The organism is Lysinibacillus fusiformis, assembly GCF_016925635.1.
Lineage (GTDB): Bacteria > Bacillota > Bacilli > Bacillales_A > Planococcaceae > Lysinibacillus > Lysinibacillus fusiformis_F.
Genome location: NZ_CP070490.1, coordinates 1,326,442 through 1,787,814 on the forward strand (window position 1 = coordinate 1,326,442; position 461,373 = coordinate 1,787,814).

A 461,373-nucleotide genomic window follows, 5' to 3' on the forward strand; every position below is an offset into this window, starting at 1 on the left:
GGGAGAGCGACAAATATTACCTAAACATACGAAAAGTACTCGAATCATTTTATTTTCCTCCTACAACAAAGCACTCAAAATCAATTTGATTCTGAGTGCCATTTGCTTTTATTTTACGGGAATACGTTTTTGTAATTCTTCTGTTAGAGCAACAAGCTCATGCTCAAGGTGTTGAGTAAACTGCTCACGACCTTCTTTGCCCTTACCTGTTACATAAAATGGCTCACCATAAATTAAATAGCCTTTGCCACGCTTCATCACATCACCAGCATTACGCGCACCAACGTAAGCAGCTGGAACGATTTGCGCCTTTGCCAATTGTGCAATGGTAATGGCTCCTTGCTTTAAATCCGTTCCTTCTGTGCTGCGTGTACCAGAGGGGAAAATCCCTACAATTTTACCTTCCTTCAATAACTGTGAAGGAATTTTAATCACGCTCGGCCCAGGATTATCACGGTCTACTGGAAAAGCATTTAAATGCTTAACAAGCCAGCCAAGCCCTTTCATTTCAAATAATTGCTTCTTTGCCATAAAGTGAATTTCACGAGGGTACATGGCTACACCAAGGTTTAAAATATCAACATAGCCTGTATGTGTACAAGCGATAATAAACCCGCCCTCTTTCGGCAAGTTTTCTTCTCCATATACACGAGCCTTTGAACCCATTAATTTTAATATTACTTTGACAACATTTGCTGCTAGTTTATACACTGTTACATTCCTACCTTATTCAATGTTTATTCCCATTGTAATCGAAAAGACCAGTATACTGCAATTGCAGGTGACCAACTTAACCCTTCCCTACTAACAGATCCACATCAATCGTAATTTCATTTAAGACAATGGCTGTTTCCTCTTTTTTATGCCAGCCCATTGGCGTCATCTCTAATAACGCAGGTACTAGTTCTTTTGCAAGCGGTAAAGTATAAGTTACACGTTCTACATTTACCTCCCGAAAGCTAGCTTGAAAACGAGCCACAATTTGTTCATTGGAGTAAGTTTCCTTGTTTGAATCTGCATATAATTGAGCACGCAGCTCCTGCAAATAGCCACTTTGCGGTACAACCTTTACAAGACAGCCATTCGGTGTAAGAAGTCGTTTAAACTCCTCATAATTTGCAGGCGATAAAATATTTAAAATCGCATCAAAGCTTGCTTTAGCAAATGGACTTTTAGCTAAATCACCTACACACCAAATTTGTTGTGGATAATGACGTGCGGCAGCCAAAATACCCTCCTTTGCTATGTCGATACCAATGCCAACACCATGATCTGTATCTTTCATAATGCGAGCTAAATGTGATCCCTCTCCACAACCAGTATCTAGCACCGTTTTTGCAGAGGTTATAAGCTCACCGATTCGCGCTTCTACAGCATCATAAATTCCACTATCAATAACAGCCTTGCGGGATTCAAAGAGACTCTTACTATATTTAGAAGCAGCGTTATGTGTCAGCATGTTGACATAGCCCTGCTTCGCAATATCAAAAGAATGATTAGAAGAACAAACCAATCTCCCCTGCTCATAGACATGCATTGATTGCTGACATATAGGACAAGCAAAAAGTGTGATATGTTGATCCATTAATGCTGCTCCTATAGCACGTTTAGATAATGCGCCCATTTCTATGCCTCCTTCTCGTCGTTCGGTGAAACGAGAGCATAACGCTCCCATTTACGGCTTTTCCATCTAAAGTATACGATAATTGCACGTACCCATTCATCTGCTGAAATCGCTAGCCAAATTCCAACCAAGCCCCAATCCAACACAAATACAAATAAATAGCCAAGCGGAAGACTCATGCAAACCATCGATAGAAAACCAATTTTCACAGGGAATCTGGCATCTCCAGAAGCACGTAAAGAGTTAATAACAACGATATTCATCGTGCGGCCAGTCTCTAGCAAAATACTTAGAGCTAACACGGACGCTCCAATCTTAATGACCTCTGGATTATCAGTAAAAACTTGCATGAGGGGCTTACGGAAAATCGTAACGACCGCGACCATAATAATCGTAAAAACAAATGCTGCACGAACACTTTTCCATAGCTGATGATACGCCTCATCTTTCTCTCCTGCACCTACATGACGACCAATAATAATGGCCGTTCCTGTACCAATGGCAATTGCAAATAAATACGTAAACATCGAAATATTCATAGCATACTGTCGTGCTGCTAGTGTTTCTGCGCCTAAGTAAGTCGCATAATATAAAAAGATGATCTGACAAAACTGATAAAGTACCTGCTCAAATGCAGATGGTAAACCAATGTTTAGTATTTTCCTTACATATTCCTTTGAATACTCAAAATAATATTGTAACTTCACGCGCACTTCCATTACCTGATATAGCAACCAGAAAAATACTAGTACAGCTAAAGCGCGGCTAATGACAGAGGAAATAGCCGCTCCTTTCACACCAAGCTCTGGTAAACCTAAATTCCCAAATATAAGACCGTAGTTTAGCACAACATGTAAGACGTTCATGCCAAATGATACGTACATAGTTTGTTTTGTCCAACCATGAACACGAATAATTGCAGCAAGTGCATTAATAATTGCCTGTAGGAAAATAAAACTCCCAATGATGACTAAGTAACTTTGTGCATAGTGGAGTACTTCTCCCTGCAAGTTCATCATCGTCATCAAATGTCTCGCAAAGAAGAAAAATAAAATACTCATTAAAAGTCCAACGACCAAATTCATTGTGACCGCTAACGCCGATATCTTCGCTGCTTCAAAAAAGCGTCTTGAACCTAAATACTGTGAAACAACAATAGATGCACCATTGCCCACTACTTCCAGTATCAAGATAGCTATATGGATATATTGATTGGCTGCACCTACTCCTGATACAGCATTATCTGATAAAGCACTGAGCATAAAAGTATCGGCTAGTCCCATCAACATAAATAGAAATACTTCTAAGAAGATAGGCCATGTTAAATGGAATAGACTTAACTTATTTGTCTCTTTAATTGTGTCTGCCAATACTTTCACTTCTCCTATATTTTCTTAAAAATCTATTGTATCTTATCACAAATTTTCAGACTGTAAAGAGGTTTATAGGAAGACAGCGCTTCCACGTAAAAAATCCCTTTCACTTAAGTGTGAAAGGGGCCATTTTAAATTAAGCAATAGGATTGCAATTGCTCTCGTTTTTCAATTGTTAGGCCAAACTCCTGCTCTAAAAACCCAGTCTTTGAACCATAACGGCGATCCATAGCTTCCAATGCTGCTTGTAAATAGTCTTCGCGAGCGGACATTAATGCATAAAATTGCTGTAGCTCTTGGTCATTATACTGATGCTGAATAGCCTGAGCCATTCTTTCTACCATTGGACGTAAATGTATATTCGTATCTAAATAGTCTTCCATAATCGTCTCCTCAGGGACATCTAAAGCTAGCAATATAAGGGCCCCTCCTATCCCTGTTCGGTCTTTTCCGACTGCACAATGATGAACAAGTCCTAAATTATCAGGGTTTTGAATAGTTAGCAATAACTCTTTAAATGAAGGATTATTAAACGGCATTTGTGCATAAAAATCCCGGAACATTTCAGGGCTCACTACTTTATAGAAATCTCTCCCCCCAGCATTTGTAGGCATTTCAAAAGAATGATTGCCCTTCGCTGGAATTTGAATATATTGAGCGTGTGAGAACACAGGGTTAGGATTATGATACGCCTCACTATTATCACGATAATCAAAAATGGTTTTAATCCCTAACGTTTCAAATAGCTCTTTATCCGCCAGTGTCATTTTCCCAAGAGCGGCTGAGCGGTAAAATAAACCGTTCTTTACCCTACGTCCATCACTTGTCTTATATCCACCCATGTCTCGGAAATTATAGACCGCCTCAAATGGAATCGCCTTTGTCTCTAATTGTTCCAATCACTACACCTCCTAAAATAATCGAGCATACTTACTTTTATTTTAAAGAACAAACTAAATTAATTCCAATTTTCACGCTAGGTAATAATTAAAACCACATCAAAAATGCTAGCTGAAAGGCTTACAGCTAGCATGGAAACATTTCTTATTTAAATAACTCTGGATATACAGCCTTCGCTACTAATTCTACAGCTTCACCAATACGTGGACCAGGTCGATTCGAGATATCTGTATCAAGAGATAATACCGCTTTGTTTTGAATAGCTGTCACAGTATTCCAACCATCACGCGCAAGAATTTCTCCTATTGGATCTTCTGTATAGTTTACTGTCGTTAAAATAACGTCTGGGTTTTTCGCAATCACATCTTCCTCAGAAACTTGCGCCCAACTATTCAATTCAGAAAAAACATTATTAACATTAGCTGCCTCTAGTATTTCTTGTTGGAAAGTGCTAGAGCCCGCTGTATAAATGTCTGGCTTAGGGCTAACCTCTAAATAAACATTTTTCGGCGTCTTTACGTCTTTCACCTTCGTTTGTACTTCAGCAATTTTCGCTTTAATCTCTTCGTTTAATTTATTTCCTTGATCAGCAACATCCATCACAGCAGCAATTTGTTCGATATCTCCATAAACATCATCGAAAGTAGTCGCAGATTGAATAACAAACACATTAATTCCTGCATCTTCAAGCGGCTTTAGTGCATCCTTATCACCGATTGTATAAGCAATGACAACATCTGGCTTTAACGCTAAAATTCGTTCACTGTTAAAATTCATAGTATCAGAGACACGTTCAATTTTTTGTGCTTCCTCTGGGTAAGTATCGTACTCAGTTGCCCCTACAATTTTATCGCCAACACCTAGAGCAAACAAGATTTCAGTATTACTTGGTTGTAATGATACAACTGTTTTTGGAACTTCATTAAACTCTATTTCAACACCACGGTCATCTGTCACTTTATAGCTTGTTTTCTCTGTGTGTTGTGTATCCTGTGAAGCATCTTTGTTTTTTGTATCTTCAGCAGTGCCACAGCCTGCTAATATCAGTGCAAGTAAGAGCACTGATAGCCATTGGAATTTAAATACTTTCTTCATTATTATTCTCCTTTTTCTTTTTCATTGGGTATGATTTACTAATAAACGGTATTTCAGCTATTCCTGCTTGCTGATTCATAAAAACAGCCATGACAAAACATACATTAGCTAATAAGCCAAGGTAATCGAAAAGAATAGCAGGAACCTCTCGTTCTTCTGATACTTTGTGTAAGGTACGATATGATTTTTTTGCTTCACTGCGGCAAAGATGTAAAGCAGCAGCGGCCTCAGTTCCTTGAGGTAAAACAAAACTTTGAATCTCTTCCTTCACATGACCAACGTAAAAGTCATAACGCTCACTTAACCAAGATAAATCCTCTTCAGTTACTGCTAGTTTTCCACGAACTGAGCCATTGACATGATAAGCCATAGGTAAAATAAGCATTAAATCCTCTGCAACAACTTGAATATCCTCTTTTTTTACTGCAGCTAATGCAACTCCTAGATGTGTTGTGAGGCTATCCGTTCGAATTTCAAAATCGACCGTTGAAGCTTTCTCACGCATAAATGGATAACAAGAATAACGTGCATCTTTTTTCACTTGCTGTCCCCCCTACTTTCTATAATGAAAAATTCTTACATGAAAGGCATAAAAAAAGCCGCTCCTTTTGCAAAGGAACGACAAAAATAACATAATGATCGCCATCAAACTCGACTTAGCCTATGTTTTTGCCGTATATCCTCCTAGCTTCCGAGAAGTTTTTATACGTTCAAATAAAGGTCGGTCTCCTGGCTTGTACAGTTCATTACATGAAACGAATGAGTTATAAAGAACCTTCCCATCTTCTTTGAGACAGTGGTAAATCTTTATAATGGCTGTACTTACAGTTGCGGAAACAGCTCCGGTTTTTCACCGGATTCCCGATTATGCTAACTAGCACCTTTATTCTGCAAGAATAATTCATTTGTAAAGCAGTTTATCATATATGTTTCAGAAAAAATAGTTGTGCTGCGCATGGATAACTTTATACATACAGCAATATTTCTACTATAAGAGAAAATTTAAAACCATTTTATAAGTTTTTACATTATTAAAAAAATTTATAGACTATAATAGTGTTTCAATTGCCTGTTCGATATCGAGCTGAGAATCCGTTGGCTCAAAGCGCGCGACAGTCTTACCACCAGCATCTACTAGAAACTTTGTAAAGTTCCAGCGAATATTACGACCATCTAAAAAGCTTGGGGCAAGTTGAACAATTGCTTCAGCAAGCATTTTCTCCTGCATACTTGCCTTACCAAATTCGCGAAAATCCGCTTCATGCTTTAAATAATTAAAGAGTGGATGTGTAGCCTCACCATTTACCTGTACAAGCTCAAAAATCGGGAATGTGACTCCATAGTTCACCTTGCAAAGATGCTTAGTTTCCTCCCCATCTTCAGGATTTTGATGACCAAATTGATCACAGGGGAAGCCAAGGACTACAAAATTTTCTTTCCCATATTTATCATACATTTTTTGTAAATCTTCAAATTGATATGTAAATCGGCATTGATTTGCCGTGTTAACAATTAACATTGTTTTTCCACGATATGTTTCCATCGATAAAATTTCACCATTAGGCTTCCGTACTAGATAATTATAAATGCTCATGCCATAACCCCTTATAGTTTTTCGTTTATTATAGTTGACTAGTCAACAGATCATCAAAGAATTTGCCCAAAAAAACACCATCTCGCTACTTTGAACGGATGGCTGACTTATACTTCTTTTTATATTTAGCATCTTGCTCTTCATTAATTAAACGATGGGCAATGTCTAATAATTTCGAGTCATTTGTTTGATCATATAGCTTTTTAAATGACATAATAATATCCTGTCGAATGAGAGATGGCTGCTTTTCATCTATACATGTTTGAAATCTTTTAGCTAGATATGACACAACCAGATCTCTTTGTACCTGTCCTGCTTGCCCAATTTTCCAAATTGCTTGTAATGCATGCCTTGCTGTGACGGATTGTTCGTCATAAGTCACAGCCCAAATCTTTAAGAAATCCTCCAATACCCTTTCTTCTGGATCACTTTTTGCAGCTAAAGCGCATAAAATTTGTGCAGCACGTGCACGAGAATATCCATTTTTGTATGTAAGTGCTTTTATTAGCTGTTCCCAAACTGCATATGTCCAATCTACGGGTTCCTGCATAATCTTCAATAATTCCTCGTAAGATTCATATTGAATATCGCGATCATGCTCTGTTAGATTATTAAAAAGTTGCAGAATCTCTTTTTCCATAATTTATCCCTACCTTTATTGTTTCAGAACGTAATAAAATTTGATTTATGGTACACTTAACTTAATTTTTTTCGCAAAGAAGGTGAGTTTATGAATAAATTTAATGCTAGGAAATTGATTTTTCGGTTGATTGTGATTTTATCCCTACTTATAGCTGCCTATTTTGTTATCCCTGTGTCTATGCCTTTAATATTCGCTGGGATTAGTGCATTTTTCTTAGAACCAATTGTCATGTTCTTTAAGCGGAAATGGAAAATGTCACGGAAAATAGCAGTTGCTTTTATTTACATAGTGAGTGTTATTGTTATATCTATTATTTGCTATCTTTCCATTACACAAATCATGACGCAAATAATTTTACTGTCTAAGCAAGCTCCCTATTATATTTCCAAGCTATCAGATATGTGGCTTCATATGCAAGAAAATATTTCTAAATACACAGAAGACTTTCCACCTGAAGTAAGTGCTTCGCTTCAAAAAACCACAATGGATTTCATTAAGAAAGTTGAAGAATTCTTTTTAAGCTTCTTTAATTATAGCAAAGTTTCAGCATTCTTTTCAGAGATTCCCAGCCTATTTATCAGTCTTCTCGTTTATATGATTGCTCTATTCCTATTTATGCTTGATTTGCCTAAGTTAAAGCAAATCACTTATAAATATTTAAAGCCAAATACGGCAAAAAAGATAAAAATTATTTTAAATCGCTTAAAAGATGCAACATTTGGCTATATGAAGGCGCACTTATTTGTAAGCTTTATCATTGGAGGCGTCACACTCATTGGACTGCTATTAATCCAACCGAAATATGCGGTAACGATGACGATTATTATCTGGTTAATAGATATTGTACCATTCCTAGGCTCCATCATTATTTTAGCGCCATGGGGGCTCTATCACCTTTTGATGGGAAACACATCTATAGCTGTAAAATTATTCATCTTAGCTGCTATTTTACTGATTATTCGTCGAGTAGTCGAGCCTAAATTAATGGGAGACCATATCGGTTTATCTACTTTGCCGACATTAATTGCCATGTTCATAGGCCTACAGTTATTTGGTATTATCGGTTTACTCGTTGGCCCATTTGTTATTATATTCTTTATTGCTTTAAAAGAGACAGGTGTCATCAAAGTAAATTTTAAAATTTGATAGCAATCTATCTTCAAAATCAACATAAAAAGGTCATCTTTGTATTTTTTTCTCTACAAAGATGACCTTTTCCGTATGTCAATCGTCTATATGATAGTGAGGCTTATTGAATACGACCAAAGCCTACTAAGTATTGATTCCACCAATCAAGTGATTCAATTACAACACCATTGTTTTGAGCATCGATCATCGTGTTGTTACCTAAATAAATACCTACGTGTGCTACACCTGAACCATAGCTGAAGAATACTAAATCTCCAACACGTGCTTCACTTGCTGAAACGCGTTGTGTTGCTAAATATTGTTGTGATGCTGTACGTGGTAAAGAAACACCTGCTTGTTTATAAGACCACTGTACAAGACCTGAACAGTCAAAACCTGTTGATGGGTTGCTACCACCCCAAACATATGGACGTCCTAAAAATTGTTTAGCTGTTGAAATGGCATCTCCTGAAGAGACAGTACCAGCTCCCGACCCAACAATAATTTTTTGTGGTTCGCCACCACCATTATTTTGAGTTGCTTGTACTACTGGTGTAGCTGCTTGAAGAGCACGTAAACGAGCTGCTTCTTCTTCAGCTGCTTTACGCTCTTCTTCTAAACGTTCTTCTTCTTGTTTCGTTGCAATTTCAGCTTTTAATGCAAGTGATTTCGCTTCGTTTTCAGCTTTCTTCACTTCCATTTCGCTTTCCTTTTGTTGAAGCTCTTGGAATTGTTTTTGAAGTTCTTTTTGTTTTTCATCTAATGTAGCTTTTTGTTGCTCTAAGCTTGCTTTATCCGCTTCCTGTTGATCCACTAATTCTTGGTCAGCATCCATTAATGTTTTTACCGCTACGACACGGTCCATTAAATCTGCAAAGCTTTTTGCTTCAAGAACTACGTTTAAATAAACACCTACAGTGTTGTCTTGTGCTTGGTATGCAGCCATACGTTCACTTAAAATTTTTGAACGTTGCTCGATGCGTTTTTGTGTTTCAACAATACTAGCATCCACTTCTTTAATATCAGCTTGTACTTGTTTAAATACCTTTACTTTTGCATCGATCTCTTGTTGTAATTTCGTTAGTTCTTCTTGTAATTTTTTAATTTGTGCATCTATCTCAGCCTTTTTCTCAATCATTTGTTGAGAAGTTTCTTCGGCTTGTACTTCTGTTGGTTGAATTGTATTAAATAATAAGCCGCCAGCTAGTGCCAATGCTAGCACCATCGACTTACGCCATTTGTTACGCTTAGTCACGTTACCTTCATTTCCCTTCATCTATCAATTTCGCTCTCGATATTCTATGTAATCACTTGAACGATTTCTATTTTAATCAAATGTTCTTATATTTATTTTAGCCTTTTAAAGTTTAGCATTTTCTACATAACTTTTATACTATTTCATGTCTATTTAATACATTAGTAAAACTCGAAATACTTCTGTAACATTCGCACTTAAACTACATTATTCTACAAAACACCATTTTCTTCTACACAAGGAGACTATTAGCTAATTCGACATTAGACCCAGCTAATAGTTTGTAATGGTTTTGTAATATTTCATGGTATCAAATAAAAAAGGTAGGGGAAAAATTCCCCTACCTACTGCTTCATTGACCTTAATGCTTGTATAGATAATCTCACTAACAAAATAGCACATAAAAATAAACCTAAATAAGCCGCTGTGTTCAAATATACCGCATAAGAATCATGGATAAATTGTGAAATAGCTAAGAGAGCGACAGATATAATACCAAAGGTTATCCCCACCAGCAGCAATACAAATCGAGAGAACAAATGTGTAATAAAACGGGCATTATGTTCATCCGAAAAAACATCATGATGTAAAATGATTTTTCCACTTTCAACCCGCTGAATGAGCTGATCGACTCTTCTAGGCATTTTACGTAAAGTCGGTATCAGCATGGATAATTCTTCTTGCAGACGCTCCTTAGTTGCCATCGGTTCTTTAAAAGGCTTTAGGAAAGAGGCACGCATATATGTAGCAGAAAAATCCTTTGCCTCTGTAAAAATATCAAAACGTGGATCAATTACCCGTAGTGTGCCATCTAGCGTCACTAAGGAGCGGAGAGCCAATCCCACCGCTGGGTAAAATGCAAGTCCAAAATCTCTTACCACTGTAAATAGCGCATGGATTAATTCTTCAGTAGGTATACGGTCAACATAGGAAATTTTCAGTAATATTTGATCGATTGCCTGCTCCATTCTTGCACGTTCTGCATGATCAGCATTTTCCACTAATAATGTTAAACCATCATATAAAACGCTTGAATCATTCAGCTGAATGCCCATCAAAAATAACTTCAAGCCTTCTTGCTGTGTTGCACCTAAGCGTCCTACTGCCCCAAAGTCAAGCAAGACTGGCGTGCCATCTGTTTCATCTATATGGATATTCCCTGGATGTGGGTCTGCATGAAAAATGCCTGAGAATAACATTTGCTCAAAAAATGAATACAGTACCGTTCTTGCAAACGACCTACGATCAATAGACAAACGATTGAACTCAGATGCCCCATCTGCCACACTTTGTCCGCGAATATACTCCATCACAATGATATTTTCATTACTGTAAGGCGTAAATATTTTAGGAATTCGAACCTTGTAATCACTTTTCGCTAGCGCATTCTTCACCTGTAGCGTATTACGTACTTCAATATCTAAATGAATCTCCTCACGTAGTCCATCTGCAAATCCACCAGCCAGCTCTCGAAAGCCTAATGATTCTGCCCAGGTCGATTTTGTGGATAGCCAATTAGCAAATTCCTCTAAAATTTCAAGATCATCGCGCATAATTCCCTTTACCTCTGGACGCAATAGCTTGACTACCACCTCTTCATAATTTTTAAGCCGCGCTTTATGCACCTGACCAATAGAAGCTGCTGCAATGGGCTCCATTTGAAATTGACTAAATATTTCGTCCGTGGATTGTGGAAGAGACCTCTCTAAAATTTGTTTCACTTGCTCCTCCGGTAAAGGCTTTACTCGGTGTTGAAGCCTTTCTAATTCATCAATAAAAATAGGTGAAAAAAGTTCTTTTCGTGTGGAGAGCACCTGGCCAAATTTGATAAAAATCCCACCACATTGTTCTAGTGTTGCTCGCAAAGCAATCGCAAGCTCTTTTTCATTTTCCCGTTGCCTCGCATATTTAATCGTTTGTACGACACCGTTTGTAACAGCAATTTTTAATACCTGACGCAGACGTTTCTGCTGTCGCCAATAGCTACGCAATCGCAATAATAAAGATTTTTGGCCGTTACGGCGATCTCCATTTGTAATGCCACTTGGGTCAAAAAGCTCAAATACCAAATAAAGCAACATCGAAATGAGTAGCATACTTCCAATCCAAATCAGTGTGCTTACCTCTGTAACTGTTTGCATCATCGTTTCTGACAAAAAATCTGTATGGCGCAGATAAGAATACCAGTAAACAAAAGAGGTTAATGTCACGCTAATAACGACTGAAAGCACTCTTCGCACAAAATTGATATTTGAGCCAATTAATCGTCCACTCACAATATAAATCAAACCCGATACTACAAGGATTTGGATTAAAAACTTCAAAAAGATCAACAGTGTCACCCCCTGTGCCATTTCCATTTCCTACTACCGCTAGTATAGCAAATTTGTGCACCAACTTTCTTTAACAAGGAACACCTCGGAAAATTTATTAAGTCTATACCTTGATAAAATACCTATAAGGGTATATTATTTATTTGTAGTATTAAAACTATATAATTCATTAGTATTTTGAAACAAAACCCTTATTTAATAGCTTTTAAATACCCCATTATGTATTTACTAAGAAAAGGAGTGTTTACAATTGAGTAAAAAATTTTTAGTAGTTGGTGGCGTTGCAGGTGGTGCCTCCACAGCAGCACGTATTCGCCGTCTCGATGAAAAGGCAGAAATTATTATGTTCGAAAAAGGGCCGAATGTTTCATTCTCTAATTGTTCTCTACCCTTCCATTTAAGCGGGATTGTTGAAAATAGCGACAAATTAATTTTAATGACACCTCAAGGCTTTCAAACAAAATACAATATCGAGGCTCGTGTTCAGCAAGAAGTTGTACACATTAATCGAAAGCAAAAAACCATCACCATTAAGGATTTAAAAACGAATAGAGATTATGAGGAAAGTTACGATACGTTAGTGCTATCCCCAGGAGCAAGTCCTATCGTTCCTGACTTAGAGGGCATTCATTCTAAGCACGTCTTTACCATTCGAAATGTGGTGGATATTGACCGTTTAAATCAATATCTACAAACAGATAATGTACAAGATATTGCAGTGATCGGTGGGGGCTTCATTGGTGTAGAGGTAGCGGAAAATTTGAAGCTAGCAGGCTATAATGTATCTCTAGTTGAATTCGGGCAACAAATTATGGCCCCTTTTGATTATGACATGGCTCAAATATTACACAAAGAAATGACTGATAAAGGAGTTCAAGTCATTGTCAATGACGGTCTTGCAAAAGTTGCACCAGATTATGTGGCGTTGAATTCGGGCAAACAATTGAAAGCACAAGCAGTTGTATTAGCAATTGGTGTTCGCCCTGAAATCCGCTTAGCTCAAGAGGCCGGGCTAACAATCGGTGAACTCGGAGGTATTCAAGTTGATGCTAATTACGTGACATCTGATTCTTCCATATACGCCGTTGGAGATGCGATTGAAGTTTTCCATCAGCTTACCCATAAACAGACGCGCCTCGCTTTAGCTGGTCCCGCTCAACGACAAGCACGTGCTGCAGCTAATCATATGTATAACATCCCTCAACACAACAAAGGAGTCATCGGATCTTCAAGTGTACAAATTTTCGACCTTGTATGTGCAACAACGGGTTTGAACGAAAAAACAGCCCTAGCAAATGGATTCCAGGCAAACAGTGTTTATTTGATAGCTCCTGACAAAGTAGGTTTAATGCCAAATAGTAATCCACTTCACTTCAAGCTTGTTTATGAAACACCAACTGGTAAAATCCTTGGAGCCCAAGCTATTGGTAAAGGTAATGCAGATAAACGGATTGATGTTATAGCTACCCTCATCACAATGGGCGGTACTTTAGAAGATTTGAAGGAACTAGAGTTAAGCTATTCTCCAATGTTTAGCACTGCTCGTGATATTGTCAATTTGGCAGCTCTTGTAGCTCAAAATCTATTACACGGACACTTCAAACAGGTAAAAGTTGATGAAGTAAGAAAACTCATTGAAAATCATGCCTACATCCTAGACGTACGCGAAAAGAATGAATTTGAATGTGGTCATCTTATCAATGCGCACAATATACCTTTAAGTGAACTTCGGGAAAGAATGAATGAGATACCGAAGGATCAACCAGTGTATGTACATTGCCGATCTGGTCAACGTAGCTATAATGCTGTCATGGCCCTTCAGAATAGCGGTTTTTCTAATGTCTTTAATGTAAGTGGATCATTCCTTGGCATTTGCTTATATGAATATTTTACAGATATCACAACGAACAGAGATAAAATTGTTACAGCTTATAATTTTAATTAAGCGAAAAGGGATGCCATTCACACAGCATCCCTTTTCGTTAATTTGTAGACAGTACTTTTTCCCAATCAATCGTACCATTTTTAATTTGTTCGCGTTTTTCTTTATTCATGATGTCATTTGGACGCCCGCCTTTTGGCCAGTCTTTTTCATGGTTTGCCCACTCTGGACGATCTTGCAATAAAATAAAGGCAGCTAAATCAGCAGCTTCTTGATCTGTTAAAGTCCCAACTGCACCTACTGGCATATTATTTTGAATATAACCAGCCATTTTTGACATACGTGCCATACCCGCTCCATCATTAAAGGAATTATCTCCCCATAAAGCTGGACCAGTATTGGCACCAGTACCAGCGCCATCAGCCGCATGACAGGCTATACATGACTGTGCATAAAGCTCCTCACCGTCGGCAACATTCGGAATCGGGACATTTTTCATATCACTAGTGCCTGCCCATTCACGTTTTGCGCCAATTGGAACGCCTTCAGAAATATACGCGAAATACGCTACCATAGCCTCCAGCTCATCACTATTCATTTCAAATTTTTTACCATTCATACTGCGAACCATACAGCCATTAATGCGCTCTTCTATTGTAACCACACCACCTGAGCGTCCAATGTATTGTGGATAATTTGCCATTACACCTACTAATGATGAGGCTTGCTCGTCATAGCCAGCACCTGCATGACAGCTTGTGCAGGATAGTTGGTTTCCTACATACTCATCTGCCGCAACATGCGTGTTATTAACAAGTTCATAGCCATATAATATTGCTTCTTTCATTGGACCATCTGGTACTTCATCAATACTCGGCGGAGCATAGACCACTGACTGAGCAGCTGCTGTTGTTGGTAATTGCGTTTGCACTGTCGCTTCTTTCTCACTCGCATTTGAATCAACTGAAATTTTGTCACTGACAAACGTCCCAACAAAAATGGCGCCTGCTAACAGTACTGTTCCTGCTACTCCCGCTACTATAGGTTTCATCTATAATACCCCCCTTTGTATTCTCACTTATATTTTAGCAACATAACAATTTATTGGATGTGATTTTTCTCACACTACAATAAAATAGAACCATTCAGATGATAAAAATGGTTAAATTATACATTTAATTTTGTTCTATAACACAGAAAACAAGACTTAATACCTCTTGTAGTATACATTTATTTCTAATCAAAAAATGTCGAGTACAAATATGCACTCGACATTTTTAAAGTTTTTATAGTTTACATTGGCCATCAGCACATGCCGATTCTCCATTACCATTTATCGTTACAGTTGGCTGAATACCAGCTATTTCAGCAGTTTGATGCAAAGTTCGCACAAACACTTCATTCGGCTCAGCACCTTTAATACCGTAACGATTTTCAAATACAAAGAACGGTACACTCCGCACGCCAAGTTGCTGTGCATCATAGCGATCCTTGTCTAGCTCTTCACTAAAATCAGTTGAAGCTAATATTCCCTCCGCAACTTCTCTAGCCAAATCCAATTGCACAATAACATTTAATAAAAATTCATCGTTATTTAAATCTTCACCATCTTTAAAATAACCAGCCATTAGTGCTTCAGTATAAGCGGCTGCTTTACCAAATTGCTGCGTCCACTTCGCTAAACGATGAGCCTTTTCTGTATGCGCTGTTGTCATCTTAGCAAAATCATACTGCAAACCAACTTCCGTTGCTCTCATAGCTATACCCTTGACCATATTTTCCACTTCTTCTAGCGCAACATCATATTTTTTAGCCATCGCCTCATAAAAGGATGGTGCATTCAATTTCGGTGTATCCAGGCCTATTTGAAATGCTTTATATTCTATTTCCACTTGTCCTGTATAGCCTGCAATGTCAATTGCCCGTTCAAGCTCTCGCTTACCAATATAACAATATGGACATGTAAAATCGGAAAAGACTTCAATTTTCATTACCATACCCCCTTATAATATATCCATCCAAATTTTAATAGCTGTTGCTAATATAAGAACGGCTAAAATAATTTGTAGGAATTTTGTATTTAACTTGCCCCCTACTTTCGCACCTAGAGGAGCCGCTATTAGACTAGATACAATTAGAATGAGGGCTGGATAATATTCAACTTGTCCTGTTATCAATTTCCCGACGGTACCTCCTATTGAGGAGATAAACGTAATAGCAAGGCTTGATGCAATGGTCATACGAGTGGGGATGCCTAAGACAACAAGCATGATTGGTACTAATAAAAATCCACCAGCTGCCCCCACAATCCCGGAACCGATACCCACAATGAAAGCTAATAGGACCGCCCATGGTTTATTAAATGTAACAGCCTGCATCGGTTGATCATCAATTTGCTTTTTCGGTATGAACATCATCACAGCTGCAATCAATGCAAGAATTCCATAGACAATGTTAATGCCAGACTCTGATAAAAATTTTGAACCGAAGCTACCTATAAAGCTTCCCGTTAATATGGCACTCCCCATATAAATAATAAGTGATTTATTTAAATACCCGCCTTTGCGATAGACCCAAACACCAGAAAGAGCAGCAAAAAGTACTTGAATCGCACTAATCCCTGACACTTCATGTGCCGAAAAGGCCGCAAAGCCTAGTAATGGTGGTATATATAGTAGCATTGGAAAATTGATGATGGCACCGCCAATACCTAACATCCCTGATACAAATGAACCGAGAAAACCAATAAGTAAAATGGTTAAGATCCATGCAATATCCATTTATTTTTCCTTCTTTCTGGCTGTATTCAACAAAAGGAAAGAAGGGTTGTTCTACTGTAATAGACAACCCTCAATCAGCTCTATGCTTTCTGAATGAAAAATGTAATGACACCAGCCTCTTCAGATTGATCTAAAATGATATGGCCTCCAGCTTTTGACCAAGCAGGAATATCCGCTAAAGCTCCTTTATCCGTCACCTGAACTTCTAAAACTTCCCCTGGCATTAGGGTATCTATTGCTTTTTTTGTCTTCACAATAGGCATTGGACATGAAAGGCCTTTTGCATCTAGTTGTAAACTTGATTTCATCATAATCTCCTTCGACTCGGCAAAGGTTGTAAGCGATTTTGCCGATTCTTCTTGTTTTATATCTTCATGAAGGATGAGCGCCTTCAATTCACGAAATTTACATGCAACAAGCATACATGCATACTCATTGCACTTTAGCATGCTTTATCGTACAGCACAGCGATTTGGTCCAATTTCCATCTCTGTTTGCTCATCTAACGCAGGTGTTATTTTCCCCATATTCACCTGACGGATTTCTTGATAAGCATTTGGTTGTGGAGGTAATTCATCTGTTACCACACGTCTAAATTCTCCTTCATTTTGAATATTTAAACCATGGTTTTGTACAAATAAATCCCCTAGTCGTTTCGCAACCGTTCCATCTTCATTCAGCTCATCAATAATCATAAAATGTGCTGGTAAGACAATAAGGTCATCAGACAATTCTCGATAACGCTTGTAAAGCGTTTCTCGTAAATCCCCAACCCAATCATCAGCAAGGCCAGCTAAATCAGGACGTCCGATTGAATCGATAAATAAAATATCTCCTGTTAATAAATATTTGCTGTCAACAACAAATGAAGTAGAGCCAATTGTATGGCCCGGAGAATAAATGGCTCCTACGTCTATTTTTGATGCTCCGATTTGAACATTTGTTCCATCAGCTAACGGAGTATATTGGAACACAACTTCCTCAGCGTCTTTAGGTGGCAAATAATAAGTTGCGCCTGTCATCTCTGCGATATGGCTACCACCCGAAATGTGATCAGCATGTAAATGTGTATCAAAAACATGTTTAATTTGGACGTTTTTATGCTCTGCAAAATTTATAAATACATCTATAAAACGTACAGCATCAATAATAGCTGCTTCACCTTCAGAAAGGACCATATAAGACAGACAGCCCTTTCCTAAACGAACAAATTGATAAAGCTCGCCTCCACCTGTTAAATCGCCAACTTTGATCGGCTCTAGATACTCACTCCAAGATTTCATACCTCCAGCTAAGTAAGCAACATCACGACCTGCTGTTGATAACATCTCAGCAATCATCAATGATGACCCCTCTTTAGCACAAACCACTAATACTTCTTTATCAGCTGGAATTTTCGGTAAAATAAACTCAATACCATCTAACAGTTCAAAATACGGTATATTTAAGTACTCAAAACGATGTCCATCAATTTTCCAATCTTCGAATGCATCCGCATTACGAACATCTAAAATAAACAACTCTTCATTGTGAATAACCTTTTTAGCTACTTGTGATGCGCTCCATTTTCGAATTGACATCTCTTTACCCCCATTGGTATTATTTTTATGTTTTTTATAGCGGAGAGGGGTGCCCTCTCCGCTTTTATAGGTAGGTCACTAGAATGTAAGTGACGGTGCTGCGTCTTTCGCAAATTCTAGGAATGTTACAGCTCCTCCCACTTCAATTCCCTCAATGAAATCTTCAGTGGTTAAACCCATTACATCCATCGTCATCTGGCAAGCAATAAATTTCACACCTAATTCTTGTGCCATCTCCACTAGTTGAGGAATAGCTGGCACGTTTGCTTTTGTAAAGCCTTCTGCATAATGTTCTGCTCCAGCTGGCATTGGTAATGCATGCATACCTTGCTTATGAATTAGATTCAGGCCTTCAAATGTAAAGAAGATAGCTACCTCTTTCTCAGAAGCTGCTGCAGCTGTTGCGATATTGAACACCTTGTACGCATCAAATAAACCACCGTTACTTGCAATGATTGCTACTTTGTTCGACATAATAAAATTCCTCCAATTTAAATGTTTTTTGTTAAATCGCCTGCCCAAGATGTCATACCTGGTAAGACGTTAAATACTTTCGTAAAACCACGTGTAGCCAGCTTTTGCGCAGCCATGTCACTGCGTTTTCCAGTACGGCAAATAACGTATATCTCCTGCTCTTTATCAAGCTCAGGAAGTCGTGCTTCCAGTTCGCCCATTGGTATCGATTTTGCTCCCGCAATATGCCCAAAAGCGAATTCCGCTTCCTCACGTACATCAAGAATTAATCCTTTACGACTTGTGATTTGCTCTAGATCAATTGTTTGTTCAAATGTCATTTCTTCTATTTGGTCATTTGTACATTTACGAATATAATGTTTCAGCACACCATTATCTTCTAAAGTACCAATATACTGATGACCTACAGTTTCAGCCCATGCTGCAATATCAGCTTTTGACCCTTTATCTGTCGCAGCTACTTCTAAAATTTGACCATCTACTAAATCAGTCATCGCTTTTTTTGTTTTCACAATCGGCATTGGGCAAGAAAGACCCTTGGCATCTAGCTGAAAATCCGCCTTCATACTTTCCACATCCTTCATATACCTACACAGGTATTATTTTATTCAAAAAAATATAGATATAATCTATAACTGTACTTTGCCCTCCCAAGCTAACATACCACCAGTCATGTTAGTTACATTAAAGCCATTACTTTCTAATATTTGAGTAGCCCGAGCACTTCGTCCGCCTGATCGACAAACCACAATATACGACTCCCTCTTATTTAATTCATGTAGCCGAAACTCTACTAAACCTAGCGGGATATGAAGAACGCCTGGAATGTGACCAGCCTCTACTTCATCTACCTCTCGCACATCAATAAGATTCAGCTTCCCTCCTTGCTCCATCGTTTGCTGCACTTCTTTGGCTGTAATTTCTTTCATTTTTTCTCCTCCTAGTATGCACTCATTCCACCACGAACATTGGAAACACGCTCAAAGCCCTGCTTTTTCAGTTGCTTACAAGCCTGACTACTTCGCATGCCACTCTGACAAATAACTATGATTTCTTTATCCTTTGGTAGTTTTTCAAAGCTCGATCCAAGCGGAACATTTTTAAATTGCGAGATATGCCGACCTTTATACTCAGCAGGCGTGCGTACATCGATAAATAGCTTATCCTTATCATTCAGCATATCTTTTAATTGGGCTGTAGAAATTGATTGAACGCCCTTCGCTGGCTTCATTCGCCAAAAGAAAAAGGCTGCGATAAGCGCAATAATAATCCATATTTCCATATGATCTGTCCTCCTTTTATACGATTATGGGTATATCCAAGTTATCGACTTTTCACAACCAAATCCATTGCCTCTTGGATAGCAGCATTCATTTTTTCAGCATTACCTTCAGCAGTCGATACACAATCCAGTAAATTTTCACTAACAATGACACCAATCGTCCGGTCAACAGCAGAACGCACGGCAGATAGCTGTGTAATCACATCTTTACAACTTTGACCTTCTTCCATCATGCGTAAAATACCACGCATTTGACCTTCCATACGCTTCACACGGTTTGCAGTGTTTGGACCATATGCCATTCTGTTACGCCCCCTTTCAGAACGATTGATTGGATTTCCTTACGAGATTCATATTATACCCCTATAGGTATATTGTCAATATGAAAGCTTCAAACTTTTTTATCGTGCTACAATTCCAGGGTACAATGTTCTCCCCATTGCGTTAACCCCGTCTATCTGCTTCCTTATTATTTCAACAAAAAAACCCTGCTACGAGTTATTACTCATAGCAGGGAGTTCATTTTTTATTTAGCTAATTGCATGGCTGGTCCAAAGAATTCATAGTGAATTTTTTCATCTTTCACGCCAATTTCCTGTAAATTTTTAATAACCGCTTCCATAAAGCCTACAGGGCCACATACATAAACATCTGCATTATCAGCTACTTTTTCAGCTAGTAATTCTTTTGTAATAAGCTTGTCTTCATCTGAGTATAAAGCTGTATATGATGCATTCGGTAATACGTTTACTTTCTCTTGAATGTCATCACTGAACGCTACAACCTTCTCATTACGAGCACATTGGATAAAGTTCACTTCATTCGCTGCATTATCATTTAAAGATTGCAACATACTGTTTAAAGGTGTTACACCGATACCGCCACTTACAAATGTAATTGGTGCAACCGTTTCTTCTAACACAAATAATCCAGCTGGAGCACTTACATCTACTAAATCTCCAACTTGTAAGTGATCGTGAATATAATTCGACACTTTACCATTTGGCGTATGATCGCTTTCACGTTTCACTGAAATACGATAGCCATCTTCTGCACTTGCTTGTGAAAGTGTATATTGACGGTTCATTAAATACTCTTCTCCTGGCACTTTCACTCGAATGGAGATGTATTGACCTGGTTCATAAGTTGGTAGAGGTGAACCATCTTCATTTACAAAATAAACAGAAGTTACTAAGTCACTTTCCACAACTTTTTTCGCCACTTTTAATGGTTTAAATAGACGCCATCCACCATTGTTCACAGTTTTTTGGTATAACTCTTCTTCTACTTGAATGAAAATATCTGCGATAACGCCATATGCCTCGGCCCATGCACCAATAATGTCATCAGTTGCTGCATCACCAAGTACTTCTTTAATCGCTTTTAATAAGTTTTCCCCAACGATTGGGTAATGTTCAGGTAGAATTCCTAAACTACGGTGTTTATGTGCAATAAGCATTACTGCTGGTAAAATTGCTTCTAAGTTTTCAATATGAACTGCTGCAGCATAAACAGTATTAGCTAGTGCTGTTTGCTGACGACCTTGCTCTTGGTTCGTGTGATTAAAAATATTCAGTAGTTCTGGATGAGCTTGAAACATATTTTTATAAAACGTCTTTGTGATTGCAACACCATGAACTTCTAATACAGGTACTGTTGCTTTAATGATTTGAATTGTTTCTTGTTTTAACATATCGCTTACCATCCTTTCGTGATTACAATATAACGCTTTCATTCTCTTAAAGCAATATCTAAAATACATCTTTAACAAAATAGACATATTTGATGCATTTTAAATACATCTTTAAAAATAGGTTGAAGATATTATACTTCAATGTAAAAATGCTATAATTATTTTGAATTATAGAAAGTAGGGTGTTCGGATGCGCTTAACTTTATACACGGACTACTCTCTGCGCACACTTATCTATTTAGGCGCAAAGGAAGATGGTCAATTATCAACTATTCAAGAGATCTCAGATGCTTATAATATATCGAAAAACCATTTAATGAAGGTGACACACCAGCTTGGGTTATTAGGTTACATTGAAACAATTCGTGGACGCGGTGGTGGTATTCGCCTTGCTATCGATCCAAAAACCATTACCATTGGTGAAATTGTGCGTCATACAGAAGAGGATTTTCATCTTGTAGAATGTTTCGATAAAGAAAATAACCTATGTAAAATAGCTCCAGAATGTCAATTAAAAGGTGTGCTGTATGAAGCTTTGCAAGCCTATTTGAACGTGTTAGATCAATACACCTTGGACGATTTCCTTCATTCTAAGGAAAAATTAATGGCTCTACTGCTCGGTAAATAAAAATACCCGCTCAACATTTGTTGAACGGGTATTTTTTTATGAAGTTGCTTATAATTGCTTTGCAAAGAAAATCATATCCAATGCACGAATACCATTTTCATAAATTGGTTCTGGGTAATGACTGAAGAAATCCTTTTCAATAGCCTCCATGCGAAAGCCTGCTTTTTGATAAAAGGCTATATTATCAATACTTGAGTTCGCCGTTCCAACCAACACCGTTTGATACCCATCCTTTTGGCATTTTTCAGTAAGTTGTCGCAATATCTCTTTGCCTATTCCCTTCCCTTGATACTTTGGTACAATAGCAATATTTTTCAATTCAATTGTAGTATCGGTTTGAGGAACGACTAATGCCACTCCCACCAGCATTTCTCCACAATTAATTTTATATAATGTACCCATATCTAAATATTTCCGAACCGCCACTTCACTTTCATCCGCTAATAAAAGCTGAGGTAAAAATGTCTCTCTGTTTCCTTCTACCTTCTCTAGTGATGTTCGATAACGGACATAATCTTCTCGTTCAAAAACATTTAACACACATGGTTGCTTTTCCTTCACTTCTAACCACGAATGCTCCTCAGGATAATCTTTTTCCACCCCTACTCGAGCAAAAGATAGCTTTTCTTGGGCTTTTTGTGAACGGATATTAACCTTTCGTGCTCCTGCAAAAACACGTGATAAGCCCAACTCAAAAAACGCAATATCTAAGATAGCCTTTTTTGCTTCAAGATTATAGCCCTTCCCCCAAAATTGATAGCCAAGCCAAGAGCCGATATGACAGCTCTTTTTATGATGGTCTATAAACATCAGAGATGTAACACCAATGACTTGCCCCTCCTCATTTAAAACCACACGAGGAACGGTTTTACCTTCGTCTTCATCTATACGTTCACGCTTAATAAAATGAATCGTGTCTTCTACCTTGCCAGCAGGTAAGCCAAGGGCATCACGAACCTGTGGCATAGAAGACAACGCATGCATAGCCTCGGCATATTTGATATCGTGTCTCACTAAAGTTACCGTCATCTTCTATTCTCCTTTATTTCTGTTAACAATACATTTTCTTTATTGTAAAGCTTACGAAAATCTTTTTCATCGATTGGAACATACATAAAATGTAATAATCTTTGTAGCTTTACAAACTACTTTAAATAAAGGCAACAAAAACTACATCAAAACGAGTTATAAAAAAGTTTACTTTATTAATGCTTTCATTATTCCTTTCAATAAAAAGATCAACTGTATTTTATGCATTACTCGCTTTGCAACATTTCATTATAAAACACTTATTGTAAAATATATAATTTTTTCCACAAAATTTTTGACATGGTATTTTTGTAATGTTATCACTTGTTGGAATTTAATTCAAAATTAAAAAGTAAACTGAAGAAGTATTTTGGTAAGTTAGCTTCTGTAGCCTAAGCTACAACTATTGTCGGTGGTGGATTATGCTAGTGCTCCTGAATTAGAAACAAATGCAATAGGAAATACATACGAGGTTCCTGCACCAGCTTTAGAAGAATCAATTAACTCAACAGATGAATTTAAAGTTACAGTTACTTTTGTACCTGTGGATGGAGAAGAGATAGGTATCCAACCTCGAGATGCTACACATGAAATATTTGTTGGTCAACCATTCAAAATGCAGGGTACCCACCATCTACTTTTATACGGAATGAATGCTATCGAACTTAAAGGGAATCTGGCTATTGGTAAAAATGTAGGTACAGCTCAAGTTAAAGCTTTTAAATCAGATGGATCTGTCCTTGGCGTTTATACTTTTGTAGTAATCAGATAATTTGAAATACTAGATGAGGCTGGGACAGAACTAGATTATATTGAAAAACAATAAAAATGGATATTAGCTTTTTCACTTTAAGAAGTTAAATATGCCTTCCTAAATCAAAAAAATGTTAGACCAATTATATCTTGGTCTAACATTTTTTCTTTTTGTCCCAGCCTCATTTTCTTACGATTAGTCAACTTTATTTAATGAATAATTTATATTTTTATGAGTGTGAAGTGGTGAGGGATATCCCTCATCACTTCACACTCATTTTTAGATACGCCAAAAAGACCTGACGATTTTTATTTTTTTCGAAAGGTCATTATGATATAGTTCTATGTAGGTGATTACGATTTCTGAGCTGGTAGTGCGGACTCATAATCGTAAAGAATGCCATGCGTCAGTAACTGAAATGTCACTTTCAGAAACTTATTGATGCAGGCGATGATCGCAACCTTATGAGGCTTCCTCTGAGGTTGCTTTTTTAATTTGTAGTAATAGTCCACAAAATGATTCGGTTTTCCTTTAGCCATAAGCATGGCGCACACCATAAAATATAAAATCTTTCGTAAATGTTTGTTTCCTCGTTTATTAATTCTGTCTCGATATTGCATATTCCCAGACTGGTACCGCATAATATCAATGCCTGCGTAAGCGTTCAGTTGTTTCGCATTTTGAAAGCGGTGGATGTCACCAATCTCTCCAATTAATCGGCACGCCGTTGAATCGCCAATTCCAGGAATCGATCGAAATACTAGATATTCTTTTCGTCCTTCCGACAATTCCACCATCTGTTTCACAAGCGTATCTTTCTTCTCTTGTAAATCCGCAATGCGAGCTGCGTAATCTCGTGCTTGATCACAACGAATATCTGTTGGTTTAATCGCGGGGTAACTATTTTCAGCTGCTTCTAATAATGTAATAGCTTTAGCCTCCGCACGCATTAGCGAGAGGTTTTTTCGCGTATTGGCCTTTAAACGATTTTTAATCATCGTTTTTGAATGGGCTTGTAAAAGTGCGGGGTGTGGATAGAGTTGTACAATATTTAAAAATAGTGCTGAACTCGGTGTAATCAGCTTTTCTAATTCTGGAAAACTCAGCTGTAAAATGGCATGCATTCTACTTTTGAGTAAAATGATTTCTTCATCAATTTCATCGTAGTAACGAGTCAGTGCACGCATCTGTTCATAATAATCGTCTTGTATGTACGTTATTTCGCGTTCCATTTTAAAATGAGTCTTCGCAAGTTCATGGGCATCACTAGTATCGGTTTTATGACGACGCATCGTTGCCATCTGTAAATTCGCTTCAAGTGGATTCATGCGGCAGTATGCGTAGCCGTAATCTTTGAAAAATGCTTCGATAGGTTTTGAATAGGTACCTGTTGCTTCAAATACGATAGCTGGTGCTTGTCCATCTTGTTTTGACATCTCTACTATTCGTTCGTGTAATCGCTCAAAATCACCGCGTGTATGAAGTAGCACACCTTCGAATTCACATTGGCGGTGACCATCATAAATCGCAACAGTACTTTTTCCTTTACTGACATCTAACGCAATAACATGTTTCATCTCATTCTTCTCCTTTTGACCAATCATAGAAGCCTTCACAGTACCTTATCGATTCCACTTTCTTATACACGATCTCTTGGACCCAACATACTAAACTGATTCATATAAGGGCATGAAGTTAGCCGGTTTAATATACGGACTCACAAATGGTCCCAGAGGCTGGTCGGCTTTTCTTCACTTCTACTATAAAAAAATAGTAGCACAAACCATGGCCTTGGTTTGTACTACTAATGTTAGTATGTTTATTTTTGTGAATTAATAGGTAGTGTAACCTCTAGTTCAGGAATATATTGAATCTTTGGTTCACCATTTTCATCCATTTGAAATGCACCCATTTCATTTTCATCAAAGAGGTATATATACGGCTTAAGGGTTATTGTTTTTGGAACAGATTCAAACGGGTTGTACCGAGAATCCGTAATCTTATCGCTTCCATTCGTAGCATGCCAACCATTACCACCAATTAATTTAAGTTTGCGACCTTGATCATCAAAAACATCTATACCCATCGTTAGTAAAGGTAGTGTGAAAGTTGAGTTATCCATTAAAACGAGTCTTGTAGTTATTCCTGTTGTTATTGGTGTCAGTTGAATCTGTTCAACAGTAAAATGTATATTATCGTATTTCCTACTTACATTAGGTTGTAAGGTCACATAGTCTTCAACTTTATTTTTCACAGGAATATCAATTTTCAAAGGATCTTCTATGCCAGTTATTGAAGTAAATAACGTCAAATTAAATTGTTCGGGGAAAGAAGCTCCTCCCTGATTACTCAAATCCGAAAACTCAATAATAGCAGAATCTTTATCTTTACCATTGTGTATCATAGGATGGACAGAATTAGAATCATTCGCAGCAAAAGAATCAACAGAATTACCATTTATAAACAATTCGATATCACTGATTTGTTCTATTAAATTTCTTTTTGAAAATTCACCTTCTGTTTGAAGACGTTCAATAGCAATTGAAACACGTGTACCGTCATACACTACTTCAGATACACTTAATGTAAAACCATCTTTAGTAACACTTGTATGAAGTTTCGTTGAAAGTCCTTTTTCATCAGCAGTTTTAAGACCTAAATCACCCGCAAGTTTAAAAATTGATGATAGTACTGGTACTTCCTTCATTGTTGCTGCCATCGTTGGTGAAATTAAGCCAGTGATAAATACCAGACTAAAAATCATTGCTGCAGAGGCTGTCATCATCATCACTCTTTGGCGCATTTTCTTATGGGTTCTAAAACTTTCTGGCTGCTTTGAGTTACGTTTATTTTCATATTTGTTCATAGTACGATTAACTAAATCAACTTCTATAGGTGTTTCTCGAATAAACCTTTCTATCTGATCTAACTCCTTATCCTCCAGTTTTGAACGAGTGTCCATAAATATCCCCTCCTAACATATTTTCCTTCATCAATTTTTTACGTAATCGTTCATACTTTTTTCTTACTGTGGCTGCTTTCATATCCATAATGGCAGCAATTTCATCAAAGCTATACTCCTCAATAGAATGAAGTAATAAAATCCTTTTTTCATCTACATGTAAGTTTTCCAATAGCCTATGTACCATTTCATCATATTCAGGTATCGGAACTTGCGTCTGCTTCACCTGTTCTTGCTTCAGATTTAGCCAAAATTTATAGCCCTTATTTTTGGCTTTTATGACATCAATACAATGATGGTGGGCAATTTTATAAAGCCATGCTGACAAGGAAACCGTATAAGAAAATTTATGAATATTTTCTAATCCCTTAATAAAAATATCTTGTGAAGCATCCTCCGCCTCCTCTTTGGTTCCTAGCATATAGTAACAATAAATATAAATTTGCTTTTGAAAACAACGAATGATTTCTGCATAGGCACGTGTGTCACCTGATTGAACTTGCTCCACAATGGATTGAATATCTATATCAGCCCGCTCTTTTGATTGATTTAGTGCAGTCAAAGTTGTTCCCCCCTTTCCAATCTATATAACTGAAATTAATAGAAGTTTGTGACACTAGAAAAGAAATTTTAAAAATATTATTTAGATCCTGAATGTCATCGGGTTACTTAGAGAAATCTTTTATTTCGTACCATCAAAGCTGTTTCTTCCCATCCTCGCCTATATAACTGAAATCAACAGCCATTTGTGACACATAAAAAATTTTTTTCACAAAAATAAAACGCTTAAGGGTATCCTAAGCGTTTAAGACTCACTATTTTATTTTGTAGCTTGTTATAAACCCTTTAATGATTGGGATCAATACACCTATCAATACAATGGGTAGGAACCACCAGCGTAATGAATTTACCTCACCAAGACCAATACGAACCATCTGAACCGATATAAAAGCAAATAAAATGAGACAGATATTTTTCACTTCATTTAGTATTTTTCTGCTATTCAAATAAAATGCTTTTACATTACTTTCATTTAAACGTACTGGATAATTATGCATATGAGGTGCTTTTTCTAGAAGGCCCATTACAATCCATAAAAACAAACCGATGAATGGAAGAATAAATAATTCAATTTTTGAACCCCAGCGATCAACCTCACCCATCCCATTAAAATGACCAGGTATTTCATCAGGCAACTTCCCCCAGGCCAATATAATATAAAAGATGGACAAAATAAATATACTACCACCAATATAGTCCCATATCTTTTCTGATTTTGTTTTAGGTAACTTTAAAATTGGCCTAAACATTTTCTCCACCCCTGTTTTTTTCCTTTACTGCTTCTACGTTATGACTACTATTAAAGTTTCAAAATTTATGAAAATTGACTTAATATTCAACATTCACCATTAACTATCCCTATTATTAGTAGCATTATAGCTATAAAATCTACTTTTTTTATTACTTCATATATTAATAATACCCATTTTCAAACTACTAATTACAGTAGAAATACTCATAATACTTTGTAAAATCCATATAATCTGATATAAATGATATATATACATATTTCATTATTTTGTAACATTTCTACTAATTACTGAGAAAGGATATTTCAACTATGCGATTTACTATCTACAAGAAATTATTACTCGGTTTTTTTATAGTTATTTTAGTACTCGTTACAACAATCGGCTTAAATATAAAACAGCTTGATTCTGTGAATAAGACCTATCGTACATTACTGGAGGAACAAACTACTAAATCTATAAGTATTCAGGAATTACGGGTGATTGCAAAACAGGAAATTGTCAGCATGCGTGGTTACCTACTACTTGGAGACAAACAAAATTTTCAAAGCAATCAAGCCTCACGCGAGGAATTTAAACAAAAATCAGAAGAATTAATGGCTACTTTGGATTCAGAAAAATCAATTAAGCTACTTGAAGCTATTAATAAAAGTGAGCAAAGTGTTCAACAATTTGCAGATCGTATGTTTGACTTAAAAGCTGCTGGAGAAACAGAAAAGTACGAAAAATTGGACAGCACTCAAGGACGCTTAATTATTAAACAATTCGACGAGCGTGTTGAAAACCTTTCTAATTATCAAAATGAGTATGTTGAAGGAAAAATGGCTGCTACATCAAGCCAAATTCAAGATATCAAACTCCAAATGATGCTACTTGGGGTCTTTGCTGTTGTCATAAGTCTGATAATTGCTATGGTGGTTGGTAGTCTAATGTCTCGCCCAATTAACGGCATGGCCAAGGCTGCGAAAAAAATAGCTGAGGGTGACTTAACAGCTGAACAAATTCGCATAAAGAATCGTGATGAAGTGGGTGATTTAGCGCTTGCTTTTAATCAAATGGCTGCAAATTTAAAGGATTTAATTACCAATGTACGCCAAAACACTGTACAAGTAAGTGGTTCTGCTGCTGAGTTAACAGCCAGTGCAGATCAAACTATACAGGCTACAGAGCAAATCACTTCTTCTATTCAAGAGGTTGCTAGTGGCTCAGAGGCTCAAGGGAAAAATGCAACTGAAAGCTCAGAAGCCATGAAAAACATGACCAAAGGTATACAACAATTAGCTTCTACTACTGCGGCTGTTTCTGAACTGGCAATCGAGACAAATTCAGAGGCTAAGAAAGGGAATGATTCTTTACATCGTGTAATATCTCAGATGACTACAATCAATACGGCTGTCTTAGAGTCAGCAAGTGTTGTTAAAAATTTAGACGGACATTCCATTGAAATTGGTAATATCATTGGCATTATTACCGATATTGCAGAACAAACAAATTTATTAGCACTTAATGCAGCAATTGAAGCAGCCCGTGCAGGCGATCACGGACGTGGCTTTGCAGTCGTTGCAGATGAAGTGAAAAAGCTAGCAGAGCAATCAAAAAAATCCGCTGAGCAAATCGCTACCTTGATTTCTGAAATACAGCAGGATACAAACCGTGCTGTAACGGTGATGGATACTGGTACTCAAGAGGTTCAAATTGGTATGCAAGTAGTGAAGGTAGCAGAAGAAGGTTTCTCTAAGATTGTGGAGCTTATTGAGCAAGTATCCATGCAAATTCAAGAAGCAACGACAGTGTCTGAGGAGATGTCCTCCAGTGCAGAGCAAATTTATGCTTCCTTTGATGAAATCGCAACTATTGCCCAAATGTCCTCATCTAATTTACAAAATGTTGCATCTGCTTCTGAAGAACAATTAGCTACTATCGAAGAAGTAGCAGCTTCAGCAGCAACACTTTCAAATATGGCAGAAGAGCTTCACACGCAAGTCTCTCGTTTTAAGGTAGAATAAAAAACTGCTCGTTTTCTTTAGGTTTATAGCCTCTAGAAAATGAGCAGTTTTTTCATGTTTTATGTATTTCTATTTGCTATGTTTCCGCTATACTTTTCGCCTAACATCTCAAGCATCTCAATAACAGCAGCTTCCTCACTCGCAACTTGTAAAGAGGCCTTTTCACGTACCTGATGCCCTCCTACACAAACACTTTCCTTAGCTTTCAAAAACATAGAAGCATCGTTTGCATCATTGCCAAAGGCGATAAACTCCCCTGCCTCAACACCCAATTTAGATAAGCCATTCCACTTGTCAATGCCATAAGGGCTTATATCCACAATATTTTCTGATGTATGCTCATATAGACAAACAAGAAGTTTTTGTAGCTCAGATAATACAGCATCAACATTCTCACCAGGAAATAAAACAACTTTTACTATGTCTCTAATATCCTGCAAGGCTACCTTTTTAGCTGCTTTTAAAGGATCTATATTTTGGTAAATCGGATGATCCTCACTACCTGTATAAGCATAATCCCAATGACTATCTACTAGGTATGGTAATTGAAAAGCTGTGATAACCTGGCGAATTGCGTCAGCTACTTCTGTAGTAAATGCTGTTACCTCAATTGTTTCACCATCACGAGCAATAAATGCGCCATTCCCACCTACCATTGGATATTTTCGCATCGATTCCGGTAATACAGGTAGTAGATCACGTATCGGTCTGGCTGAGGCAAAAATGACTTCATGTCCAAGCCGTCTACATGCCTCCAATGCATTAGTGATCTCTTCACTTAATGGCTTACCTTTAAAACAAATAGTACCATCTAAATCAAAGACAAATTTCATGATTTTCCTACCTTTCATATGCTAACTCACTTCATTATTATCTCACAGAAAATACATTTTTTAGTGCTTTCTTCTACACTTCACTAAATATCAAATATTTAATAAGATAGATATTACTTAAGACAGAATTAAATAAATTTTTAGAATATTATTGACAGGAAGTTAATATCCAAGTAATATTGCTTTCAACAACACATTGCAGGCCAAGATTGGAAATAGTAAAAGTGGTTGTGTACTTGTAGAGAGCCGATGGTTGGTGTAAATCGGTAGGCACACATTTTGAACTCGTCCATGAGCTACTCCCTGAACTTTTTAGTAAGGGATGTCGGTTTCCCCCGTTAACAGGATAGACAGTGATAGCTGTCGATAAGGGGACTTTTTCTATAAAGAGAAGGTCAATTAGAGTGGTACCGCGAGCATAAACTCGTCTCTATTTTTACATAGAGACGGGTTTTTTTATTTTTTAATGACTTATTGGCCTACGTGTAAATTTTAGATACTAATCACTAAAAAGGAGTGTTTGAAAATGGGAAGAAAAATTTGGGTGTTTGATACAACTTTACGTGATGGCGAACAGGTGCCTGGAGCAAAGCTAAATCTTTATGAAAAAGTAGAAATTGCACAGCAGCTGAAAAAATTGGGTGTGGATATTATCGAAGCTGGATTCCCTGCTTCTTCACAAGGTGATTTTGATGCTGTCAAAGCTGTAGCTGAAAAGGTTGGCAACACAAACGACATTATGATTACAGCATTAGCACGTGCTGTAAAAGCTGACATCGATGCTGTCTATAATGCTGTGAAATACGCTCAAAACCCGATGATTCACATGGTACTAGGAACATCTGATATCCATGTGGAGAAAAAATTCAGCAAGTCAAAAGACCAAATTTTACAAATTGGTGTGGATGCTGTGAAATACGCTAAAACATTATTACCACAAGTTCAATATTCCACAGAGGATGCATCTCGTTCTGACTTTGAATATCTTTGGAAAACGATTGAAGCTGTTATGAGAGCTGGCGCAACGATGATTAACGTTCCTGATACGGTAGGCTTTGCAGAACCAGAGGAATTTGGAGAGATGATTTTTAAATTAAATGACCGTATGAAAAACTTAGACGATAGCGTTCTTTTAAGTGTTCATTGTCACAATGATCTTGGAATGGCAACGGCTAATACGCTAGCTGCTATTAAAAATGGTGCAGATAAGGTAGAATGTACAATCAATGGTATCGGCGAACGCGCAGGTAATGCTGCATTAGAAGAAGTTGTCATGGCACTTAAAACTCGTAGCTCCGTATACAATGCCGAAACGCGTATTAATACAAAAGAAATTATGAATACTTCACGTCTTGTTTCTAGCTTTATGGGCTTAGATGTACAGGTCAATAAAGCCATTACAGGAGATAATGCATTTGCCCATTCTTCTGGTATTCACCAGGATGGTTTGTTAAAATCTCGTGATGCTTATGAAATCGTCCATCCTGAGGATGTAGGTCTTGATGATATGGAGCTAGTACTAACAGCTCGCTCTGGTCGCCATGCAGTGAAAAATGCTCTTGAAAAATTAGGGTTTACTAATCTTTCTACAGAGGAATTTGAAGGTATTTTTGAAGGATTCTTAAAGCTAGCCGATGCGAAGAAAGAAGTATATGATCACGACTTATACGTTATTGTTGAAAGCTATTATGAAAAACATGATGCCAATAATAAAAATGCTACACATTATAGTGAACAATTCTTTGATTTCGATGATCTACAAGTCGTCAGCAATACAAGCTTCCCTTCTGCAAGTGTTAAGGTTCGTAAAGGCGGCGAAATCTTTAAAGCTAGTGCAGTAGGCTCTGGCCCAATCGATGCCCTGTATTCAGCGATTGCAGAAATTACAAATATGGATGTAAAACTAGTGGAATATAATATCAATAGTGTTTCACGAGGCAAAGAGGCTTTAGGTAAAGTAAAAATCACGATTGAACACGAAGGCGAAAAGTATATTGCAAAAGCAGCGGATACAGATATTCTTAAGGCAAGTGCTCTAGCCTATATTAATGCGATCAATAGCATTGTAGTGACAAAATTAACACCTGTTATGAATTAAATGAAAATATAAAAGCAGTATGGCCCATGAGTCATACTGCTTTTTCAATCCTAGTGACTATCCCTAACTAATTTTTGGTATTCCTCATCAATTCGTTCAATATCAAGACGTTCAAACAATGGCGTCACCTCTTGAATTAATTGAGGCAGCTCTACTTGCTCATGCCACATCATTTCATTTATACCTACCATGTTTCTTACTTTCTTTGCTGAAAACGGTAAGAAGGGATGCAGCAGCTGCCCTAAATTCGCAATGATATAGACGCAAGTTGCTAATGTACGATTACATGCCTCTACGTTTTCTTTTACCTGTAGCCATGGCTGATGTTCATCAAAATAACGGTTAGCTCCGCGAATATACTCAAAAATGGACTCTAACGCCTGTTTGAAATGGCCACCTTCGATAAGAATACCCGCTTCATTAAACAATTGTACGGTTTGTTTTCGAATGTCGCTATCCACCTCAGCTTGTGGAACCCGACAAGCAAATGATTTTTCAATAAACTTCAATGTACGGTTTACAAAATTACCATAGGCTCCGAGTAGTTCACCATTATGGCTATAAATAAATTCCCGCCATGAAAAATCAGTATCACGATTTTCCGGCGCATTCATCGTTAAGAAGTAACGGATAGAGTCCGCATCATAACGACTTAAAATATAAGGAACCCATACAGCCCAATTCTGACTAGTAGATAATTTGCGTTTTTCTAATGTTAAATACTCATTTGATACAATATGGGTAGGTAATGCCTTAGATCCAATTCCCATTAAAATGGCTGGCCAAATAACTGTATGGAATGGAATATTATCCTTTCCATGTACATAGTATGAAATGGTCTCTTCATTCCATAAATCTTCAATGGCTATTTGATGCTCTTTTGCCCATTCTAAACTTGCTGTTAAGTACCCTGCTACAGCTTCAATCCATACATATATTTTTTTCCCTTCAAAACCTGGCACTGGAACATCTATGCCATTCGGTAAATCTCTTGTTACTGCTCGGTCAGGAACTCCTTCTGCCAAGTATCGCTCCGTCAACCCTAAAGCATTGTCTCGCCAGCGTTTCTCGGCTTTCGCTTGAGCTAAATAAGACTCCAATCTTCCTTGAAATTGACTAAAGGTAAAATAAAAGTGCTCCGTTTCCCGAATAACAGGTTCATTCCCGCAAATTTTGCAGCGCTTATCAATTAAATCCAATGGGTCTAAAATTTCTGAGCAGTTATCACATTGATCTCCCCTTGCTTTCGCTCCACAATTTGGACAGAGCCCCTCGACAAATCGATCTGGTAGGAATTGCTTATCCGTCTCACAGTAAGCCTGTTCAATTTTCTTTTTGTATAAAAAATTATTAGCCAGTAGCTGTAAAAAAAGGGCCTTAACGGATTCATGGTGGTGCTCCGCATCCGTTCTTGTGTACAAATCATAGGTAAATCCTAAATCATGAAAGCATCTAGTAAATTCATCATGATAGTGATTGGCAATAGCCTCTGTCGTTGTATTCTCTTGCGCGGCACGAATAGAGATAGGTGTACCATTACAATCACTACCTGATACATATAAAACCTGCTCACCCTTTTGTCGGTAATATCTAGCCAAAATATCACCTGGTAATAATGCGGCAACATGCCCTAAATGCAAAGAGCCATTTGCATACGGCCAAGCGCCTCCAATAACAATCGTCATTCTAAATTGCTCCCCTCACAGAAAAAATGGTAAAAAAAAATCGCCCTAATCAAATCTGATTAGGACGAGTATACCCGTGTTACCACCTATATTTACAAATAGCTCACACTATTTGCCTCTATCAGTACGTCTCCATTCAAAAAGAGAGATACTGCCGCTGTTGTAACGAGTGCCCATCTCGTCGTAATCTACTGGCTAAAAAGCTTTCGGTACGAAGCTCAAAGGTCATTTTCAAAAGGGTTCATTTACCTCATTTCCACCAACAGAGGCTCTCTACAAAATGTTAATCCAATTTACTTTTCCTTTTCAATGCTTTGTCTATAGGATTGGCACCATTTTACGCCTTCTTGTGAGGAAATGCAATGATTGTCGTTAAATCGTCCCTTTTTTGATACACTTTCGTGCGTTAATCTAATGTAACATTTACCAATGCAGTTAAATCATCGATTACTATATCTGCTTTTTCTAATTCCCTGTCTTGTGCAAAGTCAAAGCGTACACCTATCGATAGTAATTGATTATCCTGTGCAGCTTGGATATCCGAAGAACGATCTCCTACCACTGCTCCGTACTCAATTTTATTTTCATCTACAACTCTTTTGACCAGGTCTGATTTATGCCCACTTGCAATAGCTTGAATGCTGTAGATACCCTTTATGAAACGCTTCAACTGATAGGTTTCAACGATTGCTTGTAAATAGTCGACCTGTCCATTACTCGCTATGTATAACGGATAATTCTCTGACAATGTTGCAAGAGTTTGCTCAGCATGTGGATACAATGCACCCTTATGTCCACGTATTTGCTCAACCAGCTTTACATGGAATAATACATTGCTCTCTTCTCGTATCTCTAGCGTATGCATAGGACATAATGTTTCCCACACAACCGGTAAAGGAACCCCCATTATTTCTCGATATTTTTCTATCGGTGTTTCGCCCTGCCACAAGCCATTTGTCCGCAGCACATCAAATGTTGCATCGAGCGCAGGCTCTAAAATAAGATTAGTTTGAAATAATGTGCCATCCATATCAAAAATAAACGCTTTATTCATAGAATCACTCCTTGATTAATTATCAAAAAACGCCATATGCGGCTTTTCTTGCTTATAATAATCCAAACGATCTTGCAAAGTTCCTGTATGAAACTCAAATTTATGACCATCTGGGTCCGTAAAGTAAATCGATTTTTTGTCCTTCTCATCTCTTTGTCGACCTGCTAAAATATTGACCTTTAGTTGCACCAATTTGTCATACATCTTATCAAAGTCATCTTCAGCGATTGTGAAGGCAATATGCGTATAGGACTGATGGATGTCATTGCGCGGTATATCCTTCTCAACATTAAGAGCGAGCCACAGCCCATTTACATCAAAATAGGCTGTGCTGTTCCCCTTTACTAGCAACTTGGCATCGAATACTTTTTCATAAAATGTGATGGATTCCTCTAGATTAGATACTGAAAACAGTAAATGATTGATGTTTTGAATTGTCATAGCTGTGCTCCCAATGTTTATTTTTTCCCTTTTTTCATTCCCTTAGCTATTTGCTTCCACTTGCGTTGCTCCTCAAGTTTTGCCTGGGTATTTGCTTTGCGCTCCATGTAAGCCAATTCTCTTTGCAGCTTAAAATAGCTTTGTAGACGATATTGATCTAAGTCCCCATCTACAATAGCTTGCTGGACAGCACAATAAGGCTCTTTTTGATGCGTACAATCACGATAACGACAAGCTGTTGCTAGTTCCTCAATATCTTGAAAGCTTGAAGCTAAACTATCACCTTGATCCCACAATTGAAACTCACGCATCCCTGGCGTATCGATTAAACAGCCACCAGCAGGCAATACTACTAGCTCTCGATGGGTTGTTGTATGACGTCCCTTAGCATCGTCCTCACGAATACCTGCTACTTTCATCAGTACCTCCCCACATAAGGCATTTGTTAATGTGGATTTTCCTGCTCCTGAAGACCCCAATAATGCTCCAGTGACTCCCTCTGTGAATAACGACTGAATTTCCTTTAGACCTTCGCCGGATAGAGCACTCGTTACAAAAATATCTACACCAAAGGCTACAGACTCCACTTCTTGCACTAAGCTCGAAACATCCTCGCACAAATCTGCTTTTGTCAGGACAATAATAGGCTTTGCACCTGAATCCCAAGCGGCCACTAAATATCTCTCCAAACGTCGAATATTAAAATCAGCGTTCAAGCTCATAACAAGTAACACGATATCGACATTTGATGCGACAATCTGTTCTTGAATTTCCGTTCCTGCAACTTTACGTGAAAATACCGATTTTCGTTGCAATAGCTGATGAATAATTGCTCGTTCCTCACCGGGCATTTTCTCTACTAGCACCCAATCACCAACTGCTGGATAGTCCTCTCGAGCTAAAGACGTATACGCATAATGACCAGCAATTGTCGCCAGCCATTCTCCCTCTTCAGCTAACACGCGATAAGAATGCTTATGCTCTAAAGTAACCCTTGCAGGCACACAATTCTTTAATTTAGCCTGCTTTTTCATTTCTATCACTTGCTCTTCAAAATATGTTGTAAATCCTAATGTTGGTAAATTCAATTTATTTTCCTCCTAAACGTGCATATCAATGATGCCTCAGCGAAAAATTCTATGTCATCCGCAAGAGGCCATATCGCAATTTAGCATTTTTTAAACTACGATAAAAAAACCTTGTAGCTGCAATTCGGCAGTTACAAGGTTTCACAGGCACGTTTAAAAGATACACAAATACCCCGAGTTATAGCACGGCGTCACTTTGTATATTTTAGGCGTGTGAAATTGAACAAACCGAATTGCAGTTCGCTAATTACAGATCTATTCATCATGTCACATCACCTACTTTCCATTTAGTTGTTATCAATATAGCTAAATTTTCAGAAATTGTCAATTATAATATTATAAGCATTTATTCCAATCATCCACGCATACAATGAAAAAACCACTAAATGCGAGGAGATGTTGAGTTGCCTAAAATCATTTCAATTAGCACATATCAACCACCTTACACATTACAGCAAGAAAACGCAGAGGAACTAACGAAAGAGCTTTTCTATGCAAAAATTCCAAAACTAGAGCGCTACTTAAAGGTTTTTGAAAATGGTGGCATCGACACACGTCATTTTTGTGTGCCACCCGAATGGCATCGTACGAATCACTCCTTTGAAGAACGTAATAATTTATATATTGAGTTAGCTACACAATATAGTGTAAGTGTCATTCAATCATGTTTGAAAAATAATTCCTTTTTGTTCACACCTATTTCTTCTGAAGAAATTGATGCCATCATTTTTGTTAGTAGTACAGGAATTTCAACACCTAGCATTGATGCACGTGTTATGAACAAGCTTTCTTTTTCAGATCGACTTAAACGCATTCCTTTATGGGGACTTGGTTGTGCAGGAGGAGCTGCTGGTGTAAGTAGAGCCTATGATTTTTGCAAAGCCCATCCACAAGCAAAGGTGCTTGTCGTTTGTGTCGAGTTATGTAGCCTCACTTTTCAGCCAAATGATTTTTCTAAAAGCAATTTAATCGGTGCTTCCCTTTTTGCAGATGGTGCGGCATGTATACTTGTTTGTGGAGATAAAGTAGCTATCGAAACAAAAAGACCAACCCCTGATATTCTAGCTACAGGGTCAAAATGGATGCCAGATTCAGAAAATGTGATGGGTTGGGATGTGAAAAATAACGGGCTTCATGTTATTTTTCAAAAAAGTATTCCTTCTATTATTACCAATTGGCTCGGACCTTTCATTGAACAATTTTTAATGGATCAAGGACTGTATAGCGAGCAACTTACTCATTTCATTGCGCATCCTGGAGGAAAAAAGGTATTAAAGGCATATGAAGATACACTTTATTTATCTCCCCAAAAAACCGACATTTCTCGGGAAATATTGCGGCAACATGGCAATATGTCATCACCAACAGTGTTATATGTATTAGAGCAATTTATGTTACATGAAGGACAAGTGGAGGATACAGGCTTGCTCGTAGCTCTTGGCCCTGGTTTTTGTGCAGAAGCTGTATTATTAAACTGGAGGGAGTAACATGATCTTCTATCTTATTTTTACCCTTGTCGTTCTACAAAGATTGACAGAGGTTGTCATTGCTAAGCGCAATGAAAAATGGATGCTTTCACAAGGAGCCTATGAAGTAGGTGCTTCACACTATCCTTATATGGTTGCCATGCATATTAGCTTTTTTCTGTTTTTAATGGTGGAAATCACTACAAATAACAACGGAATCTCGCCCTTATTTCCATTATTTTTTATATTATTTATAGCCGTGCAGGCATTACGGATCTGGTGTATTCGTTCTTTAGGAACTTTTTGGAATACAAAAATTCTCATTTTACCTGATGCACAAGTTGTTCGTAAAGGGCCATATGAATATATGCGCCACCCTAATTATGCGGTAGTTTGTTTGGAAATCCTTTTACTACCTCTCATGTTTCAGGCTTACTTTACGGCATTTTGTTTTACATTATTAAATATTACAATGCTTTCTGTCCGAATACCTATAGAAGAAAAAGCATTACGAGATGCTACTAATTATAATCGTGTATTTCAAAAGAAGATTTCGGAGTCTTAACCGAAATCTTCTTTTCTTCTTTAATGCCATTCCCAGTTAAATGGGTCTTGTAGTCGCTCCCAAGGGACATGAAACTCTTCCTCTGTTAACAAACAGCTGTCCAACTGTTTAGTGATGCTTTCTCGATCTAGATCAATGCCAATAATAACAAGTTGTGTCATTCGATCTCCGTACTCTTCATCCCAATCTTCCAATACTTCAGAGCTTTGCTGGAATACATCCTGCTGCTGTGCTTGTGGTAGAGCTGCTACCCAATAAGACACGGGTTCAATTTTTGCAGATGCCCCCGCTTGTGATAATAATAGCGCAACATCCTGATGTCTTGCACTCCAAACAATCCCCTTCGCTCGCACTATTGAATCTGGCATGTGATCACACCACTCAACAAAGCGCATCGGATGGAACGGTCTTTTACGTTTATAGGTAAAGGAAGAGATCCCGTACTCCTCTGTCTCTGGGGTATGATTTTCATGACCAAGCTCCAACTCCTTTAACCAACCAGCTGATTCGGAGACACGTTCAAAGTCAAAGCGTCCTGTATTTAAAATTTCAAGTGGGTCGATAACACCATTTGTTGTACGTATTAGCTTCGCCTCAGGCTGTAATGCACGTAAAATACGCTCTAATCGCTCAAGTTCCTCTGCTGATACTAAATCGCACTTATTTAAAATAAGGACATCACAAAATTCAATTTGATCAATGAGCAGGTCCGCAACATCGCGCTCATCTAATTCACCAACCGCTTCCTTCCGTTCCAATAAGCTTTCTCCTGACTGAAAATCATGCCAAAAGCGGTGTGCATCTACGACAGTGACCATCGTATCTAATTGACAAAACTTTGTTAAATCAATGCCGAGCTCCTCATCTAAATAACTAAATGTTTGTGCAACTGGAATCGGCTCGCTAATCCCCGTCGATTCAATCAAAATATAATCAATATTACCTAGCTTCGCAAGGCGTTCCACCTCCTGCAATAAATCCTCTCGTAATGTACAGCAAATACAACCATTGGAAAGCTCCACAAACTTCTCTTCTGTACGCGATATACCACTACCATTTGCGATAAGCTCAGCATCAATATTAATTTCACTCATATCATTCACAATAACAGCGACACGTAAATCCTTTTTGTTTTGCAATACATGATTCATCATTGTTGTCTTACCAGAACCCAAATATCCACTCAATACCGTAACAGGAATTCTCTTTGTCATTATTACAACTCCTCAAATCGTAATCATTACTATTTACAATTCGTAATTAAATCATATAACTTTTGAAAATGCAAAGCTTTTTATTACTTGTAAAAATAAACTTGACAATATCCTGTGAGAAATATAATGTTTAAATCGTAATAATTACTATTTAAAAGGAGGTCCCTGAATGCGTGTACAAGTAACACTAGCCTGCACTGAAACAGGTGATAAAAACTATATTACGACTAAAAATAAACGCAATCATCCTGAAAGATTGGAGCTAAAAAAATACTCCCCTCGCCTGAAACGTGTAACCCTGCATAGAGAGACAAAGTAATGCTGCTGGAATAGGGGTCAAGATAAGATCTTCTGGAGCAGGGTTGTTCTGCTTTGGAGCGGGTTCGGTCTGCCTTGGAGCGGTGTCCTCTTCCTTTGGAGCGGGTTCGACCTGTTTTAGAGCGGTGTCCTCTTCTTTGTGAGCAGGTTCGACCTGTTTTAGAGCGGTGTCCTCTTCTTTGTGAGCGGGTTCGACCTGTTTTAGAGCGCCTTCCTCTTCTTTTGGAGCGGGTTCAGTCTGCTTTGGAGCACCTTCCTCTTCTTTTGGAGCGAGTTCGACCTGCTTTGGAGCGCCTTCCTCTTCTTTTGGAGCGGGGTCGGTCTGCCTTAGAGCACCTTCCTCTATTTCTTGAGCGGTTGTGGCCTTTTTAGGAGCGCCTTCCTCTACTATGGGAGCGGTTGGACCCTTCTTAGAAGCTTCCCTATCGAATCAACGAAAAAATGACTGTTTCAAAGGCATACTTTTGAAACAGTCATTATCAAATTTTCACAGCTAAACCTGCTTTCTATTGATTTCTAACGCTAGTTCATTCAATTTCTGATCTAATTCATCGAGCATGCGTAATCTAAAATCTATTTGCTCATCAATATGAACTCCTTGTTTCATTGATGTGCCGCTACCATCAGATTGATTTTTCAATACATCTAATTCATTTGACAATCTCTCTATTTCCAAATTTTTCATCTCTAACTCACTTAATAAATGTTGGTGAAGGCTGTCCGATTCTACTTTCTCACGATGATATTTTTCTAGTGTCTCTATAATATTCTCCATATGTTTATCTGCTGTAGCTGTATAGTCACTTAACTTTTTATCTATGCCTTCAATAATTGACCTATGATTTGTATCAATTGAAGCATCATTCGACGCATGAATTTTGTCCTTCAATGACTTATTTTCAGCTCGCAATTCTGCCAATTCCTTTAATAATGCCTCAATGGATTCAATTTGTTTTTTTCTTTGCGCTTCTCTCTTCTGAATTTCTTCATCGTAAGCTTGCAAGTCCTTGTCAAAGTCTCTCTTCAACTTTAATAGCTCCATAGAAAGATCTTTTCTAAGCCTTGTTAATTGTACATTCTCTCGTTCAAGTCGGAGTACTAAAGCGTAATAATCACTATCTCTCAGTTTTTTTACTTCGTTTTTATACTTAGCTAATTCAGCCCGTAAAAAAATAATCATTTGTTGGAGCTGTATTGGATCATTGTTTTTCACAATATCATTGTCCATCATCACACCCCCTAACCTGAATATCTTTTTAGTAAATCGACCACCTCTTCAAACTGCTCTTTGGTTTCCTCTAGTAATTCATCTAGCTGCTTCATCCACTTTCCTTCTAATTGTGGATTTTTTATTTGTTCAACTTGGCTCTTTTCACCTGAAACAAGGGAGGCAATTAAAAGCTGTAATGTACTTTTTTCAAGAAAGGCAAAGCTATTATCTTGTTCATTACGACGACTTAGCTGTTCCTTCACTAATTGCTGAATTACACTACCAAACTCTTGTTTTTCATTATCACCCATTGTCTTCCTCCTGTGTTTGGCCCATTCCATTTAGATTAATTGGATTTAAAACAACAACACCATCTGTGAGCTGATCGCAATATGTAAAACCCATAATCGTGCCTGAATATGATAAATTATGGGACCATTTTATTTGAAAATTGGTAAATGAAATGGTTTCATTCGGTTCGATTGTTGATTTTCCAACTGGTCTTAGCCAATACTCCTCTTTGCTTGATTTGTCATTAAATCGCTCCCACTGACTCTGCCCCTGTGTCTTAAAGTTGGGGGTGAAATTTTCATGAACATATCTCCCAGAGAAGTAAAACGGTGAATCCTTAGGTATTGTTATGCACAGAGATGGATTCGTAACGGCTGCACTACCAATATTACGAATATGATAGGAGCCTAAACATAAGCTCTCTTGCTCAGGATCATAAGAAATATTTAACGAAGTTGTAAAATAACTAATGAGGTTAATCCTATTCGGAATTGTCAGTTCCTCAACCAACCTTTTAATTTCATGAACATAGGCATTTGTTTGTTCCTTTAGTGCCTGTATCTTGTCTTCAATACGATCTGCCACTTTAAACCTCCTTGTTATTTCCATTAAAAAAAGAGAGGATTACCCTCTCTTCATAGTATGACTTTCTTCTTTTTGTTATCACAATTAACCAACAGTTGGGAAAATAACTGGGCATTGTTGTGGACGAACCGCAGTTGGACATGAGAATGGTAAGTCTGCTCTTGGTTCGCAGAAAGTTGCTAAAAATTCCACAGTAACTGGGAATGTAGATTGAATACTTTGACAAACAGCAACAGTAATTGTCAACGCAGAGAACGTGATTGTACCTGCTGCAGCACCTGTTCCAACACTAAGTGTTCCAGTTGTACAAACGAAGCAATCTAAATCTGTGTATAAAATTTCAACGTCTGTTCCCTTTGGTGCACATAATGTCACTTGCTCACAGCGAGAAACTGGAATATTATTGCTTGTGAAAACAGTACCATTAGGTAAAGTAACGACAATTGTTAGAATGAAGTTCTTTTGAACATTTAGATGTTGCAGACAAACAGTTGATCCATCAATAGAGAATTGGCGATTCTCACGGTTCAGAATCACAATTGGATTTGTAGTTGCTGGAATTACTCGACAAGTAACAATAGCACCTGTTAAGTCAGTAGTTGCTGTAACACCTGGGAATGTAATTGGTCCAGTAGGTGAAATATCAAACGACATTTCTTTTACAATCCAGTCGTATACCTTATCAACATTTATACAGATTAGTTCCTGCGCCTGGGATGGCATATGCTCTTGCATCCTTTTGACACCTCCATAAAATTTTTATCTTTCGTTTGTAGCATATGTTTTTCAGCTATAAGTGCATGGGCTAACAAATAGTTACATTGGATATTTATTAAAATCAATCAAGATTCGTTTTCATACACTTCCTTCATTAACGATAGGAATCAAAATGTTGAAAGAACCGTTATATTTGTAACAGAAAGTTAATATTTTTAATAAACTAATAATGGACTGAAAGGGGTGAACTACAATGGAAGAGTCAAAATTGTATACCACTCAAGAAATTGAAAATTTAAAGCAAAAAATTGAATCTTATAGAGAATCGTTAACCTCGTTAAAAATGGGGGAGTCAATTGAAGATTTCCTTTATATGAAGCAAGAGTTTGATGGACTAAAAACACAGATGGCCCTTTTAGAAGGGATTACCGAGACATTGGATACTAAACAAAATTCATATATAAAAGGATACGACGATCAAATTAAGGTTCTTTCAACACAGCTTGAGTCTTTGAATCAAACCATTGAAGGAATGAACCAAGAGATTTTATCAATTTTAAATAGATTATTGCCAGTTAAAGGAAATGATACAAAAACCGTACCTCCCTCCATTGACATGCCTGCTCAAGCTTATTCTAATCTTTTACCTAGACAACCTAGAATGACACAGACAGCAGATCAAACTACAATTACATCAGCACAACCTTCTTATAGACTACTACAAAGTGTGGCAGGTAAAGCCAAAAACCACCAACCAAATGTAAATATCGGGGGTCCCTCTCCTCAGAATGGTCTACCGGAAACTAAACCTGAAGAACGGCATTTTAATCAGCAATATTTCCAATCGATCAATACGCACCCTAGCCAAATATACAATGGTTTATACAGAAACACGACAGTTGAATCCACCTTCCATTTTAAAAATGCCATGGATGCAAAGGAAGTTCCAGTAAGTGTTTATGATCCATCTGTCGTACAGCCTGCTTCAAGCGAAGAAAACATCGAGAATGATACTTTACAATCTTCTATAGTTAATGAATCAGATAGCACTAAAACTGAAACATTAAATAATCCTATGGAGGTTGTGAAAATTGAGAATGAACATAACAATCTTGAGAATCCCATTGTAACGAATGACTCGATAGAACGAGTTATCTTGGAGCAACCTAGCGAGCCTGTTAGTCAAGACATTGAAGCAATAGCTAGTGAGCCTCTCAACCAAATCATTGCGGAAACAGTAGCAGAACCTGCAGATATAGATCACTCTCCTTCATTGGAAACAGAAAAATATGTTGAAGTGTATCATGCTGATGCAACCTATGAGGTTCATCCGTCCTTTGAAGAAGAGATCATGCAACTTGAACCTGTAAACAAGCCGATTGAGGAAGAACATAAAAAGGGAAAAAACTCATTTTTCGATTTCTTTAAAAGATGGAGTTAACATTATCTTAAACATCCACTATGCCAAAACATACATAGTGGATGTATTTATGTGTCAAATAAAAGCTGTCGTTAAGAAATCATTGAATTTATAGGTGAAATAGATAATTGCCCTTAACCCCTAATCTGAAATGAATAGAATAATGAAGAAAGGGGGTGTAAAAATGTGTTTGAATAACTCAATGTGTGGCTGTTCAGGTAACCGTCATGGTAACGGGGAGTGTACTGCACTGGGACCTTTTGTTGCAATTGACGCTGCATGTATTACTCCACCAGTAGCTACTGGTTCTATTATCCCATTCTCATCAGGAATAACTCCTGTTGCTTTAGTGTCTCTTGCTACTGGTTTAGTTGGTACTGTAAGTCTTGTTGGATTTGGTACATCTGTTCCAGGGGTTGCTCTTGCTGGCGTTAATATCGATTTAACATCTAGTCTTGCTACAGAAGCATTTACTGTTCCACGTCCAGGTACAATTACATCTATTTCTGCTACAATCTCAGCAACTGCTGCTTTAACTCTAACTGGAACAGCGACTGTCAGAGCACAAATTTACCGTGCAGTTTCAGGAAGCAACGTTTTCAGCCCAACTGGAGCATTTGTTGATTTAGCACCAGCTTTACCATTATTAGCATTAGCTGTAGGTACGATTGCAAGTGGTAGTGCAAACGTTTCAGTACCTGTAAGTACCGGTGATCGTTTACTAATGGTATTCTCTATGACTACTACAGGAGTTGCTGCTACACTTGCTGGTAACGCAAGTGCTGGTATTACTATCGTATAAAATAAACTTAAATAAAAAATGAAAACAAGTGATTTCCTCATTAGCAGAAATCACTTGTTTTTTCATAAAACATCCATATTTATTTAACCAAAGCATTCTGAATGTGTGCCAAATGATGCTTGCCATGCCATGCATAAAGGCCAATTGCATGCTCAAGAGTCGTCAGGCCTGAATCAGGATGATTAAAGGCTCTTTGTAATTGTTCATCCGATAAACTTGACAGTAAATAAACCCAACGTTCATGTAAGCTTTCAATCAAATTAAATGAAATTGCTACTGGCATTTCAGAATCTGGTAGCTGTGCCCATTCTGCCTCATTGTATGGCTTAATGGTTGGTACATCCTCTGTTAACGCTAGCTTAAAACGGATATAGCTATTCATATGACTATCAGCAATATGATGGACTAGCTGTGTCACGGTCCAGCCATTTTCACGGTAAGATTTTGCTAAGTCTTGCTCGCTTGCACCACTTAATGCCTCTGCAAGTTGTTTTGGTAACAAACGGATTTCATTAATCCACTCTAGTACTTGTTGTGAATTCATTTCTTTAGGAAATTGGAATTGTCCAATAGGATAACGTAAATCTCTCATATTGCTGACCTCCATTTTACTTTTTATATTACCAATTTAATATTTTTCTTGCTACAACCATGCACTGTAATTATCTATGTTCAATAGCTTTTCGTATTTTTATATACTTTCTGAATGGCGACTTCAGCATCTTGTGCATTTCAGAGAATATGAAAGCAATACACAATGTAAGCTTACATACGCACAACATACACCTCCTTTCCCAATACATATTCAAACAATCAAAAACCCTTATTTTATAATTTTAAATACTTACAAAATAAGGGTTTACTATTATTCCTGGATATCGTATATCAACGTATCAAAGTATTTTTCATTTGTATATAGTAGAATAGCCCATTCACCAGACTGAGGAATTTTCACATGAGAAGGTGTATGTGCATCTGCTCCATTAACAGGTCCTCCAAGTCCTATGCTCCAACCATCCACTAAAATCGGTTGTATGACTTTAGAGTCTCTATGGTATCCAATAACCGTTAATTCTGTATCTCGTACTTTATCTATTCCCCATAGATGCCACATCCATTTTTGTATGCTTAAACTTGGCATATCTGCGCCAATGACACCCGATTTATCAGCATTACCAATAATGCCTCTTTCACCAAATTTCTCTGCCTTATGCTCCCAATCAACTAATGCAAAATCATTTTCTTGTACAAAATTAGGTAGATCCTCTGGCATTGTAACATTTGCTTTATCTGTACAACCCACTAAAAATAATAGCAATATACATAAAAATACAACTCGTTTCATAACATCCCCCTTTCTTATGAAACGTTTGTTATAACCATATTGTTACAGATAATTCTGTAAATTATGGAACTATCATTTTATCGTACTCTTTACAATAGAAACTAATGACTTTAATGGATGGAGAATTTTAATCGCCGTGTGATCTTCAAATCGTTGTGCTGCATCCACCATCGATAGCTGGGCTACAGATAGAAATTTTTGCTCAGCTGATAAAGTATGTACAGTTCTTAAAATAGTCTCATCATAGGCTTCCTTTTTTCCCTGTATAATAAGCTCAAATGTATGGTCAATAATTTTTGCCTCTACATCTACTGATATTCCTCGTTGCTTAGCATATTGGTGAAGTCTTGCCATCGTTCCTTCAACAGTCGCTGGATTTGAGAAAAGAATTATTTGAGGCTGTTGCTTACTACATATACTTTCAAAATAGGGCTCATCAATCTTTATAATAGGGATCAGGGGATTAGAAAAAGTTTCTCCTTCTAATAAGGCAATGTAATTTGTACACGTTATTAAAATGGCATCCACATCACAGTTAATTATCCATTCAATTTGCTCCTTAACTTTACGTGCTAAACCATCACTACCTTTAGAGACGTGCTGTATAAAGCCAGGGTCTACAAAATGGAGTATCTCTATGTCTTCAGCGCTTTGAAAAGCGTGCTCTATGTATTCTATATTGGAATAATGAGCATGCAAGCAGCCAAGCTTTTTTCTCAATTAAACTCCTCCTAATTGGAAAGTTTCTTTTCCATTGTTGCTATTACTAGAGAGTTACCATTACAATTCTTCACCATTTCCTCTTTCGTTACAACATAATCTAATGAACGATATAACTCAATATTACGCGGAACACTCATACGTACTTTGCACTGACTAATTGTTATCCCCTTCGATAGTGCATTTTGTTCAAGCCAAGAAATTAGTGCCTTAGCTAAACCTTGTCCTTGTCTTTCTGGGATAACTGAAAGTCTAAAAAAATAAATCCCCTTTGTACTGAGTTTAAACCTTACCATGGCAACTGGCTGTTTATTGATATAGCCAATAAACGCTTGTTCACTTTGCTCCATTGCCTGCTCAATAGAATACACCGTTTCACTTAGTGCACTGGATGGTGGAGTAGCTTTTTCATATTCTTGAAACGCCTGTAGCATCAACTGATGTATTACTGGGGCATCCTTGCACTCTGCTAACACAATTTCCATCATAAAGCACCCCTAATCGTTTTTTATTCATAATAATGTATATTAAAACAAAAAGAAACCGTATTATTTCTAATACGGCCTACTACTTAGTATGTTTGTCTTTTATTTTTGCTTCCTTTTCAATATGCTTTCTCGCTATTTTCAAACGTTGGATATCCTTTTTCTTAAGAGGAATAATCTCTTCCTTCATCATCTTAATATACGAAATCATTAATAAAAGTAAAACTACTGTAAAAGGTAATGCAGCGATTAACGAGGCCGTTTGTAATGCTTCAAGACCCCCTGTGTACAATAAAACGCCTGAAATAGCTGCCATTAAAACACCCCATACTAACTTTGATAAAATTGTGGGATTTAAAGAACCTCTGGACGTCATGCTAGCCATAATAAATGTAGCTGAATCAGCAGAAGTGATTAAGAAAGTAAAAATTAACATTATGCCTATAACTGGGGCTAACAGTGATAATGGCAAATGTTCAAGCATTTGAAAAAGTGCAATTGTAACATCATTACTAACCGCTTCAGCTATATGTGCATTTTCATGTAAATCAAACCACATGGCAGTACCACCAAAGACTGCAATCCAAAAACAGGCAATAAGGGGTGGGATAATTAAAACCCCTATAATAAATTCTCGAATCGTTCTACCTCTAGATACACGAGCTATAAATGATCCTACAAACGGAGACCAAGCAATAGCCCAAGCCCAATAAAAAATAGTCCAATCTTTTACCCAAGTTCCCCCCACATATGGCTGCATTCGAAGGCTATACTGAATAAAATTTGAAATATAATCCCCTACCGCTAATGTAAAAGTTTCTAGAATGAATACTGTAGGGCCTGTTATAAATACAAAAAGCAACAGAACAATAGCAAGGCCCATATTAACATTACTTAAAATACGAATCCCTTTTTGAAGACCTGTCGTAGAAGAAAACATATAGCCTACAAACATAATGGCAATAATAGATATTTGTATAACAAATGTATTTGGCAAGCCAAAGACAAATTTCAATCCCCCATTTGTTTGTAGAACTCCGAGGCCAATAGACGTGGCTACACCCATAACTGTAGCAATAACTGCCAGAATATCAATCGTATTTTTGACTATACGATTAGAACCAGTGACTGGCTCTAAAGCTGTAGAGATTAATAAATTTCGTTTTTTATTAAATTGTACATAGGCCATGACCAATCCCATAATAGTATACACTGACCATTGGCTTATACCCCAATGAAAGAATGAATAGCCCATGGCAAGTCTTGCAGCATCTGTTGTTAAAGGTTCCGTAGAGCTAAAAGGTGGTGAAAAATAATGACTCATTGGCTCAGCTACTCCCCAGAAGACCAAACCGACACCAAGTCCAGCTGAAAAGAGCATGGAAATCCAAGTTAGAAAACTAAACTCAGGGCGACCATCTTCCGATCCAAGGCGAATGGTACCATATTTGCTAATGGCCAAGCCAAATAAAAAAATAACGATAATAAAGACTGACATTAAATAAAACCAGCCAAAATAATCCGTTGTCATATGAAATACGCTGTTTGCTACGTTCTTAAATTTTTCTGGTATCGTTGCTCCGATAATAACTAAGAGAGAAATTGCTCCACTAGAAATAAGAAATACTGGGTTTTTTAAAATTTTATTTTGCATACAGCGCCTCCATTTATCCCAGACAGATGACCAAATTTCCTTTATTATGCGTACAATTCAACTATTTTATTAATAAATAAAAAAGAAACCACATTATCAAAAGACAATGCGGTTTACCTATTATTGTGATGTATGCATAAAACGTATTGCCCTACTCATAACAGTTGGTACGATCGAAGCATGATTTTCGTTTAAAGCCTCATAAAAATCAACATTCATTATTTTTTCTAACACTGTCGCCATTTGTCGCGCATCATCCACCATAAAGGTTTCAAATTCACCTGCGCTCATAAACAATGTTTCGTTCATATCTTGATGCTCGTTCAGAAATACTGACGCACATTGCACTAGTTCATGTTCATTCCACCAAATGGAAGGACTAATAGCTAGGTAGCGTTGGAAGCTGGATTGATGATGAAATAGTTGCCAAAGTGCAAAATAACCTCCTAAGGAGTGTCCAAATAAAGCTTGTTGTGCTTTATTTACTGGATATTGTGCCTCAATCGTTGGCTTTAGCTCTTCTTCTATAAAGCCACTAAAATCTACTGCTCCTCCAAGCTTTTCATGACCTTTTCCTTTAAATCGTGCTGGATAAGTATATGTCTCTGCCGGCGCTGTAAAATCATAAAATCTTCTTTCACGCATATCATCGCCATGACCAATTCCAACAACGATAGCCGGAAGGACACCTGTTTTTGGTGCATTACGACTTTGTAGACGTACCGCTTCCTTTACAAGATTAAAATAAGATGAGCCATCAAGTACATACAAAACAGGGAAGCCATCTTGTGGTGCTTCCTCCTCTGGCACATAGATATTAATTGTGTACGTATAATTCGTCAATTTTGAAGTCATTTGTTGTGTAACGTAATCTACTTTAGCTGTATTCATTTAATATCCTCCTTCAAAATGTCGTAGCCATAGCATACAGGTGTATTTGTTACAGGATCTTCCATAATACGTGCATCAATATTAAATACTTTACGCATCACATCAGCACTTAAAATTTCCTGTGGAGTGCCAGTTTGCATAATAATACCCTTACGCATTGCAATAAGATGATCTGAATATCGGGCAGCATGGTTAATATCATGTAAAACCATCACTATTGTACAGTTGTGCTGCTCATTTAAACTTTTCACAATATCCAATACTTCTAGCTGATGTGCCATATCTAAATAAGTAGTAGGTTCATCCAACAGCAAAATATTTGTTTCTTGCGCTAAGGCCATAGCTAGCCAAACACGCTGACGCTGACCTCCTGAAAGCTGTGCAAGCTCCCTATTTCGGTATTCCATTGTATTGGTAACCGTTAACGCCCATTCAATCATTTCCTCATCCTTATTCGTTAAACGATTGACATTGTTTCGATGTGGGTAGCGGCCATACGCAATTAACTCCTCCACTTTCAATTGACCAGGAGCAACAGGTGTTTGAGATAATATTGCTAGCTTCTTGGCAATATCTTTCGTCGATAAATTTTGCATATTTTGCTCCTGCAAATAAACCGTACCTTGTTGTTTTTTTAAAATACGTCCTATTGTTTTAAGGAGAGTAGACTTACCACAACCATTCGGGCCAATGATTGTAGTCACTTTACCCTCTTCTATCGCTAAATTTAACCCTTCAAAGACACGTACCTGCTCATAACCAGAAGCCAAGTTTTCCATTCTAAATGCAGTTTGCACACCATTTCCTCCTATGCCTTAGATTTCACCAGTAAATACAAGAAATATGGAATCCCAATAATTGAAACGACAATTCCTACAGCCAGTTCCGATGGTGCAAAAACGGTTTTACCAATAAAATCAGCTAAAATTAACAGACCGGCACCAATTAACGCACTCACTGGCATAACATAACGGTGCTGAATACCAACAAGTTGCTTGGCAATGTGTGGGGCCATTAAACCTATGAAGCCAATACTCCCTGATACAGACACACAAGCACTGACAAGACCTACACTGGCTAATAACAGCTTCATTTTCTCCTTTTCAACCGCTATTCCTAAACTCGTGATGCTATCCTCTTCAAGCTGAAAATAATCGAGTAAATACGATTTTCTATGCACGTATATTCCTAAGATCAAGAGCCAAGGAAGCATCGTAAGCGCAAAGATCCAATTAGCATTATAAATAGAACCTGCCATCCAAATGGCCGCTGATTCAAAATCTTGTGCACTCATTTTTAAGGATAGAAACAAAGACAAAGCTCCAAATCCACTATTGATAGCAATACCTGTTAAGATTAATCGCTGCATATCCAGATGACCATTTTTTAAAGCAAATGAAAAAATCAAGACAGCTGCAATCGTTCCACCGATAAAACCGAATAATGGCATCATTAAAATTGACAGCCAGCTGCTCATATCAGCACTCACTAACTTTAATTGAAAGAAGAACATGAATATGACGACTGCTGCACCAGCCCCTGCATTAATCCCTAAAATACCTGGATCTGCTAGTCCATTACGTGTAATACCTTGTAATACAACTCCCGCCATACCTAAGCCAATGCCCACAAGTCCAGCAATGACAATCCGAGGTAAACGAAATTCAAAAATAACAAGATCAAACTTTGAATTTGACTCAATCCGCAATAATGTTTTGATGACATCCATTACAGACATATCAAAAACACCATTTGTAATATGTAAATAACTCGCAACTAAAATCAATAAAACAAGCATCGACATGGTTAAAAAGAATACACTTGAGGTTTTTTTACGCACGTTTTTCACCTCCGTGCTTACGAACTAAATATAAGAAGAATGGTACACCGACCAATGCGGTTAAGACACCAATTGGCGTTTCAAATGGATAATTGACAACGCGACTCAGGACATCACAAAGCGCTAAGAAGAAGGCACCGATGACAGCTGCACAAGGAATAATATAACGATAATCAACACCAACAAGGAAGCGTGTAATATGTGGTATGACTAACCCTACAAAGGCAATTTTTCCTACAAGTGCAACCGCTGTCCCTGTCAAACATACAACAGCTAGCATGCTAATAATTCGCACCGCTTTTGTTTTTTGTCCAAGTCCCATGGCAATATCTTCACCTAGCGAAGTAATGGTAATCGCTTTTGCAGATAGTAAAGCCAAGATCAATCCAGTTAGACCAAATGGAATCGAAAGGATAAGCATATCCATATCCACCATATGTACCTTTGTGTTATACCAAGCACTTACTGTTTGCGATACTTGGAAATACATCGCAATCGCAGTAGCAATACTACTTAAAAATGTACCAATGACGGTTCCAATTATGGCTAGCCTTACTGGTGATAAGCCATTGCGGATTAACGAGCCAAAACCAAAGACAATTCCTGCCCCTAATGCCGAGCCTAGCATCGATAATAAAATCATTTGATAATTAGGAAGCCCTGGGAAAAACACAATGGCTAATGTGATGACAAATGCAGAGCCATCATTGACACCCATTAATGAAGGGGAGGCTAAATAATTTCGTGTAATCCCCTGCATGACTGCACCAGCTACTGCTAAAAATGCTCCAACTAGCAATACTGCGGCAACTCTTGGAATACGGCCTGTCCGTATAATTTGATGATCAACATTGGACGGATCAAATGCTGTCATCGACTGCCACACTGTAAGGGCACTAATATCTTTTGTTCCATACATAACAGAAATAAGTGCCACAAGGGCAATAAGGAAAGGAGATACCGCTAATATTGAAAATGACACTATGTTTGTTTTTTTCAACTTTCACACCTTTTTCTTTATCCATTTCGTGGCACACAATATCAAACACTTAAGTGTATACCCTTTTAAAAACAACTGCTTGCAATGAAAAATACGGTATCTTACAAAAGGCCGGTAATAGCCCGGTGATACCACCAAATCTACTACCAGCCTGTTTATACTATTTAAGTAATTTTTCAGCTGCGGCATCTAAGAATTTCACCTTAGACCAAGCAGTACCACCTTGTGCTAATGGCTCAATTGTGTTGACGAAAACTTGATTATTTTGTGCTGCCTTTAAGCTAGTGAAAATTGGATTCTTTTGTAGTTCCTCTAACGCTTTTGGAGAATCCGTATTTTCTGATTCCTCAAATTGTAGGAAAATCGCATCTGGATTTACTTGTGCTAATGTTTCAAGTGATAATTCAGCTTGCGCTTTCGCTGTTGTTAAAACTTCTGGAACTGGTGCTCCTAAATCTTCATACAGTACAGGGTTTAAATAAACACCTGCTGGATAGATGTACATCACACCACCGCGAACACGAATGATTAATACTTGCTTATCTGCTAATTGCTCCTTGGTTTTCACCTGTGCATCAGCAACTTTTGCTTCATAGTCAGAGATGATTTTCTTTGCATCCTCTTCTTTACCAGCTAATTGTGCAAGCAATGTTAAATTTTCTTTCCAGTTTGTTGAAATATGTGAGTATGGAATCATTGTTTGAATTTTGTTCAGTTTTTCGGCCGTTTCTTCAGGGAATTTCGAAGTACCCACGATTACATCAGGATCCAAATTAAGAATGGCTTCTGCATTTGGCTCCATTTTATTTCCTACAAGTGTAGCTCCTTCAAAATCTGTTGCTAGATAGGCAGGAACTTTGCCACCTACTTCAAGAACACCTACTGGCTTAATACCAAGCATTGCAGCATCTTCCATTGATTCAAGACTTGCAGCGACAATGTTCTTTACTTCTGCTGGTAGCTCATATTGCTCACCTAAGTACGTAATTGTCTGTGTTGTTTTAGCTTGCTCTGTCTGTGATTCTGTTGCGCTTGTCTCTGCTGTATTAGCTGTTGACGTAGACTCCTCTGCTTTATCTGTTCCACATGCAGCCAGTGATAATGCTAATAGTGCTGGAGCACACATTTTAAAATATTTATTCATAGATATTCTCCCCTAACGAGCTCATATTGATAATGATAATCGTTTTCATATATATGTCAATATATAATTGATACTCATTATCATTTACGGATACTATCCTAACAAAGTGAAAAAAGATTGTGAATGGACGATTTCGAAAATGACATGGATTTTTGCCGATTTTACTAATAAAAAAACTGCTTCTTTTTTGTAAGAAACAGTTTTTACATATAGTTGGATTCCTCTATTTTCATCTTTCGATAGGCTGAAGGAGACAAACCTGTACATTTTTTAAATACTCTACTAAAATAAAAACAATCTACATATCCGACACATTCTGCTACTTCAGCTACTGGAATTACATCATATTCTAGCAAGTCTTTTGCGCGTCGTATACGATATTCCGTAATATAAGTGCTTGGATTCATGCCCGTATGCTGCTCAAATAAATAAGCAAAACGACGACGCTCAATGCCAAATTCCATCGAGATATTTGATACGGAGATTTGCTCTGCATAATGTTCATGTATATATTGTAATGCCTGCTCCATTAATTCGCTGGCACTATCCAAAACCTTCATTTTTGCCGCTACAAGAATATCTTCCAGCAAATTCATAAATAATGTCTTAGACTTAAATATAGCCATATTACCGGGATAGGAATGGCTTTCTATTAATTGCTGAACATGGCTAATAATTTGTGTGTTAAAACCTGTATTGATGAGAAAATGTTGCTCAGCTAGTGGAAAAAGAGCTATTTCCTCTGTAGGTAGTCGATAATGCACAACTGCATACTCCCACCCTTTGTGACCAGTCGCTCTCACTTCTATCGGCATTTGGGGTCCTGCATGGACGATCATTCCTAGCTCCATCATATAGGGCGTTCCATTAAAGCTAAAGATTGCACTACCTGCAAGTGGCACCACTAAACCACATTTTTCTGGCGCTGTTGTTCTACCAACATCCACTTCACCAGGCTTCATTTTTTTAATAAAAACATCTGTAAATTTTACAGAAGCATGTGCAAAGTAATCAATTAAATATTTGATATCCATATGCTAACTCCTATACATGTATAACATTCTGAATCTGTGAAAAATGATGTAAATCATGATTGATTAATCCTACAAAATAATCGACTACGGTCATCTCTGACTGCCCAATTTTAAACGACTGTTGCCATTGCTCATCTGTCCATCGCTGAATGGTCTGTAATAATTGACGTCTTGTGAAAATAAATTCATTCAATGTTTCCTCCATTGCTTGTTCACGACTTTTCTTAGCAGCCATCGTATTCAAATGTGCTACATCTGGCCCTTTCGGCAGACGCTCATCTGTAAGAAGAAAAGGAATTCGGTGATTTAGCACAAACTTATCCCATGGAGGAAGATGTCCAATTACCTCTGCAACTGACCATTTCCCAGGTTCAATGGGCATACGCCATTGTGCCTCAGATAACCCTCGTAAATTATCTATCCAATCTAAAGATTTTATATAGTGTTTAATGACATAGGTTTTATCTTGTTGCAATTGTTCCCCCTCTTTCTTTTTTTATTGAAGATGAATTTTCAATTCTGGCCAACATAAATGCCATTGTTTTTGCTGAATTCTTTGACGATAAATCGCATAGGCATCCTTATTTTCTAGGTAAAACGGTGTTGGCTCAACAATGCCTGCTCCTAAAAGATGAATACCATAGGGTGCTGTAATTTCTAGTATCCCATCTGATAACTTTACACCGATCGCTGTTGGTATTTCAGAAAAATGAGAAATGCCATCAATAGCCGATTTATACGGATTACTACCATTTAGCACATGCATCCGTGCTTGATTTTTCACGGACCAAGGCTCGTTTGGAGATACCTTTCTCAGTTCTTGCTCATACTGCTTCTCTACTGCTTCTGCTAAATTTTCTTTATCAAAATATATCACATCAATATCAGCAATTGGTGTTCTTTCCTCCTTATTATGAAGGTAATCCCATACCTTTGAGCGAATAATTCCTGCGCATATCCACCGATCTGGTAGTTGCAAGTTTTCTACTGTGGATAAAATGCTCATTATCCAGTCATCAGATGCTATTTAAGCTCTTCAACTCTTCCTCCGTTTGAAGCAATCTCATTCAGCCATCCCCCATTAATATAAATTAAATTTATAAATCACCAAAAATTATATATTAGATTTATACATTAACACCATTTACCCTAAAGCTAATAAAAGAAAGGGAGAAGATTATGAATAAAATGATCCTGCTGTTGTTATTTGTACTACTTAGCTTAATTGGACTTTTCTATGCAAACATTTCTTTAACACTCGTATGTATCGGAATGGTAGCTGCTTTTATCGGTACACTTGCGGGAGGTGGTGGACTCATTACACTTCCTGCCATGATGCTTGTCGGTATCCCGATTCAAACAAGTATTGCCACAAACAAATTTTCGACAGGCATTTCGTCTTTATCCAGTATTTTTTATCTACTCTATCAGAAGGAGTTACATCTCACATCTATCATTAAATATATAGCCCTTGCTATTGTTGGGGGGATTTGCGGCTCACTTTTAGCTGTTTCGCTGTCTGAGCAAACTATGAACTATATGGCCTGTGTACTACTCCTTTTGGCTTTAGTCGTAACTTTAAAAAATAAGGCGTGGACGGAAGTTTCTGATTCGCTAGAACATCAAGCACCTCATTTTTGGCAACCATTTATCATCGCCATGTATGATGGTGGTTTCGGCCCTGGCTCTTCGACATTTAGCATCTTACACTATCTACGTTCACATCATACTTACATAAAGGCTGTACAGCTCACTCGAGTACTCCTCTTCGGGAGCTGTACAGGTGCATTTATTGTGTTTTATCACACTGGCTTTATTCAATGGCACTATGCAATTGCTATGGCACTAGGCTCCATTATAGGCTCCCAATTAGGTCTCCTAGTGCTCCCCTACATTCCATTAAAAATAGCCAAAACACTACTAACAGTGATTATTATATTGTTGCTTGTTCAAGTTACATTGAAAATAATTTAATGACCACTACTCAAATGCTCATGAATTATCTTCCATTGATCGTTAACTAATGTAAAAATATTAGTCGCTCTACCGCTACCTGATACAAACTTTTCGTTATGATAGCCTTCATAGTGATATGTATAGAGACAGGTAGCCGTCTTTTCATCAACGGTTAACCATTTTACATCAGTAGCTGAATAAACCTCTTCTTTAATGACATTCCATGCATGCTTGAAATAAGCCTCAATCTCCTCTGTTGTTGTGCAAGTTTTATCAGAGAACCAATAAATTGCTTGTGGATGCAAAATAGCCTTTACTTGATTAAAATCATGGGTATTTGTTGCTTGGATATATTGTTCCAATGCTTGTTGATGTGTCATCTTCACTCCTCCTTTTTTAACAATATTATCCTATAATTAACTTCTTATAAATCACTAGTTCCTTAGCCCTTTCTGCTTTGACAGTAAATAGATGGCAGCTATAATTAAGAAAAAACCACAGACCTGAAGATTAGTTATTTTTTCATCCAATAGAATAGAAGATAAAATCATACTACTAATTGGCAATAAGCTAGTAAGTACACCTGCCCACGATGCTGAAATTACTGCAAGACCCTGTTGCATCAAAAGAAACGCTATGACGGTTACAACAATGCCGAAATACAATACTAATCCCCACTCTGCAGCTGAAATTTCTTCAAATTCAAAATATCTGCTTTCAGCTACAGCCAATGGGAAAAATAATATGACGCCAAATAAGCTAACCATAGTTGAGACTGTAAGAGCACTCATACGATAAGAAATTAACTTACCTATGATGATAAATAAAGATTCGCAAAATACTGCCCCTAAAATGAATAGATTTCCTAATAATGAAGTTGAATAATGGTTAGTAGCAGAATAGTTAGCAATGTTCATAAAGATAGCTCCCACTACGGCAAGAAGTATGCTAATACCCATATTCCTCGTTAATTTCTCCTTCAAAATAAAATAGGATAGGATTGCAGTGCAGACTGGCAGAGTACCAGTAATAATACCAGCTTCCATAGCAGTCGTTTTTGAAAGACCATGGAGCATTAATATATTAAATAAAAACACCCCTAATAACGCTTGTAAAAAAACCGCTACTAACTCTTTTCTGTTTAATGTTGAAAATCCCTCTATCTTTATCCACAAAGGAATTAAAATAATTGCAGCCACAAGAAATCTTAGTTCATTCGCTAAGAAAATTGGAAAGCTTTGAACAACCAACTTGCCCGCAACAACTGAACTACCAACGATACTCATTGCCACAAAAACTTTCCCGCTACTCCAGATCCATCTATTCATTCTTCTATACTACGCGTTCAATGGATTCATTAATAATATCGGTTACTGCTAAATATAGGTTTTCAGGGTGTTCAGCAATTCGGTGGCAAAGATATAAGTACCACTCATTTCCATACGTTAAATATACTCTACAACGATAATCTTTCCGTCTTAATTCATTGAGTAATGTAGGACGTACACCATAAAGCATCTCAACTTCAACATTTGAGTTATCAAGATATTGACGTCGCTCTAGCTCTTGAATAAGCATTTCATCATGTGTAGCGATTGATAACGGATGATTCGCATTTACTAATTGATCAACATACTCAAGATAACGCTTATTCAGTTCTTCTGATCTGATCATGGCTATATCGACAGACTCTTGAAAAGCCCCTTTAACAAGTCTTATTTTTCCTGGATATTGCATAAGTTCTTGTAAATCTACCTTTGTACGATAAAGATGAACTTGTAATGTAATTCCGATATTTGTAAAATCTGTTGCTATTTTTTTGTAAAGAGTAATAATATCACTAGTCTTTGAGGATTCTTCCATACTTATCATCAAAGTTATTCCATACTGTTGAGCTTTTTGTGTAAGCTCTTCAAGGTGCTTATAAGCAATCTCAGCATTAATAGAAAGACCTATATGAGATAAATCGAAAGATACTGTTTGCTTCAAAGATAAAATCCCCATGTCCTCAATTACTTGTAAAAGCTCATCCTTTGCTCTTTGACAATCCCTTAAATTGGTTGTATTTTCCCCAATATATTCAATGGAGATATTATAATTGTCATTAAGATAATTACGTGCAGCAGTGATGGCATCCTCTCTCTTTTCCCCTGTTACATACCTTTTTGCGGCTTTCCATAATAATGGGTAGAGCTCTGTCGATTGTTGCACCGCATATTTCAAGCGCTCGTCTCGTGCCGCGGCTTTTAAGGCTTGAATCACTAATTCTTCTGTTTTCTTCATATTTATTCCCCCTCTTCGGTATTGGTAAGTACTTTATCATGATAAAATTGGTAACTGTAGAACCACTTTAAAGTGATTTTAAAGGTACCACTTTCAAATCGGAGGTATGTAAAATGTTATGGATACCTATTGATCGAGCATTAGATATTCCTTTAAATCGTCAAATCTATCAGCAAATACGGGAAAAAATTTTAAGTGGACACCTTCAGGCAGGAGAAAAATTAGTATCCACACGAGAGCTTTCAGTAGAATTAAAAGTATCAAGAAATGTCATATTAGAAGCTTATGATCAGTTACTAGCCGAAGGATTTTTAATTGCACGAAGAGGAGCTGGTACATTTGTTGCAGAAGGGGCGTTGCTACCACAACAGGCCAAACCTTTTATTACAAATAAAGCAGGAGATTCAATAGTAGGGAAAGAAGTTATAAACTTACGCTCGGGTATTCCAGCACTCGACTTGTTTCCTCGTAAAACTTGGGCGAAGATAAGTCATCAACTTTGGCACGATAGTGAATCCTCCATATTGGGATACGGGGTTCCAGAGGGACGCATAGAATTAAGGCATACTCTTGCCCACTACTTATTAAGGACAAGGGGCGTTGAATGTCATCCAGAGCAAATTATTATTACATCTGGTGCGACACAGGCAATGATGCTTGTTTCAAGATTATTGCTGTCACCTAATGATCTTGCTATTATGGAAGATCCTATAACGAATGATATTCAAACTATCTTTAAAGCTTCTGGTGCTACCATTTATCCGATACCAGTAGATGAATTTGGGATGAAAACAAGTCTATTACCAGATAATATAGATCCTAAACTTGTCTTTCTAACTCCCTCTCATCAATTTCCTTTAGGAAGTACCTTACCTATTCAACGTAGAATTCAATTAATTGAGTATGCTAGAAAGAATCATTGCTTTTTAATTGAAGATGATTATGATAGTGAGTTTCGCTACGAAGGGCCACCTGTTAGCTCTTTACAGGGCCTAGACCCAGAGCTTGTTCTCTACATCGGTTCTTTTAGTAAAATTCTCTCTCCCGCATTAAGAATAGGATACATTATCCTACCAACACAGCTTACTGAAAAATGCCGCCAATTAAAATGGTTTACGGACTTACATACACCTTCCTTAGACCAGCTTATCCTTTCTCGCTTTATAGAGGAGGGCTATATGGAAAGACATATTACAAAAATGAAGAAGTTCTATAAAAGCCAACGTGATTTTCTGATTCAATGTTTACAATCCACTTTTTCACATAACATAAAGATATTCGGCTATTCTACAGGTATGCACTTAGTTGCAGAATTTGAGAAGATTGATTTTACACAAAACTTATTAGTGAAAATAGAGCAATTTGGTGTAAAGGTTTACCCAGTAGAGGATCATACAATTAAAAAGGGAAAATATAATAACAGATTGATTATTGGCTATGGTCATTTACAAAAGCATGAAATCGAACTAGGCATCACTAGACTTTTTCAAGCAATTTATCATTAGGAGGATGTCTGTGCTAGCTACTATTGAAAAACAATCAAATTACCATATTGCTACATTCAAACGACCATTACTATATTCAATAGATGCCGTTTGGGCCGCTATGACTAACAATGAAAACCTACAAAAATGGATGAGTAATTTAGAAATCATTGAGCTACGTAAGAACGGAAAAATACATTTTAATATGAATGATGGAACAGGTACCTTTGAGGAAATAACCATCACTGATTATGCTGAGAAAGAAGTACTAGAATTTGATTGGGGAACAGATACGGTGAGATTTGAACTATCTTCTACTGACGATGGTTCATTATTGGTAGTAGTGGAGACACTTCAAGAGCTGACAGAGCATACACCGAAGGATTTAGCAGGGTGGCATATATGCCTTGATATGTTAACAGATTTATTAAATAGCGTTGAACATCAATATTTCCCAATGGAAGAGTGGCAACAACGCTTCAGCGAATACAAAAAACTTCTGAATACTGTAAAGTAAATACTACAAAAAAATCCTAGAGCATCCGTTACTCTAGGATTTCGACTATTGATAAAATGCTGTAGCTATGGCTAGTGCTTTTAAAGGGTCTTTGATTGAATCGAGTGTGTAAACAAGCTTTTCATCCTGCCACACAATTAAATTACCTGATTGATAGACATCTAGCTGAGCCATACCATATTGCCTTGGGATAGGCAGCATGTGACTTTCTAAATACTTTACTGCCTGCTTAGCTAGCTTAATACCTGCATCAGGATTATCAGTTCGTGTATGGGTGGCAATTGCCCATCGCCCTTCATTCCAACCAGTCCATAATGAGCCGGCACCTGCATCTTGATAACCTTTTATATTGTAACCAAGCTCAACCTCTTGCCCACCATTTTGATTAAAATTATCAAATGCTATCTGTGTACTTGCACCTTCCATACTTTTATATTGCTTGACAAGCAATCTTCCAATAACAGTCGCTGACTTCTTTAATCGAATATCATTAATTGGCATATTCTCTTTGCTCTCATAAAAGATAACTTCAACCTGGTCGCCCTGTGTCCTTGTTGTAGCTGTTAAAAATGCACCCTCTGCAATAGGTAACGTTGTTGGCATTTTTATTGGTACATCAAAATGAATCTGCTCCTTTATTTGTTGAAGAGCTTCAGTTTGTACTTGAACAATATCACTTTCATCCATATTAGACTGTGTTACAGATGTATCGGTTTCATTCTCATGTTCTTGATCATTCTTATCCCGTTCAGCACAAGCACTTATGCTACAAATGCTTAACAATAAAAAGAGAAATACTGCCTTTTTCATCATGTTAACCCCCATTTCTCTCCATATTTTCCCCTGGAAAAGGTTAACTTAAACGTTTCAATTATCGAAGCTCATTGATCTGCTTCGTCAGCTCGTTAAACTTTTGGTCAAGCATTGCGTAGTCCTTATCTTTTGCTGTTAGAAAGCTTAGTTTGCCTAAAATCTCTTGCCTTTCCGTTTCTAGCTTTAAACGAAGTGCCGCTGTATCATCCACTTTTTCAGGTGTAACTTCTGTCCATTTTTTCTCGAGGTGCTGACTGTGAAGCTCCCAAACACTACTCGTAACTTTTTGTAGAAAGTATCGATCATGGGAGACGACAAGCAATGTCCCCTTATATTGGGCAAGTGTGTGCTCTAACTGCTCACGTGAAGGTAGGTCAAGATGATTTGTCGGCTCATCTAAAATAAGTACATTTTTATCCTCTAAAATATAGGCCATCAGCTTACACTTTACGCGCTCTCCCATACTCATTTTGCCTATGGCGGATGTCCAATGTGCCTGTGTAAATCCTAGATTCTTCATTAAGTTGCGGACTTTTCCACGCTCTTCAAATGTGTCTTGATAAAAATATTGCTCTGGTGTCTGATCAAGTGGTAAATCAAATACTTCCTGTGTCAGGTAACCAATGTTTGCAGCTGGTGATAGCCATACTTCACCCTCAGCTTCTAGCTTGCCTAAAAGTACTTTTAAAAAACTTGTTTTTCCACTGCCATTCTTTCCTGTAATGGCTATCTTATCTCCAAATTGAGCAGTAATATTAACACCGTTAAATAACGTGCGTTCACCAAATTTTAAAGATACGTGCTTGATTTCCAGTAAGCGCTTGCCAACTCGTTGATTCGTGCCTAAAGAAAAACGAATCTCTGCTTCTGGCTCCACCGCCTCCACTCTTGTCTTTGCAAGCTCTGCTTCTAATCGCTTTTTCTTAGATTTCACCTGCGAATCTAAACGTTTTGCTTTCACACGATGGTACTCCTTAAAGCCTTCCAGTTTTGTTGACTGAGCGTGGCCCTTTTGTGACCAAGACGTCAGTTCCGACATTTGAGCCTCAATCCGGTCAATGTTTTTTTGCTGCTTCTCGTAGGCACGTTGTTGTGTTAATCTTCGGTGCTCTCTTTCAGTCATATAGCTTGTATAATTGCCTTCATGTTCAATAAGACGCTTATCCTCAATAGACCAGATTTTTGTAGCAACCTTATCTAAAAAATAGCGATCATGTGATACCACGATGATCGTCCCCTTATAGTTTTGTACTTGTTTCATGAGAAATGCTGTACTTTGTTCATCTAAATGATTAGTGGGTTCATCAAGTAATAAAATTTGCGCATTCTGAGAAAAACCTTCTGCAAGACGCATTTTCAGCTTTTCTCCCCCACTTAACGCTGCAAATGACACATTGGGTACCTGCCATTTAGCCAGCAGATCAGCCTCTCTTGCGGATATTTCTAGTTTGTCAAAATGAGCTAGCTCCTGTTCAACAAATGAAATTTTTAAAGCCTGTGACTCCTGTATTGCTCCCTTAGTAGGCAATAATGCACCTCGAATCAATTGTAATAATGTTGATTTCCCAGCACCATTTCTCCCTATAATGCCGATGACCTCACCTTGTTTTACTGTGCCTGTCACATGTTCAAATAGTAATGTATCCTTTATTTCATAACGTATATCCTGTAATTTTAAAAGTTCCTTCATATTATCCATCCTCTCCAGTTGGAGGGACAAAAAAATCCCTCCAATTAATTTGGAAGGATTAGTCGCTACAATATCATACTCAAATAAGCTCCAAAATCTTTATGAAAACAATCTTTGGAGTAGCTAAATATCAGCAGCTGTTTGCTAATATAAAGCAATTCTTATGAAAAATGGGCAGACTAATCCTATTTTTGTTGTTCGTGAAATATAAAATTTCCTATACAAAAATTAAGATTAGTTATTCATTAGCCACCCATCTTCCCTTCATTTATCGTTACCGTCATTGTAACATCATTTTTTAAAAAATTAAACTCCCTAGTCTATCTAAAACATTCATAGGAGCGAATTTGATTTCTTGAAATGGTACGGAAATACCAGCCATATCTTCGACTCCATCGGAAGCCAGCAATGATTTCCCTTCCTACAGCTGTTGGGAAAAACCAAAAACTTCTACCACTATTCATCCAAATATACGTATTTCTAAACAAACAGGAACGTATACCACTTGATCCTACTCGCCAAGCTGGAATAGGTGGCGAAAAACCTGGCGGTGTGCTCATTGGCATTTGTCCTGCTGGAGGGGGTCCGAAATGACTTGGCCCAAATGACGTTGTTTCAAAATCATTATAATCTCCCCAACCAGGTCTTCTAAAATTATCTTCTCTAAATGGATTATTATACACACAAACCCTCCTTTTACATTATTCAATATATGTAAAAGGGCGATTAACCGTTGAGCCATTGCCCATTTATCGAAGGTAATCCATTTCCTATTACTGTATAATGGAAGGGATATTTTTCAAAAAGGAGTCCTTATGAAAAAATTATTGTTACCCTTACTAGCCATGCTTATCGCAGGGGGTATGTGGATGCTGCTTGCTAAAAATCCAGTATCTCCTTCCACTAGTATCCAAGCAAAACTTGCTGATGTGAAAGATTACAAATACTACTTAGATAAAGGCAATGATGCCATTGGCAAGAGCATGATGAAGTTAGATTTAGTGATTGTAGAACCAATTGAAATGCAACAGAAGTATATCGTCAATGCTCAAAAAAGCGGTACTTTAGTGTACGGCTATATAAATGCGATGGAGGCAGACAAATGGAATACAGCACTTTATCATCAATTGAAAGAAGAAGACTTTTATCGAGACAAACAGGGTGAAAAAATGTATTTTGCCGAATGGGACTCTTATTTAATGGATATGACTTCTACGCACTATCAAGACATTTTACTAGCAGAAATCAAGAAGCAAATTGTTCAGAAAGGCTTAGATGGCGTGTTTTTAGATACGGTCGGTAATATCAATTCTTATTTACCTGAAGATGAGCAAAAGTGGCAAAATGAAGCCATGTTATCTTTTATCCAACAAATCAAAAAACGTCATCCCGATTTATCTGTTGCTCAAAATTGGGGCTTTCAAACACTTGCCGATTATACAGCGCCCTATGTTGACTTTATTATGTGGGAGGATTTTTCTTATCCTGTGGTAGGAAAAGATGAATGGTCACTCGATATGATGCAAAAGCTTGTCCACATACGCAATAAATTTGGTACACAGGTGATGACAATTGGTTTTGAAGATGAATCAAAAAGCCGTGCTTTAGCTGAGAAGCATCACTTCAAATTCTTTTACAGTCCTGCTGGTTCTTACTATAATAGCTGGCAATAATCATAGCTTCCCCCTGACAAACAACTGTTTTTGGGGGATGTTTGTTTAAGAGCTCACCAGGGGTAGACTAAAAGAAATTCAGCTTGAGGTGATAGGATTGGATATGACGAAAATGTATGAAGAACAAAAACATAAGCATGAAAACCGCTTTCAGTATAAGCAGCGTAACATGTGGACAGGGATTTTATTCGGGCTTGGGATTGTGGCATTTATAGATGAGGTAATTTTTCACCAATTATTACATTGGCATCATTTCTATGATAAATCTACAGCTGCTGTTGGGTTAGTTTCAGATGGTTTATTTCATGCATTCAGCTTTTTTGCTACGATTGGATCTGCTTTTTTATTGGCTGACCTACATAGAAAACATGGATTTTGGCTAAAAAGATGGCTAGGCGGTATTTTTCTTGGAGCTGGTGTATTTCAGCTTTACGACGGAATCATACAACATAAATTCATGAACCTGCATCAAATTCGTTACAACGTTGAAATACTTCCCTATGATATCGTTTGGAACATACTAGCGGCTCTTTTCATTGTTATCGGTATTGTCTTATTACTACAAACAAATCAAAAAGGATGGTAGGAGGTGGCGCATCTTGCATGCTCATGAAGCTCATGCTCAAAACTTTCTCATCATGGTTCAGCTACTACTCGCTTTGCCATTTTTTATCGCTCTTATATTGTATATCCTCGCTGTTATTATTTCGAATCAACATAAAAAACAATGGCCTCATTTTCGTACTATCTGTTGGATTGTTGGGAATGTCTGTGCTCTTATTACATTAGTTGGCCCATTGGCTTCTCTTAGTCATATCCATTTTGACGCACATATGATAGGGCATTTATTGCTTGGCATGCTTGCCCCATTACTTATGGTATTAGCAGCACCCATAACACTACTGTTAAGAACCTTACCAGTGGACAACGCACGTACTCTTTCTCGGATATTAAAAAAACCGTATGTTTGTTTTATTCGTCATCCAATTATTGCATCTATTTTAAATGTAGGTGGCTTATGGTTACTCTATACAACATCACTCTTCAACTTGATGCATGAACATATACTACTGTATGTATTCATTCATCTTCACATTTTTCTAGCGGGTTATTTGTTCACCATTGCCTTTATTTATATTGATCCTGCCCCACATCCATACTCTTATGTCTTTCGATCCCTTACATTAGTAATAGCATTAGCAGCTCATGCCATATTGGCAAAATTTATTTTTGCAAATCCGCCTCATCATGTACCAACCTCAGAGGCAGAACTAGGTGCTAAGATCATGTACTACGGTGGAGATGCTATTGAAATCCTACTTGTGTATATTCTCTTCTATCAATGGTTTAAAAGCACAAGGAATGCTATCCACCCCAAGGCAGCTACTTCATCACGCTAATCTCGCCCTGTTGTTTAGAATAAATAGGATTGGATAATCCGCCAATCCTCTAGCTTTTCAGTGAAGGATTTAATGTTTTTTCCTGGTATTGGACTTGTTGATGGCATTTTTTTATAGGCTCGTCCATCTAAAAGCTCTAAGCCAATATGCTTTTTAAAAACCTCAAATGCTTTCGCTCCATTAAAAAGCACTAATTGGATAGTAGGATATTGTTCAAAAAGAATTTGAAAATCATTAGGCTTTTCATTGCGAATCGCTGCATCTAAGCTTCCTTCACGCTCACAAGTTGCAATCGTGTCCCAAAGACCGATTGCATTGCTTTTTAATAAGGCTATTCTCTCTGTATAATCATCTGGAATCGCTGTCTCTAATAACTCACCAATAATGGGCCAAAAGTGATTGCGTGGATTGCCATAATATTGCTGTTTCTCTAACGATTGTTTTCCTGGCATCGATCCAACAATTAACACCTTTGTTGCTGAATCTACGATTGGTAATAATACATTTTTTAATTCATTGGACACAACAATCACTCCTTTTCTCTATTGTAGCGGAAAATTCGAACCAACAAGTAAATCTTGGCTTGAAATGAACAAAGGATGGTGGCATGAATGATTTATTTTATATGACTGCACAATTTTGTAGCCTATACAGTAGCCTATCCAAGGTGGGAGGTCCCCCCCGTATAGAAATGGGCCATGTTGTTCGATTCCTTGAAGTTGTAAATTCGGTAAAAAATGAGTCTCCCATAAAGCTAAAAGTTCTTTATCTGAGTAGGATTGTATCCAAGGAGCTATCCACTTTTCTCCGTATAATTCCTTCACCGCATCTTCTGCTAATCCTTCTAAAATAAGAGAATCCAATAAAGTCATATCCTCTAAAGTTTTTCTTAATATGTGTATACGGCAAACATGGTTATATTCATGAGCTAGTAAAGCTTGAAGTTCCTGCTTTTCTAAATCACCAACAAATAAAAAAAGCGAATGAGGATAAGCGACACCATTTTTATTGGTCATCGTTTGCTGCTGAGTAATCGGAAAAATATAAATAGGTATTGATGGTCCATTCCATTTCCTCTGTAAGTATAGAAACTCCTGCTGTACGCAGTCCCACACATTGTGCTTCTTTAATTTTTCAACATCGACTTCCTCATGCGGTAAAAAAAGCCCCTGTTGCTGTAATGTATAGTGAATTTCTTCGGGAAGCCCATCTCGAAATAGATTGACTAAACGATCACAAAGAATCGAGCATTGTAAGCTAGTTAGCTCATCCTTTCTAGTGGATTTTCTGGCACTTATAAATTCATTTAACCACTTATCTGTTGACACAACAGCCATATCATCACCTCTTCACAGCATATGTCTTGAATAGACAATCGGCTAGTGATAAATGCATTAAATCGCATATATTAGCTTGTAATGACATCGAAAGGGGGGATATGTGTGAATCCAACTGATGCTTATAGTCTTTGCTGTAAATATCATGGTAAACGTGTTCGAATCTCGGATTCATCTGGTAAAGTACATGTTGGAGAAATCACAAGGGTAGATAGAAGACAGGTATGGATTCTACCTGATAGAAGATATAGTGGTTACGGTTTAGGATTTTGGGGATTTGGAGGGTATGGAGGAGAAGGTTTTGGCTATGGAATTGCTTTAGGAACAATTTTAGGTATTGCGCTAGCTCCAATTATTTTCTTCTAACTCAAACCTTTTATTTAAATGAAAAAGAAGCCATTTCAAACCTTGTTGAGATGGCTCATTTTTCATTATTGAACTTGCTCTTGTTGCTGTTTGCTTTCAATCAACTCGGATATTGTAACAAATGTGTAGCCTTGTTTTTTTAATGCAGGGATTATTTCTTCTAGTGCTTTAATTGTTTGTGTACGGTTTCCACCACCATCATGAAATAAAATAACATCTCCAGGCTTTGTCCCCTTCATCACCTTTTGCACAATCTTCTTTACACCTGGCTCTTTCCAATCTTGTGTATCCTGATGCCAAGACCACATCACAACCTTGTAACCGTCCTTAACAGCAGCATTAATCATAGCATCCGTGTAATTTCCACCAACGGGACGGAATAAAACTGGGGAAAAACCAGTAATACTATAAATCGTGTCATTTGTCTGTTGAAGCTCCTCATGCAATTTTTTGATGGAAATTTTAAATGGATGTGTATACGTATGATTTGCTAATTCATGGCCTTCTGTATAAGAACGTAAAACAAGCTCTGGATATTTTTCTGCATTTTTTCCAATAATAAAAAAGGTGGCTTTTGCATCATATTTTGCTAATAAATCAAGCACAGCCGCTGTGTATTTAGGATGTGGACCATCATCAAAGGTGAGTGCAACAATTTTATCCTCTGTATTGATATCCCAAACAACTTCACCTGTCTCCTCATAATAAGGACGACCTTTATCTGCGTATCCTTCCTGCACTAAAAATCCCGAGATGATTAAAAAGAAAACCATAAAAATGAATACATAAATACGTGTCATAGCATCACCTCCCAAGTCCGTAATCACAGAACTCCGTCAACTTACTATTTACGAATTGCAATGAAATATACTTGTATAGGACTGTCTGTTTTCTCCTTTTAATTATTTCAAGAAAATTTTAAGCATTATTTATAATTTTGAACATTATGTGAAAATCATTGAATAGTACTTTATTTTTTTCTTTATTGATGTAAAATAAAATCAACATTGATATATAACAGTTTTATAAAAAATAAAATGTTATGTAACACAACGAAAGGGATGACATATATGTGGGTTATTACAGTATTTGAAGAAAATACTTATCGCATGTTTGAGTATAGTTCTAAAAGTGAGGCAACAAATGCATTAAACAATTTTAAGCAAACAGCTTTGCTTTCTTATACAAGATAAAGAATAACGGAATCTATTCATCAGAGTAGATTCCTTTTTTGTTATAAATAAAGTGCCTTCCATGCTTCCACTAATCATCCATCCTATTCACTTTCATCCTTATACATCTAGCAACATGGTTAGTAATGATTTTTTTCATAAAAATGTCGAACACCTTGCTAGTTATCACCATATGTATATAGAGAAAAGGAGTGATTTCAATGGTGACAATTGAACCTATTATGATTAAAGGGCATTTCTTCACAGCAGTAGTTGTTCAATTACCTAAAACAACATTACTAACCATTTCTAATGATACAGGCTACATTATGTGTGGCGCTTTAGATGTAGGCCTATTAAATAGTCGCTTAGTTGATCGTAGAATTATTGCTGGTCGTGCAGTAGGCGTAAAAACGATTGATGAGCTATTAACAGCTCCATTAGAATCCGTAACATATGAAGCAGAGCAGCTTGGTATTACTGAAGGAATGACTGGCGTAGAGGCGCTTTTAAAAATGATCTAATTGGCTAGAAAAAAGCGTCAACTAGACGCTTTTCTTTTTGTCCACAAACCGATATTGAATAAGCAAATTCCCCATCTCCCATACTGTGGAACAAAGGGAGTTGTTGTTATGACTACGAGGCAACATTTTAAAATACACGTCATTTTACTTATTATCGTTTTAATTGTTTTCATCTGGTCTGTTATAAAACCATCCTCCTATTTAGATTGGCTAGCTGAAGTTAGTCCAGGAATTGTGGCAATAACAGTCGTTGTTTGTATCTATCATAAGTTCCGTTTCACCACATTTTCTTATATCATCATTGCTCTATTGTCGATCCTTACTTTTATAGGTGGGCATTATACCTATTCGGAAGTCCCTCTTTTTAATTGGATAAAAGAAGAATTTCATTTACAACGTAATCACTATGATCGCTTTGGCCATTTTTTAAAAGGTTTACTAGCCATCGTAATAAGGGAAATACTAATCAGGAAAACACCACTTGTAAAAGGAGCTTGGCTTACAGGTATTACAATCAGTATTCTGCTCGCAATTGCTGCTTTTTATGAAATCATTGAATGGTTAAGTACAAGAATCTCGAAGGGTAGTAAAGGAGCAAAGGATTTTTTAGGAATGCAAGGAGATCGATGGGATGCACAATGGGACATGTTTTTGGCCTTGCTCGGAACTATTTTAACTTTACTTTTATTCACAAAGCTCCATGACAAATTTTTAAAGAAACTAAACAAGTCATAAATGTTTTTGCATAGCATGATTATATAACCTATGAAAGGTGGTATTAGATGTACTATGCACAGGTCAATCAACAAGCACATCATCCATCACGTACTATGACTGTAACCGGGAATGGACAGGTAATGGCTACTCCTAGCTCTACACAAATACAAATTGAAGTCCAAACACAGGGCAACAATGTACAAGGTCCTCAACAGGAAAATGCGACGATTATGAATCAAGTTATACAATCACTCATTGCACTTGGTATTCCAAGAGATCAAATTCAAACTGCTAGTTATAGGATCACACCACTATATAATTTTGAAGATGGCAAACAAATTTTTAATGGCTATGAAGTAGTCAATGCGATTTCCGTCAACGTGGCGAATACCAATAATTTGGGCTTAATCATTGATACAGCTGTAGAAAATGGGGCCAATCGAATTGCCAACATTCAGTTCAAAATGGACCATACCGGTGCTTATTATCAGCAAGCATTAAGTTTAGCGCTACAGAATGCTCAATTGAAGGCGAAAACAATAGCAGAAACGATGCACCTGCCTTTGCAACCACTTCCTATAGAAATTGTGGAAGAGCAGGCTAACACACCGATACTTTATCGCTCTATGGCTGTTTCCTCGGGAGTTACGCCTATAGAACAGGGACAAATTGCAATTGATGCTACTGTTCGTGTAAAATTTCAATACTAAAGTTAGGAGCCTTCCACTAGTCAAATAGTGGAAGGCTCCTTAGTGTTGAAAAACAAAACAGTCAATTGAAAGGTAGAAATATTTAGCTTTCGGCTTGTATGGTGCTATCATTGGAGTGGCCTTTACCTTTGGCTTAATATTAGGAGGATTATTAGTTCATTGGAATCTATTTAACGGCGGTTGGCGAACTGTATTTTTTTTCAATGTTCCAATTGGCATGCTAGTACTCCTTTTGCTCCCTTTTATACCGGAGTCAACGGATAAGAAATCCAATCATATTGATTGGATGGGTTCAATTTTATTAATGGTTAGTATATTTCTACTTATTTATCCTTTATCCGAAGTCCAACAACAAGGATGGCAAACTTGGATTTTTAGCTGTCTACTGCTTTCATTTGTTGTACTTATTTTGTTCATTTATCTTGAGCGATTTAAGCAAAAACTTCAACAGTCACCTCTCGTAGACCTAAGTTTATTTAAGCATCGCCCTTTTGTATTTGGCATTTGTTCTGTGCTATCTATTTACTTAAGTATGTTTGCTTTTTTCTTTATCCTTAGTTACTTTTTACAATATGGTCTAAAGTATGATACAGGAGAAACGAGCTTAGTTTTTCTACCAATAGGAATTGGATTCTTTTTAACGTCCATTGTTTCTTCAAAAATTATTAATAAATATGGTTTTATTGTTTTAAAAATGGGTGCATTATGTATGAGTATGTGTACTTTTTTACTTGTCCTTTTCTTATGGATGAAGCAATATAATTTACTCAGAACGGATGCAATAATCCTTTTATTCGTCTATGGTCTTGGACTTGGTTTTGCTACAACACCTTTAGCAAATGCCATATTGGGTAACATTCCAAAGATTCATATGGGGGTTGCTGCTGGTCTATTTACAACCTTTATGTACTTAGCAAATTCCTTAGCAGTCGCAGGTATTAGTATAGTATTTTCTTATTATTTAGGAACAAGTTTAGAGAGTGCTTCTTTCTTAAATTATATTCATGCTTTCACTGTAAGTTTAATTGTCATTGGACTGTTTTCTATGATAGCCTATATAATTTTGTCACTTTATCATAAATTGATTTTAAAAATAAAAATAAAGCAACATTAAAATATACTATTTTGTATGACAAACTCTGAATTATTTCGAGCTTGTCATACATTTCTATTATTTCACATTCATTATTCCTGCCTTATTTTTTAACTCTACCCTATTTTCTGCTCCCCCAATTCTCCCCTCCATTGAGTCCTTAGTATTTTTTTCTATCTTTAATCCCTTTAATTTAACTGTGATATCTGATGATTCACTATTTGCTATCAGCATTAATAATTGCGGAGCAGTACGACTCTCGATATGCAGGATAAACTATTCCAACAGTATTATCGTGGAACAACAACAGATACTTCTTCAGAAGGCACTGGAGTAGGCATGGCAATTGTTTATAACCTTGTCCAAACACATAGAGGCACTATCGCCCTAGAAAGTGAACTTGCTAAAGGGGCTGCCTTCATTGTTACATTTCCGAAAAAATGGCAAAATCACCTCGTACACTATCGAGGTGATTTTTTATAACCTACGTTCACTTCTTTGATATTCCCCACTTCTTGTTTCTTTTCAACAACCCGCTCTTTCGACAACAAAAGAGCACAAAGAATAATGCATATCCCTATGAAATGTTGGATTAATAACGGTTCCTTCAACATCAAATATCCAAGTAGAACACCTACTATGGGAACAATATAATTACTAAAAGAGGCAAATAAAGCACCCTCACTTTTAATTAAAAGATTATAAAGCATATACACAATCCCTGCGTGGAAAATGCCTAATATAACAATGGAAACGATCTGAATCCCATCTATGCTTAATAGTAATGGTTGTTCAAGGATAAATGCCATTGGTAATAAAATCACGGTGGCAATTCCTAAAATATTTCTCATATGAACGATTGGTGAACCATCCTCTAACTTCTCCATTAAAATTAACGAAAATGCAAAGCTCAGTGCTGCTAATAGTAGCAGCACATTCCCTAGTACTGTGCCTGAACCACCCATCCCTTGTGTTGGCCAAGAAAGAATGATGATCCCCAAAAAGCCTAATAGAATGCTAACCGTTTGAAACGGACTAACTTTTTTGTTAAAGAAAAAAACAAAGAGGATTAATGTGATAATGGGGACCATTGCTATGAGCATAGACGCAATACTACTGGATACATATTTTTGACCTTGCGCAATGAGGACGAAGGGAATCACTACTTCAAAAATGGCAATCCCAATATATAATTTACTATTTGCTAAGTAGTTTTCTCTTTTCAAAAATAAGCTCATGATACTTAAGCAGATTGCACCGATTAAAGCTTTTAACAAAGATAAAGTAACAGCCCCCACATCATTCGTAACTAATGCTACGAAGAAAAATTGAGAGCCCCATATACAACTTATTAATAGCAAAAGGCTGTATTTTCTCATTGCACTACCTTCCTATGCCCAAAATAATTTGTTCCTATGACGCCAATAATGATGAGGATTCCACCAATAAAGTGATAAAGGTGAAAGACTTCCTGTAAAACCAAAACGCCTGCCAGTATTGTAATGAGCGTAGCAAAATTGCTAAAGACACTCATTTGGGAAGCTTCTAATTTAGATAACGCATAATTGGATAAATAGGACGTACCGAGCAAAGATAATAGCCCTAAATATAAAATCGCGATGACAAAATCAACATGTGTTAATGGCTGAAAAAATTCATTGATTGTACCATTCACCAGATGATTTCCAAGAGCCATTCCGTTAAAAATGACAAATCCGCATAGTGTCATCACATACGTTAAGGTCAGTAATGAATATTGCTTTGTAAGCCTTCTTGCAAACACGTTATAAAGCGACGCAGCAAGGGCTGAAAGTAAAATGAATCCACTGCCGACGACATTTCCTGTAGTCGCATTGGCTCCATTCATAATTAGCATGTAGATAACTCCAAGTACAGATAAACTAATGAAGACAAGCTGTCCACGAGTAGCTTTTTCCTTTAACAATAAACCTGCTAGTGCTAATGTAAAAATAGGAATCGTTGCTTGAATAATTCCAGCTTCAGAAGAGGAAATTCTAGCAAGCCCAAGCACTTGAAAAGTGAAAAAAACAATGGGATACAATATGGCTAACGGTAAAATTTTTAGTAAATCATATTTTTTTATTGTTAGCTTATTTTTCGTAAAGACCATTAAAATAACAATACCGATGAAGGCAAACGTAAAGCGATGGGCTAATGTATCAATTGGACTCGCCACTGTTAATGTAACTTTCACAAACATGAATGAAAGGCCAATGATAAATGCATACGAAATCGCTGCTATATAGGCTTTTCTTTTTTCTGACATACGATAATGCTCCTTCTCAAATCATTCCGGCCGGTATTGTTATCGTATTAAAAAGAGAACACATTGACGATATGAAAAAAACACATCTGTACCGATACAGATGTGCTGGAGGTTATATATGCTTAAATATGAATGGATTTATTCTCAGCTCCTGACTCAAATCCAAACAGGCTCTCTTCATGCAGGTGCAAAACTTCCTTCTATTCGCCAGTTATCACAACAATTTTCCTGTAGTAAGAGTACGATTTTAACATCTTTAAAAAAACTGGAGAATCAGCATCTTATCTATGCATCGCCTAAAAGTGGCTACTATGTTGTCGATCATCAGCTGCCCATCCAACCGAAAATGAAAAATTACATAGATTTTGCTACGTCATCACCCAGTTGGCATGCTTTTCCATACCAAGATTTTCAGCATTGTATTAACAAAGCCATCGACACATACCAAGCAGATTTATTTAGATATGGAACACCAAAAGGCCTACCTTCATTAATAGAGGAAGCAAAAAAATTATTAACAAGTTATCAACTGTTTACAAAGGAAGATAATATTTTCATTACTTCTGGCGTCCAGCAATCCTTGTCTTTGCTAAGTATTATGCCATTTCCAAATGGTCGCTCAACCATTTTAGTGGAACAACCTAGTTACCATTTATATATGGATTATTTAAAAACCTATGGAATACCAGCAATCGGCATCAAAAGAACAACGGATGGCATTGATTTACATGAATTAGAAAGCATTTTCAGCAAACATGACATAAAGTTTTTTTACACGATGCCGCGCCTGCACAATCCTCTAGGTACATCTTATAGCAAAAAGACAAAGGATCTAATCCGTAAACTTGCTTATCAATATAATGTTTACATTGTTGAAGATGATTATTTAGCGGATTTCGAGCAAAATTCGAAAATAGATCCCCTCTATACAGATGATACACAGCAGCATGTTATCTATTTAAAAAGCTTTTCTAAAATTATGTTTCCTGGCTTACGTATTGGACTTGCCGTTTTACCAAATGTTTTGATTAATACCTTTCAACAGTATAAAAATACCACTGATATTGATAGCTCCATGATTTCTCAGGCTGCATTAGAGCTTTACTTGAAAAGTGGCATGTTTGAGCGTTATCAAAAGAAAGTCAGTGAAGCTTATGCAAGCCGAGCGAATCAACTTCAGCAATCTATAGCAACTCATCTGGCAGAGTATTCATCCTCTAAGGAAATCTGTATGCATAGCCATATCGTTCTACCGAGGCAGGTGAATACTAATAAGCTTATTCAACATTTGGCACAACAAAATATTTTGCTGGATCCTATAAGCCGCAATTATTTAGATGTATTTTATCATGAACGTATTTTAAAAATAAATGTATCGAATGTAGAAGAATCCAAAATTGATGCTGGCATAAGGGAAATAGCGCTAGCCCTTCATAGCCCTAAACATCACTTCTAAAGAATAGCATTCATGAAATCTTATTGTAGCTCATATAATGAGACATCTTAAATGCTTCTATAAGGGGGATACAATGCAAGCTGAAAAATTACGATTAAGAAAAATTCAGCGTCTTGCTTATGAAATCATGGATGAGATGCACAAAGACAAAGACTGCATTGAATTGCACAAACTTATTCCAATCATCGATAATTTATCTCGCGCAATTGGTGATTTAACGGATTCCGTTGGTAAATACTCGTTAGATTATGTAGAAGAAAAAGTAAAAAATGCACATGCTCTTTTATTTAACAAAGAAAAGGTGGATATTTATTAATAAAGAAAGGGAAAAAGGGTAACCATATTTATGGCTACCCTTTTCATAGTGTTGAAAAACAATACCATCAATAGAATTTTTATGAAAGGTGAAAACAGATTTCCGTTGCAGGCTACTTGCTTTCCTGTGGGCGAGCGCCGAATCGCTTCCTCCGCTACCGCTCCGTGCAGGGTTTCGCCTGTCTCGCTATCCCACGGGAGTCAAGTAGCCCTCCACTCCAACCAATAAATATTTAACTTTTTAACAAAAGTTTTCAAATAAAGTGAAGGTTTTCACTACTCTTTATGAAGAGGTGTTGTCACGCATCACTTCTCCACATTGAAAATAAAGGGTCTAACCCCTAAGAATACAGTTATTGGGCTATTTGATTGCTATGCTAGTATGAAAAAAGTAAAGACATTTTGCAGAATGGTTGATTGGAGTGGAGCCAGCGTCACTCCTAGGGGATTGAGCGTCACAGAGGAGACCCTGGAGCGAACGGAAGTGAGTGAAGCGGCTCATCGGACGCCCCCTGGAAAGGACGCTGGCGGAACGGAAATCAACCCCTTCATCTTGCTAAAATATCTTTTTCTGCTAGTGACATGATCTTTTTTCAACAACATGAAAAGGGTAACCATATTTATGGCTACCCTTTTACATTAATGCGTTTCAGGTTCGAATGTTTTACAGTCTGTTTCTTCACTGTTGGAAGCATGTTGTCCCTTTTGGCTGACAACATAAATTTTTTCGGCTGTGCATTTGTTACCAGAATCCCAAAATGTGCAGTTATTGACTTCACAAAGAATTTCTTGTGCCATTGTCTCACACCTCCTCTTTGTTATCTTTAACAAATTCGAGGTAATCAATACGTAATTCAAAAAAGTCATCTCACGATTTAGTTAGTGCTGTCTGATTTACTCCATACTAAAGTCTAGATTAGTTGGATGATTCGATAAATGTTCTTGTGTAAGCATATTTGTAGAGGGTACCTTGTCGTCAACCTCCTCAAATCGAAAACCATCTGCCCATACCTTACCCGAACCAATTAATAACACACCAAAATAAATGGAGTCACCTTCTTCAGGTACGTCTAAGACAATAGAATAGTGATTCCATTCAGTAGAACCTGTCACAGAACGCTGATTCATATTATCAAATTGAATGGTATCACCCGTACCATTGTCAATACGCATCCATGCACCACACTTTGTAGCGTCTGCCGTCTTTAAATAGCATGACATTTTCAAGCGCTTTCCTTTATAGTTAGTTGCCTGAAAGCCCTGCATCATCGTACCGAATTGCCCCTGATTTGCTGATGCAGTTGTGGAATACAATACGCCTGAACGCTTCCCTGAATGAAACACCTTGTCATCTGTATGAAATTTATATAATTCTGGATTCGCTCCACTCAACATCCAACCTTTAACCTGTTCAACTGTTTCCATGTAATTTTCCTCCTCCAACATATTTAGTGATTGCATCAATTTTCGGTACTTCCCTGGTGGTACAGCATAAACTTCTTTAAAGGCTCTTGTAAAAGCTTCTTGTGATTGAAACTGAAGTGTAAATGCAATCTTTAATATCGATTCATTAGAGTACATCAAATAACTCGCAGCCATGGCTAGCCGGCGTATACGAATGTATTCACCAATCGTAACTCCCGTTTCTTGCTTAAAAATACGACTTAGATGGTACTTCGAATAGCCAGCAGTATTAGGAAGACATTCAAGTGAAATTTGTTCCATCAATTGCTCCTCGATATAGGCAATAGTTCTTTGTGTTGCCTGACTATACTCCATGTTACTCACCTCATCTTTATCATACTGGAGAAAGAAACAGATTTTTTGATGGAGGTTGCTAAATTTAACTCAATCAATTATTTTTGTTGGTGTTGCTTCCTGCACAACAATGAGACCATCATAAGCTTCCTCAGGCGTCATTTTAATGGTATACAGCATTTGTGTCAGCTTATACCATGGACGAAAATCATCCCCAATATTGCCCATTCTTTGCTTTTTGGAAAGAATATTCGCCAGCTCCTTCGATTGTTTGGCAGCTTCAAAATCCACATAAAAGATGTTGCTATCGATGTCACTAAAGGCATCCACTAAAGCATTATGATGCTCAATCGTGTATTCCTTTCGTTCACCAGACCCATTTTGTGCTTGGAATGTATTTTTCACAAAGTCTGTGCCAATTGCAAAATATTGATCTTTAAAATGCTCGTTTAAATATTGTCCCATTGATTGATAGCCTGCCATCGAAGCAGAAGTTTTCTCAATATGACCATTATGAGCAGACATTAATACTTTATTGTGACCTTGTGTTGCTTCGTACTCAACAATCCATCGTAAATTTTCAGCTAAATATTGATCCCGTAAATTCATGTAGTTACCATCATTTAAAAATAATTGTGTACGCTGTTTCATAATTTGTGCGTATTGTGCAGCAAAGGAGAAGTCATCCTTTGATGATTTTTTCTCATATATCGCTTTGTTTGATTGTAAATCGTTAATTATTGTATCAATCGTTCTATCCAGCTCTTTTAGCTGACTATTTGATAAATCTCTCATCGTTTTATTGGAAATATGCTCTAGCTCAGTCGTGAATTTCTGCGCATTGTCAGCATGTACCTTGGCGTAATAATCAAGCAACCCTTTTTTGCTGTAATCATAGCGTTGCATATCATTGCCATAAAAATAAATTTTATCTTGTTCATCGACTGTCTGATTATAGTCATGCATCCATTGCACAAACTCTACCATTTGTTCAGTTTTGTAGATGCCATAGTCTAACGCTTTTATAGCTTCCTCTGCTGTTCCAGCACCCTTTGTGATAAATTGATTAATCTGCTGGGCTCCACCAAAATCTCCTTCTAAGACAAAGACATGGACATTTTCATTTTTAATCATCGTCTCAAACAAATCTTTTTTTAACGTTTGAAATTCGATATTGCCATGTGTGGCTTCCCCAAATCCAATAATTTTCACATCGTCAGGAATATTGATTTCTTTTATTTTACTAGTATATTGCGAGGCATCTTTTACAACCTCACCTTCTCCACATCCTGCTAAAGCTACTAGCAGTACAGATGCAGTTAAAAATTGTAAGCTTCGTATCAACATTCTCATATCAATTCTCCTTTAAGGTGTTAAATGGCTTTGCGTTGGAAATAGTAATAACCTCCAAGGAAAAACAGGATGAATCCACCCCCTACAACTGTTAACAATTGCTCCCACGGCACAAAAAACACATCATCTGTTTTGCCACCTATATACATCATTGAAAACGGTTGAGCCCACGGATAATATGGACCAACACGTTCAGAATTCACCGCTAAAATAGAAGGTAACGTAAATATAACATTAACAGCAAACGGTGCAGCAAAGCTTTTAAACATAATGGACATCCATAATTGCAAGGCTACTAATGGTAATGTCGCTACCCAGCCTCCTACTATGCTTTTCCAAACAATTTCTATAGGAAAGGGATCTGTGTAACCCTTTACCATCCCAACAGCAAAGACAGAGCCTAAATACAATATCTGCATCGCCAAAACAAGCAGCATAACCAACACGTATTTGGCTACAAATACTTTCCCCCTTGTTACAGGCAGTGCTAAAAGCTGCTTCCATCCACCCGACTGATGTTCATACCTGCAAATGAGACTGGTAAAAACACCTGAAATAAGAGGTAAAAATAATAGAGCGTATGTTAAATTCATCGAAAACAGAGAAATATACCATTCATTGATTTCAATCCCCTGTATGTTGTCCTCTAAATTAGCTGATAGACCAATGAAAAGCCCGATCATGGGTCCTGCCAAAATAATCGGTACCATTTTTGATTTACGTAACTTAAACCACTCAGCTTGAAGTAAAGCAATCATTATTTCACGTCCCTTCTTGTAAAATCAATCATGCCGATTACATAGAGTAAAATACCAATTCCTACGCCTAATAAGACATTGATTATCGGCTCATTCCAATGGTTCATCAATGATGGCCATTTCCATATCATCCAATCAGGTAGAACATAGGAAGAATAGGCAAAAATCACCCCGAAAATGCCCACAGTTATAGGGATTCCTTGATTATGACTTACACTCGCAATCCACAATTGAAGAGCCAAGATAGGCAATGCTGCAAAAGCAGGGAAATAACTAAATTTAGCTAGCTCCATGTAAGGTACGGTATCACCTAATTTTAAAAACAGCCCAAAGCTCAACGTAAAAAGCATTAATAGCGTTGAAGCCAAAAATAGTAAGATAGCTAACAGCGTAAATTTCGACAAATACACGATTAATTTGGAAACAGGTAATGCGATGAGCTGCTTCCAAGCATTGGTTTCATTTTCAATGCTCGCCATGAATGATGTGAGAATGACAATGCCCAAGACAAGGGCAAGTGGTGTAAATGAATGCACGTTTAGTATGAAATAGCCCCAATCATCCTCACTTTGCTGTAAGAGATAATCCTTTCTTACTCCATAATTGACCATTTGCAGAGCAACCACGCCTAAAGGACCGATGAGCGTTAGAAGCCATAATCCTTTGCGCTTGATTTTTAAGAAATCAGCAGTTAACAGCTTTCCCATCATATCCCCTGCTCTCCCATCGTCATTTGCAGGAATATATCCTCCAATGAACGTTTCTCTTCCTCCACTCGGAATACTGATATACCTTCCTGAACAAGAACTTGGACAATATGGGCAACCTTTTCATCTGAGCATTCTTCTAAGAAAATCACACCATCTTGATAGTCTGCCTTAATGCCATTTGCCAATAAGGAACGCCATCCTTTTTCGCCATTGTTCACTTTAAAGGTAACCTTTGGTTGGGCAAATCGGCGCATCGCCTCAATAGAATCTTGAAAAATCAATTTGCCTTTAGAAACAATTCCTACTTGTGTAGCCATTTGATCAATCTCTGATAATAAATGGCTGGAAATAATAATGGTCATGCCATATTCCTCTGGTAATCTTTTAATTAAATTACGAATTTCTATAATCCCTGAAGGATCGAGACCATTCGTTGGTTCATCTAAAATAAGTAATTCAGGATGATGTAGTAAAGAAGCTGCAATACCAAGACGTTGCTTCATTCCTAGAGAAAAACCTTTTACCTTTTTGTTGGCAGCTTCCTTCAAACGAACAATTTCCAGAACTTCATCGATTCGAGATTTCGGTACACCTAGTATTTTTCTTAGTGCCTCCAGATTCTCATATGCCGTCAAGTGCGGATAATAGGAAGGGTTTTCTACTAATGAACCAACCTTCGCTAATATTTGGATGCGTTCCTTGGTAATATTCTTTTGAAAGATTTTAATTGTTCCCGAAGATGGCTTCATTAAACCAAGAAGCATTCGAATTGTAGTCGTTTTACCTGCCCCATTTGGGCCTAAAAATCCATATATTTCACCTTTACGTATTTGTAAGTTCAAATTTGATACAGCTTGCTCTTTCCCAAAGCTTTTTGATAAGTTTTGTGTTTGTACGATATATTCCAATGTCCTCACCTCTTTAACTATCATAAAAAGGGAAGTTTAAAAACAGGTATGGGCCAAGTTTAAATTTTGTTTAAAAAATATTTCTAACATAAAAAATTCTGCGAAGCATTTATTTCTCAAGCTTCGCAGAATTCTTTATGATGACTTTTGTGCCGGAGTGATCGGAATGGATGTCCCATTCTAGATGCATGCCCCTTATCATGACATCAACAATCGATAAGCCAATTCCCGCACCCTTTGCATTTGATTCATTTTTCATTCCTTGCCCATGATCCTCAATAATAAATGCTGTATAACTCTCCGTCGATACCGTTTTCACGCTTATATATTTCCCGCTATTCGCATGACGTAGTATATTTTGGAAAATATTATCAAATACTCGTCCTAACCATAATGGATCAACACGCCATTCAACTGGTTCAAATGCCTGCAGTTCAATATCGATGGTGAAACCTTCTCGCTCAAAAACTGGGTACCATGTCGTTAGGTGTTCCCGCACAAATCGAATCACATTGATGTCTTTCGGTTCAAATTTATATTTACTTGCCATAAGCAATGTGTAGGACATCAAATTTTCAATTAAAGCATCAATATTCACTATGGATGTTTCCATAGCCTTTAATGCCTGCTTCCCGTCCTCTGATAATGCCTCTTTACTAATTGAATAGGATTGTGCTCTTACTTTCGTTAAAGGTGTCCGTAAATCATGTGATAAATTAGCAATCAGTTCACGTCTTAGTTGCTCTTCTTTTTGTTGGCGTTGCTTGCTTTCTCGCAGCTCGCTGACCATTCTATTAAAACTGTGCTCCAGTTGACCAATTTCGTCTCTCTTTTTCACATGAATTTCAATAGGTAAACCATCTACATCACGTATCTCCATAGCTTCTTGGAGATGTAATAGTCTTTTGCGAATTCCCTTGAAAAACAAAAGCGAAACCACAATAAAAAATAGAATAACGGCAACAACGCCAAAAAATAAAAAGTTACCATAGTTATCGTAGACCTTAATAAGCGGAGGATTAAATGCTACTCTTGAAATCTCTAGTACAATAAAGCCATTTGACATATCATCGTCTAAGAAGGCTATAACAGTAAATGGATCGCCTCCATAGCGCTCTTTTATAAATTGGGTTGTATAGGCTGGTGTCCACTTTGCTGGCAACTGCTCCTTTACATTCAAAGTAGTCAGTAAGTTCCCCTCTTCACTTACCCAAAACATAGAAGCAGTAGGAAATTGCTCTTGCCACTTTTGAAAAAGCTGCGTAATAGTATCATCTGTCACATTGGTCATATTTTTAGCCTGAGCATGCCATTGCTTTTCAATATCACTTTCTACGAGAACTCCGCTGGAAAATTCCCCTGTCCCTGTTTTTGTAATGCCTAATACGAAAATAGCAACACCAAGATAGGAAATTTGAACAATGGATATGGCGAATAAAATAATGAGCATATATTTCGCTAATAATGATCGAAAAAATTTCATAGTTTCACCCTATAGCCAATTCCTCTGATTGTTTCAATAATCATGGGCTTTGCAGGATCTATTTCTATCTTTTCTCTTAAGTACCGTATATGCACCATCAGTGTTTTATCACCTTCTATATAGCTCTCACCCCAAACCCCCTCATAGAGTTGCTCCTTCGTTAAAATTTGATTTAGGTGGCGTATAAAATACTGCAATAAATAAAATTGTTTACCCGTCAAAGGAATTTCTTCTTCATTTATCGTATTGATAATTCTCATATCTTTCGTATAAATTTTAAGATGCTGCAATGCTAGTACATCATCATTTTTTTGATATCTTCTCAATAATACTTCCAGCCTTGCTACTAGCTCATCAGGGTGAAATGGCTTTGTTAAGTAATCATCAGCAAAATGTAGCCCTTCAATTTTATCTTCAACAGCCGTTCGTGCTGATAACATTAGAATTGGCAGGTCTTTATTTTCGCGTTTAATTCTTTTACCTATGGAGAAACCATCCAACCCAGGTAGCATCACATCCAATATAGCAATATCTTTTGTGTTAGTGTGTTGCTCAAGACCCTCCCCCGACTCTAGCCATGTCACATCATAACCTCGTTCAGTTAATTCCTTACTTACCCATTGTCCGATTTCTTTTTCATCTTCTATGTATAATATACGAATCAATGTTTATCCTCCTCGTTGATGACCTAAACCTATATTAAAATACCATATTTTTCATGATATCTTTAACTAAAACATAATTGCCATACATGGTTATTATATGGTAAATACTATTTGTTTTCTTAGAAAATTTGATAACGTAGATTTATTGAGTAGAAATAAAAAACGCAACTTTTAATAGCTTGTAAAAGTTGCGTTTTAGAGGTTGATATTATGCGTGATTTGATGGAGTGGATTTCGTAAACATATTACCGATATAGAAGAAAATAGCTGATGATACAATACCTGCTACGACAACAGATAACTGAGGCGCATATTCATTTACCGTTAATGCAACAAGCGCTCCTAAGCCCCAAGAGATGAATGATAAAGGCTGCCATTTTTTCGTCTCATCATTTTTTCTCTTTAAGACAAGCTGATCCATAATAATAATAGTAGCAATTGGAGGTACAATTAAGCCAAGTAGATTTAACCACGTTTGGAAGGCATTCCATATACCTGAAATTGCGACAATAATTCCGATTATACCAAGGACAATTGTTAGTGTTCTCATTTTACCACCAGTCATATGAGACCATCCTACAGCACCGTTGTACAAGCAATGTGTACAACCTACACCTAAATTTATAAATACAAAGAGTATAGCTAAAATGGAAAGAAACGGACCGGCATCAGCTAAGATCATAATAAAGTCTCCGCCAGTTGCTTCTGGCTGTAACACAATACCAGTTGCTACAATAATAGCTCCTATTACTTCTGCTAGAAATTTTGAAATAGGGAATGCTGTAAATGCGGCAAAGAATCCTTGTTTCCCGTTTTTTGCCCATCGTGTAAAATCGGCTGTCATTGTACCTGAGTCAGTAAAAGTGGCAAAGACCATTGTTACTGCTGCTCCAAAGGATAAAGCCCCTACACCTGCTATTGGTTGGAAATGAATAATATCAGAAGAACCATTTTTAAAGGCAATGACTACTGAGACAATCCCTAGAATGAGATACATGGGTGCTGCAATATAGCCTAAAATTGTGAGAGCTTTAATGCCAATAAAAGTGGCTCCAACATAAAGCACGCCACCTAAAATCGTCATAAATAATAAGTTGGCTCCAAATGAACGAAACATTGTATCGCCAGTAAGGCCTACCATTAATGCAAACCACCCAACTACAACGGTTGATAGTAATCCTGAAACTGCTAAATAGCCTAGTTGACCAAATGTTCTTTTTGCGGAAATAGCAAAGTTTTCTCCTGTATTCCCAGCCAGATAACTCAGTGCTCCAACAATAATGCACAATAACAGATTACCCGTTAGAATTGCTGCAACACCCATTTTAAATCCAAGCATTGCTGTCACAACACCACCAATAACAGCACTCGTTAATACTAGAGGAAAGCTATACCAAACCGCAGAAACAGAGGAGAAGCTTTTTCGATATTCTTTTGGTACAGCCGTGTGTTCAAACTCTGGATCTAGTCCTTGTTTTTGATCATTAGTTATCGTTGACATTGGTTTCACTCCAATTTTTTATGTATTTAAGAGAAAGCACTTAGTATTTCAATCATTTGGAGAACACTTTCCTTACCACTTAAACATCTTAGAACCCGTCTATTCCCTCATAACATTTATTAATTGATTTGATCACCCCTTCCCTACGTATGTTTCAGTACTTTATCCGCGGATAATAAAGCGCTTTCATTTTCTATTTTAAAGATTAGTCAAATTTTGTCGCTGTACAAACATTCCGAAATCTCATTAGATAATTTGGTATATATGCACAATTTTTTTAAGCTGAAAGTCAGAATTTAGACATAAATGAACATTATTTAAACAAAACAAAGTGTAGAAGCCCATTCAGGACTCACTACACTTTGCTTTTCACACTTGTTATTTTGCTCCTGCCTGTATAAGCATCTGACTCACTTCTTTAAAGCCACGAGACTGTGCGTGCCGAAGTGGTGTGATTCCCTTTGCATCAGCAATATTTACATCAGCACCATGCTCGATTAATAGCTGTATTGTTTCTTGATATCTTGGTCCACCGTCGCCGTAGTAGATTGCTTCCAACAATGCAGTCCAGCCTGGTTTATTGATGTGGTTCACATCTACGTCTGTATGCTCAAGAATCTCTCGAACATTCTCCACATAGCCATGTTCTGACGCAGGAATTAAGGCCGTCCCACCAAATCTATTTAAAATTGTAGTGTCTGCACCTGCTTCAATCGTTAACTTCAAAATTTCTAAATATCCTTCTGCTCCCGCATATAAAAAAGGACTATTTTCAATATTATCTTGCCTATTGATGTCTGCCCCATGTTCAATTAAAACCTTTACGATTTCCGGAAAATTTCTATAGGTTGCAAGCATCGCAGCCGTTCTTCCTTGTTCATCGGCAATATTTATGTCAATTCCCTTATTTAAAATCTCCGTTATTTGCATAACATTCCCCTGTGCCACTGCATTGAAGAATCGCTTTGTTATTTGGACTTTTTCAGATTCAGATAATCTATTAAAGCTTTCAGTCGCTAGAATTTGAGTGATTTCTTTCAAACCTCTTTTCTCAGCCTGTTGTAATGGCGTCCTACCCTCTAAATCGGCTATCCTCATATCCGCTCCATGGGCAAGTAAAACTTTTACTGTATCTTGCTGCTTTTCCCCAGCTTCACCTAGAACAATAGCTTCCATAAGCGCAGTCCAACCTAAATTATTAACATGATTCACATCTATTTTTGTTTGTTCCAAGAGGAATTTAACTATATCCACATAGCCATGCTCTGATGCAGGAATCAATGCTGTTCCTCCATAACGATTGGTCAGTGCTGGGTCTGCTCCCACATTATTTGTAAGTTTCAAAATATCTATGTAGCCTTCTGCACCTGCATACAAGAAAGGATTGTTCTGCATATCATCCTGAATATTAACATCCGCTCCAGCATCAATCAGAATCTTAGCCATTGCCACATCATTGTTATAGGTTGCAATCATGAGTGGTGTACGCCCTTTTGTATCTTGTATATTCAAGTCAATATCTTCTTGGGTGATTAGTTTATTGATCTTAGCCATATCTCCCTGCTCTACTGCTTGAAGTAGTTGATCACCCACTTCAGTATCATTATGATCGTTAGGAACACATGCTTGTAGCCATAAACCTATTGCTAAGCATGCAATAATCCATTTCTTCAACATGTAAATGTTCAGCTCCTATTTTAAATCATCCGCTTTTTGCTATTGTATTGAACTTTTATGTTGCAAACGGTCTTCATTCTTCATTCCTATTCGTTTCATAGCAATCGCACTACTAACGATTAACACGAGCGCACCAAATAAATAAGGTAAATTAATATGGACATCAAATAAATATCCTGCTAGCACTGGTCCAAAAATTTGACCGAGGCTCATATAAGCATTATTTAAACCTGCCACAAATCCCTGTTCATTCCCTGCTTCTTTCGACAATAGTGTATTAATGGTAGGACGCAAAATATTATTAAACGAAAAATAGAGCATGGTTATCACCATTACATAGAAAAAATTAGCTGATAGAAGCAAGAGTACAAGCGCTGAAGCCGAGAGAAGAAGCATACTGCTAATAATCCGCTTTTCTCCAAATCTACTCGTAAGCCAGCCTGTTAATAATAATTGAGTCACTGTTCCCCCTAAGGAACAAATCATAAATAAAATAGAAATCTGTCTAGTTGTAAATCCATATTTCTGTGTTACGACTAATGGATATGCTGTTTCAAAATGAGCTAATCCAAATGTCAGTGAAAACACCATAAATAGCAAAATAAAGTACGGTGATTTGATAGATTGAACAAGCTGTATAAAAATGTTTTCTTTCTTGAAAGTAGCTTCTATTTGTACACGAGCTTTTTGTGATTCGGGCAATATCACTAGACAGCTCATCGCAGCTACAAGACCAACAAGTGCCGAGGTAAAAAATGGCGCACGTATACCTAATTCTGCTAAAAGCCCTCCTAACCCTGGTCCAACAATAAATCCCGAAGACATGGATGCACCTAAAAAAGACATGGCTCTCGTTCTCTTTTCATCCGAGGTAATATCTACAATATAGGCCATAATAGACGGAACTAATGCCGCAGAACCCATCCCTCCAATAAACCGTGCCACGAGAAAAATAGTAAAATTGCTTGCAAGAGCGCCAATTAGATTGGATAAGGCAAACAATAATAAGCCAACGATAATCATTGGCTTACGACCATATCTATCAGCAATATTCCCAGCTATAGGAGAGAATAAAAATTGCGTTAAACCGAAAGCAGATACTAAGTAACCTGCTGCTTTACCACTTGCTCCAAATTCGATTAAAAGCTGAGGGAGAATAGGTATGACAAGTCCTGCACCAAGCATCGCAAGAAACATATAAACCAATAAAAGTGAAAATACTGTTTTAGTTTGCATTGATTTTTTCTCCTTCACGCTTAGGTGCATTGGTCTAATTTCTAGTGATAAAAAAGGAAAAGCTCTCCTTTTTTCTTTTCACTAACTATGCTAACATGGCTTTAACTATATGAAAAATATTAAAAAAATATATTTTACTTAGGTTTTACCTATAATAAGGGGTGTTTAGGATTTGGATATTCGACAGTTACGCTATTTTATTGCAATTGTGGAAGAAAAGAAGATTTCTGCCGCGGCAGAAAGGTTACATATTTCTCAGCCACCATTAAGCCAGCATTTAAAAACGATGGAGGAAGAGCTCGGTTCAAAATTGGTAGAAAGAAGCGGGAAATATTTCGAAGTAACTGAGGCGGGAAAGACCTTATATAAATATGCATTGCAGGTTGCTCAATTAATGAAAGAGGCAGAAGCAGAGGTTAAGGATGTTGGATTAGGCCTTCATGGACGATTGACATTAGGCATTAATACATTTTCAGTTGTTGAGCTGCCCCAATTGCTACAACAATTTCAACAACATTATCCAAAGGTGACCTATAAAATTCAACAAAACGAATCTTCTTATCTTTGTAAATTAGTAAGGGATCGTGTTGTAGAACTTGCCATCATTCGCTTACCTTTAGAATTAGATGATTTCTCTGTTCTTCATATGTACTCAGAACCATTTTACTTTATACAATCCAAGAAGTTCGACTTGTTAGAACACGATGTTTCTTTAGCTGAAATACAAAATTGGCCAATCCTTTTACCAAGCACAGAAGGGTTAGGCGTACATTATTCGATATTAGAAGCATTTTCTCGCTTCCAGTTGCAGTCCCATATTGTCGGAGAATGTTCAGATACGGCACTGTTAATGAACTTAATTGCTTCTGGCTTTAGCTCCTCTATCGTACCTGAAACCATTTTAAAGCAATATGAAGATTTACCACTTCATGCATACAAAATCCCATCAGCAGAATTATCCACTTCCGTAGGACTTGTATGGCTAAAGAATCATTACTTATCCAAAGCCGCTCAAAATTTTGTGGATTTAATGAGGGAGCACTATTGTTAACGGTTAATAAAAATGAGAGCAAACTAGAAACGTTAGTTTACTCTCTTTTCTTAGTGTTGAAAAACAAAACAGTCAATTGAAAGGTAGAAATGGATTTCCGTTGCAGGCTACTTGCTTTCCTGTGGGCGAGCGCCGAGCCGCTTCCGCTCCGTTTAAAGGCTCGCCTGTCTCGCTATCCCACGGGAGTCAAGTAGCCTTCCACTCCAACCCATAAATATTTAACTTTTTAGCAAAGGTTTTCAAATAAAGTGAAGGTGTTCACTACCCTTTATGAAGAGGTGTTGTCACGCATCACTTCCCCAATAAGAGCTTATCCCCTCTAAAGTATACAGATAATGGTTGATTGGAGTGGAGCCAGCGTCACTCCAAGGGGCTTTAGCGTCACAGAGGAGACCCTGGAGCGAACGTTAGTGAGTGAAGCGGCTCATCGGATGCCCCTGGAAAGGACGCTGGCGGAACGGAAATCAACCTCTCACCTTGCAAAGTTGCTTTTTCTGCCGTTGATATCATCTTTTTGAACAGTTATTGAATAATCAGCATATCATTCTCATCAAACTGCCACATGTCGCCATAGGCAACCTCCCAATAGTAGCCATTTGGATCTTGAAAATAGCCACTATAGCCACCCCAGAATACCGTTTCGGGCTCTTTAACAATTTTGGCTCCGGCCTTTTTTGCTAATGCAAAGACTCGATCCACTTCTTCTTTTGATTTACCATTATAGGCAAGAGTGATTCCGCCAAAGCCTTGACTAATTTCTGGTGGATTGGCTTCATTGATATCTTTGACCAAGCGTTCAATTGGAAATAACGATATTTTTGTTCCTCCATTATTAAAGAACATAACATCGGGATTCGTCTCCTCTCCGTATACCACTACTTCAAAGCCAAGCCCCTCTCGGTAAAAAGTTAAAGACTCCACCATATCTTTTACACCTAATGTGATTAAATTTAATCGATTCATCTTCCAATCCCCTTTTTAAAGTATTACTATTTAAATTCTCTATCGAACATACATTTCCTTTTATTACTCCAAGAAAAATATTCGTTTACTTCTGTCCAAATACTTTTTATAGACCACTCAATTTTTTTTACTAGTAGTTAAGACCAATCAGGTGTTTACATTTTTATTTAATAGCTTCATTAATAAATATTTTTATTCCTCTAATCATTGTCAGCTCACAAAAGTTACCTCTACGTTTCTATGACACAAAAAAGTACGTACTTTTTTTGAGGGTATGTTAGCAGCATAATGAGTAAGCAATCAAACAATCACAAAACATGGAGGACTAAAAATGATTACTCATTTACAAGATACAATCACTTTAAATAACGGCCTACAAATGCCTGGTATGGGTTTAGGGGTTTTTCAAGTAGAGAATGATGCTACTGCTGAAATGGTTAAAAACGCTATTGAGGTCGGCTATCGTAGTATTGATACTGCTGCTATTTATGGCAATGAAGTTGGTGTAGGGGAAGGTATTAAACAGGCACTAGCATCTACTGGCTTGCAGCGTGAAGACTTGTTTATAACATCAAAAGTCTGGAACGACGGATTAAGCTATGAAAAAACCATTACGGCATATGAGGAAAGCCTAGAAAAACTAGGATTGGACTATTTAGATCTTTACCTTATTCATTGGCCTGGTAAAGATAAGTATGCTGATTCTTGGAAAGCGTTAGAGGACTTATACGATCAAGGAAAGATCAAAGCAATTGGTGTATGTAACTTTACTGTTGCGCACTTAGAAAATTTACTTTCATTTGCTCGTGTTAAGCCTGTTGTGAATCAGGTGGAATTCCATCCACGCTTACAGCAAGCTGAGCTTCGTTCATTTTGTGGCATGCATGATATTCAGCTTGAGGCCTGGGCACCTTTAATGCAAGGTGGACTTCTTGAAGATGCAACAATTTCGAAAATCGCTGAAAAATATGGAAAATCGAATGCTCAAGTTATTTTGCGCTGGGATATACAAAATGGCGTAATCACGATTCCAAAATCAGTACGTAGAGAGCGTATGATGCAAAACGCGGATATCTTCGACTTTAGCCTAACTAACGAAGAAATGGCTTTGATCAATGAGATGAACCTAGAACAACGTGTTGGACCAAATCCAGATGAATTTGACTTTGCTTTATAAGCACTAAAAAGGGAAAAGAGACTGTCTAATATGTGACAGTCTCTTTCTCCCCTCATTATGATGTTTGCTGCATAGCGATATCTTCATCACGTTGTTTTAACAGTACATCTTCACCTTTATCCTGTAATAATTCAACATGCTTTTCGCCCCAAGTGCAAAGCATGTTCAGAATAGGTTCCATCCCTTGTCCATAGGGTGTTAATGAATATTCAACTTTTGGTGGTACTTGATTGAAGACCTTTCGATTGATTAATCCAGCCTGCTCCAGTTCCCTTAATTGACTAGTGAGCATTTTTTGTGAAATACCTGGTATCAATCGTCGAAATTCATTTGTTCGAATTTTACCATGGTGGTTTAAATGACAAAGAATAACTGGTTTCCATTTACCACCAATAACTTCTAGCGTAGCTTCAACACCAATATTATAAATTTTTTGCATCGTAAACCTCCTGTAATATTCAAAAGTAACTAAAAGTACTCTACATGTCTTTTTGGTATGTATGAATATTACTACACACAATAAAAAAAATCAAAGGAGTAGTCGTAGTATGTCAAAATCAAAAAAGCCAAATGCTAAACTAACCTTGCTAGCCCTTGCAATCAGTGCATTTGGTATAGGGTCAACTGAATTTATCAGCGTAGGGCTTCTACCATTAATTACAGATGATTTTGGTATCTCTCTCAGCACAGCTGGCTTAACCGTTTCTATATATGCACTAGGGGTAACTGTTGGGGCTCCATTATTAACAGCCTTAACATCTCGCCTTAGTCGAAAAATTGTATTATTGTTAGTCATGTCCATTTTTATAGTGGGGAATTTAGCAGTCGCTTTAGCACCTAATTTCGCTTTACTATTAATCGGACGCATTATTTCAGCATTAGCACATGGTGTGTTTATGTCCATCGCTTCTGTTATAGCAGCCGATGTAGTGGAACCAAATAGACGAGCAAGTGCTATTGCCTTTATGTTTACAGGCTTAACTTTGGCTACTGTAACAGGTGTTCCACTTGGTACATTTATTGGTCAAGTAACAGACTGGCGTATGTCATTCATCTTTATCGTTGTAATTGGAATCATCGGTTTAATTAGTAATGCGATTTTAGTACCTAGCCAATTATCAAAAGGCAATCTCATCTCTATTCGTGATATCGGCAAAGTATTAGGCAATATTCGTATGATCTTAATCCTGTTCATTACCGCAATTGGATACGGTGGTGCCTTTGTTGTCTACACATATGTTTCACCTATTTTAGAGCAATATATGGGGTATTCTCCTCATGCAGTAGTCATTATTTTAGTGGTCTATGGTATTTGCGTTGCGATCGGTAATACATTAGGTGGTTATTTTGCTAATCATAATCCGCTACGTTCGATCTTTATTATATTTGTAGGACTCGCCTTGGCCTTGCTTGGCATTGGCTTCACGCTCGAATCACCTATTATCGGATTAATCATGGTATTGGTAATGGGATTATTTATGTTTATGAATGTACCAGGATTGCAGCTATATGCTGTTCTACTGGCTGAAAAATATGTGCCATCAGCTATTTCTATGGCTTCTGCATTAAATATTTCCGCCTTCAACATTGGTATATTTTTAGGATCATATATTGGAGGCTTTATTATTCGCCATCAATCATTAGCACATACTCCCCTGTATGGATTTTTAATGGTTATGTTTGCAGCGATTGTTACATTATTATGGTTAATCTTCGATAATAAAAAACATTAGGAAGCCAAATTTCATTTTGTATAAAAAAGAAGTAGAGATTGTGTATTGTTTGTTGATATATTGTGTCCTATAATTTACTTGAATCAAACGAGAATGATTATCATTCTAGATTAAAATGATATTCTTATTGTTTTAGTAAATTTATAGGAGTGAATAGCAATGCGTAGAGGTCGATATTTTTCATTTGTAGTTTTATTTGCACTAATGTTCGTATTAAGTGCCTGTGGCTCAAATGAAGTAAAAGAGGATACAGCTAAAGAGGAACAATCAACTAAAGATACAAGAATTGTAGAAGATGAGTTTGGAAAAGTAGAAATCCCTACAAACCCACAGCGTGTAGCTGCTATCTATTTGGAAGATTATTTAACTGCCTTGGATGTAAAACCTGTAGTGCAATGGTATCACCCATCCTGGGGTAAACAAGACTATTTAGGATTAGATGCTCCTGAGTTCGACATTACTGGTAGTATAGAAACATTACTACAAGCTAAGCCTGATTTAATCATTGTAGATGGTGCAGCGGATAAGGCAAAGTATGAAGAATACTCGAAGATAGCGCCTACTTACCGCTTAAAAGAAGATATTCTACAAGATCCACGTGAAATTGTGAAAACTATAGCGGATGTTTTAAATATTCCGGATAAAGCAAAAGAAATGGTTGATCAATATGAGCAACGTGTAACCAATTTAAAAGCAGACTTAGATAAGTCTATTGGAGACGAAACAGTTGCTGTTGTACGTCTAAATGTAGCAGATAATACATTAGCGTTATTTGGCATTAAAAATCGCTATACTGGCTATATTTACACAGAGACAGGCTTAACACCACATCCATTAGCCCGTGACATGACAGAGTTCCACGAGATTTTATCTGAAGAGGCTATTCCAGAATTAGATGCGGATCATATCATCCTTTTCCCTTCAAACGGCTCTTGGGAGTCTGAAGAAAACCAAGAAGCAATTAAATGGTTAGATAGTACACTATGGAAAACACTACCTGCTGTAAAAAATGGGCATGTCTATATTGCTGATCGAACATATTGGCAATCAGGTGCCATCACAGCTAACTTGCTAAAGTATGATGATCTAGAGAAATGGTTCGTAAAATAATGTTCAAAAGAAAGCTCTTAAGAGGGCTTTCTTTGTGTTTTTCTTCAAATTCAACATAAAGGGGTGAATCACCAATGGGTAACTTAACACATGTTTATACGTTACAAAATATCTCTTATGCAATTCAATCATCAAACACGCAGTTGATTAGTAGTGATTTCTATACACTTTTCATCGTAATGAGTGGCAGTGGAAAGCTAGAAATAGATCATAACACTATACATCTTAGTGAAGAAAAGTGCATATTGATACCGCCCAATAACACGGTTAATATTTACATCCAAAGCAAGCACCTATGTTTTTATCAATTACAATTCAACATTGTCCATCTCAGTGATAATCAGACTATTTCTAACCATTTTACGCGTGTTAAAGAGCAACGTCTCCTCCCCGTTTCGCAATGTCACAGACTGCTAGAGGCCATTTATCAAAACCGCCTAGCGGAGGATGAGCACACGATTTTTGAGCAGCATGTGCACTTTCAAGAGCTGATGTTATTGCTCTTACATCAAGCTATACCCAAGCAGGTGCAAAAAAATGATCGCCAATCTGTTGAGCAGTCCATTAACCACTTGCATAAACATTTTGAAAAAGAGTGGACGGTTGAGCAGTTGGCCGAATTAGCCGATGTACCAAGATGGAATTATACGCGCATTTTCAAAGAGATTACGGGGCAAATCCCTCTTCACTATTTAAATAACATTCGTCTTGAAAAAGCTAAGCAATTATTAATGACGACAAATGATCGAGTATTTGAAATTAGTCAGTCTGTCGGATTTAATAATGAGTATTATTTCAATCGTCGTTTTAAAGAACAGGTCGGCATCTCTCCAGGGCAATATCGAAGAAATCAAAGCAGCAATCTACGTGTATTTGCACCATTTTTAGAAGATTTCTTTGTCGCCCTTGGGATTACGCCAATTGCTCAATTCAGTCATTCAAAATGGGGAAAACAAGACTATTTAGGTCTCCAAGAAGTGCCAGATATTGATGTACAAAATAGAGAAATGGATCAACTTCTTCACTATAAACCAACTCTAATTATGCTAGATTCTGGTGTAGAGCGTTGGGAATCCTTTCATCATTTAAGTGAAGTAGCCCCTGTCTGCCATATCTCACATCCTGGTGAGAACTGGCAATCTACTTTATTTAAAATTGCTGATTTAACAGGAAAAACTCCCTTGATGCAAGACGTGATCCTACAATATGAGGATAAGGTACAGCAAGCAAAGGGAATTCTTAGCAAATCCGTTTATGGGCAAAGTGTGGCATTTCTCCGTATTTCAGCCATTGGCATTACCCTATACGCTGGTCCTGAATGTGGCTATACGGGGCCCATTTTATATCGTGACTTAGGTTTAATGCCACATCCACTAGTATGGAGTATTCCGCACAATCAACGTAAAGCACAACTGACGTTTGATCAATTGCTGCAATTAGACGCAGATCACTTGTTTATTACATTTGATAAACAACATTCTATTTATGAAAATGAGGAACGTGCTATTTTAAAAACGCCCACTTGGAAAAACCTAGCCGCAGTTAAAAGTAAATGTGTCTATGAAGTAGACTTTTTAACATGGATGAATTATGGCATTTTATCACATAGTAAAAAAATTGATGATGTCTTGAATATCCTAGGCTAAACAAAAAGGAAGCCCACTATAGCTTCCTTTTTCAATGTTTTAGGACAAACTTGATACTGAAAGTAACACCGAAAGCCATTTGGCTACATAAGATAAGATATCAGCTATAGGATAGGAGGAATTACATTGTATTACAATCCTTATCCGTACTTTGTTCATCCCTATCATTATCCAACGTCGCCATCCGTCCATCAGCTTGCCGTAAGACCTATTCCTCAACATTTAGCAATGCCGACCACTAATCCCTTTCCACCTGTCGACACACATAAATTGAAAATTTCAGCTACACGGATAAAGGCGATGATGCAGCAAGCTCAATTACTTACGGATAAAATTGATAGCTCCCAACAATTTGCACATGATCTAATGAATGCTGCACAGCTTTCAAATAAAACAGAGGTTGATAGACTAATCACATCAACAGGCATCACGATGAAATTTGAAGCAAACTATACACCAGACAGTTTTAGAATACGTCTTATTGATCATGATTGTTGTGGAGTAACCTTAAACTTAAATTGGTGAAAAAACTTTAACCTTGTATCCCTAGTGAACTTGTAAACTATAAAAAACTATGCTAAAGTATTTGTATTGTTATTTCTGAAAATTCTTATATCACTTTTCTTATCAAGAGAGACGGAGGGATTGGCCCGATGAAGTCTCAGCAACCAGCTCAACAGTATGGTGCTAACTCCAATTGGCAAAATGATCCGCCTTGAAGATGAGAAGAAGAACTACCGTTGTTTTTGCAGGAGTCCTCTTCTATAAGGGGACTCCTTTTTATTTACCACTAATTTTAACAGAAAGCAGGGATATCAATGTCTAATGAACTTTTACAAGCATTGCAATTATTAAAATCAAAACAGTGGGTTGATTTAACACATACATTCGGCCCTAATTCACCACATTTTTTTATGTTTGAGGACGCTAAATTTGAAACATTATTTTCTCATGAGGATGGTTTTTTTGCCCAACAATTTACGTTCCCTGGTCAATATGGCACACATATCGATCCACCTATTCATTTTGTGCGAGACACTCGGTACTTAGAAGAATTAGAACTAAAAGAACTCGTTCTTCCCCTTGTCGTCATTGATAAATCACAAGAGGCTGCTAGCAACCATGACTTTTCATTAAGTGTTGAAGATATTCGTGATTTTGAAGCCCAGCATGGAGAAATTGAAGCAGGAACATTTGTAGCATTACGTACAGATTGGAGTAAGCGCTGGCCAGATAAGGAGGCATTCAGTAATAAGGATGCAGATGGACATAACCACATCCCTGGCTGGGGTTTAGAGGCTTTACAGTTTTTACTAAAAGAACGCAAGGTAAGCGCAATTGGTCATGAAACATTCGATACGGACTCTGCCGCTGATTTTCGTAAAAATAGCAAGCTAGATGGCGAATATTTCGTGCTTGAACAAGACACCTATCAAATTGAGTTAATGACTAATTTGGACAAGCTACCTGCGAAGGGCGCCATCATCTTCAATATCGTACCTAAGCCAGAAAAAGCATCAGGCTTCCCTGTGCGCTCATTTGCTATTTTGCCATAACATAAAAGTCGGTATAGCGTATACCGACTTTTATTTTTGTCCATTTCTTTTTTTGAATAAAAAGTAAGCAATAAGCATTCCTAGAATAAACAATAGGATGAGATAGATACTATAATGGGTTAAATAGTATCCAACAAATCGCCATTTCTCCCCAAGCATCTTTCCTAATGATATAAATGTGAACGTCCAAATAAATGCACCTGTATAGGCAAAAAGCGCAAACTTCCTATAAGGATAATTATTAATAGCTGCAATATATGCTGTCAAATGACGTACCCCAGGAATAAAATAGCCAATTAATAATAAGGTAGGTCCAATTTTTGTAAACATCTTTTTCGTAAAATCAATTTTTTGCTCTGTAATATGAATTTTAGGGCCATATTTCTGCAATAACGGTAAGCCAAAACGATAACCGATATAGTAGCTTAAAGTAATGCCTCCAACTGCACCAATCAGTGCACTGACTAAGGCAGGAATGTGTTCAAGACTTTCTCGGTAAACACTATAGCCTACATAAGTTAAAAAGACCTCATCAGGAAGTGGCAACCCAACAATGCCTCCAATTAGAATCACGATAATCCCAAAGTATCCGTAATGTTCAATTAGAGACTGCACGTGTTGTGCCATAAATCATCCCACCTAAAATTTATTAAAATCGACCTGCTATATAAGTTTCATGACAGTCTAACCTCAGCACTCTAAATGACTTGAAGTTGACGTAAAGCAAAATTGACACCGCCATCAGTAGATTTCTTTGTAACAAAATTGGCAGCACTTTTTAGAGCTGTGCTACCATTTCCCATGGCAATCCCTAACCCTACATACTCTAACATGTCAATATCATTATCCCCATCGCCAAAGGCAATGGCATTCTCAGGGCTAATATTAAAATAATCCAGTACCGCTTTAATAGCTAATGACTTCGAAACATCCTGCTGTAATACATTCACAATATAAGGATGCCATCGCTGCAAAAATATATTCGAAAATTGGCTAGCATATCTTTTTTCAGCCAGCTCATCTGCATACAGACACATGAGAAAAACCTCTTCATCTACAATTGTTTCATTTACAAGTGGAAAATCCCGTAAAGATAAAGTTTCTTGCATCGCTCTTAAAGCTACTGGACTTTGTATGCTATTCATGGACAGTTGCTCTGTAAAAAATGTTAGGCTATGCTGTTGTTCCTGCGCAAAAGCCTGTACATTTTGGACAATATCTTTAGCAATGGGTGTTTTATGTATGACAAGATCCTTATGTTTCACATAGGCTCCATTTGCTGTAATAAAGGTTTCAATCCCCAGCTCTTGTAACTCAGAGCACATGGATAAGGGTCTTCCGGTAGCCGCTACAAGATGGATTCCCTTGTCTTGCAATAGCTGAATAGCCTGTTTTGTACTTTCTTCCACACAGCCATCCTCGTAATTAATTAATGTGCCGTCTACATCAAAAAACACGATGTTATATTTCATTTTGAGTCCCCCTACATAAATAGTAATTTAGAACCACAAGAATCAAGTTTATTATTTCTTTTCCATGAAATATGTGAAAGTATTTTGACAAACTTTCAGCAAACTATATAACTTCCATTCGCAACACCGATAAAAACTATTACAAGCGTATTTATAATAATATTTAACTAATAAATCCATGAATATTTTTATTTTAATAATTCTAAAGGAGTATACCAAAGAACTCAAAATTGTTAAAATAAAAGATAATCACTTAAATACATTGAACGATAAATTCTTACGTATAAATAGAACAAAAGAAATAAAATTCTAGAGCACGCAAAGGAGTTGATTCTTATGGCATTTAACATTTACTACTATGAAAGTAGTGTAGATTGTAAATTTTGCAAAAAGCAGTTTACAACATATAAAGTTCGCCCTAATCGATATAAAATTATCGAAGAACAAACGGATTTCATGCCTGTTTATGATGGCCTAAACCCTTTGCTGTATGAAGTTGCCGTGTGTCCACATTGTGGCTATGCCTATCATAAATCTATGACACGGACATATGGACCTTTCATGCTACTCATTGATGAACTATACATTAAAGAGCTCCAGAAACCTATGGATATCTGTCAGGAACGTACAATTGATGATGCCATTATCAGTTTTAAGCTCGCCTATTTAGTATCCCGTGCATCAATGGAGGAAGCTCTTTTAATGGCGAATTTCGCTCTAAAAATTGCTTGGCTCTATCGATTAAAAAATGACGAAGAATCCGAAAAGCGCTACCTTTTTGCAGCTAGAGACTTTTATAGTAAATCCTTTGCCTCCAATCAAGAAGGTGGAGAGAGAATTCAGTTTTTACATGCTGAATTAAGCCTACGACTAGGTGACATTCCTGAAGCCAAAAAAGGATTTTCTCGCTTAATCGCTGATCGAAATGTTTCGGCGAAATATCGCAAGCTTGCACGTAATCGTTGGGAAAATTATAAATATGATGAACAACCTATAACAATTAATGAAATCATTAATTAATGGGACGAGGAGATGATTAGTTATGTTGCTATTTCAAAAGAAAATAGATGTGAGAGAAGAAGATATATTTTCAGAGTTACATCATTTTTTATTAAGAAAAAATAATCGCTACTTAACAAACGATGAAGTTGTCGCTTTAACAGGCGTATCATCCGAATTGCTTTACAAATGGGTAAAAGCAGGGAAATTAAAGAACTCCATTTTCCCTAATCTAGGAGCCCCTTGCGAACGATGTGGGCAGATTACACAAGCTAAAATTTGCGTAAGTTGCTCTTCCTCCATTGTTGGTACATTAAAACAAGAAGAAAAGGATCGTGCGTGGTTTAACCAAATTCAACGTAACCATGTAAGGGCAAGTACGTATCACTATAAATAGCATTCCTACATCTCCATCAATTGGAGGTGTTTTTCTTTTTATATAAGGAAATTTAAACTAAATTTAAACAAATATTCCCTTTACTTTAAACTTCGCTCCCTATAATTAGTATTACTATAAAGAAAAGGGCTGATAATGAATGAAGAAAGCTAGGAAGCATAAGGCTTTATTAAGTTTTGTACTGGCAAGTTTATTGACATTGAACGGAGTTGCTAGTGTCTCTGCCGCTGTTCCTACAACTGAGCAGGTTAATATTGAAAACGATTCTACAGTCAAACAAGCTAGGACTTCTAATGAAACATTACTTGATTGGAAAAAATGGGCGAATGATCATGCATACAGCTTGTCATCCATCCAGCCTGAAATGTTTAATGGACAAAAAATTCCCGCTAACAAATTTGAGGATTTAGAGATGTTAAAGCCCTTATTACACGATAAACGTATTGTCTTTTTAGGGGAAAGCTCGCATGGTGTGGCACAATTCAATCTCGCGAAAACACGTTTAATACAATTTTTACATCAGGAAATGGGCTATAATGTCCTTGCCTTTGAAAGTGGTATGGGCAATGTGATGAACGCTCAAGGACAAATTGACAAGCAAGCAGCTCTACAGACAATGAAAGATGCCATTTTCGGGGTTTGGTGGACAAAAGAAACTTTGCCTCTGTTTGACTATGCAAAATCAACTCAAGCAACAGAGCAACCTCTTGTACTTACTGGCTTTGATATTCAACAGCAAGGGCCATTTACGAACGGAGATTGGCTCCAAAACCCTAAGCTAGCTCAGCAATTCAGTGAAGCGGAGAAGCAACTTGCCGAATGGAGCTCAGGAAAAGATTTGAAAGGCTATCAGAAAGTAAAAGCTACTATAATGGATGTGTATAAACAGGTAAAATCACAAATTGAAACGAAAGAAAAAGAGTTACAGACAGCTTATCCAAATGAGCCTCATATTGTAAAATTGATGGATCGCACGCTAACAGATCGTATTCGGCTAGCGGACGAATATATAGAGTTAACGATTCAGTCCAACATCGACATTGAACAAAATATTATAGCATCCTTTTTACAAACTATGGAATGGCGAGATCAAGCGATGATGGAGAACTTACTTTGGTTAGCTGAAGAAGTTTACCCAACAGAAAAGTTTATTGTCTGGGCACATAACGATCATATTCGTAAGGCACAATCGGATGTAATGGGATCCCCTTACCCAGTTAAATTAATGGGAGAACGTTTACCTGATATGTATAAGAAATATAGCTATGTATTAGGTCTATACATGACAAGTGGAGAGACAGCAAATAATATGGGAGAACCTATGCCTGTTTTACCTCCTGTCAAAGGATCTATTGAGGATATTCTGTCTACAACAAATAAACCTTACACATTCATTGATTTGCGCAACCGTCAAAATGAGCGAGGCAACTCATGGATGTTTGAGCCTCGTTTAGCCTATAGTTGGGGTGTCATGCAAGAAAGCTTTGTTCCGCGCGACCAATACGATGGCATACTTTTAATAGATAAGGTCAATAAACCAACCTATATCAAATAACCTCTCTTACTAAACAAGAGCAAACTAGAGATCTAGTTTGCTCTTGTCATGCTGTTGAAAAAAGATGATGTCAACGGCAGAAAAAGCAACTTTACAAGGTGAGAGGTTGATTTCCGTTCCGCCAGCGTCCTTTCCAGGGGGCGTCCGAGGAGCCGCTTCACTCACTTCCGTTCGCTCCAGGGTCTCCTCTGTGACGCTAAATCCCCTAGGAGTGACGCTGGCTCCACTCCAATCAACCATTCTGCAAAGTGTCTTTACTTTTTTTCATAGTAGCATAGCGATCAAATCGCCCATTAACTGTATTCTTAGAGGGGATGAGCTCTTATTTTCAATGTGGAGAAGTGAAGCGTGACAAAACCTCTTCATAAAGAGTAGTGAACACCTTCACTTTATTTGAACACCTTTGCTAAAAAGTCAGTGGGTTGGAGTGGAAGGCTACTTGACTCCCGTGGGATAGCGAGACAGGCGAAGCCCTGCACGGAGCGGAGCGAAGGAAGCGATTCGGCGCTCGCCCACAGGAAAGCAAGTAGCCTGCAACGGAAATCCATTTCTACCTTTCAATTGACTGTTTTGTTTTAAGTACCCATCGATATAGAATCCCATTCTTCGCCTTGATACCCTATCATCCAAAATAAACCTCTACGTCTTTCCATCACAACACTTTCATTTAATGCTAAAGGAGTTGCTTGTCCATTGATGCGACTATCTACACAAGCCCAATGTAATCTGTAAATTTTATCCGCCTCATCTACTATTTCTTCCTTACTACGCAGTACCGTTTGATTATAAAATTGTTCAAATGTTTCGCAACGAGAAACAACCTGAATCGCATATTCACAATCACATACATCGTCAGGGAAAATTAGCTCTTCCACAAGTCCCAATGCCCAAATAAGTGTCCAATAGGCTTCATATTGCCATGATATATTGACAGCTTCTTGAGCACCAGGATGCTGAGCCTCAAGAAAGAATTTTTCATGCTCCGTTAAAAATTCATGCACCTCATATGTGTGTAGCATATTGGTAAAGAACTCTCTAGACTCCTCAATATCACCCTTCTGTGCTACATCACAAGCGAATTGAATAACAATCAACAGGGCAACCGCTCTTCTTGCAATATCCTCTTGGCTTTTAAATTGAAGATTTTCTACTGGTGGTAGCTGAGGAAGCGATGCCGCATAAGGTATGTTCTTCTCTTTTAAAAAGGCTATCGTTCTAATTTTTCGTGCCTCTCCCTGTGCTGATGTGACCTCTTGTGCATGTATCTTTCTTGTACAAGCATGTGGTTGAAAATCAGATGGACCCGATTCTCCATTAGGATAAACAATAACCATACCGTTCTGATCCAGCAAAGTACCATCTGATAGGAAACCAATACCTCCTATACTTGCTAATAATTTTATGAATAGCTGCATATGGCCGTCTGTCATCTCTTTGTCCATTTCAATTGCAATGACTGTATTAAGCACCGATATTTGAATCATTACACGTTCTTTTAGCTGTTCATCTTTAAATGGAATAGTATCATACAAGCCCATCATCCCAGGTATATTTTTTGCAAAATAATCCGGGTTCGTATCTTCAGCTAAAATGTTTATGGAACATCTATATTTATTAAATAAACTTCTTGATTTTAATAAATAGTCGTTATCGTTTTTTTCAATAGTAAAGCTTTTTGCTAATATATCAGATAGTTTATCCTTTATATCATCTGTATCATTTTTGGAAGCAAATATCGTAAAATGGTTCAATCTACTCTCCCCTTTGTAGCATATAGTATTTTATTATCCAATTTTCCAAACAATTAAGCGCTTGGCTAAACAGCTGTTTGTTTTTCCGTAGCACCTCATGTTCAACCCAATACGCCAGCAAAGGTCGCCATTTTTCTTCATCTATCATGGTTGTTGGCGTGATTCCCCGCTGTATCATCTGACAAATGGCTCGGATGGATGTTAGCCTTTCTACTTCACTCCCATTTAACCATTCGTATAATGTCTCTGCACTTGGCTGTGACTCTGCTAGAAGTGAATCCCAGCCATCAATCGGAAACGTGACATAGCACTTCATCCATTCTATGATGTTTGGATGATGGAAATGGCGTAATCTATGTAAGGCTGTATAGGCATCAATTCTATCTTTTTTGATATCCTGTAGGATGTATGATTGACCTTCATCAACTGGCAAACAATGTGCTGTTACATAATCACGCAGCGAATCTGGCATGTCACTCTGTACTTGCCAAAGTTCTCTCACCCAATTTTCGGCCTCACTCGGACATACCCTGACTAACACTTCGCTCCATGCTTTTTGATCTGAGAGAGATAGAGCTTGCTCTACTTTATGTTGAAGCACCTGAAACACCTGCACTCCATCAAAATGCAAAAATGCTTCCTGCACGCTTGTTTTTTTCGCGCCATGCATGGAAACATAATGAAGCAAAGATTCTAAGCTAGATTGTGCCTGCTGTAAATTAGAGCTTAAAAATTGTTCTAGCCATGTTAGCCATATTTGTGAGCTAGCCAACTCAACATCCAATCCATTCACACTACAAAATTGACGATGCTGGCCGCAGTCTACTCCGATACAGCCTAAAGCTGTCATATTCTCAACGTACGAATGAAAGCTGACAGCAAGCAGATCAAACTCATCTTCTTCATGACTCCAATACCAAAAGGTTTCGTCGTCAAGCTTAAGGAGAAGGGCATCTCCGTTACCTGCCGTAAAACATTGTAAATATTGCTGTTCATCTGATTCATCATCCCCTCCAAAGTAGGGGAAATCTAAGTCGTTTAAGCTCCAGCCAAACTCCCCATAAGGCGTATCAAGCAATTCAATAGGAAGTATCGCCTCATCAGGTAATGACCAATAAATACTTACTTGCTTTGAGCAATTTTGCAATAGTTGACGAAATCCATTAGGGATTTGTATACCAAGTCTTTCCTCTACCTGCTGTAACTCTTGCTCGGTTGCAACTGGTCGTAATTCAATCGGATGTACATAAGCTTCTTGTTGCTTCAATCGCTCTACTAAATGATGCCAACGCTCAACCCACATTGTCTCTAACCTCCATATAAGGCTCGTGTGATGTCATTCTTTTTATTTATCGTCAGGAAATCATTTACTGATTAGGATAACTTTAAACAGAACGACAAAATGCTATTATTTTACTGGCATCTAAACCTTCATATATGATAAATTACTCAGCTATATTCATTCTTTTCTATTACGCCATAATGAATTATTTTACTTTCTTTACTTCCATCATAATTTTGGTTACATACTCGTCCTCTCGATTTTTCATTACGGCATCATAAATGTATTCCTCGTATACATATTGGCCTAGCTCATAACCCTTTTCATGCATGAGATTAAATAACCGTGTGTAGGTCTCACCAAGTTTTGAAGAGGAGCCAACATGATAACCAATCACAAATTCACCCTCTATCGCCTTAAAATAAGGATGTCCTTCTCTTGGATGAGGCTGCTCAATATATAAATAACTATAGTTATCGTAATTTCCAGCTAACACTTGCTCTCTTCTTGTTATCCCTCCAATGGGATACCCCGTATCTAATTGAGAGCGATCCAATTCCTCAATAAAGTCAGATACAGCCTTCACAAACTGCTCTTCTGTAGAATTCTCGATATTTTTACTCAAATATAATGTATCTTCAGGAAAGTACTCAATCGTAATGTCCTTAAAATTTAGATGCAGTGCTTCCTCTGTCGTTTTGATTTTGACATCAATAATATTCTCAATCATTTCTAGTTCTCTACGTTTCTTCGCAACATGCTCTTTTTGTTGATGCATCAATTCTAAAAAATTTTCAGGTGATTTCTCTGCCATATACTGCTGAATATCCTTTAAAGACATCCCCACTGCCTTTAATAATTCAATAACACCGAAAAAATCATATTGAGCAAGTGAATAATACCTATAATCCTTACTATCCTTCATGATGGGAGATAATAAACCAATTTGATCATAATAAATAAGTGTCTGTTTATTTACCTTACATAATTTAGAAAATTCCCCAGTTGTAAAATATTTTACATTTTTATTAATCATTTTTTGAGTTTCCTCCCTTGACTATATAGTTACTATATACTTTAGATTGTACCTATTCAAAATAAAAATAGAAAGGTTTTGACATTATGTTCACGGAGATTCGTGACATTACAGCTTTTAACAAGAAAGAAATTTTAGCATTACGCATCGCTGACAATCAGCAACATTTTATTGAATCTACAGACCAATGCTTAGCAGAGGCGGAAATGGATCGACGTTTTACACCTTTAGGTCTGTATAAAGATAACACCGCTATAGGCTTCGCTATGTATGGCATATTCCCTCATAATGATTACAGTCAACGCGTATGGCTTGATCGCTATCTAATTGCAGAACAATACCAAGGACAAGGTTTGGGAAAACATTTTTTACAGCAGCTTATTCAATATTTAACAGTAAAGTTCAACTGTCTTCAGATATATTTAAGTGTTTATGACAATAATGCTGTAGCTATCCAATTGTATAAACAATTCGGTTTTATATTTAATGGTGAAATAGATGATAAAGGGGAAAAAGTAATGGTTTTGGAGGTGCATGCTTATGACAACCATTAATCCAATTGAAACAAGACCACTGAAACCATTATTTTTATCATACTTATTCCCCGCAATGATCGGGATGCTTTTGATGTCCATCAATATTTTGGTAGATGGCATTTTCGTTAGTCATGGCGTGGGACCTACAGCTTTAGCTGGAGTGAATATAGCCGTTCCTATTTTCTCCATTTTGCTTTCGATTTCTCTATGGATTGGTATGGGAGGGGCTACCCTTTTCTCGATTTCTTTAGGAGAGGGCAATAAGCAACGTGCTCACCAACTATTTACACTGTCATTCTCTACAATGCTAGTGGTTGTCATCACGATTATTGGATTCCTCGCGTTAAATTTAAAGGACATTTCTTATATATTTGGGGCGAGTGATGATACCTATCCTTATGTGCAGGAGTATTTACATGTTATTTTGCTCTTTGGGGTGTTTTACACAATTGAAAATCTTTTAAGTATTTTTATTCGAAATGATGGCAACCCAAAGTTAGCTATGCTGGGCTTAATTACAACGTCGGTTTTGAATATACTCTTAAATTATGTTTTTATCTTCGTACTAGATTATGGTGTGACTGGCTGTGCTTTAGCAACAGCAATAGCTACAATTATAGGTACATCTGTGCTATGTCTTCATTTTTTCCGTCCACAAGCTGAGTTAAAGTTTGTCACTTCCTTTTTGAATCTATCAGATCTAAAAAAAATGTTTGCTATAGGTTTACCTAGCTTTATTGTTGAAGCTTCTGTTGCTGTTATTGTTATTTTGTATAACGTTACCTTTTTACATTATCTAGGTGCAAATGGCGTTACAGCCTATGCAATGGTCAATTATATCCATACTGTCTTGCTGACTATTTTTCTTGGGGTTGGTATGGCCCTACAACCATTAGTTAGCTATCACCACGGGGCAAGGTTGCTAGAAAGATTAACAGCTTTACTAAAAATCGCCTTAGCTACTGCATTTATTTTAGGGTTAACGACTGCCCTTATAGCTCTTCTTTTCCCTTCACAATTAATGGCTTTATTCGGAGATAGCTCATTTGAAATTCGCAGTATGGCAGCACAAGGCTTTGTGCATTTCGCCATTGGCTATGTATTTTTAGGGATCAACATGGTGTTCGCAGAATTCTTTCAATCCATTGAAAAAATTCGTATTGCCACATCAATTATGTTACTACGTAGTATTATTTTATTTATCCCTACTCTCATCATACTACCTAAGGTACTTGGCTCACAGGCGATTTGGTGGACCTTCCCAGTAGCAGAAGGAATTACAGCCTTGCTTATTTACCTATACATTAGGAAAAATCCAAGAACCATTTCTTCTCCTGAACATGCTTAAAATAAAAGGGGGCCTCATCAGGGTCCCCTTTTATTTCCTAACAGCCATTTTTTAGTAAAACTACCACTATCGTCAGCAGTATCTAAACTTGTATGCTACATAAAGTACATCTTTAATTTGAAGGTTGCCTAGCAAAATTGCATTTTTAGTGTGCCTCTTCCTTCTTCAATAACTACTTCACCAACTGCTCCATTCACTAGAATTAATTGTGGGGGTACGTGTCCAATATCTACTTCATAGAAAACTGGTATTTTCATATCATCAAAGATATCTTGTAGTGCATCCGCTAATGTAAAGTCCCCTAGATTTTCATATAGTCCTGCTCTCCCGATTAGGACACCATTACATTTATTGAACCAACCATTATACTTTAATTGCCACAAAGCTCGGTAAATTTTTGCTGCATCCATACCAACACTTTCTAAATACCATATTGTTCCCTCTTCAGAACAATATTCGTTAATAAAGGATTGGACGTAATCGAAGGGTGTACCTATAAGAATTTGCAATGTATTTAAACAGCCACCTATCAACCTACCTGTCATACGATTACTAAACTCTTGGTTTAGAACTTTCCATTCGGTTGCATTGTCGAAATAGAATCCTGTAGCTGGATTTTTATAAACTTGCTCCCAGCTCGATTGAAAATAGTTAGAAGAGCTTTGAGTTATTGAATGACCAACCTTACATGAAATCACATCTATCCATTTAGAAGAAAGTTCATCCCATTGAGGTGCTGATAATTCAGTAAAATTCACCCCATGTGCGGATGCGTACCCCGTCATGGTTGTGTATACAAAAGATAAAGTACTAATATCTGAATACCCTAATATCCATTTGGGTCCCGCTTTTTTTAATTCGTCCCAATCGATTAAAGGTAATAACTCCATTAGAAAACTGCCTCCCCACGGTGGCATGACGACATCTATTCGCTCATCTAATAAATAGTCCATAAGTTCAGAGACTCGCTTTTCTTTTGTTGTACTTCTACCTTTAAGCTGCGTCCAGGTAGTATTTCCAATAATAACTTTCATTCCTCTTTGTATTAATTGTTTTTCAGCTTCTGTTATTAATAGATGAAGATGCTGTTCGACTCCACTAGAGGGTGCTGTCACGCCAATCGTAAGAGGCGTTTTTAAAGTAGGATATTGTATTTTCATTTACCATCTCTCCTTTATGCCTGCAAAAAATAATTGTTTTACAACAACAAGACGATTTTGGGTCTCTTAATTAGTTTTGCTATATCAGATTTAGAATGCATTTTAACTAAAAATACAGCTATGAAAGTTTCAACACTATTTCTGTCCTTCACACACAGAAATTTTTACCAATTATACTTGTGTTCAGAAAAAAAACCAACACAAAAATCTGTGCTGGTTAAATTTCTACTTTTGAATTTTCATATACTCATCACGCAACAGACTCATAATGATTTCATCAGAAAATGTATTATTCATAAACAAGGCCTGCCTCAAAACACCTTCTTTTTTAAAGCCGACCTTTTCATAGGATTTAATTGCTCTACTATTGTGTGAATATACCTGTAATTCTAAGCGATTCAGATTTAGCTCCTCAAATGTAAATCTTTGAGCAAGCCTAACTGCTTCTGAACCCATACCTCTGCCACAATTCTCTATATTATGTAAAGCTATACGGAACACTGCCTTTTTATTATCTAAATCAACCTCCATAATCGCCAAATCACCAATTACCTGATCATTATCAACTAAACAAATAGCAAAATCATAGCGAGAAGAATCTGCTTTAAAGCGTTTGATCGCCTCTTTGATTTGTTCCTTTGTTAAAATATTCCGTGTTCCTGTCATATACATGATTTCTTCATTTTGAAAGCATCTTATAATACTATCACTATCATCTTCACGTATTTCTCTTAAATAGACCTGTTGACCTTTTATCAATATAAACACCTCTTGTGCATTAAATAAGGAATCATCATATATGTAGATGATTCCTTTGTTTGGAACTATTCCATTTGTTTTTCAGTGTGTACCTTTACCGATTTCTTCGCAGGGTCTTCCGAGGAGGTTACACCTAGAATATCAAGCAGGAACATAAATAGTGGAATACCTATGATTAGTCCCCATACACCAAGGAAATGCTCAGAAAAGAGAATGACCATAAACGTATAGAAAATCGGTAAATCTGTTTTGGCAGACATAAGCTTTGGATTTAAGAAGTAAGCTTCAATGGCATGTAAAACCATGACAATAACTAAAATATAGACGATGTACATCAAGCCACCAATGCTATATGCGATAATACTTAATGGTATTAATGAGATGATAACTCCTGCGACTGGAACTAAGCCTAAAATAAAGAGCATAATCCCAAGGGCAATCAGATGTGGGAAGCCCATAATAGAAAGGGCAATTACTGATAACACACAGTTGACTGCAGCAATAATAAATTGTGCCTCAATTACTTTTCCAAATGAGCGGATGAATATTCTTGAGAAATAATGAAGTTCATCGTAAAGCGCACCAATTTTACTATCCTTAAACTTGGCTGTAAATTCAATAATACGATTCTTTTCTAACAAGATGAATAAACTTAATATTAGAGAAATCAAAATTTGCATAATGATTTTACCAATATTCGTAATATTTTTAAGAGTTAAATCCACACCTTGCTCTAAATATTTCCCCAGCTCTATTTTCTCAAAAGTTGGTGCTAAGTATCTCGCAATCTCATTGTCATCTGGATCGAGATTAAAGCTTGCAATGAGGTCGAAAAGCTGCGTGATTTGCTGGGTCACAATCGGTAAATATTTGTAAATGACTGCTACAATACCCGCAACAAGTAAAAGGTATAACGTTACCGTCACAGCTTTTTCATTCATCGGCGTATATTTTCTTATGCTTTTCGTAGTCTTCGTAGTAAGCTGGTTCATCAAATAAGTAATAATAAACGTAAGTAAAATTAGATTGATCATACTACGCATTAAATATAATGCAAGAGCAATCCCAACTAGAATAATAAAACGCTTAAATCCATTACTCCGAAAGAAATTATTCATTTATTCACTCCTTCTACAAAACGGCCTCGCTGCCTCTGCTACCTAGGGCTACACTATAAAATTGATTTATAACAATACGCATCATTCTTATGTAAAAATTTCCCTCTCATTTAATGAGTATAGCCATCTACCTTCAAAATAAGACGAAATTTATGTTTCTTTTAGAAGTGTCTGTATAAAACCTTAGGCGGGGGTGAAGTGAATTGTATGTCTTGTCAAATTAAAAAGTCGATACTTTTATCCTTTGTGAAAGCTTTACCAGCGTATTAGCCTAAATTCTATAAATCTATTATAACCCTTTAAACCCGCATATCCAATTTGTATGTTCTTTTATAATGGTATTTGTATAGAACTTTTATCAACTGTTACTTTATGCTATTTTGATTAAAGATATAAATTAAACAGAGACAAGGACTGATTCTATGAAAATTGCGAGAAACCCTCAGAACATTCATCCACCCGTTGCTCCTTATGTTCATCAAATTGAAGTGACTGACCCACAGAGATGGTTAACATTATCTGGACAAATCGGCATGTTGCCAGATGGAACTATACCTGAAGATGCAACAGCTCAATTGAAGGTGGCACTAGAAAATATTAAAAAAAATCTAGATAGTGCCGATATGGAGGTTCAAGATATCACAAAGCTCGTATTTTATTTAGTGGGAGATATGGATGCTAATCAACGAAAGGAAATGATCAGTGACTTTTTCGGGGAACATCTTCCATGCACAACATTAATGTATGTCGTTGCACTCGCTACGCCTGCTTTAAAGGTTGAGATTGATGCATGGGCTTGTAAGGAATTATAATATCATCCTATGTTTATAAAATAAATTTGTGCATTTCTTGCGTATTTTTTAATACCCCTTTAGCACTGCTAAAGGGGCATAACCTTATTATTTAAGCAATGTCAGCGTCGTTGCAATGGCATTATCAACAAATAAACGTTGTGGATGGGATTTCAGCATAACTGTTAAACCTATTAACGCAACAATTAATGCCTGTGCTAAAGATTTTGCATCCGTGTCTTCCTCTAACTCTCCTGATTGAATTCCTCGTTCAATTGTCTCCTGAAAAATTACTGATAGATAGAGTTGATGCTCTCTCGTCAAGATTTCGAACTTCTCGTCATGTGGCGCTAATTCAACCATTGTATTGATACAAAAGCAGCCATTACTAAGATCTTTCGTATATTCAGCAGTAATTACTTCTTCAAAAAATATAGAAAATGCCTGTTTTACTGAGGTATAACTTTGAAGTTTAGTGCGTATTTCGGACGCCCGTGATGTCGTATATCTACGAAGTGCCGCTTCAAATAGCTCCTTTTTATCACCAAAGGTTGAATAAATACTAGGACGCTGAATCCCCATTCTAGCTGTAAGATCACTTAAAGAAGTTGCTTCATATCCCTTCTCCCAAAATAACTGCATTGCTGCCTCTAACACTTTTGCCTCATCAAATTCACGAGTTCTTGCCATTATTGATACACCCCCATTAGAAAGAAATAGTAAGTTAATCACTATATTTTACAATACCAAACAGTATGTAATTATTTTATATGTGGCTCTTTTTATTGTCAATTTCATTTCATCAATCGATTTAAACAAAAAATAAATCCCAAATAAATCTTGACAAAACAAATATAGTTAAGATATATTTACCAATAATTATTTTGTACCGAACGGTATGTTATAATTACAATTCAATTAGGAAGGGAGGTTACCGTGTGGACAAAGCAAATGATGCACTTAATATAAATCAACCGTCTTCTATGCCCCGAGCTGTAACATTATTATTCGCTACAGCCTGCGGAATGTCTGTCGCCAATATTTATTTTGCTCAGCCGTTGCTAGATGAATTATCTAATGATTTTGCTATTGATCAATCGATTATTGGTTTGATTATTACTATCACGCAAATTTTTTATGGTCTAAGCTTACTACTTCTAGTACCACTTGGAGATTTACTAAACCAACGACGCTTGATTATTGGACAAATGCTATTATCCACCGTGGCTTTGTTTATAGTCGGTACTGCCTCCTATGTTGTAGTGCTATTCGTGGGTATGGCCTTAGTTGGTCTACTTGCAGTCGTGACTCAAACCCTTGTGGCGTTCGCTGCAACTATGGCTTCCTCTACAGAACGAGGTCGTGTCGTAGGCATTGTTACAAGTGGCATTGTCATTGGCATACTACTTGCTCGTACCTTTGCTGGGTTAGTAACAGACCTTGCAGGGTGGCGCTCTGTCTATCTAGTCTCCGCTGCTCTAATGCTTCTAATGGTTGGGATGTTTATAAAAGTGTTACCAAGGGGCGAGCGTGAAGTAAAATCACTATCCTATCTTAAGCTAATTCAATCCGTGTTCACGCTGTTTATTCAAGAACGAACATTACGTATCCGCTCCATTCTAGCTATGCTAATTTTTGCCGACTTCAGTATTTTATGGACGTCACTGGTGCTGCCACTTAGTGCACCACCATTAGCTCTATCACACACTGTAATTGGCGCTTTTGGTCTTGTTGGAGTGGCTGGTGCATTAGCTGCCGCACAGGCGGGGAAATTTGCTGACCAAGGCTATGGTCAAAGAACGACAGGTATTGCTTTAACGCTTTTACCTATCTCCTGGATATTTATCAATTATTTAGAAAAGTCGTTCTTGGCATTAATTATTGGGATTGTGTTGCTTGACTTGGCAGTGCAGGCGGTACATGTCACCAATCAGACGATGATTCTCCCATTGCGTACAGAAGCACGAAGTCGACTGACCGCAGGCTATATGGTGTTCTATTCGATTGGCAGTGCTAGCGGTTCAATCGCTTCAACTCAAATATATGCGCATTTTGGTTGGGGAGGAGTTTGCTTACTTGGCGCCTCGATTAGTACAATTGCTCTTCTTTTTTGGGCAACTACAAAACGATTTACAAATTCAATTGATTCGGAGAGATAACAAATGGAAATAGGAATTACTTCTTTCGTAGAAACAAAACCAGACGTTCACAGTGGTGAAGTAATTAGTCATGCACAGCGTTTACGTGAAGTTGTAGAAGAAATCATTCTTGCAGATCAAGTAGGATTGGATGTCTTTGGCATAGGCGAGCATCATCGAGAAGATTATGCCGCATCCTCTCCCGCAATGGTACTATCTGCCGCTGCTTCGCAAACGAAAAACATTCGACTCACAAGTGCAGTAACTGTCCTTTCTTCGGCTGATCCTGTACGTGTCTTTCAGGATTTTGCCACATTGGATGGACTATCAAATGGACGTGCAGAGATCATGGCAGGTCGTGGTTCCTTTATCGAATCCTTCCCCTTATTTGGCTACGATTTACATGATTATGATGAATTATTTGAGGAACATTTAGACTTACTACTCAAAATTCGTCAGTCTGAGAAAGTAGTTTGGGAAGGTAGACATCGACCAGCAATCAAACATTTAGGTGTGTATCCTAGACCGGTTCAAGAGTCTCTCCCAATCTGGGTGGCTAGTGGAGGAAATCAACAATCTGCTATGCGTGCTGGCCTTTTAGGATTACCCCTTATGCTAGCAATTATTGGGGGCAGCCCAATGCAATTTGCACCGATTGTACAGTTATATAAAAAGGCAGCGCTTCATGCAGGTCATGATTTATCAAAACTTCAAATAGGTTCTCATTCAATAGGTTTTGTTGGTCCGAATACGGAATGGGCAGCAAACACATTTTTCCCATCAACAATGGCTGGTATGAATAAATTAGGCAAGGAAAGAGGCTGGCCTTATTATGACCGTTCTAGTTATGATGCTGCAAGAAGCTTTGAAGGAGCATTATATGTTGGTGATCCAAATACAGTTGCTGAAAAAATTATTCATCTTCGTAAACATGTAGGAATTACACGGTTTATGCTATACGTGCCTTTAAGTACCATGCCACATGATCAAGTCATGCAAGCTATAGAACTACTTGGAACAGAAGTTGCTCCTCGTGTACGTGAGGAAGTCGCCAAATGGGAAGCTGAAATGGCTCTAGAAGGGAAGCCATTTCTTTAAGATTTTATTATTCAACAGGAGGAATTTATATGACCATTATTAACCGAGTCTTACCAGAATTAAGGCAGGCTTACTCAGAATTTCCTGGCTTTCGATTGGAGGAGGATTTAACTTGGAGTCGAAGTCTCTTGTCCAATCCACCTTCGAAAAAATCAGAACATGTAATTACGACCAACCGTATGATTCCTAGAGGTGACGGGAACGAAATGCTGGTTAAAATCTATGAACCAGCTAAACGGAAACAGGATAAACTTCCAGCTATGCTTTGGATTCACGGAGGCGGCTTTGTCATGGGACACCCTGATATGGATGATGTTTTATGTGAACGTTTTGTTGAGACAGCTAACTGCGTTGTCGTATCCATCGATTACCGACTAGCGCCTGAACATCCCTACCCAGCGGCTATTGAAGATTGTTATGCTGGATTAGTTTGGATGACTAATGAGGACCAATCACTTGGTATCGATGTCAAACGGGTGGCAATTGCTGGTGCAAGCGGTGGTGGAGGATTAACAGCAGCACTTGCATTAATGGTTCGTGATAAAGGAGGACCATCAATTATATTCCAGATGCCACTGTATCCGATGCTTGATAACCGAAATGTAACACCTTCCAGCTATGAGATTATTGATGATCATGCAACATGGTGTAGAACAAATAATTTGACTGCTTGGCGTTTGTACTTAGGAGAAGAAAAGGACATCAATGCCCTTTCTCCGTATGCGGTCCCTGCAAGGGCTGAAAACTTAGCAGGATTACCACCAACCTATATATGTATCGGCCAACTTGATTTATTTCGTGATGAAACCATTGATTATGTAACACGCCTTGCACAGGCAGGAGTCGATGTTGAATTCCACCTCTACCCTGGCAGTTACCATTGTTTTGAGGTCTTTGTGCCTGAAGCAAAAGTAAGTCAGCAGGCTATTCAGAACTATTTAGATGCCATGGCACGCGCACTCAATTTTTGATTAGCACTTCGGCTTCTAAAAAGATAAAAAATGCGAAAATGTTAGCTATCAACATTTTCGCATTAATTGTAAATCTATTGTGGACGTTCTACCTCAAAAATCCCGCCAACTTTAGCTTAGTTTGATCCCGCAAGCCTGCTTATTCAAGCTCACGCACTTTAATCGGGATTAATGTTCTTTCTAGTTGTTCACGATGCTGCTCGTACTGAGGTGGCAACATTAATTGGCTACCCATAGTCTCTGGTGTCTCGTCATGAGCAAATCCAGGAGGATCTGTAGCGATTTCAAATAAAATTTCGCCAGGTTCACGGAAATAAATTGCATTAAAATAATGACGATCCTTTACTTCCGTTACATGTTGTCCTTGATTCATCACATACTCTTGCCATTCTAAATGATCTGTATTGTCTTGAGCTCTCCACGCAATATGGTGAACCGTTCCTACACCCATTTGACCACGTTGACCTGCAATCGTTTTTAAATCCACTGTATTGCCGATTTCTGCACTAGATGTAAAACGCGTATAGTCACCTTCTGTCGCTACTTTTTCAAGACCCATTATCTCTGTTAAAACTTTTGCAGTTTCTTCTGGATGACTTGAGTATAGTGTAGCCCCACCAAAACCTTTAATAGCAACCTCTGGTGTCACTTCACCAAATGTCCATTCGTTGAACTCGCCTTCCGCACGTGCCACGAGTTCAATATGCAAACCATGTGGATCATCGAATTGAATGACTTGCTCACCAAAACGTTCAGCTTTTTGGAAAGGAACCGAGAATTTCGCTAAGCGATTAACCCAAAATGGCAGTGCCCCTTCTGGTACAACATACGTTGTAACGCCAACCTGACCATCACCAATACGTCCTTGATAAGCATTAGCCCAAGGGAAGAAAGTAATGATTGTTCCTGGTTTCCCACCTTTGTCACCGAAATATAAATGATATGTGCCAGGATCATCGAAGTTTACTGTTTGCTTTACTAAACGTAAGCCTAATACGCCTGCATAAAAATCAATATTCTCTTGTGGATGTCCTACGATCGCTGTGATATGGTGAATACCTGCTGTATGTTTCTTCATGTTAACAAGCCCTTTCATGACTATTTTTCTCACCTATACTGTGCCCAATTAATATCTACCTCAATCTGTAAATCTTAGCGAATTGTATATAACGCCTTAGACCATGGGATTAATTGATCTAACATTTGATTCACTGAATCCGTTTGAACATCTTTTGGTTTAAAGTCTGTTCCATTCTCAAAATCTGTGAATAAAGATAAGGCTGGGTGAACACGTACGTCTGCGATTAAAAGCTCTCCCATAATCCCACGTAGATGTTCCGCTGCACGAGCACCACCTACAGAGCCATAAGAAACGATTCCTGCAGCTTTGTTATTCCATTCAACACGTAAATAGTCTAGTGCATTTTTTAATGCCCCTGTAATGGAGTGGTTGTATTCTTGTACGATGAACACAAAACCATCTTGTTTAGCAATAATTTCTGACCAAGCTTGTGCGCCCGAAGCATCCTGCCCTGGCTCACCTAATAATGGCAATTTATAATCAGCAATATCAATCACTGTATAGTTTGCGTCACCGCGTTGATCTGCGATTTCCTTTACCCATTGTGCTACTTGAGGACTTACACGACCCTCACGAGTTGATCCAATAATAATACCGATATTTAATTCTGCCATTGTTTGTTCCTCCTCTTTTTTTGAGCTAAAAAATTTATTAAAAAACCCCATTATTATACCTCCTGACGAAGCTAAAGGTTCGAATTCATTTATCTTGAATTTATATATCTTGAATTCGAGATAATAATAACACGATATTTTTATAAACGTCAACAACTTTGTTTTTAAATTTAAAAAGGCAGAGAAAATTAATTCTCTGCCTTCCCTAAAAGCTTATAAACATGTGATGTTAAATAACGATATTGACTATCATCGGTATCTTGAAAAGCCTCTACTCTATTTGATTCAATGTCTTGGTAGTCGATTCGATATGGAGAAATCCTTTCTTTCTCCATTCATGACATTAGAAAAGTGCCAGCCCTCCTCGAGAAATGTCTTTCTAATTTTCTCCGCCAAGAATATCCTGCACAACTAATGAAGTGACGCTACATTGTCCTTTTGCAGGGTTGTCCACACATCATTTAGAACTCGATTGAATGGACCATAATTTTCTTAAAGCATTTAATACGTCTTTTTCCATGCTAAAATTCCTCTCAAACACTTTAAAATGGGACTTCATCCATTTTTATTGGCGTTGATTTTCCTACTACCCAATCATCTTTAATGGCACCATAGACAATACTATCTGTCACGGTACCATCTTCATTTTCCCAAGCATTTCTTAAATACCCTTCCTTCACAAAGCCAGCTTTACTAAAGCATTTTCGCATTCTGATATTATCAACTCTTGTATAGCCTTCAATGCGAATCTTCCCTCTTTCGCCAAACAGATATTCTTGTAGCCAATGAAGTGCTTTGACACCGTATCCTTTGCCTCGAACATTTGCATCTAAGCGCAGATCAAAAAGAGGGATCGTATCGTCTATATCATGAATAAAGATCACGCCAACTTTTTCTCCATCTTCAAGTATCCAATGTGTTTCACGATTGTTCTGATAATATCCCTCTGCATATGCGGTGCGAACAGCCTCTTCTTTTATGTATGGATTGGTGTGATACAACCATTTATTTTGCGTTAATAAATGAACTAAATCATCAATTTCTTCTTTAAATAATTTGATTTCCATAACTATCTCCTTCCTTTATATGTCCTCACATATATCTGAAAAAATAAAGTTAGTTTTTGTATGCGCATATGGCTGTAATGCATCAATAAACTGCTCTACATCAGGAAAAGATTGAAAATGCCCCTTTAATAAAAAACATGACTCACCTGAAATGCGATAACAGAAGTCTATATTTGTATAAACCTTCAGATGTTCTTTAAAGTCTGCATAGCGGTTATTTTTGATTGTCGCTTCTACAATAGCGTCAATTGGATAACCCAATGCATTTTTATTAATATCCAATGTATACCTCTTAATGACGTTCTGTTCCTCTAATTGCCGTATTCTTTCGCGAACTGCTGGTGCAGATAAGTGAACCCTTCTCCCTAGCTCGCTCATAGAAATTCGACTATCTTCTTTTAATTCTTTAAGTATCATTTCGTTAATGAAATCCATTTTGCAAATACCCCTTCTTTTTGAAGGAAAACAATCATATTTCCCTTCGAATTGATATGTTAACTTCGTTATGAACATTTTACACTAATTAATAGAAGGAGGAATGATTGATGACACTTATTCAATTATATGACAAGGGCTTAACACCCTTTCAACAATTATTAGGCTACAACAAGGCAATTCAGCTGCACTGGCAGCAGTTAGGAGACGTACTAGAAAAAGACGGGCATCTATCCGCTTCATTAAAAGAAGAGGTTCGAAAAACTTTAGCTCAAAAAAATGGCTGTCAGTATTGTCAGGCAAAAGGCAAGCCTGATCCCCAGAACTATGATGAGAAAACGGCAGTATGCACAGGTTTTGCAGAAGCATTCTTAGCTGCTAAGGGACACACCGCCCCCAATGTCACGGCTGTATTAAAGGATTATTTAACAGAAGCCGAGATTAGCGAGCTACTAGCATTTATTTGCTTCACGACAGCACAGCAATATTTTGGTGCTCTTATGCAATTAAAATAATAAGGAGCTAGGGGAGAAACCCTAGTTCCGATTCACAATTCAACATGCTATCCTTTTAAATCGATTTTATTAGCTATATCTATTATAAATTTCTTACTAAGCTCTTCTTTCATATTATTCTCAGCATCTACCATCACTTGCTCAATGAGACAGCCTTGATGATGGAAGGAATCTTCGTGATCAGAGGAACAACTAAATAATGAGGTTTGTCCTTCAATCGCATAAATCACCTCTAAAAACGAAATTTCTTGGGGGCGCTTAGAAATGCGGTAACCACCGTTAACACCTGGATTCGACTCAATTAAACCTGCCTTCACTAGCTTTGTTAATATTTTCGATAGATAGGTTGGAGATAATTTTTGTATTTCTGCTAAAGACTCGACACTCATTGATTTCCCTTTAGGATTGCGTGTTAAAAACACCATTGTATGTAAAGCATAGTTTGTTGCTTTTGAATACTTCATCATTCATCACCCTTCATTCAGGACCTTTACTATCTGCAATTAAAACACATTCTACCATAATTAAAGAAAAAAGATGATGTCAACGGCAGAAAAAGCAACTTTGCAAGGTGAGGGGTTGATTTCCGTTCCGCCAGCGTCCTTTCCAGGGGGCGTCCGAGGAGCCGCTTCACTCACTTACGTTCGCTCCAGGGCTCCTCTGTGACGCTGGCTCCACTCCAATCAACCATTCTGCAAAGTGTCTTTACTTTTTTTCATAATCAAATCGCCTATTATCTGTATTCTTAGAGGGGATAAGCTCTTATTTTCAGTGTGGAGAAGTGATGCGTGACAACACCTCTTCATAAAGAGTAGTGAGCACCTTCACTTTATTTGAAAACCTTTGCTAAAAAGTTAGTGGGTTGAAGTAGAAGGCTACTTGACTCCCGTGGGATAGCGAGACAGGCGAAACCCTGCGGAGCGGTAGCGGAGTAAGCGATTCGGCGCTCGCCCACAGGAAAGCAAGTAGCCTGTAACGGAAATCCATTTCTACCTTTCAATTGACTGTTTTGTTTTTCAACACTAAGAAAGCATGTTTTTGTATGAAAACATGCTTTCTTTTAGGATCTATTATTCATGCTGTCCATAGCCCGCTTCTTCAGCCATAGCGTCAGCCTTTGTCACATGAACAGTCCCAAATGGATGGTTTGGTGGCGCATAAATCGTGTAAAGCTTTAGTGGTTTATCCCCTGTGTTCGTAACATTATGCCATGTTCCTGCAGGCACCATGATAGCCGTATCTTCTGTGACATGTCTCTGATAGTTTAAATAATCTCTAGTTGGCCCCATTTGAGTTAATCCATGCCCCTCCTCAATACAAATGAATTGGTCGACGTGAGGGTGTACTTCTAAGCCAATATCTTCCCCAACATTGAGACTCATCACCGTTACTTGTAAGTTTGACCCTGTCCACAGTGCTGTACGATAATTTTTATTGCGCTTTGTAGCCTCTTCAATGTCGACAACGAATGGTCCTGGTCCAAAATCATTCTGGATATTACTTCTTGGCGTTCGTTCTACCTGATTTGGATAGGCCCAATAAACAGGTTGATAACCGTAATTATACGATTGATAATTACCGTAATAAGGGTGATACATTTATCTCAATCCTCTCATGCATGATAACGCTATAGTATGCAGTTGATTGAAAGAAGGTACTCATATGTAGTTTGCACTTTGAATTCTTAATTGAGTAATATTTAAATATAGACTGGAGGTAGTTGGCATGTATGCTAGATTAGCAGAAAAATTCGCAAGCACTACTGCGATTAAATGGTTTCCTGGACACGGTGCTGAAGATGATTGGATAGTAGAAGTTGAAGCAGAGTTAGGATTCAACTTACCACCATCCTATCGCTGGTGGTTAAAAAATTATGGTAATGGGCAGCTGAATGGTGGATCTATTCTCTCGATCGGTCACCCAGCATACAGAGACATCAATGATCACGATATTCTCTATATCCATCGTCTTAACTTGGCTGATGAAGATTGGTGTAAACAATATCCGAATAGATTAGATTTATTTGTTCCAGACGCTGACGAATTGTACTTCTTTGATCGATCGTCTAAAGATGAACTCAGCGAATTTCCTGTTATGTGCTATGACTTAATGAATGACATGATCTATGAATATGCCTCTTCCTTCTCAGAATTTCTTGAAAAATTGATTGATGAACGTAGTTAATAGCATGAGTTGCCTTATTTATGGAGGCAACTCACAACTCGGAAAATTCCTTTTTTAAACGCTTACGAAATTTATCATCTGTAAGAAATTTTAACTGAAAACTATTCATACTATTTGAGAGTTTAATCTGCTCTAGTGTATTTAAGTTATTAGCGAAAAAGGCTATTTCTGTTTTATTTCCATCTTTATCTTCTGCATAGGCTGCTAGTGTTAACACAAATGCAGTCGATCCTCCCTTTTGACCAGCATGTTTTAGCCATGTTTGATTTCTAGGATTCTGCATTAATTGCTCCAACACGGGATCTAAATATTTATGTACCTCTGGACTAAAGAAATTTTTATTATTCAATTTTTCTAAAATAGAGATGTAATCATTTGTTGTGGCCCTTATTAAACGGTCTGACCATATCCTTTGAAAATCCATATTGAGCATTTTTTGCGCTTTTGCTTTCTCCTCAATTGTCAAAGGATGCTCTATCCAATTCGCATGAATAGCCATTGCCCACTCACGATATTCAGCCATATCCATTTCTCGCATAGCCGTTAATGTTGCTTTTTTCGTTAAATTTTTTTCCGCCATCAAGTGGATGGGAATATGGAGTGCACTTACAATTGGATACAAAGGTTCATGATCCTCTACATTTAACTGAGTAAGCACATCATTAATTGTTTGAAAGCCGAGTACGTGCATTAAATATTCCGTATTTGCATTAGAGCTATAGGCAATCATGCCATTTGCGACTTGACTTAAAGGCACACGATCCGCCTCCTCAAGGTTTAACTGCGCTAACCATGCTTCATGTGCGCCGCCATCCGTTTTAGGGATATAAAATGCCTCTAACTCCTTTAGTGGGACCTGCTCTTGAGGATTAATGCTGCCATCTGCTGCTTGTTGAGCATAGGCGATGGCTACGATCATTTTAACCGTACTTGCTAATGGTAGCTGTTCCTTGGTGTTTAGCTCCACCCAATGTTGTTGATTATATTGAATGACAACGGAAATATTTTTATCCTCTTTATGTTCCTTCATAAATTGCACAATATATTCAGGATCGTCCCTCTTGATTTCTTTTTGAAACTTCCAAAAAATAATGCTACATACAAATCCTATACAAACCAAAATACTGCCAATCACCCAATACAGCTTTTTCATATTCATCCCTCCATCACTCGGCTGCTTCCAACAACAATTGCTGTAGTGCTGTAGACGACTGGTGATTTAATCGTAATGCTATTTCTGTGTTTATTTCTTCTGGCGGCATCACTTCTACAATTATGCATACGGAATCCCTTGTTTGATTCAAGGCGAATAGTCCTTCTTCATCAAGCTTTTTCATGGCTAGCTCCATTGCTGCTAGCCGTAATGCCAGTTCTTGCTGCCATGCTTCCCCTTCAAGAGTATAGATGTAAGGGCGCTTATTAAAGCACTGCTGAACATTCGAAAAATTTTCTTCTCCATAGCAATAAAAGGGAGAATCTGCATAAGACCATTTGATAAGGGATGCTCTTTCAGATATGTTACTGTTAGTTTGTTTAGCAGCTTGTCGTTCCAGCGCTTCCCATGACCAAGCTGAAACGCTCGGGGCATGCCCTTCTCCAGTGGTGCATAACGTGCAGTAATAATACCGTTCATCATTTTTAAAAAGATCCAGAAATGTTTTTCTCACAGCGCAAACTATTTCATCTGCCAATTGCTCGATGCTATCGATCTCTGACATATCTTACCTCCTTAATGAATTAGAGAAGCTCTTAAATTGCTAATCCCATTTTCTAAATATCCTTTGAGGCACGTTAATGTATAGACCCACCCCTCTTTTTGGCCCATCATTTTTGCCACGATTTCTGGGTCATGTACATTTAACCCTGATTCTACTACAGTAATAATTGTTTCACTTTGTGATTCTTCAAATGTGATGGTAACCATCGTCACTTCACCATGCTCTTCTCCCCATACAAACACAATTTTTTTATTCGTCTCCATTTCAAGAACGGTGATCACACCCTCTGCACGATACTCAGCATATTTAAGTGTGATTCTTTTACCCTCTCCCCATCTTTCAGAGCTGCTAGAAAACCAATAATGCCCGATTTCAGTAGGAGATATAATGGCTTCAAATACTTTATGGGCTGGCTGAATGATTTTTAATTTCGTCGTCACATCCGTATTTATCATCGTTCATCATCCTTTTCATATTGTCTATCTACACCTTCGCCAAAATTTTCCCTTAACCTTCCTTCCTAATAAAAATTCACTAAAAAGGGTGCGATTCTCCTAATGGAATCGCACCTTTTCACTTAATATATCTTTTTATTATCATCAGAGCGGTTCTTTAAAAATTACAGCACTATTTCCTCTCCAGTAAACTATTAGCTCATCTAATGGAAATAACCTATTTTAACCTTTGGAGAAATGGCTATTCCCTCACCATTATTGGCTATATGTTGTAGTAATGTATTTTTACCACTACCATTGTTACCCGTAAGCACAATTTTTTTACTAATGGGATTTGGAAGCTGACCTCATGTAATAGTACCTTCTCTTGAACGTTTAAAGTGAAGCTATAATATGTCAAGTTTCAAAAATTCTCTCTAAAGACACATTAATTACTGTCGATATATCACAAATGAACATCCAAAAAGTATACCATTTGGTGAAAACCTGATATAGTATGGAATTTAAGAAAAATAAAATTTGAATTGGTGGTGTTATGTGAATGAAGAAATACGTTATCGATATTTTAATGATTATGCTTGGATCACTGCTTTTTGCCCTAGCAGTTAACTTATTTGTTATTCCAAATGATTTAGGTGAGGGGGGCGTAACAGGCTTAACGATTATTGCTTATTATCTGTTCGGATGGTCGCCAAGTATTGTCAGCTTTGTTATGAATGCAGCTTTACTTATTGTTGGTTATAAATTTTTAAATAGACAAACAACAATCTACACAATCATTGCGGTCTCATTCCATTCTTTATTTTTACATTTAACAGAAACTTGGTCTATTTCCTCAGATGAAATTATCGTCAATACGATTTTTGGTGGCGTATTTGCTGGAGTTGGTATTGGCTTAATTATAAGAGTTGGTGGTACAACAGCAGGTTCTACGATTTTAGCTAGAATCACTAACAAATATCTAGGCTGGAGTATTAGCTATGGACTTTTATTCTTCGATTTAATTGTTGCTTTTTCGTCTTATTTTATCATTGGTGCGGAGGCTTTAATGCTAACGATTGTCATGCTATATGTTGGTACAAAGGTAATGGAGTTTGTTATTGAAGGGGTTAACCCTAAAAAGGCAGTTACCATTATCTCTAAGAAACCTGAAGACATTGCTGGACAAGTAACTGCTTATATGAACCGTGGAGTTACTGTTCTTTCAGGTCATGGCTATTATACAAAGGAACAAAAGGAAATTTTGTATATTGTTATTAGTAAGCAAGAAGTTGTAAAGCTCAAAAAAATCGTCAAAGAAGTCGACAAGGACGCCTTTATTGCCATTCATGATGTAAGGGACGTTTTCGGAGAAGGCTTTATTGAATTAGCAAAATCATAAGGCAGTCTAAAACACCTTTTGTCATTACTTACAAAAGGTGTTTTATGTTGTTGAAAAAGATGATGTCACTGGCAGAAAAATACCTTTTGGCAAGGCTAGGAGTTGATTTCCGTTTCTTTCATACTAACAGTAGGGAACACCTTCACTTTATTTGAAAACCTTGCTAAAAAGTTAACATTTTTATGGGTTGGAGTGGAAGGCTACTTGACTCCCGTGGGATCGCGAGACAGGCGAGTCCCCTGCAACGGAGATCCATTTTCACCTTTCACAAAAATGCTATTAATGGTTTTGTTTTTCTATCTACCTATTTCTATCAATCTGTAAGGAGCTTTCGATAATGCTGTCCAATAGTGCTGAATAGCTGATTCCCGCAGCAAGGGCACTTTTCGGTAGGAGGCTATTTTGTGTCATGCCGGGCAATGTATTAACCTCCAGCACATAAGGAACTCCATCCTTAATCAACATATCTACTCTAGCATAGACACTGCATCTTAAAGTCTTGTAACTGATCATCGCAGCTTTTGCCACACGATCATGAATCGCAAGTGGGAGTTCTACAGGTTCCTCTATTGTAGAAGCATCATCATATTTTGCCTGGTAGTCAAAAAACACTGCCGTATGTTTGATTGAAAGGACTGGCAATAGCTGCTCATTGAGGATTGGACATGTAATTTCGTCACCAATCAAATACTGCTCAATAATAATTTCGTTATCCCACTTAAATACCTCTGCGATAGCAGTCAATAAGGCACTCCGATCATGGACAATGTGGACACCTACACTAGAGCCACCAGCATTTGGTTTAACGACAAGCGGATAACCAATAAACTCTATATCCTGTAAGGGCAGCTCCTCTCCCTTTACGAGATGTATCCAATCTGGTGTTGCAACACCTTCATATCGAAGTATTTTTTTAGCCATATTTTTATCCATGCACAAACTACTTGCTAGAAGACCGCTTCCTGTATAAGGAATACCCAATGTTTCTAGCACCCCTTGAATCGTACCATCCTCTCCAAACTTACCATGAAGTGCTAACAAAGCCACATCAATGTCACGCACCTTGTCAATTATCTCTTTGTTATCATCTAATGTAATGGCAACAACTTCGTATTTTTGCTTATCTAATTGAGTGACCATTTCCTTACCTGTCATGATGGAAACCTGCTTTTCAGAGGAAGTACCACCCATAATTACGCCAACCTTCATTTTCTCAACTCCTCATATCGGTTTTTAATGTATCACCAATGATTTGAATACCACGAACAATATCGTCATCTGCTAAACGAGAGAAACCTAAACGAAATGTATTACTGCCTCTCCCGTTTGTATAAAATACATCTCCTGGATAAAACACCACGCCCTTGTCATAGCACTTCTCCAGCAGCAAACGTGCATCTACTTCCTCTTTTAGCTCTATAAAGAGGTGGAGTCCTCCATCCCCTGTTATCCTGCTAAAGGGAATGTATTGCATACAGGCTTGTCGAGCAAGCTCATATTTTTTCTTGTAAACAAATCGTGCTTTCTTCAGATATTTTTCAAAATAACCATCCTGTAAATATTGGTATAACACTGCCTGATCCAGTGTCGATGTATGAATCGTTCGAGCTCTTTTCATGCTTTCTAAGCTATCAATTAACGCCTTATCTGCTAAAATCCAACCAACACGTAAGCCAGGGAAAAGAATTTTAGAAAAGCTGCCAATATAGACAACGTTATTACCTATACCACTAAAAGCGATCAGTGGTGCCAAATGAGAGCTTGAATACCTCAATTCCTCATTAAAACCATCTTCTACAATGGGTATTTGATATTTGGAAAAAAGCTGAAAAATAGCATTCCTTTTCTCCGAGGAAGTGACTATTCCTGTTGGATTATGATAGGACGGGATGAGATAGGCAAAATCAAAATCCTTATCTGCTAACGTTTTTTCCACCTGATCCATATCAATCCCGTCATCTTTCATATCGACGCCATGTATGTCTAGCCCATGTAAACGGAAAAGCTTCAATGCTGCGTGATGTGTAGGGTTTTCACATAGTACACGCCCTGATTTTTTAGCTAAAGAGGACAATAAAATATCTAGCCCCTCTGTAAAACCATTTGTAATTAAAATATCTTTATTAGAAATGTCTACACCTTTCATCTCCATATAGCTAAGAAGATAGTCAATTAAAGGCTTATACCCCTTGGCATAGCCATAGTTCAAGACAATATCTCCTTCAATGGACATTCTTGTGAGAAACGCCCTTTTGAAATTTTCAACATCAAAAAGCTTTTCTTCTGGAGCAATACTAGTAAACGAAATCATGCCTTTTTGCCAGTGTATATCTTGCCGTATTAAATCAATTTCATCTGCTAATAAAGTTGTTTCATTTAGCCTTTGCTTCCAATCTATTTCAATAGAAGAGGCTTTCAATGTAGTAACCTTTCCGATAAAATGCCCTTTTCCCTTCACTGCATAGATGATGCCATCTAGCTCTAATTCGGCATATGCGTTCAGCACCGTATTCCTACTGACCGCTAATAACTTACTAAGTTCACGGGTAGATGGAAGCTTTTGATGTTCCAACAGATGCCCTTTGACAATCATGTCTTGAACATAATCCTTCAATTGTACATAAACTGGTCGTTCATCCATAAGCTTAAAATCACTAAACACTTCCTAACCCCCTTGCTTCATTTTTGCATAAACCATGATGACCAAAAAGGTCCACACATTATGTAATTTCCTGTTAGAGTGGTTGCTCTTTCTTCTATCATATTTCAATATGGTCATAAGCATAAAAAGAAAACTCCTCTTTTGAGAAATGTATCTTCAAAAGAGGAGATTTTTATTATTTTAAAATATTTTTCAGACCGTATTTCCTTTTTCATCAGGATATACTAAAGACACGACTACTCCAACAATTAAGCAAATAAAGAATGTCGCTGCCTTGGCTGACACAACGGCCTCCATAGGTGACAGGGACCATGCAATCGCACTAATAAAGCCTACAATAATTGTGGCAATGACCCCAATGCCTGAAACACGTTTCCAGAAAAAGATTAGAAGGATAACAACAGAAAATGTATTGCCAATCCCTGCCCATGCAAAGGATACTAAGCTATAAATCACTGAACCCGATTTGACTGAAATGATAATACCAACAATCCCACTAATAACAGCCACTAGACGCGAAAGGTGAACTAATTTTTTGCTGGAAATATTCCAACGCAATGTTTTATGAATGATGTCCTCACTTATCGATGTTGTGATTACTAACAATTGAGAAGAAGCCGTTGACATAATAGCTGCTAAAATACCAGCCACAATAATTCCTGCAATCCAAGGCGGTAAAATTTCAAATACCATATGTGGCAAGATCATTTCAGGGTCCTCAATAGAGCCTTGTTTATACAAAGTGGACGCAAAAATGGCAGATAAAAAGGCACCCACATAGACAATTAGTGTCCAAATAATCGCCATATTACGGCCAGTAATTCGCTCTTTTTCAGTCGTAATAGCCATAAAACGAGAGCTCAATTGAGGTTGTCCTCCAAGCCAGCCAAAGAACCATGATAAATTTGTAAATAACATCGCCCCTAAGGCAAGTCCATTTAAGCCTCCAACCCAACTATCTGCGCCATTGCCCATATGTGCAAGCTCTGTTGAAATGCTTAAACCTTGATGTTGAATTTCCATATAAGCTGCAATGGGTACAATAACGAACGAGATCAGCATTAAAAAACTTTGGATGGTATCTGTCCAAACAACAGACATAAATCCTCCCATACATGAATAGGCAATTATTATTGCTCCAATAATAATTGTTCCCCACGTAATGTTAAGTCCTGAGAATGAATAAATGGTTTTACCCATCCCGGAAAATTGAGCTGCTAAATAACAAACAAAGAATAACACCATTACTACAGAAGCTAACCAACGAATTATATCTGCGTGCTTTGGAAATTTAACCGCAATATAATCTGTTAGGCTATTCACCTTATATTTTTGTTGCTCTGTCATAAAGCGTTTTGATAAAAATAGCCATGATGCAACAACGCCTAAAAGCATGCCAGATAAAATCCAAATTCCAGACAGCCCAGCCACATAAATAAAGCCAATTGCCCCTAAAAACATATAGGCGGATTCACCAGTTGCACGTTCAGAAAAGGCTAACGCCCAGCCAGGTAGTTTATTTCCCCCTAGAAAGTAATCATTATGTGATAAATCTTTTTTACTGAAGTATATACCCACTCCTAGCATAGCAAGTAAATAGATAAATATTTCAACATAAACAATTGTATGCATATCCCCAAAGTCCTCCATCTGATTAATCTAAACAATCCCAATTGGTTTTATCAGATAATAGTTCGGGTTTTTTTAATTGTCAATAACTAATTTTGTAAAAAGGATGCAAAGTATTTCGATATTTCTACAAACTTTAAAGCCCCCGGAGAAAGATGAATACTGTGTTTGTGTGCAATTCCAACCTGTCTAATATATGCTTGATAAAATTTTTTTCTAATCAGCTTACTTGGTGCATGTAGTAAAAGGGAATTCGGCACAATGGAAATGCCTAAATTTTCATTGACCATTGTTAAAATAACTTGGTCAACCGATAGTTCATATACCACATTGGGATGGATTTTATGTTTAGCCAAAATCTTTGATACATCCCGATCAATCGTACGTTTAGGCATAATCCAGCGTTCATCCTGCAATTGCTCTAGATAAAGCGTCTCTTCATTCGCCAATGGATGCTCCTGTGCCATAATGCAAACAAGCTCATCATCAAAAATTGCATCAAATACAAGATGTTTAGAATTTGGCTGTACTAAAAAGCCAATATCTACTATGCCATTATGAAGCCAATCCTCGATTTGGTCATAGTCTCCCTCCATCAAACGAATTTGTAGGTCTGGATGATACTCTTCGAAGTACGCTAAAACCTTTGGTAATAATACCAATGAAACACTTGGTAGAATACCAACCGATAACGTACCCCCAATGAGATTTTTTAAATTTGCCACGGAGGTTTCAAGTTGCTGCTGTTGCTGCAATATTTTTGATATGTGTTCGTAAACTATTCTCCCCTCACTCGTTAAAACAATATTATTGCGGTTTCGAATAATTAGAGAAAGCCCTAATTCTGCCTCTAAATTACTAATCGTATGACTGATTGAAGACTGTGTGAGATTGAGCTTTAAGCCTGTTTCTGTAAAATTCCCTGTATCGATAAGTGTATGGAAAGCAATATATTGTGCTAATGTAGCCATGCTATTCTGCCCCTTTTATGATTTTTTTTCATATTTGATTGTGTAAATATTCATTTGATTTAAATTACTAGCCACCTCTATAATAAAAATAAAATCCAAGTAAATCAATATGATTTGTGATGAGGGGGCTCATAAAATGGCAGAGGAAAAATTAATGATGAAGGCTTTATCTATGGACATAATTACCGCAAAAATGTTTACAGAATTACATCTCTCCATTACAGAGCAATACGGAGAGCATGGTCGGGGTTTAGTACAAAAAGGGTTGGAGGCCTTTGGTTTAAAAGACGCTGAAACAATGGCAAAAAAGGCTACAGCAGAAGGCGAAAATCATACTTTCTTTGAATATTTACCATCAAGTGTCGAGGGTGAAGAGAAATTTGCGGATTTAACAACGTTCGCCCGTTTTTCCAAAATGTTTGCACAAATTGCCAAACCAGTTGTAGATGAATATGGAGAAGCTGGTGAACAAGTGATTATGCGGGCAGTAGAACGTTTTGGCCATAAGCGAGGCCAAGGTATTGCTCAACGTGCACGCACAAACGGCCTAGAAAATTCAGTAGAGCATTATTTAACAAACTATGATATGGGTCGTAGCGATTTATTTGAAATAGAAACCGTCTATAAAGAAAATGAGGTAGAACAAACGTTTACTCACTGCCCACTAGGTCAACAATGGGCAGATGATGATATGGGTAAATACGGCATTTTATATTGCAAAGTCATCGACCCCTCTATTGCCAAAGGGTACAATAAAAATCTAGAGGTGGTACATGATCAATTTGTTTTACGTGAAGGACAGTGCCACTTCCAATTCCAAATGAAAGAGTGATGTCATGATTAATGGAGTTAGGCTCGTACAGCATCTTCAAGACTTAAGTCAAATTGGTCGCAATGAAAAGACAGGTGGCATTAACCGCTTCTCGTTCACACCAGAAGAAAAGCAGGCCATTGAGTTAGTCACAACTTATATGGAACAAGCAGGAATGAATGTCACAATCGATGCAGTTGGAAACCTTATTGGTACATATGGTGAAGGAAATGAAACCATTATGCTGGGTTCTCACATCGATACAGTACCAGAGGGCGGCAAATATGATGGAGCATTAGGGGTGCTAGCAGCAATTGAAGTGGTACATTCTATGCATGAGCAACAGTTGCTACCCTCTAAAAAAATTCAAGTTGTCGCTTTTAAGGATGAGGAAGGAACGAGATTTGGCTTCGGGCTCCTTGGCAGTAGTGCAATGGCTGGTCTTTTAACGGAGGAGCAGTTACAGCATACAGATGAAGCTGGCATTTCCATTGAAGAAGCCATGAAGGATTTCGATTTATCACCTTATCCTTTAGTAAAAGTGCAGCGTAATGATATTAAAGCTTATTTAGAAATGCATATCGAGCAAGGAAAAGTGTTAGAAAATGAAGACCTACCAGTCGGTGTTGTCACAGGTATTGCAGCCCCCTTATGGCTAGAGGTAACCGTAACGGGTGTCAGTGAACATGCTGGTGCCACACCTATGCCGATTCGTCAGGATGCTCTAACTGCAGCAAGCGAAATGATTTTAGCTATTGAGCAACTATTAAACAAGACAACAGATTCCGTTGCAACGGTTGGTAAGCTAATGGTCTCTCCAAATGGGACAAACGTTATACCAGGTAAAGTCACGTTCTCGATTGATCTTCGTGATATTGACGAAAATAAAGTAAGCGCACTAGAACAAGAAATTATGCAACAGCTGCAACAAATTGCTGAACGAAGACATGTCTCATTGGCATCAAAAGTATTGCAGCGCATTAAGCCTGCAAAAACCGATGCCTTACTACAAAAGCAACTCACTACAAGTATTGAAAAGCAAGGTATACGACCTTATTCTCTCATAAGTGGTGCTGGGCATGACGCAATGAATATTGCTGAAATTGCCCCGATTGGGATGCTATTCGTTCGCTCAAAGGACGGCATTAGTCATAATCCATTAGAATACAGTTCAGATGAAGATATTGTTGTAGCAACTAATATTTTTTATGATACAGTTGTCGAACTTGCTAGATAGACTACTATATTATAGAAGAAAGCCATTCTCTATATTGTTGAGAATGGCTTTTATAGAAAGTCATTATTCTTCGCCTTAGCAATAATTGTTTGAATGAACGGTTCCTTTTTCTTGGTATAGGTTTGGCGATCATACTGAAAGTGATCAGCAAGCTGTTCTTTTAAGGTTTCATATTCATCCGCCGCTTGAGCATTTAATCGAAGATAATCTCGGAACAGGCATTTGTCAATCCATTCACTACAGTTATATTCACATATGTGTAAATGACATGTTCCTTGGCCCCATAGCCCTTTTCTAAAAAATCTTCTTTCCATTAGCTCCGGTTTAGGAACATATTCATACCCAATAATTTTTAAGGCCTCTATTAGTTCCGAGACTACTTCTATACTTGGGACGCCTAGAAGAATATCGATAATAGGCTTAGCCTTTAAACCTTTGATAGATGTGCTACCGATGTGCTCAATCCCTAATATTACATGGCCAATAACTTCTTGAATACTTCTTTTCTCATATAAAAATTGTTCTTCCCAATTCACATCATACTCTGACAATACCACTTCAATTTTTTTCAAGTGGTGCTCACCTCACTTTTTGGAATAAACCAACTATAAATAATGCGTATTTACCTTAAAATAGTAAACATAAACCCTGTCCAAAATTTAAAACCCTTATTTATCTTTTTTAGTTACAAGCATACCTCCTCTCTATCTATATAACTATACTCATTACTGTTTTGTAACATCAAAGAATTAAAATTAGAGAAAAAATGAAGCTAGTTCAATTTTAAAGCAAACTTAATAGATTTTTCCGTTTTCATCACAGTAAAATTCAATGGTAAATCTCTTCTCAAATTGAGCGTTATTTAATTCAAAAATCCCTTCTATTTGAATACTAAATGTTCGCCCGTCGTCAATTAAAGCTGTTTTATAGGAGGTTTGCTTCCACGTTCCTGATTGCGTTTTTATTAGTTTTGTAGAAACATTTTCAACAGAAGAAAACATTTGGCGTTTGCGAGATGCATTATATTGTGTTTCAAAATCCCCTGTTACCTCCACAGTTCTTAAAATATCAGGGAAGTACATATAGGTCTTTTTAGTTGTACTACCGTCTTCATTTGTAATTACAGGTTCTGGTGTAATCAGGTAATTATTAATTCTTTCTCGTTCTGTGGCTAAGTGTTGTTTCACCCAAGATTGAATGTTCTTTTCAAATTCTTCAGGTGAAATCCAATATTCATCTTCGAATTCTTCAATTGGTCCAACAGCAATGTTTAAACCTGACTTCAATTCCATCGCTTCTTCTATAATTTTTACATATTGCTTATAGTACTGCTTTTTCATTTCTTCTGTTAGCGGTGGAAGTGGTTCTCCAGATGTATCCTCTTGCTCATCAGGAATAGCTAGGGAAGAATCCGTTGGCGGGATATTTTTCTCCACATTTTGAATAGTAGGTATGAGACTGATTCCAATTAGGAGAACCGCAAATATTGAAACCATTAAAGGCTTCCATTGATATTTAGGTTTGTGAGATTGGTGTAATTTAGCCTGAATACTCGCTTTATCATTCTCTGATAGCTTAATAGATGTAGGTATAGATTTCTCAAGTTCATTTTTAATATTCATATTCTAAATCACCCTCCTCTATCGTTATTTTTGCTAATTTTCGTCCTCTGGCTAACCTTGTTTTTACGGTGTTAGGTGAGCATTTTAACACTTCAGCCATTTCTGCTATCGATAATTCAACATAATAATGCAGCCAAATCACTTCACGATATTTAGTGGGTAAAGAATTGACTAATTGCCCTATAGACTGATTTTGCTCTTGTTGTAAAATATCCAGTTCTAGGGAGTCTCGTTTTAGCCAGTTTTTCATTTTCTCCGTCACTTCAACTTTTTTATAATGCCAGCTTTTCAAATAATTTTTGCATTCATTTACGGCTATTCGATATAAATAGGTTTTAGCGGATGAACGTCCTCCAAAGACATCGATGCTTTTATAAAATTTAATAAAAACCTCTTGTACAAGATCCTCTGTCTTTTGTGGTTCTTTTACATATGTATAAATTAATCGCTTTAAATAATCTCCATGCTGATTCATTACTTCATAAAGCAATTTTTCTTTCTCATTAGGTGTCATAACGATCCTTCCCCTCTTATAACGTTAGACAAGGCTAGGAATGAACTGGTTTCATTTCAGGAAAAAGAATATCCTCTCTTTTAATATGATATAGTGTAATTATGGTTAATTTTTCTAAATAATTGAGAGGGGCTATAAAATGGGAGAAATTTTAACGATTACGAATTTAACGAAGAGTTATGGAAACAAGGAAATCTTGAAGGGGATTGACCTTCATGCAGCTAGAGGTGAAATCATCGGTTATATTGGCCCCAATGGCGCTGGTAAAAGTACAACTGTAAAACTTATTCTAGGCCTAGAAGGTGATTATGGCGGCGAAATTAAGCTCTTTGGGAAAAGCATAAGGCAAGACCAAATTGATTATAAACGGCGAATTGGTTACGTTCCTGAAATCGCTGATGTTTATGATAACTTAACAGGCTATGAATATTTAACCTTCATCGGGCAGCTATATGGATTAGAGCTAGAGGAGGCGGCTGACAAATCCAAATCGCTAATGGAACTGTTTGGAGTTGGTGAAGCGTACCATTCTAGAATTTCTTCCTATTCTAAGGGCATGCGTCAAAAACTACTAATTATTGCAAGCCTCATACATAATCCAGACCTGCTATTTTTAGATGAACCAATCAATGGCCTAGACGCAAACAGTGTCATGATTTTTAAAGAAATCCTAACGCAACTAGCTGCCAACGGAAAGACTATATTTTACTCATCTCACATTATGGATGTAGTTGAAAAAATCAGTAGCCGTATCATTCTGCTGTATGATGGAAAAATTGCAGCGGACGGAACATTTGCCCAATTACAAGCAGATAATACCGAAGGAACATTAGAAAGAATTTTTAACCAGTTAACAGGATTTCATGAACATCAGGAAATCGGAGAAAAATTTGTGTCCGTCGTTCGAGGAGGACGATTATGACAGATTTCAAAACGCTACAATTGCTTGATAAATTCCGATGGCTTTTTGTAAAAATGGGCATTGATTATGACATGATGAGAAGAATCCTCTATATAAAATTAACGATGGATGAACGGAAAGTACCAACCCTATTTAATCAGAACAAAAAGAAAGACAATCAAAAGTACGGTTATATTAAGTCTCTATGGATTTATGTGTTATTCGGTCTTATACTCATCCCGCTTATGGGATTTGGTCAAAATTTTCTATTTCAAATGAGCATTGCCTTTGCAATGATTATATTTCTGATTATGACTTCATTGATTTCTGATTTTTCTTCTGTGCTTTTAGATGTACGAGATAAAAGCATACTTTCAACTAAGCCTATTTCAGCTAAAACAATCAATGCAGCAAAATTTATGCATATTTTTATTTATTTATCCTATTTAACATTGGCCCTAACAGCCATCCCACTAATAGTCAGCCTTTTTACTCAAGGAATTGTGTTTTTTATTTTAACAGGTCTTGAGATTCTATTAATGAATTTATTTATAGTTGCCATCACAGCCATTTTATATATTGCCATTTTACGATTCTTCGATGGCGAAAAGCTGAAGGATATGATTAATTATGTACAAATCGCTTTATCTCTAATGCTGATGATTGGCTATCAAGTTCTTATTCGATCCTTTGAATTCGTCAATTTAGATATGGTAGTGTCGTTTCATTGGTGGAGCCTCTTCTTAATACCAATGTGGTTCGCTGCTCCTTATGAACTCATACTGCATGGTGACACATCCTTATTGACAGTCATTTATACCCTCTTAGCAGTGATTGTACCTATTATTTCGATTTGGATATATATCAAGCTCATACCAACCTTTGAACGCAATCTCCAAAAATTGCTAAGTACAAGTAAATCAAAAAAAGAAAAGAACAATCGATTAAAGTCGTTTTTATTAACCATTGTGTGCAGAACACACGAAGAACGAGCTTTCTATCGCTTCGCCACTCTGATGATGAAGCAAGAACGAGAGTTTAAGTTGAAGGTCTATCCATCTTTAGGTTTTTCATTTATTATCCCCTTTATTTTCATATTTACTTTTAGCAGGGGCGAAGAAGTCGATTATGCTAGTAGTATGGGCTATTTAAATATCTACTTTAGTATGATGATTATACCATCCGCGGTCCTTATGCTTGGTCACTCTGCTAAATATAAGGCTGCCTGGATTTATAAAACGCTCCCGATTAAAGACTATACAGATTTACAAAAAGGTAGCTTAAAGGCATTTTTAATCAATTTGTATATTCCGTTATTTTTAGTACTAAGTATAGTCTTTAGCTATATTTACGGTATTCGAATTATCCCTGATTTACTAGCTGTTTTGGTAACAAGCTGGTTGTATACCATCCTTTGTTTCGTCATGATGACAAACAAATTACCTTTTACCAAACCCTATGATGAAGTTAATGATGCACAAGGCTGGAAGATTCTTTTGTTATTGCTCCCTTTAGGTTTACTTGTAGGGCTGCACTATATAATAGCTAGTCAGATAACATACGGCTCTACTATATATTTCATTGTGTTTTTCTTCATCAACATCTTGATTTGGAAACTGGTTTTTAAATTGGAAAAATAACTAAAAAACGGCTCAAATCCTATTATAGAGTGGGATCAGCCGTTTTTTCCATGCTATGGCGTTTAAAAGGTAAATGCAACGATTTCTTCCTCACCACTTTTCATATCTTTTATTTTATACATATTTTGACTGACCTCGTTTTCTCCTAATACAATGACCTTTGGTGTGTTTTCACGATTGGCTTTTTCCATTGCCTTCTTCACTTTTTTCCCACTTAACTCAACTTCTACTTTATATTTTTCTCGCCGTAATACAGTTGCCAGCTTTAGTGCCTCCTTTTCTGTTCCCAGAGGAATAATATAAATATCCACACTAGGAGCGTTTTGATCTACTTTTCCCGAAAGCGCCAAAGCTGTATAGATGACATCTAACCCAAATGAAATACCAACAGTTGCATAGGTTTGATCTGTCTCTAAAAGGCCACCAATTGCATTGTCATAGCGTCCCCCGCTACCAATACTTGATCGGATTGTTCCATCAGCTAAAAAGATTTCATAAATTGTTCCTGTGTAAATTTCAAGTCCTCTCGCTAAAAATGGATTGAAAATACATTGCCCACTTATTCCAAGTGCCTCTATATAAGCTGTTAGTTCCGTTAATTCCTGTAAACCTTGTTGTAAAAAGTTGTTTTCGGTCGCATAGCCTTCAAAATACGCCATACTTATTTGAGGACGTTCATCTAAAAAACGCTTTATTTTATTAATGCTATTATCTAATAACCCCAATGCCTGCAATTCTGCGAGCATTGTTTTCTCGTCTATTTTTTCAATCTTATCTAAAATTAAAATAACTCGATTCATTTGATCCTGTTCAACCTCAAATAATTGCAGCAAACCAACTAAAAGCTTGCGATTATTATATTGGAGATTAATTTTAAGTTTAAGCTGATCAAAGGCATCTATCGCCATCATCATTAGCTCCGCCTCAGCAGCCTGTGATTCTACCCCAACAATATCTACATCACATTGTGTAAATTCGCGAAAACGACCAGCCTTGATGGGGCCATCTCGAAATACTTTGCCAATCTCATATCGTTTAAATGGCATAGCAATCGCTGGATTCATAGCTACAACCTTTGCAAATGGAATCGTTAAATCATAGCGTAACGCTAAATCCCGCTCGCCTCGATCTGTTAATGTATACATCTCCTGTAAAATCTCAGCACCACCAGCATATTTAGAAGCCATCAACTCTGTATAGTTAAGAATAGGTGTTTCTAACGGCTTGCAGCCATAGGATATAAATGTATCTTCTAACGTACGGCGTATCGCACGACGAGTAGCCTCCTGCTCTGGTAAATAATCTTGTGTTCCTCGAACATTCTGATAGTCCATTTTTTTCATCATAATCTCCTCCTCATTTTTTGAGCAATAAAAAAACCGTATAACGATAAAGCTTCAAATCAGCTTTATTTATACGATTACATGAGAAATAGTCTTCCTATTCAATATTAATAAGATAATAAAGATAGCAAGACTAGTGATGATGATGATGTTTTGTTGTGAATGATTGGACAAGAGTAATGACCATGTTTATTCCCCCTTTAATATTAAGGGTTACTATAAGACACACCAGATTAAATGTCAAACTTTTTCTAAAATTCATACAGTATTTTTTTCATTTTTTCTAGAGTAGCTAACATTTCAGCTAATTCTTCAGATGATAAATTAGCATGGTACTTTTCTGTAATCTGTTGATTAAAGGCTTCGATTTCCTGTTTATATAGTTGCCCCTTCTCACCCAATTCAACAGAAAATGCACGCTTATCCTCTTCATGCTGCCTTTTCATTATATAGCCATCCTGTTCAAGCTTAGCTAATTGCTGACTCACTGCACTTTTCGTAATAGCCATTTTATCTGCTAGTTCTGAAGGTGAACAGGACGGATGACGAATCACTAATGTTAAAAGAACATATTGCTGATTATTTAAGGAGTAATTAGTATAAGCCCTTTCCATTTTCTCAAGCATGATCCAAATATCTTCAATGGTTTGATTAATTTGCTCCGCTACCTTGTTATTCTTCATTTTTTTGAGTGTCACCTTTTTCTCGCCATTTTTTAGGATTTAGATAGCTTTTAAATTTGTTAGCTACCTCTTTTCCAACAAGTAAAGCACCAAGCCAAAATAAGATTTCAGCTACAATAATACTTCCTGGTATAATCCCAGCCTTTACTTTTGTAGGTATCGGTGTGAAAGGTGTAATGATTGGGATTAACCATAGTGAAAGAGAAAAGATAATAATGCCTAATCCAAGCTTATAAGCAAATGATTTTTGTGTTTTTTCGTTAGAGGTCATGTATCTTCTCCTGCGCATTAATTTATTTAAGTTAACTAAACTATATTATACATTTCTTTTTATGTAAAGCACTTTAATCTTTATAAGAAAACAAAAATCCCCATCTATTTGAATAGTGAAGAGTCAAATAGATAGGGTTATTAATGCTGTTATTTTCCAAATGTAAGGGGTATACGTAGCTCATCATTGGGCTTGTTAGTTAAATATTTAAAAATGAGAATTTCTAGCTCCTTCTTGTCAAAATTCTCATAAACATCCATTCTTTTATTATTTTCAAGAATGCCCATATATTCAGGCGTTCCATAGATTTTTTCTTTACCCTCTAAATAATAGGTTTGATTGACTCCAGCAAACCCTGGATCAGGGCTTAATGATTCCACATAAAGGTTATTGTCCTTCATATAATAAGTCCATGAAATTGAGTACCCTGCTATATTAGATGTTACACTTTGAGGCTTTGCTGATATGTTCGTTAATTGGATTGAATTGTCGTCTCCGTATAAACCTTCAACATGGTTCTTAGCAACGAAAGCTACAGGTTGATTTTCCAAAGAGGCTCCATTTAGTCCAGTTATTTCAAAGCGCAGCTCTGTTTCATTAGGATCTCCAACTTCACTCGAAATATACCCAGTCAATAAAGTTCCACCTACATCCAGTTGATAATCCATATAAGGAAAAGTTTCGTATTTTTCTTGAGTAAGAATCAATCGAACTTGGGTCGGTGTAACCGACATTTCATGAATTTTAGTTCCACCAGGCACGTTGTCAATTGGAATATCTAGTACTTTCTTAAATGACGTATTTTCCAGTTGTGTTTTAGAGAGATTTAGTTGCATATTCCAAGTGCTTTCTTTTGTTTCTAGTATGCGGTTATAAGAAATTTGGAATTTAGTTCCCTCCTCTTGTAAGGCTTCAGACTCGAATAGTTGCTGACTAAAATATTCTCCTTTCGCTCCCTGTCTTCCCATGAAAGATCTTTTCCCTGTTTCAATTGAATGATTCGTATTATTAATCGCCTCAATGAATATCCCTGTATTTCGGACTTTTAAATCTGTAAGTGTAACTGCCGTTTTAAGCAATATTTTACCTTCATCTTGTTCAAAAGATTGAATAGACACTGTGTCAACTCCATCCTTTTGAATAGGGAACACTTGCGTAGTCAAGTCATTTGGATTATAGTCGATAGAATATTTCTCATCGCTGATGAACTGAATATTCTCCATCATAAGCTCCACTTCTGTCATCTGTCCTTCAGCCACCCAATCCGTTTCAAAATAACCCTGAAAGGTACCAAGCTCCTCATTCCAAGAATGTGTATAATTCCCTTCAATAAAGTTACCCTTGGAATCTTTAAGTCCGGTAAGTTCAAAGCCAATATTCTCTCCATCCCAAGAGGCATCAGGTTTCAAACTATATAAAAGAAAGGTTCTGTTATCATCGATAAACGCCGTATGTACAGTGAGCGTAAATCCATCCTTCGTAACAGATTGTTCAATCGTCTGCCCTAAGCCCTGATCTAATGCAGACTGAATACCAGCTCTATAAGAAAGAATAGTTGACCAATCATAATTCAATGCTGCATAGACAGGGGTAGCCATTAGAGCGACAGCTAATCCTGCAACCAATACAAATCTCTTTCTTTTACGCGGTCGAAGTTCGATCGGTTCATCCACGATTTTTAGTTCATCCTGTTGGATACTGCTCCACATTTGTTCAAAATCAGGATACTTCATGTTATGGTCTGCCTTCATCTCTTTTTTCAATTTCTTTTCAATGCGTTCCAAACTGATTCTCTCCCTTCAACCATAGATTTTGATTTTGTTCTAGTTTTTTGCGCATAATTTTCAATGCCTTATGGAGTCTCGATTTCACTGTTCCCACCGGAATCTTTAGTGTTTCCGCAATTTCCACTAATGATAGCTCACCGATGTAGCGAAGGGTGACAACAGCCATTAACTTTTCTGGTAGCTGTCTGAGTAGTGCATCCCACTCCTCCTCTGCTGCCTTCTCCAATACAATGGTGTCTACAGATTTAACTGTTGCCGTAGTTTGCTCCTGCAGCAACTGTACCTGACTCACTTTTTTTAACTGAGCCTGCTTTCTTTTAAGCAAATTTAAGCATTGATTCATCGCAATTCGTAAAATCCAAGCACGTGTATGCTCTACACTTCTCCAATCCTGACGAAAGACGGTGACAAATACATCATGGCAGAGGTCTTCCGCATCTTGGGCGTTCCGTAGCATGTAATAACAGGTACGGTATACATCTTTGTTGTATGAATCGAATAATTCACGTTCTGTCAATTCAAGGCACTCCTTTCTAATTGTTCTACGTTATAAACAATTGACTACTAGAAAAGGTTCATTTTTTCAGAATTTCATGTACATACTTTTTAATCTAGTAATTATGTAAAAAAATCCAGTAAACACGTTCAAAATAAAAACAGATGGCAGTATAGAGGTCCATTATGGAACATCTAATCCATCTGTTTTTGCCTAGTGGAAAATAGTAAACAAATACTCAAGACACTATTGTTACATGCAGATTTTTTCGGTTTCCTTTAAAAGATCTCTTCTCGCTTAATTCCGAATCACTATTGATTCTTCTAAAAATCCAATTTTAAACTTCACCTTTTTTTCGTGCTGCCATTTCATCTTTCATTTCCTCTTTTAATGCTTCAATTGACTGTTTACGTCGCTTATTTTTTTCTTTTAGCCTGTTATTTTCTAGAGGATCTGCAAATTCCATACTAATTTCTGCTTCTTGAACTTTCTCTTCAGTATTTTTAACAATGTCACGCATGCGTTCAACATTATTGGATCGATCATCTGGTTTTCGGTGTCTTGAATTAGCCATGTTAACCTCCTCAAATTTTGACATAAGGTTATTTTGGAATCATTTTGTCATTATATGAGTGCTAACTTTTTCTAAAAAAACATCTTATAATAGCGGTCTATCCAATAATTCTAACTTTAATTAGAAACAATTAAGTTTCCCCATATAATAACCTGACATTGTATTCAAACAATCTCTTCCCTCAGACCTTCATAGGCCGATTTTGAATGCATAAATACAGATAAAACTAGGGCGATGAAAATAGCTATGACTCCAAATGCAATACATACCATTTGTAGTGAGAGCCATTCCGCTAGCAATCCTAAAGCTAACGTAAAGACAATCTGTAGCACGTTGATGACCATTGTGGAAATACTACCAAAACGGCCCATAATTTCTGTCGGTACACTTATTTGATAAAAGGTGCTGTATCCCGCATTACAAAATGACATACATATTCCTAATGCAATAAAGCTAATAATCGCCATTGTCACATTCGGTGAAGAGTAAAATAATGTGTAGGAAATTGTGGTCAAAAGCAGACCATAGACAATATATTGTCTAGTTGAAAACCTTTTAGCATAACGAGCAGCCATTGCTCCACCAATGATCGCCCCAATCCCAGCGATACTAACAATGATACCGTATAGACTATCTGACACTTGTAGCTTTTGTTTAATAAATGTAGCTTCCTGTGAGTCTAATGCAAAGGCAATCATCAATGCACCTTGAAAATATAGAAATACTTTGGCAAAGACTTGCTCTTTTTTAATATAAGCGTAGACAATACCATAATCCTCTTTTAGCATCTTCCAAGTAATGGGTTTCCGCTGCATTTCCTGATGATCTTCTACTGCTGGAAGCTTAAAAATCGAGAGCGCACAGATAAAGAACGTCAAGGCATTAAACCAAAATGCTACAGATACATTTGAAATGGCAATGATAAACCCAGCCAATGCTGGCCCAATTAAAAATGAGCCTGAGCTAAACATTCCTAATATTGCATTAAAGGATTGTTTATCTTCGTCTGGAATATATTTCGAAATATAATAGGTACTACTCGGCCCAAAAAAGCTACTTGTAATATTAGATAAAAATAATACGCAATAGATGAGCCAAATAGAAGACGTAAATGGTAACAATAAAATCAATATGCCACGAATGATATCACTATAGATCATTAATTTTTGTTTATTCGAGCGATCAATAATGGAGCCTGCAAAAAAGCTTGTTAAAATTCGAGCAATCGGTCCTACAATAAATATACTAGCCATAGCAGTAGGCGATTCTGTTAAATGCCAAACTAATAAATTGAGTGCAACTAGATTTACCCAATTTCCTAAATACGAGAAACCAAAGCCAAACAGAATGAGACGATACTTCCTAATAATGCGCATAAGTCTCCTTTCCATCACCTAAGAATGAATTATTGGTCTTTTTTTACATAAAAGTATTCCTTTAGATAATCATATCTAGCGATGAATATTGGTGCAACTAAAAATAGCAACCCAAAGCTAAGATCACAGCTTTGGGTTGCCTTTTTAATTAGTTGAATCTCGCTGAATTAATATCGGTTTAAAGCGATATAATTTTTGTTCATCAGCAAGATGTTCTTTTTTGATTTTTGCTAAGAGCAATGATGCCGCTTTCTGAGCCATTGGTAAAATGGGTTGTTGCAATGTTGTAATGGAAGGTGTTAAAAAATTTGCATATGGTACATCATCCACAGCGATTACTTGTACATCATTAGGCACATGTAAATTTCTTTTTTTAATATAAAGCATTAATTCTTCAAAAATACGATCATTTGCCGCAATGATTCCCTTTGGTGGTTGTTCCAATGTAAATAATTGATTGAATATCTCTGCCATCTCAGCTGGTTCACCATTTATTATATAGCGCTCATCAATGAACAGATTCCTGTTTCTGAGCGCTTGACGAAACCCTTCTAAGCGTTCGACACGAGGAGTAATCGGTAAGGCTAAAGAGGTAGTGATAATGGCTAATGGTTGTTTGCGGAACGTCTCTACTGCCGTATTCATGGCAGAAAAATTATCAAGCAACACAGCTGGAATATCTACTCCCTCAATAAAACGGTCAATAAAAACGATTGGCATTGCTTGTTGATGAAGCCTTATATAGAGATTTTTATTTTCTCCCGTTGGAAAAACGATTAAGCCATCTACCTGTTTTTCTAGTAAAGTTTCAATATGCTTTTTCTCTTTTTTAGGGTTATCCGCCGAGTTACATACAATCATATGGAAGCCCTCTTTATCGAACTCTGCTTCCAGTGCATTTATAATTTTCGTTGAAAAGTCATGGATAATATTCGCCACAATAATACCAATTGTAAAGGTAGATTTCTGTTTTAAGCTACGAGCCATTAAATTTGGACGATATTGCAATGCTTCAACAGCTTCTTCAATTTTCTTACGAGTGTCTGCACTCATATATTCATATCGCTTATTCAAATATTGCGATACTGTACTATTCGAAACATTTGCATATTGTGCAACATCGGCAATTGTTGTTTTTTTCACTAAAATCAATCTCCTACCTATAAATATGAAAACTCTCCTTGGTATTATGTAGCATAGCATACTTTACTGGTTAAATTAACTATTCAAATAGTTATACACTTGTTCAGGTAAATCAATGCCCTTATCCATTGTTTCTGCACTACGATTCTGTTCAATCTCACCAGGCACCTGTACTTGATCAAAATTGGGTGCTGTTGGCGCATCATGTAATTCATTAATCATTTGTGAAATATTTTCTTTGAATAGCTCGACGTCACCAAAAATATTTGGATCTAATACATATAAATATTGTCCAAGATTTCGTTTCTGTTCATAATCACCATACATTTTTGAAATGTGTGGACCAAAAGCTGCACTTGCTAAAATTCCAGAAAGAACATCTACTACAAGTGCCATCCCATATCCTTTTGGTCCTGCAAACGGTGTTAAAGATTTGACTTGGTGAGGATCTGTAGTTGGCGCCCCTTGTGCATCAACTCCCCACGAATTTGGGATTGTCTCGCCTTTTTCACGTGCATATAAAATTTTTCCGAGTGCTACATTGCTTGTTGCCATGTCCAAAATGATCGGTTTATCGTTGGTTGGAAAACCGTAAGCTATTGGATTCGTACCAAAGTAAGGCTCTTTTCCCCCAAAAGGAACGACTGCTGAGTCGGTTTGAGAGCACATAATAGCAATTAAATTTTCGCTCGTTGCTTGTTCAAGGAAATAGCCAAGCGCCCCACAATGGCTACTTTCTTGAATAATCGTTGTACATGAGCCATGTTCCTTAGCTATTTTAATCGTTTCATCCATCGCTTCCTTACAAATGACATGCCCAAAACCATTATCCCCTTTAAAAAGAAGGTGATTTGTGCCTCTTTTTTCTACTGAAAAATGGGGGTTTTTCGTTATGCCACCTGCCTTTAAACGTGTTATATAATGCTCCACACGCATAACACCGTGAGAACTGACACCACGTAAATCTGCATAAATCAAAACATCTGCTACTTGCGCTGCTGTTTCAGCGTCAACACCCTCAGCTGTGAATTTTCGAACAACGATTTCTTTTAATGCTGGTACAGAAATATTCATTGAAAACCCTCCCCATTACTTAAAATAGATTTGTGCTTTATTCGTGTTGTATTGTTTTGCCTCAAAGTAAGAAATCGCTTCATCGAATGCAATATTTTTCGTGACATAGCCTTGCTTTATAGCTCCTGACTGCATGTAGTTCATAACCGTCTCAAAGTCTTCTAACGTCGCATTACGGCTGCTTTTCAACGTTAATTCCTTGGAATGAAATTCAGGATCATTAAAAGTAATGGTCTTCTTCATTAAGCCAATAAACACTAATGTGCCACTATTTTCTACATACTGGAATGAAGATTCCATTGATTGTTGATTGCCAGTTGCATCAAAGACAACTGTAGGTAGTTCGCCATTAAATTTATCATGTAACTGGGCCATTACGTCATGACTACCAACAATCACGCCATCCGCTTCCGTCCATGCCTGTCCTTCTTTTAAACGTTCTTCGTTTAAGTCCATTAACACTGTTTTTGCGCCACGTAATTTAGCAAAACGAGCCGCTCCTAATCCAATTGGCCCTGCACCGATAACAAGTACCGTATCATTTGCTGTTAGTTCTGAACGACGTACTGCATGGGCACCAATAGCTAATGGTTCCACAATGGCTAATTGATCACCTGACACAGCATTATCAGTAATCACAATACTGTCATCAACTACGATATATTCGCCCATACCTCCATCCATATGTACACCTAATACTTTCAAGGATTTACAGCAGTTCGTTTGACCTCGACGGCATGCAACACACTCTCCACAATGGATGTATGGAATAACTGTTGCACGATCACCTACTTGAATGTCCTTCACTGCTTCACCGACTTCTTCTACGATAGCAGCTAGTTCATGACCTAACACACGTGGATAACTAAAGAATGGCTGTTCGCCTGCAAAAGCATGTGTGTCTGTTCCACACACGCCAATATGTGTGATTTTTAATAAAACATCATGACTTCCTTCAATACTCGGCTTGTCTACTTCACGTTCTACCATTTGAAATGGTTCATTAATTATTAATTGTCGCATGCTATTTCCTCCAATAAACTATTAATTGTGGATAATTGCTGAATAACCTTGGTTGCATCACACTGGAAATGTTGTTCGATGAATTGTTGCATTGGCTCTGTCTGACCTTGTTCAAAATGGTTATGGATTTCAGCTAGTTTTTCAATAACTTGATCCGATTCACGCATGGAAAAGCGTGTTGGATTCATTGCATACATCCCTAATGCTAAAGCTTGATAGTAAATTTCTGTTTCAGCATATGGAGCAATACGTGTTTGCCACTTGGATAACTCATTTAATTGAATATCATATAGCTGATGCTCAATAAATGGGTTTAAAAAACGTTCAAAGACATCTTGCTGATAGTGTTCATCTACTTGGAATCGTTGAGTAAAATCGTTTGTTACTTTTTCAATAAAGACTCGAACGCCTGCATGAGAAAATGCCTCTCTTACAGTTGTGTAGTTAAAAATCTTGCCGAATGCTGAAAGCAAAATATGACTACCATTTAAAATGGCGACTTTGCGTTTCCGATACATGTCTAAATCATCAAAGACAAAAGGGAAATCAAGACTTGTTGGCCAATGTTTAAATGGCTCTTTTTGATCAATTACAAATAAGAAATACGGTTCACAAACTGTGTAAAGGGCATCCTCCCCCTGATAATCTTGTGGATAACCTGTTACAATACGGTCTACAAGTGTATTACAAAAAGTTAAAGTAGCAAGCCATTCATTAAATGCTGTAGGCAAATTCCAGTCTTTAGCATGCTGTAGACAAATCGTTTTTAATGTAGAGCCATTCTGTTCTATTAATTCCAAAGGCACAATTGCCAATTGTTTTTTACCTTGAAAATGATTGTAATATTGTTCTAGAAAGACGGTTAACTTTGCTGCATAGCTTGTTGGACAGGCAGTAGGATAAGGAATATTTTCGTAATAAATTCCTGCCTCTGTTGTATTAGACACAATCATTTCTAATGTTTCTGACTGGGCATATTGTAAAAATGTATGCCAGTTCTCATACGGATGAATCGTATCTTGAATAATCTTAACAGTGGTTTCTTCTTCTATAACCTCACCATTTTTTAACCCACGTTCCATCACAGTGAATTGCAACTGTTGTTCTTCTAGCTGTTTGACTGTTTTTCCTCTTGCTGTTGCTGCGACTGAAACAATACTGCAAGGGACTTGTAGTTGTTCAACTGCTAGGTCAAAAAAGCCTCTAATAAAATTCCCATCACCTATTTGCATTATTTTAATAGGATGTTTCATGTCATTTCTCTCCTACATCGTCACGCCATCTTTAAAAATGGCGATTTCTTTGAATCCATATTTCTCATTATTTGTTTGTACTTCTCCTGAAGCTAGCGCTACTATATAATCCATAAATTCATCGACTAATACATCCATCGGCTTACCTTCCACTAACTGCCCTGCGTTAAAGTCAATCCAATTTTTTTTACGTTCATAAAGTGGTGTATTTGTTGAAATTTTGACTGTAGGTGTAGGTCCTCCAAACGGTGTTCCCCTACCTGTTGAGAAAAGGACGATTTGGCAGCCTGTTGAGGCAAGTGCTGTTGTTGATACAAGATCATTTCCTGGACCATTTAGTAAATGTAGCCCCTTTGTTGACATACGGTCGCCATAATCAAGCACCTCTTTTACCTCTTGGAATCCCCCTTTTTGAATACAGCCAAGTGACTTTTCTTCCAATGTTGTTATTCCACCCGCTTTGTTTCCCGGGGAGGGATTTTCATAGACAGGTTGATTATATTTAATAAAATACTGTTTAAAATTATTTACTAAATGCACAATATCCTCAAAAACAGAGGCATCTTTTGCACGTTCCATTAAAATCTGTTCAGCCCCAAACATTTCTGGAACTTCCGTTAACACTGTTGCACCACCTGCTGAGATCAATTGGTCAGAAAATACGCCAATCATCGGATTAGCTGTAATGCCAGAGAAACCATCACTACCGCCACATTTCAAACCAATTTTCAGCTCTGAAATAGGTAATGCTTGTCTTTCAAATGTCGTCACATAGTCAAAGGCTTTTTCAAGCAATAGTTGACCCTCTTCCATTTCATCTGCAGATTCTTGAACATTTAAAAAGGCTACGCGTTGTTCATCATAATGACCGATTGTTTTCTTAAACAGCTCAATATAATTGTTCTCACACCCTAGCCCTAATACAATCACTGCCCCTGCATTTGGGTGGTGAATTAAATTAGCTAATATTTTTTGTGTATACGTTAAATCATCACCGAGTTGTGAACAACCATATGGATGAGCGAAATGCTGTACACCATCAAAATTGTCAGCCTTCAATAATTGATTGCCCAACTTCGCCAGATTTTCAGCTACTTTGTTAATACATCCAACGGTATTAATAATCCAGATTTCATTTCGCACTCCAACCTGACCATCTTTTCTACGATAGCCCTTAAACGTGCGCTGTGCATGACGAGGCTCGGCTACAGGATGTGTTTTTGGATTAAATTCATAGCTTAATTCACCCGATAAATTGGTTTTCATGTTATGTGAGTGAACCCAGCTACCTGCTGAGATTTCTTCTGTCGCATGACCAATTGGAAAACCATATTTCATGATATGTGTATCTTTAGAAAGAGTTGTGATGGCAATCTTATGCCCACGTAGTACTTGTTGCTGTAAAGTTATTTCGGTCCCATCCAATGGAAGTAAAAAGCCTTGAGGAAGATCACTCAAGGCTATGGCTACATTGTCCATTGGATGAATTTTAATAACTGACTGATTGTTCATTTGAATCCATCCTTTCTATTTTTAAGCTATTTCTTTATGAACAATTGGTGTAACAAATTTAATAACTGCTAATGAAGCGATGACCGCTAAACCACCTGCAAGTAGGAAAGCCGCAGAGAACGTTCCTGTTCTGTCTACCAGGAAACCTGTTAAAGTTGGTCCAATAATACCTGCCGTGTTTGCAAGGAAGTGCATAAAGCCACCAACAGATCCAACATATTTAGATTCCACCACGTCATTGATGATTGCCCAGTAGATAGCACCTGTTAAATATAAGAAGAAAACAGAGGTAGCAACAAGCGCAACAGCACTAACTGTTGTTGTTACAATACCTGCACAGCCAATTGATACAGCTGCTAAGAATAAACATGTAACTAGAACGACTTTACGAGAGAATAAAACTCCCTTACGCATAAAGCGTTTATAAATGAAATCCGATACAATTCCACTCATTGCTAAACCTAAGAACCCTAAAATCCATGGAATAACCGTCACTATACTCATATCTTTTACAGCCATTCCACGAGCTTCTACTAGATAGCTTGGGAACCAAGTTAAGAAAAAGAATAGGATATAGTTATAGGCAAAGAACGAAAAGGCTGTAAATAATACAGTTGGTTGTTTTAAATAGTAAGATAGACCACGACTATGATTGATATCTTCTGCTGCAATCTCTAAGTTTGCCATTGATTCTACACTGTCTTCTTTGTTCGGCTTTTCTTTTACCACTTTAAACCATACAATTGCCCAAATAAATCCAAGGATCATAATCGCAATAAATGAATATTTCCAGCCATATGCTAATGCAATATAACCAACAATTGGACCTGCAATCGCACCACCAAGTGGTGTACCACTATTGGCTAGCCCTACTACCGAAGCACGCTTATCTGCAGGGAACCAGTTGTTCACCATTTTATTTATGGTTGATGACAATGGTCCTTCCGCCATACCAAATACAATTCGAACAATAATCAATGAAGCAAATCCAACGACTAATACCATTGCTCCACTGAATAAAGACCATACAATCATCGCTACAAATAGCGTTAACTTGGCACCAAATTTATCGGAAGCCATGCCACCTAAGAAGTTGAAAATGGCATACCCAACAGAGAAACTACTAAAGATAATCCCTAATTGTGTTGACGTTAGATGAATATCTTCTTGAATAAATGGTGCTGCAATTGATAATGCTGAACGGTCTAAATAGTTAATGACACCCGCTAAAAATAGCATGACAATAACAACCGTTTTGCCATCTCCAAAAATACCTTGTTGTTTCATATCATTCACCCCTAAATTTGAAATAGATCCCCTTTGTTAAACGCCTGAGTATGCCATAAATCCACCATCAACAGGAATCGTTACGCCAGTGACAAATGCTGAGTATGTATCATCAGCTAAAAATAATAATGTCCCTAATAAATCTTGTGGTTTTCCAAAACGTTTTTGTGGTGTAGCTGTAATGATTTTTTCTGAACGTGCTGTTAGTGAGCCATCTTCTGTCAGCAATAGATTACGGTTTTGTTCGGTAATAAAAAATCCAGGTGCAATGGCATTGACACGTAAGCCTGCTTCTGCAAAATGCACAGCCATCCATTGCGTAAAGTTATTAATCGCTGCCTTTGCCGCGCTATATGCAGGCACTTTTGTCATAGGAGCATAGGAGCTCATGGATGAAATATTGATTATCGTCCCCTTCGTTTTCAGCAATGCTTCGCCAAAAACTTGGGCAGCTAAAAATGTTCCTGTAAAATTATTCGAGAATACGCTTTCAAAACCGTTTGGCGTTAATTCAAAGAAATTTGGTGTAGTTGATTGTTCTTTATATACTTCATCAGCAGTAATGGCATCTGGATGATTGCCGCCCGCTCCATTAATCAGTACATCAATTTGACCATATTGCTGTAATATTGCTTGTCTCGCTGCTATTAATGACTCTTTATTTAAAACATCCACAGAAAAATTAATTGCTTCTCCGCCATTTTCTTTAATCGATTGGACGACTGCTTCACCTTTTTGCGCCGTACGATTTAAAATAGCAACTCGCATACCTTGCCTAGCCAATTCCTTCGCCATCTCTGAGCAAAGAACACCACTACCACCTGTTACAACAGCCACTTTATTTTGTAATGCTTGATGCACCTTACTCACCTACTTTTAAAATAACTTTACGTACTTCATTTGGGTTTTTTTCTATAAATTCAAAGGCTGCTTTTGCTTCATGTAATGAGAAAGTATGTGTAATTAATCCTTGATGCTGTAGCTTTCCAGCATCAACAAGCTTCACTACGTTTTCAAATTGGAATGTTTGTAAACGTGATCCTTTGATCGATAATTCCTTTTTTGTGATTGGTAGAGGGGCAAGCTCAATGGCTTCCTCTCCAAAGCTAAGGACTACCACTCTTCCAGCAACTGAAACAGCATCAATAGATTGCTTAAATGTTAGTGGAATACAGACCGCATCAATAGATACATTGACACCTACTCCATCTGTCCATTGATTAACAGCCTCTAATAAATCTTGTTCTTTTACATTGACAACTTCATCCGCACCAAGTTCTTTTGCGAATGAGAGCTTAGCTGGATCCAAATCAGAAATCATCACACGTGCATCCATTAATTTAGCCATCTTTAAAATACAAATGCCAATCGGCCCTGCTCCTTGAATCAAGAGTGTCTCACCAGCCTGTAATTCACCACGATATACTGCTTGTGCACCAATTGTATAGGGTTCGATTAAGACTGCCTCTTCTAAAGGAGTGTGGTCTGCTACTTTATGCAATTGCTTTTCAGCAACAACAAAGCGCTCACGCATACCGCCATCTTCATGAACACCAAAAACGGAAAGCTGTTCGCAGACATTTGGTTGTCCTTTACGGCAAGCATAGCACTCACCACAATAACGAATCGGTTCGACAACAACTTTGTCACCAGCTTTTAACCCTTGTACCTCTTGGCCAACCTCTAACACACGTCCAACAACTTCATGCCCAGGTACACGAGGCAATGTCGCTAATGGATTCGAGCCATGATAAATATGCATGTCTGAGCCACAAATACCAACATATTCTGTTTGAACTAGGACATCTGTTGACTCTGTTATCACTGGTTCTGCTACGTCAATTAAAGCCATTTCAAAAGGTTTGATTACTTGTAGTGCTTTCATACATGTCACCTATTTCTTTAGATTTTCATAAGCATTCCAAAGACCATTTAAATACATAATGCCAAGTGCTCGATCATATAAGCCGTAGCCTGGACGACATTGTTCTCCCCAAATATGACGACCATGATCTGGACGTACATAGCCTTCATAGTTTTGGTCATTTAATGTGCGTACAATATTTTTAATATCGATTGAACCATCCGAAGTAAAATGCGATGTTTCAAAGAAACTACCATTTTCCATAATCTTGACATTGCGGATATGGGCAAACGGAGCACGATATGCATATTTTTCAGCGATGGCTACCATATCATTTTGTGGGTCTGCTCCCATTGAACCTGAGCAGAACGTAAAACCATTCGCCATGGAATCAGAGATTTTAATTAATTTTTCATAGCTTTCTGCTCCTGTAATAATGCGCGGTAAGCCAAAGATAGAATACGGTGGATCATCTGGATGAATCGCCATTTGAATACCTGCTTCTTCTGCAACTGGTAAAATGGCTTGTAAGAAGTAAGCTAAGTTGTCCCAAAGTTTGGCTTCATCTACTTCTTTGTACTGCTCAAATAATTCTGAAAGGCGGGCTAATCGTTCTGGTTCCCATCCTGGAAGTGTTAAATCCGAAGAAGCGCTTACTTCATTCACCAGTTCTTGTGGATCTAAATTCATGACCTTTTCCTTATCAAAATAGAGAGCCGTTGAGCCATCTTCTAATGGATGGAATAAGTCTGTACGTGTCCAATCAAATACCGGCATGAAGTTATAGCAAATGACTTTGACACCCACTTCGCCTAGGTTGCGAATAGATTGTTTATAGTTTTCAATATATTGATCACGTGTCGGCAATCCTAATTTAATATCTTCATGGACATTGACGCTTTCTACAACATCTGTATGGAATCCAAAAGACTGTATATAATCAACTTCATCTTGAATGGCCTCTTTAGTCCATACTTCTCCTGCTGGTAAATGATGAAGTGCCCAAACAATTCCTTTTACATTCGGTATTTGTTTCACATCTTCTAATTTCACTGTATCATTGCCACGACCATACCATCTAAACGTCATATTCATACTTCATTACCTCCTAGTTTGATAGATTTTCAATATACGCTTTGGCACGTTCAACTACACCTGCGTATCCATCTTTTGCAAATGCTTTATTTAAATCACTACCAATCCCAACTGCAACTGCGCCTGCTTCTAACCACTCGTTCATATTAGCCAAGCCAACACCGCCTGTAGGCATAATTGTGATATGTGGCAGAGGCCCTTTAACGGTTTTAATAAAGTTTGGTTCAAATTGATTTCCTGGGAATAATTTAATAATGTCACTTCCACCTTCAAGTGCTGTCACCATCTCTGTAATGGTCATACAGCCTGGTAAATATGGTATGCTATAGCGATTGCAAAGCTTTGCAATTGCAGCGTTGTAGCTCGGACTAACAACAAACTTTGCACCATTTAAAATCGCGTGGCGTGCAGTTTCAACATCCAATACTGTCCCAGCTCCAATTATTGCATCGCTATGACGTAATGCTTTAAAGGTTTCTTCAACAAAAGGTGTTGTATACGTTATTTCAATTGCTCGAATGCCACCTGTAATTGCCCCTTTTGAAATTTCTGTCGCTTCTTCAGGTGAATTTCCGCGAATGACCGCTACAACTTTTGCATCTGACAACGCTTTCAAAATTTCGATTTTTTGCATTCCTGACAACTCCTAACGCTCAATTAGTTTTTCATCGCCGATAAATTGCCTTAATTCTTGCAAGGATGGGAGCCCTTCATTATCTCCTTTAATCGTTGCTACCAATGCTCCTGCCCCATTGGCCAAACGGAGGCGTTCTACGATATCATCACCATTTAAATAGCTATAGACATAGGCTGCATCAAATGCATCCCCTGCTCCAACTGTATCAATGGCACGAATGGAAAAGGCTTCTCGTTCATACTGTTCATTAGCTGTATAAACCGTGGCGCCTTGTTCGCCTTTTTTCACAATAATTTCATCTATTTTATAACTCTCTTGAACGTCTTTAACTGTACGCCCTTCAAATAAAAGTTCAAATTCATCCTGTCCTGTTAAAAGAAGATTGATAGATGGGTACACTTTTTCGTATACCGCTCGGGCATCTTCGATAGACCATAGTTTTAAACGTAAATTTGGATCAAAGGATATAGGAATATTTTTTACTTTGGCTAAAGCAATCAATTTCAATGCAACTTGAATGTTATGTTCACATACCGCTAAATACACGCCACTAATATGTAATAAGTCCACATCATCAAGTACTGACTCATCTATACGGTCTTCTGTCAGCTCAAGTAATGGTGATGGGTTGCGGTAATAAAACGATTTACCTGCACCGTCTTCCCGAATTTCCTTGAAGTAGATAGACGTTGGAATATGTGGTGTTCGTAAGACATGTGATACATCGATTCCTTCACCACGCGCAAAGTTATAAATTAACTTGCCAAATTCATCGTCTCCAATACAACTAATCCATTTTGCTTCCATATCTAAACGTGTAACACCTATCGCAAAATTTAATTCTGCACCACCCACAGCTCGCTCAAAGGAAGGAACGAAACGTAGAGGACCTGTCTTAGATGGATTAAAAACGACCATTGCATCCCCAATCGTTGCAATTCGTTTATTTCTCAATATTTTCATCCCCTTCACAAGTAAAACGTTTTAGTAAAACGTTTTACTAATACTAACATGATTTTTTTTTCGTTGCAACAATAATCCGATTATTTAGATTGTTAGCGTCAAATGATCATTATTGTCTTACATGCATAAAAAAACCTCGTAAAAGATAGAATTTAATCTATCCTTTTACGAGGGAAATTCATTATTATTGATAAAATGGCTTTACCTTGTAGCCGTTTTTCTCCAAATGATAGCGAATATTTTTATCGATTAAGAAGTGACCTGAACCAACAACAACAAAGTACTTACCTTCTTTTTCTTCCAATACATTCATGATTTTCTTTGCCATTTGTTCATCACGTAGACCAAATAGCATTTCATTAAATTCAGACGATGTACCTTCCATTGCTTGGAAGCTTTTTGCAAACTCTTCAACATTTCCTTGCTTCCAGCTTGTAAACCACTCTTGAAGAACTGCGGATTGATTCTCTTCAGATGGATTAATGATACTATCCAACACAGCGACTAATGACTGCTCCTGTGCCTCTGGTGATAATGCTTCAAACATATCAACCTGTGCTCTTGTACCTTCTAATTCAATCACTGGCTTTTGCTGCAACTGTGCATTCAATAAAAAGTATATATCAATACCGTGCATTGCCATCTCTTGTGGTGTCATACCAAAGGAATCGTCCATTGCAAGCATTGATAATGCACTAGAAAGCATCCACGGCTTTTGCACTGTCAGCTGGTCCATCGGAAGATCATAAAGCTTTGCCACTTGTTCAAGCTTCGCATATGTTTCTGGTGCAACAGCATCTTTCAATGTTGAGCCATCTGTATACATTGCTTTTTCTGAATAGTATTCAGGTGCTTCCGTATCCAAGATATTTGCCTCTACTAACAGCGCATCCGATTCATCGAACGCCGTTACTAGTTTTTTATCGAATGGATATAAGTCTGGTGTTCCTAGATGAATAGAACCTAATAAGTAGACAAGTGTATCCTCATCCTCTACTATCCAGGCTACCCCCTTAGATCCTTGCTCTGCAAGTGCATATGTACTCTGAATAAAACGGACAGCTAATAATACAGCCTGTTGAGTCGTTGCCTTTTTCTCTAACTGCAGTCCATTTGGAGAGCCTTGTAATATGTTATGCTCTTTCATAAATTGAACAGCATCTGTACCAACAGGTAAATCATAGCGCGCGACGATATTATACAAGCGCTTCACAATATCACCACGTGTGTTATCGTTTTTCACACTCACTGGTTTATATTGCTTATTTTCAGCTAACCCAAGAGAAGCAACTTTCTTTTCCGTTAAAGCTAGAAGTTCATTTACTTTATCCACTGAAATTTCTTGAAGGAAGCCATCAAAATACCATTCAGTTGAGTAAATTCCGTATTTTTCGCCCTCATTTAATGTTTCTATCGCCCATTCGCTAATCGATGGTACTAGGGGTGGTGTTTGCTCTTCTGCATGAATCACAGGTACAACTGTCGTCAGCATCAATGAGGCACCAAGCAACGCCGCACTCGTTCGTTTCATCATCTTTTTCATCAAATTCTTTTCTCTCCCTTTTCCTATTATATGTATCAGTATCGTTTGAAATTATACCATATAAAATCCAACTATTTTATACTTAAAAGTGAAAATATTGACAAGTATGTATTGGCATTAACCTATCTTGAAATAATTATGAAGAGGTTAAATTTAATAAAACGATGACAAATTATGATGTCATCGTCTTTATGTTGTTGAAAAAAGATGATGTCAACGGCAGAAAAAGCAACTTTGCAAGGTGAGGGGTTGATTTCCGTTCCGCCAGCGTCCTTTCCAGGGGGTGTCCGATGAGCCGCTTCACTCACTAGCGTCCGCTCCAGGGTCTCCTCTGTGACGCTAAATCCCCGAAGAGTAACGCTGGCTCCACTCCAATCAACCATGCTGCAAAGTATCTTTTCCTTATTTTTCATACTAGCGGTAGCGATCAAAATAGCCCCCTGATTTGTATTATTAAAAAAAGGATAGACTTTTATTTTCAATGTAGAGAAGTGATGAATGACAACACCTCTTCATAAAGAGTAGTGAAGACCTTCCCTTTATTCGAAAACCTTTGCTAAAAAGTCAGTGGATTGGAGTGGAAGGCTACTTGACTCCCGTGGGATAGCGAGACAGGCGAGCCCCTAAACGGAGCGGTAGCGGAGGAAGCGGCTCGGCGCTCGCCCACAGGAAAGCAAGTAGCCTGCAACGGAAATCCATTTCTACCTTTCAATTGACTATTTTGTTTTTCAACACTAAGAAGACGATGACAAATTATGCTGTCATCGTCTTTTTGTTTAATAGTATGAGGGATTATTGAACAAATTTAGGATCTAATATACCTAAACCACTACCTTCAAGTTCAAATTTCACTTTTGAAACTCCATCTAAATTAACATGAACCTTTACCTTATCTTTGATTGCTCCACTATCATAAACCAATTTACCATCTGCATAAATTTTCAAGAAACCTATTCCGAAAGAGTTAGCTGATAATTTTTTAATTGGTGCCAAATTGGTTTCAAATCCCTTGTAATTTCCATTGGCTAAGTATTCCACTGTATGGTCTTGAACAGCGCCTCCCCCATGATAACCACCAAGTTGATAGGACCGCTCGAACTTTTCACCTGTACTAATAACGATAGAACTTGGGTTATGGAAGAAGTGGTCTTCATCACCCCCAATAGGTTTTACATCTTTTAAAGAGGTAAATTGAGGAACATCACCAATATAAACCGATTTTGTTTTACCATCCCACGTTACCTTTTCACCTAAAGATTCCGCGACGAAACGCATTGGGACATAAATCGTGCCTTGATAATTAAATCCAGATTGACCTTCTGGTGGGACTTTTTCAACCTTATCTACATAGTAATTGATTGGATCCTGAAACACGCTGATCTTTTTCATGTCACTTGCTGCTTCCGTAGTGGAGAAGTACGTAAAAGTCAAACCTCCTAATATAAAAAACCCTAAGTAACTTGTTATGATAAATAGTTTTTTCACAAAATCACTCCTTAGAATAAACATAGATATATGTAATTATACCAGAAATTTCATATAAACTTTAAAGATTTTATACTAGGATATTTTTAAGCAAGCTTTTTTATCTAGTAAAATTATATTTTCTGTACTAGTTTATTTGTACGCTATTTGAATATTAATGGAAAAAAACTCGACCCATAGCTAATGGATCGAGCGATTTTATTTTTTCTGCTAGTCAAATAATTTTCTTCTTAAAAATAGATGGTAGCACCTCTAACAACCGTTCACGTGTGATAGGATCACAATGATTCCATGAAAAATCTACGAAATGAGTCTTACCGGGAGTTAACTCGGCTAAAGTGGCGATCTGTGGACAGTGAGTAATAGTTCGTAATTCTTGGGGAGAAGCCAAGATAAAATTACGTTCTCCAGCATAGTGATTTATTTGATGCTGCTGAATTTCTATCCATGCTTGTCCTTGCTCAATTAGGTGCATCACTTTGGGAGTCGGACGAAAGCCAAGCGATTCATACAAGCTGGCAGCCAATCCGGTCTGACACATAACATAAAATTTTGCACCAAACTTGAGATAAACAGTAGCCGTCTCTCCAGCAACATAAGCATCTGCTAATTGCCTACGTACTAGCCTTACTTTGTCTTCATATGTAGTAATCCACTTTTCCGCCGCTTTACTCCGTTCAACTAGTTTAGCGATATACCGTAACCGCTCGAACAGTCTATACTTCTTATCCAGTACAACAGTTGGAGCAAGCGCATCCAGTTCCTGCAAGTCTTGCGGATAATAGCTAAGCAATATGAACTCCGGCTGCAGCTGTGCTATTTTATCTGGATCTACCCAATCCCCGATACTATGAATATTTCGCAACTTATTGTGATAAACCACATTATCTCTCATGATAGAGATGGCTGCTCCTATAGGGGCTATGCCTAGAACGAGTAATTCCCCAAGTGTAAATTTTCCATCAGTCACAATACGTGTTGCACCTGTAGGAACAAGAACCTTTCTGCCCAGTGAATCGATAACTGTTCTTTCTGGCGTATGAAGATGAATATTTGCATATTCACGTGGGGTGCTTCCAGTTAATTTATGAAAGCACCGACTGAAATAGTATTCATCTTTAAACCCAATTTGTCGAGCTATTTTGCTCAATGGATCGGTGGTATGACGCAGAAGTTCTTTTGCCTGATTTATACGTAAATGAGTCAAATAATCAGTCGGCTTTTTGCCAGTCAACGTTTTAAACTTTTGACTATATTGCCATCTGACCATTCCAGCCATGTTAGCCAGTTGTTCTACTGTCAAGTCCTCATCATAATGCTGCTCTATGTACTGTACAGTTTTTTGAACCAATTGTATCTTTTCTTCGTTCAGCAACTGGTTAGCTTGCTCATCTAACTGGACCATCATAGCTAGTATCTGCTGAAGTCTACCTTGCATCAGCGCCATTTCTGATGTGGATAGAGAGGAGCAAAGTTGATTATTTATCCATGCTTCATTTCCTAATACTTGCTTGACTTGAGAAAATAACAGATTATAGGGATAACCACAAAGCAAGGGTGGATGGGCAACCCGGTTCAAAGTCATTCCTTCTACTTTAAAAGTTTCAAAGGTAAAACGCACAAACTGTGCCTCTTTGTTACTTGATTCTACAGTGTAGCTTTGTACAGGTAAAATTAGAATGCAGCTTCCTTGTCGTAGATCGATAGCCATTTTGTCTACATACAGCCGTATGTCATGACTGAGTGCTATCAATAATGTGCATAAATTTGTTTCATTACCATTTATTCCCTCATCGTAGCTACTGGCTGACATGATCTGATCAATTTGAAATCGATCATACTGTTGTAGCCTAATATATAGGGGTGCTAGATTCATAAGCAACTCTCCAACCATTGAAAATGATTCTCATTACCGTTATTGTAACATATAATGACCCTCTATCAACTATTGTTCGAGTATGTGCTATTTTAGAATACAAACGATTTAAAAAATTGCTTGGGCAAATACAATTTTTACTGTTTGTGCATCCATTTTGGTAACTTTTTATACAATTGCTCCAAAGCTAATAAATTATCTGTGTTCCATTCATTAGGAACAACATAAACATTTCCCTTTTTGACTGCAGGCAAAGTTCCCCATACTGGGCTTTGTAGCAGTCGATCAGCTTCTGCTTCACTTTCCTCATCCTCTTGTACAATTACAAACAAATGATCACCAGAAAACTCTGGAAGTACCTCTTCGGAAACCTCAAGGAAAGATACCCCTTCTACATCAATAATATTCTTCTGTACAGCTGGTGGGACAGCAAAACCGTTTTCTCCATATATAATGGCACCAAAGTTACGATCGCCCATAACATAAAGTATTTTACCTAACTGGTAGAATACTGTTGCGGTCTCCCCTTCTGCTAATTGAAGCTTATCAAACATTTCTTTAGACTGTGTTTCAAACTTAGCAATAATTTTCGTTACTTCTTCCTGTTTACTCAATATATTCCCCATCTCCTTTATACGTTCTGCATAAGGAAGAGCTGGGTTGAAGGGAATCGTAGTAGCGATTTTTGACAATTCTTCGTTAAGATTTGGATCCGCCTTGTAATAACCATTAATAATCAGATCAGGTTTTAAAGTCAGAATCGTCTCTAAGCTAGCAGGATTTCCAATATCAACGATGCCTTCAAGTTTATCTCCATAGTAACTAGCAGGATCTTGAGGAAGATTATTACCAACAAGGGGAATATCCATCGCTAAGAAATCACCCGTCGTCTGACCAATATAAACCACTCGTTTTGGATCTGCAGGTATTTCAACCTGTTCGCCTGTAATCGTTGTATATTGAACTGTTGTCTCACTTTCCTCTGCTTGCACATCAGATTGAGCTGTTTTCTCGTTTTCCTTTTCCTTCACATCAGATGCGTTGCCATTAGAACTGCATGCCGATAATATCAACATCAATAACAGGAGGAAACTCCCTCCCCATAGTATATTTCGCTTTTCACGATGTTTCTTCACAATTATTGCCCCTTTCCTTCTTTCTTTTAATTGAAAATGATTATCATTTACAGCATTATTATAGTTGGTATAAAAAGCGTAAACAATGGAAAAAACGCAACGATTTATTTGGATAAATGTCAATAGTTATCGCCCAAAAAAACATCTGATCACTTATTTCATTTATAAGCAAACAGATGTAAATTACTCATTTATTGAAATTAACCTAAAAAGCTTTATTATCTCCACTCAGCAATGTTGAAATTGACAGATGGGGAAATTAGTAAATTTATCATTACTAGAATTGTTCATTTCATATGTATAACATAGTCATTAGAAGACACTGTAAAACAACAATCCCTCCTATCACTTATGAATAATACAATACTAACAAAAGGTAAATGATAGTAATTCAAGTATACACACATTCCCCTACAACTTACGCAATTGATGGCAATTCGTATCGTTTGAAGAATCGCCTCGCTTCAGAATGTGAGTAAAATCATTGTGCTATACTGATTCTATCATTATTCAAAATGGAGGTAATTCAATGAATAAAGAAGATCCAATACGCGACCTTATTATCCAAACTTCTCTAAAATTATTTAATAAAAAAGGTTACAATCAAACATCTATTCAAGATATTATGAATGCCACAGCATTACCAAAGGGTGCCATTTATAGACGTTTTGAAAATAAAAATGACATTGCCATTGCTTCCTTCAAATATTCTATGAGTATTATTTGGCATCATTATTTTGAAGCAATAAAATCTAAATATACAGCGACAGATAAAATAATTGCTATGTTTGAAGTTTATCATGATGCTGTTCATACCCCTCCTGTAGACGGTGGTTGCCCACTACTGAATACTGCTATTGAAAGTGATGATGGATTCCCAGAGTTACATGAGATAGCTGCTAACACACATAATGAAACCCTACTTTTTTTACAATCAATTATTGAAGAAGGTATTCATTCAAAAGAATTCAACCAAAATATAAATTCTTATTCCCTAGCTTCTTTTTTATTCTCTACGTTAGAGGGTGCTGTGATGTCTAGTCGTTTAGCTTTAAATAATGATCATATAAATCACAGCATTGAACAAATAAAATACCTTTTACAGCAATACGCATCAAAGAGCCAAGAGGTTTAAAATATAATACCTCTTGGTTTTCACTAAAATGTAAGAATTATTTTGTTGAAATCAAATTTATTTGCATATAAGATATTCTTACGGACCGGACAGTCCGGTCCGTAAGAATATTAATGTTACTTAAAGGAGAGATGATGTTGGAAATTGCAATTTTACTTTACGACGGCATTACAGCTTTAGACGCTATTGGTCCATACGAAGTGTTTGCTGCTACACAGCAATGTCATGTGAAATTTGTTGCTAAAGATAAAGGACTGATTAAACTAGATTCAAAGATGGGCTATTTGCATGCAGACTATAGCTTTTCTGACATTAGTTCTACAGATATACTTGTTGTACCTGGCTGTAGTCCCCCTAACTACAAAAATCCAATGAATGATGAAATAACACTAAACTGGATTCGTAACATACACCAAACAACTAAGTGGACTACATCCGTTTGCAATGGTTCTCTTATTTTAAGTGCTGCTAGTCTATTAAATGGAATGAAAGCAACTAGTCACTGGGGTTCCTTTGACATCCTGCAATCGCTTGGAACTATTCCAACTGAAGAAAGAGTTGTTCGTCAAGATAAAATGGTAACGGCAGCTGGAGTCTCTTCTGGTATTGATATGGCTCTACAAATAGTTGCTTGGGAATTTAGTGACGGTCTTAGTAAAGGAGTTCAATTAATACTGGAATATGATCCACAGCCACCATTTGATACAGGTTCCGTAAGAAAAGCACCTCAACCTTTAGTTAGAGATATAAAAAAAATGCTTCAAGAGTTTTCTGAGAAAGAGCCTGATATGTAATTCAATAAGTAACTAAAAAAATCATATTTAAGGTGATGCTTACCTTAAATATGATTTTAAGAATATTTCTTAAGTAATATAGAACTTTATTATTTATAAATACTAGCTATATAGGACAATAAGGCTGGAAATACAATCCATATGAATAAAAAAAGACTATAATCGATAAATAACAAACATTATTTGCTCATCTATTCCATCAACATACTGAACTACTTCTTCATCTTCCAAGCTTTCCATATTATTATCCAAAAAGACCTTCCCATATAATAATTGGACCTGTTGATTAGTTCAAAGTTGCAGAAGGTTCAACAATGTTATTACAATTTGCCCAACACTTTCTTGAACCTTAGATCGAGCAGCAAGAGAGGTTCTTCAATAGCTTTGTGATACTCAGCATTAGCATGGGCATCTGCAAGCCAACGTGACATTTCTCCAAATGGTTTAAATCTGTTTTTTGAGTAGTCACTAACTTGGATGAATCCAACAGCTATATCCCTCTTGAATAGCATCAAACCCAGTGTGTAGCTCCAACATCCATTAATAAACGGCATAGTTGGCTTAATAAACATTCAACTTTTTTATAAAAAAGTTTGGTTATTCTATTTGATTTCTTCAGCCAGCTCCAAAATAATTCCTTCTGGTCCGCGAACATAGCATAATTTATAATCGTTTTCGTAGTTATAGATTTCACCAACAAGTTCTACGCCCTTCTTTGTCAATTTGCTAACAAGGGCTTCAATATCTTCAACATTGAAGGCAATATGCTGGATACCTAGAGTATTTGCTAAAGGATGCTGGATGCCTATTTCATTTGATGGTGCGTTAAACTTTACTAGTTCAATATTCGTCTCACCGTCTGGCGTTCGCAACATTACTATTTCTAGATTTGCGTCACTATCTGACGTTCGCAACTTTGCAACGTCCTCTTTAACATCTTGAAGCCCTATTACCCGCTCCATCCTTTTCACCCATTCACCTTCCACTTTTCCTTCCCCTAGCACCTCAAGGCCAAAGTCAAGAAAAAATGCTTTCGCTGCAGGAAGATCATTTACGATTATCCCCACATGATCAATCTTACGGATTTTCATATTTCATACCACCTTTCTCCTAATTTTAATCATTTCTTTTTGATTGCTGAATAGCTTTTACCCCCTATTCAACAAACTATCCACCATTGGCAAATATCTATAACTAACATGAACTAATAATCCTATTTCTTAATCTTTTTTATCGTATATTAGGATGGTCCTTTTTACGAACAAAAACGCTTTAAAGTGCCTTTTCTGAAACAACTCTATAAATCTTATAGCTGGCACCCCAATAGCAATACAAAAAAGAAGCCCATTAAAATAAGGCTTCTTCTACACTTATAAATAAAATTTTTTCGCTAGGTAACCCCATGTGCTATAGCTTTTAAAGGGGGAAGATCCCCAATACTACACAGACAATAATCATGACAATCGTAGAACCGAAAGCCCACTTTAAGAAGATACGTTGTAGCTTGCCGAAGTCCTCTCCAACCATACCTACCAATAAATACGTAGAGGGAACAAGCGGACTTAGTAGGTGTACTGGCATTCCTAAAAGAGAAGCTCTACCGATTAAGGCTGGGTCGATGCCATATACTGCTCCTGCCTTGGCAAGTAACGGCAGTACGCCATAGTAAAAAGCATCATTTGACATAAAGAATGTAAAAGGTGCGCTTAGGATGGCTGTCACAACAGCAAAATGAGAACCCATTTCATCTGGAATATAATGAATCACTGAGTTTGCCATCGCATCTACCATCGATGTACCTGAAAGAATGCCTGTAAATATCCCAGCTGCAAAAACCATCGAAACAACAGATAATGCATTGTCAGCATAATTCGCAACACGTTCTTTTTGATCTTTCAATTTTGGATAGTTTACAGTAATCGCAATCGCAAAACCAAGCATGAATAATGTAACAGGTGGTAATAACTCCATAATTAATGCTACTAAAAGAACGATTGTCAGAGCATAGTTAAAGATAATTAGTTTTGGACGTTTCAAATAGTCATCTTCGACTGTAGCAGCAGGCTGAGCTGCCGCTTCATAATCATATTCTATAATACCAATCCGCTTTCTTTCCTGTCTTCCGAACGTAAATGCCATGAACAGAACAAAGATAGCTCCGCCAATCATCGCGGGAATCACTGGTGTAAAAACCTCAGACATTTCCAGATTCAAAGCGGTCATAACCCTTGCAGTTGGTCCTCCCCAAGGTAGAAGGTTCATCACACCTGAAGCTGAAACGGCAATACCTGCTAATACAATTGGTCGCATGCCAATTCTTTTATATAGCGGTAGAAAGGCAGAAATAGTAATCATGTATGTTGTCGTGCCATCACCATCTAAAGAAATCAGAAGAGCTAATACCGCTGTTCCGATGGCAATTTTAACAGGATCACCCTTTACTAACCTAAGAATCGTTTTAATGATTGGATCAAAGACTCCAGCATCAATCAAAATACCAAAGAAAAGAATGGCAAATAAAATCATAATCCCTGTTGGAGCGACACTTTTAATCCCATCCAACATCATAGGACCCATCTCGCCTCCGAATCCGCCAATAACTGCAAACGTAATTGGAACTACAATTAATGCAATCATTGCTGTAAGACGGCCAGTCATAATCAAAATCATAAAGACTATTATCATTAAAAAGCCTAAAATTGCTAGCATAATACTCCCCCCAATTGCTCCTCAAAATTATTTATCAATTTGATAAATAATTAATTTTCCGAATATTACACCTAATAATAAAATAACAATGAGCAAATGTAATCGTTTACAAATTAATGTTTATTAATTTCTTTATAGCTATTTCGTACATTTTGTTCACGAAAAAGCATTCGATTCATGTACCGTCTACTTTAGATGTGCAAAAAAAAGAGGCTAACCTTGGACTATGTATTCTCTCTACCATCTGTATGAAACGGTAAAAAAGCAAACACATAGGTCTCAATAGTCAACCTAATAAAGCAAATATATTACTGTGCATAATAAGAATAAATCTACTTAGTAAATCTCCAATAATTTCTCATATTTCTTATTTTCTTCATCAAGAAATCTAGAGGTTTCACTACTGTTCATATAAAAATCTTCCCACATATATTTTTGCAAAATATGTTTCCATTCTTCGGTTTTGACCATTTTTGCAAATGTCATCTCCCAAAATTCGATTTCCTTTTTTGACATATTAGGAGGTCCCATAATACCGCGCCAATGTTTAAAAACTACCTCTATTCCTTCATCTGTCCATGTAGGAATTTCGGGGAGCTCCTTTAATCGTTTCTCTGATGAAATGACGAGCAATTGTACTTGATTCAAATCATAATATTTTTTAGCCTCGGATAAAGTCATCGTTGCCACATCTATTTGCTTTTTTAATAATGCCTCAACTACTTGTCCACTATTTTCATACACTAAAAAATCTAGTTTTTCAGGGCGTACTCCAGCCTGTTTACTCGCTAAAACAAAAGAAATTTGATCATCATTGCCTAATCTCGGGGAGACACCTATTTTATAGGCTTGGGGTGTTTCTTTCAGCTTTTCCATTAAACCTTTTGCACTTTTTATTTCTGAATCCTTCGAGACAATTACAACATCCCATTCTGTAGCCAAAGTGGCAATCGGTGTAAAATCTTTATAGGTTAACTTACTTTGCCCCAATAAATGATTGGTAATGAGTAGGCTTGAATTCATTGCTAGCACATGATCCTTTTGCTGTTTAGTATATTTCCACCCTAGCTCTCCACCCGCACCAATTTTATTCAGTATATGAATGTCCTCATCAATCAAGTTGTTACTCCGTAAAATGTCCCGTATGGCTCTTGCTGTTTTATCCCAACCTCCGCCAATAGAGCTTGGGGCAATGATTGTTACGGTATCTTTTATCGCTTCTTGCCCCTCATCTTGTGAACACCCCAAGCAAAGCATGACAACAAGCACGAAAATACTCATTATTTTTTTTCTCATTGTTCATTCCTTGTCCTTATTCTTGAGTCAACCTTTTTATTCTTTATAGTAATATTTCCTCTCAGGCCTTCCAACAACTCCATATTCATGTTTTGCCGTACAGACATCTATTGAAACGAGAAACTCTAAATACCTTCTTGCAGTTGTTCGAGATGCCCCAATTTGTTCACCCATTTCCTCAATGGAAATGCCGCTTTTCAGTTCTTTCATTACATTTGTCACTTTGTCCAAAGTATGACGATCTACACCTGAGGGTAAATCCTTTTGAGTTGCAGATGATTGATTAGCGACGCCAAAGTATCGATCAATCAATGTTTGATCCACCTCATCACGATGGCTTAGTAGCCGTTTCTTTTTTTTATATTCTTCAACGGCTTCCACAAATTTCTCCATTGTCACTGGCTTCAACAAATAGTTACTGACACCATATCTGACTGCCGTCTCAAGCATCGATTTTTCCGTTGCAGCAGTCACGATAATAATATCGATTGTTGGATAATGATCCCGTATCTTTGCTAATAAATTTGTTCCAAGATCATCAGGCATATAAATATCCAAAAAAAGCAAGTCAACTTCGTATTTCTCTAGTATGTCCATCGTTTCCTTTGCATTCAATGCTTTCTGGACGACCCTTACATCTGGTAGCTTTTGCAAAAACTGTTCTTGCACTTGTGCAATACGAAAATCATCTTCCGCAATGACAACCTTAATCATTGTTCCCTCTCCTTCTTTTATCTTGCTTTACTGGCATTTAGACAACCGACTTAGATGGGAGTAAACCCCCAATTTCAACATCAGTAGAACTATAGATAATCTCACTGAGTAAGTTTCATTTTTTCGGTAGGAATACCGTGAAAATGGCCCCACCATTTTTGTCATTTTTTACTTCTACTGTTCCACCTAAAGATTCTACAATTTGTTTAACATTAAATAATCCGTACCCTCTATTTTCTCCTTTAGATGAACTACGTAAATCAAATATAGAATCTAACATGTCTTCAGCAATTCCCTTGCCGTTATCTGCTACTTCAATAATGATGTCATTCCCAATTCCTGTAATTGAAAAATTCACCGTTCTCTCTTTTTGATCGGCTACGGCATCAAATGCATTATCAATAAGGTTTCCAATGATTGTAATGATATCCGTGATTTCAATGTGATTTGGTAAGATATCTACATAACTATCGGGATCAATTTCAAAGGCAATTTTCTTTTCCGATGCATTGCCCAGTTTCCCTAATAATATAGCTTGAACATTTATATCATGAATTTGATTGAATAGTATTTGGTTCTGGTGCTGATGATTAGCTGACTCTTTTTGAATAAATTCAAATGCATCCTGATATCTCTCTAGTTGGATTAACCCTGATAATAAATAAAGTTTATTAGAGTACTCATGCGTTTGCGCACGAAGTCCCTCTGAATATTCACGAACCTCTGTGATCGTATCAATAAGCTTTTTAAGCTCCGTTTTATCACGAAAACTCGAAACTACACCTACAATCTGTTCATTTTCGATGATTGGAATAAAATTGAAAATAAATACTTTATCATTAATTAATATCTCTACATTATGAATGGGCTTACCTTTCTGTAATACATGATCGATATTAATTGTTGGTGAGACATATTGGATATGTTGACCCATCAAGGATTCATCCATGAGGTTCAACATTGACCTTGCAGAATGATTGATTAAAGTTAAGAATCCATTTTGATCGACTGCAATGATTCCTTCCTTGACTGATAATAGAATGGCACTTCTTTCTCTATATAATGAGGAGATTTCATGCGGTTCCAGCCCCATCGTATCTTTTCTAATACTTTTGGTTAAAAAAATACCACCAATGATTCCTAAAATTAAAACAATCAGAGATGCAATGAGAATGGATTTAATTCGTTTGTAAATATTTTGATAGATGTCTTTTTCCGCGTATTCAACTGCTACAGTTCCAATTACACGAGTGTACTCTCCATTGTCTGCAATGATCGGAACCTTCCCTATTAAAACAGAACCACTCTCTCGTTCCACTTCAAAATTATTAGAACCGCCAAATATTAACCCATAATTATTTGTATGATCAAAATTCTTCTGACCAACTTGACTTGGGTCTTGATGCGAATAAATAATCTTCTCCCGATCTTCAATAATAATATTTTCTGCATTTACCTGATCTATTACTTGATCAGCAATTGGGCGAAAACGTAGCTCTAAATCACTTTTTTCAATGGATTCTTTCAGTTCTGGCATAAGCGAGATAGTCATAGCCGATTGCAATGCCAATTGTTTAACTTGAGTCCTAGCATCTACATATTGCAAATAAGCAAATATGCTGGCGAGAAGAAAAACAATAAAAAGAATTAACGTGCTAATTAGTCCCAATATTTTTGTTTGTAATGGAATCTTTTTTTTGTTCAATATACTTAACCCTTTTCAACTAGTGTAATTCATTATTATTAATTTTCACCCTACTTTTATTAAGAATATACCATTGTGCTTAACTAAAAGGATTAAATCCCTTTGTTGCTGCATTTAAGAGAATATAACAGACGCAGTTCATGGTAATTTGACTGTTATGATTGTTTTAATTAGAAAAATCTAAAGAACTTACTAAAATATCAGTGAAAAGCCTAGTTTGAATCCAGCTTAATTTCTTGATTATACTATAATTCAAAGGGATTTTTGAATTTATAAAAGCCTTCCACCTAAATCAGTAGAAGGTTTCATATAGAAAGATAACAATGTTTTATTTGAACTAACGCCCCTAATGATTAAAGTATACCTGATCACTAAATAGGTGCATTTATCTTTATCGAGCTAATTATACAAATCCCCTGATTTTTTCATGGAATTTTATGTTAAAATCATTGAGATGAATTGGTTTAATTAAGGAGGTAATACTTATCATATTTTGGTTTCGACACTTACCACAGATAGATATGGATTTATCAGATTGGACTCCTTTCATACAGAATAATTGGTATCGTAAACATTATATGAAGTTTGTCTATCTACTTCAGTTTATCATTTTTTTGATGCCCTTTTTCTTTGAAACACATTTCACTTATATTAATAATTTTTCTCTCATTATAATCGGTATTATAGTTTTCATCATTCATGAGTATATACATATTGTTACCATAAACAAAAAAGGCGATATTAGCTTAACTTTCAGTGGATTTTTTTGGCTAAATACCAACGCAGTCTTATCCAAATCGAGATTTTGGTTCTTTATGAGCTTACCCTTTATTGTATTATCAGTAATCCCTGCCACTATGGCCTTATATGTACCAAGTAATATCAAACCAATCATAGTATTTGTAAGCTGGATTAACGCAGTCATTTCCGCTTCAGATATCATTAATTCATTTTTAATTGCCATTAAACCGAAAAGCGCTGTTTTTTACAGAGGTTATTATAGAGTTAAATAGGGTTTATAGAGTTACTCATACAATCAAGGTATGTGACAACCTTGCACATACTCTTCAAACAAACCTGTTAGAACAGTATTATAACCTCATCACTAAAAGCTTAAAAAACTCAAACCTATCCATATATCTTAAGGTGAGTTTAAGATTTCTTATTCCCATATATTCGCTTTATTAGAAACCTCCCTTTTCATAGGGAGGTTTTTATACATTTCAACGTTCTGTAATGACTTGCCGCTTTTATGCTGCTGCAGTGATATTCCGTAGTATACTTTTATCACAACGAATTAAAGGAGTATAAAAATGCTTGATTCTAATCCTAATTGGCTGGCACATTGCACAGAAATAAAAGATTTAGCCAAATCATTATTTCAAAAATCAACGATACATCTTGATAGTGCGGCTCTGTTATTGATTACGGATGGCCAAACCACTCTATCCATTAATGGGCACAATGAACATATTGTATTTGGGCATTTAATTGCCCTTGATAGTGGTGCGGTTATCCAACTTACAAATACAAACCGTCTTGACTTTTCAGGCTATTTAATTAGCTTTGATCTGTATGATATAGAAATGAAATCAATCTGTAATTGGTCTATCGATACAATGAATGGTTACTCCATTCAACGAGTGCCTGAAACGGTCATCGCAGATATTCGCATGTCGCTCGCTAAAAACAGAGACCCTCTCCCTATCGCCATTAAACAATTTATTTTATACAGCTTGCTGAAGGAATTACAACAGGAGCGACCAACAGATGAATACACACTTGAGCAAAGAATTGAACAGACTGTCGTTTATATGCAAAATAAATATAATCAAATGATGACAAGAGATGAACTAGCAGCTATTGCTGGATACAGCCCATGGTATTATTCGAGAAAGTTCATTGAGTTATATGATAAAACACCGATCGCTTATTTAATTAGCTATCGTATTTTCCGTGCACAAGAAATGCTATTAACAACAGATGATTTATCACAAAACATCGCAAAGAAAGTTGGCTTTGATGATGTGCAAAACTTTAGTCGACAGTTTAAACGCATTGTTGGTCGCCCACCTAAGCAATTCAAAAAGACCATTGGTGATTATCGTGTTTGCTTTCTCTCACCTGCACACGCAGAAGTTGCGATTGCATTAGGTGTTGCACCTCATTGTGTTACTGTGACTAGCTCCCTAACGCCAACATATCAAAAGATGCTTTTTCATGAAGTTGGTACAACCATTTTAGAAATGCCACAATATGTGATTCAACAAGACACCATTGTCCAGCAACAACCCGATTTAATTATCGGTGTCGACTTAACGGAAGAGACCAAACAACACTTCCAAACGATCGCCCCTGTTATCACTGGGCTACCTTATGATTTAAAATCACTCATTCGTTATTTTGGTGAATTGTTTCATAAAGAGAAGGAAGCTATACAAATCATTCGGGAACTTGCGACACATGTAGAGGTTCTAAAAAATAAAATACAACAGCATATTGCAAAGGATGCTACTGTACTTTACTTACGGGTGGAGGAGTTGGGTTATCGCTATTTCGGTGAGTCTTCTAGTGACTCGGCTATCCTTTTATATCAGGAACTTGGCCTACAAATGCCTGACATATTGCGTGCAAATGAAAATAGTTTCAACACATGTTCTTTACAACAATTAGTGGCAGCCAATCCTACCTATTTGTTTATTGAAAAGCGCATAATGGATTATTATACTGCAGACCTTAGCTTAGCTACTCTACAAAAAAGTGAGCAATGGGCAACTTTAGATGCTGTGAAAAAGAAGCGTGTTTTTTATGTGGATACTGGTTTATGGATTAACAATTGCAGTGTATTTGGCAAAAGGAAAATTATGCAACAGATTGAACAATCAATTTTAGCTGTTTACCCTAAAACACAATAATCCAATTTTTAAGGCACTTTATGCTATATTAGACGCTCTCATTACCTGTTATTATTTGATAGTGATAATCATTATCAAATAAAAAAGGAGCTTTAATCAATGAAAAAAACGATGCAATATATACTTTTTATGTTAGTTGCTTTAACATTAGTGGCTTGCGCAAGCACTAACAAAGAGAGCGGAAATGAGGCAAAGGAGCAAGAAGAAAAAAGCGAGCCTACAACACGTGTTGTGAAAGATGCCTACGGTGATGTCACGATCCCTACCGAACCTAAAAATATGTTAGTCCTTAACTCTAACTATGCTGAAAACTTAATTGAAATTGGTGTAATGCCTCAAATGGTGACAGTCGTTGAAGAAATTGAACCTGCGTATCGCTTCAAATTATTCAATGACAACAATGTTAAAATCATTCCGACTGTGCAATATGAGGAGAATTTAGAAGTTATTCTTGAAGCAGCACCAGATGTCATTATTGCTCAAGGTGCAGCGATTGATGCTAAAAAATACGAAGCTTTAAGTAAAATTGCCCCTACTGTTGCTGTTGAAGCAGGCGTTGCAATAGATGAATATGTTCCTGTTCTTGGTGAACTGTTCAATAAAGAGAAAGAAGCTACACTTGCTCTCGAAAAATTTAGGAAAAAAATAGAAGAAACCAAAGAAAAGCTACAGAATGCTATAGGTGACGAAAAAATTCTCGTATTACGTGTAGAACAAAATCAATATCGTGTGCTAGGCACTGAAAAGGGTAGCCCTGGTAGTGACATGCTATACACACAACTTGGATTAAATATTCCAACTATGTTGAAAGATAATAATGAGTGGTTCACGCCTATTTCCTTAGAAGTTCTTCCTGAACTTGACGCAGATCATATTTTTGTCGAACAACGTCAAATGCAAAATTATAGTAGTGAACAATCCATGAAAGATTTAGAGAATAGCCCAATGTGGCAAGCTATGGATGCTGTGAAAGCAGGCAAGGTTTACCCATTAAAAACAGCAGATTATGTTGTAGGTGAAGGTCTAATTGGCTCTCCACTATTCCTTGATTATTTAGTTGAAAAGTTGGTGCCTTAAATGAAGCAAGAAATTTATGATGTAATTATTATCGGTGGTGGGCCAGCTGGCATGTATGCTGCCTTTTACAGTGGCATGCGTGAAATGAAAACAAAAATTATCGAAGTAAAACAGGAATTAGGAGGGTTTATGCGCACCTATCCTGAGAAGCTAGTCTGGGATGTTGGTGGCATTGAGCCTGTTCGCTGTGAAGATATTATTCACTCCTTAATCAAGCAAGCTATGACATTTAATCCGACAATCGTATTTGGTCAAGAAGTTGTTGGCATGGAAAAACGAGATGATGGCATTTTCGTCTTAACAGCTAAAACAGGCGAGAAGCATTATTCGAAAACGATTATTTTAGCTACAGGACGCGGTATCACACGCATTCAGAAATTAACAGTTGAAGGCGCTGACCGTTATGAACTAAACAACCTTCACTATACGGTAACGAACATCAATAGGTTTAAAGATAAACGTGTACTCATTTCTGGTGGAGGTGACTCAGCTGTAGATTGGGCTATTGAAATGGCTCCTATCGCCAAAGAAGTATACGTCGTTCATAGACGGGATGACTTTAGTGCCTTTGAATCGTCTGTAACACGCATGAAATCTATAGCAACAACCTATGTTCCTTATACGGTTTCGCGTTTACATGGCAATGGCAATAAAATCGAACATGTTACATTACAGCATGTTGATTCAAATGATACGACAAAGATTGAAGTAGACGAAGTACTTGTTAATCATGGGTTTGACCGACACTTTGGTGGCGCCATTATGGATTGGGGCTTAGCCACTGAAGAATGGGGCATTTCCGTTACACCAAAAATGTGCACAAGCATGTCAGGCATCTTTGGCGCAGGTGATATTGTAACGAATGAAGGGAAAATAAGACTGATAGCAGGCGCATTTAATGATGCTGTCCTTGCTGTCAATAGCGCCAAATTGTACATCGACCCTACTGAATCAAAAATGGCAGGCGTTTCTTCTCACAATGACCGCTTCGCTGAAAAAAACGAAGCGTTACAACAAAAGAATAAAGCTGTAGCTACACATAAGTGATTGGCTAATATCTTCCCCATTAGATAAACAAATCATCTGTTTATCTAATGGGTTTTTTATCTAAAACGTTGTACACATCCACTAGAAGGCACATCTTGAATTGTTAACTTATGGCTTATCAAGAGATTGTTGCCGCAGCCCAACCAGTTTGTTGTTGCGCAATAATAAAAAAAATCCTGCATAGTAAACACAGGATTTCTATTAATGTAATTATTTTTACAGATTTACAAGTCACATTGAGAATTAGATTTTCAAGCTGTGAAAGTTGAGTGAATAATAATTAGTAAATCAAGTATAACTCAGCATGCTTAGTATGTACCTTTTTGATGCTAAATCTAATCACATCGTTTTCTTCTTAAAAATATACGGCAATACCTCTAACAATCGTCCACGTGTAATGGGATCATCATAATTCCATGTAGCATCCATAAAGTGATTTTTACCAGGAGTTAACGTGGTGATAGTCGCAATCTGTGGACAATGAGTGGCTGTTTGCAATTCTTGTGGAGAAACCAAGATGAAATTATGATCTCCAACATAATGATTCATTTGATGCTGCTGAATTTCTATCCATGCTTGCCCTTTCTCGATTAAGTGCTTTACTTTGGCAGAGGGACGAAAACCAAGCGATTCATACAAGGTTGCAGCCAATCCGTTCTGGCCCATAATATAAAGTTTTTCACCTAACTTGAGATAAACAGTAGCCGTCTCCCCAGTAACATAAGCATCGGCTAATTCCCTACGTACCAATCTTACTTTGTCCTCATATGTAGTAATCCACTTTTCCGCCTCTTTACTACGTTCAACTAGTTTAGCGATATACCGTAACCGCTCAAATAATCTAAATTTACTGTTCAGTATAACAGTAGGAGCAATCGCATCCAGTTCCTGTAAATCCTGTGCTCGATAATTGCTAACCAATAATAACTCAGGCTGCAGTTCTGATATTTTTTCTGGATCTGCCCAATACCCGATATTATGGATATTTCGCAACTTATTGTGATAAATCACTTGATTTTTCATGATAGAGATGGCCGCTCCTAAAGGGGATATGCCTAGAACGAGTAATTCTCCAAGTGTGTCTGTTCCGGCAGTTACAATACGTGTTGCATCCTTAGGGACATGAATCTCTCTGCCAAGTGAATCAACAACTGTCTTTTGCTGATTATGAAGATGGATATTCGCATATTCACGCGGAGTGTTTCCAGTTAATTTATGAAAGCACCGGCTGAAATAAGATTCATCCTTAAACCCAATTTGCCGAGATATTTTTCTTAATGGCTCGGCAGAATTACACAGCAGCTCTTTAGCCTGATTTATACGTAAATGGGCCAAATAATCAGTTGGCTTTTTGCCAGTTAATATTTTAAACTGTTGACTATATTGCCATCTAACCATTCCCGCCATGTTAGCTAGTTGTTCTACTGTCAAGTCTTCATCATAATGCTGTTCCATATACTGTACAGTCTTTTGTATCATTTTTAGCTTTTCTTCGTTCTGAAAATGGGCAGGTTGCTGATCTAGCTGGGTCATCATACTTAGAATAAGCTGAAGTCTACTTTGCATCATAGCCATTTCTAATGCGGACAGTGAGGAACAGAACGGATTCCTCATCCATGCTTCATTCCCTAATACTCGCTTAACTTGAGAAAATAACAGTCTATAGGGATAACCACAAAGTAAGGGAGGATGTGCAATGGGATTTAAAGTCATTCCTTCTACTTTAAAGGTTTCAAAGGTAAACCGCACAAGCTGTGCCTCTTTGTTACTTGATTCCACAGTGTAACTCTGTACAGGGGAAATTAAAATGCAGCTCCCTTGTTGCAGATCGATTGCAATTTTGTCTATATATAGCCGTATGCCATGGCTATGTGCTATCAATAATGTGCATAAATTTGTTTCATTGTAGTTTATTTCCTCATTATGGCTAATCGCCGGCATCATTTGGTCAACTTGAAACCGATCATAATGTTGTAGCCTAATAAACAGCGACGCTAGATTCATAAGCAACCCTCCGACAAACGAAAATGATTCTCATTATCATTAATATAACATATAATGATCTACTTTCAAGTACAGCGGAGCTTTAATAGTTCAATCATGCATCATGCTGGAAAATTAACTGTTTAAAGAACTTAATGGGTAGTTACAATTTCTTACTGCCGTTGCATCCATTGTGGCAACTCTTCAAGCAATTGCCCCAAAGCTAACAAGTCATCTGTATTCCAATCGGCAGATGCAGTATACACATTTCCCTTTTGAACTGCAGGCAGAGTCCCCCATAGTCGGCTTTCTAGCATTCGATTAGCTTCTGTTTGACTTTCTTCATTATCGAGTATAAGTACAAACAAATGATCACCAGCATACTCTGGAAGCAACTCTTCTGAAATCGCAAGGAAAGTCTGCTCTTCATCAATAATATTCTCCTGTACAGCGGGTGGGATGACAAATCCTTGCTCTTCATAAATAATAGCACCAAGTGAACGATTGCCCATAACATAAAACGTTTTACCTAACTGTAAGAAAACTGTTGCTGTCTCCCCTTCTGCCAATTGAATCTTATCCCACATTTTTTGCGACTGTGCTTCAAATTTAGCTATCCACCCAGCTGCCTCCTCCTGTTGTCCAAAGATATTTCCAATCTCAATTATACGTTCTTTATAAGGAAGCGCTGAGTTGAACGGAACAGTAGGAGCAATTTTCGCAAATGCCTCACTTTGGTTTGAATCCCCCTTGTAATAACCATTAATTATCAAGTCGGGTTTTAAAGACAGAATCAACTCTAAATCACCAGGATTTCCAACATCAATTATTCCTTCCGTTTTACCTTCATAGAATTTACCGGTAGCATGGATAAGATTACTACCAATAATTGGAATATCCATCACCAAGAAATCGCCAAGCGTCGAACCCAAATAAACCACTCGTTTTGGATCTGCAGGTATTTCAACCTGTTCACCTGTAATTGTTGTATATTGAACAGTTGTCGCACTTTCCTCTTTTGACTCATCAGATTGAACTGTTTCCTGACTATCCTCTACCTTCTCATCAGACACGTTTCCATTAGAGCTGCTGCATGCCGATAATATCAACAGCAGGGATAACACCCCTGCCCATAATATAATTCGCTTTGCAAGTAATTTCTTCACACTTTGTTGCCCCTTTCCTTCTAATCCTTAATTGAAAATGATTATCATTTACAGCATTATTATAGCTTGTACAAAAAGGGGAAACAATAAAGAAAACGCAACTATTTAATTGAATAAATGTCAATAGCCACAGCGTTTGTATAGGAGTAATGGACGGGCCATCCGCACGATTATCACCTCCATAAATATTAAATGGGAAAGTATGAATCAATTAACGATATCAACCTTGATATGAGAACAAAACTAAAGAGCATGTTTTGAAAAAAGATTGATCAAAACATGCTCTTATTTAATGGGATTGATTAAATTTTTTATAAAAAAGTTCGATAATTTTTAAACCCTTGTTGCACTAAAGCACCCCATTAGCTCAATTAGTAATACATTATTTAACCAACGTTTGAAGACTTATTAACACGGGGGTATACACAATTAGTGGAATAAGCAAAATTACCGCACCAATTTTTTTATTCCCCTTTTGTAATAATAAAAGAGAAGTCAAGAAAAATAATGGATAAATAATAAAAGTAATTATTAATACACCATCAACTACTTGATACAGTTTTCCTGTAAATGCACTTATGAATGGGATTGATATCCATTCTAGTACGCTAAACATAATAACCAATATCCACAACCATTTAAGTGTCATCACGAATCACCCCTAAACTTTTGATTGCTCAAAAAGTAAAAGCTCATTTCCCACTTTGTCATCCATTATATTTCAATTTCTTTTATTAATTTTACCAAATATACCCGATTTTTATCTAATGAATCTGCATCATTAGTTAATATTTAAATAATCCTAGCTTACATTAGTTGCTCTTCGTATTTCAATATCCATACCTGTTTACCTAATTTAAATAAACTTTCTCTTCAATCACTCTCTTATAAAGTACGGGGGTTATTATTGTTTACTGAAGCGCTAGAATAATTTCAAACTGTAGAATTGTCCTTCATAATTAATCACTTCATAATACGTTGTTAAATCTAAATTAGTTAAAAGGAAAGAATCTTTTGCGACTAAATAATTATGAATCGATAAAGAGGCTTTATAATAATCCTTAAAAGTCTCTTCGTTTAAATTATTTTTATACGCTGAAAGTATATTTTCATATTCTTCAATAGTTTTCAATTGACTGATGAATTCATAATCTTTTTTAGCATATTTATTTTCTAGGTGATCTTCTAAAATTGCTTTCACATCACTTGTATATGCCAATAAATCGGCATATTTCTCAAGTGGTAACATTGGTTTGACGTTTATATTCCATATATCTTCTGAATAAAGAGAGTATTTGTCTTTTAATTGTGACGGAATCATTTTTTTATATTCTATGAAATCCTTCACATCTTCTTCGGAAACATCAAAAGTATTCACGATTGCAATTTCCAATCGTAAAATATTTTCTTTTTCCGTATCAATTATTTTGATCATTTCATTTAACAATTCTTTGTAACGAGTTAAATCTTTTTCTTCAGGTTCTGCTTTAAGCATAAGACCATATCCGCCATCTTTAAAAACTTTAGGTTCTAATTCAATTAACTCTAAATTCTTTTTGTTTAATTGAATCGCAGCGTCCTTTAAAGAAGCCTGATAATTTTGCAGTATTTTGTCATCGATCATGCTTAGATTGCTTAAATGTTGATAAATTCGTTTTATTTTTTGTATACGCTCTTCTTCTGTTAATACTTTAGCATTTTCAAAGACTGTTGTATTTTCAAAATTGTAACTCCCGTATCTTTTGTAATCCCAAACAAAATCAAGCAAACTGTTTCTTAAATTACTTAATTCCACGACTTCTTGATTTGTAACTGCTTCCTGAGAAAGTTCTGATTGTGTATCGGTTAACTCTTTCCCATCTTTTGTTTCGGTATCTGAACACCCTACAAGTAATGTAGCGCCTAAGCCACATAATACTAAAAATTTGCTTTTGAATTTCATGATTGTACCCCTTTTAAATATATAACGAAAAATATTTCTTCTTTCACTAGAAAATCGGTTAAGTATATATTGTATAAATTTGCGATGTATTCCTAGACCACCTATAAAGCAACATAGTAAAATCATTACTTTATAGCATTTTTCCGAAGTTTGTTGTTGTATTTTTATTAATCAACTTTCCTTTTCGTGGTAGGTATTTACTACATTTCCGTTCAAAGTCTATCATTCTTTTATTTTTTTCTCAACACCTTAATCTATCTTTAGGGCCTTGAAAAAAGTGCCAATCAGCCATAGTTGACTACCGCTTTATTCATTGTTGTTTAATGCTGAAACAAGCCAACTTTTATTATTCGCTTGCTATTCCCCTATGTAATAAAACTATTTCTTTTATTAATCTGCTTCGTTAGTTAAAGTACTTTTCTTCACAATCTCAGCATTCAATAATTATTATATTTTATTCAATTAAATGGCCCTTTTCATGAAAAAGGACACTCTCCTATTCAAGGAAAGCGCCCTTTAGATAGAATAACTAAACTTCATTTTGTGGCTTTTTCATGTGTTTCCAAACTTTCATTTGGGAATGTTTATTATGATTGTTTTGTATAGCTTATAAGTCCTTGTTGCACTAAAGTACCACGTTAGTTAATTAATAATATATTTTTTCACTAAATAATAGTAACAAAAAAATTATGCAACGCGTGCAACAACACAACCGACCATAATGAACCTGTCTTTTTATAGACAAAACCAAAAAGTAAACCTATTGCAAAAACATATATATGGGTCCCAGCTATAAAGAAATCATAGAATCCATCATTGTAAATCCAAATTGGGTAGTGAATGACCAAAAATAGTAAAGCAGTTACAATATTTGCTTTCCAAAAAGCCATTTTTTTATTGATTTCTTGTAAAATTAATCCCCTGAAAACAATTTCTTCGGCTAACCCTGCCATAAGAAAACCATTAAGGTAATCATCAATGGATAATGAAAATTGAAATGATTGCTGATTAATGATATATGTTTCAAAAGCAAAATATAAGCCAACTAACAGTGAAAGAACTACTCCCCAAAATAAACCTTTTTTAACATTAACGTTTACTCTTAAGTAGTCAAATGGGTTAGTATGTAAATAATATTTTATGTATAACCAAGTTGGAACAATCCATACGAACCCCTTAACCAACGCCTCTAATAATGGGGAGATTATTTCACCGAATGAATAAATGTAGTCAATTAACCATAATTCTTTAATTGTCCATACCAAATAAAATATGAGTAGAAACCCTATCATTGCTATTACATCATTATTTTTCACTTTACTTTCAACCCTTAATTGCGATTCCATTTCTACCTCCATTAATGTAGTTATTTCTATTTTTGAATATTTACCAAGATTGCATTTGGGAACGTTATTTAGGTTTATTATGTATATCTTATAAATCACTTTTTCCGGTAATTGCTGAAACCTAAACTTAGGCATCTCGTTTACGGAAAAATACAATAGCTACTGTAATAATAATCAGTGTCCATAACATTGAAACACCTGTCCCTTGCATTGGTGTAAGGACATTTATTTCATCAGAGGAAGGCGGCATAAACATATAATATCCTGCCGTATCCGGAAAATAATTTTTAATACTGGGTAAAAAATCTTTCAATAATGGACTGACAATGAAATAATGACCAAGCAGTACCACTAAAGCAGGAGTGGTTCGTCTGAGTAGAGCACCTATAGCTGCACTGAGAAGGGTGGTTAATGTTAGATAGCTGGTTGCACCTACTAAAGTTTTTATCATAGCGTCTATTTCAATCACTAATGCTGTGTCTTTCATCATAATAAAAGCATATAGTACACCTGATGCAGCAATAATAAACGCCATAGGAATGGTTACAATTGCCAAAGCTAAATGCTTCGTGAATAGTTGAAACCCTCGCCAAGGGATCGTAGTTAAAGTAGTTCGAATCTGTCCACCCGTATACTCTGAACAAGTAGCTAAGATACCTAGAATAATGAACCCTGCTTGAAGATATCCCATAGAAGCAAGTCCTATTTTCAGTATACTTTGCGTTCCTGCTGCCCCTTGTAGACCAGCAGAAGTAAAAGCTGCTGCTAAAACTAAATTTAGAATGAATGTCCCCATAAGAGTGAGCCATACCAATGGTAATGTAACTAATTTTTCCAGTTCAGCTCCAAGGATTAGTGTTATCTTTCTACTAGAAGAGACACTCATGATGTAACGTCCCTCCTATGGAATACAATGGCTGCGACAATGAAAAGAACAGCTACCCAAGCAAACATGATTAAACCACCTTTGAATGGGGTGTGAAAACTGTCGCTCGTAAACATAAACATATCAACGCCAGCCTTATCTGGTAAGTAAAACGCTAATTTTGTAACCTTAGCAAGGAGGTAAGAGACTGTAACAACTGATGAATTTATTATGAGCACAGCAAGCGGGATAATGCCATTCTTAGTTAGAACCGTAATCCCAAATGCTAAAAGAGCAGTAAATATCCAGTAACAAACCGCGCCGATCAGTCTAGATGCTTCAAATGCAGGGGCGTATTCACCAAGAATAAGATTTGTTGCTGACACAGTTGTTAGAATAGCAACAACGGAAAGCAGTATGCTGATCACTGTCACTGCACTTGCTTTTGCTAGCAAAAAGTGGAAACGGGATGAAACAACAGTTAAACTCGTTGTAATCTGATTCCCTCCACCAGATTCACTGCTCTCTGTCAAATACTCACTGCTGACAGCAAGCACACCAAGAATAATGACACCTTGTACACCAAGACCTAAACCAATATAGCCAACTTCCGATAGACGTGTGCTAACTCCAGCTATAATCTTCTCTTTTTGTGCTGTACTGTCCAAGGCAGCAATGACCGCTGGGGCAAATGCTCCAATAAGAAAGGCAAGCCAAATACTTGGCAGGGAGAACAATTTAGATAGTTCCGCGTTAAATGCTCTCATACAACATCACCTGCATTTTTAGATGTCAGGGCAAAAAAAGCTTCCTCCAGCGTGGAATGATTACCTATTACTTCTTTCAATGTTCCATTCGCAACGATTTTTCCATGATTAATAATCACCACATCATCAACAGTCTCTTCAAGCTCTCCCATTAGATGACTGGATAGTAACACCGTGTTTCCAGACTCAGCGCGTTCACGTAAAAATGTCCGAATCCAACGAATTCCTTCTGGGTCGAGCCCGTTTACAGGTTCATCTAAAACCAATATTTTTGGATCACCAAGTAGTGCAGCTGCCATTCCAAGTCTTCTTCCCATACCTAGGGAATAATTTCCAATTATTTTACCAGCTACATTCGTAAGACCTACTATTTCCAAAACTTCCTCGACACGTGAGCGAGATAATCCTGAGGCACGAGCAATCCAACGCAGATGTGCTCGTCCTGTTCGCATACGATGAGCTCCAAATCCATCAAGTGCGGCACCTACTGTTACTAGAGGATTATGTAATTCTGCGAATGGCTTTCCATTAATTAGTGCACTCCCTGAGGTGGCACGATCTAATCCAAGCAGGATGCGAAGTGTAGAACTTTTACCTGCCCCATTCGGACCTAAAAAACCGGTTACTCTACCTGGTCTAGCTTTAAAACTGATACCTGATAAGATTTCTTGAGTTCCGCGATGTTTGACTAAGTTATTTATCGTAAGCAACCACAACACTCCCTTTCTGTTATGGTTCTAATTATAAAAAAGCAAAGTTAAATCTCGGTTATCTTGCTGTTTACTTCTTGGTTAACTTTAGGTTAACTCTACCAATAGCTACTCTTGTACCATTTTCATTTGATGTAAAGTCAGCTTTCAGCTTCATTTTTTTTAACATATAATTTGAAGCCGATAAACCAATCCCCGCCCCACCCTCGTAGGAAGAGTTATCCATACCTGGACCTCTGTCTGCAACAATGATCAGTTCTTTTTCTACATCAACCACAATGTTTGTATATTCTCCCTCTGCTGCATGGCGAAGAATATTCTGAAATAAATTATCCAGAACTCGTGTCATCCATTTAGGATCTGCTTCCCAATAAAAAGTCTTCTCTGTTGGTAAATCAACATCTAACTGAATTTCTTTTTCTTCAAATGCAGGATACCACTCAGCGACAGATGCTCTTACTAATCGTACAATATCTGTTGAAGTGGGATGAAAAGGATGTTTCCCTGATGTAAGTAATGTATAGGAAAGTAAATCATCCATTAGATCTCCGACTCTTGTAATTGTATGGTTCATCTCTGCTAATGAGTCTTGCTCTTCAAAACTCATTGATTTTTTATTTAATCTGGTGATATGTCCTCTCAAAATGGTAAGTGGCGTTCGTAAGTCGTGAGATAAATTCGCAATGAGTCGATGGCGTAATAATTCCTCTTCATATTCTCGCTTGCGACTGTATTCAAGCTGCTGAATCATCCAATTAAAAGAACTTCCTAACTGGTCTATTTCATCCATACGATCCGTTTGAACAGATATTGATTTAGGAAATGAATTATTATTAGCTGAAAATGACATGACTTCCTGTAAGCGGGTGAGACGTTTACGAAGTCTCAAGAAGAACAGCCAAGAACTTACAACAAATGCGACAATAATAAAGCCAAACAAAAGTACGGTAAAGTAAAACAGATTTAACATATTCATTTCTATTTCATTGCTAACAGGAACGAACGCAGTGAAGAAAATAAGCACAAGAAGAGGAAAAAAGATAAATAGAAAATGGACTTTTAGAAAACGACGAAATAATGATCTATTCTGTTTCATAGTTTCACCCGATAGCCTATTCCCTTCAATGTTTCAATAATTTCTGGGGAATCTGGATGACGTTCCAACTTTTGACGCAATCGATGGATATGCACCAGTATTGTTTTATCACCAGTTATGTAAGTTTCGTTCCAAATCGCTTCATAAATTTGCTCTTTTGGTAACACTTGATTAGGGTGGCGTAAGAAATACATTAAAATTTGATGTTGTTTCCCTGTCAATATAATTTCTTCTCCTGTGTACTTGTCATATACCATTTGGACTTCTGGATCTACTTCAATATGATTTCCTAATGCAATTCGTTCGGAATGTATACCACCACTTCGACGGATTAATACTTCTAATCTTGCAACTAATTCATCCGTATGGAATGGTTTCGTTAAATAGTCATCAGCAAATTGTAAACCATCTACCTTATCATCTATTGATGTTCTGGCAGATAATAGCAATATCGGAACAGCAGGAGCTGCCTTTTTTAATCGTTTTCCCACAGTAAATCCGTCTAAACCGGGTAACATGATATCCAAGATAACTATTTCATGCTGATTTACTTCTTTTTCAGCTCCTTCGCCAGAAAGCAGCCACTGAACTGAAAATCCTCGCTGTTCCAATTCTCCTTTTACCCAACTGCCTATTTTCTCATTATCTTCAATATATAACACGCTTCTTTTCAAGTAACATTTCCCTCTCTAAATTTCAAATTTATCTTGCATCATTTACAGTAACAATTGGATGCTTTTGTGTGCCTTTGAAATTGCTTTCTATTTTTTTCTGAAAATTAATCTTGCATTCTTCATAATCTGTATCATTTTTAAAAAGTAATGAATCTGTATTTATAATCCAAGTTAATGATTCCATGTTCAACTTATATCTTTTTGTATCGCTCCAAAATTTTTTTCTCCCAATAGCCATTTTAGCATCAATAATTTTTTGTAACTTCATATCTAAAATTTCTACACTTTTCTTCATTCTAAGCCTAAAATCAGTCATAAATAATAATTCCCCTTTGCTTAATATTTTATTTGAATAAAGTGTATTCCCACCACTATTCTACCGAAAGTATGTATGGTAAAAAAAGTGAAGAAAAATAATTATATACTTCTATACAAAATATAAGTATGTTCATTATAAGTAGACTCTAGCTAAACAAGCTTGAATGTAGTAATACTAAGGTTTAGGATGTTTACTTTAAGTTGTTCAATTGTTACTTAGAATAGAGTTTGATTATGGATGTTTTATCAAGATTTGTTGTAGCTTTTGAATAAAGTTTGATAAAAGATAAGTTGCAAACGCTGATTTTATACAGAAAGAAACCAACTGTTTTGAAACAAAGTTTGATCAAAATAGTTGGTTCTTTATTTATCTAGTTTGGTCTTTATAATAAAGATTGTTTATTTCGGTATGCGAATCTTCAATTAAAGCACTACACTATATTGAATAACAACATTCTTTTAGAAAACAGCCTTATAAAAAGTTTATACATACGAAAGCCTAATGAAAACCCTTAGGGACCCCCAATTAAAATTGAACCGAGATAACCTTTAGGGCGGCGCTTAAATTGAAATTTTTTCTCCGAAAGCAAAAAGTCAAATTTCAAAATACCTATACTTACTAGACTGAAAAAGGCCATGATAATGGCTGTGGTCTTTTAATAAAGTTTGATAATTTATAAATAAATTTGATCGTTTATAATAAAGTTTGATAAAAAACCTGTATGGAATGCAGTTTTCTTATTCCACAATCGGGCCATATTATTGAATAACAATTTTTAAAGATGTATTACCAAACGACGCTTTGGGAACGTGTTTTTATTAAAACAAACAAAATTACCTTTCGACACAATAAGAGCATTCCTTTTCTATTTTAGTTACGAAGAACAGAAAAGTTTTGTGAAGATATAGCTAGCCCCCTTAGATAATGGTTGTCTTCACCATATTTTAATCTCTCCTATTACCCTTATACTTACATTAGTGCAATAATTATCAAAAAAATTCCTAATCTCTCCTGTATACTTAGTCTTGAGGTGAGCAGTTATGTATAGTGAAACCGTTCAAAAAATTGTGGATACATTAGAGGAGAACTTATTAACAACGTGGCAGTTGGAGCATTACGCAACAAAAATTGGCTATTCGAAATTTTATTTGACGCGTCAGTTTAAAAAAGAAACTGGTTTAACGATTGGCGAGTATATTCGAAAAAGACGTCTGGCCGTATCTGCTTTTCTATTGCTTCATACTGATTACACAATCCTTGATATTTCGTTCGAATGTCAATTTCAATCGCAAGAAGCTTTTACACGTGCATTTAAAGAGCTATACAGCATGCCACCCGGTAAATACCGCCATATGATGCGTTCTTTATACACAAAGGAGGAACAGGAAATGACAACAATAAACGAGGTAAAAGGTTGGTTATTAACGGGGACAAACCCATCTGCTTATACAATGAAAGCCGACCACGAAGTGTTTTATACAGGCTCAAAATCTGGTTATCTTGGCTCTACACGTCCTGCTGAGGAAGGGCTATTTGGTACGATGATGCAAGTATTTTCCTCTGAAAATTGGATTGGTAAGCGAATGAAAATGTCCTGCTTCATCAAAACAAAAGATGCAATGAAATGCGGGGCTTGGTGCCGAATTGATACAAAAAATGGTGATTTGGTGCAGTTTGATAATATGGACAATCGTTCTATCCATGGTACGACAGACTGGAATTATTACTCCATTGTGTTAGATGTACCTGAAGAAAGCGCCGCTATTAATTTTGGAATTTTACTTGTTGGTTCAGGTGAAGCATGGATTGATGGAATTGCCTTTGAGGAAGTGGACGATTCAGTACCATCCACTAATATAGCAGGCTATGCTGGTGAATTACCGTTAGAGCCAGTGAATTTAGGGTTTGATGATTTATGATGCTACTCGATATACTATTTGATATCTACATCAACATCTACATCAACATCCATACGTCGTTAGGCTATGGAACAAAGGAACATAAAATTGAGTCAAAGATGGGAAAAATCAAATCCGATCATCCACAAGCCTATGTAATCTACATGCAAAACCAAGCCCTATTCGAAACAGATGCAGAGCTAAGTAAAAAGGTTTTGGACTTAGATGTGAAAAACAAAATGGCGGTCAACAACACAGTCAATGAGATTTACGCACTTTTTGCGGTTGCAGCTTAACGGCAACTGGCCAGATTTATAACGTTAAGAAAAAGCGCCACCAAAGTGGGCGGTTTTATATACATTCAAATTCAAAATAACGTTCCCAAACGCAAGTTTTGGCGTACATTTAAAAGCCATCAATGTTGTTAAAACAACGTTTCGCGGCTTTTCTTATAAACATTATTTATACAGTTTTTTATACATGAAGCGTAAACACTTGATACACCAATATTTACACGATTATGGCTTAACGTTTAAATCGTGTATATTTCCTAAGATTGTAATCAGCACTTTTCTGGCGCTAACGGGGCAGTTTAATACAACAAGCATTCTTGTTAAGATTTGAATGGAAAATCACAGGAATCAATATTCGTATAATCGACTTACGAAATATCAAAACTAAAAAGAGTCAATCTACAAACATTTGTAGATTAACTCTGCCATTATGATTGAACAGTAACAATTTTAAAAAACAGCCATAATTTAAAAGTGCCTTCCTTTATACAATAGAGGAAGGCACTAGCTTTTTAAGCCTAAAATCAACTAATTTTATTTTATATACCAGCCCTACATAAATTAGCTACTAACTTAAATATACTAGGGTACAATTAAGTTGTGTACACACACAACAATTGAAGAGTTTCAATAAAGTTGTATACTAACAAATGTTCAAACCCGCATTCTTGTGTCTTTCTTATCTTTAAAATGACAATAAAGTCGTATACTTATTTTCATCAAATTAACTTATTTTGCAATAAACTGTTACAAAAAAGTTGTATACCAATACGAAAATTATGTACTTACATTATAGTTTAAATATGTTTCTTCACAGCTTTATTCTATAAGAATTTGTTATTATGGATAGTTACTAAATCCTCTATATATTTTAGTAATTTTTCTCGTTTCTCTATATTAATTCTAATATAGTTTTTAAGATTAGCTGCTTCAATAACCATATTTTTTGTTACAATCTCGTCTTTATATTTGGTATCCATAACAATTTTTATTCTTCTATGCCGAAAATCCTCAACCGTCTCTATATTCGAATTGATATACTTAGTAGTAAGTGGGTATTTTCCACTGAACAAACTATAACTTGCTTTGACATCAAGTAAATTTATTATCCCTGTCCTACTTTTCCTAACCAATCTCTTTAAATTTCCTTCATGTTCTGACCAACTATCTATTATTAATTTTGCTTTGCTTAGTAATTCTTTATCTCTCTCTAAGTAATCTATTTTTTCTCTATTACCAGTACTCCTCAAGTAAGGAGAATTGCGAATTAACCATTCTTTATCATATTGTAAAAGCCATCCGTATATTTTAGTATATGCTTTACCTAAGTCAGAGCGTGAATATTCTGGATTTTCTTTTCGGATTTTTAGAAATTCCTCTTTGTAGTACTCCGTTTTTAATTTTTGTTTGTTCATTAATCCTTCTTTGTTTTTTAATTGAACTGAAGAAAGATGCCCCCTATTCTTAATCCTTATTACTGTATCCCTAGATATATTTGCTAATTCCGCTATTTTGTTCAGTGTTAGATCTTGTTTAAGTAATTCATTAAAATTAAGTTCCCATACTCGGCCTCGCTTTACTATTCTTCTATGGAAATCCCTTATATCAAAAGGAGATTTTTCCCCTTCCTTAATTATGTACTCAAAACCGCAATTACACTTTATGATACCTTGAATTTTCCTATCTGAATTATTTACTCTAACATTCACATTTTTTATATTCTCTTTTAAATAATTCTTGCAAAACGGGTTCATACAAACCCAAGGTCCTTCACCAAAAGGTTTAAATGAGTTCTCCTTTTCAAAATAATTTTTGGCTGATCCACTTAATAATCTCATTAATAATAAGTGTCTTATCGGATGTAACGACCTATTTTCTTCAATATTTATTAAACTAGGAACCCAAGAAAACTTGTCACTTATCTTGAAAAATGAATCTAATAACTCTAGAAAATCTGTTGGATAATATTCAATTATTAACTTTTGTAAGTATTCTCTTCGCTTTTTAATGGGATATGCAAACCCTTTCTTACCTAATAAATCTACATATTTGCTAATATAATACTCTTCAGAAAACGATTTGTAATTCATTCTAATAATGTATTCAACGTCCTCTGCTAGATCGATCAAATATTTCATTAGTTCCTCACTATAGCTCCTAAGTGGTTCTCTAATATCTTCAATTGTTGGAATTAAATAATTTATAAAGCCCATCTCGGATATTTTTAACGAATACTCTAATAACGGAGTCTTATGCCTAGTACAAACAAAAATCCCTGGAATTTGATGAATCCTGTTCCAAAATCCTTCACCATTTGACTTAAGCTGTTCCTTTAAGCATTCTGCACAATAATATAAATATTTCTTGTTTTTTACATTGTATTTACTGTAACTAAATAAAAAAATATATAAATTTTTAAAATCACTTTTATAAATTTTCTCATTCCATTCTTCACTTTTAAAGGGTTTTACAAACGGTATCACTGTATGCTGGTTAATAAAATACTCTTTAGTAAATTCTTTCGAGAATATATTGATTTGGGATACTAAATGAGCGAGTCCCATTGGTAATTCTAAATTAATATTTACCTTCTTTCCAAATAGTTCTTTATTTGTATGTTTTCTACTCAAGTTACCTACATGAATGTGATAACGAGCTATTATACTGTAATATAGTTCATCTTCATATGGCGTTGGAAAATAACCTATCATATCCTTACTCCTCTTATTTATTACAATGTTTTTTCAGTAAAGCTTTTTTCATAAGTAAAAACGCTACCTAAAGTATATTTCAATTAGTAATGATGTCTGTCATCCCAAATCTGTTCCATAAGTTTGTCCATCCCATTTCCCTTAGTATTTTAAAAAGACTGCTAGCTTTCACTAACAGTCAATTAATTAAACTTTATAGAATTCTCCACATTAGACTTACCTATTTTACATTTGTATTAGGTATGTTGTTTTTCTTATCCCAAATAATATATATGGTGAATGCTATAGGTCCAGTTAAAAAAACACAAATCAACCATATTAAATAACATTGCTTACTAAACTTATTTTCCAGATATTCATGTGTAATATATGATAACATTAAGATAATTAATATATATACTCCCACTATAAATAACTGATTTAACAAAACATATCCCCCCAATTAGCAACATGTATTTGATTGATTGACAAGATTAATACTACATACGCCTGTTTCTGGTAATTCTAATTCAACACGTTTCGACGCTTCTTCATCTCCTGATAAATAAGCTGTTATTGAACGAACCTGTTCGTAGCCGGTTGCCATTAAAAATGTTGGTGCGCGTCCATAACTTTTAGCTCCGACTATATAGAAGTCCTTTTCAGGTTGGCGTAGTATTTCTTCACCATGCGCTCTGACTGTGCCACAACTATGCTCATTAGGATCAATTAGTGGCGCTAATGCTTGCACACTTTCTGTTGCTGTATCAATAGATAAACGCAGTTCATTGTTCATGGTAAAATCAGGTCGATTTCCTGCATTAACAATAAGTTCATCGAATCCTGTAAGTACTTTTTGTTCTCCATTAATAGTACCTACAATATGGATATTCTCTTCTTTTTTCACCTGTGAAATATAGAAAGGTGTTACTACCTCAATCTTTCCTGTATCTACTAATTCATGGATGCGAATACCGAGTGCGCCACGTGCTGCCAACGCATCTTTTTCCTCCCCGCCATAGGCTTCTTCTACAGATCTTTTACGCATAATCCACACAAGCTTTGTTGAAGGATTATCTTTTTGTAATTCAGCCAAAGCTAATAAGGTATTGATCGCTGAATGACCACCACCAATGACAGCAACCTTCTTATTTGCATATCTCTTAGGATTCGTATTTATATCTGGAATACCATACTCAATGTGATCTGCTAATACTTTCTCATTTTTCAGCCAAACACCTGTAGAATTTGCTGGGTTTGGGTTCCCCCATGTACCCGTTGCATCGATAACTGCTTTTGCCTCAATAATATCGATGTCATCCTCTTTTTCAACATATATATTAAAGAACTGATTTAATCGATTTTTTGATTTCATTTTATCATTTAATTGTCTTGAAATACCTACTACTTTTGAGTTCAATCGGATACTAGGTTTTATTTGTGTTAACTCTGCCAAAGGTTTTAAATAAAGATCAATTAACTCATGCCCTGTAGGTATTGTTTCTAAGTTAGGTTCTACCCAATCAGACCCCTCTAATAATGATTTAGCAGCTCTATTGATGTTATAACGCCATGGAGAAAATAATGTGACATGCCCCCAAGTACGAATATTGTGTGCTATTTCATTGCCAGCTTCAAGTAAAATAAATGACTGGTTTTGCTCTACTAAATGAGCAGCAGTAGCTAACCCGATAGGACCTGCACCAATTATGACAATCGGTAAATTCTTATTGGAATTATTAACAGTCTCTTGGACTTCAATGTCCTGAACAGGAGTACAACAAGATTGATTTTGATTGATTACTTTTAGTGTTTTCATATAAACTTCTCCTCTTTTTTCTTTATATAAGCATTCCCTTATATAAAATATATTTTTTACGTCTAGCAGTAAGCTAGACGTAATTTATTTAAGCTTTTGTGATAGTTATGAACACACTTCCATTTCACACATGATTTTATCAATTTCTTTTATAGCTTTTTCAAATTGCAACCATGTAGAAGTGCCGTAACGATCCATATCTCCTTTAAAGAAGAAATCAAAAGCAAACTCTTTAGCCTGTATCAATGTGTATTCTCTACTATTCATTATTAACTTTAAATAAGCGATAAAATAATCTTTAGTTAATTCGCTAGCATGGTTTACTGTCATTATTGCATCCTCCATTCAACGGATTGAATAATTGCTACGACAGACAGTATATTTAGGATCACTTGTTAGCAAGATGTCGGTGAGTATCCAACTAATACTAAACCTAGCTCACCATTCTCTTCTTCTGCATGGATCGTAACATCTGTTAATTGCGGTGCAATATCAGGATGAATTGCGACTTCGATACCTTCAATTGTTTGAATTGCATCTTCTTCTGCTGGTGCTTCTAAGCCTACACCTAAATTAACCCCACAGCAGCCTGCAATACCAAAGAAACGAAGCGTTTTAACCTCTGAATCAGCTAATACCTGTTCTAAATAATTTTTACCTTCTAGACTCATTTTCATTTGATTTTCTCTCCTTTTAATTCATGTAAGCCTTGTGTTCCAACCGGTGGCGTTTTTACCCATGGAATGGCCACAAATTGATTATTGCTGATGGATCTAACTTCTTTTAGCCATTTCGTTTCAGCTTGTTGTTTTTGAATTAATGTTGGACTTGTTGTATAGATAGATGAAAACGTTTGATTAACAACCCACCAATCAACAGATAATCCAGCACGGTGTAAATCTTCTTGTAAGCGCGAAGCTTCATAAACAGGTGTTGCTTCAGGAAGAGTTACAATGGCAACACTCGTATAAGAGGCATCACGCAACCTTGGTAACAGGTTAGAAACAGCTGGAGGAATATCCCCTTGTGAACGGCTTATTTCCCGATGATAAGCTTCTGTTGCGTCTAGTAAAAGCAACGTATGCCCTGTTGGTGCGGTATCAATAATAATGACTTCATCTTGATGATTTTCTACAACGTTAGCAAATGCTTTGAATACAGCTATTTCCTCTGTACAAGGAGAAGCCAAATCCTCTTTCACAAATGCTAAACCTTCCTCATTCATCGTTTCACTTGCCTTTGCAAGCACTTCTGCTTCATAGTTTGCCACTTCTGCTTTTGGATCAATACGACTGATCGTTAAATTATTAACGTTGTCATCTCCGAATGTCCAATCGAGGTGTGCGGCGGGATCTGTTGTAGTTAAATGTACATGAGTATCCTCTTCTGCTAATCGTAATGCAATATAAGAAGCCACAGTTGTTTTTCCAACCCCACCTTTCCCCATCGTAAAAATGAGTTTCGGTTTACGTTCTAAATAATCTGCAATCATTTCTTCTATCTCAGGAATCTTAGTTTCTTCATTTGATTCATCTGCATGTATAACTTCTTTGTCAGTCATCCATGCTTGCATACGCTCAATACTTGATAATGAGTACGGTACAAAAGGTAAGTAGAAATGCTCAAATTGATTTAGTTCTTCAGGAATTCTTGCTATTGCATCAGCTTGACGCGCAATGAAAGCCTCTTCGATATCATCAGTAGAATTGGCATTGCTCATATATCCATTAATTAGTAGAGTCTGATTTTGAATGCCTATTTCAAACAATTCGTGAGAAGCACGTGCAGCTTCCTTTAAAGGATTTTCTTCTGGGCGTGTCACTAACATTAACGTTGTTTGATTAGCATTCTTTAAACGTTCAACTGCCTCTTTATAGACTTCACGTTGTGGTTCTAGCCCTTTTAAAGGACCTAAACATGAAGTGCCAGTCGTGTTATCGTCTAGAAACGTAGACCATGCAGAAGGCAACTGTAATAATCGTAACGTATGCCCTGTAGGGGCTGTATCAAACACCACAGTGTCAAAATTCCCAATCACTGAAGTATCAGTCAATAGTGAAGCAAATTCATTAAAGGCAGCAATTTCTACTGTGCAAGCACCAGAAAGTTGTTCCTCCATATTTTGTAATACCACTTCAGGTAGTTTTCCACGGTACGGACCAACCATTTGCTCTTTGTAATGTTGTGCTGCCTGTTCAGGGTCCAAATTTATCGCAAATAAATTGTCTATGCCTTCAATTTTTGTTGGACTATTAGAAAGCGTTTGGCCAAAAATATCTTGTAAGTTGGATGCGGGGTCTGTACTAATTAAAAGTACCTTTTTCCCTTCCCTTGCAATGGCTATTGATAGGCTACAAGCAACCGATGTTTTCCCAACGCCCCCTTTCCCCGTGAAAAACAGGAATGGGGTGTCAGGGAAATGAATTCTTGTAAAGCGTTCCATCTTACGCATCTCCTTTTAGTGACAAGCGTACTTTTGGCTTTTGTAGTAATTCGTCTTCTGAAAGTCCTGACCACTGTGAAAATTGTTCATTTGTTGGATAGATTCCTTTGCAAAGTAATTCTCCATCCACAAACGTTGCAGGTAAGGCATCCATTCCTTCTGACACTAATAGTTGATTGATTGCTTCGTTTTCTACAAAAGCATTTGGCTCGTTTGTAAGATTAAATCTTTCAGCTTCTATGTTTGTTTTCTTTAAATTATTCATAATAAATGACATTCGCAATAATTCTGGGTCTATAGAAGGTCCACATAAGCCTGTAGAACAGCACATTGCTGGCTCATAGATATGAATTTTTTTCAATTTATTTCAGCTCCTCAGCTACAAATTGTTCAATGCGTTTACCAATTGCATCACGAACATTTTGGAATACAGCCCACTTCTCTTCATCAGTACCTGTCGCTTTCGCTGGATCTTCAAATCCCCAATGCTCACGACGAACGTGAGGAGGTGTCATTGGGCATTTATCAGCTGCATCCCCACATAAAGTGACAACTAATGTTGCATTGTTTAATGTCTCAAAATCAATTAAATCGGATGTATGATTTGAAATATCAACCCCTACCTCCGCCATCGCTTTAGTAGCATTCGGATTTACGCCATGTGCTTCAATACCAGCACTTTTAACTGTCCAATTGGTAGGTAGTAATTTCTTTGCCCATCCTTCAGCCATCTGACTTCGACATGAGTTTCCTGTACATAAGAAATAAAGTGTATTTGTCATAGTAATTGCTCCTTATAATTTAATGGTTTTAAAGTATTTTTTCTGCCAACGTAAGGCAACCCATACAAGTCCAATGAGGACTGGTACTTCCACTAGTGGTCCAATAACAGCGGCAAATGCCACGCCACTATGCAAGCCAAACACACCCACTGCAACAGCAATTGCTAACTCGAAGTTGTTGCTTGCAGCTGTAAAAGAAAGAGCTGCTGTGACAGGATAAGATGCACCTACTTTACGGGAAGAGAAGAATGACACAGCAAACATGATCACAAAGTAAATAAATAATGGAATAGCAATTCGCACTACATCAAGTGGCAGTTCTACTAATTGCTCACCCTTTAAAGCAAACATCAACACAATCGTGAACAGCAGTGCAATTAAAGTAAGTGGTGAAATTTTCGGTAAGAACTTTTCTTCATACCACTGTTTTCCTTTTGCTTTAATTCCTATCCATCGTGTGAGGAATCCTGCTGCAAATGGTATCCCTAAGTAAATTAGAACGCTCTTTGTAATCTCCCACATAGAAATGGATACATTGAAATTCTCTAAACCAAACCAACCAGGTAATACATTTAAGAAAAAGTAAGCAAAAATTGAATACGTCACAATTTGAAAAATGGAGTTAAAGGCAACTAAACCAGCTACATATTCACGATCTCCACGCGCTAAATCATTCCACACAATCACCATGGCAATACATCGAGCTAAGCCAATCATAATGAGTCCAGCCATATATTCTGGGTAATCTTGTAAGAAGATAATCGCTAAAAAGAACATGAGGAACGGGCCGAGTAACCAGTTTTGTAAAAGTGATAGTAAAAGCACTTTCCAATCCTTAAACACTCGCCACATTTCCTCATATTTCACTTTCGCTAATGGTGGGTACATCATGACAATTAACCCTATCGCAATCGGTATCGATGTTGTTCCAATTGACATAGATTCTAATGCTTCACCAATATTGGGCATTGTGATACTTAATACAACACCTATTCCCATTGCAACAAAAATCCATAGTGTAAGGTAACGATCTAGAAAAGAAAGCTGTTTGGTTAAAGATTCATTACTCATTTATATTTCCCCCTACATGACAGCAATCGGTTTCACAATTGCACCCCTTTAAAAGCTGAATCTGTTCTAAAATGCCCTTCATCAATGGGGTTTGCTCCTCCACTAATCGATAATGTTTCCAAGTCCCTACTTTTCGTTCCGTAATAATGCCTGCCTCCTTTAATTTTCGTAGATGCTGACTAACAGCTGGTTGTGATATGCCTAGCACATCCACAAAATCACATACACATACCTCCCCATTTTTCATGCATGCAAGTAATTTAATTCGATTTAAATCTGCAGCTGCTTTTAATTGTTTTTCTATTAGTGTATTTTCCATTTATTTATCTGCACTCCTTATATAATTATTTGCATACCTTTTTTAAAATTATTCCGGTAATAGATACCCAAAACATCTGTATATAACTATACACTTATGTTATGTTCTTTGAATTAGACATTCAAGAGACATTTACCCAATATTAAAAATTTTATGTCTTTTATTCAATTTCAATTCAATAAAATATTCTTTATATTCTTTATATTCTTTAAAATACTTATTGGCTATTCCTCTCCATCCAATCACTAACAGTAATTCCTTCTATATATCTTTCTACTTCAAGCGCAGCCATACATCCTGTACCAGCAGCTGTAATTGCTTGGCGGTATTTATTATCTTGTACGTCTCCACAAGCGAAGATCCCTGGAATATTTGTTTCTGTTGTACCCGGCTTAACCTTGATATATCCCATGTCATCTGTATTAATTAGTCCATTCAAAAAAGATGTATTTGGGGTATGACCAATAGCGATAAAGATTCCATCCGTTTGAATAACTTTTTCTTCATTCGTTTCATTATTTATCACTTTTAAACCAGTAACTCCATTTTCATTTGCCATTACTTCTGTTGGTGTCATATTAAGTTCCCAAGATATTTTGGAATTTTCTCTTGCCCTAATTTGCATGATTTTGGATGCACGTAGTTCATTTCTTCGATGTACTACAATTACTTCACTTGCAAACTTTGTTAAGTAATTCGCTTCTTCCATAGCTGAGTCGCCACCGCCAACAATAATAACTTTTTTGTTACGGAAAAAAAATCCATCGCATGTGGCACAAGTACTAACTCCTCTCCCTATGTTTTCTTTTTCTCCTGGTATGTTCAAAAGTTTTGCAGAAGCACCTGTAGAAACAATCATAGATTTAGTCTCAATTTCACCTAACCCTTGAACCTGTAATTGAATATATCCTTTTGAACAATCTATATTTGTTACCCACCCACGTTTAAATTTAGCACCAAAACGCTCGGCTTGTTTCCTCATATTATCCATTAATTCTGAACCTGATATTCCATTTATGAAACCTGGGAAGTTTTCAATATCTGTTGTTAAAGTCAGTTGTCCACCAGGTTGTTCTCCTTCAATTACAATTGGTTCCATATTTGCTCTTGCCAAATAAATAGCTGCAGTTAGTCCAGCTGGTCCTGTTCCTAAAACAACAGTTTTTTTCATAATTACCCTCCTAAATAGTCAAAAACATTAGTATATAACTATAATCTTATATTAAGCTTCGCTACATAATTTTGCAATAGTTATTTAGCCTGTTTAAAAAATTCTTTTTAGTGCTGCTTTCATTTCGGGTTTTAACTTAATATTAGAACGAGCGTTTCTTGCAATTTCTTCAGCTTCTTCAATGGTATTGGCTTTACTTAAAGTAATAAGTGTACCTACAGCCACAGCACCGGTACGATTACTTCCATGATTACAATGAAAATATATATTTTTCCCATCATTATAAGCATTTACAACTGTATTAATAGATTTTCTTACAGATGCATCTTGTTGAGTAAAATCATCAACAATAGGACAATGCAATCGAGTATTATTAAATTTCACATTGGGTGCTTCAGCTCTCAAATCAATTATTAAGTCTATTTTTTCGTTTTTCACGACACTTTCTACAGCATCAGCACTCCCAATATAAATTCGATCTTTAATCAATTCATCATAAGGTTTAGGCACCGTAATCACCTCTTTACTAATATCATTTCTTATCATGAGCTTTTAACTATAAATAAATACTATAAGTTAAAGTCAATTTATTTTATATAGACTGTTAATCAAATCATCATATTCCATTTGAAAAGCGTTCGCTAAGCGATGAATAAAAAACCTAGAAGGCTTTGTTTGATTTTTCTCGGTTTTTATAATGTAGTCTTCTGTTATTGCTGCCTGAATAGACAATTGCTTAACACTCATTCCTTTTTGTTGTCGAATGAATTGAATTAATTCTCCAAAATCTTCTTTTGGTTCATAGAATTGATTTTGATTTAAAGCTAAACTGTAATATCCACCTATATTCCCTTCCATAAATTTTAAAATAGCTATTTCAATTTCATCTCTAACCTTTCGAAAAGCATCAAGTATTTCTTCATCTGTACCATGAGCTTTTGTAGGATCCTCGAATGACCAATGTAAATGTGAAGAACGAGGTAACAAAATTGGACATCTTTCCTTTGCATCTCTACACAAAGTAATGACTATGTCTGCTTTATTTAATAATTTAAAGTCAACTACCTTTGATGATTGATTAGATATATCAATACCTTTTTCCTCCATCACTTGAAATACAATAGGATTAATTTCTTTCGCTTCTATGCCAGCACTTAGTATTTCAAATTTGTTTTTTAAATAGTGTTTTGCCAAACCTTCGGCCATTTGGCTTCTACATGAATTTCCAGTACAAAGAAAATAAATTATAGGTCCACTCATGATTTCACTCCTTATATAATTATTTACTTATATATTAATTGCATAATATATTGTTAGCAAGATATATATTGTTAACAATTTGTAAAAAATCAAGAGTACACCTAGTTATCTAAGTGTACTCTTCAAATGTTCATTAAAGCTATTTGCTTTAATCTTCTACTGATTCTAAATATCTATATAGTGTTGATTTACTTATTCCTGTTTCATTTTTAATATCCAGCAATGTAAAGTTACCCGCATAGTACATAGAGACAGCCTTTTGGATATTTTCATCTGGTTTTTTCGGTCTACCAATCACCTTACCTTGCTCTCTAGCATTTATTATCCCATTTTTTGCGGACTGTTTAGCTACGTCAGTTTGGAATCGTATATAATGCTCCATCATTTCTTGTAAAGCACAAGTTAAAGATTGATTACTACAGATATCCTCGCTTTTAAACTGAATAGATACCCCATCTTTTTTACATAATTTTATTAATTCATTTAGGTGTCGGGTTGTATCCGCTAAAACAAACATACGTTCAACAATAATTGTATCTCCTGGTTTCAATGCCATAAGCAACTCTTCTAATACAGTTCGTTTTTTGGGTTTGGCGTGTAACTCATGATAAATTTTATCGCACTCTTTAGGCATTGCTCTAATCTGTTTTTCACATGTTTCATCATCATATAAAGGTCGTATATAACCGTAAATCATCAATTTACCTCCAGTTCATGTCCCGAAAAGGTTCCCTTTTAGGAATATAGGTGTTATGATACTCATAGAATTTTAATAATAAAGGAGAATATCATGCAAAGTTTAAAACAACAATGGTTCGGAAACATCCGAGGCGATATATTGGCAGGAATCGTCGTTGCACTTGCTCTAATACCCGAGGCCATAGCTTTTTCTATCATCGCAGGTGTGGACCCTATGGTAGGGTTATATGCATCATTTTGCATCGCTGTTATTATAGCATTTGTCGGCGGTAGACCAGGTATGATTTCAGCTGCCACGGGTGCCATGGCTCTTCTAATGGTGCCTTTAGTAAAAGAATATGGACTTGATTATTTACTAGCGGCTACTATCTTAACAGGCATTATACAGATACTATTCGGCTTGTTCAAGGTAGCTAAGGTAATGAAATTTATTCCAAATGCTGTGATGATTGGTTTTGTTAACTCATTAGCTATTTTAATTTTTTTAGCACAAGTACCTCATTTTATCGGCATTTCTACAATGACATATGCTTTTGTGGCCGTTACCCTTTTACTTGTGTATACATTACCAAGGTTTATTAAGGTAATTCCAGCACCACTTATAGCAATTGTTGTATTAACAGCTGTAGCAATCTTTAGTGGAGTGGAATTAAGAACCATAGGAGATTTAGGGAACATTACAAAATCACTACCTACTTTTCTCATCCCTAATGTGCCTTTTACTTTTGAAACACTTCAAATAATTTTCCCCTATTCATTAGCATTAGCGATTGTCGGTCTACTTGAATCTTTATTAACTGCACAAATCGTAGATGATATGACAGGAACTGAAAGTGAGAAAAATAAAGAAGCAAGAGGACAAGGGATTGCTAACTTTATTAACGGGTTCTTTGGTGGCATGGCTGGTTGTGCAATGATAGGTCAATCTGTTATCAATGTGAAGTCTGGTGGTAGAGGGCGTTTATCTACCCTTGTAGCAGGATTATTCTTAATCTTTTTAATCATTGTGTTAGGCGACTTGGTTGTAAAGATTCCAATGCCTGTATTAGTAGGTATCATGATTATGGTAAGTATCGGTACTTTTGATTGGAGTTCTTTTAAATATTTAGTGAAGGCACCTCGAACTGATGCCATTGTTATGTTAGTTACGGTAATCATTGTTGTTTACACACATGATTTATCAAAAGGAGTTATTGCAGGCGTTATTTTAAGTGCAATTTTCTTTGTCGTAAAAATCTCAACATTGAAAGTATTAGAAAAGGGGAACATTTATATCGTAGAAGGGCAATTGTTTTTTGCATCTACGGATAACTTTATTAACTACTTTAAAAATGCTGAGTTTAGTTCTTCTAAGATCACGATAGATTTTTCAAATAGCCATATTTGGGATGATTCAGGTGTAGGTGCTTTGTTTAAAGTAAAAGATTTACTGCAAGAAAAAGGAGTTGTTATCGAAGTTACAGGACTAGATACAGCAAGTCAAAAAGTTATGGATCGATTAGACGGAATGTCATCATCTCATTAGAGGAGGAAAAGTATGTATAATCACATTTTATTAGCTGCAGATGGTTCAGAGAACGCCTTACGAGCAGCTAAAGAAGCTGTTAAAATCGCCTTAAATAATAAGGAATCGTTAATAGATATTGTCTACGTTGCAGACTTTGAAAAATCTAAATCTGATGTTTTACATGCGGGCTCTAGCGAAGCTTTACATTTTGAACGTCGTAAAAAGGTTCAAAACATTGAAAAGCTATTAACCGAAGCCAATCTTAATCATAAAGTAACAATATTACACGGAATACCAGGTCCAGAAATCGTTAAATATGCAAATAATTCAAAAGTTGATCTAGTTGTTATTGGCAGTCGTGGGCTGAATGGTCTACAGGAAATGGTACTCGGTAGTGTTAGTCATAAGGTAATGAAACGTGTTAACTGCCCTGCTTTAATAGTTAAATAAAAAGCAATATAGTTTAGTGACATCTCTAATGGATTAATAGTTGATTCTTTTAGTCATTTCAACAATCCCTTTGTTTTATATGAGGATTGTTGAAATGCTAAATAAAAGATTAAATTACTTCATACATAAAAAGAATAATCACGAAGATGGTGTACAACAAATATTCGATTTCGCCATTGCTTTATTTAATAATTCAATTGAACGTAAAACCGTATCTTTTTCAAAATCATTTAAGTGTGAAAAGACTTCATTTAAGTAATTGTTTATCATTTGATCAATTGTAGTGGCGGCAAATGTACCTTCAACGGTTAATGATAAAATGTACACTCTTTTATCTGATTGTAGAGAGTTTTTTTTGACAAGATTCATCTTAATAAGAGATTGAATCTGTCTACTAAATGTAGTAATATCCATTCCTATTGCCTCTGCTATTTGTTGCATAGAGGGGTTATTTTGTTTGTCTATCTCATATAGGATATGGCTCTGTATTGGCGTGATATCAATCGAGCCTACAGTACAACAAGTTTTATTTAGTAAAGCAAACTTTTGAGTTAAAACTTGAAAAAGTTCACGTTTATTATCCATTCAATCATCTCCTATTAAGACATATATATTATTTATTTGCAAAATGCCACTAAAATATATTTAACTTTGTTTGAAGATGTTTTTCCACCTTCAAAAGTTTTTACTTTTCAAGTGGTGAAGTAACTTTTTCACAACATACTCGGCATCTTCTCCCACACCTCTTAAAGTCGCAGATGCAAATGATCGTTGTCCTTCTAATCCCACAAAATATAATCCAGGGATACTGCTAATACCTGCCTTTTGTAAAGGCATTCCTTCCCTATCTAATGCACCAAGTAATTTCATATAGGGTAAATGTGGTCTGAATCCTGTAGCATAGATAATGGTATCTACAGGCTCCCTTTCTCCATCCGGCCAAATAACTCCATCTTGATAAAAAGAAGTAAACATTAAACGTTGTTCCGGATTCCCCTTACTAATTCGATCTTTATATCCTCCTGTATCATTCACGGCATTTGATCTGGGTGCCGTTTTTCCAAAGCGCCAGAAAGGAAAGGTATCAAAACCAATTATTTTCAACCAGTAATGTATATCCAAACCTAATAATCGTTGTTTTACAAATTTTATTGGTTGTCGTACTGAAAGAGTAGTTTTGCTAACTTCAGACAATTCAACAGCAATCTGCACAGCCGAATTTCCTCCTCCAACTACGATTACCCTTTGGTTGTGAAATGGCTTTGTATTTCGATACTCTGAAGAGTGAAGTGTTTTTCCTTGAAAAACTTCTCTTCCTTGAATGTTAGGAATAAAAGGATTATTAAATGAGCCTGTAGCATTTATGATTGTTCTAACTTGAAATTTATCGCCTGTGACAGTTCGAACAATAAAACCTATGTTATTTTTCTCAATCATATCTACTCTCTGATTAATTAAAACAGGTAATTGGAACTTTTTTTTATAATCTTGTAAGTATCGAATAACTTCATCCCTTTTCGGATAGAGATTCTGGTTTCCAGGAAACTTCATGCCGGGCATAGAGGAAAACCCTGCTGGAGAAAACAATTTAAGACTGTCATAATAATTTGGCCAAGAACCCCCGATCTGATTACTTTCTTCTAATATTAAAAATCGTAGACCTTTTTTCAGTAAATGATAGCCTGCTGCAAGTCCAGCCTGCCCTCCCCCAATAACGATTGTATCAAGAATCCCTTTCATTTTTTATCCCCCTTCATTATTTGCATTTTGCAAATATAAATTCATTAAAAATAATAGCTGTAATTAATAAAACTAAGTAAAACACAAAAATATTCTATCCTTAATAAATATATATAGCAATTTTATTTGCAATTTGCAACTATTATTCAAACTAATAATTATTATATTCAATAGCTAACCTCTAATTTAATGATCTACATTTCTTTTTCCATACATATCCAAAAAAATTAACTTTTTTCAAGCTTAGGCTTTTGCATATACTTTTCTGGTCAAAAATAATAAATTGCATTAAATAAATAAAACATTCAAATAACTGTTTGACTATTTGAATGTTTAAGTTTATTATAAAAACAATCAAATAATCGTTTGAACGTTTGAATGATAACTGGAGGAAAATATATGAAAGAAATATGTGAAATCACCTGTATTCATGAGGATAAAGTAAACTATGTTCAAGACAAGTTAAAAGAAAAAAAATCAATGGATGTTGCTAAAGTTTTTAAAGCACTTTCGGATGATACACGTGTAAAAATTGCCTATGCGCTAACACTAGAAGATGAATTATGTGTTTGCGATATCGCTAATATTATTGGGTCAACAACAGCAACTGCGTCGCACCATTTGCGTTTACTACGAAATTTAGGATTAGCTGAATATCGTAAAGAAGGGAAATTGGTTTATTACGCTATTCATGACCCATATTTTAAGAATTTAATCAGTGTTGCATTTGAAGAACATAAAGAAGGTGAAATTAATGACTGAGGAAAAACAGGTATTCCGCGTGAACGGTTTCTCTTGTGCCAACTGTGCAAGTAAATTTGAACGTAATGTAAAAGAAATACCTGGTGTTCAAGATGCAAAGGTGAACTTTGGGGCATCTAAAATATCAGTTACAGGCGATGCGACCGTGGAGGAGTTAGAAAAGGCTGGAGCTTTCGAAAACTTAAAAGTAACGCCAGAAAAACAAAAACGTGTTACTCCACCCCAAACAGATACTACCTATAGAATTGAAGGCTTCTCGTGTGCAAACTGTGCAGGTAAATTTGAACGTAATGTAAAAGAGCTTCCAGGGGTTCAAGATGCAAAAGTAAACTTCGGTGCTTCTAAAATTTCCGTAACTGGCGAAACAACTATTGCGGAACTTGAAAAAGCTGGAGCTTTTGAAAATTTAAAAGTATCAATGGATACACCTTCATACAGATCTAAAGCTCCATCTTCTGACAATAGTGAGGGGCAAGTTGAAAAGAAAGTACCATTTTACAAAAAACATAGCACACTTTTATACGCAAGCTTATTTATCGTATTCGGTTATCTATCTCAATACGTAAACGGTGAAGAAAATCTTATTACCTCCCTATTATTTATAGCTTCAATTGTAATCGGTGGTTTCAATCTATTCAAAGTTGGTTTCAAAAATTTAACTCGCTTTGATTTTGACATGAAAACATTAATGACGGTAGCTGTCATTGGTGCTGCATTTATAGGAGAATGGGCAGAAGCATCCATAGTTGTTATCCTATTCGCTATTAGTGAAGCTTTAGAGCGTTATTCAATGGATAAAGCACGTCAATCAATTCGCTCATTAATGGATATTGCACCAAAAGAAGCTTTAATTCGTCGAAATGGTCAAGAAATCATGGTACACGTAGATGATATAGAGATTGGCGATATTATGATTGTTATACCTGGGCAAAAAATTGCAATGGATGGCATCGTGGTTAGCGGTCTTTCTGCAGTCAACCAAGCAGCTATTACAGGGGAATCAGTACCAGTTTCAAAAACAGTAGATGATGAGGTATTCGCTGGAACACTAAATGAAGAGGGTTTATTAGAAGTTAAAATTACAAAATACGTTGAAGATACAACGATTTCAAAAATTATACATCTAGTTGAAGAAGCTCAAGGTGAACGCGCTCCTTCACAAGCATTTGTTGATAAATTTGCGAAATATTATACACCAATTATCATGGTCATTGCAGGGCTTGTAGTAATTGTTCCCCCACTGTTCTTCGATGGTAGTTGGGAAACTTGGGTTTATCAAGGTTTATCAGTACTTGTAGTTGGATGTCCATGTGCGCTTGTTATTTCAACACCAATTTCAATTGTTTCAGCTATAGGTAATGCTGCTAAAAAAGGGGTTTTAATTAAAGGTGGCATTTATTTAGAGGAAATGGGTTCGCTTAAGGCAATTGCTTTTGATAAAACAGGTACGCTTACAAAAGGTGTTCCAGTGGTTACAAACTTTGATGTAATGAATACCCAAAAAGATTCAAAAAAGATTCTAGCCATAATTACGGCTTTAGAATATCGATCTCAGCACCCTTTAGCTTCTGCGATTATTAAAAGAGCCGAAGAAGAAAATGTTTCATTCAAAAATATCAACGTTGATGCTTTCGCAGCCATTACTGGCAAAGGAATAAAAGGTGAAGTAGATGGTACTTTGTATTACATCGGTAGCCCAAAATTGTTCCAAGAGTTAAATGTACCTATTCCAGAGAATTTAGAAGGAAACATCCTTAAGTTACAAAATGAAGGCAAAACTGCCATGATATTAGGAACTGAAAAAGAGATTCAAGCAATCATTGCCGTAGCTGATGAGGTACGTGAATCTAGCCAAGAAATTATTGAGAAATTGCATAACATGGGTGTTAAGAAAACAATCATGTTAACTGGTGATAATAAAGGGACTGCGAATGCAATTGGTCATCATGTAGGGGTTTCTGAAATTCAAGCTGAATTAATGCCTGAAGACAAACTTTCCTATATAAAACAACTTCGAAAAGACTATGGCAATGTTGCGATGGTCGGTGATGGTGTCAACGATGCTCCTGCTTTAGCAGCTTCTACAGTCGGTATCGCCATGGGTGGTGCTGGTACAGACACTGCATTAGAGACTGCAGATGTTGCTTTAATGGCAGATGATCTACGGAAATTACCGTTTACAATAAAGCTAAGTCGTAAGGCCTTAAATATTATCAAGGCAAATATAGCATTTGCCATTTTAATTAAACTAGCTGCATTACTATTAGTTATTCCAGGTTGGCTAACACTTTGGATTGCCATTGTCTCAGATATGGGAGCAACATTGTTAGTAGCATTAAACAGCTTACGTTTAATGCGTGTTAAAGAATGAATTAACGCACTTTATTCAATAGATGGGCTTTTTATATGAAAGTCCATCTTTTTATTTCTAGTACTTTACTTTCTTAAAATAGCACTTAATTCATTATAGAAAGAAGAGATAAAAATGGAACTGGTAAATGTTTTTTCATTGATTCTGTTTGCTTTGTTTTTATTTTCCTATTCATTAAAGCTAGTTATTCTAAATAAGAAATCAGGGATAAAAGCAAATGTGTTAGGAAAAGGAAATAAGGGGACATCCGTCGATTCTTCCGAAATGTTTGTTAAAATTTCAACTTTCGTATGGGGAATTGCATGGCTTTTAGAGTCAATATTTGATAATTCGATTGATAATATTTTACCTAAACTATTCACCAATGAGGTTATGCATTACTTTGGATTAATGACAATTACCATTGGTTTACTGTTTTTTATTTTATCAATGATAACAATGAAAACCTCTTGGAGAGTTGGTATAGATAAAGAAACAAAAACCTCGCTAATCACCAATGGTTTATACAAATATAGTCGAAATCCTGCATTTGTTGGATTCAATTTAATGTTTATAGGTCTATTTTTGACATTCCCTAACTTAGTTACATTAATTATTTGTTTACTAAATATAGTTTCAATTCATAACCTTATTCTTCAAGAAGAAAAACACTTAGAGAATATGCTTAAAGTAGAATATCTCTCGTATAAGAATAAAACCCCACGATACTTATTTTTTAAATCTACATAAGTAAAGAAATTTTAAAGGTGAAACTAAAACAAAGCACAGACTCTTAATGGCTGTGCTTTGTTTCGTTGTTATCCATTATTCAACTATTATCTTTCCAAAATACATATTCATTCCACAATGAAACGTATATATACCCGGTTTTTCTGGTGTGAATTCGACCAAGTTATCACCTTTATCAAGATCTTTTTCTATTTGGAAATCCTCTATTATTAAGTATGATAAGCATCCACCTGAAAAACTCTTTTGAAAATGAAGTTGAACTGGGATTCCAGCTTTTACTTTTACATTCTCAGGTGTATATCCAAATGGCTCTACCATTATGACGGCTTCCTGATAACCGTCTTTTTGCTCTGCTTTTACTTCATTTATTTTTGTAGAAGAATCGTCTGAAACCGGAGTTGTATCACCCAAAAGATCTCTGAAGTAATGAGAAATGGGTTTAAAGAATACAACAGAAACAACTAATAATACGGCAATTACACAAAAAATAACTTTACTCCATTTATTTTTATTTGATATTACCGTTATTGTATCTGTTCCCTTAACTTCTTGTCTAATTAATTTCAATATAAGAATCATGACAATGATAAAAATTGCATCCACAAATATCATCATAACGACAGGATCTTGAGAAAAAACCATTACCCCCAACATTGCACCCATCATGCCGCCCATGATACCTGCTAATAGTCCATCTAATGAAGCCAATAAACTAAAGGGACGCCCAATAACATATCCAATTATCATGCCAAAAAGTACTGAGGAGATTACTGGGACAGTCATTTTCCCTACTAATATTACTCCTAATATGGTTCCTACTACTATGCTAGCCATCATAGAAACAGCCATTGCAATCATCATAGCAGTCATTTCTGATAAGAACGATTTGGCACGATAGGTAGAAAAAATGACGTAACCGGTTAACAAAAAAATAATACTAAAACTAAATATATATATCATAAACAAATTCCCTTCTATCCTATCCAAGCATTTAAAGTTTCGAATAATCCTGACAATATAAAGAAGATTGCAGAAATATTCCTTGATACATTATGGAATGAATACAAAGTCTTCTTCATTGGATTTAATAACCGTTCACTAATAGTCAGTAGTATCACATATAAAATGAGTGGCATTGCTGTTCCAATTGCAAAAAAAATGGGACCTATCAAATTAAATTCTCCATTTCCTGTCGGCAATAACAAGACAAAAAATAACCAAAACAACGTAGGACAGAATAAAAAACCCATAGCCAACCCAAAAGAAAGAGATGTATTTTTCAATTTCAATCCTTTTTGGACTTTTTGGAAGATACGTTGTGATGCAGAGGAATGTACTGAAATATTTCCAAGGAGAGCTAATCCAATTAGAATAAGAGTAAGGCCAAATAATTTACGGAAAAACATTGTTCCAATGAAAGGAATATCAGCAACTGTACTACCGATGAATACAGACATTATGCCTAACAATATGTACACTAAAGATTTGCCTGTAATATAACTCCCTACATTCAACCACCTTTTATTTTTTTCAGTCTCATATGTAATCAAAGCAACAGCAGTAGAATTAGATGTAAGTTGACATGGTGCAGTTGCCCCAACCAACCCTAATAAGAAAGCCTTCATTCCCCATACATCTAGTTTTAGTGCTAATGTATAAATTGGTTCTGCTACTAAATTGGCTAACTGACTTAACCACACATGTATCTGAAGAAGTACCTCATTCATTTAAATTCCCCTCTTCAACTGTTCTTACAGGACAATTTAAGGTGTTGAGGAAATGATTTCATTATTTCGGAAAATGTAAGGACTTTACCTCCGAATCCTTTTACAAAGTTCTCTGCATATTCTTTAGTCTCAAATACCAACACTTGTGGGTAACAACAACGAATATGGACAGTAGTGTCTAAAACAAACCAAGCTAGATGAGCGCTAATCGTTGTCCCTGTTAAAAAATCGGTACAAATTGCTTGTGCTACCTCATCACCTAACTGTCGATGCCGCAGTATTCCACAATGGCTGCAACAAGCATTTTCACGTTCTCCATTTAAAAGAATTATCCTGTAAACCAATCGATCATCACACTTACGATGACAATACACACACTCGTCTTCCTCAACACGATGTATAGATTGATCCCTTATAAGTGTAATCCCACCATATGTCTTCATAATAAGCCCTTCTTCAATCAGAGGTTTTATATCTCGATGTATTGTCATCTCTGATACCTCAAGTGTTTGACTTAATTCTGAGATTTTCAAATTGTGTCTATATAGAATCATGTCACGTATAAGTTGTTGTCTCTCTGAAAGCATAGTTTCCTCCTGAATGTTATAACTTAACAAGATATAACATCATTTTATTACAGCAATTAGAATAATCAATATAAACCTCGGGATATTTTGTTACATAGTTATGTCAATTATCTATAAAATCTTCTGTAGATGCTCCCCCCACATGAATATGAGAGGTTGCATAGTATGTATTGAACTAAAAAACAGAAGCACAGTAGTTTCAATTACTGTGCTTCTGTTGCTAAATAGAAGAATAAATATTGCTTTGATTACAAACTTGTTCACTGTTCAAGTTCTTCTAGTCAATATGATTTGCACAGCATGCAACGTCTTTTTCCAGACAAAAAGTCATCTCATTATGAGCATTGGTGGATGGTTAATGATAGTAATGGGTGTGCTACTCTATTTTGACATGATGACAAAAATTATTGCTTGGTTTACTCCCTTCTTTGGTGGATTCACAGGATTTTAATTTTTCGATTTCAAAGATGAACAACACCATTATGACTACAACAAAAAAAGCCGTGTTTTCAGCTATGAACACGGCTTTTTGGTATCATTCTTTATATCAGAATTTTTGCTTCGCACTTATTATCTGCCTTTTTATTTCTATCTCTAACCCAGAATAAAATCTTTCACTGATTCCTGCTTTTCGCATTATTTTCCAAACTTCAAGTTCTTCATCTTTTAATTGATCTATAGCCCAACTAATACGCCTCTTTTGAAAATTGGTCGTATTTTCTTTAACACTCTCAATATACTTCATCGTATTGGGCAGTTTATTTACTCTTTTTTCTAACAACGATTTATTATTAATCATTTTACCTATACTGCTTACGGTTATTCTAACTGGTTTTTCTTTAGCACTTATATCTTCCACTGCTTTTTTTACCATGCCCAAGATGTGAAGGTCTCTCTGTACCCAATCAACTCTTTTATTAGTAACCCTATTTACTTTAACAACTGGGGAATGTTCCTTTAACCATTCCTTATCATTTCTATAAATTCGCATATAAAGTGATGGGTCTTTTTTTCTAAGTTCTGTTCTTGATAATATGGGGTATTGGTTAATTAAATCAAGCCATTTTTGCTTCAAATCACTTTTAATATGATTTTCCTTGTTCATAGGCTTACTATTTCTTTGCTTAGAATACTTAATAATTGTTTTGGTGTCGACTTTTAATATTTTTGAGCATGCTTTATAACTCAACTGTTCTATTTCAACCAATTGATGGAGTTTGCTCAACCAAGTATCACCTAACATCTTAATACGCCCTATATTTGTTTTATCCTCTTCTGTTTTATCTGGCCCCTTACGAGAATAAACAAAGCCACAGGCACAGGAGAAGGTTCCTACCGGCCTTTTAGTATCATAGCAACGAGTAACCTTTAAATTAGTTATTACAGGCTGTAGAAAGTGTTCTGCCGCAGGATTCAAACATAGATATGGCTCTTCACCAAATGGACTATATCGTTTATTTGCATACTGTTCAATTGTATCAACCGATTCACCTAAAAAATAAATGAACAGTAAATGCCGTACAGGATGAAAAGACTTTCGATGTTTTCTTGTTATTGCCCTTAACCAACACTGTCCTTCTACACCACTTGGAAATGATTGCATCAATATTAAAAAATCGACCTTAAACTTCTTAATAAAGTCTTCTTCTAATCGCCTTTGGTCGATTGTGCCGTTTGATTTTACATACCCTTCGCGATCCAATAGGTAATGATAAATCTCTAATAAATTTAACTGATCAAATTTATAATCCTTTTGATTTAAGTTGCTACTTTCTACAGCAAAATGACGTAGCAAATCAAAGTTTACTTTTGAAACATCACTTTTATTGCCCTTCTCTAAACTGTTTTCAATGTTTGAATAAAAATACGAAGAGTTTCCTTGCCTAATTAAGATTGAACTGTCTACAAGCAAGACAGAATGCTTTAAACAAATAAATACACTTGGTAATTGGTGATATGTCCGCCAATATGTTTCTCCATTCACTTGAATATCTTCTTCAAAGCAGTTAGGACAATAGCGAAAATACATAGGCTCTTTTACTGTCCCAGCCATTTGACCTGTTGAATAATGCAAGGAAGTATTGCCACAGCCATATAACATTTTATTTCGAACACTCTGTTTTATTTCTTTTGAAGTAAAATTTGTATAGTAGTTATACAATGTATGATAATTTATCCATTCATCAATACTCGAATTTAAAAAAGGATTTACTTTTTCTAATAATATCTCTAAATCAGTAGGTAAATCAGGAATAATATATGCTTTCTTTTTTCCAAACAAATCTAAAGTTGAATGTTTATTACTTAAATTCCCTGAACGTTTATGGTATCTAGCCAACACACTATATAATAGTTCATCTTTATAAATTGAAGGAAAAAATGCTAACATCTATTTTATTTACACACCCTTACATTATTAAGTCATCTAAAGGATTTTTAATATATCCTTCTTCACATAATGCCTCATAAGCAGAGCGTTTATTCTTCTTTCCTATATCAACTATTGATTGAAGTTTATTTACTGAAATATTGCCTTTCGCTTCATTTTTCTTTTCTTTCTTTCCCTCAATGTATTGGAGTGATAGAGTCATTAGTTGTGGAATTGTTGACTCAGGTGAATTTTTCAGTGCATATTTAGCAGCGTTTTCAGCAATTTTTTCTGAAACATCTAAATTAATTAAGGATAGGATTAATTTTTCTAGTATTGGAAGTTCTTTATTTGTACGATCTTGTGCCATCTTTTCTTTTTTCGCCTGAACCCTGGCCTTAAGGTCTAATACTGGCAATCTATTTAGAATATAATCTTCAATATCCATTGGAACAATATCTTCGTATTTTGCAATGTCGCTTTGATTTCCGGATTTAAGAGCCTCCAACATAGGTTGAAGAAGTTTCAAATCTTCTTTCACTACCTTTTGTATAAGTTTAGGGGTTATTTTTTCAAGGCCAGAATTGATTGCCCTCGCTTGTGCGAGTAAATACAACTTAACAGCAACATCCACAATTCCTTGGCTCTCTTCGTAAATCGTGTTTAATAATTCTTCTGTCAGTTCCGTATATTCATTCGTCCACTGATAATCCCACATACTTGTGATTAATACTTCCCAATCATCATCTTGTTTCATTTGCTGCCATACCATGTCGCCTTGGCCACTGCTTCTACGTGCTTGTCTGAAATCCTTTTGTAATAATGCCTTGGCTTTCATGGTTCCAATAAACATTACTGGTACTCCTATTTCATTCACTAGCGTTACAAAAAAATTCATCATCATTTCTGATGCAGCACCTGATGCAGATAACGAGTGCTGAACCTCATCAATGATTAGAGCGCCTATTGAGTGTAAACGAGCGACTTGCCCCATACGAGTTACCATTGAACTAACTGAATTTGATGGCTTACCATACTTTTCAAAATAATTAGTACCTGTCAACGAATCAACTTTTTTGAAAAAGTCCATACAAAGAGTTTTTAATGATCCATCATGTGGACAATCCAATTTTAACCATACAATTTGAATCAAATTGATTGGATTTTGATGCAATATTACTTGCGGATAAAGAGATAGTACCCTTTCTATCGCAGATGTTTTACCTATTCCTGGATATCCCATTAAAGTGAAACTTGAAGCAGAAGAACGTATATCTGGCGGTAATCCAATTTCCTCTTTATTAACAAGCTTGTTGTGTAAATCAAGTAATGCTTGAACATGTTTTTTATGTAATGGATTTCGATTAACATATCCATACCTAATGAAACCTGAAAAACGCTGTTCTAGATTTAAGGTTTGATTTATAGGCTGATAAAATCTTGATAATCTTAGTAAAGCATGGTAACGATGATGACTTGATAAATTTCTTTCACTATTATGAAACATAGGTATAAAGCTAAGTTGATCAAACGCTTCTTCTTTAGAGAGTATCGGAGGTAACGCTTCAATAAGGGGATTCCCTTTATAATCAATTATTTCTTGTTCACGATACTCTGCCAATAGAACTTCAATACCACTCTCTAATTCAATTGTCTTCCCATTTTTCATTCCTTCTTCTTCCTTCTTTGCTTTTTAAATAATTCCATTATCGTAGATGTTTCAGTTTTTTCATCTTTCTGCTCAGAAGGTGCAAAAGAAATAATGTTTTTATCATTATCAATCTCAGTTACACCTATTTGAAATGCCTCATACTCTCTTCGTAAACTTTTTTCAACTTCCCGATTTTCTCTAATATTTTTTATTTTTTCCGTTTTAGTGATTTTATTATTTTCATCTTGATTTGGTGTCTTAATTGCCTCATCCACTATTCCTTCAATTTTAGAATAAAAATTAATTTCTTCTTGTAACAAACTATGACTTTCAATTTTATATGTGTTTTGTTCAATCATTAATAATTGTTCAATTTCTTCAAGTACTTTATTTTTGTATCTCTCCTGATGATCTAAAAGGAAGCAACTTTCAAAAAGTGATTTATCATTAATGTGCAGATAAATAATGTCCATGTTTCGAGGATCGTATGAAATATCAACTGTCCAACTTTTCTTTGTTCTAGCTTGTACAAACCAAGATTCCTTTATAGCTGTTTCACAGCTAAATAACCTATTTTTAAACTTTATTCCCTTTGAGGTTACTGTAGCTGTATCTCGTGGCAATAAGTAAAACTTTATAGTATTAGGATGTTCCTTCCTTAGCTTACCTGCTCTATTTTTAATGCCCCAATTCCAGAGTTTAAGAGGAGTCGGTTTTACATTTTCCCGTATCATCTGCTCATCTCTTAGATAATCCTTCATATAGTGATTTTTGTTATAAAATAAAACAAAATTGATTAGAATTTTTGTATATTGATCTATAGTTAACTTAGCTTCTAAACGATAATCACTAGCCCCACGTTCCCTAAAATCACTCTGTATGTAACCTGGTAAGAACGGCTTTATTTTACTTTGTGAAGTATCGAACAATTTTTCCACAATTCCCTTCCAATCTGGTCGAAAAGCAGGATTATTCTCCACTACCAAATCCAACCCTTCAATTAAACTATTCACGTTATATCCCTCCAACTCACCTCTATCCCCTAGAATAATTTCAGGAAGATGCGCAGATGGCCACATTTCATTTGAAATTTCTATACCATATCTACTGCAATATTCCTTTTTATCTGATGCTGCATTTGCTATTGCCATCATCATTCCTGCCCAAGAAGGACCTTCAAATCCGATATACATTCCTGTAATCATATGTGTATATACGTCCACCACAAAATATATAATTGGTTTACCTACAATATAATCAGAATTAAAACTAGATACCAGATACACATTACCAATAGTCGCATCTATTTGATATCGTGATCCTGGCCCCATGACTTCATAAGTTGAAGATCCTAATATTGCTCGATGATCTCGTTCAAATTTTTTCTCACCTTCTCGACTTACTATTTTTTGTTCAATACCAAATTCTTTGTTGTGCCAATATCTAAATTGTCTTAATGAAGGAATTTTATTTTCATCCTGTATTACTATATATTTTGTTCCGTTTTCGTAACGAACTTCATCTGCATAGAACTCCTTTATCATCATTTTATATGCGAATGACAATGAGTTTCTCTTGCTTGTAAAATAGTACCTTTTAATCGATTTACGAAATATTTCCCTTGTTTCATCGGTTACATTTATTCCTACACTGTTAGTGGTTCTAGGTTTTCCCCTTTTCAAAGTACCACTTTTTTTATTTCTTCCCTTACCTCCAGAGTTACTATAATCCGGAAGCAAACTATTCATAGTTTTTCCTCTCTGCCAGTACTTTCTCAAATATTTATAAGCAGTCATTTTTGTACATACTTTATTATTTACAAGTTCATTTATTAGCTGCCCACGTTCTTTTTTCTTATAAATTGAAGGTTCATCATTCACTAAGTTTTTGATAATTGCCCACGCTGTGTCTCTCTTTTGTTTCATTCCCTCAGGTAAATTAATGTGGTTAATTAGTATGTTTGTGTGATCAGATTCGAATTTGGAGTATGAATTTTCTATAAATCCTTGATGTATATCTTTAACTTTTAAAAGGAATGGTAAGGCATTGGAATCTTCTATATCAATTGCATATGTAACGATGTTACTTTCATCAATCCAAAGTAGACGATATACTTTATTACACGTCAAGTCTTTAATTAATTCATTAACTGATATTGTAATCAATGTTATCCTCCTTAGAAACATTCATAATAATTTGATCTAAAGTTAGATTGCTTGGGTTAATTTTCTTACTCATATCAATCGAAATATATTTTCGAGCTATAAAATGTTTTATATAACTTAAAGATGAGCCTGTTTCTAAGTTATAATCCTCATCAAATTTATTACAAACTACTAATAAACTCTCTTCGCTATCTTTTTTTAAAATCAATAAATGCAATAATAAAGTAGAATAGCTTATATCTTCTTCTGCTAAATAATAAGATTTATGTATCCATAGAATATTGTTTGCTAGTTGTTTAGGAATTTCCTTTTCAGTTATGACCCCCCAACTTATTCCTTGTATCTCCCAATACTCTCGTTCAATTTCAAACTTTTCAATTACTCGTTTATCTTCAAGTTGTTCACTTGGTTTTACAGTTCTAGCGATATATTTTCTTTCAGAGTTTTTTACTACTGTTATAAAGAAATCTGTTGTCATATCTATCGGTATACCTGAACTATTATCTTTAGAGTGCTTAATTCCTTTCTCTTCAGCTATACGAATAGTTGTTTCAACATTTAAAGGAAACTGTTCTCTTATGTCTACCACTGTATCTTCCCAATCTAATAAGAGAAAAAAGTCTCTTTCCAAGTTAGACAACAATTCATGCTGTCTCTTCGCGGTCCACCCTATTAATCGAGAAGCATTTCCTTGTGACGATATATCTTGTATTTTAATCCAAGGTATATAATTTGATAGTTCCCCTTGACCTCGTCCTTCTTTAATATAGTCATTTCTTTTTTTCTCAGACCAACCGTATTTCCTTTTAGACATGTAAAGCACCGCCTCGTCGACATAATTATGGTTCAAAAAAATAATTTCTAAAATTATTATAACTTTTTGACTTACTTGTAGTTTAATTTATTCCATTTTATAAAAGTATTTATATTACAATCGTTTACACATAAAAAACGTCCTTTAAAGAGTGGACGTTTGCTAATTTTAGTAAGAAAAATACTATACTTTCTTCGATTCACATTATGTTTTTAACAGCCCTTGATTATATACAATCCACTTCTCCAATTCTCTTTCTACCGCTCGATTTTGCCATTCAAACCAAATCCCAATACACTCACTACAATGACTGTCAACACCGATTTTATTATGCAAATCCTTACATGTAAAAATGGTCTTTTTACGACACTTATAACAGTAGATTTCAATCTCTTTATAAAATTCCATAAATATTACCTTTCATTTTATTTATATTCATTTCCATTAAAGGGACAAAAAATACATAAAATCATTAAGGTATTCTTTTGTATTAACTAAATAAAAATGTTGTTAAGTTGTTAAAAATTTCAATTGAAATTTTAGAAAAAAGATTGAGTATTTCTATAGGGTAGGTTATTTAATATGAACCACGACCAATAACCCTAGATATAAGAGTTATGTAATAGAAACCAATAAAAAAACCTCCATGGTATTTGGAGGTTTTAATAATCTATTTATATTTAATTTACTTCAACTTGCCCCATCATACCATTTTCTTCATGTTCAAGGACATGGCAGTGGAACATGTATATGCCCTTATTATTAAACTTCACTGCTAATTTAACTGTTTGACCAGCTTCAATTGAGACAGTATCCTTCCACCCTTTTAAATTTAAAGGAGGTTCTTGACCATCAATCGACACGATTTTAAATTGAGTGCCATGTATGTGGAAAGGATGTGTCATACCACCCATCATATCAGGTTTATTATAAATTTCCCAAATTTCAGTCTCACCCTGCTTTTGAGTGAAATCAATGCGATTCATATCAAACTGGTTTCCATTTATAGAAACCATTGTCCCCATACCAAATAGTTCAAGCTTCTTAGAAATTGGTAAATTTTTCTCTTCTTCAGTAACACTAAAATCATTTAATTTTTCTGAAATTTTACTTGTACTTGTAGTCTTTTGTTCAATTTTAAATGGTAAAAGGGTAGTACCTTCATCATTTATTAATGCTATATCAGTCTTGTCATCCATTTTTGAAAAGTCCACTATTACCTCTGCTCGCTCACCTGGTGTTAAGGTAATTTCTTTCATATCAGTTGGTTGATTTAAGAAACCACCATCAGTAGCAATTTGTTGGAATGTATCTCCGGTATTCAATTTAAAAGTATAATTACGAGCATTAGAACCGTTTAATAAACGAAGTCTTACTTTTTCTTTACCAACTGTAAGTTTAGGATTCAACGTACCATTAATTAATAAAGTATCTCCAATTGTACCATCTTCATTAAGGACTGCTTGATAATTTAATTGCTTTTCTTCAGTAAATTGTCTATCTTGGAATACTAATGGAAAATCATTCACACCATATTCATTTGGTACATTGATTTCTTGTGAGTTTTCATCATCTATATAAATTAAACCAGCTAAACCTTTATATACTTGCTCTGCTGTAGCACCTTCTGGATGTGGATGGAACCACAGCGTAGATGCTCCCTGATTAACTGTAAAATTTACATCTTCTGTTACACCTGGCTCTAGGACTTGATGTGGGCCGCCATCACCATTTCCAGGGATTTCTAATCCATGCCAGTGAAATGTTGTTGGTTCAGATAAATCATTTTTAGTTCTAAACGTTACCGTTTGATCTTTATTAATACGAATGATTGGCCCTAAAAAGGAACCATTATATCCATATGTCTCTGTTTTAGTTCCCTTAAAGATTTCTGTTGTTCCTTGTTGAGCAGTAATATCAACAATTCCATTTTTAGGTTCAATAATAGGTGGGAGCGCAAGCTCATTTTCCCCATTTGAATTATTTAATGCTAATGGATTGTTATGACTCGCATGACCATTTTCCATGCTACTATCTTTATTATCCATACCCTCCATGTTTTTCATTTCTTCATCACTCATATTGGAATGGTCCATACCAGACATATTAGAATGGTCCATATTTGAATTATTATTAGATTCCGAATTACCCGCACTACATCCTCCAATTATAATAGCGCCTACTAATAATGAAGTAATCAAAAGTTTAGATTTCATTATGTTTCCTCCTTTTATTCTTTACATAGGCACTATAACAAATAAATATGGAGAATTTATGGATTTGAAATTAAATGAGACAAATATTAACCACTCTATCTAAGAAAACTTTGAATAACTTTTTTTATTTCTTAACTTTCCAAATCAAAATGATAATTGAAATTAATAAGATACTTATTACAATTTTCCATATTAAATTTACTTGCATAAAACCATATACTGCACCTGCTTCAAAGATTAAAGCTGGTATTTTTCCAATCGTACTAGCAAGCGTAAATGTGCCTAAAGACACCTTAGAAAATGCACTAGTAAAAGTCACAAGACCTGATGACATAAAAGGTAAAATCCTTAAACTGACAATTATCCAAAATGCATCAGAACCTTCCAACTCCTTTAATTTTAAAAGTTTAGGGTGCAATACGAACGGTCTTTTCCATTTATTGATTCCTTTTCTATATAAAATAAAGCTAATAACTGCACCAATTGATTCACCGATAATAGAAATCAGCAAACCGTTGAATACTCCAAAAAACACAAGGTTAGTGGCTGTAACAAAAACACTTGGTAGTACACCTATAATACTAACCAAAGTATTTATCATTAAACTAACCAAAATTGCAAATAATCCAGATTGTTCTAGTAAATGAAGTAATTTTTCTTCCATGATTAAACGCTATCTTTTTTAACCTATTACTTGCATATAATGAACTATTGTTAATAAACAACAACTGCCTGTTCGCCTAATGCTTCATAACTATTAAAAAATGCTCCCTTATCCAATGTTATAATTCCCTTACGTGGATCCATTACTTCCACAGTAGTATCTCCCACAGATAATAGTACCATTGTATGTAAATTTTGATACATTTGATGGTATTCACCTGTTTCTTCAATAATCCATCCCCCTTTAACCTTTGGTGGTGAGAGGTCCAATGTTACCCATGTAATAACTGGTATTCCCTGTCTAATATAATTTGTTATTTCTTTTATTGTTCTTCCACTAATATTTTTTGCTTGTAAATCTAACTTTCTCTCTGTGATAAAATTATTAGCTGCTTTGACAATTGGTTCGGCAAAAACATATGTACCCGTTTCTAGATTACTTGGCTCGCCGCCATATGCTTGATTAGGATTTGGCCCATACTTTTTTTTCATTTTGTATTCAAAAGATTGTTTAGGTAAATAATTTTGATCCATTTCTAATTTAGATGTTTCTGCACCATAGTAATTAAGTACTGCTGTAAGAGTAGTTATTTCACACCCATTTGGTAGTTCAGGATTTTGTAGAATTACAGGTACTCCAAATCCTTTATTATGATTTACTGCATATGTTTGAACCAATATGGATTGTGTAGATGACGTATACGTAAATTTTTTTTCTGTTAAATACATCCCTGTTGTAAAATTGTCTGGACTCCCTACTTTTACTGTATAAGTTTCATTTGGTTGTAAATTATAAAATTCTGCCTCACCTTTATCCAAACTAATTGTTGAATCTATTTCTTTCCCTTCTTCATCGAGTAATTCCACATATAGATCATTAAGTGGATCTCCACTAAAATATTCAACTGTTAAAACTGCTATTTTATTTGAATTGATATTTTCGTTTGTACAACCCTTTAAAAAAACTACTAATACTCCCAAAGTGAAGATAATTCCTCTCTTTCTAATTTCCCACGCCTCCTCAGTTATTGTTATATTATTAAAAATGAATATAACGAATAATTATGGAGAAATTATGGATTAAAATTAAAGGATATTATAGAATTTCTAAAACTAAAAAAGATGTCCAATTTGTCAAAATTGACTCGTCGAACATCTTTAAGTATTTAATTTTTATGGAGAAGATAATTCACTTTCCGTTAGCCATTTATGATTTTTTATTTTTTCACCATTAGTAGAAGTGTAGTCAACCACATACACAGTAGTTTCTTCTGCGGAATCAATTTTTGCAGTTACCCCTTCCATACCCTCCATATGATTAGCATTTATAATAACCTGTGTTCCTGGTTCAAATGGCTCTGAACCAGCACCTTCTATTTCTTCTTGAATGACCCACTTATGATTTGTTACTCGATTTCCACCATTTGTAGGAGCGTAAGATATAGTATAGACTATTGTATCGTATGCCCCTACAATTGTTGCTTCAGCTCCATCCATGCCTTTCATGTGATCTGCATGAATTATTGCTTTTGTCCCAACTCCAAACTTAGGATTTTCAGCTTCTTTTAAACCTTCAGGAAGTTCATTTGAACTAGGATTCATTTCAGAATGGTCCATACCTTCCATATCTTTCTCGGCCATTTCATTTGTCTGCATTTCTTGTTGACTTTCTTTCTTATTTGTATTTCCTGTACATGCAGAAAGCATTAATGCAGCAACTATAGTAACAAGACTCATTATAATTTTTTTCTCCATCATAGTCCTCCTACTCGCAGGCTTGAATTTTTGTATTCCCAATCATCATAAATTTACTTTAGGGATATTTCATACGAGTTTTTCTTTATTTAGAATCACCAAGAAAATTTAATATATACATTTTAAAGATACCTTCCTTATTCATTTTTAAAACCTGGATTGTCAAAAATGTTGAAACAGCAAAAGGGGTAAGGAGCTTTTTTTAAATTAATTCATATAATGAGATTAACCAATTTTTTAAGGAGTAGATAACCATTGATAACGAAGCTTTTAAAACATTTTCTGATTCTCAATTATTAATTGAATCTATTGAAAAACTAGGTGATGAATTATTTGCATTAACTGTGGAAATTGCATTGAATGTCTTAAAGACTGTAAGTAGTGAAGATGGCCAATTTACAAGCGATTTTTCTTCGCCATCAAGTTACTTGCAACAACAGATAGATTATTTGATTTCTGAATTAAAAATGGTAAACGAAATTATACAAAGTAATGAAAACGAAGCAAAATAATATTTGTGATTGTATCCATATGCTTCAAAATTAATACCCTACTTTTATTTGAGACTAAACATTTTTTATTTCACCGTCATCTTATTTATCAAAAAATAGAGCTTATCTAAATATATAGATATACCTTATGCCCTGTTAATAATAACTGGGCATTTTCAAATAAGTATCATTGTATTTAATTTGACAACTCCATTTGTATATCAATTACAAAATCAAAGCTAATTACTTAATTATAAACTTGCCAACCATACCAAGCTCCTTATGTCCTGGAATAGTACAAACAAATTGATATTCTCCTGTATTAATGGGAGTAAAACTCATTTTTTCTGTATTTTTAGGCCCAACATGGAGATGAATCATATTCTCCTCCTTTTTGTGATGTACATGATTATTACTACTAATAGTATTTGATGTTGGTATTGTAACTTCAATATCATGTTCTATATTATCTTTATTAATTAATTCTAATGAAACCGGTTGATTCTTCTCCAAAATTACTTCAGAGGGCGAATACTTCATATTTTCTGTTTCTATAGAAATAATCTTAATCTCTTTCTTTTCTAATTTATTTTGAGCGTTCGAGTGTAGATTATGATCCACTAAAGAAGAGTCTTTAATAAAGTTTATTTGTTTTTCGGCAAAAGGAATGCCCCCAAAAAAGTAGAAGAGTATAAAAACCGAAAAGAAGAAGGGTGTTAAAAAGCCCATTTGACTTTGGAATGTTTTTTGACTTTTACTTGGAAGTAGCGCAAATAAAAAAATAGTGAAAATTGATAGCAACAGAAAAATTCTTATTAATACAATGGATTGCCCGCCATCCACCATTTCACCTAACATTGCCCCCATCATACCAGCCATTAAACCTGCCATTAAACCTTCTAACATAGGTAATAATCCAAAGTTGCAACCACTTAAAAAGCCAATGCTTGCACCGAGAATAATTGAAATAATCGTTGAGTAAAACAAGTTCCCTTGAAAGGTAACTCCAAAAAGTATTCCTAATGTTAGCCCTACATTCATACTAAAAAACATTGAAATAGTCATACCTTGCATAGGCTTAATAGTCTTTTTCATAATTCTTGAAACCATTATGACAATTAACAATAAAAACATTAGTGATACTAAGACAAACATTTGATAAAATCCCACATATCCATCCTTTAACAATTTAATTAGCCTGTCTAAAATACACACCGTATACCTTATATAGGTATGCTCGAAAGAGAGTATTTATTTTATTATTACTTGATTTAAGTTTTATTTATCTTCAAGTAACATCACCTAGTTATTATTGCAGTGAGATTACACCGAGTATATTAAGTCACCAATTTTAATATTCTGCACAAATCAGTAATATAAATGAAAAATTTAGTATCTCTATTCCATGCTATTCTTACTTTAATCAAAAAAGCGATTGCTTTTCGAAAGGAGTAAGTTTAGTGAAAAAGAGATGGTTACTACCGGTTTTTGCGTCATTTGTAATTTTTTCAGGAATAGGTATGAATGATGCTGAAGCAGCATCAGTTACTGATTTGACGAGTACAGCGAAAGATTATATAGGAGCTCCTTATAAATATGGTGGGAATGATATTAATACAGGTGTAGATTGTTCAGCATATACAAAGTTTATATTTTCTAAGTTAGGTATTTCTTTAGAGCGCACATCTAAAGACCAATATCAGCAAGGTACTTCTGTTTCTAAAGATAGTTTAAAAGCAGGTGACCTCGTATTTTTTAATACTTCAGGCAACGGCATATCTCACGTTGGAATATACATAGAGAATGGTAATTTTATATCAGCTACTCCAAGTTCGGGTGTTAGAATTGATAAATTAAACGATCCTTACTATTGGGGTTCTCGTTATATAGGTGCAAAACGTATTGCAAACTTTACTACAAATGAAATAGCTCAAGCAGAAGTTAAAGGTGAAGAGATAGACTTTTCCATTTATGCCTCACGTGGAGCAGTAGCCATACAGCTTGCTAAAGCTTTAGCATTAGATACAAGTGATACAAACTCAAGTTTCCCTGATGTTAAATCATCTTCTGAACAAGCTGGAGCTATAGTAGCACTAAAAAAACTTGGAATTTTTAATGGAGATAGTAATGGTAAATTTAACCCAAATTCACCGATTACTCGCGGTCAATTAGCAAAGGTTTTAGTTGAAGCATTTGATTTAGAACAACAAGGAGAACCAAAGAATTTTACAGATGTAACGAGTACTCATTGGGCCAAAAATTTTATAGCAGTTCTTTCATCAAATAAGATTACGCAAGGTAAAGGTGATGGCACATTTGGCGTAAACGACAAAGTAACATTAAATCAATTAAATATCTTTATAGAACGATTAACTCGATAAATTTTGTTCGAGGACTTAAATTAAAAATGGCGGCTCATTTATTCAGAGCCGCCATTATAACCTTCCCAGAACTTCTTAGAGTAAAACTAATTTATTAACTCTTCTTTTCCTATCCGTTTTAAAAATTTGAAAAACGTTTCTCGTTTTTTTCCATTCTGTGAATATACATTTATAATCTTTTCTATTTTATCGTACAATTCATCTGGTGTTAGATTCTCTTGCAACAAAGATCCCACCTCTGCATCTTTCCCTTTTGCTTTTCCTCCAACATATAAATTGTAATGGTCTTTAATTTTCATAATCCCTATATCACTTAACATTGGTTCACCGCAACCAACAGGGCAACCTGTGTATGCAACTTTAAGAGTGAATGGTACAGCTTTTCCTGCTATACGATTATTTATTTCTTTTGCTACTGGCATCCCCTCTTCTTCTTCTCCTTTGCAAAAATTACATGTTCTCAAACTCTTTACAAAGTTGCCAACTGGATAACAAGATAAATTAACACGGTTGAATTCTTCAATTATTTCTTCTTTTTTATTTTCCGGAATTTCTAGATAGAGTTGTTGGAAGGTTGTTAACTCAAGCTGTGCGTCGTCTTCCATATATTTGGTGATCGTTAAAAGTTGTTTAGAATTTAGTTTTGCCCCAAATTCTATTCCCCCATTAACGGCAATTTTAATTTTTTTATCTTCATTACTCATACCAATTTTCCTCCATACTTTCCCAAACAATTAATTTATTTTGCTCTTTACCTACCTAAGGATGGTTTATCTGATGAAAATAGTAAGTTAAATTATGTCAGTTAAACTATTGCGTATTTCTTTATAAGTAAACCCAATAGAGTAAAGTTTACAATTGAATTAAAGGGTTATTTATTATCTAATTTTACTCTTTGTAAGCGTAATGCATTTAAAACTACAGATACAGAACTAAATGCCATCGCCGCACCTGCTACCCATGGAGCAAGTAGACCTATTGCAGCAATAGGAATACCCAAAGTATTGTAGGCAAATGCCCAAAATAGGTTTTGCTTAATATTCCGCATTGTTTTTCGACTCATTAAAATAGCATCTGCAATACTATTTAAATCGCCACGAATTAACGTAATATCAGCAGCTTCCATGGCAACATCCGTTCCTGTACCAATGGCCATACCGATATTTGCTGTGGCCAATGCCGGAGCATCATTAATACCATCTCCCACCATCGCTACATTTTTCCCTTGTGCTTGTAGCTTTTTCACCTCGTCTGCTTTACCTTCAGGCAATACTTCAGCGATAACTTGATTCACGCCTACTTCTGTTCCTATCGCTTGAGCTGTACGTTCATTATCACCAGTCATCATAATGACTGTAATGCCCATATTCTGTAGTCGGTGGATTGCCTCTTTTGACGTATCTTTAACTGTATCAGCAACAGCTACTAAGCCTGCATACTGACCATTAATGGCAGCAAGCATTGCTGTTTTACCGTTTCGCTCTAACTGCTCCATTGTTGGTAAAATATTATCAATATTGATTCCGTATTGTTGCATTAATTTTCGTGTACCAATGACAACTCCTTGACCTGACACAGTTGCCTGCACACCATAACCTGGAATAGCCTCAAAAAATTGAACTTCTCCTAATGCTATGCCACGTTTTTCTATGCCCTGTACTATAGCTTCTGCTAACGGATGCTCTGACTGTTTTTCAGCAGCCCCAATTAATGATAAAAAACGAGCTTCCTCCTGCTCTGAATCTAAAAGAACGTCTGTAAGAACAGGCTTACCATGTGTTACTGTACCTGTTTTATCTACAACCACTGTATCAATACTTTGTGTTTGTTCTAAATGTTCTCCACCTTTAAATAAAATACCAAATTCAGCTGCACGACCTGAACCTGCCATTATGGAGGTTGGCGTTGCTAACCCAAGCGCACAAGGGCAAGCGATTACAAGTACTGCAATTAAGACCTCTAAAGCTGGTGTAAATTCTCCTGGGCGAACCCAAATGATCCAAACTAAAAATGTGACAATTGCAATGCCAACAACAATTGGTACAAAAACCCCCGAAATTTGATCTGCTAAGCGTTGAATTGGTGCTTTTGATCCTTGAGCATCCTCAACCACTTTAATGATTTGTGCTAACGCTGTGTCACGACCAACCTTTGTCGCTGTCATTTTAATAAATCCATTTTTATTAATCGTCGATCCAAATAATTGATCGCCTTGCTTTTTATCAACTGGTAAACTTTCACCTGTAAGCATTGATTCATCAACAGCTGTTGTTCCCTCTATTACCTCACCATCTACAGGTATCTTTTCACCTGGTTTCACTAGAATAACATCGCCAATGATAACTTCTTCTAAAGGAACCTCTTTTTCTACACCGTCACGTACAACAATAGCGGTTTTAGCTTGAAGTCCCATTAGTTTTTTTATGGCTTCAGATGAGCGTCCTTTTGCTTTGGCTTCAAATAATTTACCTAATAATATTAATGTAATTAATACAGCACTCGTTTCAAAATAAAGATTTGGACCATGATGCGACCCTATCGTCACAATCGCTTGATAAACACTATAGAAATAAGCTGCTGATGTCCCCATGACCACAAGTACGTCCATATTAGCACTACCATTACGTAAAGCTTTATATGCCCCTACATAGAATTGCTTACCAACAATAAATTGCACAGGAGTAGCCAATACCATTTGGATCCACGGATTCATTAGAAATTCTGGGACATATAAAAATGATGTAAAGGAAAAATGTCCAACCATCGTCCAAAGCAGCGGTAAAGAAAGAATAGCCGATAAAATAAATTTTCGTTGTTGCTGTTTAATGGCCTTTTCTCGATGGTCCACTGTTTCCTGTTCATCAGCCTTTTGATGAGCCCCATAGCCCAATTTCTCCACCTTCGCAATGATGTCTACGATTGACACTTCAGATGGATTAAACTCAATCATTGCTTTTTCCAGGGCTAAGTTAACATTGGCAGAAGAGATACCACTTAACTTATTTAACCCTTTTTCAATGCGAGTTGCACAAGCTGCACATGTCATACCTGTAATATCAAGTTCCGCCTTTTGTTTAACAACCCCATAACCAAGTGCTTCTATTTTTTTTTCGAAATCTTCTTCACTTAATTTTGCTGGATTGTACTTAATAGATGATTTTTCAAGCGCTAAATTAACAGTCGCTTGTTCCACACCATCCATTTTATTTAAACCTTTTTCTATACGAGTTGCACAAGCTGCACAGGTCATTCCTGTGATCTGAATGCTCGCTTCTTTTAATGTATTACTCATGATGCTGTTCACCTTCCTCATACCCAATAGGGGTATATATTTTTGAAAACAAGAGAGTGCATTTATGCACTCTCAAAAATATTATTTTACCTCATATCCCTGTTCTTCTATTGTTTCCTTAATTTTCTCAAGCGATACTTGGGATTCATTAAACGATACTTCAACTTGTGCATCTTTTAAATTCACGTTTACTTGATCAACACCTTCTAATTTCCCTAAACTTTTTTCAACAGTATTTACACAATGACCACATGACATTCCAGTTACCTTTAAGATTCTATTTTCCATAAAAATCCCTCTCTTTTGAAATATTTTTATAAAATGTAAAAGGGTATTAATAATTTTTTTATATTTCCTTTTAACTTTCGAATTGTGATTTTAACTTATATTGGCTTCATCACTTTTAATGCAGTTTATCATTATCAAACAAGCTTTCTTTAAACGATAAATTTGTAATTACATCATCACCGTAAATTATCAACCTCCTCTAAACACACATTCATGTTACCATACCCCAGTTAGGTATGTAAAGTGGTGTTTTAATTTACTATATGCGTCACTAATTATGCAGTATATGTTAAATATCACGTTTATTTAACATTCAAACACTGTGACTTAATTAAATTTTTTAGCAGTCCATCAAAAAACTCTGCTCCTAAATAAGCAGAGTTTAAAACATTTTCGCGTTAGAAGAATTACTTTTATTTATCATTGATTCTTCATTTATAAAATCAAATCTTCTACACAGCCATTTTTTTACATACTTCAGCGCATCGGTAACATGTTTCTGCACATTCTTGGCAATGTTTATGATGTTCATGTTTTTTACAAACATCACCACATGCCTGACAAATCTCAGCACATAATTGACAAATTTGCTTTACGAATGGACTACCAGACTGCATCGATTTAGCAGAAAATGCACAAATATCGGCACATTCTCTAAGGGTACGAATGCACTCCGCTAACATTTTAACATCATCTTCTTCTAGACATTCATGATAACATTTATTACATTCCTTCATACACTCTAGACAAGCTTTAATACATTCTTCATAGCTCATTTTCAATTTTAAATACCTCCTGTTAATTTAGTCTGTCTTATTATAACCACTCCTATTTACTATATACCCCATTCAATCATAACTAATCTTCCCTATTGATATTAAACGGGTCTTCGGAATATATAGTGGAATTACTTTCTTAATAGTTTAAAAACAACTGGTGTTTAAATCGGATTTTCTGGTGGGATGTTAGGATAATCAATAGTATTATATAAAAGTATCAATCACATACGAGTGATACTTTGGGAAAAAAATAAAATAGTCCAATTTACTTGACCGTGTACTATGGTACACGGTTTATAATATTCATGGGGTGAAATAAGATGATTTATCGCATTAGTGAGTTTGCAGATAAATGTGGAGTTAATAAAGAAACGATCAGATATTACGAGCGAAAAAATTTATTACAAGAACCTCACCGAACGGAAGCTGGTTATCGGATATATTCATATGATGACGTTAAGCGTGTTGGGTTTATTAAACGAATACAGGAACTTGGTTTTTCTTTAAGCGAGATTTATAAATTACTTGGTGTTGTAGATAAAGATGAAGTTCGTTGTCAAGATATGTTCGAATTTGTTTCTAAAAAACAAAAGGAAGTGCAAAAACAAATAGAGGATTTAAAACGAATTGAAACTATGTTAGACGACTTAAAACAACGATGTCCAGATGAAAAGCAATTACATTCGTGTCCAATAATAGAAACATTAACATGAGAGATTAATTAACGAAAGGAGCTTTTTTATGAATAAATTTAAGGTAAACATTTCAGGAATGACTTGTACGGGTTGTGAAAAACACGTAGAATCAGCACTTGAAAAGATAGGTGCTAAAAATATTGAGTCTAGTTATCGTCGTGGTGAAGCAGTATTTGAACTGCCCGATGATATTGAGGTTGAAAGTGCAATAAAGGCGATTGATGAAGCAAATTACCAAGCCGGAGAAATTGAAGAAGTATCATCACTAGAAAACGTGGCGTTAATTAATGAAGACAATTATGACCTTCTTATTATTGGTTCTGGTGCTGCTGCCTTTTCTTCGGCAATTAAAGCTATAGAATACGGTGCAAAAGTTGGAATGATTGAGCGTGGAACGGTTGGGGGAACCTGTGTGAATATTGGCTGTGTTCCGTCAAAAACTCTTCTTAGGGCAGGGGAAATCAATCATTTATCAAAAGACAATCCGTTTATAGGTTTACAAACATCCGCTGGAGAAGTGGATTTAGCTAGTTTAATCACGCAAAAGGATAAATTGGTGAGCGAACTTCGGAATCAAAAATATATGGATTTAATTGATGAATATAATTTTGATTTAATTAAAGGTGAAGCAAAATTCGTTGATGCTAGTACGGTTGAGGTCAATGGGGCAAAGTTATCTGCAAAACGCTTTTTAATTGCAACAGGTGCATCGCCTTCGTTGCCCCAAATTTCAGGACTTGAAAAAATGGACTATTTAACTAGTACAACACTTCTTGAGTTAAAGAAAATACCAAAACGATTAACTGTAATTGGTTCAGGATACATTGGAATGGAGCTTGGACAACTATTTCATCATTTAGGTTCAGAAATAACGCTTATGCAAAGAAGTGAGCGACTTTTAAAGGAGTATGATCCTGAGATTTCAGAGTCAGTTGAAAAAGCGTTAATTGAACAGGGTATAAACCTTGTCAAAGGGGCAACTTTTGAGCGTGTTGAACAAAGTGGAGAGATAAAAAGGGTTTACGTAACAGTAAATGGCAGTAGAGAAGTCATTGAATCAGATCAGTTACTTGTTGCCACTGGAAGAAAACCAAATACGGATTCTTTAAATTTAAGTGCAGCAGGTGTTGAAACTGGAAAAAATAATGAAATCCTGATCAATGATTTTGGTCAAACAAGTAATGAAAAGATTTATGCAGCAGGAGATGTGACTTTAGGACCACAATTTGTATATGTAGCAGCCTATGAAGGTGGAATTATTACTGATAATGCTATTGGTGGATTAAACAAAAAAATAGATTTATCGGTAGTTCCTGCTGTTACGTTTACGAATCCGACGGTTGCAACGGTTGGTTTAACAGAAGAACAAGCAAAAGAGAAAGGGTATGATGTGAAGACATCTGTATTACCTTTAGATGCTGTTCCAAGAGCAATTGTAAACCGTGAAACAACCGGTGTATTTAAACTAGTAGCAGATGCAGAAACACTAAAAGTATTAGGGGTTCATATTGTATCTGAGAATGCAGGAGATGTCATCTATGCAGCATCATTAGCTGTTAAATTTGGCTTAACGATAGAAGATTTAACAGAAACCCTAGCACCATATTTAACAATGGCTGAAGGGCTAAAATTAGCTGCACTTACGTTCGATAAAGATATTTCGAAATTATCTTGTTGTGCAGGCTAAGGGAACTTTTTTACAACTCCCTATTCAAGTGAACCAGCTAATGCTTTAAGGGATTTTCTAAGTGCATTTGTGGTCACAAAAATAATTTAACACTGATGATTTCGACATCAAATCTATAATTGATACCTTAACACCGCAGAGTAATAAAGGATGAATAATATGTCAGACTTATTATCCCTACCAGACATTAAAACAATAGAACCGCCACAAGAAAATGAAACCGATATGATGTTTAAAGTTGAAGCAGTCGGACCACCTGAACGTTGTCCTGAATGTGGTTTTGACAAGTTGTACAAACACAGTTCAAGAAATCAACTAATTATGGATTTGCCCATTCGTTTAAAGCGAGTGGGCTTACAATTGAACCGTAGACGATACAAGTGTCGTGAATGCGGATCTACCTTCTGGGAACGCCTAATATCTGTAGATGAAAAGCGTAGTATGACCAAAAGGCTTTTAAAGTCCATTCAAGAGCAATCCATGTCTAAGACCTTTGTAGAAGTCGCAGAAAGCGTTGGTGTTGACGAGAAAACCATTAGGAACGTTTTTAAGGACTATGTGGCACTCAAAGAACGTGAATACCAGTTTGAAACTCCTAAGTGGCTTGGGATAGACGAGATACATATTATCCGTAGACCTCGGCTTGTATTGACTAATATTGAACGCAGGACTATTTATGACATCAAGCCTAACCGTAACAAGGAAACAGTCATCCAACGTCTTTCAGAAATCAGTGACAGGACTTACATTGAGTACGTCACAATGGATATGTGGAAGCCCTACAAAGACGCAGTGAACACTATCCTTCCACACGCTAAAGTTGTCGTAGATAAGTTTCATGTAGTTAGAATGGCTAATCAAGCCTTAGATAACGTCAGAAAGTCTTTGAAAGCCCATATGAGCCAAAAAGAAAGACGTACCCTTATGCGTGAAAGGTTTATCCTTCTAAAGCGTAAACACGATCTAAATGAACGTGAATCATTCCTCTTAGATACTTGGTTAGGTAATCTTCCTGCTTTAAAAGAAGCCTATGAACTCAAAGAAGAGTTTTACTGGATATGGGATACTCCTGATCCAGATGAAGGTCATCTTCGTTATAGTCAATGGAGACACCGTTGTATGTCCAGCAACTCTAAAGACGCATATAAAGACCTCGTGAGAGCCGTAGACAACTGGCATGTCGAAATATTCAACTACTTTGATAAAAGGCTCACTAATGCTTATACGGAGTCAATTAACAGCATTATTAGGCAGGTAGAGCGAATGGGTAGAGGTTACTCGTTTGATGCCTTACGAGCCAAAATCCTTTTCAATGAGAAGCTCCATAAAAAGCGTAAGCCACGATTTAATTCAAGTGCTTTCAATAAAGCTATGTTATACGATACTTTCAATTGGTATGAAGTGAATGATCACGACATTACAGACAACTTTGGTGTCGATTTTTCCACACTTATTAAGAATTTGGAGAAGGGTGATTTATAAGCCCTTTTCCACCATAAAATCCGAATACCCTATTAAACTAAGAGAAGCTTCATGAGACCTATCATCATACTAATTATGATTCCCATTCCTATGATTGAATAACTAATTACTTTTAAGTCATCTTTTTTTTGCAATCGACAGTATTTTTTATAACTAACTTCTCCATTTGCGAACATAAGACCAAATTGATCAGGTTTAATTGAATAAAATACACCATTCTCGTCTTCTAAAATTAGTTTTGTTATAAGGTTCTCCCCGTTCGATTTTTGATTATGAGTATTGCTTCTCGAGCCTTCAATCCTCACCACTTTGTATATGGAGTTCCCCAAAATCTTTTCTGTTATATGAAAAGCTTGATCTTCTATAAAGTTGTTATTTATACACACTTATATCCCCCCTCTGTTCACTAAGCTTCTGATATACTATATGTAAAATTTAATATATAGTTTTAACTAATCAGGAAATTGGAATCTTTTTTTTACAATATAATAAAAATTCGTCAAATTATATTTGACGAATTTTTTGCTTCATCTTTACTTATTCGATTTTGAGCAATTGTGCATTTATTGCACATATAATCGTACTTAAGGACATGACAGCAGCTCCAATTGCAGGTGTAATAACAATACCTACACTATATAAAACGCCTGCAGCTAGTGGAATTGCAAGAATGTTATAACCAGCTGCCCACCCTAAATTTTGGACCATTTTTTTATGACTAGCTTTCGATAGCTTTAATGTATTCAGAATGTCCTCTGGATTGCTGTTTACCAGTACTACATCTGCAGTTTCAATGGCCACATCTGTGCCTGCACCGATCGCAATACCTAAATCTGATTCAGCCAGTGCAGGCGCATCATTAACACCGTCACCAACCATTGCAACTTTCGAATTTTCTTCTTTTAGTCCTTTCACCTTATTAGCTTTTTCATGGGGTAATACTTCAGCAATAACTTTCGTCATGCCTAGTTTTTCACCAACATATTTTGCTACACGCACGTTATCACCTGTCATCATAACGGTTTCAATACCTAAATCACTCAATTCTTTTATAACCTTATAAGAGGAATCCCTTATTATGTCTGCTAAAGCAATCATGCCTAAAAATACATTATCCTTTAATATAAAAATAACGGTTTTACCTTGTTGTGCAAGTTTTTCGTAAGTACTTTCATCGAAGCTAATATTTTTTTCTTTTAAAACATTTGGACTAACAATTGCAATTTCAGACCCGTTAACATTAGCCACTAACCCTTTACCTGTTAAATTTTTAAAACCTTTTACTTCAGATACTTTTATATTTTGCTTCTTACCCTCTTTTACAATTCCCTTTGCTATTGGATGTTCAGATTGAATTTCTACAGAGTAAGCAAGCTTTAATAATTCTTTTTCGCTAACCCCTGTAACTGGATGAATATCCGTTATACCAAAATTACCTTCAGTTAAGGTACCAGTTTTATCAAACACAATTCTATTGATTTTAAATGCGTTTTCAAATGAAGTACGATTCCTAATTAATAAACCCTTCTTAGCAGCAATAGATGTAGAACGTGATGTTACTAAAGGAGTAGCTAGACCTAAAGCATGAGGACAAGCAATTATTAAAACTGTCACCATTCTTTCTAATGCAAAATCAAAGTCATCTGTTGACCACCAATAAACCAGTGTGATAATACCTGCAACAATAGCGACATAGAATAACCATTTAGCGGCTGTATCAGCAAATCCTTGAGCTTTTGATTTAGTTTTTTCTGCATCGCTTACTAATTGGATTACTTGTGCAAGATAAGTGTCACTGCCTGTTTTACTAACATTTATTTTTAGTACACCCTCTCCATTAATTGAACCCCCAATGGCCTCCATACCTACCTTTTTTTCAATAGGAATTGATTCCCCAGTTAACATCGATTCATCAACTGTAGAGTGTCCTTCAAAAACTATTCCATCAATGGGAATTTTCTCGCCTGGTTTTACTAGTATTTGATCACCTGGTTTTAAATCTTCAACAGATACTTCAATAAGGTTGCCTGATGCATCTAACTTATGAGCTTCTTTAGGCATTAATTTAATTAACTCTTCTAATGCTTTTGAAGCACCCATTATTGATCTCATTTCGATCCAATGTCCAAGAAGCATAATAACAATTAAGGTTGCTAATTCAAAAAAGAAGTCACTTCCTTCAATGAAAAATGCTGTTAGTGAACTATAGACATAAGCTGTTACGATAGCAAGAGTAATTAATAGCATCATCCCAGGAGTTCTATTTTTCAATTCACTCCATGCTCCAAGTAAAAATGGTTTTCCTCCATAGAAAAAGACTATTGTTGAAAGTAAGAATAGTAATAATGTGTCACCAGCAAAATTTACTTTATATCCAAGAAGCATCTGAATCATCATGGATAAATATGATATTGGAATCGTTAATACTAAAGATACCCAAAACCTTTTCTTAAAATCAGAAATCGAATGACCATGGTGTTTGTTGTTACCCTCGCTTTGATTATGTTGATGATGATTGTGTTCATTATTTTTCTTATTGTTAGGGCTGTAATTTTCATGAACATCTTGCATATGATTTGTTATTGGTTCATGCGAAACATTATGATTGTGGATGTGGTCTCTTTTTTCTTTTCTCTCCATCAAATATCACTCCTCTAAATATAAATCAGATGTGTACTATTTTTTTAGTGAATGTTCCCTCATTTTTCTTGAATTCATTTCTCCTAGGTTTCCTAGAAAAAATATTTCTTATTTAATCTTAATTTACCCCAAAGTTATGCAAAAATTATGAATTGTAATTTGAATAAAATTATTATTTAACAAAAAAAGAATGAGGATAAAAATGTACCTCATTCTTTGTCTTAATTTATATTAATTTCTTCTTTCGAATAAACTTTAAATAGATGAATAGGACGAAAATAAACATTACGCTAAATTTTGTGTACACCGATGCATCCTGATTTAAATTCGAGTCCTCTGTGTCTTTATGAGTTACATTTTTATTTATTTTACTATTGGCATTTTCTAACTGAAAAGATGCGATAGTATCCTGATTTTGATTTAATAGCTCTAAATGACCCTTTCCAGAGATTCTTTGACTAACTGTTTCATGTTGTAAAACTATATAATCGAGTTTTTCTTTGGTCTTAAAGGACATTTCATCAATTTTATATATTTTTCCCATCGGAATATTCCTAGACTCAAAATTCTCAAATGCATAATCAAGAAGTTCTATTGTATCGTTATAGGCCATGTCTTCTGTTTGCGCTTTAAGCGTTACGACAATAACCGATATATCGTTTCTTGTTGCTGTTGTTATAAGAGTTATTCCTGATTCATCAACATATCCAGTCTTTCCACCCGTTATTCCTTCATAAGGTCGCTCTCTCATTAATTTATGATGACTATAAAGAGTAGTATCCCACGATTTGCCATCCCAATTAAGTTCCTTTAGACCAAAAATTTTACGAAACTCCTTATTTTGCATTGCGTATTTCGTAATTTTTGCTAAATCTTGTGCAGTAGTTTTATGATCTGGATCATATAGTCCATGGGGATTTACAAAGTTCGTATTTTGTATTCCAATATTCTCTAAATATTTATTTATACTAGTCGAAAACTGTTTTACAGACCCATCCAAATGCTCAGCAATAGCAATACCTGCATCATTACCAGAATTCACAAGTAAGCCTTGAATAAGCTTTCTTAGATTAACCTTTTCTCCTTCTTCTAAAAAAACCCTAGTTCCTTCAACTTCTCTAGCATTTTTACTAATTGTGACAATGTCTTCTAGGTTCCCTTTTTCAATTGCATATATTGCAGTTGCTATCTTTGTTAAGCTAGCAGGAGCCATCTTCTGATTTGGATTTTTTTCATATAAAATTCGCCCCGTTTTTTCATCTATTAATATAGCAGCTTCACTGCTAATCAAAGGAGATTCGACCTTCATTGCGCCATGAACTCTATAAACAAAATTTGAACCTAGTATTAAGAAGATTACTACTAAAATCGCAACCTTTTTTATTAAATGTGTTTCCATATTATTATTCTCCTCATAGTAATCTACACATGTATCTTAGAAAAAATATGTGGAGAAAATATGGAGAACAAGTTACGTAATCTAAACTTAACACTTGTAACAATAGTGATTTCTATTAATGTTTGAAAAGCAATGTACTTTTATTTGTTTCTAAATTATTTATATTTACATTCCCCAATAAGTAATTGTGTCAAAAATTCCAATAATAAAAAGAGTAACTCCGGCTATTTTTTGAATAAACCTACCTACTTTAATACTTTTCTTCATTACTAATCCCTTAATATCAAAGTACCATATAAAAAATAAGATGATGACAAGAGGTATTGATGTTGCCAATCCAAATATTGCAGGTAACACTAATCCATATGAAGTCGACATAACGGTTGGCATTAGCCATACAAAATAGAGTACAAACATTGTTGGACAGAATGCAATTGCAAAACTAGCTCCTAGAAAAAAGGAACCAATATAACCTTCTTTTAGTATAGTAGGAACGTTCTTTGAAATTCGATTTAATATTCTTAACTTTATTGTCCCCATTAACACAAGTCCGGTAAGTATTAATAGAGGACCAATCAATTTTCGGAAAACCGGAAAGAAATTAATTATTTTGTTTTCAAATGTTTGTCCAAATGCCCACGCCAACAAACCAATTGCACTATATACTATGACTTTACCCATAATAAACGAAACGATCTCTCTCCAATTACTACCTAATTGGATAGTACGATTACCATATAACGTAATAGCGCTAATATTTCCAGTCAGTTGACATGGAGCAAATGCACCTATCAACCCAAGGAGGATAGATATAATGATTGGGGAATGCTCATATGAATTTAAGAATACAGAAACTGGTTCACTTATGGTTTGACTAATTTGAGACATCAAATTATACATCTCAATCACCCTTCAATAACCTTATTTTATTTTTAATTCCCCTTCTGAAGCTAATTTATCCCACGATTCCCCTTCGTTCTTAGAAAGATAGAAGTTAAGATTATTTGTTACAAAAGTAATTTCTTCTCGATTAGTAGGATTAGAAGCGATATAAATAATTGGGTCTTGCATTATCTCGTTTGGGAGTTGTATATTTTTTTCTTCTTTACTATCCAATGAGAATGATCTAAGGGAAACAGAATTTGAGTCATAGTTTGTATAGTAACCCCCATTCTCATTTAAAGTTACGTATGTAACCATTTGAGTAGACTTAAGTAATTTAAAGTTAACTCCATAGTCATTCGAAACAAAGATTCCATCTTTACTACCAATTGCAACTATTTCTTTTTTGGAAGGGTGAGCTGATAAATTAGAAACAAACTCGGAATTAAAGCCATTCATAGCTGATTCAGTCCAAGACTTCCCTTCATCAATTGAATAATGCAATCCACCACTCATATTCTCTGTAGGTGTTTCATTAATGACATAGATTGTATTCGAATCATAACCAGCTGCAAGATAATGAAAATCAATTTCGCCGTAAAAGGCTAATTGTTCTAGATTTGCTCCTTCATCTGTACTTTTTATAACTCCTAAAGGGTTTTTAAGGTTTGAGCCTTCCTCAGGATGTCCACTTGAATAGAAGCCATCTTTGACCGCCTGAAAGCCCATATAGTCATGTTTTTGGCTGTTCGCTTCTTCCCAACCCTTTACACCATATTTATACAATCCTCTATGTGTTGCAATTACAAAATCACTTTTACCATTTATATATCCCAAACCATGTATATGTTCAATTTTTGGGTTATCCACTTCTTCAAATGAATAACTATCTTTTTCTTTTGAATTACAAGCACTTAAAACTAAAACAATAACTAATAGACCTAACCAAATTTTGTAATTTTTCATACTTTTCTCCTTTTAACTCCATTTATACCCTATTCCCCAAACCGTTTTAAGGAACTCATCGGTAGGAAAGTCAGATTTACTTAATTTTTCTCTTAGATTTCTTATATGTGAATCAACAGTCCGCGTATCTGTATCTGTTTCATATTCCCATGCAGCATGCAGTAATTCCTCTCTTGTAAATGTCTTAGAAGGTCGAGATATTAATGCTTTTATAATTAAAAATTCTTTTAAAGTAAGTTGCACACTTGAATTTTGGTAGTGTAGAGAATATGTTTCTTTATCTAAAACAAAATCTTTAAAAGTGATATTTTCATTATCCTTTTCAAATCCGACAATTCTACGCAAAACAGCATTGATTCTTGCTATTAACTCTCTTTCATCGAATGGCTTGGATATATAGTCATCTGCACCTAATAAAAGTCCCTTAGCTAAATCAGATTTATCAGCTCTTGCAGTTAGCATTATAATGGGTACTTTTGAAAATTCACGAATAGATTCACAAACATCCCATCCATCCATTTCAGGCATCATAACATCTAATAAAACGAGATCGATATTTTCTTTCTTAATTCTCTCTATTGCCTTTATTCCGCTCTTTTCTTTAATACAGGTATATCCATGTGGAATTAAAAATAATTCGACTAAATCGAGCATTCTTTCTTCATCATCCACAATCAAAATTGTCTGCATATTTAACCTCCATGTGTTATATGATCACCGTAAATGTACTTCCTTCTCCAAGTTTACTTTTGACTTCAATGGTACCATTGTGTGCTTCTACTAATTCCTTCACAACAGCAAGTCCAATTCCTGAACCACCATATGCACGAGAACGTGATTTCTCAACACGATATAGCTTCTCAAAAATGAAGTCAATTTCTTCTTGTGGAATGCCAATACCTGTATCAATAACCTCAATTCTTGTTTTCCCTTCATTTTTACAAGCCTTTAATGTTACCTCTGTATTTTCCTTTGAATATTTCAAAGCATTATCCAATAGGTTTATGACAATTTGCTCTAAACGTAATGGGTCAGCATATATTTGAAAATCTTCAGTGCAAACAAAGTTCAACTTAATATTCTTGAGATCATATGAAGGAGCAACAAGTTTACATATTGCTTCGAAAAAATATCGAGCAGAGAAAGATTCTTTCATGACAGTAAATGTGTTTTCGTCCATTCTAGCCAAGTCTAATAAATTTTTTACCAATTCCTTCATTCTATTGGACTCTTCAACAATAATTTCAAGATACTGTTCTCTTTGTTTCTTACTTAGACTCTCTCTCATCGCTACTTTTGAATATCCAATTAAATATGTCAACGGTGTACTTAATTCATGAGCCACTGACGCCAGAAATTCATTCCGGTCTGTTTTTAAACGTTCTAAATCATTGGCTAATTTCTGAATTGAACTTGCTAACTCACCAAGCTCGTTTTTACTTTTAATTGCAAGCTTTACATTAAACTCACCTTTGCTTAATTTCTCTGTTGCCTCTTTCATCCGTATTAAAGGTCTTGTTATAACTTTTGACAGAACCGCGTAAACAATAAAAAGTACAATAAAACTTGTAGCACCTGCCATACCAAAATGTTCAGTTAATTCATGAACCATCTTATTAAGAGAACCAGTACTTTGTAGCATTAAAACGTATCCAGATTGATTTGTATTTGAGATATAAGGATGCACACTCATAATATAAGGGGATTCTTTCCAGTTAGAAGTCAATAATTCATCTGTTTCTACGTCTACGTTCTTTATTAAAGAAACTATTTGTCCACTTAAAGATTCACTAATATCTGAACTACCAATGATATTTCCTTTATTATCGGTAATGATCACCGCACGATCTTTACTTTTTTCCATCAAAACGATATGTTTTATTGTAGTTTCAGAAAAATTTTCAATTAAAACATCTCTATGATTAGCACCATTCGCCAATAATGTATAATATTCTTCTTCAACTCTCGAATTAATTATATTTCGATGAAGATAAAACATAAGAAATAAATCCATTATTAGCACTACAATAAAAAAACACGATGCTAATTTTGTAGAGATTTTGTTCACTAATTTTTTCACCTCTCTTATTAGTCTAAAAAATTATTACTTAGTCTGGTAAAATTTGTTCCATGTAACTCTTTATATCCTGTTCTTTCATTTCTCCAGTGATTATTTTTTCTATTTTACCCTCTGAATTAATAAGAATAGTCGTTGGTAATGGATTTATATTATATGCTTCCATTACACTTTTGTTTTTGTCAATTAATACCGGAAAAGTTAAACCTTTTCGGTCAATATAATTTTGAACCACGAAGTCGGATTCTGCTATATTTATAGCTAATACCTGTATACCTTTTTCTTTATATTCCTTATAATATCTATCTATAATTGGGAATTCCCTTTCACAGGGTTTGCACCAAGTCCCCCAAAAGTTTAAAAAGACACCTTGTCCTTTGTATTCCTCCAAATTATGTTTATCACCATACATATCAACTAGAGTAAAATTTGGAGCATTATCCCCTATTTGTAATACTTCATTTTTTTCTTTAGTTAAAGTTGTATATACTGTAAATAATATTGCCCCAAATAATACAATTAATATAATTGAACGCATAAGAAATCGTCTCTTTTTTTTATCCATAATTAAGTTTGGTTCCTTCCCCTCTTATATGATATAAAACTAAAAGCCAGTAAATCCTCCAAAAATAGGTGTTAAAAACGCAATAATTTTAGTCATCATATCAAAGTACAATAAAACCCCCATCAGAATCATTATTGCACCACCTATTTTCATAAACAGTCCATTTTTTCTTTGAAGAAACTTCATTTTTCCAATAAATAAGGACATTATTAGGAAAGGTATAGAGAAACCTAGCACATAAAATAACATGTACAACATTCCTTGCCCGGGGTTAGACACTCCTAAAGCTATTACTCCGGCAAGAATTGGTCCAGTACAAGGTGTCCATCCAGCTGCAAAACCCATACCAATAAGTACTGAGCCAAAATATCCTTTGGGCCTTTTTTTAAAACTAATCTTTTTTTCCGATTGTAAAATATCGAATTTAAAGAAACCTAGAATAACTAATCCAAAAAAGACCATGAAAATTGCTCCAAATTGCCTTAGTAACTCTTTATACTGAATAAAAATCTTTCCGATAAAAGAAGTTGAGAAACCTAATGCCATAAAAATAATAGAAAAACCAAGTAAAAAAAGCAGGGTATGTATTAAAGACTTTCGTCTTAAGATCCCTTTCTCTTCTTTTAGTTCATTAAAGGATATTCCTGTTATATAAGATAGAAAAGCAGGATACAATGGTAATGAACAAGGTGATACAAATGATAATAATCCAGCCCCAAATGCAAGTATTAAATTTAATTGTTCTAACAAATACTCTCACGCAACCTTTCTACAGAACATTTAAAAATAAAGTATAGACTATAAATGTGGAGAATATATGCATATGTTGATACATATCAAAATTAAGAAGTTTATTTTTGATACCTTTCTACAACTCATTAATTAATAGCAATTTTTTTTTAAAAAAAGTTTTAATTCCTGCTCTAAGGATTATAATTCAACGGTAATAATGACAAAACAAAACCCTGGCACAGTAGACAATGTACCAAGGTTATTTTAATGTACCTACTTTATATATATATAGTTAGAAAAATGAAAGGTTTGAAAGCCATTTTGAAAAAACAAAAACCCTGATACAGCATCATACTGTATCAAGGTTTATCTTATTTATATACAATAATATAGTTAGAATCACTCATAGAAATTGTTTGAATATCCAGTATACAACTTTTTTGTCCAGTATAAGACTTTATTGTAAAGTATACAACTATTTTGTCTAGTATAGAACTTTATTGTAACTGAACAACAATAATTCTTCATATTCTATTCTTACTCAACAGTCACCGATTTAGCTAGGTTACGTGGTTTATCCACGTCACAGCGGCGATGTAGTGCAGCATAGTAGCTAATTAATTGTAGTGGTACTACAGAAACAAGTGGTGTTAGTAACTCGTTTACCTGTGGAATGACTAAACGATCACCATCTTCATCAATGCCAGCCATCGCGATAATACATGGATAGGCACCACGAGCTGCTACTTCTTTGACATTACCACGGATATTTAACCCTACTGATGCTTGTGTAACAAGCGCAAACACTGGTGTACCTTCTTCGATTAAGGCAATTGTTCCGTGCTTCAGTTCTCCACCAGCAAAGCCCTCTGCTTGGATGTAAGAGATTTCTTTCAGTTTTAAGGCACCTTCAAGGCTAACATAGAAGTCCATATTACGGCCAATGAAGAATGCATTGCGTGCGATTTTTAAGTAATCTTCCGCAATGTCTTCTAACACATCTTTTGAATCGATAATTGTTTGGATGCCATTAGCGGCAATTGCAAGCTCTTGTTTTAAATCAAATTCTAAGCCTTTGCCATTTGCCTTTGCCGTTACATAGGCTGCTAATGCAAGTACTGCTACTTGTGCAACATAGGCTTTTGTAGAAGCTACTGCAATCTCTGGACCTGCGTGTAATAACAATGTATGATCCGCTTCACGTGATAGCGTAGAGCCAGGTACATTTGTAATCGTTAATGTTGGATAGCCAAGCTCTTTAATTTTTACAAGTACTTGACGACTATCTGCTGTTTCACCTGATTGTGTAATGAAGATAAATAATGGTCTTTCTGAAAGTAATGGCATGTTGTAGCCGAATTCACTAGAAATATGAACTTCTACTGGGATACCCGCCATTTTTTCGAAATATTGTTTACCGATGAGACCGGCATGATAGCTTGTGCCCGCCGCAATAATATATAAACGATCTGCTGCTCGTAATGCTTCTAAAATCTCCGCATCGATTGTTAAATCGCCATTGTCCCCTTCATATGCCTGAATGATTTTACGAATAACTGTAGGCTGTTCATCCATTTCTTTTAACATATAGTGAGGATATGTCCCTTTTTCAATATCACTCATATCAAGCTCCGCCGTATAAGGCGCACGCTCTACTACAGTACCATCTAATTTTGTAATTTCCACACTTGCTTTGTGTACGATAACTACTTCTTTATCGTGAAGCTCTACGTATTGATCTGTTACCTGTAGCATCGCCATTGCATCTGACGCAACAACATTGAAACCTTCTCCAATCCCTACTAGAAGTGGTGATTTGTTTTTTGCTACAAAGATTGTATCTGCCGCTTCTGCATCTAATAGTGCCAGTGCATAAGAGCCATGTAATAGTGATAGCGTTTTACGGAAAGCGTCTGCTGTGCTTAGACCATCTTTCACAAATAACTCTACTAATTGCACAATAACCTCTGTATCTGTATCAGATTTCATTGGAATGCCTTTTAAATAGGTTTTTTGCAATAAATGATAGTTTTCAATAACCCCATTATGCACAAGTGTAAAGCGTCCTGATGCACTTTGATGTGGGTGGGCATTTAAACGGTTTGGCACACCATGTGTTGCCCATCGTGTATGACCGATACCAATTTTCGCTGCAATGTCTTCGTCTACTGCCTCACGTAAATCTGCAATACGCCCTTTTTCTTTGAAAACCGTTACGCCTTCCTCATTACGCACTGCAATACCCGCTGAGTCATAACCACGGTATTCAAGCTTTTCTAAACCTTTTAATAAAATTTCCTTTGCATCTGATTCACCAATATATCCTACAATTCCACACATAATTCTCGTCCTCCGATATTGTCAATTTAACGCAATGACAAACTAGGCCTCATCCTATCGAATTTTTTTGAATGGACAAGCAGTGCTTTATTTTAATAAAAAAATAAAGCACTCCTATACATGCAAGCTACTCACTCCACTCAGCCAACTGAATAGAGATTTTCGATATGTGAAGCTTCTTCTATTTATCTATTGCTTTTACTATACCTTCTCCATTTTCTGTACATTCAATCACTCAAATGCTTTCAAAATGAAAAATGACAATCGGGTATGTCGATTGGGAGGCATCCGCCGAATTTTCGATAAACCTCCACCTCGTCTGCTGAAGATCTTTTCGTCCGATTTCTTCAGCTCAGGCGCTATAATTGTTTTCCGATTTTGCGCTTTCTTTCCCTCCTTGGGCGCTCGTTAAAGGATAAGGTCGGACCTCATCTTCAACTTCTCCATCATACTCAATCATATGCTATCCGTCAAATTTTCGTTATAAAAAACACCTAGTCCCAATGCTTTTTCGTGACAAATATGTAGACAAAGTTATACTCATGTACTTTGATTAGCTTTGTACAGCTATATAATGTTATTCAATAGATCATACAAAAAAGACACAAGCAATTACGATGCTTGTGCCTATCCTTTATTTACTGTCTAATAATTTAACGATTTCTCTATTAAATGCTGGAAGATCGTCTGGCGTTCTACTTGTTACAAGCTGCTTTTGACAGACAAATACTTCTTCATCATGGAAGATTGCCCCTGCATTTTCTAAGTCTACTTGAATGGATTTATAGCCTGTGGCATCACGGCCATTTAATGTCTTTGCTGTAATAAGAAGTTGTGGTCCATGACAAATGGCAAAGGTAGGCTTCATTTCATCCATAAAGGACTTTGCAAATGCTACTACACGATCATCCGCACGTAATAGATCAGGAGAAAAACCACCAGGAATAAATAGCGCATCGTAATCAGTAGCTTTTACTTCATCAATGCCTTTATCAATTTTCACTGACTCTCCATGCTTGCCCTTAACTTCCTTGCCCGCTTCTGTATCAATTGTTACTAGCTGATGTCCAGCTGCTTCTAAAGCCTTTTTAGGGCTTGTAAACTCAATGTCCTCAAACATATCTGTTATAACTGTAGCAATTTTAGCCATATCAATAAAACACTCCTTGTTATTGTGACTCCTAATTACTGTTCCCCATCTCGCTTATTTAAAACATTCTTTTCAAACAAGTAAAACCCAATTTCCTATTTACGGAAATCGGGTTTTCTATATTGTTATTCTGTTAAGCCCATTTCTGCACGTACAACATCCGCAATACGCTCGACAAAACGCTCACAATCTGTTTCTGTTGCCGCTTCGACCATGACACGTACCAATGGCTCTGTACCTGAAGGACGTACTAAAACGCGACCATTTCCAGCCATTTCAGCTTCCACCTCTGAAATAACTGCAGCGACTTTCGCATTATCAGTTACAGCATGCTTATCTGTTACACGCACATTGACAAGACGCTGAGGGTAGATTTTCATTTCAGCTGCAAGTTCTGAAAGCTTTTTACCCGTCGCTTTCATAATGTTGACAAGCTGAATACCTGTCAGTAAGCCATCACCTGTTGTATTAAAATCTAGGAAGACGATATGCCCTGATTGCTCGCCACCTAAATTGTATTCATTGGCACGCATTTCTTCCACAACATAACGATCACCTACAGCTGTTTGTACACTTTGCATCCCGTTGTCAGCCACAGCTTTATAGAAGCCCATATTGCTCATTACTGTTGAAACAATCGTTTGCTTCTTCAATCGTCCTACAGCATTTAAATGCTTACCAATGATAAACATAATTTGGTCACCATCAACAATTTTCCCGTTTTCATCTACAGCAATTAAACGGTCACCATCGCCATCAAATGCTAAACCAACATCTGCATCTTTTTCGGTAACAAATTTAGCTAGTCCTTCTGGATGTGTTGAGCCTACACCAGCATTAATATTTAAGCCTGTTGGAGAAGCGCCCATTGTAGAAATGTCAGCTTCTAAATCAGCAAATAAATGTGTAGCTAATGATGAAGTTGCACCATGTGCACAATCAAGCGCTACATGAATACCATCAAATTCTTCATCCACTGTTTGCTTTAAGTATTGAATATATTTTTGACCACCTTCGAAATAGTCACTTACAGATCCTAAATCTGCTCCTATCGGACGTGGTAATGTGTCCTCTTGCGCATCAATTAACTCTTCAATTTCCGCTTCCTGGGCATCTGTTAGCTTAAAGCCATCAGGACCGAAAAATTTAATACCATTATCAGCAACTGGGTTATGTGAAGCTGAAATCATGACGCCTGCATCTGCGCTCATAATTCGAGTAAGATATGCCACACCTGGTGTTGAAATAATACCAAGACGCATTACCTCTACCCCAATTGATAAAAGTCCAGCCACAAGTGCACCTTCAAGCATCTCACCTGAAATACGTGTGTCACGACCAATTAAAACCTTTGGACGTTCAGTTGCATCCTTTGTTAAAACATAGCCACCTATACGTCCAAGTTTAAATGCAAATTCTGGTGTTAATTCACTATTCGCGACGCCACGGACGCCATCTGTTCCAAAATATTTACCCATTCTACTTATTCTCTCCTTCAATGCAAGACCGTGCCTAATGAGTTTCTATGAAGCATTAGACACTTGTCCGCTTACTTTTGGAAAAGTCTGCTTTTATTCATTCATTGGTAATTATTAATATTCCACTCTGTCAGTTTGTTTGATGAATCCTGAATTACTACTCAAGACAAACCTGGATTGGATTTTTGATTTAGAATCAAAATAAAATTATAGTCACATATTGTTTAAGAATCAATATCTTCCGATTCTTCGGTTGATGTATTTTTATCAGTTGTAGTGCTCTCATCTGTCACATCAGTTTCTTCAGTAGGAGGTGGCGTTTCCTCTGTAGAAGCTGGTGTTTTCTGTTGTTCTTCTTGCTCAACCTTTGTAATATCTGCATTCACTTTTATTTTCTTGTCAGATATTTTTGTCACACCATCTGGTAATTTTACATCAAATTCATAAGTTTTGGACTCAGTAATTTTTGACAGGTCCACTGTTATTGGAATAGCCGTTAAACTGTCAATAATTGATTTTCTACCATACACTTTAATCATTTTCGGTGTAAATGTTAATGAATTGATAATAATGTCTTCCGCCGCTTGCCCTGTTTCCTTGAGGACCACTGGGATCTCTCGACTGTACTCCCCTATATCTACTTGAACCTTCACAGTTGCAGGGTCAATAGTCACATCTAACTTATTTAAATCTCGATCTAATACTTTTACCGCTGCTTCCTGCGAGAATGATTGCTTTAAGCCTTGCTCCCCTGTAACAGTTGCTTTTACATAGCTAATGCTTTCAATAGCACTTTTTGCACCCGTTACATAAACAGTTGGTGGATTGGCTGTCATATCTTTTAATATATAACCTTCTTCGATTAGACGATTGTTCATTTCAGGGTCCACTCGGAACTCCTGCGTGACCTTTTCCTCAATATTTACATGGACGGTTGCAGGGTCTAATGTAACCTTTAACTTGTTTGAAATATTTTCGTATTGCAGTTTGACATCATGCTCTCCTAGCAATAAATTGCTTAAATCGGCAAATATAGAAAAATCCTTAGCCCCTTTTGCTTTTAAAACCAATGCCATTGGACCTTCTATCGTTACATCTACGGTTTCAGGTAAACCTGTCACAATAAGATTCTCATTATCATAATAAACATCTACTGGAACATCGCGAATGACATCCGTTTGTTCATTTGAGGTAGCTTTATTTAACGGTGATAACTCGGTACGAACTGAGAAAAAAAGCAAAAATGCCAAAAATAGCGCGATGATTCTTAATACCCAAGGGCTATCCATCATTTTATCCATTCTTTTTCCCCCTCCAAGTCAACTTAGAGGATGCATTTGATTCTTGTGCTGATCCGAACCACATTTTTCGTAATAATGTTTCGAACTCCTCTAGAGAAAGATTTCGATGGAGATTACCATTTAATGTTATGCTAATTGCCCCTGTTTCTTCTGATACAACAATGGTAATAGCATCTGTGACTTCACTTAAGCCAAGAGCAGCACGGTGGCGTGTCCCTAACTCTTTTGAAATAAATGGGCTTTCAGATAAAGGTAAATAACAAGCTGCTGCTGTCACTTTATCTTTTTGCATAATAACCGCCCCATCATGTAGCGGCGTATTTGGTATAAAAATATTTATCAGTAATTCTGATGAAATTTCAGCATTTAGCCCTATACCCGTTTCAATATATTCATTAAGACCTGTTTCTTTTTCAATGGAAATTAACGCACCTATTCGACGTTTAGCCATATAACTAACAGATTTCTTCATAGCCTCAATAAGCCTTGTTTGTTCTTCTTCTTCTTGACTAGATGAGCGTTGAAATAGCTTTCCTCGCCCAATTTGTTCTAAACCACGTCTGATTTCCGGTTGGAAAATGATAATAATCGCTAGGAAACCAAATTCAATAACTTGTTGAAGCATCCAGCCAAGTGTTTGTAACCCTAAAAGGTCTGTTGCAATTCGCGCAATAATAATGACGAATATTCCCTTAAGTAATTGGACAGCCTTCGTACCTTTAATGAGGGTTAAGACTTTATAAACAACGTACCAAACGAGCAGTACATCAATGAAGTTAATAACAATATTCACAGGCGTTAAATCTGTGAAATGTTCGATAATTTGCACGTGGCATCCCCCACTTTTCATTACGAATCCATACACATTCAAGTATATCACATTCTTAACAAATGTAACTTTTTTCAAATAAAAAGTCTACTCAGAAGAGTAGACCTTTCAGCCTCTCACGTGCACTATTTTTTAGGACGTATAGAGTGTTATTTAGTTTCTTCTTTTTCCTCAAATGTCATGGCTGTCTTTACAGAATTTTTAATCGTATACCATAACCATTCAAATACTTCGTCAATTTCTTCAATTCTCCCTGAAACTACCGCTGAAGATGCCATATATTGCCCGTTAATCACTGTGACGTTGCCATCAACTTCACCTTCAACAATCAAATCGCCATTTTTCACAACAATATCGCCTTTCACCACTTCTCCTTCAGGGACAATCACTGTTTGACCATCAACAACTAAATTAGGTTGCTTGGTTACTGAGAAATGCTGGTCATCCATGAAGCTACCCAATAATGTAGCACTCATGAATAAGCAAAATACTGCCGCTGCCACAAAGAACGGATGCCGGCGAATCCATTTTTGTATACCTACTCGACTTTTTGGTTTTGGTAAACGAGCCATCACTGCTGCTTCAAAATCCGGAGGCGCTGTAATATGGGAAGCACTCTTCACAAAGGCGATTGTTTCACTCAATTCTTGCATCAACTGTTTACAATCATTACATGTATGCAAGTGTTGTTTCAACTCTTGCTCATGCTCACGACAAATGTCACCGTCTAAATAATCATGCATATAGTCTATCATATGCTCTGGACAAGTATTCATGACGCTCCCCCTCCTACAGATTGTTTAATTGCTTACGTAATGCCTCACGTCCGCGGTGAATCCTCGTTTTCACCGTTCCAAGCGGCATATCTAAAATCTCGCTAATCTCTTGTAACGATAACTCTTCTATATATTTCAATACTATAACCGAACGGTATTTATCCGGCAATCGTCCAATTTCATATTGAATGCGATCTTGCAGCTCCATTTGTTCTAACTGCTCCTCTGGTAGCTGGTCGTCTGCTGCGATTTGCGAATACATATCAAGACCTTCTGTACCAGCTACTTCTGCATCTAAATAATAATCCGGTTTCTTTTTTCGAATACGGTCAATGCAGAGGTTTGTCGCTATGCGATAAAGCCACGTCGAAAACTTTCTTTTCTGATCAAATGTATGCAAGTTCATATAAGCACGTACAAAAGCTTCTTGAGCAATGTCTTCAGACTCTTGTTTGTTGCCTAACATTCGATAGCATACTTGGTACAGTTTGTGCTGATAGAGACTCACAATATCGGCAAATGCGTTTTGATCGCCTTTAAGCACTTGTTTTATTCTCTTATTTACTAACGCATCCATTGTGTTAACTTCTCCACCTTTACAACTGTCTTATACTATACGACGCACCGATAAGAAAAGTTTCGTTTTATTTCAATTATAGCAAAAGATTTTTATGCAATGTGGCAACAGGCAATTTTTTGTCAAATTTTCTTTAAACTAGTGTTTCCCCAAATAAAGATCCCATTAATGCAACAGCTACATTTGCTGTCGTATTCTTTTCATCTAAAATAGGATTTACTTCTACAAACTCTGCTGAAGTTACCATCCCTGATTCTTGTAACATTTCCATTGCTAAATGGCTTTCTCGGTACGTAATCCCTCCTGGAACTGGTGTACCAACTCCTGGCGTATAAAGTGGATCTAGTCCGTCTAGATCCAGTGATAAGTGTAAGCCATCAACATTTCGTTCCTTTAAATAAGTAAGTGCATCTTCCATCACACGTGTCATGCCAAGTCGGTCAATCTCATGCATTGTATATACTTTAATTCCTTGTTGACGAATCAATTCACGCTCTCCAGGGTCTACTGAACGAGCTCCAATAATAATAACGTTTTCTGGCTTAATTTTTGGCGCAAAGTTGCGAATTTGGACTAAACGCTCATGTCCTAGCCCAATACTAACTGCTAACGGCATTCCATGTATATTGCCTGAAGGTGTTGTTTCAGGTGTATTTAAATCTGCATGAGCGTCATACCAGATAACACCAAGATTTTTGTAATGCTCACCTAATCCAGCTAATGTTCCAATAGCAATACTATGATCTCCCCCAAATACGAGTGGGAACTTTTTCTGTTCTACTACTTCATGCACACTATTTGCTAAAGCAGTGCTAACGTCTACAACTTCCTCTAAATTAAGTAACTTTTCATCAACTGCTGCGTCTGCAAGCTTTTGACTAACACGAATATCCCCTTGATCTTGTACCTCGTGTCCGATAGCTTCTAAACGTTCAACAACACCTGCATAGCGAATAGCACTTGGTCCCATATCTACGCCACGGCGTGTTTGTCCATAATCTGTTGGTACTCCAATAATAGAAATATTAAGTTTATTCATGTTTTTATACCCCCTAAAAGTTATAAGACTATTGTAAAGCCTACATACCACTTGGCTCAACTCGACAGAAAATTGCATATTTATTCAATTGTAAATAGCATAAAAAAATCTCCTACTGTTTTCAGTAAGAGATTAGTTATCTGTAGTTAATATAACACTTTTGAATAATTTTTATTCTAAAAAAGTGAGCCATGAAGGACTCGAACCTTCGACCCTCTGATTAAAAGTCAGATGCTCTACCAACTGAGCTAATGGCTCATAAAAGAAAAAATGGCTGGGGTACTAGGATTCGAACCTAGGCATGACGGAATCAAAATCCGTTGCCTTACCGCTTGGCTATACCCCAATCATTTATAAAACTGGTGGAGGGGGACGGATTCGAACCGCCGAACCCTAAGGAGCGGATTTACAGTCCGCCGCGTTTAGCCACTTCGCTACCCCTCCGAAATAACACAATAAAAATGGTGGAGGATGACGGGCTCGAACCGCCGACCCTCTGCTTGTAAGGCAGATGCTCTCCCAGCTGAGCTAATCCTCCATAGAAACAGGTGTTATATCACAGTTTATTTTCTTTATAAAGCCTATGCTTTAAATGGTGACCCCTACGGGATTCGAACCCGTGTTACCGCCGTGAAAGGGCGGTGTCTTAACCACTTGACCAAGGGGCCATTATTATGTCTTAAACAAGACAAGAATTATAATAACATTTTTAATTCATAATTGCAATACTTTTTTCATAAATTATTTTATGTATTATAGTACCTAAAATAGGACAAAAAAATGGCTCCGAAGGCAGGACTCGAACCTGCGACAACCTGATTAACAGTCAGGTGCTACTACCAACTGAGCTACTTCGGAACAATGCTATTCACTTTGGTTTTAGACAACCTCTTAAGTACATTTATTATTATAGCAAGCATTATAAATAATGCAAGTCATTTTGTTATAATTTTTATATTTTTTTGTCGAAGTTTGCCTATATATCCATCTGAGAGCATAAATAGTTCTCTATTAAATCTAATATTTCTCTTTAACGTATTAAATATTGTTGCTGTATATTATTGTAATTGTTAAAATAAAAATAGTTTTAAGAATTTTCTATCAAATTTCCCAGGGGAGGAATGTTCAGATGGTATCAAACGATTTAATTGCACCTGAATTTTATAACATCACAGAGGAATTAGAAAAATTTTCGCAAGATAGTGATCGCCAAGCAATACGCTGGTTAAATACACAACAAGAAAGACGTACAGTGTCTTATGTGGAGCTCATTCAAAAAATGAATCAATACGCAAATGCTTTTACGGAGAAGGGGCTTCAAAAAGGCGATCGTGTATTAGTTATTATTCCTCGACTACCGGAAGCCTATTTCGTTTTTCTAGGCTGTTTAAAGGCTGGCATTGTACCTATCTCATGTTCAGAGATGCTACGTGCAAGCGATTTAGAATATCGGATGGAGCATTCTTCTGCTAGTGCAGTGATTGCCTATGAGGCATTTACTAGCGAAGTTGACCAAATTACTTCTTCTGTAGATACATTAAAAAATAAACTAGTCATCGGTGCTCCAAAAGGAGATTGGACTTCTCTAGATGACTTGGCAAGCACGCAGCCAGCTACATTTACAGCTGTAGCTACTAAACGAGATGATATGGCATTCCTTTCCTATACCTCTGGTACAACTGGTAAACCTAAAGGTGTTGTTCATTCACATGGTTGGGGGTATGCACATATTAGAACAGCGGCTTCAAAATGGCTTTGTGTACGTGAAGGCGATCTAGTGTGGGCAACAGCTGCTCCTGGTTGGCAAAAATGGATTTGGAGTCCTTTTTTATCAACAATCATGCTCGGTGCTACAGCATTCGTCTACCATGGGGGATTCGATGCAAAAACCTATCTTCAATTAATGCAAGATGAAAAAGTAAATGTCCTTTGTTGCACACCGACTGAATACAGAATTATGGCGAAAATCGATAATTTACAAGTCTATAATCTATCATCTCTCCGTAGTGCCGTTTCTGCTGGTGAACCTTTAAATCGCCCAGTGATCGAAACGTTTATGAATCATTTTGGACTCAAAGTACGTGATGGCTATGGACAGACAGAAAACACATTATTAATCGGTACACTCGAAAACACAGAATTACGTCCTGGATCCATGGGTGTTCCAACTCCAGGTAATATTGTACGTATTATCGACAATGAAGGTAACGAAGCACCAGTTGGCGAGGTTGGAGATATTGCAGTTCACAAATCCTCACCAGCTTTATTTAAAGAGTATTATAAAGAACCAGAACGCACACAAGCTGCATTCCGTGGTGATTGGTATATTACAGGTGATCAAGCAAAATGTGATGAAGACGGTTACTTCTGGTTTGAAGGTCGTGGAGATGACATTATTATTTCATCCGGTTATACGATCGGACCATTTGAAGTAGAAGATGCGTTAAACAAACATGAAGCTGTACAAGAGTGTGCAGTAGTAGCTGCTCCAGATGAAATTAGAGGGCATATTGTGAAGGCATTTGTTATCTTACGAGAGGGCTTCAAAGAGCGTGATGAAGAAGATTTAACAAAGGAGCTACAGGAGCATGTTAAAGCGTTAACTGCACCTTATAAATACCCTCGTAGTATCGTCTTTATTGAGGAGTTACCAAAAACGACATCAGGGAAAATTCGCCGTATCGAACTACGAGCTACGCCAGTTCAAACAAGTTAAATATCAAAAATAAGAAGGCACTCCATTGAGGATGCCTTCTTGTTTTATGCGTTTATAAATATTTCTTACCAGAAATCAGCTTAAATAAAAAAAAAGCCACTACTGAGTGTATCAGTAGCGACTTTTTGCGCCTAGCGACGTCCTACTCTCACAGGGGGAAGCCCCCAACTACCATCGGCGCTAAAGAGCTTAACTTCCGTGTTCGGTATGGGAACGGGTGTGACCTCTTTGCCATCATCACTAGACATGTATTAAATTGAAAGAATTATTCTTTCAAAACTGGATAAACGTGCATTGAATGGTTCAAACGTTTTGGTTAAGTCCTCGATCGATTAGTATTCGTCAGCTCCATGTGTCACCACACTTCCACCTCGAACCTATCTACCTCATCGTCTTTGAGGGATCTTACTTACTTGCGTAATGGGAAATCTCATCTTGAGGGGGGCTTCATGCTTAGATGCTTTCAGCACTTATCCCGTCCACACATAGCTACCCAGCGATGCCTTTGGCAAGACAACTGGTGCACCAGCGGTGTGTCCATCCCGGTCCTCTCGTACTAAGGACAGCTCCTCTCAAATTTCCTACGCCCACGACGGATAGGGACCGAACTGTCTCACGACGTTCTGAACCCAGCTCGCGTACCGCTTTAATGGGCGAACAGCCCAACCCTTGGGACCGACTACAGCCCCAGGATGCGATGAGCCGACATCGAGGTGCCAAACCTCCCCGTCGATGTGGACTCTTGGGGGAGATAAGCCTGTTATCCCCGGGGTAGCTTTTATCCGTTGAGCGATGGCCCTTCCATGCGGAACCACCGGATCACTAAGCCCGTCTTTCGACCCTGCTCGACTTGTAGGTCTCGCAGTCAAGCTCCCTTGTGCCTTTACACTCTACGAATGATTTCCAACCATTCTGAGGGAACCTTTGGGCGCCTCCGTTACCTTTTAGGAGGCGACCGCCCCAGTCAAACTGTCCGCCTGACACTGTCTCCTGCCCCGCTAAGGGGCATGGGTTAGAATTTCAATACAACCAGGGTAGTATCCCACCGACGCCTCCTTCGAAGCTGGCGCTCCGAGATCTCTGGCTCCTACCTATCCTGTACAAGTTGTACCAAAATTCAATATCAGGCTACAGTAAAGCTCCACGGGGTCTTTCCGTCCTGTCGCGGGTAACCTGCATCTTCACAGGTACTATAATTTCACCGAGTCTCTCGTTGAGACAGTGCCCAGATCGTTACGCCTTTCGTGCGGGTCGGAACTTACCCGACAAGGAATTTCGCTACCTTAGGACCGTTATAGTTACGGCCGCCGTTTACTGGGGCTTCAATTCGCAGCTTCGCTTGCGCTAACCACTCCTCTTAACCTTCCAGCACCGGGCAGGCGTCAGCCCCTATACGTCACCTTACGGTTTTGCAGAGACCTGTGTTTTTGCTAAACAGTCGCCTGGGCCTATTCACTGCGGCTCTCATGCGCTTGCACGCTCAAGAGCACCCCTTCTCCCGAAGTTACGGGGTCATTTTGCCGAGTTCCTTAACGAGAGTTCTCTCGCACACCTTAGGATTCTCTCCTCGACTACCTGTGTCGGTTTGCGGTACGGGCACCTCTCACCTCGATAGAGGCTTTTCTTGGCAGTGTGAAATCAGGAACTTCGTCCATACGGACTCGCCATCACAGCTCAACGTTACAGTGTGCGGATTTGCCTACACACACGCCTTACTGCTTGGACGCGCATATCCAACAGCGCGCTTACCCTATCCTACTGCGTCCCCCCATTTCTCAAACGGTGAGGAGGTGGTACAGGAATATCAACCTGTTGTCCATCGCCTACGCCTATCGGCCTCGGCTTAGGTCCCGACTAACCCTGAGCGGACGAGCCTTCCTCAGGAAACCTTAGTCATACGGTGGACGGGATTCTCACCCGTCTTTCGCTACTCATACCGGCATTCTCACTTCTAAGCGCTCCACCAGTCCTTCCGGTCTGACTTCAACGCACTTAGAACGCTCTCCTACCACTGACATCGTAGATGTCAATCCACAGCTTCGGTGAATCGTTTAGCCCCGATACATTTTCGGCGCAGCGTCACTCGACCAGTGAGCTATTACGCACTCTTTAAATGATGGCTGCTTCTAAGCCAACATCCTGGTTGTCTGTGCAACGCCACATCCTTTTCCACTTAACGATTACTTTGGGACCTTAGCTGGTGGTCTGGGCTGTTTCCCTTTTGACTACGGATCTTATCACTCGCAGTCTGACTCCCGTGTATAAATATCTGGCATTCGGAGTTTGTCTGAATTCGGTAAACCGGGATGGCCCCCTAGTCCAAACAGTGCTCTACCTCCAGTATTCTCATCACGAGGCTAGCCCTAAAGCTATTTCGGAGAGAACCAGCTATCTCCAAGTTCGATTGGAATTTCTCCGCTACCCACACCTCATCCCCGCACTTTTCAACGTGCGTGGGTTCGGGCCTCCAGTAAGTGTTACCTCACCTTCACCCTGGACATGGGTAGATCACCTGGTTTCGGGTCTACGACCACGTACTATTTCGCCCTATTCAGACTCGCTTTCGCTGCGGCTCCGCCTTCTAAAGCTTAACCTCGCACGTAATCGTAACTCGCCGGTTCATTCTACAAAAGGCACGCTATCACCCATTAACGGGCTCTAACTACTTGTAGGCACACGGTTTCAGGATCTCTTTCACTCCCCTTCCGGGGTGCTTTTCACCTTTCCCTCACGGTACTGGTTCACTATCGGTCACTAGGTAGTATTTAGCCTTGGGAGATGGTCCTCCCGGATTCCGACGGAATTTCACGTGTTCCGCCGTACTCAGGATCCACTCAGGAGGGAACGAACTTTCGACTACAGGGCTTTTACCTGCTCTGGCGGACCTTTCCAAGTCGCTTCATCTAACTCGCTCTTTTGTAACTCCGTATTGAGTGTCCTACAACCCCAAGAGGCAAGCCTCTTGGTTTGGGCTCTTCCCGTTTCGCTCGCCGCTACTCAGGGAATCGATTTTTCTTTCTCTTCCTCCAGGTACTTAGATGTTTCAGTTCCCTGGGTCTGCCTTCAAGACGCTATGTATTCACGTCAAGATACTACGCGATTAAACGTAGTGGGTTCCCCCATTCGGAAATCTCCGGATCAAAGCTCACTTACAGCTCCCCGAAGCATATCGGTGTTAGTGCCGTCCTTCTTCGGCTCCTAGTGCCAAGGCATTCGCCGTGCGCCCTTAATAACTTAACCAAGTTATTAAGCCTATAAAAAACTTAAAAAAATAAATGTGTTTGTTACAATTTCAATGTCGTTTTATCCAGTTTTCAAAGAACAAGTTTTGAAGTGTTTCATTCGAAAGAATGAACCTTCAAAACTGAACGCAAAACGTAATCTTACAAACCCAAGGTTTGTATTCCGAAATAATCCTTAGAAAGGAGGTGATCCAGCCGCACCTTCCGATACGGCTACCTTGTTACGACTTCACCCCAATCATCTATCCCACCTTCGGCGGCTGGCTCCAAAAGGTTACCTCACCGACTTCGGGTGTTACAAACTCTCGTGGTGTGACGGGCGGTGTGTACAAGGCCCGGGAACGTATTCACCGCGGCATGCTGATCCGCGATTACTAGCGATTCCGGCTTCATGTAGGCGAGTTGCAGCCTACAATCCGAACTGAGAACGACTTTATCGGATTAGCTCCCTCTCGCGAGTTGGCAACCGTTTGTATCGTCCATTGTAGCACGTGTGTAGCCCAGGTCATAAGGGGCATGATGATTTGACGTCATCCCCACCTTCCTCCGGTTTGTCACCGGCAGTCACCTTAGAGTGCCCAACTAAATGATGGCAACTAAGATCAAGGGTTGCGCTCGTTGCGGGACTTAACCCAACATCTCACGACACGAGCTGACGACAACCATGCACCACCTGTCACCGTTGCCCCCGAAGGGGAAACTATATCTCTACAGTGGTCAACGGGATGTCAAGACCTGGTAAGGTTCTTCGCGTTGCTTCGAATTAAACCACATGCTCCACCGCTTGTGCGGGCCCCCGTCAATTCCTTTGAGTTTCAGTCTTGCGACCGTACTCCCCAGGCGGAGTGCTTAATGCGTTAGCTGCAGCACTAAGGGGCGGAAACCCCCTAACACTTAGCACTCATCGTTTACGGCGTGGACTACCAGGGTATCTAATCCTGTTTGCTCCCCACGCTTTCGCGCCTCAGTGTCAGTTACAGACCAGATAGTCGCCTTCGCCACTGGTGTTCCTCCAAATCTCTACGCATTTCACCGCTACACTTGGAATTCCACTATCCTCTTCTGCACTCAAGTCTCCCAGTTTCCAATGACCCTCCACGGTTGAGCCGTGGGCTTTCACATCAGACTTAAGAAACCACCTGCGCGCGCTTTACGCCCAATAATTCCGGACAACGCTTGCCACCTACGTATTACCGCGGCTGCTGGCACGTAGTTAGCCGTGGCTTTCTAATAAGGTACCGTCAAGGTACAGCCAGTTACTACTGTACTTGTTCTTCCCTTACAACAGAGTTTTACGAACCGAAATCCTTCTTCACTCACGCGGCGTTGCTCCATCAGGCTTTCGCCCATTGTGGAAGATTCCCTACTGCTGCCTCCCGTAGGAGTCTGGGCCGTGTCTCAGTCCCAGTGTGGCCGATCACCCTCTCAGGTCGGCTACGCATCGTCGCCTTGGTGAGCCGTTACCTCACCAACTAGCTAATGCGCCGCGGGCCCATCCTATAGTGACAGCCGAAACCGTCTTTCAGTGTTTCACCATGAGGTGAAACAAGTTATTCGGTATTAGCCCCGGTTTCCCGGAGTTATCCCAAACTATAGGGTAGGTTGCCCACGTGTTACTCACCCGTCCGCCGCTAACGTCGAAGGAGCAAGCTCCTTCTCTGTTCGCTCGACTTGCATGTATTAGGCACGCCGCCAGCGTTCGTCCTGAGCCAGGATCAAACTCTCCATAAAAGAAATTTGATTAGCTCAAATTGTTTTGCTGGCATCAATTTTGATGTCCAAAATTTTTGTTTCGTTCACTCGCCGAAGCTAGCTACTTAAAACTTTATTGATTACGTTTTGCTTGTTCAGTTTTCAAGGTTCATGTTCTTTATTTCGTTGTCATCTCTTGGCGACTTATACATAATAACATCGATTATTCATGAAAGTCAACACTAAATCATAAGTTTTTTTAAAGAGATTCATTTTTTATTTTAAATTTTAGAAACGAGGTTATCATTATGGTCCGTAAAACGTTGATTTCACTGCTTTTAATCGTAACGCTCTTTGCTTTTCTCAAGCCTATAAATTCAACGATGATTTCTGTATTTAATATTGCGAATGCACCAGTAGTGGTCACAAAAGGACATTATGGCACATCTCTTATTGTAGAGATTTCTTTCTCTGATGACTCTCTATTAGAATGGCTTCAAACGGTGAAAGAGCCTTATCCGCTTCTACTTTTGGACGCTGACTGGATTAAACGTTCACCCGATCATTTAAAAATTATACAACAACGAAAATTGCCAACAGGGCTACTTGGTCCAGATGATTCAATAGAAAAACCCGTTGATATTACACTCATTCAAAAAGATATTGATACTTACGAAAAATATTTAAAAGAAAAGCCTTTATGGTTTGCTACCCGAAACCATCAATATTCACAGGATTTACAGAAATCTTTATTTCAACAACAAATGAATTTGCTGTCTCCTTCTCTTATTTGGCAAGGTGAGAAAACTCCTAAATTACAAAAAGGTGATTTTGTCTTTTTCCCACTCCATCAAAACAATCAAATATCCTTTAAAGAGCTTAACACGCTAATACAACAACATAAGTTTATGTCAGTTGAAGAAAATATATTTGGTTATAAAGTTCAAACTAAAAAAGCCCCATAAAAAAATTGCCTCCACCAAAGTGGGGCAATTTTTTTCTTATGCATTTTTAGCCTGTTCACGACGAGCTTTGCGGCGTGCTTCTAATTTTTGACGATCTTCATCGGATTTTGCATTATATTTAGGCAATACTAATAACTGATACGCGTTAACCGCCAATAATGGGAATAATAAAAGCGCAACATACTCATTAATATTTTCATCGCGACCCATCAATGCAATTGTCCATTCCAACGTTGTAATGACAATCATAAAGAATAGAGCCGAAATCATTACATGTTTTTTCCCCGTTAATTTTACTTTTTGAACAGCTGTTGCTATAGCACCGAAGATTAGAACAATTAATAATCCAACATAGAATAACCAGCTTTGCCCATCCTTCACACCAGGAATAAAGCGGAAGAAAATAATATCAAAAACCGTGATGGCAATTAATAATAGTTGTACCCAATTCCATAATGTCAGTGTTCTAAAAATATTTACACCTACTTGATGAAGTGTTAAATAAGCAAAAAAGCCAGCCTGTGCAATAACACTCATTGTAAACCCTAAGAAAACCATCCATAAAAGTCCTGCGAAGAATTCACCCCATTGACCGTTTGCTATGTATGGTTGGAAGAATTCCCAGCGAATAAATAAACTAAAAACTCCGTTGACTGCACCACCAACGAGCATTGCAAAGAAGAAAAACTTTGCCCAATTTCGTATCGTCACAACTAAAAGTCCCCCAATTTCTCAATATATCTGTCCTTATTTTATCAATGCCTTGTTAAAAAAGCTATTTCTCATCCTAACCAATACATAAAGTCCAGAGAAATGTGAACAATAATTGAAAGAGTCTATCTAGAGAAAGGACTGATTGTCGATGCGAAAATTCACCTTATTACTGATTCTAATGCTTTTTCTTGCTGCCTGTTCACAAGATAAAACCTCTACCATGTCCTATGATGAAATAAAAAAAATCATGATTGACTCTTTGCAAACAGAGGATGGTAAAAAGGCATTGCGACAGCTTTTGGAAGAGCCGAGTTTCCGTGAGCTTTTGATTTTAGAGCATGATGAAGTGAAAAAAGCTACCGAGGAAACTTTACTTTCCAAGGAAGCCGAAGACTTTTGGAAGAAAACCTTTGAAGATCCAAAGTTTAAAGAAACTGTTGCGAAAAGCATGCAAAAACAGCAACAGGATATTATGAAGAACTTAATAAAAGATCCGACTTTCCAAAAGGATATGGAGGCATTTTTCGGACAACCCGATATGCAAAAGCAGTTAGAAACTATCCTCAAATCATCCAATATGCGCAAGCAAATGGAGGAAGTCGTAAAGGAAACAATCGAAAGCCCTTTAATGCAATCTAAATGGCAGGAACTTATTAAAAAAAGTGGCGAAACAGGTTCATCAGGAAGTGGCGATAAAAAAGAAGCAAGTGGCGATAGTGGTGGCGGATCGGATAAGGAACAAAAAAGTACCGAGTAACCTTGGTCATGTAAAAACGGATTTCCCCAATAAATTGGTGGAAATCCGTTTTTTTATTATTTATTTAATTTATCAATGATTTTCGTCGCGATGTCTAAATATATTTGTCCTGTTGTATGTTTTTCAGCATATACAGAAGGAGCGAAATCTTCATCTGTCCAATCTGGTTGCCCAAGTGGGATTTGTCCAAGCAACTCTGTACGTAGTTCGTCAGCTAGCTTAGGTCCTCCTCCTTGCCCAAAGACAAATTCTCGGTCACCTGATTTAGATTCAAACCAAGCCATGTTTTCAATAACGCCTAAAATTTCATGGTCTGTTTGAAGCGCCATTGCCCCTGCACGAGCTGCAACAAATGCTGCTGTTGGATGTGGTGTTGTTACAACGATTTCTTTTGATGATGGTAGCATTTGATGGATATCTAATGCAACGTCACCTGTGCCTGGAGGTAAATCTAATAATAGATAGTCTAACTCACCCCACTCAACATCACGGAAGAACTGGTCTAATACTTTACCTAGCATTGGGCCACGCCATACGATCGGTGCGTTATTTTCCACAAAAAAGCCCATTGAAATCATTTTTACACCAAGGCGATCTACTGGGAAAATACGATTATCCACTACTTTAGGCATATCCGTCACACCCATCATATCGGGCACACTAAATCCATAAATATCTGCGTCGATTAAGCCGACTTTCTTTCCTAGACGTGCTAAAGCAACAGCTAAGTTAACTGATACTGTAGATTTACCAACTCCACCTTTACCAGAAGCAATTGAAATTACTTGTACTGTGCTGAGTGGAGACAAAATATCTTGTGCTTCTGACTCTGTTGCTGTGCCACGGAAGCTTTGTAATTTTTCTGTCGATAGTTCTTCAAAACGAATACCAACCGTATTTGCTCCCGCTTCTTTCAGCACCTCAACAACTTTCATTTGTAGCTGTAATTGCTCAGGTGTATTCAGTTTAGCAATCGCAATTTTTACACTGACATGATTTTTTTCTTCTTTTATTGCTACGTTCGTAATACCATCTGTTTCTGCAAGCGATTTATGTAAAAATGGATCTTGTAGTTGTCCTAGTATTTCTCGTACTTGTTGTTCAGTAATCACGACGAACACTCCCCTTATATTGTCTCGATATTAGTATATCATAATGATTTAATTTACGTTGTAGATGTTGCTCTACTCAATTTTAGCTAATAGATACTCTTCTATACCTTCAACTATGGCATCTGCCATTTTTTCTTGATAGTTCTTGTCAATTAATAATGCTCGTTCCTCATCATTACTAATGAAACCAGTCTCCACTAATGCTGCAGGTACTTCCACTTTCTTCAATAAATAAATTTGCTTAATAGACAATGCTTCGCGGTCTGTATTTTTTAAATTAGTGCGAATGGATTGTTGAATACTCTTGGCAAGAATCTCCCCATCAGCATGTCCTTCCTTATGGTAAAATACCTGTGCGCCACGCCATTTTGATTCAGGTATGGCATTAGCATGAATTGTTATAAATACATCAGGCTTTTCCTTTTCCACGATATCCTTTCTAAGGAAGATATCTTGCTTTTTTCGTTCTCTTAATGTTCCATATTTTTCTGATGGCGCATGCTCATCAATTACATCCCCATTTTTTGTTCGTGTCATTATAACCGTTGCGCCTTTTTTCTTTAATTGCTTCTCCACATGCTGAGCAATTGCAAGTGTAATATCCTTTTCAATCACTTCGCCCTTTGAAGCTCCTCCATCCTCACCACCATGCCCTGCATCAATGACAATTTTTATGCCACCAAGTGGGTCCGGTAAGAAGAAGTTACGGTCCGAAGCATTTGTTTCATATGCCACGACCACTATACTCATAAGCATAATTACTCCTAGTGCAAGCCAGCGCTTCACCCATATCCACCACCCTTTTACATTTAGTGTACGAAATTAGTGGATGAACTATGCCAGAAAGTAAAAAAAACTCCCAAGTCACAAACTTGAGAGTTTTAATTTCTTCTATATTAAGGGAGGAAGAACAAATTTATTGTATTGTAAATGTAGGGTTAAGTTCACCTTCATATGGCTCATGCTCTACAAATACAGTGATCTCATTACCATCTTTGTCTTTACCTGTTCGCTTATACGTGAACTTCTTATCATTGATTTCAGTAATTTCAAGAGCAACACCATACTTATTATCACCGATAGAAACATGGGCTCTTATTTTATTATCATGGATGACATCAAAGTAACCATAGTCCCCACGGCTCTCGCCTGTTTCAGGATTAAAGAACTCATATTTATTTGTATCTGCATCATATTTTGCAATACTGATGAAATTTGAATTGTACTCTGTTACATCATTACCCGCTTCATCTAACACAACAGTTCCATGCCATAGTGTGCCAGCTAAAATTTTGTCTCCGTCAACATCTGTCACAATATCACCTGTTGAAGCAACTAGCGTTTTATCTGAATCTGTAAATGCCAACTCTTTTTCTTTATATGGGATATGTTCCACAAATACTTCTACATCATTGCCAGCAGTATCTTTACCCATTCTTTTATAAGTAAAAATGCTATCGTTTAGCTCAGTAATCTCTACAACAGCTTGATAGTTTTTGGAATCAGAAATTAAAATTCTTTGTTTCCCATCGTTTGTGAAAAAAAACGTCCCTTTATCGTCACGGCTTTCACCCGTAGTAGCATCAAAGAATTCATAATGACCTGTCTCAGTATCGTATTTTGCTAAACCAATGAAGTTTGCGTTCGCCGCAGTTAAATCATTGTTATCTTTATCATAAACTTTTGTACCTTGCCAATTCGTACTACCTAGGATATTGGCCATTTCTTGTCCCTTCGTTAATTGATCCTTCACTGTATTTTCTGTTGCAGCACTTTCTGTTTTGACTTCCTCACTATTCGTAGCACTGCCTTTTGCAGGCTCCTTATCTTGACATGCTGCAAGTAATGCCACTGCTGCAACAGATACTATCAATAATTTTTTCATACCTACTTACCTCCATCGGTTAGTTTATATTTTTGAGTTACATCAAACCCATAATGACAAATCTCAAGTAAAATGAAAGGTTTGTTGTACCTTCTGAAACTTATATTAAAGTGGAATGTTAAACTCCCCCTAAATAATTTCTTAAAAAAACATAAACTTATACGAAAATATTTTTAATATATATTAAATCTGTACAGAAATAGTGATGTCTATGTAAAAAAGCTAATTATTATTTTCTAGATATACTTAATCGCAAACAAGTACCTCACCATTTTTTATTATATGAAAAAGCTATGCCTAGCATATTTTTTTAATATTACTCGTGCAATTCGCTACATGTTACCATATTTTTATAAACAAAAAGTCGGCTACAGTTCTATACCACTAGTAGACAACCCAAAGAAATGAAGGTGGAAAAATGAATGATCAATTGATACTTACAGCAGCAAACGGTGATACGGATAAAGTATTAGCACTTCTGCAAAATGGCATCAATATCAATACAACGGATCCGTATGGAAGAACCGCTGTCCTAGCTGCCACTTATCATAATCAGGTGGATACTGTGAAGGTACTCATCCAACATGGTGCTGATATTAATATAAGAGATAATAACCTTGAGAACGTACTTTTGCATGCAGGTGCATCGGGTTATTTAGAAATCGTTAAACTTGCCATAGCGGCAGGGGCAGATACAAAGCTGACTAATCGCTTTGGTGGAATTGCCATCATTCCCGCATCAGAACGTGGGCATGTGGAGGTAGTCCGTGAGCTACTTAATCACTCAGACATTCATGTCAATCACATTAACAATTTACATTGGACAGCTCTATTGGAGGCTGTCATATTAGGAAATGGTGGGGAGAAACATCAAGAAATTGTGCAGTTATTAGTGGATTATGGTGCTGATATGACTATTGGCGATCGAGATGGGGTCACACCATTACAGCATGCAAAAAAACTAGGTTTTTATGAAATTGAGCAGATTTTAAAACAAGCGGAATCTGAGCGCAGTTGTAATCGTTAACTTAAGGAGGGGTTCTAAAGCGTATTAAACTTGCTAAAATGCGCTGAGAGCGGGGGATTATAAACAGCACGCTGAGCATTCGAAATCTGAGCGTCAAGAAAAGAAGCACAGCATCAGTTTTACACTTCTGGGGAACATTACCCTATGTGTGCTGTGCTGTGGCTGAGTAGGGGTTAGGAAGAATTATTTATGCTAGCTCCTCTAAACTACGTGTGTCATTTGTACACCACGTGTTCTCAATCTATTCATTAACTATTCTGAAAAATTGGAGGTCCACTCTCCTCTCTTGATCCCATTGTAACTGCAGGATGTTCGTCATTTCCCGTAGCATGCAAGTGAGCGTAAATTCCATCGAGACTGATTAATTCATCATGGGTACCAACTTCGGCAATCCCCGTTCTATCAAGTACTACAATCTTATCGGCACGACGAATTGTGGACAAACGGTGGGCAATCACCAATGTCGTCCTCCCTTTAGCAATCTCATCAAGCGCTTGCTGAATCTCTTTTTCCGTCTTTGTATCCAAAGAAGAGGTCGCTTCATCCAAAATCAAAATGGGGGCATTGCGCAGTATCGCTCTGGCAATCGACAGCCGTTGTTTTTGTCCCCCTGACAGACGCACGCCACGCTCACCGATAATTGTGTCATACCCTTCGTCCATCTGTTCAATAAAACTATGGGCATTCGCTGCTTTTGCCGCCTCCAAAACTTGTTCATTCGTCGCATCTTTCCAACCATATGCAATATTGTCATACACTGTGCCATCAAACAAAAACGTATCCTGCAAAACCATCGAGATATTACTTCGTAGACTTTCCAACGTTACATCACGAAGATCAATGCCATCAATTTCGATTGAACCTTCTTGGGGATCATAAAAACGGTTGATTAAGCTAGCCAGCGTCGATTTACCTACACCCGTTGTACCAACTAAAGCAACGGACTGCCCAGGGGCAATCGTTAAATTAACATTCTCTATAATAGGTATCCCATCTTGATAGGCAAAAGAAACATTCTGAAAATCAATTTTTCCTGTTACTCGAGGTAGAACAATGGCATCTTTCTTTTCCTGAATATCCGATTGTTGATCTAAAACTTCAAACACGCGTTTGCAACCTGCACTCGCTTGCCCTGCTCTTTCTGCCAATGCAGAAAACGTCTTAACGGGGGTATAAAACAGCCCTAAGTAAGCAATAAAACCGATGATATCAGCAATGCTAATTTCCCCTGTTGCTACCAATCTACCGCCTACAATGACGACTAGAACGGTTCCAAGTGCTGTTACAAAGGCGAGTAAAGGATACGAAGTCTCATAGAGAAAGCGTGCTTTTAAATACGTGTTCGCTTGTTTTAATGATAATTGTGATATCCTACGCTGTTCTACATGCTGACGATTGAAAATCTGGATCTCTTTAATTCCAGATAAGTTCTCCTGCACTTTGCCCGATATTTCTCCACGTGCCTTAGCATTCTCTTTCCACATCGGCGATAGGCGCTTACTTTGCCAAATCGTAATTGCTAAAAGAAAAGGAATGGTAGTGAGGCTAAGCAAAGCCAGCTTGACATTGATCGTTAGTAGCAAAATTCCTACGCCAATAAAAGTCAATACATTGATCACAAACTCAGGAATGACATACGCCAAAAAGATCTCTGCCTCCATCGCGTCATTCACTACTCGACCAGTCAAATCACCCGTTCGGCTTTTATTAAAATAACGTAAACTCATTCGCTGAAACTTTCCGTAAAGCTTTGTCCTCAAATCCGATACATAATGCATACCCGCATAATGATTCAAATAGCCAGCCGCTGAAGTGGCGATTGCTTGTAAGGCGGTTGCCCCAAGCAAGGCAAGACCAATATACAGCGCACCAGTAGCAAAATTCTCGCTTCCCTCTGTCGCTAGACTAGTCAGTTCCCTTAACGCCCATGGCAAATAAAATCCGGATATTGTAGCTACAATTACACCCAGAAGCCCAAAACTTAGCTGTAACCAGTATCTTTTAGCACTATACAAAATACGCCACGCAATCTTCATACCACAAACACCCCTTCTTATTTATTATCGAACTTACCAATTTCTTCGCAAAAAAAATAACACCCCCTACCTGAGTAAAAAGTGCAATTATAGTCCACTGTGAAAAAACCGGCACCTCCACACTCCTGTATACTGTTACAACAATCCGCGTCGCTACTTGTGTTCCCGTTCATTCCGTATTTAATATTTTATTTGTATTTGACTATGCAGACGCCACATTTGATAACTCTATGTTACTCGTTAGTACTGTTGACATGCATGTCGATAATAAAGAAAGCAACAAACACATCGGCACCGCTAAAATCATTTTTACACCCAAAAAATACAGATAATCCTCCATTCCCTTTTAAATTGGACCAGTTTACTTAGTCCATCTTTTATTGGAGAATCACTGAGAATAACAATCAATATCAGTTACCATATTTCTGAAAAATATTTAGATTTAACATCCATCGCAAAAAAGTACAGGCTGATTGTTAAATGGATAGTGTCAGCTCAGATCATTCTTGAATATAAGGGTGACTGGCTTATTGCTAGCAACCATAAGAGCGGCAGAAGATCCTTTTTACATATTTATTTGTATGGAATAAGATATTCCTTTTAGTAAATGATTATCATAACTTTTTTATAAGTACTCAACATAGATTAAGGTCTTCATGTTTCTTTAGAATTTTGAATCTATATGATGAATAAATCACTTCTTAGCGATTGGAAAATGTGTCTAAGAAGACCATTCTGTATTAGAGATTTTTATCCTACGCTCCTAAAAATAAAAAAGACCCTTTCCACATAAGTGAAAAGAGTCTTGAAAAGCCGATATTAACGTTTTGAGAACTGAGGTGCACGACGAGCGCCGCGTAGACCTGGTTTTTTACGTTCTTTCATGCGTGAATCACGAGTAAGTAATCCAGCTGATTTTAATGCAGCACGGAAATCTGGGTCTACTTGAAGTAGAGCACGAGCGATACCGTGACGAACAGCACCAGCTTGACCAGTGTATCCACCACCGTTAACGTTTACGTGGATATCATAGCTTCCTGTAGTTTCAGTAGCTACTAATGGTTGTTTAATTACTTCGCGTAATGCAGCGAATGGTACGTATTCTTCGATTTCACGTTTGTTGATAACAATTTTACCTGTACCTGGTACTAAACGTACGCGAGCTACAGAGCTTTTACGGCGACCAGTGCCGATGTATTGAACTTGTGCCAAAGTAATATCCTCCTCTTAATTTATATTATCCGCGAAGCTCGTATGCTTCTGGTTTTTGTGCAGCATGTGGATGCTCTGTTCCAGTGTAAACATTAAGTTTAGTGAACATTTTACGACCTAAAGAGTTTTTAGGAAGCATTCCTTTAACTGCTAATTCGATCATTCTTGTTGGGTATTTATCTAACATTTCACCAGCAGTACGAGTTTTTAAACCACCCGCAAATTGAGTGTGGTGACGGTAAAGTTTACCCTCTAATTTGTTACCAGTTAAATGGATTTTGTCAGCGTTGATGATGATTACGTGATCACCTGTGTCAACGTTTGGTGTGAATGTTGGTTTATGTTTACCACGTAAGATTGCAGCTACTTCAGAAGCTAAACGTCCAAGAGTTTGGCCTTCTGCATCAACTACTAACCATTTACGGTCTACTTCGTGACCTTTAGCCATGAATGTTGTACGCATGTATATATCCTCCTAATCGATTCGATTACCGTTATTTTTCATTAGACTACACTATAAGTTTCGGGGCTTATTTGTGGTGGTAATGAAAATACCATCTGTTATCATATAATGAATGACTTTTAAAGTCAAGCAATTTCATTAAACACCTGGTGAAGTTGTTCAGAATTGTAGAACACCACTAATAGAACACTTTTTCTAAGTATAGACCTTGTGGTGGTGCGGTTTTTCCTGCCTTATCACGATCCCCTAAAGCAACTACCTGCGACACATTGTCGATCTTCCGTCGACCAATGCCAACCTCCCAAAGAGTACCTGCAATAATACGTACCATATTATATAAGAAGCCATTACCTTCAATCACCATATGTAGCTCCTCTCCATGCCATTCAAACTGCAGCATTGTTACTGTGCGTACTTTATCTTTCACGCTTGTATTCGCTGCACAAAAACAAGAAAAGTCATGTGTACCAATGATAGCCTTAGCAGCCTCTTGCATCGCCTCTACGTCGGGTTTAACTCCATTTGTCTCCACAGTGTAATATCTGCGGAATGGACTTTGAATAGGCTCACAAGACCAAATATAACGGTATCGCTTCCCAGTCACGCTGTAACGCGCATGAAAATCATGTGCCACTTCCTCTACCGATAATACGCGAATATCTCTTGGCAGTTGCACATTCAAAGCCTTACTATACTTTTCTGTTGGGATGGCGAGTGATGTATCAAAATGCAACGTTTGCCCTGTCGCATGAACTCTAGCATCTGTACGGCCACTTGCAGTTACCTTCACCTTTTCTCCCTTATGCATAATGGCTAGAACACGCTCAAGCTCAGCCTGCACTGTGCGCTCCCCTGGCTGTACTTGGTAGCCAGAAAAAAGCGTTCCATCATAGCTTATAATTACTTTTAATCGTCGCATAAAGCCTACTCCTTTAACTTCTATAGAAGAATAGCAATACGCCTATTGCTACTAATAATACAAGCGCAAATGTGTCCCCCATATCCCATTTTAGCCTACGGTATCTTGTACGCCCTTCTCCACCACGATAGCCTCTTACTTCCATCGCTGTTGCTAAATCCTCCGCTCGCTTAAAGGCGCTGACAAAGAGCGGGACAAGCAACGGCACTACTGCCTTTATACGGTCCTTAATTGGTCCAGATGATAAATCAGAGCCCCGTGCCATTTGAGCCTTCATAATCTTGTCCGTCTCATCCATTAAGGTTGGAATAAAGCGTAATGAGATGGACATCATTAAAGCTAATTCATGGACGGGTACTTTTATTGCTTTTAATGGATTCAACAGAACTTCAATACCATCTGTAATAGAAATAGGTGATGTCGTTAACGTTAAAATTGACGTCATAAATACTAATACTAGAAAACGGATTGAAATAAATATTCCCCGTTTAATCCCTTCATCATAAATCGTAATGAATTTTGATTCAAAAATAGGGACGCCTTCCTTCGTCATAAAAATATGGAGAAGGAATGTGAAGGCCATTAAAAAGAGCACAGGTTTGAGACCATTAATTAAAAAATACAGGCGAATGCGCGATACTAAGACAATCAGTAGCGTGAAAGCGAGTAGCATGGCATATGTCACCGTATTATTAGCCAAAAACACAATAATAATAAAGGCGAACACAAAGATTAGCTTTGACCGTGGATCAAGTTTATGCACAGGTGAATCACCCGGTAAGAAGCGGCCAAAGATCATTTTTTCCATCATGACTCCGCACGCTCCTCTCTAAGCGCTTGAGCAATTTCAGCAGCAAGCTCCTCCTCTGTCAAACAAACCTTAGACAAAGAACGACCCATCATATGCTCGATCTTTTGTTGAAAGCGGACAATACGTGGTGGCTCCAAACGGAATTTCTTTAAGGTATCAACATCTTTAAAAATAACTCGTGGTGTTCCACTTAAGACATTCTTTCCTTCATGCATGATCACAATATTATCTGCATATCGAGCTGCATCCTCCATACTATGGGTCACTAGAATGGTTGTAAGATGACGTTCTTGATGCAGCTGATAAAACATATCCATAATTTCTTTTTGACCTCGCGGATCAAGGCCTGCTGTTGGTTCATCTAATACAATAACCTCTGGATCCATCGCTAAAACACCCGCAATAGCTACTCGACGCATTTGACCGCCTGATAAATCGAATGGTGATTTATCCAGAACGTTATCAGGCAAGCCAACTAAGCTGACCAGTTCTCTTGCACGAGCTTCAGCTTCCTCCTCTGATATACCAAAGTTCATTGGACCAAACATAATATCCTTTAACACTGTCTCTTCAAATAATTGATGCTCCGGAAATTGAAAGACAATGCCGACCTTTTGTCGTACTGAATTTAAATCCTTCGCTTTTTTACCAGCCACAATTATGCGATCCCCAATATGTACTTCTCCTGAAGTAGGTCTTAGAAGTGCGTTAAAAAGCTGAAGAATCGTTGATTTTCCAGAACCAGTATGGCCAATAATCGCTTGATAAGTATGGGATGGGATGTCAAAATCTACATCGAATAATGCCCGTTTTTCAAAGGGAGTTCCTTTTGCATAGGCATAGCTTACTTGTTGAAGTTTGATGTCCATAAATCATTCACCAACTCTTCTTCTGTCATATGTTGTCCCATTAATGGAACACCTTCCTTTTGCAATAGCTTTGATAACTTTAAGGCAAATGGCAAATCCAGTCCAAATTCAACCAGCTTGTCCCCTAGTGCAAAGATTTCAGCAGGTGTGCCTTCTGCAAATTTCTTACCATCATTCATAAAAAGAACACGATCTGCTAACATTGCCTCTTCTAAATCATGTGTAATAGATAAAACTGTTAATCCTGTTTCCGCACGTAATGTTTGGACAGTTTGTAAAACCTCTGCACGTCCCTGAGGATCTAACATGGATGTCGCCTCATCTAAAATTAAAAGCTTTGGCTTTAATGCAAGTGCCCCAGCAATGGCAACACGCTGTTTCTGTCCACCAGATAAATGATGTGGCTCATGGTCTAAAAACTGACTCATTTTTACTTGGTCCAGTGCCGCATGTACACGCTTCACCATTTCTTCAAAGGGGATGCCGTTGTTTTCCAAAGCAAATGCAACATCATCCTGTACCGTTGCACCAACAAATTGATTGTCAGGATTTTGAAAAACCATTCCCATTAAGGAGCGGGATTCCCAAAGATTTTCTTCATTTAAGGGTTCTCGTAGTATTCGCACATCCCCCTGCTGAGGAAATAATAAACCATTCATCAGCTTAGCAATCGTGGACTTACCCGAACCATTATGTCCGACTATAGCTATCCATTCGCCTTCTTCAACAGCAAAGCTAACATTTTCAACAGCATTACGACTGTTTTGAATTTCTGGTGTATATGAAAAAGTCACATTATTTAAAGATAAAATTTCAGGCATATCTAGAACTCCTCTCTACGCTCAGCTCTACTAACTAACTTACACTTTTTTATGTATGAATTCTACTACAATCCGTATGTCGATAAAAGAAAAATACTACAATAACAACTCAAATTAATAATGGCTTATTAAATAACAAAATACCACCCATATATTAAAAAAAGCACCACAAATTGGCGCCATCTAATCTAATAAAAAAGCGCGCACCTCATTCGATAGAAATGCGCTAGTCGTTACATTTACAAGAAATACGGGTGCTCAAGCCCTTATTTCTCCTGAATGAGGTGCGGAGAGCTAAACGAGACGCCACACCCTTAAGTGTCCGCTCATCATAACGCTCAGCTTAATTATTTGTCGTATAAATCATTTATAAAGAAAGAGGGTGGTGATTCCCACCCTCTTCACCACAAGTTTTCTCTTATGATTAAACTAGTTCAATCACAACAACAGGTGCACCGTCACCACGACGAGGACCTACTTTAAGAATACGAGTGTAACCACCTTGACGCTCAGCATAACGTGGTGCAACATCATCAAATAACTTTTGAAGTGCAAATGATGTTGTTTCGTTACCTTCTGCATCAGTCGTTGTTACTAGTTCACGACGGATGAATGCAGCAGCTTGACGGCGTGCATGTAAATCTCCGCGTTTACCTAAAGTAATCATTTTTTCAACAGCTTTACGTACTTCTTTAGCGCGAGCCTCAGTAGTTTCGATGCGCTCGTTGATGATTAAATCAGTAGCTAAGTCACGTAACATCGCTTTACGTTGAGAACTTGTACGACCAAGTTTTCTGTAACCCATGGATGTTTCCCTCCTTTATAGAAAAAAATCTGATCTTGTTAGTTGTGTTTAAATCGCTTAGTCTTCTTTGCGTAATCCTAAACCAAGCTCTTCTAACTTCGCTTTTACTTCTTCTAATGACTTACGTCCAAGGTTACGAACTTTCATCATATCGTCTTCTGATTTATTCGCAAGTTCTAGTACTGTATTAATACCAGCGCGTTTTAAACAGTTATAAGAACGAACAGAAAGATCAAGTTCTTCGATAGTCATCTCTAAAACTTTTTCTTTTTGATCTTCTTCTTTTTCGACCATGATTTCAGCAGTTTGTGCCTCATCTGTCATGCCAACGAAGATGTTAAGATGCTCGGTTAAAATTTTTGCTCCGAGCGAAATCGCCTCTTTCGGACCGATGCTGCCATCTGTCCACACATCAAGAGAAAGTTTGTCGTAGTCAGAAGACTGACCTACACGAGTATTTTCCACTTGGAAATTGACGCGTGATACTGGAGTGTAAATAGAGTCGATCGGGATCACGCCGATAGGAAGATCCTCACGTTTGTTTTGATCAGCAGGAGTGTAACCACGGCCGCGTTGTGCATACATACGCATACGTAAATGACCGTTTTTAGCGATTGTTGCAATATATAGATCTGGGTTTAAAATTTCCACGTCACTGTCATGTGTAATGTCAGCAGCCGTAACTGTACCATCGCCTTTAACATCAATCTCAATAACTTTTTCTTCGTCAGAGTAGATTTTAAGAGCTAGTTTTTTCACGTTCAAAATGATTGAAGCTACATCTTCTACTACGCCTTCTACAGTTGAGAATTCGTGAAGAACACCATCAATTTGAATTGAAGTGACAGCAGCTCCTGGTAATGAAGACAGAAGGATACGACGTAAAGAATTACCCAAAGTGTTTCCATATCCGCGTTCAAGCGGTTCTACAACAAACTTTCCATATTTGGAATCTTCGCTGATCTCCACCGTTTCAATCTTTGGTTTTTCAATTTCGATCATTTTATTTACCCTCCTTCAAAACATCGAATGTATAGGTTCTTTCCATCATAGATTCGATCGTCAATGACGTATCGTTTATTATCTGCACAAGACAGTCTGTACAAAAAATGATGTTCTCATACAATATGAGACGCACCCATTACACGCGACGACGTTTTGGCGGACGGCAACCATTGTGAGGAACTGGAGTAACGTCTTTAATAGCAGTTACTTCTAAACCAGCAGCTTGAAGTGCACGAATAGCAGCTTCACGACCAGCACCAGGACCTTTAACAGTTACTTCCAACGTTTTCAGACCATGTTCAAGGGATGTTTTAGCAGCAGTTTCTGCAGCCATTTGAGCAGCGAATGGTGTAGATTTACGTGAACCACGGAAACCAAGAGCACCAGCACTTGACCAAGATACAGCGTTACCTTGCATATCTGTAATCGTTACGATTGTATTGTTAAATGTAGAACGAATGTGTGCGATACCAGATTCGATATTCTTTTTCACACGACGTTTACGAGTTTGTTGTTTACGAGCCATGTTAAGAAGGAACCTCCTTTACCAATTATTTTTTCTTGTTCGCAACTGTTTTACGAGGACCTTTACGCGTACGCGCATTGTTCTTCGTATTTTGACCACGAACAGGTAAGCCACGACGGTGACGGATACCACGGAATGAACCGATTTCCATCAGACGTTTAATATTTAATGAAGTTTCGCGACGTAAGTCACCTTCAAGTTTGTAAGAATCTAATTGTTCACGGATTTTGTTTAACTCATCTTCAGTTAAGTCGCGTACGCGTGTATCTTCTGAAATACCTGCATCAGCTAGTACTTTCTGAGCTGTAGTTTTACCAATACCGAAAATGTACGTTAATGAAATTACAACGCGTTTGTCGCGAGGAATATCAACACCAGCAATACGTGCCATGTACGTTGTGCACCTCCTTTAGAATTAACCTTGTTTTTGTTTATGTTTAGGATTTTCACAGATTACCATTACTTTACCGCGTCGGCGAATTACTTTACATTTTTCGCAGATCGGTTTCACAGATGGTCTCACTTTCATCTAACCTAACCTCCTTAGTAGTCCGGAGCGCAAAAGATTATTTAAAACGGTATGTGATACGACCGCGAGTTAAATCATAAGGAGATAACTCAATAGTAACCTTATCTCCAGGTAGAATACGGATAAAGTGCATACGAATCTTACCAGATACGTGTGCTAGAATCACATGTCCATTTTCTAATTCTACCTTAAACATCGCGTTTGGCAAAGTCTCAACAACTGTCCCTTCGACTTCAATTACATCATCTTTCGCCATCTACTCTGTCTCCTCTCTATATGCAAATTAAAGTTCTCATCGTTACATCAAACGGATATCTGCTGCAACTTTAGAAGCAACCTCGTTTCAACATATGTTTGGATTGTATGAGAGATGTTTGAAAGACGCTCGTCTGGTTTCGCTTCACACAATCCACGGAATATACAGAACCAGTAAGGGCACTGAATCTCCCATGTTTACACGAATACCGGAATGTCTTGGATGAGATATTCATACCCGTTACACAGATGCTTCCACGAAACCCATTATACTCCTCCAAAAGGTATGTTGCACTTTTAAGAAGAAATATATACCGGGCACAATATGCTTTTGCAACTCTCAAAAAAATTATGTTTCGTTGTTGCTCCCGCATGCCTCCCGCGGAAGCAGTACTCTGCGCCCGGAGCCGGGTATCAGCTGCGGCTGCCCTGTAATAGAGCATCAAGATCAGCAAACACTTTGTTAATATCTTGCTGTCCATCTATATTAGTTAACACACCTTTAGCTTGATAGAAATCAAGTAGAGGTTGTGCTTGTTTCATATTTACTTCCAGACGGTTCGCAACCGTTTCAGGATTATCATCTGCACGTGTATAAAGCTCGCCACCATCTTTATCACATTTCCCTTCCTCAGCAGGAGGATTGAAAATTAAATGATAGGATGTACCACAAGTTTTACAAATACGTCGACCTGAAAGGCGAGCAATTAACTCATCCTTTTCAACTTGAATGTTTAATGTATGCTCAATAGCTTTACCTAGATCAGCAAGAATGCTATCTAGTGCTTCAGCTTGAGGAACAGTACGTGGGAAACCATCTAATAAGAATCCTTTTTCACAATCAGGTTTAGCCAGTCGCTCACGAACAATACCAATCGTTACTTCATCAGGTACAAGTGCACCTTGATCCATAAACGATTTAGCTTGTAAGCCAAGTTCAGTACCTTCTTTAATTGCAGCACGGAACATATCGCCTGTAGAAATATGAGGAATTGCGTACTTCTCAACAATTTTATCTGCCTGCGTACCTTTACCAGCACCTGGCAGACCCATTAAAACGATATTCATTAGGAAATATTCCTCCCACAAAAGGTTTGCTGATTAAAGGAAACGATGGAACGTTCCCTAAAAACCAACATTATTTCATAAAGCCTTTGTAGTGACGTTTAACAAGTTGAGATTCTAGCTGCTTCATCGTTTCGAGCGCTACGCCGACTACGATAATAATACTAGTACCACCGATCTGCACTGAGGCAGGTAGATTCATAAAGTTTATGAATATAACCGGCATTACTGAAATAACAGTTAAGAAAATCGCGCCGACAAATGTCAGACGATATAACACGCTTGTTAAATACGTTTGAGTGTTTTCACCAGGACGAATACCTGGAATATAAGCACCTTGCTTTTTCAAGTTATCAGCCACATTTTCTGGATTCACTTGTACGAATGCATAGAAATATGTGAATGCGATGATTAATGCTACATAAATAATCATTCCAACAGGTTTTGTATGATCAAACGTGTTATTAATGAATGTTGTAACATTATTTTCACCGAAGAACGGAACTAACGTACGAGGTGTCATCAGAAACGCTGAAGCAAAGATTACAGGAATAACCCCTGCAGCATTTACTTTTAACGGTAAATGCGTTTGTTGACCACCAGTCTGTTGGTTACGTCCAGTAACTCGTTTTGCATATTGAATTGGAATTTTACGTAGTGCTTGTTGCACGTAGATAACTCCAATAACAACCGCAAGCAAAATTAAAACAAGTAGACCAAGGATAATTAGGTTGATAAATAATTTATCACCAGCACCCTCGATTTGTTGTGCATAGATTTGGTTGATACCTGTAGGTAATGCCGCAACGATACCTGCGAAAATTACAACAGAAATACCATTACCAACACCATGCGCAGTAATTTGATCAGCAAGCCATACTAGGAATGCTGTACCCGCTGTTAATACAATAGAAATTATAACATATGTTAAAACTCCTTCTTCCTTAATCAATGACCCGCCATACATTCTATTAAAACCGAATGACATTGCGAATGATTGAATGAAAGCAAGAATAATAGTAAAGTAGCGTGTAAATTGTGCAAGTTTACGTCTTCCGACTTCACCTTGCTTTGCCCATTCAGCAAACTTCGGTACTACGTCCATTTGCAATAACTGAACAATAATTGAGGCTGTGATGTAAGGCATAATCCCCATCGCAAAGATCGAGAAGTTCTTTAAAGCACCACCGCCAAAAGTATTGAGGAAACCAACGAGGTTAAACTCATCAGTTGCCTTTAATACATTAGCGTCAACGTTAGGTACTGGAATGAAAGTTCCAATACGAAAAACGATTAACATTAAAAGTGTGAAAATGATTTTATTTCTTATATCTCGAACACGCATAAAGTTAGAGATTGTCTGAAACATTAAATCACCTCAGTAGTTCCGCCGGCATTCTCGATTGCTTCTTTCGCTGAAGCTGAGAATTTATGAGCTTTGACAGTAAGCTTTTTATTAAGCGTTCCATTGCCTAGAACTTTAATTCCAGCTTTTTCATTGCTCACTAGACCAGTTTCAAGTAATAATGCAGCAGTTACCTCTGCACCGTCTTCGAAACGGTTTAAAGCATCTAGGTTAACGATAGCGTATTCTTTACGGTTAATGTTCGTAAAGCCACGTTTTGGTAAACGACGGAATAATGGGTTCTGACCGCCTTCAAAGCCTGGGCGTACACCGCCACCAGAACGAGCGTTTTGACCTTTATGACCTTTACCTGCTGTTTTACCGTTACCAGAACCGATACCACGACCAACGCGGTTGCGTTGCTTACGAGAACCTTCTGCTGGTTTTAACTCATGCAGTTTCATAGTGGGTGGCACCTCCTTGTTCAATAATTGGAAATTAAATTTCTTTTACAGTAACTAAGTGAGCTACTTTATCAAGCATGCCGCGAGTAGCTGCGTTATCAGCTTTCTCTACAGTTTGGTGTAATTTACGTAAACCTAAAGCTTCAACTGTTTTGCGTTGTGCAGGTTTAGTACCAATCACAGATTTAGTAAGGGTGATTTCTAATTTGTTAGCCATTATCTTTCCCCCCTTATCCTAATATTTCTTCCACTGATTTACCACGTAATTTAGCTACGTCCTCTACGCGTTTTAATTCAGTTAAACCTTGAACAGTTGCACGCACCATGTTGATTGGTGTGTTAGATCCAAGAGATTTTGAAAGAATATCAGTAATACCAGCAAGTTCTAGTACTGCACGTACTGGACCACCAGCGATAACCCCTGTACCAGGAGCAGCAGGTTTAATTAAGATTTCTCCTGCACCGAAGCGACCAAGCACTAAGTGTGGAGTTGTTCCACCAACACGTGGCACTTCTACTAAGTTTTTCTTCGCATCTTCAACAGCTTTACGGATAGCATCTGGAACCTCTTGAGCTTTACCAGTACCGAAACCTACATGACCGTTTCTATCGCCAACAACAACTAGTGCTGTGAAGCGGAAGCGACGTCCACCTTTAACAACTTTAGCAACACGGTTAATAGTAACTACGCGTTCTTCAAGTTCTCCAAGTTTGTTTGCGTCAATTCGACTCATGAAATGTGTCCCTCCTTCTTATTAAAATTCTAAACCATTCTCACGTGCAGCTTCAGCTAAAGCTTTTACGCGTCCATGATATAAGTAACCACCACGGTCAAAAACTACAGCAGTAATATTTTTTTCCGCAGCGCGTTTCGCGATTGTTTCACCGATTTTTGATGCAGTGTCAACATTGCTACCAGTACCTTCAAAACCTTTTTCTTGAGAAGATGCGCTAACAATTGTTACACCTGCTACGTCATCGATAAGTTGAGCGTAGATGTTCTTGTTAGAACGGAATACATTTAAGCGTGGACGCTCAGCAGTACCCGAAATTTTAGAACGAACTCGCGCATGACGTTTTTTACGAACTTGATTTTTATCCTGTTTCGTAATCACAAGGGTCACTCCTTTCTAATGCTTAGGCAGCATTATTTACCTGTTTTACCTTCTTTACGACGAACGTATTCGCCTTCGTAACGGATACCTTTACCTTTATATGGCTCTGGTGGACGAACGTCACGGATGTTAGATGCAAGAGCACCAACGCGCTCTTTGCTGATACCTTTAATGATGATTTTAGTGTTAGAAGGAACTTCAATTTCAAGACCATCTTCAGGTGTGAACTCTACTGGATGTGAATAACCTACGTTAAGTACAAGTTTTTTGCCTTGTAATTGCGCACGGTAACCAACACCGATAAGTTCTAAAGCTTTTTCGAAACCTGCAGAAACACCAGTAACCATGTTCGCTAGAAGCGCACGAGTAGTACCGTGGTTTGTGCGGTGTTCTTTTGATTCAGAAGGACGTGATACAGAGATTACGTTACCCTCTTGCTCAATTTTCATATCTTGGTGGAAAGAACGAACAAGTTCGCCTTTAGGACCTTTAACAGTAACAGTGTTGTCAGCTGCAACAGTAACAGTTACGTTAGCTGGTACCTCGATAATTTTTTTACCTACACGAGACATTTAGTTGCACCTCCATTCATTTATTGCTAATTACCAAACGTATGCTAGAACTTCGCCGCCAACTTGTTTAGCGCGAGCTTCTTTATCTGTTAATAAACCTTGTGAAGTTGACACTAAAGCGATACCAAGACCGTTCAGTACTTTAGGCACTTCATTTGTTTTAGCATATACACGTAAACCAGGTTTAGAAATACGTTTTAAGCCAGTGATAACACGCTCGTTATCTTTACCGTATTTTAAGAAGATACGGATAATACCTTGCTTGTTGTCTTCCACGTATTCTACGTCACGTACGAAACCTTCACGCTTTAAAATTTCAGCGATTTCTTTTTTCACGTTGGAAGCCGGTACTTCTAACTTCTCGTGACGAACCATGTTCGCATTACGAATGCGAGTAAGCATATCTGCAATCGGATCAGTCATTGTCATTACATTTACCTCCTTCCCAAATTAGGGGATTACCAGCTGGCTTTTTTCACGCCAGGAATTTGTCCCTTATATGCAAGTTCTCGGAAACAAATACGGCAAAGTTTAAATTTGCGATATACAGAGTGTGGACGGCCACAGCGTTCACAACGTGTATATTCTTGCACTTTAAACTTTTGCTTACGTTGTTGTTTAACGATCATAGATTTTTTAGCCACGTTTTCGCCCTCCTTGTTTAAATTACTTTTGGAACGGCATACCGAATTGTGTCAATAACTCGCGAGCTTCTTCGTCAGAGTTCGCTGTCGTTACGATCACGATGTCCATACCGCGTACTTTTGAAACTTTATCGTAATCGATTTCTGGGAAAATTAGTTGCTCTTTAACACCTAGAGTGTAGTTACCGCGACCATCGAATGCTTTTTTAGAAACACCACGGAAGTCACGTACACGAGGAAGTGAGATTGAGATTAATTTGTCCAAGAATTCATACATACGCTCACCGCGTAATGTAACTTTAGCACCGATTGGCATACCTTCACGTAAACGGAAACCTGCGATCGATTTTTTCGCTTTAGTTACAACTGGTTTTTGACCAGTGATAATTGTTAATTCTTCTACAGCTGCATCTAATGCTTTAGAGTTTTGAACAGCATCACCAACACCCATGTTGATAACGATTTTGTCAACTTTCGGCAATTGCATAACTGATTTATATCCAAATTTGCTCATAAGAGCAGGAGAAACTTCATTTAAATATTTTTCTTTTAGGCGGCTCATGTGTGTACCTCCCTTCTTTTATTTACTAATTAGTCGATTACTGCACCTGATTTTTTTGCAACACGAACTTTTTTACCGTTTTCGATTTTATAACCTACACGAGTCGGCTCGCCAGATTTAGGATCGATTAGCATTACGTTCGAAACGTGAATTGCAGCCTCTTGGCTTACAATCCCACCTTGTGGATTCAATTGGTTAGGTTTAACGTGCTTTTTCACGATATTTACACCTTCAACAAGAACGCGATCTTGTTTAGGGAAAGCAGCTAGGATTACTCCTTCTTTGCCTTTGTCCTTACCAGTGATAACCTTAACCTTGTCACCTTTTTTTACATGCATGCTGTCGCACCTCCTTGATTGGCACTATCATGAAATTAAAGAACTTCTGGAGCTAGAGAAACGATTTTCATGAAGTTGCTGTCACGTAATTCACGTGCAACAGGTCCGAAAATACGAGTTCCGCGTGGTGATTTATCATCACGAATAATTACACAAGCATTTTCATCAAATTTGATGTACGTTCCGTCTTTACGACGTACGCCTGATTTAGTACGAACGATAACAGCTTTAACAACGTCACCCTTCTTGACAACGCCACCTGGTGTTGCTTTCTTAACTGTACAAACAACGATATCACCGATGTTAGCAGTTTTACGGCCAGAGCCACCAAGCACTTTAATTGTAAGAACTTCACGTGCACCTGAGTTGTCAGCAACTTTCATACGACTTTCTTGTTGGATCACTTAGGTTACCTCCCTTCGGAAATGGTTGTTCCGAAATAGTTATTAAATAATAACCGCTTTTTCTACAACTTCAACTAGACGGAAACGTTTAGTAGCTGATAGCGGGCGAGTCTCCATGATACGTACGATATCACCGATTTTCGCTTGGTTTTGCTCATCATGAGCTTTAAACTTTTTAGAGTATTTTACACGTTTACCGTAAAGCTTGTGCTTTTTGTGAGTTTCAACTAAAACAGTAACAGTTTTGTCCATTTTATCTGAAACTACGCGGCCCGTGTAAACTTTGCGTTGATTACGCTCAGTCATACTTGAAAACCTCCTTTATCAGTTATTTGCACTGATTTCTCTTTCACGAATAACAGTTTTCATACGCGCGATTGCTTTACGCACTTCACGAATACGAGCTGTGTTTTCTAATTGACCAGTCGCCAATTGGAAGCGAAGGTTGAAAAGCTCTTCTTTCAGTGATTTCACTTTTAATTCAATTTCAGAAGTGGCAAGGTCACGGATTTCATTAGCTTTCATTAGATTCACCACCAGTTTCTTGACGTTTTACGATCTTACATTTAACAGGAAGCTTATGTGATGCTAAACGAAGTGCTTCACGTGCAATCTCTTCAGATACACCAGCAATTTCGAACATAATTTTTCCTGGTTTTACTACTGCTACCCAACCTTCAGGAGAACCTTTACCAGAACCCATGCGGACTTCTAGAGGTTTTTTAGTGTAAGGTTTGTGTGGGAAGATTTTAATCCAAACTTTACCGCCACGTTTCATGTAACGAGTCATCGCGATACGGGCAGATTCGATTTGACGGTTAGTAATCCAGCTAGCAGTTTGAGCTTGTAGGCCCCACTCGCCGAATGATACTTCTTTGCCGCCTTTCGCTTCGCCACGCATGTTGCCGCGGTGTTCACGACGGTATTTTACGCGTTTAGGCAATAACATATTATTTGCCTCCTTCCACAGATTTCTTCGTAGGAAGAACTTCACCACGGTAGATCCATACTTTAACGCCTAATTTACCGTAAGTAGTGTCAGCTTCTGCGTGTGCATAGTCAATGTCAGCACGTAGAGTATGAAGTGGAACAGTTCCTTCACTATAGTGTTCAGCACGCGCGATATCAGCGCCACCTAAACGACCAGATACTTGTGTTTTAATTCCTTTTGCACCAGCGCGGATTGTGCGTTGGATCGCTTGCTTTTGCGCACGACGGAATGATACACGGTTTTCTAATTGACGAGCGATGTTTTCAGCTACTAGACGAGCGTCAAGATCTGCACGTTTAATTTCAATGATGTTGATGTGTACACGTTTACCAGTTAACTCGCTAAGGTATTTACGAAGGTTTTCAACTTCCGTACCACCTTTACCGATTACCATACCTGGTTTCGCAGTGTGAATTGTAATGTTTACACGGTTTGCAGCACGTTCGATTTCTACTTTAGAAACAGAAGCGTCTTTAAGAGCCGTTTCAATATATTTACGCACTTTGATGTCTTCGTGAAGTAGAGTTGCATAGTCTTTTTCAGCGTACCATTTTGACTCCCAGTCACGAATAATACCAACGCGCAGTCCTATTGGATGTACTTTTTGACCCACGGATTAACCCTCCTTCTTCTCAGATACCACTAGAGTGATGTGGCTTGTGCGTTTGTTAATTGCGCTTGCACGTCCTTGCGCACGTGGACGGAAACGTTTTAAAGTTGGACCTTCATCAACGAACACTTCAGAAACTACTAAAGAGTTGATGTCAAGATCGTAGTTGTGCTCAGCATTAGCAACTGCAGATTTTAATACTTTCTCAACGACTGGAGACGCCGCTTTTGGAGTATGACGTAAAATTGCAACTGCTTCACCAACTTGCTTACCTCGGATTAAGTCTACAACTAGACGTACTTTGCGAGGAGCAATGCGTACTGTACGAGCGATAGCTTTAGCTTGTGTCATTAGGATTTACCTCCTCTCAAAATTAGCGTCTTGTTTTCTTGTCGTCTGCACCGTGACCTTTGTAAGTACGTGTCGGTGCGAACTCACCAAGTTTATGGCCTACCATATCTTCTGTTACGTATACAGGAACATGTTTACGTCCATCATATACAGCAATCGTTAAACCGATGAAGTTCGGGAAGATTGTAGAACGGCGTGACCAAGTTTTGATAACTTGTTTTTTCTCAGAAGCCTCTTGTACTTCCACTTTTTTCATTAAGTGGTCATCAACAAAAGGTCCTTTTTTCAAGCTGCGACCCATGTAGGAACCTCCCTCCGTGATTCCACCACGGCTCTCACATAGAACCGTAGTTTAACCACTTTATTTTTTACGACTACGGATGATAAATTTATCCGATTTGTTTTTCTTCTTACGAGTTTTGTAACCAAGTGCTGGTTTACCCCAAGGAGTCATTGGTGATTTACGTCCGATTGGAGAACGTCCTTCACCACCACCGTGTGGGTGATCGTTAGGGTTCATTACAGAACCACGAACTTCTGGGCGTTTACCTAACCAACGGCTACGACCTGCTTTACCGATGTGTACAAGTTCGTGTTGTTCGTTACCAACTTGACCGATTGTAGCGCGGCAAGTAGCTAACACTAAACGTACTTCACCAGATTGAAGACGAACGATTACGTACTTATCTTCACGACCAAGTACTTGAGCAGAAGTACCAGCTGAACGTACTAATTGTCCACCTTTACCAGGTTTTAACTCGATGTTATGGATTGTAGTACCCATTGGAATGTTTGCTAATGGTAATGCATTACCTACTTTAATATCAGCATCTGGACCAGAAACGATTGTTTGACCAACCTCTAGACCTTTTGGTGCTAAGATGTAAGCTTTTGCTCCATCAGCGTAGTTGATTAATGCGATATTCGCAGAACGGTTTGGATCATATTCAATAGTAGCAACTTTTGCCGGAATGCCATCTTTAACACGTTTGAAATCGATAACACGGTATTGCTTCTTATGACCACCACCATGATGACGAACAGTGATTTTACCTTGGTTGTTACGACCAGCTTTGCGTTTAGTTGGTTCAAGCAATGATTTCTCAGGCTTGTTAGTTGTAATTTCCGCAAAGTCTAATGACGTCATGTTACGACGACCATTAGAGGTAGGTTTATACTTTTTAATCGCCATTGTGTTTTCCCTCCTTCTTGAGTGTTCAAATCATAAATCCATTAAGGATTACACTTCGAATAATTCAATTTCTTTGCTATCAGCAGTTAATTTAACAATCGCTTTACGACGTTTGTTAGTGTAACCACCGTAACGGCCAACGCGCTTGAATTTACCTTTGTAGTTAAGAACGTTTACTTTCTCAACTTTTACGCCAAAGATTTCTTCTACAGCGTCTTTTACTTGAGTTTTGTTAGCGCGAGTGTCTACTTCGAAAGTATACTTTTTCTCTGCCATAAGTTCTGAAGAACGCTCAGTAATGACCGGACGTTTTAAAATATCACGTGCTTCCATTATCCAAGCACCTCCTCAACTTTTTCTACTGCAGATTTAGTGAATACAACTTTTTCATGACCTAATAGATCAAGAACGTTGATTCCATTTGCAGTTAAAACTGTTACACCTGGGATGTTACGAGCAGATAATGCTACGTTTTCATCTAGGTCAGCAGTTACGAATAAAGATTTTTTCTCTAAAGAAAGATCTTTAAGAATTTTTGTGAATTCTTTTGTTTTTGGTGCTGCTAGAGTTAGAGCATCAAGAACTAAGAAGTTTTGTTCTACTACTTTAGCTGATAAAGCAGATTTAAGAGCTAAGCGGCGAACTTTTTTAGGTAATTTATAAGAATAGCTACGTGGAGTAGGACCGAATACGATACCACCGCCGCGCCATTGTGGAGAACGGATAGAACCTTGACGAGCACGACCAGTTCCTTTTTGACGCCATGGTTTACGACCACCACCAGCAACCTCAGAACGGTTTTTAACCTTGTGATTACCTTGACGAAGAGAAGCACGTTGAGCTACTACTGCGTCGAATAATACTGCTTCATTTGGCTCGATTCCGAAGATCGCATCGTTTAATTCGATTTCACCAACTGAAGCACCTGTTTGACTAAGTACAGATACTTTTGTCATTCCTGTTTCCTCCTTTCCTTAAGTGATTACTTAGCTTTAATTGCAGATTTAACTGTAACTAGAGCTTTTTTAGAACCAGGAACATTACCTTTAACAAGTAGTAAGTTACGCTCCGCATCAACTTTCACGATTTCTAAGTTTTGGATTGTAACTACATTGCCACCCATTTGACCAGGTAATTTCTTTTGTTTGAATACGCGGTTCGGAGCAACTGGACCCATTGAACCAGGACGACGGTGGTAACGAGAACCGTGGGCCATAGGACCACGAGATTGTCCGTGGCGTTTAATTACACCTTGGAAACCTTTACCTTTAGTAACACCAGTTACATCAATTACATCGCCTTCTGCGAAAATTTCTACTTTGACTTCTTGACCAACTTCGTATTCTCCAACGTTCACGTTGCGGAATTCACGAATGAAGCGCTTAGGAGCAGTGTTCGCTTTTGCTACGTGACCTTGTTGAGGTTTGTTAGAAAGCTTAACGCGCTTGTCTTCGAAACCAACTTGAATTGCTTCGTAGCCGTCTGTTTCAACAGTTTTCTTTTGAAGAACTACGTTTGGCGTAGCTTCGATAACTGTTACCGGGATTAAATCGCCGTTTTCAGCGAAAACTTGTGTCATACCAATTTTTCTACCTAAGATTCCTTTAGCCATTTGTCACACCTCCTGTAAATTTTGAAAAGTTATATTATTTTTACCATTAAAGTTTGATTTCGATATCAACGCCAGATGGTAAATCAAGTTTCATTAACGCATCAACAGTTTGTGGTGTTGGGTTAACGATATCGATCAGACGTTTATGCGTACGCATTTCGAATTGTTCACGAGAATCTTTGTACTTGTGAACCGCACGAAGAATTGTGTACACAGACTTCTCAGTTGGAAGTGGAATCGGACCTGATACACTTGCACCTGAACGTTTTGCAGTTTCCACAATTTTCTCAGCAGACTGATCTAAAATACGGTGATCATACGCTTTTAAACGAATACGAATCTTTTGTTTTGCCATTATTTTCCCTCCTTCTCGCCTATTTTCTAGACATTCTCCACGAAAATTTTCCCACACACCGCCATGGCAAAGCGGCCGGGTGTGTCGGCAACCTCTCGTTTCATCGCAGTCAAAGACCAACATTCAACATTATATACAATAAAAAAAGAATAAGCAAGTCTTTTCGCTAAATTCTTTTAAATGTTGTAGATATTCTTAATACTACTACTTCTTCGCTTTATTAAGCCGTTTATTAGTATATAAAATTTCTCTACATATTGCAACACTAAAGGTTGTCATATCAACATTTTCGCACATTTCAAATAACTCAAAAAAAGAAAAGTAGTTTCTATCTTTATAGAAACCACCTCTTTATTATAGAAAGAACACACAGGCAATCCAGCCAAACAGGATTAGTGGTATGTTAATGAAGATAAATGTCGGAACACAGGTATCCCAAATATGATGATGCTGGCCGTCTACATTTAGCCCAGCTGTTGGTCCTAATGTAGAATCGGATGCTGGCGAACCCGCATCTCCTAAAGCACCCGCTGTACCGATTAAGCATAGAATCGCTAAAGGACTCATGTCTAAACCTTGTGCTAGCGGAACAAACAGCGTTGCAATGATAGGCACCGTTGCGAAAGATGAACCTATCCCCATCGTCACAACTAGTCCTATTACTAACATGATGAAGACAGCGAGACTTCTATTTCCTTCTAGTAAGGTGATCGAGCTTGTAATTAAGCTATCCACATCACCTGTTGCATTTATAACCGCTGCAAAACCATTTGCAGCAATCATAACAAAGCCAATAAAGGCCATCATCTTCATTCCTTCAGAAAGAATATCATCGGCTTCTTTCCATTTAAGTGCACCTGTAAAATACATAATCATAATACCTGCAAACGAACCCACAATCATTGAATCTGTTAACACTTGAGCGCATAGTGATACCACTAATGCAAGCGCCGTCGAAAACATCATAAATTTGCTGACATTTACATTTAAAGATTCCGTAACCACTTCACTATGCTTATAATGCCTTGGCTTGCGGTATACAACAAAGGCGATTATCAATCCAATTAGCATTCCGAATACAGGAATCCCCATTGCTGCAGGTACATCACGTGAAGATACGGCCATTCCTGCTTCTGACACTTGTGTAGCAACGATATCTTGAAAGATTGCTCCAAAACCAGCAGGTACAAAACTATAAGTACCAATTAAACCTACTGCAATTAACGTTGCAATTATACGTCGATCGACTTCTAACATATTTAAAATCTTTAAAATGGGCGGAATTAATAATGGAATGAAGGCAATATGAATAGGAATGACATTTTGAGATAAAATAGACATCACAAAAATAAGGAAAAATATTAATACCTTCACTAGACCTTTTCTATTACTTTCACCATTTAAAATCTTTAACATCCCAGCTATCATTAATTCGGGTATTCCTGTTTTGGCTATTGCTATCGCAAAGCCCCCAAGTAGGCCATAACTTAATGCAATGGTTGCCCCTGCCCCTAATCCTTCTGTAAATGATTGAACGGTTGACTCAATACCCATCCCACTTGTAAGACCACCTACAAAAGCGCCTAAAACTAAGGAAAGAACGACATTGATACGAAGTAAGCTTAATATTAACATAACGGCGACTGCCGCAATTACTGCATTCATTGTTACACTCTACTTTCATACACTAAATTACTAACATGTTAAACTTTATTATTCTGATAATTGAAAGTCAAGGCTTTTTGCAATTTCAATATTTTTGCACTAAAAAACAGTGTAATGTATTAACACCACACTGTTTTCGAATTTCTACTTATTTAATATTACAACGATTCACGTACAACTTTTTTATAATAACCTACCGAAAGAATCGCAAAAATCGTATATAAGGCTATATAACAGCACATTGCAATCCACAAGGGAGCTGTTAACTCTGTCCCGAATAAAAACCACCCTGACTTAACAGCAAAGTAGCTATGCAATAACCCAATAACTAATGGAACTCCGAAATTAAAGGCTTGCTTCATATAAATACCCTTCATGATATCTTTTTCGGCAAATCCAATCTTTCGGAGGATTGTATAAGAACCACGTTCTTCCTCTGCCTCAGACATTTGTTTAAAGTATAGAATACTACCTGTTGTCATTAAGAATGCTAATCCTAAAAATGCTGTTGTAAATATTGTAAGACCTAATGATTCAATATTGTCTTTACGTTTTCCTTCGTAGGATGATTGTGTATATTGCTGTGTTTTCCCCTTATCATCTACAGCCATAATAATGCCTGCATTTGATTGAATATATAATTTCTCTGCTGCTGCTATATCTTCATTCGATTTTAAAGTAATCGTCGTTTGATGATGCCAAGGATAAAGCGCTGCTTGCGTAGTTAAACTTTTAAACATATCATCTGTCACAACAAAGATAGGTCCTCCGCCCCCAGCCGTTACAATACCACTTATAACACTCTTATCATGAACATCAACGACATGAAATGTTTCTTCAAGTTCTCCTGCAGATACTACTAAATCATGATCTTTCTCTAACGGGAACATCTCGGCCATATAACCACCATAGTTTGTTAGGATAACCTCGTTGCCCGATAACTTGGCTTCTGGAACACTTTGCTGATAATCAGAAAGGGGAATGGTATAGATTGTCCCCTCCATCGTATATAAAGGGTTATCCTGCTGCTTTTTAGACATCAATTGACCTACAGAAGCAGTTACTCCCTGCAAACGATAGTCTATTTTATTATAGGCAATGTTATTTTCCTCTAACTTCTCTAAGAATGAATGCCCCTGCTCTTCAAGCAATATGAAATCACCAGGTACTTGGCTATATGCAGACGCCTCTGAGGAATAGTAGGCAATATAGGACAGCGTCGTCACACCTAGAGAAACGCCTGTTAACACGGTGATCAGCGTTAATGACTTTGCATTGCTCTTCATGCGGTGCATTATGGGTGTTAATGCTAATACATCTTGGATGGATAAATGCCCTTTTTTCTTTAAGCGAATAGTATTCATAATAAATGCTACAGAGAAACGAAAAACAAGGAATGTTCCACCTATTGTAGTAGCTAAAATAATAATCATATTAATAAATAAATTACCAGCAGATTCGATATCAAACAGCTTTGTAGACACATAGTAGCCATAAACAATCAGTATAAGACCCATAAAGCCAATAACCATCTGTAATGCACTAAAACGTCTCACACGCTCATCTGCTTGTTTTGCTGCGCTAAATAGTGATAACAATGAAACGCGATGAATCATCCAGGCCATCTGTATAAGAACGATGATCAATAAAATAGCAAATACAATCATCGACTGCTGTAAAGCTTGTGTACTAAAGGTCATGGTTACAAGAGCCTCTTTTTCAAGTACACGTAGCAAAATCATGGCAAACACACGAGAGCTAAAGAAGCCAGCCAACATACCTATAATAACGGCTCCAACAAATAAGAGGATGTTTTCAATCGCTAATAACCGCACGATTAGCCCCTTAGTCATACCAATCAATTGATACAAGCCTATTTCCTTACTTCGACGCTTCATAAATAAATGATTTGCATACAGAACGAAGAACAAAACGATAAAATAGAGAATATAAGTGGCTGCTTTAAATCCTGCCGCAGCTGTTCCACTCATTTGAACAGCAGCCCACACTTCAGAATTATTTTGCAATGTGACAAAAGAAAAATATAATGTAACACTAAAAATAAGTGCAAAGAAATACAGATAGTAGTGCTTCATATTTTTCTTCATACTTTGAAGCACTAGCTTACTAAGACTCATACCCGTCACCGCCTAGCACACTTTGTGTATGCATAATTTCTTGGAAAAAGGCCTGCCTTGTTTTATCGCCCTTATAAAGTTCACTATAGATAAGCCCATCCTTTAGAAATAAAACACGTGTACAGAAGCTTGCAGCTACAGCATCATGTGTAACCATCATAATTGTTGCCTCTTTTGTTTCATTAATATTTTGTAGATTTTGAAGAAGGGCTGTGGCTGATTTAGAATCTAATGCACCAGTGGGTTCGTCTGCAAATACCAATGATGGATTGGTAATAAGTGCGCGTGCAGCAGAGGTACGCTGCTTTTGTCCACCTGATATTTCGTTGGGGTATTTATTTAAAATTTCCGTGATTCCAAGCAAAGAAGTGAGCTCCTTCACTCGACTTTCCGCAACAGCTTTCGGTAACTTACTGATAGCTAATGGCAGAAGGATATTTTCCTTTACTGTGAGGGTATCTAGTAAGTTATAGTCTTGAAATATGAATCCCAACTGCTCTCGTCGGAAGTTTGCTAAAGCTTTTTCTTTCATACCACGTAAACTGTGACCGTTTATCTCAATAACACCTTCTGTCGCAAAGTCAATTGAGCATAAGACATTTAAAAGCGTGGTTTTACCTGAGCCAGAAGGGCCCATAATGCCTACAAATTCACCTTTATTCACTTCTAAATCAATACCCTTTAATACCTCTTGAGCCGTTGATTTTTTTCCGTACACTTTCTTTATTTTACGACCAATTAAAACTGTCACTTGATAATGCCCCTTTCTATAGTACAAGTGTACCCTGACACATCTAATCATTCGTGCGTTTTACATGACAATATAAAAAGGTAGGTGACAATTTCGTCATCTACCTGTTAGTTTGACATATTCATTTTGTAAGGGAAAACGTAGTGTAAATAATGAGCCTTCTCCAACATTCGATTGAACATAAATACGAACACCGATTTTTCGAGCTACATTAGATGCCAAATAAAGACCCATACCTGTAGATTGTGAGGATTCTCTTCCTGCTGTTCCCGTATATGATTTTTGAAAAATTCGAGGTAAATCCTCTAAAGGAATACCTAAACCTACATCTTTTATATGTAATAATGTCGCACCTGTTGGGTCATGTTCAGTAAAAATTGTGACCTCAGAATTTGCTGGACTATACTTTATGGCATTCGAGAGAATTTGTCGAACAATAAACGCTAGCCACTTGCCATCAGTCAGAACTGTCTCTGTAAGCTCAGCGACTTCAAAGCCAATGCCTTTTTCAATACACCAAGCCTGCATACCCCTAATTTCTTTATAGACAATCGGTTTCAGCTCAACCTCATTTAAATAGTTGTCCTTTTCAATAGAGGCTAATCTTGTTTGATGTAGCTGTTGATCGACTAAAAGATGTAGTCTCAGCCATTCATTCTCTAATTTTCGACGCAATGATATATCCTCAACATGCTCTAACAACAAATTAATAGTTGTTAAAGGGGCCTTTACTTCATGAACCCAAGCCAACAACTCATCTGAATACTCTTGTAGCAGCACTTTAGCTTGATTTAACTCCATGTTCTTCTCATAAAAGACACTTTCTATTTTTCGAAAGCTTGCTTCCTGAAAAGGAGTTAAAACGAGTCTATTTTTATGCGCTTCATCAAGGTGGTAGCCGTCCATATTTCCCAGGAAATCTTTTAATTTCCCAACTTCAGTGACATAACGCCAGATAAAAAAGAGCGTAAAACTAACAAGCAAACTAATGTTTACATACCATATTGAAATACTATTTAAACCAACATCTAAAGAAAATAGCACATTTAGAAGTGTAAAAATGAAAATGAAATAACCGATCCATGCAAAGCGTTCTCTTATAAATAATAATAGCATGTTTTTCACGTCCCCTGGCTGACTGCCATATATCCAAGTCCTTTTTTTGTTAGAATCACTTCGGGTAAACCAATATCCTCTAGTTTTGTACGTAATCGATTAACATTTACCGACAAAGTATTATCATTGACAAAACGTTCATCATCCCAAAGCTTTCTCATTAATTCGTCTCTTGAAACAATCTGATTAACCTGTTCTACTAAAATTCGTAAAATGAAAAGCTCATTTTTCGTTAAGGACGCAGTGGCCCCATCAAACATAATCTCACTTCTTGTATAATCAATAACAGCACTATTAAAACGTGTAACGTCCATTTTCTCTTCAACATAGTCGTAGGTTCTTCGTAAAATCGCCTGTGCTTTCGCAAGTAGCACTTCCATATGGAATGGCTTTTGTATAAAATCATCTGCTCCCATTTGCATAGCCATCACCATATCCATTGGATGGTCTCGAGAAGAGAGAAACAGGATGGGTACTTTGGATAAATGACGAATTTCTCGACACCAATGAAAGCCATCATAGGCAGGTAATTGAATATCAATCAGCACAAGATGTGGTTTCTCCTCTATAAAATCATCCATCACCTTTTGAAAGTTTTTTGGACCAACCACTTGTAATGACCATTGTGCAAAACGTTCTTGAATCATATTAAAAATTGATGGATCATCTTCAATGAGCAAGATTTTCATGTCCATATTCAATTCTCCTCTCCTTTATTTATCCTAGATGACATGCTAGCTATTATGTATACATACACTATTTAAAACCATTTAATTTCCCTTATTTTAACACAAAAAACCAATCTGTAAGCGTCCCTACAGATTGGTTTGAAAATTAGCGAAAGCTAAAATTATTTTTGGATAGAAGCAACTACGCCAGCGCCTACAGTACGGCCACCCTCACGGATAGAGAATTTAGTACCTTCTTCAAGAGCGATTGGAGCGATAAGTTCAACTGTCATTTCGATGTTATCACCAGGCATTACCATTTCAACGCCTTCTGGTAAGTTACAGATACCTGTTACGTCAGTTGTACGGAAGTAGAACTGAGGACGGTAGTTAGAGAAGAATGGAGTATGACGGCCACCCTCTTCTTTTGATAAAACGTAAACTTCAGCTTTGAAGTTAGTGTGTGGAGTAATTGAACCTGGTTTAGCTAATACTTGACCACGTTGGATTTCTTCACGAGCAACACCACGTAGTAAAGCACCGATGTTGTCACCAGCTTCAGCATAGTCTAATAATTTACGGAACATTTCTACACCAGTTACAGTAGTAGATTTTGCTTCTTCAGCGATACCGATGATTTCAACTACGTCACCAACTTTAACTTGACCACGTTCAACACGGCCAGTTGCAACTGTACCACGACCAGTGATAGAGAATACGTCCTCTACTGGCATCATGAATGGTTTGTCAGTTTGACGTTCTGGAGTTGGGATGTAAGAATCTACAGCGTCCATTAATTCAACGATTTTTTCTTCCCATTCTGGTTCACCTTCAAGAGCTTTAAGAGCAGAACCTTTAATTACAGGAATATCGTCACCTGGGAAGTCATATTCAGATAGTAGATCACGGATTTCCATTTCTACTAATTCTAATAATTCTTCGTCATCAACCATATCACATTTGTTCATGAATACTACTAAGTATGGAACACCTACTTGACGAGATAAAAGGATGTGCTCACGAGTTTGTGGCATTGGGCCATCAGCAGCAGATACTACTAAGATACCGCCGTCCATTTGTGCAGCACCAGTGATCATGTTTTTAACATAGTCAGCGTGTCCTGGGCAGTCAACGTGTGCATAGTGACGAGTTTCTGTTTCATATTCTACGTGAGAAGTGTTGATTGTGATACCACGCTCTTTTTCTTCTGGAGCGTTATCGATGTCAGCGTATGATTTAGCTGTACCACCCATTTTTTTAGAAAGAACTGTAGCGATTGCAGCAGTTAAAGTAGTTTTACCATGGTCAACGTGTCCGATTGTACCAATGTTAGCATGCGTTTTAGAACGGTCAAATTTTTCTTTAGCCATTAGAGATTGCCTCCTCAAAATTATATGTTTTATTTTTGAAATTTATAGAATGAATGCCGACAGAGAACGGGCCCATCCCCTATCCTGCAATCATAGCTTACAAATTAGTTATACTTTATGCAAGATGAAAATTCAATTATTCACCTTTATTTTTTTTGATGATTTCAGCAGCAATTGATTTTGGTACTTCTTCATAATGATCGAATGTCATTGAGAATACACCACGACCTTGTGTTGCAGAACGAAGTGTTGTTGCATAACCAAACATTTCTGCTAAAGGAACCATTGCACGAACAACTTGTGAGTTACCACGAGCATCCATACCCTCAACGCGTCCGCGACGAGAAGTAATGTTACCCATAATATCGCCAAGGTATTCTTCTGGAATTACAACTTCTACTTTCATCATTGGTTCTAAGATAACAGCGTCACATAGTTTCGAAGCTTCTTTAAGAGCCATAGATGCAGCAATTTTGAACGCCATCTCATTCGAGTCAACGTCATGGTAAGAACCGAATACTAATTTCGCTTTAATGTCGATTAGAGGGTAACCAGCTACTACACCGCGGTCAAGAGAGTCACGAAGACCTGCTTCAACTGCAGGGATGTATTCACGAGGTATTACACCACCAACGATAGCGTTTTCGAATTCAAATCCTTTACCTTCTTCATTTGGAGAGAACTCAATCGTTACGTCTCCGTATTGTCCACGACCACCAGATTGGCGAGTGAATTTACCTTGAACTTTTGCAGAGCTACGGAATGTTTCACGGTAAGATACCATTGGAGCACCTACGTTAGCTTCTACTTTAAATTCACGGCGCATACGGTCAACTAAGATATCAAGGTGAAGTTCACCCATACCTGAGATGATTGTTTGTCCAGTTTCTGTGTCAGTATGAGCACGGAAAGTTGGATCCTCTTCTTGAAGTTTTTGTAAAGCTTGACCCATTTTATCTTGGTCAGCTTTTGATTTTGGTTCTACAGAAAGAGAAATTACTGGCTCAGGGAACTCCATTGATTCAAGAATAACTAGGTTCTTCTCGTCACAAAGAGTATCACCAGTAGTAGTGTCTTTAAGACCTACTGCTGCTGCGATGTCCCCAGCAAATACTTTTGAAATCTCTTCACGAGAGTTAGCGTGCATTTGTAGGATACGACCTACACGCTCACGTTTACCTTTAGAAGAGTTTTGCACGTATGAACCTGAATCTAATGTTCCAGAGTACACACGGAAGAAAGTTAATTTACCTACGAATGGGTCAGTCATAACTTTGAATGCAAGAGCTGAGAATGGCTCTTCATCAGAAGATTTACGTTCTAACTCTTCGTCACCATCTACTGAAGTACCTTTGATTGCTGGTACATCAACTGGAGATGGTAAGTAATCGATAACAGCATTTAACATTGGACGTACGCCTTTGTGTTTGAATGCTGTACCACAGATTACTGGGTAGAATTCTACTGCGATTGTAGCACGACGGATTGCCGCTTTAAGTTCCGCAACAGTAATTTCTTCGCCTTCTAAATATTTTTCCATGATTTCTTCATCAACACTTGCAACAGCATCGATTAGTTTTTCACGGTATTCTTCAGCTTGTTCGCGGTATTCTTCAGGAATTTCTCCTTCAGTTACTGCTGTACCTTTTTCGTCGCCATAGAAAGTAGCTTTCATCTCAACTAGGTCGATGATTGCAGAGAACTGATCTTCAGCTCCGATAGGTAATTGGATAGGGTGAGCGTTTGCTTGTAAACGGTCATGTAGAGTTCCTACAGAATATAAGAAATCTGCTCCTGTTTTATCCATTTTATTAATGAATACAATACGTGGAACACCATAAGTTGTAGCTTGACGCCATACAGTTTCAGTTTGAGGCTCAACACCAGATTGAGCATCTAGTACTGTAACAGCACCGTCAAGTACGCGTAATGAACGTTCAACTTCTACAGTGAAGTCTACGTGTCCAGGAGTATCAATGATGTTTACACGGTGGCCTGCCCATTGGGCTGTTGTTGCAGCAGAAGTGATTGTAATACCACGTTCTTGCTCTTGCTCCATCCAGTCCATTTGAGAAGCGCCTTCATGAGTTTCACCGATTTTGTGAATCTTACCAGTGTAATAAAGGATACGCTCAGTTGTTGTTGTTTTACCAGCATCAATGTGAGCCATGATCCCAATATTACGAGTATTCTCAAGTGAGAATTCGCGTTTCATAGGAAATTTCTCCTTCCATATTGGGGTAAAGACTGTATAAGAGACCTTGTGTTAGCCTGTTAGCTAACACATAGGCTAAATTACCAACGGTAGTGAGCGAATGCTTTGTTCGCTTCTGCCATTTTGTGCATGTCTTCACGTTTCTTAACTGATGCACCAGTGTTGTTAGAAGCATCAAGAATTTCGTTAGCTAAACGTTCTTCCATAGTTTTTTCACCACGAAGACGAGAGTAGTTAACTAGGTAACGAAGACCTAAAGTTGTACGACGTTCTGGACGTACTTCAACCGGTACTTGGTAGTTAGAACCACCAACACGGCGAGCGCGAACTTCAAGAACTGGCATTACGTTATTTAGAGCAGCTTCGAATACTTCAATTGGATTTTCACCAGAACGTTCTTTAACAAGTTCGAACGCACCGTATAAAATCTTTTGAGAAGTACCTCTTTTACCATCAACCATCATTTTATTGATTAAACGAGTTACTAGTTTTGAACTATAAATTGGATCTGGTAACACGTCACGTTTGGAAACAGGACCTTTACGAGGCATGTGTTTTCCTCCTTTCGAATAGTTATCGATTATTTTATAAAGTTGGCCTTATCGTATTTGTCGATCAAATATCAAATCTGCTAGCAAGATTCGATATTTGTGACAATTAGTATGAGGCTTAGTATTAAATAACGTTATCTAACGTTAAATTATTTTTTTTCTTTAGGGCGTTTTGTTCCGTATTTAGAACGTGATTGTAAACGACCGTTTACACCAGCTGTATCAAGAGCTCCACGTACGATATGGTAACGAACACCCGCTAAGTCTTTTACGCGTCCGCCACGGATAAGAACAACACTGTGCTCTTGTAAGTTGTGGCCTTCACCTGGGATATAAGCTGTAACCTCAATTTGGTTAGTTAAACGTACACGAGCGTATTTACGTAACGCTGAGTTCGGTTTACGAGGTGTCATTGTACCAACACGAGTACAAACACCGCGTTTTTGTGGTGATTTAACATCAGTTAAAGATTTTTTAAATGAGTTATATCCTTTGTTTAACGCTGGTGATTTTGATTTCGTGATTTTAGATTGACGAGGCTTACGTACTAATTGGTTAATTGTAGGCATCGATATTTCCTCCCTTCATTTATTCCTTGTTAATACCACACATCCAGGTGGTTCATTTTTTGGGTAAAAACAAAGTCTTTGTGTTTAATACACAAAAACTACTCTACAGTAATTGCAACTACCGCAGCTCCAACATGGATTCCACAGGCCTTGCCCAGTTCCTTTTTTGACTCAACAAGAATAACTGGTATACCGATTTCTCTCGCGAAAGATATGGCCGAATCGGTTACCCAATTGTCTGCATCAAGTGCCACAAGAAGTTCTTTCACTGAACCGGCTTGCATTGCTTTTACTGCTTGCTTTGTACCTATGATTGTTTGACTAGCCCTTACTCTATCATAAGACATTTTCATATCCTCCGAAGTACAGACAGTTAACTATCAACCTTCAATATATTATCATTACTCATTTACACTGTCAACTAATATCTTTAAAAAGTCCGAAGAGACGGTGGAATTCCATCTCTTCGGTCCTATTTTAATGTCTATTCAGCAGAAACGCCTTCTGTGTCAAGCTCATCTTTTTCGATGCGGATTTGACGGTAACGTTGCATACCAGTACCCGCCGGAACAAGTTTACCGATAATTACGTTCTCTTTTAATCCAAGAAGCTCATCACGTTTACCCTTAATTGCTGCATCTGTTAATACACGTGTTGTTTCTTGGAACGATGCTGCAGATAAGAATGATTCTGTTTCAAGAGAAGCTTTTGTAATACCCAGGATAACAGGACGACAAGTTGCAGGATTTTTGCCACTCATGACAGCATCTGCGTTTGCCTCTGCAAATTGGTGGATATCTAGTAATGAACCTGGTAATAAATCTGTATCTCCAGCTTCAATTACACGTACTTTACGAAGCATTTGGCGGACCATTACCTCGATATGTTTATCACCAATTTCTACCCCTTGCATACGGTATACTTTTTGAACTTCTTTTAATAAATATTCTTGAACAGTTGAAACGTCTTTGACTTTTAACAATTGTTTTGGATCGATAGAACCCTCTGTTAAAACTTGACCACGTTCTACATTATCACCTTCGATAACTTTTAAACGTGCATTATAAGGTGCTTGATATTTACGAGTTTCTACGTCACCTTGAATAGTGATTTCTTTTAAGCCTTCACGAATTTCTGTGATATCTGAAACAGTACCTTCGATTTCTGAAATAACAGATTGACCTTTTGGATTACGTGCTTCAAAGATCTCTTGGATACGTGGAAGACCTTGTGTAATATCATCTCCGGCAACCCCACCTGTATGGAATGTACGCATTGTTAATTGTGTACCTGGTTCACCAATTGATTGAGCCGCAATAATACCAACTGCTTCCCCAACTTCAACCTTTTCACCTGTTGCCAAGTTCATGCCGTAACATTTTTTACATACGCCATGTTTTGTATTACATGTAAATGCTGAGCGGATTGTCACTTCTTCAATACCAGTCTCGATAATTACACGAGCGATATCTTGGTCAATTAAACCGTCTTTTGCAAGAATAACTTCACCAGTTTCAGGGTGGAAGATTGTTTTCTTCGTATGACGACCAACAATACGTTCATCTAGAGCCTCGATTAGTTCTGTGCCTTCCATTAATGCACCAATCGTTAAGCCACGGTCAGTACCACAGTCATCTTCACGGACAATAACATCCTGTGCAACGTCAACAAGACGACGCGTTAAGTAACCTGAATCGGCAGTTTTTAGGGCTGTATCGGCAAGACCTTTACGAGCACCGTGAGTTGAGATGAAGTACTCTAATACTGTTAAACCTTCACGGAATGAAGATTTGATTGGAAGTTCGATGATACGACCAGCCGGGTTGGCCATCAGACCACGCATACCAGCTAACTGAGTAAAGTTAGATGCGTTACCACGGGCACCTGAATCAGACATCATGAAAATTGGGTTTGTTTTCTCAAGTGACTTCATCAGTTTCGCTTGAATTTCATCTTTTGCAGCACTCCAGCTTGAGATTACACGATCATAGCGCTCATCCTCTGTAATGAAACCACGACGGAATTGTGCTTGAACTTTATCTACTTTCTCTTGAGCTTCTGCTAAAATTTCACCTTTATCAGGTAATACCACGATATCAGATACACCTACAGTAATACCCGCACGTGTTGAATATTTGAAACCTAGGTTTTTCATACGGTCAAGCATTTTAGATGTTTCAGTAATGTGGAAACGTTTAAATACTTCAGCAATGATATTTCCTAGGAATTTCTTACGGAATGGATTTACAACAGGGACTGATGCAAAGTATTTGCGCAATACAGCTGTACGTTGTGCATCAATTTTCCCTTTTTCATCTAAGTTATTATAAGCACTATCTGATTCAAGCTCTTTTAGTGTTTCTTCATCAATTGTTAACTTAGCGAAGTATTTTTCAGGTGTTACTTGCTCTAAGTTGAAATCAGTTGGCTCATTAATATAAGGGAATGATTTTGGCAAGATTTCATTAAAGATTACTTTACCAACAGTTGTTAATAAGAACATATTATTTTGTTCTTCCGTGAATGTTGGATTATTTAATGAACTTGCTTTAATCGCGATACGTGTATGCAAGTGTACATGACCTGTATCATATGCAATTAAAACTTCGTTTGGACCATAGAAAACAGTACCCTCACCACGTGCGTCTTCACGTTCAAGAGTTAAGTAGTAGTTTCCTAATACCATATCTTGAGAAGGTGTAACAACAGGTTTACCGTCTTTTGGATTCAGGATGTTTTGTGCAGCAAGCATTAGAAGACGAGCTTCTGCTTGAGCTTCTGCTGATAATGGTACGTGAACCGCCATTTGGTCACCATCGAAGTCAGCGTTGTAGGCTGTACATACTAATGGGTGAAGACGGATAGCACGACCTTCAACTAGTGTTGGTTCAAATGCTTGAATACCAAGACGGTGAAGCGTTGGTGCACGGTTTAATAATACTGGGTGCTCACGGATAACATCTTCTAAAACGTCCCATACATCGTTGTTTAAACGTTCGATTTTACGTTTAGCAGATTTAATGTTATGAGCAAGACCACGTTCTACTAATTCTTTCATAACGAATGGCTTAAATAACTCGATAGCCATTTCTTTTGGTAAACCACATTGGTACATTTTTAAGTTTGGACCTACTACGATAACGGAACGACCAGAATAGTCAACACGTTTACCAAGTAGATTTTGACGGAAACGACCTTGTTTACCTTTCAACATATGTGAAAGTGATTTTAATGGACGGTTACCAGGGCCTGTTACAGGACGTCCGCGACGACCATTATCGATTAATGCGTCAACAGCTTCTTGTAACATACGTTTTTCGTTTTGTACGATGATGCTTGGAGCACCTAAATCTAATAAACGTTTTAAACGGTTATTACGATTAATTACACGACGGTATAAATCGTTTAAATCTGAAGTCGCGAAACGACCACCATCTAATTGCACCATTGGACGAAGCTCTGGTGGAATAACAGGTAGTACATCCAGAATCATCCATTCAGGTGAGTTTCCTGAGTTACGGAAAGATTCAACAACTTCTAGACGTTTAATGGCACGAGTACGTCTTTGACCTTGAGCAGACTTTAACTCTTCTTTTAAAGATTGTGTTTCATCTTCTAGATCAATTTTGCCTAATAATTTTTTGATTGCTTCTGCACCCATTGATGCTTCGAATGTGTTTCCGAATTTTTCACGGTATGCACGGTATTCTTTTTCAGAAAGTAATTGTTTACTTTCTAAATTAGTAGCACCTGCATCAATCACAACGTATGAAGCGAAATAAATAACTTCTTCAAGGGCACGAGGTGACATATCTAAAATTAGACCCATACGGCTAGGAATACCTTTGAAGTACCAGATATGAGAAACTGGTGCTGCTAATTCGATATGTCCCATACGTTCACGACGAACTTTAGCGCGTGTTACTTCAACACCACAGCGGTCACAAACGACGCCTTTATAGCGTACACGTTTATATTTACCACAATGACATTCCCAATCCTTAGTTGGACCAAAGATACGTTCACAGAATAAACCATCTTTTTCTGGTTTTAATGTACGGTAGTTAATTGTTTCAGGCTTTTTAACCTCACCATATGACCAAGAACGAATCTTGTCAGGGGATGCTAAACCGATTTTCATATATTCAAATTCATTAACGTCTATCAAGGAGCCTACCTCCCTCTAGTATAGGTCTTTATAAAGACTCTTTTACGCAGCTCGATAATCGCTTGCAAAGAATTGTTTCTTTGGCAAAGGATTAGAAATAGAATGATTTATTAAAAGAAAAAGCCAGGCAGGGCGTTAAATCCTGCCCGGCTAATTTGAAAAATAAGTTTGACCTTATTCACGATTGTGAATTTGGGTTTCCATTATTCAAAAGACTCTACTGGCTCTTCTTCTGTATCTGGCTGTGGTGCAATGTTAAGTGCATCAGCTGGTTGAAGATCTTCTTCTTCGTCTAAATCGCGAAGCTCTACTTCTTCATCATTAACTGTTAACATCTTAACATCCATACCAAGAGATTGGAGTTCTTTAATCAATACTTTGAATGACTCAGGAACACCTGGCTCTGGTACACTTTCACCTTTAACGATGGCTTCATATGTTTTCACACGACCAACAACGTCATCGGATTTAACCGTTAGGATTTCTTGAAGTGTATATGCAGCACCGTATGCTTCAAGTGCCCATACTTCCATCTCACCAAAACGTTGTCCACCAAATTGCGCTTTACCACCAAGTGGTTGTTGCGTAACAAGTGAGTAAGGGCCAGTTGAACGCGCGTGAAGTTTATCATCAACCATGTGAGCAAGTTTGATCATGTACATGATCCCAACAGATACACGGTTATCAAATGGTTCACCAGAACGTCCATCATACAGGATTGTTTTACCATCACGGTTCATCCCTGCTTCTTCCATTGTTTCCCAAACGTCTTCTTCATTAGCTCCATCAAATACTGGTGTTGCCATATGAACGCCTAGGTAGCGAGAAGCCATACCTAAGTGTAACTCTAAAACTTGTCCGATATTCATACGAGAAGGTACACCAAGTGGATTTAACATGATATCAACAGGCGTGCCATCTGGCATGAACGGCATATCTTCTTCCGGTAAGATACGAGAGATAACCCCTTTGTTACCATGACGTCCGGCCATTTTGTCCCCAACACGTATTTTACGTTTTTGAACAATGTAAGCACGAACTAATTGGTTAACACCTGGTGGTAATTCATCGCCATCTTCACGGTTAAATACTTTCACATCAAGAATGATACCGCCAGCACCATGTGGTACACGTAATGATGTATCACGAACCTCACGAGCCTTTTCACCGAAGATTGCATGTAATAAACGCTCTTCAGCAGTTAATTCTGTAACCCCTTTAGGTGTTACTTTCCCTACAAGAATATCACCGTCACGTACTTCCGCACCAATGCGGATGATTCCACGTTCGTCTAGGTTACGAAGTGCATCTTCCCCAACGTTAGGAATATCACGAGTGATTTCTTCAGGCCCAAGCTTTGTATCACGAGACTCTGATTCATATTCTTCAATATGAACAGATGTATAGACATCGTCTTTTACAAGGCGCTCACTCATAATAACAGCATCCTCATAGTTAAAACCGTTCCAAGTCATGAATGCAACCAATACGTTACGTCCAAGAGCTAGTTCGCCTTTTTCCATTGATGGACCATCTGCTAATATATCACGAGGCTTCACACGTTCGCCAACTTTTACAAGTGGACGTTGGTTATATGAAGTACCTTGGTTTGAACGAATGAACTTTTGTAATTTATATTTTGTTAAATCGCCTTTAACCTCTTTGCCGTCTACAACTTCAATGCGGCGAACATGGATAGAACGAGCTTCAACATGCTCAACAATACCATCATACTTCGCTACTACAGCTGCACCTGAATCACGCGCATCAACATGTTCCATACCAGTACCAACGAATGGTGCTTCTGGGTTAAGAAGTGGAACTGCTTGACGTTGCATGTTGGCACCCATAAGTGCACGGTTCGAGTCATCGTTTTCTAAGAACGGGATACATGCAGTCGCTGCAGAGACTACTTGTTTAGGCGATACATCCATGTAGTCCATTTGCGCTTTATTGAATACAGTGTTATCCCCACGGAAACGACCTACAACTTCATCATTAGCAAAAGTACCATCTGGATTTAACGATGAATTTGCTTGTGCTACATAGTAGTTATCTTCTTCATCAGCTGTTAAATAATCAATTTGTTCAGTTACTCGACCTGTTTCGTGGTCAATACGACGATAAGGTGTCTCAATGAAACCAAATTTATTTACTTTGGCAAATGAAGATAATGAGTTGATTAAACCAATGTTTGGACCCTCTGGTGTCTCGATTGGACACATACGACCATAGTGAGAATAGTGAACGTCACGTACTTCGAAACCAGCACGCTCACGCGTTAAACCACCAGGACCTAATGCAGATAAACGACGTTTATGCGTTAACTCTGCTAATGGGTTTGTTTGGTCCATGAATTGTGATAATTGAGAGCTTCCGAAAAACTCTTTAATTGACGCAATCACTGGACGGATATTGATTAATTGTTGTGGTACGATTGCAGCTGTGTCGTTAATTGACATACGCTCACGTACTACACGTTCCATACGAGACAAACCAATACGGAATTGGTTTTGTAGTAACTCACCAACAGAACGTAGGCGACGGTTACCTAAATGGTCAATATCATCTGTTGCTCCTACTTGGTAAAGTAAGTTGAAGAAATAACTTACTGAAGATAAAACATCAGCAGGAGTAATATTCTTCACTTCTTCATCAATGTACGCATTACCAATGATATTAATTTCTTTTTGCGCTTCATCTTTTGGAGCATAAATCTTAATAGATTGGATGGTTACATCATCTTCAAGCACTCCACCGACTTGTGATAAAGTGCGGTAACCAATACCTTTTGATGAATCTTCTAGGTAAGGTAGGATTTTATCTAAAGTACGACGATCTAGTACAGTACCTTTTTCTACTAAAATTTCGCCTGTTTCTGGATCTACAAGCGTTTCAGCAATCGTTTGATTGAATAAACGATTTTTAATGTGAAGCTTTTTATTCATTTTGTAGCGACCAACATTCGCTAAATCATAACGTTTTGCATCGAAGAAACGAGAGTATAATAAACTTTTCGCACTTTCTACTGTTGGTGGCTCACCTGGACGTAAACGTTCGTAGATTTCTAAAAGTGCTTTTTCTGTACTTTCAGAGTTATCTTTTTCTAACGTATTACGTAAATACTCGTTATCACCGATAATATCGATAATTTCTTGGTCTGAACCGAAACCTAACGCACGTAGTAACACTGTTACTGGTAGCTTACGAGTACGATCAATTCGCACATAAACTACGTCTTTGGCATCAGTTTCATACTCTAGCCAAGCACCGCGGTTTGGAATTACTGTAGCTCCAAAACCTTTTTTACCGTTTTTATCAGTTTTATCATGGAAATACACACTTGGTGAACGAACTAATTGTGAAACGATAACACGTTCAGCACCGTTGATAATGAACGTACCTGTTTCTGTCATTAACGGGAAATCACCCATGAAGACATCTTGTTCTTTCACTTCGTCTGTTTCTTTGTTGTAAAGACGTACTTTCACACGTAATGGAGCTGCGTAAGTAACATCTCGCTCTTTACATTCATCAACATCATATTTAGGATCACCTAATGAATAATCGATGAATTCTAATGAAAGATTACCTGTAAAGTCCTCGATCGGCGAAATGTCACGGAACATTTCACGTAAACCTTCTTCAAGGAACCACTCGTAAGACGCCGTTTGAATCTCAATCAGATTTGGAAGCTCAAGCACCTCTTTAATACGCGCAAAGCTTCTACGCTGGCGGTGTTGTCCGTACTGAACTAGTTGACCTGTCAACTCATTCACCCCTCAATAAAGCGATATTAGGTCTTTGCAAATTCATACAAATAGTGTATGATTTCGAAAGACAAAAAGAAAACGAGTCTTCAAAAAGATCTCATTTTCGGTTAACTAAACTTATCTTGGCAAGTATACCCATATTAAAACATTTCTATACAAAAAGGGCATACGACCTCAAAATAATATTTTTGCATTGTATCATATTATCATAGCCGATTTGTCAAGTCAATAAATTATACATATTTCATTTATTTTTTTGCGCGTACTATCCAGTACCCTTTTTTCTTTTCTACAATATCGACTTCTGAAAACTTTTCTTCCAAGTAACTTACTGTCGATGGCGCTCCTTGTTTCTTCTGAATGACTATCCAAAGCTCACCCGAAGACACTAGTCGATCGTAAGCTCCATCGTAAAAGCGGAAAATCGTTTCCTTCCCCGCACGAATTGGTGGATTCGTTAAGATAGCTGCTGCTTCTACATCTTTATCAACCATCGATAGGCCGTCACTCACAAATATTCGCACATTTTGAACACCGTTCACTTGCGCATTTTTTTGCGAAAGCGCAACTGCACGTTCATTTATATCCATCATAAAAACGGTACGATCTGGATTAGTTTTGGCAATCGATAACCCTATCGGCCCATATCCACAACCTACATCAAAAATCGCACCATCAATATCAGGCATTTGAAAAGCGTCTATTAAAACACGGGATCCAAAATCTACTTCACTTTTACTAAATACACCTGCATCCGTTTCAAATGAAAACGTATGCCCTAGTAACTTGAATGTCCAGTGACGTGGTTTACTTTCAGTTTGAGGCTTACTTGTATAATAGTGATCTGACATTTTCACGCCTCCTCAGAATGAAGAAAAAAGCTCGCCAAAATGACGAGCTTTCCTTTTGTTAAAAAGTAACGCGAGATTACTTAACTTCTACAGATGCGCCAACTTCTTCAAGTTTAACTTTGATTGCTTCAGCTTCATCTTTAGAAACGCCTTCTTTAAGAGCTTTAGGAGCGTTATCTACTACTTCTTTAGCTTCTTTAAGACCTAAACCAGTGATTTCACGAACCACTTTGATTACTTTGATTTTTTCTGCACCAGCAGATGCTAATACTACGTCAAATTCTGTTTTTTCTTCAGCTGCAGCAGCACCGCCAGCAACTACTGCTACTGGAGCAGCAGCTGTTACACCGAATTCTTCTTCGATAGCTTTTACTAAATCGTTTAATTCAAGAACTGTCATAGCTTTGATAGCTTCTAAGATTTGCTCTTTATTCATTATAATTTCCTCCTAATTGGATAATGTTTTATTTTTTGCGGTCATGCCGCAGAAGTTTTAGTGCGTATTAAATTACGCGCCTTGTTCTTCTTTTTGTTCTGCAACAGCTTTTGTTGCAAGCGCGAAGTTACGCACTGGAGCTTGAAGTACAGATAAAAGCATAGAAAGTAGACCTTCGCGTGATGGAAGTTCTGCAAGTGCTTTAACATCTTCAACAGAAGAGATAGTACCTTCAATAATACCCGCTTTAATTTCTAAAGCTTCGTTTTTCTTAGCGAACTCATTGATGATTTTAGCAGGAGCTACAACATCTTCATTTGAGAACGCAATTGCGTTAGGACCAACTAATACTTCGTTGATTCCTTCAAGGCCAGCAGCTTCAGCAGCACGACGAGTTAAAGTGTTTTTGTAAACTTTGAACTCAACGCCAGCTTCACGAAGTTGTTTACGAAGCTCAGTTACTTGTGCAACATTAAGACCACGGTAATCCACAACTACTACAGAAGCAGCGCCTTGGAATTTTTCAGTAATCTCTTGAACTTGTACTTGTTTGTTTTCGATTGCTTTGCTCATGATGACACCTCCTATTAGAATGGGTCATTTATACCGACAAAAGAAAAGCCTCCGAGTCAAATAGACACAGAGGCTGAAAGTCATCATCTTTAAATAAGAATCTGAATTCCGATGTCCTCGGTAGGAACATTAAGTGACAAGTCACTCCTACTGTCTACGGTACAAATGGATAATTCACAACAGCAACTATAGTATCACGTATAGCCACTATCGTCAATACATATATATAAATTATTTTACTACTACGTTAGAAGCGTCAACTTTAATAGCTGGACCCATTGTAGTTGTAATATTTACAGATTTCATGTAAGTACCTTTAGCTGCAGCAGGTTTTGCTTTTTGCACTACGTCAAAAACAGCTAAGAAGTTTTCTACTAATTTTTCTGCTGAGAAAGAAACTTTACCGATAGGAGCGTGGATAATACCAGCTTTATCAGCACGGTATTCTACTTTACCAGCTTTGATTTCTTCGATAGCTTTTGTTACATCAAAAGTAACTGTACCAGTTTTAGGGTTTGGCATTAAACCTTTAGGTCCTAATACACGACCAAGTTTACCAACTTCGCCCATCATGTCAGGAGTTGCTACGATTACATCAAAGTCAAACCAACCTTGTTGGATTTTTTGGATGTATTCTGCATCGCCTACATAGTCAGCACCAGCTGCTTCAGCTTCTTTAAGTTTTTCACCTTTTGCGAATACTAATACGCGTTGAGTTTTACCAGTACCGTTTGGTAGCACTACTGCACCACGGATTTGTTGGTCGTTTTTACGAGTATCAATACCTAAACGGAAAGCAACTTCTACAGTAGCGTCGAAGTTTACTGTGCTAGTTTTTTGAGCAAGTTCGATTGCTTCTTGTGCATTGTATAGTGAGTTACGATCAATTAACTTTACTGCATCTTGCAGTTTTTTACCTTTTTTAGCCATTATATATTTCCTCCTTGATTGTGGTTATAGCGGATTTTACCTCCCACGAATAAAGGTTGCGTGTTCACAAAGAAACTTCGCAACCTTCCAAAAAACAAAACATCAAGTAAATGGGATTAGTCTTCGATAACAATACCCATGCTTCGTGCAGTACCTTCAACCATTAACATAGCAGCTTCCACTGAAGCAGCGTTAAGGTCTGGCATTTTAGTTTCAGCGATTTCGCGAACTTTATCACGTTTAACCGTTGCCACTTTTTTACGGTTTGGTTCACCAGATCCAGATTGGATACCAGCTGCTACTTTAAGTAGAACTGCTGCAGGTGGAGTTTTTGTAATGAAAGTGAAAGAACGATCTTCGAATACTGAAATTTCAACTGGAATAATAAGACCAGCTTGATCAGCAGTACGCGCATTGAATTCCTTACAGAATCCCATGATGTTCACACCCGCTTGACCTAATGCAGGACCAACCGGTGGAGCTGGGTTAGCTTTACCAGCAGGGATTTGAAGTTTTACAACTTTAATAACTTTTTTAGCCACGAGACACACCTCCTTAAGTCCGTGATGTGGTAATTGGGTTGCCCCTCCCACTCAATATCTGTCTGTCAGCTAATTGCCGATAACATTAAAATTATCATTACAGACGTCAAACAAAAGTATGACAGTCTGACCTATGAAATGATACCACTTTTAATTTTTTTAAGCAAGTAGTAATTAACAAAATCTGCGAAACATCTACCAATTAGCATGTAACATTCTATTGTTAGAACTATAACTTTTGAACTTGTTCGAAATCTAGTTCCATAATTGTTTCGCGTCCAAACATATCAACCGTCACTTTTATTTTGCCTTTTTCTGTGTCAATTTCTTCAACACGCCCTTGGAAATGAGCAAACGGCCCTTCTAATACTTCCACTGCTTCACCAACAGTAATATCCACTTCTACAACTTTATCAGTCATACCCATTTGTTGCAGTAGACGATCCGCTTCTTCTGGTAATAAAGGTGTTGGTTTTGCTCCTCCACCAGACGAACCGATAAAGCCCGTAACACCAGGCGTATTTCGAACTACATACCAAGAGTCATCTGTCATGATTAACTCTACTAACACATAACCAGGGAAAACTTTACGCATCATTGTACGTTTTTTCCCATCTTTCATTTCTGTTTCTTCATGCTCAGGAACAATCACACGGAAGATTTTATCTTGCATTCCCATTGTTTCTACACGTTTCTCTAGGTTTGCTTTTACACGGTTTTCATACCCTGAATACGTATGAACAACATACCAATTTTTCTCCATAACTACTAGGACTTCTCGTCCGTCCCTCCCTTACAAATAAAAGTGAAAATGAATCGCGATACGCTCAATGCATTTTTACTCTTTTCACAAACATCTCATTAGAAAAATATAGCTTTCGCTAATTGCTTGCGAAAGCTCGATGATATATACCGAAACTAGCATAGTCATCTATCGCTACTATCATACTCTCCTAGTAGTATTTATCATAATGAGGAGATTTACTGCTCTGCTCTTCACTCCACCCACTTCATCGATCCATTAGATGGCGTTTTCTGCTGAATGAAGATAAAACAAACGAAAAAACCCGTTATTGCAATGGACGGGCTATTTCAAAAATATGCTATTTACTAAATTATAAATCTAAGTACCAGCGGAATAATGATGAAATACCTAAGTCAACTAACACAAAAAATAAAGCCATAATGACAACAGTTGAAATTACAACGACTGTATATTTCGTCAGTTCTTTACTTTTCGGCCAGCTTGTTTTGCGCATTTCCGACATTACATCGCTGAAAAAGCCTTTGATCTTGCCCATTCTAGCTTAACCTCCGAATCAATCAAATCTGTCTATTTACATATCATTTTATAGCGTTTGTTTATGCATTGTATGTTCATTGCAATGCGAGCAAAATTTCTTTAATTCGAGACGTACAGTTGAGCCTTCTTTAGCTGGGAACGTGTAATTTCTCGAACCACATTTCTCGCAATTTAGCACGACTTTTTTTGCCATATAATCACCTTTTTCGGCACTTTGTCTTTTTAAGACTAACACCTATATTTGTCAATGTCAATAAAGGCCTATATGGACTAAGACATTTCCTCAAGCACTAAATGACGTTCTAATTTGCGCTTTACCCGCTGCAATGCATTATCAATAGATTTCACATGACGATTTAATTTAGCGGAAATTTCATGATAAGACTGACCGTCTAGATATAAGGCTAAAACTTGTAGCTCTAATTCACTTAAAATCTCACTCATCTTTTCTTCTAAATATCCAAACTCTTCTCTATGAATCATCAATTCTTCTGGATCATCCATAATAGCACCTGTTAGCACATCCATAAGCGTTCGATCTGACTCTTCGTCGAATATAGGCTTGTCCAAAGAGATATAGGAATTTAGAGGTATATGCTTTTGCCTAGTTGCTGTTTTAATAGCCGTGATAATCTGCCTTGTAATACATAGCTCTGCAAAAGCCCTGAAAGATGCAAGCTTATCTCCTTTAAAATCACGAATCGCTTTATATAAGCCTATCATGCCTTCCTGCACAATGTCTTCCTTATCTGCTCCAATTAAGAAATAGGATCTCGCCTTCGCTCTTACTAACAAACGGTATTTCGTAATTAAATAATCCAACGCATCTGTATTACCTTGATGCACCATTTCAATAAGCTCTTCATCATTGAATCGTTCAAAATCTTGTGTCACTTGTACAATGCTATTTTTAAACATGGTATCACCTCAGCCACAACAGATAATTAGAATCAGTATAACGGAATTGGAAAATATGCGTCAATCAATCATTTCATCCCTCGTCGCCATTTTTCAAAGGCGAGCGCAACATCTGGCTTTAATTCTATACGAGAAGGTGGCTTACTTTCTTGTTTTCGCTTCACATCATGCGTAATTTTATGTTGGATAATACTTGTATCAATTTCTAGCTCTCTAGCCGATTTCCTTAGAGCACCATTCCCAAATATAACACTTTGCTCTGCCATATCAGAGGTTGCTACATGAATTTGTACATTTCTAGCCTTTAATTCATGCGTCATTTTTTCAATACGTTCATCTGCTGTTTCATTTTTTCGTGTATAAATGACTTCTACATCATTTTCTATATAAGATTGCTCTACTCCTGGTACAAGGTGTGCGTCAAAAACAATAATTACGCGCCAACCCATTGCCGCTTTATATTCAGCCATGAGTTCTATCAACCTTCTTCGCGCATCTTCAAAATTCGTATCACGCAATGGCCGCAGCTCTTTCCAAGATCCAATCATATTATAGCCATCAACAAGCAAAATGTTTTTCATTGTTATTCAATCGCTTCTTGACGTTTACGATACACTTCGTACATTAAAAGAGCCGCTGCTACTGATGCGTTCAGTGATGTGACATGCCCAACCATTGGTAGGTGATATAAAAAATCGCATTTTTCTTTTAATAAACGACCCATTCCCTTGCCCTCGCTACCAATAATGATGGCTAATGGTAATGTTGCATCCATCTTTCGATAATCTGCAGATCCCTTCGCATCTGTACCCGCAATCCATACACCGCGTTCTTTTAATTCATCGATTGTTTGAGCAAGATTGTTTACACGTACAACGGGAACATGTTCAATCGCACCTGTAGATGCCTTTGCCACTACTGCTGTTAAACTCACTGATCGACGCTTAGGAATAATTATACCATGTGCTCCTATAGCATCAGCCGTTCTCATAATAGACCCTAGATTATGAGGGTCCTCTAACTCATCTAGGACTAAGAAAAAGGGATCTTCCTGTTTATTAGCTGCTGCTGCAAATAAGTCCTCAAGTTCAGCATACTCATATGCGGCAACAGAAGCAACGATTCCTTGGTGATTGGCACTTGATAATTGATCAACTTTCTTTTTTGGGACAAATTGAACTATAACACCACGTTCACGGGCTAAATCTAGCAGTTCATTGACACCCGATTTTTTTACTCCTTCTGCAATCCATACTTTATTCATATCGCGGCCTGAACGAAGTGCTTCTAACACTGGGTTTTTACCGGCAATAATTTCACCATTTTGTTCTGCCATTATTTAGACACTCCTTTTGATTCCTCGATTATTTGAATAGCATATGCAATGATTTCGTAGACGCGTTCTAGTTCATTTAATAAATATAAACTACCAAGCACCGCCTCAAAACCTGAGCTATTACGATAGGTTTGGACATCAGTATTTTTTGGTACAGAGCCGGATTTGGCATTGCGTCCACGGCGGAACACAGCCAATTCCTCCTCTGTTAAATAATTTTCATCCATCATGCGATGAACGATCATAGATTGCGCTTTTGCTGATACGTAGCGAGTTGCCTCTCGATGAAGTGTATTAGGTTTAACACGACCAGAGCGTAACAAATATTCTCGAATTTTTTGTTCCAATACAGCATCACCCATATAGGCTAACGCCAGCGCATTTAATTGTTTAACATCTTCATTGCGAAGTTTATCCAACTTAATTACCCTCGTTTCCATCTAGTTCCTTGTCGTGTATCTTCTAAAATGATACCTTGGGCTTGCAAATGGTCACGGATCTCATCAGAACGAGCAAAATCACGATTTTTACGTGCCTCCACGCGCTCTTGTAGCAATGCTTCAATTTCTTCGTCTAATAGTTCTTCTTCTTTTGCGAATTCAATACCTAGGACGTCACCTAGTACTTCAAAAGTTTCAATAAAGGTTTCTAATACCTTCTTGCAAGTATTGGCTTCATTTAAGTAAATATTAGCAATACGAGCTATTTCAAATAATACAGAAATCGCATTGGCTGTATTAAAGTCATCATCCATTGCCTCTTCAAACTGTGCTTTTTGTTCCGCAATTTTGCTAAGCCATTCTTCTGAATGGTCACCTAAGCTTACTGTAGTCGTAAGGCGATGTTTCACGTTGTTGTAAGCTGTACGAATGCGCTCTAAACCTGCAGCAGCAGCTTCTACTAAATCCTTCGCAAAGTTAATTGGATGGCGATAATGGACAGATAACATAAAGAAACGTAGTATCTGCGGGTCAATTTGTTTACGAATATCATTCACAAGAATGAAATTCCCAAGAGATTTGGACATCTTTTCATTATCTATATTAATATACCCGTTATGCATCCAATAACGAGCAAATGTCTTATTATTGTGTGCTTCTGATTGGGCAATTTCATTTTCGTGATGTGGGAAAGTTAAATCTTGCCCACCAGCATGAATATCAATAGTATCTCCTAAATGTTCACGAGCCATTACAGAACACTCAATGTGCCAACCTGGACGGCCATCTCCCCATGGGCTTTCCCAGAAAATCTCACCTGGCTTAGCCGCTTTCCATAAAGCAAAATCTAATGCATCATCTTTTTTCTCGCCTGCTTCAATACGAGCACCGATTTTTAAATCGTCAACTGATTGGTGTGATAATTTACCGTAGCCATCAAATTTACGAGTACGATAATACACATCTCCAGCAGACTCATAAGCATAGCCCTTATCAATTAACACTTGAATAAATTGAATGATATCGTCCATATGCTCTGTCACACGTGGATGAACATCTGCTTTTTTGCATCCTAGTGCCGTAACATCCTCAAAATAGGCTGCAATAAAGCGCTCTGTTAATTCATGCACTTCTTCACCTAGCTCATTTGCTGCTTTAATAATTTTATCGTCTACATCCGTAAAATTGGACACAAACTTTACATCATAGCCTTTATATTGAAAATAACGACGTACTGTATCATAAACAATTACAGGACGTGAGTTCCCAATATGGATATAGTTATAAACAGTTGGACCGCAGACATACATTTTCACCTTACCTTCTTCTAGCGGGACGAAGGTTTCTTTTTGTCTTGTTAATGAGTTAAAAATTTGAATACCCATTGTATTTCACTCTCCTTTTCTGATGAATAAAAAAGCGCCCCTATCACTCCTAAAAGGAATGACAGAGACGCTCGATTTGCGTGGTTCCACTCTGATTGAAGGAAAAATCCTTCCACTTTGGACATCCTTTAACGGGGACGACTCGATAAAGCCTACTATCGTTCAGCCTTATGCTCAAAGGTGCATTTCAGTTTTGCCTAGGCTCAGACCACTTTCAGCCGATGATGGTCCTCTCTTAAGAGCATGCGCTACTTACTTCTCCTTATCAACGCTTTTTCAATGTAAATACATTTTACAACGAAAGAATGAATTGTCAATAAATTTCTCTTTATTGCGCAAATTTTTCTACACGGTCAATTGCTTTCTCTTTACCAATTAAACAAATGGCGTTTGGCAGCTCTGGTCCATGTGTTTCACCTGTTGTCACAACACGGATTGGCATAAACAGATTTTTACCTTTATGGCCAGTTGTCTTTTGTACAGCTTTAATCGCAGCTTTTACCGCATCCGGTGTAAACTCTTCTAGTTCCTCCAATTGCGCTTTAAACGCTGCCATTACTTCTGGTACTTGCTCTCCTGCTAAAACCTCTTTCGCTTCTTCATCATATTCAATATGCTCGTTAAAGAATAGGCTAGATAATTCGACAATTTCTGCACCAAAGCTCATTTGGTCATGATAAAGTGCAATTAAATCCGTCGCCCATGCATGTTGCTCTGCAGTAAGTTCTTCAGGTAATAAGCCTGCTTTTTGTAAGTGAGGTAAAGATAATGCGACCACTTCTTCTAAAGATAGTTTTTTAATATATTGATTATTCATCCATGTTAGTTTTTGCTTATCGAACATAGACGGTGATTTAGAAAGACGTTTTTCATCAAAGATTTTAATAAATTCTTCTTTTGAGAAAATCTCCTCTTCCCCTTCTGGAGACCAACCAAGTAATGCAAAGAAGTTGAACATTGCTTCAGGAAGATAGCCTAAATCCTTATATTGCGTAACAAATTGAATAATCGATTCATCACGCTTAGATAGCTTTTTACGGTTTTCGTTAATAATTAATGTCATATGACCAAAGCGTGGATATTCCCAACCAAATGCATCAAAGATCATCATTTGCTTTGGTGTATTCGATAAATGCTCTTCACCACGGAAAACGTGAGAGATTTCCATAAAGTGATCGTCTAAAACAACTGCATAGTTGTATGTTGGAATACCATTTGCTTTTACAAGTACCCAATCACCAATATCTTTAGACTCAAATGTAACTTGTCCACGAACTAAGTCCTCAAATTCATATGTTACATTTTCTGGAATGCGCATACGGATTGTATATGGCTCACCCGCCGCTTCTTTCGCTGCGACTTCATCTGCTGATAAGTGGCGGCATGTACCATCATAAGTTGGAGCTGCTACACCTCTTGCTTTTTGTTCTTCACGAGATGCTTCAAGTTTTTCAGAGGAACAGAAACACTTGTAGGCTACACCTTGCTCTAATAGTTTTTCAGCGTGCTCTTTATAAATATCAAGACGTTCCATTTGACGATAAGGCGCATAAGGTCCACCAATATCAATGGACTCATCATATTCAATACCTAACCATTTTAGGTTATCTAGCTGAGATGCTTCTCCGCCCTCTACATTACGTTCAATATCCGTATCTTCAATACGTACAATGAATTTACCGTTATGATGTTTTGCATATAAATAATTGAATAATGCTGTACGCGCTCCACCGATATGTAAAAAACCTGTTGGAGATGGCGCGTAACGAACGCGAACTTCTTTCGTCATAATTAAAAGCCTCCTAAATTTTCGATCAAAAAATTGACTTTGTTCATTTTACCACTCTGTTACAGGAAATAAAAGCGGAGTTCATCCACATTTATTTCTTAATCAAAAGAATCGTGGCCATTGCCGCTATACCTTCCTCGCGACCTGTAAAGCCTAATCGTTCGGTTGTTGTTGCCTTAACATTTACTTGTGAAGGCTCTGCGTGTAATAATTCAGCAATGCGCTGTTGCATCTGTCCAATATAGGGTGCCATTTTAGGACGTTGCGCCATAATGGTACAATCCACATTACCTAGAGCATAACCCTTATCCTCAACAATTTTCCAAATGTACTCTAATAATTTTGCTGAATCTGCGTCCTTAAATGCAGGGTCTGTATCTGGAAAATGACGGCCAATATCCCCTTCTCCAATTGCTCCTAGAGCTGCATCTGTGACAGTGTGTAAAAGAACATCCGCATCAGAATGTCCTACTAGTCCTTTTTCATGCGGAATTGTAATGCCACCAATAATTAATGGACGCCCTTCTTCAAATGCATGTACGTCAAAACCTTGTCCAATTCGAAACATATTCATCTTCCTTTAATTAATATTTATCATTATCATATCAAAGTTTACCAAAGGGTGTTTGAAAAGCGCTTTAATAATTATCCTCCTCTAGCAGTAATGGGCAGTTTAGAAAGCTATACTCCCTAGACTGCCCAACATTTTTTAAATATGATACTCTATATTTTTCATTTGACTGTTGCTAATATTCGGTGATGGCTGTGAATTGTAAACACGTGAATAAGGGGGAACAGAATGTGTTAGCCAAATATTACTCCCTAAGACGGAATCGTGCCCAATCGTCGTCTCGCCCCCTAAAATCGTAGCACCAGCATAAATGACAACATTGTCAGCAATATTCGGATGACGCTTAATGCCCTTAATCGGATTACCGTTTTCATCTAACGGGAAGCTTAGTGCACCTAATGTTACACCTTGATAAATTTTCACATTCTTTCCAATAGTACAAGTTTCACCGATGACGACCCCTGTTCCGTGGTCAATAAAGAATGATTCTCCTATGGTAGCCCCCGGATGAATATCGATACCCGTTAATCGATGTGCGTATTCTGACATAATACGAGGTACAATTTGTACGCCCATCTCATATAGCTCATGTGCGATTCGGTGAATATAAACAGCCACAATAGATGGATAGCTTAGCAAAATTTCCTCTGTGGATAGAGCTGCTGGGTCACCATTATATGCCGCTTGAATATCTGTTTGTAACACTTGACGAATGGCAGGAAACCGATTAATCAAATTCATAACAATTTTGTCTGCTTGTTCACGGCAATACTTCTCGCAATTGGCAGGATCACTGTCCTCCATATTATAAAACAATACTTTTTCGATAATATCCCGTAAATCTATTGCTGTTTCTCGCAGCTTATTACTGCAAACTACGTTCACTCTTGTTTCATCAATAGGTCTTTTTGTATAAATGCCAGGAAACAGCACCTCATGGAAATTATCTATTATTTTTATAACCCGATCCCGTCCATCAAAGCCTATTGAGTTGTCAACGTCGATGTACTGTTTATTTATACTTGTTAATGAACCTGTAATTTCGGGAACCTTTTGATTTAACCATTCATTTAATGACACAATAAACACCCCTCACATCTTTTTCATCTATTCTATTACCTTATTAAACATATATCCACTATTTCATTACACGTAAGACGATCACATGGATAAAACCCAATTTATTTAAGCCACTCCCAACTTTTATCCACTTCCCACGCCTCCGTTTCTCATTCGACTATCCGTATATCATTATCGTACTTATATGAATTGACATATTTCGAAACAAAGAGGTAATTTTACGAATCACAACATATAAAAAGACTATTCATCCTTAACACTTTCGAATGAATAGCCTATATAAATAAAATTTCTTAAAGATTGAATGATTCACGCTTACGCAAGATTGCCTCACCAAATACTAGATCTTCTTGTGTCGTCATTTTTACATTTTCATAACTACTTTCTACGATGTGTACTTGGTGTCCAAGACGCTCCATTAGCATCGCCTCATCTGTCCCAAGAAAACCTACTTTTTCAGCTACGTCCTCCGCTTCCATAATTAACTCAAAGCGGAATGCTTGTGGTGTTTGCACCATCCATAGGCTTTCGCGATCAACCGTTTCCTCAATAATGCCATTCGTTGATACTTTTTTCATCGTGTCTTTCGCACGAACCCCTGCAATGGCTGCACCGTGATCATGCGCGTTCTGTACAAGCTTTGCAATGATATCATGCGTAATAAACGGACGTGCTGCATCATGGACAAGCACAATATCTACCTGTTGCATCTCTTTCATGCATGAATGAACTGAATGCTGACGCTCAGCCCCCCCATCAGGTAAACCCTTCACTTTCGTAATCTCAAACTGCTCTAGCAGCTTTTGAATATATGCACGTTCTTCTGGTTTAACGGCAAGCCAAATACCTGTGCAGGAGGGATCTTGTTGAAACACTTCTAGCGTGTGTATCAGAATAGGTTTCTCCAAAAGTTTTAAAAATAATTTATTTTGCCCTGCACCCATACGCTTCCCACTTCCTGCTGCAGGTAGAACTACTTCATATTGCATTTTCCCACATCCTAATCGTCCTTCGGCTTAGCAAATATCATACGACCTGCTGATGTTTGCAGCACACTAGTAACTGTAACTGTAATTGCCTGTCCGATATAACTACGACCACCTTCAACAACAATCATCGTTCCATCATCTAAATAGGCAACTCCCTGATTATGCTCTTTGCCATCCTTTATAACCACAACCTGCATATCTTCACCTGGTATGACCACAGGCTTCACTGCATTCGCTAAATCATTAATATTTAATACTTTTACATGATGGAGCTCACAGACTTTATTCAGGTTAAAATCATTCGTAACAATTTGTGTGTCGTTACCCATTTTTTTCGCAAGACGTACAAGCTTTAAATCTACCTCTTGTACATCTTCAAAATCCTCGTCCGTAATTTCAACTTTTGTCTTACGCTCATCTTGTAATTTTTTTAAAATATCTAAACCACGCCGACCTCTTGTGCGCTTTAATGTATCTGACGAATCAGCTATATGCTGAAGCTCTGTGAGCACAAATTGAGGTACAACTAGAACGCCTTCGATGAATCCTGTTTCAGAAATATCTGCGATGCGCCCATCAATAATGACACTTGTATCTAGCAATTTGTAGCTTCCACGAACTTCTTGAAGTTCAGCACCTTCAGCAGCTTTTTTCTTCGTATTGGTACTACGTAATGTAAAAAGCTGTATGAGCTCATCTCTTTTTCTAAAACCTAGACGGAACCCTAAATACCCTAATACAAATGACAGGATAATTGGAAGTACTTCCGTAATAACAGGGAATGGTACACTATCAATGGCAAAGCCTAAAAAGTAAGCGACAATCAACCCAATTATTAAACCAAACGTACCAAATAATAAATCTCCGATAGGAACCTTAAACAGCACTTCTTCCATCCAGCTAATGAGCCTTACAAAGTAATCGGAAAATGCAAAAGATAGTGTAAACAGTAAAAGTGCGCCTAGAGCTACTGATACATAAGGATTATCTAGCCAAGGATTAGATGATAAATGAAGCAATTCGTATAATGGCGGTAAGAAAACAAGGCCCAATGCTCCTCCAATCAGTAAAAACGCAATTTGAACAAATTTTTTCACAAGCTGTCACCTCCTAATTGTTAGTTAAGATTATACATAGTTTACGGTAGAAAATCTTTCATGAGCTCAGTCAAAATCTCATTATTTTTGATGTTGTGAAACAAGAATAGGTCAGTTAGACATAATTTTACAAACTTCTATTTTAGAACGTATAAAATGACAATCCTTTATCCCTTCATCAGCTATTATTTAGGACGATTATTCTTTTATTTGAGTTTCAATATTAGCATCAAAAAATGAAGGAAAATGCATGTCAGAATGGTATCCAACATGCACACTTTCTTTTACAACTCTCTAAAACAAGCATTTAATGCATCTTTTATCGTTTCTACGCCAAAAATTTCAATTCCCTGTGGAAATTCCCAGCCCCCAATATTCGAAGCTGGAATGAAAGCTCTTTTAAATCCAAGCTTCGCTGCTTCAATGACTCGCTGCTCTATACGTGACACTCGGCGGACTTCACCTGTCAGCCCTACCTCACCAATAAAACAATCGGTTGCACGCACTGCCTGATCCTTAAAACTAGATACAATGCTCGTCAACACCGCTAAATCTATTGCTGGCTCATCCAATTTGACACCACCAGCAACTTTAATATATGCGTCCTGAGCTTGTAGCATGAGGCCCATACGCTTTTCCAGTACAGCCATTAGCAATTGTACTCTGTTTTGATCGACACCCGTTGCCATACGTTTAGGATAGTTAAAGCTTGTAGGTGTAACTAAGGATTGAATTTCCACAAGGATTGGTCTTGTCCCCTCCATTGATGCAACAATAGTTGAACCCGCTGCACCCTGTGAACGCTCCTGTAAAAATAACTCTGAAGGGTTTAGAACTTCCTTTAAACCTCCTTGAAGCATCTCAAATATGGCAATTTCATTTGTAGAGCCAAAGCGGTTTTTTTGGCTTCGTAAAATACGATGATTATGATGTCTTTCCCCTTCAAAATACAGTACAGTATCAACCATATGCTCTAAAATACGAGGCCCAGCAATTTGCCCCTCTTTTGTTACATGCCCTACTAGAAAAATAGCAATGCCTTTTGTTTTAGCGATTCGCATAAGCTCTGCTGTACATTCACGAACCTGTGATACACTACCTGGTGCGCTTGTTACTTCTGGATGAAAGACCGTTTGAATGGAATCGACAATGACAAACTTAGGTTTGACTTCATCAATGGTTTGGTTTAAAAACTCTAGGTTCGTTTCGGAGTATATGTAAAGCTCTTGAGAAATCACCCCTAAACGCTCTGCTCGTAATTTAGTTTGACGAATGGATTCCTCTCCAGAAATATAAAGTACGCGATGCCCTTTATTCGAAAGTAATGCGGAAACTTGTAATAGTAATGTTGATTTTCCTATCCCAGGATCGCCCCCAATTAATACTAGAGAACCAGGCACAATACCACCACCCAATACACGATTGAGTTCGCCCATCTCCGTCGCTACACGGGATTCCTCAGTAGCTTCAACCTGGATAATCGGAATTGCCTTTTGGGTAACTGTAGCAGAATGTTGAAATGCTCCACGTGGACCTTTCGCAACCATCTCCACTTCTTCGACCATTTTATTCCACTCACCACATCCAGGGCATCTTCCCATCCATTTTGCAGATTCATAGCCACAGCCTGAACATACAAATTTCGTTTTTTTCTTTGCCAAATTGCTTTCACCTCGAATATTTGTTCTTATTCTTAATTGTACAGAAAAAAAGACAGCTTGGCACTTAAAGCCTCACTGTCTTTCCATGAAATTATTTAGAGATGGATACTCCCTCTTTTTTCTTTACAATAAATTCATTGTTTACATAATCAATGATAACCTGATTACCCTTCTCTACATTACCTTTTAGTAATTCTTCTGATAATCGATCCTCTACTTGCTTTTGTAATGCACGACGTAGTGGACGAGCACCATATTGAGGGTCATAACCTTCTTCAGCAATTTTTTCAAGTGCCGCATCTGTTAGCTCTAACGAAATATCTTGCTCTTTCAAGCGTTTTGTTAATGCATTGCCCATCATTGCAATGATTTCTTTTAAATGCTCTTTATCTAATGCGTGGAAGACAATCATTTCATCGATACGGTTTAAGAATTCTGGACGGAATGCCTTTTTCAATTCTTCTAACATCGTACCCTTCATGTCTTTATGCTTAGACTCTGCACCGCCTACATTGAAACCAAGGCTCTTTTGGTATTTTAATGCATCCGCACCAACGTTTGAAGTCATAATGACCACTGTATTACGGAAGTCTACTACACGTCCCTTAGAGTCTGTTAAACGACCATCTTCAAGCACTTGCAATAGAATATTGAATACATCAGGGTGTGCCTTTTCAATTTCATCTAATAAAACGACTGAATATGGCTTACGGCGAACTTTCTCTGTCAGTTGACCGCCATCATCGAAGCCTACATAGCCTGGAGGTGAACCTACTAAGCGAGAAGTCGAATGTTTTTCCATATACTCGGACATATCAACACGAATCATCGCATCCTCATCGCCAAACATTACTTCAGCAAGTGCTCTTGCAAGCTCTGTTTTACCAACACCTGTAGGTCCTAAGAAGATAAATGAACCAATTGGTCGTTTTGGATCTTTTAAGCCTGCTCTTGCACGACGTATTGCACGAGAAATGGCTTCTACCGCTTCACTTTGCCCTACTACACGTTTGTGTAACTCTTCTTCAAGCTGTAATAACTTCGAAGATTCTTCAGAAGCAATTTTAGCTACTGGGATTCCTGTCCACATTGATACAACTGCTGCTACATCATCCACAGTCACTTTAGATTCGGCTTTGCCTTGCTCTTCTTTCCAATTTTTTCGTGTAGCTTCAATTTCATCCTTCAGCTTTTGCTCAGTATCTCTTAGTGCTGCTGCCTTTTCAAATTCTTGACCTGATACAGCTGCATTTTTTTCAGAACGAACATTTTCAAGCTTATCCTCAAGTGCCTTTAAGTTCGGTGGCACTGCGAATGAACGTAAGCGTACTTTAGAACCTGCTTCATCGATTAAGTCAATCGCCTTATCGGGTAAGAAGCGGTCTGAAATATATCTATCACTCATTTTTGCCGCTGCTTCAATCGCTTCATCTGTTATTTTTACACGGTGATGTGCTTCATAACGATCACGTAAGCCTTGAATGATTAGAATAGCTTCTTCCACTGTCGGCTCATCCACTTGGATTGGTTGGAAACGACGCTCTAAAGCTGCATCCTTTTCAATATACTTGCGGTACTCATCAAGTGTTGTGGCACCAATACATTGAAGCTCGCCACGTGCTAAAGATGGTTTTAATATATTCGATGCATCAATCGCACCTTCAGCACCACCTGCACCAATTAATGTATGCAATTCGTCGATAAATAAAATGATGTTACCTGCTTGGCGAATTTCATCCATCACTTTTTTCAAACGGTCTTCAAATTCACCACGATATTTTGTACCTGCAACAACCGTACCCATATCTAGTGTCATGACACGTTTGTCACGAAGGATTTCTGGTACTTCATTATTGATAATTTGCTGTGCTAATCCTTCAGCAATCGCTGTTTTACCAACACCTGGCTCACCAATCAATACAGGGTTATTTTTCGTACGACGCGATAAAACCTCAATCACACGTGTAATTTCCTTGCTTCGCCCAATAACAGGATCTAATGTACCTTCACGTGCAATTTGTGTTAAATCACGTGCTAGGCTATCTAAAGTTGGTGTATTGGCAGCTTGAGCTGCTTGTTGACCAGATTGTGCATTATCGTTATTACCTAATAGCAATAATACTTGCTGACGAGCTTTATTTAAGCCGACTCCCGCATTGTTTAAAACGCGAGCTGCCACACCCTCGCCTTCACGTATAAGCGCCAATAATAAATGCTCTGTGCCGATATAGGAGTGACCTAATTTACGTGACTCATCAACAGACAGTTCAATTACTTTCTTAGCTCTTGGCGTATAGTGAACGATTGGACCGACATCTTCTTTGCCCTTACCAACTAATTCTTCAATTCCAGCTTCAATCATTTGAGGACTAATATCAATGGCTTCTAACGCTTTCGCAGCAATACCGCCGCCTTCACGTATAAGCCCTAATAGTATATGCTCTGTACCGATAGATTCGTGCTTCCAACGAATAGCCTCTTCCTGAGCAAGCTGTAATACTTTTTGCGCGCGTTGTGTAAAACGATTAAACATCATATAAATCCTCTCCTTTTTCCCCATTTATAGGCTTATTCGCATATTCTTGAGATAATGTCTCGCGAAGCATTTCCGCTCGTACACGATCTCGTTCAGCAGGTGGCAGTACCTCACCTGCATAGTGCTGTAAAAAACCTGGTTGCATACAAACAACACATTCATTTAAGGTTGTTGCTTGTATACCATCAATCATCTGTAAATCTACACCTAGACGAACATTAGATAGGCAAGTCGCGGCTTCCTCACTTGTCAAAATTCTCGCATGTGTAAGGGTGCCTAAAGCTCGATATACTCTATCTTCTAGAGCAAGCTCTGCCTTTTCCATTAATTTACCTCTTGCATGTCGTTCTTTTTGAATAATCTTTTCAGCGACACTTTGTATGTCTGCTAAAATATCTTCCTCTGTCTTTCCAAGTGTAATTTGGTTAGACACTTGATAAACATTCCCTAAATTTTCGCTTCCTTCACCATATATACCTCTTACAGTCATCCCTAAGCGTGTCATGGCATTTATAATTTGATTCATTTGCCCCGTTAGTGTAAGAGCGGGTAAATGCATCATGACGGACGCTCGTAGACCCGTACCAATATTCGTTGGACAACTTGTTAAATAACCAAAAGTATCTCGAAAAGCATACGGTAATACTTTCTCTAGGATACGATCAATCTTATTTGCTTGTTCATAGGCACTTTGAAGTTGAAAACTTGCTGTCATACATTGAATGCGTAAATGATCCTCTTCATTCACCATAATGCTAACGGATTCATCTTCAGAAAGTAGTATAGAACCCACTTGCTCTTTTTTAGCCAATTGCGGACTAATCAAATGCTTTTCTACAAGAATTTGACGCTGTAAAGGCGTTAAATCCTTTATAGCAAAATAAGCATAATCATTTTGAAGCGTTGGGCTATCGCTTACAGCATGTGTAACGGCCTGTTCCACCTGCAATGCCTCATTCTCTGAAAAGGCTAATGGAAAACGATACCCATCTAAATTTCGAGCAAGGCGTATCCGTGTGCTAATGACAATATCTGAGTAATCATCTTTGATATGCATCCAGGTTGGCGTCGCACGCTCTAAAAATGATTCAATCATCATGACACATCACCACCTTCAAATTGTAGATGTTTTTCTAGCTCTTTGACTTCATCACGTAGCTTCGCCGCTTCTTCAAATTGTTCTTCCTCTACGGCGGACTTCATACGCTTGCGGATATCCTCTATTTGCTTTTTAATAACATACACATTGCTGCGAGCACCAGGCATTTTACCAATGTGTTGTGGACCTGCCTGAATGCGATTAAAAAGCTTCGGCAAATGTTCACTAAATGTGTCATAACAGCTTGGGCACCCGAATTTTCCCTCTTTTAAAAATTGCTTATACGAAAATCCACATTGTGGGCATGTTTGCTGTTGTGGTTGTACCTGTTGTTTTTCCCCCACCTTTTGCCATGTAGGAGAGCCAAACCAGTTAGACAATAACTGTTGAATAGATACTGGCTCTTGTTTAAACTCTGCATGAAATGGATGGAATTGTGAGGCGCAGACGTCACAATAATGGTGCTCCACCTTTTGCCCACTTTGAACTTGTGTTACTGTAACTGTCGCATTACGTTGTTTACAATGTTCGCAAATCATTTCCATCACCTCACTATTTTTGCTGTTCATATTTAATTGTTGTCAGCATTGCTCGCAATATTTTTGATCGAATGACATCTCTTAATGGGAGATGCAAGTCGATCGTGGAGCGATCAATTGCTGCTAACATTAATTTCGCTTCTCGCTTTGAAATTACCTGCTCATCAATCAGTCGATAAACCAAATCTTCTGCCATCGTTTGTGATGCCCCACCTTCAATTTGCCTGAGAACATCGTCGATTAAATCAATCTGTGAATTCGCGCGGACACGTAAAATTCGAATGTATCCACCACCACCACGTTTGCTCTCAACAAGGTAACCCCGCTCGGCAGTAAATCTTGTATTAATGACATAATTTATTTGTGATGGTACACATTGAAATTTATCAGCGATTTCACTACGTTTAATTTCAATATGCCCTTCTCCACCTAATTCAAGTACTTGCTTTAAGTAACCTTCTATGATGTCTGATATATTACGCATTTTAGGAATACACCTCGCTTGCTTCACTGACTTTGACTATCTTTGACTTTCTTTGAGTATATTATACAAAACGCTTGAAAAAAATTGCAATGATTTCGCCCATAGAAAAGTGGAAAGTCTTGAAAATACCTTTTTAAGCGCCGAAAATAACACCTTTTCGATCATTTGTGTACGGTTTTATAATTTCCTCATATACCTAATGTACCCTTATTAGTCATAGAAAAAACGCAAGCATATGCAACTAGCATATACTTGCGTCTATGAAAATTATACCCAGCGACCAACAATTGGATAACGCCAAGGTTCATCAGACAATGCTTTTACAATACCGATAATCGGTACAACAAATAGCATAATGCCGAAAATGATTAAAAATGGTAATCCAATAAGGACGAAGCTTAAAACAACAGAGATAGCGATTAAAACGCCCATGACAATTTGGAATAGCAATGCTTGAATAGAAATTGCCTTAACTTCCTCATCCGAACTAATTAAAAAGAAAATAATGGGCACTAACCATGGCGCAAAAAATGCACTTGCGTGTATGATTACTTTAGACCATTTAGTCTCCATATATATCAACCCTTTCTTTGAACTTTATCTATGTTTTATGTACTACTATTTACGGAACTATACCCGCAATAGTTTCACATTAAAAAGGATTTTTAAAAATTTTTTTGAGAGGCTGTGATGAGAGATGGAATTTAACAACACATTAGCAAATGAATATGAAAAGGGGATTCGCCGTACGTTGCCAAGTTATGATGCCATGCTGCGTTTAATACAAACCTTTTATCATTCCAAACTTCCAGAAAATGCTAACATGTTAGTTGTGGGTGCAGGGAGTGGCAATGAAATTTTACAGCTTGCAGAAGGAAGACCACACTGGTCATTCACGGGCATTGATCCATCAGAATCCATGCTTAACATAGCTAAAGAGCGTTTGCTCGCTCTACCTAATAATATGTCATTCCATCAGGCTACAATACTCGATGCTCCGCTGCCCTCCACACAGTATGATGCAGCAAGCTGTATTCTCGTCTTGCATTTTATTCGGGATGATGAAGAAAAGCTGGTGACATTAAAAGAAATAGCAAAATATTTAAAACCTGGAGCACCATTTGTCCTTGTTGCAAAGTATGGTCAGCAAGGCTCTTTAGAAACAGAGCTACAATTTGATTTATGGCGTTCCTATTGGCTACAACATACTAGACTTTCTGTGTCTGATGTAGCAGAGATGGAGAAATCCATTCGCTCTCTTTCTTTTATGAGTGAAGAGGGTATTTTAACACTTTTACAAAGTGCAGGCTTTACAAAACCTTCTAGATTTTTTGCCACTACTTTGTTTGGTGGTTGGGTATGCTTTAAAGAGGAGCACTAACTATATTTTGTAGTAAATAATTTGAGGTGAAAACCGTGATAAGCACCATTGGCATTACAAAACAACAACAACTGTTAAAGGATTTTCCATTAGAAGAGATACATCAGCAAGAATTTGAATGGTATTGGGTTGATTTTAATTGTCCTACAGCCGATGAAGAATCATTGTTGGATACATTTTTTCACTTTCACCCTCTTGCTATTGAGGATTGCTTAATGAGATTACAGCGTCCGAAGCTCGACTTTTATGATGATTTTCATTTTTTTGTCATTCATCGAGTAAACGAAGAGACGTTAGCTGCGGAGGAGGTTAATATATTTGCCTCCAATAAATTTATCGTAACCTTCCATAAAAGTCCTGTCCCTGAAATAGATAAGGTGCAGAAGATGCTAGAAAACCAACCGAAGAATTGGGAGCGCGGTACCGTATACTTAACGTATCAAACCATTGATAAAATTGTTGATAGTTATTTTCCACTCGTTTACAAAATTGAAGATCATCTAAATGCATTAGAAGGTGAACTTACATACCAAAGCAACGTAAATGCCATGAAGATTGTCTTCGAGTTCCGTAGTGACTTGCTTGACTTAAGACGTACTATTTTACCAATGCGTGATCTTTTATATCGCGTTCTTAATTCTTACCGTTTCTCACTAAAGAAATCGGAAAGAGCTTATTTTGGAGATATCTATGACCATCTACTTAAGCTAACAGAGATGGTTGAATCCAATCGAGAGCTTACAGCGGATATGCGGGATAGTTATATGGCTATGAGTTCTAGTCGCATGAATGGTATTATGATGACTTTAACAATTGTCTCAACAATCTTTATCCCACTTACCTTCATTGCTGGTGTGTATGGGATGAATTTCGATAATATGCCGGAGCTTCATGGACAATATAGCTATTTTATTGTACTTGGGATTATGATTATTATCGTTATCTTTATGTTGGCCATCTTTAAACATAAGGGCTGGTTTAAACTATTTAAACCATAAAAAAGACTGCTCGTTTTGTTGCGCAAACGAGCAGTTTTTTCAATCTATTAATACGGTCCTCTGTCATCAATTTTATTATCGCCCTGCTGTGGAAATAAAAAGTAGGCTAGTACCCCTGATCCTAAAGATGCGCATACTGTAATTAATAATTGATCAACATCTGGTACCTCAGCATGATAGTTTCGTAGCATATAAACGGAACCAATGGCGACAATCACCATGACTGGAATAACAAATTTAAAACGTTTTTTCTCCATACCATCCCTCCTCCTATTCTTTTTACGTACAATTTTTCTATTACTAAACAGTTCGTATTTTACAGGTTTCCTATTTTAAATTCAAATCTACATCGCTTCACCATTTGGACTAACAATAAAGTAAAAAAATAAAGAAATAACCAATTTTTTAACCAAATATTCAGCAAATAATAGTAAAATAGATTTAATCCCATTTATTTATTAAGTTTACAAACCTAACAAATTCTAAAAGTGCTTATTTACTTACAATTTATTATGGATATTAAGAATGGAGCAAATAATAATGAGTTGGTTTTCAAAAAACAGTAGTTCTAGCTACTCAATTACATTAACACCTGAAAATTTTAAGAGCGGTGTACAATTAGATGTATTGAACCACCCCAATCTTCAAAAACAATTACAACTTTTAAATTTAACACTTGAAGATTTAGCCATCATTAAGCAACTACAGCCTTTAGCTAAAGACTTAATTCCTGAAATGGTGGAGAAATTTTATGTAGCCATTAGTTTGAGCCAAGATTTACTTGATATTATTAATAGAACATCACATATTGATCGTTTGAAGATTACGTTACATAAACATTTAAGTGACATTTTTGAAAGTCGTATTAATGATGCCTACATTGCTGAACGAAAAGCCATTGCTGAGGCCCACGTTCGAATTGGCTTGCAGTCAAAATGGTATATTGCCTCATTTCAGTCACTCACTACTACTTTCGCAAACTTTGTGAACGAAGTAGATATTTCCAAAACAGATGCTATTCGTGCTATAAATGCTTTTTGTAAAATCATTAACTTTGAGCAACAACTTGTGATTGAGGCATATGAAAAAGAGGAAGAACGTATTCGCTCAGCAGCTGATGCAACAAAAAATTCCCTTGTAACGACGATTCAAAGTACTGCAGAGGAGCTTAATGCCATTAGTGAAGAAACGGCCGCATCATTATTAGTGATTTCCTCGCAAACAGATGATATTGCTGTAGCGACCAAGCAAGGATTGAGCTTCGTAGCAGATACACAAGAAAAATCAAGACGGGGCCAACAGCAGTTGAAAGAACAAAATGATTTAATCCAAGTTATTTTGCAAAGTGTCAACGGTCTTGAGGTAACGATGAATCAATTACGTACCTCTTCTCAAAAAATTTCCGAAATCGTTGGGCTTGTTACAGGCATTGCTGATCAAACAAATCTATTAGCATTAAATGCTTCTATTGAGGCTGCTCGAGCTGGAGAACATGGGAAAGGTTTCGCGGTAGTAGCTGAGGAAGTGCGTAAACTTGCTGAGGAAACTAAAAACGCCGTACAAAATGTTTCTCACCTCATTAAGGAAACGGAAAGTAATATTACGACAATGGCTAATTCAGTTGTGAATGTCGATCAAAAAATTCAGCATAGTGTCAATACACAAGAAAGTTTATCCAAGTCATTTAATGATATTGCTGATGCAGTTTCTGGCATTCAACAACAATATGTAAATACATCAAGAGATATTTCAGCCATTTCTAATTTAATTACGGAATTATCGCAAGGGGCTACGCTAGTCTCCTCTTCTTCTGACTCACTCATTAATGTTGTCAATGAGCTAAATATGTAAAAAAAGGGAACTCATTTGGAGTTCCCTTTTTCCTTAATGCGGCAATGCACGTTTTTGTTTACGGTGCTCTCGTCTTGCTGGCCCAGTTTCAAATAAACGCTTTTCTTCATCTGTTTCAGGGTAAATCGAAGGAACTGGTACTGGTTTCCCTTCCTCATTTACTGCAACCATCGTGACAAATGATTCTGTCGTTAATTTTTCCTCGCCAGTCTCAATATTGCGAGAAACAACGCGAACATAAACCTCCATTGAAGAACGTCCTGTAGACGAAACAATACTCTCAATTTCAAGAATATCTCCTACATGTGCAGCGGATAAAAAATCAACCGAGTCAATAGAAGCTGTCACTACAAGACCTTTTGCGTGTTTCATTGCTGTAATAGCAGCAATTTCATCAATATAAGCTAACACTCTTCCACCGAAAATAGAATTGTGATTATTTGTATCTGGGGGTAATACGAGACGCGATTGAACCGTACGAGATTGGCTCATTGGTACAGCGTTGTTTGGCATAATTCTTGCAACTTCCCTTCTCATGATGTTCTTTCGTCATCGTATCGCAGAAAAAGAGCTGATGCAAATTTAGAACGATTTTTTCATCGAAATAAATTTCATGTCAGTCATTTCCTCTATTGCCCACTTAATTCCTTCACGTCCATAACCACTCATCTTTACACCACCATATGGCATGTTATCTACCCGGAATGTCGGAATATCATTAATAATGACAGCACCAGCTTGTAATTCATCTGCTGCATATAAAGCATCTGACAATATATTCGTGTAAATACCTGCATTTAGGCCAAGGTCCGACTCGTTTACTAGTCGAATTGCGTCGTCTAATGTTTCATATGAAACAATTGAGACGATTGGTGCGAATGTTTCCTGGCAGACAATTTTCATATCAGCTGTCACATTCGTCATAACTGTTGGTGTTAAAGTGCGTTCTGTAAATACGCCCCCAGTTGCAATCACGGCACCCTGTTGTTGTGCCTCCTCAATCCACTCTCTGATGCGTTCCACTTCGTTTGAATTAATCATGGCACTGACATCTGTAGTTTTATTTAATGGATCTCCAACTATAAGCTTTTCAGTTTCTGCAACAAATGCTTTAGTAAATTCATCAATAATGGAAGAATGCACATAAATACGTTGTAACGAAATGCATACTTGTCCAGCAAAGTTAAAAGCACCGCTTACACAACGACTGATAATTTTATTTATTGGCGTAGAGGGTTCGACAATTACTGCTGCATTGGAACCTAGCTCTAAAGTTACTTTACGTAAACCGACTTTTTCTTTGATTCTCAAACCAACTTTACCACTACCTGTAAACGTTACTTTTTTGACGTATGGATGTGTGACCAGTGTATCACTAAGCTCGCCTCCACTTCCTGTCACAATCTGCAATGCTCCATCTGGTAATCCTGCCTCACGGAAAATTTCAGCCATAACGATAGCACTTAGTGGTGTTTGTGTTGCTGGCTTTAATACAACCGTATTACCTACTGCAAATGCTGGACCTAACTTGTGTGCCACTAAATTGAATGGAAAATTAAATGGCGTAATGGCCGATATCACACCTAAGGGTTCCCTTTTTGTCCAGCCTATTCGATCCCCTGCTCCAGGGGCTGCATCCATTGGAACAGTCTCACCTTTTGACTGTTTAGCTCCCTCTGCTGCAAATTGATAGGTTGCGATTGTACGATCAATTTCCGCTAATCCTGCGACTAAAGGCTTTCCTGCCTCTAAGGTTAAAATCTCTGCAAGTTCTTCTTTTCGTTGTCGCATTCTATCAACAACTTTATATAATATTTCGGCACGTTCGTAGGCTGTTGTTTTTTTAAACGATTGGAATGCCTGCTGTGCACCTTCGATAGCTCTCTCTACATCTTGAATAGATGCTTTTGCTACATGAGCAATAACCTCACCGCTATATGGAGAAGCTAGCTCATAGCTTTCCTCTGCATCTTGCCACTGACCATTAATCCACAGTTTTGTTTCCTTCATCCTTCAAATGCACCTCCAAATAATTAAGTTCTTCTTTATTCTATCACGAAGAACTTGAACTAGATGCAATGGCGGCTGCACTAACCGCTGCGATCATTGCTGCTTGCTGTGCTTGAATTAATAACTCTATCGAAGACATAATGGTCATGGACAAAGATTTTTGCACCTTGGCCATATCATAAATAGCAATTTGTACAGCCATAAAGAGCACAAATTCATGATGCCATTTTAATAATTTCATGGCCTTTAATTCATGATATAAATCAATCATCCCTTGAAGTTGCGCTTTATTCAGATTAAGTATGGCTAAAAAGCCAAGTAAAGGATAATGCATGGCCTTGACTTTCACACTTTGCTTTTTGAGCGTATCACGAAGTGTTACAACATCTGGTACTAGCTGACCATCAAATTGTGGTGATAAAAATGTTAATACCTGTGAAAGCCATTGGAGCTCATTACCAGCATTAAAATTATATGTTCGTAGTTCTTTATAGTATCGATTCATTGTTTCCGCACGCAGCTCAACATCATCAGATGGACTACTTAATAATATTGCATAAGGAATGTCCTCATAAGATGTTAAAAATGGGTGATGTTTACGAATAGCATCAAATAAGGCTCTAGCTGCCTGTGCATGCGCCTTTTTATCGTTTTCATCCTCTGTCAAGAATTGTGCCCCGATATAGCTAAAATTGCCACTTCTGAATTTTGCTTTCTTTAAGATGCTCACGTTTGTTAGTATATTCTTTACTGCCTTTTCAGCATCATCTTGCTCCATCAAATTGGCAGCAATACTATACCCAACTGTTGTTCGTAAAGGAGACATCCATGAAGATTGCTTCTTCATTTCTTGTAAAACATTTTTATACTTCGCTGCATCAAAAGTTTTTCCTGACGCTACAAATGTACTAGCAATAGCTAAAACAATTTTACGGTCCACTGTCCATCCTGCAGCTTTTGATACATCCTCTACCGTAGTTGCAAATTCATTTTCAATCATCACATAATCCATAGTTAGCACACTCCTTTACTCGTTTTACGTTACATAATGTAAGAAAGATTCACCCTCTTTGTAACAATTAACATAAAAAGTAAACATAATTTAATGTATGTTACTTACTTTATTTGATTTAATAGAAAATATTAACAACCTAAAAAGGAGGCATTGCCGATGTTAGCAAAAACCACAAGAAAACTATTATTTGCTATGACCTTAAAGGATCGATTAAATCTATTCCTTTTTCTACGAAATTCATCGAAAAATATCGCTTTACATACTCTTTTTCATAAAAATTAATATCGAGGCTTCCAGAGGACACTTGAACTACCGAAACAATTATTGATCTCTCCTAAAAAATAGAAAGTCTTGTGTCCTAACGCTTCACTTTCCATACAAAAAACATTTCTGACTCAAGATAAAAAACAGCGGCAGAAAAACTTTGCCGCTGTACCAATACTTCGTTAAATTAACCCTAGCTCTTGTAACTCTTCTGATGTGAAGGCTCTTGACCTTGTTAGAAATCGTTTGCCTTCTACGCCCTCAAGTGAGAACATGCCACCTCTACCATCCACCACATCCAATATGATTTGTGTATGCTTCCAGTAATCATATTGATTTTTGTGCATGTAGAAGGAAGCACCACCAACCTCACCAAGGCACACATCCTGATCACCTATTAGCAAGTCGCCTTCTGGATAACACATTGGCGAGGAGCCATCACAGCATCCGCCCGATTGATGAAACATAACGGGCCCATGTTTCTCTTTTAATAGATCGATTAGTGCCAGCGCTTCTTCCGTTGCTAATACACGTTCAACCACGCTCATGCACCTCCCTACGATTTAGAAGAAACCAAGTTTGTTTTCACTGTAGCTCACTAATAAGTTTTTCGTTTGTTGGTAATGAGCTAGCATCATTTTATGATTTTCACGACCAACACCTGACATTTTGTAGCCACCGAATGCAGCATGTGCAGGATAAGCGTGGTAACAGTTTGTCCAAACACGGCCAGCTTGGATTTCGCGACCGAAGCGATATGCTGTATTAATATCTCTCGTCCAAACACCGGAACCTAATCCATATAATGTATCATTCGCAATTTCCAATGCTTCCTCTTTCGTTTTAAATGTTGTGACAGCAACAACTGGTCCGAAAATTTCTTCTTGGAATATACGCATTTTATTATGCCCTTTGAAAACAGTTGGTTTAATGTAGTAGCCATTTTCAAAGCCTTCACCTACATTATTTTTGTCTCCACCAATTAGACATTCTGCACCTTCTTGCTTACCAATATCTAAATAAGAAAGAATTTTTTCCATTTGCTCACTAGAAGCCTGTGCACCCATCATTGTGTTTGGATCAAGTGGGTTGCCAACTTTAATGGCTTCTACTCGTTGTAATACGCGTTCCATAAATTTATCGTAAATAGATTCCTGAACCAGTGCACGTGAAGGACATGTACATACTTCTCCTTGGTTTAGAGCAAATAGTACGAAGCCCTCAACAGCTTTATCTAAAAAGGCATCATCTTTATCCATAATATCTTCAAAGAAGATGTTCGGTGACTTACCACCCAATTCTAATGTTACTGGAATAAGGTTTTGAGAAGCATATTGCATAATTAAACGACCTGTCGTCGTCTCACCTGTAAAGGCAATCTTACCAATACGTGGATTTGATGCAAGCGGTTTCCCTGCTTCTAAGCCAAATCCATTCACAACATTAATGACACCTGAAGGTAGTAGGTCTTCTATTAATTCTAAAAGCACCATAATCGATGCTGGTGTTTGCTCTGCAGGTTTTAATACGACACAGTTTCCAGCTGCAAGTGCTGGTGCAAGCTTCCATACAGCCATTAATAATGGGAAGTTCCAAGGAATGATTTGACCAACTACACCAATTGGCTCATGGAAATGATAAGCAACTGTATCATTATCAATTTGGCTTACTGAGCCCTCTTGAGCACGTAATACCCCAGCAAAATAACGGAAATGATCAATTGCAAGAGGGATGTCTGCGTTTAATGTTTCGCGTACCGCTTTACCGTTATCCCATGTTTCGGCAACGGCTAGCTTTTCTAAATTTTGCTCGATACGGTCCGCAATTTTAAGTAAAATGTTTGCGCGTTCTGTCGGTGATGTTTTGCCCCATGCATCCTTAGCAGCATGTGCTGCATCTAATGCAAGTTCAATGTCCTCAGCTGTGGAACGTGCTACTTGTGTAAAAACTTGTCCAGTAACAGGAGTAACGTTATCAAAGTACTGACCCTTCACTGGGGGTGTCCATTCGCCACCAATATAATTATCATATTTCTCTTTGAATTGAACTACCGATCCTTCAGTGTTTGGAAATGCATAAACCATTTTACTTCTCCCCTTTACACAATTTAATGAGAACTATCTAGAAAAAACGTTATTTTATATCGGAATAACAATATTTTCATAGAAACCCTCTCATCTAATATATTGTCAGAAACATAAAATAATTTCAACTTTTTCAAAAACTTTTCCAACTAATTTATTTTTGCTAGAAAAGCTTCTAGCATTCACTGTAAGCATGGCGTTAAGGTATACTTAAAAATAATATAAAATATAGGAGAACATTATGCGTATTAATAAATATTTAAGTGAAACAGGCATCATATCTCGTCGTGGCGCTGATAAATGGATAGAAGAAGGAAAAGTAACGATTAATGGGGAACTGGCGACAGTTGGTAGTCAAGTTGAAGCAGGGGACATTGTTTGCGTTGATGGAAAAGAGGTAAAGAAAGAACAACAACTTGTTTACATTGCTCTAAATAAACCTGTTGGTATTACAAGTACAACAGAGCGACATATAAAAGGCAATGTGGTTGATTTTGTCAATCATCCCTTGCGTATTTTTCATATCGGACGTCTTGATAAGGAATCAGAGGGGTTATTGTTATTAACGAATGATGGCGATATCGTCAATAAAATTCTACGTGCTGAAAATCATCATGAAAAAGAATACATTGTTCAAGTTGACAAGCCTATAACGACACAATTTATCCAAAAAATGGGTAGTGGTGTCGATATTTTAGATACAACAACCTTACCATGCCATGTGGAAAGGATTTCAGATAAGGTGTTTAAAATCATTTTAGAGCAAGGCTTAAACCGCCAAATTCGCCGAATGTGTTCTGCACTAGGGTATTCCGTTAAGCGTCTACAACGTATTCGTATTATGAATATTAAGCTTGGTAACTTAAAGGTGGGGCAATGGCGTGATTTAACAGAGAAGGAACGAACAGAACTATTCAAACTACTTAATTACACACTCAAATAGGCATTCAAGAGGAGGGACGAGGACTATGATATCCATTCAAAGCACAGAGCAACTAACAGGAGTTCGAATTAGCGCCGATTATTGGGATTTAGATGAACTAATTAATGCTATTTATAAAGTAACTGGTGATGAAAATAAATACTATGATTATCAGGGTCCTCGACTACGTATTTTAAGCGTTTGCTATAAACTAAGACATGCTATGCTTGGCGAACATCACCTAGATTTTGTTAGTAATGGACTTAATAAAAGTGTTCTAACACAACATGAATTAATCTTTCCAAATAAGAATGTCTATTTTTCAACAGAAATTCTTTGGCCAGAAATTATCTTTAGTGCAATCGCATTAAATGATTTTATTGATCTGCACCAAAAATTAAACAATGCTTCTATGTGGAATCATGAAATAGCTATTATACGCAAATTTCAAGCGGCTATTGCTGATTGTTTGGAACAAGAGGTGAGTGAAGAAGATTATGTTGTGTTTTTAAGAATGTTACATGCCAAAAATCCATTTACCTTCCGTTTTGCAACACAATACGTGGATGTTCTGAATCTAGAATATATCGAATTAAGTAAAGAGGAACGTCAAGCACATTTAGCGGCATTTGCTGTACGATTAATGATAGAGGACCATGAATATGTAGCATTAAAATCCCACCTGATGGAAGCAGCTATTGCAACGAAACAAGCATTGCATGATATTCAAATTCAACTTAATTATCCTGAAGAAATATTATGGTGAATAAATCATGCCGTCTCAAAATAATTGAGACGGCTATTTTTCTATTCAATTGTTTTGTAGGCCATTTTACGAATGACTTCCTCGTGCTGAGGATAATCTGCTAAAAGCTCTTCCTGTGTAAACAATTCAAAGTCCTCAAAGTCAAAGCCTGGCGCCACCATACATCCAACTAAACTAAACGTATCAGACTCTTTCACCGACGAACCGAAAATTGTATGCTTTGGCACTGCAATTTGGGGTACTTCCCCTGCTTCTAAATTCAAACCAAGCTTCTTCGCTTCATATGTACCATCTGGGAAAATCATATGAACGGTTAGTGGGCTGCCTGCATGATAATACCATAGCTCGTCCGATTGCAAGCGATGTAGATGGGAAATATCTTGTGAGCGTAAGAGGAAATAAATACTTGTATAAATGGGCCTCTGAACATCTCTCACGGCTATATCGTCTGATGCACGAAATGATGAAATGTAATAGCCCCCTTCTGGATGTTCGGCTAACTTTAAATGTTCAATAAAATATTGTGCTGAATTCTTCAAAAAGCATCACTCCTTTTTTCAACCTTACCAAAAAGTAAAGTAGAAATGCTACCTCTGATTTTCTTTCATCATGCATGAAAAAAGTGATTTTAACGGAGGAAGGCGAGGGGTTGATTTCCGTTCCACCAGCGTCACTCCAATCAACCATGTGCAAAAGTGTCTTTTCCTTATCTTTCATACTAGCGGTAGTGAACAAAACTGCCCATTATTTGTAGGATAGACTCTTATTTTCAATATGTAGAAGTGATTCGTTACGACACCCCTCAATAAAATGAGTAGTAAGCACCTTTACTAAAAAGTTAGTGGGTTGGAGTGGAAGGCTACTTGACTTCCGTGGGATAGCAGGACAGACAAGCCTCTAAACGAAGCGGCTCGCCCACAGGAAAGCAAGTAGCCTGCAACGGCAATCCATTTCTACCTTTCAATTGACTGTTTTGTTTTTCAACACTAAAAGGGCATCTCATAAATGAGATGCCCTACCATTTTTATAATCCGCCTAAATAAGCTGCTTTTACTTGCTCGCTCTCTTGTAGCTCTTTTGCTGAACCAGATAGAACGATACGTCCCGTTTCAAGTACATATGCACGGTTAGCGACCGATAATGCCATATTAGCATTTTGCTCAACAAGTAATACGGTTGTTCCTTCTTTATTGACCTGCTCAATAATATTGAAGATATTTTTAACCATTAACGGTGCAAGACCCATCGAAGGTTCATCCATTAATAATAGCTTTGGTTTGGCCATTAAAGCACGACCCATCGCAAGCATCTGCTGTTCCCCACCAGACAATGTGCCTGACTGCTGTTTCCGACGCTCTAATAATCGTGGAAATAACTCGAAAACATGATCCATATCTTTTTTAATACCTGCTTTATCATTACGCAGATATGCTCCAAGCTCTAAGTTTTCTTCAACGGACATATTGGCAAAAACACGACGACCTTCTGGAACGTGGGATATCCCTGATTTCACAATAGTTTGTGCCGCTTTCCCAGCAATAGAGAAGCCCTCGTATTCAATAATGCCGCCTTTTGGCTTCAATAAACCTGACAATGTCTTTAAGAGCGTACTTTTTCCAGCACCGTTTGCTCCGATTAACGTTACAATTTCACCCTCGTTTACTTCTAAAGAGAGGCCCTTTAATGCTTGGATGTTGCCATAATAAACATCGATATTTTGTACTTTTAGCATTAGCCGATAACCTCCTCACCAAGGTACGCTTCTATTACCTTTGGATTGTTGCGAATTTCTTCTGGCGTCCCGTCAGCGATTAATTGTCCATGATCGAGTACATAAATGCGTTCACAAATTCCCATGACTAAGCTCATATCATGCTCGATCAGCAAAATTGTTAAGCCGAACTCTTTACGAATAAATGCAATTAACTCCATTAAATCGTGTGTTTCTTGTGGATTCATCCCTGCTGCTGGTTCATCCAATAGTAGTAGTTTTGGATTTGCCGCTAACGCACGAGCAATTTCTAAACGACGCTGCATCCCGTATGGCAAATTTTTTGCCAGCTCATCCTTATAGACATCTAAGCCAAAGATTTTTAAGAACTCAATTGATTGATTTTCCATTTCGGCCTCACCTTTGAAATGGTTTGGCAAACGAAAAATAGAAGACCACATTGAATGCTTAGCAAGAGAATGGTTGGCTACCTTCACATTGTCTAGTACAGATAGCTCTTTAAATAAGCGGATATTTTGGAATGTACGGCTGATCCCTTTCTGTGTAACCTGATAGGGTGCAAGTCCATTTATTTTCATACCATTAAAAGTAATTGTACCTTCCGTTGGTGTATATACCCCTGTTAACATATTAAAGCTCGTTGTTTTCCCAGCACCATTTGGTCCAATAAGTCCTACCAATTCGCCTTGGTTAAGGTACATATTAACACCCTGTACTGCCTTTAAACCGCCGAATTGAATACCCATGTTTTCAACATTGATAAGAAGGTTTCCAGTCATTATTTTGTACCTCCTTTTTTACCAAACTTAAATAATTGCGTGATTTCTTTCGTTCCCATCAAGCCTGTTGGACGATAAAGCATTACGATAATTAATACTAAACTGTAAATAATCATACGCGTTTCTGGGAAGTTTGCGAGATAAGTAGACACGAATGTTAAGAAAATCGCAGCAATCACTGAACCAGAAAGACTTCCTAAACCACCGAGTACAACGTAAATTAAAATATCAAATGATTTTAAGAAACCGAATGTTGTCGGTTGGATAATGTAAAAGTTATGTGCAAAAATAGCGCCAGCTAGACCAGCGAAGAAAGAACCGATAGCGAATGCAACAACTTTATAGTAAGTTGTGTTAATACCCATAGCATCCGCTGCTATTTCGTCTTCTCGAATGGAAATACACGCACGTCCATGTCGAGAATTTGTAAAGTTCGAGATGACTAGAATCGTTAACACTACGCCAAAGAATGCATATGTCCAGTTAGATAAATATTTAACTTGCATCCCTGCTGCGCCACCAACATAATCCGTATTTAAAAAGATAATACGAATAATCTCGGCAAACCCTAGTGTGGCAATCGCTAAATAATCCCCTTTTAAACGAAGCGTTGGAATCCCTACAATGAGACCAGCAACTGCTGCTGCTGCAGCCCCTAAAAGGATAGCCAATGGGAATGGCAGCATTAACTTTGTTGTAATAATAGCCGATACATATGCTCCAACTGCAAGGAACCCAGCATGCCCAATAGAGAATTGCCCAGTAACCCCAATAACAATATGCAAGCTGACAGCTAGCATGATGTTAATACACATCGTGATCAACATATTTTTATAGTACAAATCAATTACTTCCGTCGTAATCAATAATTGTACAACTGCATAGATGACTAGCGCTATTACGGCATAGCCCCAGAAAACTTTAGACTTTTTCATAAAACCGCTCACCTACACTTTCTCACGGGCATTTTTACCAAAGATACCCGATGGTCTGAAGATTAAGATTAAAATTAAGATAACGAATGCCGCTGCATCACGCCATAACGAGAAGCCAAGTGCACTTACTAAGGACTCTACAACACCTAGTAACATACCACCAACCATAGCGCCAGGGATGATACCAATACCACCAAGAACAGCTGCGATAAATGCTTTAACACCAGGAATAACACCCATTAATGGGTCAATTTTTGTATAATAAACACCGAAGATAACACCTGCTGCACCAGCTAAAGCTGAACCAATCGCAAACGTTGCAGAAATTGTATTGTCAACGTTAATACCCATTAGGCGAGCTGCATCTGCATCGTGGGAAACGGCACGCATTGCTTTACCGATTTTTGTCTTATGTACGATGAATTGTAAAAGAATCATCAGTACAACTGCGACTGATAAAATTAAGATGGATGTACTGCTGATTTGTACGCCAAAAATATCTAGTGATTTATTTTTGAAAACTTCAGGATAAGCTGCTGGTTGAGCCCCTCTGAAGAAAATCGTTGTATATTCGATTAATAGCGATACACCAATCGCTGTAATTAAAGCTGCGATACGTGTAGCATTTCGTAATCGTTTATAGGCAATACGTTCAATTAAAACACCAAAGATCGCACAAACTAACATCGCCAATAATAGTGCTGGGAAGAATCCAAGCTCCCATTTAGCAATTGCGTAAAAGCCAATAAATGACCCAATCATGAAGACATCACCATGAGCAAAGTTAATCAGCTTGATAATACCGTATACCATCGTATACCCTAGCGCTATTAACGCGTAGATACTTCCAAGTGAAATACCATTCACAAGTTGCTGTATCCATTCCATGCGCATTCACTCCTTTAAATTTTCTGAAAATTGAAAAATAAGTACATAGATCGATACTAATAGTTATGTTTTGCACTACGATTCTAGTTATCTAGCACACAAAAAAGGAAGGCGTGTTTACCCGCCTCCCCCTTGCTTACAAAACATTAAGGATTAACTTTAGAGTTGAACACTTGTTTACCGTCTTTAAATTCAAGAACTGTTGCTGTTTTAATTGGGTTATGATTTTCGTCAACTGAGAAAGTACCTGTTACTAAAGAAAGATCTTTTGTTGCAGCTAATTCATTTTTAATTGCTTCCCCATCCGTAGAGCCTGCACGTTTAATCGCATCCGCAATGTAGTAAATTGTGTCATAGCCAAGTGCGTTGAATGCGTCAGGCGCTTTGTCACCATTTGCAGCTTTAAATGCCTTTACGAAATCTTGAATTTTTTGATCTGGGTCTTCAGCAGAATAGTGGTTTGTGATGAATGTGTTATTCAATGCATCCGCGCCAGCTAATTCGATTAAAGTTGGAGAGTCCCAACCATCAGCCCCCATTAGAGGTACATCAATGCCCATTTCACGTGCTTGTTTAACAATCAAACCAACTTCTTCATAATATCCAGGGATAAAGATAAAGTCTGGATTTGCCGCTTTAATATTTGTTAATTGTGTACGGAAGTCTGTATCCTTCGCTACATAAGCTTCTTCTTTTACAACTTTTCCGCCACTCTTCGTAATCGTTTCTTTAAATGATTTTGCTAAACCTTTTGCATAGTCTGATGCATTATCTGCGAAAATAGCTACATTTTTCGCATCTAGCTCACCTGAAGCAAAATTAGCCGCTACAATCCCTTGGAATGGGTCAATAAAGCATGTACGGAAAGCATATTCATTAACACTGCCATCCTCGTTTACTGTGATATTTGGTGCTGTACCAGAACCAGTAACAATAGGAATTTTATTATCATTTGCAATTTGAACAGTTGCTACTGTATTACCTGAAGTTGCAGGTGCTAGCATTGCTACTACTTTATCCTGCGTTGCTAGTTTAATAGCAGCTGAAGTTGCTTCAGAGTTCTCTGATTTATTATCTACTTTAATCAGTTCAATTTTCTTACCATCAATACCGCCAGCATCATTAATTTCTTTTACAGCCAGCTCTGCACCTAGCCCAATAGAGGAACCATAAGATGCTACATTCCCTGAAAGTTCTAAGTTGGCACCAATTTTAATTGTATCGCCATCAGATGAACCTCCGCCTGATGATGAGCCTCCGCCAGAACTTGAATCGTCTCCGTTACCGCAACCAGCAAGAACACCAGCAAGTAATGAAGATGCTACTAAAAGTGAACCGAACTTCTTAAGCTTTTTGCTCTCTCTCATAATTAAATTCCCCCTGAAAATTTCTCAAATATTAGATATTTCTGATAATTATAAACAATTAAAATCATTTACTCAATAGCTAAAATAATTATTTATAACTATCTAAAAACAAAAGAAAAATATTATTCATATAAGCCTTTTTCATTGTAAAACATTCTTTATATTTAGTCTAGAGTGATTTTTCAGTATAATTAGTTATTTGTGAATTATCTTTTAATTCAAACCATAGACTAGTACAAAACTATCAGATGAAATTGTTTTTTCACAATAAAGTCTAGTTGATTTAAACACCCCCTCCATCTATTACGATTATTTCCCTGAAAATAATTATGAGAATAAGAGTAACAAATTGTTTATATCTGTACTGTAAATAGGAAAAAGCTTAGAGTGGGTTCCCCCATACTCTAAGCTTTTTTTAATTCAAACACACAAAGGCGCTCATTTATATTTGTTTCATTTTCTAAATGTACTTCATGAAGCAATTCAAATGGTGTTCCATGATGTAAAAATTGTAAATAATCGTAAGGCGGATAATATAAAATTATATGAATATCTCGCATTCGCTGCTCGTAGGATTTCCAAATATTATGAATGACTGAACGAAAAATGTGAATGGAAAAAGGATTAAAAAAGAAAAACACATTATCACGTGACTTTATTTCATAAGCTTCTGCTATTGTATGAATAAATTTGATGGGTGCATGTGCTCTCATTTTTTGAAGATAACTACGTTTATTTTCTTCTGCCTCTGCATAAAATCCTGCATCCATTTCTATCCCAACAGTTGGAATATGGAACTTATGGTGCACATAAATGGGAACTCGCCCTTTCCCGCACCCCATATCAATAAATACTGGATTGTCAGGCATCTCATACGCTGCGAATAATTGCTCCAACCCACTGTATGGCGTTGGCTCATAACGGTGATAGTGTGCAAGCTTAGGAAAACCATATTGCTCTCCCACCGTGTTAATGTGCAAATGTTTATCAAATTGCTGTTCATTCATATGAAAAGACCCCTCAGAAAAGAATGCTTTATTTTAACACGATAAAAAGCAAAAACCATACCCAAAGATATTGGATATGGTTATTTTTTAACGACCTCTGCGTTTAAATTTAACAACAAAGAGAAGTGCGAAAAGGAGTAGCACTAGGCATGTAATGGCTGTATACACCATATTTTTATCAATAACAGGTTCCTGATTGGCTGCTTCACCATTCGCACCCGGCATCCCCATTGGACCTCCGTTTCCATCTGGGCGTTGCATTTGTTCCCCATTTTGTCCTGTTCTCGGACCCTCGCCCTCTCTATTAAAAGGTGGGCTCTTTGATGGATCAAAGTCCTCTGGTAGCTGACTTGGATCAAAATCGTCTGGCATCGAATTCATTTCACCATTTTCATTTGGCATTGGCATACCCATATTGCCCTGAGAAGACGTAGATGCTTCCACTACAAGCTCCCCAGACAGTTGCTTTAATATAGATGCTGAGCGCTGTTTAGCAAATTCAGGCAAGCTTTTTTCACCTTCAACTGCTTCCAAAAACTGCTCCGTAGTAGAGAATTTAGTTGGATCTGCCTCCACATAGGTAGTTAATAGCACCGCTAAGTTTTTAGTAATAGATTGGACATAGTCTTCTGTTAAATAGGTTGTTGCTAGTTCTTCTAGATACCCTTCATATTTGGCACGGTATTCTTCATTAGCAAGTAATGCATTTAGGAGTGGCCGCTCCTCTAATGTTGTGCCAGAAACAGGGGTTGTCACACTAAAATTAATAGCACTATCAGCTAACAAGTCGCCAGACATGCCCATTCCCATGTTGAAGCCGCCACCTCGTTGTTGCATACCCCCATCACCTGCCTGAGCGGGTTGTCCATTGTTTTGTGCCACTGGTTTTTCCATATTAGTAGAAGCGTCAGCTGGATTTTCTCCGTTTCCTCCTGCTATTCTACCTCCTCCAGCCCCAAAGCCACCAAAGGACATGTTGTAATCCCAAGGAATAATAGAAAACACACCGTTCTGTTCATATAAATAATAGTTATGTTTCATATTCCCTTGATAACTATCTAAATTCACAAGAGCTGTGTTGACGGCAAAATAACGTAACATTTCATCAACATCAATATACTTTTCTATGTCTCCACCATTATTAATAGCATCTAGCATTTCAACCAACTTGGATTGATCAATATTACCTTCATTTGTTTTTAATCCGATGCCTGTATAGTCTTCGATATCGTCACTAATATATTTTAAATCGCTGCCTGTCCCATCTGGCTTAAATAAAAAGCCATCATTAGAGCCATAGTTATTAGCTAGGAATGTCTCATCCACTGCTTCTACTCCTAAGAACAAGCCTCGTTCCTCACCATTCACTGTGACATACATATAGGAGTGTGCCGGTGTTGGTAAACCCATTTGCTCCATCAATTTATAGGAGATGTACTCTCTCATTAATGTAGAATCACTATAATTATTGTTTAAATTTAATTTTTTCAAGCCATATAAGCTTTGTGTATCATCATAATAATCAAAATCGATTTTTAAACTATAGCGATCTGAGTCACTATTGACAACCGATCGTAATGATAGATTGCCCTTTGTACGGATAGCAACATTCTCAATTTTCTTGCCGTTTACTGTAATATCTGCCTGTTTTAATTCCTCAGCCGAAGCATTTTCGAGCATGTCAGCCCAATCTTCCTCAGCAATTTCAATATCAACTGTTGTTACTTTATTTTTATTAAATACTATATTCTCATAGGAGAACTCTGAATTTTTCGTTTCAATGCCTACATTCGGAAGTACAGCATATATCACGACAAAGAGAAGGAGTAAAATTGCCATGCACAGGTAGACAATTCGCGTTTTAATCATAGCCGTCACCTCTCATCGTAGTCCTTTTTGCTAATGAAGTCATTACGCTGTGAAATTCCCATCATAGCTCAGCATAATGGCTGATTTTACACCTGCTACCTTTGTTAGCTCATCCATCAATTTTGCATCATTTTGTTTTACACGAATTTCATAAGTAGTTTCGATTTCATTCTGTTGCATAATGGATTTGGATTTGAGAGCGAACTTTTTTGTTTGTGCAGCAATAATTCGCTCGATCTCAGCGTTTGCTAGCTCTTCTTCAAACTTTACAATCAATAAATAAGGGTTTTCTACTGTTATTTTATTAACGAATATTAGCAATACAAGTCCGATTAAAACAGCACCAATAATCACTAATGGGATAAAGCCAGCACCACATAAAATACCTGAAACAATTGCCCAGAAAATATAGACTAAATCCATTGGGTCCTTAATAGGTGTACGGAAACGTACAATGGATAAAGCACCAACCATACCAAGTGACAGCAGAACATTTGAACTGATTCCCATAATTACTAATGCTGTTGCCATTGTCATAATAAGTAATGAGATATTGAATGAATGTGAGTAAATGACACCATTAAAGGTTTTCTTATAAACAGCGTAAATGAAAAGCCCAATAAAAAACGCGACTACTAAACCAATAATGGAATCGATTAATGAAAATGAGGTTGTTTTTTCTAAAAAGTTGGATTTAAAAATATCACTAAATTTAATTGTATCCATTGTTCATTCTCCTTTATTATTAGCCGTACATACGACTAAGCTGATATTTTGAATAGGCCTCTGCACGAGTATCCACCGACTGTAGTAAATACTTGATGATGTCTGGCAGATATTCATCGTACTTTACCTCTAAGATCACAAGATTTGGCTCCAGTACATCCACCATCGGCAAGTTTTGATTAAACATATCAGTGTTGCGTAGACTTGATTGCACCTTACTATCAAACGTCACACGCACATTACCAAACGGATAGATATAGGCCTCTCGCTCATAATCCACTACCGTAGTAGGTCTTAGCTGGTTGTAATTCATCTCTTGATATAAATCTCGAATTAACCCTCGGCCATCATTCTCCATCCAGGATATCTCCCCGATACGCATTTTTTCATACTCAGCTTGAGATATTGCACATTTTGTTTTAAAGGTAACATTGTTACGTTTACTCTTCCGCTCCAGATTAATAACAGCACTAGACTTGCCGTATATGCGAACCCGATATTTGTCTCGATTGATAAAGCCCTCTTTTTTTTCATTTAGCACTTTATTGGAAAAATTATCGAAGTACGTACTACGTATCAAATATTTACCGTCTAAACCCGCATGCTTGTCCCGCTGCATAACATGCTGAAGCTTGGTTTTTAATAACGCATAATCTGGATAGGAGATCGCTTGTTTAATTTCTTGGCGACCGTTTGGATTAAATGAAGTAACGATTGGCATTTCATCACTCTCCCTACTTGTATTAGTGTCAAACCGACAAACCCTTATTGATGCTCGTCCCTTTGTTCATTTCTCGTCTACATCGTTTACTATAAAGGGCTTTTGTGTCAGGCAGATGTCAGCTTTACATATTCTTCATTTATCTTTTACAATACAAAGCAGATTTCTGAGAGACGGGTTAAACCATCAAAAAGGCTACCACGCTCTTATAGCGCAGTAGCCTTTTGCAGTACTAATTCAAAGTGTGTTCCAGAGGGATTGCTTTCGATTAATCGCAAATCGCCTCCGACAGATTGGGCCATCATTTTACTAAGTGGTAATCCTAAACCCAAGCCGCGAACAGTATATTTTTTATTTTCTCCTCTATAAAAGCGCTCAAAAATAAATGCCTGATCCTCTAGAGGGATACCATGACCTGTGTCCTTCACCCTCACCGACAGAGTTTCCCCTTGATCTATCAACGTCAAGGTGATGGTTCCTTTGTCCATCGCCTGTTTAGCATTGGTTAAAAGGTTTGTAATGATTTGTTGGACACGAACAATATCTACCTGTACCAGCATAGGTTGTTCTAACAAATGTAAATGAACTTTTACATGTTCCTCTTCCTGCATTACTTCCCACTGTGCCACCGCCTCTCGCAGTAGCTGATTAACATCTACGGACTCTATCTGCACGGGGATAGCATCGACAGCAAAATGATTAAAGGCAAGTAAGTCCCCAACCATTGTTTTCATTTTTGTCGTTTCAACCATAGCCATTTCAATGAATTCCATAGCATCCTGTCCCGTTACAACACCATCTCTTACCGCCTGTAATAAACCACTTATAGAGGTGACAGGTGTTTTCAACTCATGGGTGACACCCGCTAGTAATTCCGTTCGAGTTTTCTCCAACTGTTCTAATTTATTTGCCATATTTTTAAAGGAGGAAACAAGCTCATAGACCTCTTTTTCCTTACTATCTTGAGGCAAATCAATTGCATAATTGCCTTCCTGTACATGCTTGGCAGCCTCTGCTACTTGTTTAATGGGATGGGCCAACCGCTTTGACAAAAAGTAAATAGCGATCCAGCCTAATAAAGCTAACGCTCCTATTAATATGGCAAGCTGTCCATATGCTTGATTAACCCTTGTTAAATTCTCCTTCTTCTCCATCACCAGGGCCCAGCCCAATAACTCATTATTATTTTCTATCTTTCTTTTCACCACATATTCAGGTTCAAGTCCATCCTTTATTTCCTTAGTACCTTCTTTTCCATCCAACAAGCCAGCTACATTTTTGGCACTACCAGGTGGTACTGGACGGTTACTTGTCAGTATATTGCCCTCAGTATCTACAACGTACAAAATCGGATCGATCTCTTTCATATTAAAACGCTCTCGATCCCCTATAAAACCTGGAATACCCTTTATAGGTCCATTATTAGGATTTGTTGTATCCGTTAAACGATAGACCGTCTCGTCTGCTAAAAACTCCATCAATTCTAATCGATTTTCAAATGTTGTATGACGAATCCATGTTGCTGAGATTAACGAAATAATAGCTAAGCCTATGAAAAGTGTTAGTAAATAACGGCTCGTCCAATATTGGAGTAAGGATATACGCTTATTTTTTTGGAACACTTAGCTGATACCCCAATCCACGTAGTGTCTTTATTTCTCCTTCTGCCTCATCCCATTCTTTTAATGCCTTCCTAAGTCTCTTTATGGCTAAATCTACGGCACGATCACTACCTTCATACTCCCAGCCCCACACTTGATCTATAAGCTGATCACGGGTAAATGTTTGATTGGGATGGTCAGCTAAAAACATAAGCACCGATAAATCTCTTGGCGTTAATACAATCTCTTCTCCACCCAAAAATACTCTATGTGCTTTACAATCAATTGCTAGAGACCCATACCGCTTAATAACAGATGCATCTGGGCTGCCTTCAGCACGCCTTAAAACAGCCCTCACTCTTGCAACAACTTCATCTGCGATAAAAGGCTTGGCAATATAATCATCTGCTCCATGATCAAACCCCTCTAGACGGTAATTAACCTCTCCTAATGCTGTTAACATGATAACAGGGCAGATACTTCGTTCTCTTATTTCTTTTAAAATGGACCAACCATTTTTTTCAGGTAACATAATATCTAGCAACACTAGGTCTGGCTGTGTTTCACGAAACATGTCCAAGGCTTGGCCACCATTGAAACATTGTGTCACACTATAACCCACTTTTTGTAAATACACCTTTAAAACCTGGCTTATTGCATATTCATCCTCTATTACTAAAATGTTTGCCAAAGTCAATCACCTCGTTACTAGTTTGCTCTTATGTTCATTATAGCATCGGATTATGTCAGTTAAATGTCAGCCTATCCATAGTTCAAAAACTACTAGCAGAGAATATATAGAGGTCATCTATTGACAATGTCTTCCTAAGCCACTTATCATTGAGTGCGAATGATAATCAATGATAATTCATTCGAAAACCTAGTAAATGAAATTAAGGGGGGTAAAAGCATGATTATTGTAACGAATCGTATTCAGGTAAAACCCGGTTTTGCTGCGAGAATGGCACCAAATTTTACAAAGCCAGGTCCTCTGCAACAGTTTGAAGGCTTTCATAAAGTAGAGGTATTAATTTCAACCGATGATCCTACTTATGACGAAATGAGTGTTAATATGTATTGGGAATCTAAGGAGCATTTCCAAGCATGGCGTAATAGCGATGCATTTGCTGCAGCCCATCAACGTCCAAATTCAGGTTCTGAGGGAGAAAAAGCTGACAGTCCAATTATCGGCAGCAAAATAGTAGTGGCTGAATTAGCATCTTCTATCGAAGCTTTAAGTTAATGAACGACAATTAAATTACTTATACATTATCTTCTGATTCTATCTAAAAAGCCCTGCATGTTGAACAATCATGCAGGGTCTTTTTTCTTGGTATAAGAATCATTGACTAAATCAATATAAAAGAATGACTAATAGATAGCCCAGTACGGATAGACAGACTGAGCCAATTAAACCTGCAATAAATGCCTTTACACCTAGCTCCTTAAATGTTTTGATCTCAACATTTAATCCCAGACCGGCCATTGCCATAGCAATTAAAATATAAGCAATATTTACAAATGCTGCCGATACATTCGCTGGTATAATTCCTAAAGAATTGATAGCACTCATCGCTAAAAAGCCTAAAATAAACCACGGTATGATCGATAATGAAAACGCCTTTTTCTCTTCGCTTTTGTCCATTCTTCGATAGAAAATACCAATTATAATCGCTACAGGTACGAGCAGGGCAACACGTGTTAGTTTCACGATAACTGCTATATCAATTGCTTCATTTCCACCAGCAGAGGCAGCTGCAATCACATGAGCAATTTCATGTAATGTACCACCTGCGAAAATACCATACGCAGAAGGTGTTAAATCGATGATGGAATAGAGTACCGTATAAATAAGTGTAAATATAGTACCCAATAACGCAACAATCGCGGCTCCTACGGCGGTTTCCTTTTCATTTGCTTTAATTTGAGGTGCGATTGCCACTACTGCAGCAGCTCCACAAATGGCTGTCCCACAAGCCGTTAATATCCCTAGCTTCTGATCGACTTTAAATATTTTTGTTAGCCCATACACAACAATTAATGCAAATAGCAAATTAATGACTGCAATTATAAAAACGTTTGCTCCCGCATGATAAATATCTGCCAAATTTAAGCGCATGCCCAATAAAATAATACCGAAGCGTAATAGCTTCTTGCTGGAAAATCCAATACCTACTTGCCATGAATCCTGTACTTTAAATGTTGCTCGCCAAGCCATCCCTAAAATAATGGCAATAACCAACTGTCCCAATATCGAAAAGAAAGGAAATGTAGCAATATATTTCGCTACTAAAGCAATAAGGAGTGTTAACAATATTCCCTTCAAGAAATTTGGATTAAGGGTGGATTTTACTTTATTCTGTCTATTAACCATGTTGTTCACTTCTTTCTCCCTTGTTGATTATTACTTTAATAAAGAGCACACTATTAGTAAAATACATATATATAATCGTTATTATTAATATTTCTAATAATAGAGGTGGAGATATGCAATATGATGCTTTAAAAACATTCATCACACTGGTCGAGGTCAATAATTTTACGAAGACTTCTGAAATACTTCATATTTCACAGCCAAGTGTTAGCTTACACATTAAGAACCTAGAGCAAGAATTACAAACAACCTTATTTATTCGCTCACCAAAATCGGTGCAAATTACACCAACTGGTGAAATACTTTATAAACGAGCAAAGCAAATCATGGCTATCACAGAAGCTGCAAAAGAAGATATCGCTGCCTATCATCAAGAGGTTCAAGGTACACTAGTCATTGGTGCAAGCTTTACGATTGGTGAATATATATTGCCTCCAATCATAGCCAGCCTACAGCAACAATTCCCACAACTAGAACTTCAAATTATTATTGGCAATACAAAAGAAATCATTCAATATACAAAATTACTGCAAGTCGATATTGGTTTAATTGAAGGGCAGGCTCATGATAATGAACTCGTCATTAAGCCATTTATGCAAGATGAGCTATTTATTGTCAGTGCCAGTAATCATCCTCTTACAAAGCAACATTCTCTTACTGCTGATAAACTCCAGCAGCAAAGCTGGGTTGCGCGTGAAGAAGGCTCTGGAACACGTTATTATTTGGATCATTTATTCAGAGCAAATGGTCTGCAGATTCAATCGCTTTTGACCATTAGCAGTAATCAGGGAGTAAAGGAGAGTGTTATACAGGGACTTGGTCTTTCCTTATTGTCTGCCTGTGTTATAGAACGTGAATTAAAAAATGGGGATATGACCATTTTGCCCCTTGAAGGGCAGCACTTTATGCGAACATTTTCTTATCTTTGCTCACCAACGATAAAAAATAAGCGCAATGTCGACATATTGATTGATGTCTTAACTAAGAAAGCTTAGCTGACTTTTCTCGTCGCTAAGCTTTTTTTATCGTTCTTCTCGTATTGAAACGCTTATTTTCAATGATTTCGACAAATTTCGTCGCAGCTCTAGAAAGGGGCACTGACTTCAAATAACACATACCAATACTTCTTGCTGGAATACTTTCCATTAAAGTTAATTCATAAAGAAGACCTCGTTGAAGATAGTCCTTTGAAAATTCCTTTGTTACACATGCAATGCCGAGGTTACTACGAGCAAATTCTAGTACCAAATCATGTGAACCTAGCTCAAACTCTGGTTCTATATGAACCCCTCTTGCAAAGAGATAATCTTCCACATACTTCCGTGAATTTGATTTTTTCTCTAGAAAGATAAGCGGAAATTTCAAAAGATCCTCATAGCTTAAACTTTTAGATGAAAGTGTTTTATATTTTTCCCCACAGACAAAAATATCCTGAATATCTGTACATACCGTTAACTGTAATGTTGAATCTTCTATTGGAAAATTACAAAACCCTATATCTACCTCACCCGATTTAATAAAATTACATATTTCAGAGGTAGTACCATTTAGCATTTGCAATTTGATATTCGGATACATTGTGTGGAATGCTTCTAAATAGGGCATTAAAAAGAAGCGTGAAATAGTATCACCTACCCCTATTTTTAATTGCCCTGTTGTTAAATTTTTAAATTCAAGCAACTTTTCTTCACCAGCATCTAAAAGCCCTAAAGCTGAATTTGTATATTCAAAAAGAAGGCTTCCCTCTGTTGTTAATGTCACACCTTTAGGGGTTCTATTAAAAAGACGTGTACCAAGCTCATTTTCTAATTGCATCATAGCCTGACTAACAGCTGGCTGTGTCATATATAAATCTTTTGCTGCACTTGAAAAGCTATTATTTTTTGCTACAACACTAAAAACACGATATAAATCTAATTTCCCTATCATATAAGCACCTCTTATAGCTATTATATGAACTATTAATTTTACTTATATCATTAACGAGCCTTATAGTAAAATCATATGGATTTTATTTCACTTTACGCTAGATAGAATGAGGAGAGATTAAATTGGAACGTGTAATCGGTACAGTTGTAAGAGGTCTTCGTGGTCCTATTATTAACGAAGGCGATAAAATTGAACAAATCGTTGTAGATACAGTGTTAAATGCTGCAAAAATTGAAGGATATGCAATCGAGGATCGTGATATTGTGACAGTAACTGAATCTGTCGTGGCACGTGCACAAGGCAACTACGCAACGATTGATGATATCGCTGTAGATGTAGCGGCTAAGTTCGGTGATGATACGGTAGGCGTTATCTTCCCCATCTTAAGTCGAAACCGCTTCGCAAACTGTTTACGAGGTATTGCTAAAGGTGTAAAAAAGGTTGTATTAATGCTAAGCTACCCATCTGATGAAGTTGGTAATCACCTTGTAGATATTGATGAGCTCGATGTAAAAGGTATTAACCCATGGACGGATACACTAAATGAGGTTGAATTCCGCGAGCATTTTGGCTATAAAAAACACACATTTACTGGTGTAGATTATATTGAATACTATAAAGAGTTAATTGAAGCAGAAGGGGCTACGTGTGAGGTTATCTTCTCTAATAATCCAAAAACAATTTTAAATTACACAAAGAGTATCTTAACGTGTGATATTCATTCACGTTTCCGCACAAAACGTATTCTAACAGCGAACGGTGCAGAAAAAGTTTACAGCCTTGATAATATTTTAGCTGAATCTATTAATGGTTCTGGTTTCAATGCTGAGTATGGTCTTCTTGGCTCAAACAAAGCAACGGAGGATAGTGTTAAATTATTCCCGCATACTTGCCAACCAATTGTGGACGGTATCCAAGCAAAAATCAAAGAAGCTACAGGAAAAACAGTAGAAGTCATGATTTATGGTGACGGCGCATTCAAAGATCCTGTAGGTAAAATTTGGGAGCTTGCAGATCCTGTTGTTTCACCTGCATTCACAGCTGGATTACACGGAACACCGAACGAGGTTAAATTGAAATATTTAGCAGACAATGATTTCGCAGACCTTCGAGGCGAAGAATTGAAAGCTGCTATTTCTGAATACATTCAAAATAAAGATGAAGATTTAACAGGTCAAATGGCTGCACAAGGAACAACACCTCGTCGTTTAACAGACCTTATCGGTTCCCTATCTGACCTTACATCTGGTTCGGGCGACAAAGGAACACCTATGATTTACATTCAAGGTTACTTCGATAATTACACTAAATAAACAAATAAAAATGAACTCTCGTACTAATGAAGAGAGTTCATTTTTTTATGGTGAGGATAACAGGAATCGAACCCGTAATCCCTTTGAAAAGGGATATGCACTCCTTGCAACTACCTCGTAATATATGATTTTTGAATGCTTGCTATAGTATTACATTGTTCTCAGTCCCTTCTCTTCTTAATTGGTTATGATTTTAATTTATTTGGCATAATTTCTTCCTGTAGCCAATGCTCACTTGTTTGAACATGTTGCGGTCTCACAAATTTCCCTAAATTATATCGGAAATCATCGTAATGGAATGAGCCAGCATTTCGAATGACATACCCCTCTTGTTCACCATCAAAGATTGATTTACCAGTAAATGTACGTTTTATCTGTCCTTCGTCAAAAATTCCTCGGTATAAAACAGGCACTGTTTCTATACCTAATTCTGCTGCAAAGGCAACCGTCTCATCCCAGCTCAAGCATACACTTTCTTCATTCCAAATACTAAACAAGTAAAAGTAACTTGTTAACGCTTGATAGTAAATAGAATGCTTTGCATAAACATTTTCACCACATAGGCGCCAGCCATCTGGAATTCGATAAGCAAAGCTTGCATGGAATGTTTTCACCCAATTTCTCGAAGGATGATTTGCCGAATGAATACTTCTAGCATGCATATAGTCTCTGTAAAGTGTTGTACCTTCTCCATCCAACTTTTCAGTGACAACAACCTCTTTTCCAATAAAATGATTCACATTTCTAGCAACTTTATCGTCATGGGTATAGCCTCTGCTCCACGGTAAATGAAAACTTCTTGGGTATTTCATGAATTTCGTCATATTTTCACTTCCTTTTCCTATTGTTTATTTGGCAAATTGATCTGCCTCACGGAAAAAATAAAGCCTTGTTAATAAATCACCATCTAATAAATGATAAATTTGGCTTCCGCCTCTATCGCCCCCATACTGGATTAACATATGAAATTGCACTAAATGAACAACCTTTAATACAAATTCCTTTTCAAAGCCCAACTCTAATAGAAAATGGCAAACCAGTTGCGCAGATACATTTTCATGCCCAAAATAACCATAACGTTGTTGCAATGGTTTATATTTTTTGCAAAATGGTTTACCGACATCATGGAACAATGCGGCTATTTGAAGAGCAAGTTTATCGCTTTCCAAATAGTACTCATTCATATACGCATACACAAAATACGTATGCTGACATAGTAAATATTGATGGAATGGGTTTTCTTGATCGAATTGATAAATTTCTTTAAAAAGTGGGACTGCTTGAAGTGTTTGAAAAAGTTCATCATAAGTGGGGTTGCTTTGTATGAGTGAAATAAACTGTTGTCGAGAAATATCATAGGGACTTGATTCATGTACAATATGCACTTCATCAAACCCTTCTCCTACTGTCGGGAATTCTAAATGCTTTCTCATTTTTTCCATCACGATTAATGGTACATGCCGCTTCCGTTGCTGATTTCTGGCTACACAAATTGAATAAGGTGTATCAAAGTAATAACATACCTTTTGAGCTGTACTTGGTATTTTACGAAGTGCAAACATCCTGCGCTCCCATTCAATATTAGTAGCATCCACAATAACAGAAAACCCTTTTGCCACTAAGCTATTCAGACGCTCATATAATGTGCGAAAGACCACACGTGATTTCTGCTTAGTTGCGTCACCAAACAATTCCTGTCGTATAGCGTCACTAGAAAGAACAACTGCATTCTCCCTTTGGGCTAGTTGTTTCACAAATGTACTTTTTCCACTCCCCGGCAACCCTACTGTAAAGATCACCTTCATTATTTTCACCTCCCTTCAAGTTTCTATATCGTATTAAAAGAACAATCCTTTAGCTTAGATTTCTAGTAGTAAGAAAATGAAAAGACATGAGTCATGTTCCGTACTCATGCCTTCACATTATATGAGTTTTTAACTTACTAGATAAGGGCACTTATGGACACAGTGTCCGTGCTACATTTTCAAAGTAACGAACGCCATAAATAAGCGCTTCTTCATCAATTTTAAAACGAGGATGATGTAATGGGTACGCATCACCAAACTCTCTATTATGTACCCCTATAAATTGCATTGATGAAGGAACAGCTTCTGAAAAATCTGCGAAATCCTCGGTTCCGAATATTGGTTCAGGTAATTCCTTTACACCTGAGGCTCCTACAATCTCACTAGCTATATTACGGGATAATGCCGTTAATTCTTTATCGTTTGTCACAGAAGGGCAACCTAGCTCCCATTTAATATCTACTTTTGCATCGTGCATAGAAGCAATATTTGTAACTATTTTCTCTAAATATTTTCGTGCATCTACACGAATTTTAGCATCTAGCGAACGAATCGTTCCTCCAAGCTCTGCTGTATCTGCAATAATATTTAAAGCTGTTCCACAATGAAACTTTGCAACAGTTAAAACAGGAGCATGTGTACTTGGAACTTTGCGCGACACGATTGTTTGCAGAGCTACGACAATTTCTGAACCTATCATCAATGGATCTATGGCGACCTCTGGTGTAGATGCATGACCGCCTCGCCCATAAATTTTAATTTCAAAATCATCTGCTGCAGCAGTGAATTTACCATCTTTCATAGCAAATTGCCCTACTTCATAATCAGGACTTACATGTAGAGCAAAAGCGTAATCTACATTTTCTACAATTCCTAGTGAAACCAGCTGAGCAGCCCCTCCTGGAGTTACCTCTTCAGCATGCTGAAAAACAAAACGAATTTCTCCATTAAAATCGGTTCCACGCTCAGCCAATGCCTTTGCGGCACCAAGTAACATTGCTGGATGAGCATCATGACCACACGCATGCATAACTCCTGGATTCTTCGACTTAAAGGGTAAATCTGTTTCTTCTTCAATCGGTAAAGCATCAATATCGGCTCGAAGTAAAATCGTATGCCCTTTACCATCTGTTTTTGTCCCTTTTAAAAAGGCACATACACTTGTTTCTGTTAAACGCTTCACTTCTAAATGTGGAAACGTTATTAATTGATCATAAATGTATTGAGCTGTTTTATACTCTTGATGTGATAATTCAGGATGCATATGCAAATGTTGACGCCACTTAATAACCTGTTGTTTTAAATTTACTGTTTCAATCAATTTAAACACCCCTATTATATATTTTATTAAAACGGTCCATAGTTCATGAGATGAGCAATGACTAACAAACTAATCGCTAAGCCTGTCTGTATCAGAAAATAAGGAAATACCCACTTAACCCACTTTGAAAATGGAATGCCTGCTATTGCTAATCCCGCTAATAAAACGCCACTTGTAGGAATCACCATATTCGAGATACCATCGCCAAACTGGAAAGCCAATACTGCTGTTTGTCTAGTTACACCGATTAAATCTGCTAAAGGTGTCATTATCGGCATTGTTAACGCTGCTTGTCCACTCCCAGATGGTACTAAGAAATTTAAGCAAAGCTGAAGTAAAAACATTCCTACCGCGTTAATCGAAGCAGGGAGCACACTTACAGTATTCGAAACAAAATGAAGAATGGTATCAATTAATCCTCCATTTGTAGTAATCACCAGAATTGTTTGCGCAAATCCAATGATTAATGCTCCTTCCACCATATCTCGAGCACCAGAAATAAAACCTTCAGCCATTTTATTCGGACCAATTTTACAAATAATCGACATGATAATGCTACTTAGTAAAAAAACTCCGCCAATTTCACTTATATACCACTGAAATTTTATTACCCCTACAATCAATGCTACAAAATTCGCCAAAAGTACCAGTAATGCTAGCAAATGTCGTGGACTCATCTTAAAGTCCAAATCAATTTTAATGCTTTCTTCACGTTTAAACTTTCCGTAGATCCCTTTCGATGGATCACTCTTTACTTTTTTTGCATGTCTGTAAATATAAAGTACAGTCAAAATATAAAACACAATGAATACCACTATTCGATATGACATCCCTGAATACATTGGAAGCTCTGCAATGGTTTGGGCTACACCGATGTTAAAAGGATTTGTAATACCTGAGGTAAAGCCCGTTGCTAAGGTACCTAGCATTACGATGGCAAAGCCAGTAATCGCATCCATTCCAAGCGCCATCGTTAACGGGATAATTATAGCTATATATACAAGCGTATCTTCTGCGGAACCAATTAGTGTTCCTAAACTAGCAAATATTAAAACTAGAATAGGGATTAATACGTATTCTTGTTTTCCAAACTTTGAGGCCATAACCTTAATAAAAGAATCAATCGCCCCTGTCTTTTGCATAATCCCTAAAGCGCCACCGAATAAAAAGACGAATAAGATAATGGAAGCACCTTCAAGCATCCCCAAATGCACACTATTAAATATTTCAAGAAAACCAACAGGATTTGAACTAATATATTGAAAGGATTCTGGATCTACAACCATTCTTCCATTACTCTCGACTCTTTCATACTGACCTGCTGGTAATATATAGGTCAATAAAGACATAACTAAAATAATAATAAACATTAATACAAATGCATTAATTCCTTTTATGCGTGGTTCATCTATCTTTTTTTCTTGCTGCAGGTTTACCATAATTTTCTCCCCCTAACAATTATTTTCTTTAATCTTTGAACCGAGACATAGGGCAAAATATCAATGAATTACTTTCATAGGAACTCTAAATTTCCATTCAACGGAAAAACATTCCGATTAACGGAAACTTTATACAAAGAATAAAAAATAGAATTTAAAATGTCAATATTTTTTTGATAATTCCGTCAAATTATTTTTTAATAACTCAATAAATGATGAAAAACAAAAAATAATAATAATTTCTTCAAAAATAGGAATAATTTATGTGCTTTCTACATATAAAAAAGACTGCTCCACCTATTTGTGGACCAGCCTTTATCGTTATAATTCTATGTTCTTTATACTTTTATTATAGCATAAATTTACAATAATTTCTAGACTATACTTCTTTCCGAAGTAGATGTATGATAAATTTCCTGATTCAATCCCCCCATATCACCTGCGTTTAGATACTTTTCACTTTATTCAAAGGGTGGTTGGACAACCAGTTAAAAAAGTATCACAATTACCTTCTTCTCACCATCTATAGAGGTGAGGGTTACTGTCAAAGGAAGCGAATAACTATGGAGAGGAATGTGAGTAAACGTTGGAAAATCAAAAAGAATGGCTAGAAGAAAAGCATCACCTTGAGGATTCTTTACACATCATTGTTCACAAAATTAAAGAGTTACAGCACAAAGAAAAAGGCTTTAAAGAAAATGCTGTCGCCTTAAAGAAATCTTTTTGGAACGATGTTAGAGTCAATTTAGATACTGCTGAGGATGTCGACGAAACCTTTTTTGCAATTAAGCAACAGGCGGAGCTTTTATCTGACTCAGAGCTTGCACAGGAACGTGCAATTCGCAACGTGAAGGTGTATGAACGTTTACAACAGTCACCCTATTTTGCTCGTATTGACTTTTTACAAAATGGTCAACAAGACCCTTTAAAAATTTATATAGGTGTATCCACATTATTGGATAAACAGGATGAAAATATCGTCATTTTTGACTGGCGAGCACCTATATCAAGTATGTATTATGATTACACACCTGGCGATGCTTCCTACGAAACGTTAGGTGAAGAAATTCATGGAGAAATGCTGTTAAAACGGCAATTTATTATTAAAAATGGTCAACTACAATCCATGTTTAACACGGGCCTTACAATTGGTGATGACTTATTGCTTGATATTCTTGCACAAAATGCAAATGAGCATATTCGTAGTATTGTTGCAACAATTCAAGCAGAACAAAATAAGATTATTCGCCATGTAAATTCACGCTATCTTATCGTTGAGGGCGTTGCAGGTAGTGGCAAAACAGCTGTAGCCTTACAGCGGGTAGCCTATCTATTGTATCGTTATCGTGATGAAATGACTGCCGATCAAATTTTGCTAATTACACCTAATCAACTTTTTAATCAATATGTTCATTCAGTCTTACCTGATTTAGGTGAAGACAATATGCAGCAATTAACGTTTATAGAATATGCTGAAAAACGATTAGGTAGACAGTTTCAATTGGAATATCCTTATGAGCAACTTGAAAACCTGTTAACAGAAAAAGATAGTGCTCATTATCAAACAAAATTAAGCATCATTTCTTTTAAAGCGAGTCTTGCTTATAAACATTTGATGGATCAATATGTTGGTTATTTATCCAATAAAGATTTGTTATTTAAAAATATCGTTTTTCGTGGAGAACGAATTATTACTGCAAAAGAAATTAATGAATACTTCTATTCTTTTCCTTCCACCATGTCGATACCGGATCGCCTACAATTAGTAAAAGAATGGTTATTGCAACAACTAACAAAATTGGAAAAGGCCGAACGTACAAAGGAATGGGTAGAAGAAGCAACTGAGCTATTAGATAAAGAAGACTACTCCAAATCTTATAGTGAGCTTTTATATGAGGGACGCTATACTGAAAACTCATTTGATGATTTTGATCAAGAACGCTCTAAATTAGCGAGACAAATTGTCAAAAAACACTTTAAACCATTACGTAACTCCGTTAGCCAGTTAAAGTTTGTCCATATATTGGGTACGTATCGACAGCTCTTTGATTTGAATAGTTCTATTAACAAGGATTTACAGCACCTTATGCCAGACAATTGGGGGGATATTTGTCAGCAAACACTCCCTAATTTAGCAAAGCGTTTGATTGCCTACGAGGATGCTGCGCCATTTTTATACTTACAGGACAAAATTGAAGGACAGCAGACCAATAGGATGATCCGTCATGTATTAATTGATGAAGCACAAGACTATTCACCATTCCAACTGACGGTATTACAGCAGTTATTTCCAAAAGCACGTATGACCATTTTAGGTGATGGTCATCAAACGATTCACCCGCATACCTTTAATAATCCTTCCCTACTCGACCCTCAATTATATGGTGAGCAGGCAGAAAAAATGATTTTAACGAAAAGCTATCGTTCGACAAAGCAAATCATTCAACTCACTTCCAAAATTTTGAATGATGGTAGTGAGGTAGAAGCTTTTAACCGAACTGGCCCTGAACCATCGATTACTATCGTGCCAAATGAACTCGAATTAATGGATCAAATTATTCAAAACATCAACCATTTATCTACCAAATTTGAAACAATTGCTGTCATCTGTAAAACTGCAGCCGAATGCTCTGCTGTTTACAAGCAATTAAACAATCGAGTAGATATTCAATTGATCAACCATAATACGAAGCAATTTAAAAAGGGTATTTTATTACTTCCAGCTTATATGGCGAAGGGCATCGAATTTGATGCGGTAATCATCTATAATGCATCTGCCGCTAATTACTCAAGAGAAAGCGAACGGTACTATTTTTATACAGCCTGTACAAGAGCTATGCATGAATTGCACATTTATTCCATCAACAAATTAACCTATTTCCTTCAATAATAGGGACCAGGAGAATCTGTAAATAACAGATTCTCCTGTCATGTTGTTGAAAAAGGATCATGTCACTAGCAGAAAAAGACCTTTTAGCAAGATGAGGGGTTGATTTCCGTTCCGCCAGCGTCCTTTCCAGGGGGCGTCCGAGGAGCCGCTTCACTCACTTACGTTCGCTCCAGGGTCTCCTCTGTGACGCTCAATCCCCTTGGAGTGACGCTGGCTCCACTCCAATCAACCATTCTGCAAAAGTGTCTTTGCTTTATCTTTCATACTGGCCGTAGCGAACAAAATATCTCATTATTTGTATTATTAGAGAATCAATAGACTCTTATTTTCAATGTGGAGAAGTAATGCATGACAACACCGCTCTATAAAGAGTAGTGAACACCTTTACTAAAAAGAACCATTTTTATGTATTGAAGTGGAAGGCTACTTGACTCCCGTGGGATAGCGAGACAGGCGAAACCCTGCACGGAGCGATAGCGGAGGAAGCGATTCGGCGCTCGCCCACAGGAAAGCAAGTAGCCTGCAACGGAAATCCATTTCTACCTTTCAATTGACTGTTTTGTTTTTCAACACTAAGAACAGGAGAATCTGTAAATAACACATCCTCCTGTTCTCCATGCTGTCTTTATATATAGAACGTATAATCTTCTGGAATGACACGTTTTAAAAATTTCTTTGTGCGCTCTTCTTTTGGGCTGACGAAAATATCATGAGGGTTGCCTTCCTCTACGACAACTCCTCCATCCATGAAAATTACACGATTGGCTACATCTTTGGCAAAGCCCATTTCGTGTGTCACCACAAGCATTGTTGTACCTTCAGCAGCAATATTTTTCATAACCTGTAGAACCTCACCTACTAATTCAGGGTCGAGTGCGGACGTTGGTTCATCAAATAAAATAATATCAGGATTCAATGCTACTGCGCGTGCAATACCAACACGTTGCTGTTGACCCCCTGACAACTGACTTGGATAGGCATTATATTTTTCTGTTAAACCTACCTTATCAAGAGCCTTTTTACCAATTTCCACAGCCTGTGCCTTCGGAATTTTACGTCCAATGATTAACCCTTCCGTTACATTTTCTAATGCCGTTTTATTTGTGAATAGATTATAGTTTTGGAAGACAAATGCGACACGCTGGCGAATTGCATGTACGTCTTTTTTCTTTACATGTTGAAAATCAACTTGAATCTCTCCAAATGTCGCATGGCCTTGATCAGCCTTCTCTAAAAAATTGATACAACGTAATAATGTTGTTTTTCCTGAGCCACTGGGGCCTAAAATAACAACAACATCCCCTTTATCAATAGCTAAATCAACACCCTTTAAAATTTCATTGCCACCAAATGATTTATGAATATTTTTAATTTCTAACATGCTCGTTCACCCCTTAGGCATTTGCCATTTTGTATTTGCTTAAATATTTTTCATAGCGCTTAAACAAGTATTCAACCGTGCTACATAAAATTAAGTACACGATAAAGATATCCAGATAGGCTTCCACATAATTGTAGCCAACGTTTGCGGCTACTTTTGCCTTCAGCGTAATTTCAGGAAGCGACATTGCATAGCCTAGAGACGTAGCTTTAATGAGATTAACCGTAGCTGTACAAATATTTGGCAATGCCACTACTAATGCTTGTGGAATGATAATTCGAGTATATGCTTGGAATGTTGTCAATCCCACTGAGTGAGCTGCCTCTAATTGTCCCTTTTCAATCGTACTTAACGCAGAACGAAACACCTCTATTAAAATCGCTGTTGAACTGAATGCAAACACAATAAACGCATACCAAATTGGATTGATTTTATAAATATCATACGCAATATGATACTTTTCAAAAATCATTTTTAACATTAACGGTATACTGCTATAGATAATAAAAATTTGTATAATGATCGGCGTTCCTCGCACAAAAGAAACATATATTTTTGCTAGATGATGGACAACTGGAATTTTATTAATCCTAGTTAGTGCCAACAAAAATCCAAGTGGCAAAGCTATCGCCAAAGCAACAACTGTGACAAGGAGTGCGATAGGAACACCAGATAATGCTACGAAAAATGTTTCAAGTAAAAATTGATAATTCACATTCACGCCTCCTTAAGTTGTTTCTAAGGTCTTCTTACCCTTACCAAATACCTTTTCTAACATAGTAAATATTTTTTCTATAATAATAGATAGCACCCAATAAATAATAGCCAATGCAATATAAATTTCTAAAGCATGCGCATTGATGTTACTCGCAATAATTAAATTCGCCTTGCCTACAATATCAATTAAACCGATTGTATAAGCGAGCGCACCTTCTTGTAATAAAGCAATCATGCCATTGCCAAAGTTCGGCAAAGCTACGACCAGGGCCTGTGGAAAAATAATTCGACGATAGGCTTGGAACGGTGTTAGCCCAACACTAACAGCTGCTTCAAACTGCCCTTTTGGAATAGCTAAGTAGGCGGATCGTATCACCTCAGACATTATTGCTGCGAATTGTAAGGTGAATGTGACGACAACAAATATGGCCGTTTCAATTGAGTGGAGATTAAGACCAACATTTTCTGCTAATGCTGGGACCCCATAATAGACAAGAAATAATAAAACAATGGATGGTGTACAACGCATAATCGTTGTATACAGATTAGCGAATTTAATAAGCCACTTCACTGAAGATAGCTTAGCTGCCGCCAACAATAAGCCGAATAGGGTACCTAAGATAATGGAGGACCCTGCAACTAAGAACGTAATTTTTAAAAATGGCAATAACACTGGAATTGCGTTCCAAATGTAGGTTGCATCAAAATATTTATCCATTTCCTCACCAACTTTTGTTTTTATGAATAAAGACTGCTGAGCTTTACTGACTCAACAGCCTTATAATTCGTTCCGTTATAAACTAACGATTTACATTTTCCAGTACTTCAAATAAATCACGGCCATAGAATTTTGTACTTAATTCATTTGTTTTCTTTTGTTCTTTAACCTGAGCTATCGCTTTATCATAAGCGTCAGCAAATTCCTGCTCTTTTTTATTGAACAGTGGCCATGTTTTAATAACAGCAAATTCGTTATAGACAACGTCATCTTTTAGGTTATAATATGGGCCATCTTCTGCAAGTACTTGTTGTTTAAATGGTCCTTCAATCATGACACCACCATCAACACGACCTTCATTTACCCACTGCACTACATCGACTGTAAATGCGTCACCAGCCTCAAGTTTTACTTTATTATCGGGATTGGCCGTATTATACTCATCAATAATTGTATATTGAGCATTATTTGCAGCAATTGGTGCCAATGAATAGCCCTTTTTGGCAAAATCCGCTAATGTTTTCACACCTTCATCCTCTTTACGTAAAACTAGACCAGCGCTACTTAAACCTAAAAATTCCTTTGGGAAAATAAACTTCTCTGTACGCTCCTGCGTAAAGAATGCATTTTTAACCCCTACTTGATATTTCCCTTGCTCTACACCAATTAACAAATCATCACTTGTAGTACCTACATACTCAAATTGATAGTCAGGTAATAACTCATCTACTAATTTCATTACTTCGACATCATAACCTGTTGGATTACCATTATCGTCGATGTAACTAATAGGTTTTGACGCTTGATCGTAGGCAACCTTTACTGTACGAACCTTTTCACCATTACCTGAATCTTTATCTGCAGATTCTCCTGAATTACAACCTGTTAATAATGCTATAGATGCCAAACCAACCGCTGCAAATTGAAATATCTTATTCTTCTTCATATATCATTTCTCCTTATTTTTCACGTAATGTAATGATTAATTTTCAGTTAATTTCTGCTGTTCAATAGCGGCAGTCGCTAATTTAATAATCGTCATATCATCCATCGGTGGATTATGAAGTCCCGCACGAACGTTACGATAATAGCGTTGTAATGGATTGGATAGCTGCAAGCTTTTTGCCCCTACAACACGCATCGCTTTATCGACTATATCTATTGCCATGTTTGTGACAGTATGTTTCGCAACAGCCATTTCATTTGTTATTAATCCACGTCTAGCTGGATCATCGTAAGCCTCGGCCACTCCATATAAGACAAATCGTGCTTGATGGAGCTTTAATTCAATATCCCCTAAAAGCTGTTGTACATTTGGCAATGTACTTATTGGAGCATTCAAGCTATTCGGTTGATGATGATTGGCAAAATGGATAGCATAATCACGAGCAGCTTGTGCAATGCCTAAGTATGTTGCCGGGATATGAAGTATCCAGCCATTTATCTTGCCACCACTCGGGTGACTTGGTAACTCTACTAAATGCTCTGTTGCCACAATGACATCTTTTAACACAAGGTCATGGCTGCTTGTGCCCCGCATTGCAGACATTTCCCAATTCTCCTCAATGGATAGACCTACTGAATCCTTATGAATCAGGAAGAAACCAACTTGCTGCTTTTCTTCAATCCAAGCGGAAGTAAGGAAATAATCTAGCACTGGCGATGCAGTCGTAAAGATTTTGCGCCCATTTAATAACCAGCCATCTTTTGTAGAAATGGCATTTGTTCCTGGTCGCCCCCCTCGTGTTGGGCTACCTGTTGCTGCCTCACTGACAGCTCTATTAATCATGGCACCTCTCTTTATTTCTTCAGCGAACGCTGTTAATAGCTCATCAGTCCATAGCTTAGTTTCATATATTTCTCCGACAACGCCTAATGTCCATCCAAGGGAAAGAGAAGCATTCTCGTCATAGCTTGCTAGCGTTTCTTGTACAAGGACCATATCATAGACAGATAAGCCTTCTCCGCCATATTGTTTCGGTAAAGTGAGTTGTGGATAGCCTATTTGCAAAAGTAACCGATGTGCTTCAAACGGAAAACGAGATTGTTCATCTACCTCAACAGCCTCTGCCTTGATTGGCTCAGCAATAGTAGCTAGCTGATCTAACCAAAATCGTTGTCGCTCAGTTTTTACAAATAAATTCTTCAAATGAATCTCCTTCTTCCTAATATATATAAATCGTATAAATTTACTAAGAATTGATAATGAAAAAAAATCTCTGGCTACATAATGTAGTTGAGATACTATTTGGTACTGAATTTTCTGATTCGTTGACACTTATAATACTTTTCGCATTAGAAAATGTCAATGGGTGAAATTCAAGTTTTTTTGTAAGTTTAATATGTATTATAAAGTTTCAACTTTTATCTTTGATTTATGCACCAAGCTTTGCTTACAACATATGCTAAGACTAATGAAAGAGGTGCATAGATGACTAATAATATAAATTCTCCACAAAACGGTGGAATCATAACCCATTCGGCTCCACAGGTTATTCAAACTAAGTTTGGAGATATTAATGGTGATGGTTTTTTTGAAACCATTTTTTTAATGGGCACTAAACAGCCAGATAGTCCTTTATGGAGAAACCTAACACTGACTATTTTTTATGGGCAAACACGTCAAATGGAACAACTTCCACTGCAACAAAATATGGGCTATAATCCGACTATTTTTTTGGGCGATTTTACTGGTGATCATGTTGAGGACATTCTAGTTGTGTCTGATACAGGGGGTAGCGGTGGAATTGTTAATGGTGAGATTTTTTCCTCCATCAACAATCAAGTTCGTTCCATCTTTGATGCAGAGTCTTTTAATAACAAACTTAAATATAACGTCAATTATGTAGATCATTACAAGGCTGTTGTTCGGAGTTTCATTCCTGCTATAAAATACACAATCGATTTACAGTATAAAGGGGCTGATTACTTAGCAGAAATTTATAATCCAGACGGTACCTTAAAGCAACCGATTGAAGGCTGGGTAGATCCTTTTGGTGGACTATATCCTGTTGATTATGACCGAGATGGAACATATGAAATTTTAGGGTATCAAGAAATTGCAGGTAGATATCATGCTGATGGATTAGGCTATGTACAAAATATTTTAAAATGGAATGGCCATGAATTTATAATAGATCGGCAAACGGTTGGGATTTTTGGAGAGGATTTATCCTAGAGGTCAAATCTAAATACTAAATAAGATCAAAGCTGGAATCTGCTCATTTTCACTTAATAATCTAACAAAAAACAAGCAGATTCCGTTATTTACATTTATTTTTCAACTAAGGCAAAATAGTTATTTTCAGGGTCAGCAAAGTTAAAAACTCTACCCATTGGCATCATTACTAGGTCCCCTACTTTAATGCCCTTTGCCTGAAAATCTTGGTACATCTCTTCAATTTTATCAGCGTAAAACATAATAGAAGGTGTTCCTAAATTTAGCTCAGGCTGCATTTTAGCAATCATTTCTTTGTTATGAAGTACAAAGGATGTTTGAGCTTCCTTGGTTGGTGCAATTTCAATCCAGCGCATACCTGCCTTTTCCTGTTCAGAAATAACAACAAAACCTACTTTTTCTGTCCAAAACTTCACGGCCATATCTTGATCATTAACATATAGCATTACTTGTCCAATTTGATGAATCATGACTTCATTCCCTCCTCTTTTGAGCATTAGTATACATCAAAAAGTAGCTTTATATAGCTTCTATCGAATTCAATTTAGGGAACTTTCGAACAATTGACAATAATATATATTACTATCAAATAATTAATTCAAAGTACTTAACTTTTTCTTTATTTCTGATAGAATGAGTATTATTTACCTTCTAGGGAAAAGTATAGAATAAAAATATTATGTGAGGATAATACAATTGAAACAACTAAGTTTAAGAAAAAAGCTTATTTTTTCGTTTTTAGCCATGCTTCTCATCCCAACACTATTAATTGGAATAGTTTCTTACCAAAGTGCTGAACAGCAGATTTCAGAGGAACAACACGCAAGTGCAACTGAAAGTGTGCGTATTCTTAATTCCAATATTACAACTATGATTGAACCCAAGTTGAAAGATGTACAATATTTTTCACAAAAATTTAGTAAAGCCTACTTTCAAGATGATAGCAGTTTAGAACTTAAATCTTTATTAAGTGAATATGTAAATATGCACCCTGAAGTAGAGCTGATATACATTGGTACTGCTGAAGGCAAACTGTTTGACCAGCCTGTTCAAGAGTATCCTGATGGCTTCGACCCTCGGACAAGGCCTTGGTATAAGCAGGCTTTAGATAATAATGGAAAGACCTCAATTACTGCACCCTATGTTACACAATCTACAGGTGACATTGTCATTACAATCACTCAGGCTTTACCAGATGGTTCTGGGGTTTTAGGATTAGATCTAAATATTTCTACATTAAGTGATATTACGAATAATATACGTATTGGAGAAACGGGCTTCGCTTCTCTTTTAGATAGTAATAAAATTTACATTGCCCAGCCAGATAAAGCAAGTGGTACAGAGGCAACTGAAAGCTACATTACAAAAATTTATGAGCAAGAAAGCGGCACTGTCATTGAAAGAGACCGTCACTTACAATTTGTTACGAATGAGCTAACGGGTTGGAAGGTAATTGGTACAATGTTTACGGCGGAAGCTGCAAAAGCTGCTGCCTCCACATTGAATATAAATTTGATTATCATTGTTATTTCCATTGTCGTTGGCGTTATTTTTATGCTCTTCATGATAAAGTCTATTGTTAGCCCAATTAATCGACTGAAGCAAAGTGCGTTGAAAATTAGTGACGGTGATTTAACGGAGTTTATTGAAATTCATTCTAAAGATGAAATTGGTCAGCTTGGAGAAGCCTTTATCGCTATGAAAGTTAGCTTAAAAAAACTAATTCGTAATGTCGATCAAAGCTCACAACATGTCCAAACATCCGCTCAAAATCTATCTGCCAATGCAGAACAAAATATTGCTGCCTCAGAGCAAGTGGCGGATGCCATGCAACAAATGGCAATTAGTACAGAAAAACAAACAACAGGTATTGACCAGAATGCCATTTCAGTTGAAGAAATTGCTAAAGGCGTTGTAGAAGTTGCAGACAGTTCCATGCAGGTTTCTGATTTATCTAGCCATGCTATCCAATTGGCTGAAGAAGGCGGACAATCTGTCGAACAAACTGTGCAGCAAATGAATTCTATTCATGAGTCCGTTACGCAATCAGATACAATGATTAAAGCACTCTATGACCGCACGAAAGAGATCGGTTCCATTTTAGAAATGATTAGTGCTATTTCAGACCAAACAAATTTACTTGCTCTAAATGCGGCTATTGAAGCAGCTAGAGCAGGAGAACATGGCAAAGGCTTCTCAGTAGTGGCGGATGAAGTGCGCAAATTAGCAGAGCAATCTCATCAATCAGCAGAGCAAATTTCCGCGCTCATTACTACTATTCAGCAGGATACAGCAAAATCTGTACAGACCATGGTCAAAGCGTCGACAGATGTTCAAGACGGCTTACAATTGACAGAAGAAACGAGAAAGAAATTCGCGAGTATAATTGAAAGCCTACGAAACATCGCGCCGAAAATGGAGGATATTTCTGCATCAGCTCAAGAGATGTCAGCAGTGGTGGAAGAAGTCTCAGCAACTGCTATTGAACTATCAGATCACGCAAAATTAAATGCTGCTGCTACAGAAGAAGTTGCCGCTTCCACGGAACAAACCTTATCTTCAATGCAAGATATGGCTTCATCAGCCAAAACTCTACTTGATATGGCTGATGAATTGCAGGGCTATGTGAATCGTTTTAAATATTAATACTCTTCTAGATCTGAGTTCAAGTTAGTATTGAACTCAGATTTTTTAGTGTTGAAAAACAAAATAGTCAATTGAAAGGTAGAAATGGGTTTCAAACAAAGTGAAGGTGTTCACTACTCTTTATGAAGGGTTGTTGTCACGCATCCCTCTTCACATTGAAATTAAGAGCCTTTCCTCTCTCTGTACTACAGATAATGGCTATTTTGTTCACTGAAGCTAGTATGAAAGATAAGGAAAAGACACTTTTGCAGAATGGTTGATTGGAGTGGAGCCAGCGTCACTCCTTGGGATTTAGCGTCACAGAGTAGACCCTGGAGCGAGCGTAAGTGAGTGAAGCGGCTCATCGGACGCCCCCTGGAAAGGACGCTGGCGGAACGGAAATCAACCTCTCGCCTTGCAAAATTGCTTTATCTGTAGTTGACATCATCTTTTTTATTCAAAGGCAAATACAAAATAAGATATTTTTCTACAAATAATGCCGTAGCATAACTTGATTTTCCAGATTTTTCAGAAAATTGTGTTGATTATTATTCATTTTCCTCTTAGAATCAGATTAAACATTTGAACGACTTAGGAGACTACTAGTAATAAAACCAATCCAGTAATTAGTTGTATTACAATTGAATAATGTCGTTAAAGGAGGAAAACTATATGAAACGAATTAGTTTAAGAAAGAAACTCATCTTTGCATTTTTAGTCATACTTCTCATTCCCGCACTTTTAATCGGGTATACCTCCTTTAAAAGTACCAAAAACCAAATTTTAGAAGAGCAGCAAGCAAGCGCCAAGGAAAGTGTGCGGATGCTTAATAGTAATATTACCAATACAATTGCTCCTAGAGTTCATGATATCGAATATTTTGCCAAGAAAATAAATGAATCTTATTTACAAGATGATAAAAAAGCCGAATTGAAAACTCTTTTTCAGGAATATGTAAATACACATCCAGAAGTGGAGCTGCTATATATAGGGACTGCGGATGGTCGAATCATTGATGAACCCGTCCATGACTATGCAAGTGATTATGATCCTCGGAAACGACCTTGGTATATAGAAGCCCTTGATAATAAAGGTCAAGTATCCATCACTTCTCCCTATATCTCAAAATCAACAAATAACATTGTTGTTACAGTCATGCAAGCTCTTCCTGATGATTCGGGTGTAATTGCCATAGATTTAAATATCTCTCTTCTAAGTGCGCTGACAGATCAAACGCGTATTGGAGAAACTGGTTTTGCCTCTCTGTTAGATAATAATAAGCTCTACATTGCACAAAAGGGTAAGGAAAGTGGCTCAGAGGCAACAGAAGAATATGTTTCAAAGCTTTACGAAAAGCAAGAAGGTAGTATTACTGAAGGTGACCGTCATTTACGCTTTGAAACAAATGAAATCACAGGTTGGAAGATAATCGGTACAATGTTCATTGCGGAGGCTACTAATGCTGCTACCGCAACCTTTACTATTACATTACTCATTATTGGTATTTCTATTATTGTAGGAATTATCTTTATGCTCTCTATGATTAAATCTATTGTTAACCCTATTAAACAACTACAGCAGAGTGCTCTGAAAATTAGTGAGGGTGATTTGACGGAGTATATTGATATTCATACGAAAGATGAAATAGGACACCTTGCTGAAGCATTTATCTCAATGAAGGTTAGCTTAAAAAAGCTAATTCGCAATGTTGATCTAAGCTCACAACATGTTCAAACCTCTGCACAAGGTCTTTCAGCAAACGCCGAGCAAAATATTGCTGCATCTGAGCAGGTAACAGAGGCTATGCAACAGGTTGCTATTAGTACTGAAAAACAAACAACAGGAATCGATCAAAATGCTGTTTCTATTGAGGAGATTGCAAAGGGCGTTGTAGAGGTAGCAGATAGCGCACTACAAGTTTCAGACCTATCCAGCCAAGCCATCCAATTAGCGGAAGAAGGTAGTCAATCTGTTGAGCACACTGTTAATCAAATGGTTTCCATCCATGATTCTGTGGCTCAATCCGATATGATGATTAAATCCCTGTTTGATCGAACAAAAGAAATTGGCTCCATTATAGAAATCATTAGCGCTATTTCAGATCAAACGAATCTTCTTGCTCTTAATGCTGCTATTGAAGCAGCAAGAGCTGGTGAACATGGTAAAGGCTTTGCAGTTGTAGCAGATGAAGTGCGTAAATTAGCTGAACAATCTCATCAATCAGCAGAGCAAATTTCTACTCTTATTACAGGTATACAACAAGATACAGCTAAATCTGTACAAACGATGACGAAAGCTTCAGCAGACGTTCAACAAGGTTTACAGCTATCTGAGGACACGAAAAAGAAATTTACAAGTATCGTTGAGAGTCTTCGAGAAATGGCTCCGAAAATGGAAGATATATCAGCTTCTGCACAAGAAATGTCTGCCGTTGTAGAGGAAGTATCCGCAACTGCTATTGAACTGTCAGACCATGCAAAACTAAACGCAGCTGCATCTGAAGAAGTTGCCGCTTCAACGGAGCAAACATTATCCTCCATGCAGGAAATCGCCTCTTCTGCTAAAACATTACTTGATATGGCAGATGAATTACAAGGCTATGTAGATCGTTTTAATTACTAAATAAGAAAGCACGATGATACTTGGTTTAGCCCTATCATCGTGCTTTTTATCATGCTATTTAATTATTCATTTACCTCATGGCTAAATTGCCATTCAACGCCGAATTTATCTGTAAGTGAGCCGTAACATTTGCTCCAAAATGTTTCTTGAAGCTCCATTCTCACTTTACCACCATCTTTAAGCTTATCAAATGCTTGACGCATTTGCTCTTCATCATCGGATACAACAGCTAATGTGACATTATTCCCAGTGGAAAATGGCATGCCTGGAAATGTATCTGAGAACATAATTCTACTACCAAATACAGAAAGTCGTGTATGCATAACAAGATCTTTTGCTTCTTCTGGTAATGGATAATCTGGATTTTGTGGTGTCTCTCCAAACGTCATAATTTCAGCCTTGTCCGTATTAAAAACGTCTTCATAAAACGCTACTGCCTCTCGACAATTTCCATTAAAATTTAAATAAACCTCTACTGCCATTTCCAACACTCCTTTGTCATTTTTTGAAGCAATTCTATTGTACATGGATTACAAATCATAACACAAATTATAACTAGAATAATTCATCTTCAAACTAAGCTTGCTTCTCTACTTTTTAAATTTTTTATTTATTTTCGCAAAAGCTTTGACATTTACTCAAAAATCATGTAAATTACCAAATGGCGAACAATTTAAATTAAATCTTAAAAAATATTCGTATTTTAGGAGTGTATATAATGGATAACGTATTTGACTATGAGGATATTCAATTAATTCCCGCAAAATGTATTGTAGAAAGTCGTTCAGAATGTGATACTTCAGTTACTTTAGGTGGACACACATTTAAACTTCCAGTAGTACCTGCAAATATGCAAACAATTATCGATGAAAATCTAGCTAAGAAACTTGCTGAAAACGGTTACTTTTATATCATGCACCGTTTCCAACCAGAAACTCGTCGAAACTTTATTCAAGAGATGCAAGGAAATGGCTTAATTGCTTCTATCAGCGTTGGTGTAAAAGAAGAGGAATATACATTTATCGAAGAATTAGCAGCTGCTAATTTGGTACCTGATTTTATTACAATTGATATTGCACATGGTCATTCAAATGCTGTTATTCGTATGATTCAACATATTAAAAAGCATTTACCAAACAGCTTTGTCATTGCAGGTAACGTAGGGACACCTGAAGCGGTGCGTGAGCTTGAAAATGCTGGTGCAGACGCTACGAAAGTTGGGATTGGACCAGGTAAAGTATGTATTACTAAAATCAAAACAGGTTTTGGTACTGGTGGCTGGCAACTAGCTGCACTACGTTGGTGTGCAAAGGCTGCTACAAAACCAATCATTGCTGATGGTGGTATTCGTACACATGGCGATATTGCTAAATCTGTACGTTTTGGTGCTTCAATGGTAATGATCGGTTCATTATTTGCTGGTCATGAAGAATCACCTGGTGAAACAATCGAAGTCGAAGGTAGAACAGTGAAGGAATACTTCGGCTCTGCTTCTGAATTCCAAAAAGGCGAACGTAAAAACGTCGAAGGTAAGAAAATGTACGTTGAACATAAAGGTAGCATCAAAGATACATTAATCGAGATGCAACAAGATTTACAGTCATCTATTTCTTATGCTGGTGGCACAAAGCTAGAGGCTATTCGAAATGTTGATTATGTAATCGTGAAAAACTCTATTTTCAATGGAGATAAAGTGTACTAATTAGTGTATACCCGCTAACATCACCCCAATTAAGAGCTATTTACTCTTGATTGGGGTGATTTTTTGGAGACCTATCTCTTTTAATGTGATGAATTAAAATATGGTATTTATTTTCAGAATTTTCTATTTTATTAAAAAACTATATATTATAATAGAACTATATTGAAGTAATGAAGGGACGGAGGTTGTTTCTAATGAAGTCAGTACGTAATAAACTTGTTAGTCTTGCCATTATAGTTATTCTACTATCAACAGGACTAGTTGGAACCGTCAATTATATTGTGGTGAAAGGAGAACTCGATCAGGTAGGTCGAGATAGTCTTAAAAATGGCACACTTGGCATACTTGAATTAATTGCACAGTTAGACACTCAAGTTCAAAATGGGAAAATAACGCTAGAGGAAGCTCAGGAAAGTGCAAGAACACAGATTGTTGGTAAAAAAATTGAAGATAATAAACGATCCATCGATAATCCTGTCAAATATGGAGATAATTTTTATTTCTATGCTTTCCAAGATAGCGGTATGGTTGAAACCCATCCATCTCTTGAAGGACAAGATATTTCAGATTTACAAACAGGTGACGGACGCTATTTTGTAAGAGAAATGATTGAAGCAGCAAAAGCCGGAGGAGGATATGTACGTTATGATTGGGCTCTTCCCTCAAACCCTGAAATAGTTGCGCCTAAAATTACTTATGTGGAAATGGACAAGCATTGGGGTTGGATTATAGCAGCTGGTACATACGAAATGGACTTTAATGCAGGTACTAATAATGTTTTATATTACACACTGGGTATGACAATCCTTGCAACGATTATTGGTGTATCACTCTTCTGGTTCTTCTCTGGACGAATGACAACCTATATACGAAAAATTATGGTGATCACATCTGATATTGCTAAAGGCAAGCTAACTGGTGATGACATACCTGTTACTACAGAGGATGAACTAGGCATACTAGCTAGTAACGTGAATAATATGAAACATAGCTTGCATGAAATGGTCAACAACACAAAGGATAGTGCATCCCAAATGCGAGTTTCTTCAGAAATGCTGAGTGCCATTACAGAGGAAACTACTGCTTCTGCTGACGAAATTCATCAAGCAATCAATGACATCTCTAAAGGAGCCGTTGTACAAGCTGAAGAAGCAGAAATGGCCATTAGTAAAGTTGAAACTCTGTCCTCACTTATCTCAAATGCTACAGATAAATATGGTGAGATTACTGAAAATATGAATATCATTAATCAATCTCAAGAAAATGGTAGACAAAAAGTAGATGTATTACTGCAAAATTCAAGTGAATTTACACAAGTAATTGAGGAGTTACGTACAAATTTCTCAAGCTTGACGAGCCAAATGAAAGAAATTCATCAAGTGGTACAAACCATTACATCCATTTCTGAACAAACAAACCTATTAGCACTAAATGCAAGTATTGAGGCAGCACGTGCGGGAGAACATGGTAAAGGATTTGCTGTCGTAGCTGAGGAAGTCCGCCATTTATCAGAGGATACAAATGAAGCCACTAACCGTGTTAGAAATCTATTACAGCGTATTGAGGTTGATACTGCTAATTCAGATGCAAAAATGATACACACGCTCCAACTTTCACAAAATCAGGCAATGTCGATTACGGAAGTAAAGGGAGCCTTTACTTTCCTAGCAGATTCCATTCATGATATTACAAAGCACCTTGTTTCTCTAGACAAAGGAATGAATGACATGGCGGAAAATCGAATAGTTGTGATGAATGCTATTAATGAAATAGCAAGTGTCGCTACACAATCTGCCGCAGCTACTGAACAAATTAACGCCTCCATTGACGAACAGAAGTCAGCGGTGACGTCTATCATGCACTCCTCTATGGAGCTTCATACTGAGGCAGAGCGTATGTACGACTTAGTAGAACGCTTTACATGAAAAATACCATATAAAAAAGAATGCTACGCATATCCGTAGCATTCTTCTTAACATTATAGTTTGTTAATTACTGCGTGGATTGTTTCCTTAAGCTCTGCATCATGATCAGCAAGATCTACAAGGTTTCCTAGACGTTCACGTAATACAGGGCGCTCAATTACTAATTTTTCATCAAGTACTTGTACCAATAGCTCGATAATAAGACGATCACGAACATTTAACGCTTCTTCTAAACGTTCTGGTGTAATTTTCGCATCAGTTTTTGCAGCTTTTGCCATTTTAAAAACCCCTTTTATATTTTATATTCATGCACATCTATTTTAGCATACCACTAAATTATTTTGAAAACTTTCTTTCATTAAAATATACCAAAACTTTACAAAAACTAAAGAAAAGATTTACGGCTAATTGTTATATTTATATCATAATACTCTACTACTCAACCATAGGATGATGTATTTACTAAAATCGATTGGAGGAATTGGATGAATCAAAAAAATACGACTTATTTACAGCTCATTAAAGCTGTGCCAAAATCTCTACAGCTATTTCTCAATGTTTGCCTTGTACTATTAGCACTGATTCTTTCTTTTTTGTTATTTAAGGAGCTAATTGAATTTCTTAAAATATTACTATTTGCTAAGGAAGATGGTGATTATAAACTATTCCTTGCCAATATTCTTATTTTCTTTTTATATTTTGAATTCATCACAATGATTATTAAATATTTCAAGGAGGACTACCATTTTCCACTCCGATACTTTATTTATATCGGTATCACAGCGATGATTCGATTAATTATTGTGGAGCATGACCACCCTCTAAATACTCTAATCTATTCATTAATTATCCTAATTCTAATCATAAGCTACTTTATTATTAATATCACACCACTTGAAAGACCAACACGTTCATCCATTCTCATCAAAAAAGATTAAAAGCTCTCACTACCATTCTAAAATGCCGATATACATGTAGGCTTTTCAAACACATAGAAAAATTGCTGTAAAGCCTGTAAATATTGATTATCACTAACCTGTATTCGACTAAGCATAAATAGCTCTTGGACCGTTACTACACCCATTACCAGTGATGAAAGCTCAGCCACATCTAACGTGACTTCAACGTCATAGCTACCACTTTCTATTATTTTAATTGTGCCGTTAACAGCTTCAACAATGAGTTGCTGATTATTTTTAGCAAGTAACGAATCCGTAACATTCAACTTAAATGTCAAGGTGACACCGTTAAAATTGCGTGTTCTTAGCTCTTCAAAAAAGCCTTTCACATTAATAATACGGTACATTAGTCCAACCCCAGACACAGCACTTGCGTGGTAGACACTTGGAATCAAATGATTTGTCCCATTTCTTACATCCCCTAAAAAGAAATGTACATTTTCTTCTTGTGTATTCCATTCAATTCGGTTTACCTGGTCTGCTTGACTGTTTAAAAATGTACTAAGCTCTAACAAAGCCTCAGGAGTCTCGTAGATCCACTCTTTAATCACCAAATTATTTAGCATAAAATTACTCTCGCTTTGCTTATTAAAAGAAAAAACAATATAGCCCTGTACTGTACCCTCCTGTTCCATTGCAATCACATAGTTGTTTGGATTATTAAAAATAAAGGATAGCTCCGGTTGTGTTTTAAAAAACATCCCATGTTTTTTAGCTACTACTCTGTTGTAGCAATCTATTAGCTGTTGCTGATCTGCAACTGTCAAATATTTTAGGTGCTTTTTGGTTGGCCCTTTAGGGAAGCTTAAAGGCTCTACCAAGTATTGATAGATTTTCGGTCCATAGCCAAAACCCATTTTCTTATAAAAGTCTGGTCTAAACGGATACAAAGCCACAAAATGAATATCTTTTTCTAAAAAGATGTTAAAGAAATGTTGGATTAATTCTTTTGCAACCTTCTCTTTTTTATATAATAAGTCAACTGCAACAAGCCCTACCCCACCGATTGGTAGCATTGTAGAGAACAGGTTCATTTGAAAGTCATGTAGTCGCATACCGCCAATGAGCTTGTCATCTTCCCATAGTCCATAATAATGAAGAGATTCATCATTGCTTTGATTTTGCATAAAGTGCTTTGTCAGCTGATCTTTTGTTGTGTGTGCCCCATCCATTCTTCCTGGATAGGCTCCTACAACGATATTCACAAAGGATACAAAATCTTGTTCTTTTACTAATTTCTCTACAACTCTCATCATGTCCCCTCCATTTTCACATTGTTGCATGTTATTTATGAATTTTTATACCCCATAATAACATATATTACCACGACAAAATAATGAGTACTGAAAATGAGTAAAGGAGGAAAATGTATGACTTTAATTGATTCTTATATTCACGAAGTGTCTAAAAGGCTACAAAAAAATAAACGTGAGAAAATCAAGGTTGAACTAAAAGCTACAATTGAGGATATGTTGCCAGAGCAATATTCAGAATCCGAGGTGAAGGAAGTACTCAAGAAACTTGGAAGCCCTGTAGAGGTTGCTGCAAGCTATCAGGATACTCCCCGTTTTTTAATTGGTCCAGAGATTTTTGATCAATATACAAGAACCATCAAGCTAGTTATTCCTTGGGCAATTCTCATTACGATCATTGTTCAAGTAATAGAGAAAATGGTGCTCTATTCGGGAGAAGAAGCACTTCTCACAGCCATTATTACAGCCTTTGTGGGAATCATTGTTGCCATTATTGCTGTATTATTTCACGTATTGTTTTGGGTTACGGTTATTTTTATCATTAAGGAACGCTCTGGTGCTGAAAAGATTTCCCTACCCATTTTGAAAGATACCAAGCAATGGTCACCTGATGATTTAGTACAGATTAAAAAGATTCCCAAAGATAAAATCATTACTTTAAGTGACACAATTTTTAGCCTTCTAGGAATCATTATTTTTTCTTTTGTTTATTGGAATGCCTATCGTCTTTTAGGTATTTATACAACAAATGACAACGGGAGCTTGAAATTTGTTATGCCAATCTTTAATCAAAATATTTTACAATCGTTTGTTCCTGTAGTCTTACTATGTATTATCCTTAGTCTCACTTTAACTTTTTTAAAATGGCGTGCGGGTCAGTGGACAGTGCCTATCGCCATCACTAATGCACTACTTCAAAGTGTAGGAACGATCGTGTTTATTTTAATGGCGATGCACCAAGATTTTATTCATAGTGCCTCCATTCCATACATGGCTGCTATCCTAGAAACAACATCAGCTAAGGTTGCCTTTACTATAGATAAAATCCTACTATTTAGTATAATTATTGCTGTTTTAGCAAATGCATTTGATATCTATCAAGGATTTAAAAAAGCGAGAGTATAAAATCCCCCTATTGAAATCGCTAAAATACCTTTATTCTCTGATGTTTTGTATAATGATAAAGTTGAAAGTATTTTTATATACATGAAAATAATCTGCACAATTCAATCAGAGTAAGGGGAAATTACTATGACCATTCTTCTAGTAGATGACAATCAAGTCAATTTATTTGTCATTGAAAAAATACTAAAAAATGCAGGTTATGATAACTGTGTTTCTCTTTCATCTGCTTATGAGCTATTTGATTATTTACAATTAGATGCACCCAATCCGACAGGAAATTCAGTAGATTTAATTTTGTTAGACATTATGATGCCGGAAATAGATGGTATTGAGGCCTGCAAACGTATTAAGCAAAATGAGAGATTGAAAGATATTCAAATCATATTTGTCACAGCACTCGAGGATAAAAATAAACTGGCAGAAGCCCTAGATATCGGTGGCGTAGATTATATTACAAAACCAATTAATAAAACAGAGTTACTTGCCAGAATGCGTGTTGCCTTACGTTTAAAAGCGGAATTAGACTGGCACACACAGCATGAAAAGAAAATACAATATGAACTAGATTTAGCCACCCATGTACAAAGAAGTCTTCTTAGTCCACCATTAAATGAGAAGGACATCCGTATTGAGGTTTCCTATTTACCCTCCTCTAATTTAGCAGGGGATATGTATTATTGGTATAAAATAGACGATCATCGTTATGCCATCATACTATTGGATATGATGGGTCACGGTATATCTGCAGCGCTTGTTTGTATGTTCATCTCCTCTGTTCTAAGAGAGGCGGTTAAGCAATTGATCGAACCCGAGCTTGTCATCAAGGAACTGAATCGTTATATGACACTATTGCAAGATGGTAAAGAGAATAATCTTTATTATTTTACAGCGATTTATTTAATCATTGATACAGAGCACAAAACAGTCGAATACATAAATGCTGGCCATCCTTCTGGCTATGCACTAATCGATGAAAAAACATGTATTCCATTAGATCAGGGTAGCTGTGCAGTCGGCTTCTTCGATGAAATTAAAGTGAAAAAGCAATATATTCATTATGAGCATGATATTCAGATTGTGTTATTTACTGACGGTGTACTAGAGGCAATGGGACCTTGTGAAATAGAATCCGAAAAGCATTTGCAAACGCTAACATCCTCCAAGTGGGATTATTCGCAATGCCTAATCGATAACCTATTACCTAAGGATAAACAAGAAAATCAGCCTGATGATATGTGTGTATTAATGATTCAAGCTAGCACTACTTCTCTATAAATAAAAAAGCAGAGGCTATCAGTTATAGATAGCCTCTTATGTTGTTGAAAAAGATCATGTCACTAGCAAAAAAAAGACCTTTTAGCAAGGTGAGGGGTTGATTTCCGTTCCACCAGCGTCCTTTCCAGGGGGCGTCCGATGAGCCGCTTCACTCACTTCCGTTCGCTCCAGGGTCTCCTCTGTGACGCTAAATCCCCTAGGAGTGACGCTGGCTCCACTCCAATCAACCATTCTGCAAAAGTGGCTTTTCCTTATCTTTCATACTAGCTAGCCGTAGTAATCAAATTAGCCCATGATTTGTATAATTAGATAGGCTCTTATTTTCAATGTGTAATGACAACACCCCTTCATAAAGAGTAGTGAAGACCTTCACTTTATTTGAAAACCTTTGATAAAAAGTTAATATTTTGTAGGTTGGAGTGGAGGGCTACTTGACTCCCGTGGGATAGCGAGACAGGCAAAACTCTAAACGGAGCGGTAGCGGAGGAAGCGATTCGGCGCTCGCCCACAGGAAAGTAAGTAGCCTGCAACGGAAACCATTTTCACCTTTCACAAAAATTCTATTGATGGTTTTGTTTTTCAACACTATGAGAGGCTATCAATTAAAGATAGCCTCTTACTCGTTAATACATTTTTTGATAAATTCTTTCGTTGCCTGCAATTTCACTATATTTTGAAATGACCTCTTCAAATCGCAATGTTTCTTTATCCCCTAAGCATAAAAATCCTTCGTCACTTAGACTTTCATAAAACAATTGATGTACCTGACTCTGCAGCTTAGGTGAAAAATAAATAAGAACATTTCTGCACAGGACGACATGAAATTCATTAAATGAATGATCTGTTACTAAATTATGTTGAGCAAAAATAATATTTTTCAATAATGTTGGATGGAAGTAAGCATATTGATAATCTGTTTGATAGTATTCTGAAAAAGCATGGGCACCTCCAGCCAGCATATAGTTTTTCGTATATGCCTGCATTTTATGAATTGGAAAAGCACCTTTCTTAGCCTTTTCTAATACTTGCTCATTCATATCTGTTGCATAAATAACAGCTCTCTCTATAAGCCCCTCTTCCTGCAGCAAGATGGCCATAGAATATACTTCTTCACCTGTCGCACACCCTGCATGCCAAATACGGATTTCTGGATATTCTCGCAAAACTGGGATGACCGTTTCACGAAAAGCTTTAAAAAAGCTAGGGTTACGAAACATCTCCGTTACATTTATCGAAAAATCATTCAATAGCTGCTCTAAAAATTCTTTATCATGAATGACCTTTTCCTGTACGCGAGAAATCGTTGGAATGTTATTGATCCCCATTCTATTGTAGATTCTACGCGAAATGGATGAACGATTATATTGACGAAAATCATAACCAGATAAACGATAAATAGCCTCTAGTAACAAATCAATTTCTAAATTTGTCTGCTTATTTAATTGTATATTTTGCTCCAAAGGCTGAAATTGTTCCATGTTCATTAACTCCCCTTAGAAACCAACCATACTCTTAAAACTGATATTAATTGATCTAAATTTAATGGCTTACTAATATAATCAGATGCACCTGCCTGCAATGATTTATCACGATCATTTTTCATCGCCTTAGCAGTCAATGCAATGATCGGCAAATCAATACGCTTCATTTGCTGACGAATTATAGTCATCGCTTCATAGCCATCCATATTAGGCATCATGATATCCATCAGAACAAGATCAATATCAGGATTAGCTTGCAAGACCTCTAAACATTCTAGCCCATCTTTGGCAACTAGAATATGCATACCTCTTTTTTCTAATGCTGTTTTCAACGCATAAATATTACGGTTATCATCATCAACGATTAAGATATTCTTCCCTTGGAAAACCTCTACCTCTTGTTGAAGGGCTTCTTCCATTGCTTGTGGTTGCTCTGTTGCTTCTTCCTCTTTCACCGTCGTAGCAGCCACTTCGTTCATGGCAAGCTTTTGGCAATGCTCCTCTTCGATTCCATTTGGTAGACTTGGAATTGTTAACCTAAAGCTACTACCTTGTCCTTCAGCGCTTTGCAACGTAATCCAGCCACCAAGTAATTTGGCAAACTCCTTACAAATAGAAAGTCCAAGGCCTGTTCCACCATATTTTCGAACTGTAGCTCCATCTGCTTGCTGGAATGATTCAAAAATCAGCTGATGTTTGTCTTTTGGAATACCTATTCCTGTGTCTGAAACAGTAATTTCTAGCCAATCTGTACTTATATCCTGCATATTGTTTGTTAGTTGTTGTGGTGTAAGCTGGTTAATATCTAATGTGACAGATCCATGCTCAGTAAATTTAAAGGCATTAGATAATAAATTCTTTAAGATTTGCTGGAATCTCTTTTCATCTGTATAGAATATATCTACTACATGATCTGCCTTTGAAATATGGAATGCTAAGTTTTTCTTCATCGCAACTGGTGCAAAGGTATGTTCAATTTGCACAGGTACTTCGCTCATATTGACTTCATTAAAAATAATATCAAGCTTTCCAGCCTCGACTTTAGATAAATCTAAAATGTCATTGATTAGAGCAAGCAAGTCCTCCCCTGAAGAATGAATAACTTTAGCAAATTCTGCTTCCTCGTCTGTTAGGTTGTGTTGGCTATTTTCTGCTAGCATCTCTGATAAGATTAATATGCTATTTAAAGGTGTTCTTAATTCATGTGACATATTAGCTAAAAATTCGGATTTGTAATTGGAGTTAAGAATAAGTTGCTCTGCACTTTCTTCTAATTCCTTCTTCGCCTTCTCTAGCTCTCTTGATTTAGACTCAGCCTCTTTCGTGCGCTCTTCAAGCTGCTCATTAATCATTGTCAGCTCTTCCGTCTGCATTTGTAATTCTTCTGATTGTGTCTGAAGCTCTTCTGATTGAACCTGTAATTCCTCTGTCATTGCTCTCGATTCATTTAATAGACGAACAATTTCCATACGCCCTAAAACGCTATTCACTGTTAGTCCAAAGGTTTCAGTGACTTGTCTAACTAATTCTTGCTGTAACTTACTGAATTTAGCCATTGTTGCTATTTCAACAACCGCTATGACTTCATTTTCAAAAATAATAGGGATCAATAAAATATTTTGTGGTCTTATTTCACCTATTCCTGTACTAATTAAACGATAGTCTTTTGGAATATTATCATAGAATAACACTCTTTTTTCTAATGCACATTGACCGATTAATCCCTGTCCTATTTTAAAGCTCTCCATGCCAACACCATCATCCATGTCAGCAAAAGCAGCCTTTTTCACAAATTGTACTTGGTTCTCTGTTACTTCTCGAACATAGAATGCGCCAAGGGATGCTTGTGTTTTCTGCGCTACTTCTGACAGGAAGGTTTCCGCCAATTTTGTAATTGCTGAAATGCCTTGATAATTTGTCACGATTTCAGCAACATTACTTTGTAGCCATTCTCTCTTTTCCACTGACTCTAAAAGATTATTCGTTGCATCAGCAAGTTCATTCACTTCATCATTAGTATTCACATGGATTCTTCTCTTGAAATCACCTTTTGTAGCGGCTATTTCCTGAATCGTTTGTGTTACTTCCGTTATCGTTTTTACTATCGAACGGGATATCCCACTAGCTATTGCAATGGCTATTGTAGACACTAAAATTAAGATCCCAAATAAACCACTTGTTAATTTATTATTTTGTTTGTCTAACTGACTTGCCTTTGCCTGTGTATAAGCATTTTCAGTGGCGCGGAATGAATCAAATAATTTGCGCATTTTCTCCATATCTTGACGACCATTATCTACTTTAAAAAATTCATTTAATGCTTCTACATTATTATCCTTTTTATATTGAATAGTTGGTTCGCCTGCAGTGGCAATCCAATGTTCAATTGTTTCCTCTATCTCTTTTAGTTTGTCCTGCTGATTTGGTTTATCTTTCATTTGTTGATAGAGATCATTAAAATCTATTTTCCAATTCTCAGCTGCATTATCATAGGGTTCCAAATAACTTTGCTTACCCGTAATGATGAAAGCACGCTGACTCGATTCCATATCCAATATATATTTTTCAATTTCGTTCGTTAAAGATAGAACATTGGAATCGTACTTAATAATATAATTTCTTTCCTTTTGCAGAGATGTAATTTGATTATTTAATATGACAACCGTCGCAAGTAAGCAAAGAATGATTACGATATAACCTAATGTAATCTTTGAGCGTATACCCAATTTCAATCTATTTAACATTTGGTTTTCCTACCTTTACCTTTCTTGAACTCTATTATTATTACTAGTATACATGCAAAAATAACTGATTAGCTCTTCTTTTAGGACTCGTAACAAGAAATTTTGCTTATTTTGTATTAATAAGTCTATGCATTTTTCATATACATTTTATATTGAACTATTTCTAATTAAGGAGAGAAAACATGTGGATATTATCGTAAGGCCAGGAGATTCACTTTGGCATTTCAGTGAAGTGTTTAAAATACCTCTTCAACTCATTTTAGATTCCAATGAAAATATAAATCCCCAATTTTTAAGAGTTGGACAACGCGTTCGGATTCCTGGTTTTGTGACCAACAACTATCAAATTAAACAAGGGGACTCTTTTTGGCGGATTGCCCAGAGTCGAAACCTTCCCCTAGTCGCCCTATTACTCGTTAATCCTGGTCTCAATCCAAATCGCTTACAAATCGGTCAAATGATTCGCATACCTCAACGGATTACATGGCGTTTAGTTGAAGGTAAGCAAAATTACACGTATACCCATATGATGAATGATCTCAGAAAGCTCCTTGATGCCTATCCTTTTCTTCATAGTTCAAACATTGGCAGTTCCGTTTTAGGGAAAGAGCTACCTGAGCTGACAATGGGCCATGGTGCAAAACGTGTTCACTATAATGGCTCCTTCCATGCGAATGAATGGATTACTACACCTATTATTCTAACATTTTTAAATGACTATTTGCTCGCTCTCACCAATCAAAGTAGTATTCGTGGTATTTCTCCATTCTCTCTTTATCAGCAAGCATTCCTTTCCATCGTACCAATGGTGAATCCTGATGGGGTTGATTTAGTGATACAAGGCCCACCAAATGATGAAGCGTTAAGAAATCAACTGATTGCATGGAATAATGCTAGCGCTGATTTTTCTGGCTGGAAAGCAAACATTCATGGAATTGATTTAAATGACCAATTTCCTGCAGAATGGGAGCTTGAAAGTGCCCGTAATCCAAAAACACCAGGGCCAAGAGATTATGGAGGTGAAAGACCATTATCTGAACCTGAAGCCATTGCAATGGCTGATTTGACCAAGCAACGTGATTTTTCTAGAGTATTAGCCTTTCACACACAGGGACGCGTCATATATTGGGGCTTTGAAAATCTAGAGCCCCCCGAATCAGAGGTTCTTGTCAATGAATTTAGTAGAGTAAGTGGTTATGAGCCCGTTCAATCTGCTGGAAGCTATGCTGGCTATAAGGATTGGTTTATCCAGGATTGGCGTAGACCTGGCTTCACTGTTGAGTTAGGCAGTGGCACAAACCCTTTACCAGTCAGTCAGTTTGATGACATTTACGAGGAATCTTTAGGGATTTTTCTTGCTGCGTTGTATATGTAAAAAGAGTAATCAAACTCCATTCACTAAGAAACGGTCCTTTTGGGCTTTTCTGCGAATGGAGTTTTTTTATAGGAAGGTCTCGTCATGGCTAAAAAAGTGAAATAAATTACTTTGACAGACAGAGTAATGTTTGTTACTATTACTCTGTCAGATAGAGCAATAAATTAAAGTAGGTGACTTATGGTTCGCAGTGATATTATCCGAGGACATTTGGATTCGATTATTTTACGGCTAATTTCAGAAAAAGACCGTTATGGCTACGAAATTTCTCAGGAAATAAGTCTCCGTACAAACAATCGGTTTCAAATCAAGGAAGCAACTTTGTATGCTGTTTTTCAACGTCTCGAAAAAAAGGAAATTATTGAAGCCTATTATGGAGATGTCTCACACGGAGGCAAAAGAAAGTATTACCGTATTACCTCATTAGGTAAAGCCTATTTAAATGAGCTAGTGAAAGAATGGTCGGAAGTAAAAGAAATAATCGATTTATTTATGGAGGGCTTAGAATGAAAAGAATAAAAAACCATATTGATGAGCTTTTTAAAGACATTCCTCGTAATAACGAAACGGAAATGGTTAAACAAGAAATCATTGAAAATCTCGAAGAAAAAGTATTTTATTTGATGGATCAAGGGAAAGAACAAGAAGATGCCATCAATAAAGCCATCGTAGAATTTGGAGATATTGAAGACTTAAAGCAAGAATTAGGTGTTAAAGAGCCAGCAAAGAAAAGCATGGCTAAATTAAATCTAGAATTTTCAATTTGGGGTAGTGGCTTAATCATTGCATTTTTTATTTTTATTAATCTTTATTACACACCACATACAATTTGGGCAATCTATCCGATTTTCGCCATTCTTTGGTGGCCTTTATCTATGTACTTTGTGTGGTCCCGCAAGAAATGGGGTGAATAAACATGAGGAACTTTATTAACTTTTCTATAGCTGGGAGCTTGATGACAATGATTTTTTTAGGGATTGTTAATTATACGACATCTCCTCAAACAATGTGGTTTATATACCCATGCTTATTGCTACTACTATGGCCAATTACTTTATTCTTTATGGCTAAAAAATTGTATAAACAATACTCAATCGTTTGTAGTGCCTTAATTATTGCGTTTCTTATAGTTGAAAATTATTTATACGCACCGAATCATTTATGGTTTGTCTATGCTATTTATCCAATTATCTGGTGGCCAATTCTAATGTACTTAGATGAAAAGGCTAAAACGTTAAAAACAGCACTAATTGGCTGTGCTTCTACAATCATCTATTACACTATACTGAATATCATTGTATCTCCTCAATATCCTTGGGCAATTTATCCTGCATTTTTAGTGATATGGTGGCCTCTAGCTTTATATCACGCACAACGAAAAACCTTTGTAGCATTCTCCGTTACAGCTACTATACTAATTAGTATCTTTTTCATTACAGTTAACGTTGTTTCTTCACCAGATGTTATATGGGCAATCTACCCTATTTTTGTTACGCTATGGTGGCCTCTAAGTATGTACTTTTATGTGTATAAAAGAAGAATGTATCATACTACTTTTATGAAACGCATGTAAAGAAGGTATTCTATGAAAACTTTAAAAAATATCTTGTCTTAATCATGAGCACCTGTATTTCCAACATGGACATCATTTGTTTAATTGCTATATAATTTACTTATTAAATATTTTAACGGACGTGATTATATGGCAGAAAGTCTAAACAATGTAGAAATTATTATGAAAGAAATGCTAGAAATACAGCAGAAGTCAAAAATGTTTGTAGATCTTTTATCTGAAGGGGAAGCGTTATCACAAAACCAATTAATATTGCTTCTGCAACTAAAAATAAATGATGGGATGAAGGCAACAGAAATTGCTGATTTCTTTAGTGTAACCCCCGGAGCTGTAACTTCCATGTGCGATAAATTGGAAAAGCTAGAGCTAATTCAACGAATTAGAGAAAATAATGATCGACGTGTGGTCATCATGGCTTTAACAAATACTGGTGACATGAAAGTCCAAGAAATCTTTTTAAAGTTTTCTCAGGATAAACTGATAGACATGGCCAAAATCTTACGTGAAGTAAACCAATTAATGAATAAAATTCTTTAGGATTTCAACAAATTGAAATCCTTTTTTTATTGCTCAACTTTTAGGCAATGCTTTTGTTCTTGACAAATGGAAGTTACATATAATTTAATTAATATATATTTTAATAATTAAAATATATATTAATTAAATTATAATGAGGTGAATTTTTTGTTTCAAAAACTCCGTACCCTAACACAAACGAATGGCTCTATTAAACATTTGGATGCTGGTTATGAACAATTAAATATTCGAGGAGCTGTATCGCTACATCAAGAAGTACACTTAAAAAAAGTGTCCACACATGGTCATAGCTCCTTTTATTATCCAGTTACTGCGCAGGTATTTAACAGCACTGGCTCGTGTGCGTTAAAGGATTATTGTGAAATCGAAGAACTGACAAATGCCGGTAATATTAAAATACGTAATGGTCTAATCCAAAAAATCAATAGTTCTGGAAAACTAATGGTTGAGGGGGAATTACAAAGCGAGCAATTTGACGCTATAGGAATAGTGAAGGCTGCGGAAATAATCGCTCATCATTTTCATTTGAAGTTATCAGGAGAAAGTGAAATTGGCAGGTTAATGGCTGAAAATGTGATAATCGAAAAGGATAAGATGACGCTTCTTCCATTATTTAAGAAAATGTTACGTTGTCACACGGTAAGCGGTAAACACCTACAATTCTCTAATACAAAGGCTGAGTTTGTGGAAGGTGAAGTGGTACAAGTAGGGGAAAATTGTGTAATCGGGACACTTTCCTACACAGATGATTATTCGATTGCTTCAAGTGCAAAGGTGCATCACATTATACGGAGGGAAAAAGAGTGACACTCCTAAAAATGCTAAAGGCTTTTTTTTGCTTATTAGCTTTAGTGGTATTATCTGTACTTTATGTTGGATTACTTTTCAGTGCTGGCTTATCCATAATCGCTGGCTTTTTACGAACTTTCGGACTAGAACAAATTAAAATGGGCCTCTGGTATGGCGTAGATCTTCCAGTTATGTTCAGCATTCCCTTCTCACTATTAATAGCTCTACTGCTGTTCTTTTGTGCCACATATATTAAACGTTCTATAGTTTTTTGTTTATCAAACCTTCGAATATAGAGCAATAAAAGAAGTAAGCATATTTTGGGGCGGAATATGCTTACTCTCAACAACTTTAAATTAAATTTATTACAAGTACACATAAAATATTGAACAGCATGAAGGATCATTTTATTAGCTGATTCACATTTTTATCAGCACGGCTAAAGCTCCCCCTCAAGAAAATGGATAAGGTATATTTCTGGTCTAGCAAGAAATTCTTTAAAACTACATAAATCAGCATATTCCTCATGCTCTACATCATAGCACCCCACTTGCCCCTCTCCTTTTGGATTCCAGACTATTTGCAAATCAGAATAATTGTCGATATTTGCGGAAAGAAGAAGGAGCTTTCGACGACCCAACTTCATCTCAATTGTATCGGTTAGTTTAAAAAAATCGATATAGTGAATGCCATAGTCATTTGGTGCAAGTTCGAGATGCAATCGATCGTCTGTCAGAAAATTCACCAATTCATCTGGTAATTTGTATTTTTTTAATGCCTCTTTTTTGTTCTCTAAAGTATGAAATTCAATAGGTTCTAGAGCCTTCAAATAATTTGCTAGTTCCATATTTTTCATACCTACTGCAATTGTATAAGCCCTCTCCCCATCTTTCTCCGCTAAAGTGACAGTTGCACCTCGTTCAATCAAGTATTTCACCATAGCGATATTACCCATTCGTGTTGCAATTGTTAATGGTGTTGCCTCATAGGGATAGACCATGTCAGGCTTTTGATAATTAATATCTACTCCGTGATCAAGTAAATAAGTGACAGTTTTCCTGTCAAAATTCGACACAGCCTGACGTAATACAACTCCCCCATGCAGCTTTATATCAAGTCCCAATTCATGAATAAGTGGGATATTTCTTTTATTGCCATAGTAAGCCTGAGAGTAGGCCCCAGATCCAACTTGATTACAGCCATCTAATCTTGCCCCTTGTTCAACAAGGTAACGTACGATAGTTTCCTTACAATATCGAACAGCTCTTAAAAAAGCAGGATTTTTTTCCACATTTAAATTGACCCCAGATTCAACTAATAATTTTACTACCTCAAATCTTTGTGCAATCAATGCTAAATCCAACGGGCTTAATGATGTATGCGGACTTAAACGTATCTCTTCTTCAATATTCCAGCCTTTATCCCTCGCAGCCTGCAAAGCAGTAATATTGCCAGTATAGATATGCATTGCAAGCTCTGGTAGTTCTTGAAATGTTCCAATATCTTGTAGCTTAATCATCTATAGATGGGCTCCCTTCTAACATTTATAAAAAGTATAGAAAACAACCACTTACAAAACAATGGGACATAGAGCTATAGTGTCATAAAATACAAGGCAAGATTTATATTAATTTTGACGGTTCTTTTATTAAAAAGAACACAACTGGATTAAAAATTTCCCAGGAAAGGATATATTCTAATTAAAAAGAGCTCTCAATCTGAGTAGAAGATGATGTCAACGGCAGAAAAAGTAACTTTGCAAGGTGAGAGGTTGATTTCCGTTCCGCCAGCGTCCTTTCCAGGGGGCGTCCGATGAGCCGCTTCACTCACTTACGTTCGCTCCAGGGTCTCATCTGTGACGCTAATCCCCTAGGAGTGACGCTGGCTCCACTCCAATCAACCATTCTGAAAATGTCTTTCATACTAGTAGTAGTGAACAAAATAGCCCATTATTTGTATGATTCGAGAAAGGATAGGATCTTATTATCAATATGGAGTGACAACACCCCTCACTTTATTTGAGAACCTTTTCTAAAAGGAAACATTTTTGCGAGTTGGAGTGGTAGGCTACTTGACCATAGCCGTGTCCTTAGTGATTTCCTTTATTCGTTGGTTCATATTTCTCTTATCAAGGTATAGATAAGTACACTTGATAAAGGAGGTCCAGCAAAATGAAACCAGAAAATATTCAATTACTTGCGCCACTTTTTCAGATACTTGGGAAAAATGAAGTAAAAGAGGTGGGTAGATTATCGGGTTTTATTCAACGCGAGCGTTCGTTTAGTGCGGCACAATTTTTACACTTTCTGTTTTTGAAAAAGAGTGAGATTATCAGTGATTCGCTTGAAACGCTTTGTACGGACTTGGCGGAGCAGGATATATTTATGACGAAATCGGCTCTTAATAAACGCTTTGATGAACGGGCTGTTACTTTTTTGGAAACCATTTTTGGACGATTATTCAAAACGCAGCTTCAACTCGCCTTCTCCAAGCTAACGGGATACACATTTACTCGAATACGTATTTTAGATAGCACAACGATCAAATTGCCAGATGCCTATCAGGGAAATTTTCAGGGTGTCCATTGTTCGTCTGTTAAAGTGCAAGTGGAGTTTGATTATTTAACCCAACAGCTACTTTATTTTGATTTAATGAACGGACGTGATGCCGATAATCCAGCAGGAATGACGCGATTACCTTTGATTCAGGAGAGAGAACTGGTTCTACAGGATTTAGGCTATTTTCAATTCGATTTTTTTAAAAAGGTGCACGCAAAAGGTGCTTTCTATATCACAAAAACGAAAAAAGATACGCAATTGTTTGTCGAAGTAAGTCATCCACCTCGTCATCCAAATGGGAAATTGATTGAAAGTCGCCGTTACAAACAAATTCATTTAGAAGAAATCGCATTAGATATGGTACGTGGCGAATACAAAGAGTGGTCCCAATTATTTGTAGGACGACACGAAAAAATGCCTGCACGTTGTATTCTCTATCGCCTCTCAGAGGAACAGAAAAAAGAGCTACACAAGCGGGAAAAAAGAAGACGTCAAAAGAAACAAGGGCAAGTCCATAAAAATGAAGTAGAACAAATACCTGGAGTGGTCATCTATTTAACAAATGTACCAGAGGATATGCCAGCAAGTGAAATTCATGAACTTTACCGATTACGCTGGCAAATCGAGCTCTTATTTAAAACATGGAAATCAGATTTAGAAGTCGATAAGGTGAAGAAGGTGAAGATTGAACGATGGTTATGTCATTTCTATCTTCAAAGTATTGTGCTTTTATTGACTGAAATGATCATGGGAATGATGAGAAATGATCTATGGGTGACAAGAAAACGGAGGATTAGTGAAAGAAAGACGGTCCGGTTGATTGCGAAACAAATAAATCGACTTTTAAAAAGTATGTGGCATTCGAAAAAACAGCTATATGTCTATTTCGATACGCTCACCCGAAACGTTTCGTCATTTTGCCTAAAGTGTAAAAAACGCAAAACTTCTTAAAAGTCGATGTAAACCCAATATTTGGATGGATAATTTGTATAGTTTATTTAGTGAGGCCATTTTTCCCTCACTCCTTGTGTAATACCCATTTTAAACAGAAGATAAACACACGAAAATCTGGCGTAGGATGTCTGATGTTTTCTTAAGGACACGGCTATGGCTACTTGACTCCCGTGGGATAGCGAGACAAGCCTCTCAACGGAGCGATAGCGGAGGTCGCCCATAGGAAAGCAAGTAGCCTGCAACGGAAATCCATTTTCACCTTTCAATTGACTGTTTTGTTTTTCAACATTAAAAAAGCTCTCAATCTGAGTAGATTGAGAGCTCTTTCTTAAACGCTTACATGACTTACTTTTATTTTAAGCCAAGTGCTTTATCTGTTGTTGCATGTAATTCTTTTAGAAGCTCTGGGTTTTCTGCTAATGATAAACCATAAGATGGAATCATTTCTTTAATTTTTGGTTCCCACTCCTTGATATGTTGAGGGAAACATTTATTAAGAACCTCAAGCATAACATGTACAGCAGTAGATGCACCTGGTGAAGCTCCAAGTAAAGCTGCAATCGAGCCATCAGAAGCACTTACAACTTCTGTACCGAATTGAAGTGTTCCTTTACCGCCAGCTTCTGTATCTTTAATAACTTGTACACGTTGACCAGCTACGGTAATATCCCAATCATCGCTCTTCGCATTTGGAATGAACTCACGTAGTTCTTCCATACGTTGTTCTTTTGAAAGCATAAGTTGTTGGATTAAATATTTTGTTAATCCCATTTCTTTTACGCCTGCCGCTAATAATGTTGTGATATTATGCGGTTTTACTGAAGCAAATAAATCCATATTTGAACCTGTTTTTAAGAACTTCGGTGAGAAACCTGCGAATGGTCCAAATAGTAATGATTTTTTATTATCAATATAACGAGTATCAAGATGCGGAACTGACATTGGTGGAGCACCAACTTTTGCTTTTCCGTACACTTTTGCATGATGTTGTTCAGCCACTTCTGGATTATTACATTGTAAGAATAAACCGCTAATTGGGAATCCACCAATATGTTTCCCTTCAGGAATACCTGATTTTTGTAGTAATTCTAGGCTTCCTCCACCAGCTCCAAGGAAGACAAATTTTGCTGAATGATATTCCATTTTACAGCCGTCTAAATCATGCACACGTACTTCCCATGTACCATCACTAGCTTGTTTTAAACTTTCAACACTATGATTGTAGTTAACATCAACATCTTTTGCTTTTAAGTGGTCAATTAACATACGTGTTAAAGCACCAAAGTTAACATCTGTACCAGTGTCAATTTTCGTTGCAGCAATGTCTTCACCAGCAGGACGATTTTCCATAATAAGTGGAATCCATTTTTTTAGTGTTTCAGGGTCATTAGAAAATTCCATTCCTTCAAATAAAGGATTTTTTGTCATCGTTTCATGACGTTTCTTTAGAAACTCAACATTTTCTTTCCCTTGTACTAAACTCATATGTGGTAAAGGCATAATGAAGTCTTGTGGATTATTGATCAGCTTATTGTTTACAAGATACGACCAGAATTGTCTTGAAACATGGAACTGTTCATTAACATTAATCGCTTTTTTGATATCGATTGATCCGTCTTTTTTCTCTGATGTGTAGTTCAGCTCACATAATGCAGCATGTCCAGTTCCCGCATTGTTTAATTCGTGAGAACTTTCTTCGCCTGCTTTTTCAAGCTTTTCAAACACTGTAATTTTCCAATCTGGTGCTAATTCTTTGAGTAATGTTCCCAAAGTTGCACTCATGATTCCGGCACCAATTAAGATAACATCTGATTTAATTTGTCTGTTACTCATTTTTACCTTCCTTATATATTAAGATTTGCAGAAAGGATGTAAGCACTCCCACTTTAGAAGTACTGTAGCCATGGAGCAACCTTGGAGCACACCATTTCTGTATCAATTATTACCTTATTGCAGTTTATCACAATTAGTTCAAGAATAAAATATCAACTATTTATATGAGAGTTATCAGCTTTTTTCGAGCCTTTCCATTCATAATTCAAGCAAAAAAATCACTTTTTGTTCTAAATAAAAATTGAATAATTTAAGCTTAATGGAATAATCGGCCTAAAAATGGTTGACATTTTCATAAAAAATAGGTTCTTTTTATTATTATATCTGTATAATAACATAAAATATGTAGCTCGTCTTGTTTCTGAACTAACTTCCATCCTTCAAGCTTAACTATCGATTGCACTTTTTACATACCATCCATCTATATGAAAACCGCCCATTTGTATTAACACATAATCCACTAATGCTTCATATCGTGCCATCATCTTTTCAGCATGGTCCTCTTGCATTGCTCTCATAAAAATTTCTTTAAAGTCAGCATCTGGAAAAGCCGACTTACTATATTTTTGCAGGTATATTGGATCTTCCAGATAGGCATGGATTTGATAGAAGGGTATCGTTTCTAGATTTAAAAACTGACAGTACGCTAAAAACAAAATGGCTAATGAGTGATGGTAGGTAAAGGAAAAGTCCTTTCTCTCTTGCTCATAACAATCCTTTAAATTGTCTAGTGCATCCCATAATTCATATTTTTTTATTTCTAAGAGCGTTTTATTCATTTGTTTATAGTTTTCTTTGAGGCGCTCTTCTGCTTCAAATTTCAAATCTTTTATTATTCCAGTATAATCAAATAAAATTCTACCTGTTTTAAATTGCACCATCGACATGGTTCTTCGTTTTTTAAAATCATCTTGGAAATATCCCCGAATTTGACCTGGTGGATTCGCAAAGTATTCAATTAAAAAGCCATCTATAACACGATTGCCCCTTTCCCTCCACTCCACATTATTTGCCAAAATAATATGGACATCGATATCAGAGCGTTTAGAAGGATTTCCAGTAACATAGCTCCCACAAACGAGTGCTCCTACAACTTCCTCTTTGTCTTGCCAATCTTTTAAGAATGTTTCTAAGGCTATTGTCCATTTTTCCATCAATCATTCACTTCCTTTTTCTTCTACAATACTATTCAAAAAATAGAAAATCTGTTTTACTTTCCACGTCATTATTCAATTTCTTTCACGGTTAATTTCTTTTGGTTAATTTCATAAGTAACTAACACATTTTTAATAATCGCTGTGTCATCATAGGAAAGGCTAGCTTCAAATTCTATCGTTGCATTTCCCTTCCATTTAAGATGATCCACATAGCTATAGTTTTCATGATCTGTTCGAATCCAAGTATCTAAACCTTGTTCAGCACCATATTTAACCCTAGAAGATTCAACTAACTCTGGACTTACCATACGCTCTTCCACGTTGATTACTTCGACAAATTCGCTTTTATTAGAATTGGTGACAATGGCGACTAACTTTTGATCAGGTGAAGGGATTATTTTTTTAATATACATAGAGGGGCTGGAGAAGCTGGAATACGCCTCTAGCACATCATCTTTTATCCGCCAAAGAACATTTTGGCTTCCGTAGTCAGAGTAATTATTGAATAAAGTAAAAAAGATACTCCCATCTGCTAATTTATATACATACTGACTTTTAAAGCTTCCTGATAAAATATCTACTGCAAAAATAGCCGCATTCGCAATTTTTTCGTTATCACTTTGTATAAAGGGCTGAATAGCCTTTAACGCCTTACTTCTAAACTTTTCATTATTATAGCTCTCGATCAATCTATTGATTGCAATATAGATATACTCCTCTTTGTCGCTATCTAGCGCTTTTAGAAATTTCTCTGCATCATACTCTGTAGCCGGCATTAATTCCATATCCTCTGCCGATAAATAACGAATATAAAGCTCATTATTTTGATGTTTATAGTAAGCTGCTGCTATTGTGGCAGTAGAAACGGAGCTTACGATCATCATACTTATTACCACAGCCAGCCATTTTTTAGAAAAACTTTTTTTCTTTACATCATGTTTGGCAGCTTCAATTAACTCTTCCTCTATTAATCCAAACTCTCGATATAGCTCCTCTTTTTTCATATCTGTATCCCCTCGCTTTCCAAATAAAATCTTAGTTTATTACGTGTCCTAAATAAGTTGGATTTTACTTTACTACTACTCATTTGAAAGTGTAAAGAGAGATCTTTAATAGAATAGGAGTACCAATATCTCAGAATAAAAATATTTCTAGATTGTTCATCTAGGGTGTATAAAAATTGGCTAATGTATTGTGCAACTTCACCAGCTTCATAGGATGTTTCTACTGTGTGAGAGGAAGCTAGACATTCTTCCAGCTCTGCGAGAATCATCTCAAATTCATTACTTCTCTTTTTTGCTGTATTATAGCTGTGCTTATCTAGCGCAATATTACGGATGATTCTCCCTAAAAAAATAGATAGTTTTCTTGGTATTTGTGGTGGGATTGTATTCCATGCAGCTAGGTAGGCATCATTTTCACATTCTTCAACATCCCTCAAATTTGACAAGATTTTTCTCGCAATTACTCTACAGTATGCTCCATATTTCTCCCTTGTTTCCAAAATAGCCTGCTGTGAGCGTTGTATATATAAAGCAACTATTTTTTCATCGTCCATTTGCTTTTTCTCCTTTTATGTACTCTTACTTATAAAGTAGATAATCCAAACAATTGGTTGCATGTAATGAAAAATTTCTTTAAAAAACCTTCCTTAATAAAAAAACCGTCCTTCTTATAAGGTACGGTTCTCAACATATTAAAATAAACCAGCTAAAAATGTTTGCATAGATGTTGGTAATAGCTGAAAGAATAAGCCCTCATATTTAATATCGAGTACACCTGCAATGACAACGATAACAAAAATTAATAATAGAAAGATTTTCTTATTTTTAGAAATCCAATTCAATAGATTCCACTCCTCTGACGTAATAGTAAGCATGTTAAGTATAGATGGATTGGGATGAAATAGCATCCCTATTAACTGCCTGTCACCTAATTTTACAATGCTACATAAACTAAAATGATACGCTACAAAAGAGAAATATGTAAGAAAGGAATGGCTATGGTCAATTTTAAATCTTTTCGAGGTGTCATCACTCAAATCAGTGATTTTCCTGTAGGGCAAAACGGGGATAAGAACGGTTGTTATAAAATGATGACCTTAGAAGATGGTGCTGGCGGGGTTGTCAATTTTATTATTTCTCCCTCCACCTATTTTGTTAATCGTGAAATTGTTACAACGGGTGAATGGGTAACAGGATATTATGATGGAGATGCACCTGTTCCAATGATTTACCCACCTCAATATCGTGCTTTAATTATTGTTAAAGATAACAACTATCAAAATGTAAAGGTAGATTTTTTTAATCATCAATTGCTAAGTAGTGATGGACAATTACAATTAAACCTTTCCCCCACTACGGTTATCTCACTTAAAAATGGGCAGCCTTTTTCCAATAATCCTGCAAATCGAAACCTCATTGTCATTTATGGCCCTTCCACTAGGAGTATTCCTGCCCAAACCACACCGTACGAAATCATAGTTTGGTGTTAACCTCATCATTGAAATGAGCAACGGCTTAAACCTCACTATGAGAATTTAAGCCGTTTTTATCTGTTATTACTTATTCAAATCGTCTTTCATTTCATGTAATTGCTGTTTAATTTGCTCTAGGCTTTCTTTATTTTGCTGCACAATATCCAAATGTTCACCATATTGCTCTGCATTGAAACGTGCATTTTCAGCATGCTTAATTTGATTGAAAGCATGTTCTAGCGCTATTTCCTCTGGATGTGATTTAGCATGCTTCAATAAACGATCTGCCTTTAGCACGGAGTTACTAAACAATGTACTAGGATGATCTTGCTTCCAACTTGTATCGGAGTGCTTAGCCAATGTATACATCTTCCCTTCTTAAAAAGTTTTCATTGTTCTAGATGTAGTATTATGAAATGCCCCGAAAATATGTATGGAAGAAAATAACGCCAAGTTACAAAACACAATATTTCCCAGGCTATAATCAAAGAACTAAGGCTACTGCCTTAGTTCTCCCCTCAATGTAATGAATAGTTGTCAAATATAAATTAGTGCCAGGCAGTCCTCTCACTGGCTGGTTGCTTGCTACCGGTTTTTCCTTGTGTTTCAGCAAAGTTGTTGATTTGTGCTGAAGCTGAATCAAGCTCAAACTCAGCACCAAACTCCTCACGATGAAGTTTCTGACGCTGTTGGTTTGTTTTATTTGCACTTCTCGTACCATTTGTTGTTTTGTTACGATTTGTATTCATATTTGACATAACCATCCTCCATCGATTATTTGAAAAGCTTTAAAACTGTTTATGTGTTTTAGGAACTTTTCATTCTAAAGTTTGTCCAATGAGAAAAAAACAATGTGCATTATTTTTTTTATTTAGCTAAGTATAGTGTTGAGGCTTTTTCAATTTCTAATTGTTCGTAAGTCGCTTGCAATCTTATTTTCTTTCTGACTATAATACTTGTATACAAGTATACTCAAAACTAAAAAAGGTGATATTATGAGCGAATCTAAGGACTATTTATATCCACAAAAATGGCTTTCTAAGGCGTCAACAGGAGATCGCGTAGCATATGAACTTAGAATGCGCATTATTTCAGGCTTAATTGAAAGCGGTACCATTCTTTCTGAAAACAAACTGGCAGCTGATTTTGAAGTAAGTCGTTCACCCATTCGTGAAGCCTTAAGAATATTAGCTTCTGAAAATATCATTCGATTAGAAAAAATGGGTGCTGTTGTCATCGGTTTATCAGAAAAGGAAATAGAAGAAATTTATGATGTTCGTTTGCTGATTGAAACATTCGTGTTTGAACGTCTAATTAAAATGGATACAACGAACTTAGCAATGGAGCTTAGCAAAACATTAGAAATGATGAAGGTTGCCATTAAATATAGTGATGCGGACGAATTTTCTTACCAGGATGTTATGTTCCACGAGGCTATCATTCGCTCCATTGGACATTCCTATATCACAATGATTTGGAATAATTTAAAACCAGTAATGGAAGGCTTGATTTTGCTATCTATGCGCATGCGCTTTAAAGAAAAATATGAGGATTTCACTCGAATTGTGAAAAATCATGAACTATATATTGATGCGATTAGAGCCAAAGACCGAGAACTCATGATTAAATCCTTACATGAAAATTTTGATGATGTTCAAGGCAAAGTAGAAGATCTATGGCGTTCACAGCAAATGCTATCTAAAGGGGTTGAGCAACAAGATGACTAACTATATGTTAGGTGTTGATATAGGGACTACTAGCACAAAGGCCGTATTATTTAGTGAACACGGAAAGGTTATTCAACAAGAAAATATCGGGTATCCCTTATATACCCCTGATATTTCGACAGCTGAACAAAATCCAGAAGAAATCTTTCAAGCTGTACTGCAAGCCATTACCAGTATTATGAAAGTCCATTCCGACAAACCATTACTATTTGTTTCCTTTAGTAGTGCTATGCATAGTGTTATCGCTGTAGATGAAAATGACCAACCGTTAACACCTGTCATCACTTGGGCGGATAATCGTAGTGAAGCATGGGCACATAAAATTAAAGATGAATGGAATGGACATGAAGTTTATAAAAGAACGGGTACACCTATACATCCAATGTCCCCATTAAGCAAAATCACTTGGCTGGTGAATGAGCATCCCGAAATCGCTCATAAAGCAAAGAAATATATCGGTATTAAGGAATATATCTTTAAAAAATTCTTTGACCAATATGTTGTGGATTATTCATTAGCTTCCTGTATGGGTATGATGAACCTCCACACATTGGATTGGGACGAGGAAGCTTTAACCATTGCAGGTATTTCAAGAGCACAATTATCGACACTCGTACCAACAACTAAGTTATTTTCTAACTGCAATGTCCATTTAGCTAAACAAATTGGCATTGACCCACAAACACCTTTTGTCATTGGCGCAAGTGATGGCGTGCTTTCCAATTTAGGGGTGAATGCCATTAGAGAAGGTGAGATTGCCGTTACAATTGGGACAAGCGGTGCAATCCGTACGATAATTGATAAACCCAAAACAGATGTGAAGGGTAGAATTTTCTGTTATGCCTTAACAGAAAACCATTGGGTCATTGGTGGACCAGTAAACAATGGTGGTATGGTATTACGCTGGATTCGTGATGAGTTTGCCTCTTCTGAGATTGAAACAGCTAAAAGACTGGGTATTGATCCATATGAAGTGTTAACGAAAATCGCTGAACGTGTTAGACCTGGTGCTGATGGACTGCTATTCCATCCTTATCTATCAGGTGAACGTGCGCCTTTATGGAATCCAGATGTGCGCGGTTCATTTTTTGGTTTAACCATGTCTCATAAAAAAGAACATATGATACGAGCTGCCCTCGAAGGGGTTATCTACAATTTATATACTGTCTATTTAGCCTTACTCGAATGTATGGAAAGCCCTGTCACTCGTATTCAAGCAACAGGTGGTTTTTCACGCTCTGAGATTTGGAGACAAATGATGGCTGATATTTTTGAATCGGAAGTGGTAGTCCCTGAAAGCTATGAAAGCTCCTGTCTTGGTGCTTGTATTTTAGGCTTATATGCTATGGGAAAAATCTATTCCTTTGACGTTGTCGCTGATATGGTTGGTGACACTTATAAGCATACACCAATCGAAGAGGCGGCCAAAGAATATAGACAGCTACTCCCAATTTTCATTCGTTTATCTAGAGTGTTAGCAGATGACTATGCGTCAATTGCTCAGTATCAAAGGAGCTTAATTAAGCCTGACTAAAGAGGAGGAGAATACATGCCATTAGTTATTGTAGGTATTGGTATTATTGCGCTATTAATTTTAATAATGGGCTTTAAATTAAATACGTTTATCTCATTAATCATTGTTTCATTCGGTGTCGCACTAGCCCTCGGTATGCCTTTAGATGTTATTGTCAAAACAATTGAAGCTGGATTAGGCGGCACGCTGGGTCACTTAGCTTTAATATTTGGACTTGGTGCCATGCTAGGTAAGTTAATTGCGGATTCTGGTGGTGCACAGCGCATTGCCATGACCCTTGTGAATAAATTTGGGGAAAAGAACATCCAATGGGCTGTAGTAGCCGCATCCTTTATTATCGGTATCGCTCTTTTCTTTGAAGTAGGACTTGTGCTATTAATCCCTATTGTCTTTGCCATTTCAAGACAATTAAAAGTTTCTATTTTATATTTAGGAATTCCGATGACAGCAGCATTATCAGTCACACATGGATTTCTGCCACCTCATCCGGGGCCTACCGTCATCGCTGGTGAATTTGGGGCAAACATTGGTGAAGTATTGCTTTATGGCTTTATCATCGCCATTCCAACTGTCATTTTAGCAGGACCATTATTTACAAAATTGGCGCAAAAGTTAGTGCCTGAATCATTCAACAAAACTGGAAATATTGCCTCTCTAGGTGAACAAAAAACATTTGAACTAGAGGACACACCAAGTTTTGGTATAAGTGTTTTCACTGCATTACTACCCGTTATTTTAATGTCCATTGCTACTATTGTTACACTGTTACAAAAAACAGTTGGCTTTGAAGATAATGGCTTCTTAGCAGGTATCCGCTTTATCGGCGAAGCTGGTACAGCCATGCTAATCTCTTTATTAGTTGCTGTCTATACAATGGGAATCGCAAGGAAAATTCCTATTAAGCAAGTAATGGAATCATGTACAACAGCAATCTCGCATATTGGTATGATGCTCTTAATAATTGGTGGCGGTGGCGCCTTCAAACAGGTATTAATCGATGGTGGTGTTGGTGATTATGTAGCTGAACTCTTCCAAGGCACTACCTTATCGCCAATTTTACTAGCATGGATTATTGCCGCTATATTACGTATTTCATTAGGGTCTGCTACAGTTGCTGCTTTAACAACAGCAGGGCTAGTCATTCCAATGTTAGGTCAAAGTGATGTGAATCTTGCCTTGGTCGTACTGGCAACAGGTGCAGGAAGTTTAATTGCTTCCCATGTCAATGATGCTGGTTTCTGGATGTTTAAAGAATATTTTGGGTTAAGCATGAAGGAAACATTCGCTACTTGGACCTTGCTAGAAACAATTGTATCTGTGGCTGGTTTAGGGTTTATTTTATTACTTAGTTTATTTGTTTAAAAAATGTTAAAAAGGAGCAAGCACAATGTTAAATACAATAGGCGTTATTGGGTTAGGTGTTATGGGCAGTAATATCGCTTTAAACATGGCTAATAAGGGCGAGCAAGTAGCCGTTTATAATTACACACGAGATTTAACCGACAAGCTTCTACAAAAAGTCGAAGGACAGGCGCTTACTCCTTACTATGAAATTGAAGAGTTTGTACAAGCTTTAGAAAAACCGAGAAAGATTTTTTTAATGGTTACAGCTGGTAAAGCCATTGATTCAGTTATTCAATCAGTAGTGCCTTTCCTTGAAGAGGGCGATGTGATTATGGATGGCGGTAACTCTCATTATAAAGATACAGAGCGTAGATACGATGAACTAAAAGCTTTAGGAATCGGTTATTTAGGGATTGGTATTTCTGGTGGTGAAGTAGGCGCATTGACAGGGCCATCTATCATGCCTGGTGGCGATCAGGAGGTCTATGACAAAGTAGCACCTATTCTGACAAAGATTGCAGCACAAGTGAATGATACACCATGCTGTACGTATATAGGTCCTAAAGGCGCAGGTCACTTCGTCAAAATGGTACACAATGGAATCGAATATGCCGATATGCAACTCATTGCGGAAGCCTATACGTTTTTAAGAAAAAATGTAGGATTATCCGTTGAAGAAATTGCTACTATCTTTGAAACATGGAATCAAGGCGAATTGAAAAGCTATTTAATCGAAATAACAGCTGAAATTTTACGGAAAAAAGATGAGGTAACAGGATTACCGCTGATTGATATGATTCTTGATAAAGCTGGTCAAAAAGGGACTGGGAAATGGACAAGCCTGCAATCCATAGATAATGGAATTCCTACATCAATTATTACGGAGGCCTTATTCGCCCGCTATATTTCATCATTAAAAGAGGAACGAATTCGAGCAGAGGCAATACTATCTGTACCAAATTACAATCAGCAAAATCTAGAGAAGGATGTCTGGATTGAATACGTTCGCCAAGCCTTATACATGGGGAAAATCTGTGCTTATGCGCAAGGATTTACACAATATAAAATGACATCTGAGCTTTATGAATGGCATTTACCACTAAAAGATATTGCATTAATTTTCCGTAGTGGTTGTATTATTCGAGCAGAATTTTTAAATGTTATTAGTGAAGCCTATCAAAAGCAACCTTCACTAGATAATTTATTAATTGATCCATACTTTGCAGAAAAGACGAAGGATTATCAAAATGGATTAAGAAAAATAGTTTGTGAAGGCATCCAAGCAGGAAATGCATTCCCTTGCTTAAGTGCTTCTCTCACATATTACGATAGTTATCGAACAGGTTCATCTAATGCTAATATGTTACAGGCACAACGTGATTATTTCGGTGCGCATACGTATGAGCGAATTGATGCAGAAGGTGTTTTCCATACAAATTGGTAAGTAAAAAGCTAAAATATACATCATTCCCTCAATGATTGTATATTTTAGCTTTTTTATTCTAGATAAACATGTACTCGATTACGTCCTGCTTGTTTTGCCGCATACAATGCTTTATCCGCATTGTTTAAAAGCTGATACAATGTCTCTTGTCCTGTTGTACCTTCAGCTACACCACAGCTAATGGTAGCACGAATTGCTCCCTCCGTAGTCATAAGCGGTTGGGATTCTACGCTATTGCAGAGCAAATTAGCTAATGCTTGTCCCTCTGATAATGTATGGTCCTTGAGCGCAAGAACAAATTCCTCACCGCCATACCGTGCAAACAGTTCTCCTTTTTTCAATACACTCTGACAAACCTTTACGACATGAACTAGTAATTGATCACCAATAGCATGCCCATACGTATCATTGACGTTTTTAAAATGATCGATGTCCATTAAAATGACAGTAAAAGCCGATGATGCTTCTCCTGCCTCGCTGTAAGCTTGATTACATTGTTGGAAAAAGGCTCGACGATTATTGATTTGTGTAAGTTCATCATAATAAGCCTGTTGTTCTAATTGTCTTTGTAGCTCCTTTAACTCTGTAATATCAGTGAAAATGAGTAATAATCCCTTACCATGATTAACATGCTGTAGTTCTGTAATGCGCACTTGATAAGTATGATTCGAAAGCACAATCTCGATGTCTTGCGTATTCACCGCTGCCTCCAATGTAAAGGGCATCGTTTGCCCAGTTACTTCAAGCCATGCTTTCCTAATGTCCCTACCAATCATGGATCTGGTTAGCTGAGGGAATACCTTGCTGCAGGCTTGGTTAAACTCTATTAATCGTTCAGATTCATCTAACACAATAACCCCATCATTGATACTATGAAATATTGCATCCTTGGCAACAGGCATCACCCTAAATAACCGTGAGGAATTAATAGACCATAAATACAAAAATGAAGAAGCCCATAATACCATAGGAACAGGATCAACCCCTTGAGGTGTTAAGCCCAATAAATAGATGAATGCTGTTATCATAGGAATAAGTTGACCACACATGAGGGCAATTAATTGTTGCCGATAGGCCTTAGTAGTCTCTTTCCAATGGATTAATACTAATAAAAAAGATACGAACATACAGCCAAAAGTAAACATGCCATGAATGATATACCATATGCCAATTTCCTGATAAACATATGGCGTCCCTAATACAGGATCTATTTCAAATACTCTATAATGAAAATGGTGAATGTCATTTGTAGCAACCATAATTAAGCTAATAAAAGGGATGGCAAGAAGGGCCATTATCTTTTTCCTTGTTAGACGAAAACCCAGGTATTGCATGATAAACAATAATCCGAGAGGCGTTGAAAAAGCCATACCTACATATTGGATGGCTGTCCAAACCTTGATGGTGCCCAATGTTGTAGCGATTAAACCAAAAGCAGAGGCAAAACAATATACCGCAATTAATGCGGTATAACTAATAAACAATTGAGCAATTTTTGTATAATTGTAGCGTTGTAGAAATACGTATAAACATAAATACAAATTTAGTACACCTGATGTACAGCTAAGAGTAATGAAAGCAGTCAATTGCGAATTCATGTCTATGTACCTCTTTAAATTTTTAATTTTAATGTAGCATACATATAAAATTTTGTGGATTTATTTATTGATTAAATTGCATCTAAAAGTGAATTTTTAAGGAGTAACGAATATGATCAATAAGGACAACGCAGAAATCATTTTCTTTTCTGATTCAGTTGAAAATCTAACCCACCCTTTTTATAATAAACAAATCGTTTTTACAGGCGCACTTTCCACCATGACACGTTCCGAAGCCGCCAAACAAGTAAAAGCTTATGGAGGGTATTTACAGGGAGCTGTTACACAGCAAACGGATTTCGTCATTCTTGGTGATAAACGTCGCGGTATAAGCGCCAAGCAGCATAAAGCCGAGCAGCTAATGAGTCAGGGGCAAGACATTCAAATCTTGATAGAAGATGATTTTTTATGGCTTATTTCGATACCAAGGGAAATTGACAAGTAAAAAGAGTATGTAAGGTTGTTCTTCTTACATACTCTTTTCATATTTTTACTTTATCGGAACAACAATAGGCTTCAATGTATACGGCTCTTTTATCGGTTCTAATGCTCCTGTACTATCCTTAATTTTGTATACACCTACTACAGGGGTGATCATAATCGAGGTAGCTTGTTCATCAAAGTTGTTTGCAACAATACGAGGGAAATTTCCACGCCCTTTAAAATCAGTATTATGACTAGTTCCTCTAAAATGAATGACATTATAATCATTCCCTAAATCATCTGTCACAATATAGTCAATAAGAACTCCTCGCCAAGCTTCATTTTCTTTTTCCACCAAAACTTCTTCGGAAAGATAAAATGTTGTAGAGATAGGTGTTTTCGTTATTTTAAAAGCTTCAATTTTTATACCTTCCCCTTCTGTTTTCATACTATCCTTTTCCACCTTTATTGTTTCACTTTCAAGCTTCTCTAAAGTAAATTCAAATGCCCAGTCGCCTGCTACTGAATTATTTACATTATTTAAATCAACAATTTGATTTCCTTGAAAATTAATGTGAACTTCCTCGGGCTTTGAGCCTCTAATGAGTTCAAAAATATACAATACTGCATACTCATTGCTGTTTATCTTTTGAACCAAATAATTTGTTGAATAGCCGTCATATCGATACCTATTACCAAATTCCTCAGCAGTTAGTTCACGATTCTCACCATATAATACTGGCCTTTCTCCTAAATCCTTTTCACTTTTAATAGTGTAAGCAATCGTAATATTTTCGCCATCATATACAGCATCTGTAACGGTGACTTCAACTTCATTACTTTCTTGGCTCACTCCAACACTTGTAGAATAGTGATCATAATTGTTAAATACATACCTTTCATCATCAATAAACAATTCGAATATATTTCCGATAAACGGTAAATTTGCAGCAAATGTAGGAAATGTATAACCAAGTGTCATACTGAACGCAATAAAAAAAGTAGCTGCAACAATAAAATTTTTAATGAATTGCCTTTTCTTTTTGACCATCATGACATTTCTTTTAACTCTCTCTTTTTCAACCGTGCTCACTTCCATCGGCTCTATATTGATATCAAGATTTAAATCATTAAATTGTTTATATAGCTTTTTCATGTCATACTTCCCCCCAAACGAATTTGCTGTAATCGTTTTTTCCCACGATATAATCGATTATCGATAGCAGCTTTTGTTAAACCACAATGGATAGCAATTTCTTCGTTTTTCATATTTAAAAAGTATTTCATCGTAAAAATATCTCGGTCTAACTGCTCTAATTGCTTCATCATTATGAGCAATTCCTCCGTCGTTGTCTTGATTAAGTATTCCTCTTCAGCCGATATTGCGGCTTCACCTGTTTCATTTAGCTCATAAAAATATGGCGTTTTAGACAACCTTCTTTGTTGTGAAATGGCTTTAAACTTTGCTATCGTGCAAATCCATCTTCTAAAATCCTCTTTATCGCCTCTAAATTGTTTAGCATTTTCATAAGCCCCTAGAAATGTATCACTAATACATTCCTCTATTATTTGAGGATCATTATAGGATTTTAGAGCATTATAAATAATCGCTTTGACAATCCCCATATATTCATCAATGACATATTGAAGTGCTTCTTCCCGTTTTTTCTTAAGATGTTTTATAAAATTTTCATCTGTTACCCTCATGCAAACACCCTTTCTTCCACCAACATAAAGGATCCTTTATATAAAACATCGCTCAATCTTAAATTTCTTCTCATATTACGCAAAAATATTTATAATTTCAATTTTTTAACAAATATAAAAGGCTAAATCTCAATTGATTTAGCCTTTCTAATGTTTATATTAAGTTTTGGATTTTAGCAAATAGCATTGAGACACAAACTACTTGTTTACCTGAGGTGCTGGATAATCAAAGCCTTTTGTATCCACTTCTACCTTTTTCATTTGCTGATCTTCTAGTGGTTTATTTGTGGCGTCTCTCTCAACCGCAACAATGGCATCGACTGTTTCCATCCCCTCGATCACCTTCCCAAAAGCAGCATATTTCCCATCAAGATGTGATGCTTCCTTTACCATAATGAAAAATTGTGAGCCTGCTGAGTTTGGATCATCTGAACGGGCCATCGAAATAACACCACGTTCATGCTTCATATTATTTTCAAATCCGTTTAAAGAAAACTCACCATTAATCGTATAATCAGGTCCTCCAGTACCATTTCCCGTAGGATCTCCACCCTGAATCATAAAATCAGGAATAACACGGTGGAAAATAAGGCCATCATAGAATCCATCTTTTACTAAAGCAATAAAGTTAGCTACTGTATTCGGTGCTACAGTAGGCTCTAATTCAATAACAATTTTTTCATCATTGCTCATCGTAATCGTCACAATTGGATTTTCCTTTACCTTTGACGCATAATCCACTGCTTCTTGCGTTTCCTTAGCCGTGTTACTCTCTGTTTTATCACTATCCTTAGCTGTACCACAGCCTGTCAAAACAACAATAATGGCAAGTAGTGATAGCATAAAATACAAACCTTTATTACGTGCGAACATATCCTTTTCAACTCCTCTTGTTAAACATCAATTCATTATAAAACTATCCAATCTTTAGGACAAATCTAAGAGAGACAATGACAGGATATTCCTATCATCGTCTCTACTTTTTATTTCTACTCTATTAAAGTGGTATGTTGCAAAATGACAATATTCTCTGCTTACACATTTGGAATTTAGTTGTTTTATAAATGTGCATGACCTCAATAAATGATAATCCCTTTGTCTAAAACAGATTGATTTTGTACCTGATTTCCTAAAATATATAGCTTTTTTAAGTTAGGTAAATTCACTAATGGCTCTACATTTGAAATGGCGTTATTTTCTAAATGAAGCACCTCTATTTGTTGCCAATTTCCCAAGAAATTTAACGATTGTAGTGAACTATCTTGTAACGTGAAAGAACGCAAATTTGAAAAGCCAGCAAAGTAAGGCATGATCTTATCCACTTCTTGTACCCAATTGTCATTATCAATTTGAATCGAGACATCCTTCAAAGTTAAATGCTCTAGCACGTTGTTCGTAAATGGTTTACTATTCACTTGAAAATTACATTCATAACAGTTTAACGTTTTTACGTGCTGTAAATTGAATAAGTCATTGGTTTCTTCATAAAAGAGGGTCTCATTTAAATTGATTGTTTGCAAATCTGGTAGGTCATTTAATGAACGAATACCTTTAAGAATGCCATACTCCATGACTGTAAGCTGTTCTAACTGTGGATATTTCAATAATTCTGCACCATTCAATTGGGATTCCGAACCGCTTATAGAAACCGTCAAATCTCTTAAAGCTGGTGCCTCTAACTTTGGTAAAAACGAACTCTTTAGTTCTGCTTTTTTCAAATGGGGTACTACAATCGATGACATATCACCATGATAACCAGTTAACGATAACTCCGTCAGTGACGTTAGACTGTTCACAATATCCAATAATTCCACTTGACCAGGAGAGGCTAATCGTAGCTTTGTTAAAGATGACATATTTCTAAGCCTATCTAAATTGATTATATTCATGGATTCAAGATCTAAAGATTGTAGTTTAGGCATGTTTTGTATAAAATCAAGCGTTTTTAAATTTCTTACTGATGTAAGCTTCAATTCTTGTAATTGAGTCAGTGAGTAAAGTGGGCTAAAATCTGTAGCTTCACTAATGTCTATTGCTAACGACTCTAAATTAGTAAATGTAGACAGCCACTTTAAATCATTGATTGAGTTTAAGGACAGTGATTTCAGTGGTAATTTATTTAGAATCTGAAAATCTGTCACCTCTTCAGTCACATAAGATAGTTCAAGTGATTGAAGATTAGGAAACTCTAATAATAAAGCAAGTTCATCATTACTTCTAATTTGGATAGAGAGCTCTTTAACATTTGACTTATCACTAAAATATTCTGCAATTTTACTAAATGATTCATTAAAGCTACCTGTATAACTTTTTAAGTTTTTAAGATGTTGGAAGCTTACCTTTTCACTTTGTGATATTTCATAATCATTCATGAGCTTTAAAACCGTTAGTCCAGTAAAGGCCTCAAAGTCCTTTTGTTGGATTTCTTGCGTATTTAATATCTTATCCATAATGATATACGTAGAAATTTTAGCTTCCTTATTTGTAAAAGGATCTTCTAGACTATAATCAAAATGCCATTGTTCGTCAGAATAGTAGGCAGCCAAATATCGAATACTTGCCATCTCTTCTTTTGCTGGCATCGCCCCACCTTTATCAAAAATATCTTTTAAAAAGAACAGAAGAACTTCACTTTCAGGCATTGTTCGAACAGATATTTCTTCACGGTTTCCATGCTCTGTTTGATTACTGCTTAAAAGGAAATACCCAAGGAATACGCACATCATGATAATTGGTAGCAGAAGGAGCAGCTTTAAATTTGTTTTTGGACGGGATGTTGTATTAGGAGAAGCTGTCCCATAATAATTATTAATCGTTTGATCTACATAATAAACTTTATTCTCTTTTAACATGATTTCAGTATCACAAAAAGGACATTTGAATGTTTGCTCTTCTTTATATTCAATTTTCCCATTACAATTTGGACAATTTAATTTAATAAATTCCACTGGCAGCCCTCCCAACTCTATTTTCCATTAAGCTTAGTTGTCTAAAAAATAAATGTCAATATTTATGAAATATAGGCAAACTACCTGAGACTAAATCCGCAGTGCAGAGCCAGATTTTTCAAATTCTAACTTATTATATTTTTTCCTCTAATCTAAGAGAACCTAAGTCTAAATACGATTATGCATTTCCATCCTTAAGCTAAGCCAATTAACTATGTAGAAATAATGTAAATATGATATCTTTTTGCAAGGTAGTATTTTGGAAAGAGAGGATATTTATCAATGAATCAAAATAATTTCTGGCTTGATTTACCACGGCCATTTTTCATTTTAGCTCCTATGGAGGATGTGACAGATGTTGTATTTCGTCATGTCATTCAGGAGGCAGGGAGACCTGATGTATTTTTTACGGAATTCACCAATACGACGAGCTATTGTCATCCAGATGGCTTAGATAATGTACGTAACCGCTTAGCTTTCACAGAAGATGAGCAACCCATTGTTGCACATATTTGGGGAGACAACCCTGAACATTTTCGTCAAATGAGTATTGGTATGAAGGAATTAGGTTTTAAGGGAATTGATATTAATATGGGCTGCCCAGTTGATAATGTAGCAGAAAGAGGTAAAGGAGCTGGCTTAATTCTTCACCCTGAACTAGCCGCAGATATTATTCAAGCAGCCAAAGCAGGTGGATTACCAGTTAGTGTTAAAACAAGACTTGGCTTTACGGATGTAGCAGAATGGCGTGAGTGGCTTACCCATATTTTAAAACAGAATATCGCCAATCTTTCTATTCATCTCCGTACACGGGAAGAAATGAGCAAGGTCGCTGCACATTGGGAATTAATTGCAGATATCAAAAAACTACGTGATGAAGTTGCTCCTCAAACATTACTGACAATCAACGGTGATATTCCTGATCGTTTAACAGGTCTAAAACTAGTTGAGCAATACGGTATCGATGGTGTAATGATTGGACGCGGTGTGTTTTCAAACCCATTTGCCTTTGAAAAGGAACCTAAAGAGCATAGCGCCAAAGAATACCTTAACTTACTGTACTTACACCTTGATCTTCATGACCACTATGCCAAGGAATTCGAAACGCGTTCATTTAAAGCATTACAGCGTTTCTTTAAAATATATGTACGTGGCTTCAAAGGGGCTAGTCAATTGAGAGTTCAATTACTGAACGCAAATTCTACTGATGAAGTCCGTGAATTACTAGCTGCGTATATTACTCTCGAACTAACGGAGTAAATCTTTATTATAAGTTGCGATAAATAAAGAGGAGATTGGCTATAGCCAATCTCCCATGTTGTTAAAAAAAGATGATGTCAACGGCAGAAAAAGCAACTTTGCAAGGTGAGGGGTTGATTTCCGTTCCGCCAGCGTCCTTTCCAGGGGGCGTTCGATGAGCCGCTTCACTCACTTCCGTTCGCTCCAGGGTCTCCTCTGTGACGCTAAATCCCCTAGGAGTGACGCTGGCTCCACTCCAATCAACCATTCTGCAAAAGTGGCTTTTCCTTATCTTTCATACTAGCTAGCCGTAGTAATCAAATTAGCCTATTATTTGTATGATTAGAGAAAGGATAGACTCTTAATTTCATTGCGAAGAAGTGATGAGTGTCAAAAGCCCTCCATAAAATGGGTAGTGAAGACCTTCACTTTATTTGAAAACCTTTGCTAAAAAGTTAACATTTTGTAGGTTGGAGTGGAGGGCTACTTGACCATAGCCGTGTCCTTAAGAAAACATCAGACATCCTACGCCAGATTTTCGTGTGTTTATCTTCTGTTTAAAATGGGTATTACACAAGGAGTGAGGGAAAAATGGCCTCACTAAATAAACTATACAAATTATCCATCCAAATATTGGGTTTACATCGACTTTTAAGAAGTTTTGCGTTTTTTACACTTTAGGCAAAATGACGAAACGTTTCGGGTGAGCGTATCGAAATAGACATATAGCTGTTTTTTCGAATGCCACATACTTTTTAAAAGTCGATTTATTTGTTTTGCAATCAACCGGACCGTCTTTCTTTCACTAATCCTCCGTTTTCTTGTCACCCATAGATCATTTCTCATCATTCCCATGATCATTTCAGTCAATAAAAGCACAATACTTTGAAGATAGAAATGACATAACCATCGTTCAATCTTCACCTTCTTCACCTTATCGACTTCTAAATCTGATTTCCATGTTTTAAATAAGAGCTCGATTTGCCAGCGTAATCGGTAAAGTTCATGAATTTCACTTGCTGGCATATCCTCTGGTACATTTGTTAAATAGATGACCACTCCAGGTATTTGTTCTACTTCATTTTTATGGACTTGCCCTTGTTTCTTTTGACGTCTTCTTTTTTCCCGCTTGTGTAGCTCTTTTTTCTGTTCCTCTGAGAGGCGATAGAGAATACAACGTGCAGGCATTTTTTCGTGTCGTCCTACAAATAATTGGGACCACTCTTTGTATTCGCCACGTACCATATCTAATGCGATTTCTTCTAAATGAATTTGTTTGTAACGGCGACTTTCAATCAATTTCCCATTTGGATGACGAGGTGGATGACTTACTTCGACAAACAATTGCGTATCTTTTTTCGTTTTTGTGATATAGAAAGCACCTTTTGCGTGCACCTTTTTAAAAAAATCGAATTGAAAATAGCCTAAATCCTGTAGAACCAGTTCTCTCTCCTGAATCAAAGGTAATCGCGTCATTCCTGCTGGATTATCGGCATCACGTCCGTTCATTAAATCAAAATAAAGTAGCTGTTGGGTTAAATAATCAAACTCCACTTGCACTTTAACAGACGAACAATGGACACCCTGAAAATTTCCCTGATAGGCATCTGGCAATTTGATCGTTGTGCTATCTAAAATACGTATTCGAGTAAATGTGTATCCCGTTAGCTTGGGGAAGGCGAGTTGAAGCTGCGTTTTGAATAATCGTCCAAAAATGGTTTCCAAAAAAGTAACAGCCCGTTCATCAAAGCGTTTATTAAGAGCCGATTTCGTCATAAATATATCCTGCTCCGCCAAGTCCGTACAAAGCGTTTCAAGCGAATCACTGATAATCTCACTCTTTTTCAAAAACAGAAAGTGTAAAAATTGTGCCGCACTAAACGAACGCTCGCGTTGAATAAAACCCGATAATCTACCCACCTCTTTTACTTCATTTTTCCCAAGTATCTGAAAAAGTGGCGCAAGTAATTGAATATTTTCTGGTTTCATTTTGCTGGACCTCCTTTATCAAGTGTACTTATCTATACCTTGATAAGAGAAATATGAACCAACGAATAAAGGAAATCACTAAGGACACGGCTATGGCTACTTGACTCCCGTGGGATAGCGAGACAGGCGAGCCACTAAACGGAGCGGGAGCGGAGGAAGCGGCTCGGCGCTCGCCCACAGGAAAGCAAGTAGCCTGCAACGGAAACCATTTTCACCTTTCACAAAAATTCTATTGATGGTTTTGTTTTTCAACACTAAGGGAGATTGGCTATAGCCAATCTCCCTTTTATTTGCTTTTACTTGTAATCATTTATTGGGCCTTTATCCATTAGAACTTCTACCATATTAGAAGACCCCATCTTCAGTTTAGGTCTACGTTCTGAATTCGGTTCACTATAAAGCTCTAATGGACTGATAATCACGCCATCCGGAGTATTATGAAGTATTCCAGGCACACAGGAATAAATTCTATCATTATTATTGGCATTTTTAGCGAAAATAGTAACGGAGGTTCCATTATGATTATCTATACTCATGGACACCTTATATCTGTAGAATGAGCCTGTGCCATTTGATTGAGCGGAGTAAACGACAGGAACAACTGCTAGAACATTATTATTTAGTCTCAATTTGATTACTTCAGTTTTCGTGGATCCACCAGCTCTCCCAACATCCCCCATGTGTTCGACTACTCCATTGCCAAAACTCCTCAGTGGAGGTGTTTTTTTCGCCCCAAACATAGCTACATCGATCTGCTGACCATCCTTTGTATAGACTAAAGCATATATATCGTAGTCAGTACCAGTTTTCCAAGATACCGTAGCAGTAATTTCAGGCGTTTTATCAATGATAACTGGCTTTTGACCTTTGGTAAGACTGACATTCCCCTTTACCTTTTCAAGATTTATCGGTGACAACATGGTTTGTCTATTTGTATTTTCCTGAACAGTTAGTGATTTATCAGGTTCTCTCGGTGTTTGTTTTTTTATAGTTGTAGATTCAGAAAGCTTGTTTTGTTCATCAGGTTCAACTTCAACACCGTAATTTTCACATAACCCCTCTAACCCAGAATCAAATCCACGCCAAATAGATCTCACCTTTGTCTGACTATTCCTTAGATATAATTCTAATACTACTATTCCATTCTCATTTGCGAACTTAGATGGCGCTAAATCGATAACAGTGCTATCAGTACATATCTCTGCCTTTAAATTTTTCACATTTGAAAAACCTCGGCTATTATCTTCTGTAAGTGTTATTGCTATTTTAGTAATACCTTCAGGAATTTTACTCATGTCAAAATTCATTTTATGTATTTTTATATTCCCTACATTCTCAGATGGTATCAGGGTAGCTGCACCAGATATGCTAGTTGGTTGATTATAAAATATAATTCCGTTATCTCCTTGTACCTTGTTTGCATCCGTTAAAAGAAATGCAGTTAACGAAATATCGACCAAATTAGACATTTCGTAGCTAATAGTAACACTACCTTTTTGGGAACTTATAACTGTATTTTCTCCCATCTGAAGGAATTGAATCATGTGAATCCCCCTTTTCCCCTTATTATTTATACACATCAAACAATTTTAAAGTTAATCTTCCAATAGAAAATTCGAGTAATATTTACAAAATCCTTCTTAAGGGGAATCGTTGGAAACAAATACTGACAACATATAAGGAAAACCAATCTAATTTCTCATAAAAACATTTTATGCTATGATGTTTAAATTGTGTCTACTAAGTAACACAGTTACATTCATCTAAGAAAGAGGTATTTATGCATCATACACAGTTATCCAAGCGACATTGGTTACTTATCTTAACACTAGCATTATTAACATTTGTTCTTGGGACAAGCGAATTTGTTATTGTCGGGATCTTAACTGATATTTCTTCAAGCCTTCATATGACAAATGCAAAAGCAGGCACACTCGTTTCTGCGTTTGCTATTACATTTGCCATCGCCACACCACTCGTGATGTCAGCAACAAGCCATTTTCCAAAGCGTAAATGGATGCTGTTTTTGATAGGTTCCTTCATTGCATTAAATGCTCTGTGCGTAATTTCAACGAGCTATAGTATGCTCCTTATACTTCGGGTTATGACAGCGATTGTAACAGGCGTATTGATCTCTCTAGCTATGATTGTTGCGAGCGAAACCATGCCGACTAACAAACGCGGCCTTGCTATATCATTCGTTTTCGGTGGTTTTACACTGGCAAATGTAGTTGGCGTACCCATTGGAATTGTTATCGCCGAATGGTACGGCTGGAATGCCACTTTTATGTTAACCACTCTTCTCGGAGGGTTGGCGTTTGCGGCATCTTTTTTTGTCTTACCTACTCGACTCAGCCAAGTACGAAGCTCGATACGCGATCAATTTTCTTTACTAATCCAGCCACGAATTTTAATTGCCTTTTTCATTCCTGCACTTGGGTTTGGTGCAACCTATGCAGTCTTTACGTACCTTGTTCCAATTTTAAAGGGGATGGGTGCACCAAATAATTCTATTAGTTTAATCTTATTCGGTTACGGGTTTCTTTCGATTTTCAGCAACATTCTTGCCAGTAAAATTGCCAGTCACAATGCCATAGGTCGACTTCGGTTTGTTTTTCTCGTCCAAGCAATTGTACTGACAACTTTATTTTGGACGACAAATCATTTTATTTTAGGACTAGCAAACATCGGATTAATGTCACTAATGGCCATCCTCTTAACAACATCTACTCAGCTTTATTTAATAGATTTGGCCGAAATTTATAAACCAGATGCTAAAGGACTCGCTGCTTCTCTTATGCCAGTGGCAAGTAACGTAGGCATCGCTTTTGGGTCTGCATTAGGCGGAATTGTGTATCATCAAGGAAATTTGATGAATGTCACTTGGGTCGGTGGTATAGTTGCCGTCTGTGCCAGTCTGCTAACTTTTTTTAGTTATCATTTAGATCATAAACAAAAGAAAATGGCATAAAAAATGCACTTTAGTAAGAATATAAATCAAACAGACCCATTCGCATAAAGTGAATGGGCCTGTTATTAAAACAATTACTTGTGATACGAATCTTCATAATAAGGAAGGCTATTTCAAAGAATTATCCTGAAATGAGATGTTTTTCTTTCATTGGTCCAACTTTATTTAAAATGATTGCACCAACCATTTGAATAATCGTCTTCACAATAATTTGCCCCAAAATAGCGGCAGGTACCGCTTCCCATGGCAATATATTGGCGCCAAGTGGACTTAAGCCGATTACTACGAAAATTGCAGAATCTAGAAAGCCTCCAACAATTCCACTGTAGAACACACGCCAAGCCATTGGTAATTTTAATCGAGTATAGATTTCTGTATCAGCCGTTTCAGCGACAATAAACGATAGCGCTGATGCTACTACAATCAAAAGTGTATCTCCCAGTAGGAATGATACCACTGCTGATAAAATTAAAGCTGTAATAATAAATAAATACGTTTTTGCTCTACCATATTTATTTTGTACTAGGTCACGAAAAATAAAGGTCACCCCAATTAAAAGTGTCCCCATTGGAACAATAAACATACCAAAGTGCAATGGTGCAAATGCTGCCGTTACCACATTAGCGATAACAATAGATAATAAATAAAATAATACGCTCATACTATTACTCCTCAAGTAAATTTAAAAGCTTTTTTGTAATGGCACACTATACACCTCTTTTATTCCCCCAAACAAGGGCATGTAACTGTGGCAGTACTTTAACATCTCTTAATTCTTCATCCTTCATTACTCTATCAATCAGCGCATGATATTTATCCAATAAATGCATAATTAATTGTGAATTATCAGTTGTCGTAAGATCATCATTGCCGACTTGAAGATAAAAAGGAATCATTGGATATCGATGGTGAATTTGTTTAGCATAATCGTAATCCTCTTGATTAAAAACGACTATTTTGAGGGATACATGGTGATTGCTGTTTCGATCTTTAAGTTTTTCAAAGATATAAGAAAGCACCGAATAGTCTGTGGTCATTCCAGAACTAGGTGGCTTTGGTGAAATTGTCAGCTCATCAACCTCATACATCCATTTCTGCCACCTACTCCCCTGTGTCTCCACCCCGATTTTTATGCCATTTCCTTTTAAAATGGCAATGAGCTCTGCTAAATGCGGATTGAGTGCAGGATTGCCTCCTGAAATCGTGACAAATGAAAAACCATTGCCCCCCAGACGTTTCAACTCAGACCAAATCTCTTCCGCTGTCATTTGGACAATAAGATGCTTTCCACTGCCATCCCACGTAAACGATGAATCACACCAAGAACAGGAGTAATCACATCCAGCAGTTCTCACAAACATGGTCTTCTGGCCAACGACCATTCCCTCACCTTGAATTGTCGGTCCAAAGATTTCGATCACAGGTATCTTACTCAACTTCCATCCACTCCCGTCTCGCTTCTGCATAGCTTGTCGGAGTTTCATAAAGTTTAATAAACTCTACACGCGCACCGTTATATCCTTCATCAAGCAAGGCCACTGTCAACTTTTCGTAAATCCACACAACTATATTCTCTGCCGTCGTATTCATAGGTGGAAGTGTTTCATTTAAATAACGGTGATCTAAATGAATCTCTATTTTTTGTTTCCATATTTCTTTTATATCGCCAAAATCAATCAGCAAACCACGTTCATCTGTGTAGCCACTCAGCCCTAATACTACACGATAGGTATGACCGTGCAGATTTTTACATTTCCCTTCATAATCATGTAAATGATGAGCAGCATCGAAGGTAAATTCCTTGCTTACGAGAACACGCTTTGCATGATAGTTCAATTGATTTTTTTGAATATCCACATCAATTTTTTGGAGTCTCTCGACGATTTTAAAATCTGACATGCTTTAAGACTCCTTCCTATAACGCAAATACTCATCAAGTCCTTTTTTTCGTAGTTTACATGCTGGGCATTCACCGCAACCATCAGCTATGACACCGTTATAGCAAGTCAACGTTCTTTCTCGAACAAAATCCAATGCCCCGAACTGATCAGCAAGCTCCCATGTCTGTGCCTTATTCAGCCACATCAACGGTGTATCAATTACAAAAGAATCATCCATCGATAAATTTAACGTTACATTCAAGGATTTAATAAAAACATCTCGGCAATCTGGATATCCGCTAAAATCTGTTTCACAAACGCCAGTCACGATATGCTTAGCTCCTATTTGACTCGCTAAAACACCTGCAAATGAAAGAAAGAGAAGATTTCGACCAGGAACAAAAGTCGATGGCAGCTCACCATTATCTCCGTCTTCTACTTTAATATCTTGTCGTGTCAAAGCATTCGGAGCAAGCTGGTTCAGGAGTGACATATCAAGCATATGATGCCTGATTCCAAGTTCACTCGCTATCTCTTTTGCACATTCTATTTCAAGACGATGCCTTTGACCATAATCAAAAGTGACTGCCTCAACCTCTTCAAAACGTTCTTTTGCCCAAAACAAACAAGTTGTACTGTCCTGACCTCCACTAAATACAACAATTGCTTTTTCCTGCTTCATCTATAAAACTCCCTTATATCAAAAAAACAGCACTCTAAGAAAAAGTGCTGCTTTCTTCTTAGTTTTTTAAAGAGGGTAGCTAAAAACCTCTTTCTTGATTGAACTATTCAAATCTTCATTTATCGATTATCAATTTTTTCTGGATTAAGATCGTGGTTCATTAAACGATATTTGGCGATTTCTTCATATTTCGTTCCTGGCTTCCCATAGTTACACCATGGATCGATCGAGATACCCCCACGTGGAGTAAATTTCCCCCAAACCTCAATATATCGTGGATCAAGCAATGCAATTAAATCATTCATAATGATATTGACGCAATCTTCATGGAAATCGCCGTGATTTCTAAAACTGAATAAATACAATTTTAGTGATTTACTCTCAACAATTTTTTTATCCGGGATATACGAGATGTACATCGTGGCAAAATCCGGCTGATTTGTCAGCGGGCATAAACTAGTGAACTCGGGACAATTAAACTTAACGAAATAATCTCGATTGGCATGTAGATTATCCACTGCCTCTAATACCTCAGGTGCATAATCATAGGAATACTTTGTACCTTGATTACCTAATAGGGTTAAATCCTTTAATCCTTCTTCATGACTTCTGCCAGACATAAAAAAACCTCCTTGTAAAAATGTTTCCCAACACTTTTCAAGAGAGGCATCACCAATCAGTCTATTAAAACATAAGTAAAACATAAAAAAGCCACGTCCGATATGGACATGGCATATTGTCATGTTTCCATAGTTTTTTATAGAGGGTATCAGCTATGAACCTCTCCCGTTCTAGTCCGGGCATTCTTTTCTTCAATATCGTACAAAAAATAGTACAGCACGTCAAATACATTTTTTTATAAAATCTTACCCTATGGAATACGACTTACAAGCAATATGAAAACTGCACTTAGACTAGTCACGAAGAACTGTATCATAATAAAGTGTGGTTTTAATGAAAATAGAAAAATGTTTCCGAAATTCTTGAATCATTTAAACTAAAGATTTCCACTTATCCTGCTAACCATTTGTTAGTAGCACCCCGATTTATAATCGCTCTAAATCCTGATATTCTTTCATATAAGGACCATCCTCTGCAACATATGAATGATACAATGCCTTTACTGCAAAATTTTTCTCTAAACCCATTTCAGATTTTAGCTTTTTTAATTCATCATGCAATGTTCGATGTTCATTGATTAGCTTTAGCATAATTGATTTATTATATTTCATTATATTCATCCTTTTTGTCTATAACTTGAGGAATTACAACTTTAAAATAGTTTGGAACTACAAAATACTTGAGCATCGGAAGCTGTTCTAGTATTTTGGAAAGCCTCTCTGTTTTTTTTACTGTCGAAAAGAAGAATAAACCTCATTTAGATACATTACGGTGAACCTAATCATAAGTAAAGGTAGTTTTTAAAAAAACAGGCACATTTGTATGAAGCAAATGTAACCGATCTGATTTGTATTGATTAACTGCAATTTATATAAACATTTTTCCCAAAAACACCCTAAATATCACAAAGATTAAACGTAAACTATATATATATTTAATACTTTAAGTGCCATTATTTATGTAGCATGCATTCGAGACAAACGGAGTGCTGTGTGTCACTCATAAGGAAGTAATAGTTAGGAGCCGCATCTATCTGTGTATTGAATGTGGTAGCTGAACGGGTCGAACTAAAGAAGTGAGGCTATTTGGATCCCCTGCAAAATCATGGAAAATATCTTCGAAGCATGACGCCACATTGATAAGTGGGTATAAGGAAAAGACTATGACAAAATATGTTTTAATCTTTTTCTTAATGCATATTTGAAAAGAGAAACTATAACCGTAGATAGAGGATTAAAAAAAAGCAACTCGAACCTTGGAGAATTAAAAGCTAGAGGAGTATCCTCAGAGGTTATGGGGGATGTCTATTAGTTAACGCAAGAAGCAGTCACACTACCTGGTGGTAGCGCCACAGGATCAAATAAACTTCTTTTTGAGTATATTATATTCATTCATATGTAGCTAAGTATTCGAAGATTTAGGATGCTGTCACTCCCTGTAAATTGCTGAATGCTCAAAAGTTCCTTAGGAAAATCCATAAACTTTTACAAAAAATTCAGACTCAAATTAAAACCTAAGCTATTTTAATGCAACGCTAGTGTCTTGATATAAATGAACAATAGGTAACATTAATTCTTCGGGATGTTTATAAAAGGCCATACAAAAATGCCCCCAATTAGATAAGATGAATTTTTTATTTGTCTACCTAATTGGGAGCATATCAATATTAGCTGTCTGTTTTTCTTAATACGTATTATTAAAACAATAATTACTTTTTAAACAGTTATTTATAGTAGAATTAATAATAACGTTATTGTAAGAAATGGAGTGAATAAATTTGGGAAGGGAAGAAAAGAAAAGACAAACTAAATTAGCTATAACAAACGCCGCTTTCAAATTATTTTCAGAAAATGGATATGAGTCGACAAAGGTTGAAGATATTGTGAAATTAGTTGGAGTTTCTAAGGGAACTTTTTTTAATTATTTTCCTACAAAAGAGGCAGTCATAGAAGATTTCGAAAGAATTTCAATCTATTCGGAAGCTGAAAAATTAATGAATATCACAAGTCCAGTTGTGCCTAAACTACTCTCTTCGTTAATTAATATCGTACATAATTTAAACTATACAAGGTCATTAAGAAGAGCAACTTTAATGGCAACTCTCTCAAGTGCTAATAATTTAAATAATCACATAGATAATATGAATAATCTTCGTGCTTTATTGATACCAATTTTTAAACATGGACAAGAAACGGGGGAATTTACACAAAAATTACCCCCTGAAACACTGGCAGACTTAACTATTCAAATGTTTATTGGTGTATTAACCCACTGGTGTCTTGGTGGAGGCGAAGATGATCTTATTACACAACTTATGATGAGTTTTGATGTTTTCTTTAAAGGAATATCTTCATAAAGATCCTGTTGATATCCAAAGTAATCCTGCGAGAATAGCCTGGGTTATAAAAACTCGCAGGTATGTTGTCAAAGAGAGAATTGGAGACAAGCAGAGAACTAATATATACTCTTCTTATTAAATTTATCGACTAAACTTTGAGAACGTCTATGATTTGTACCAGAGAATAGTAGACTAATAACCGGTAATTTTCGAATAATAAAATACGATATTAAATGGCTAAATACAATCCCCAATAGTGATGCTAATACAAATTTTATATAGCCTGAAACAGGTACACTAATTAAAATATATTGAATTCCAATTAAAACCGGAATATGAATTATATAAACACAAAAGGAATTTTTGGCTAGAATCTCCATCCATTTTGATTCTCTATTTAATTTACGTTGAAATAATTCAATTAAACCAATTGAAAGTCCTGTACATAAAAAGGTCTCATAGATTGCATAAATAAGTGAACTACTATCCCATCCACCCCTTGAATGTGGTACAAACCCAATAACATTTAAAACAATTAATAAAACCCCTATAAATAACCATAAATTACCAACACTTTTAGGGATATGATAAATCCAGTTACTATTAGCAGCTGTTATTCCTAAAACTACAAATGCTAAATATTGAGGAAAGTGTGCATACTCCATTTGGATAAAACCTAGTACACCAATCCATTCATCAATCGAATAACTTGTTCGAACTAAAAAAGTAATTAACGATACGATAATAACAAATATAAAAATATGTTTATGTGTTGGGGAAATTGAAATTTTTGGTAAATTAATATTTTTAAAAAGATTCATTAATAATAGATATATCAGTGAATAAATAAGAAGATGTTCAATAAACCAAAGATGGCCAAAATTTAGGTCTGGCCAAGATGGTCCTGCCCAATTTAATGGTTTTTCACCAAATCCTAAATAAATATTTTTATAGTATTCATATAACGATAGGTTAGGGTAACCACGAAATTCATTATAATAAAAGTACATTATTAAAGGAATTATTACTATAAATCCAAATAATAAAGGTATACCAATTCTCTTCAACCGATCTTTCAAAAAACCTATATTCCCTTTGTGTTTATACGCAAGAGGAATAAAATAAGCAGAAAGAAAAAAATAAAGACTCATATTAAAGGCAGAGTTTATCCCAAAAAAAACGCCCAAGTCAGAATCGACACCCAAATCTCGTACATACCAAAAACCATTTGCCCCACCATAAGGTTGACCTGCATGGTGGACAATTACAGTGCAAGAAAGAAACACTTTTAAAAAATCCATAAAATGAATACGTGTATTAGACAACTCACATTTCCCCTTTTTGGAAATAACTACTAAACTATTTATAATACTTTTTAGACTCACGGTCAATATTTATCTTATTATATTATTGATTAAATTTTAGAATATTTATTTTACAATTATTATTTATGACTACGGGTCAATTTATATATGGTTAATTATGTTGAAGTTCACTTTAATATAAAATGTTTAGTGCAAAATAAAAAAGGAGCAGACTGTAACTGGAAATTCTAGCAGTTATGGGTCCTTTAAAACGTAAAAAAATATCATTGTCCGTACCCTTCTATTCTACTAACCTTCTAATTGGCAAAAAAGTCACTCGCTTTTATTGTTATTTATTAAATTGTAATAACTTATATTCTCCGCAAAACTGAACTTTTTATTTAAATGAATTTAATTTAGGATTATTAGTGCCCCCTCATTATACAGCTGCAAACAATGTACCTTTCTCTATTAATTATGAAGCAAAATAAATCACTAATCATATCATTATCAATATGATTAGTGATTTATTCAAAAACCGCACTTATTTATGATATGGTTCTCCGTGATGTGGCTAAGTGAGGTCTTATTCCTCAAAGAAATCCAAATCAACTTTTTTTGTAACAAAAACTTCCTCGTTACTCACTCCTACATTATATTTAAACATCAGGTCCGTTAATTGCTCTCCATCAATAAGGATCACTCTTTTATCAATAGAGTTAGCATATTGAATGGCACCTTTAGAAAATTTTGCAGTAGTAATAAAAATACCTTTTGAGGCTTGCTTTCCTACAAGGCTACCCACAAAAGTTTGAATATCTGGACGAGATACTGTAGCATCCTTTTTCCATCTTTTAGCTTGAAGATAAATCATATCTAACCCTAAAACATCTTCTTTTATAATACCATCTATACCTTCATCATTCGTTTTTCCAATAGCTCTTCCAGCGTCTTTAACAGACCCTCCATATCCCATAGCTACCATTAAATCTACAATTAATCTTTCAAAAAAGCTTGGTGAGCAACTAAGTATTTTTTCTAACAATAAATCTTGAAGCTCATTTTTCAGAATAGTATAGTTTTCTCCGATTAGTTCCAATGGTGTCTTATCTTCTATATTTTCAGGTATTGTATCTGGGCTATTATCTGACCCCTTATTAATAAACTCATTAAAACTCGGATATCTTTAAGAATTTTCTATCTATTCTAGTTATACTGGAATCATTAAGAACTTTTAATCCCTCATCTGTAATTTGAAAAACTGCTCGTTTTACACCTTTTATTAATCCTGCTTTTTTCAAATAAGTTCTTGCCCAACCTACTCGATTAACTAATAATGTTTGCTTACCACTAGGCAGTATTTCAGCAACATCTTCCTCAGTCAATTTAAAATGGGTGGCTAATATAATATATAAATCTTGTAAATTATACTCTTTTCTATCTTCTAATTGTTTTAAAAACGGATACATAAAATCCTGATAGCCTGGAACCGCCATAAAAATACCTCCCATACTTAACTATTCTAAGTATAACAAAATATGTTAATATTTTTATAGAAGGAATAATAATTAGGGGGGTAAGTCTCTATGACAATAAGTGAATTAGGTAGTGAACTTAAAAGGATGTACCATTCAGCACCCGAAAACGAAAAAGTTACATTCATTCATCTTTTTGGAATAAAATACGGTTCCACTTTACTTAAGAATAAATATAGTGCTGGAGAAATTATAAAAGCTTCTGGGTTAAATGATTCATATAAAACGGAAGTACAAAAGGGGATTAAATTGTCTAAGTATGTCTCATATACTGAGTAATTAAATTGCTACTAAAATAGAAAGGGAGTGGAAGGCTCATCTATAGACAAGTCTTCTGCTCCTTATTTTAATTCTCCATTTATTTATCTTTAGGAGTTGAAGGAGCAAGTGTAGTTCGCTCCCTTCATTTTTAATTATAGTATCTCTAACCCTGTAATATAGAACTCACCATCAATTAATTCTATTGTATATTTGCTATTTTGTTGCACATCTTTAATTCCCTTTTCAGGATTGTCTATTGTGTAATGCTCCTCTAAACTTACTTCGTACCTATGCTCTACAACTTGCTCCATCGAAATAATGGAGTAATCAATCAATTGAATATCTATACCCTGTTTATTTATAGACTCCATATAACTAACTTGCTCTTGATAGAATGGAGAAGATGAATGTATATAGTTTATAAGCTGTAACACCTGCTCTGTTGTATAAACCTCTAGGTAGGCGGAAATTAAATAACTTATCTGCTCTCTTGCTGATTCTGTTGTGTTAAATGCACCTAAAACAGGTACTGTATCTAAATCAGCTTGAACACTCTGTGTGTCATCTAACTTACTTTCATTATCATTAACATCATCATTATGGCGTTTCATTTCCTCGACAGGCTCTTCGTAAAAAGTAATATTATCATCTTCCTCAACAAGATGAGTACCGTAGGTTGCATCTGTTTCTGATTCCTTTTCATTTCCACAAGCAACAAGCATTAAAGTTAACATAACTAAAGTGACAATTTTCTTCATAAAAAGCTCTCCTATTTATTAGATATATACACTGTCCAGCATTAAAATTACAATACCCAACTATTAACGTAATGGTAATAAATTACTTAAAAGTTATGCTATCCTTATTTACAAATTGTCTTATTTTTTATTATCTTCCTAACCCAACTATAAGAATAATCATATTTTCTTGCTAATTCTTTAGCATTTGTACCATCGTATTCCTTTACTATTTGTTCATATAAATACTGTTCAGATAATAATCTTTTCGGAAAGGTTACATATTGACCAGCAAAATAGCTATGTACCAACAAGGTATTTTGATGCCCAATCAATTCTATAAACTCCTTATATGCCCCATTAAAACATGAACTATCCAACCTACTCGTATCCATTGTTATCTCCTTTCTCTTTTTTGTTGTTATAAATATGACATTTTTAAATGTGACAAGCACTTTGACTATCTAATGGCTTTTCACAATAAAAATCCACTTTGTTTTTACCTATAGTTCCATTAAAACGAATAACTCTAAATCGCCACTAAAACAGAAAAAGGAGTAGAAGAAATGTCCTCGGACATTTCTCCCACTCCTAGTTGTAACTCTTCCAATACTTCATCATTTAGCTTGATTTGGATGCTTTCAATTTCCCGACTTTCATCAATAGTGATTTGATGAATCAATAAATGCAATAATCTTTTTCTTTGCTCCCTTGTCAATGCTTGTGTAAAAGCTTGATGGAAATTCCTCATGATCGCACGGATTTTTTCATAGGTGACTTCACTCGACACTGTCGATTGCATTTGTGCTTGAAGTGGCTCCATTTGTGCTTTCAGATTGGTCATGGTTTCTTCTATACTTCGTGATTTTCGTTGGAACACCTCTTTGGAAATCACTTCATCTGTAAAAGCATCTAACAATTTGACTGACTTTTTCTTATAGCGCTCTAACTCCTGTAGGTATTGCTCATATTCTCGCTGTAAAGGGGCAACTAACGATTGTTGCTTTGTATTAATGTTATCCACTAATTTTTTCGTCAAATGCTCGCTTTTCATTAATGCTTCCAGTTTATTCAACACATAATCATCCGCATATTCAGTACGTACTGCATTGGAACGACAAGCAACTGTTCCTTTATTCTTCCATGCACCACAAACATAATACTCTAGGACACGTTTCACACCAGATTTTGTTCGATTTGTTGTACGTCCTATCACCATTCCTGCACCACACTGTGGACAGCGCATAATACCTGTGAGGGGAAACACACCCTCATGAATTCGATTGGGTTTACAGGAACGCTCTTTGTAAACCTTTTGCGCTATTTTCCATGTTTCCTCGGAAATAATGGATGGATGCTCACCTTTCACAATGATTGGATTCGGATTGATATTGTTACGACGCTTTTCATTCCAATCTCTTCGAACATTATAGCGAATATAGCCAGCATATACGGGATTTGTTACGATAGTTTTAATTGCATTCAATGAAAAGGTCTTATTCTTTTTTGTTCGATATCCATCCTGATTTATTTTATTGGCAATAGCCTTATAACCATGACCTGTTGTATACATTTGAAAAATTAAGCGTATAATCTTTGCCTCTTGCTCATTAATTTGTAAACCTGTCTGTTTTCGCTTTTTGTTCTCACTATCTTTTTCTACCACATCGTAGCCCATTACCTGGCCACCATTCCATTGTCCATCCTTGGCACGAGCAATCATTCCCATTTTGACATTTTCGGCTATGTTGTTACGTTCATACTCAGCAATAGCAGCCATCATCTGAAAATGCAATTTTCCTGTAGGTGTTTCTGTTTCATACTTCTCTGTATAAGAACGAAATGCTATGTTTTTGCTATTGAGTTGTTCGACAATGTTCATCAAGTCTAAACTTTTACGAGCGAGACGATTCATCTTCCAAACAAGCACTATATCAAATTTCTTCTGTTCTGCATCAGCTAGTAATCTCTTAATAGCTGGTCGTCCTGTAATGTTTTTCCCACTAATCCCCCGATCTACATATTCATCATAGACACCATAGCCCTCCTTCTCACAAAACTCTTTGAGCACACGTATTTGTTCATCAATACTATATCCTTCCTCAGCCTGCTCTGTCGTTGAAACACGAGCATAAATTGCTACTTTTTTAGGACTCACTTGTTGGCTCATCTTCTTTTTCATCTCCTTGATTAGTCATATAGTTTTGGCACATTTCTGCAATAATGAGTAGTACTTCATTAGTTGATTCCATCATCATGCACTCCTTGTGAACAATTTTCTGAAATAGTTTTCTCGGTAATACTCATTGATAATATATATTTATAATCATTTTTCAATCCGAACTAAAATTCCCAGTTTCCCAAAAATTTTTTCAAGAGTGAACTTCCAAAAAACAAGACCAACTCAACTAAAAAAATATCTATCTCTCACATCAAAAAAAGTGGGAAATCGGGAAAAAAAAGATAATTGTACAAATCAACACTCTAAGAAATGAATATCGAATGCACTCTTCAAAATAAAAGGGAATTCGGGACGTTTCAAGTCAACAGATGTATCGCATCACTCATCACATCTTCGTCTAAGTGAATGTATGTTTTGGTTACAACACGATAATCTTTATGACCTAAAAGCTCTGCAACAGTTGGTACGTTCACGCCTTTTTTAACAAGGTTAGTAGCAAAACTATGTCTGAATGTATGGCATGTAATCCTTTGACTCCACGCTAACTTTTTCACTGTAAGAGCAATTATTTTATTCACATAAGCTGCCGAAATAGAAAATAAAAAAGTATCCAATTGCTTTTGTGTCGTATCTAAGGAACTAATATGAACCATTAAGCGTTTTTTCAGTTCTTCATGTAAAGGTAACTTGCGTACATGTTTCCCCTTACCATTACGAATAATTAGCTGATTACGCTGGAAATCTATATCCGAGATTATTAGCCCTAGGCACTCATTAATTCGTATGCCAGTGTACATCAGTGTGTAAAGTATGTTCTTTACAAGTGGATGGGTCACAGCATCTATAAAGACCGCTAACTCTTCCTCTGAAAGAACCCCAACTTTTCTTTCAATGATGTCCTCTTTTGCTACAGATTCAAAAGGGTTTGTAGACACATGCTTTTCTTGTACAAGGTATGCAAAAAAACTTCGTAGTGCGTATATTTTTACATTTATTGTAGCCCCTGTATTCCGTTTTACCTCTTTTAAGTGTTGAAGATACTTACAACTAACGGTTTTGTCTACCTTTTGAAAAGTACTAATACCGAATTTATGCTTTAAAAAAGCTATAAACTGCTTACATGTATTCAAATAACTTCGTATAGTTTCATTACTTTTTCTTTGATGCAAAAGATACAATTGGTATTGTTGTATTAATTCCATTACATTCTTTTCTCCTAAACACCCTATTTTGTAAAACATCACATCATTCATCTTCAAGCATTTCCTCAATCTCTTTTTGAGTATCTCTTTTTCTATTCACTAAAGAGCTTAATTTGCTATCTTTATTGATAGGCTTAGGTTTAGGTGTAGCCTCAGTAGTATTACTTAAAGAACTTAATAATTCTTTATCTAATTTCAAGATCACAAGGGTTGCTCGTTCCTCGCCATTTAATTTGCGTTTTCGAGTATGTTTACCTTGTTCAGCATTAAGGTATCCATTAGATTTTAGTTGTTTCATAACCGTATCAAAACTTGAGAATCCCTGCGCCTTAAGCTCCGTTTCTAAAGTTGATTTAAGAATTCCTACTTCAAGATACGTATCTTTCGTTTTAATTGTTCCATAATATTCAAGACCCTCATGGCTTTGACCGTCTCGCTCAAACCTCACATGATGACGAACTACAAATTGCTTAATGACATCTATTGCTTTTGCATCTAATGTTCGAGTACCAGCCGTTTCTGCATCATTTTCGAGTACAAATTGAAATAATGCTTCTAAATTTACATTCAATTGATATTGTTTAAAACATTGATTAAATAATTCTGCTGTCAACAGAATAATGGCATACTTTTCTGCTAGTCTTCCTGAGAACTCATCTTTCACTATGAAATTCTCTTCGAACTCCTTTTTCCATTTTGTATACTTTTGTAGAATGTCTTCTTTTTGTTGAGCATGTGCTAAGAGAAATTTCACAAAAAATACACCTGAATGCCCATAATGTTCACTAACGCCTACTTTTAATGCTTGTGCATGGTCTGCTGATTCTGTCCATGTTTTATTTACAAATTCAGGTAATCGAACAGTAATACCATTATTTTTTGCTGACTTTTCAGTTAACTTATGTTCAGCAGTAGAAATAATTGTAGTATTCCAAGTTGCTTGTTCCTTCATTTCCGACTCTTTTGTTAATCGTGATTTGTCCTGTCCTTCAGCTAACTGATAAATAATAGTGGTAAAATCACCCTGCGTTTTTGAGCTAGCTTCATCCAGTGTAATTGGAACGCCAAAGTTATCTGCAACTAGCTTTAGTTGTGCATTCCCCGTACTATTCCAATTTCTAATCAATCCATTATGGTCTGGTTTTCCAAACGAAGAGACAGCAATACGTGTAGATGTGGTTTTCCCTGTAGACGACTCCCCAGCAATATGCACCATTAAGACTTCCATTGGAGACCACATAGCTAATAAAGCATTCACTGGTGCTGAAAAACCAAGTATCATTGCAAATTCCAATGGTGTTTTTCCTTGTACCTCTGCCTTCATTAAATCTATCCATCCCTCTAATGTTCCAGAAGGTTTTATATCTAAAAATCCATTGTATTGAGATATCTGTTTACTAGCTGTAATGAAGTGGTAATGCTTAAAAGCGAGATTACCTGCTTCATCTTGTTCCCAACCAATAGTGTTATGAGAATAATCAATAGACTCACGCATATCGTCTTCGAGCATAGATAAAAAACTAATAATATGACCTACTTTTAGGATAGGGACATCTACGCCAAATTCTGTTAACGCTTGAAGCTTTTTATCTGCAAACATACTTCTAGGAATAGTAATTTTATGATATCGCTGCAAATAATGGTAAATTAATTCCAGTTTAACTTGATTGGTTTCCTTATCCACAACAATTCTGTTTAACCAAATCAGACGGCAAACATATTCGTTGGAAACTTCTCCATCATCATTTTTTTTGAGGAGATACAGACAGTTATTCTTCACGATAAATTTGCGAATAGTTAATTCTTTCCTAAATTGATTTAAAATTGGATTTTCCTTATCAATCAAAGTTGCTTTCATTCTTGTAGATACCATTCCGATTTACTCCTTTTAAGTAAATTTATGTGGCGGATGAGCTAAGATTGTTGTAACAGTCTTAGCTCTCTTTATGTTTATTGCGTTATTACAACATATGTCTTGCCCTGACAAATTCTTTTTTCTGCGAACCCAATACTCATAGATGAGCGTTCCTCAAAATTCAATTTCCAAAGTTGTGTCAATTGGTTTACACAATTAGAGCTATATACGATGGATTGGTTATGCCCCTTTAATACATGTGCAGATTGGTCAGCAATATCACAAGGCGTTAAAATTAGCATTTTTAACTCTTTATTAATAGCTAATGTAATGACATCTGGATTTTCCAATATAGCAAGAACCTTTTTAGATAGGGTCACTCGTTTACCACTTTCACTATTCACTATATTTAGTGCTGCTGAAGTTCTTTCTGATTGAACAAACTCTACACCCTCAAGGAAATTTTCATCCCCCATTTCATTTCCAAATTCTTCTTCAAACATATCCATCTTACTTTGATTGTCTGGTAATCTCTCTTCTAATTCCTCATCCAAAAATTGTTTCGTTTCTTTTTTTAAAGTTCCTAACTTTCTAGGCAAGGGCTTCTTAATCATGTTAAAATCACTCCATTCATTGAATTAAGATCTGAATTTCCTTCAGGTCGAAGAGTTAAATTCTTAATGGTTTTTGTAATTCAAATCTTGAAAGTAATAGTACCAAATTCCGATTAAGTTTGCTGAGCATATAGATATACACAAAAAGTATTTTTATCTCACTTTCATTTAAAAACGGTTTAAAAAATCATTTTTTTATCATTTTATGTTTTCTCGGGAAAGTACGAAACACTTATCTATAATCAGCAATGCTTGGGAAGGTACGATTCTCCTTTACTCCCGAGGACACCGTTTTTACATATATTACAAAAAATAAATTACTTAATGCTTATTTTCACTTATTCAATCAACGTTGATGAGAAATACGTTATATTTAATAAACGGTTTAATTCTAATTACTCCTATGTACCTTTATAGTTATTCGCAAAAAAAGAATAATGTTCATAGTGAACATTACTCTTCTACTATTTCCAGCATCATTACAATTTATCTTTTAAAATTACCTCAACGAGGATGACTGAAAAAATCCCTATACATGTACCGACCACAAAATAATACAAATTACTTCTCCTCTCTTTGTTTGCGACTTAGCATCACTAAAATGGATATTCCAAAAAATACTCCTTGCTTGAATAATTCAATTGTATATTGATTTTTCTTTTTACAATCAGCCATCCTCTCACCTTCTTTCAGTAAAATCTAACTCATAAAAATAAGCCTAGTGTATAACATACATAGACTCTGCTCTGAAACATCTATTAAAATTTTTAAATTACATAAAATTAGATGAAAACTTGTTTCTTAATACAAAGTTATTTCTCTTTCAGGAGTTAAAATTTGGAACTAATTTATCATTTACTAGCCAAACTTCATATAAACTTTCACTTCCTGTTTCTATTAGCATTAATGTAAAGTAGTTCCCTTCTACATCTGTATAGTTGGCACTATGACAGAGAATTGGTGCTGGTACAAAGGCAATCATATAAGGTGGTACAAGTTCCTCATCTATTTCCTCATGAGTAAAGCTCATTGTTTCATAGCCTACTTCATGAAGTGGGATTTTCTTTCCTAGTTTTCTCTCCAATACTTCTGTCAATCGTTGGATTGCTTCCACTTTCAATAACCTCCTTATTTTTATGAACATAAAAAGCCCTAACATCCATTTCAGATGTTAGAGCCTATTTATCATTTAAAGCTTTATTCCTTTTCAAAATAACCACTCTCCTTCATTGAAACATAGCTATCATCACCCAGCACAATATGGTCGAGCATATCAACTCCAACAACTAAACCTGCCTCTACTAAACGTTTGGTAACAGCAATATCCTCTTGGCTTGGTGTTGGGTCGCCTGATGGATGTGGATGACAGCAGATGATGGAAGCAGCATTGCTTAAGATAGCTGTTTTCAGCACTTCTCTAGGATGAACGATGGAGAGATTCAAGCTTCCTATGTGTGCAATCGTGATGTTTGTTGGCTGATTTTTCACATCAAGACACATGACTACAAAATACTCTCGATCTACCTCGCCTAAAAAGTTCTTGAACAATTCGTAGCAATCTTGTGGACTACGAATGCGACGATTTTTGTACAACATGCTTGCTTCTTTCACTAATTTAACAGATACGATGTCTATTCGTTTTGATGGTTGCATATGTTTTCCTCCTAAAAGTAATCGTAGAAATAATATATGTTCATATTTTTAATTGAATCGTTTAGTTATCTTGTTTTACAGGTGGAATTTCATAAGGAACTAACTTCCATTCATTTTTCACCGCTGGATAAAGAGGATGAAAGCCACGTCTCCCTTTAGGGCATTCTATTTGGAGAATATTTGCCTTCTTATCAAGTAAAATAGCCACAATCATATTCAGTCGCTTTTGAGCTTCTTTGTTCGTTTCAATTCCTGTCCCAACTGCAATAATGACATCATCTACCTTTGTAACTTCTTCTTGAACACACTTCAAATTTTCAGTAGCAGATTCGTTTGTATCCTCGCCTTCAAGAGACGGAAATAAATTCATAATAATAACTGAACCGTAATCTAATTTAGCAAGATTGTTAATGACATACATCGTTGTTTGGTCTTGAACTATTTCATCTGTCTGACCTGCATTTTTCATCAAGATAAGTGCTTTTCTCTTATTCTTGTCCCACTCTTTCCTAACAACATACTTATTTTTCATTTCGTCATCAAAAGTGACCTCAGTTTTAATTATACTTTTAATTATTTTCAATGTTTTGCGCTCCTTGGAATCGAAAAAACTCAAATACCTTTTCTGGTATTTGAGTCTGATTATAGTTTATTATAATATTTTCAATCTATCTCCAAAGTCAGTTGCTTTGGTGATGATGAATATTGAATTTTCTTTAATTTATTTTCACTTATTTTTACATCTTTAGATATATACAAAGCCTCTATAGTCTGTTCTGGATTTCCTGTTAATGTTGATTGTGAAGATGTGCCTGCATTTAAGTTAATTCTTCTTAAATTTAAATAATCAGGCAAAGAGCTCCCATATATTTTATTACCTGTACTTCCATCAAATGAAATTATATATGGAATATTTCTTTCATTTAGGTCTTCTAAAGCTTCAATAAATTTCTCAAAATCTAATCCTCGAATATAGCGTTTACTTGAACCTTTTGTACCTTGATAAGGTGGGTCCATATATATTAAATCAGAATTTTGGGTATCTCTTAATACCTCGACATAATCTAAACTAGTTACTGTAATTTTTTTTTGCAATAACGCTGCATAACCTTGAATATCGTTAGCCATTTTATTCGGATTTTTGCCCTTTCTCCTATTATCAGGACCTTGATTAAACTCTCCCCTTTCATTATATCTTACAGCATTTTTAACACACCTAGCTAACAGATATAATAACATTTCTGGTTCATGAGTATTATTAAACTCGCTTCTAATAAAATTATAGTGCTCTTTTGAATCTCCTTCTAACTGACCATTCCAAATATACTCATATCTTCGGATTACCTCATTTGGATTGGATGCCATTTTACTTAATAATTTAGCCAAAGGCTCATTAATATCATTCAACCAATAATGATTACCTATTTTTTGATCCGCACATGCTATTGAAATAGCGGCTGAACCTGCAAATGGCTCTACAATTCGTTCAACATTATTGGGGATACATTCTAAAATATACTTTGCCAAGTTCCTTTTACTACCTTGATAAGGAATTGGGTGTGGAATTGCCATGAAAACCTCTCCTTTAATTAGTCTAAATTATATCATGCACTTAACTAACGCTCAAAGCTTAAACAGCTACTATTTGAATGGTATTATTATCTATATAGGATGAGGGGGAATATTCTTGGAAGAATCATTAGATTACTATATCAATAGAGAAATACCAAATGAAATCGAAGAATTAATAAAACAACTTAAAAGTAAACGTGCATTAATTGTTGTTAATCACATAAAAGAACATGGCTATGTTACTAATGAAGATTTACTTGATGTTTACGGTTATGGTCATGGACCTAGAGCGGTAAAAGATGCTAAAGACCGAGGAATTCCAATTAAAACTTTATCTATTAAATCTCCAAAAACAGGTCGAACTATAGCTGCATATGTTTTTGATGATATTACTAAGATAAGAAATGGTATTTTAGAAGGTAGAAAACCCTTAGATAAAAGGATTAAAGAAGAACTTTCTGAAATTCATGGTGAAAAATGTTATATCTGTACAGAGCCTTACGAAATTAGGTATCTGCAAGCAGACCATAAAATTCCTTACGATGTTGTTGGTGAAAATTCCTCATACGAATATGAGTTAGATAAATATATGCTTCTTTGTCGTTCTTGCAATAGAGCAAAAAGTTGGTCGTGTGAATATTGTGAAAACTTTTTGAACTCGAAAGATGAGAATATTTGTAAATCATGCTATTGGGCTTCTCCTGATTCATATAATCATATTGCAATGAAAAATGAAAAAAGGTTAGAATTGGTATTCTCAGACAACGAAATAGCTGTTTATGAAATTTTCGCTTATCAAGCTAAACGAAATAATATATCCATTCCTGAATTAATAAAAGAAATTTTAAAAAGGTCAGTAGAATAAACTCTACTGACCTTAATACCCTATCTAAATGATGCTACTAAATATATTTATTTTATAAGCTTATTTACTTCCTCTAATAATATTTTACTTCTTTGTTCTATAAAATCTTCATATGTTAAATCAAAAGTATCACTTGGACAAATTGCAGATTCTAATACCACATCTGGTTTTTCAATTAACTTTTTATACTCTTTTGGATCTAAATCCTTTATTTGATTATTATCAGATTTTGATAAGAAGCAGAAATTAGCTAATTTATTAATATCAGACTTATCAACCCCTAATCTTTCCAAATGTTTTTGAGGGAAGATATGATGAAACTCTGTTTTATATCCTACTCTTAATTTTCTTTGCAAATCTATTGGACTTCCCGAAATAAAAGATTTTGGATTTTGATTAGCTAGTAATGCTATAAATACTTTTGTTGTAATAGTATTTACATTGAACTTATTATCGAAGTATTCGGAATTAAATTTGTATTTGAAGTTGAACACATTTGCATTTTCATCTTCTCTTAACTTTTCCATATCTTCTATATCTTTAGGAATTTTGGTATCAATTGCATTGGAATAGTGTTTTGAAAATCCTACTTTCCAAAACCATTTTACCAACTTTTCACGTTGCTTATTTGTATAGGAATCTCCCATTGCTCTATGTGTAGCAAAAAATTTAGTCAATGGAATTAACATAGAGGGATAAGGTAAATATTTTATATTGAATACTTTTAATTCATCTTTTAAAAATTGAATACTAGATTTAATTCCATTTTCTATCTCTGAAAATTTTTCCCTAACATCTTGCCCATTTAAATCTATGATAGAGTCTGTACTAGATTTATTAAGTAATACACTTGTACAACATTTTAGCAACAAATCAACATGTGATGAGTTATTACCGTCTAAACCAAATTCCTCTAATTCATCAGCTAGTTCTGTAAATTTCTCTTGTAATACAAAATCCTCACTCCAACTCCATGCAGCTAATAACTGATAGTGGTCTAAATCCGTTCCCGCTGTATTTACCCTTTCAAATACCATAGAAACTAATTTCATATCATCTGTTTTCATTTTCTCTACAGGAATAACCTTAGTAGATAATTTTCTCATTACTTTATCTAATTTATCAGCCTTTTCATCTGTCAGCTCTCTAGTAGCTCTTCGATATTCAACTGAGTCCATTATTTTATATACGGGAAAATATCGTTCTAAGTTTACCTCTTCTTCCTTTAAAGGTATAAACAAACTTTTAGTATCTTCTAGGGACCCTTCCATATCAAAATAAATATCAATCCACTCTGGATTTTCAGCTGCTAAAATATCTCTATTAAATAGAGCACATAAAGAAGTTAGTCTTTGTTGCCCATCTAAAACATATTGATAAGTTTGCATTCCATTTAATTCAGGAGAATCAAAACTCCCCACTTTTTTATCATATTTTAAGAGGTTTGAGGTTTCCCAGAATAATACATTACCGATAGGAAAGCCTTTATATAAACTGTCATATAACAAACCTACTTGTTCGGCAGTCCAAACAAATCCTCGTTGAAATGCTGGAATTCTTACGGTTCCCTTTTTTACCTGGCTATATAAATCTTCAATTGTAATATTACTTTGTTCCAAAATAAACCCCACCTTCCATGTTAAATTATAACATATGAAGGCTTTGAATTTTATTATAAATTCCTAACTATGTTACTATTTAGGAATTCAACAATATTGAAAAACCTCACTTACTTATGATACGGTTCACCCTTCATAATCCTAAAACTACGATAAATCTGCTCGACTAGCACGAGCTTCATGAGCTGGTGAGGAAGTGTCATCTTACCAAAAGATTGCTGCTCATCTGCACGCTTTAACACATCATCATGCAGACCGAGGGAGCCGCCGATGACGAAGGCGATTTTGCTTTTGCCGTAGGTCATGAGAGATTCGATATCAGCTGCCATTTGTTCGGAGGTTTTCATTTTGCCGTTGATGGCTAGGGCGATTACGTAGGCATCTGGACTGATTTTCGCTAGGATGCGTTCTCCCTCTTTTTTCTTGACGATGTCCATTTCAGCTTCACTTAGTTGTTCAGGTGCCTTTTCGTCTGGCACTTCAATCAAATCCATTTTTGCATAGCCGCCAAGACGTTTTACGTACTCATCGATCCCCATTTTTAAGTACTTTTCTTTTAGTTTGCCGACTGATACAATCGTTATATTCACACGTTATCCACCTTTACAATTCATTTACAAACAAATTATCCACAAAAGTTATCAACATATCCACATGTCACTTCTATATATTGTGTAAAGTTATTTACTTGATACAATATATTCTGCTGGCTGTTCACAGTAGCTACACTTTGTGGATAACTTTTCACCCTCTTCGATTTTATCCATAATTGGGAACACTTTTTGCTCTGCTACAAACATGTCTAAAGCGTGATTTATATGGCTTTCACAGCTGTATTTTTCCATTTTTTGATGTCTCCTTATTTTCCGAAATTTCCACAAACTTATTCACAAATCAGTCTATGTTATCCACAATCTATTGTAACAAAGGAATGGCATGTATGGAAGAAGCGCCTTTTACTCACGATTTCCTGTGTAGTATTAGTATTCACAATTTTCTAGTTATCCACAATATTTCATAAAAGTATTTTCTCCATCCTCACAAAAAAGCGATGGAGATTGATTAAATCTCCACCGCTCTTCATATTCTTTACATTGTATTACCGTTTGTTAATGTTAGTGATAGTTCGACTAATTTACCTTGACGGTAAACTTTTAACGTTAATTTATCACCAATTTTTTTGTCATTATATAAATGTTTGCGTAAATCAATAGTTGTTTCGATTTTTTGACCATCCATTTCAACAATAACATCATATTGTTGGACTCCTGCTTTTGATGCTGCTGAGTTATTGATTACATCTGTTACCACAACACCCGTTGTCACTTCCGTAGGTAATTTTAATGTTTGTTGCTGATAGAATGATGGCACATCTGTTAAATCTGCTAAAGAAACTCCCATTGTTGGACGTTCCATTTTACCGTTTTTCTCTAATTCCTCAATAATTGGAATAGCTGAGTTAATAGGAATAGAGAAACCTAAACCTTCAACAGAGGATTCAGCAATTTTCATGGAGTTAATCCCTACTAATTCCCCAGCTAAGTTCACTAGTGCTCCACCACTATTCCCTGGGTTAATTGCTGCATCTGTTTGTAATACTTCTTGTTGCCAGTCTTCTGTCCCATCACCATTTAAGTCTACTGGTACAGAACGGTCTTTACCAGAAACAACACCTTTTGTAACAGAGCCATAGAAATCTAAGCCAAGTGGATTACCGATTGCTATAACTGTTTCGCCTTGTTTTAGCACATCAGAGTTACCGAAAGTTGCTACTGTTTTTACATTCTTTGAGCTTATTGAAATAACAGCAAGGTCTGTCCAAACGTCTAGACCTACTAATTGTGCAGGTTCTTTTGTTCCATCCGGCATTGTGACCTCTAACTGTTTTGCCCCTTCAATAACGTGGTTATTTGTGACAATAAAGGCTTTGTCACCTTCGATTTTATAAATAACACCTGATCCGCTTCCTGCCTCTTTTGTTGTCGTTGATGATGGACTCCAAAAGCCTCCGCTTGTGACTTCTTGAATGTTTGTGATGCCAACAACTGCGGGTGAGGCTTTATCAACTGCTGTTGTCACATCTGTCGTTATTTCTGTTGCTACTTGATTAATTGTTGGGTTATTTTTCTCTATATTACTTGATGTTGTCCCAGGCATTTGGTTGACAAGTCCCGGTAGCATAAGCCATACAAGTAAAGCACCTATAATGACGCCAATCAGACCACTAAAGAAATAGCCGCCTTTTCCTCCGCCACCTTTCTTTTTAAGACGCTTAGTCTGCATTTCTTGCTCCTCACGCTCTAGTCTTTCTTGAAGAGGTGATTTCGGTACTTCATCATTTTTTAAGAAATCACTGTTTTTATCATCATCTTGGAAATAGCTCATGTTCTTCATCCTTTCCTTTGATTGCTATTTGTTAATTGTTACCCTAATCTTACGATTCAAACATTAAAATCAGATGAAAAACAAATAAAATGGGCATAAAAATAGCTGCCCAATGCATTTTTTTAAATGCATTGAACAGCTTCAAGTTTTGCCTAAATAGCTTATGATTAAACTGTGACTAATTTTGTTGGTTCTTCTGCATCCGTATCATAAAGATGAACATGCTCACCAACAAGGATGCCACAAGATTGCAAAGTTTGTGCGACACTCATACGTGCTAGCTCTTTCATATTATTATCTTTACTTAAATGTGAAAGATAAATATTGGTCGTCTTATCAAATACAACCTCACTCATAGCGATCGCTGCATCCTCATTAGACACATGTCCTACATCGCTTAAAATACGACGTTTAATAGACCAAGGATAACGTCCCATTTGAAGCATATTGACATCATGATTACTTTCAAAGACAAAAGAATCTGCGCCGCGGATAATTCCTTTCATACGATCACTAACATAGCCAGTATCTGTAATAATGACTAGCTTGCGATCATTTTCATGAAAAGTGTAGAACATTGGATCTGCTGCATCGTGTGAAACGGCAAAGGATTCAACAGCTAAAGAACCAAAATGCTTCACTGTATCCATTTCAAATTCAAAACGTTGCTCAACAGGAATGTCACCAACAAGCCCGTCCATCGCCTGCCACGTTTTGGCGTTTGCGTAAATTGGTACATGATATTTTCGTGCCAGTACACCAATTCCTTTAATATGATCACTGTGCTCATGTGTAACAAAGATACCACTGAGTTGCTTCATATTACGGTCGATTTTTGTAAAGAGTTGCTCCATCTTTTTCCCACTAAGACCCGCATCGACGATAAAAGCATGATCGTCATTCTCTACATAAATCGAATTCCCTGTACTGCCACTTGCTAAAACACTAAATCGCATTATTCAACTCCCCAGTCTTCTTCTTCGCTCTCTTGCTTGTCCTCCTGGATTTCGATGACTTTTCCTTCTACTGCATTCACAAAGTACTCCTCTTTTGTCCCATCAGATAATTTCACTTGAACTTCCCATGTTGGCACCAATACCTGTGTACGTGTCAATTTAACAAGCGTTGAGTAACCTAGTTTCATTTGTGTAATGCGCGAGTCTGGCTTGAGCGGTCCTTTTGCATACAAAGTTTGAATAATTTGAAGTGGTGGAATAACTGTTTCCTGCTGTTCCATTTCTTCAATATTATCAATCATTGTTTGTTCATACATTGTTACTTCGTTATTTGCATTCCATTTGATTTTTAATGAACCGCTATAATAGAACATTCGGTTGTTTGTCTTTTGGAAAAAAATCGCTACTCGTTCTTCGCGATCTACTTTCCATAAAGCATAAGATGCTCCTTCAATAATGTTTGCAAGGGCAAAATCTGTAAAGCTTGCATCATCGCTCACATTACGTAATTTAATAGGCCTCATAAAAATAACCCGTGCCTTTGTATTATTATCATCCTTAAATTTAATTTGTTGGTTGTTATTACTAAATTCAGCTGGTGTGAATTTATGCACTTGAGCTGTCATATACGAAGCAGATTCAATATTATTTGGTAATGTGCCATATGTAATATTGTCATCTTTTAAACGAGCTTCTATTGTTCTTTCACCAGGTACCTCAATATCTTTCGCTTCATTATAGCGATTGACATAAAGTGAATACAAGAAGATGTTAAGTATTAAAAAAACGAATATAAAAATAGATTTTGTTCTATTCCAATCCATTTTTAACACCTCCTAATACTTCAGGAGTCAGTTTAGTCCAACTACCATTACGAATAACAAACCAGCAAGGTTCGAATATAAATATATTCTGTTCTTGATTTTGTGTTAAATAATAGCCCAAGACAATTTCATCAATATCAGACAAAGGAATACTGTTGGCGCTTTTTAATCTCTCTGCGATCTCCGCACCAGATGCTAATTCTTTAATTTCTTTCTCTAATGATATATCCATATCCAATGAGAAGTATGGACGCTTATAATGGAAAATTCGACTATCTCCCCAAATCGTTGTCATTCGTGTAATGACATGATTGCTATAGACAGGGAAACCTTGCAGATACATTTGATAATCTATTTGATTTTTATTGGTATTGGATGAAGCATAGCGGAAATCTGCCGTAAATCCTCCATGCTCATTAATAAATTCAAAGCTATCCTTTAAAAGCTTGGATGGCTCGACTCTAATACTACTTTCTGCAGCCGGATATACATAGTTTAATGATTTAAGATTTGTTTCCAAGGTCATTAAAGACATACCATCTGTATATTTTTCAGAGGATGCACTTTCAACATTACGCTGCACAATATTTGGATCTGGGAATAACACATTTTTAAATAATTCTGGTGTAATATCCTCAATAAAGTACGTATATTTTACAGATTCAATATTACTGTTTGCCAGATAAAGAGATGTATAGCCCTCTCTCTCTACTTCTTTAAAAACCTCATATTTTTTTGCAGGCTCAATGACTTCCTGTATAAATTGATTCATGTTTGGCACACTGACACGTGAGCGGAATAATGATTGGTTATTGCCACTAATGTAATACAACATTAATTCTTTGCTATTATAATTACTCCAATCTATAATCATACGATTGAACGTTGTTTCTGGTAATTCCTTATCAGTAAACTGAAAAGTCGTGTTAAAAGCTGAAAAGGGAATCTCTCCGGTAAAAAAGATAGTCATCCGATGATCTGCACCAATAATTTGATTCACATAGTTTGCAGAAAGATTGTTGTTTACAGGCACTAAATCTAAAACATTCCAGCCTTTAAATACTTTCATCATATCTTTCATAGCTGCGTTAGAAACCGTACCTGTAAACTCTTCTTCAGAACGGAAAATAGCCTTGTATGGGCGAATAATATCCTCCATATCCTTTTGCGGCTTAATTAAAATTTCCTCTCCCTCTGTTTTTTCAATGTATTTATAATCAGGTGTATAAGTCCAAATTAAAAAGGTTAAGATCACACTCAGCATGACAAGTAGAAATAATACAACAGATTTAACCGGCTCTATATATTTCATTCCCACTCACCTGCCTCACCAAATTCATCTGCATCATATGGTAATGTGAAGAAAATTGTTGTACCCTGTCCTTCTTCACTTTCAGCCCAAATCTTACCACCATGTGCTTCAATCATTTCCCGCGCAATAGCTAATCCCAAACCTGTTCCTCCCATAGAACGAGCACGAGCACGATCCACACGATAGAAGCGATCAAAAATACGACCAACGTTTTCTTTAGGAATACCCATGCCATCATCTGAAATCATGACCTTCAGCATGTCCTCTTGTCCAGTAAAGCCAAAGCGAATATTCCCACCATCTGGTGAATATTTAATAGCATTCGAAATGATATTATCAATGACTTGTGTGACCTTATCCGTATCAATTTCTACATAAAAGGATGTTTCAGGGAATAATCGTTCAAACTGAACTTTGTCAGACTTAGACATTTCAAATCGATCAATAATACGGTTAAAGAATGAATTAAATAAGACAATATCTTTATTCAACTCATAATCTGAACTATCCATTCTAGATAACTGCAATAAATCATTCACTAGACGAATCATACGCTCTGTTTCGGTTTGCGTTACATTTAAAAATGTAGGAGCAATATTTTCATCTTTCCATGCCCCATCTGCTAGTGCCTCTAAATAACTGCGCATTGTTGTTAATGGCGTTCTTAACTCATGTGATACATTCGATACAAATTCCCTACGATCCATTTCAATCTTTTCTTGCTCTGTTATATCGTGCAATACTGTAATCAGACCATTAATAAAGCCCGTCTCTTTTTGAATAACAGAGAAATTAGCACGAAGTATATAGGGTGCATCCGATGTACTGAAGTTTAAATTGACTGCATCATTCATATGGATTAAGTCTTCAAAGCTATATTCCTGATCAATCCCCAATACGGAGGCGATAGGACGCCCTAATGTAATATCTCTTGAAATATGCAGTAATTCTAGTGCAGGGTCATTGATTAGAATAATACGTCCCTTACGATCTGTTGCAATAACGCCATCTGTCATATTACTCAGAACTGAATCTAGCTTACGGCGTTCAGCTTCTGTGGTCGATTGTGCTTCCTGTAAACGGTTGGTTAGATGATTAAAGGTGACGGCTAGCTGTCCGATTTCATCTGTACCATATACACGCACTTTCCGAGAATAGTTCCCCTTAGCCATTGCCTGAGCCTGCTTTCGCATATCAGCAATTGGCTGTGTAATCGTTCGTGCCACAAGAATACCTAAAAAGATGGTAATGACCAAGGACATTGCCGTACCACCAAGGAAAATCTGATTGATATCATTCATTTGTTCAAAAACGGATTCAATATTGGCTTCAATATAAAGTACACCAATGATTTCATCGTCTGGTCCTGCACCAGCACGAATGGGGTTCGCTAATACCCACACACGATTTCTCGTTTTATTGTCCAGCTTAATAATATCAAATAGTGTTTCAGCAGATATTGCTCGACGTACAAGATCCGTATTAGAGCGTTGGCCAATTAAATTTTGATTTTCAAGCTCAGATGTTGCAAGTATTCTTTGTCTATCATCAATAACACGGATTTCTAAAATATCACCATTCGAAACATCCCTTAAACCAGTAGAAAACTCCATAACAATTGACTTTAGGCTTTCCTCTAGTTTAGGCATGCTTTCATCGCGTTCCTTTAAAATTTCTTCACGAAGACTATATTGCATCAAGTCAACTCGCTGAAAAATGGAATCTTGGAAGTTGCTCTTCAAATTTCGTTCTAATTCACGAGCGAAATAGATACCGATAATTTGTAAAGCAAGTAATATTAATAAAATATAAATCAGTACTAGTTTGACATGAATCGATTTAAAGAAGCTCACTTTCTGCATTCCTATTACTCCTGTTCAGGATTTCGTAAATAATAACCTACACCACGTCGTGTGACAATCCAAGCAGGATGACTAGGATTATCCTCAATTTTTTCACGTAAACGGCGAATGGTTACATCAACAGTTCGTACGTCACCAAAGTAATCATAGCCCCATACTGTTTGTAGTAAGTGCTCTCGTGTCATTACTTGTCCAATATGTTTCCCTAAATAATGGAGTAACTCAAATTCGCGATGTGTCAGTTCAATTGCCTCATCACGCTTCATTACTAAATAAGCATCTGGTTGAATAACAAGCGATCCTACGACAATCTCATTCGACTCTTCCTCAGCCTCTTCTGCTGCTGGAGCGACCACTTGTAAACGGCGCATATTGGCCTTCACACGCGCAATCAGCTCTCGTGTACTAAATGGCTTTGTGACATAATCATCTGCACCCATCTCTAACCCTAATACTTTATCAATCTCAGAGCCTTTAGCTGTTAGCATAATAATCGGGAAGTCGTATTTTTTACGTACCTCTCTACAAACTTCCATTCCGTCACGCTTTGGCAGCATAATATCTAAAAGCATTAAATCTGGTTGCTCTTCCTCTACTTTCTTTAATGCCTCATCACCATCATAGGCACAAATAACTTTATAGCCTTCTTTTATTAAATTAAATTGCAAAATATCTGCGATTGGTTTCTCATCGTCAACAACTAAAATTGTTTTGTTCATACATTCTCTCCCTTTCGCTTTTTATCTATTCTTAAACAATGTGTATTGGTAAATTCACTACTCTTAACTCTATCATGCTTTCGCATTCTATGCATTAATCGATATTCGATCCTTCTAATACTGTGACATAAAGCGATGTATTTCAACAATTATTTCTCGGGAAATAATAGAAAAAGACAGTCCATTATTTGGACTGCCTTCTATTCAACATGTTTATCGGCCTACATAAGATAACGGATTTTCTAATGAACCGTTCTTTTCAACTTCAAAATGCAAATGTGTACCTGTCGAATTTCCAGTGGAACCCATAATACCGATCACAGAACCTTTTTCCACTACTTGTCCTACTTCAACATTGATTGAAGATAGATGTCCATAAAGTGTTGTAAAACCATTATTGTGATTAATAACAATGCGATTACCATAGGTGCCAGAAGTGCCAGCTGCAACAACTACACCATTATCAGCAGCTAAAATATTATAGTTACTTGGTCGAGCGATATCAATACCACGATGGAAGGCTCCCCAACGTTCACCCATACCACTTGAAATATAGCCCCCGACTGCTGGCCATGCAAATTCACCAGTTCCACGTGAAGAAATAACCTTTGTACCGACTACTTCAATTTCATCTACTGGTTGTTGAAGGATTTTTTCCTCTAAGGCAACTTTTGATGTCTGCGTACCATTTTCAGATGTTAATGCATAGGTTGTTTCTTTTTTTCCATTAACACCTTCTTGCTTGATGACCTTTTCGCCTTTATACATTGTAGGATCTTCTTCGACTACTTTTTTAAACGGAATGATATCCGCAACTTTCTTTTCCTTTTTTACTTCAAGTGTTACAAACGGCTTTGCCACAGTAACATTTAATTCTTGTCCAATTTGTAAAACTGTATCCACTGTAATATCAGAATTCAGAGCTAACAGTTCGCTTGTTGTTAAATTATGTTTTTTAGCAACCGACCCTAACACATCTCCAGATTGAATTTTATACGTTTCCTGCTCAAGATAGCCTGTCATTAAATATTTCACGGCTTGCTCAGGTGATACAATATCAGTTGGTGTAACTTTTTGTGATAATCCTGAAACTCCTTGTTTAAAAGAAACATCTAGAAGTCGGGACTCACCATTCTGTAATTCTGGTAGATTATTATTAGATTGTTGGTTTTTAGATAATTTCTCTAATTCTTGCTGAGAAACATATTGTAGCTTTAACATTTGAACCGTTTTTTCATAAGCTTCCGTATTCTTTAATGATACTACCGGTTTATGATTTACTAATAATGTAAAGGCATCAGATTTAGCTACTAAAGATTGCTTAAGTTTTGATAATGTTTCTGCATCTTTTGTTTCATTTGTAAATACTTGTTCTGGGATTATTTTAACAGCTGAGCTAGCATCAATGGATAAACCTTTGAATTGCTGACTTGCTACTTTTTCTTTTGATGCAATAATTTCTTGAATCGCTTTCTCATCAGACACTGCACCAATATATTCATTCCCCACATAAACGTGGTAAATTTTATTTAAGTTTTCTTTGTTATATTCCTTAGCAAATCCCATATTAATCGTTAGACTTGTCATTAAAACTACAATGATTGAAGCCTTTTTAAAAGAAGAAAAATTGTAGGTGAATCTATTGTTTTCTTCTTTTCTATTCCAAAACGAATTCATCAATAAAGCCCCTTCCAACTTTACCCTACTGTAGGATGATTTACCCACAAGGATTTTTTGCACCCCTATAATGTACCATAAAGAAAATGACGTTTGAACGATTTCGCTCTTTTGTAATGTAAATGTATTATTTATCTACTTATTGTTACATAGAATATATTTTATATAGTTTATAAATACTGTATTTTTATTCATATACTGGTTCTTAAAATACAATTTAAAAAATATCATGGGTATACTATTCTTTAATTTTTTTCAAGTGAATTTGGGCTTAACACTTTTTACTTTTTTAATATTCCGATAAAATGTATATAGAAGGTACACTATTTGATTGGAGCGATTAAATTGAGTGATTCACAAACCTCTGAGAACACAGCAAAAATGTTGAGACCTCAGAAAAATAGCATGCGGAAAGTTTTTGCAAGAATTGTTATGGTGTCGCTAGGTGCGATTATAATGGCATTGGGCTTAGAATTGTTTTTAGTACCTAACCACATTATGGATGGTGGAATCGTAGGTGTTTCCATTATCACATCTCATTTATTAAATTTACCCCTTGGTATTTTCATCTTCATTTTAAACTTACCTTTTATTTTTTTAGGCTATAAACAAATTGGTAAAACCTTCGCACTGTCGACAGGTCTAGGTATTACCGTACTCTCGTTCGCAACACTTGCCTTACATACTATCCATCCATTTACGGAAGACACATTATTGGCAACAGTTTTTGGAGGAATGATTTTAGGAGTTGGTGTCGGTATTGTCATTCGTTATGGAGGTTCATTGGATGGAACTGAAATATTAGCTATTTTATTTAATAGCAAGACACCTTTTTCAGTTGGAGAAATCATTATGTTCTTCAATGTCATTATTTTTACGGTGGCAGGTTTTATTTTTAATTGGGAACAAGCCATGTACTCCATCATTGCATACTATATTGCCTATAAAATGATTGATATTGTTATTCAAGGATTGGAAGAATCGAAATCTGTTTATATCATAAGTGATGACATTGATGAAATTGGACAAACTATTATGGATCGACTTGGTCGTGGCGTTACTTTCCTTCACGGAGAGGGAGCTTATACGGGGAATGACAAGAAAGTCATATTTACCGTTATTACTCGTTTAGAAGAGTCTAAATTGAAAACAATCGTCGCTGAAATAGATGACAATGCGTTTCTAGCCATCGGTAATATCGCCGAGGTAAAAGGTGGTCGCTTTAAGAAGAAGGATATTCACTAAAAAAGGGCATGCCGCATTTGGCACGCCCTTTTCATTTTATTTCATTATGCTTCCCAAACGTCCACTAACACGTTTGTTTGCTCACGTGCAGGTCCAACAGAGAAAGTAGCAATTTGAATGCCCGTTAGTTCGCTAATACGCTCCACATAGCGGCGTGCATTTTCAGGTAGCTCTTCTAAAGTTCGGCAGCTTGTTACATCCTCTGACCAGCCTGGAAGCTCTTCATAAATCGGTTCACATTGTTCAATAATATGAAGATTTGCTGGATATTCTGTAATTGTTTCACCTTTATAGTTATATGCTGTACAAATTTTTACTGTTTCTAAACCAGATAAAACATCGATAGAGTTAAGGGCAAGATGAGTAATGCCACTTACACGGCGTGAGTGACGAACAACGACTGTGTCGAACCAGCCTACACGACGTGGACGACCAGTTGTTGTACCGTATTCGCGACCTACCTCGCGAATTTGTTGACCCACTTCATCAAATAACTCTGTTGGGAAAGGACCATCTCCTACACGAGATGTATAGGCTTTGGATACACCTATAACACTTGTCACGCGTGATGGACCAACACCAGCGCCAATCGCTACTCCTCCTGCAACTGGATTTGAAGATGTTACATATGGATACGTACCTTGATCGACATCAAGTAAAATTCCTTGTGCACCTTCGAATAGCACTTTACCGCCTTCATCAAGGACATCATTTAAGATTTTAGATGTATCTGCGACATATTTTGCAATTTCTTGTCCATAACCATAGTATTCCTCGAAAATTTCTTCGAATGTTACGCCTTCAACTTCATAGAATTTCTCAAATAATTTATTTTTAATGGCTAAATTATGACGTAGTTTTTCTTCAAAGATTTCCTTATCAAGTAAGTCAGCCATACGAATCCCAATACGTGCTACTTTATCTTGATAACAAGGTCCAATTCCTTTACAAGTTGTGCCGATTTTATTGTCTCCACGACTTTCTTCATCAGCTATATCTTGTTTAATATGATAAGGCAAAATAACATGTGCACGATTAGAAATACGTAGATTATCTGTATTAATACCGCGCTCTTGTAAACCTTTAAGCTCCGTTACCAGTGATTTTGGATTCACAACTAATCCATTACCAATTACTGAAGTTTTTTCTTTATAGAAGATCCCTGATGGAATTAAATGTAATTTATAAGTTTCACCATCAATTTTAATGGTATGTCCTGCATTATCTCCACCGGCAAAACGAGCGATGGCATCGGCTTTGTGCGAAAGGAAATCTGTAATTTTACCTTTTCCTTCGTCTCCCCACTGTGTTCCTACAACTACTACTGATGTCATAATCAGCACCTCCGTTAGATACCTTTGTATCTCAAATTTCAAGCCTCAATTATTGTAACAATGATAGAAACAACTCGTCAATAAAAAATAGTGAAAAAACACGAACATAAAATCAAAAAATCTGATTCAACGTTCGTGTTTAATAACAGAATGGTATGAATATTATCGAACATTCAGATTAATTCATTCTAAGGGTAATATTTCATTACGGATAGGCAACTTATCTGAATGACGAATAACATGACTAATCACGTGGCGGTGGTGGTGGCATTTGTGACCAATCCACATTAATGAATTTATTGAATTCTTTTTTAAAGGCCAATGTAACGGTTCCTGTTGGACCATTACGTTGTTTCGCAATGATGATTTCGATCATATTTTTATTCTCAGATTCTTTATCGTAATAATCATCACGGTATAAAAACGCAACAATATCAGCATCTTGCTCAATACTTCCCGATTCACGTAAGTCACTCATCATTGGCCGTTTATCTTGTCGCTGCTCAACTCCACGAGATAACTGTGATAAAGCAATAACAGGTACCTTTAATTCACGGGCTAATCCCTTTAAGGAACGTGAAATCTCTGATACCTCTTGCTGACGGTTTTCTCCTGGCTTGCCACTACCCTGAATCAACTGTAAATAATCGATTAAGATCATTCCTAGTCCATTTTCCTGTGCTAAACGACGACATTTTGCACGAATTTCATTGATACGTACACCAGGTGTATCATCAATAAAAATCCCTGAATTCGATAAACTACCCATTGCCATAGTTAGTTTACCCCAATCTTCTGTAGTTAAAGCACCTGTACGTAAAACTTGTGCATCTATATTTCCCTCTGCACAAAGCATACGCATTACCAGTTGCTCTGCACCCATCTCTAAAGAAAAGATTGCTACATTTTCACGTGCTTGTACGGCAACACTTTGCGCAACATTCAATGCAAAGGCCGTTTTCCCTACAGATGGACGTGCAGCAACAATGATTAAGTCGTTGCGCTGAAAGCCAGCAGTAATGTTATCTAAATCACGGAAGCCAGTTGGTATACCCGTTACTTCTCCCTTTTGTGATTGAAGTTGCTCAATATTATCGAAAGTTTCCACTAGCACATCTTTAACATGCTTAAAGTCTCCTGCATTCTTACGATTGGCAACCTCCATCATTTTCTTCTCTGCCTCACCTAATAATGCCTCTACTTCGTCTTCACGCGTATAGCCGTCCTCGACGATTTTCGTAGCGACCCGAATCAATCGACGTAAGAGGGCCTTTTCCTCAACGATTTTGGCATAATGGGCGACATTGGCAGCTGTAGGGACAGCATTGGCGAGCTCTAGTAAATAAGAAAGCCCGCCAACGTCCTCAATCTCTTTTTTAGCTGATAATTCTTCAGTAACTGTTACAACATCTATCGCTTTTCCTTGATCACTCAAGCGCAACATCGTTTCGAAAATTTTCTTATGGGCATTTAAATAAAAATCATCTGCCAATAAAATTTCTGATGCTGTTATTAATGCTTGTGGCTCAAGGAAGATAGCACCGATAACCGATTGTTCCGCCTCCCGGTTATGCGGTGGAACGCGGTCCATCATCGGTTCACTCATGGATCGTCGCTCCTTATTCTTCCGTTACATGTACTTTTAACGTTGCTGATACTTCATGATGTAGTTTTACAGGAACATTTGTAAAGCCAAGTGAACGAATTCCATCAGGTAAAGTCATTTTACGTTTATCAATTTTAATGCCATGCACCTTTTGTAATGCATCAGCAATTTGCTTTGTAGATACTGAGCCAAATAAGCGGCCACCTTCACCTGATTTTGCTTTTAGCTCAACTGTTAGTGCTTCTACTTTTTCCTTCAATGCTTGTGCTTCAGCTAATTCAGCAGCTGCATTTTTGGCCTCTAATTTTTTTTGCCCATCTAATTGGCTTAAAGCTTGCGCATTTGCTTCCGCTGCATAGCCATTCTTAATTAGGAAATTTTGTGCATAGCCATCAGCTACGTTTTTAATTTCACCTTTTTTTCCTTTTCCTTTAACGTCTTTTAAAAATACTACTTTCATTAGTCAGAACTCCCTTCAAAGACCTCATTTATGGCCTCTTCTAAATGTTTTTTCACACCATCAATGGATTTAGCATCTATTTGGCAGGCAGCATTTGTTAAATGTCCACCTCCGCCGAGCCTCTCCATAATTAGCTGTACATTGACCTCGCCAAGTGAGCGTGCACTTATACCAATTTTTCCATCTGCCCGATGCGCAATGACAAAGGATGCACTAACATCCTTCATCGTTAGTAATATATCTGCTGTTTGCGCAATTAAGACAGAGTCATACACTTTTGATTCTTCACCTACAGCAACAGCTACTCCAGGTTTTACGAACTTAACTGTTTGCACAATTTTGGAGCGCTCTATATATGTGTCCACGTCCTCCTTTAAGAGACGTTGGACCAACACTGTATCTGCACCATTTGTTCGTAAATAAGAAGCAGCTTCAAATGTACGTGCTCCTGTTCGAAGTGTAAAGCTTTTGGTATCAACAATAATACCTGCCAGCAATGCAGTAGCTTCTAGCATATTGATCTTTGCACGCTTCGGCTGATATTCTAGTAACTCTGTCACTAGCTCAGCTGTGGACGACGCATATGGCTCCATATAAACAAGTGTAGGATTTTCGATAAAGTCCTCACTTCGACGATGATGGTCGATTACAACCACCTTTTCAGCTAATTTCAATAGGTGTGCATCAATTACTAAATTCGGTTTATGTGTATCAACAATAACGAGCAACGATTTCTCAGTCATTTTACCAGCGGCTTCCTCTGGTGTAAGGAAATTTTCATAGAAATCTGATTTACTCTCTATTTCATTCATTAATCGTGTAACGCTACCATTTAATTCATCAAAATTGATGATGACATAGCCCTTTACATCATTCATTTGAGCCATTTTCCGTACACCTACAGACGCACCAATGGAGTCCATGTCAGGATTTTTATGTCCCATAACAAACACTTGGTCACTGTCTTGAATTAAATCGCGTAATGCATGTGAAATAACGCGCGCTCTAACACGTGTACGTTTTTCAACTGGATTTGTTTTTCCACCATAGAATTTAAGTTTTCCAGTAGGTTGCTTTATTGCCACTTGGTCACCACCCCGTCCTAAAACAAGATCTAGACTTGATTGTGCCAACTCACCAAGCTCAACTAATGAGGATGATCCAGCTCCTACCCCAATACTTAATGTTAACGATAAATTCTTTTGAGCTGTTTTTTCACGAATGGTATCTAAAATAGCAAATTTTTTCTTTTCCAGCTCCGTTAAAATGGATTCATTTAATACTGCTAGGAAACGATCGGATGATATTCGTTTGACAAACACACCATGCTCCGCAGCCCATTCATTGACAATTGAAGTAACCATTGTGTTAGTTAAACTACGTGGTTGATCGTCCATGGCTTGCGTGATTTCATCGTAATTATCGACAAACAATATAGCGATTACTGTACGGTCTGCAAAGTATTGCTTTTCAATGGCAATCTGTTCAGTTATATCAAAGAAATACAGTAGTCGTTCCTCTTTTTTATAATAAACCCGATATTTCCGATCACGTAATGTAATCGTAGCCTCATTTGTTTCCTCGGTCTTCATTAACACGTAGATATCATCGGATATATTGACAATACCTTCACCCACTAATGATTCCACATTAAGGATACCTTGCATATATGGATTAGACCATTCTATTTCATATTGCTCATTAACCAGAAGTATCCCGATCGGCATTTCAAGCAATGCCTCTTCCCCTACTTTTTTCATACGGAAGGAAATAGATTCAATATGCTTTTCCGTTTCCTCATAAGCTATCTTTTCTACCTTCCATGTGTAGGTCATCAGTAAAACAAAACCTACACCATAACCGATACCTATCCCGATATTCCAAATACATAGAAGCACGAACGTCACAGTTCCAAATATGGAAAGAACAAAAAGCGGATAGCGAATTGGTCGTTTTCTAAAAGTCCCCATTACAATCAGCCCCTTATTCTTTAGTCTTCCCCTTTACAAGTGAACGTACGTCAAAACCTAAATCAACAATACCGAGTAAGATCATGAAGGATGATAAAGGAATTGCTAACAAAGTAGCTACCCATTTAACACCGTTTGGCATCCCTTTTTTAGAAATAAAATAATGGATAAAAGATATTCCTTGTAGAATGAGTAACAACCATAAAATATAAGAAACATTTAATACAATGATATCTAGCGTAGAACCAGCCTCTGGACGCATGAATAAATTAATGCATAAAACAATCATGTAATACCATAAAATAGAGCGTGGTAATCTCATATTTTGGAATGGAGCAAATTTAGGAACATCTACTCCTAGTCGTTTTAGAGCTGGTAAATTTACTGTAATGATAATAAATGCAGCAAAAAATGCTGAGATTGTTATCGTTGCAGGCATAGTCAGTTCAATTGTTTTAAACATCGCCTCAAGCTGTTCTGGATTTATGGCTACTTGACCTGTTACATTCTTTGCAAATTCATTAGATTGCTCATAATTTTTACGCGCCATCTCTAAACTCATGTTAATGAAGTCAATTCCTGAAAGCTTTACATAGGCAATATAAACAATTGCCATCGAGATAAGATTAGCAATCCCCATGGACATAAATAAATAAAGCTTACTCTTCTTCAGATAAATGGCGTTACCCATAACGACACCTAATAACCCTAAAATAAAGGCAAATGGCAGCATGGATATTCCACTCGTTATAGTGGTTAGGATACAGCCTACTATTGCTACGAGTATTGATGTGGAACGCTTGTAATTTGCGCTATACCAAGCAATCGGTAGCGGAGCGAATAATAAAGCTACTATAAAGATGAATGGTACATATGCAGAAATTAACATTAAAATTGTAAAAAGTGCAACCATCATTGAGCCTTGTACAAGCGCTTTTGTTTGATTATTCGGCATTGAAAACCTTCCTTTTTTTCAGTCAAACTTACTACCCTTTATTGTACCATTTTTTCATAGTATTGAACAAAAATCACTTAGATCACTATGTACATTGTCATTATTTTTTCAATTTTAATTCAGACTTTTACCTAAGTGGTTGGTAATTTCCTTTTTAACCATAACAAAAAACCAGCATACCCGATACGAATATCGTAATATGCTGGTTTTTAAAATTGATGTAAGGTCAATTACCTTAACCTCATCAATCTTATTTATCTTCTGCTACGAATGGAAGTAATCCCATAATACGAGATACTTTGATAGCTGAAGTTAATTTACGTTGGTACTTTGCACTTGTGCCAGTTACGCGACGTGGTAAAATTTTACCGCGTTCAGAGATGAATTTTTTTAATAAATCTACATCTTTATAGTCGATATGCGTAATATTGTTTGAAGTGAAGTAGCAAACTTTACGGCGTTTGCGGCCTCCGCGACGTGGTGCCATAGTGTGTCTCCTCCTTATCTTTTTTTATCTTTTAGAAGCATTAGAATGGAAGATCATCCTCTGATACTTCTATTGGTCCTTTGCTATTCGCAAATGGATCCTCATCTACACGTGTATAATTCGGCTGATTCATAGGTGGTTGATTTTGCTGATAAGCATCGCCGCCATAGGAACCCTGCCCTGGCATAGCGCCACCAAACTGTTGTTGTGGTTGACCACCGCCATATGACGGTTGGTTATTACCGTAAGTTTGTCCACCACCATATTGAGGAGCAGGAGCACCGCTACCATTACGGGGTTCTAAAAACTGTACGCTATCCGCCACGACATCTGTTGTGTATACTCGCTTACCGTCTTGTCCTTCATAACTGCCTGTCTGGATACGACCTTCTACCCCAATTAAACTTCCTTTTCGCATGAAGTTCGCTAGGTTTTCAGCCTGTTTTCGCCAGGCAACACAGCTAATGAAATCAGCTTCGCGTTCACCTTGTTGATTTGAGAATGCACGGTTTACAGCTACTGTAAATCTTGTAGACGCAACTCCATTCGGTGTATAACGTAGCTCAGGATCTTTTGTTAGTCTTCCAACTAATACGACACGGTTTATCATCAGAATACAACCTCCTTTTCAGCATTTTGTAAAAATTTAATAATTAAGCTTCTTGGCGAACTGCAATGTGGCGAATGATGTCTTCGCTGATGTTAGCAAGACGTGTATACTCGTTGATTGCATCTGAAGTAGCGTTTACTTTTACGATTTGGTAGTAACCTTCGCGGAAGTCTTGAATTTCATAAGCTAAGCGGCGTTTGCCCCACTCTTTTGATTCGATGACTTCTGCACCGTTAGAAGTTAAGATTTCGTTGAAACGTTCAACTAAAGCTTTCTTCGCTTCGTCTTCAATGTTCGGACGTACGATGTACATTAATTCGTATTTTCTCATCTGTTTACACCTCCTTATGGACTTAGGCTCTCCTATTTAAGGGAGCAAGGAGCAAGTAATTAATTATTACTCACATCAATGAATTGTAACATATAGGTACATGTCTTTCAAGTCACAAACTAATAATTCATTATATAATAACAGTATATTTCAATTATCTATGAAAGGAGTGCCTTCATGTTCACCAATGATGAGGAACCTATCGTTATCGAATTAGATTTAAAAAAATTAATGATCGACAATTTTGTCATTACAAGTGGTCTTGTCATATTATTTATAGCTATTCAATATATTTGCTTTAAAGATTTTCATTTTTCTTTTTGGAATATGGTTGGTAGCACAGCACTATTTGTCGTACTGTATATAATTTTTATTATCCTACATGAGGCTTTTCATTTAATTGGCTTTATGATTTTTGGCAAAGTGCCCTATAAAGCTTTGAAATATGGCGTAAATTTAGAGTTGGGCATTGCCTATGCAACTACTGAGCAACCTCTCTACAATCATGCTATGAAAAAGGCTCTATTACTGCCATTCTGGACAACTGGTGTACTCCCAACTATCATTGGGTTTTATCTTAACAGCACCGTTTTAATCTTGATAGGGGCGGTGTTAATAGCCGGTGCCGTAGGTGATTTTGCCATGTATAAAGAACTACGGAAATATCCGAGAAATGCTATCGTACAGGATGATCCCAAAT

453 protein-coding genes, 6 tRNA genes, 3 rRNA genes, 7 pseudogenes, 4 riboswitches and 4 other annotated features (2 of these 477 cut by a window edge) are annotated in these 461,373 nt (G+C 36.9%); of the genes and pseudogenes, 110 read left to right on the forward strand and 359 right to left on the reverse strand.

Translation table 11 applies throughout. The features are described from left to right. The 9 genes from JTI58_RS06570 to JTI58_RS06610 all read right to left on the reverse strand — a co-directional run. Positions 1 to 48 carry the 5' end (the start) of a low molecular weight protein-tyrosine-phosphatase gene (locus JTI58_RS06570; RefSeq protein WP_205445962.1) on the reverse strand. Its footprint begins 414 nt before the window's first position, so the window shows 48 of its 462 coding nt (coding positions 1-48); its start codon is at positions 46 to 48; the stop codon falls past the left edge of the window. A gap of 60 nt (positions 49 to 108) precedes the next feature. Beyond that, a complete protein-coding gene (locus JTI58_RS06575; protein WP_205445963.1) occupies positions 109 to 711 on the reverse strand; it encodes a lysophospholipid acyltransferase family protein in 603 nt (200 codons plus the stop codon). 79 nt (positions 712 to 790) lie between these two features. After that, positions 791 to 1,624, reverse strand: coding sequence for a putative RNA methyltransferase (locus JTI58_RS06580; RefSeq protein ID WP_205445964.1), 834 nt, complete (start codon positions 1,622 to 1,624; stop codon positions 791 to 793). Between the two features lie 2 nt (positions 1,625 to 1,626). Next, positions 1,627 to 2,994 carry an MATE family efflux transporter gene (locus JTI58_RS06585; RefSeq protein ID WP_205445965.1) on the reverse strand — a complete coding sequence of 456 codons (1,368 nt, stop codon included), beginning with the start codon at positions 2,992 to 2,994 and terminating at the stop codon, positions 1,627 to 1,629. A gap of 134 nt (positions 2,995 to 3,128) precedes the next feature. Continuing rightward, positions 3,129 to 3,896: a tyrosine-protein phosphatase gene (locus JTI58_RS06590; protein WP_205445966.1), complete on the reverse strand. Its 768-nt coding sequence runs from the start codon at positions 3,894 to 3,896 to the stop codon at positions 3,129 to 3,131. Positions 3,897 to 4,041: 145 nt separating this feature from the next. After that, positions 4,042 to 4,992: an ABC transporter substrate-binding protein gene (locus JTI58_RS06595; protein ID WP_205445967.1), complete on the reverse strand. Its 951-nt coding sequence runs from the start codon at positions 4,990 to 4,992 to the stop codon at positions 4,042 to 4,044. After that, complete coding sequence (locus tag JTI58_RS06600; protein WP_205445968.1) at positions 4,976 to 5,533, reverse strand: hypothetical protein; 558 nt, start codon at positions 5,531 to 5,533, stop codon at positions 4,976 to 4,978. The genes JTI58_RS06595 and JTI58_RS06600 overlap by 17 nt, the downstream gene beginning before the upstream one ends. A 161-nt stretch (positions 5,534 to 5,694) precedes the next feature. Then, a riboswitch (cobalamin riboswitch) is annotated at positions 5,695 to 5,892 on the reverse strand. 148 nt (positions 5,893 to 6,040) lie between these two features. Then, positions 6,041 to 6,586, reverse strand: coding sequence for a glutathione peroxidase (locus JTI58_RS06605; protein WP_205445969.1), 546 nt, complete (start codon positions 6,584 to 6,586; stop codon positions 6,041 to 6,043). A gap of 85 nt (positions 6,587 to 6,671) precedes the next feature. Further along, a complete protein-coding gene (locus JTI58_RS06610) occupies positions 6,672 to 7,226 on the reverse strand; it encodes a hypothetical protein (protein WP_205445970.1) in 555 nt (184 codons plus the stop codon). A gap of 90 nt (positions 7,227 to 7,316) precedes the next feature. Here JTI58_RS06610 and ytvI point away from each other — a divergent pair, with 90 nt between their 5' ends. After that, positions 7,317 to 8,375 carry a sporulation integral membrane protein YtvI gene (ytvI, locus tag JTI58_RS06615; protein ID WP_205445971.1) on the forward strand — a complete coding sequence of 353 codons (1,059 nt, stop codon included), beginning with the start codon at positions 7,317 to 7,319 and terminating at the stop codon, positions 8,373 to 8,375. Between the two features lie 103 nt (positions 8,376 to 8,478). Here ytvI and JTI58_RS06620 read toward each other — a convergent pair whose 3' ends face one another. Beyond that, positions 8,479 to 9,633 carry a C40 family peptidase gene (locus JTI58_RS06620; RefSeq protein ID WP_205445972.1) on the reverse strand — a complete coding sequence of 385 codons (1,155 nt, stop codon included), beginning with the start codon at positions 9,631 to 9,633 and terminating at the stop codon, positions 8,479 to 8,481. Between the two features lie 323 nt (positions 9,634 to 9,956). Continuing rightward, complete coding sequence (locus tag JTI58_RS06625; protein ID WP_205447168.1) at positions 9,957 to 11,945, reverse strand: ABC1 kinase family protein; 1,989 nt, start codon at positions 11,943 to 11,945, stop codon at positions 9,957 to 9,959. 250 nt (positions 11,946 to 12,195) lie between these two features. Here JTI58_RS06625 and JTI58_RS06630 point away from each other — a divergent pair, with 250 nt between their 5' ends. Next, positions 12,196 to 13,890, forward strand: a complete 1,695-nt coding sequence (locus JTI58_RS06630) for an FAD-dependent oxidoreductase (protein WP_205445973.1) — start codon at positions 12,196 to 12,198, stop codon at positions 13,888 to 13,890. 37 nt (positions 13,891 to 13,927) lie between these two features. Here JTI58_RS06630 and JTI58_RS06635 read toward each other — a convergent pair whose 3' ends face one another. The 11 genes from JTI58_RS06635 to hmpA all read right to left on the reverse strand — a co-directional run bounded on the left by JTI58_RS06635 (position 13,928) and on the right by hmpA (position 21,636). Further along, positions 13,928 to 14,878 carry a c-type cytochrome gene (locus JTI58_RS06635; RefSeq protein WP_205445974.1) on the reverse strand — a complete coding sequence of 317 codons (951 nt, stop codon included), beginning with the start codon at positions 14,876 to 14,878 and terminating at the stop codon, positions 13,928 to 13,930. Between the two features lie 235 nt (positions 14,879 to 15,113). Beyond that, positions 15,114 to 15,818, reverse strand: a complete 705-nt coding sequence (locus JTI58_RS06640) for a DsbA family oxidoreductase (protein WP_205445975.1) — start codon at positions 15,816 to 15,818, stop codon at positions 15,114 to 15,116. A 12-nt stretch (positions 15,819 to 15,830) separates the two neighbouring features. Continuing rightward, positions 15,831 to 16,607 (reverse strand): sulfite exporter TauE/SafE family protein, encoded by a 777-nt coding sequence (locus JTI58_RS06645; RefSeq protein WP_205445976.1) that lies wholly within the window; start codon positions 16,605 to 16,607, stop codon positions 15,831 to 15,833. Positions 16,608 to 16,687: 80 nt separating this feature from the next. Continuing rightward, entirely contained in the window at positions 16,688 to 16,915 is a 228-nt protein-coding gene (locus JTI58_RS06650; protein ID WP_431844407.1) for a sulfurtransferase TusA family protein, read from the reverse strand. 144 nt (positions 16,916 to 17,059) lie between these two features. Next, positions 17,060 to 18,187: an MBL fold metallo-hydrolase gene (locus tag JTI58_RS06655; protein WP_205445977.1), complete on the reverse strand. Its 1,128-nt coding sequence runs from the start codon at positions 18,185 to 18,187 to the stop codon at positions 17,060 to 17,062. 78 nt (positions 18,188 to 18,265) lie between these two features. Then, a complete protein-coding gene (locus JTI58_RS06660; protein ID WP_048394137.1) occupies positions 18,266 to 18,661 on the reverse strand; it encodes a DsrE/DsrF/DrsH-like family protein in 396 nt (131 codons plus the stop codon). 17 nt (positions 18,662 to 18,678) lie between these two features. Next, positions 18,679 to 19,227 carry a sulfurtransferase TusA family protein gene (locus tag JTI58_RS06665; protein ID WP_243456340.1) on the reverse strand — a complete coding sequence of 183 codons (549 nt, stop codon included), beginning with the start codon at positions 19,225 to 19,227 and terminating at the stop codon, positions 18,679 to 18,681. Between the two features lie 63 nt (positions 19,228 to 19,290). Continuing rightward, positions 19,291 to 19,590 (reverse strand): rhodanese-like domain-containing protein, encoded by a 300-nt coding sequence (locus tag JTI58_RS06670; RefSeq protein ID WP_205445979.1) that lies wholly within the window; start codon positions 19,588 to 19,590, stop codon positions 19,291 to 19,293. Between the two features lie 11 nt (positions 19,591 to 19,601). Further along, positions 19,602 to 19,943: a rhodanese-like domain-containing protein gene (locus tag JTI58_RS06675; protein WP_205445980.1), complete on the reverse strand. Its 342-nt coding sequence runs from the start codon at positions 19,941 to 19,943 to the stop codon at positions 19,602 to 19,604. Between the two features lie 41 nt (positions 19,944 to 19,984). Further along, positions 19,985 to 20,245, reverse strand: a complete 261-nt coding sequence (locus tag JTI58_RS06680; RefSeq protein WP_016992895.1) for a metal-sensitive transcriptional regulator — start codon at positions 20,243 to 20,245, stop codon at positions 19,985 to 19,987. Positions 20,246 to 20,469: 224 nt separating this feature from the next. Beyond that, positions 20,470 to 21,636 carry an NO-inducible flavohemoprotein gene (hmpA, locus tag JTI58_RS06685; protein ID WP_205445981.1) on the reverse strand — a complete coding sequence of 389 codons (1,167 nt, stop codon included), beginning with the start codon at positions 21,634 to 21,636 and terminating at the stop codon, positions 20,470 to 20,472. Positions 21,637 to 21,826: 190 nt separating this feature from the next. On the opposite strand from hmpA, the gene JTI58_RS06690 reads away from it, so the two are divergent. Beyond that, the gene (locus JTI58_RS06690; RefSeq protein WP_004231845.1) at positions 21,827 to 22,264 is read left to right on the forward strand and encodes an Rrf2 family transcriptional regulator; all 438 of its coding nucleotides are present in this window, start codon (positions 21,827 to 21,829) and stop codon (positions 22,262 to 22,264) included. Positions 22,265 to 22,312: 48 nt separating this feature from the next. Here the strand turns inward: JTI58_RS06690 and JTI58_RS06695 are convergent, their stop codons facing one another. Further along, positions 22,313 to 23,293: a GNAT family N-acetyltransferase gene (locus tag JTI58_RS06695; protein WP_205445982.1), complete on the reverse strand. Its 981-nt coding sequence runs from the start codon at positions 23,291 to 23,293 to the stop codon at positions 22,313 to 22,315. Positions 23,294 to 23,699: 406 nt separating this feature from the next. Here JTI58_RS06695 and JTI58_RS06700 point away from each other — a divergent pair, with 406 nt between their 5' ends. After that, positions 23,700 to 24,065 (forward strand): BLB8/JUQZ-1 family protein, encoded by a 366-nt coding sequence (locus JTI58_RS06700; RefSeq protein ID WP_205445983.1) that lies wholly within the window; start codon positions 23,700 to 23,702, stop codon positions 24,063 to 24,065. Between the two features lie 335 nt (positions 24,066 to 24,400). On the opposite strand, the gene JTI58_RS06705 is transcribed toward JTI58_RS06700, so the two are convergent. The 4 genes from JTI58_RS06705 to JTI58_RS06720 all read right to left on the reverse strand — a co-directional run bounded on the left by JTI58_RS06705 (position 24,401) and on the right by JTI58_RS06720 (position 28,319). Continuing rightward, the gene (locus JTI58_RS06705; RefSeq protein ID WP_205444362.1) at positions 24,401 to 25,624 is read right to left on the reverse strand and encodes an IS110 family RNA-guided transposase; all 1,224 of its coding nucleotides are present in this window, start codon (positions 25,622 to 25,624) and stop codon (positions 24,401 to 24,403) included. A 242-nt stretch (positions 25,625 to 25,866) separates the two neighbouring features. Further along, positions 25,867 to 27,009: a DUF4179 domain-containing protein gene (locus tag JTI58_RS06710; protein ID WP_205445984.1), complete on the reverse strand. Its 1,143-nt coding sequence runs from the start codon at positions 27,007 to 27,009 to the stop codon at positions 25,867 to 25,869. Continuing rightward, positions 26,981 to 27,571 carry an RNA polymerase sigma factor gene (locus JTI58_RS06715; protein WP_205445985.1) on the reverse strand — a complete coding sequence of 197 codons (591 nt, stop codon included), beginning with the start codon at positions 27,569 to 27,571 and terminating at the stop codon, positions 26,981 to 26,983. The genes JTI58_RS06710 and JTI58_RS06715 overlap by 29 nt, the downstream gene beginning before the upstream one ends. A 253-nt stretch (positions 27,572 to 27,824) precedes the next feature. After that, positions 27,825 to 28,319 carry a DUF1648 domain-containing protein gene (locus JTI58_RS06720; RefSeq protein WP_205445986.1) on the reverse strand — a complete coding sequence of 165 codons (495 nt, stop codon included), beginning with the start codon at positions 28,317 to 28,319 and terminating at the stop codon, positions 27,825 to 27,827. 311 nt (positions 28,320 to 28,630) lie between these two features. Between JTI58_RS06720 and JTI58_RS06725 the strand changes: the two genes are divergently transcribed. Beyond that, a complete protein-coding gene (locus tag JTI58_RS06725) occupies positions 28,631 to 30,325 on the forward strand; it encodes a methyl-accepting chemotaxis protein (RefSeq protein ID WP_205445987.1) in 1,695 nt (564 codons plus the stop codon). Positions 30,326 to 30,384: 59 nt separating this feature from the next. On the opposite strand, the gene JTI58_RS06730 is transcribed toward JTI58_RS06725, so the two are convergent. Further along, positions 30,385 to 31,158, reverse strand: a complete 774-nt coding sequence (locus tag JTI58_RS06730; RefSeq protein ID WP_243456342.1) for an HAD-IIB family hydrolase — start codon at positions 31,156 to 31,158, stop codon at positions 30,385 to 30,387. Between the two features lie 196 nt (positions 31,159 to 31,354). After that, positions 31,355 to 31,593: a binding site (T-box leader), on the forward strand. A gap of 91 nt (positions 31,594 to 31,684) precedes the next feature. Between JTI58_RS06730 and JTI58_RS06735 the strand changes: the two genes are divergently transcribed. Next, a complete protein-coding gene (locus tag JTI58_RS06735; protein ID WP_205445989.1) occupies positions 31,685 to 33,256 on the forward strand; it encodes a 2-isopropylmalate synthase in 1,572 nt (523 codons plus the stop codon). 50 nt (positions 33,257 to 33,306) lie between these two features. On the opposite strand, the gene metG is transcribed toward JTI58_RS06735, so the two are convergent. The 4 genes from metG to rsgA form a co-directional block, all read right to left on the reverse strand. Beyond that, positions 33,307 to 34,941: a methionine--tRNA ligase gene (gene metG / locus JTI58_RS06740; protein WP_205445990.1), complete on the reverse strand. Its 1,635-nt coding sequence runs from the start codon at positions 34,939 to 34,941 to the stop codon at positions 33,307 to 33,309. A gap of 57 nt (positions 34,942 to 34,998) precedes the next feature. Next, positions 34,999 to 35,260: a binding site (T-box leader), on the reverse strand. Between the two features lie 87 nt (positions 35,261 to 35,347). After that, positions 35,348 to 35,995, reverse strand: a complete 648-nt coding sequence (locus JTI58_RS06745; RefSeq protein ID WP_205445991.1) for an HAD hydrolase-like protein — start codon at positions 35,993 to 35,995, stop codon at positions 35,348 to 35,350. Between the two features lie 15 nt (positions 35,996 to 36,010). Continuing rightward, positions 36,011 to 36,436, reverse strand: a complete 426-nt coding sequence (gene fosM / locus JTI58_RS06750) for a FosM family fosfomycin resistance protein (RefSeq protein WP_205445992.1) — start codon at positions 36,434 to 36,436, stop codon at positions 36,011 to 36,013. A gap of 17 nt (positions 36,437 to 36,453) precedes the next feature. Further along, the gene (gene rsgA, locus JTI58_RS06755; RefSeq protein ID WP_205445993.1) at positions 36,454 to 37,524 is read right to left on the reverse strand and encodes a ribosome small subunit-dependent GTPase A; all 1,071 of its coding nucleotides are present in this window, start codon (positions 37,522 to 37,524) and stop codon (positions 36,454 to 36,456) included. A 404-nt stretch (positions 37,525 to 37,928) separates the two neighbouring features. Here rsgA and JTI58_RS06760 point away from each other — a divergent pair, with 404 nt between their 5' ends. Then, on the forward strand, positions 37,929 to 39,011 hold the full coding sequence (locus JTI58_RS06760) for a type III polyketide synthase (protein WP_205445994.1): 1,083 nt from the start codon (positions 37,929 to 37,931) through the stop codon (positions 39,009 to 39,011). A 1-nt stretch (position 39,012) separates the two neighbouring features. Next, positions 39,013 to 39,555, forward strand: coding sequence for an isoprenylcysteine carboxyl methyltransferase family protein (locus tag JTI58_RS06765; protein ID WP_205445995.1), 543 nt, complete (start codon positions 39,013 to 39,015; stop codon positions 39,553 to 39,555). 20 nt (positions 39,556 to 39,575) lie between these two features. On the opposite strand, the gene JTI58_RS06770 is transcribed toward JTI58_RS06765, so the two are convergent. After that, positions 39,576 to 40,769, reverse strand: coding sequence for a GTP-binding protein (locus JTI58_RS06770; RefSeq protein ID WP_205445996.1), 1,194 nt, complete (start codon positions 40,767 to 40,769; stop codon positions 39,576 to 39,578). Positions 40,770 to 40,938: 169 nt separating this feature from the next. On the opposite strand from JTI58_RS06770, the gene rpmG (JTI58_RS06775) reads away from it, so the two are divergent. After that, positions 40,939 to 41,088, forward strand: coding sequence for a 50S ribosomal protein L33 (gene rpmG / locus JTI58_RS06775; protein WP_205445997.1), 150 nt, complete (start codon positions 40,939 to 40,941; stop codon positions 41,086 to 41,088). 492 nt (positions 41,089 to 41,580) lie between these two features. On the opposite strand, the gene JTI58_RS06780 is transcribed toward rpmG (JTI58_RS06775), so the two are convergent. The 4 genes from JTI58_RS06780 to JTI58_RS06795 all read right to left on the reverse strand — a co-directional run bounded on the left by JTI58_RS06780 (position 41,581) and on the right by JTI58_RS06795 (position 43,908). Then, positions 41,581 to 42,315 (reverse strand): hypothetical protein, encoded by a 735-nt coding sequence (locus JTI58_RS06780; protein WP_205445998.1) that lies wholly within the window; start codon positions 42,313 to 42,315, stop codon positions 41,581 to 41,583. A gap of 11 nt (positions 42,316 to 42,326) precedes the next feature. Beyond that, positions 42,327 to 42,608: a hypothetical protein gene (locus tag JTI58_RS06785; RefSeq protein WP_205445999.1), complete on the reverse strand. Its 282-nt coding sequence runs from the start codon at positions 42,606 to 42,608 to the stop codon at positions 42,327 to 42,329. Continuing rightward, positions 42,601 to 43,173 carry a hypothetical protein gene (locus JTI58_RS06790; RefSeq protein ID WP_205446000.1) on the reverse strand — a complete coding sequence of 191 codons (573 nt, stop codon included), beginning with the start codon at positions 43,171 to 43,173 and terminating at the stop codon, positions 42,601 to 42,603. The genes JTI58_RS06785 and JTI58_RS06790 overlap by 8 nt, the downstream gene beginning before the upstream one ends. A gap of 84 nt (positions 43,174 to 43,257) precedes the next feature. Then, positions 43,258 to 43,908, reverse strand: a complete 651-nt coding sequence (locus JTI58_RS06795) for a BMQ_0737 family morphogenetic spore coat protein (protein WP_004231775.1) — start codon at positions 43,906 to 43,908, stop codon at positions 43,258 to 43,260. A 235-nt stretch (positions 43,909 to 44,143) separates the two neighbouring features. On the opposite strand from JTI58_RS06795, the gene JTI58_RS06800 reads away from it, so the two are divergent. Both JTI58_RS06800 and JTI58_RS06805 read left to right on the forward strand, forming a co-directional pair. Continuing rightward, positions 44,144 to 45,331 carry a hypothetical protein gene (locus JTI58_RS06800; protein ID WP_205446001.1) on the forward strand — a complete coding sequence of 396 codons (1,188 nt, stop codon included), beginning with the start codon at positions 44,144 to 44,146 and terminating at the stop codon, positions 45,329 to 45,331. Between the two features lie 163 nt (positions 45,332 to 45,494). Then, the gene (locus JTI58_RS06805; protein ID WP_205446002.1) at positions 45,495 to 46,112 is read left to right on the forward strand and encodes an exosporium glycoprotein BclB-related protein; all 618 of its coding nucleotides are present in this window, start codon (positions 45,495 to 45,497) and stop codon (positions 46,110 to 46,112) included. A 79-nt stretch (positions 46,113 to 46,191) separates the two neighbouring features. Here the strand turns inward: JTI58_RS06805 and JTI58_RS06810 are convergent, their stop codons facing one another. The 13 genes from JTI58_RS06810 to JTI58_RS06870 all read right to left on the reverse strand — a co-directional run bounded on the left by JTI58_RS06810 (position 46,192) and on the right by JTI58_RS06870 (position 57,231). Then, the gene (locus JTI58_RS06810) at positions 46,192 to 46,704 is read right to left on the reverse strand and encodes a YfiT family bacillithiol transferase (protein ID WP_004231770.1); all 513 of its coding nucleotides are present in this window, start codon (positions 46,702 to 46,704) and stop codon (positions 46,192 to 46,194) included. A 273-nt stretch (positions 46,705 to 46,977) separates the two neighbouring features. After that, on the reverse strand, positions 46,978 to 47,457 hold the full coding sequence (locus tag JTI58_RS06815) for a DUF4871 domain-containing protein (RefSeq protein WP_205446003.1): 480 nt from the start codon (positions 47,455 to 47,457) through the stop codon (positions 46,978 to 46,980). Between the two features lie 72 nt (positions 47,458 to 47,529). Beyond that, on the reverse strand, positions 47,530 to 48,177 hold the full coding sequence (locus JTI58_RS06820; RefSeq protein WP_205446004.1) for a hypothetical protein: 648 nt from the start codon (positions 48,175 to 48,177) through the stop codon (positions 47,530 to 47,532). An 11-nt stretch (positions 48,178 to 48,188) separates the two neighbouring features. After that, on the reverse strand, positions 48,189 to 48,665 hold the full coding sequence (locus JTI58_RS06825; RefSeq protein WP_431844396.1) for a GNAT family N-acetyltransferase: 477 nt from the start codon (positions 48,663 to 48,665) through the stop codon (positions 48,189 to 48,191). A gap of 79 nt (positions 48,666 to 48,744) precedes the next feature. After that, entirely contained in the window at positions 48,745 to 50,316 is a 1,572-nt protein-coding gene (locus JTI58_RS06830) for a BCCT family transporter (RefSeq protein ID WP_205446005.1), read from the reverse strand. Positions 50,317 to 50,436: 120 nt separating this feature from the next. Continuing rightward, positions 50,437 to 51,207: an alpha/beta hydrolase gene (locus JTI58_RS06835; RefSeq protein WP_205446006.1), complete on the reverse strand. Its 771-nt coding sequence runs from the start codon at positions 51,205 to 51,207 to the stop codon at positions 50,437 to 50,439. Then, positions 51,204 to 51,986, reverse strand: a complete 783-nt coding sequence (locus JTI58_RS06840) for an ABC transporter ATP-binding protein (protein WP_205447174.1) — start codon at positions 51,984 to 51,986, stop codon at positions 51,204 to 51,206. Before JTI58_RS06840 ends, JTI58_RS06835 begins: the two co-directional genes overlap by 4 nt. 29 nt (positions 51,987 to 52,015) lie before the next feature. Continuing rightward, entirely contained in the window at positions 52,016 to 53,047 is a 1,032-nt protein-coding gene (locus tag JTI58_RS06845; protein ID WP_431844397.1) for a FecCD family ABC transporter permease, read from the reverse strand. Then, a complete protein-coding gene (locus JTI58_RS06850) occupies positions 53,040 to 54,047 on the reverse strand; it encodes a FecCD family ABC transporter permease (protein ID WP_205446007.1) in 1,008 nt (335 codons plus the stop codon). Before JTI58_RS06850 ends, JTI58_RS06845 begins: the two co-directional genes overlap by 8 nt. A gap of 160 nt (positions 54,048 to 54,207) precedes the next feature. Continuing rightward, on the reverse strand, positions 54,208 to 55,191 hold the full coding sequence (locus JTI58_RS06855; RefSeq protein WP_205446008.1) for an ABC transporter substrate-binding protein: 984 nt from the start codon (positions 55,189 to 55,191) through the stop codon (positions 54,208 to 54,210). 203 nt (positions 55,192 to 55,394) lie between these two features. Beyond that, the gene (locus tag JTI58_RS06860; RefSeq protein ID WP_205446009.1) at positions 55,395 to 56,225 is read right to left on the reverse strand and encodes a helix-turn-helix domain-containing protein; all 831 of its coding nucleotides are present in this window, start codon (positions 56,223 to 56,225) and stop codon (positions 55,395 to 55,397) included. 10 nt (positions 56,226 to 56,235) lie between these two features. Then, the gene (locus JTI58_RS06865; protein ID WP_205446010.1) at positions 56,236 to 56,700 is read right to left on the reverse strand and encodes a DinB family protein; all 465 of its coding nucleotides are present in this window, start codon (positions 56,698 to 56,700) and stop codon (positions 56,236 to 56,238) included. A 21-nt stretch (positions 56,701 to 56,721) separates the two neighbouring features. After that, positions 56,722 to 57,231, reverse strand: a complete 510-nt coding sequence (locus tag JTI58_RS06870; protein WP_243456344.1) for a nucleotidyltransferase family protein — start codon at positions 57,229 to 57,231, stop codon at positions 56,722 to 56,724. A gap of 173 nt (positions 57,232 to 57,404) precedes the next feature. On the opposite strand from JTI58_RS06870, the gene JTI58_RS06875 reads away from it, so the two are divergent. After that, positions 57,405 to 58,199: a sulfite exporter TauE/SafE family protein gene (locus JTI58_RS06875; protein WP_205446011.1), complete on the forward strand. Its 795-nt coding sequence runs from the start codon at positions 57,405 to 57,407 to the stop codon at positions 58,197 to 58,199. Here JTI58_RS06875 and JTI58_RS06880 read toward each other — a convergent pair. The 3 genes from JTI58_RS06880 to JTI58_RS06890 are packed head-to-tail and all read right to left on the reverse strand — an operon-like array spanning position 58,196 to position 60,464. Further along, entirely contained in the window at positions 58,196 to 58,561 is a 366-nt protein-coding gene (locus tag JTI58_RS06880) for a YybH family protein (RefSeq protein WP_016993074.1), read from the reverse strand. The two genes, JTI58_RS06875 and JTI58_RS06880, sit on opposite strands and share 4 nt — an antisense overlap. Positions 58,562 to 58,615: 54 nt before the next feature. Beyond that, the gene (locus tag JTI58_RS06885) at positions 58,616 to 59,467 is read right to left on the reverse strand and encodes a DMT family transporter (RefSeq protein ID WP_243456406.1); all 852 of its coding nucleotides are present in this window, start codon (positions 59,465 to 59,467) and stop codon (positions 58,616 to 58,618) included. Between the two features lie 46 nt (positions 59,468 to 59,513). After that, positions 59,514 to 60,464, reverse strand: a complete 951-nt coding sequence (locus JTI58_RS06890) for a proline dehydrogenase family protein (RefSeq protein WP_205446013.1) — start codon at positions 60,462 to 60,464, stop codon at positions 59,514 to 59,516. 113 nt (positions 60,465 to 60,577) lie between these two features. Between JTI58_RS06890 and JTI58_RS06895 the strand changes: the two genes are divergently transcribed. Continuing rightward, on the forward strand, positions 60,578 to 61,969 hold the full coding sequence (locus JTI58_RS06895; protein WP_205446014.1) for a MocR-like pyridoxine biosynthesis transcription factor PdxR: 1,392 nt from the start codon (positions 60,578 to 60,580) through the stop codon (positions 61,967 to 61,969). 4 nt (positions 61,970 to 61,973) lie between these two features. Beyond that, the gene (locus JTI58_RS06900) at positions 61,974 to 62,465 is read left to right on the forward strand and encodes an SRPBCC family protein (RefSeq protein WP_243456346.1); all 492 of its coding nucleotides are present in this window, start codon (positions 61,974 to 61,976) and stop codon (positions 62,463 to 62,465) included. A 45-nt stretch (positions 62,466 to 62,510) separates the two neighbouring features. On the opposite strand, the gene JTI58_RS06905 is transcribed toward JTI58_RS06900, so the two are convergent. The 3 genes from JTI58_RS06905 to JTI58_RS06915 all read right to left on the reverse strand — a co-directional run bounded on the left by JTI58_RS06905 (position 62,511) and on the right by JTI58_RS06915 (position 65,651). Next, positions 62,511 to 63,275 (reverse strand): hypothetical protein, encoded by a 765-nt coding sequence (locus JTI58_RS06905; protein ID WP_205446016.1) that lies wholly within the window; start codon positions 63,273 to 63,275, stop codon positions 62,511 to 62,513. A gap of 61 nt (positions 63,276 to 63,336) precedes the next feature. Then, positions 63,337 to 64,968, reverse strand: a complete 1,632-nt coding sequence (gene abc-f / locus JTI58_RS06910) for a ribosomal protection-like ABC-F family protein (RefSeq protein ID WP_205446017.1) — start codon at positions 64,966 to 64,968, stop codon at positions 63,337 to 63,339. A gap of 320 nt (positions 64,969 to 65,288) precedes the next feature. Next, a complete protein-coding gene (locus tag JTI58_RS06915) occupies positions 65,289 to 65,651 on the reverse strand; it encodes a hypothetical protein (protein WP_131520959.1) in 363 nt (120 codons plus the stop codon). Positions 65,652 to 65,783: 132 nt separating this feature from the next. On the opposite strand from JTI58_RS06915, the gene JTI58_RS06920 reads away from it, so the two are divergent. From JTI58_RS06920 to JTI58_RS06930, 3 genes are all read left to right on the forward strand, one after another. Further along, a complete protein-coding gene (locus tag JTI58_RS06920; RefSeq protein ID WP_205446018.1) occupies positions 65,784 to 66,641 on the forward strand; it encodes an endo alpha-1,4 polygalactosaminidase in 858 nt (285 codons plus the stop codon). A 103-nt stretch (positions 66,642 to 66,744) separates the two neighbouring features. After that, entirely contained in the window at positions 66,745 to 67,227 is a 483-nt protein-coding gene (locus tag JTI58_RS06925) for a DUF2243 domain-containing protein (protein WP_243456348.1), read from the forward strand. A gap of 13 nt (positions 67,228 to 67,240) precedes the next feature. Then, positions 67,241 to 68,041, forward strand: a complete 801-nt coding sequence (locus JTI58_RS06930; RefSeq protein WP_205446019.1) for a cytochrome c oxidase assembly protein — start codon at positions 67,241 to 67,243, stop codon at positions 68,039 to 68,041. 14 nt (positions 68,042 to 68,055) lie between these two features. Here JTI58_RS06930 and JTI58_RS06935 read toward each other — a convergent pair whose 3' ends face one another. Next, a complete protein-coding gene (locus JTI58_RS06935; RefSeq protein WP_205446020.1) occupies positions 68,056 to 68,565 on the reverse strand; it encodes a DNA-deoxyinosine glycosylase in 510 nt (169 codons plus the stop codon). An 18-nt stretch (positions 68,566 to 68,583) separates the two neighbouring features. Then, positions 68,584 to 69,378, reverse strand: a complete 795-nt coding sequence (locus JTI58_RS06940) for a DUF2268 domain-containing putative Zn-dependent protease (protein ID WP_205446021.1) — start codon at positions 69,376 to 69,378, stop codon at positions 68,584 to 68,586. Positions 69,379 to 69,483: 105 nt separating this feature from the next. On the opposite strand from JTI58_RS06940, the gene JTI58_RS06945 reads away from it, so the two are divergent. Then, positions 69,484 to 69,744, forward strand: a complete 261-nt coding sequence (locus JTI58_RS06945) for a hypothetical protein (protein ID WP_205446022.1) — start codon at positions 69,484 to 69,486, stop codon at positions 69,742 to 69,744. Between the two features lie 65 nt (positions 69,745 to 69,809). On the opposite strand, the gene JTI58_RS06950 is transcribed toward JTI58_RS06945, so the two are convergent. Further along, complete coding sequence (locus JTI58_RS06950) at positions 69,810 to 70,544, reverse strand: polysaccharide deacetylase family protein (protein ID WP_205446023.1); 735 nt, start codon at positions 70,542 to 70,544, stop codon at positions 69,810 to 69,812. 270 nt (positions 70,545 to 70,814) lie between these two features. On the opposite strand from JTI58_RS06950, the gene JTI58_RS25055 reads away from it, so the two are divergent. The 6 genes from JTI58_RS25055 to JTI58_RS06975 all read left to right on the forward strand — a co-directional run bounded on the left by JTI58_RS25055 (position 70,815) and on the right by JTI58_RS06975 (position 74,443). Next, the gene (locus tag JTI58_RS25055) at positions 70,815 to 70,937 is read left to right on the forward strand and encodes a hypothetical protein (RefSeq protein WP_279381314.1); all 123 of its coding nucleotides are present in this window, start codon (positions 70,815 to 70,817) and stop codon (positions 70,935 to 70,937) included. A gap of 200 nt (positions 70,938 to 71,137) precedes the next feature. Next, entirely contained in the window at positions 71,138 to 71,440 is a 303-nt protein-coding gene (locus JTI58_RS06955) for a YunC family protein (protein WP_205446024.1), read from the forward strand. A gap of 108 nt (positions 71,441 to 71,548) precedes the next feature. Next, positions 71,549 to 72,175: a DUF2238 domain-containing protein gene (locus tag JTI58_RS06960; RefSeq protein WP_205446025.1), complete on the forward strand. Its 627-nt coding sequence runs from the start codon at positions 71,549 to 71,551 to the stop codon at positions 72,173 to 72,175. 47 nt (positions 72,176 to 72,222) lie between these two features. Further along, entirely contained in the window at positions 72,223 to 72,867 is a 645-nt protein-coding gene (locus tag JTI58_RS06965; RefSeq protein ID WP_205446026.1) for an SIMPL domain-containing protein, read from the forward strand. A gap of 94 nt (positions 72,868 to 72,961) precedes the next feature. Further along, on the forward strand, positions 72,962 to 73,981 hold the full coding sequence (locus JTI58_RS06970) for an MFS transporter (protein WP_279381315.1): 1,020 nt from the start codon (positions 72,962 to 72,964) through the stop codon (positions 73,979 to 73,981). Positions 73,982 to 74,224: 243 nt separating this feature from the next. Continuing rightward, entirely contained in the window at positions 74,225 to 74,443 is a 219-nt protein-coding gene (locus JTI58_RS06975; protein WP_205446028.1) for an ATP-binding protein, read from the forward strand. Here the strand turns inward: JTI58_RS06975 and JTI58_RS06980 are convergent. Further along, a complete protein-coding gene (locus JTI58_RS06980) occupies positions 74,422 to 75,339 on the reverse strand; it encodes a DMT family transporter (protein WP_205446029.1) in 918 nt (305 codons plus the stop codon). The genes JTI58_RS06975 and JTI58_RS06980 overlap by 22 nt on opposite strands. Beyond that, positions 75,336 to 76,247: a DMT family transporter gene (locus tag JTI58_RS06985; RefSeq protein ID WP_205446030.1), complete on the reverse strand. Its 912-nt coding sequence runs from the start codon at positions 76,245 to 76,247 to the stop codon at positions 75,336 to 75,338. The genes JTI58_RS06980 and JTI58_RS06985 overlap by 4 nt, the downstream gene beginning before the upstream one ends. Positions 76,248 to 76,365: 118 nt before the next feature. Between JTI58_RS06985 and JTI58_RS06990 the strand changes: the two genes are divergently transcribed. Continuing rightward, complete coding sequence (locus JTI58_RS06990; protein ID WP_205446031.1) at positions 76,366 to 77,703, forward strand: aminotransferase-like domain-containing protein; 1,338 nt, start codon at positions 76,366 to 76,368, stop codon at positions 77,701 to 77,703. A gap of 73 nt (positions 77,704 to 77,776) precedes the next feature. Next, a complete protein-coding gene (locus JTI58_RS06995) occupies positions 77,777 to 78,019 on the forward strand; it encodes a group-specific protein (protein WP_205446032.1) in 243 nt (80 codons plus the stop codon). A gap of 638 nt (positions 78,020 to 78,657) precedes the next feature. Here JTI58_RS06995 and JTI58_RS07000 read toward each other — a convergent pair. The 11 genes from JTI58_RS07000 to JTI58_RS07050 form a co-directional block, all read right to left on the reverse strand. Next, on the reverse strand, positions 78,658 to 78,816 hold the full coding sequence (locus tag JTI58_RS07000) for a DUF1540 domain-containing protein (RefSeq protein ID WP_004231699.1): 159 nt from the start codon (positions 78,814 to 78,816) through the stop codon (positions 78,658 to 78,660). Positions 78,817 to 78,912: 96 nt separating this feature from the next. Beyond that, positions 78,913 to 79,797: a helix-turn-helix transcriptional regulator gene (locus tag JTI58_RS07005; protein WP_205446033.1), complete on the reverse strand. Its 885-nt coding sequence runs from the start codon at positions 79,795 to 79,797 to the stop codon at positions 78,913 to 78,915. A 69-nt stretch (positions 79,798 to 79,866) separates the two neighbouring features. Continuing rightward, entirely contained in the window at positions 79,867 to 81,123 is a 1,257-nt protein-coding gene (locus tag JTI58_RS07010) for an erythromycin esterase family protein (protein ID WP_431844408.1), read from the reverse strand. Between the two features lie 26 nt (positions 81,124 to 81,149). Further along, entirely contained in the window at positions 81,150 to 81,887 is a 738-nt protein-coding gene (locus tag JTI58_RS07015; RefSeq protein ID WP_205446035.1) for an ABC transporter permease, read from the reverse strand. Then, positions 81,887 to 82,597 carry an ABC transporter permease gene (locus JTI58_RS07020; protein ID WP_205446036.1) on the reverse strand — a complete coding sequence of 237 codons (711 nt, stop codon included), beginning with the start codon at positions 82,595 to 82,597 and terminating at the stop codon, positions 81,887 to 81,889. The genes JTI58_RS07015 and JTI58_RS07020 overlap by 1 nt, the downstream gene beginning before the upstream one ends. Continuing rightward, positions 82,594 to 83,505: an ABC transporter ATP-binding protein gene (locus JTI58_RS07025; protein WP_205446037.1), complete on the reverse strand. Its 912-nt coding sequence runs from the start codon at positions 83,503 to 83,505 to the stop codon at positions 82,594 to 82,596. The genes JTI58_RS07020 and JTI58_RS07025 overlap by 4 nt, the downstream gene beginning before the upstream one ends. Before the next feature lie 109 nt (positions 83,506 to 83,614). Continuing rightward, positions 83,615 to 84,988: a sensor histidine kinase gene (locus JTI58_RS07030; RefSeq protein ID WP_205446038.1), complete on the reverse strand. Its 1,374-nt coding sequence runs from the start codon at positions 84,986 to 84,988 to the stop codon at positions 83,615 to 83,617. Next, a complete protein-coding gene (locus JTI58_RS07035; protein WP_205446039.1) occupies positions 84,985 to 85,653 on the reverse strand; it encodes a response regulator transcription factor in 669 nt (222 codons plus the stop codon). The genes JTI58_RS07030 and JTI58_RS07035 overlap by 4 nt, the downstream gene beginning before the upstream one ends. Positions 85,654 to 85,861: 208 nt before the next feature. Next, a complete protein-coding gene (locus JTI58_RS07040; protein WP_205446040.1) occupies positions 85,862 to 87,154 on the reverse strand; it encodes a cytosine permease in 1,293 nt (430 codons plus the stop codon). 378 nt (positions 87,155 to 87,532) lie between these two features. Continuing rightward, a complete protein-coding gene (locus JTI58_RS25205) occupies positions 87,533 to 88,831 on the reverse strand; it encodes an ankyrin repeat domain-containing protein (RefSeq protein ID WP_205446041.1) in 1,299 nt (432 codons plus the stop codon). A 39-nt stretch (positions 88,832 to 88,870) separates the two neighbouring features. Further along, positions 88,871 to 90,067 carry an MFS transporter gene (locus JTI58_RS07050; protein WP_205446042.1) on the reverse strand — a complete coding sequence of 399 codons (1,197 nt, stop codon included), beginning with the start codon at positions 90,065 to 90,067 and terminating at the stop codon, positions 88,871 to 88,873. Between the two features lie 172 nt (positions 90,068 to 90,239). On the opposite strand from JTI58_RS07050, the gene JTI58_RS07055 reads away from it, so the two are divergent. Then, entirely contained in the window at positions 90,240 to 91,118 is an 879-nt protein-coding gene (locus JTI58_RS07055; RefSeq protein ID WP_205446043.1) for a LysR family transcriptional regulator, read from the forward strand. 522 nt (positions 91,119 to 91,640) lie between these two features. On the opposite strand, the gene JTI58_RS07060 is transcribed toward JTI58_RS07055, so the two are convergent. Continuing rightward, a complete protein-coding gene (locus JTI58_RS07060) occupies positions 91,641 to 92,081 on the reverse strand; it encodes a VOC family protein (protein ID WP_205446044.1) in 441 nt (146 codons plus the stop codon). Positions 92,082 to 92,412: 331 nt separating this feature from the next. Between JTI58_RS07060 and JTI58_RS07065 the strand changes: the two genes are divergently transcribed. After that, positions 92,413 to 93,258: an aldo/keto reductase gene (locus JTI58_RS07065; protein WP_205446045.1), complete on the forward strand. Its 846-nt coding sequence runs from the start codon at positions 92,413 to 92,415 to the stop codon at positions 93,256 to 93,258. 55 nt (positions 93,259 to 93,313) lie between these two features. Here JTI58_RS07065 and JTI58_RS07070 read toward each other — a convergent pair whose 3' ends face one another. Further along, entirely contained in the window at positions 93,314 to 93,697 is a 384-nt protein-coding gene (locus JTI58_RS07070) for a winged helix-turn-helix transcriptional regulator (RefSeq protein WP_205446046.1), read from the reverse strand. Between the two features lie 109 nt (positions 93,698 to 93,806). Between JTI58_RS07070 and JTI58_RS07075 the strand changes: the two genes are divergently transcribed. From JTI58_RS07075 to JTI58_RS07095, 5 genes are all read left to right on the forward strand, one after another. After that, positions 93,807 to 94,991: an MFS transporter gene (locus tag JTI58_RS07075; protein WP_205446047.1), complete on the forward strand. Its 1,185-nt coding sequence runs from the start codon at positions 93,807 to 93,809 to the stop codon at positions 94,989 to 94,991. A 159-nt stretch (positions 94,992 to 95,150) separates the two neighbouring features. Then, positions 95,151 to 96,101, forward strand: a complete 951-nt coding sequence (locus tag JTI58_RS07080; RefSeq protein WP_205446048.1) for an ABC transporter substrate-binding protein — start codon at positions 95,151 to 95,153, stop codon at positions 96,099 to 96,101. 74 nt (positions 96,102 to 96,175) lie between these two features. Beyond that, complete coding sequence (locus tag JTI58_RS07085) at positions 96,176 to 97,747, forward strand: helix-turn-helix domain-containing protein (RefSeq protein ID WP_205446049.1); 1,572 nt, start codon at positions 96,176 to 96,178, stop codon at positions 97,745 to 97,747. A 126-nt stretch (positions 97,748 to 97,873) separates the two neighbouring features. Continuing rightward, positions 97,874 to 98,272 carry a YuzC family spore coat inner layer protein gene (locus JTI58_RS07090; RefSeq protein ID WP_205446050.1) on the forward strand — a complete coding sequence of 133 codons (399 nt, stop codon included), beginning with the start codon at positions 97,874 to 97,876 and terminating at the stop codon, positions 98,270 to 98,272. 96 nt (positions 98,273 to 98,368) lie between these two features. After that, positions 98,369 to 98,475, forward strand: a riboswitch (SAM riboswitch). 90 nt (positions 98,476 to 98,565) lie between these two features. Further along, on the forward strand, positions 98,566 to 99,303 hold the full coding sequence (locus JTI58_RS07095) for a cyclase family protein (protein ID WP_205446051.1): 738 nt from the start codon (positions 98,566 to 98,568) through the stop codon (positions 99,301 to 99,303). A 30-nt stretch (positions 99,304 to 99,333) separates the two neighbouring features. Here JTI58_RS07095 and JTI58_RS07100 read toward each other — a convergent pair whose 3' ends face one another. Continuing rightward, positions 99,334 to 99,930: a DedA family protein gene (locus JTI58_RS07100; protein ID WP_205446052.1), complete on the reverse strand. Its 597-nt coding sequence runs from the start codon at positions 99,928 to 99,930 to the stop codon at positions 99,334 to 99,336. Positions 99,931 to 100,001: 71 nt separating this feature from the next. Beyond that, entirely contained in the window at positions 100,002 to 100,775 is a 774-nt protein-coding gene (locus JTI58_RS07105; RefSeq protein WP_205446053.1) for a Cof-type HAD-IIB family hydrolase, read from the reverse strand. A gap of 336 nt (positions 100,776 to 101,111) precedes the next feature. Between JTI58_RS07105 and JTI58_RS07110 the strand changes: the two genes are divergently transcribed. From JTI58_RS07110 to JTI58_RS07120, 3 genes are all read left to right on the forward strand, one after another. After that, positions 101,112 to 101,795, forward strand: a complete 684-nt coding sequence (locus JTI58_RS07110) for a DUF2225 domain-containing protein (RefSeq protein WP_205446054.1) — start codon at positions 101,112 to 101,114, stop codon at positions 101,793 to 101,795. Between the two features lie 22 nt (positions 101,796 to 101,817). Then, entirely contained in the window at positions 101,818 to 102,171 is a 354-nt protein-coding gene (locus tag JTI58_RS07115) for a hypothetical protein (RefSeq protein ID WP_205446055.1), read from the forward strand. Between the two features lie 139 nt (positions 102,172 to 102,310). After that, positions 102,311 to 103,726, forward strand: a complete 1,416-nt coding sequence (locus JTI58_RS07120; RefSeq protein ID WP_205446056.1) for an erythromycin esterase family protein — start codon at positions 102,311 to 102,313, stop codon at positions 103,724 to 103,726. Between the two features lie 575 nt (positions 103,727 to 104,301). Here JTI58_RS07120 and JTI58_RS07125 read toward each other — a convergent pair. From JTI58_RS07125 to JTI58_RS07135, 3 genes are all read right to left on the reverse strand, one after another. Then, positions 104,302 to 105,477 (reverse strand): DUF4272 domain-containing protein, encoded by a 1,176-nt coding sequence (locus JTI58_RS07125; protein WP_205446057.1) that lies wholly within the window; start codon positions 105,475 to 105,477, stop codon positions 104,302 to 104,304. A 1-nt stretch (position 105,478) separates the two neighbouring features. Next, the gene (locus JTI58_RS07130; protein WP_205446058.1) at positions 105,479 to 106,780 is read right to left on the reverse strand and encodes an SMI1/KNR4 family protein; all 1,302 of its coding nucleotides are present in this window, start codon (positions 106,778 to 106,780) and stop codon (positions 105,479 to 105,481) included. A gap of 184 nt (positions 106,781 to 106,964) precedes the next feature. Further along, positions 106,965 to 107,795, reverse strand: a complete 831-nt coding sequence (locus JTI58_RS07135) for a MerR family transcriptional regulator (RefSeq protein WP_205446059.1) — start codon at positions 107,793 to 107,795, stop codon at positions 106,965 to 106,967. An 86-nt stretch (positions 107,796 to 107,881) separates the two neighbouring features. On the opposite strand from JTI58_RS07135, the gene JTI58_RS07140 reads away from it, so the two are divergent. Together JTI58_RS07140 and JTI58_RS07145 are read left to right on the forward strand one after the other, a co-directional pair. Beyond that, complete coding sequence (locus JTI58_RS07140) at positions 107,882 to 108,349, forward strand: GNAT family N-acetyltransferase (RefSeq protein ID WP_205446060.1); 468 nt, start codon at positions 107,882 to 107,884, stop codon at positions 108,347 to 108,349. Then, the gene (locus JTI58_RS07145; RefSeq protein ID WP_205446061.1) at positions 108,336 to 109,679 is read left to right on the forward strand and encodes an MATE family efflux transporter; all 1,344 of its coding nucleotides are present in this window, start codon (positions 108,336 to 108,338) and stop codon (positions 109,677 to 109,679) included. The genes JTI58_RS07140 and JTI58_RS07145 overlap by 14 nt, the downstream gene beginning before the upstream one ends. Before the next feature lie 128 nt (positions 109,680 to 109,807). Here the strand turns inward: JTI58_RS07145 and JTI58_RS07150 are convergent, their stop codons facing one another. From JTI58_RS07150 to JTI58_RS07160, 3 genes are all read right to left on the reverse strand, one after another. Beyond that, positions 109,808 to 110,839 carry a S66 family peptidase gene (locus JTI58_RS07150; protein WP_205446062.1) on the reverse strand — a complete coding sequence of 344 codons (1,032 nt, stop codon included), beginning with the start codon at positions 110,837 to 110,839 and terminating at the stop codon, positions 109,808 to 109,810. Between the two features lie 225 nt (positions 110,840 to 111,064). Continuing rightward, positions 111,065 to 111,598 carry a GNAT family N-acetyltransferase gene (locus JTI58_RS07155; RefSeq protein WP_048394011.1) on the reverse strand — a complete coding sequence of 178 codons (534 nt, stop codon included), beginning with the start codon at positions 111,596 to 111,598 and terminating at the stop codon, positions 111,065 to 111,067. Positions 111,599 to 111,663: 65 nt separating this feature from the next. After that, the gene (locus JTI58_RS07160) at positions 111,664 to 112,716 is read right to left on the reverse strand and encodes an AI-2E family transporter (protein ID WP_205446063.1); all 1,053 of its coding nucleotides are present in this window, start codon (positions 112,714 to 112,716) and stop codon (positions 111,664 to 111,666) included. Between the two features lie 422 nt (positions 112,717 to 113,138). On the opposite strand from JTI58_RS07160, the gene JTI58_RS07165 reads away from it, so the two are divergent. Then, positions 113,139 to 113,528 carry a RidA family protein gene (locus JTI58_RS07165; protein WP_205446064.1) on the forward strand — a complete coding sequence of 130 codons (390 nt, stop codon included), beginning with the start codon at positions 113,139 to 113,141 and terminating at the stop codon, positions 113,526 to 113,528. A gap of 87 nt (positions 113,529 to 113,615) precedes the next feature. On the opposite strand, the gene JTI58_RS07170 is transcribed toward JTI58_RS07165, so the two are convergent. Then, a complete protein-coding gene (locus tag JTI58_RS07170; RefSeq protein ID WP_205446065.1) occupies positions 113,616 to 114,197 on the reverse strand; it encodes a TetR/AcrR family transcriptional regulator in 582 nt (193 codons plus the stop codon). A gap of 293 nt (positions 114,198 to 114,490) precedes the next feature. Here JTI58_RS07170 and JTI58_RS07175 point away from each other — a divergent pair, with 293 nt between their 5' ends. Genes JTI58_RS07175 through JTI58_RS07185 form a run of 3 tightly spaced genes read left to right on the forward strand, consistent with a single transcriptional unit; the run spans position 114,491 to position 117,714 of the window. Continuing rightward, positions 114,491 to 115,666: an MFS transporter gene (locus tag JTI58_RS07175; protein ID WP_205447178.1), complete on the forward strand. Its 1,176-nt coding sequence runs from the start codon at positions 114,491 to 114,493 to the stop codon at positions 115,664 to 115,666. Between the two features lie 3 nt (positions 115,667 to 115,669). Beyond that, complete coding sequence (locus tag JTI58_RS07180) at positions 115,670 to 116,743, forward strand: LLM class flavin-dependent oxidoreductase (protein WP_205446066.1); 1,074 nt, start codon at positions 115,670 to 115,672, stop codon at positions 116,741 to 116,743. A 29-nt stretch (positions 116,744 to 116,772) separates the two neighbouring features. After that, positions 116,773 to 117,714 (forward strand): alpha/beta hydrolase, encoded by a 942-nt coding sequence (locus JTI58_RS07185; protein WP_205446067.1) that lies wholly within the window; start codon positions 116,773 to 116,775, stop codon positions 117,712 to 117,714. Positions 117,715 to 117,853: 139 nt separating this feature from the next. On the opposite strand, the gene JTI58_RS07190 is transcribed toward JTI58_RS07185, so the two are convergent. The 5 genes and pseudogenes from JTI58_RS07190 to JTI58_RS07205 form a co-directional block, all read right to left on the reverse strand. Then, positions 117,854 to 118,792: a ring-cleaving dioxygenase gene (locus JTI58_RS07190; protein ID WP_205446068.1), complete on the reverse strand. Its 939-nt coding sequence runs from the start codon at positions 118,790 to 118,792 to the stop codon at positions 117,854 to 117,856. Positions 118,793 to 118,866: 74 nt separating this feature from the next. Further along, positions 118,867 to 119,460 carry an NADPH-dependent FMN reductase gene (locus JTI58_RS07195; protein ID WP_205446069.1) on the reverse strand — a complete coding sequence of 198 codons (594 nt, stop codon included), beginning with the start codon at positions 119,458 to 119,460 and terminating at the stop codon, positions 118,867 to 118,869. Positions 119,461 to 119,597: 137 nt separating this feature from the next. Beyond that, positions 119,598 to 119,929: pseudogene (locus tag JTI58_RS24825) on the reverse strand (YunG family protein). 22 nt (positions 119,930 to 119,951) lie between these two features. Beyond that, entirely contained in the window at positions 119,952 to 120,476 is a 525-nt protein-coding gene (locus JTI58_RS07200; protein ID WP_205446070.1) for a GNAT family N-acetyltransferase, read from the reverse strand. A gap of 15 nt (positions 120,477 to 120,491) precedes the next feature. After that, complete coding sequence (locus tag JTI58_RS07205; RefSeq protein ID WP_205446071.1) at positions 120,492 to 120,911, reverse strand: Lrp/AsnC family transcriptional regulator; 420 nt, start codon at positions 120,909 to 120,911, stop codon at positions 120,492 to 120,494. A gap of 110 nt (positions 120,912 to 121,021) precedes the next feature. On the opposite strand from JTI58_RS07205, the gene JTI58_RS07210 reads away from it, so the two are divergent. Then, on the forward strand, positions 121,022 to 121,426 hold the full coding sequence (locus JTI58_RS07210; RefSeq protein ID WP_205446072.1) for a carboxymuconolactone decarboxylase family protein: 405 nt from the start codon (positions 121,022 to 121,024) through the stop codon (positions 121,424 to 121,426). Between the two features lie 47 nt (positions 121,427 to 121,473). Here the strand turns inward: JTI58_RS07210 and JTI58_RS07215 are convergent, their stop codons facing one another. Together JTI58_RS07215 and JTI58_RS07220 are read right to left on the reverse strand one after the other, a co-directional pair. Next, entirely contained in the window at positions 121,474 to 121,893 is a 420-nt protein-coding gene (locus JTI58_RS07215) for an Rrf2 family transcriptional regulator (protein WP_205446073.1), read from the reverse strand. Between the two features lie 603 nt (positions 121,894 to 122,496). Further along, complete coding sequence (locus tag JTI58_RS07220) at positions 122,497 to 123,024, reverse strand: cupin domain-containing protein (protein ID WP_205446074.1); 528 nt, start codon at positions 123,022 to 123,024, stop codon at positions 122,497 to 122,499. A gap of 127 nt (positions 123,025 to 123,151) precedes the next feature. On the opposite strand from JTI58_RS07220, the gene JTI58_RS07225 reads away from it, so the two are divergent. Further along, a complete protein-coding gene (locus tag JTI58_RS07225) occupies positions 123,152 to 123,610 on the forward strand; it encodes an SMI1/KNR4 family protein (protein WP_205446075.1) in 459 nt (152 codons plus the stop codon). Between the two features lie 31 nt (positions 123,611 to 123,641). Here JTI58_RS07225 and JTI58_RS07230 read toward each other — a convergent pair whose 3' ends face one another. The 4 genes and pseudogenes from JTI58_RS07230 to JTI58_RS25130 form a co-directional block, all read right to left on the reverse strand. Beyond that, the gene (locus JTI58_RS07230) at positions 123,642 to 124,763 is read right to left on the reverse strand and encodes a serine hydrolase (RefSeq protein WP_205446076.1); all 1,122 of its coding nucleotides are present in this window, start codon (positions 124,761 to 124,763) and stop codon (positions 123,642 to 123,644) included. Between the two features lie 13 nt (positions 124,764 to 124,776). Then, entirely contained in the window at positions 124,777 to 125,328 is a 552-nt protein-coding gene (locus JTI58_RS07235) for a DUF4303 domain-containing protein (RefSeq protein ID WP_205446077.1), read from the reverse strand. Positions 125,329 to 125,339: 11 nt separating this feature from the next. Further along, positions 125,340 to 125,783, reverse strand: a complete 444-nt coding sequence (locus JTI58_RS07240; protein WP_205446078.1) for an SRPBCC domain-containing protein — start codon at positions 125,781 to 125,783, stop codon at positions 125,340 to 125,342. Positions 125,784 to 125,992: 209 nt separating this feature from the next. After that, positions 125,993 to 126,132: pseudogene (locus tag JTI58_RS25130) on the reverse strand (ATP-binding cassette domain-containing protein); the annotation flags it as partial. Positions 126,133 to 126,324: 192 nt separating this feature from the next. Here JTI58_RS25130 and JTI58_RS07245 point away from each other — a divergent pair. Then, positions 126,325 to 127,164: a YitT family protein gene (locus JTI58_RS07245; RefSeq protein WP_036079667.1), complete on the forward strand. Its 840-nt coding sequence runs from the start codon at positions 126,325 to 126,327 to the stop codon at positions 127,162 to 127,164. A 300-nt stretch (positions 127,165 to 127,464) separates the two neighbouring features. Here JTI58_RS07245 and JTI58_RS07250 read toward each other — a convergent pair whose 3' ends face one another. From JTI58_RS07250 to JTI58_RS07265, 4 genes are all read right to left on the reverse strand, one after another. Beyond that, entirely contained in the window at positions 127,465 to 128,373 is a 909-nt protein-coding gene (locus JTI58_RS07250; protein ID WP_205446079.1) for a D-alanine--D-alanine ligase, read from the reverse strand. A 4-nt stretch (positions 128,374 to 128,377) separates the two neighbouring features. Further along, entirely contained in the window at positions 128,378 to 129,826 is a 1,449-nt protein-coding gene (locus tag JTI58_RS07255; protein ID WP_205446080.1) for a MocR-like pyridoxine biosynthesis transcription factor PdxR, read from the reverse strand. Positions 129,827 to 130,018: 192 nt separating this feature from the next. Next, entirely contained in the window at positions 130,019 to 131,458 is a 1,440-nt protein-coding gene (locus tag JTI58_RS07260) for a sodium/proline symporter (RefSeq protein ID WP_205446081.1), read from the reverse strand. 86 nt (positions 131,459 to 131,544) lie between these two features. Continuing rightward, entirely contained in the window at positions 131,545 to 132,426 is an 882-nt protein-coding gene (locus JTI58_RS07265; RefSeq protein WP_205446082.1) for a LysR family transcriptional regulator, read from the reverse strand. A gap of 136 nt (positions 132,427 to 132,562) precedes the next feature. On the opposite strand from JTI58_RS07265, the gene JTI58_RS07270 reads away from it, so the two are divergent. Both JTI58_RS07270 and JTI58_RS07275 read left to right on the forward strand, forming a co-directional pair. Continuing rightward, on the forward strand, positions 132,563 to 133,258 hold the full coding sequence (locus tag JTI58_RS07270; RefSeq protein ID WP_205446083.1) for an L-2-amino-thiazoline-4-carboxylic acid hydrolase: 696 nt from the start codon (positions 132,563 to 132,565) through the stop codon (positions 133,256 to 133,258). Between the two features lie 4 nt (positions 133,259 to 133,262). Beyond that, positions 133,263 to 134,474 carry a Zn-dependent hydrolase gene (locus JTI58_RS07275; RefSeq protein WP_205446084.1) on the forward strand — a complete coding sequence of 404 codons (1,212 nt, stop codon included), beginning with the start codon at positions 133,263 to 133,265 and terminating at the stop codon, positions 134,472 to 134,474. Positions 134,475 to 134,524: 50 nt separating this feature from the next. Here JTI58_RS07275 and JTI58_RS07280 read toward each other — a convergent pair whose 3' ends face one another. The 3 genes from JTI58_RS07280 to JTI58_RS07290 form a co-directional block, all read right to left on the reverse strand. After that, positions 134,525 to 135,046 (reverse strand): GrpB family protein, encoded by a 522-nt coding sequence (locus JTI58_RS07280; protein WP_205446085.1) that lies wholly within the window; start codon positions 135,044 to 135,046, stop codon positions 134,525 to 134,527. Between the two features lie 222 nt (positions 135,047 to 135,268). Further along, entirely contained in the window at positions 135,269 to 136,096 is an 828-nt protein-coding gene (locus tag JTI58_RS07285) for a hypothetical protein (protein ID WP_205446086.1), read from the reverse strand. After that, positions 136,086 to 136,610, reverse strand: a complete 525-nt coding sequence (locus JTI58_RS07290) for a sigma-70 family RNA polymerase sigma factor (RefSeq protein WP_205446087.1) — start codon at positions 136,608 to 136,610, stop codon at positions 136,086 to 136,088. Before JTI58_RS07290 ends, JTI58_RS07285 begins: the two co-directional genes overlap by 11 nt. A gap of 139 nt (positions 136,611 to 136,749) precedes the next feature. Here JTI58_RS07290 and JTI58_RS07295 point away from each other — a divergent pair, with 139 nt between their 5' ends. Beyond that, the gene (locus JTI58_RS07295; RefSeq protein WP_205446088.1) at positions 136,750 to 137,532 is read left to right on the forward strand and encodes an ABC transporter ATP-binding protein; all 783 of its coding nucleotides are present in this window, start codon (positions 136,750 to 136,752) and stop codon (positions 137,530 to 137,532) included. Further along, positions 137,529 to 139,151, forward strand: a complete 1,623-nt coding sequence (locus JTI58_RS07300; RefSeq protein WP_205446089.1) for a hypothetical protein — start codon at positions 137,529 to 137,531, stop codon at positions 139,149 to 139,151. The genes JTI58_RS07295 and JTI58_RS07300 overlap by 4 nt, the downstream gene beginning before the upstream one ends. 62 nt (positions 139,152 to 139,213) lie before the next feature. On the opposite strand, the gene JTI58_RS07305 is transcribed toward JTI58_RS07300, so the two are convergent. The 22 genes from JTI58_RS07305 to JTI58_RS07410 all read right to left on the reverse strand — a co-directional run bounded on the left by JTI58_RS07305 (position 139,214) and on the right by JTI58_RS07410 (position 163,572). Further along, a complete protein-coding gene (locus JTI58_RS07305) occupies positions 139,214 to 140,494 on the reverse strand; it encodes a histidine--tRNA ligase (RefSeq protein WP_205447180.1) in 1,281 nt (426 codons plus the stop codon). 251 nt (positions 140,495 to 140,745) lie between these two features. After that, positions 140,746 to 141,177 (reverse strand): MarR family winged helix-turn-helix transcriptional regulator, encoded by a 432-nt coding sequence (locus JTI58_RS07310; protein ID WP_205446090.1) that lies wholly within the window; start codon positions 141,175 to 141,177, stop codon positions 140,746 to 140,748. Further along, the gene (locus JTI58_RS07315; protein ID WP_205446091.1) at positions 141,167 to 141,448 is read right to left on the reverse strand and encodes a transporter suffix domain-containing protein; all 282 of its coding nucleotides are present in this window, start codon (positions 141,446 to 141,448) and stop codon (positions 141,167 to 141,169) included. Before JTI58_RS07315 ends, JTI58_RS07310 begins: the two co-directional genes overlap by 11 nt. Positions 141,449 to 141,597: 149 nt before the next feature. After that, entirely contained in the window at positions 141,598 to 143,232 is a 1,635-nt protein-coding gene (locus JTI58_RS07320) for a DUF4179 domain-containing protein (protein ID WP_205446092.1), read from the reverse strand. Then, entirely contained in the window at positions 143,219 to 143,752 is a 534-nt protein-coding gene (locus tag JTI58_RS07325) for an RNA polymerase sigma factor (RefSeq protein WP_205446093.1), read from the reverse strand. The genes JTI58_RS07320 and JTI58_RS07325 overlap by 14 nt, the downstream gene beginning before the upstream one ends. A 316-nt stretch (positions 143,753 to 144,068) precedes the next feature. Beyond that, positions 144,069 to 144,305, reverse strand: a complete 237-nt coding sequence (locus tag JTI58_RS07330; protein ID WP_205446094.1) for a small acid-soluble spore protein Tlp — start codon at positions 144,303 to 144,305, stop codon at positions 144,069 to 144,071. A 164-nt stretch (positions 144,306 to 144,469) separates the two neighbouring features. Continuing rightward, the gene (locus tag JTI58_RS07335; protein ID WP_205446095.1) at positions 144,470 to 145,681 is read right to left on the reverse strand and encodes an MFS transporter; all 1,212 of its coding nucleotides are present in this window, start codon (positions 145,679 to 145,681) and stop codon (positions 144,470 to 144,472) included. Positions 145,682 to 145,825: 144 nt separating this feature from the next. After that, a complete protein-coding gene (locus tag JTI58_RS07340) occupies positions 145,826 to 146,824 on the reverse strand; it encodes a LacI family DNA-binding transcriptional regulator (RefSeq protein WP_205446096.1) in 999 nt (332 codons plus the stop codon). 75 nt (positions 146,825 to 146,899) lie between these two features. After that, a complete protein-coding gene (gene allD / locus JTI58_RS07345) occupies positions 146,900 to 147,898 on the reverse strand; it encodes an ureidoglycolate dehydrogenase (protein ID WP_205446097.1) in 999 nt (332 codons plus the stop codon). A gap of 15 nt (positions 147,899 to 147,913) precedes the next feature. Further along, positions 147,914 to 148,921 carry a zinc-binding alcohol dehydrogenase family protein gene (locus JTI58_RS07350; protein WP_205446098.1) on the reverse strand — a complete coding sequence of 336 codons (1,008 nt, stop codon included), beginning with the start codon at positions 148,919 to 148,921 and terminating at the stop codon, positions 147,914 to 147,916. Next, on the reverse strand, positions 148,909 to 150,174 hold the full coding sequence (locus JTI58_RS07355; RefSeq protein ID WP_205446099.1) for a mannitol dehydrogenase family protein: 1,266 nt from the start codon (positions 150,172 to 150,174) through the stop codon (positions 148,909 to 148,911). Before JTI58_RS07355 ends, JTI58_RS07350 begins: the two co-directional genes overlap by 13 nt. 12 nt (positions 150,175 to 150,186) lie before the next feature. Next, positions 150,187 to 151,686, reverse strand: coding sequence for a UxaA family hydrolase (locus JTI58_RS07360; protein ID WP_205446100.1), 1,500 nt, complete (start codon positions 151,684 to 151,686; stop codon positions 150,187 to 150,189). 21 nt (positions 151,687 to 151,707) lie between these two features. Further along, positions 151,708 to 152,973 carry an MFS transporter gene (locus tag JTI58_RS07365; protein WP_205446101.1) on the reverse strand — a complete coding sequence of 422 codons (1,266 nt, stop codon included), beginning with the start codon at positions 152,971 to 152,973 and terminating at the stop codon, positions 151,708 to 151,710. A gap of 36 nt (positions 152,974 to 153,009) precedes the next feature. Further along, entirely contained in the window at positions 153,010 to 153,843 is an 834-nt protein-coding gene (locus tag JTI58_RS07370; RefSeq protein WP_205446102.1) for an SDR family oxidoreductase, read from the reverse strand. Further along, positions 153,836 to 154,858, reverse strand: coding sequence for a zinc-binding alcohol dehydrogenase family protein (locus JTI58_RS07375; RefSeq protein WP_205446103.1), 1,023 nt, complete (start codon positions 154,856 to 154,858; stop codon positions 153,836 to 153,838). Before JTI58_RS07375 ends, JTI58_RS07370 begins: the two co-directional genes overlap by 8 nt. A 9-nt stretch (positions 154,859 to 154,867) precedes the next feature. Then, the gene (uxuA, locus tag JTI58_RS07380; RefSeq protein ID WP_205446104.1) at positions 154,868 to 155,932 is read right to left on the reverse strand and encodes a mannonate dehydratase; all 1,065 of its coding nucleotides are present in this window, start codon (positions 155,930 to 155,932) and stop codon (positions 154,868 to 154,870) included. 13 nt (positions 155,933 to 155,945) lie between these two features. Then, positions 155,946 to 156,566 (reverse strand): bifunctional 2-keto-4-hydroxyglutarate aldolase/2-keto-3-deoxy-6-phosphogluconate aldolase, encoded by a 621-nt coding sequence (locus JTI58_RS07385; RefSeq protein WP_205446105.1) that lies wholly within the window; start codon positions 156,564 to 156,566, stop codon positions 155,946 to 155,948. 12 nt (positions 156,567 to 156,578) lie between these two features. Further along, positions 156,579 to 157,532 (reverse strand): sugar kinase, encoded by a 954-nt coding sequence (locus tag JTI58_RS07390; protein ID WP_205446106.1) that lies wholly within the window; start codon positions 157,530 to 157,532, stop codon positions 156,579 to 156,581. Positions 157,533 to 157,716: 184 nt separating this feature from the next. Beyond that, entirely contained in the window at positions 157,717 to 159,075 is a 1,359-nt protein-coding gene (locus JTI58_RS07395) for a TraB/GumN family protein (RefSeq protein ID WP_243456408.1), read from the reverse strand. Positions 159,076 to 159,867: 792 nt separating this feature from the next. Then, positions 159,868 to 160,560: a stalk domain-containing protein gene (locus JTI58_RS07400; protein ID WP_205446108.1), complete on the reverse strand. Its 693-nt coding sequence runs from the start codon at positions 160,558 to 160,560 to the stop codon at positions 159,868 to 159,870. Positions 160,561 to 160,774: 214 nt separating this feature from the next. Beyond that, positions 160,775 to 162,436, reverse strand: a complete 1,662-nt coding sequence (locus JTI58_RS07405; RefSeq protein WP_205446109.1) for an AraC family transcriptional regulator — start codon at positions 162,434 to 162,436, stop codon at positions 160,775 to 160,777. Positions 162,437 to 162,573: 137 nt separating this feature from the next. Beyond that, complete coding sequence (locus JTI58_RS07410; protein WP_205446110.1) at positions 162,574 to 163,572, reverse strand: ABC transporter substrate-binding protein; 999 nt, start codon at positions 163,570 to 163,572, stop codon at positions 162,574 to 162,576. Between the two features lie 529 nt (positions 163,573 to 164,101). On the opposite strand from JTI58_RS07410, the gene JTI58_RS07415 reads away from it, so the two are divergent. Both JTI58_RS07415 and JTI58_RS07420 read left to right on the forward strand, forming a co-directional pair. Beyond that, positions 164,102 to 164,707, forward strand: a complete 606-nt coding sequence (locus JTI58_RS07415; protein ID WP_205446111.1) for a TetR/AcrR family transcriptional regulator — start codon at positions 164,102 to 164,104, stop codon at positions 164,705 to 164,707. Between the two features lie 137 nt (positions 164,708 to 164,844). After that, the gene (locus JTI58_RS07420) at positions 164,845 to 165,501 is read left to right on the forward strand and encodes a DJ-1/PfpI family protein (RefSeq protein WP_205447182.1); all 657 of its coding nucleotides are present in this window, start codon (positions 164,845 to 164,847) and stop codon (positions 165,499 to 165,501) included. 602 nt (positions 165,502 to 166,103) lie between these two features. Here the strand turns inward: JTI58_RS07420 and JTI58_RS07425 are convergent. The 5 genes from JTI58_RS07425 to JTI58_RS07445 form a co-directional block, all read right to left on the reverse strand. Continuing rightward, positions 166,104 to 166,592, reverse strand: a complete 489-nt coding sequence (locus JTI58_RS07425) for a VOC family protein (protein WP_205446112.1) — start codon at positions 166,590 to 166,592, stop codon at positions 166,104 to 166,106. 325 nt (positions 166,593 to 166,917) lie between these two features. After that, positions 166,918 to 168,210 carry a CitMHS family transporter gene (locus JTI58_RS07430; RefSeq protein ID WP_205446113.1) on the reverse strand — a complete coding sequence of 431 codons (1,293 nt, stop codon included), beginning with the start codon at positions 168,208 to 168,210 and terminating at the stop codon, positions 166,918 to 166,920. A gap of 336 nt (positions 168,211 to 168,546) precedes the next feature. Then, entirely contained in the window at positions 168,547 to 169,491 is a 945-nt protein-coding gene (locus tag JTI58_RS07435; protein ID WP_243456350.1) for a tripartite tricarboxylate transporter substrate binding protein, read from the reverse strand. A 51-nt stretch (positions 169,492 to 169,542) separates the two neighbouring features. Then, on the reverse strand, positions 169,543 to 170,220 hold the full coding sequence (locus JTI58_RS07440; RefSeq protein ID WP_205446114.1) for a response regulator: 678 nt from the start codon (positions 170,218 to 170,220) through the stop codon (positions 169,543 to 169,545). Positions 170,221 to 170,335: 115 nt separating this feature from the next. After that, positions 170,336 to 171,928 carry an ATP-binding protein gene (locus JTI58_RS07445; RefSeq protein ID WP_205447186.1) on the reverse strand — a complete coding sequence of 531 codons (1,593 nt, stop codon included), beginning with the start codon at positions 171,926 to 171,928 and terminating at the stop codon, positions 170,336 to 170,338. Positions 171,929 to 172,404: 476 nt separating this feature from the next. Between JTI58_RS07445 and JTI58_RS07450 the strand changes: the two genes are divergently transcribed. From JTI58_RS07450 to JTI58_RS07465, 4 genes are all read left to right on the forward strand, one after another. After that, positions 172,405 to 172,938, forward strand: a complete 534-nt coding sequence (locus JTI58_RS07450) for a DUF3267 domain-containing protein (RefSeq protein ID WP_243456409.1) — start codon at positions 172,405 to 172,407, stop codon at positions 172,936 to 172,938. A 300-nt stretch (positions 172,939 to 173,238) separates the two neighbouring features. Then, positions 173,239 to 174,840 carry an AraC family transcriptional regulator gene (locus JTI58_RS07455; RefSeq protein WP_205446116.1) on the forward strand — a complete coding sequence of 534 codons (1,602 nt, stop codon included), beginning with the start codon at positions 173,239 to 173,241 and terminating at the stop codon, positions 174,838 to 174,840. Positions 174,841 to 174,939: 99 nt separating this feature from the next. After that, positions 174,940 to 175,917, forward strand: coding sequence for an ABC transporter substrate-binding protein (locus JTI58_RS07460; protein ID WP_205446117.1), 978 nt, complete (start codon positions 174,940 to 174,942; stop codon positions 175,915 to 175,917). After that, positions 175,918 to 176,964, forward strand: coding sequence for an NAD(P)/FAD-dependent oxidoreductase (locus JTI58_RS07465; RefSeq protein WP_205446118.1), 1,047 nt, complete (start codon positions 175,918 to 175,920; stop codon positions 176,962 to 176,964). A gap of 339 nt (positions 176,965 to 177,303) precedes the next feature. On the opposite strand, the gene JTI58_RS07470 is transcribed toward JTI58_RS07465, so the two are convergent. The 11 genes from JTI58_RS07470 to JTI58_RS07520 all read right to left on the reverse strand — a co-directional run bounded on the left by JTI58_RS07470 (position 177,304) and on the right by JTI58_RS07520 (position 187,829). Next, positions 177,304 to 178,968 (reverse strand): AraC family transcriptional regulator, encoded by a 1,665-nt coding sequence (locus JTI58_RS07470; protein WP_205446119.1) that lies wholly within the window; start codon positions 178,966 to 178,968, stop codon positions 177,304 to 177,306. Between the two features lie 152 nt (positions 178,969 to 179,120). Continuing rightward, positions 179,121 to 180,113, reverse strand: a complete 993-nt coding sequence (locus JTI58_RS07475; RefSeq protein ID WP_205446120.1) for an ABC transporter substrate-binding protein — start codon at positions 180,111 to 180,113, stop codon at positions 179,121 to 179,123. A gap of 382 nt (positions 180,114 to 180,495) precedes the next feature. Further along, positions 180,496 to 180,762: a hypothetical protein gene (locus tag JTI58_RS07480; protein ID WP_205446121.1), complete on the reverse strand. Its 267-nt coding sequence runs from the start codon at positions 180,760 to 180,762 to the stop codon at positions 180,496 to 180,498. Positions 180,763 to 181,035: 273 nt separating this feature from the next. Next, positions 181,036 to 182,055 carry a hypothetical protein gene (locus JTI58_RS07485; protein WP_205446122.1) on the reverse strand — a complete coding sequence of 340 codons (1,020 nt, stop codon included), beginning with the start codon at positions 182,053 to 182,055 and terminating at the stop codon, positions 181,036 to 181,038. A gap of 665 nt (positions 182,056 to 182,720) precedes the next feature. Further along, the gene (locus tag JTI58_RS07490; protein ID WP_205446123.1) at positions 182,721 to 183,401 is read right to left on the reverse strand and encodes a CPBP family intramembrane glutamic endopeptidase; all 681 of its coding nucleotides are present in this window, start codon (positions 183,399 to 183,401) and stop codon (positions 182,721 to 182,723) included. Between the two features lie 127 nt (positions 183,402 to 183,528). Beyond that, positions 183,529 to 184,287: an ABC transporter permease gene (locus JTI58_RS07495; protein WP_205446124.1), complete on the reverse strand. Its 759-nt coding sequence runs from the start codon at positions 184,285 to 184,287 to the stop codon at positions 183,529 to 183,531. Then, positions 184,284 to 185,033 carry an ABC transporter permease gene (locus JTI58_RS07500; protein WP_205446125.1) on the reverse strand — a complete coding sequence of 250 codons (750 nt, stop codon included), beginning with the start codon at positions 185,031 to 185,033 and terminating at the stop codon, positions 184,284 to 184,286. The genes JTI58_RS07495 and JTI58_RS07500 overlap by 4 nt, the downstream gene beginning before the upstream one ends. Next, a complete protein-coding gene (locus tag JTI58_RS07505; RefSeq protein ID WP_205446126.1) occupies positions 185,030 to 185,743 on the reverse strand; it encodes an ABC transporter ATP-binding protein in 714 nt (237 codons plus the stop codon). The genes JTI58_RS07500 and JTI58_RS07505 overlap by 4 nt, the downstream gene beginning before the upstream one ends. A gap of 70 nt (positions 185,744 to 185,813) precedes the next feature. Next, positions 185,814 to 186,839, reverse strand: coding sequence for a sensor histidine kinase (locus tag JTI58_RS07510; RefSeq protein WP_205446127.1), 1,026 nt, complete (start codon positions 186,837 to 186,839; stop codon positions 185,814 to 185,816). Then, entirely contained in the window at positions 186,836 to 187,513 is a 678-nt protein-coding gene (locus JTI58_RS07515) for a response regulator transcription factor (RefSeq protein WP_205446128.1), read from the reverse strand. Before JTI58_RS07515 ends, JTI58_RS07510 begins: the two co-directional genes overlap by 4 nt. Positions 187,514 to 187,541: 28 nt before the next feature. Further along, on the reverse strand, positions 187,542 to 187,829 hold the full coding sequence (locus tag JTI58_RS07520) for a hypothetical protein (RefSeq protein ID WP_205446129.1): 288 nt from the start codon (positions 187,827 to 187,829) through the stop codon (positions 187,542 to 187,544). A 1,043-nt stretch (positions 187,830 to 188,872) separates the two neighbouring features. Here JTI58_RS07520 and JTI58_RS07525 point away from each other — a divergent pair. After that, positions 188,873 to 189,751, forward strand: a complete 879-nt coding sequence (locus JTI58_RS07525) for a helix-turn-helix transcriptional regulator (protein WP_205446130.1) — start codon at positions 188,873 to 188,875, stop codon at positions 189,749 to 189,751. Beyond that, positions 189,748 to 190,026, forward strand: coding sequence for a hypothetical protein (locus tag JTI58_RS07530; protein WP_205446131.1), 279 nt, complete (start codon positions 189,748 to 189,750; stop codon positions 190,024 to 190,026). The genes JTI58_RS07525 and JTI58_RS07530 overlap by 4 nt, the downstream gene beginning before the upstream one ends. Positions 190,027 to 190,847: 821 nt before the next feature. Here JTI58_RS07530 and JTI58_RS07535 read toward each other — a convergent pair. The 13 genes and pseudogenes from JTI58_RS07535 to JTI58_RS07595 all read right to left on the reverse strand — a co-directional run bounded on the left by JTI58_RS07535 (position 190,848) and on the right by JTI58_RS07595 (position 202,275). Further along, complete coding sequence (locus tag JTI58_RS07535) at positions 190,848 to 192,734, reverse strand: TnsD family Tn7-like transposition protein (RefSeq protein ID WP_009370511.1); 1,887 nt, start codon at positions 192,732 to 192,734, stop codon at positions 190,848 to 190,850. A 442-nt stretch (positions 192,735 to 193,176) separates the two neighbouring features. Next, positions 193,177 to 194,532, reverse strand: a complete 1,356-nt coding sequence (locus tag JTI58_RS07540; protein WP_009370513.1) for an FAD-dependent oxidoreductase — start codon at positions 194,530 to 194,532, stop codon at positions 193,177 to 193,179. Between the two features lie 105 nt (positions 194,533 to 194,637). After that, positions 194,638 to 194,862 carry a hypothetical protein gene (locus JTI58_RS07545; RefSeq protein ID WP_009370514.1) on the reverse strand — a complete coding sequence of 75 codons (225 nt, stop codon included), beginning with the start codon at positions 194,860 to 194,862 and terminating at the stop codon, positions 194,638 to 194,640. A 65-nt stretch (positions 194,863 to 194,927) separates the two neighbouring features. Continuing rightward, positions 194,928 to 195,209, reverse strand: a complete 282-nt coding sequence (locus JTI58_RS07550; protein WP_009370515.1) for a HesB-like domain-containing protein — start codon at positions 195,207 to 195,209, stop codon at positions 194,928 to 194,930. Next, positions 195,206 to 196,975 carry an arsenical pump-driving ATPase gene (arsA, locus tag JTI58_RS07555; protein WP_009370516.1) on the reverse strand — a complete coding sequence of 590 codons (1,770 nt, stop codon included), beginning with the start codon at positions 196,973 to 196,975 and terminating at the stop codon, positions 195,206 to 195,208. Before arsA ends, JTI58_RS07550 begins: the two co-directional genes overlap by 4 nt. Position 196,976: 1 nt before the next feature. Then, positions 196,977 to 197,336 (reverse strand): arsenite efflux transporter metallochaperone ArsD, encoded by a 360-nt coding sequence (gene arsD, locus JTI58_RS07560; RefSeq protein WP_009370518.1) that lies wholly within the window; start codon positions 197,334 to 197,336, stop codon positions 196,977 to 196,979. Position 197,337: 1 nt separating this feature from the next. Next, positions 197,338 to 197,757 carry an arsenate reductase (thioredoxin) gene (gene arsC / locus JTI58_RS07565; protein ID WP_016993624.1) on the reverse strand — a complete coding sequence of 140 codons (420 nt, stop codon included), beginning with the start codon at positions 197,755 to 197,757 and terminating at the stop codon, positions 197,338 to 197,340. A gap of 12 nt (positions 197,758 to 197,769) precedes the next feature. Beyond that, positions 197,770 to 198,828, reverse strand: a complete 1,059-nt coding sequence (gene arsB / locus JTI58_RS07570) for an ACR3 family arsenite efflux transporter (RefSeq protein WP_205446132.1) — start codon at positions 198,826 to 198,828, stop codon at positions 197,770 to 197,772. Beyond that, positions 198,821 to 199,147: an ArsR/SmtB family transcription factor gene (locus JTI58_RS07575; RefSeq protein WP_205446133.1), complete on the reverse strand. Its 327-nt coding sequence runs from the start codon at positions 199,145 to 199,147 to the stop codon at positions 198,821 to 198,823. Before JTI58_RS07575 ends, arsB begins: the two co-directional genes overlap by 8 nt. A gap of 217 nt (positions 199,148 to 199,364) precedes the next feature. Next, positions 199,365 to 200,318: a thioredoxin-disulfide reductase gene (gene trxB / locus JTI58_RS07580; protein WP_205446134.1), complete on the reverse strand. Its 954-nt coding sequence runs from the start codon at positions 200,316 to 200,318 to the stop codon at positions 199,365 to 199,367. Between the two features lie 93 nt (positions 200,319 to 200,411). Further along, entirely contained in the window at positions 200,412 to 200,828 is a 417-nt protein-coding gene (locus tag JTI58_RS07585) for a protein-tyrosine phosphatase family protein (protein ID WP_243456353.1), read from the reverse strand. 342 nt (positions 200,829 to 201,170) lie between these two features. Then, positions 201,171 to 201,578: pseudogene (gene arsC / locus JTI58_RS24830) on the reverse strand (arsenate reductase (thioredoxin)); the annotation flags it as partial. Positions 201,579 to 201,726: 148 nt separating this feature from the next. Then, positions 201,727 to 202,275: a recombinase family protein gene (locus JTI58_RS07595; protein ID WP_205446137.1), complete on the reverse strand. Its 549-nt coding sequence runs from the start codon at positions 202,273 to 202,275 to the stop codon at positions 201,727 to 201,729. Between the two features lie 93 nt (positions 202,276 to 202,368). On the opposite strand from JTI58_RS07595, the gene JTI58_RS07600 reads away from it, so the two are divergent. After that, complete coding sequence (locus JTI58_RS07600) at positions 202,369 to 203,802, forward strand: SulP family inorganic anion transporter (protein ID WP_431844398.1); 1,434 nt, start codon at positions 202,369 to 202,371, stop codon at positions 203,800 to 203,802. Positions 203,803 to 203,814: 12 nt separating this feature from the next. Further along, positions 203,815 to 204,234, forward strand: coding sequence for a universal stress protein (locus JTI58_RS07605; protein WP_205446138.1), 420 nt, complete (start codon positions 203,815 to 203,817; stop codon positions 204,232 to 204,234). A gap of 138 nt (positions 204,235 to 204,372) precedes the next feature. On the opposite strand, the gene JTI58_RS07610 is transcribed toward JTI58_RS07605, so the two are convergent. Continuing rightward, entirely contained in the window at positions 204,373 to 204,819 is a 447-nt protein-coding gene (locus JTI58_RS07610) for a MarR family winged helix-turn-helix transcriptional regulator (RefSeq protein ID WP_205446139.1), read from the reverse strand. 90 nt (positions 204,820 to 204,909) lie between these two features. Next, positions 204,910 to 205,974: an NAD(P)-binding domain-containing protein gene (locus JTI58_RS07615; protein WP_205446140.1), complete on the reverse strand. Its 1,065-nt coding sequence runs from the start codon at positions 205,972 to 205,974 to the stop codon at positions 204,910 to 204,912. Positions 205,975 to 206,373: 399 nt separating this feature from the next. Here JTI58_RS07615 and JTI58_RS07620 point away from each other — a divergent pair, with 399 nt between their 5' ends. The 3 genes from JTI58_RS07620 (at position 206,374) to JTI58_RS07630 (ending at position 209,836) form a co-directional block, all read left to right on the forward strand. Then, a complete protein-coding gene (locus JTI58_RS07620; RefSeq protein ID WP_009374036.1) occupies positions 206,374 to 206,736 on the forward strand; it encodes an ArsR/SmtB family transcription factor in 363 nt (120 codons plus the stop codon). Then, positions 206,729 to 209,107 (forward strand): heavy metal translocating P-type ATPase, encoded by a 2,379-nt coding sequence (locus JTI58_RS07625; protein WP_009374038.1) that lies wholly within the window; start codon positions 206,729 to 206,731, stop codon positions 209,105 to 209,107. Before JTI58_RS07620 ends, JTI58_RS07625 begins: the two co-directional genes overlap by 8 nt. Before the next feature lie 114 nt (positions 209,108 to 209,221). Then, complete coding sequence (locus tag JTI58_RS07630) at positions 209,222 to 209,836, forward strand: methyltransferase family protein (protein WP_009374040.1); 615 nt, start codon at positions 209,222 to 209,224, stop codon at positions 209,834 to 209,836. Between the two features lie 75 nt (positions 209,837 to 209,911). Here the strand turns inward: JTI58_RS07630 and JTI58_RS24835 are convergent, their stop codons facing one another. The 3 genes from JTI58_RS24835 to JTI58_RS07645 are packed head-to-tail and all read right to left on the reverse strand — an operon-like array spanning position 209,912 to position 212,150. Next, positions 209,912 to 210,796: a cupredoxin domain-containing protein gene (locus JTI58_RS24835; RefSeq protein WP_009374041.1), complete on the reverse strand. Its 885-nt coding sequence runs from the start codon at positions 210,794 to 210,796 to the stop codon at positions 209,912 to 209,914. A 14-nt stretch (positions 210,797 to 210,810) separates the two neighbouring features. Next, positions 210,811 to 211,563 carry an urease accessory protein UreH domain-containing protein gene (locus JTI58_RS07640; RefSeq protein ID WP_009374042.1) on the reverse strand — a complete coding sequence of 251 codons (753 nt, stop codon included), beginning with the start codon at positions 211,561 to 211,563 and terminating at the stop codon, positions 210,811 to 210,813. Positions 211,564 to 211,577: 14 nt separating this feature from the next. Then, positions 211,578 to 212,150, reverse strand: coding sequence for a DeoR family transcriptional regulator (locus tag JTI58_RS07645; RefSeq protein WP_009374044.1), 573 nt, complete (start codon positions 212,148 to 212,150; stop codon positions 211,578 to 211,580). Between the two features lie 337 nt (positions 212,151 to 212,487). On the opposite strand from JTI58_RS07645, the pseudogene JTI58_RS24840 reads away from it, so the two are divergent. Then, positions 212,488 to 212,601: pseudogene (locus JTI58_RS24840) on the forward strand (cytochrome c biogenesis protein CcdA); the annotation flags it as partial. A gap of 96 nt (positions 212,602 to 212,697) precedes the next feature. On the opposite strand, the gene JTI58_RS07650 reads toward JTI58_RS24840, so the two are convergent. From JTI58_RS07650 to JTI58_RS07690, 9 genes are all read right to left on the reverse strand, one after another. Further along, on the reverse strand, positions 212,698 to 214,539 hold the full coding sequence (locus tag JTI58_RS07650; protein WP_036079778.1) for a TnsD family Tn7-like transposition protein: 1,842 nt from the start codon (positions 214,537 to 214,539) through the stop codon (positions 212,698 to 212,700). A 19-nt stretch (positions 214,540 to 214,558) separates the two neighbouring features. Then, the gene (locus JTI58_RS07655; protein WP_036079781.1) at positions 214,559 to 216,187 is read right to left on the reverse strand and encodes an ATP-binding protein; all 1,629 of its coding nucleotides are present in this window, start codon (positions 216,185 to 216,187) and stop codon (positions 214,559 to 214,561) included. Next, entirely contained in the window at positions 216,184 to 218,334 is a 2,151-nt protein-coding gene (locus tag JTI58_RS07660) for a TnsB C-terminal domain-containing protein (RefSeq protein ID WP_009374050.1), read from the reverse strand. The genes JTI58_RS07655 and JTI58_RS07660 overlap by 4 nt, the downstream gene beginning before the upstream one ends. After that, the gene (locus JTI58_RS07665) at positions 218,315 to 219,148 is read right to left on the reverse strand and encodes a heteromeric transposase endonuclease subunit TnsA (RefSeq protein WP_009374053.1); all 834 of its coding nucleotides are present in this window, start codon (positions 219,146 to 219,148) and stop codon (positions 218,315 to 218,317) included. Before JTI58_RS07665 ends, JTI58_RS07660 begins: the two co-directional genes overlap by 20 nt. Before the next feature lie 680 nt (positions 219,149 to 219,828). Further along, positions 219,829 to 221,364: a multicopper oxidase family protein gene (locus tag JTI58_RS07670; RefSeq protein WP_205446141.1), complete on the reverse strand. Its 1,536-nt coding sequence runs from the start codon at positions 221,362 to 221,364 to the stop codon at positions 219,829 to 219,831. A 124-nt stretch (positions 221,365 to 221,488) separates the two neighbouring features. Then, positions 221,489 to 222,028 (reverse strand): TVP38/TMEM64 family protein, encoded by a 540-nt coding sequence (locus JTI58_RS07675; protein ID WP_009374061.1) that lies wholly within the window; start codon positions 222,026 to 222,028, stop codon positions 221,489 to 221,491. A gap of 50 nt (positions 222,029 to 222,078) precedes the next feature. Beyond that, positions 222,079 to 223,008 (reverse strand): C39 family peptidase, encoded by a 930-nt coding sequence (locus JTI58_RS07680; protein ID WP_009374070.1) that lies wholly within the window; start codon positions 223,006 to 223,008, stop codon positions 222,079 to 222,081. Between the two features lie 192 nt (positions 223,009 to 223,200). Continuing rightward, the gene (locus JTI58_RS07685) at positions 223,201 to 223,782 is read right to left on the reverse strand and encodes a YdhK family protein (protein WP_009374071.1); all 582 of its coding nucleotides are present in this window, start codon (positions 223,780 to 223,782) and stop codon (positions 223,201 to 223,203) included. A 734-nt stretch (positions 223,783 to 224,516) separates the two neighbouring features. Then, positions 224,517 to 225,368, reverse strand: a complete 852-nt coding sequence (locus tag JTI58_RS07690) for a cupredoxin domain-containing protein (RefSeq protein ID WP_157798149.1) — start codon at positions 225,366 to 225,368, stop codon at positions 224,517 to 224,519. Between the two features lie 365 nt (positions 225,369 to 225,733). Here JTI58_RS07690 and JTI58_RS07695 point away from each other — a divergent pair, with 365 nt between their 5' ends. Next, on the forward strand, positions 225,734 to 226,654 hold the full coding sequence (locus tag JTI58_RS07695; RefSeq protein WP_009374075.1) for a C40 family peptidase: 921 nt from the start codon (positions 225,734 to 225,736) through the stop codon (positions 226,652 to 226,654). Positions 226,655 to 226,740: 86 nt separating this feature from the next. On the opposite strand, the gene JTI58_RS07700 is transcribed toward JTI58_RS07695, so the two are convergent. The 4 genes from JTI58_RS07700 to JTI58_RS07715 form a co-directional block, all read right to left on the reverse strand. After that, positions 226,741 to 227,358, reverse strand: a complete 618-nt coding sequence (locus JTI58_RS07700; protein ID WP_009374077.1) for an NAD(P)/FAD-dependent oxidoreductase — start codon at positions 227,356 to 227,358, stop codon at positions 226,741 to 226,743. 167 nt (positions 227,359 to 227,525) lie between these two features. Continuing rightward, positions 227,526 to 229,946 carry a heavy metal translocating P-type ATPase gene (locus tag JTI58_RS07705; RefSeq protein ID WP_009374078.1) on the reverse strand — a complete coding sequence of 807 codons (2,421 nt, stop codon included), beginning with the start codon at positions 229,944 to 229,946 and terminating at the stop codon, positions 227,526 to 227,528. Positions 229,947 to 230,027: 81 nt separating this feature from the next. Beyond that, on the reverse strand, positions 230,028 to 230,234 hold the full coding sequence (gene copZ / locus JTI58_RS07710) for a copper chaperone CopZ (RefSeq protein ID WP_009374080.1): 207 nt from the start codon (positions 230,232 to 230,234) through the stop codon (positions 230,028 to 230,030). Positions 230,235 to 230,686: 452 nt separating this feature from the next. Next, positions 230,687 to 231,016, reverse strand: coding sequence for a four-helix bundle copper-binding protein (locus JTI58_RS07715; RefSeq protein ID WP_009374082.1), 330 nt, complete (start codon positions 231,014 to 231,016; stop codon positions 230,687 to 230,689). A 317-nt stretch (positions 231,017 to 231,333) separates the two neighbouring features. Between JTI58_RS07715 and merR the strand changes: the two genes are divergently transcribed. From merR to JTI58_RS07730, 3 genes are all read left to right on the forward strand, one after another. Next, complete coding sequence (merR, locus tag JTI58_RS07720; RefSeq protein WP_001863748.1) at positions 231,334 to 231,726, forward strand: mercury resistance transcriptional regulator MerR; 393 nt, start codon at positions 231,334 to 231,336, stop codon at positions 231,724 to 231,726. Positions 231,727 to 231,754: 28 nt separating this feature from the next. Next, complete coding sequence (gene merA, locus JTI58_RS07725; protein WP_002440486.1) at positions 231,755 to 233,395, forward strand: mercury(II) reductase; 1,641 nt, start codon at positions 231,755 to 231,757, stop codon at positions 233,393 to 233,395. Between the two features lie 159 nt (positions 233,396 to 233,554). After that, on the forward strand, positions 233,555 to 234,877 hold the full coding sequence (locus JTI58_RS07730) for an ISL3 family transposase (RefSeq protein WP_009374086.1): 1,323 nt from the start codon (positions 233,555 to 233,557) through the stop codon (positions 234,875 to 234,877). A 537-nt stretch (positions 234,878 to 235,414) separates the two neighbouring features. Here the strand turns inward: JTI58_RS07730 and JTI58_RS07735 are convergent. From JTI58_RS07735 to JTI58_RS07840, 22 genes are all read right to left on the reverse strand, one after another. Next, a complete protein-coding gene (locus JTI58_RS07735) occupies positions 235,415 to 237,517 on the reverse strand; it encodes a copper-translocating P-type ATPase (RefSeq protein ID WP_009374088.1) in 2,103 nt (700 codons plus the stop codon). A 226-nt stretch (positions 237,518 to 237,743) separates the two neighbouring features. Further along, positions 237,744 to 238,916, reverse strand: coding sequence for a D-alanyl-D-alanine carboxypeptidase family protein (locus JTI58_RS07740; protein ID WP_009374089.1), 1,173 nt, complete (start codon positions 238,914 to 238,916; stop codon positions 237,744 to 237,746). A 165-nt stretch (positions 238,917 to 239,081) separates the two neighbouring features. Next, the gene (locus JTI58_RS07745; RefSeq protein WP_009374090.1) at positions 239,082 to 239,816 is read right to left on the reverse strand and encodes an urease accessory protein UreH domain-containing protein; all 735 of its coding nucleotides are present in this window, start codon (positions 239,814 to 239,816) and stop codon (positions 239,082 to 239,084) included. Positions 239,817 to 239,837: 21 nt separating this feature from the next. After that, the gene (locus tag JTI58_RS07750; RefSeq protein WP_009374091.1) at positions 239,838 to 240,764 is read right to left on the reverse strand and encodes a F510_1955 family glycosylhydrolase; all 927 of its coding nucleotides are present in this window, start codon (positions 240,762 to 240,764) and stop codon (positions 239,838 to 239,840) included. Positions 240,765 to 240,776: 12 nt separating this feature from the next. After that, entirely contained in the window at positions 240,777 to 241,454 is a 678-nt protein-coding gene (locus tag JTI58_RS07755) for a response regulator transcription factor (protein ID WP_009374092.1), read from the reverse strand. A 16-nt stretch (positions 241,455 to 241,470) separates the two neighbouring features. After that, a complete protein-coding gene (locus tag JTI58_RS07760; RefSeq protein WP_009374093.1) occupies positions 241,471 to 242,832 on the reverse strand; it encodes a sensor histidine kinase in 1,362 nt (453 codons plus the stop codon). 40 nt (positions 242,833 to 242,872) lie between these two features. After that, complete coding sequence (gene resA, locus JTI58_RS07765; protein WP_036075026.1) at positions 242,873 to 243,406, reverse strand: thiol-disulfide oxidoreductase ResA; 534 nt, start codon at positions 243,404 to 243,406, stop codon at positions 242,873 to 242,875. Between the two features lie 39 nt (positions 243,407 to 243,445). Next, positions 243,446 to 244,156, reverse strand: a complete 711-nt coding sequence (locus tag JTI58_RS07770; protein WP_009374095.1) for a cytochrome c biogenesis CcdA family protein — start codon at positions 244,154 to 244,156, stop codon at positions 243,446 to 243,448. Positions 244,157 to 244,675: 519 nt separating this feature from the next. Further along, a complete protein-coding gene (gene glmS, locus JTI58_RS07775) occupies positions 244,676 to 246,478 on the reverse strand; it encodes a glutamine--fructose-6-phosphate transaminase (isomerizing) (RefSeq protein ID WP_205446142.1) in 1,803 nt (600 codons plus the stop codon). A gap of 634 nt (positions 246,479 to 247,112) precedes the next feature. Beyond that, positions 247,113 to 247,628, reverse strand: a complete 516-nt coding sequence (locus tag JTI58_RS07780; RefSeq protein WP_205446143.1) for a type 1 glutamine amidotransferase domain-containing protein — start codon at positions 247,626 to 247,628, stop codon at positions 247,113 to 247,115. A gap of 125 nt (positions 247,629 to 247,753) precedes the next feature. Then, positions 247,754 to 249,106 carry a phosphoglucosamine mutase gene (glmM, locus tag JTI58_RS07785; protein WP_205446144.1) on the reverse strand — a complete coding sequence of 451 codons (1,353 nt, stop codon included), beginning with the start codon at positions 249,104 to 249,106 and terminating at the stop codon, positions 247,754 to 247,756. 224 nt (positions 249,107 to 249,330) lie between these two features. Next, complete coding sequence (locus JTI58_RS07790) at positions 249,331 to 250,407, reverse strand: CdaR family protein (protein ID WP_205446145.1); 1,077 nt, start codon at positions 250,405 to 250,407, stop codon at positions 249,331 to 249,333. Continuing rightward, a complete protein-coding gene (cdaA, locus tag JTI58_RS07795) occupies positions 250,400 to 251,236 on the reverse strand; it encodes a diadenylate cyclase CdaA (RefSeq protein WP_016995289.1) in 837 nt (278 codons plus the stop codon). Before cdaA ends, JTI58_RS07790 begins: the two co-directional genes overlap by 8 nt. A 149-nt stretch (positions 251,237 to 251,385) precedes the next feature. Then, entirely contained in the window at positions 251,386 to 252,012 is a 627-nt protein-coding gene (locus JTI58_RS07800) for an anti-sigma factor family protein (protein ID WP_205446146.1), read from the reverse strand. Positions 252,013 to 252,025: 13 nt separating this feature from the next. Beyond that, complete coding sequence (sigW, locus tag JTI58_RS07805) at positions 252,026 to 252,589, reverse strand: RNA polymerase sigma factor SigW (protein ID WP_004225410.1); 564 nt, start codon at positions 252,587 to 252,589, stop codon at positions 252,026 to 252,028. Positions 252,590 to 252,722: 133 nt separating this feature from the next. Further along, positions 252,723 to 253,628: an arginase gene (gene rocF, locus JTI58_RS07810; protein ID WP_205446147.1), complete on the reverse strand. Its 906-nt coding sequence runs from the start codon at positions 253,626 to 253,628 to the stop codon at positions 252,723 to 252,725. A gap of 185 nt (positions 253,629 to 253,813) precedes the next feature. Then, positions 253,814 to 253,886, reverse strand: a tRNA-Lys gene (locus JTI58_RS07815). Between the two features lie 13 nt (positions 253,887 to 253,899). Next, a tRNA-Gln gene (locus JTI58_RS07820) sits at positions 253,900 to 253,974 on the reverse strand. A gap of 14 nt (positions 253,975 to 253,988) precedes the next feature. Then, positions 253,989 to 254,072 (reverse strand) — tRNA-Tyr (locus JTI58_RS07825). An 18-nt stretch (positions 254,073 to 254,090) separates the two neighbouring features. Beyond that, positions 254,091 to 254,166, reverse strand: a tRNA-Val gene (locus tag JTI58_RS07830). Positions 254,167 to 254,221: 55 nt separating this feature from the next. Further along, positions 254,222 to 254,296, reverse strand: a tRNA-Glu gene (locus tag JTI58_RS07835). 113 nt (positions 254,297 to 254,409) lie between these two features. Next, a tRNA-Asn gene (locus tag JTI58_RS07840) sits at positions 254,410 to 254,486 on the reverse strand. A gap of 271 nt (positions 254,487 to 254,757) precedes the next feature. On the opposite strand from JTI58_RS07840, the gene mbcS reads away from it, so the two are divergent. Beyond that, positions 254,758 to 256,344, forward strand: a complete 1,587-nt coding sequence (gene mbcS, locus JTI58_RS07845; protein WP_205446148.1) for an acyl-CoA synthetase MbcS — start codon at positions 254,758 to 254,760, stop codon at positions 256,342 to 256,344. Between the two features lie 129 nt (positions 256,345 to 256,473). Here the strand turns inward: mbcS and rrf are convergent. The 3 genes from rrf to JTI58_RS07860 form a co-directional block, all read right to left on the reverse strand. Further along, a 5S ribosomal RNA gene (gene rrf, locus JTI58_RS07850) occupies positions 256,474 to 256,589 on the reverse strand. A gap of 67 nt (positions 256,590 to 256,656) precedes the next feature. Further along, positions 256,657 to 259,584: ribosomal RNA gene (locus JTI58_RS07855) — 23S ribosomal RNA — on the reverse strand. A gap of 181 nt (positions 259,585 to 259,765) precedes the next feature. Then, positions 259,766 to 261,317, reverse strand: a 16S ribosomal RNA gene (locus tag JTI58_RS07860). The 16S, 23S and 5S rRNA genes sit together here, the layout of an rRNA operon. 269 nt (positions 261,318 to 261,586) lie before the next feature. Between JTI58_RS07860 and JTI58_RS07865 the strand changes: the two genes are divergently transcribed. Beyond that, complete coding sequence (locus JTI58_RS07865) at positions 261,587 to 262,243, forward strand: hypothetical protein (protein ID WP_243456355.1); 657 nt, start codon at positions 261,587 to 261,589, stop codon at positions 262,241 to 262,243. A gap of 36 nt (positions 262,244 to 262,279) precedes the next feature. Here JTI58_RS07865 and JTI58_RS07870 read toward each other — a convergent pair whose 3' ends face one another. After that, a complete protein-coding gene (locus tag JTI58_RS07870; RefSeq protein ID WP_205446149.1) occupies positions 262,280 to 262,954 on the reverse strand; it encodes a KinB-signaling pathway activation protein in 675 nt (224 codons plus the stop codon). Positions 262,955 to 263,105: 151 nt separating this feature from the next. Between JTI58_RS07870 and gerD the strand changes: the two genes are divergently transcribed. Beyond that, the gene (gene gerD, locus JTI58_RS07875) at positions 263,106 to 263,714 is read left to right on the forward strand and encodes a spore germination lipoprotein GerD (protein WP_205446150.1); all 609 of its coding nucleotides are present in this window, start codon (positions 263,106 to 263,108) and stop codon (positions 263,712 to 263,714) included. 56 nt (positions 263,715 to 263,770) lie between these two features. On the opposite strand, the gene JTI58_RS07880 is transcribed toward gerD, so the two are convergent. From JTI58_RS07880 to JTI58_RS07890, 3 genes and pseudogenes are all read right to left on the reverse strand, one after another. Then, entirely contained in the window at positions 263,771 to 264,826 is a 1,056-nt protein-coding gene (locus JTI58_RS07880; RefSeq protein WP_205446151.1) for a P-loop NTPase, read from the reverse strand. 72 nt (positions 264,827 to 264,898) lie between these two features. Further along, positions 264,899 to 265,612, reverse strand: coding sequence for an N-acetylmuramoyl-L-alanine amidase (locus JTI58_RS07885; protein ID WP_205446152.1), 714 nt, complete (start codon positions 265,610 to 265,612; stop codon positions 264,899 to 264,901). A 130-nt stretch (positions 265,613 to 265,742) separates the two neighbouring features. Continuing rightward, positions 265,743 to 266,570 (reverse strand): annotated as a pseudogene (locus JTI58_RS07890) (DUF4822 domain-containing protein); the annotation flags it as partial. 559 nt (positions 266,571 to 267,129) lie between these two features. On the opposite strand from JTI58_RS07890, the gene JTI58_RS07895 reads away from it, so the two are divergent. Then, positions 267,130 to 267,738, forward strand: a complete 609-nt coding sequence (locus JTI58_RS07895) for an ankyrin repeat domain-containing protein (RefSeq protein ID WP_205446154.1) — start codon at positions 267,130 to 267,132, stop codon at positions 267,736 to 267,738. Positions 267,739 to 267,986: 248 nt separating this feature from the next. Here the strand turns inward: JTI58_RS07895 and JTI58_RS07900 are convergent, their stop codons facing one another. The 73 genes and pseudogenes from JTI58_RS07900 to JTI58_RS08260 form a co-directional block, all read right to left on the reverse strand. Next, positions 267,987 to 269,774, reverse strand: coding sequence for an ABC transporter ATP-binding protein (locus JTI58_RS07900; RefSeq protein ID WP_205446155.1), 1,788 nt, complete (start codon positions 269,772 to 269,774; stop codon positions 267,987 to 267,989). Positions 269,775 to 270,593: 819 nt separating this feature from the next. Continuing rightward, positions 270,594 to 270,986: a 30S ribosomal protein S9 gene (gene rpsI, locus JTI58_RS07905; RefSeq protein WP_004233744.1), complete on the reverse strand. Its 393-nt coding sequence runs from the start codon at positions 270,984 to 270,986 to the stop codon at positions 270,594 to 270,596. 25 nt (positions 270,987 to 271,011) lie between these two features. After that, positions 271,012 to 271,449 carry a 50S ribosomal protein L13 gene (gene rplM, locus JTI58_RS07910; protein ID WP_004233742.1) on the reverse strand — a complete coding sequence of 146 codons (438 nt, stop codon included), beginning with the start codon at positions 271,447 to 271,449 and terminating at the stop codon, positions 271,012 to 271,014. A gap of 178 nt (positions 271,450 to 271,627) precedes the next feature. Then, positions 271,628 to 272,368, reverse strand: a complete 741-nt coding sequence (gene truA / locus JTI58_RS07915; protein WP_205446156.1) for a tRNA pseudouridine(38-40) synthase TruA — start codon at positions 272,366 to 272,368, stop codon at positions 271,628 to 271,630. Positions 272,369 to 272,381: 13 nt separating this feature from the next. Then, positions 272,382 to 273,179 carry an energy-coupling factor transporter transmembrane component T family protein gene (locus JTI58_RS07920; RefSeq protein WP_205446157.1) on the reverse strand — a complete coding sequence of 266 codons (798 nt, stop codon included), beginning with the start codon at positions 273,177 to 273,179 and terminating at the stop codon, positions 272,382 to 272,384. Further along, a complete protein-coding gene (locus JTI58_RS07925) occupies positions 273,176 to 274,048 on the reverse strand; it encodes an energy-coupling factor ABC transporter ATP-binding protein (protein ID WP_205446158.1) in 873 nt (290 codons plus the stop codon). The genes JTI58_RS07920 and JTI58_RS07925 overlap by 4 nt, the downstream gene beginning before the upstream one ends. Beyond that, entirely contained in the window at positions 274,024 to 274,869 is an 846-nt protein-coding gene (locus tag JTI58_RS07930; RefSeq protein WP_205446159.1) for an energy-coupling factor ABC transporter ATP-binding protein, read from the reverse strand. The genes JTI58_RS07925 and JTI58_RS07930 overlap by 25 nt, the downstream gene beginning before the upstream one ends. A 424-nt stretch (positions 274,870 to 275,293) precedes the next feature. Further along, complete coding sequence (gene rplQ / locus JTI58_RS07935; protein WP_012296051.1) at positions 275,294 to 275,674, reverse strand: 50S ribosomal protein L17; 381 nt, start codon at positions 275,672 to 275,674, stop codon at positions 275,294 to 275,296. A 57-nt stretch (positions 275,675 to 275,731) separates the two neighbouring features. Continuing rightward, the gene (locus tag JTI58_RS07940; protein ID WP_004233733.1) at positions 275,732 to 276,676 is read right to left on the reverse strand and encodes a DNA-directed RNA polymerase subunit alpha; all 945 of its coding nucleotides are present in this window, start codon (positions 276,674 to 276,676) and stop codon (positions 275,732 to 275,734) included. Between the two features lie 139 nt (positions 276,677 to 276,815). Further along, positions 276,816 to 277,205 carry a 30S ribosomal protein S11 gene (gene rpsK / locus JTI58_RS07945; RefSeq protein WP_004233731.1) on the reverse strand — a complete coding sequence of 130 codons (390 nt, stop codon included), beginning with the start codon at positions 277,203 to 277,205 and terminating at the stop codon, positions 276,816 to 276,818. A 25-nt stretch (positions 277,206 to 277,230) separates the two neighbouring features. Continuing rightward, the gene (rpsM, locus tag JTI58_RS07950) at positions 277,231 to 277,596 is read right to left on the reverse strand and encodes a 30S ribosomal protein S13 (RefSeq protein ID WP_004233729.1); all 366 of its coding nucleotides are present in this window, start codon (positions 277,594 to 277,596) and stop codon (positions 277,231 to 277,233) included. A gap of 24 nt (positions 277,597 to 277,620) precedes the next feature. Continuing rightward, positions 277,621 to 277,734 carry a 50S ribosomal protein L36 gene (rpmJ, locus tag JTI58_RS07955; protein WP_000868344.1) on the reverse strand — a complete coding sequence of 38 codons (114 nt, stop codon included), beginning with the start codon at positions 277,732 to 277,734 and terminating at the stop codon, positions 277,621 to 277,623. Positions 277,735 to 277,771: 37 nt separating this feature from the next. Beyond that, positions 277,772 to 277,990, reverse strand: coding sequence for a translation initiation factor IF-1 (gene infA / locus JTI58_RS07960; protein WP_004233690.1), 219 nt, complete (start codon positions 277,988 to 277,990; stop codon positions 277,772 to 277,774). A gap of 86 nt (positions 277,991 to 278,076) precedes the next feature. Beyond that, a pseudogene (locus JTI58_RS07965) lies at positions 278,077 to 278,154 on the reverse strand (type I methionyl aminopeptidase); the annotation flags it as partial. A gap of 249 nt (positions 278,155 to 278,403) precedes the next feature. Beyond that, entirely contained in the window at positions 278,404 to 279,057 is a 654-nt protein-coding gene (locus JTI58_RS07970) for an adenylate kinase (RefSeq protein ID WP_016992655.1), read from the reverse strand. Positions 279,058 to 279,127: 70 nt separating this feature from the next. Then, positions 279,128 to 280,423 (reverse strand): preprotein translocase subunit SecY, encoded by a 1,296-nt coding sequence (gene secY / locus JTI58_RS07975; protein WP_004233672.1) that lies wholly within the window; start codon positions 280,421 to 280,423, stop codon positions 279,128 to 279,130. Continuing rightward, positions 280,423 to 280,863, reverse strand: coding sequence for a 50S ribosomal protein L15 (rplO, locus tag JTI58_RS07980; protein ID WP_004233670.1), 441 nt, complete (start codon positions 280,861 to 280,863; stop codon positions 280,423 to 280,425). The genes secY and rplO overlap by 1 nt, the downstream gene beginning before the upstream one ends. 34 nt (positions 280,864 to 280,897) lie before the next feature. Further along, the gene (gene rpmD, locus JTI58_RS07985; protein ID WP_004233668.1) at positions 280,898 to 281,080 is read right to left on the reverse strand and encodes a 50S ribosomal protein L30; all 183 of its coding nucleotides are present in this window, start codon (positions 281,078 to 281,080) and stop codon (positions 280,898 to 280,900) included. Between the two features lie 13 nt (positions 281,081 to 281,093). Then, positions 281,094 to 281,597, reverse strand: a complete 504-nt coding sequence (gene rpsE, locus JTI58_RS07990) for a 30S ribosomal protein S5 (protein WP_008181711.1) — start codon at positions 281,595 to 281,597, stop codon at positions 281,094 to 281,096. A gap of 21 nt (positions 281,598 to 281,618) precedes the next feature. Beyond that, positions 281,619 to 281,978 (reverse strand): 50S ribosomal protein L18, encoded by a 360-nt coding sequence (rplR, locus tag JTI58_RS07995; RefSeq protein ID WP_205446160.1) that lies wholly within the window; start codon positions 281,976 to 281,978, stop codon positions 281,619 to 281,621. Positions 281,979 to 282,010: 32 nt separating this feature from the next. Beyond that, positions 282,011 to 282,550, reverse strand: coding sequence for a 50S ribosomal protein L6 (rplF, locus tag JTI58_RS08000; protein WP_008181715.1), 540 nt, complete (start codon positions 282,548 to 282,550; stop codon positions 282,011 to 282,013). Between the two features lie 30 nt (positions 282,551 to 282,580). Continuing rightward, positions 282,581 to 282,979 (reverse strand): 30S ribosomal protein S8, encoded by a 399-nt coding sequence (rpsH, locus tag JTI58_RS08005; RefSeq protein WP_008181717.1) that lies wholly within the window; start codon positions 282,977 to 282,979, stop codon positions 282,581 to 282,583. A 29-nt stretch (positions 282,980 to 283,008) separates the two neighbouring features. Then, entirely contained in the window at positions 283,009 to 283,194 is a 186-nt protein-coding gene (locus tag JTI58_RS08010; protein WP_004233656.1) for a type Z 30S ribosomal protein S14, read from the reverse strand. A gap of 22 nt (positions 283,195 to 283,216) precedes the next feature. Continuing rightward, on the reverse strand, positions 283,217 to 283,756 hold the full coding sequence (gene rplE, locus JTI58_RS08015) for a 50S ribosomal protein L5 (RefSeq protein ID WP_008181719.1): 540 nt from the start codon (positions 283,754 to 283,756) through the stop codon (positions 283,217 to 283,219). A 29-nt stretch (positions 283,757 to 283,785) separates the two neighbouring features. Then, positions 283,786 to 284,094: a 50S ribosomal protein L24 gene (rplX, locus tag JTI58_RS08020; protein ID WP_004233652.1), complete on the reverse strand. Its 309-nt coding sequence runs from the start codon at positions 284,092 to 284,094 to the stop codon at positions 283,786 to 283,788. A gap of 35 nt (positions 284,095 to 284,129) precedes the next feature. Next, positions 284,130 to 284,498: a 50S ribosomal protein L14 gene (gene rplN / locus JTI58_RS08025; protein WP_004233650.1), complete on the reverse strand. Its 369-nt coding sequence runs from the start codon at positions 284,496 to 284,498 to the stop codon at positions 284,130 to 284,132. A 42-nt stretch (positions 284,499 to 284,540) separates the two neighbouring features. Next, positions 284,541 to 284,804 (reverse strand): 30S ribosomal protein S17, encoded by a 264-nt coding sequence (gene rpsQ / locus JTI58_RS08030; RefSeq protein ID WP_008181723.1) that lies wholly within the window; start codon positions 284,802 to 284,804, stop codon positions 284,541 to 284,543. A gap of 18 nt (positions 284,805 to 284,822) precedes the next feature. After that, a complete protein-coding gene (gene rpmC, locus JTI58_RS08035; RefSeq protein WP_004233646.1) occupies positions 284,823 to 285,023 on the reverse strand; it encodes a 50S ribosomal protein L29 in 201 nt (66 codons plus the stop codon). Further along, the gene (gene rplP, locus JTI58_RS08040; RefSeq protein ID WP_025116437.1) at positions 285,013 to 285,447 is read right to left on the reverse strand and encodes a 50S ribosomal protein L16; all 435 of its coding nucleotides are present in this window, start codon (positions 285,445 to 285,447) and stop codon (positions 285,013 to 285,015) included. The genes rpmC and rplP overlap by 11 nt, the downstream gene beginning before the upstream one ends. Before the next feature lies 1 nt (position 285,448). Beyond that, a complete protein-coding gene (gene rpsC / locus JTI58_RS08045; protein ID WP_025116438.1) occupies positions 285,449 to 286,102 on the reverse strand; it encodes a 30S ribosomal protein S3 in 654 nt (217 codons plus the stop codon). Between the two features lie 3 nt (positions 286,103 to 286,105). Then, on the reverse strand, positions 286,106 to 286,450 hold the full coding sequence (gene rplV / locus JTI58_RS08050; RefSeq protein WP_004233639.1) for a 50S ribosomal protein L22: 345 nt from the start codon (positions 286,448 to 286,450) through the stop codon (positions 286,106 to 286,108). 22 nt (positions 286,451 to 286,472) lie between these two features. Next, positions 286,473 to 286,751: a 30S ribosomal protein S19 gene (gene rpsS, locus JTI58_RS08055; protein WP_008181911.1), complete on the reverse strand. Its 279-nt coding sequence runs from the start codon at positions 286,749 to 286,751 to the stop codon at positions 286,473 to 286,475. A 60-nt stretch (positions 286,752 to 286,811) separates the two neighbouring features. Then, on the reverse strand, positions 286,812 to 287,642 hold the full coding sequence (gene rplB, locus JTI58_RS08060; protein WP_036124661.1) for a 50S ribosomal protein L2: 831 nt from the start codon (positions 287,640 to 287,642) through the stop codon (positions 286,812 to 286,814). Between the two features lie 48 nt (positions 287,643 to 287,690). Then, positions 287,691 to 287,975 carry a 50S ribosomal protein L23 gene (rplW, locus tag JTI58_RS08065; protein WP_036124663.1) on the reverse strand — a complete coding sequence of 95 codons (285 nt, stop codon included), beginning with the start codon at positions 287,973 to 287,975 and terminating at the stop codon, positions 287,691 to 287,693. After that, positions 287,975 to 288,598, reverse strand: coding sequence for a 50S ribosomal protein L4 (gene rplD, locus JTI58_RS08070; RefSeq protein ID WP_012296062.1), 624 nt, complete (start codon positions 288,596 to 288,598; stop codon positions 287,975 to 287,977). Before rplD ends, rplW begins: the two co-directional genes overlap by 1 nt. A 26-nt stretch (positions 288,599 to 288,624) precedes the next feature. Then, positions 288,625 to 289,254 (reverse strand): 50S ribosomal protein L3, encoded by a 630-nt coding sequence (rplC, locus tag JTI58_RS08075; RefSeq protein ID WP_205446161.1) that lies wholly within the window; start codon positions 289,252 to 289,254, stop codon positions 288,625 to 288,627. A 46-nt stretch (positions 289,255 to 289,300) separates the two neighbouring features. Beyond that, positions 289,301 to 289,609, reverse strand: coding sequence for a 30S ribosomal protein S10 (gene rpsJ, locus JTI58_RS08080; RefSeq protein ID WP_004233624.1), 309 nt, complete (start codon positions 289,607 to 289,609; stop codon positions 289,301 to 289,303). Positions 289,610 to 289,963: 354 nt separating this feature from the next. Next, complete coding sequence (locus JTI58_RS08085; protein WP_205446162.1) at positions 289,964 to 291,274, reverse strand: Na+/H+ antiporter family protein; 1,311 nt, start codon at positions 291,272 to 291,274, stop codon at positions 289,964 to 289,966. A 158-nt stretch (positions 291,275 to 291,432) separates the two neighbouring features. Continuing rightward, positions 291,433 to 293,412: an FtsX-like permease family protein gene (locus JTI58_RS08090; protein WP_205446163.1), complete on the reverse strand. Its 1,980-nt coding sequence runs from the start codon at positions 293,410 to 293,412 to the stop codon at positions 291,433 to 291,435. Beyond that, entirely contained in the window at positions 293,402 to 294,163 is a 762-nt protein-coding gene (locus tag JTI58_RS08095; RefSeq protein ID WP_016995265.1) for an ABC transporter ATP-binding protein, read from the reverse strand. Before JTI58_RS08095 ends, JTI58_RS08090 begins: the two co-directional genes overlap by 11 nt. A gap of 96 nt (positions 294,164 to 294,259) precedes the next feature. Next, positions 294,260 to 295,279 (reverse strand): sensor histidine kinase, encoded by a 1,020-nt coding sequence (locus JTI58_RS08100; protein WP_205446164.1) that lies wholly within the window; start codon positions 295,277 to 295,279, stop codon positions 294,260 to 294,262. A gap of 5 nt (positions 295,280 to 295,284) precedes the next feature. Further along, positions 295,285 to 295,974: a response regulator gene (locus JTI58_RS08105; RefSeq protein WP_279381316.1), complete on the reverse strand. Its 690-nt coding sequence runs from the start codon at positions 295,972 to 295,974 to the stop codon at positions 295,285 to 295,287. A gap of 155 nt (positions 295,975 to 296,129) precedes the next feature. Next, positions 296,130 to 297,317 (reverse strand): elongation factor Tu, encoded by a 1,188-nt coding sequence (gene tuf, locus JTI58_RS08110; RefSeq protein WP_004233614.1) that lies wholly within the window; start codon positions 297,315 to 297,317, stop codon positions 296,130 to 296,132. A gap of 136 nt (positions 297,318 to 297,453) precedes the next feature. Continuing rightward, positions 297,454 to 299,532, reverse strand: a complete 2,079-nt coding sequence (gene fusA / locus JTI58_RS08115; RefSeq protein WP_205446165.1) for an elongation factor G — start codon at positions 299,530 to 299,532, stop codon at positions 297,454 to 297,456. Between the two features lie 80 nt (positions 299,533 to 299,612). After that, the gene (rpsG, locus tag JTI58_RS08120) at positions 299,613 to 300,083 is read right to left on the reverse strand and encodes a 30S ribosomal protein S7 (RefSeq protein ID WP_155593039.1); all 471 of its coding nucleotides are present in this window, start codon (positions 300,081 to 300,083) and stop codon (positions 299,613 to 299,615) included. Positions 300,084 to 300,232: 149 nt separating this feature from the next. After that, positions 300,233 to 300,652: a 30S ribosomal protein S12 gene (rpsL, locus tag JTI58_RS08125; protein WP_010860613.1), complete on the reverse strand. Its 420-nt coding sequence runs from the start codon at positions 300,650 to 300,652 to the stop codon at positions 300,233 to 300,235. Positions 300,653 to 300,750: 98 nt separating this feature from the next. Then, positions 300,751 to 300,999 carry a ribosomal L7Ae/L30e/S12e/Gadd45 family protein gene (locus tag JTI58_RS08130; protein ID WP_205446166.1) on the reverse strand — a complete coding sequence of 83 codons (249 nt, stop codon included), beginning with the start codon at positions 300,997 to 300,999 and terminating at the stop codon, positions 300,751 to 300,753. A gap of 137 nt (positions 301,000 to 301,136) precedes the next feature. Beyond that, positions 301,137 to 304,820: a DNA-directed RNA polymerase subunit beta' gene (rpoC, locus tag JTI58_RS08135; protein ID WP_205446167.1), complete on the reverse strand. Its 3,684-nt coding sequence runs from the start codon at positions 304,818 to 304,820 to the stop codon at positions 301,137 to 301,139. A 203-nt stretch (positions 304,821 to 305,023) separates the two neighbouring features. Then, positions 305,024 to 308,599, reverse strand: coding sequence for a DNA-directed RNA polymerase subunit beta (gene rpoB / locus JTI58_RS08140; protein ID WP_205446168.1), 3,576 nt, complete (start codon positions 308,597 to 308,599; stop codon positions 305,024 to 305,026). 242 nt (positions 308,600 to 308,841) lie between these two features. Next, complete coding sequence (locus JTI58_RS08145; protein ID WP_205446169.1) at positions 308,842 to 309,444, reverse strand: class I SAM-dependent methyltransferase; 603 nt, start codon at positions 309,442 to 309,444, stop codon at positions 308,842 to 308,844. A gap of 76 nt (positions 309,445 to 309,520) precedes the next feature. Further along, on the reverse strand, positions 309,521 to 309,880 hold the full coding sequence (gene rplL, locus JTI58_RS08150) for a 50S ribosomal protein L7/L12 (protein WP_205446170.1): 360 nt from the start codon (positions 309,878 to 309,880) through the stop codon (positions 309,521 to 309,523). Positions 309,881 to 309,952: 72 nt separating this feature from the next. After that, the gene (gene rplJ, locus JTI58_RS08155; RefSeq protein WP_103119000.1) at positions 309,953 to 310,453 is read right to left on the reverse strand and encodes a 50S ribosomal protein L10; all 501 of its coding nucleotides are present in this window, start codon (positions 310,451 to 310,453) and stop codon (positions 309,953 to 309,955) included. Positions 310,454 to 310,485: 32 nt separating this feature from the next. After that, positions 310,486 to 310,631, reverse strand: a sequence feature (ribosomal protein L10 leader region). Between the two features lie 53 nt (positions 310,632 to 310,684). After that, positions 310,685 to 311,383: a 50S ribosomal protein L1 gene (gene rplA, locus JTI58_RS08160; RefSeq protein WP_205446171.1), complete on the reverse strand. Its 699-nt coding sequence runs from the start codon at positions 311,381 to 311,383 to the stop codon at positions 310,685 to 310,687. 116 nt (positions 311,384 to 311,499) lie between these two features. Further along, positions 311,500 to 311,925, reverse strand: coding sequence for a 50S ribosomal protein L11 (gene rplK / locus JTI58_RS08165; protein WP_004233593.1), 426 nt, complete (start codon positions 311,923 to 311,925; stop codon positions 311,500 to 311,502). 229 nt (positions 311,926 to 312,154) lie between these two features. Continuing rightward, positions 312,155 to 312,688 (reverse strand): transcription termination/antitermination protein NusG, encoded by a 534-nt coding sequence (gene nusG, locus JTI58_RS08170; RefSeq protein WP_004233590.1) that lies wholly within the window; start codon positions 312,686 to 312,688, stop codon positions 312,155 to 312,157. Positions 312,689 to 313,040: 352 nt separating this feature from the next. Then, a complete protein-coding gene (gene secE, locus JTI58_RS08175; protein WP_205446172.1) occupies positions 313,041 to 313,226 on the reverse strand; it encodes a preprotein translocase subunit SecE in 186 nt (61 codons plus the stop codon). Between the two features lie 48 nt (positions 313,227 to 313,274). Beyond that, positions 313,275 to 313,421: a 50S ribosomal protein L33 gene (gene rpmG / locus JTI58_RS08180; RefSeq protein WP_004233588.1), complete on the reverse strand. Its 147-nt coding sequence runs from the start codon at positions 313,419 to 313,421 to the stop codon at positions 313,275 to 313,277. Between the two features lie 77 nt (positions 313,422 to 313,498). After that, complete coding sequence (gene sigH / locus JTI58_RS08185) at positions 313,499 to 314,146, reverse strand: RNA polymerase sporulation sigma factor SigH (protein ID WP_004233587.1); 648 nt, start codon at positions 314,144 to 314,146, stop codon at positions 313,499 to 313,501. 68 nt (positions 314,147 to 314,214) lie between these two features. Continuing rightward, on the reverse strand, positions 314,215 to 314,727 hold the full coding sequence (locus tag JTI58_RS08190; protein ID WP_205446173.1) for an NYN domain-containing protein: 513 nt from the start codon (positions 314,725 to 314,727) through the stop codon (positions 314,215 to 314,217). Between the two features lie 2 nt (positions 314,728 to 314,729). Continuing rightward, entirely contained in the window at positions 314,730 to 315,482 is a 753-nt protein-coding gene (gene rlmB, locus JTI58_RS08195) for a 23S rRNA (guanosine(2251)-2'-O)-methyltransferase RlmB (RefSeq protein WP_205446174.1), read from the reverse strand. Beyond that, positions 315,482 to 315,922: a Mini-ribonuclease 3 gene (locus JTI58_RS08200; protein ID WP_205446175.1), complete on the reverse strand. Its 441-nt coding sequence runs from the start codon at positions 315,920 to 315,922 to the stop codon at positions 315,482 to 315,484. Before JTI58_RS08200 ends, rlmB begins: the two co-directional genes overlap by 1 nt. Further along, positions 315,907 to 317,307 carry a cysteine--tRNA ligase gene (gene cysS / locus JTI58_RS08205; protein WP_205446176.1) on the reverse strand — a complete coding sequence of 467 codons (1,401 nt, stop codon included), beginning with the start codon at positions 317,305 to 317,307 and terminating at the stop codon, positions 315,907 to 315,909. The genes JTI58_RS08200 and cysS overlap by 16 nt, the downstream gene beginning before the upstream one ends. Positions 317,308 to 317,367: 60 nt before the next feature. Continuing rightward, positions 317,368 to 317,585 (reverse strand) — a binding site (T-box leader). Positions 317,586 to 317,635: 50 nt separating this feature from the next. Next, positions 317,636 to 319,096, reverse strand: a complete 1,461-nt coding sequence (gene gltX, locus JTI58_RS08210; protein WP_205446177.1) for a glutamate--tRNA ligase — start codon at positions 319,094 to 319,096, stop codon at positions 317,636 to 317,638. A gap of 91 nt (positions 319,097 to 319,187) precedes the next feature. Beyond that, positions 319,188 to 319,664, reverse strand: coding sequence for a 2-C-methyl-D-erythritol 2,4-cyclodiphosphate synthase (gene ispF / locus JTI58_RS08215; protein ID WP_205446178.1), 477 nt, complete (start codon positions 319,662 to 319,664; stop codon positions 319,188 to 319,190). 141 nt (positions 319,665 to 319,805) lie between these two features. Continuing rightward, positions 319,806 to 320,747 (reverse strand): serine O-acetyltransferase EpsC, encoded by a 942-nt coding sequence (epsC, locus tag JTI58_RS08220; protein ID WP_205446179.1) that lies wholly within the window; start codon positions 320,745 to 320,747, stop codon positions 319,806 to 319,808. A 293-nt stretch (positions 320,748 to 321,040) separates the two neighbouring features. Further along, positions 321,041 to 321,736 carry a 2-C-methyl-D-erythritol 4-phosphate cytidylyltransferase gene (gene ispD / locus JTI58_RS08225; RefSeq protein WP_205446180.1) on the reverse strand — a complete coding sequence of 232 codons (696 nt, stop codon included), beginning with the start codon at positions 321,734 to 321,736 and terminating at the stop codon, positions 321,041 to 321,043. A gap of 11 nt (positions 321,737 to 321,747) precedes the next feature. Next, on the reverse strand, positions 321,748 to 322,833 hold the full coding sequence (locus JTI58_RS08230) for a PIN/TRAM domain-containing protein (protein ID WP_205446181.1): 1,086 nt from the start codon (positions 322,831 to 322,833) through the stop codon (positions 321,748 to 321,750). Between the two features lie 284 nt (positions 322,834 to 323,117). Further along, on the reverse strand, positions 323,118 to 324,494 hold the full coding sequence (radA, locus tag JTI58_RS08235; RefSeq protein ID WP_205446183.1) for a DNA repair protein RadA: 1,377 nt from the start codon (positions 324,492 to 324,494) through the stop codon (positions 323,118 to 323,120). 91 nt (positions 324,495 to 324,585) lie between these two features. Beyond that, on the reverse strand, positions 324,586 to 327,030 hold the full coding sequence (locus JTI58_RS08240; RefSeq protein WP_205446185.1) for an ATP-dependent Clp protease ATP-binding subunit: 2,445 nt from the start codon (positions 327,028 to 327,030) through the stop codon (positions 324,586 to 324,588). Then, entirely contained in the window at positions 327,020 to 328,129 is a 1,110-nt protein-coding gene (locus JTI58_RS08245) for a protein-arginine kinase McsB (RefSeq protein WP_205446186.1), read from the reverse strand. Before JTI58_RS08245 ends, JTI58_RS08240 begins: the two co-directional genes overlap by 11 nt. Continuing rightward, a complete protein-coding gene (locus JTI58_RS08250; protein ID WP_205446188.1) occupies positions 328,126 to 328,668 on the reverse strand; it encodes a UvrB/UvrC motif-containing protein in 543 nt (180 codons plus the stop codon). Before JTI58_RS08250 ends, JTI58_RS08245 begins: the two co-directional genes overlap by 4 nt. 13 nt (positions 328,669 to 328,681) lie before the next feature. Continuing rightward, positions 328,682 to 329,152, reverse strand: a complete 471-nt coding sequence (locus tag JTI58_RS08255) for a CtsR family transcriptional regulator (protein ID WP_004233573.1) — start codon at positions 329,150 to 329,152, stop codon at positions 328,682 to 328,684. A 267-nt stretch (positions 329,153 to 329,419) separates the two neighbouring features. Further along, positions 329,420 to 329,725 carry a DUF4870 domain-containing protein gene (locus JTI58_RS08260; RefSeq protein ID WP_016992147.1) on the reverse strand — a complete coding sequence of 102 codons (306 nt, stop codon included), beginning with the start codon at positions 329,723 to 329,725 and terminating at the stop codon, positions 329,420 to 329,422. Positions 329,726 to 329,849: 124 nt separating this feature from the next. Between JTI58_RS08260 and JTI58_RS08265 the strand changes: the two genes are divergently transcribed. Continuing rightward, a complete protein-coding gene (locus JTI58_RS08265) occupies positions 329,850 to 330,533 on the forward strand; it encodes a class I SAM-dependent methyltransferase (protein ID WP_205446191.1) in 684 nt (227 codons plus the stop codon). Between the two features lie 35 nt (positions 330,534 to 330,568). Further along, positions 330,569 to 331,531 (forward strand): magnesium/cobalt transporter CorA, encoded by a 963-nt coding sequence (gene corA, locus JTI58_RS08270; protein WP_205446192.1) that lies wholly within the window; start codon positions 330,569 to 330,571, stop codon positions 331,529 to 331,531. A gap of 47 nt (positions 331,532 to 331,578) precedes the next feature. Here corA and JTI58_RS08275 read toward each other — a convergent pair whose 3' ends face one another. Continuing rightward, entirely contained in the window at positions 331,579 to 331,788 is a 210-nt protein-coding gene (locus tag JTI58_RS08275) for a hypothetical protein (protein WP_205446193.1), read from the reverse strand. A 283-nt stretch (positions 331,789 to 332,071) separates the two neighbouring features. On the opposite strand from JTI58_RS08275, the pseudogene JTI58_RS25210 reads away from it, so the two are divergent. Together JTI58_RS25210 and JTI58_RS25215 are read left to right on the forward strand one after the other, a co-directional pair. Continuing rightward, positions 332,072 to 332,617, forward strand: a pseudogene (locus JTI58_RS25210) (protoglobin domain-containing protein); the annotation flags it as partial. Positions 332,618 to 332,737: 120 nt separating this feature from the next. Continuing rightward, positions 332,738 to 333,382 carry a methyl-accepting chemotaxis protein gene (locus tag JTI58_RS25215; protein ID WP_243456411.1) on the forward strand — a complete coding sequence of 215 codons (645 nt, stop codon included), beginning with the start codon at positions 332,738 to 332,740 and terminating at the stop codon, positions 333,380 to 333,382. Between the two features lie 33 nt (positions 333,383 to 333,415). Here the strand turns inward: JTI58_RS25215 and JTI58_RS08285 are convergent, their stop codons facing one another. The 3 genes from JTI58_RS08285 to JTI58_RS08295 form a co-directional block, all read right to left on the reverse strand. Beyond that, entirely contained in the window at positions 333,416 to 333,895 is a 480-nt protein-coding gene (locus tag JTI58_RS08285; protein ID WP_004233566.1) for an acyl-CoA thioesterase, read from the reverse strand. A 69-nt stretch (positions 333,896 to 333,964) separates the two neighbouring features. Then, positions 333,965 to 335,392, reverse strand: coding sequence for an aldehyde dehydrogenase family protein (locus JTI58_RS08290; RefSeq protein ID WP_205446195.1), 1,428 nt, complete (start codon positions 335,390 to 335,392; stop codon positions 333,965 to 333,967). A gap of 43 nt (positions 335,393 to 335,435) precedes the next feature. Further along, positions 335,436 to 336,404 carry a DUF4003 family protein gene (locus JTI58_RS08295; protein WP_205446196.1) on the reverse strand — a complete coding sequence of 323 codons (969 nt, stop codon included), beginning with the start codon at positions 336,402 to 336,404 and terminating at the stop codon, positions 335,436 to 335,438. A gap of 159 nt (positions 336,405 to 336,563) precedes the next feature. Here JTI58_RS08295 and JTI58_RS25065 point away from each other — a divergent pair, with 159 nt between their 5' ends. Next, positions 336,564 to 336,689 carry a hypothetical protein gene (locus JTI58_RS25065; RefSeq protein ID WP_279381318.1) on the forward strand — a complete coding sequence of 42 codons (126 nt, stop codon included), beginning with the start codon at positions 336,564 to 336,566 and terminating at the stop codon, positions 336,687 to 336,689. A gap of 164 nt (positions 336,690 to 336,853) precedes the next feature. On the opposite strand, the gene JTI58_RS08300 is transcribed toward JTI58_RS25065, so the two are convergent. Both JTI58_RS08300 and adh read right to left on the reverse strand, forming a co-directional pair. Beyond that, on the reverse strand, positions 336,854 to 337,213 hold the full coding sequence (locus JTI58_RS08300) for a DUF779 domain-containing protein (RefSeq protein WP_205446197.1): 360 nt from the start codon (positions 337,211 to 337,213) through the stop codon (positions 336,854 to 336,856). A gap of 21 nt (positions 337,214 to 337,234) precedes the next feature. Beyond that, entirely contained in the window at positions 337,235 to 338,755 is a 1,521-nt protein-coding gene (adh, locus tag JTI58_RS08305) for an aldehyde dehydrogenase (protein ID WP_205446198.1), read from the reverse strand. A 241-nt stretch (positions 338,756 to 338,996) separates the two neighbouring features. Here adh and rluF point away from each other — a divergent pair, with 241 nt between their 5' ends. Further along, positions 338,997 to 339,698: a 23S rRNA pseudouridine(2604) synthase RluF gene (gene rluF, locus JTI58_RS08310; protein WP_205446199.1), complete on the forward strand. Its 702-nt coding sequence runs from the start codon at positions 338,997 to 338,999 to the stop codon at positions 339,696 to 339,698. A 25-nt stretch (positions 339,699 to 339,723) separates the two neighbouring features. Beyond that, positions 339,724 to 340,443 (forward strand): DUF6904 family protein, encoded by a 720-nt coding sequence (locus tag JTI58_RS08315; RefSeq protein WP_205446200.1) that lies wholly within the window; start codon positions 339,724 to 339,726, stop codon positions 340,441 to 340,443. A gap of 41 nt (positions 340,444 to 340,484) precedes the next feature. Here JTI58_RS08315 and JTI58_RS08320 read toward each other — a convergent pair whose 3' ends face one another. The 12 genes from JTI58_RS08320 to JTI58_RS08375 all read right to left on the reverse strand — a co-directional run bounded on the left by JTI58_RS08320 (position 340,485) and on the right by JTI58_RS08375 (position 352,759). Further along, positions 340,485 to 340,982, reverse strand: a complete 498-nt coding sequence (locus tag JTI58_RS08320; protein ID WP_205446201.1) for a cupin domain-containing protein — start codon at positions 340,980 to 340,982, stop codon at positions 340,485 to 340,487. Positions 340,983 to 341,467: 485 nt separating this feature from the next. Next, positions 341,468 to 342,175 (reverse strand): ABC transporter ATP-binding protein, encoded by a 708-nt coding sequence (locus tag JTI58_RS08325; RefSeq protein ID WP_004233555.1) that lies wholly within the window; start codon positions 342,173 to 342,175, stop codon positions 341,468 to 341,470. Next, positions 342,175 to 342,954 (reverse strand): ABC transporter ATP-binding protein, encoded by a 780-nt coding sequence (locus tag JTI58_RS08330; protein WP_205446202.1) that lies wholly within the window; start codon positions 342,952 to 342,954, stop codon positions 342,175 to 342,177. Before JTI58_RS08330 ends, JTI58_RS08325 begins: the two co-directional genes overlap by 1 nt. Then, positions 342,954 to 343,889: a branched-chain amino acid ABC transporter permease gene (locus JTI58_RS08335; protein ID WP_205446203.1), complete on the reverse strand. Its 936-nt coding sequence runs from the start codon at positions 343,887 to 343,889 to the stop codon at positions 342,954 to 342,956. The genes JTI58_RS08330 and JTI58_RS08335 overlap by 1 nt, the downstream gene beginning before the upstream one ends. A gap of 12 nt (positions 343,890 to 343,901) precedes the next feature. Continuing rightward, the gene (locus JTI58_RS08340) at positions 343,902 to 344,777 is read right to left on the reverse strand and encodes a branched-chain amino acid ABC transporter permease (RefSeq protein WP_016992164.1); all 876 of its coding nucleotides are present in this window, start codon (positions 344,775 to 344,777) and stop codon (positions 343,902 to 343,904) included. 146 nt (positions 344,778 to 344,923) lie between these two features. Further along, positions 344,924 to 346,144 (reverse strand): ABC transporter substrate-binding protein, encoded by a 1,221-nt coding sequence (locus JTI58_RS08345; protein WP_016992165.1) that lies wholly within the window; start codon positions 346,142 to 346,144, stop codon positions 344,924 to 344,926. A gap of 404 nt (positions 346,145 to 346,548) precedes the next feature. Next, complete coding sequence (locus JTI58_RS08350) at positions 346,549 to 347,151, reverse strand: class I SAM-dependent methyltransferase (RefSeq protein ID WP_205446204.1); 603 nt, start codon at positions 347,149 to 347,151, stop codon at positions 346,549 to 346,551. Positions 347,152 to 347,238: 87 nt separating this feature from the next. After that, positions 347,239 to 349,020 carry a CotH kinase family protein gene (locus JTI58_RS08355; protein ID WP_205446205.1) on the reverse strand — a complete coding sequence of 594 codons (1,782 nt, stop codon included), beginning with the start codon at positions 349,018 to 349,020 and terminating at the stop codon, positions 347,239 to 347,241. Between the two features lie 42 nt (positions 349,021 to 349,062). Next, positions 349,063 to 349,746 carry a DUF4956 domain-containing protein gene (locus JTI58_RS08360; protein WP_131521792.1) on the reverse strand — a complete coding sequence of 228 codons (684 nt, stop codon included), beginning with the start codon at positions 349,744 to 349,746 and terminating at the stop codon, positions 349,063 to 349,065. Positions 349,747 to 349,765: 19 nt separating this feature from the next. Then, positions 349,766 to 350,467, reverse strand: coding sequence for a polyphosphate polymerase domain-containing protein (locus JTI58_RS08365; protein WP_205446206.1), 702 nt, complete (start codon positions 350,465 to 350,467; stop codon positions 349,766 to 349,768). A gap of 206 nt (positions 350,468 to 350,673) precedes the next feature. After that, positions 350,674 to 352,089, reverse strand: coding sequence for a sensor histidine kinase (locus JTI58_RS08370; RefSeq protein ID WP_205446207.1), 1,416 nt, complete (start codon positions 352,087 to 352,089; stop codon positions 350,674 to 350,676). Then, positions 352,073 to 352,759 (reverse strand): response regulator transcription factor, encoded by a 687-nt coding sequence (locus tag JTI58_RS08375; RefSeq protein WP_205446208.1) that lies wholly within the window; start codon positions 352,757 to 352,759, stop codon positions 352,073 to 352,075. Before JTI58_RS08375 ends, JTI58_RS08370 begins: the two co-directional genes overlap by 17 nt. 219 nt (positions 352,760 to 352,978) lie before the next feature. Between JTI58_RS08375 and JTI58_RS08380 the strand changes: the two genes are divergently transcribed. After that, positions 352,979 to 353,311 (forward strand): heme oxygenase, encoded by a 333-nt coding sequence (locus JTI58_RS08380; RefSeq protein ID WP_205446209.1) that lies wholly within the window; start codon positions 352,979 to 352,981, stop codon positions 353,309 to 353,311. Positions 353,312 to 353,422: 111 nt separating this feature from the next. Here the strand turns inward: JTI58_RS08380 and JTI58_RS08385 are convergent, their stop codons facing one another. Then, on the reverse strand, positions 353,423 to 354,442 hold the full coding sequence (locus JTI58_RS08385) for a YeiH family protein (protein ID WP_205446210.1): 1,020 nt from the start codon (positions 354,440 to 354,442) through the stop codon (positions 353,423 to 353,425). Between the two features lie 113 nt (positions 354,443 to 354,555). On the opposite strand from JTI58_RS08385, the gene JTI58_RS08390 reads away from it, so the two are divergent. Next, positions 354,556 to 355,437 carry a LysR family transcriptional regulator gene (locus JTI58_RS08390; RefSeq protein WP_205446211.1) on the forward strand — a complete coding sequence of 294 codons (882 nt, stop codon included), beginning with the start codon at positions 354,556 to 354,558 and terminating at the stop codon, positions 355,435 to 355,437. Positions 355,438 to 355,453: 16 nt separating this feature from the next. On the opposite strand, the gene JTI58_RS08395 is transcribed toward JTI58_RS08390, so the two are convergent. Continuing rightward, positions 355,454 to 356,371 carry a LysR family transcriptional regulator gene (locus JTI58_RS08395; RefSeq protein WP_205446212.1) on the reverse strand — a complete coding sequence of 306 codons (918 nt, stop codon included), beginning with the start codon at positions 356,369 to 356,371 and terminating at the stop codon, positions 355,454 to 355,456. A 122-nt stretch (positions 356,372 to 356,493) separates the two neighbouring features. On the opposite strand from JTI58_RS08395, the gene JTI58_RS08400 reads away from it, so the two are divergent. Continuing rightward, on the forward strand, positions 356,494 to 357,684 hold the full coding sequence (locus tag JTI58_RS08400; protein WP_205446213.1) for a coenzyme F420-0:L-glutamate ligase: 1,191 nt from the start codon (positions 356,494 to 356,496) through the stop codon (positions 357,682 to 357,684). 185 nt (positions 357,685 to 357,869) lie between these two features. Here the strand turns inward: JTI58_RS08400 and JTI58_RS08405 are convergent, their stop codons facing one another. The 4 genes from JTI58_RS08405 to JTI58_RS08420 form a co-directional block, all read right to left on the reverse strand. After that, the gene (locus JTI58_RS08405) at positions 357,870 to 358,508 is read right to left on the reverse strand and encodes an RNA ligase family protein (RefSeq protein ID WP_205446214.1); all 639 of its coding nucleotides are present in this window, start codon (positions 358,506 to 358,508) and stop codon (positions 357,870 to 357,872) included. A gap of 24 nt (positions 358,509 to 358,532) precedes the next feature. Continuing rightward, positions 358,533 to 359,489 (reverse strand): AAA family ATPase, encoded by a 957-nt coding sequence (locus tag JTI58_RS08410; protein ID WP_205446215.1) that lies wholly within the window; start codon positions 359,487 to 359,489, stop codon positions 358,533 to 358,535. Positions 359,490 to 359,640: 151 nt separating this feature from the next. Next, the gene (locus tag JTI58_RS08415) at positions 359,641 to 360,819 is read right to left on the reverse strand and encodes a M20 metallopeptidase family protein (protein WP_347709113.1); all 1,179 of its coding nucleotides are present in this window, start codon (positions 360,817 to 360,819) and stop codon (positions 359,641 to 359,643) included. A gap of 17 nt (positions 360,820 to 360,836) precedes the next feature. Beyond that, complete coding sequence (locus JTI58_RS08420; protein WP_205446217.1) at positions 360,837 to 362,249, reverse strand: YfcC family protein; 1,413 nt, start codon at positions 362,247 to 362,249, stop codon at positions 360,837 to 360,839. Positions 362,250 to 362,835: 586 nt separating this feature from the next. On the opposite strand from JTI58_RS08420, the gene helD reads away from it, so the two are divergent. Then, on the forward strand, positions 362,836 to 365,139 hold the full coding sequence (helD, locus tag JTI58_RS08425; protein ID WP_205446218.1) for an RNA polymerase recycling motor HelD: 2,304 nt from the start codon (positions 362,836 to 362,838) through the stop codon (positions 365,137 to 365,139). A 625-nt stretch (positions 365,140 to 365,764) separates the two neighbouring features. Here the strand turns inward: helD and JTI58_RS08430 are convergent. The 5 genes from JTI58_RS08430 to JTI58_RS08450 all read right to left on the reverse strand — a co-directional run bounded on the left by JTI58_RS08430 (position 365,765) and on the right by JTI58_RS08450 (position 370,104). Next, positions 365,765 to 366,520: an amino acid ABC transporter ATP-binding protein gene (locus JTI58_RS08430; RefSeq protein WP_205446219.1), complete on the reverse strand. Its 756-nt coding sequence runs from the start codon at positions 366,518 to 366,520 to the stop codon at positions 365,765 to 365,767. A gap of 13 nt (positions 366,521 to 366,533) precedes the next feature. Further along, complete coding sequence (locus JTI58_RS08435; RefSeq protein ID WP_205446220.1) at positions 366,534 to 367,235, reverse strand: amino acid ABC transporter permease; 702 nt, start codon at positions 367,233 to 367,235, stop codon at positions 366,534 to 366,536. Between the two features lie 12 nt (positions 367,236 to 367,247). Further along, positions 367,248 to 367,955 (reverse strand): amino acid ABC transporter permease, encoded by a 708-nt coding sequence (locus JTI58_RS08440; protein WP_205446221.1) that lies wholly within the window; start codon positions 367,953 to 367,955, stop codon positions 367,248 to 367,250. An 82-nt stretch (positions 367,956 to 368,037) separates the two neighbouring features. Further along, entirely contained in the window at positions 368,038 to 368,901 is an 864-nt protein-coding gene (locus JTI58_RS08445) for a transporter substrate-binding domain-containing protein (RefSeq protein ID WP_205446222.1), read from the reverse strand. Between the two features lie 36 nt (positions 368,902 to 368,937). Next, positions 368,938 to 370,104 (reverse strand): acyl-CoA dehydrogenase family protein, encoded by a 1,167-nt coding sequence (locus JTI58_RS08450; protein WP_205446223.1) that lies wholly within the window; start codon positions 370,102 to 370,104, stop codon positions 368,938 to 368,940. Between the two features lie 282 nt (positions 370,105 to 370,386). Here JTI58_RS08450 and JTI58_RS08455 point away from each other — a divergent pair, with 282 nt between their 5' ends. Continuing rightward, positions 370,387 to 371,133 (forward strand): YybI family spore inner coat protein, encoded by a 747-nt coding sequence (locus JTI58_RS08455; RefSeq protein WP_205446224.1) that lies wholly within the window; start codon positions 370,387 to 370,389, stop codon positions 371,131 to 371,133. Positions 371,134 to 371,228: 95 nt separating this feature from the next. Here the strand turns inward: JTI58_RS08455 and JTI58_RS08460 are convergent, their stop codons facing one another. Then, a complete protein-coding gene (locus JTI58_RS08460) occupies positions 371,229 to 371,603 on the reverse strand; it encodes a VOC family protein (RefSeq protein ID WP_205446225.1) in 375 nt (124 codons plus the stop codon). 226 nt (positions 371,604 to 371,829) lie between these two features. Here JTI58_RS08460 and JTI58_RS08465 point away from each other — a divergent pair, with 226 nt between their 5' ends. Next, a complete protein-coding gene (locus tag JTI58_RS08465; RefSeq protein ID WP_205446226.1) occupies positions 371,830 to 373,779 on the forward strand; it encodes a methyl-accepting chemotaxis protein in 1,950 nt (649 codons plus the stop codon). 651 nt (positions 373,780 to 374,430) lie between these two features. Then, positions 374,431 to 376,380 carry a methyl-accepting chemotaxis protein gene (locus JTI58_RS08470; RefSeq protein ID WP_205446227.1) on the forward strand — a complete coding sequence of 650 codons (1,950 nt, stop codon included), beginning with the start codon at positions 374,431 to 374,433 and terminating at the stop codon, positions 376,378 to 376,380. A gap of 62 nt (positions 376,381 to 376,442) precedes the next feature. Here the strand turns inward: JTI58_RS08470 and JTI58_RS08475 are convergent, their stop codons facing one another. Further along, entirely contained in the window at positions 376,443 to 376,862 is a 420-nt protein-coding gene (locus JTI58_RS08475; RefSeq protein WP_205446228.1) for a VOC family protein, read from the reverse strand. Between the two features lie 236 nt (positions 376,863 to 377,098). Between JTI58_RS08475 and guaC the strand changes: the two genes are divergently transcribed. Further along, positions 377,099 to 378,082: a GMP reductase gene (gene guaC / locus JTI58_RS08480; RefSeq protein ID WP_205446229.1), complete on the forward strand. Its 984-nt coding sequence runs from the start codon at positions 377,099 to 377,101 to the stop codon at positions 378,080 to 378,082. 194 nt (positions 378,083 to 378,276) lie between these two features. Then, the gene (locus JTI58_RS08485) at positions 378,277 to 380,007 is read left to right on the forward strand and encodes a methyl-accepting chemotaxis protein (RefSeq protein WP_205446230.1); all 1,731 of its coding nucleotides are present in this window, start codon (positions 378,277 to 378,279) and stop codon (positions 380,005 to 380,007) included. Positions 380,008 to 380,060: 53 nt separating this feature from the next. Here JTI58_RS08485 and JTI58_RS08490 read toward each other — a convergent pair whose 3' ends face one another. Continuing rightward, positions 380,061 to 380,285 (reverse strand): hypothetical protein, encoded by a 225-nt coding sequence (locus JTI58_RS08490; protein WP_004233486.1) that lies wholly within the window; start codon positions 380,283 to 380,285, stop codon positions 380,061 to 380,063. Between the two features lie 207 nt (positions 380,286 to 380,492). On the opposite strand from JTI58_RS08490, the gene psiE reads away from it, so the two are divergent. Continuing rightward, complete coding sequence (gene psiE / locus JTI58_RS08495; RefSeq protein ID WP_205446231.1) at positions 380,493 to 380,945, forward strand: phosphate-starvation-inducible protein PsiE; 453 nt, start codon at positions 380,493 to 380,495, stop codon at positions 380,943 to 380,945. 17 nt (positions 380,946 to 380,962) lie between these two features. Here psiE and JTI58_RS08500 read toward each other — a convergent pair whose 3' ends face one another. Next, complete coding sequence (locus tag JTI58_RS08500) at positions 380,963 to 382,222, reverse strand: GNAT family N-acetyltransferase (RefSeq protein WP_243456359.1); 1,260 nt, start codon at positions 382,220 to 382,222, stop codon at positions 380,963 to 380,965. 114 nt (positions 382,223 to 382,336) lie between these two features. On the opposite strand from JTI58_RS08500, the gene JTI58_RS08505 reads away from it, so the two are divergent. Both JTI58_RS08505 and JTI58_RS08510 read left to right on the forward strand, forming a co-directional pair. Beyond that, positions 382,337 to 383,344: an HAAS signaling domain-containing protein gene (locus tag JTI58_RS08505; protein WP_205446232.1), complete on the forward strand. Its 1,008-nt coding sequence runs from the start codon at positions 382,337 to 382,339 to the stop codon at positions 383,342 to 383,344. 126 nt (positions 383,345 to 383,470) lie between these two features. Further along, positions 383,471 to 384,619, forward strand: coding sequence for a SpoIIE family protein phosphatase (locus tag JTI58_RS08510; RefSeq protein ID WP_205446233.1), 1,149 nt, complete (start codon positions 383,471 to 383,473; stop codon positions 384,617 to 384,619). Positions 384,620 to 385,242: 623 nt separating this feature from the next. On the opposite strand, the gene JTI58_RS08515 is transcribed toward JTI58_RS08510, so the two are convergent. Together JTI58_RS08515 and JTI58_RS08520 are read right to left on the reverse strand one after the other, a co-directional pair. After that, a complete protein-coding gene (locus tag JTI58_RS08515; RefSeq protein ID WP_205446234.1) occupies positions 385,243 to 386,097 on the reverse strand; it encodes a CheR family methyltransferase in 855 nt (284 codons plus the stop codon). Positions 386,098 to 386,102: 5 nt separating this feature from the next. Next, positions 386,103 to 388,844: an ATP-binding protein gene (locus JTI58_RS08520; protein WP_205446235.1), complete on the reverse strand. Its 2,742-nt coding sequence runs from the start codon at positions 388,842 to 388,844 to the stop codon at positions 386,103 to 386,105. 184 nt (positions 388,845 to 389,028) lie between these two features. Here JTI58_RS08520 and JTI58_RS08525 point away from each other — a divergent pair, with 184 nt between their 5' ends. From JTI58_RS08525 to JTI58_RS08550, 6 genes are all read left to right on the forward strand, one after another. Beyond that, positions 389,029 to 390,219, forward strand: coding sequence for a M14 family metallopeptidase (locus JTI58_RS08525; protein ID WP_205446236.1), 1,191 nt, complete (start codon positions 389,029 to 389,031; stop codon positions 390,217 to 390,219). 180 nt (positions 390,220 to 390,399) lie between these two features. After that, positions 390,400 to 390,729 (forward strand): PadR family transcriptional regulator, encoded by a 330-nt coding sequence (locus JTI58_RS08530; protein WP_004233468.1) that lies wholly within the window; start codon positions 390,400 to 390,402, stop codon positions 390,727 to 390,729. Then, positions 390,726 to 391,133, forward strand: coding sequence for a permease prefix domain 1-containing protein (locus tag JTI58_RS08535; RefSeq protein WP_205446237.1), 408 nt, complete (start codon positions 390,726 to 390,728; stop codon positions 391,131 to 391,133). The genes JTI58_RS08530 and JTI58_RS08535 overlap by 4 nt, the downstream gene beginning before the upstream one ends. 2 nt (positions 391,134 to 391,135) lie before the next feature. Beyond that, positions 391,136 to 391,792 (forward strand): hypothetical protein, encoded by a 657-nt coding sequence (locus JTI58_RS08540; RefSeq protein ID WP_205446238.1) that lies wholly within the window; start codon positions 391,136 to 391,138, stop codon positions 391,790 to 391,792. Positions 391,793 to 391,921: 129 nt separating this feature from the next. Next, a complete protein-coding gene (locus JTI58_RS08545; protein ID WP_205446239.1) occupies positions 391,922 to 392,329 on the forward strand; it encodes a MarR family winged helix-turn-helix transcriptional regulator in 408 nt (135 codons plus the stop codon). 138 nt (positions 392,330 to 392,467) lie between these two features. Continuing rightward, entirely contained in the window at positions 392,468 to 393,136 is a 669-nt protein-coding gene (locus JTI58_RS08550; protein WP_243456361.1) for a hypothetical protein, read from the forward strand. Positions 393,137 to 393,557: 421 nt separating this feature from the next. Here JTI58_RS08550 and JTI58_RS08555 read toward each other — a convergent pair whose 3' ends face one another. Next, entirely contained in the window at positions 393,558 to 394,637 is a 1,080-nt protein-coding gene (locus JTI58_RS08555) for an ankyrin repeat domain-containing protein (protein WP_205446241.1), read from the reverse strand. Between the two features lie 652 nt (positions 394,638 to 395,289). Between JTI58_RS08555 and JTI58_RS08560 the strand changes: the two genes are divergently transcribed. Beyond that, positions 395,290 to 396,627 carry an IS4 family transposase gene (locus JTI58_RS08560; RefSeq protein ID WP_205446242.1) on the forward strand — a complete coding sequence of 446 codons (1,338 nt, stop codon included), beginning with the start codon at positions 395,290 to 395,292 and terminating at the stop codon, positions 396,625 to 396,627. Positions 396,628 to 396,981: 354 nt separating this feature from the next. Here the strand turns inward: JTI58_RS08560 and JTI58_RS08565 are convergent, their stop codons facing one another. From JTI58_RS08565 to JTI58_RS08585, 5 genes are all read right to left on the reverse strand, one after another. Further along, positions 396,982 to 398,463: a malate:quinone oxidoreductase gene (locus JTI58_RS08565; protein WP_205446243.1), complete on the reverse strand. Its 1,482-nt coding sequence runs from the start codon at positions 398,461 to 398,463 to the stop codon at positions 396,982 to 396,984. A 386-nt stretch (positions 398,464 to 398,849) separates the two neighbouring features. Next, positions 398,850 to 399,617 carry a nucleotidyltransferase domain-containing protein gene (locus JTI58_RS08570; protein WP_205446244.1) on the reverse strand — a complete coding sequence of 256 codons (768 nt, stop codon included), beginning with the start codon at positions 399,615 to 399,617 and terminating at the stop codon, positions 398,850 to 398,852. 71 nt (positions 399,618 to 399,688) lie between these two features. Next, complete coding sequence (locus tag JTI58_RS08575) at positions 399,689 to 400,624, reverse strand: hypothetical protein (RefSeq protein WP_205446245.1); 936 nt, start codon at positions 400,622 to 400,624, stop codon at positions 399,689 to 399,691. Continuing rightward, positions 400,621 to 401,178: an RNA polymerase sigma factor gene (locus JTI58_RS08580; protein ID WP_205446246.1), complete on the reverse strand. Its 558-nt coding sequence runs from the start codon at positions 401,176 to 401,178 to the stop codon at positions 400,621 to 400,623. Before JTI58_RS08580 ends, JTI58_RS08575 begins: the two co-directional genes overlap by 4 nt. 138 nt (positions 401,179 to 401,316) lie before the next feature. Beyond that, positions 401,317 to 401,466, reverse strand: a complete 150-nt coding sequence (locus JTI58_RS08585) for a hypothetical protein (protein WP_243456363.1) — start codon at positions 401,464 to 401,466, stop codon at positions 401,317 to 401,319. A gap of 156 nt (positions 401,467 to 401,622) precedes the next feature. On the opposite strand from JTI58_RS08585, the gene JTI58_RS08590 reads away from it, so the two are divergent. Continuing rightward, on the forward strand, positions 401,623 to 402,114 hold the full coding sequence (locus JTI58_RS08590) for a hypothetical protein (RefSeq protein WP_205446247.1): 492 nt from the start codon (positions 401,623 to 401,625) through the stop codon (positions 402,112 to 402,114). Positions 402,115 to 402,180: 66 nt separating this feature from the next. On the opposite strand, the gene JTI58_RS08595 is transcribed toward JTI58_RS08590, so the two are convergent. Next, a complete protein-coding gene (locus JTI58_RS08595) occupies positions 402,181 to 402,456 on the reverse strand; it encodes a hypothetical protein (RefSeq protein WP_205446248.1) in 276 nt (91 codons plus the stop codon). 188 nt (positions 402,457 to 402,644) lie between these two features. Next, on the reverse strand, positions 402,645 to 402,854 hold the full coding sequence (locus JTI58_RS08600; protein WP_205446249.1) for a hypothetical protein: 210 nt from the start codon (positions 402,852 to 402,854) through the stop codon (positions 402,645 to 402,647). 237 nt (positions 402,855 to 403,091) lie between these two features. Here JTI58_RS08600 and JTI58_RS08605 point away from each other — a divergent pair, with 237 nt between their 5' ends. From JTI58_RS08605 to gnd, 4 genes are read left to right on the forward strand one after another with little or no spacing between them, the layout of a single operon-like run. Further along, positions 403,092 to 403,823, forward strand: a complete 732-nt coding sequence (locus tag JTI58_RS08605; protein WP_205446250.1) for a GntR family transcriptional regulator — start codon at positions 403,092 to 403,094, stop codon at positions 403,821 to 403,823. Further along, on the forward strand, positions 403,816 to 405,357 hold the full coding sequence (gene gntK, locus JTI58_RS08610; RefSeq protein WP_205446251.1) for a gluconokinase: 1,542 nt from the start codon (positions 403,816 to 403,818) through the stop codon (positions 405,355 to 405,357). Before JTI58_RS08605 ends, gntK begins: the two co-directional genes overlap by 8 nt. 15 nt (positions 405,358 to 405,372) lie before the next feature. After that, positions 405,373 to 406,719 (forward strand): GntP family permease, encoded by a 1,347-nt coding sequence (locus JTI58_RS08615; RefSeq protein ID WP_205446252.1) that lies wholly within the window; start codon positions 405,373 to 405,375, stop codon positions 406,717 to 406,719. A gap of 25 nt (positions 406,720 to 406,744) precedes the next feature. Continuing rightward, positions 406,745 to 408,145 carry a decarboxylating NADP(+)-dependent phosphogluconate dehydrogenase gene (gene gnd / locus JTI58_RS08620; protein ID WP_205446253.1) on the forward strand — a complete coding sequence of 467 codons (1,401 nt, stop codon included), beginning with the start codon at positions 406,745 to 406,747 and terminating at the stop codon, positions 408,143 to 408,145. Positions 408,146 to 408,198: 53 nt separating this feature from the next. Here gnd and JTI58_RS08625 read toward each other — a convergent pair whose 3' ends face one another. Then, positions 408,199 to 409,743, reverse strand: a complete 1,545-nt coding sequence (locus tag JTI58_RS08625; RefSeq protein ID WP_205446254.1) for a histidine kinase N-terminal 7TM domain-containing diguanylate cyclase — start codon at positions 409,741 to 409,743, stop codon at positions 408,199 to 408,201. Positions 409,744 to 409,855: 112 nt separating this feature from the next. Between JTI58_RS08625 and JTI58_RS08630 the strand changes: the two genes are divergently transcribed. Beyond that, positions 409,856 to 410,188: a BRCT domain-containing protein gene (locus tag JTI58_RS08630; protein WP_205446255.1), complete on the forward strand. Its 333-nt coding sequence runs from the start codon at positions 409,856 to 409,858 to the stop codon at positions 410,186 to 410,188. Positions 410,189 to 410,233: 45 nt separating this feature from the next. Here the strand turns inward: JTI58_RS08630 and JTI58_RS08635 are convergent, their stop codons facing one another. The 4 genes from JTI58_RS08635 to JTI58_RS08650 form a co-directional block, all read right to left on the reverse strand. After that, on the reverse strand, positions 410,234 to 411,322 hold the full coding sequence (locus tag JTI58_RS08635; RefSeq protein ID WP_205446256.1) for a DUF4179 domain-containing protein: 1,089 nt from the start codon (positions 411,320 to 411,322) through the stop codon (positions 410,234 to 410,236). Then, positions 411,319 to 411,873, reverse strand: a complete 555-nt coding sequence (locus tag JTI58_RS08640; RefSeq protein ID WP_205446257.1) for a sigma-70 family RNA polymerase sigma factor — start codon at positions 411,871 to 411,873, stop codon at positions 411,319 to 411,321. Before JTI58_RS08640 ends, JTI58_RS08635 begins: the two co-directional genes overlap by 4 nt. A 198-nt stretch (positions 411,874 to 412,071) precedes the next feature. After that, positions 412,072 to 412,746, reverse strand: a complete 675-nt coding sequence (locus JTI58_RS08645) for a peptidylprolyl isomerase (protein ID WP_205446258.1) — start codon at positions 412,744 to 412,746, stop codon at positions 412,072 to 412,074. 203 nt (positions 412,747 to 412,949) lie between these two features. Further along, positions 412,950 to 414,821: a leucine-rich repeat domain-containing protein gene (locus tag JTI58_RS08650; protein WP_205446259.1), complete on the reverse strand. Its 1,872-nt coding sequence runs from the start codon at positions 414,819 to 414,821 to the stop codon at positions 412,950 to 412,952. A 282-nt stretch (positions 414,822 to 415,103) separates the two neighbouring features. Here JTI58_RS08650 and JTI58_RS08655 point away from each other — a divergent pair, with 282 nt between their 5' ends. Then, positions 415,104 to 416,081, forward strand: a complete 978-nt coding sequence (locus tag JTI58_RS08655) for a tRNA dihydrouridine synthase (RefSeq protein ID WP_205446260.1) — start codon at positions 415,104 to 415,106, stop codon at positions 416,079 to 416,081. 630 nt (positions 416,082 to 416,711) lie between these two features. Here JTI58_RS08655 and JTI58_RS08660 read toward each other — a convergent pair. After that, a complete protein-coding gene (locus tag JTI58_RS08660; protein ID WP_205442175.1) occupies positions 416,712 to 418,049 on the reverse strand; it encodes an IS4 family transposase in 1,338 nt (445 codons plus the stop codon). Between the two features lie 296 nt (positions 418,050 to 418,345). Beyond that, on the reverse strand, positions 418,346 to 419,593 hold the full coding sequence (locus JTI58_RS08665) for a TerD family protein (RefSeq protein WP_205446261.1): 1,248 nt from the start codon (positions 419,591 to 419,593) through the stop codon (positions 418,346 to 418,348). A gap of 236 nt (positions 419,594 to 419,829) precedes the next feature. Between JTI58_RS08665 and JTI58_RS08670 the strand changes: the two genes are divergently transcribed. Continuing rightward, complete coding sequence (locus JTI58_RS08670; protein WP_205446262.1) at positions 419,830 to 421,020, forward strand: MFS transporter; 1,191 nt, start codon at positions 419,830 to 419,832, stop codon at positions 421,018 to 421,020. A 121-nt stretch (positions 421,021 to 421,141) separates the two neighbouring features. Here JTI58_RS08670 and JTI58_RS08675 read toward each other — a convergent pair whose 3' ends face one another. From JTI58_RS08675 to JTI58_RS08700, 6 genes are all read right to left on the reverse strand, one after another. After that, positions 421,142 to 421,681 (reverse strand): VUT family protein, encoded by a 540-nt coding sequence (locus JTI58_RS08675; RefSeq protein ID WP_205446263.1) that lies wholly within the window; start codon positions 421,679 to 421,681, stop codon positions 421,142 to 421,144. A 46-nt stretch (positions 421,682 to 421,727) separates the two neighbouring features. Continuing rightward, a complete protein-coding gene (queE, locus tag JTI58_RS08680) occupies positions 421,728 to 422,456 on the reverse strand; it encodes a 7-carboxy-7-deazaguanine synthase QueE (RefSeq protein ID WP_205446264.1) in 729 nt (242 codons plus the stop codon). Next, positions 422,449 to 422,919 carry a 6-carboxytetrahydropterin synthase QueD gene (queD, locus tag JTI58_RS08685; RefSeq protein WP_205446265.1) on the reverse strand — a complete coding sequence of 157 codons (471 nt, stop codon included), beginning with the start codon at positions 422,917 to 422,919 and terminating at the stop codon, positions 422,449 to 422,451. Before queD ends, queE begins: the two co-directional genes overlap by 8 nt. 3 nt (positions 422,920 to 422,922) lie before the next feature. Then, the gene (gene queC / locus JTI58_RS08690; RefSeq protein ID WP_205446266.1) at positions 422,923 to 423,582 is read right to left on the reverse strand and encodes a 7-cyano-7-deazaguanine synthase QueC; all 660 of its coding nucleotides are present in this window, start codon (positions 423,580 to 423,582) and stop codon (positions 422,923 to 422,925) included. A 52-nt stretch (positions 423,583 to 423,634) separates the two neighbouring features. Beyond that, positions 423,635 to 423,678: riboswitch (PreQ1 riboswitch) on the reverse strand. A 23-nt stretch (positions 423,679 to 423,701) separates the two neighbouring features. Continuing rightward, entirely contained in the window at positions 423,702 to 424,202 is a 501-nt protein-coding gene (queF, locus tag JTI58_RS08695; protein WP_205446267.1) for a preQ(1) synthase, read from the reverse strand. Positions 424,203 to 424,325: 123 nt separating this feature from the next. Continuing rightward, positions 424,326 to 424,372: riboswitch (PreQ1 riboswitch) on the reverse strand. A gap of 256 nt (positions 424,373 to 424,628) precedes the next feature. Beyond that, the gene (locus JTI58_RS08700) at positions 424,629 to 424,814 is read right to left on the reverse strand and encodes a hypothetical protein (RefSeq protein WP_205446268.1); all 186 of its coding nucleotides are present in this window, start codon (positions 424,812 to 424,814) and stop codon (positions 424,629 to 424,631) included. Between the two features lie 1,166 nt (positions 424,815 to 425,980). Between JTI58_RS08700 and JTI58_RS08705 the strand changes: the two genes are divergently transcribed. Beyond that, positions 425,981 to 426,559 (forward strand): TetR/AcrR family transcriptional regulator, encoded by a 579-nt coding sequence (locus JTI58_RS08705; protein ID WP_205446269.1) that lies wholly within the window; start codon positions 425,981 to 425,983, stop codon positions 426,557 to 426,559. A gap of 98 nt (positions 426,560 to 426,657) precedes the next feature. Here JTI58_RS08705 and JTI58_RS08710 read toward each other — a convergent pair whose 3' ends face one another. The 3 genes from JTI58_RS08710 to JTI58_RS25140 form a co-directional block, all read right to left on the reverse strand. After that, positions 426,658 to 427,866, reverse strand: a complete 1,209-nt coding sequence (locus JTI58_RS08710) for an acyltransferase family protein (RefSeq protein WP_205446270.1) — start codon at positions 427,864 to 427,866, stop codon at positions 426,658 to 426,660. 565 nt (positions 427,867 to 428,431) lie between these two features. Continuing rightward, complete coding sequence (locus tag JTI58_RS25135) at positions 428,432 to 428,944, reverse strand: restriction endonuclease (RefSeq protein WP_347709114.1); 513 nt, start codon at positions 428,942 to 428,944, stop codon at positions 428,432 to 428,434. Between the two features lie 70 nt (positions 428,945 to 429,014). Next, positions 429,015 to 429,341, reverse strand: coding sequence for a winged helix-turn-helix domain-containing protein (locus JTI58_RS25140; RefSeq protein WP_347709115.1), 327 nt, complete (start codon positions 429,339 to 429,341; stop codon positions 429,015 to 429,017). Between the two features lie 90 nt (positions 429,342 to 429,431). On the opposite strand from JTI58_RS25140, the gene JTI58_RS08720 reads away from it, so the two are divergent. Continuing rightward, positions 429,432 to 429,659: an HTH-like domain-containing protein gene (locus JTI58_RS08720; RefSeq protein WP_205446271.1), complete on the forward strand. Its 228-nt coding sequence runs from the start codon at positions 429,432 to 429,434 to the stop codon at positions 429,657 to 429,659. 134 nt (positions 429,660 to 429,793) lie between these two features. Here JTI58_RS08720 and JTI58_RS08725 read toward each other — a convergent pair whose 3' ends face one another. From JTI58_RS08725 to JTI58_RS08770, 10 genes are all read right to left on the reverse strand, one after another. Further along, positions 429,794 to 430,399, reverse strand: coding sequence for a TcaA NTF2-like domain-containing protein (locus tag JTI58_RS08725; protein ID WP_205446272.1), 606 nt, complete (start codon positions 430,397 to 430,399; stop codon positions 429,794 to 429,796). Positions 430,400 to 430,503: 104 nt separating this feature from the next. Then, a complete protein-coding gene (locus JTI58_RS08730) occupies positions 430,504 to 430,773 on the reverse strand; it encodes a Mor transcription activator family protein (protein ID WP_205446273.1) in 270 nt (89 codons plus the stop codon). Between the two features lie 134 nt (positions 430,774 to 430,907). Then, entirely contained in the window at positions 430,908 to 432,548 is a 1,641-nt protein-coding gene (locus JTI58_RS08735) for a recombinase family protein (protein ID WP_205446274.1), read from the reverse strand. A 368-nt stretch (positions 432,549 to 432,916) separates the two neighbouring features. Beyond that, positions 432,917 to 433,762, reverse strand: coding sequence for a tyrosine-type recombinase/integrase (locus tag JTI58_RS08740; protein ID WP_205446275.1), 846 nt, complete (start codon positions 433,760 to 433,762; stop codon positions 432,917 to 432,919). 43 nt (positions 433,763 to 433,805) lie between these two features. After that, positions 433,806 to 435,635: a DUF927 domain-containing protein gene (locus JTI58_RS08745; protein WP_205446276.1), complete on the reverse strand. Its 1,830-nt coding sequence runs from the start codon at positions 435,633 to 435,635 to the stop codon at positions 433,806 to 433,808. A gap of 77 nt (positions 435,636 to 435,712) precedes the next feature. Next, positions 435,713 to 436,231 carry a hypothetical protein gene (locus JTI58_RS08750; protein WP_205446277.1) on the reverse strand — a complete coding sequence of 173 codons (519 nt, stop codon included), beginning with the start codon at positions 436,229 to 436,231 and terminating at the stop codon, positions 435,713 to 435,715. An 823-nt stretch (positions 436,232 to 437,054) separates the two neighbouring features. Beyond that, complete coding sequence (locus JTI58_RS08755) at positions 437,055 to 437,345, reverse strand: hypothetical protein (protein ID WP_205446278.1); 291 nt, start codon at positions 437,343 to 437,345, stop codon at positions 437,055 to 437,057. Between the two features lie 83 nt (positions 437,346 to 437,428). Then, positions 437,429 to 437,884 carry a JAB domain-containing protein gene (locus JTI58_RS08760; protein WP_205446279.1) on the reverse strand — a complete coding sequence of 152 codons (456 nt, stop codon included), beginning with the start codon at positions 437,882 to 437,884 and terminating at the stop codon, positions 437,429 to 437,431. Between the two features lie 61 nt (positions 437,885 to 437,945). Then, entirely contained in the window at positions 437,946 to 438,467 is a 522-nt protein-coding gene (locus JTI58_RS08765) for a DUF1643 domain-containing protein (protein ID WP_205446280.1), read from the reverse strand. Positions 438,468 to 438,547: 80 nt separating this feature from the next. Next, positions 438,548 to 439,456: a Dam family site-specific DNA-(adenine-N6)-methyltransferase gene (locus JTI58_RS08770; RefSeq protein ID WP_205446281.1), complete on the reverse strand. Its 909-nt coding sequence runs from the start codon at positions 439,454 to 439,456 to the stop codon at positions 438,548 to 438,550. Positions 439,457 to 439,571: 115 nt separating this feature from the next. On the opposite strand from JTI58_RS08770, the gene JTI58_RS08775 reads away from it, so the two are divergent. Next, positions 439,572 to 440,321 carry an HNH endonuclease gene (locus JTI58_RS08775; RefSeq protein ID WP_205446282.1) on the forward strand — a complete coding sequence of 250 codons (750 nt, stop codon included), beginning with the start codon at positions 439,572 to 439,574 and terminating at the stop codon, positions 440,319 to 440,321. Between the two features lie 47 nt (positions 440,322 to 440,368). On the opposite strand, the gene JTI58_RS08780 is transcribed toward JTI58_RS08775, so the two are convergent. The 10 genes from JTI58_RS08780 to JTI58_RS08825 all read right to left on the reverse strand — a co-directional run bounded on the left by JTI58_RS08780 (position 440,369) and on the right by JTI58_RS08825 (position 451,675). Beyond that, positions 440,369 to 441,940, reverse strand: coding sequence for a DUF262 domain-containing protein (locus tag JTI58_RS08780; protein WP_205446283.1), 1,572 nt, complete (start codon positions 441,938 to 441,940; stop codon positions 440,369 to 440,371). A gap of 110 nt (positions 441,941 to 442,050) precedes the next feature. After that, entirely contained in the window at positions 442,051 to 442,530 is a 480-nt protein-coding gene (gene rlmH / locus JTI58_RS08785) for a 23S rRNA (pseudouridine(1915)-N(3))-methyltransferase RlmH (RefSeq protein WP_205446284.1), read from the reverse strand. Between the two features lie 90 nt (positions 442,531 to 442,620). Then, positions 442,621 to 442,785, reverse strand: a complete 165-nt coding sequence (locus JTI58_RS08790; protein WP_205446285.1) for a CxxH/CxxC protein — start codon at positions 442,783 to 442,785, stop codon at positions 442,621 to 442,623. A 244-nt stretch (positions 442,786 to 443,029) separates the two neighbouring features. After that, a complete protein-coding gene (locus tag JTI58_RS08795; RefSeq protein ID WP_243456365.1) occupies positions 443,030 to 444,325 on the reverse strand; it encodes a S1C family serine protease in 1,296 nt (431 codons plus the stop codon). A 167-nt stretch (positions 444,326 to 444,492) separates the two neighbouring features. Continuing rightward, positions 444,493 to 445,281 (reverse strand): MBL fold metallo-hydrolase, encoded by a 789-nt coding sequence (locus JTI58_RS08800; protein WP_205446286.1) that lies wholly within the window; start codon positions 445,279 to 445,281, stop codon positions 444,493 to 444,495. Then, positions 445,281 to 446,105, reverse strand: a complete 825-nt coding sequence (locus JTI58_RS08805; protein ID WP_205446287.1) for a two-component system regulatory protein YycI — start codon at positions 446,103 to 446,105, stop codon at positions 445,281 to 445,283. The genes JTI58_RS08800 and JTI58_RS08805 overlap by 1 nt, the downstream gene beginning before the upstream one ends. Beyond that, the gene (locus tag JTI58_RS08810; RefSeq protein WP_205446288.1) at positions 446,092 to 447,417 is read right to left on the reverse strand and encodes a YycH family regulatory protein; all 1,326 of its coding nucleotides are present in this window, start codon (positions 447,415 to 447,417) and stop codon (positions 446,092 to 446,094) included. Before JTI58_RS08810 ends, JTI58_RS08805 begins: the two co-directional genes overlap by 14 nt. Further along, entirely contained in the window at positions 447,414 to 449,279 is a 1,866-nt protein-coding gene (walK, locus tag JTI58_RS08815) for a cell wall metabolism sensor histidine kinase WalK (protein ID WP_205446289.1), read from the reverse strand. Before walK ends, JTI58_RS08810 begins: the two co-directional genes overlap by 4 nt. Before the next feature lie 5 nt (positions 449,280 to 449,284). After that, positions 449,285 to 449,998 carry a response regulator YycF gene (yycF, locus tag JTI58_RS08820; protein ID WP_036077923.1) on the reverse strand — a complete coding sequence of 238 codons (714 nt, stop codon included), beginning with the start codon at positions 449,996 to 449,998 and terminating at the stop codon, positions 449,285 to 449,287. A gap of 213 nt (positions 449,999 to 450,211) precedes the next feature. Beyond that, positions 450,212 to 451,675, reverse strand: coding sequence for a M23 family metallopeptidase (locus tag JTI58_RS08825; protein ID WP_205446290.1), 1,464 nt, complete (start codon positions 451,673 to 451,675; stop codon positions 450,212 to 450,214). Positions 451,676 to 452,056: 381 nt separating this feature from the next. Between JTI58_RS08825 and JTI58_RS08830 the strand changes: the two genes are divergently transcribed. Next, on the forward strand, positions 452,057 to 452,920 hold the full coding sequence (locus tag JTI58_RS08830; RefSeq protein ID WP_205447205.1) for a YitT family protein: 864 nt from the start codon (positions 452,057 to 452,059) through the stop codon (positions 452,918 to 452,920). Positions 452,921 to 452,964: 44 nt separating this feature from the next. Here the strand turns inward: JTI58_RS08830 and JTI58_RS08835 are convergent, their stop codons facing one another. The 8 genes from JTI58_RS08835 to rpsF form a co-directional block, all read right to left on the reverse strand. Beyond that, positions 452,965 to 454,254: an adenylosuccinate synthase gene (locus tag JTI58_RS08835; protein ID WP_205446291.1), complete on the reverse strand. Its 1,290-nt coding sequence runs from the start codon at positions 454,252 to 454,254 to the stop codon at positions 452,965 to 452,967. Positions 454,255 to 454,498: 244 nt separating this feature from the next. Then, a complete protein-coding gene (gene dnaB, locus JTI58_RS08840) occupies positions 454,499 to 455,860 on the reverse strand; it encodes a replicative DNA helicase (protein ID WP_004233370.1) in 1,362 nt (453 codons plus the stop codon). A gap of 13 nt (positions 455,861 to 455,873) precedes the next feature. Then, complete coding sequence (rplI, locus tag JTI58_RS08845) at positions 455,874 to 456,320, reverse strand: 50S ribosomal protein L9 (protein WP_205446292.1); 447 nt, start codon at positions 456,318 to 456,320, stop codon at positions 455,874 to 455,876. After that, the gene (locus JTI58_RS08850; RefSeq protein WP_205446293.1) at positions 456,320 to 458,290 is read right to left on the reverse strand and encodes a DHH family phosphoesterase; all 1,971 of its coding nucleotides are present in this window, start codon (positions 458,288 to 458,290) and stop codon (positions 456,320 to 456,322) included. Before JTI58_RS08850 ends, rplI begins: the two co-directional genes overlap by 1 nt. Positions 458,291 to 458,303: 13 nt before the next feature. Further along, complete coding sequence (locus JTI58_RS08855) at positions 458,304 to 459,245, reverse strand: YybS family protein (RefSeq protein WP_205446294.1); 942 nt, start codon at positions 459,243 to 459,245, stop codon at positions 458,304 to 458,306. Between the two features lie 250 nt (positions 459,246 to 459,495). Continuing rightward, a complete protein-coding gene (rpsR, locus tag JTI58_RS08860; RefSeq protein ID WP_004233359.1) occupies positions 459,496 to 459,732 on the reverse strand; it encodes a 30S ribosomal protein S18 in 237 nt (78 codons plus the stop codon). Positions 459,733 to 459,772: 40 nt separating this feature from the next. Continuing rightward, positions 459,773 to 460,342: a single-stranded DNA-binding protein gene (gene ssb / locus JTI58_RS08865; protein WP_054610250.1), complete on the reverse strand. Its 570-nt coding sequence runs from the start codon at positions 460,340 to 460,342 to the stop codon at positions 459,773 to 459,775. A gap of 43 nt (positions 460,343 to 460,385) precedes the next feature. Next, entirely contained in the window at positions 460,386 to 460,673 is a 288-nt protein-coding gene (rpsF, locus tag JTI58_RS08870) for a 30S ribosomal protein S6 (protein WP_205446295.1), read from the reverse strand. A gap of 177 nt (positions 460,674 to 460,850) precedes the next feature. On the opposite strand from rpsF, the gene JTI58_RS08875 reads away from it, so the two are divergent. Further along, on the forward strand, positions 460,851 to 461,373 hold the 5' portion of the coding sequence (locus JTI58_RS08875; RefSeq protein WP_205446296.1) for a DUF3267 domain-containing protein. Its footprint extends 47 nt past the window's final position; only the first 523 of its 570 coding nucleotides appear in the window; the start codon lies at positions 460,851 to 460,853; the stop codon falls past the right edge of the window.

Excerpts from the sequence above, each read along its gene's own strand:
- JTI58_RS08315 (WP_205446200.1), top strand. The coding sequence starts at position 339,724 with ATGATATCCATTCAAAGCACAGAGCAACTAACAGGAGTTCGAATTAGC.
- ispD (WP_205446180.1), bottom strand. The coding sequence starts at position 321,736 with ATGCAATATGAAGTAGTTCTACCTGCAGCAGGAAGTGGGAAGCGTATG.
- arsB (WP_205446132.1), bottom strand. The coding sequence starts at position 198,828 with ATGAGTAATGAATCTTTAACCAAACAGCTTTCTTTTCTAGATCGTTAC.
- arsC (WP_016993624.1), bottom strand. The coding sequence starts at position 197,757 with ATGACAAATACACTTTATTTCTTATGTACAGGAAACTCATGTCGAAGT.
- JTI58_RS06605 (WP_205445969.1), bottom strand. The coding sequence starts at position 6,586 with ATGAGCATTTATAATTATCTAGTACGGAAGCCTAATGGTGAAATTTTA.
- JTI58_RS07510 (WP_205446127.1), bottom strand. The coding sequence starts at position 186,839 with ATGAAACAGAATAGATCATTATTTCGTCGTTTTCTAAAAGTCCATTTT.
- JTI58_RS08260 (WP_016992147.1), bottom strand. The coding sequence starts at position 329,725 with ATGGAGACTAAATGGTCTAAAGTAATCATACACGCAAGTGCATTTTTT.
- JTI58_RS07275 (WP_205446084.1), top strand. The coding sequence starts at position 133,263 with ATGATTAATGGAGTTAGGCTCGTACAGCATCTTCAAGACTTAAGTCAA.
- JTI58_RS06735 (WP_205445989.1), top strand. The coding sequence starts at position 31,685 with ATGGGAAGAAAAATTTGGGTGTTTGATACAACTTTACGTGATGGCGAA.
- gerD (WP_205446150.1), top strand. The coding sequence starts at position 263,106 with ATGCGAAAATTCACCTTATTACTGATTCTAATGCTTTTTCTTGCTGCC.
- tuf (WP_004233614.1), bottom strand. The coding sequence starts at position 297,317 with ATGGCTAAAGAAAAATTTGACCGTTCTAAAACGCATGCTAACATTGGT.
- JTI58_RS07145 (WP_205446061.1), top strand. The coding sequence starts at position 108,336 with ATGACAACCATTAATCCAATTGAAACAAGACCACTGAAACCATTATTT.
- JTI58_RS06785 (WP_205445999.1), bottom strand. The coding sequence starts at position 42,608 with ATGGGTGATAATGAAAAACAAGAGTTTGGTAGTGTAATTCAGCAATTA.
- JTI58_RS06995 (WP_205446032.1), top strand. The coding sequence starts at position 77,777 with ATGCAAGCTGAAAAATTACGATTAAGAAAAATTCAGCGTCTTGCTTAT.
- JTI58_RS07530 (WP_205446131.1), top strand. The coding sequence starts at position 189,748 with ATGATGCTACTCGATATACTATTTGATATCTACATCAACATCTACATC.
- JTI58_RS08560 (WP_205446242.1), top strand. The coding sequence starts at position 395,290 with ATGAAACCAGAAAATATTCAATTACTTGCGCCACTTTTTCAGATACTT.
- JTI58_RS07005 (WP_205446033.1), bottom strand. The coding sequence starts at position 79,797 with ATGGAGTATAGTCAGGCAACACAAAGAACTATTGCCTATATCGAGGAG.
- JTI58_RS08090 (WP_205446163.1), bottom strand. The coding sequence starts at position 293,412 with ATGAGTCTTAGTAAGCTAGTGCTTCAAAGTATGAAGAAAAATATGAAG.
- JTI58_RS07630 (WP_009374040.1), top strand. The coding sequence starts at position 209,222 with ATGGAACTGGTAAATGTTTTTTCATTGATTCTGTTTGCTTTGTTTTTA.
- JTI58_RS07040 (WP_205446040.1), bottom strand. The coding sequence starts at position 87,154 with ATGTCAACGATAACTAATGATCAAAAACAAGGACTAGATCCAGAGTTT.
- adh (WP_205446198.1), bottom strand. The coding sequence starts at position 338,755 with ATGGTTTATGCATTTCCAAACACTGAAGGATCGGTAGTTCAATTCAAA.
- JTI58_RS06855 (WP_205446008.1), bottom strand. The coding sequence starts at position 55,191 with ATGAATAAATATTTTAAAATGTGTGCTCCAGCACTATTAGCATTATCA.
- JTI58_RS07740 (WP_009374089.1), bottom strand. The coding sequence starts at position 238,916 with ATGGAAACACATTTAATAAAAAAGGTTGCGATTTTAGTAGTAATCTTC.
- JTI58_RS06955 (WP_205446024.1), top strand. The coding sequence starts at position 71,138 with ATGGTGACAATTGAACCTATTATGATTAAAGGGCATTTCTTCACAGCA.
- JTI58_RS08555 (WP_205446241.1), bottom strand. The coding sequence starts at position 394,637 with ATGATTAAGCTACAAGATATTGGAACATTTCAAGAACTACCAGAGCTT.
- JTI58_RS06620 (WP_205445972.1), bottom strand. The coding sequence starts at position 9,633 with ATGAAGGGAAATGAAGGTAACGTGACTAAGCGTAACAAATGGCGTAAG.
- JTI58_RS06815 (WP_205446003.1), bottom strand. The coding sequence starts at position 47,457 with ATGAAACGAGTTGTATTTTTATGTATATTGCTATTATTTTTAGTGGGT.
- JTI58_RS06890 (WP_205446013.1), bottom strand. The coding sequence starts at position 60,464 with ATGAAGAAAACAGAAGAATTAGTGATTCAAGCCTTAAAAGCCGCGGCA.
- copZ (WP_009374080.1), bottom strand. The coding sequence starts at position 230,234 with ATGGAAAATAGAATCTTAAAGGTAACTGGAATGTCATGTGGTCATTGT.
- JTI58_RS25065 (WP_279381318.1), top strand. The coding sequence starts at position 336,564 with ATGTTAGCAAAAACCACAAGAAAACTATTATTTGCTATGACCTTAAAG.
- sigH (WP_004233587.1), bottom strand. The coding sequence starts at position 314,146 with ATGTTTAAAAATAGCATTGTACAAGTGACACAAGATTTTGAACGATTC.
- hmpA (WP_205445981.1), bottom strand. The coding sequence starts at position 21,636 with ATGTTAAAACAAGAAACAATTCAAATCATTAAAGCAACAGTACCTGTA.
- JTI58_RS08245 (WP_205446186.1), bottom strand. The coding sequence starts at position 328,129 with ATGATGATTGAATCATTTTTAGAGCGTGCGACGCCAACCTGGATGCAT.
- JTI58_RS08720 (WP_205446271.1), top strand. The coding sequence starts at position 429,432 with ATGACAATAAGTGAATTAGGTAGTGAACTTAAAAGGATGTACCATTCA.
- JTI58_RS07440 (WP_205446114.1), bottom strand. The coding sequence starts at position 170,220 with ATGATTAAGGTTGTCATTGCGGAAGATGATTTTCGTATTGCACAAGTG.
- JTI58_RS07395 (WP_243456408.1), bottom strand. The coding sequence starts at position 159,075 with ATGAAAAAGATGATGAAACGAACGAGTGCGGCGTTGCTTGGTGCCTCA.
- JTI58_RS07120 (WP_205446056.1), top strand. The coding sequence starts at position 102,311 with ATGAAGAAAGCTAGGAAGCATAAGGCTTTATTAAGTTTTGTACTGGCA.
- JTI58_RS07165 (WP_205446064.1), top strand. The coding sequence starts at position 113,139 with ATGAAAATTGCGAGAAACCCTCAGAACATTCATCCACCCGTTGCTCCT.
- rplD (WP_012296062.1), bottom strand. The coding sequence starts at position 288,598 with ATGACAAAAGTATCTGTACTTAGTCAAACAGGTGCTTCAGTTGGTGAA.
- gnd (WP_205446253.1), top strand. The coding sequence starts at position 406,745 with ATGTTAAATACAATAGGCGTTATTGGGTTAGGTGTTATGGGCAGTAAT.
- glmM (WP_205446144.1), bottom strand. The coding sequence starts at position 249,106 with ATGGGTAAATATTTTGGAACAGATGGCGTCCGTGGCGTCGCGAATAGT.
- gltX (WP_205446177.1), bottom strand. The coding sequence starts at position 319,096 with ATGACGAAAGAAGTTCGCGTTCGTTACGCGCCATCTCCAACAGGTTTT.
- ssb (WP_054610250.1), bottom strand. The coding sequence starts at position 460,342 with ATGATAAACCGTGTCGTATTAGTTGGAAGACTAACAAAAGATCCTGAG.
- rplB (WP_036124661.1), bottom strand. The coding sequence starts at position 287,642 with ATGGCGATTAAAAAGTATAAACCTACCTCTAATGGTCGTCGTAACATG.
- JTI58_RS06870 (WP_243456344.1), bottom strand. The coding sequence starts at position 57,231 with ATGAGCATTTTATCCACAGTAGAAAACTTGCAACTACCAGATCGGTGG.
- JTI58_RS07365 (WP_205446101.1), bottom strand. The coding sequence starts at position 152,973 with ATGAAACAACAAGGTATTTTTGGAGATGGCAAAACGGTTGTTATTGTC.
- JTI58_RS08545 (WP_205446239.1), top strand. The coding sequence starts at position 391,922 with ATGGCAGAAAGTCTAAACAATGTAGAAATTATTATGAAAGAAATGCTA.
- JTI58_RS07605 (WP_205446138.1), top strand. The coding sequence starts at position 203,815 with ATGTATAATCACATTTTATTAGCTGCAGATGGTTCAGAGAACGCCTTA.
- JTI58_RS07495 (WP_205446124.1), bottom strand. The coding sequence starts at position 184,287 with ATGAGTGTCTCTTCTAGTAGAAAGATAACACTAATCCTTGGAGCTGAA.
- JTI58_RS08760 (WP_205446279.1), bottom strand. The coding sequence starts at position 437,884 with ATGCAACCATCAAAACGAATAGACATCGTATCTGTTAAATTAGTGAAA.
- JTI58_RS08745 (WP_205446276.1), bottom strand. The coding sequence starts at position 435,635 with ATGGTATCTACAAGAATGAAAGCAACTTTGATTGATAAGGAAAATCCA.
- JTI58_RS07670 (WP_205446141.1), bottom strand. The coding sequence starts at position 221,364 with ATGAAATCTAAACTTTTGATTACTTCATTATTAGTAGGCGCTATTATA.
- JTI58_RS06670 (WP_205445979.1), bottom strand. The coding sequence starts at position 19,590 with ATGAAAGAAATTACAGCCAAAGAAGTGCAGCAAACGATGGAGCAAGGA.
- JTI58_RS07545 (WP_009370514.1), bottom strand. The coding sequence starts at position 194,862 with ATGACAGTAAACCATGCTAGCGAATTAACTAAAGATTATTTTATCGCT.
- JTI58_RS06960 (WP_205446025.1), top strand. The coding sequence starts at position 71,549 with ATGACTACGAGGCAACATTTTAAAATACACGTCATTTTACTTATTATC.
- JTI58_RS07295 (WP_205446088.1), top strand. The coding sequence starts at position 136,750 with ATGGGAGAAATTTTAACGATTACGAATTTAACGAAGAGTTATGGAAAC.
- JTI58_RS07330 (WP_205446094.1), bottom strand. The coding sequence starts at position 144,305 with ATGGCTAATTCAAGACACCGAAAACCAGATGATCGATCCAATAATGTT.
- JTI58_RS07130 (WP_205446058.1), bottom strand. The coding sequence starts at position 106,780 with ATGTGGGTTGAGCGTTGGCATCATTTAGTAGAGCGATTGAAGCAACAA.
- JTI58_RS07135 (WP_205446059.1), bottom strand. The coding sequence starts at position 107,795 with ATGATTAATAAAAATGTAAAATATTTTACAACTGGGGAATTTTCTAAA.
- JTI58_RS06900 (WP_243456346.1), top strand. The coding sequence starts at position 61,974 with ATGTCTGTGCTAGCTACTATTGAAAAACAATCAAATTACCATATTGCT.
- JTI58_RS08665 (WP_205446261.1), bottom strand. The coding sequence starts at position 419,593 with ATGATTCAATTCCTTCAGATGGGAGAAAATACAGTTATAAGTTCCCAA.
- JTI58_RS07525 (WP_205446130.1), top strand. The coding sequence starts at position 188,873 with ATGTATAGTGAAACCGTTCAAAAAATTGTGGATACATTAGAGGAGAAC.
- JTI58_RS08295 (WP_205446196.1), bottom strand. The coding sequence starts at position 336,404 with ATGGATTATGTGATGATTGAAAATGAATTTGCAACTACGGTAGAGGAT.
- rplO (WP_004233670.1), bottom strand. The coding sequence starts at position 280,863 with ATGAAACTGCATGAGTTAAAACCAGCAGAAGGTTCTCGTAAGCAACGC.
- JTI58_RS07460 (WP_205446117.1), top strand. The coding sequence starts at position 174,940 with ATGAAAAAAACGATGCAATATATACTTTTTATGTTAGTTGCTTTAACA.
- JTI58_RS07065 (WP_205446045.1), top strand. The coding sequence starts at position 92,413 with ATGATTACTCATTTACAAGATACAATCACTTTAAATAACGGCCTACAA.
- JTI58_RS06660 (WP_048394137.1), bottom strand. The coding sequence starts at position 18,661 with ATGTCGAACAAAGTAGCAATCATTGCAAGTAACGGTGGTTTATTTGAT.
- glmS (WP_205446142.1), bottom strand. The coding sequence starts at position 246,478 with ATGTGTGGAATTGTAGGATATATTGGTGAATCAGATGCAAAGGAAATT.
- rpsG (WP_155593039.1), bottom strand. The coding sequence starts at position 300,083 with ATGCCTCGTAAAGGTCCTGTTTCCAAACGTGACGTGTTACCAGATCCA.
- JTI58_RS07355 (WP_205446099.1), bottom strand. The coding sequence starts at position 150,174 with ATGAAACATCCTATTAAAATAATGCAAATAGGTGATGGGAATTTTATT.
- JTI58_RS06680 (WP_016992895.1), bottom strand. The coding sequence starts at position 20,245 with ATGGCATATGGTCCAAACACTGCAAACCGTGTGAAGCGTATGGAAGGT.
- JTI58_RS07535 (WP_009370511.1), bottom strand. The coding sequence starts at position 192,734 with ATGATAGGTTATTTTCCAACGCCATATGAAGATGAACTATATTACAGT.
- ytvI (WP_205445971.1), top strand. The coding sequence starts at position 7,317 with ATGAATAAATTTAATGCTAGGAAATTGATTTTTCGGTTGATTGTGATT.
- JTI58_RS07690 (WP_157798149.1), bottom strand. The coding sequence starts at position 225,368 with ATGAAAAAGACTATTAAGCCTATGCAAGGTATGACTATTTCAATGTTT.
- JTI58_RS07110 (WP_205446054.1), top strand. The coding sequence starts at position 101,112 with ATGGCATTTAACATTTACTACTATGAAAGTAGTGTAGATTGTAAATTT.
- JTI58_RS08855 (WP_205446294.1), bottom strand. The coding sequence starts at position 459,245 with ATGCCGAATAATCAAACAAAAGCGCTTGTACAAGGCTCAATGATGGTT.
- JTI58_RS07080 (WP_205446048.1), top strand. The coding sequence starts at position 95,151 with ATGCGTAGAGGTCGATATTTTTCATTTGTAGTTTTATTTGCACTAATG.
- infA (WP_004233690.1), bottom strand. The coding sequence starts at position 277,990 with ATGGCGAAAGATGATGTAATTGAAGTCGAAGGGACAGTTGTTGAGACT.
- JTI58_RS08290 (WP_205446195.1), bottom strand. The coding sequence starts at position 335,392 with ATGAAGGAAACAAAACTGTGGATTAATGGTCAGTGGCAAGATGCAGAG.
- JTI58_RS24835 (WP_009374041.1), bottom strand. The coding sequence starts at position 210,796 with ATGATATATATATTTAGTTTTAGTATTATTTTTTTGTTAACCGGTTAC.
- JTI58_RS06795 (WP_004231775.1), bottom strand. The coding sequence starts at position 43,908 with ATGCAAGAGCATATGCCATCCCAGGCGCAGGAACTAATCTGTATAAAT.
- JTI58_RS08285 (WP_004233566.1), bottom strand. The coding sequence starts at position 333,895 with ATGCCAAACAACGCTGTACCAATGAGCCAATCTCGTACGGTTCAATCG.
- JTI58_RS06905 (WP_205446016.1), bottom strand. The coding sequence starts at position 63,275 with ATGAAAAAGGCAGTATTTCTCTTTTTATTGTTAAGCATTTGTAGCATA.
- merR (WP_001863748.1), top strand. The coding sequence starts at position 231,334 with ATGATTTATCGCATTAGTGAGTTTGCAGATAAATGTGGAGTTAATAAA.
- JTI58_RS06980 (WP_205446029.1), bottom strand. The coding sequence starts at position 75,339 with ATGAGAAAATACAGCCTTTTGCTATTAATAAGTTGTATATGGGGCTCT.
- JTI58_RS07170 (WP_205446065.1), bottom strand. The coding sequence starts at position 114,197 with ATGGCAAGAACTCGTGAATTTGATGAGGCAAAAGTGTTAGAGGCAGCA.
- JTI58_RS06730 (WP_243456342.1), bottom strand. The coding sequence starts at position 31,158 with ATGAAATTTGTCTTTGATTTAGATGGTACTATTTGTTTTAAAGGTAAG.
- JTI58_RS07930 (WP_205446159.1), bottom strand. The coding sequence starts at position 274,869 with ATGCCTGAAATTTTATCTTTAAATAATGTGACTTTTTCATATACACCA.
- JTI58_RS07115 (WP_205446055.1), top strand. The coding sequence starts at position 101,818 with ATGTTGCTATTTCAAAAGAAAATAGATGTGAGAGAAGAAGATATATTT.
- JTI58_RS07105 (WP_205446053.1), bottom strand. The coding sequence starts at position 100,775 with ATGAAATATAACATCGTGTTTTTTGATGTAGACGGCACATTAATTAAT.
- JTI58_RS07070 (WP_205446046.1), bottom strand. The coding sequence starts at position 93,697 with ATGCAAAAAATTTATAATATTGGTGTTGAAGCTACGCTAGAAGTTATT.
- JTI58_RS06985 (WP_205446030.1), bottom strand. The coding sequence starts at position 76,247 with ATGTCAGAAAAAAGAAAAGCCTATATAGCAGCGATTTCGTATGCATTT.
- JTI58_RS08575 (WP_205446245.1), bottom strand. The coding sequence starts at position 400,624 with ATGAAAAAAGAGGAGCTATATCGAGAGTTTGGATTAATAGAGGAAGAG.
- rpsJ (WP_004233624.1), bottom strand. The coding sequence starts at position 289,609 with ATGGCAAAACAAAAGATTCGTATTCGTTTAAAAGCGTATGATCACCGT.
- JTI58_RS06610 (WP_205445970.1), bottom strand. The coding sequence starts at position 7,226 with ATGGAAAAAGAGATTCTGCAACTTTTTAATAATCTAACAGAGCATGAT.
- JTI58_RS07335 (WP_205446095.1), bottom strand. The coding sequence starts at position 145,681 with ATGCGCATTATTAGGAAGTATCGTCTCATTCTGTTTGGCTTTGGTTTC.
- JTI58_RS06805 (WP_205446002.1), top strand. The coding sequence starts at position 45,495 with ATGTGTTTGAATAACTCAATGTGTGGCTGTTCAGGTAACCGTCATGGT.
- JTI58_RS08770 (WP_205446281.1), bottom strand. The coding sequence starts at position 439,456 with ATGGCAATTCCACACCCAATTCCTTATCAAGGTAGTAAAAGGAACTTG.
- JTI58_RS08445 (WP_205446222.1), bottom strand. The coding sequence starts at position 368,901 with ATGAAGAAGAATAAGATATTTCAATTTGCAGCGGTTGGTTTGGCATCT.
- JTI58_RS07315 (WP_205446091.1), bottom strand. The coding sequence starts at position 141,448 with ATGACCTCTAACGAAAAAACACAAAAATCATTTGCTTATAAGCTTGGA.
- JTI58_RS07415 (WP_205446111.1), top strand. The coding sequence starts at position 164,102 with ATGAATAAAGAAGATCCAATACGCGACCTTATTATCCAAACTTCTCTA.
- uxuA (WP_205446104.1), bottom strand. The coding sequence starts at position 155,932 with ATGAATATGACGTTTAGATGGTATGGTCGTGGCAATGATACAGTGAAA.
- JTI58_RS08835 (WP_205446291.1), bottom strand. The coding sequence starts at position 454,254 with ATGACATCAGTAGTAGTTGTAGGAACACAGTGGGGAGACGAAGGAAAA.
- JTI58_RS06645 (WP_205445976.1), bottom strand. The coding sequence starts at position 16,607 with ATGGATATTGCATGGATCTTAACCATTTTACTTATTGGTTTTCTCGGT.
- rpsH (WP_008181717.1), bottom strand. The coding sequence starts at position 282,979 with ATGACAATGACTGATCCGATTGCAGATATGCTTACTCGCATTCGTAAT.
- JTI58_RS06595 (WP_205445967.1), bottom strand. The coding sequence starts at position 4,992 with ATGAAGAAAGTATTTAAATTCCAATGGCTATCAGTGCTCTTACTTGCA.
- JTI58_RS08100 (WP_205446164.1), bottom strand. The coding sequence starts at position 295,279 with ATGCTATTATTATTTATAAGAGAACGCTTTGCATGGATCGGTTATTTC.
- JTI58_RS07390 (WP_205446106.1), bottom strand. The coding sequence starts at position 157,532 with ATGAAAATATTGAGAAATAAACGAATTGCAACGATTGGGGATGCAATG.
- JTI58_RS06920 (WP_205446018.1), top strand. The coding sequence starts at position 65,784 with ATGAAAAAATTATTGTTACCCTTACTAGCCATGCTTATCGCAGGGGGT.
- JTI58_RS07575 (WP_205446133.1), bottom strand. The coding sequence starts at position 199,147 with ATGGAAAATACACTAATAGAAAAACAATTAAAAGCAGCTGCAGATTTA.
- rpsR (WP_004233359.1), bottom strand. The coding sequence starts at position 459,732 with ATGGCACCACGTCGCGGAGGCCGCAAACGCCGTAAAGTTTGCTACTTC.
- JTI58_RS07000 (WP_004231699.1), bottom strand. The coding sequence starts at position 78,816 with ATGGCACAAGAAATTCTTTGTGAAGTCAATAACTGCACATTTTGGGAT.
- JTI58_RS07610 (WP_205446139.1), bottom strand. The coding sequence starts at position 204,819 with ATGGATAATAAACGTGAACTTTTTCAAGTTTTAACTCAAAAGTTTGCT.
- JTI58_RS07655 (WP_036079781.1), bottom strand. The coding sequence starts at position 216,187 with ATGAAAAATGGGAAGACAATTGAATTAGAGAGTGGTATTGAAGTTCTA.
- JTI58_RS07685 (WP_009374071.1), bottom strand. The coding sequence starts at position 223,782 with ATGGAGAAAAAAATTATAATGAGTCTTGTTACTATAGTTGCTGCATTA.
- JTI58_RS07175 (WP_205447178.1), top strand. The coding sequence starts at position 114,491 with ATGCCCCGAGCTGTAACATTATTATTCGCTACAGCCTGCGGAATGTCT.
- JTI58_RS07310 (WP_205446090.1), bottom strand. The coding sequence starts at position 141,177 with ATGAAGAATAACAAGGTAGCGGAGCAAATTAATCAAACCATTGAAGAT.
- JTI58_RS06635 (WP_205445974.1), bottom strand. The coding sequence starts at position 14,878 with ATGAAACCTATAGTAGCGGGAGTAGCAGGAACAGTACTGTTAGCAGGC.
- JTI58_RS08470 (WP_205446227.1), top strand. The coding sequence starts at position 374,431 with ATGAAACGAATTAGTTTAAGAAAGAAACTCATCTTTGCATTTTTAGTC.
- JTI58_RS06875 (WP_205446011.1), top strand. The coding sequence starts at position 57,405 with ATGAATAAAATGATCCTGCTGTTGTTATTTGTACTACTTAGCTTAATT.
- JTI58_RS07540 (WP_009370513.1), bottom strand. The coding sequence starts at position 194,532 with ATGAAAACACTAAAAGTAATCAATCAAAATCAATCTTGTTGTACTCCT.
- JTI58_RS07800 (WP_205446146.1), bottom strand. The coding sequence starts at position 252,012 with ATGAATACTTGTCCAGAGCATATGATAGACTATATGCATGATTATTTA.
- JTI58_RS08275 (WP_205446193.1), bottom strand. The coding sequence starts at position 331,788 with ATGGAGAAAAAACGTTTTAAATTTGTTATTCCAGTCATGGTGATTGTC.
- JTI58_RS07085 (WP_205446049.1), top strand. The coding sequence starts at position 96,176 with ATGGGTAACTTAACACATGTTTATACGTTACAAAATATCTCTTATGCA.
- JTI58_RS07455 (WP_205446116.1), top strand. The coding sequence starts at position 173,239 with ATGCTTGATTCTAATCCTAATTGGCTGGCACATTGCACAGAAATAAAA.
- JTI58_RS08750 (WP_205446277.1), bottom strand. The coding sequence starts at position 436,231 with ATGATTAAGAAGCCCTTGCCTAGAAAGTTAGGAACTTTAAAAAAAGAA.
- JTI58_RS06965 (WP_205446026.1), top strand. The coding sequence starts at position 72,223 with ATGTACTATGCACAGGTCAATCAACAAGCACATCATCCATCACGTACT.
- JTI58_RS08350 (WP_205446204.1), bottom strand. The coding sequence starts at position 347,151 with ATGAATGAACAGCAATTTGATAAACATTTGCACATTAACACGGTGGGA.
- rplX (WP_004233652.1), bottom strand. The coding sequence starts at position 284,094 with ATGCATGTAAAAAAAGGTGACAAGGTTAAGGTTATCACTGGTAAGGAC.
- JTI58_RS06810 (WP_004231770.1), bottom strand. The coding sequence starts at position 46,704 with ATGAGAGATTTACGTTATCCTATTGGACAATTCCAATTTCCTAAAGAA.
- JTI58_RS06705 (WP_205444362.1), bottom strand. The coding sequence starts at position 25,624 with ATGAAACATGTTATTGCGTTAGATGTCAGTAAAGGAAAAAGTACTGTT.
- JTI58_RS25055 (WP_279381314.1), top strand. The coding sequence starts at position 70,815 with ATGTGGGTTATTACAGTATTTGAAGAAAATACTTATCGCATGTTTGAG.
- JTI58_RS06830 (WP_205446005.1), bottom strand. The coding sequence starts at position 50,316 with ATGCAAAATAAAATTTTAAAAAACCCAGTATTTCTTATTTCTAGTGGA.
- rplP (WP_025116437.1), bottom strand. The coding sequence starts at position 285,447 with ATGTTATTGCCTAAACGCGTAAAATACCGTCGTGAACACCGCGGCAAC.
- arsA (WP_009370516.1), bottom strand. The coding sequence starts at position 196,975 with ATGGAACGCTTTACAAGAATTCATTTCCCTGACACCCCATTCCTGTTT.
- JTI58_RS07200 (WP_205446070.1), bottom strand. The coding sequence starts at position 120,476 with ATGGAAATCAAATTATTTAAAGAAGAAATTGATGATTTAGTTCATTTA.
- JTI58_RS07015 (WP_205446035.1), bottom strand. The coding sequence starts at position 81,887 with ATGATTGCTTTACTTCAAGCTGAGTGGTTTAAGTTACGTAAATCAAAA.
- JTI58_RS07490 (WP_205446123.1), bottom strand. The coding sequence starts at position 183,401 with ATGGAATCGCAATTAAGGGTTGAAAGTAAAGTGAAAAATAATGATGTA.
- JTI58_RS07250 (WP_205446079.1), bottom strand. The coding sequence starts at position 128,373 with ATGAAGGTTGGCGTAATTATGGGTGGTACTTCCTCTGAAAAGCAGGTT.
- JTI58_RS06895 (WP_205446014.1), top strand. The coding sequence starts at position 60,578 with ATGTTATGGATACCTATTGATCGAGCATTAGATATTCCTTTAAATCGT.
- rpsK (WP_004233731.1), bottom strand. The coding sequence starts at position 277,205 with ATGGCTCGTAAACAACAAACTCGTAAACGTCGTGTGAAAAAGAATATC.
- JTI58_RS08240 (WP_205446185.1), bottom strand. The coding sequence starts at position 327,030 with ATGATGTTTAATCGTTTTACACAACGCGCGCAAAAAGTATTACAGCTT.
- JTI58_RS07305 (WP_205447180.1), bottom strand. The coding sequence starts at position 140,494 with ATGAAAAAAATGGACTATCAGAATGTTCGAGGAACACAAGATTATTTA.
- JTI58_RS08410 (WP_205446215.1), bottom strand. The coding sequence starts at position 359,489 with ATGAAGGTGATCTTTACAGTAGGGTTGCCGGGGAGTGGAAAAAGTACA.
- fusA (WP_205446165.1), bottom strand. The coding sequence starts at position 299,532 with ATGAAACGCGAATTCTCACTTGAGAATACTCGTAATATTGGGATCATG.
- JTI58_RS07645 (WP_009374044.1), bottom strand. The coding sequence starts at position 212,150 with ATGCTTTCAGAGAGACAACAACTTATACGTGACATGATTCTATATAGA.
- JTI58_RS08530 (WP_004233468.1), top strand. The coding sequence starts at position 390,400 with ATGGTTCGCAGTGATATTATCCGAGGACATTTGGATTCGATTATTTTA.
- JTI58_RS06860 (WP_205446009.1), bottom strand. The coding sequence starts at position 56,225 with ATGGATATCAAATATTTAATTGATTACTTTGCACATGCTTCTGTAAAA.
- yycF (WP_036077923.1), bottom strand. The coding sequence starts at position 449,998 with ATGAACAAAACAATTTTAGTTGTTGACGATGAGAAACCAATCGCAGAT.
- rocF (WP_205446147.1), bottom strand. The coding sequence starts at position 253,628 with ATGAATAAACTTAATATTTCTATTATTGGAGTACCAACAGATTATGGA.
- rpmD (WP_004233668.1), bottom strand. The coding sequence starts at position 281,080 with ATGGCTAACAAATTAGAAATCACCCTTACTAAATCTGTGATTGGTACT.
- rluF (WP_205446199.1), top strand. The coding sequence starts at position 338,997 with ATGCGTATTAATAAATATTTAAGTGAAACAGGCATCATATCTCGTCGT.
- JTI58_RS08455 (WP_205446224.1), top strand. The coding sequence starts at position 370,387 with ATGACTAATAATATAAATTCTCCACAAAACGGTGGAATCATAACCCAT.
- JTI58_RS08500 (WP_243456359.1), bottom strand. The coding sequence starts at position 382,222 with ATGATGAGAGTTGTAGAGAAATTAGTAAAAGAACAAGATTTTGTATCC.
- JTI58_RS07735 (WP_009374088.1), bottom strand. The coding sequence starts at position 237,517 with ATGGAGAGAAAAGAAAAAAGAGACCACATCCACAATCATAATGTTTCG.
- JTI58_RS08250 (WP_205446188.1), bottom strand. The coding sequence starts at position 328,668 with ATGATTTGCGAACATTGTAAACAACGTAATGCGACAGTTACAGTAACA.
- JTI58_RS08345 (WP_016992165.1), bottom strand. The coding sequence starts at position 346,144 with ATGAGAGAGAGCAAAAAGCTTAAGAAGTTCGGTTCACTTTTAGTAGCA.
- JTI58_RS08190 (WP_205446173.1), bottom strand. The coding sequence starts at position 314,727 with ATGAAAAACATTTTGCTTGTTGATGGCTATAATATGATTGGATCTTGG.
- JTI58_RS07245 (WP_036079667.1), top strand. The coding sequence starts at position 126,325 with ATGAAGAAATACGTTATCGATATTTTAATGATTATGCTTGGATCACTG.
- rplE (WP_008181719.1), bottom strand. The coding sequence starts at position 283,756 with ATGAGCCGCCTAAAAGAAAAATATTTAAATGAAGTTTCTCCTGCTCTT.
- JTI58_RS08395 (WP_205446212.1), bottom strand. The coding sequence starts at position 356,371 with ATGATAGGGAAATTAGATTTATATCGTGTTTTTAGTGTTGTAGCAAAA.
- JTI58_RS07465 (WP_205446118.1), top strand. The coding sequence starts at position 175,918 with ATGAAGCAAGAAATTTATGATGTAATTATTATCGGTGGTGGGCCAGCT.
- JTI58_RS07480 (WP_205446121.1), bottom strand. The coding sequence starts at position 180,762 with ATGACACTTAAATGGTTGTGGATATTGGTTATTATGTTTAGCGTACTA.
- JTI58_RS07925 (WP_205446158.1), bottom strand. The coding sequence starts at position 274,048 with ATGGACATCAAACTTCAACAAGTAAGCTATGCCTATGCAAAAGGAACT.
- JTI58_RS08660 (WP_205442175.1), bottom strand. The coding sequence starts at position 418,049 with ATGAAACCAGAAAATATTCAATTACTTGCGCCACTTTTTCAGATACTT.
- JTI58_RS07050 (WP_205446042.1), bottom strand. The coding sequence starts at position 90,067 with ATGCAAACTAAAACAGTATTTTCACTTTTATTGGTTTATATGTTTCTT.
- allD (WP_205446097.1), bottom strand. The coding sequence starts at position 147,898 with ATGAATATTTCTGTACCAGCATTAAAAGAAATCGTTGTTCGAAAATTC.
- JTI58_RS07550 (WP_009370515.1), bottom strand. The coding sequence starts at position 195,209 with ATGAAAATGAGTCTAGAAGGTAAAAATTATTTAGAACAGGTATTAGCT.
- JTI58_RS06880 (WP_016993074.1), bottom strand. The coding sequence starts at position 58,561 with ATGACACATCAACAAGCATTGGAACAATATATCCAAGCAACAAATACC.
- JTI58_RS08635 (WP_205446256.1), bottom strand. The coding sequence starts at position 411,322 with ATGAAAAAGCTATATAAACAATTTAATGATTTAAATCTTGATATCAAT.
- JTI58_RS08325 (WP_004233555.1), bottom strand. The coding sequence starts at position 342,175 with ATGCTAAAAGTACAAAATATCGATGTTTATTATGGCAACATCCAAGCA.
- JTI58_RS06640 (WP_205445975.1), bottom strand. The coding sequence starts at position 15,818 with ATGAAAATTGAAGTCTTTTCCGATTTTACATGTCCATATTGTTATATT.
- rplJ (WP_103119000.1), bottom strand. The coding sequence starts at position 310,453 with ATGAGCAAAGCAATCGAAAACAAACAAGTACAAGTTCAAGAGATTACT.
- JTI58_RS07150 (WP_205446062.1), bottom strand. The coding sequence starts at position 110,839 with ATGAAAATACAATATCCTACTTTAAAAACGCCTCTTACGATTGGCGTG.
- JTI58_RS08475 (WP_205446228.1), bottom strand. The coding sequence starts at position 376,862 with ATGGCAGTAGAGGTTTATTTAAATTTTAATGGAAATTGTCGAGAGGCA.
- JTI58_RS07745 (WP_009374090.1), bottom strand. The coding sequence starts at position 239,816 with ATGTATAATTTGATGTCTCAAATTAGTCAAACCATAAGTGAACCAGTT.
- JTI58_RS08740 (WP_205446275.1), bottom strand. The coding sequence starts at position 433,762 with ATGGAATTAATACAACAATACCAATTGTATCTTTTGCATCAAAGAAAA.
- JTI58_RS07675 (WP_009374061.1), bottom strand. The coding sequence starts at position 222,028 with ATGGAAGAAAAATTACTTCATTTACTAGAACAATCTGGATTATTTGCA.
- JTI58_RS08380 (WP_205446209.1), top strand. The coding sequence starts at position 352,979 with ATGATTATTGTAACGAATCGTATTCAGGTAAAACCCGGTTTTGCTGCG.
- JTI58_RS25140 (WP_347709115.1), bottom strand. The coding sequence starts at position 429,341 with ATGGCGGTTCCAGGCTATCAGGATTTTATGTATCCGTTTTTAAAACAA.
- rplI (WP_205446292.1), bottom strand. The coding sequence starts at position 456,320 with ATGAAAGTAGTATTTTTAAAAGACGTTAAAGGAAAAGGAAAAAAAGGT.
- JTI58_RS08570 (WP_205446244.1), bottom strand. The coding sequence starts at position 399,617 with ATGGAAAAATGGACAATAGCCTTAGAAACATTCTTAAAAGATTGGCAA.
- rpmC (WP_004233646.1), bottom strand. The coding sequence starts at position 285,023 with ATGAAAGCTAATGAAATCCGTGACCTTGCCACTTCTGAAATTGAATTA.
- queD (WP_205446265.1), bottom strand. The coding sequence starts at position 422,919 with ATGTCAGATTTTAAAATCGTCGAGAGACTCCAAAAAATTGATGTGGAT.
- JTI58_RS07225 (WP_205446075.1), top strand. The coding sequence starts at position 123,152 with ATGTATGCTAGATTAGCAGAAAAATTCGCAAGCACTACTGCGATTAAA.
- JTI58_RS08365 (WP_205446206.1), bottom strand. The coding sequence starts at position 350,467 with ATGCCAATCGTTACTTCATTTAATCCAAACGGTCGCCAAGAAATTAAA.
- rpsL (WP_010860613.1), bottom strand. The coding sequence starts at position 300,652 with ATGCCTACAATTAACCAATTAGTACGTAAGCCTCGTCAATCTAAAATC.
- JTI58_RS07265 (WP_205446082.1), bottom strand. The coding sequence starts at position 132,426 with ATGGCTACATTAGCACAATATATTGCTTTCCATACACTTATCGATACA.
- JTI58_RS07730 (WP_009374086.1), top strand. The coding sequence starts at position 233,555 with ATGTCAGACTTATTATCCCTACCAGACATTAAAACAATAGAACCGCCA.
- JTI58_RS07780 (WP_205446143.1), bottom strand. The coding sequence starts at position 247,628 with ATGGCTAAAATTGCTACAGTTATAACAGATATGTTTGAGGACATTGAG.
- JTI58_RS08360 (WP_131521792.1), bottom strand. The coding sequence starts at position 349,746 with ATGGATACAATTAAATTTAGTGATATTTTTAAATCCAACTTTTTAGAA.
- psiE (WP_205446231.1), top strand. The coding sequence starts at position 380,493 with ATGAATCAAAAAAATACGACTTATTTACAGCTCATTAAAGCTGTGCCA.
- queC (WP_205446266.1), bottom strand. The coding sequence starts at position 423,582 with ATGAAGCAGGAAAAAGCAATTGTTGTATTTAGTGGAGGTCAGGACAGT.
- JTI58_RS07210 (WP_205446072.1), top strand. The coding sequence starts at position 121,022 with ATGACACTTATTCAATTATATGACAAGGGCTTAACACCCTTTCAACAA.
- JTI58_RS06710 (WP_205445984.1), bottom strand. The coding sequence starts at position 27,009 with ATGGACACTCGTTCAAAACTGGAGGATAAGGAGTTAGATCAGATAGAA.
- JTI58_RS07790 (WP_205446145.1), bottom strand. The coding sequence starts at position 250,407 with ATGGATAAAATGATGGATAGCCCTTGGGTATTAAGAATCATCGCGCTA.
- JTI58_RS07485 (WP_205446122.1), bottom strand. The coding sequence starts at position 182,055 with ATGAAATTCAAAAGCAAATTTTTAGTATTATGTGGCTTAGGCGCTACA.
- JTI58_RS07020 (WP_205446036.1), bottom strand. The coding sequence starts at position 82,597 with ATGATGGGAAAGCTGTTAACTGCTGATTTCTTAAAAATCAAGCGCAAA.
- secE (WP_205446172.1), bottom strand. The coding sequence starts at position 313,226 with ATGGGCAAGATCAAAGGCTTTTTCAGCGATGTAATGTCGGAAATGCGC.
- JTI58_RS08200 (WP_205446175.1), bottom strand. The coding sequence starts at position 315,922 with ATGGAAACGAGGGTAATTAAGTTGGATAAACTTCGCAATGAAGATGTT.
- JTI58_RS08640 (WP_205446257.1), bottom strand. The coding sequence starts at position 411,873 with ATGAGGGTAACAGATGAAAATTTTATAAAACATCTTAAGAAAAAACGG.
- JTI58_RS07285 (WP_205446086.1), bottom strand. The coding sequence starts at position 136,096 with ATGAATATTAAAAATGAACTTGAGAAATCTATACCTACATCTATTAAG.
- rpsM (WP_004233729.1), bottom strand. The coding sequence starts at position 277,596 with ATGGCACGTATTGCTGGTGTTGATATTCCTCGCGACAAACGCGTTGTA.
- JTI58_RS08420 (WP_205446217.1), bottom strand. The coding sequence starts at position 362,249 with ATGGTAAACCTGCAGCAAGAAAAAAAGATAGATGAACCACGCATAAAA.
- JTI58_RS08105 (WP_279381316.1), bottom strand. The coding sequence starts at position 295,974 with ATGGACATGAAAATCTTGCTCATTGAAGATGATCCATCAATTTTTAAT.
- guaC (WP_205446229.1), top strand. The coding sequence starts at position 377,099 with ATGGATAACGTATTTGACTATGAGGATATTCAATTAATTCCCGCAAAA.
- JTI58_RS07430 (WP_205446113.1), bottom strand. The coding sequence starts at position 168,210 with ATGCTAGCAATTTTAGGCTTTTTAATGATAATAGTCTTTATGATTTTG.
- JTI58_RS07160 (WP_205446063.1), bottom strand. The coding sequence starts at position 112,716 with ATGAATAATTTCTTTCGGAGTAATGGATTTAAGCGTTTTATTATTCTA.
- JTI58_RS06925 (WP_243456348.1), top strand. The coding sequence starts at position 66,745 with ATGACGAAAATGTATGAAGAACAAAAACATAAGCATGAAAACCGCTTT.
- JTI58_RS08340 (WP_016992164.1), bottom strand. The coding sequence starts at position 344,777 with ATGGAATGGATACAGCAACTTGTGAATGGTATTTCACTTGGAAGTATC.
- JTI58_RS25205 (WP_205446041.1), bottom strand. The coding sequence starts at position 88,831 with ATGTTGAAGAAATGGATTATTGCATGCTTAGCAATAGGTTTATGGCTA.
- rplV (WP_004233639.1), bottom strand. The coding sequence starts at position 286,450 with ATGACACAAGCTAAAGCTATCGCTCGTACAGTACGCATTGCTCCTCGC.
- JTI58_RS08790 (WP_205446285.1), bottom strand. The coding sequence starts at position 442,785 with ATGGAAAAATACAGCTGTGAAAGCCATATAAATCACGCTTTAGACATG.
- JTI58_RS07060 (WP_205446044.1), bottom strand. The coding sequence starts at position 92,081 with ATGAATCGATTAAATTTAATCACATTAGGTGTAAAAGATATGGTGGAG.
- JTI58_RS07620 (WP_009374036.1), top strand. The coding sequence starts at position 206,374 with ATGAAAGAAATATGTGAAATCACCTGTATTCATGAGGATAAAGTAAAC.
- JTI58_RS06990 (WP_205446031.1), top strand. The coding sequence starts at position 76,366 with ATGCTTAAATATGAATGGATTTATTCTCAGCTCCTGACTCAAATCCAA.
- rpsQ (WP_008181723.1), bottom strand. The coding sequence starts at position 284,804 with ATGACTGAGCGTAATCAACGCAAAGTTTACACGGGCCGCGTAGTTTCA.
- JTI58_RS07920 (WP_205446157.1), bottom strand. The coding sequence starts at position 273,179 with ATGATGGAAAAAATGATCTTTGGCCGCTTCTTACCGGGTGATTCACCT.
- JTI58_RS06835 (WP_205446006.1), bottom strand. The coding sequence starts at position 51,207 with ATGAATACAGCTAAAGTAGATTACGTTACACAACAAATGACTTCAAAA.
- JTI58_RS08645 (WP_205446258.1), bottom strand. The coding sequence starts at position 412,746 with ATGTTCGCACGTAATAAAGGTTTGTATTTTATGCTATCACTACTTGCC.
- JTI58_RS08130 (WP_205446166.1), bottom strand. The coding sequence starts at position 300,999 with ATGTCTTATGATAGAGTAAGGGCTAGTCAAACAATCATAGGTACAAAG.
- JTI58_RS08810 (WP_205446288.1), bottom strand. The coding sequence starts at position 447,417 with ATGAAATATATAGAGCCGGTTAAATCTGTTGTATTATTTCTACTTGTC.
- rplC (WP_205446161.1), bottom strand. The coding sequence starts at position 289,254 with ATGGCTAAAGGAATCTTAGGTAGAAAAATTGGTATGACACAAGTTTTC.
- JTI58_RS07095 (WP_205446051.1), top strand. The coding sequence starts at position 98,566 with ATGTCTAATGAACTTTTACAAGCATTGCAATTATTAAAATCAAAACAG.
- JTI58_RS08460 (WP_205446225.1), bottom strand. The coding sequence starts at position 371,603 with ATGATTCATCAAATTGGACAAGTAATGCTATATGTTAATGATCAAGAT.
- JTI58_RS08735 (WP_205446274.1), bottom strand. The coding sequence starts at position 432,548 with ATGAGCCAACAAGTGAGTCCTAAAAAAGTAGCAATTTATGCTCGTGTT.
- JTI58_RS07360 (WP_205446100.1), bottom strand. The coding sequence starts at position 151,686 with ATGAACAATCAGTCAGTTATTAAAATTCATCCAATGGACAATGTAGCC.
- JTI58_RS08580 (WP_205446246.1), bottom strand. The coding sequence starts at position 401,178 with ATGGACGATGAAAAAATAGTTGCTTTATATATACAACGCTCACAGCAG.
- JTI58_RS08850 (WP_205446293.1), bottom strand. The coding sequence starts at position 458,290 with ATGGGGACTTTTAGAAAACGACCAATTCGCTATCCGCTTTTTGTTCTT.
- JTI58_RS08355 (WP_205446205.1), bottom strand. The coding sequence starts at position 349,020 with ATGATTAAAACGCGAATTGTCTACCTGTGCATGGCAATTTTACTCCTT.
- JTI58_RS06950 (WP_205446023.1), bottom strand. The coding sequence starts at position 70,544 with ATGACACGTATTTATGTATTCATTTTTATGGTTTTCTTTTTAATCATC.
- gntK (WP_205446251.1), top strand. The coding sequence starts at position 403,816 with ATGACTAACTATATGTTAGGTGTTGATATAGGGACTACTAGCACAAAG.
- JTI58_RS08625 (WP_205446254.1), bottom strand. The coding sequence starts at position 409,743 with ATGAATTCGCAATTGACTGCTTTCATTACTCTTAGCTGTACATCAGGT.
- JTI58_RS07425 (WP_205446112.1), bottom strand. The coding sequence starts at position 166,592 with ATGAAAATCCGTAAGATTGATCATGTGGGGATAATCGTAAATGATCTT.
- JTI58_RS07895 (WP_205446154.1), top strand. The coding sequence starts at position 267,130 with ATGAATGATCAATTGATACTTACAGCAGCAAACGGTGATACGGATAAA.
- JTI58_RS07270 (WP_205446083.1), top strand. The coding sequence starts at position 132,563 with ATGGCAGAGGAAAAATTAATGATGAAGGCTTTATCTATGGACATAATT.
- JTI58_RS07625 (WP_009374038.1), top strand. The coding sequence starts at position 206,729 with ATGACTGAGGAAAAACAGGTATTCCGCGTGAACGGTTTCTCTTGTGCC.
- rpsS (WP_008181911.1), bottom strand. The coding sequence starts at position 286,751 with ATGGGTCGCAGCTTGAAAAAAGGACCTTTTGTTGATGACCACTTAATG.
- JTI58_RS08390 (WP_205446211.1), top strand. The coding sequence starts at position 354,556 with ATGCAATATGATGCTTTAAAAACATTCATCACACTGGTCGAGGTCAAT.
- JTI58_RS06975 (WP_205446028.1), top strand. The coding sequence starts at position 74,225 with ATGCAGGATAAACTATTCCAACAGTATTATCGTGGAACAACAACAGAT.
- rpmG (WP_205445997.1), top strand. The coding sequence starts at position 40,939 with ATGCGTGTACAAGTAACACTAGCCTGCACTGAAACAGGTGATAAAAAC.
- JTI58_RS08795 (WP_243456365.1), bottom strand. The coding sequence starts at position 444,325 with ATGAGCTATTTCCAAGATGATGATAAAAACAGTGATTTCTTAAAAAAT.
- JTI58_RS08655 (WP_205446260.1), top strand. The coding sequence starts at position 415,104 with ATGAATCAAAATAATTTCTGGCTTGATTTACCACGGCCATTTTTCATT.
- JTI58_RS08335 (WP_205446203.1), bottom strand. The coding sequence starts at position 343,889 with ATGAAAAAGTCTAAAGTTTTCTGGGGCTATGCCGTAATAGCGCTAGTC.
- JTI58_RS07700 (WP_009374077.1), bottom strand. The coding sequence starts at position 227,358 with ATGAGTAATGAAGATAAAAAAATTAAAATTGCCGTTAATGGGGGAATA.
- nusG (WP_004233590.1), bottom strand. The coding sequence starts at position 312,688 with ATGGAGAAAAATTGGTATGTTGTTCATACGTATTCAGGGTATGAAAAC.
- resA (WP_036075026.1), bottom strand. The coding sequence starts at position 243,406 with ATGGATAAAAAAAAGAGACGATTTCTTATGCGTTCAATTATATTAATT.
- JTI58_RS06780 (WP_205445998.1), bottom strand. The coding sequence starts at position 42,315 with ATGGACAATGATATTGTGAAAAACAATGATCCAATACAGCTCCAACAA.
- JTI58_RS08405 (WP_205446214.1), bottom strand. The coding sequence starts at position 358,508 with ATGACGAAATTCATGAAATACCCAAGAAGTTTTCATTTACCGTGGAGC.
- trxB (WP_205446134.1), bottom strand. The coding sequence starts at position 200,318 with ATGAAAAAAACTGTTGTTTTAGGAACAGGACCAGCTGGACTAACTGCA.
- JTI58_RS07030 (WP_205446038.1), bottom strand. The coding sequence starts at position 84,988 with ATGAAATTTTTTCGATCATTATTAGCGAAATATATGCTCATTATTTTA.
- rplQ (WP_012296051.1), bottom strand. The coding sequence starts at position 275,674 with ATGGGTTACAGAAAACTTGGTCGTACAAGTTCTCAACGTAAAGCGATG.
- JTI58_RS07650 (WP_036079778.1), bottom strand. The coding sequence starts at position 214,539 with ATGTTAGCATTTTTTCCTTCAATTTATAAAGATGAACTATTATATAGT.
- dnaB (WP_004233370.1), bottom strand. The coding sequence starts at position 455,860 with ATGAGTGAACCGATGATGGACCGCGTTCCACCGCATAACCGGGAGGCG.
- secY (WP_004233672.1), bottom strand. The coding sequence starts at position 280,423 with ATGTTTCAGACAATCTCTAACTTTATGCGTGTTCGAGATATAAGAAAT.
- JTI58_RS07405 (WP_205446109.1), bottom strand. The coding sequence starts at position 162,436 with ATGAATCTAGCACCCCTATATATTAGGCTACAACAGTATGATCGATTT.
- fosM (WP_205445992.1), bottom strand. The coding sequence starts at position 36,436 with ATGACAATTCAAAACATCAATCATTTACTGTTTTCAGTATCTAATCTA.
- JTI58_RS06655 (WP_205445977.1), bottom strand. The coding sequence starts at position 18,187 with ATGTCAATTCGAAAATGGAGCGCATCACAAGTAGCTAAAAAGGTTATT.
- JTI58_RS08510 (WP_205446233.1), top strand. The coding sequence starts at position 383,471 with ATGACCATTCTTCTAGTAGATGACAATCAAGTCAATTTATTTGTCATT.
- JTI58_RS08330 (WP_205446202.1), bottom strand. The coding sequence starts at position 342,954 with ATGACTGGAAACCTTCTTATCAATGTTGAAAACATGGGTATTCAATTC.
- JTI58_RS06675 (WP_205445980.1), bottom strand. The coding sequence starts at position 19,943 with ATGGAAATATGGATTATTATTGCGCTTATCGCAGCCTTTTTCTTTTGG.
- JTI58_RS07300 (WP_205446089.1), top strand. The coding sequence starts at position 137,529 with ATGACAGATTTCAAAACGCTACAATTGCTTGATAAATTCCGATGGCTT.
- rplF (WP_008181715.1), bottom strand. The coding sequence starts at position 282,550 with ATGTCTCGTGTAGGTAAAAAAATTATCGAGGTACCAGCTAACGTAACT.
- rplM (WP_004233742.1), bottom strand. The coding sequence starts at position 271,449 with ATGCGTACAACATTCATGGCTAAAGGTCACGAAGTAGACCGTAAATGG.
- JTI58_RS08725 (WP_205446272.1), bottom strand. The coding sequence starts at position 430,399 with ATGAAGAAAATTGTCACTTTAGTTATGTTAACTTTAATGCTTGTTGCT.
- JTI58_RS07435 (WP_243456350.1), bottom strand. The coding sequence starts at position 169,491 with ATGAGTATTTTCGTGCTTGTTGTCATGCTTTGCTTGGGGTGTTCACAA.
- JTI58_RS08540 (WP_205446238.1), top strand. The coding sequence starts at position 391,136 with ATGAGGAACTTTATTAACTTTTCTATAGCTGGGAGCTTGATGACAATG.
- JTI58_RS07385 (WP_205446105.1), bottom strand. The coding sequence starts at position 156,566 with ATGCAAAAAATCGAAATTTTGAAAGCGTTGTCAGATGCAAAAGTTGTA.
- JTI58_RS08515 (WP_205446234.1), bottom strand. The coding sequence starts at position 386,097 with ATGGAACAATTTCAGCCTTTGGAGCAAAATATACAATTAAATAAGCAG.
- JTI58_RS06885 (WP_243456406.1), bottom strand. The coding sequence starts at position 59,467 with ATGAGTATCGTTGGTAGTTCAGTTGTTGCGGGCAAGTTGGTTGTTCAA.
- JTI58_RS08535 (WP_205446237.1), top strand. The coding sequence starts at position 390,726 with ATGAAAAGAATAAAAAACCATATTGATGAGCTTTTTAAAGACATTCCT.
- rplL (WP_205446170.1), bottom strand. The coding sequence starts at position 309,880 with ATGAATAAAGAGCAAATCTTAGAAGCTATCAAAGCTATGACAGTTCTT.
- JTI58_RS06800 (WP_205446001.1), top strand. The coding sequence starts at position 44,144 with ATGGAAGAGTCAAAATTGTATACCACTCAAGAAATTGAAAATTTAAAG.
- JTI58_RS08490 (WP_004233486.1), bottom strand. The coding sequence starts at position 380,285 with ATGGCAAAAGCTGCAAAAACTGATGCGAAAATTACACCAGAACGTTTA.
- truA (WP_205446156.1), bottom strand. The coding sequence starts at position 272,368 with ATGCGACGATTAAAAGTAATTATAAGCTATGATGGAACGCTTTTTTCT.
- mbcS (WP_205446148.1), top strand. The coding sequence starts at position 254,758 with ATGGTATCAAACGATTTAATTGCACCTGAATTTTATAACATCACAGAG.
- JTI58_RS07470 (WP_205446119.1), bottom strand. The coding sequence starts at position 178,968 with ATGAATCTAGCGTCGCTGTTTATTAGGCTACAACATTATGATCGGTTT.
- JTI58_RS08825 (WP_205446290.1), bottom strand. The coding sequence starts at position 451,675 with ATGAATTCGTTTTGGAATAGAAAAGAAGAAAACAATAGATTCACCTAC.
- JTI58_RS07615 (WP_205446140.1), bottom strand. The coding sequence starts at position 205,974 with ATGAAAGGGATTCTTGATACAATCGTTATTGGGGGAGGGCAGGCTGGA.
- JTI58_RS07600 (WP_431844398.1), top strand. The coding sequence starts at position 202,369 with ATGCAAAGTTTAAAACAACAATGGTTCGGAAACATCCGAGGCGATATA.
- JTI58_RS07665 (WP_009374053.1), bottom strand. The coding sequence starts at position 219,148 with ATGTCTAAAAGGAAATACGGTTGGTCTGAGAAAAAAAGAAATGACTAT.
- JTI58_RS07190 (WP_205446068.1), bottom strand. The coding sequence starts at position 118,792 with ATGAAGAAACATACAGCAGGTATTCACCATATCACAGCGATCGTAGGA.
- JTI58_RS06825 (WP_431844396.1), bottom strand. The coding sequence starts at position 48,665 with ATGATGGAAATTGTGTTAGCAGAGTGCAAGGATGCCCCAGTAATACAT.
- JTI58_RS07180 (WP_205446066.1), top strand. The coding sequence starts at position 115,670 with ATGGAAATAGGAATTACTTCTTTCGTAGAAACAAAACCAGACGTTCAC.
- JTI58_RS08085 (WP_205446162.1), bottom strand. The coding sequence starts at position 291,274 with ATGAATGCAGTAATTGCGGCAGTCGCCGTTATGTTAATATTAAGCTTA.
- JTI58_RS07230 (WP_205446076.1), bottom strand. The coding sequence starts at position 124,763 with ATGAAAAAGCTGTATTGGGTGATTGGCAGTATTTTGGTTTGTATAGGA.
- rlmB (WP_205446174.1), bottom strand. The coding sequence starts at position 315,482 with ATGGCAGAACAAAATGGTGAAATTATTGCCGGTAAAAACCCAGTGTTA.
- JTI58_RS08430 (WP_205446219.1), bottom strand. The coding sequence starts at position 366,520 with ATGTTAGAAATTAAAAATATTCATAAATCATTTGGTGGCAATGAAATT.
- JTI58_RS06770 (WP_205445996.1), bottom strand. The coding sequence starts at position 40,769 with ATGACAAAGAGAATTCCTGTTACGGTATTGAGTGGATATTTGGGTTCT.
- JTI58_RS07290 (WP_205446087.1), bottom strand. The coding sequence starts at position 136,610 with ATGACACCTAATGAGAAAGAAAAATTGCTTTATGAAGTAATGAATCAG.
- JTI58_RS06940 (WP_205446021.1), bottom strand. The coding sequence starts at position 69,378 with ATGGCTGTTGTGTCAACAGATAAGTGGTTAAATGAATTTATAAGTGCC.
- JTI58_RS07235 (WP_205446077.1), bottom strand. The coding sequence starts at position 125,328 with ATGTCAGAGATCGATAGCATCGAGCAATTGGCAGATGAAATAGTTTGC.
- JTI58_RS08805 (WP_205446287.1), bottom strand. The coding sequence starts at position 446,105 with ATGGATTGGAATAGAACAAAATCTATTTTTATATTCGTTTTTTTAATA.
- metG (WP_205445990.1), bottom strand. The coding sequence starts at position 34,941 with ATGACGATTGTTATTGGAGGCGCTTGGCCGTATGCAAATGGCTCTTTG.
- JTI58_RS06650 (WP_431844407.1), bottom strand. The coding sequence starts at position 16,915 with ATGAAATCAAGTTTACAACTAGATGCAAAAGGCCTTTCATGTCCAATG.
- rpmJ (WP_000868344.1), bottom strand. The coding sequence starts at position 277,734 with ATGAAAGTGAGACCATCTGTGAAACCGATCTGCGAAAAATGTAAAGTA.
- rplA (WP_205446171.1), bottom strand. The coding sequence starts at position 311,383 with ATGGCTAAAAAAGGTAAAAAACTGCAAGATGCAGTAAAGTTAATTGAT.
- JTI58_RS07010 (WP_431844408.1), bottom strand. The coding sequence starts at position 81,123 with ATGTTGATACGAAGCTTACAATTTTTAACTGCATCTGTACTGCTAGTA.
- JTI58_RS07640 (WP_009374042.1), bottom strand. The coding sequence starts at position 211,563 with ATGAATGAGGTACTTCTTCAGATACATGTGTGGTTAAGTCAGTTAGCC.
- JTI58_RS07215 (WP_205446073.1), bottom strand. The coding sequence starts at position 121,893 with ATGATGAAGTATTCAAAAGCAACAAACTATGCTTTACATACAATGGTG.
- JTI58_RS06665 (WP_243456340.1), bottom strand. The coding sequence starts at position 19,227 with ATGAAGGCGGATTTTCAGCTAGATGCCAAGGGTCTTTCTTGCCCAATG.
- JTI58_RS06695 (WP_205445982.1), bottom strand. The coding sequence starts at position 23,293 with ATGACGGTAACTTTAGTGAGACACGATATCAAATATGCCGAGGCTATG.
- rpsF (WP_205446295.1), bottom strand. The coding sequence starts at position 460,673 with ATGAGAAAATACGAATTAATGTACATCGTACGTCCGAACATTGAAGAC.
- JTI58_RS06840 (WP_205447174.1), bottom strand. The coding sequence starts at position 51,986 with ATGGAAAACTTGGCTTCTGGTTATGAGCAGGTACGTGTCTTTGAAGGG.
- JTI58_RS08565 (WP_205446243.1), bottom strand. The coding sequence starts at position 398,463 with ATGAGTAACAGACAAATTAAATCAGATGTTATCTTAATTGGTGCCGGA.
- JTI58_RS07100 (WP_205446052.1), bottom strand. The coding sequence starts at position 99,930 with ATGGCACAACACGTGCAGTCTCTAATTGAACATTACGGATACTTTGGG.
- JTI58_RS08145 (WP_205446169.1), bottom strand. The coding sequence starts at position 309,444 with ATGTCAGATCACTATTATACAAGTAAGCCTCAAACTGAAAGTAAACCA.
- JTI58_RS08255 (WP_004233573.1), bottom strand. The coding sequence starts at position 329,152 with ATGCGTAATATATCAGACATCATAGAAGGTTACTTAAAGCAAGTACTT.
- JTI58_RS07205 (WP_205446071.1), bottom strand. The coding sequence starts at position 120,911 with ATGGATTTCATTAACGAAATGATACTTAAAGAATTAAAAGAAGATAGT.
- JTI58_RS07755 (WP_009374092.1), bottom strand. The coding sequence starts at position 241,454 with ATGCAGACAATTTTGATTGTGGATGATGAAGAAAGAATGCTCGATTTA.
- JTI58_RS07520 (WP_205446129.1), bottom strand. The coding sequence starts at position 187,829 with ATGACTGATTTTAGGCTTAGAATGAAGAAAAGTGTAGAAATTTTAGAT.
- JTI58_RS08800 (WP_205446286.1), bottom strand. The coding sequence starts at position 445,281 with ATGCGATTTAGTGTTTTAGCAAGTGGCAGTACAGGGAATTCGATTTAT.
- JTI58_RS08505 (WP_205446232.1), top strand. The coding sequence starts at position 382,337 with ATGACTTTAATTGATTCTTATATTCACGAAGTGTCTAAAAGGCTACAA.
- JTI58_RS08485 (WP_205446230.1), top strand. The coding sequence starts at position 378,277 with ATGAAGTCAGTACGTAATAAACTTGTTAGTCTTGCCATTATAGTTATT.
- JTI58_RS07595 (WP_205446137.1), bottom strand. The coding sequence starts at position 202,275 with ATGATTTACGGTTATATACGACCTTTATATGATGATGAAACATGTGAA.
- JTI58_RS08385 (WP_205446210.1), bottom strand. The coding sequence starts at position 354,442 with ATGGTTAATAGACAGAATAAAGTAAAATCCACCCTTAATCCAAATTTC.
- merA (WP_002440486.1), top strand. The coding sequence starts at position 231,755 with ATGAATAAATTTAAGGTAAACATTTCAGGAATGACTTGTACGGGTTGT.
- JTI58_RS08730 (WP_205446273.1), bottom strand. The coding sequence starts at position 430,773 with ATGGATACGAGTAGGTTGGATAGTTCATGTTTTAATGGGGCATATAAG.
- JTI58_RS07195 (WP_205446069.1), bottom strand. The coding sequence starts at position 119,460 with ATGGGGTTTTTTAATAAATTTTTTAGCTCAAAAAAAGAGGAGGAACAA.
- JTI58_RS08590 (WP_205446247.1), top strand. The coding sequence starts at position 401,623 with ATGGTCAATTTTAAATCTTTTCGAGGTGTCATCACTCAAATCAGTGAT.
- ispF (WP_205446178.1), bottom strand. The coding sequence starts at position 319,664 with ATGTTTCGAATTGGACAAGGTTTTGACGTACATGCATTTGAAGAAGGG.
- JTI58_RS07865 (WP_243456355.1), top strand. The coding sequence starts at position 261,587 with ATGGTCCGTAAAACGTTGATTTCACTGCTTTTAATCGTAACGCTCTTT.
- JTI58_RS08440 (WP_205446221.1), bottom strand. The coding sequence starts at position 367,955 with ATGGATAAATATTTTGATGCAACCTACATTTGGAACGCAATTCCAGTG.
- JTI58_RS08600 (WP_205446249.1), bottom strand. The coding sequence starts at position 402,854 with ATGTCAAATATGAATACAAATCGTAACAAAACAACAAATGGTACGAGA.
- JTI58_RS08830 (WP_205447205.1), top strand. The coding sequence starts at position 452,057 with ATGTTGAGACCTCAGAAAAATAGCATGCGGAAAGTTTTTGCAAGAATT.
- JTI58_RS06720 (WP_205445986.1), bottom strand. The coding sequence starts at position 28,319 with ATGTTTAGGCCAATTTTAAAGTTACCTAAAACAAAATCAGAAAAGATA.
- rpsE (WP_008181711.1), bottom strand. The coding sequence starts at position 281,597 with ATGAGTCGAATTGACGCAAACAAACTTGGAGAACTTGAAGAACGCGTA.
- rplW (WP_036124663.1), bottom strand. The coding sequence starts at position 287,975 with ATGGAAGCACGTGATATTTTAAAACGTCCGGTCATTACTGAGCGTTCT.
- JTI58_RS07260 (WP_205446081.1), bottom strand. The coding sequence starts at position 131,458 with ATGCATACAATTGTTTATGTTGAAATATTTATCTATTTACTTGCTATG.
- JTI58_RS07750 (WP_009374091.1), bottom strand. The coding sequence starts at position 240,764 with ATGAAAAATTACAAAATTTGGTTAGGTCTATTAGTTATTGTTTTAGTT.
- JTI58_RS06690 (WP_004231845.1), top strand. The coding sequence starts at position 21,827 with ATGCGCTTAACTTTATACACGGACTACTCTCTGCGCACACTTATCTAT.
- JTI58_RS07900 (WP_205446155.1), bottom strand. The coding sequence starts at position 269,774 with ATGAAGATTGCGTGGCGTATTTTGTATAGTGCTAAAAGATACTGGTTA.
- JTI58_RS07940 (WP_004233733.1), bottom strand. The coding sequence starts at position 276,676 with ATGATCGAAATTGAAAAACCAAAGATTGAAACGGTGGAGATCAGCGAA.
- JTI58_RS06745 (WP_205445991.1), bottom strand. The coding sequence starts at position 35,995 with ATGAATAAAGCGTTTATTTTTGATATGGATGGCACATTATTTCAAACT.
- JTI58_RS07140 (WP_205446060.1), top strand. The coding sequence starts at position 107,882 with ATGTTCACGGAGATTCGTGACATTACAGCTTTTAACAAGAAAGAAATT.
- JTI58_RS08700 (WP_205446268.1), bottom strand. The coding sequence starts at position 424,814 with ATGAAATATAATAAATCAATTATGCTAAAGCTAATCAATGAACATCGA.
- walK (WP_205446289.1), bottom strand. The coding sequence starts at position 449,279 with ATGCAGAAAGTGAGCTTCTTTAAATCGATTCATGTCAAACTAGTACTG.
- rpmG (WP_004233588.1), bottom strand. The coding sequence starts at position 313,421 with ATGGCAAAAAAAGTCGTGCTAAATTGCGAGAAATGTGGTTCGAGAAAT.
- JTI58_RS07375 (WP_205446103.1), bottom strand. The coding sequence starts at position 154,858 with ATGAAAGCACTACAAGTAATCAAACCTTTTGAAATGGCTTTAATTGAC.
- JTI58_RS07705 (WP_009374078.1), bottom strand. The coding sequence starts at position 229,946 with ATGAGTAATACATTAAAAGAAGCGAGCATTCAGATCACAGGAATGACC.
- JTI58_RS08265 (WP_205446191.1), top strand. The coding sequence starts at position 329,850 with ATGGAATTTAACAACACATTAGCAAATGAATATGAAAAGGGGATTCGC.
- JTI58_RS07240 (WP_205446078.1), bottom strand. The coding sequence starts at position 125,783 with ATGATAAATACGGATGTGACGACGAAATTAAAAATCATTCAGCCAGCC.
- JTI58_RS07075 (WP_205446047.1), top strand. The coding sequence starts at position 93,807 with ATGTCAAAATCAAAAAAGCCAAATGCTAAACTAACCTTGCTAGCCCTT.
- abc-f (WP_205446017.1), bottom strand. The coding sequence starts at position 64,968 with ATGAAGGAACTTTTAAAATTACAGGATATACGTTATGAAATAAAGGAT.
- JTI58_RS08630 (WP_205446255.1), top strand. The coding sequence starts at position 409,856 with ATGATCAATAAGGACAACGCAGAAATCATTTTCTTTTCTGATTCAGTT.
- JTI58_RS08520 (WP_205446235.1), bottom strand. The coding sequence starts at position 388,844 with ATGTTAAATAGATTGAAATTGGGTATACGCTCAAAGATTACATTAGGT.
- JTI58_RS07350 (WP_205446098.1), bottom strand. The coding sequence starts at position 148,921 with ATGCGACAATTAATAATTAATGAACCATTTCAAATGGTAGAACGTGAA.
- JTI58_RS08605 (WP_205446250.1), top strand. The coding sequence starts at position 403,092 with ATGAGCGAATCTAAGGACTATTTATATCCACAAAAATGGCTTTCTAAG.
- JTI58_RS08675 (WP_205446263.1), bottom strand. The coding sequence starts at position 421,681 with ATGAGCGTATTATTTTATTTATTATCTATTGTTATCGCTAATGTGGTA.
- JTI58_RS06580 (WP_205445964.1), bottom strand. The coding sequence starts at position 1,624 with ATGGGCGCATTATCTAAACGTGCTATAGGAGCAGCATTAATGGATCAA.
- JTI58_RS08670 (WP_205446262.1), top strand. The coding sequence starts at position 419,830 with ATGCATCATACACAGTTATCCAAGCGACATTGGTTACTTATCTTAACA.
- cysS (WP_205446176.1), bottom strand. The coding sequence starts at position 317,307 with ATGGGTATTCAAATTTTTAACTCATTAACAAGACAAAAAGAAACCTTC.
- JTI58_RS07220 (WP_205446074.1), bottom strand. The coding sequence starts at position 123,024 with ATGTATCACCCTTATTACGGTAATTATCAATCGTATAATTACGGTTAT.
- JTI58_RS06725 (WP_205445987.1), top strand. The coding sequence starts at position 28,631 with ATGCGATTTACTATCTACAAGAAATTATTACTCGGTTTTTTTATAGTT.
- queF (WP_205446267.1), bottom strand. The coding sequence starts at position 424,202 with ATGTCTGGCAGAAGTCATGAAGAAGGATTAAAGGATTTAACCCTATTA.
- JTI58_RS06765 (WP_205445995.1), top strand. The coding sequence starts at position 39,013 with ATGATCTTCTATCTTATTTTTACCCTTGTCGTTCTACAAAGATTGACA.
- JTI58_RS08615 (WP_205446252.1), top strand. The coding sequence starts at position 405,373 with ATGCCATTAGTTATTGTAGGTATTGGTATTATTGCGCTATTAATTTTA.
- JTI58_RS07970 (WP_016992655.1), bottom strand. The coding sequence starts at position 279,057 with ATGAATATCGTTTTAATGGGTCTGCCAGGTGCTGGTAAAGGTACGCAG.
- JTI58_RS07500 (WP_205446125.1), bottom strand. The coding sequence starts at position 185,033 with ATGAGAGCATTTAACGCGGAACTATCTAAATTGTTCTCCCTGCCAAGT.
- sigW (WP_004225410.1), bottom strand. The coding sequence starts at position 252,589 with ATGGATGCGTTAGTAAATAAGAGAATAAAACAAGTGCTTAAAGGCGAT.
- JTI58_RS07185 (WP_205446067.1), top strand. The coding sequence starts at position 116,773 with ATGACCATTATTAACCGAGTCTTACCAGAATTAAGGCAGGCTTACTCA.